Here is a 461373-nt window from a genome sequence, read left to right as displayed (position 1 = left end):
TTGAAGGAGGCGGTGGGGCGTGTGGTGCGGGATATGGAATATCCCGCTATCGTCGGACCGGCAATGCCAAAAAGACTGGCAGAAATTGACAAGCTCACGAAAGAAAATGAGGGACTAGAAAACAAGGTGAAGGAGATCGAGGGCGGCTTGCAAGAGAGTGCAGACGTCTGCACTCCAGCTAAAGATCCCGTTCAGAAACACCGGTCCAGAGGCGAGATAGAATATACAAACCATTACAATAATTAGGGTTTAATCTCGGGAAACATCAACCCCAGCTCAAAAGGCTGGGGTTTTTTATTTGTCTCATAAAAAAGTGCAGACGTCTGCACGCTTCAACGTGCTGTGTTGTTGTTACAGAATTTTATCGTTTTGCCGTTATATGAGGTATGGACCATAGATAAGGAGGCGAACTTCATGCACTCAACACTTATTCAAGCTATAACGGCACAAAGCGTTATCGAACTTCGCTATCACGGTTATTCACGCATTGTTGAGCCCCATGCATATGGCCGAAATAACCTGGGCAATGACATTCTAAGGTGTTATCAAACTGCCGGCGGTAGCAAAAGTGGCGAGGGCGCTGGCTGGAGGATACTAAAGACGAGAGAGATTCTTTCGCTCCATGTGACTGAAGGATGTTTTACTATTCGTCATGACTACCAGCGAAACGATAAGGGCATGCTCAATATCTTCTGTCAACTTTAAAAAGCAGACCTATAAAATAGATCAAGCGCTGGTATTGTGGGGGTACATATGGGGGTATAGAAGTGATTCTCTGCTTAAGAATGCTTGTATTTATTGGCTTTCAAGCTATTATTCGAGTGTGCCCTTGCCACCAATCAGAGGATTAGCTTAACCGCTAGTCCTTTTTTATTGAGGTAACGCTAGGCAACTCTGAAAACGACGGGGAATCATGAAGTTCACTAGCGATGACATTAAAGCAGCGTTATTTATTTAAGTAAAACGCCTACTTATCCGTTATATCGGAATGGACTGGGTTCACGCTAGTAATACAAGGGAAGTTGGATGGTGAATGCAAAAATGAAAAATAGTCGCTCTACCGAAAAAATTGGCTTCGAGGTCAAATTCTGGCTTGCTGCCGACAAGATGCGCGATAACATGGGTGCGGCGAATACAAGAACGTTGTCTTGCCTCACCTCTGGCGCTGTTTGGTCAAGCTGAATTAGGGCAACATGAACCATATAGAGATCATCCTGCCACCGGCGTAAATTGGTAAAGCCTTCGCAAAAATAATTGAACCACTCCTCTCGAAAAATCAGCGCGAATACAGAACGATTTTGCACCCTCGCTACTCTTCGCGAGACGCTCCTCCCCAAGCTTCTCTCCGGGGAACTGCGGGTGAGGGCTGGTGAACCGTATGTACCGAAGACAACAGCATGAGCACCGCCAAGCGCGTTCGCCGCATCTTCTCGATAAAAGAAGAACTGCTGAAGAAATCTCGCGAAGCTGCGCTCGCAGCGGTTCAGATTTTCAACAATCCGAATGTCACGTTCAAGTCTGAAACCTATATTGTCCTAATGAACATCGCGTGGACTTATCTCCTCCATGCGTATTACCGCGCCGAACAAGTCGACTACCGGTATTTTATTCAAGGGATTAAGAGAAAACAGTACAGTCGTACGAAGAACGGTGCCTTTAAGCATTGGGAGCTGGAACGGTGCCTGAACGAAGGGCAGTGCCCTCTTGAGCGTGAGGTGGTTCAGAACTTAAAGTTTCTGATCGGTCTTCGGCACGAGATTGAACATCAAATGACTACGCGGATCGACGATCTTCTGAGTGCCCGTTTTCAGGCTTGCTGTATCAATTATCACGATGCAGCTGCTTCTCTGTTTGGTGAAGAGTACGGCATTGCCAAACACCTTGCGGTTAGTCTGCAATTCTCTTCTCTCAGCCAGGAGCAGGTCGATACACTTGAGCAACAGGAGGGGCTGCCGCGCCATATCAAGCAGTACATCGAGGGGTTCGACGGTGCACTAGCACCGGATGAGTTCGGGAGCGCAAAGTTTGCTTACCGCGTGATCTTTGTACCTAAGACCACGAATCATCCGAATCAGGCAGATCAGGTCATCACGTTTATTAAGGCCGACTCTGAACTTGCAAAGGGCATCAACGCCACCTACTCAGTGATCCGAGAGACCGAACGTCCAAAGTGGCTTCCAACTCAGATAGTTACCAAGATAAAGATGGATGGCTTTCCAAAGTTTGGAATGGCACAGCACACCGATCTTTGGAAAAGTTGTGAGGCAAAAAACCCTGCAAAGGGTTTTGGCGTCCAGGTCGCCAAAACCTGGTACTGGTACGACTCTTGGCTCGCGTACGTACGTAAATACTGCACGGATAATTCTGGCACGAATCAATAATGTCTACCTTTAACGAATCCATCGTAGAAGACGCAGCCGTGCCTTCTACGAAATGCTGAAGTGCACGCTCAAAGCGTATCGCTCAGATAATTATCTGCTTCTATTCATGTCATCGTTCATCGTTTTTCTCTCACATCCGTTTCTTTAAGAGCGGCCATCTTCCTCTTGATTATTTCATTTCGCATTTCATTAAACTGCTCCCGCATTTCATGCTCGATGAATATTTTTCCCACTGTCTCAGGAATCCAGTTTTTTGGGATGGCATCAGTACGATGGACCACGCGGGTTTGTCCGCCCTCGTTAGTCAGATGAGTTATACCTTCCAGTTTGCGCATGTTGCCGCTGATCAGGTGTGTCCCTATTTTACGGTGAGGAATCAATCTTACTTCTCGTATTGACTCGAACGGGAAGCTGACAGGACCGTAAATTGCGGCGCCGCGCTGGAAAATAGTGAACTTGTCTTTGGAAGAAACGCTGACAACCTTGCTTTCCTCCAGGTTTGAGACAAAACCTGCCATACCGTCGAAGTCGGTCAGCACTTCCCAGACCTCCTGCTGGGTTGCCGGCACAGCAAAATTAAGGTCGATAATGATGTTTTCCCCGATCATCTTTACCTGAACTTCGATGTCCTTACCCTCCAGCGAGTCTGCTAACGACCCCGCCGTAAATAGCACGGACCACACGAATAGCAAGAAGGGAGCGTTTCTCATGGCATATACAAGAGAGGCCGTTATTGATTCGTGGAATGAGAGGGCAATCTGAGTCTGCTATAAAAGTATAAACAGATCATTTGGTCACTGCTGGTATCGTCTCCTTTTTTTACCGAGATCCTTAATGAAATCGATCATCGATGAAACGGCACATGACCTTTCGTTTGTCGAGCCTGGAGATGATATTCGAGTGTTCAGCCATCAGCTGCTCCAAGCGGAAATATTATAGTGGTTAGCAAGCAAGTAAAATATTTCAGGTAAACATGGCCAAAACCAGCGCCGGCATTCTCCCCTACCGCACCCGATCCGGCCGGCTCGAAGTATTGCTCGTTCACCCCGGTGGACCATTCTGGGCCAGGAAAGACCTCGGCTCATGGTCGATCGCAAAGGGTGAGTACGAAGAAGGCGAAGACCCTCTTCAGGCTGCGTTGAGGGAATTCTTTGAAGAAACCGGGTTTCGGCCAGCCGGGCCGTTCCTGCCACTTACACAGCGCAAGCAGGCTAGTGGGAAGCTGGTGGACGCATGGGTTACGGAAAGCGACTGGGACCCTTCCTTGCTGGTTTCCAATAGCTTCACGATGGAGTGGCCGAAGGGTTCGGGTCGAGTCCGCGAGTTTCCGGAAGTGGATCGCGCTGAGTGGTTCGAAATTTCTGAAGCTATGCGCCGTATTAATCCTGCACAGGCGGGTTTTATTGATGAGCTGGTTGAAAAATTGAGGCGCTAGCTCGCGAATATATCCGCACCTCCCAGAGCTGATGCTGCTCCCGTTATTAAAGCATTCATAGTCCAAAACCTGCCTGAAATAATCCCCTTTGCCTCGGCTTTACGGCAATCATGCTCAATAGCAAATCGATTTACCGCCCTGCTATTTCTTAATGGCGCTCGTCCAACCAGGCAACCCTTGGTGACGCTTGGCAATCCCTGGGGCAGGGTCAGCCGTTAACGCCAGTTAGCAAAGCCTCGAATACCGGTCGAATTTGCCCGTATTTCTTTGTTTAGAAGCGCTAGCGACGCGTATATCCTCGGTTCTAGCTCATCAGTTAACCAAGGATACGCAAATGACCGGTTCAAACTTCAGCATTGGTTTCTCAAGCAATTTGATCAACGGCCTCAACCCCAAGTGGCAACCGCAGGCGGGACTGTTGAATATTCTCTACCCCGCCGAACAGCAGGCGATGGCTTTGAGGCCAGTCGAGCCGATAGCACGGCGCGGCGACTGGTCGTACCCCGCCATCACTCTGCATGAAACCGCACTGGACCTGCTGGATGAATTGATCCCGTATCAGGTTATCAACCCTTCCAGCGATATTGACGCTCCATCATTCGGCGCGGGCGCCTTGCTGGCTGGCGCCAAGGGCAGCCGGCAAGCGTTGGAGATGCTGTCGAAAACAATAGGTGTCGACCTGACCAGAACGGATTTGCGCTATGCACTGGTTAAATTGGAGAGAGTGGATGGCGCCGATAATCACGCTTCCGCGGTGGGCGGCATTCTGGTGCATGCAAGGCCACGGCAGCCCGATCCGGAATATGGGCTGAGTACCGGGTTCACTTTGGCTTCAACCAGATTGCGGCATGCGGGTCGTAGCCGTCTCCAGGACTACGGCGATCAGTTGAACAAGGATGACGGCACCAAGGTACTGGATTCTTTCCGCGAATTCGGCACCCATTATGTTTCTGCCGTGGAGTTGGGCGACACCATTCTGCAGGTATTTGCGTACCTGCCGGAACAATTTGCAAAACTCAAGCTGGCCTATGCGAATGGAAACAATCCCCTTTCTGGGCAGGGATCACAAAATTTCGTTCAATTCACTACCGACCGGGCTACCGGCATCTTCGGCTATGTGGAACAGTATGGGAATATCATTTGCCTGAGCAATTCGGCCATCTTCAATTCAACGCTGCACGACGGCGACTGGCGGGATGCGCTGTGGTCGCACAAGAACAGCGTATTTTCCCTATTCAACGTCAACTCCCGGCTATCGCTCGTCAATCTGCAGCAGGAATTTACCGAACAGGCGGTGGTGGCCGTTCACCTTGCCAGCCTGAGTGTGATGATAGAACAGAAGCGGGGGCTGATCTGGCAGCGAATCTTCAAGGGTGCGATGGCGCAGAAATACCGTACTACGATTCAGCCGAACTTTTCTATTTACGATCAACGCGATTTTGTCCGCATGCTGCCGCAGGATACGGCCGGGATCACCTCCTTTATCGCCACTCCCACCGTCAACGTCTATAAGGCGCGGCTCGACCTCGCGGATATGCAACTCGTCGCAGCCGGGGAGGTTCAGGATTTTGTCCTGTTCACAAATGTGCTATCCGCCGGCGCCAACGCAACCATTCAGGTTCCCGGGAAAAAAGTGCGTTTGTTTGGCCAGGTGCTGGACATGCGCGCGCAGGGTCAGCCCAGATCGATCAGTCTGACTGACGAGGCATTCGACTCACTGCAGTTGGGGTGCGATGAGTTCCTCGGCGCGCTGGCAATCCAGAATCGCTCCGGGTCCCGCTATAGCGTGATTGTGGATGGGCTCAGGTTCGACCTGGATGGAAGCGGATCAGGTGCGATGCCGTTTATCGCCGACGATGTTCGTACCGTCCCGCCGGCAGATGCCGTCCCGCTCCTGGCAGACAGCCTGCAGTTTTCAATGACATTCGCCGAAGCGGTGATCAGCGATCAGTCTACTCATGCAAATAGCTGCCTTCAGCAGTTCGTGCGCAGTTACCTGACATGGGTAACGGAAATGCTTCCCGCAGGGGGGAGTGAGGAATCGATTGCGTTGCGCGTGCGTGCAATGGACCTGGCCAACTACGTGATCAATCCGGGATACGGGAGTTTTGTTCCCATCCTGCCATATGGTGATTACGAACAATACGTGCAAAGCATTTTAGGCCATTTGGACAGGATACAGCTGCAGGTCGCGCAGAACGAGCAGCGCATGGCCAACCGGCGCCAGCAGGAACTGGTGATCGACGTGGCGAAGAAACTCAACCAGAACATCATCGCGTCCGGCGAGCTGATCAGCGAGGTAATCGAAGCAAATACAGCGCAGCAAAAAGACCTGGAGGGATTTTACGATTCAATGATCATCCAGGGTAAGGCGGAAGCGGAGCAGCAGCAGGCAAAGATCAACAACCTGAACGCATCGCTATTCGAAGCACGGGGGGACGTGGATCTGGCTGTGCAGAAATACAAATCCGCCGTACAACAGTGGGAGACCATGGAAGCGGTCAAGTTCGGACTGGAAGTTGCCACCAATTTGTTCAGCCTCGGAACCAGCATCGCAATTCCGGCGTCATCCATCTCTGCGGTGAAGGACCTTGGCCTTATGGTCCAGAGAATCCAGAAGACCCTGAATGTCCTCAATGCAATGTCCAAGCTGTATACTGGCATCAGCACTGGCGCCAAAGGGTTGGAAAATGCGCAGCGCGCGCTCGATGATCTGGACGGGGCGCAGTTTGGCAGCCCCTCGGCCCTGTCCTGGGATGAGATGTCGATACAGTTCAACCAGATCATGGCGTCCGGCCCGGATATCAAACCGGAAAAGGCGAGCCTGCAAGCCGCCTTCGCAACTCTGGTACTGCGCGGCAAGGCTGTGGCGAGCGCCGAATCCTCCCTGCACGCGCTGCGGCGGGACATTTACACCAATCAGAAACAAAAAGAGATCAACAGCCGCCAGGCAGCGCGACTGGAGGCGTTGCAGCAGAAGCTGCATCCCGCCAGAGTCGAGGACCTCGACCGGTCTGCCATCGATCTGGTGGCGCTCACCGGTCACCTGACCTTCATCCAGAACCAGATTCTCACCATCCTGGCCAAGGCGTTCCTGATGCAGGACCTGGCGCTGCAATATGCCAATCTCCAACCGGCAACGCCAGTGCTGGCTTTCAGCCTGCTGAAATTCAGCGCTGCGGTTGTTCAGCAACAGGCCGCAACGCTGGAGGCCAAATCCCTGCTGGCCCATTACCAGGCCAGCAGGACCAAGCCGATCGAATATGTCATTGAAGGCGTGAAGCCGGAGGAACTGACCGGTGGCAATGTTTTCCTCAGTACTATTTTTCTGGATGCGCCGGCTTTCTATCAATATGTCAACGCACGAATCATTTCTGTGGTTGCGGCGGTGGAAGGAGTCAAATCCACCGCCAGCGGGACCTATCTGCTTCGCCTTGCCTATAACGGCACGCCGTTTCAGGACCGCAACCTTCACCGCGATCCCCTGGTGTTTCGCACCCCCTGGCGCGAGCGGATATACAGCTACAACGCGCACGACGGCTCTCCGAACTTCTCCGATGGTGGCGAATCCTGGTCCGAAGGGGTCAGCCGCGTCACTCCTTTCTCTACGTGGGAAATTTCGCTGCCGAACACGAGCACGAACAAGGGCCTGAGCTTTGCACGAGACAGCCTGACAATACGGTTGTCCTTCGTGCTTGAGGCAAGAATTGCGGACCCGCTGAAGATAATGCAGCAGCGTGTCGCCAGCCGGCTGGTTGCATTCGCTCCGCCGCGTCAATTGCCAGGATTACTCGCGGCGAGCGATGTGCTTCTGGCTACTGGCGCGAACCTGCCGTCCACCGAGACACTGCTGGCCCAGATGAATGCACAGGGCAGCTGCACCAATGGCTGGGACGTGGTGTTCAACATGGATTTGAAAGGAATCAACAGCGCACTGCTGGATCAATACGAAACCTTGAAAAAAGATACCGTCTACAAGAATCGCATCACGGTTAACACTTCGGAAAAATATCCGGGCGGTGTCACCGTGATCAATCGCTTCACGATCGACTACGGCTATCCCCTATTGAGCTTCAGCATCAACAACAATAATTCGGCCACGTTGAGCATGGAAATATTGAGCGGCTCGGTACAGCGCTGTTCTCAGGTGGGGTCGTTGCCGGAACAATGCGATTCACCGGAATCCATCAGCGGCGAAACCCTCACAGCAGTGATTCAGCTGGCAAAGGTCGCGGGTACGGTCAAGATCGACAACGGTAATCACAACGTCCTGAAAGTGCAACTGGACATGAAGGAAGGCGCCTTCTCGATCAGCAATATCGACCTGAGCGATGCAACCAAGGTGGAATTCAACAAGGCGGTCAAGGAGTATTTCGTCAGCAACCCCGTCATCTACCTGATCAATCAGCTCGATCTGACCGCAATTCCGACACTGGACGCGCTAAAGCCCAATGATTTCATTTTCAAGCCGCTCCAGACTCCAGCCAACAACCAGATGCTGCAACTCTTCATCATGACCGGAGGCCGGCCGGTATTGAATTACTCGCAAGCATTCCTGAACAATATTCCGGAACCGCTACCGCAAGGCCAGAGCAACAGCATGATGGTGCGTTCCGAGTTGATATTCAAGGAAGTGCTGCCGCAAAGCCTGAGAAACAATGGGTGGTCGCTGCAGGGTGTGAATCCGGGCAGCACCACGAAAGCGTGGTCTGGCAAGTTTACCAACGCCAGTGTCATCGGCACGGTCGATTTGAGCAAGCTCAACCATAGCACCTCGACCAGCTCTCGATACGGAGGCTCCATGACCGACTATACCTACTCGGTTCCCGGCGGCAACGACGTGTCCTGGTCGCTGGTGGATACCGCAATCACGGTGCAGCCAAACGGGCAAATGTATTACAGCGGCAGCCGTGGCCAGTCGCTGCAATACAATCAGCGATCCTGCACCACACACTGGCCTTGTTTTTCGAACTGCACCCGCTGCAGAGATTCCAGCCTCGCCACAGATGTGACCATTGAAGTAAGATCCTCCCTGCCATTGAGCGTGGGCGGCGATGGCCGCGACCAGACCATTCAGATCAGGACCACCAGCCAGGGCGTCGTAGTCAGCGGCCACCTCTCTGGCGGCGGTCCCAGCGGTTCCGACGATCTGGCGGCACAGGTCAACCAGCAGATTCAGAGTCAGGTGCCACAGCAGATCGTGGAGAAGCTGTCGATCCAGTTTGAGGCGGTCTCCGTGTTCGCATTGAAAAACCTGTTGTTCCCGGCGAATAACTACATTACGTTCAGCAGTTGCGCGGTGCCGGGTGATCTGGTCCTGTTGGGAAATTTTGATTCGACGAAGTGATAAGTTAAATCTGTTACGCTTATTGGAGCGTCCTGATGGGCGCTCTTTTTTTTCATCACGCGATTGCCGGACATATCCTCGATTTTCCTCATAATATTTCTCTAAAGCAGAAACTCTTCTTACTTATGGTATTCAAATGCTTGTAATACTATAATCAGCAAATTTTCAAATTCCTGACCGGGCGTACCGGCTACTACCTTGTCTTCCATGCAGTTATTCGCCTTCGGAATCAACCACCAGACCGCGCCGCTGGATGTGCGCGAGCAGGTGTCGTTCCCGGAAGATGCGATGGAACACGCATTGCACGATCTTGTAGGCCATCATCCCGTGAGGGAGGCGGCGATTGTCTCCACCTGTAATCGTACCGAAATTTATTGCAGTACGGAAAAACCTGAGGAGGCGACGCACTGGCTGGCGAATTTTCATCATCTTCAAGCCCGCGAACTGGATCCGTATCTCTACAAATTGCCCCGCGAACAGGCGGTGAAGCATGCTTTTCGGGTGGCCAGCGGGCTGGATTCGATGGTGCTGGGTGAGCCGCAGATACTCGGCCAGTTAAAGAGCGCAGTGAAGTCCGCTGAGCATGCCGGCACCCTTGGCATGTTGTTGCACAAGTTGTTTCAGCGTACTTTCTTTGTTGCGAAGGAGGTTCGCAGTTCCACAGAGATTGGCGCGAATTCCGTTTCCATGGCTGCGGCGGCAGCCCGCCTGGCGGAGCGGATTTTCGGTGACATAGGCGAGCAGCGCGTATTATTCATCGGTGCAGGCGAGATGATCGAGTTATGTGCAAGTCATTTCGCCGCACGTCATCCTAAGCGCGTTACGGTCGCGAACCGTACCCATGACCGTGCACAGGCTTTGGCTCATCGTTTCAATGGGCATGCCATTACTCTGAACGAGCTTCCCGAACAGTTGGCATTGCACGACATCGTGATAACCTGTACCGCAAGTACGCTCCCCATACTTGGCAAAGGCATGCTGGAGCGAGCCATCAAGGCGCGCAAGCATCGTCCGATTTTCATGGTGGACCTGGCTGTACCGCGAGATGTTGAGCCTGAAGTGTCGGAACTGGACGACGTGTTTCTCTATTCAGTGGACGATCTTGCCGATATCGTCAAGGAAGGGCTGGATTCACGCCAGGGCGCGGTAGCACAGGCCGAGGCGATTATCGACAACAATGTGGTCAATTTCATGCACTGGCTCGAGTCGCGCCAGGTCGTTCCCACCATACGTGCGCTGCGCGACCAGGCTGAACGGTATCGCCGTCATGAACTGGAGCGAGCAACGAAGCTTCTGGCCAAGGGTGAAGATCCGCAAAAAATCATTGAGTCCTTGAGTAATGGCCTGACCAACAAATTCCTGCATTTACCCTCCTACGCCCTTAATCATGCTGCAGCGGACGAGCGTGACGACCTGGTCGATCTGATCAGCCGCCTGTATCATCTTCACCATCCAGAATGAATAAAAGTATTGCTGCCAAGCTCACGCAACTTTGCGTGCGCCTGGATGAGTTGAACCGTATGCTGAGTAGCGAAAGCATTACCGGCAATCTTGATAATTACCGCAAGCTTACGCGGGAGCGCGCGGAGATTGCGCCGGTAGTCGAGCTTTATGATGCTTACCTGCAAAGCGAACGTGATGTTCATACTGCGCAGGAGATGTCCGCGGATGCGGAGATGCGGGAGTTTGCCGATGCGGAAATGCGCGATGCCAAAGAGAAGCTGGTGCGATTCGGGGCCGAGTTGCAAAAGCAATTGCTGCCGAAGGATCCCAACGACGATCGCAATATTTTTCTGGAAATCCGCGCGGGCACGGGTGGAGACGAATCCACGTTATTTGCCGGCGATCTGTTTCGCATGTATACGCGCTTTGCAGAACGGCATCGCTGGCAGGTTGAAATCATTTCGCAAAGCCCTTCCGAAGCAGGGGGTTACAAGGAAATCATTGCCAAGATCATCGGAGCCGGGGCGTATTCCAAACTCAAGTTCGAATCGGGCGGGCATCGGGTTCAGCGGGTGCCTGCCACCGAGACCCAGGGGCGCATTCATACTTCCGCCTGCACTGTCGCGGTCATGCCCGAGGCGGACGAGGTCATGGACGTTGTGCTGAATCCCGCCGAGTTGCGGATCGATACATTTCGTGCATCCGGCGCAGGCGGCCAGCACATCAACAAGACGGATTCCGCGGTACGCGTCACGCATCTGCCGACCGGTATCGTGGTCGAGTGCCAGGATGGGCGTTCGCAGCACAAAAACAAGGCACAGGCCATGAGCGTGCTGGCGGCACGGATCCGCGACAAGCAAACGCAGGAGCAGCAGAGCAAGCAGGCTGCGACACGCAAATCCCTGGTCGGTAGTGGCGATCGCTCAGGCCGTATTCGTACCTATAACTTTCCCCAGGGCCGGATAACCGATCATCGCATCAACCTCACGCTCTATAAGATCGAGCAGATCATGGATGGAGATCTGAACGAGCTTTGCTCTGCGCTGATGTCCGAACATCAGGCCGAGCAATTGGCCGCCATGGGGGAATAGAACGGGCGTCAGTGCGCTTTCGCCTTTATTCACCTCGATTTTCTTCGCTGCCTCCTTCGGATTGTGGTTGACCTGGGATAAACGCCATGATGCGTGCCTCAATCGTAACCGCAGGCTAGACTCACAATGCTCACGATGCTCGCGATGCAGCAGATCACAATACTGGAAGCGCTACGTCAGGCAGGCCGCGTCATTGATGAGATCGATGCGCGCATGTTGTTGCAGTACGTGCTGAGCGTGAGCCATTCCTATCTTTTAGCGCATCACGAGCAGGACCTCGCGCCAGGCCAGGCTTTGTCTTTCCGAACGTTGACGATGCGGCGTGCTCATGGCGAACCAGTCGCCTACCTCACGGGAAAACGGGAGTTTTACAGTTTGGACTTCGCGGTGACCCCCGCAGTGCTGATTCCCCGCCACGAGACGGAATTGCTGGTCGACCTGTCCCTGGCGCGCATCCCTCTCGACCTTCCCTGCAAGGTTCTCGACCTTGGAACCGGCAGTGGCGCGATCGCATTGACGATAGCAAAGCACCGTCCATCTGCCGATATCATCGCCGTCGATTTTTCCGCCGATGCTTTGAAGGTTGCCGGGAAGAATGCCGAGCAACTCAATGTAAGCAATGTGCGCATCATGGAAGCCGACTGGTTCAAGGGGCTTGCCGGTGAACAATTCAACCTTATTGTTTCCAATCCACCCTATGTTGCGTATGGCGACCCACATCTGGATCAAGGGGACCTACGCTTCGAACCCGGCATCGCACTTGCCGCAGGGGACGAAGGCCTCGATTGCATCCAATCGATTATCGCCTCCGCTCCCGCTCATCTCGCCGCCGGCGGCGCACTGCTCCTGGAGCACGGTTACGATCAGGCGGAAACCTGCAGGCAATTGCTGGGTGAGGCGGGGTTCGCCGGCGTGTTTTCCCATCCCGACCTGGCGGGCGTAATGCGGGTCAGCGGCGGATATCTGGCAGTTTCCTGAAAGAGCTGTAAAATGAGATTCGGAGATATGTTGAATAATGAGTCAAATCCCTTGAAAAGGGCCTGACTTTCCCATAAGCTGATTTGAAGCTATTTAATTTTAAAGAGAAGAAGGAGTCATTATGAATACGCAAGAAACCATCAAACAGCAGGTAAGCACCCATCCCGTAGTGCTCTATATGAAGGGAACGCCGGGCGCGCCTCAGTGCGGATTTTCCGCCCATGCAGTCAAGGTTCTCAACGCCTGCGGAGTCGATGATATTTTCGCTGTGGATGTGCTTTCAGAGCCGGAAATCCGGCAGGGCATCAAGGAGTACTCAAACTGGCCCACGATTCCGCAACTTTATATCAATGGCGAGTTCGTCGGCGGTTCCGATATCGTGAGCGAAATGTACCAGAGCGGTGAATTGCAGAAATTGCTCAAGAAATGAAGACATCATTTGATATGCGAGCAGGGTAACTCGCACCGATAAGCCGGCCAGTAAGCCAGCAGCCGGCTTGTTTTCGAAGACAACGGCAGTAGCACATCGGCAAACCGCATTAAGGATCAGGCCATCTATACTCATAGCTGCATGGCTGCAGCGATTGCCCAGTAGCGTGCGAACTTTCCGACAGCCATGAACAGCATCGCCCATATCCAGTTGACACGAAGCCATCCAGCCGCAACACACAGCAGATCGCCGATTATCGGCACCCATGCAAGCAGCAAAATGGGACTGCCATGACGGCGCACCCACTTCAAGCCTCGTATATTATCGCCGGATTGTTTCAGAAGCGTTTTTTCATCAGGTAAAAAAAGCCCGATAGCATACGAGCTCATTCCGCCCATGGTGTTGCCCAATGATGCGAACCCCAGGGCAGTCCAATAAAGCTGTGGGTAAGCTGTCAAAACACCGAATAGCACAGCTTCGGAGCCGCCGGGGAGCAAGGTGGCAGAGAGGAAACTGGTAGTGAAAAGCGCCAGCAGGCTCGATCGCTCATCCATGACATTTTTCTGAAAAAATAAAGCCCGCAGTTTAGCCGCTAATGTGCCAAAAGTGGATGAGGTGAATGTCTTGCGTTGGCTATGACTGATCGATTCCGCCGGTTTTAATCCAAAATTTGACTTAACGGCATTATTTCGGCGATGATATGTCGCCGATTATCAATCTCTGTCCAAGAGGAAAACCATGACGACCAACGTACCATTCAAGCAAAAGATCGATTCCATCATTAATGCCAGGCACCTGCTCAAGCACCCTTTTTATGTGGCATGGACAGAAGGCAAGCTCACGAAAGATCAATTACGCGGATATGCGGAACAATATTTTCATAATGTGCTGGCCGAGCCGACCTATTTGAGCGCGGTGCATTTCAATACCCCGCATTTTCACACTGAAGCCAATAGCGGCGACATCAGCGTACGCCAGGAAGTGCTCAAAAACCTGATCAGCGAAGAGCATGGCGACAAAAACCATCCTGCCTTATGGAAGAATTTTGCTCTCGCTCTGGGTTCAAGCGACAGCGACCTCGCCAAGGCGGACGCTTTGCCGGGGACCGCAAGGCTGGTGTCGACGTTTCGCGACATCTGCCTGAACCAGCCGTTTTATGCTGGTCTTGCAGCAATGCACGCCTTTGAATCCCAGGTTCCGTCCATCGCCTCCGTAAAAATTGATGGGCTGGAGAGGTACTACGGAATGACCGATCCCGCCAGTTATGAATTCTTTACGGTGCACCAGGAAGCCGACGTGTATCATTCGCAAGCGGAATGGGATTTGATCGAGCGCTTTGCCGATACCCCGGAGAAACAGGCTGAGGTAGCGGCGGCAACGATTCGGGCGTGTGATGCGCTATGGGGTTTTCTTGATGGCGTCTACCATAATTACTGCTCAGACCTCGCCTGCGAAGCCGAGGTAGTAACGTTGCACTGATAATCGCCCTGCTCGGCAGGCAAATGATACGTCGATGTGTCGTTTGCCTGCCAGTTTATTTCTCCGTCCTCCTCGGGACCCGCGCTGAAGAATTATCCAGTCGCTTCCACGTATTATTCACCCCTCTCTCCCTATACTGCTTTTATTCCAACGGGATGATTCCGTCCAGCGTAGCGAAACATGTATTTCTTGCCGTTGTAAGGAAATCGCGCAAATAGGGACGGGAAGCCGTCTCGGTCAGGGTTGAGGCGTACAGGTCGCTCCACAGTCCCTGCGAACCGATACGGCGCGCAATGACATAATCGTGATCGACATAGTTTTTGAGACCCCAACTGGGTAGTGCCGCCACACCGCGCCGGCTGGCTACCAGTTGCAGGATCGCCACGGTCAGTTCGGCGGTGCGCCGCTCGGGATGAATCCCCGCCGGTTTCAGCACATTGAGAATCAGGTCAATGCGATCGTCCGGCACCGGATAGGTAATAAGGGTTTCATTGCTGAAGTCGGCTGCGTGCAGTATTCGCTTTGCGCGCAGGGGATGTTCCGGCGCCAGAACCGCGAGAATTTCGAAACGGAATAGCGGATGGTCGATGATGCCGCGCTGCTGCTTGTGTTCAGATCCGATCACCACGTCGGCCCCACCTTCTTCCAGCAGTTTCACTGGATCACTATGGAATCCGGAAACCAGATCCAGTTCCACCTCTGGCCAGTGCTGGCGATAAGCATCCATGAGCGGCATCAGCCAATCGAAGCAGGTATGGCATTCCAATGCGATGCGCAAACTGCCCGTGGCCTGCTGCGATATCTTGGCAAGGTCCCGTTCAGTTGATTGAATTTGCTCCAGCACCTTTCCCGCCAGTGCAACCAGATGTCTTCCCGCATCGGTAAGTTCAACGGCTTGGCCCCGTCGCTGTATTATTGAAAGCCCGTAATGGTTTTGCAGCGCCTTGATCTGATGTGACAAGGCAGATTGGGTAAGATGCACGCGCTTGGCGGCGCGCGAAACGCTACCTGTTTCATGTAACGCGGCAAGCGTCCGAAGGTGACGTAGTTCGAGAATGGACACGAGTGACATGGTTATATTTAAATATGAATTTTATTCATTAATCCTTTACAAATTTTCATTTGATTCATAATTTAGTCTGCCACACAATCTTCCCTTACTGCAACTGAATTAACGGGAGCGAACAATGGCAACGACACATAACCTTGGTTTCCCGCGTATTGGCGCGGGGCGAGAACTGAAGAAGGCGCTTGAGGCATACTGGCGTAGCGATATCAATGATGAGCAACTGGAAGCCACAGCGGCGGAGTTGCGGAAACGTCACTGGATTTTGCAGCGGGACCTCGGCATCGACCTCGTCCCGGCCGGCGACTTCGCATTGTACGACCAAATGCTGAATATGACGGCGCTACTCGGCGCCACCCCCTCAAGATTCAACGCAGGGGGCCACAACGTGGGGCTGGATTTGTATTTCGCAATGGCGCGCGGCACCGCGACTCAGCCAGCCATGGAGATGACGAAGTGGTTCGATACCAACTATCACTATATCGTGCCGGAATTCGATTCGCACACTTCATTTCGCATCGGCTCTCCCAGACTTTTCAACGAGGTGGCCGAGGCTCGCGCCCTCGGCATTGTTCCGAAGGTAGTGCTGATCGGACCATTGACTTACCTGTACCTCGGAAAAGCGACCACGTCTGATTTCAACCGCCTGGATCTGTTGGCGGATCTGCTGCCGGTTTATCGCGATATTCTCGCCCGGCTCGCATCCATGGGCGTGGAATGGGTTCAAATTGACGAACCGGTGTTAGCGCTCGATCTGGATGAAAAGTGGTTGGGTGGCCTCGATCAAGCCTACACAATCCTGAAAGAAACGGGAACGCCGCCGAAACTGCTGCTGGCGACTTATTTCGAAGCAGTGGACAACCACGCTACGCGCTTGAAAAACCTGCCGGTGGATGGACTGCATATCGACCTGTGCCGGGCGCCGGATCAACTCGATACTTTTCTTGATGGTTATCCAGCAGGCAAAGTGCTGTCATTGGGCATTATTGATGGGCGCAACGTGTGGCGTGCGGATCTCACACAGGTGTTTTCGATTTTGTCGCGCGCACAGTCCGTTCTCGGCGAAAGGTTGTGGGTTGCGCCCAGTTGTTCCCTGCTGCACTGCCCGGTGGATCTTGAACTGGAACCCCGGTTGGATGAGGAAATCAAGAGCTGGCTGGCGTTTTCCGCGCAGAAATTGAACGAAATTTCTATCCTCGGACGAGGTCTGAACGAGGGAGAAAATGCGATACGTGAGACCTTGATCGCCTCTGCCAAGGCCAGGCAAGCTCGCGCAGAATCGCCGCGAATACACAGGCCGGTGATGCAGGAGCGCCTGAAGCGGCTGACGCAGGATGATATAGGACGTACAAATCCGTTCTCCGTTCGGCAGGCGCGGCAGCGGGAGCGTTTACAACTTCCCCTTTTGCCCACGACAACCATAGGTTCATTTCCCCAGACGCCGGAAATTCGCCAGGCGCGCGCCGCTTTCAAAAAAGGCGAGCTCGGAAATTTGCAATATCTGGAAGCAATGCGAGATGAGATACAGTTGGCGATAAGAAAGCAGGAGGAAATCGGGCTGGATGTGCTCGTACATGGAGAACCCGAGCGTAATGACATGGTGGAGTATTTTGGCGAACAACTGTGGGGCTACGTCTTTACCGAAAATGGATGGGTGCAAAGTTATGGGTCCCGTTGCGTAAAGCCGCCTATTCTCTATGGCGACATCTTTCGGCCCGAGCCGATGACCGTGGATTGGATCCAATATGCGCAAAGCCTGACCGAAAAGCCCGTCAAAGGCATGTTGACCGGCCCTATCACCATGCTGATGTGGTCATTTGTGCGCGACGATCAGCCACGTTCTCACACTGCTCTTCAGCTCGCGCTCGCCATTCGTGACGAAGTCGCAGATCTGGAGCAGGCCGGAATAGGCGTTATTCAGATCGACGAACCCGCCTTTCGTGAAGGATTGCCACTAAAGAAGCGTGATTGGAACGAATATCTCAGGTGGGCAGTGGAAGCATTCCGCGTAGCCAGTTCTGGTGTGAGGGATGAGACCCAGATACACACCCACATGTGCTACTCGGAATTCCACGATATTCTGCCAGCCATTGCCGATATGGATGCGGACGTGATTACCATCGAAACCTCGCGTTCGCGCATGGAGTTACTGGATGCATTCGGCCATTTCAAGTATCCCAACGAGATAGGGCCCGGCGTATACGACATTCACTCGCCGCGGATTCCTCAAACCAGGGAGATGCTGGAGTTGCTGGAAAAAGCTTGCCTGGTGATCAACCCGGCGCAACTATGGGTGAATCCCGATTGCGGCTTAAAGACAAGGGGCTGGCCGGAAGTCGTCACAGCTCTGAAGCGAATGGTTGAAGCCGCCGTTTTGTTACGCGCCCGTTTGGGAACTTCGCAGTTTGAATCTGTCAGGGAGGTAGAGGTAGATCGGGTTAGCACAGCGTAACCCGACAGCTTTCTTTATTTCTCGGCAAAAATGATTCACGATTTCAAGGAAGGAAATGCATCCTTCCTGTCTCGCAGGCTCGCGCTGCTGCTGCAACAGTTTTTTGTCGGGTTACGCTACGCTAACCCGACCTACCCGTACTGCCCGGTACCAGCTCAATAGCTTGAGCTAGTCATCGGCAGGGATTCAAGTCGCATCAACAGCACGTCCTGAAGATAGGCTGTCGGCAGATTCCATATCTGTTTCGCATGAAGTCTCTAGTACCTTTATCAGCTTTGTTTCCAGTCGGATCACGGTTCTTGATTCATTCAATACGTTTCCCGTAACCAGAAATGTGTCCTCGACGCGTCCGCCCAGGGTATTTATTCGCGCGCTTCGCACATTTACCTCGAAATGCACCAGCACCTGTGCGATACGCGAGAGCAACCCCGGTTGGTCGCCGGCAACGATCGACAGGACATGGCACATGCCTTTTTCGTCCGGTTGGACATTGACTTCCGGTGTTATTGGAAAATGCTTGAGGTGACGGCTCAGGCGTCCGCTCAACGGTGGTTCCAGGGGCGCTTGCTGTTCTAGCTGCCGCGACAGCTCATGCTCTAAAAAGTTGAACTCATCACGGGGGGGCTGGGAAACATCGAAGGGATCGAGTACCAGGAAGCTGTCCAGCGCATAGCCATGAAGGGTAGTATGAATTTTAGCCTGAACGATGTTGTAATCGATGCGATCGAAAAAATCGCAGATTCGGGCAAACAAATCCTTTTGATCGGCAGTATAAACCAGCACCTCCACGCCCGTTCCGGATGGTGCGGTACGCGCCTTCACCACGGGCATCGCTGTTTTCATTTGCCCGCTCAAGTGATGCGTATGCCAGGCGACTTCCTGTGGATCATGCGCCAGCAGATAGGCAGGATCAAGCGCGGACCAGAATCGTTCATGCGTCCCTGCGGAAGTATTATCGATATCGTCGAGTTGAAGTAATTCCCGAATCTGTTGCTTGCGGCTTTCCAGCGTCCCGCCGGCGTCAGTAATCTCGCCGCACAGGTGGCGCTGCGCCCTTCGGAACAGATTTTCCAGCAGTCTGCTTTTCCACGCATTCCATACCTTCGGGCTGGTGCCTCGAATATCCGCAACGGTAAGCAGGTAAAGCGCGATGAGGCGTCGCTCATTCTCCATCCGCCGGGCAAAATCCCCAACCACGTTCACATCGGAAATGTCTTTTTTTTGCGCTGTGGCAGACATGAGCAAATGGTTTTCCACCAGCCACGCGACCAGTTCAGTGTCTTCGGGCGACATTTCATGCCGCTTGCAGAAACGCACGGCATCCACCTTGCCAAGCTTCGAATGATCTCCCTGGCGCCCTTTGGCGATGTCGTGGAACAGTCCGGCAAGATACAGCACTTCAGGCCGTTCGAAATCGCGGATGAGCCGGCTGCACAGCGGATTTTCATGGGCGAACTCGGGCGCCATGAACTGCCGGAGGTTTCTCACTACCATCAGGATATGTTCATCCACCGTATAGACATGGAATAGATCGTGTTGCATCTGCCCGACGATACGGCCGAACGCTGGAATGTAGCGTCCCAGAATGCCAAAGCGATTCATCAATCTCAGTTCACGCGTCAATCTGCGGGGCTGGCGCAAGATTTCCATGAACAGGGCACAATGGCGAGGATCGCGCCGGAATGCTGCGTTAACGAGTGGCGCTGCCCGCCACATTGCTCTAAGCGTTGCCGCGCTACGGCCCATCAGGTCGGGATGCTGCTGCAACAGCAGAACACTTTCAAGAATGGCACCTGGATATTGGCTGAACACGCTCTCATCGCGTACTTCCAGCCATTCCCCACGCTTTTGAAAACGTTCATTGATAATGACAGGAGCGGCAACCTGATCGGGAAAAATCTCGGCGCGCAGGGTGAGCAGCAGTATGGTATTGATCTGTGTTACCGACTTCGCGGCACGATAATACCGCTGCATCAGCATTTCACCGGCGCGGCGCGGCGGCTTTCCAGTTATACCGAGTTCATCTGCCAGGGGAGTCTGGTAATCGAATAGCAGCCTGTCTTCACGCCTGCCCGCGAGGTAGTGCAGCCGAATACGAAGGTCCTGCAGGATGCTTTCGTTGCGTTGAGCGAGACGGGCTTCCCGAGGGGTAATGAATCCTCCCTTGGCAAGGTCTTTCCAGGAGTTCCCCGATTTTGCCGCGCGGCTGACCCAGAGAATGTTTTGCAAATCCCGCAGGCCGCCGGGGCTTTCCTTTATATTAGGCTCAAGCTTGTATGTCGCGTCCTGATAACGCCTATGGCGTTGCCGTTGCTCAAGCTGCTTGTCGGTAAAAAATGTGCGGGGCGCAAGCAAGGCCTGCATGGAGCGCGAAAGTTCCTTGAACAGTTGCCGGCGTCCCGCAAGCTGCCGGGCTTCCAGCAGGCTGGTCTGAACAGTGATGTCCTTGGCGGCTTCTTCAACACATTCCGGAATGGTGCGAACGCTGTGGCCGACCTCCAGCCCTATATCCCACAACAATCCCACCCATTGTTCCAGCCGTGCCTCATTACCGCCAGCCACCGTGTTCGCACCGCTTCCTTCAGTTGAAAGCAATACCAGCAGATCGACGTCGGAATGAGGAAAGAGTTGCTCGCGGCCATAGCCTCCCACTGCCACCAGGGCAATGGAATCGGGCATTCCGGTTTCTCGCCAGACATGTCGCAGGATGCCATCCACCAATCGACTGTGGCGGCGCAGCAAGGAGGCTGCGCCATTCCTGTTCTTGCCGTAACGTCGGTGTAGCAACTCGCGGCCCTGAAGCAGTGCTTCCTTGACGGCTTCAGGGTTAAAAGGACTTTCCAATGGCCTTACATCAAGCCGGTCCATTAATCACGAACGAAAAACCGGCTTTGCAGGCGAGCCGGACGAGAGAGTCAGGACTTCATATCCCTTATCGGTGACCAGCACGGTATGTTCCCACTGTGCAGACAGGCTGTGATCCTTGGTTACGATGGTCCAGCCGTCGGCCATCTGGCGTATCGCAGCCTTTCCCGCATTGATCATCGGCTCCACCGTAAAAATCATGCCGGCCTTGAGCTCCAGCCCGGTGCCGGCTCGGCCATAGTGGAGCACTTGCGGTTCTTCATGGAATTTCACGCCGATCCCGTGGCCGCAGAATTCTTTCACCACGCTGTATCCGTGACTTTCCGCGAATTGCTGGATGGCATGGCCGATATCTCCCAAGTGCCTTCCCGGCTTGATCTCCTCGATACCTCGCCACATGGATTCGTAGGTAGTTTCACACAAGCGCCGGGCCTGGATTCCTGGTTCGCCGACGTAATACATTCGGCTGGTGTCGCCGTGGTATGCATCCTTGATGACGGTCACATCAATATTGACGATATCGCCGGATTTCAGCGTTTTCTGGCCCGGCACCCCGTGGCAAACCTGGTGATTGACCGATGTGCAGATGGATTTCGGATACGGCGAATATCCGGGCGGGGCGTAGTTCAGTGGCGCCGGAATTGTATTCTGAACATTGACCATATAGTCATGGCACAGTGTATCAAGCTCCTCAGTAGTAACGCCGGGTTTGACGAAGGGTGCGATGTAGTCCAGCACCTCTGATGCGAGTTTACCTGCCACGCGCATTTTTTCTATCTCTTGAGGGGTTTTGAGAGGTACTGTCATAATGATTCCGGATCGGTGATAACGCTTTCGGTGGAAAAAACGTATGATGGGGGTGCGGACATGGCATTGCAAGTCCCGTATCAAGCTAGCCGTATTGGGATCAGGAACAGGCGATTCGACGTTCGGTAAATGCTTTTTAAGGCGAGTAGGAGGCGGCGATGCGCAGCATCGCTTCCGCAGGCAAGTGCGATAAAGCCGAGTTTATCCCTATCAAGGCAGCCCCCTGGTTGCTATCGTGAGCAGCGCTTGAACAGGCCAATTTTTTTCTAATTACACTTGGTTGTCTTGAGTTCGCTGCCGGGGAATTCCTGTTTCAACTCCGTCATTTTACCTGTTACGCTCTCCGATGGCTCTCTTGCCACAAACTTCACCTGCTCCAGATTGCGTGCGCCGATAATCGCTGATCTTACGCCTTTACTTCTCAGCGCCGCCATAAAAGCCTGCGCATCTTCTATGTTTTCAAAAAACCCCATGGAGATGGCGTTATTCCATTTGCTGTCGTCCTGAACGAGGGTATAAGTGGTAACCCCCAGCCTCTTGAGCTCTCCCATCTTCCGCTCGGCGTGCTGCCTGCTTCTCAAAGGGGGAATGTGTATCCAGTAAACAGGCGCTTTACCTATATCCTGCCGGCTCACCTGTTCGCTCAGCCCATGCTTTGCAATTGCGGCCTCCACACGCTCCAGATCCGCTTCAACAAACCTTCCCCATTCCAGGCAGGTGGTTGTTGCCTGAGCGGCAATCGCGGGCAGAGGCTTGATTTTTTCCGGCCGGAACTCGGGCGCGGGCTGTGGTCCGCTTCTTGCAACCGGCTCCAGTTGAATATAAACCGCAAAGGCGAGGTTGATAAACAGCAATAAAAAAAATAATGTTCTCATCTGCCGATAGCTTATTGTTGTTATTCAGCCTTTGCCTTGTTAAAATGCCATGTTAATCGCAAAAACCTTTTTTCGGAGTTCCAGGAATGCAAGGCATGAAGCTAATTTCGAACATTGCGGTCTCGGTGGCATTGGCCTTATCCAGTCAGGTTTTCGCCGAAACCGCTCCCGAGCCCGGCAGTGACAAAGGAGATGCAGCCAAGGGCCAGCAAATTGCGACTCAGGTTTGCGCGGCTTGCCACAATCCTGACGGCAACAGTATTATTCCCGCAAATCCAAGCCTGGCCGGTCAGCATGCCGAGTATATCATCAAGCAACTGAATAATTTCAAGTCGAAGGACGGCAAGCCTGCTGAACGGGAAAGTGCGATTATGACCGCAATGGTTGAGCCGCTCTCGGCGGAGGACATCAGGAATCTTGGCGCTTACTATGCCCAGCAGACACCCAAGCCTGGGGTAGCTCAGGATAAATCACTGGCTGAGCAAGGCGAGCAATTATACCGGGGCGGAAATCTCGAAACCAGCGTTCCCGCCTGTACCGGTTGCCATTCACCCAACGGGACTGGTCTTCCGCCTAAATATCCCCGGCTTGCCGGGCAACACTCGGAATACACTCTCGGGCAACTCCGGGCATTCCGCACAGAGCAGCGTGCAAACGACGAAAACGATGTGATGCACACGATCACCTCGCGCATGACAGAAAAGGAACTGAGGGCTGTGTCCGAGTTTATTTCGGGCCTGCGCCAATAAACGCTGAACGAACTGATTCTAGGGAATGGCGGCAATCGAGGCGGCCTGAGCCAATTAAAACGGCTCGGGCCGCTTTTTAGTTTCCGGCACTGAAAATTTTTTCAGCCGTAAGCAGTGTCTTGCTGATTTCGGCATCGCCATGTGCCGCGGAAACAAATCCCGCTTCAAATGCTGACGGGGCGAAATAAATGCCTTCCTTTAGCATCGAATGGAAAAAGCGGTTGAAAGCATCCCTGTCGCAGCTCATTACCTCAACATAGCTTTCCGGCAGATTTTTCCGGAAATAAAGGCCGAACATGCCTCCTATCGACTGCGCGGAAAAAGCAATATCATGTTTTTCAGCGGCAGCGGCGAGGCCTTCAGTAAGCTGCCGGGTCCTGGAGGCGAGTTCTTCATAAAAATTCGGTGCTTGTACCAGCTTCAACGTGGCAAGTCCGGCCGCTACTGCCACCGGGTTACCTGAAAGGGTGCCTGCCTGATATACCGCTCCAACCGGCGCCAGGCACTGCATGATGTCTCGTCTGCCGCCGAAGGCGGCCATCGGCATGCCGCCACCGATCACTTTGCCCAAGGTGGTAAGATCGGGTTTTATGCCGTAGAGGCCCTGGGCGCATTCCAGCCCGACACGAAAGCCGGTCATGACTTCGTCAAAGATGAGTACGCTGCCGTGCCTGGTGCATAGCTCGCGCAGCCCCTGCAGGAAGCCAGGCTTCGGTGCTATAAGATTCATATTTCCCGCGACGGGTTCGACGATAACCGTGGCGATCTCTTCGCCAAATTGGCTGAAGGCCTGTTCCACGCCGTCGAGATCATTGTAATCCAGCACTACGGTGCTGGAAGCGGTTTCCACCGGAACGCCGGCGGAGCTTGGGTGGCCGAAAGTCAGCGCTCCTGAACCTGCCTTGACCAGTAAGGCATCGTCATGGCCATGGTAGCAACCCTCGAACTTCACTATTCGATTTCTGCCGGTATAGCCTCGTGCAAGGCGAATGGCGCTCATGGTGGCTTCAGTCCCGGAACTCACCACTCTCACTTGCTCGATTGAAGGAACAAGTTTGCACAGCAGTTCCGCTATTTCCAGTTCCGCCTCGGTGGGTGCGCCAAACGTCAAACCTTTTCGGGCTGCCGCCTGTACCGCTTCAATCACTTCCGGATGAGCATGGCCAAGAATTAATGGACCCCAGGAGCCGACGTAATCGATATAGGTTTTATCGTCTGCATCCAGCACATAGGCCCCTTGCCCGCGCTGTAAAAATACCGGGGTGCCGCCCACTGATTTAAAGGCGCGAACCGGCGAGTTGACGCCGCCCGGAATATATTCCTGAGATCGTTCGAATAATTGCTGGTTACGTGACATTATTGACTAACCCATGATGAGAAATTGAAGACTGACCCGGCTTGAATAATCGGGAAAAACTCTCCGCCGCAGACTGAATGTTGCCGTCATAAAACAAAGCGTTGCTCACGGCCACTGCATCCGCGCCGTGGCCAATCAATTCAAGGCCGTTTTTCGGCGTAATACCCCCGATGGCGACGATGGGAATATGCAATTTACGCTGTGCGTCACATAATAGGCCAATGAGCGCGGACACCGCGCCAGGTTTTGTGACGGAAGCAAAAAAAGCGCCGAACGCGACATAATCCGCTCCTTGTCGCTCGGCTTCAACGGCATGCTCCAGACGGTTATAGCAGGAGACCCCGATAATTTTTTCGGGCCCCAAATCGCGTCGTGCTTCGGATATCCCCGCATCATCCCTGCCCAGATGTACGCCATCAGCGTCGACCTCCACGGCAAGATCGGGATGATCGTTAACAATGAAGGGCACGCGAAACCTCCTGCAAAGATGAGCGAGTGCATGCGCCTGTTCCAAGCGCAGCGTGCCGTCATTGATCTTGCTGCGATACTGGACCAGCCGTGCCCCTCCTGCCAGCACCTGCCGCGCCATCTCAACGAGGCTGGCGGTATCCGCCATATCGGGAGTGATCGCGTACAGGCCGGAAATCTGCCGTCGCATCATTTTACGGGCCACGTTATTCTGTTTTGTTTCCATTTGCGGCATCGTTATCATCACGGGCCCAGAATAACCTGTCTGGCAGATGCTGCCCCATCCCCGGGCGAAATCCCGCTTTTAGCGACTGCCAGGTATACTCCTGCGCTTCATATACTCCGTCCGCAATCGGCAGCCCATTGGCAAGCGCGGCGGCGATCGCCGAAGCAAGGGTGCAGCCGGAACCGTGGTAGGAGCCTGCCAGCCGGTCCCAGGTATCGGCACGGACAACACCGCCGGCGCTATACAGATGGTTAACCACCTGCGATGTATTTTCATGGGTTCCAGTGATCAACACGTACTCGCACCCCATATGCAGAAGCCGGCTAGCGCACTGGCTCAGGCCGGGGGTGTCATCGTCGTCCTCATCATCCTGCGCGAGCCGCCTTGCTTCGATGCTGTTGGGGGTAATGATGGTCGCCTGGGGAAGCAGCAATTCGCGCATCGCCGCCACCATTTCTTCACTGGCTAGTTCGTCGCCCCGACCCGAGGCGAGTACCGGGTCCAGTACCAGCGGGATATCGGGGTAATCCGAAACCACTTCGGCAATGGCCGTGATGATTTCGACGCTGCCCAATAGCCCGATCTTGAATACGTGCACCGGCATGTCTTCGAGCACGGCGCGCGCCTGGTCCGCAACCCATTCCGGGTCCAGCGCCATTACGTCTTCCACGCCCGCAGTATCCTGCACCGTAATGGCGGTAATTACGGTGAGAGGATGGCATCCCATGCTGGCAAGCGTAAGGATATCGGCTTGAATGCCAGCGCCCCCGGTAGAGTCGCTGGCCGCGAAAGAAAGTACTGCGGGGGGTGGCTGAGACATGGGCTAATACCGTAAAATAATATTTTAACCCAAATTACTCTCATTCATCATGCCTCCGACCGAAACTCGCGTTTACCGTTGTTACATGTGTCTCATTTGCGGCTATATATACGACGAAGCGGAGGGTTCGCCGCAGGAAGGTATTCCGCCAGGCACTTTATGGGAAGACGTGCCCATGAATTGGACTTGTCCGGAATGCGCTGCCCGGAAGGAAGATTTTGAGATGGTGGAGATCTGAAATGCGCATTCTTCATACCATGCTGCGTGTTGGAAATCTGGAAAAATCCATTACGTTCTACACAGATGTGCTGGGGATGAAGCTGTTACGCCGCAAGGATTATCCCGAGGGGAAATTCACGCTGGCGTTTGTCGGTTATCAGGATGAGGCGGCTGGCGCAGTATTGGAGCTGACCCACAACTGGGATGTTGAAAAATATGATCTGGGTACGGGCTACGGACATATCGCCATAGAAGTGGACGACGCCTATCAAGCCTGCGAGGAAGTGAAAAAGCGTGGCGGCCGGGTTACGCGTGAGGCGGGGCCCATGAAGCATGGCGCCACGGTCATTGCCTTCGTGGAAGATCCGGACGGTTACAAGGTAGAGCTCATACAGAAAAAGACGGTATAGGTTTCAGCTCCTACGGTTGTAACTAACGCCCGTCTTCTTCGTCCTGTTTGTCCTGCCACCTGAGAAACAAGACGCCAGCCATGATTATTGTGAGAGGCAGGATAACGTATAAGGCGAGTGCATAGCCTGCCCCGTCGCCATGATGAGGAGGAGGACTGCTGATTATCTTGTAGCCGTGAATCACGCCGACAGCGAGAGCCGCAACAAGCCCCAGCAGGCGGCGGTTCTTGATCACGATTCGGCCTGCCAGTTGATTGATCAGATACGCGGCATAGTAACCGAGGAAGTAGATCCCGATATAGAAGATTAAAGCGCCCATAAAGCCCCCGGATCAAGAGTTCGCGTCTGAAATAAAACTTGATGCCAGGGAACCAAGCTCTACTTACTCTTCTTGTTGTTCGTATCCTCTTTAGTATTCTCTCTCCTCTCAGGCTTTTTCATGTCCGCCTCGGACGGTCGCTCTGCCTTTTTTCTTGTAGAGGCCTTTGCCTCATCTGCATCCATGATTTTTGCGGCCCTGCTCCAGGGGAATTCCTGAGCCTCTTTTTGCGCAAAAACGTATGTGGACAGTAGCGTAAAGAATATGACCAGGAAAGTTTTCTTCATGATTCTTGATAAAACGTCAGGGTTGGTTTCTACGAACAGATTGTCGCGGCGCCTGATAATGCAGCGGTCTCCTACAGCAATTAGCGTGATTATTTTCCTTTTGGAACCGGGAATTTCATTTATAAAAATTCCAACTGGTTGATTGTGTTATCTTATCCAAAATCAGGCTTTATATCAAGGACGGTACATCAGTGAGCCGGCGTAGTCTGACAGGTAGGTGATGCTGGAACCGGAATCAGGGAATGACCGGCAGACTCTGGGCTCACTAATGGATGCGTGCGGTTAAAAACCGTAATTGCGCCTACCGGTAAGGCCGTGAGTGCTCGTAATGGCGGTGCCAGTTTTTCAGGTAGAGATTGGTAAGCGGAGCGTTATTGCGTATCACCAGCACATTCTCCGCGTTTCGATACTGCGCGGCCTGAGTAAAATTGAAACTGCCGGTTATCAGCGTCGCTTCCGGGCTCCCCGCGTCGATCACCATGACTTTGTTATGGGCGCTGGTGTGCTCGGAGTCAGTAAAGACCGGTACACCCTCAGCGGCAATCTTCGAAATCAAGCTCGTGGCAATCCTGTGGATCTGGTCCTTGTCCGCAAGAACTTTAACGTCCACTCCCCGCTGCCTGGCTGCAATCAATGCGTCCGCTATCTTGCGATGGGTAAAACTGAATGTCTGCACCAGGATCTGGCGCTGAGCATCATGAATCGCATCAGCGATGAGCTTGTCTGCATCATCTCCCGGCGTGAAAGCCACTTGCACTGTGCCGGTGGCGGATAGAACAGGAGGAGTTTTACGATCCCTGTCTGAGGGCGACTCAAAGGCTGCCGCGGACGCCGAAAGAAATATCGCCAGGCAACCCGTTATGAAAGCGCTACGGTTTAGCGATATCACGCTTCGGTCCCCGATAATTCCAGCGCAGCGGCAAAAAACCCATCTGTACCGTGCAGACGGGGTGACAGTTGCAGGAATGTGCCCGTGTCGAGCGGGATTTTTTGCTGCGCCAGCAATTCGGAGCAGGTCAGCAGTATGAACCGGGGATGACAGTCCAGAAAATTCTGGACGATTTCCTGATTCTCTTCCGGCAAAAAGCTGCAGGTAGCATAGACCAGCCTGCCGCCTGGTTTAAGCAGGTTTGCCGCAGAGGACAGAATTGCCGCCTGCTTGCGCTTGAGTTCTTCCACGCTCTGCGATGACTGCCGCCATTTCAGATCAGGATTGCGGCGCAGCGTCCCCAAGCCGCTACACGGCGCATCCACCAGCACCTTGTCGATCTTCCCCGTCAGCCGTTTTACCTTGATGTCGTTTTCGTTCGTGATCAGTTGCGGGTAGAGATTGGATAAGCCTGAGCGTTTGAGGCGCGGCTTGAGGTTGTTCAGTCGTTTTTCGGAATTATCAAAAGCATAGATGCGTCCTTGCGAATGCATCAACGCACCCAGCATGAGCGACTTGCCCCCGGCTCCCGCACAGAAATCAACCACCATATCCCGCCGCTTTGGTGCCAGCAGATAGCCTAGCAATTGGCTGCCTTCATCCTGGACTTCCACTTTGCCCGAGAGAAACAACTCCTGGCGGTTGATAGCCGGCTTGCCTGCAAGGCGAATGCCAATGGGCGAATAAGGCGTGGCGCCGCCCTCGATCCCATCTTTGGCTAGTGAAGCAATGACTTCGTCCCGAGTTGCAAGGAGCGTATTTACGCGCAAGTCGAGGGGTGCGGCGTGTTGCAGGGAGCGTCCCAGATCGAGAATCTCGTTGTCTTCCATAAAACCGTGCAGTTTTTCCATCAGCCAATCCGGAAACTCGGCCTGGACTGCAAGCAGTTGTGATTCCACGGATACCGCCTTGATGCCCATGAGCCACTTTGCCTCAGCCTCGCTGGCAAGCGGTATGAGTTCGCGCAAATTCAAACCTTGAAATTTGGCCAGATATACGAGCAGTAGTGAACGAGGCGTTGCAATTTCGACGGCGCTTTCAAGAAAGAACCGGTGGCGCAGGACGCCAAATACTGTTTCTGCGATAAAAGCCCTATCGTTTGCTCCAAGCTTTGGATTATCACGAAAAAAATGCCGCAATATCGAATCAGCAGGGTATTCCAGCGGAAGCACGGCACGCAGTGCAGCGGTAGCCATGTCCAAGTGGGCAGGGGTGAGACGCATTTATTGTCGGTTCGGCAAAAAGTAAGGCTAAGACACCCCTTGCCAAGATGGAGCGCATATCATCCTGGGAAAGAGGTGCGCGGGGAAAAGCGGGTTTATAGGATCATTCCCGCTTTTTACTCATTGCAGGCGGCCCTGCTGGAAGGTGTTTGGCGTCTTTGGCGTTTCTCCATATCTTATTTTCTTGACCATCTGATCGGTCACGATACCGAGTTTTTCCGCAGAGACGACGCGCACTGGTAGCATATGATGGTCGACGGCAAGCCATATTTTCTTGTCCCGATCGCCTTCCTTTTCCAGTCTCTTTGTCAGCACGATAGTTTCAAGTTTGCCCATCGGTGTATCCAGGGTTTCCTTGCCAACGGTATAACTTGCCACTTCGAGGCGCCGGCCATCGGTTTCGTGCAGGTTTATTACCTTGCCGGGCGCGGGAGAAAACATGAAGCTGTAGAGCAGGCTCAGTCTGTCCAAAGCGTCAGCGGGCAGGGCCTTTTTTTCCTCCCCGCGTTTGTGCTGAAGGGTCAGCAGCTTGTTACTCCAGTCGAAAATAGCGACCTTCGGGATTTTTGCCCCGTGCTGATCCGAAAAGCGTTCGGGGCGCAGCGCTCCTTTTGCGGTTATGATCCCTTCGCTATCACGTACCAAGCTGTCTGGCTGTGTCAGCGCCAGCAGGCCTTTGGCGCGGCCTTCGCTGGAGATTGCATACCGGCGCGCACCGTTTTCCTGCCTGATTTCCAATGTGTCATTCATTTCCGCTTCAAGGCTGCCGGAAGTGACCGAATAACTGATATCCACGCGAGGAGGAATATCGGCGGCACAAGCGGAGAAAGCGGAAAAAGTGGAAAAACTTAAACCGCACAATAGGGCAACTGCTAGCTGTTTCATTTGTTTGATCCCGGTGAATATAAGACTGAGCCATTAAATCCGGCATTGCTCACGTTTACGCGATTCTCGGAGAGCTTCAACCGGTCTTCCATAAACCAGCGCACGGCTTCCGGGTAAATGCGGTGTTCTTGTTGCAACACCCGTGCCGCGAGCGTTTCCTCGGTGTCATCGGGCCGTACCTGAACCGCAGCCTGAATAATGATTGGCCCGCAATCCATTTGCGCGGTGACAAAGTGTACTGTACAGCCGTGTATCTTTACGCCCTCTTTCAACGCCTGCCGGTGAGGGTTGAGACCCGGAAAAGCAGGCAGCAACGAGGGATGAACGTTCAGCAGCCTGCCCTGATAGTGGTTGACAAAATCGTTGCCGAGAATGCGCATGAAGCCCGCAAGGGCGATCAGATCCGGCTGATAAGCGTCGATTGTTTCCATCAACGCGGCGTCAAACGCCGCGCGTTCGGGGTAAGACCGCTGGTCTACCACGATGGTTTCACAACCATGCATTTTTGCGATTTCCAATCCCGGCGCATTCGGCTTGTTGCTGATGACGGCGGCTACCCTGACTGGAAGTTTTGCTTCGATCAGCGCCTGCATATTACTGCCGCGGCCGGAGATGAGAATTACAAGGGATTTCATTGTCAGCAACTGGCTTGAATCACCGTGGCTTGGCTATTTTTATGTACCCGGTCAATCACTCGATGATGGTTTGAGCTTCATTTGCATTGCGGTGTCGAATTGTGCCTACACGCCGTACAGTTTCGCCGGAGGACCGCAAAGATTGCATTGCGGCATCGGCCAGTTCCGGCGCCACTATCACCACCATGCCGATGCCGCAATTAAACACGCGATGCATTTCACTATCCGCCACGTTGCCTTGCTGTTGCAGCCAACGAAAAAGCGGAGGCATGTCCCATGTCTCTTTTTTGAGAATCGCCGTGACACCGTCTGGCAGAACACGGGGTATGTTTTCCGATAGCCCACCACCTGTGATATGGGCCATGCCTTTAACCGGCAGACGCTTCATCAGTTCGAGCAGCGGTTTCACGTAAATCCGCGTTGGCGCCATGATGACGTCGATTAACGCTTCGCCGTTGAAATCGGTGCACAAGTCGATGTTATTTTTTTCGACAATCTTGCGAATCAGCGAGTAGCCGTTGGAATGGGCGCCGCTGGAAGCAAGCCCCAAAACCGCGTCGCCTTCCCGAATGGTCAAGCCGGTGATGAGGCTGTCTTTCTCGACGGCACCCACGGCGAAGCCCGCAAGATCGTATTCTCCTTCCGGGTACATGCCTGGCATCTCGGCCGTTTCGCCGCCGATCAAAGCGCACCCTGCTTGTTCGCAGCCTGCCGCAATACCCTTCACTACCCGGGTTGCCGTGTCCACGTCCAGGCGCCCGCACGCGAAGTAATCCAGGAAGAATAGCGGTTCCGCTCCCTGGACCAGGATATCGTTGACGCTCATTGCCACCAGGTCTATACCCACTCCATCATGCTTGCCAAACTGGAAGGCAAGCTTCAATTTTGTGCCGACGCCATCGGTACCCGATACCAGGACCGGGTTACGGTATTTTTTGGAAATCTCGAATAGCGCCCCAAACCCGCCTATGCCTCCGAGTACTTCCGGACGCATCGTGCGCCTGGCATAGGGTTTGATGTTCTCCACCAAGCGATCACCCGCGTCAATATCCACACCCGCTGCGCGGTAGGAGAGAGGGATGGAGCTGGAATCTTCCTGTCGGGATGAAGTCAAGTTGAGTTCTCGCCTGGTTGCGGTTAGAGTGCTGCTTTCAAAAAAGGCAATTTTACCGTAAATGCAAGGCTGCGCCACGCACGCCGGTAATACCTGGACAATAAACATTAGATGGAACAGCTCTTGCTGGGCATCACGCCGTCGCCGCAACCCACGCTGATTAATTTCGTGCCCGGGCGCAATGCCGAGCTATTGCAGGCTTTGGACGGCGTTCTCGCGGGACGGGAGAGTGAACGTATTATTTATCTGTGGGGGCCGCCGGGATGCGGCAGAAGCCACCTGCTTCAGGGCGTAGCCGGAGTCTGTATGCGCAACAAAATGAGCACGGCGTACTTTGCCTGTGATGAAAATACCCATTTTGCTGATGGCAGCGAAACCGATTGCGTTCTCGTGGACGATGTGGACCGCCTTAACGACGGGGCACAAATCGGCTTGTTTAATCTCTATAATCGTATTCGTGATGAAGGCGCCGCATTTCTGCTGGTAACCGGCCCGGCCGCACCGGCGCAATTAAAGCTGCGGGAAGACCTTGTCACGCGCCTGGGATGGGGTCTGGTATACCAGGTTCATGAACTGACCGACGAGGAAAAAGTGGAAGCCATGAAAAGCCATGCAATCAGTCGCGGACTTGATTTGTCGCAGGAGGTATGCGACTACTTGCTGCGGCACGAACGACGCGACTTGCCCTCCTTGATGGCGACCCTCGATGCCCTTGACAGCTATTCCCTGGCCAGTCAGCGGAAAATCACCGTTCCCCTGGTACGTGAACTATTGCAGGCCACCTCATGAATCTGGCGCTGTTCGATCTCGATAATACGGTTTTAAACGGCGATAGCGATTTCCAATGGGCGCAATTCCTTATAGAGCAGCGCGTGCTCGACCGTGAAGTTTACGAAGCCCGGAATGTGGAATTCTACGAACAGTACAAAGCCGGCACCCTCGACATACATGAGTTTCTGGATTTTCAGCTAAAGCCCCTGTCGCGCCATCCCCGAACCCAACTTGATGCCTGGCACCGCGAATTCATGGAGAAAAGGATTCTGCCTTTGATAACGCCCAGTGCGAAGGAACTGATCAACAGGCACAGGCTCGGCCGTGACCTATGCGTCATCATTACCGCGACCAACAGCTTTGTAACCGCGCCCATTGCCCGGGCACTGGGTATAAGTCATCTCATCGCTACGGAGCCGGAACAAAAGGATGGTGAATTCACGGGCCGGGTTTCCGGCCTCCCCTGTTTCAGGGAGGGCAAGATCGCTCGCCTGGAAAGTTGGCTTGACGAGCACAATCTGACTTGGCTGTCATTTTTGGAAAGCTGGTTCTACAGCGATTCTTTGAACGATCTGCCGCTGCTAAAAAAGGTCACCCATCCGGTGGCGGTCGATCCTGATCCAACACTCAAGGCCTATGCTGAAAAAAACAAATGGCCCATCATCAGTTTGCGCTAGGGGGTCGGTGGAAATGGCAAATGCAATGACATGCTATCGCTGTTGATCCGCTGCCGGGAAATATGAATGTTCGCGTATTGGCGTGACAGCCGCGAAATATCCTTTATTGCTGCTGACTCTCTTCTGTCTGCTGGCTTTTGGCGGCGTGTTCACCGGCCTGCTTTTCGGCAGTGTCGACATCGCTGCTGGCCGTATTGTCCAGGTCCTGTTGTCGCCAAACGATAGGAACGACAGCGTCGCGCATCAAATTATCTGGCAGCTTCGCTTACCCCGCGTTCTGGCGGCTTTCGCGTGTGGCGGCCTGCTGGCCCTGGCGGGAACCTTATTGCAGGTGTTATTGCGTAACCCGCTCGCTGATCCTTATATTCTGGGGGTGTCCGGCGGCGCGGCGGTGGGCGCCCTCCTCGCAATGCTGCTGGGAGGGGGGCTCATGCTGACCAATGTTGCCTCCCTAGCCGGCGCGTTGACCGCGATTGCCATTGTTTTCGGCTTGAGCTACCGCACCGGGGACTGGAATCTCTACCGTCTGCTTTTGACAGGGGTAGTGTTGTCCGCCGGCAGTACCGCGCTGACAACGCTGATCCTGACCCTGGCGCCGGCCAGCGATGTAAAAGGCATGCTGTTCTGGCTGATGGGCGACGTTTCCCGCGCCGAAGGACTGCTGCCCGCATGGCTGGCGCTGATTCTTGCAGCAGGGGTGAGCATGCTTTTTTCCGGCAGCCTCAACGTTCTGAGCCTTGGCCAGATGAAAGCGAAAACGTTGGGTGTTGCCGTGTTACCGCTGCAGATGGGAATCTATTTTTTTGCGTCATTGGCAACGGTGGCGGCTCTGATGCTGGCCGGCGCAGTCGGTTTCGTCGGCCTGATCGTGCCGCATGCCGTTCGCCTGCTGGGAGTCAACGACGTTCGCTGGCTCCTGCCCCTCGCTATACTTTTAGGGGGCGGCTTCCTTACATTGGCCGATACCCTTGCCCGCACCATGTGGGCGCCTCAGCAATTGCCGGTGGGAGTATTGACGGCGTTGCTGGGCGTGCCCACGCTGTTGCTGCTGCTGTCAAAAAAGCGCTCTTAGTTTTTATATCCGTGCGTCCGGTCAATATGGACTTTGATAATCTGACTCCCGAATTTCGAGCCGGAGGTTGCGGATGAATCCCATGACTTCCCCGTCGCCTATCGAACTTCATGCAGGTACGGTTCACCTTTGGTATACCTCCGTCGCGCAAACAGGTATTCCGTTCGATGATCTGCTGTCGGTCCTTGATGAGGAGGAGCGAGACCGTGCAGCCCGATTCCACTTCGAGCGCGACCGGAAGCTATTTGTTTTGGGACGCGCCTTCCTGCGTTGCTTGCTAGCACGATATACAGGCGCTCATCCTGCCCGGATCCGGTTCAAACAAAATCAATACGGTAAGTTGTTTCTTGAGTATCCGGTCAGCTCAGTGCAATTTAATGTGGCGCATTCCGGCGATTGCATAATCCATGCAGTTGCCCGTGGAACCGGGGTCGGAGTAGATGTCGAGACTTTCCGGGATTTTGAGGAGCCTGAAACGATTTCGTCGTATTTTGCGCCGGGCGAACAAGCATGGCTGCTTGCGATGGACTCTCATGAGGTGAATGCCGGTTTTTTTACCCTCTGGACCTGTAAGGAAGCTTACATCAAGGCCCTGGGGCTGGGACTTTCAAAGCCCTTGGACAGTTTTGAAATCAGCCTTGCGAAAAGCAGGGAACCGAAGATTCTCTTTGATTCGGACGATAATACCCTTCCGAATTCATGGCGGCTGCTGCTTTTCGAGCCCGGCCGGAACGTACTGGGCTGCGTCGCCGTGGACATTGCGTCCAAAGTGGTTGAGTTGCGTGATTACGGCTCAGGCGTGCTGCTGGAGCGGTTGTTCTCAGAAGTAAGAGATCATTCGGCGCAGTGACCAAAACTCAGTCAGTTTCATCGAGATTTCAATGTGAATTAGCTCAACCAGAAAGTTTTTCCCGCCTGGAAATAAATTGGCGAAATTCTCTGGCGGATCACCTTTGGGGATAAAGGTTCAGCCGCACTGGATTATGCGGCATAATTCACCCTTTTTCAGTTTCACTTTAATGAATGCTGTCCAGTCATTGCCATGGCATCCTGCGCCGTCTTCCGTATCACCCCATGCTCGTGGCTGGTTGCAGAATCGGGGTTCGCTTACGCAGCTCATTCAGCAGCGTTGCTGCGGCGAATTTCGCGTCAAGCCAGTGTTCCAGTCACTGGCAACGGCATGCGGAGATGAACTTGCCCTTATGAACTTGCGCCGGCAGGAACGGGCGCTGATACGGGAAGTGTATTTGTATTGTGGCGATACGCCGGTGGTATTTGCTCATTCGGTAGTGGCGAGAAAAGATCTGCGCGGCGCATGGCGGGGGTTGAACGGCTTGGGTAACAGGTCATTGGGCACCGTATTATTTACTAATCCAGTGATAAAACGCACACCGCTCCGGTTCAAAAGATTGAATTCCGTTCATCCACTTTTCAATCGTGCCTGCAGGAATTTGAAAGCAAAGCCGTCCGGCCTGTGGGCGCGGCGCTCCTTATTCAGCTTGCACGGGCAGTCCATACTCGTTACCGAAGTATTTCTTCCTTCCATTCTGGAGTTGGGATAATGACGTTAACGCAGCGCCTGGGCCATTATGAAAAGCTGATGCGGCTCGATAAGCCCATCGGTATATTGCTGCTGCTATGGCCCACTTTATGGGGTTTATGGCTTGCCGCGGATGGCGTGCCCAGCACGAACATTCTGGTGATATTCATACTCGGCACGGTGCTGATGCGCTCCGCGGGCTGTGTCGTCAACGACTATGCCGACCGCAATTTCGACGCGCATGTCGAACGCACCAAAAACCGCCCCCTGGCTACCGGCAAGCTGAGTTCCAAAGAAGCGCTGCTGCTGGCGGCCGGGTTAAGTCTGTGCGCGTTTCTGCTGATACTGCCGCTCAACCGTCTCACGCTTGAACTATCCGTGCTTGCACTATTTCTTGCGGCAAGCTATCCCTTCACCAAGCGCTTCTTCGCCATGCCACAAGCGTATCTCGGCATTGCCTTCAGCTTCGGCATCCCCATGGCTTTTGCCGCGCAAACCGGCGAAGTGCCCCATATGGCATGGCTATTGATGGCGGCGAACCTGCTTTGGGTGATTGCCTATGATACAGAGTACGCAATGGTGGATAAAGTTGACGATCTCAAGATCGGCATCAAGACCTCCGCCATCACTTTTGGCCGCTTCGACGTGGCGGGCGTGATGCTGTGCCATATTACTTTTATCGCCACCATGGCTGTCATAGGGCTGATAGAGCAGCTGGGCATTATTTATTACGCAGGTCTGGCGGTCGCGTCAGGGTTGATACGTTATCAGTACCGTCTGATTCACGATCGCAACCGGGCAAACTGTTTCAAGGCTTTTCTTCACAACAACTGGGTGGGCGCAACGATATTTGCCGGCATTGCGCTTGATTACCTCATCACGGCAACCTCATAAGCGATCCAGATGAAATACAAGGATCTGCGCGATTTTATCGCCCAGCTGGAAAATCAGGGCGAACTGAAACGCATAAGCGTCGAAATCGATCCCCATCTGGAAATGACCGAAATCTGTGACCGGGTGTTGAAGGCAGGTGGTCCGGCCATTCTGTTTGAAAAGCCCAAAGGGCATACTATTCCCGTGCTGGGAAATCTGTTCGGCACGCCTCGGCGCGTGGCCATGGGCATGGGGCAGGATTCCGTTGGAGCGTTACGGGAAGTCGGGAAGCTTCTTGCGTATCTTAAAGAGCCCGACCCGCCCAAAGGCTTGAAAGATGCGTGGGACAAATTCCCGGTGCTGAAACAGGTACTGAACATGGCGCCGAAAGAGCTTTCGCGAGCCCCCTGCCAGGATGTCCTATGGGAAGGCAAAGACGTGGATCTCGGCCGGCTGCCGATTCAGACCTGCTGGCCGGGAGATGTGGGCCCCCTGATCACCTGGGGCTTGACCGTCACCAGAGGGCCGCACAAGACGCGGCAGAATCTCGGCATTTACCGGCAACAGGTGATCGGGCCAAATAAACTGATCATGCGCTGGCTGGCCCACCGTGGCGGGGCGCTGGATTTTCGGGACTTTTGTCTGGCCAATCCGGGAAAACCTTATCCCATCGCAGTGGCGCTAGGGGCTGACCCGGCGACCATTCTAGGTGCCGTGACGCCTGTTCCGGACAGCTTGAGCGAATATCAATTCGCCGGCTTGCTTCGAGGGGCAAAAACCGAGATCGTCAAATGCCTGAGCCATGATTTGCAGGTTCCGGCTAGCGCCGAAATCGTGCTGGAAGGATATATCTACCCCGATGAGACAGCCGTGGAAGGCCCTTTTGGCGATCACACCGGCTACTACAATGAGCAGGAGACCTTTCCGGTATTCACCGTCGAGCGCATCACCATGCGCCGTGACCCAATCTACCATTCCACCTATACCGGCAAGCCTCCGGACGAGCCGGCGATACTTGGCGTTGCGCTCAACGAAGTATTCGTGCCTCTATTACAAAAGCAGTTCACCGAAATCGTCGACTTCTACCTGCCGCCGGAAGGCTGCTCCTACCGAATGGCGGTGGTGTCCATGAAAAAACAGTACGCCGGCCACGCCAAGCGCGTCATGTTCGGCGTGTGGAGTTACCTCAGGCAGTTCATGTACACCAAATTCATTATTGTCACAGATGATGACGTTAATATCCGTGACTGGAAGGAAGTTATCTGGGCGATTACTACCCGGGTCGATCCGGCGCGCGACACGCTTATCGTTGAAAATACGCCGATAGATTATCTAGACTTTGCCAGCCCCATATCTGGGCTGGGTGGGAAGATGGGGTTGGATGCCACTAACAAATGGCCTGGAGAGACTAGCCGGGAATGGGGTGCTCCTATTGTGATGGATGGGGCAGTGAAGGCGAGGGTGGATGAGATTTGGAAGGATTTGGGATTGTGACTGGGATTCCGCTTTTTATCGGATTGAACTTCGACCCGCTGAAAAGCCGCCTGAGAGATATTGGTCGGTTAGACTAAGAGAAATATGGTATCGAAGTTCACCTTTTACTTTAACTTCCTTACGTTTAAGCCAAGTTAAGAGTATGTTGCTTTATCGGGGATAAAGCGGTCTGTATTGTCGACGCAGCAATCAAAGAAAGATGGTTATTTTAGATGAGAAAAAGCGAAGCTGGTGTAGACCCAATGAGTACAGAACTCCAGGAGTATATATCGACCGCTTTCTCCTGGCTTGAGGCGCGAGCGGGAAAAAAGAACGATATTTTCTTTGATGGCGCCGCGGTTATCGCTACATCAAGTGGTGCGGTGCGTTCAGAAAATCAAGATCGTATAGCTTTGATAGATGTTCAGAACCAAGCATCAAACGGTGCCGATGTGAAGGCTATTGTCCTGTTAGATGGCATTGGCGGGATGGCTGCCGGCGGTAGTTCAGCATCTCTGGCATTAGCATCATTTGCAATCTATCTAAGTTTCGGCGACTGTACTCGAGGCATCAAAAGCCTTCTATTAGAAGCGGCGCGGTTTTCTAATGAGACGGTTTATAAGCGATACCAGGCACGGGGCGGAACGACCATTTGTGCCGTGCTTTTTGGTAAGCAGGGCGCTGCAGGTTTGAGTGTGGGCGATAGTCGAATTTATTTAAATTCTGATGAAGGTTTATTGCAATTAACTAAAGATGACACCGTATCAGCGTCTCTCGCGACATCTAGCAAGCGGTTGGAGCCGTGGCGTTACCCAGACTCGGTGGATAATCGACTCTCACAATTTATCGGCATGGGTGATGGCATCGAACCTCATGTTATCACTCTGCCATCATACGACATGATGACGAGTGACGCGCGACTAGCTCTGATGACCGATGGCGCCTACTTTATCGGTCAAGAAGTTCTTGAGATCTTGTTCAAACAGAAACTCGAGACAAGAGAATTGGCTCATCGAGTCATGACCATGGCTGAATGGCTTGGTGGCGATGACAATGCGTCAATTGCTATTTACCCATGCCATCCCAATTTTGCAGACATTGGCCGTAATGGTGCAAGTTCCTGTCTAACGCTAACCGCATTTGGCGAGACCCTCGTTATCTTTGTGCCAAAAAATGTTACTTACGCCGAACGGCCCAAGTCAACTGCTAATAACTCAGCTTTAGGGTCAACATCTGGGTCGCCGCCGGAGCGGGTCAGAACGACCAAAATTGCTGAGAAGGTTTCTCGAAAATCCCGATCTAATATCAGCACTAATATGCCCAGAAACAAGAGAAGCAAAAAAACAACAGTCAAAAAAGATGACAGGCAAGCTAATACTTTGGTCCTGCAGTTTATTCCCGAAAAAGAATGAAGTTTCCTCCTCGATATGTTGTAAAGCAGGATCCCATCAGCGGTGGCTTTGGGACTACTTTCATCTGCGATGACCAGCATCTAATGCGGGATGTCGTCATCAAAATGATTACTGAAAAAACCGAAATGCCGCGCTTAATCGATGAAATCACCGCACTTCAAAAGATAAAATCTCGGCACGTTGTTCAGATATATGACATGATCATTATCAATGACAATAATGATTTTGCGCTAGTGGAGGAGTTTCTTCCGAACGATGATCTTATGCAGTTTTACAGCTCAGGTTTCCAAGTCTTAGATTACTATTATGTACTATATCAAGTAGCTTGTGGAGTTCGGGATATCCATTCATGCGGCATAGTGCATCGAGACTTAAAACCAAATAACATAAAGCGCGATCAAGATGGCGCTATAAAGATATTTGACTTTGGTCTCGCCAAAATTGGGCCACTTCCAAAAACCACCGCAGTTTTGACAGGTACTCCGGGATTCATGGCCCCAGAACTTTTTTCGACGACACCAATAATTGATAAGCCGGTTGATGCATATGCGTTCGGCGCCACAGCTTTCTTTCTCGCAACCGGAGCACTTCCTCCTACTGCTAATGGCCTTGCCCCACCTCATCCGCTTCCAGTTGGAGCAACGATATCAAACCATGTTGCTGTAGCGTCTACTGTTGCGCAACTGATAGATGCATGCCTCGATCTCGCGCCTCCGGTTCGCCCAGACTTAGATACCATTGCGAAAGCGTTGAAGCGAGAGCTTCTCGTTAATCGTCACCGCGCCCTAGTAGCCGACGGTACAAATATACTGATATTGGATCGTAATAATCCAAGAATCAAGGCTGCTCGCGGCACCTTCGATTCCATCGAAATAATCTACGATGGCTATGATTTTAAATTTTCGCAAATTTACGGAGATATCTTTATCAATAATCGACCCGCGGCGGTTGGTGATATTCTTGATGGATCATATGTCATTGTCTTAGGCGCGTCAGGTTCTAGACGTTTTGTAACATTCGATGTTAGTCATCCGGAGGTCCTTGTGTGAGTAAGCTTTTTAGTGCTGGACAGAGGTTCTCCGAAAGGTATGAAGTCATCTCGTTTCTTGATGCAGGGGGTATGCAAGAAGTTTATGTTGCCCGAGACCACCTGCTGAATCGCAATGTAGCTCTTAAGTCACCGTTCACCAGCTCCGGTGCAAAACGTTTTAAGAGAAGCGCTGTTCTAGCAGCACGCATTAATCATCCTAACGTCGCTAAGACTTTGGACTATCTTTATGACGAAGGAGTGGAAATATTGATTGAGGAGCTTGTTGAGGGCAGCAATATAGAATCACTCCTTGAACGGGAGTATTTATATTTTGATCCCCATCTTGTCGCTCAATTCGGTCACCATTTCAGCAAAGCATTGATGGCATCGCACCATGTTAATGTTGTTCATCGTGATTTGAAGCCGAGTAATATAATCGCTGAGGTGAAAGATGGCTCTTACACATTTAAAGTTACTGATTTCGGTATTGCGCGTCTAGTGGAGCAACAATTAGACGATGCGGTCTATAACAACGAGTCTTTAGGTACAGCAGGTTCATCAACTATCGTAGGGGCCTTACCATACATGGCCCCGGAGATGATCGAAACACCTAAACTTACTGATAAGCCAGTCGATATTTGGGCCTTTGGGGCCATCCTTTATAGGCTTTTAACTGGTGAGTATCCTTTCGGAACTGGGCTGTCGGCTGTTCCACGAATCTATGCAGCCAAGATCCCTGATAAGCCGCAACTCATTGATCAGTTCATCCAGTATCGTGCTCTCGGTAACGAGATTTGGGATATTGCGGTTAAGTGCATGTCCAAAGCCCCTTTAGATCGACCGACGGCGCCTACTCTTGTGGAATGGTTTTCAAACTTATCATTTGATATTCAGCCTCGCATTATTGCAAACATCTCAAGTTGGAGGCCAAAAGGGCATGCTTGGGGGTTTTTAAACGCAGGAATGGATGATTATTTTTTCCACCAAGATAGTTTTTATGGTGCTCCTAATCTTATCAAAGTTGGTAGGCGAGTCTCTTGTTGTTTTCATGCCGGTGGAGGTAATGGTCGTGCACATCCTATTTTACCCCTTCGGCCGACTAGTAGCGACCAGTAAGCGACGTGTATTCAACGTGTTAGTTATCAGAGGTGAGCCCCTGTATCAGCGGGGCGATCATTAAGCATCTCGCGCACAAAGGCTCCGGTGTCGCGCTTACCTAACTCGGCGACGCCTAGGGCGATGCAGCGACTGAGAGCTTCTTTTCCAACTTGAAAAACGAACTCGTTCATTATGCAGACCTCTTAAATTAGGAAAGCGCCAATGGCTGCGGTCTTGAGCTATCGAGCTGTCAATTATCGCCACCGATCCCTCAAACATTGGGTATCTGTCAGACCGGTAGCATCTGAACAACGAGCAGCGAGATTCCAAATTAAACCGTCGGGAAAACTGCGTCAGCTCAGTTCGTCCGCAATTACACACTTGCCTCTATAATGTGCTTTAACGCACGGCAGAGATAAGCGAAACGCGAAATCATATTTCCCGGCCGAACAATTATTGCTTGTCTTTGTGGCCGTTCACCGCGAAGACAGCTTCTGGGCCTGATCGCCCCTGGCGAGAATTTCTGATCGGAAACCACCTCAGCAACTTTCATGGGAGAACAGGTATGAAACCAGAAGACGACGCGAGCGCCTCCAGGCGCCAATTTGTTGGTGGTATGACTGCCGGCCTTGCTACGGCATTCGTTTCCCCTGCTTTCGGTCAGCAAGGGCAGCAGGGTTCACTGCAAGGGCTCAGCCAGTCCCGTAAACAGGACCCGACAACGCAATATCCAGCTCCCCCCTTCCCGCAGCAAAAACAGGAGCCGCCCGGCCTTGCGAGCAAGATGGTACCGCGACCCGATCATGGCGAAACAAGCTACAAAGGTTCGGGCAGGCTGGTGGGCAGAAAAGCGCTCGTGACCGGCGGCGATTCCGGGATTGGCCGCGCCGCCGTCATCGCCTTTGCGCGCGAGGGTGCCGATGTCGCGATCAACTATCTCCCGGTCGAGGAGCCCGACGCTCGGGAGGTCGTGGAACTGATACGGGCGGAAGGGCGAAAGGCCGTTGCGATCCCTGGCGACATCCGGAACGAGGATTTTTGCTCCCGGCTCGTCGCCGACGCCGTCCGCGAGCTGGGCGGGCTGGACATCCTTGTCAACAATGCCGCCATGGCAGCCGGGCAGCTCTCGATCGTTGATCTCACGACAGAGCAGTTCGACTCGGTATTCAAATGCAACGTCTATGCGCCGTTCTGGATCACCAGGGCCGCCATGCCGCACCTTAAGCCCGGCGCGACGATTATCAATACAAGCTCCGTTGAGGCTTACACTCCTTCGGAGGGGTTTCTCGACTACGCGCAGACGAAGGCGTGCAACATCGCCTTCACAAAATCGCTGGCAAGGCAGGTAGCCCGGCAGGGTATACGGGTAAACGCGGTGGCGCCGGGACCATTCTGGACACCATTGCAAACCACTGGATGGCCTGACCTTAGCAGGTTCGGCAGGGATATGCCCCTTGGCCGGCCCGGACAACCGGCGGAATTGGGTCCATTGTATGTGTTCCTAGCATCACAGGAATCGAGCTACGTAACCGGACAAGTGTACGGTGCCTCGGGCGGGGAAGGACACCCTTAGCATTCTGGACATTATTGGAAGCGGATGCATTTGCCTGCTTACAAGGAAGGGGTTAATGCAAGGAAAATACAGGCTGGCTCCGCTTCCCATTTTCTTGACCCTTGTTTTTACTTTATGGCTCTAATGCCTGAATTTGGCAATCCGCAGCAATGCGATCCTATGGTGCGTTAGCGCACCGATACTATCGAAGCCTATACGTATCGTCTCTGCAAGTACGTCGACGGGAAAATCAGCGAAAGCCGGTCGCCTCTGGCTTCACGGGACCTATTTCGGAAAAACAGCACCGATATGAGTCACCCGAAACGATATTTTTTCTACCCTCGCAACCATAGGAGCTTGAAATGAATAAATTCACAAGTACTGTTATTCTGGCCGCCTTCACGGCTGTTTGCAGCTTCGGTGCGGCCGCTGGATCGCATGATTCCGACAAGAACAAGGAAACAACGACTAAACCCTCTCCTCAAGACACGAGCAAGCGGGACGGAGGCAAGAAGGGGGATCAGCCGAGTTCAACCTCGGAGATCATGCGCGAAAAGATGCCGGAGAATTTGCCGCCGGGAGTGAAACACGAATACAGAGATCAGGAAGTAATGGACAAAAAACCGTATAAGCAGTAATAGCATCCGCCGTTTTTCTGTGCGGGGACAGCCTTCTTTGCGATTCACGAACTGGTCAACAGGCATTTCAGTTCGCGGGCAAAGAAGGTTGAGATTTTTAATCGCCATTTTGAAGCCGCTTCTTATCCCACCCGTCGTTGCTCAAGCTCCTTGCGGCTTAATATCAGCTTGCTCAGCGCAGGAAGAATAATAAATGTGCAAACCATGATCCAGAATATGCCTATGGTAATGATCAAACCCATGCTGGAGATGCCAGCATGCGGCGAGAAAGCCAATCCTCCAAAGCTGGATGAAGTGGTCAGAGCCCCGAAAAATATGGCTCTGGCGGTGCTGGACTGGTAAATATCCTCATCTTCCGGGCCGGAAAGTGACTCGCGCAGCTTGACGAGCATGTGGATGCCATTGTCGACTCCCAGTCCCAATAACAGCGGCAGGGCAATGATGTTGGCGAAATTGATGGGTGTCTTGGTGAGAGTGGCGCAGGCAATGGTAAAAAGCCCTGCTAGTATAAGCGTTATCATGACCAGCGTTGTATCCAGGACGTCGCGCCGGATAGCAAGCAAAACCAGCGCAATCGCGACCAGAGCAATCACGATAGCCTGTTGAAAGGCTGCGATGACTTCCTTCATGGATTCCCAATAAATGATTGGCAGGCCGGTTGTTTCGGAGGCGACCGATTGCACTTCGATAATAAATTCCTTCAGATTGGTCAGATCATTCAGGTTTTTTTTAGGAAAAATCTGGATCCGGTACCAGCCGTCCTTGCTCAGCCATCGATCCTTGATGTCGGCAGGCAGGTCGTCCAGGCTGACAGGTCCGGCTTTCAGGCTGGTTGATAATTCCCTCATTACCTGCGGCAACGTGCCAAGCAGTGCAGTCTGTATTTTTTCGATAAAAATCTTTCGGCTGGATTGCGATTGTGCATCGAGCTCGCTCAAAATTTTCTGCAATTCTGTTTTTAACTTCGTCAACGACGCGCGGTTACGGGCATCGGCTTTTTGGAGCAGGACAATATCGATGGCTTTTATCAGCCGGATGATGCCGGGGACCGGGTCGACATTGGTTTCCAATTGGGGGAAATGCTGCACCTGCGGCCCAAGTATCAGCCCCAGTTCTTCAACCAGGGCCAGTTTTTCCTCCTGGTCCGTGGGCTGAAGGTCAAAAAGACTGATGGTCTTGCCAACGGAATCCAGTGCCGACAGTTTTTTTTGCAGAATTCTTGTGCTGTTCTCATCCTTGGCCAGGACGTTCAACATCATCGGTGAGGTGTCTTCGTCTTCCATCAATTTCTTGAACGCGATAACCGATTCGGTATGGGGGTCGCGAAGCTCGATCGGATTGAAATCCGTCTTCACGTCAAATGCCAATACGATGGAGATGAGAGCGAGAACGAGGGCGGTAAAGGAAACGGGTTTGGCATATCGGATCGGTAAGGCCGCCAGCTTCCCGGACAGGTTCGAGAGGGGGTGTTGACCTTTCTTCAAGCCGGGCTTCGCAGGCGCCGGCAGGATTTTTAGCAGGGATGGCAGGGAAACCAGCGTGATTAACAGGCAAATAAAAAGGCTGGTTCCTGCCAGCAGGCCAAGCTCGGCGACGCCCTTGTAATCGGTGGGCATGAAAGCGTACAGTCCGATGGATGTGGTTCCGGCAGCCAGCAACAGTGACGGGCCAACTGTCATGAAGGCATTGCGCAGCGCCACCTCTTTATTGCCGTGCTCCTTTAAATTGTCCTTGTAGCGCAAGCAAAAATGAATCCCATATTCCACGCCCAAGCCGATATTGGATACCGCGAAAGCGAGTGAAATCAGGTTTAATTCCTTCACTGCAATAGCCGCGAATGCCCCGCAGAAAAGCATGCCCAAGGCCAAGGTCAGCAGGGTGGCGAGTGTAAGCAGGATGGACCGGTAGGCAACCAGCAAAATAAATAACACCAGGACAATGGAGAAAACGCTGGCGGTAAAGGTGCCCGTGCTGATGCCCGCAAGCTCGTCATCTTCAAGGCCGATCTCGCCCGTCACCCAAACCTTGACAGCCGGCAAGCCGGGTTCCTGAATAATGGCCGCGGCTTTCCGGATGGCCTCGATCGCGCCTTGGGCGGGACGGATTTCCGAGTGATCGAGCTTGGGCGAAGCTATGATGAACTCCTCGCTGGAATGTCTTCTTTTTTCGGTGATCAGCGACTCCCAGGAGAGCAGAGCATTTTCGCCATTGGCCGTTTTGTGCAAAACCAGCGCGATCTTGTCGGCCAGCGCGGCCAGATCGATGGGGATAACCTGGGCTGTGCCGCTTGCCTCATTATCCGTAGCCTTGGCTGTGGCCTTCAGGGCATCCTCAAAAATAGAAAAAAAACCTTTCAGATTGGGTTCCTGGCCAATTCTGCCGAGAAACGGCTGGGCGACCAACAGGTTATTTGATAAGGCCTGTAACTCGTCAGTATCCAGATAAAGCAGGCCGTTCTGACGGAAAAATTCGTTGTCATTGGGAATGTAGGCCGAATTGAAGTGATCCGCATCCTTGTTGAGCAGGTCCAGCAGTTTTCTGCTGGAGGATTTGGTCAATTCAGGCGTATCCGACTCAACCACAAGCAGCAGTGTGCTCAAATCCTGTGAAAAAGCCTGTTCATAAACGCGGCGGTATTGCTGAAAAGGCGCATCGGGAGCAACGAGCTTGGTGGTATCGGTATCGATGGTCAAATGACCGACTGTGTAGTGGGCGGCCAGAACTCCGAGCGCAACTAATACGGACAGCGCCGTAAAAGGATGGGCAAGCGTCCAGTTTCCCCAAATTGTGTAACTGCGGCTAATTGACATAATCGATTTGGCCGACCCGATAATTTGTGGGGAGATTCGCTGATCCTGCCGTGGCCTTCGGGAAGAAAAGGCAATTCTGCCTGATTTCCGTTGCGAATCTTTATCAAATGGCGATACGTTAGCGCAAAGAGATGACTTCCATTAGTAGTGTAGTGCCCAGCCAAGGGTTATCAAGCGCAGGTGAATCTCGCCGCAATGAAAAAGTAACAAGGAGCGCATGAGGCGCGCTCTGGTACTGGATGAATCAACCTGATTGAAGCTTAAGGGGAATAACACGACAGATGTTCAAGTTTCATCTTTCGATAGGCGTTCCGGTTCGCCCCTGCTACCCGGACCTCCTCACAGCAGCGTTTATTAAAGAGCAGGCGGCATCATGCCGCGATGGAATATCCAGGCAACAGCGTAAGCGATGGGGGCAATGATTCCGAATAAGGCAATTGCATAAAGTAATGCGAGCTTGCCCATACCCCTGAGTTTACTGAAATCGGTTATGACGCCTATGCTGAGGAAAGTCAGCATGAACATCATGGTACGCATGGACCCTTCCACCGGAGTCGCAGCTTCATGCAAGGTTTTGGCAATTTCCGGTCCGGTGGAAGCAATGGTGATGTATGAAAACCACACCAGCAGGTAGCCCAGTACGAATTTGGGAAACCGGTGCCAGATTTCCATGAGTCCGACCTTTGATTGCCCGGGTTGGCGCTCCACTTTGTAGACCCATACAAGCGCCAATACGAAAGCCCAAACGCCAATGAACATATCAATCCAGATTTTAGTGGTCAGTGAAGCCATTAAAATCCAGCCTTCCTTCCATCTCACACCCAGATTAGCCTCGGCATTGGCCCGCATCAGTTCATCGAGCATTGCCCCGGCCGCTGCGTCGGCGCCATCGGTTTTAACCGTCAATCCCAAGGCAGATCCGTTGACGATGGGCTGGTTTGGCGCTATTGCAGTATAAAAACCGGGCAGGATGATGAGTTCGAACATGGCAAAGATCACGACCAGTATCGAGACGACGACCGGAATTACAGGACGGGCGCGGATGGCGCCGGCAGTGGCAATGGCAGCCGATACGCCGCAAATGGAAATGCCGGAAGCGAGTACGGCCGAAGCATCGCGCGACAGGTGGAACACTCTGCGGCCCAGAGCATAGACAATTGGCCAGAACAACATGTACGCGACAAAGGTGGCCGCAATGCCGGTTATGACGAGCTCGGTAATGAAACCGGCTGCCTCCATGGACATGACGCCGATTTTAATACCCAGAAAGACGATTGCTGTTTTGATAAACCATTCCGGCTTCGCAGCTTCGCTGAGAAACCCCGCGGTACCCTTGAAAAAGTTTCCGATGATCAGCCCGACCAAGAGGGCCAGCAGATAAGAGAAACCACCTCCAAGTGATAATCCCCAGGATAAGCCGAACTTGGCGAACTCATTGACGGGCACCTTGAAATGCGCTTCCTGTCCAATGATCCATATGATCCAGGTCATTACAAAAAGCACGGTCCATCCGGCGACGAACCGTTTTAGATCGAATTTCATCGCCCACGCAGCCAGACAAGTCAGCGCGGTGAATACCAGATAGGTTACCAGCCATGACAGTACTGGATGCCAGCCCTGTTTGCCGCTGGCTTTCAATACGGCGTCAAAGGAAAACTTTCCCCATACCCAGGTGTTGGGCTTTGCCATCCACCCGGTCAGATCCAATCCCCAGAGTGAACTGACGCTTGCCAGGAACATGGTGAGCCCCAGCCAGACAGCCCACCAGTCTTCCGTTCTTGCCATGCCGGAATACCATTTTCTGTTCATTTCGCTTGTTTCCTGCCTCCGGTTTACTGTCCTTTCAGTAGGGGTGATTTCAAATTCAACCGAACGTGGCGGTTGAAGTAATGATACGCGTACTGCCGTATCCAGGTGGGGATACAGTTATAGTCAAAAACCATGAATACGGTGACCTGGGTATTGTCGGGGAATAATTGCGTATCCAGAAGACACCGGGTCAGGTCCTGGTCCAGATCGAGCAGGGTATGTCCGCAGGCTTCGAAGCTTTGGTGGTACGCGACCCACTTGATGCCGTCATGTATCAACCGGACCTCCAGATCGGCTGTCATCCGTTTATCCGGGGAGCAGGAACAGGTCTACTAGAACACCCAGGATTACAAGTCCCGCTATACCGATGCCTATGCTCCACAAGCACAACTGGGTTTCCCACTTTTCCCAGGGTTCAGGTTCCCCGAGAACCGATTGATTGGATAATAACTTGCTCATGTTTTCAAGAGACTGGTTGTCAATCTCGTTTTTTGTGTTATTCGTTGTCATCGTGTTCTCACAGGCGTGCAATTCGATGGAATGATTCGTCTACCTGGCGGGAGACGCCTGGCGGAGTACAGCCGAGTGGCTCCAAACTTGTGGTGCCGTTTTCATTTTAACGCAAGCCATCGTCAAGCGTCTTGTGTGAAGGTGTAATGTCGCTGAACCTGGTGAGCAAGCCCGGGCAAGCCAACGAAGGGTGAAGGGACGCTAAAATTTGGCCTGCAACGCGGTATTACGGTATTGAGCAGCTTTGCCGCCTTGCTGCGGTTCCCGCCACATCGCTGCCATAGGGGGACCTCCAGGGCCGAACTGGAATTTCCTGATTACCCTGAATCCATGTCGCTGGTAGAAGGGAATATTACGGGGGCTGGATGCTTCAAGGTATGCCGGCATCTGCTCGCGGTCGCAACGCTCGAGCATGGCGCACAGCAGAGCACTGCCCAGGCCTTGGGACTGGTAATCGGGATGTACCCCGAGCAAGTATAGATAATAATGCCGCTCGACCGGGTGATGCGACTTCATCGCGTCGAATCCCCGGCTGAGGCGCATGAAGCGATTGATGCCACAGACGCGTATATATAGTGGAATGAGCGAACATTCCTGCCAGAACGTAAGTTGCCACTGATCATGGCGGGTCCAGACTGCGGTACCTGCTCCATTGTTAGCGATGAAGGTCAAGCCGTACGGTTGATATAAGTCCAGAGCTCGCTTGAAACCGGCTCTCATCACCCGCTTGCGGCCTGCATCGGCACGAATACAAAAGTTCGCAACCGGATCGTTCTCAAACGCCGCTGCCAGCGTAAGCGTGAGCATCGGAGCATCAAAGTATTGCGCTTGCCGGACCACATGTTTAGAAGGAAGGCCAGGCATTGCAACTGTCAGGTTCATATTCTGCTGAAATGTATGTAGCAGTTATCAGGAATGGGCTGTAAGCAGCATAACTTAGAGCAGCCATTCATACACAACGCTACCACTTTCAAGCACACCAAAGCTATCCAGCATATGCGCGCTTCAGTTCATCAATGTCGATTTTCTTCATGCGAAGCATGGCTTCCATGGCTCTTTGCGATTTTTTGGATTCGGGGTCATTCAGCATATCGAACAAAACGCCGGGAACAATTTGCCAGGAAACGCCGTATTTGTCCTTGAGCCAGCCGCACTGCTGTGCTTTTTCATCTCCACCCTCGGACAACTTCTGCCAGTAATAGTCCACTTCTTTTTGAGTCTCACAATTGACTTGAAACGAGATGGCCTCATTAAACTTGAACTCCGGGCCGCCGTTAAGCGCGGTAAAAGTTTGTCCATCAAGTTCGAATGCAATAGTCATTACGGTTCCCGCTGATTTCCCGTGTATCTCACGGCCTGCTTCTCCATAGCGGGAAATATTCAGTATCTTTGAATTCTGAAAAATACCGGTATAAAGCTCAACTGCCTCTTCTGCTTGATCATCGAACCACAAGCATGGGGTGATCCTCTGAGTGCTTTCCATACATTTCTCCAGTTTGGGCTTGCAAGGGATGGGATGACTGGGACTAAGAGTTGCTTGTTTCCGTGAAATCCTGATATCAAGAAGAGCATGTTTCCGGTTGGCTCAGCAGGTAGGCTGGAACGGAATTCCATTCCACAGCCATTGTCCCCCCAATAAAAGCTTAATCCAGGCCGCAACCTGTTCCATTGGTGCCAGTCCTGGTCCAGCCCGATGTTCCAGGAAAGCGTGTTCGCCAATAAGTAAAAGCGGCTGTTTCGCGGGCTTCGGCGCGCGGCTGTTCAAAGACTCGATCACAGGAATGCGAGAATTCATGCATCAGCAGCGCCGCATAGCAGGCGCGGCGGTCAGGGGCCGCAGCGTTGGCAATATTGTTAAAGAAGGTGCCAAAAATCCGGGTGGTCTTGTTGAGAGGCGAAGACCGGCCCAAGACGCAGCGGCCTTTGTTGTTGCAGTTAGTCTGTTGCTCGCAGATCACACGGGCGTTATCCCTGAATCGGCTCCGAATGCAATTACCCAGATTGGAACCGGTAGCCGACTCGATCGTGCGTTCAAAGTTGGTCCAGTCATCTACCAAATTCCAGGCTACGGCGAGGATATCCACAGATTGCGTGCTGGTGCAATCGACAGTTTCAAGAGAAACCGCCGCAGTGGTTGCGGGTTCGGCTCCCGCGCCCGGCGGCAGGTCGTTGGGACAATCCGGATCTTGTGTCGCGCTGCACACCGCAAGGTTACACACGCCGTCCGCGGCGCAACGGGGCTTATCCTGGGTATCTACCGCAGCCAACCGGTTTAAATGGCCGGGTTTGTTCGGCAACTCGATCGCTTTATGCATTCGGTAATTTACGGCCGGGGTACTGCCGGGGCCAACCCGACCGGCCTCGGCATTTATCACCTGATGTGCGGAAGCATTGCTCGCGATGATTGCGCCAAGTGCAAATACGGTGATGTGGAACACGGCGGACTCCTTTTTGGTGCCGGGCCAATGCTCATTGCATTAACCGGTCCCCCTCGCGCTGGGTGTTTTCTTAACAGTCGAACTGTAGTCGCAGCAGCCATTTCATTTCATTTATAGATGGCAATGCAGGAAAAACAAGTTTTATAAAAGTGATGGCTGGCATCCCTAAATTAAACTGTGATGTTTCCAGGGAGGCGGGTTGGTATTCATGCGGTTAACCAGCTTCATATAGCTCCATGCGGCGCAATGCGCTTCGCTTGATCCCGCCACGGTGCTCGTTGCTACAACTTTTCCAAGTGAAAATAAAGGTGGTGCGTCATACATGGCTGGCCTGTGTTTCATGCATCCGCATGATGCTTATCCCCCCAAGCCCTCTTCGCAGAGGATTGGGGGCGCTTGTGGGGGCAAGGGCGAAACGATATGCCTCGAAAATATTAATGCTCGCTTCATTAAGTTGCACTTCTAACAGAGTTCGTTTCCGCACAGATTGCGGGGTAATGTGCTCGCAAGATGACGACGTGGACAGTCAACTAAAGCGGTATGCGGTAGATGCAACTTTAGTTGCGCTTTTAACCACTTCATAGGCTGACAGATAGGAGGAAACATGAGTCAAGCTACAGGATGGTCGGCAAATTTTGACTTCGGCGACGCGCTAAAAGACGCAGTAGGAAAATTACCGCCAGAAGATACCGATCATCCCCTTGGGTATAGGGTAATAGTAACGAAAATAGAGGGTGTTTTACCGAAGGGATTGTGCCGCCCCATTTAGAAGTCACTGTCCACACAGGAAGATACGATCAACAATCAACCGGAAGGAGAATTGAAATGGCTAATGGTGCAGCTACCCCACAACGAGAACCGAATGAATACACCCTGCAAGGAGAAAATAAGGAGATCATCTTTGCGACAACGAGCTTTCCCGGAGAACCCGTGCTCACTTATAAGGATGAGGACGGCGAAAGCCGCACTTTCCGTGGAGATGAGATAAGTATAAGCGAGATTCAAATCAGTAAACTGCTTGTCACGGTGTTGATCGAGCAAGTCCCGGATTCGCACGTCGTTTTCCTGACCCTGCTGTTACCCACGATTCATCTGCCAGAGGAAGAGAGAGAATTCCCTATTGAGACAACAGCGATAATCACCACCCAGCAAACTCCTTTTACCGCTCCCGGAGGCACTGGTAATGGGCTGCAGGTCGAGACGTACGAAACGCTAACGCTTAGAGGGACTGCTCGTCTCATTATCTCCTAAGCCTCGCGGCACCTCTTTTGCTGCTCCCCACTCCCTTCATGCCGAGTCATGAGGGGGGGTCGATTAATATTTTTTTCTTGTCTCTCAGGCGAGAGACGAGCAAAGGTTTCCGTTGTGTTCGTTTTCAGTGTCGCAAAAGGGAGTCGTTTTGCCACAGAAAACAGCTTAAATGGAAACACGGGACAGACCTGCTGTCGCGACTTCATCCAGGAGCGCTGTCCGCTACGCCTGTGTACACAGGTGTAGCGCGATGCCTTGAAGGGCCTGGACGCTCATGGTGTAAACGGCGCAAACTTCAGTCACGTTGCAGCGCAAGCATTGCCAGAATATGGACCTTGCTTGATAAGCGCTGATTTCCTCGCCACTAAATTCTCAATCAACCTCAGTCTTTGCCTTTGTTGTAGTAATGCTTAGTCCGAACTACTCCCTTTGGGAAAATCTTGCGAACGGCATTGCGTAGCCCTGCGTCTGCTTTTAGTACCAGATTGCGAACTGGCTGATTTGGACGCCCACGAAATGATGTAACGTGAAAGTAGTCTTCTTTCTCGGCGGGAAATCGTGAAAAATAGTAATTCGACACGCAACATCGCGTATCTTGAGCCACAACAGGCGATACCGAATGCCAAGAATGTTTGTTTGTTACCATGATCGCCAGCCTATTGAACCGGCTCTCTATTGTCTGCTGTTTTTCTCCCATTCCATTCGGCCATACTTCGAGATTGCCCCCTTTTTCCAGGCTCCACTCCGGCGAAACGTAATAAAGCAGATTCAGCACGCGGTATAGCGCACGATTCTTGTCATGTGAATTATCAATATGTGGATTTAAGAAGTGTCCTCTGGTCATTACGGATATACCTCCTGCATACAGCAATTCGTCCGGCAGTAATCCTTGCAGCGCGGTAATCTGGCTCACCAGATCAACCACTCTCTGGTCTTGAAATGCGTAAAGAGCTTCTTCCACGATAGGATCGTATTGGTTCATCTGAGTGCCAATGAATTTGAGTTCGCGCAAGCTGCTGCGTATCTTCAACAAATCCCCGGCAGGAAAGGCTTGTCGAATCAGTAGAGCAACCTCAACCGGTAGTACATTGTCGATGTAGCAATTAGACACGATTCCCGATCGTTGCCACTGTTCACGCGCTTGCACAAGCGTTTCCTGAAGCCGGCTGACTATGTGGTTGGCTATTGCGGTCCGATTCGTTCCAGGGGCCATTAGAGCGTCCATTTTGCTAGGTCGAGCAATTAATATCATACCCTCAATCGGTTCCAGATTTTCCAGCTAGGTTACATGGCGAGGCGATGACGATGTCGGCTTGCGGCGCCGCCTCATCACGGGCACCCGCAACACGAAGTAGTCTCCATCCTTGCCACAGCCTGTGGTCTTGTCGATGCGCACGCAAAGGCGTCTCTGTTCGCCGCACGTCTCAAGCTTGGCCCGCCTGCCCCGTTTGCCCAGTCTTCGGCTTGCACCTGTAGTTGGGTGCTTCATCCAGGAGGCTGCCCGTTCCCCTTAAGCTGTTCGACCTGGTGCCAAAGGTCGCGTCAGGAGACTTATGCAGTTGGTTTTTGGTTTACCTGTCGTATCCGTGGAACCGGCAAATTTGTTTCCGGTGAATTCAGGTTGCTTCATATTGGCTCTAATTGCTGAGGCAACTTTTCTGCCTGGAGTTTGGCTAACGCGGTCCCAGTGTCGGCGATCTTTGTCTTCACAACGTCCATACTGCCTTTTGCAAGATGCGATCCCATGTCCGCTGCAAAGCGCGCGCTTGTCCCCATCGCCTGCCTCAGACCTCCACGGCCCAGATGGAGAACTCTCCCCGCCAGCGTGTTTTGAATCATGTTTCGTACTGCATCAGTTGGAGTTGGTATTGCTGATCATTTTTTTAGCGATTGGTTCACGCCCTCGGAACGCGAAAATCTTTATGAGGAAGTTTGCAAAAGGTATCCTAATTGGATGGCAGAGACTTTAGGCCCAGTGCACCGAGTGAATAGAGCTGCTCCGTGGACAGCAGACGGCGGGTTTGCCGAAGAGCTAATGGAAGGGAATCAGGTCACCAAGAAATATCCACCGAGACTCATAAGGACCACCACCACTGGCCACATCATCGAACCGTCTTCCGTGAAGAAGAACGCATGTATCACTCCAATTATGAGTATCAACAGCATCATCAAGCTTAAGAAAGTTGTGCCATCATTATCCATCCCCAGCCGAAGAAGTTGAGCCATGCTTTCGTCAGTCATCGTTTGAGGTCCACCGGAGGCATCCATGCCTGTTCTCGCAAAATGTTATCGATCATTATACTTTCAGTTGGCTTATGGATTTAATCAACTTTCCAGGGTTTCATATGCATTGCCGCTATCTGCGATGCCAAGCCAAGAACGAGCAGCAACCTGAGATATTATAGAACGTTATAAGGCGGCTCAAGGATGCGGTTGAAGTAACATCGTCAAGTGAAATAATACGAATTCAAGTTCCGGGTTGGTCGAATCGATGCACTTTGCACAAAGCTTTGTTTTCGCCTTTCTAGTGTAGAGACATTCATTCCGGGCTAATGAAAATCCCGGCTTTCGACCTTGAGATTACCCAGCAAATGGCTGTGGTCCACCAGTCGTTTGGCAATGACATGCTTCACTTCGCCTTCGCATTGCCATACCCCATACACCGTTAAAAGCCGTGAGTTTAATATTTCGCGCCGTTGTTTCAGGACAAGCTGGTTCCATACCACCACATTCGTTATCCCGGTTTCATCCTCGAGTGTCACAAACACTACGCCGCTTGCAGTTCCAGGGCGCTGCCGACATGTGACAATGCCAGTGGTTCGAACCAGCCGCCCCGTCGGGTAATTATCCAGCTCGATGGCCGAATCCAGGTTCATCCTGGCCAGTTTCGGGCGCAACAAGGCGAGCGGGTGCTTGCGCAGGGTGAGTTCCATGCTGGCGTAATCAGCCATGATTTCCTCTCCTTCCCGTGCAGCGGTAATGGCTGGCGCTGCTTCCCTTACGGGAGCATCTTTCAGCATATCCTGTTGCTTTATGTGGGACGCCACCGCCCATAGGGTTTGCCGTCGATGCCCTGACAAGGTGTTTAGTGCGTCTGAACTGGCAAGGGCGCGAATTTCCGAAGTATTGAGAGATGCGCGGCTTGCCAGATCGATTGGATTTTGAAAAGATGAAATCTTTCTTGCCTCAACGATGCGTTTGGCAGCCTCCAGGCCAATCCCTTTTACCCTGTTCAATCCCAGCCGGACATCAGGCTGTGCAGATTGCGAGGTCTTGTCGATCTGTTCCTCAATTGTGCAATCCCAACCGCTGACCGTCACGTCCACCGGCATGATGCCGACATCGTGCCGTCTGGCATCCTGAATCAATTGCGAGGCGCTGTAAAAACCCATGGGCAGACTGTTCAGCATTGCGCACAGGAAAGCAGCGGGCTCATGGCATTTAAGCCAGGCCGACACATAAACCAGCAGCGCAAAACTTGCCGCATGAGATTCAGGAAATCCATATTCGCCAAAGCCTTCTATTTGACGGAAGATCCGTTCAGCAAATTCGATGGTATAACCACGGCTGGTCATTCCATCGATTATTTTCCTGTGAAAGGGGCTGAGCCCTCCTTTCTTTTTCCAGGCAGCCATGGAGCGCCTCAGTTGATCTGCTTCGCCCGAGGTGAAGCCTGCAGCAAGTATTGCCAGTTGCATCACCTGTTCCTGGAAAATCGGTATGCCCAAGGTGCGCTTCAAGGCGGATCTCACTTCTTCGCTTGGGTATTCAACGACTTCCAATTCCTGCCTGCGGCGCAGATAAGGATGCACCATATCTCCCTGAATCGGTCCTGGACGGACGATGGCGACTTCTATGACCAGATCGTAGAAAGTCCGTGGTTTCAAGCGCGGCAGCATGGACATCTGGGCGCGGGATTCAATCTGGAAGACGCCAATAGTGTCGGCCCTGCAGATCATGTCGAACGTTGCCTCATCTTTTGCCGGAATATCCTGAATCCGGAATGGCGTGCCACGCCGGGCAGAAACCAGATCGAGCGTGCGGCGGATGGCCGATAGCATGCCTAGCGCGAGCACGTCTATTTTCATCAGCCCTACCGCTGCGAGGTCGTCCTTATCCCATTGAATAATGCGACGGTCCGCCATGGCCGCATTCTCGATGGGCACAATACGGCACAGCTTGTCACGCGAAATGACAAAGCCGCCTACATGTTGAGATAAATGGCGCGGGAATCCATATAAGACTGGAATCAATTGAATCAACTTCTGGATGACCGGACTATCGGGATCGAAGCCGTTCTCGATCAGGCGCTGGCCAATATCAGAAGTTTTATCCCACCAGGCCAAGGAAGCGGATAGCCGCCTGGTCCTTTCGATATCGAGTCCCAGAGTCTTGCTGATGTCCTGAATTGCGGAACGTGTACGGTAGGTGGCGACCGTCGCGGCGATAGCGGCGCGGTCCCGGCCATACTTCTCGTAGATATACTGGATGACTTCCTCGCGGCGCTGATGCTCGAAATCGACATCGATATCGGGCGGTTCGTTACGTTCCCTGGAAATGAAACGCTCAAACAACAGATTGCTGCGCTCCGGATCGATCTCGGTAATCCCCAGGCAATAGCAGACTGCCGAATTGGCCGCCGATCCCCGGCCCTGGCAGAGAATGCCCTTTGATCGGGCAAATCTCACAATATCGAATACCGTCAGGAAATAAGGCTCATAATCAAGCTCGGCGATCAATTTCAACTCATGCTCGACCTGTTTTCTGACCTTGCCTGAAGGTCCGTTCGGGAAACGTCTCGCCATGCCTTCCTCGACCATGCGCCGGAGGTAGGCTGCGTGCGCTTCATCCGTCTCGACCAGTTCTTCGGGATATTCATAGCGCAGTTCGTCCAGCGAAAAGGCACAACGGGCCGCGACTGAAACCGTCTCCCGCAGAAGTTGGGGTGAATAGATTTGGCCCAGCTGACCCCTTGTACGCAGGTGTTGCTCGGCATTAGGCTGCAGTGCGTAACCACATTCACCCAGCGGTTTACCGAGACGGATGGCGGTCATGGTATCTTGCAGAGGTTTGCGGGAACTGTCATGCATATGCACGTCCCCCGCGGCTACGAGTGGCATGCCGGTGATATTCGATGCCTGCCGTATTCTCTCGAACAGCAGGTCCTCGCCGGAATGAAGCAATAGCTCGACGGCTGCCCAGCAGCGTCCCGGGAATAGCGACATTGCCCAGTTCATGTCTTCTTTTAAAGAACTGTCCGCCTGAATGAAACGGGGGATCAATAGGACCAGGCAATCCTGTAACAGAGCAAGATGGGGCGCATCGGGGCAGCTTTCGAAATCTGTGCGGTTTATACGGTAAGTCCCTTTCACGCCACGTTGCCTTGCCAGTGTTATCAACTCGCATAGATTGCCGTAGCCTTCCCGGTTCATGGCCAGGCAGACCAGCCGTAATCCATCCTCCAGAAGGAATTGACTGCCGATCAGAAGATGCAGGCCGGCTTTCCTGGCCTCGGAGTGGGCTCTCACCACACCCGCCATGGAGCATTCATCGGTGATGGCCAGGGCGGCATAACCCAGGGCTGCAGCATGTTCAACCAGCTCTTCCGGCAGGGAGGCTCCCTTCAGGAAGCTGAAGCTGGAACAGCAATGAAGCTCGGCGTAAGGGGGGTAAGAAGGAGGGGAATACATGTTATCCAAATAGTCCCTGCAAATACCAACTCTTGTTTTCTTCTTTTTTACCTTTTTCTGCTGCAACGGCCTCGCAGTAGATCCATAACAACTGGCCTGACTCGTTTTCCGCAATGAAATAATCGCGTGCGATCCCCGCATCATCCCACCACCCCGCCTCGATCCGTTCCGGCCCCTCGATCAGTTTCAAGGGCGAGCCATAGACGGGTTGGCGGCGTTGCACCCTCAGTTCCAGGGGGGGGTCCATCAGCCAGGCTGGACGGACCAGTTCCTTCGGGATTGTTTCCCGAGGTGATTCCCTCAATCCATTCATTCCATCCGTTTCCAGTAGCTCAAATCTCTGGCTGCATTCAGGGCGGTAGTCGGAGACAAGCTTTAAACCCGTGATGGCTGGCGGCCCCAGGCGGGAGCAAAGTTTCTCGATAAACCGGTTCAGTGAAGTCGATTCTGATTGCGCGGTGGGGAACAGTTCCAGATTGGCATCGTCCCCTGCTGTGACTTCGTCGGCTGCCAACTCCAGTTCGCAAACCGGAGCGAATATTTTTGTACGCTCCAGGCGTTCGCGGAGCAAAATCATTAAATGCCTGGAATCACTGCTTTGTCCGGAGAGCCTTATGTTTATGGGAGTGGATTTATGCGGCTGGCGGAGAGAATACTCATGATGCAGAACGAATGAAAATGCCGAGACCGCCGCGTGACGGGAAGCCAGCCAACCGCACATCTGCTCGATCATGCGCTGCACGGGAACCAGCAATAATTCTGCACTTTCAACTTGCGCCATCAGCCTCATCTTCTGCCGAAAATATTCCGGTACTTCAAGCCATTTTCGTGGATCCGGAGAGTCGCCGTAGGCGCGGTCCAGTTCCGACAGCAGATCCGGACCAAATCGGCGTGCAATTCCGCCACGCGGCAACTGCTGTAACTCAGCCAGCGTTTTGCAGCCTATGCCGTGAATAACTTCAAGATGAGGCTGGGCCGATTCCAGCAAACTGACGGGTAAGGAATCGAGCAATGAGCGGAATTTGGCACCTGCCCCATTGATCACGGTTTGCGGCGATGCGGATCGGGCCAGCAGCCATGCTCCCCCGGCGGCAGGAGCAACACCTGCGCAAAGTTGCAAGCCTTGCGCAGCCACTGCCCGGTTGAGCAACTGGCATAATTTTTTCAGACCGCCAAACAATTTCAGGCTGGCGGAGACTTCGGCAATCAGGCCGCTGCCCTGCATCACAATACTGGGCGTGAAACGTAATGCGGCATACGCCGCTTCCCGCAGCGCTTTCTTTTCTTCATTCGGGTCATGCTCCACCACTACCAAATGGGGAAAAAGAGACAAGGCACTCGCCAGGGATTGATGAGCAATCACGCCCTGCTGTTGCGCCGGTTTGTTGGCCTGCTGGATATATATCTGATTACCTTTGCGAACAGTTACCGCCATGGCGGGAATTAACGCGGCGGGAAACCGGCGTTCAATCCAGTCAAGCGATAATGTCGGGCAATGAAGAGCGATCCACAGCATTGCGACGGGCTGAAGCGGATGGAGATGAGGCGAAGATGGAGAAACGCCGGGTCCAGGGGAGAGAGATGCGAATCGGCAAGGCGACGGGAGTACCCCGGCGCTTCAGCAGGTACAAGGAAAGAGCATGTCTTCGCCCTGAGTCGAGCAGTATTCTTAACGGGGCAGCGGAGGGTTCAAATTGCGCGCTTGCCGGCCTGAACAGGAAAATGAGGCTGGGGACGGTTCGTGCAATGATTTGCAGTCTCCGCGTCGTCTGCTGGCTTACCTCGGGTAGCCAGCCGATAACAGTTCCGAAGGCAGCGCTTTTGATGCCCTGTTCAAGTACCCATAATCGCTCGGCAGGCTTGTAGACCCTGGCAATTACAATGCGCCGGCTATCAATATTCAGGTGTTCCCATGCATGCATATAAGGAATATAAGGCGGGCTCACCAACAGAATATTCCTCCCGTTCCGGGTGGTCTGCTCAAGCGGTTGGCTCAATAATCTTATTTCCCCCATTCCTTCCGCCGGCAGCAATAATTCGGTCAGGCTGCGCGTGGGCCATCCCCCTCCAGGCAGTTCCTTATCCAGCTTATCGAAGCCGCTGGAAATAACCGGATCATTCGAAAATCCCAATGCATTTCCGCGCCAGATTCTGTTTTTGAATCGAGATTCGATCTGTAGAAGCGAAGGCGGGGAGGCGAGCATTGACATGATGAAAGCTTCATGGATTACGGCTGGAACCGAGGCGATGTCCCGCAATCCGGGTTTTTCGAAACAGGCCGACATAAAAGCCGTATATTTCCAGTTTCTGTTCGGGCCGGATAGGCGGATAGTCCTTGCTTCGCCTGTCGTTGCGTGCTTCGAGGTAATAACCTTTTTGATCTTTGGACAGGACTTTGAGCGTGAATTCGTCATCCACGATTGCCAATACAATCTGGCCGGGGGAAGCTGAATGACTGCGTTCGATAATCACCATATCGCCCTCGAGTATTCCCAGATCAACCATCGAATCGCCTTTGACAGGAAACAGAATGGTTTGGGAGGGATTTTCGATAAGATAGTCATCTATGCGCAGCAATTCAGGCTGGACATCGGAAGCCTGTTGAGGCAGCCCCGCCCGGATCGTGTGCCCAACCGTTCGCTCGAAAAAGCGGGGGCCCGGGCGCAAACGCCCCCCCGGCGCATTTTCCAGAAAGCCTTCTTCTTTTAAACGCTGCATGATCCGATGTGTCCAGGAACGTGCCTTTCCGTTCCACAGCACGGACAATTGGGTTGTCGAGGGAATGATTCTTTCCCGGGCATAGTAGTCCTGAAGCTTGCCGAGGTAGGAAAAGATATCGAGTTGTTGCATGATGAGAATGAATTAAGAACAATTGTCCTCATTATAGAGAACGATTGTTCTTAATTCAATTCATTCAATGGATGGAGTAGCACGAGTGCCTTCTTTTTTCTAACGCTGAACGATCAGATGTGTCCAGGAACGTATCCTTCCGTTCCATAGCTCGGACAATTGATCAGTTCCCCTGCCCATCTTCCGCTGGTTTTGCTATATAATGCCCACATTTTTTATACGGGGTTTTGCGTTTACTGTTTTTTCCATGTGAAACCTCTGCGATCAAGCCGCCACCGCCAGGTCGCAGCAGGGCTTGCAAGCACTACGAATGCCACCCCGTTGGCATTTAGTCCATCGTTTCAGCCGCTTCGCCATTTTCTGTAATCGTTTTGTGAGCAAGGCGCTTACACTCCGCGTAGTTCTGAAAACCTATAAGGGGTACTAGATGAAGCATTGGCGCACCCAGCAGTTCGTACGGGCGTCATATGGATTTACGCTGCTTGAGTTGCTGGTTGTAATGGTCATCATCGGTTTGCTGGCGGGTTATGTGGCGCCCAAGTATTTTTCCCAGGTGGGAAAATCCGAGGTGAAGATGGCTCAAGCCCAGATTGATTCTCTCGAAAAAGCGCTGGATCAATATCGATTGGATACCGGGCACTATCCAAATACTGAACAAGGGTTGGATGCATTGATGACACGTCCACCCAACGAACTGAAATGGCAGGGGCCTTACCTCAAAAAACAAGTGCCACCCGATCCCTGGGGAAAGCCATACGTCTATAAATATCCCGGGGAGCATGGGGAATATGATTTATTTTCCTACGGGAAGGATGGACAGTCAGGTGGTGCGGGTGAAGCAGCCGATATCACGAACTGGTAGCTTGCGATGCGATATGAAGTAAAAGCCGTGCTTGCCGGACAGGGCACGGTATTCCTGGAACTCGACGCCGATAGTGAGGAGGATGTTCGCCTTCAGGTTACGGCGCGGGGCGGGATGGTTTTGAATATCCGGCGAAGATTCACTGGCTGGATTTCAAAGCCCAGACTACGGTTTCCGCTTGCACACTTCAGTCAGGAGTTGCTTTCCCTGTTGTTAGCCGGGCTCAGCCTCGTGGAGAGCATCGAAACACTCGCCGATAAGGAGCAGGATGCCAGGGTGCGCAAGATCATCGAAGGGCTTCTTGCGCGGCTTTACGAGGGAATCACCTTTTCGCGGGCGCTGGAACTCTATCCACAAGCCTTCCCGCCTCTCTATATTGCTACCGCACGGGCGAGCGAACGCACCGGCGACCTGCCTGAAGCGTTGACACGTTTCATCACCTATCAGAACCAGATGGACCTGGTTCGAAAGAAACTGATCGGCGCCTCGATTTACCCGGTTCTTCTGCTGATAATCGGGCTGCTGGTAGCGACATTTCTGCTGATTTTCGTGGTACCAAAGTTCAGTGCCATTTATGAGGATGTAGGAACGGATTTGCCCTGGCTATCCGTGCTGCTGATCCGTTGGGGGCATTTTGTGCATGAGCAGGGCTGGCAAATGGCAGGGCTCGCCATGGCAACCCTGACTATTATTGGATACGTGATAACCCGGCCATCTTTCAAAGTGCGGATGGCACAGCAATTATGGCGCGTCCCCGCCATCGGGGAGCGCATGCGGGTGTATCAGCTTGCGCGTTTTTACCGGACTCTGGGTATGTTATTACGCGGAGGCACCCCTATCGTCAAAGCGCTGGAAATGGTTGCGGGGCTGCTTCAGCCGCACTTCAGGCCAAGAGTTCAGGCTGCCGCCGCCCGCATCCGTGAAGGAAAAACGATTTCCAGTGCAATGGAGGCGGAAGGGCTGACCACCGCAGTTGGGAATCGCATGTTGCGGGTTGGCGAGAGGACCGGCCTCATGGGGGACATGATGGAGCGCATCGGAAATTTTCACGATGAAGAAATTGCACGCTGGGTCGAGTGGATGACCAAGCTGATCGAACCATTGTTGATGGCTGTGATCGGTGGCGTGATCGGAGGAATCATTATCCTCATGTATATGCCAATTTTCCAGTTGGCAGGAAGTGTAGGGTGAGTTAATCAAGCTGTTCTTCATAACAGGCTTGCACATCCGGATAACGACGTCCACCGTTCTCTTCTGGGTGCATTGGCAGGTTCTGCGGCTATAGCGCCTCAGCCACACCAGTTAGCTGTTGATCGATGTATCCTCCGTTGGTATCGGCGGATACGCGGATACGAACGGGCAGAAAGTAGCTGCTGAATTTCTATCCCGTTGCTTCCGATACTGCATTCTCTGAGTGCTGCATCGGTAAAGGCGGAATTGCGGGCTGAACTTCACGTTCTTCTTTCGGTGGTCTATTCCTGAACCGTTCGATAATAGATGTGAAGAAATTCGATTAAGAACGTATCTGTCGGGGTAAGCAGTGAGCAAGCAAAGTGATTTGGGGCAAATGGAATTCACATCACCGTTGCGTCAGGAAAAATCGGCGGAGTCGGGTTGATGTCCCAGCCCTCGCCCCTCATACCAGCGATTGATGCGCATCAGCTCGCCGAGGCGCGCGAGGAGGCATCAAAACGAGGCGTTTCGGTGATCAGCATTCTGGAAGAAACGTGCGAACACGAGCCGGATCACCTTGTTGCGCAACTGGGACGGCTGCTTCGGATGCCCGTGTTGACCATGGAAGATCTGCGCTCAGCAGATCCTGCGTTCGAGATATTGTCTTTCAGCGAAGCCATTAGCAAGGAGTGCGTCTTACTCCATCAGGAGGGGCGCTATATTTTTGCGGTAGGGAACCCTTTTTCTCCCAATCTGGCGGCGTGGGCTGAGGAATGCATCGATGTCACAATGATATGGCATCTTGTCCATCCGGCCGATCTGTCTGCCTTTTTTGCGCAGCAGGAGCAGACAATGCGCGCGATGGACAGCGTACTGCCTGCGGCGGAGCATGGTTCTGTGCAATCGGGCGAGGAAAACCTTTCGCTCAAGACAATCAACGAAGGCACGAGCCCGGTTGTACGGCTGGTGCATTCAACCCTGTACGACGCGCACAAGTCTCAGGCAAGCGATATCCACCTCGAAATGATACCCGGTGCATTATCAATCAAATACCGGATCGATGGCGTACTGACAGTGATCGGCGTAATGCAGGGCGGAGATCTGGCGGAGCAGGTCATTTCGCGCATCAAGGTGATGTCCGATCTGGATATTGCCGAGCGGCGCGTACCACAGGACGGGCGTTTCAAGGTTTCAATTCAAGGGCGGGAGATCGACTTTCGCGTCTCCATCATGCCCAGCATTTTTGGCGAAGACGCAGTATTACGGATCCTCGACCGCCAGGCGCTTGCCGATCACGTCGAAGGCCTGACGCTTGATCATCTCGGGTTCGATCCGCCCACCATCTCGAATTTACGCCGCCTGAGCGCCGAGCCGTACGGCATGCTGCTGGTAACCGGCCCAACCGGCAGCGGCAAGACAACGACGCTTTATGCCGCGATTTCAGAAGTCAATAAAGGCCAGGACAAAATCATTACTATCGAAGATCCAATCGAATACCAGCTACCCGGCGTGCTGCAGATACCCGTTAACGAAAAAAAGGGGCTGACTTTCGTACGTGGCTTGCGCTCCATTCTGCGCCATGACCCGGACAAGATAATGGTGGGCGAAATCCGCGATCCGGAAACGGCGCAGATCGCTATACAGGCGGCATTGACAGGGCATCTTGTTTTCACGACGGTGCACGCCAATAACGTGTTCGATGTCATCGGCCGTTTCTCTCACATGGGAGTGGACCCCTACAGTTTCGTTTCGGCCCTGAACGGAATCGCCGCACAAAGGCTGATTCGTCTGCTTTGCGCACATTGTGCAGTAGAGGAATGTCCGGACGAGCAACGTATTGCGGAGTCGGGAATTGATTCCGGGCATGCGGCCACGTTCCGCTTCCGTACCGGCAAAGGCTGCGGCCAATGTCGGGGAAGCGGTTATCGCGGGCGCAATGCGATCGCAGAGATGCTGGTATTGAACGATGAAATCCGCGAGCTCATCGTCGCGCGCGAACCCATACGACGGATAAAAGATGCTGCAAAGAGGAGCGGTACCCGCTTCCTGCGGGAAGCGGCGCTGAACATGGTACGGGATGGACACACGAGTTTACAGGAGGCCAACCGTGTCACTATTGTGGCGTGACAGGATACAGGTCTTTTTTGCTCCGGAGCGAGTCGACCTGGTACGTTCATATCGAGCGATAAAGCCAAGGCAGGTCGGCAGGCATGTGGTGTGTGAGCGGATACCCGGTGTGCCTGCCTGGGAGCCGGCGCTGACACTGTTGAAACAATTGACCGGAGATGGAGCGGGCGCGGAGATATCCATCGTTATTTCCAACCATTTTGTGCGATACGCGGTGATACCTCCGCAGTCAAGGATTGAGACACCCGCTGAATTGTATGCATACGCTGCCTTTCAAATGCGTGAGGTATATGGAGAGCGGGCAGCCGCCTGGTCACTCAGCGTCAGTTCCTGGGATCCGGGCACCGGGGCGGTTTGCGCGGCGATAGAGCATACCCTTGTCGAACAATTGCAAGAGTTCGTCGCGCGGCACAAGATGCGGTTGAAAAATATGGAACCTTACCTCGCGGGAGCATTCGACCATTGGTACAAACGTTTCGATAATAGCCGGGCGTGGTTTGCCTTGATCGAAACCGGCCGCCTTTGTCTTGCATCGCTGGAGGATGGTGCCTGGCGGCGAATCAGCAACCAAAGGATGTGGCATAACGCGGAAGACGGATTGCTTGCGGCTCTGGAGCGCGAAGCACTGCTTTTTTCTGCGCGCCGGGAGGTGGTCGAACGGGTCTATCTTTTTGCCCCTGAGTATCCGGAGCTTAACCTTCCGGCTGATTGCGGCTGGCGAATTATCCCTTTGCAGAACGAAGGGCCTGCTCCGCCGCACTATCCACATTACCTGCCTGCTGTCGTGGCTGAGGCAGGGTAAATTCATGCGTCGACTGAAGCTGAAATTCCCAAGCGATGGAGGAATGGCAAGACGTGCCGGACACGGCCTGATGTTGCTGGGCGTCACTTTCTTCGCCGGCGTGTCGTATCAGTTCACGGCAACGATGGGCGAGGTGGCCTATTGGGATTTGCGCATTGCCAGCATGGACCGGCGGGTGCAACGCGAGATGAAACCGCAGATTTTGACGGGGCACCGCGGCCGTGAAATAAGGCAGGAGGTAAAAAAAGCCAATGCAGTGATGAGCGAAATTGATTTGCCCTGGGAGGCGCTGTTCGATTCGGTCGAATACGCCGCAGGTCACGACGTGGCCCTGCTGTCGCTCCAGCCGGATGCCGTTGCCCGCACGATGCGGATCGGCGGCGTGGCAAGGAACATTCCAGCGATGCTCGATTTTGTTGGTGCTTTAGAGCGTGAACCCGCCCTCCAGGATGCCTACCTGCTCAAGTATGAAGTCAAAAGGGACGACCCGCAGCGGCCCGTGATGTTTTCTCTGACGGCGTCATGGGCTTGAGTTTCCCTCGAAATGTATTGCTGCGGATGCGTTGGCAAACGGAGCGGCTTGGCGCTGCGGGAAAAACCGGACTTGGGCTGTTTGTGTTCTCGGCGGTATTTTTTGTTGTGGCAGTGTTGCCGCAGCAGGCCGAGTCCAAAGCGCTGATGATGAGAGCGGAAGCAATTCAGCAGCGCCTGAAAGCGGAGCCAGCGCAGGAAAACAACGGCAGGACTCCAAAAATACAAGGCGATCAGGCATTGCAGGCTTTCTACGCTTTTTTCCCGAAAATCGACTCCTCCCCGTTCTGGATCAAGGAACTGGTACAGGTTGCAGCGCAACGCGGCGTGGAGATCACTGGGACCGAATATCGCATGGTACATGAAAGGGATGTGAAGTTGGTTCGCTATGAAATGGTTTTGCCGGTCCGCGGCAAATATGCGCAGGTGCGGGGCTTTATCGCCGATACGCTGCGCACCGTACCTGCAATGGCGCTGGCTGATGTTGCGCTCAAGCGTCAAGATGCGGAGTCCGAATTGCTGGATGCAAATCTCAAATTCAACCTCTACCTGAGGGAAGGCAAGAAGTGAAACGGTTGAGGCAAGGGCGTACGTTGTGGTTGGGCGGAGCATTGCTGGCGACGCTTCTCGCTGCCCAGTGGGTAAGCGGAAACGATAGCGGGACTGATTGGCAACAAGCTGTGCCTGCAGAAAGGAGTCCTCGAAAGCGCCTGCACATTGATACTGAGGAAAATGAAGTTGAACAATTGCATCTTGAGCGGCTGGAACGCAGAAAATTCAGTTCACAGGCAGGCGATATCTTCAGCCGCCAATCGTGGGCGCCGCCTCTGCCTCCGCCCCCCCCTTCGATGAAACCGCAGCCTCCATCCCCGCCTCCACTCCAATTCAGATATCTGGGCAAGGTTATGGAAGGAGGAGATACGCAGGTGTTTCTCGCCCTGGCTGAACGCAATTATATCGTCAAGCCCGGAGAGAACATCAACGGCCAATATCGGATGGATGAGGTGAGCGACGAAAATATCACATTCACTTATCTTCCGCTCAACGCAAAGCAAATGCTTTCCACCGCGGGTGGAACCGCAGGGAATACTCCGTCGGAATGGGAAAATACATTGTAATTGTCTTGATCCTGGCTACATTTGCCGGATGCGCGACAAATAAGGCATTTGTCGAGGGTAAACGGCTCATTGCGGAAGGACAGGTGGATAGCGGCCTTGCCAGTCTGGAAGAGGCGGCCCGCAAGGAGCCGGATAATATCGAGATCAGGGCGGTACTTGCGCGCCAGCGCGAGGCAGTAGCAGGACGCTTGTTGCTCGATGCCGACCAGGCAAGATTGTCAGGTGATCCGGCTGCCGCCGAGCAGGGGTATCGCCACGTGCTACGGATGGATCAGCGCAATGAACGCGCCCAGGCAGGCTTGGCGGCGCTTGACATGAGCCGGCGCCACGCGGCTTTGATAAAGCATGCGGAAGAATTGCTGGAGCGCGCTGATTATGCTGCAGCATCAGCTCAAGTCCGGTCGGTACTGCAGGAGAATCCGGCGCAACCGGAAGTGCGCCGGCTTATGCAGCGTATCGCCGAGATGGAACTGCAGGCAGGACAAATGGGTCCTGTATTAAAAACAGCTTTCAAGCAACCGGTCACCTTCGAGTTTCGCGACACGGGTCTCAAATCGGTATTCGAAATCATGGCGCGGACGGCGGGAATCAATATCGTTTTCGACAAGGACGTCAAGCAGGATACCAAAACAACCATTTTTGTCCGCGACACCAACATCGAGGACGTCCTCAAGCTCTTGCTCGTGACGAACCAGCTCGCGCACAAAGTGCTTAACGAAAATTCGGTACTGATCTATCCGAATACGCCGGCGAAGCAGAAGGAATACCAGGAATTGATGGTGCGCAGTTTTTATGTTGCAAACGCGGACGTGAAGCAGATCGTCGCGATGGTCAAGGGGCTGGTCAAAACCAAGGATATACATGTCGACGAAAAACTGAATCTTTTCGTCATGAAAGACACACCGGATGCGATTCGCCTGGTTGAACGGCTTATCGCCATAAACGATCTGGCCGACCCTGAAGTCGTGCTGGAAGTCGAGGTACTGGAAATCGGACGCAACCGCCTGCTCAATCTCGGCTTGCAGTACCCTGACCGGATCAACGTGAATATGCTCAGTGCAGCCAGTGCTGCCGCCGGCGCCCCATTCGCGCCCTTCCAGATCAGCAGCGCCGGGATCGACAGGGAAGGCTTCAACCTGAACCAGCTGACCGGATTCATCGCCAATCCGGCATTGCTGATCAACCTCAAGCGGCAGGATGGAATTATCAACGTACTCGCCAACCCGCGCATCCGTGTAAAAAATCGGGAAAAGGCAAAAATTCTCATTGGTGACAAAGTGCCGGTGGTCACCACTACCGCCGCCGTCAATGTGGGTATTGCATCGTCTGTGAGTTATCTCGATGTCGGGCTCAAGCTGGATGTGGAGTCCACCATTTCACTGCAGGATGAAGTATCGATGAAGGTCAGCCTTGAAGTCAGCAACATTGTGCGGGAAGTGGAGATAACCGGTGGCGGGCTGGCCTACCAGGTAGGCACCCGCACGGCGGCGACCACGCTTGCATTGCGGGATGGTGAAACACAGGTTCTCGCAGGCCTGATCAGTGATGATGAACGCACCACACTCTCCAAGATTCCCGGTTTGGGGGATTTGCCATGGATCGGCAAACTGTTCATGAATCAGAACACCACTCGCAACAAGACCGAAATCGCGCTGTTGATCACGCCGCGCATTGTGCGCAATATCGCGCGGCCAGCGAAGGCGGTTAGCGAACTTCACTTCGGCACAGAGAACACAATCGGAACTTCCCCGATGACAATCGGTAAAGTAGCGCCACGATCACTTGCCATGTCACCCTCTTCTTCGTCAACTGGGGTGACTCCCGGTAGCGCTTCCCCGCCTGTTGTTCCTGATCCAAAGGATGAGCCGCGTGCAGCGCAAACCGCCCCTGCCGCTGATGACGGTTTCCCGGTTGTCACGCTGACGGCGCCAGAACAAATATCGCAAATATCGGCGGGCCAGGAATTTGCGGTAAGCGTGAGCATTGCAGGGGCGGAAGCCTTGCCTCCTGCCGAGGTGGAGCTGAATTATGATCCCGGCGCGCTGGAAGCTATTGATGAGGGTGAGAAATCCGGAGTACGTATGGTGAAGTTGAGCAGGGGAGGAGAACCTGTTGATTTGCGGTTCAGGATCATTGCACAAAAGCCGGTCACAACGCAGATCACCCTCGGCAATCTCGCGTTTCAGGGTCAGTCCGGCGGTCTTTCCGCGCCCGTGGTATTGCCACCTGCCGCGAATATCGAGATTCATTGATACGAATAATGAAAAGAGCTCTGCTTACAAACCGGTTAGGTAACGGGGGCTTTAGCCTGGTCGAACTGACCATTGTTGTGGCGATCATGGCGGTGCTCGCTTCCTCCGCCGTGCCGCTGTATGAACTGATGGTAAAGCGCGAAAAGGAGCAGGAGCTGCGGATAGCCTTACGGCAGATTCGTGAAGCGCTGGATACATACAAACGCACAGTCAGTGATGGCCGAGCCATAAGAGAAGCGGGAGCATCCGATTACCCGCGCAAACTGGAAGATCTCGTTAACGGTGTTCCGGACATCAAGGATCCCGAAAAGCGCAAGATATATTATTTGCGACGGTTGCCGCGCGATCCGATGTCCGAGGATCCCTCATTGTCAGACGCGGATACATGGGGTACGCGTGCTTACGAGAGCCCTCCGGACAATCCCCAGGAGGGGAATGATGTTTTCGATGTTTACTCCCGTTCACAGCAGATTGGTTTGAATGGTATTGCTTACGATCAATGGTGAGCCAGGTAATTCGACCGGATGTTTACTCCAAAAAACAGGCAAGGTAGCGGAAAAGCCGGGCGGTTAACGATCAACCGCAGTTTCCGGGGCTTTACGCTGGTCGAATTGTTGGTCGTAATGGCGATCATCGCGATTCTGCTCAGCATCGCAACACCCAGATACTTCAACTCCCTGGACAGGTCAAAGGAGGTCGTGCTGCGTCAGGATTTAAACGTCATGCGCGACGCCATCGACAAATTTCATGGCGATACCGGAAACTATCCGGGTGATCTGGCCGAATTGGTGGAGAAGCGGTATCTGCGGGCTGTTCCAATCGATCCTCTGACCGAAAGCGCGGAAACATGGATTGCCGCCCCTCCTCCAGAGGGGGCAGATGGCGTTTACGACGTCCATAGCGGCGCGGCGGGACAGGCAAAGGACGGGACCTTTTATGGCGCATGGTAACAACTGAGGATAAAGGCGAAGTGAGGCGCGGCGCATGCAGAGCCCGGCAAAAAGGTTTCACCTATGTCTGGATAATGTTTGTCGTGGCGCTGACCGGCATTACCCTGGCCGCCGCAGGACAAGTATGGCGCACGGAGACTAGACGCGAAAAAGAAAAAGAGCTCATGTTTGTCGGAGACCAGTTCAGGCAGGCAATCGGCTCATATTACGAAAGCTCCCCCGAGATACCCAGGCGTTATCCCGATTCGCTGGAAAAATTGCTTTTGGACAACCGCTTCCCTGCGGTAAAACGACATTTGCGTAAAATATATTTTGATCCGATGACAGGGTCCGACGAGTGGGGTCTGATCAGGCGGCCGGGCATCGGGATTGTCGGGGTGCACAGCCTTTCGACTCAGGCGCCAGTTAAAAAGACAAACTTTCATGCGCGCGATGCCTCTTTCAAGGGGGCAGAAAGTTATCGTGACTGGAAGTTCATTTATTCTCCCGGTGCGAGCCATACCGGACCACAACTGGCGCCACAGCCGGCGCCACAGCCGCAATGGCAATCCGGGTTTCAAACACCACCCGGTCCAGGGCAAGAGCCGGAGGCGCAAATACAGCCTGTACAACCTGAACAATCCGAATCACAACTCTGGGATCCCTTCTTTCGGCGCGAGCCATCTCCGGCTTCAGCCGATGCAACAGCCCCAGCGGAAGATTTTGGTGCGCAACTGCCGGGCCATTTCCGGCAGGATGGACAGGAGCAGCAGCATGCGCCGCCCTGACCTCTATGATGCAAGTCAAAAGGAACTTGTGTCCCGTCTTTGATTCAACGCCAGCGTTACAGAGAAGGCTTCTGGTGTATTTTCTTGTCTGTCTGCTGTGGAGAAGGGATAATGCCCGCTGCTCATGGCATTCATGCCTGACGTAGAAATGGTCAAGATAGGGTGAAGGCCATTTATATAATACTCCGGAATAAAATTTCCCATGCTGCTGATGATCGATAACTACGACTCCTTCACTTACAATCTGGTGCAGTATTTTGGTGAGTTGGGCGAGGAGGTGATGGTGTTCCGTAATGATGAAATTACGCCTGATGAAGTGGCACGGCTGAAGCCCGCATCCATCGTGATTTCACCCGGCCCCTGCACCCCCAGTAAAGCAGGCATATCGGTACCGTTGATCGAGCGCTACAATAGTCAGGTTCCCTTATTGGGTGTATGCCTGGGTCACCAGAGCATAGGGCAGGCCTTTGGCGGAAAAATCGTTCATGCAAAGCATCTCATGCATGGCAAGACCTCGCTCATTTCCCACAATAATGCCGGCGTATTTCGCGGGCTGCCCAATCCGTTCATCGCGACTCGTTATCATTCCCTGGTCATTGAACGTGAGAGCCTTCCGGATTGCCTGGAAATTACTGCGTGGACAGAAGATGGCGAGATCATGGGCGTGCGCCACAAAACTTTGCCCATTGAAGGCGTGCAGTTCCACCCCGAATCCATTCTCAGCGAACACGGCCATAAATTGCTTGAAAATTTTCTGGACCGGTTAAATCGGGCCAAGAGCGCGGCCCATCGTGAAAGAGCGCGTGAAGGGCATCCTCAATAGGAAATCATCATGAAACCGCAGGAAGCCCTGACCCGTATCATCGAGCACCGTGAAATCTTTCACGAGGAGATGCTCTCGCTCATGCGTCAGATCATGCGCGGGGAACTGTCCCCGGCGCTGATTGCTGCGATCGTTACCGGCTTGCGGGTGAAAAAGGAAACCATCGGCGAAATCACGGCCGCTGCACAGGTGATGCGCGAGTTTGCCACCCGCGTGGAAGTGGCTGATAGCCGGCATCTGGTGGATACATGCGGGACCGGCGGCGATGCCGCCCATACTTTCAATATTTCCACTGCGGCCGCTTTTGTCGCAGCCGCGGCGGGCGCGAGGGTGGCCAAGCATGGCGGGCGCTCCGTTTCCAGTAAATCGGGAAGCGCGGATGTGCTTGAGGCTCTGGGCGTCAACCTCAACCAGACGCCTGGACAGGTAGCGGAGGACATCAGGGAAATCGGGCTCGGATTCATGTTTGCTCCCAATTTTCACAGCGCCATGAAATATGCCGCGCCGGTGCGGCGCGACCTGGGCGTGCGCACGCTGTTTAATATCCTGGGGCCGCTTACGAACCCCGCCGGGGCAAAGAATCAGTTGCTGGGCGTGTTTCACCCCGATCTCGTCGGCATACTTGCGCGCGTGCTGCAGCGCCTGGGCAGCGATCACGTGATGGTTGTCCACGGCAAAAACAGCCAGGGTGGACTGGACGAGATCACCATAGCCGGCGAAACCTGGATTGGCGAGCTCAGGCACGGCGAGGTTACCGAATACACCATTAATCCTGAAGATTTCGGCATAAGGACGGCGGCGATCGAAACAATACAAGCACAGGACAGTGCTCAATCGAGAGAGATGTTGATGGCGGTGCTGGATAACAGGCCAGGACCTGCATTTGATGTGGTTGCGCTTAACGCAGGCGCGGCAATTTATGTTGCCGGGGTCGCGGAGTCGCTGGAGCAAGGTCTGGAAAAAGCCCGCGCGGCAATAGAGACCGGTGCAGCCAAAGCAAAATTAATGGAACTGATCGAATTCTCGAACAGGGAAAACCGGGATGAGACCTCTCTGGTTTAGCACATGGCTACTAATATTCTGCAAGAGATTCTGACCGTCAAGCTACAGGAGGTAGAAGCGGCAAAGGCGGTGAGGCCTCTTCTCGCGCTGCGCCGCGAAGCGGAGGCCGTGCCCCCGCCCCGGAATTTCATCGAAGCGCTTCATGACAGAATCAGCGCAGGTTCAGCGGCGGTCATCGCGGAAATCAAGAAGGCCAGTCCAAGCAGGGGCGTATTGCGCGAGCGCTTCGATCCGGCCGCGATCGCGACGAGCTATGCCTTGCACGGCGCTGTCTGCCTGTCTGTTCTGACCGACCTGCAATTTTTCCGCGGTAGCGAGGATTATTTGAAGCAGGCCAAAGCCGCTTGTAATCTGCCGGTGCTGCGCAAGGATTTCATGCTGGATGAATATCAGGTGGTTGAGGCCCGTGCAATGGGAGCGGACTGCATACTTATTATCGTCGCCGCCTTTCGCGAGTTCGCCTTGCTGATGGGAGAGCAGCCGCGAGATGAGGAAATGATAGCCGGCATGCTCAGGCTGGAAGCTCTCGCGGAGGCGCTGGGCATGGCGGTACTCGTGGAAACACATGACCGCGACGAACTTGAACTCGCGTTGCAGCTGGATACCACACTGATCGGCATCAACAACCGGAATCTTCATACCTTCGAAACCAGCCTGGATACCACGCTACAATTGCTCACACGGGTTCCGCCCGGCCACATCGTGGTGACCGAAAGCGGCATACTTGCGCCTGCGGATGTGGCATTGATGCGTGATCATCAGGTTAACGCTTTTCTCGTGGGGGAGGCTTTCATGCGCGCGCCCGATCCGGGAGCGGAACTGGCGCGGCTGTTTGGATAAGCATATTTGCAAGGCGTCTTCTGGAGCGCTTCCGTGATACACTGGGAGCGGTGCTGTCGGTAACAGTGGTTTGCGAGTGAACACATATCATCTCTTCGACGGATTCCCGGGTAAAAGGGGTTTGTTGCAAAAAAGCAACACATGCTGCTTCCATATCCCGAAAGTCTCGTTATTTCCTTGCTAGGCGTTGCTGCCTTAGGCACAATCTCTCAACCCTCTCATTTAGAGAGGTCCAAGCAGCGGGACATTACTCCACCGAAATAGGGTCGGTGAGAGGCCCCCACCGTTTCAACTTTAAAGGAGATTTTCCAAATGAAAAAGAAACTGATTGCACTGGCTGCTGCCGGTGCACTCGCGGCCCCGGTGGTTGCATCCGCTCAGGGCACAAACGTCACGATTTTTGGCCGGGTACAAGCTGAATACAGCCTCGTGGATTTTGCCAGCCAGCCTAGCCAGGGCGCGCTTCAAGACAACTCCCGCTCCTCACGTTGGGGTCTGCACATCACCGAGGATCTGGGCAATGGGTTCAAGGCAAATGCTCGCATCGAACAGGGCTTGAACGCAGGTTCCGGTTCAGCACTCACGCCTCGTGAGCAATGGGTCGGCCTCTCCAGCAATCAATGGGGTGACGTCAAATTCGGCCGCGTTCAGTCTCCGTTCAAGGATTTTGCCGGTGGTATGACAATTGATCCGTTTGCCTACACGACCCTTCAAGCTAACGGCGCGGGTGGTACGATGTCTGGCGGCGCCAACGGCCTGGGTTCAGGTGCAAACACTTTTGTGAACAGCGCTATCCGTTACGATTCCGCCAGCATAGAGGGCTTTACGTTCGCTGCCTTACTCATGCCCGGCGACGCTAATACGCTCGATCCTCTCCAAACAGGCGGTATCGCATCCAGCTTTCTTCCAGGCGGATTGGGCAGCAATGGCAATACCGGCGGTAGAAATGGTGAGTTTGACGGCCAGGCTGCCGCTAAATACCATGCCGATTTCATGGGCATGGGGTTTGACATATTCGGCGGCTATTCCAGGGACAACGCAAACAACCTGCAAAAGAGCATCGGCCTCAGGACCGAAGAGGTCTGGCGTGTAGGTGCTTCATGGGCCTGGGAAAATTTCAAGCTTAGCGGCCAGTACGAAGACATCAACAATGCCATTGGTTCCGCTACCTGCTCTACCGCTGCCGCGCTCGTAGCAAATCCGCTTGATACACCTGGCTCGGGTTCCGGGCAGTGTAATTCCGCAATGAACTGGGGCGGCGACGGCAACATCTGGTTCGCGGGCGCCCAATACAGATTGGGTAACACCACCCTGGTGGCGCAAGGCGGTATGACCAAAGCGCACGCGGGCGGTGTCAATGCTGCCGCAGCTCGCAAAGCCGACAGCTTCACCGTTGGCGCGATTCACAACCTGAGCAAGCGCACGAGCATTTTCGGTGGTTACCAGCACGTTTATATAAGCAATCCTAACGGTGCAGCCGCCAATGATCTCGGGGTCGCTGCGTCTGGTGTTAGCTACGCCGCGCCGAGCTATGCGACCGGCAATCGTTCAACCTACACGATTGGCGTACGTCACAACTTTTAATTGATTCTCAAAAGTTGAGAATGGGGCGCTTCGGCGCCCCATTTTTTATGTTTTCAGGACGCGGGAGGAAATTCGCAGGGCGCTGTGGGGCCTGCGTGCGCTTGACTTTGAGGCTTCTTAACCTTGAAAAAGTTGTGTGTTTAGTTTACGAAATATACGTGCTAATATACTGAAGCAATAACGTTATGAGGGGTCAAATGAGGGGAGATAGAGCGCTTTACCCGTCAAATGCCACTCGCGCCGATGGAACAACTACAGGTACGAATGCAGTTGGACTTGCCCGTTTATATATTCAGGATAAAGCACGAAACGGTATGTTTTGCTTCCGCTTCCGCACGGCCCAAAGCGAGTCCTCGAAGATCTAAAAATGCCGGACTGTCAGGTCCGGGTTAAAATAACAGACAAAAACTGCACGACAGTTCGTGCAGGCCATAAAATTGGTTTAATAGGGAGGATTTGCTCATGGGAGTTCCTTTACGTCAACAGATAGCTGTCGGCACTTATCTGCTCAAGCAAAAGTTGAAAGGGGTAAAAAAATATCCTATGGTTCTGATGCTTGAGCCTCTGTTTCGCTGCAATCTTGCCTGCGCGGGCTGCGGCAAGATCGACTATCCCGACCACATTCTTGATCAGCGTCTTTCCGTGGAACAGTGCATGGAAGCCGTTGATGAGTGCGGCGCGCCAATGGTATCCATTCCTGGCGGCGAACCGCTGATACACAAGGAAATGCCGCAAATCGTGGAGGGCATCGTTGCACGGAAGAAGTACGTCTACCTGTGTACGAACGCGGTTTTGCTGAAAAAGAAGATGAATGACTACACGCCGTCTCCTTATCTGACTTTTTCAATCCATCTGGATGGTTTGAAAGCGAGACATGACGCTTCGGTTTGCCAGGATGGCGTTTTCGACCGGGCAGTTGAAGCTATAAAACTGGCGGTAGCGAAAGGGTTCAGGGTTACCGTAAACTGTACGCTGTTTCAGGGAGAGACGCCCGAAGATGTCGCCGAGTTTCTGGACTATGCAATGGAACTGGGTATTGAAGGCGCTACCATCGCGCCGGGATTCAGCTATGAGCGGGCGCCCAGGCAGGATATATTCATCAAGGGAAAAGATACCAAAAATCTGTTTCGGGGTATTTTCAAGATCGGTAAAACCCGCAACTGGAAATTGAATCACTCCTCGCTTTATCTTGATTTTCTTGCCGGCAATCAGAATTATCAGTGTACGCCTTGGGGTAATCCGACTCGAAATGTATTTGGATGGCAAAAACCCTGTTATCTGCTATCCGATGAAGGGTATGCTTCCAGTTTCAAGGAGTTGCTGGAGGATACACCATGGGACAAATACGGCAACAGCAGCAACCCCAAGTGCGCGCAATGCATGGCGCATTGCGGCTATGAGGCAACAGCGGTTGAGGATATGTTGCAGCATCCCGTAAAGGCGTTGCTCACTTCTATCAGGGGTCCCAAAACGACGGGTCCAATGGTAGCGGAGCCGGCGCCTAAATGGGCGGCTGAAGAACCCAGGCTTCCAAAAACACTGGCTGGGATTCCGGTTAAAGTGGAATAAAAGCAGCAGCAATACGTTACGCCCTTAAAGCCCGTCAGTGGAAAGGGCAAGGGACTTGAGGGAACTGGGGTTCGACACCCTCATGGCAGTTGCATGTCTGCAATGCGTCACATGAGCCTGTTACGTGCGTGACAGGAATGCTCGGGGACTCAATGGGACAGAATGGTCATGGCGGGCTTGAGCCGGTCTGAAACATGGTAGCGCCTACGCATGGACGGCGGTTACCGGTAGGGGTGATCGGTACAGTATCGGTCTGGACTTCTCCTGATACCCACTTCGACGCCGCGTTCCAATGTGAGTAGCGCATTGCTGTAAAGGTTGTCATATGAATGTCCTGCGCGCAATCAGTTCCACTTTGCAACTTCAGCTACTAGTGGCCCTGCTTTTGATCATGCCCCTCTCATCGGGGGCCGAGACTCAGGAGCGTACCGGCCCGGAACAGATCGTGAATCAGTTGCATGAGGCCTTGATCAAGGCGATGCGTGAAGGCCCAAAACTCGGGTATCAAGGACGGTACGACTTGCTTGCTCCTGTTGTTGATCAAACTCATGATCTTGATTTTATCGCCCGTACCGCATTAGGGGCCAACTGGACTCAGTTGACTGCCGAGCAGCAGCGTACCTTTACGGATGTTTTCCGAAAGCTCAGCGTTGGTAGCTACGCCGGGTGGTTTAAAAGCCATGAGGGAGAGCGTTTCGAATTTCTGGAGCGACAGCCCATGCCCCGAGATCAGATTATGATCCGCACCCGGCTGGTTCAAAAGGCCGGCGAACCCGTACGTTTCGACTACGTCCTGCGCGAGGGCAAGGAAGGCTGGCGCATCGTAAACGTCCTGGCCGACGGCGTCAGTGATCTTGCCTTGAAACGGGTCGAGTACCGCGCCATCCTGCAGCGCGATGGCTTCGCCGCGCTCATTGACATGCTGAAGAAAAAGGTCGTCCTGACTGAACAAGAAGGTTGAACAAACCTGGGCAGCACCAAGGATCGATCGTCCCCAATTGCTTCCTGAAGCATGACCAATCCAAATAAAGCGTCTCACAGCCGCATCTATGACTCCTTTGCGCGCTGGTCTGCCATTTCCTATCGTTATGGTTTCTGGGTTCTTCTTTTAGCACTGCTGGTCGCGGCGGGTTGCAGCGTATACATTTCGCGCAATCTGGGCATGAATACCGATACTACGGAAATGCTTTCGGAGGACTTGCCGTTTCGCGTCAACATGAAGCACTACAATAAGACGTTCCCGCAGGATATGGACACGCTGCTGGTAGTGCTGGATGCGCCGACACCCGAACAGGCCCGCTCCGCAACGAAACGCCTTGCTGCCACGTTAAAAAAAGATACCACAAATTTTCATGATGTTTATCCGCCAAACGTAGACGATTTTTTCGTGCGTAATGGTCTGCTCTACGAAAGCATTCCGGAGTTGGAACAGATCACCGACAGGCTCGCGGCGGCACAGCCGTTGATCGCCCACATTGCCCGCGAACCCACCCTGACTGCCTTTGCTGCCGTGCTTACTGGAGCGGTCGAGGAGTTGTACAAGGGACGCACCATGGAACTCGGTCCCGTACTGAGCGGGATGAGCGCGACTCTGGACGCAAGGCTCACCGGATCGCCGAGAGCATTGTCATGGCAATCGTTATTCAACAACGAACCGCAGAAGAGCAAATACCAGGAACTGATTGTAGTAAAACCGAGACTCGATTACACCCAGCTATTCCCGGCCGAGCAATCCATTGCGGCCTTGCATGAAGCGGCAAAGGATGCCGGGGTGACCGAGGATGGCCCCGTAAGCCTGCGAATCACGGGCGAGGTAGCGTTAGCCGAAGAGGAGCTCAACAGTTCGCTGCGGGGTATGGAATATGCAGGGATAGTCACGTTCGTCATGGTGGTGGTAGTGCTCTATTTTGCCATGCGTACCCCCGGGCTGATACTCAACGTGCTTGTCTGTCTGACATTGGGCCTGATCCTCACTGCGGCGTTCGCCACCGTCGCCGTCGGCCATCTGAATATAATATCCATCGCATTCGCGGTTTTGTACATCGGATTGGGCGCTGATTTTGCTATCCATTTTCTGCTCCGATATCGTGAGATTCTGGAAGGCGGGGCACCACCGGCCGAGGCTATACACGTGTCCGGCGGCGATGCCGGAGCCGCCCTGACTGCATGCACGATTACCAACGCCATCGGTTTTTACGCATTTATACCCACCGACTATAGCGGCGTGGCGGAGCTGGGAATCATCTCCGGTACCGGCATGATCATCAGTCTGCTCGTTACACTCACCGTAGGCCCTGCCCTGCTCCGTTACCTGCCGAAGCGACCGCCAGCGAAAGCCATTACGAAGAGCTCCGTGGGTAAAGTGCTCGAGCTATCCTTGAGGTGGCACAAGGTAACGTATGCCATCACTTTGATCGCTTCAATTGCTGCGCTTGTAATACTGCCCCAGGTAAGATTCGACTACAACCTGCTGAACATGCAGGATCCCAAGGGGCAGGCGGTACGCACTTTCCAGGAACTTCTTGCGGAGGCTGACCAATCGCCCTGGCACGCGACTGCATTGGCCCGCGATCGCAAGGAAGCAGAACGTCTGGCTAAACAGTTGACTGAGCTTCCTGAAGTGAGCAAGGTGCTGACCATCCTGGATTTTGTGCCATCCGAACAGGATGAAAAAATCCAGCTTATCGAGGAAATGGCGCTTACCATGGGGCCGATTATCACCGCGACGCAGCCTCCGCCACCGGAAGGGGACGCGGCGGCACAGCAGCGCAAGGCGTTGACCGAACTGGCGAATACATTAGACCGCTTTATTGCCGGCCGCCCCGAACACCCTGCACTGGCGACAGCGCGCACACTCAGGTCGTCGCTCGCTGCGCTATTCACCCGGCTTGATTCCGCCGGTCCCGACGAGAGGGACAGGTTGCTGAGTTCTATGGAGAACGATCTACTCCTTACCCTGCCGGCCGCCTTGCAGAGCCTGCATATCGCTACTGAAGCCGTGCCATTTGAACAGCAGGACCTCCCCGCACCTTTAGCAAGCCGGTGGCAGAGCCGGGCGGGTGAATATCGGCTGGCAATTTATCCAGAAGAAGACCTCAACGACAATGAGGCGTTACGGCGTTTCGTGCGGGCCGTGCAGCAAGTGACCCCGAATGCGACTGGCGCGCCCATGGTGAGCCTTGAGGCGGGCGAGGCCGTGGTGCAGGCATTCATTCAGGCGTTTCTCCTCGCGCTGGCGGGGATTATCGTGGCCCTGTTGATATTGTTGCGCAGCCTGAAGTACACGCTGCTGGTTCTGCTTCCACTTTTACTATCCAGCTTGTTCACCGCCACCTTCACGGTATTGTTGAACGTACCATTCAACTTTGCCAATATTATTGCCTTGCCGCTCCTGCTGGGCCTGGGCATCGATAGCAGCCTTCACATGGTACACCGGAGCTTGAATAACGAAATGGTGAGCGAACTTCTGATTCACACCAGTACGGCGCGCGCCATTTTTTACAGCGCACTGACTGCTCTGGTCGATTTCGCCAGCCTCATGTTTTCATCGCACCAGGGTACCGCCAGCATGGGAATAATGCTTACTGTGGGCCTCACGTTTACTCTGCTCTGCACTCTCGTGATACTGCCCGCGCTGTTGCGGGCTCCCGTTCGAAGGGCCGGAGCATGAAGGGTGAGTACCAAAACTGGCCGGGTTCCCGTTGCACACACCGTTATTGTTGTAAAACAAGCGTGATAAGAGAAAGTTATGCCATAATTTGGCGATTATTGTTTATACTTCGCACTTGCGGTGGCGGCGCCTGAAAAAGCACCCGAGTTCCAGCATGCCCGAGGATTAACAAGGTACTTGCCTTAATGATCATGAAGCATAAGCCGGCAACGGCTCTATTGTTAGTGTGCGCATTACTGTTTACGGGCTGTGCAAGCACGCGCCAGAACAACGCGAGCATGGATACGGTTGACCCCAATGAAGAAACCAACCGGAAATTTTATAACTTTACGGATATGGTGGACCGAAACGTTCTCGCCCCGGTCGCTGATGTTTATATAAAGTATGTGCCTGACCCCATGCAGCGTTCAATAGGAAATTTCTATGACAACCTTGCATACCCGAACGTTATCCTGAACGATTTTTTACAGGGTAAGGTACGGCAGGGTTTTCAGGATAGCATGCGCTTCGTGGTCAATTCAACGATCGGTGTGGGCGGACTTTTCGATATGGCTGCGTCCATGGGCCTGCCGCAACATGACGAGGATTTTGGGCAAACACTTGGTGTTTGGGGTGTCGATACCGGATCTTACCTTTTTGTTCCCCTGATCGGTCCCAGTACCTATCGCGATGCGCCAGGCATTCCCGTGAGTGTTTTCAGCAATCTTTTGTTTTATGCCGGATCTTTTGCCAGTACAGCAATTGTCGGCCCTGTCACGGTTTTAAGTATCATTGATAGACGTGCCAGGTTATCCGGCCCCATGCGGGTTCGGGACCAGGCCGCGCTGGATCCTTATCTGTTTGTGCGAGAGGGATTTTTGCAGCAGCGCAAGCATCTGATTTATGATGGCGACCCGCCGCCCGAGAGTTACGACGATCCGATTGACGATGATGCATTACAGAATGAATCCAAAGCCGAGTCGTTACTCTGAAGCTTGATTCAGTGGGCGGCGCCTTTCCGAAGTCCTCGAATCGCTCGCAGCATTATATTCAGATAGCTCAATGCAAGCACGTTTTCTTTGAAGCTTTGTAATCACTTTCATGCCGACCGAGTGGAATTCATACTGAATTCCGCATGAGGCAGCTTAGGTAAAAAAATATATGAAAAGATTTGGAGGTGCCGCCAAATTGTCCCTGCAAGATCCGTACCAAAATTCAGCCAGCACTACGCCCCTGGAAGATGGGCTGGTTGCAGCACGCAATGCGCTGCTGTCAACGCAGAAGGATGATGGTCATTGGTGTTTTCCGCTGGAAGCGGACTGTACGATTCCAGCAGAGTATGTGCTGATGATGCACTTCATGGATGATGTCGACGTGGACCTGGAAATCAGGATTGCACAATTTATCCGTGAAAAGCAGGATTCCAGCCATGGCGGATGGCCCTTATATTATGGCGGGGATTTCGATCTAAGTTGTACCGTCAAGGCTTATTACGCCTTGAAAATCGTAGGTGATGCGCCTGATGCGCCGCATATGAAGCGAGCGAGAGCAGCCATCCTGAAACACGGTGGCGCGGCGCGGGCCAATGTGTTTACGCGGATATTGCTTGCCATGTATGGACAGATTCCCTGGCGCGGCGTTCCATTTGTACCGGTAGAAATCATACTGTTGCCGCGATGGTTTCCTTTCCACCTGAGCAAGATCGCATACTGGTCTCGTACCGTTACAATACCCCTGTCCATTCTATGCAGCTTGAAGGCACGTGCAGCAAATCCGCGCAAGGTCCACATTCGGGAACTATTTACGGTGGCTCCCGAGGACGAGCGAAATTATTTTCCCGTGCGTACCCGCCTTAATCGTCTGTTTTTAATGCTGGAGCGTTCTGCTTCCATATTTGAACCGTTTATCCCGCAGGGTCTGCGCCGCCACGCGATACGCCGCGCCGAACGCTGGATAGTGGAGCGGCTTAATGGTGATTCGGGCCTGGGAGGAATCTTTCCGGCTATTGTGAACGCAGGCGAGGCTCTCGCGTTACTGGGCTATCCGTATGAGCATCCGTACCGAGAGCAGTGCCGTGACGCTCTACGCGGACTGCTGGTGGACGAAGGCGAGCGTGTCTGGTGTCAGCCCTGCGTATCGCCCGTATGGGACACCGTCCTGACGTGCCTCGCCTTGCAGGAGGAAGCCGGCGCGGATCAAAAGCCCATCCGGAAAGCACTTGACTGGCTCATTCCGCATCAGATACTTGATGCGCCCGCGGACTGGCAGGAAGAACATCCTGACTTGCCAGGGGGCGGCTGGGCCTTCCAGTATGCAAACCCGCATTATCCGGATCTGGACGATACCGCAGCGGTTGCCTGGTCTTTGCATCAGGCGGACCCTGAAGCCTATCGTGAAAGCATAGCGCGTGCCGCGGACTGGCTAGCAGGCATGCAGTCGCGCAATGGCGGCTTTGCTGCGTTTGACACCAACAATACTTATTATTATCTCAATGAAATTCCATTTGCGGACCATGGTGCCCTGCTCGATCCGCCTACCAGCGACGTAACCGCCCGATGCACTGGTTTTCTTGCCCTATGCGGTGAGTCCAGGCATAGGGATGCAGTGGAGCGGGGCCTGGCTTATCTATTCCGCGAGCAGGAATCGACCGGAGCGTGGTTCGGCCGTTGGGGAAGCAATTACATTTACGGGACGTGGTCGGTACTGGAGGCTTTCCGCCTTGCCGGTCTTGATACCAACCACCTTGCCATTCGCCGCGCGGTACAGTGGCTGAAGTCCGTGCAGCGCGACGATGGCGGGTGGGGTGAAAGTAACGGCAGCTATGCCGAGCCTCAGAAAGCCGGGCAGTTCGAAAGGAGCACATCTTTCCAGACGGCCTGGGCCTTGCTGGGCTTAATGGCGGCAGGTGAAGGAAACAGCGATGAAGTGCGCCGTGGCATCGAATACCTGTTGCGCGAGCAGAGCGGTGATGGACTGTGGTATGAACCCTGGTTTACCGCCCCCGGCTTCCCGAGGGTTTTTTACCTGAAATATTACGGGTATTCGAAATATTTCCCGTTATGGGCCCTGACCAGATTCCATGCGATGACCCGGAAAAGTTCCGCGTGAGCGGGGTTGGCATTGTCGCGGCGATGCGAGTGGAAGCACGTTGTATTACATCGCGCCGCCTGCCCTTTAATCAACGGATCAGGCTGGGAGAGAACGCGTCGATATGGCTCTGCGGGATGGGCGAGGAGGCGGCGCGGGGAGCAGCAGAAGGACTGAGGGCAGGTGGTGCGACCGCTCTGATGAGCTTTGGATTTGCAGGCGCCTTGCACGCGGATCTGCATCCAGGAGATCTGATATTGCCCGAGTCCATCCGTTTCGGTCGTTCGTTTGAAGTTGACTTGAGTTGGCGTGATCGCCTGCGGCAGCACCTTCCCGGCTACTTGCGCATTGGCGGCGGGGTGTTGGCTGCGAGCAGGACAGTCGTGACCTCGACCGCTGCGAAAGGTGAACTGGCGCACACCGAGGAAGCGTGCGCAGTTGATATGGAGAGTGGAGCGGTGGCGGAAGTTGCCGCTCGTGCGGATTTACCGTTCCTGGCAATACGGGCGATCTCGGACCCAGCCGGATTTTCGCCTCCTCCGGCCCTGCTCGACGCGGTACGTCAGGATGGAAGCGCGGACTTGTCCCGCTTGCTGCCGCTGCTGTTGCGTCGATCTTTAACTGTTGCCACGCTACTGCGGCTGGCGAAGGACTCGCGCGCCGCCTGCTCTACCTTGTCAACCGTCGTGCGATATGCTGGAGCCGAAATGGGCATTTCCCGGAATCGCCCCGGATCCGCCCAAGGATATGCGGTAGACCAGGGGCGTCAAGCATGATTCGAAGATTCCTATCAAGTTTGCTGTCTGTTCATTCAAGCAAAATAAGAGATATGTCATTTGGCGCCAGGGGGTATGAAATTAAATCATCACATTACTTGAGAACTGACCCTGTTAAAGAGTAAAATATCGCCCTTTCCCATCGGGCGTAATGGAGCATAGGCATGGCAGTCACAACCGATCAAAAAGCGCAGGTGGTGCGCGACTATCAACGAGCGGCTGGCGATACGGGTTCTCCCGAAGTGCAGGTAGCACTACTGACCGCACGTATCAATGATTTATCCAATCATTTCAAGGCCCACGTCAAGGATCATCATTCCCGCCGCGGCCTATTGCGCATGGTAAGCCGCCGCCGCAAGTTGCTGGATTATCTGAAGAGCAGCAGCGACGATAGCTATCGCGCGCTGATCGAACGCCTCGGCTTGCGCAAATAGATATTAATCCCGGATGAGATAGCGCTCGAATCAGTCGACTGCTATTTTCCAGGGAGCAGTCGAAATTCGCTCGTATCGGTTGACGCAAGGTGGAACCGCATGATTTTATCGAAAAGGGCAGTTAATTGAAAATCAAGAAAAGCATTAGTTACGGATCTCATCAACTAACATTCGAAACCGGCGAAATAGCAAGGCAGGCACACGGCGCAGTAATTGTAACCATGGACGATACAGTAGTTCTGGTTACGGTGGTGGGCGCAAAGCATGCTAAACAGGGGCAGGATTTTTTCCCCTTGACTGTAGATTATCAGGAAAGGAGCTACGCGGCCGGCAGGATACCAGGCAGTTTTTTCAAGCGCGAAGGCCGCCCTTCCGAAAAGGAAATCCTCACTTCCCGCCTGATTGATCGTCCCATTCGCCCGCTATTTCCTGAAAGTTTTTATAATGAAGTGCAGATCGTCGCTACGGTCCTGTCGTCCGATAATGAAGTGGATGCGGACATACCTGCGATGCTGGGCGCATCGGCCGCCCTGGTTCTCTCCGGCATCCCCTTCGACGGACCTATAGGTGCCGCCAGGGTCGGTTACATGGACGGGGAATATGTCCTGAACCCCGGCGCTACAGAATTAAAGCACGCTCAGTTGAATCTGGTTGTGGCAGGTACGCAACAAGCTGTGCTCATGGTGGAATCCGAGGCGACGGAACTATCGGAGGATATCATGCTGGGCGCCGTTGTTTACGGTCACCAGCAAATGCAGGCGGCAATCAATGCCATTAATGAACTGGCAGACGAAGCGGGGGTGACTGCCTGGGACTGGACCCCTGCGACGCGAGATTCCGCCTTGGCGGACAAAATCGCCAGCTTGGCGGAAGATGATTTGCGTGCGGCATTCCAGTTGAAGCAGAAACAGGCGCGTTCCGAAACCATAGACAATATCTGGACAAGGGTTTTTACTGAAGTCGGCGTCGATGCTGAAGGTGGGCCGGATGCGCAAGCTGTGAAGGAAGCCTGCTTCGCTCTTGAGTCCCGAATCGTGCGCTCCCAGATCCTGGATGGCGAACCCCGCATAGATGGGCGCGACACGCGCACCGTTCGTCCAATTACAATCCGTAACGGGCTGTTGCCGAGGACGCACGGCTCCGCCCTGTTTACTCGCGGCGAAACCCAGGCACTGGTAATAGCAACGCTGGGTACGGGGCGTGATGAGCAAAAAATTGACGCGCTGCAGGGGGATTACTCCGAGCGCTTCATGCTTCACTACAACATGCCCCCTTATGCTACCGGCGAGACTGGCCGCGTGGGAACGCCCAAGCGTCGCGAAATCGGCCACGGGCGCCTTGCCAAGCGAGCCCTGGTTGCCGTACTGCCATCTCCGGAAGAATTCGGGTATTCACTTCGGGTTGTGTCCGAAATTACCGAATCGAACGGTTCCAGTTCCATGGCGTCGGTTTGTGGTGGCTGCCTTGCCTTGATGGACGCGGGTGTGCCGCTGAAAGCGCACGTGGCAGGCATTGCCATGGGGCTGATCAAAGAAGGGAACAGGTTTGCTGTGCTGACCGATATCCTCGGAGACGAGGATCACCTGGGCGACATGGATTTCAAGGTGGCGGGTACCGAAAGGGGCATCACCGCGTTGCAGATGGATATCAAGATCCAGGGCATTACCCCAGAGATTCTGCATGCCGCGCTGATACAAGCCAGAGAAGGGCGCCTGCATATTCTTGAGATTATGAAAAACGCGCTGCCTGCCACACGTGAGGATATTTCCGAACATGCTCCACGTATCATTAAAATAAAAATCAATCCGGAGAAAATCCGGGATGTGATTGGCAAGGGCGGCGCGGTGATTCGGGCGTTGACCGAAGAGACTGGCACGACTATCGATATCGCTGACGATGGTACCGTTATGATCGCGTGTATCAATGCAGAAGGCGGTGAACTAGCGAGAAAGCGTATTGAAGATATTACTGCCGAGGTTGAGGTAGGAAGAACGTACGATGGCACCGTATTGAAACTTCTGGACTTTGGCGCAATCGTTAGTGTCCTGCCGGGCAAGGATGGCTTGTTGCATATTTCGCAAATCGCCAATGAGCGTGTCAATAACGTGGCCGATCATCTCAAGGAAGGTCAGGTGGTGCGAGTGAAAGTCCTGGAGGCTGACGACAAGGGGCGCTTACGCCTCAGCATGAAGGCAATTGGGGCCGAAGTCCCGGACAGCGTAACGACATAGCTGTGGCCGGGCAGGATCGTGGTTCCGTAGAAGCGAACAAACCCGCTACGGTTCCCGCGACTAACTGGACAGATTCCGCCAGTTCCTGATGCCATAAAAAAGCCCCGATCGGAAGAGAGGGGCTTTTTTAATGGAGCGTGAAAGGCAAGGGGGAAGAACAGGTAGTTAACAGGTTTATTTGGCTACCTGCTTTTCCCTTATCTCGTCCAGCGTCTTGCAATCAATGCAGAGCGTGGCAGTAGGGCGGGCTTCAAGGCGTTTAAGGCCTATCTCTATACCGCAGCTCTCACAATAACCATAATCTCCGGTATCTATTTTTGCGATGGTCTCGTCTATTTTCTTGATCAGCTTGCGCTCACGGTCCCGATTGCGCAACTCCAACGCCATGTCCGACTCCTGACTGGCGCGATCATTCGGATCGGCGAAAATCGTCGCTTCATCCTGCATGGTATGAACCGTGCGGTCTATATCCTGGCCCAATTCAACTTTAATGCCTTCCAGTATGTTCCGGAAATGCATAAGCTGCTTTGAGCTCATATAGCCCTCTCCCTTCTTCGGTTTATAAGGAATGGCTTGCTTACGGAGTTCTTGCGGCATTTTTAGTGTTCCTTCTATATTTTCAGTTACGTATGGAGACGCTTTTACAGAAAAATATATTATACAGCAAGTAAATTTGCTGTCCGGCTGAAGTGCTGAGCACCAAAATCACATCCAACCAGGATAAGAACCTGAAGAAGAAAATAAAAGATGAGTTCAGGGAACATTCATCGACGAGAAAATCTGAAGGCGCGTGATTCATATTCGAAAGCACTTAGAATGACCTCCGCGTGAAATCCCCATTGAACGACAGCACGGATTCTTGCAGAATTTCCATTGCTTGGATACCCCTTTTAAGAAAATAAAATACGCATCTTTATCGCGACTCAGAAAGAGGTATTATTACGGCCAAGGCTTTCATACATGGCCGAATCCATGTGGCAAAAGTTCCACATTTATGTCGCGCTTGCCCCGCTTTCTTGTCAGGCTTCTTTAACACCCCTTTCCCAACGGGTACAATACGACATTCCTATTCTTTCAAATCATACACAGGAGAAACATCATGTCTGGAAAAAAATCCATCCTAGCCGTAGCCGCCGGCTCCGCTTTTATCGTCACGCTTGGCGCGGTACCCGTCGCTTCGGCTGCTGACAATCCTTTTGGGTTGCATGCGCTGGATGCGGGCTATATGGTCGCCGATGCTGGCGAATCCAGCGGGAAAAAAGACGGCGAAGGCAAATGTGGCGAAGGCAAGTGCGGCGAAGGCAAGTGTGGTGGCAGCAAATAATAGAAAGTACTCCACCTGATGAAATTCTTATAGTTGCCCGGTCGAGGCGGCTTCCCTTTGCGAGGTCTCGAGCATAAGGAAGCCGACGGCCCACTCTCGTGGAATTGTGACATAATATTTGTCCAAAATTTTAGGAGACGATCTATGCGCTACAAGAAAACCCTCATTTCCGTCGCAATAGGTTCTGCTTTTGCCGCAACGCTCGGCACCGTCCCCGTCGCTTCTGCTGCCGATAGCCCTTTCGCCATGCAATCTCTCGATAAGGGGTATATGCTCGCTTATGCGGACAAGGTAGATCCCAATAAATATGGTGGATCAAAATCTGGCGAAGGCAGATGCGGCATGTCGATGGTAGATGTCAACAAGGACGGCAAGGTCACGAAGGAAGAGTTCCTCAAGCATCATGAAGCCATATTCGACCGGATAGACGCCAACAAAGACGGTGCCGTGGACCAACCAGAAGCTGACAGCTACGGCGGGACCAAGCCAGGCCCTGGCTCCGCCCCGCCGGGCACAGCGCCCCATGGCGGGATGAAGAAGTAATCTAACTGGCTACCATGAACCCGGGTCGGCTACGTGTGGGACTGGGTTTTCGGCGCGAGTTGATTCCAGCGTTAAAAACCCGCGTTCCCGAAGCCATCGATTTTTTCGAAATCGCTCCGGAAAACTGGATTGACCTCGGCGGCGCCGCGGGGCGCGATTTACGCGCCTTCACGGAGCGCTACCCTTTTGTCTGCCATGGTTTATCACTCTCGATCGGCAGCCCCGCGCCGTTGGACGAAGTATTGCTTCACAAAATCCGACAGTTTCTGGATCAGCATCACATTCTCTTTTATACCGAGCACCTCTCGTACTGCTCTGACGACGGCCATTTATACGACCTGCTCCCGATACCTTTTACCGAAGAAGCAGTGAAATATGTGGCGGCCCGCGTTCGCCGCGCCCAGGATATCCTGGGACAGCGCATCGCACTCGAAAATGCCTCGTTTTATTTACGTGCGCCCATTACGGAAATGAGCGAAGCAGACTTTATCCGTGCGGTATTGACGGAGGCAGACTGCGACCTGCATCTCGACGTCAATAATGTATACGTCAACAGTATGAATCATGGTTATGATCCGGTTGAGTTCATCCGTGCGATGCCGACCGACCGCGTCGTTTATATGCATATGGCCGGCCATCACAATGAAGCGGATAACATCATTATCGATACTCACGGCGCGGACGTGATCGACCCGGTATGGTCATTGCTCGATCAAACCTATAATATCCATGGCGTCGTGCCCACGCTGCTGGAGCGCGACTTCAATATCCCTCCTCTCGACGAGTTGATGCGTGAAGTCGAACACATCGGCCTGATTCAGTCCCGTCATATCAATGCGAGCCATGTCTGCGCCGCTTCCTGAATTTCAGCGCTTTCAATACGCGTTTACCGCGCATATACGCAACCCGAAGGCGAACCCCTGCCCGCGGGGCATCGAAGCGCGGCGTATGGGGATATACCGGAGGCTCGTATACAGCAATCTGGAAAGCTTTCTACTGACTTGTTTCCCGGTACTCAGGAAAGTGCTGGGAAGCCGCCGATGGGCACGGCTCGTTAGGCGTTTTCTTGCCACGCACCATAGTTGCTCTCCTTTTTTTCGCCAGATACCCGATGAGTTTATCCAATTCCTGCAAAGCACCGGCGCCATTCCTGCTGGTTATCCGGAATTCGCGCTGGAACTTGCCCACTATGAGTGGGTAGAACTCGCGCTTTCCGTTTCAACGCACACCCCGGCCTGGGAAACGATCGACACTGAAGGCAGTTTGCTCGAGCAGCGCCCGGTCATGAATCCGGCGTTAGCCAATCTACGTTATAACTGGCCGGTACACCGCATTGGTCCGCCGCGTGCCCGTGTTACACCGGCTGAAACTTGTTTACTGGTATTTCGCGATGCCACCGATCAGGTCAGGTTTATCGAAATCAATGCTTTTACGTCGCGCCTGATAAATCTCCTGATACCTGCCGAGCAAACGGGTCGCGCCGCGCTCGAAATCGTCGCCGAGGAAAGCCGTCACCCTTCGCCGGAAGTCGTAATTCAAGGGGGATTGGAAATCATGCGCGATTTGCAGGTGCGGGGTGCGCTGCTGGGCGTTGCAAAATAGCATCTTCTTGTTCTGTCGCCTGTGCGAGAGCCCGACCGGGGTATTACTCGCCGCCTGGATGCGCTGTTAACCGCTTTTATTTCGCTCGCCATGACTGTCCTCCCATGAAACCCGACCCGTCAAATTTCAAGGAAATTTCCCATCTAACAACCGCTCGCTACAACGAGCGGGCCGAGGCCTTCTGGGAAGGGACGAAAGACCACGATGTGATGCAAAATGTCACCGTCTTGTTACAGCATCTAACGAGGAGACCGCCTTGCATAATATTGGATTTTGGCTGCGGACCCGGCCGCGATCTCAAGGCTTTTTCACAACTTGGTCATGTTGCAGTGGGGTTGGACGGTGCGGCGCGTTTTGTCGAAATGGCTCGCAACTATAGCGGCTGCGCTGTATGGCATCAGGATTTCCTCGATCTCGACCTGCCCGATGAATACTTCGACGGAATATTCGCCAATGCTTCGCTGTTTCACGTCCCATGCTCTGAATTGCCACGTGTATTAAGAGAGCTCAGGGCAACCCTGAGGCCCGGCGGTGTATTATTCAGCTCCAACCCGCGGGGGAACAACGAGGAGGGCTGGAACCAGGGGCGCTATGCCGTCTACCATGATATTGAATGCTGGAGGCGGTATATGGCTGATGCGAATTTCATTGAAATCACCCATTACTATCGTCCGAAGGGCCTACCTCGGGAACAGCAGCCATGGCTGGCCAGTTTGTGGCGTAAGGCGGATTCATAGCAAAACGCTCCGCATCCTCACTCTCACCCTTATGTTCTTAAAAAAAGATGTAATAGTAATAGGAGCTGGTGCGGCGGGAATGATGTGTGCGATTGAAGCTGGAAAGCGCGGTCGTTCGGTCCTGCTCCTGGATCACGCAAGCAAGCTGGCGGAAAAAATTCGTATCTCCGGTGGCGGCCGATGCAATTTTACCAATCGTCATAGCAGGCCAGAACACTTCCTTTCCCACAATCCCCACTTCTGCCGATCCGCGCTGGCGCGTTTCACTCCGCAAGATTTTATCGCGCTGGTGGAGAAGCATGGTATTCGTTATCACGAAAAGAAGCCGGGGCAATTATTTTGCGACGAAAGCTCCCAGCAAATCATAGAGCTGCTGCGGCATGAGTGTGAGGCGGCAGGCGTGACATGGCAGATGCCGTGTCGCGTAAACAATGTCAGCCGTGCCAATGCCGGTGGCGGGCGATTCATGCTTGAAACCGACAGAGGAACATTAAGCGCGGAGACACTGGTGATCGCAACCGGTGGTCTTTCCATCCCGCAAATTGGCGCAAGTTCTTTCGGCTATCGTATCGCGGAGCAGTTTAAACTCTCGGTTACGCCTGTGAGGCCGGCGCTGGTTCCACTGATCTTCGGCTCCGAACACCCGGCAGGTTTTTCCACGCTTTCCGGAATTTCGATTGATGCCGTCGTGAGTTGCAACGGTGGGCGCTTCCGCGAGAATTTGCTGATCACGCACCGGGGTTTGAGCGGTCCTGCAATATTGCAGATATCTTCATACTGGCGGCCCGGTATACCCCTTCATATCGACCTGCTACCGGATATAGACGCGGCCTCGTGGCTATCTGATCACAGACACGGCAGCGCGCGTCTGCCCAGTCTGTTAGCGCAACATCTGCCGCGGCGCTTTGCAGAGGCCTGGACGCAGGCAATCGTCGGCGAACGATCGGAAGTGCCGATGAACCGTTACAGTCACAAGGATCTGGAGCAAATTGCCACACAGTTGCATGACTGGAAAATTATTCCAGACGGTACCGCAGGCTATAAGAAGGCGGAAGTGACGCTGGGCGGGATAGATACCCGCGAGTTGTCATCCAAAACCATGGAAGCGAAAAAAGTACCAGGGCTTTATTTTATCGGTGAAGTGATAGACGTAACAGGACATCTCGGCGGGTTCAATTTCCAGTGGGCCTGGGCATCCGGTTACGCGGCGGGGCAGTTTGTATAGTTCCGTTCATCAGCCGCACGCTAAGAGTTTCTTCCTTGTCCTTGCCCCTTGTATTCCTGGGAGAAGCCGGTGCTACTCAGCCGTATGTTATCGTATGTCTGCCCTCTCGCTTCGCGGTAGACGGAATGGGCATAAATCCGTTTAACGCCCACGTCCGCCCGTACGATGCAGTGCGGGTGCGCGACCACCGGCGGGCCTGCCAGCAGATATTCGGACCACCTGAGGCTTGGCGCCTGGCTGGCTTCTCTGTTGGCCCCGCCCGGATAGACCGGATAATCCGGGCAGTCCACTTCGCACCGGGCGTTGTCCCCCGCCGCTGCCATTCACAATCGGCTCTGCCCTGATCCGGGGGTCCGGCTCGAACCCAGCAATAACTTTGCTAGGCAATTCCCGTTTGATCAACCTTTCGACGTCCGTCAGCAGTTTGTGCTCATCCACACACACTAGGGAGACCGCATCTCCTCCCGCCCCGGCGCGTCCCGTACGTCCGGTACGGTGAACATAATCCTCCGGCACGTTGGGCAACTCAAAGTTGACGACGTGCGGCAGTTCGCTGATATCGATTCCGCGTGCGGCAATGTCGGTTGCTACCAGTACCTGCAGGGTGCCGGTCTTGAATTCCGCCAGCGCCCGAGTGCGCGCCGACTGACTTTTGTTGCCATGTATGGCAAGCGATGGAACGCCGTTCGCCACTAGATGCTCAGCCAGCTTGTTGGCCCCATGCTTGGTGCGAGTGAATACCAGCACCTGCGACCACTGGTGCTGCTTGATGAGATAGGCAAGCAGGTCGCGCTTTCGTTCACGGTCTACGGGATGCACTACATGCGTTATATTGTCAGCGGTTGCGTTGCGGCGCGCCACTTCGATCAGGGCCGGCTGGTTGAGCAGACTCCCGGCCAGCGCCCGGATCTCGTCGGAAAAGGTTGCGGAGAAAAGCAGATTCTGGCGCTGCCTGGGCAACAGCACGAGTATTTTTTTTATATCGCGAATGAAACCCATGTCGAGCATGCGATCGGCCTCATCCAGCACAAGGATTTCAACATGCGATAAATCGAGCGTTTCTTGCTGCACATGATCCAGCAGGCGTCCTGGAGTAGCGACCAGAATGTCGACGCGGCTTTTCAGTCGATTAATCTGGGGATTGATGTTGACCCCGCCTATCATCGTCATCGAACTCAGCTTCAGGTATTTTCCATATACGCGAATGCTTTCTTCCACCTGTGCTGCCAGTTCGCGCGTCGGGACAAGAATCAATGCACGTATCGGTGGCCGACCGCTGGATGGACCTTTAACGCTCTTATCGGACAAGCGGTGAAGAATAGGCAAGGTAAAACCGGCCGTTTTGCCAGTGCCGGTTTGAGCTCCGGCCATCAGGTCGCTGCCAGTCAGCACAGCGGGAATCGCTTGCAGCTGTATGGGAGTTGGATCGGTGTAGCCACATTCAGTCACGGCGCGAATGATTTCATCGGACAGGCCGAAGATAGAGAAAGACATAGAACTCCAAGGTAACATCGGCCTGTCGTCCCGGTTACGAGACGCCAGTCTTAGGCAGACGGATAAAGTTTGAAAAACAGAAAGGACGGCGTGAAGACGTGGAGCGAACGCCGCAAGGAGCGATTATAACAGATCGCATCCCGCTGCGCCATTTGCCCGAGATGTGTGTTTATCTACACTGGGCGGGATCAGCAATCCACGAATCCGTTCCGGGGCTTGCCACGCTGCTTCAGGGAGGATTTGTTTCTAGAGCACGTAGCGTGCCAAATCCTCGCTCTGGGACAAGCTCTTGAGCCGCGCATCCACATAAGCGGCATCAATGACAATGGTATTGCCGGTATGCTTCTCGGCATCAAAGGAAACCTCTTCCAGAAGCTTCTCCATTGCCGTATAAAGACGCCTCGCGCCAATGTTCTCGGTTTTTTCGTTGACGGCAAAGGCAATCTCCGCCAAGCGCTTCACCGCGTCAGGCGTGAATTCAAGCTTGATGCCTTCCGTTTCCAGGAGTGCCTCATATTGCCGTGTCAGACACGCATCCGTATTGGTAAGGATTTGTACAAAATCGTCAGCGCTAAGACTTGCGAGTTCGACGCGGATGGGAAAGCGTCCCTGCAATTCTGGAATCAGATCGGAAGGCTTGGCGAGATGAAATGCGCCACTTGCGATAAACAGGATATGGTCAGTCTTGATCATGCCGTACTTGGTGGAAACAGTAGTGCCTTCCACTAATGGAAGGAGGTCTCGCTGGACCCCCTGGCGCGATACGTCTCCTCCCGTGCTTTCGGAGCGGCTCGTGATTTTATCGATTTCATCCAGGAACACGATGCCGTTCTGCTCGACATTCTGGACCGCGTCAAGCTTGAGTTCCTCATCGTTGACGAGCTTGGACGCCTCCTCATCGATAATCAATTTCATCGCCTCGCGAATTCTCAGCTTTCGGGTTTTCTTTCTTTCTCCCCCCAGGTTCTGGAACATCCCTTGAATCTGTGTGGTGAGTTCCTCCATACCCGGAGGCGCGAATATTTCCATATGTGTATGCGCCGCCGCCACTTCTATTTCTATTTCCTTGTCGTTCAATTCCCCTTCGCGCAATTTCTTGCGAAATTTCTGCCGGGTCGCGTTTTCCCCCTCACTGGCTTCCGCTTGTAAACCCATCTCTCTTGCAGGTGGCAGCAGCACATCAAGAATGCGCTCTTCGGCGTGATCTTCTGCGCGAGCCCGCATTTTATGCGTTTCCCGCTCACGCGACAGTTTGACAGCAGATTCCGCCAGATCCCGAATGATCGAGTCTACGTCACGCCCGACATAACCCACCTCCGTAAACTTGGTCGCCTCCACCTTGATGAAGGGCGCATCCGCAAGTTTCGCCAGCCGCCGCGCGATTTCAGTCTTGCCAACCCCGGTTGGACCGATCATTAAAATATTTTTTGGCGTGATTTCCTGCCGCAGTGGATCCTTTACCTGCTGTCTGCGCCATCGGTTCCTGAGTGCTATGGCCACGGAGCGCTTGGCGGCGTCCTGCCCAATAATGTGCTTATCCAGCTCGTGGACAATTTCCTGCGGAGTTAGTTGAGACATGATTTCAGATCAATGATAAATGCGAGAGGTGAGAAATAAGAGATATGCGGCAGCGCACATTTTGCCTGTGATACTTATCCGTCCAGGGGTGCCGCACCTTTCCCCCTGTATTCCACCTCATATCCCACCCCATTTTCCACGTTACTCGAGCACCTCGATTACATGGTTCTGATTGGTATAGATACACAGGTCGCCAGCGATGGAAAGCGACTTCTTGACAATCTCCAGCGGCATCATATCGGTATTCTCCAGAAGTGCGCGGGCGGCAGAGTGAGCGTAAGAGCCGCCACTTCCAATCGCAGCTATTCCGAATTCGGGTTCAATTACGTCGCCTGAGCCTGTAATGATGAGAGTGGTGGTCGGATCGGCTACGACCAGCATTGCTTCCAGCCGCCTCAGGATGCGATCCGTGCGCCAATCCTTGGCGAGTTCCACTGCCGAACGCATCAGATGCCCCTGATGCCTTTCAAGCTTGCCTTCAAAACGTTCAAACAAGGTAAAAGCATCTGCTGTTCCGCCTGCAAATCCGGCGAGTATCTTGTCATGGTAAAGCCTGCGCACCTTGCGGGCGCTGGCTTTGGCTACAACAGCGCCCAATGTTACCTGACCATCGCCGCCGAGCGCGACTTGACCCCCGCGTCTTGCCGAAAGTATCGTTGTACCGTGATGTTCTACCATGGTTGGCGCGAGAGAGATGATTGGGACCCGGAATTATAACGCTGATTTGCAGAGGAAATGCAAACTGTATGTCTACACAACTCAGCTCTTCACTTTCTTCCTTGCTCGCGGATGGGCCGCATCGTAGATCTTGGACAAATGTTGAAAATCGAGATGAGTATAAACCTGCGTGGTGCTGATGCTGGCATGCCCCAGCATCTCCTGCACTGCCCGCAAATCCCCGCTGGACTGCAGAAGGTGTGACGCGAACGAGTGCCGCAACATGTGGGGATGGGTGTTGGCGCTTATTCCCTGCCGGGCCGCTACGATTTTAAGCCGCTGGCCGATAGACCTGCGACTGATATTTTTGCCGTATCGGGACAGGAACAAGGCGGACTCGCCGGCCTTGGCCAGCGTCTCACGCTGCTTCATCCATTCATGCAAAACCAGCGCCGCCTTGCTGCCTATCGGCACAATGCGGGTTTTGCCGCCTTTGCCGGTAACCCGCGCCATGCCGTCGGACAGGCTCAGGTCCTCGGGTTTCAGGTCCACGAGTTCTGCCAGCCGCAACCCGGACGAATAGCACAGCTCGAACATGGCTTTGTCGCGTAACGCCATCAAGTCATCGGTTGAGAACTCCAGCAACTTTGCGGCCTCATCAGGTGAAAGCGTATGCGGCAAGGTTTTTGGCGACTTTGGCGCGCGTATACCGGCACAGGGATTGCAAACATAACCGTGATCCCGCGTCAGGTAGGTGTAAAAGCCGCGCCAGGCTGACAACATTCTGGCCAGGCTTTTGCCTGAAAAACCGCTCGCGTGGAGTTGGGCGGCAAAGCGGCGGATATGATGTGCTTGCAATCGAGCGAGCGATATTCCAGTTTCGGCTTCCGCTTCCTTCTTCGCTTGTTCTACGAGTTTTAGCAAGACACCGATATCGCGCCCATAGCTTTCGCAAGTAAGTGGTGACAAACGCCGTTCTTTGGCAAGATGGAAGAGATAGGCAGAGGCAAGTTCGGGATGGCTGGTACTGGATGTCATTTTGCGCTATTTGGCGGCTTGGTGAAACGTCGTAAGGCGGCGCTTACAAGTTCACCAAGCTGCGCCAGGTAGATTATTCCCATCTCCGGATAAAACCGCTCGGGATCTTCGCTGGCCATGATCAGCAGACCCATGGTTCGCTCAGCCCGCAGCGCCACAATCGCGAAAGAGCGCAGACGGATGGCGTCCTCCCCGAACCAGCCTTTAATTTCGTCCAATACATGGGAACCGCAATAAGGATGCAGCAGGCTGTCGGCCAGGATGTGAATATCAGTACTGACTGGAGTGAACTCCGGCAATTCCATGTCTTCGGCACTTATATCCCACAACCTCAGCGCGAGATGAGGCACTGAAAAATCTTCGCGCAAATGAAAGTTCAGCCCATGCATGAAATCGGTCAAACGATCGCAAGCCAGTAGCGCGACAGACAGCCGGTGCATTTTTTCGGTAATAGCGCCGTTCTCTTCGCCAAATCTGATCAGCTCGCCCAATTTGTCCTGCAAGACGCGATTCTTATCCCGCAGCGCGACGATTTGACGCTCGCTGATCGGTATTGCGCGACCGCCGTGAGGATGAGGGACCTGGATCCCCGTGAGCATCTCGGCATATTCCTCGAAGAACTCCGGATGTTCTCGCAGATATTGGGCTACGTCTTCGGAACTGAATTTCATATTTTCCATGTTGAGACTATAGGTTGATCTCTCCATCAAACACCGCGACTGCGGGGCCAGTCATCCAGACCGGCTGATTTTCGCCTTCCCAGCGTATAAGCAAGTCGCCGCTTCCAAAGCTGACCTTCACCGGCGACTCCAACAATCCGTGCTGGATTCCCGCTACTGCCGCCGCGCACGCACCGGTGCCGCAGGCAAGCGTTTCGCCGGCGCCCCGCTCATATACCCGAAGTCGGATATGATGACGGTCCACAAGCTGCATATAACCTGCATTTACCCGTTGAGGAAAACGTGCGTGATGTTCGATGAGCGGGCCTTCGGTCAATACCGGAGCATGATCTACATCCGGCACCCATTGCACCGCGTGAGGGTTGCCCATGGATACAGCGCTGATTTCCACCTCCTTGCCGCCGATATCGAGTGAATATGCCGGTGCCCGCTGCTCAGCGATAAATGGAATTTCGCGTGGTTCAAATCTCGGTATGCCCATATTGACGGTAACGTCCCCATTGGCTTCCAGTCTGGGCATAATAACGCCGCTCAGCGTTTCGACCCTTATTTCATTCTTGCTTGTCATTCCGCGGTCATGCACATAGCGAACAAAACAGCGGGCTCCATTGCCACACTGCTCCACCTCGCCTCCATCGGCATTAAAGATGCGATAGCGAAAATCAGCGCGTCCTTCAGCTGTTTCTACCAGCAGGATCTGATCACAACCGATACCAAGGTGACGGTCGGCAAGCTGGCGCAATTGTTCCGGACTAAGGGAAACAGATTGATTTATACCGTCAATGACAACGAAGTCATTTCCCAAACCATGCATTTTAGTGAACTTGAGCTTCATCTGAACGGCAAATGGAGGCGGCAGGAGGAAATACAAAGACCGGTGCAAGCATTACATTACTATTCGTCTTCTTAATAGATACATAATTTGGTATTCTAGACCTTTTACGACAAAAACGGCTGGGACAACATGAGCGAATATCTTTTTACTTCCGAATCCGTGTCCGAGGGTCATCCCGACAAGGTGGCTGATCAGATTTCCGATTCAATCCTGGATGCCATCCTGGCCCAGGACCCCAACGCGCGGGTTGCCTGCGAGACGCTGTGCAGTACCGGCCTGATTGTAATGTCGGGCGAAATCACCACCGAGGCTAACGTAGACTATATGCAGGTGGCGCGTGCGGCGGTCAAGCGTATCGGGTACAACAGTTCCGAAATCGGCTTTGATCATCATACCTGCGCGGTGCTAACCGCTTTCAACAAACAGTCTCCCGATATTGCTCAGGGAGTCAACCGTACCAAAGAAGAGGAAATGGAACAGGGTGCAGGCGATCAGGGACTCATGTTCGGTTATGCCTGCGACGAGACACCGCAATTGATGCCCATGCCTATCTTCTATGCCCATCGTCTCATGGAGCGGCAAGCAGAACTGAGAAAAGATGGACGTCTGCCGTGGCTGCGCCCCGATGCAAAGTCGCAGGTATCGGTACGCTATCAGGATGGGCAGCCACAGCAGATTGAAACCGTCGTGATCTCAACCCAGCACCATCCGGACATTTCTCATGCGCAGCTAAGCGAAGCGATAATCGAAGAAGTCATCAAGCCGGTGCTTCCGAAAAAGATGCTGAATGGCGATACCCGCTTCCTCATCAATCCCACCGGGCGCTTTGTAGTGGGAGGACCCATGGGCGACTGCGGCCTGACTGGCCGCAAGATCATCGTGGACAGCTACGGCGGTACCGCCCATCACGGCGGCGGCGCATTTTCAGGGAAAGATCCGTCCAAGGTGGATCGTTCCGCGGCCTATGCGGGGCGTTACGTGGCCAAGAACATCGTTGCCGCGGGTATCGCGAGCAGATGTGAAGTCCAGATGGCCTACGCTATAGGCGTGGCGCGCCCCGTTTCATTGATGGTCGATACCTTCGGCACGGGGAAGATTTCCGACGAGGAAATCGTCAAACTGATCGAGCGTCATTTCGACCTGCGCCCGCGCGGCATTATTCACAGCCTCGACCTCCTGCGTCCTATCTATGAAAAGACCGCGGCATATGGCCATTTTGGACGGGATGAACCGGAATTCACCTGGGAAGCAACCGATAAAGCCGCGCAACTGAGCGCTGAAGCGGGAATCGAAATCGCGATGGAAGCCCAGGCAATGAGTCTCCGGGCTTAAGTTTCTTCAAGTCAGCTTCAACCTCTTCCCTGCCGAGGAGCGCTGCAACGGGCAAGTCCCGCGAGGCTCGGCAAGGAAGGATTGCAACAACGGCGCTCGTTCATTTTCAGGAGATTGCTTCATGAACGCTGTGCTTAGTCCTGCCTCCGCACCCGCCTCTGTGCGTGCGGATAATAAATTTACCGACTATAAAGTAGCCGATATGTCCCTGGCGCAGTGGGGACGTAAGGAAATCGCCATTGCCGAAACCGAGATGCCCGGTTTGATGGCGCTGCGTGAAGAATACGCTGATACCAGGCCCCTGGCTGGTGCGCGTATTGCCGGTTCACTTCACATGACCATTCAGACGGCGGTGTTGATCGAGACCCTGATCAAACTGGGCGCGCAGGTGCGCTGGGCTTCGTGCAATATTTTTTCCACGCAAGACCATGCCGCAGCAGCCATCGCAGCGGAGGGAATTCCAGTATTCGCCTATAAGGGCGAATCACTGGATGATTACTGGGAATATACCCACCGTATCTTTGAATGGTCCGGGGGCGGCGCAGGGGACGCGGCCAGCACACCCAACATGATTCTGGATGATGGCGGCGACGCGACCTTGCTCATTATCCTGGGCAGCCGCGCTGAAGAAGACCCCTCGGTTATCGCCAACCCCACCAATGAGGAAGAGCAGGCCTTGTTTGCGGCCATCCGGAAACGGCTGAGCACCAGTCCCGGCTGGTATTCTGCCAGACGCGCCAATATTCGGGGCGTGACGGAGGAAACCACGACCGGCGTCCACCGTCTGTACGAGATGCAAAAGAAGAATGAGTTGCCGTTCCCGGCGTTCAACGTCAACGACTCGGTCACCAAGTCCAAGTTCGACAACCTTTATGGTTGCCGCGAGTCCCTGGTTGATGGCATCAAACGCGCCACTGACGTCATGATAGCCGGCAAGATAGCGCTTGTGTGCGGTTATGGCGACGTGGGCAAGGGTTGTGCGCAATCATTGCGTGGTCTGGGTGCAACCGTATGGGTTACCGAGATAGACCCGATTTGCGCTCTCCAGGCCGCAATGGAAGGCTATCGCGTGGTTACGATGGACGAAGTCTGCGATCAGGCGGACATTTTCGTCACCGCCACCGGCAATCTCCGCGTCATCACCCATGACCACATGCTGAGAATGAAGGACCAGGCTATCGTCTGCAATATCGGTCACTTCGATTCCGAAATAGATATTGCGTCTGTCCAGAAATATCAATGGGAAAATATCAAGCCGCAGGTGGATCACGTCATTTTTCCAACCGGCCGCCGCATTATCGTGCTCGCGCAGGGGCGCTTGGTGAATCTGGGTTGCGCTACCGGCCACCCTTCTTTTGTCATGTCCAGTTCGTTTACCAACCAGGTGCTGGCACAAATGGAGCTGTGGCAAAATGGCGCAAGCTACCAGAAGAATGTGTATGTGCTGCCCAAGCACCTGGACGAAAAAGTGGCGCGCTTACATATCAAAAAGCTGGGCGTAAAACTTACGGAATTGACCGAGGAGCAGGCAAGCTACCTGAACCTGGACAAGAACGGACCATATAAACCCGCACTGTACCGGTATTGATTTTTGGACTTACAGAGACCGGAGCAGATAAGGCGGTTTAAGCGCTTATCTGCTCCGGTCTCTGCGCGGCCAAAATAGTCATGGCTCACGCGAGTACCGATATGTGCAACGGGTTGAAGTCAATTTTACTCCCGGCATTCTCGCCGCTGAAGTCGTCTTGCGATACATTTGCCCCCCGGCTCTCTGGAAGCGCGCTAGTCAGTCGGTGCAGGATTTGCAAATGGACCTCGCAGCCACTTCGCTATCCGGCGACCCGGTGAACTATCCACGGTAACAAAATGGAATCACAAAAAAAGTTTGCCCCCACTTTCAGCTTCGAGTTTTTCCCACCGCAAACGCCCGAAGGAGTAGAGAAGCTGCGGGCGACTCGTAGACAGCTGGCGCAACTCAATCCAAAATTCTTTTCCGTGACCTTTGGCGCGGGCGGATCCACCCGTGATCGTACTCTTGAAACGGTTCTGGAAATTCAGGCAGAGGGATATGCGGCCGCACCCCATCTTTCCTGTATTGGCGCAACCAGCGAAAACATACGCACGATGTTGCAAAAATACCGCGATGGAGGTATCCGCCATGTGATTGCGCTGCGAGGAGACCTGCCCTCGGGCATGGCGCAGGGCGGTGAATTTCGCTACGCCAATGAACTGGTAGCTTTCATCCGCAAGGAATTCGACGATGCGTTCCATATCGATGTGGCGTCATACCCTGAATACCATCCACAGGCCAATTCAGTGCAGGCTGATTTACAGAACTTCAAGCGCAAGGTAGATGCGGGAGCAGATTCCGTCATTACCCAGTATTTCTACAATGCCGATGCCTACTTCAGCTTCATCGATGCATGCGAGGCAATGGGTATCGGAGTTCCTATCGTACCAGGCGTCATGCCGATCAATAAATTTTCCCAGCTCGCCAGGTTCTCGGACACCTGTGGGGCCGAAATACCGCGCTGGATCAGAAAAAAACTAGAAAGTTATGGAGACGATAGCGCATCAATACGCGCATTCGGACTGGATATCGTAACTGATTTGTGCGACCGCCTGCTGAGCGCGGGCGCGCCGGGACTTCACTTCTATACGCTGAACTCGGCTGGGCTGACAACCACGATCTGGCAGCGGCTGGGATTGTAAGTCTTCGTATTGCGCCACGAGGAGTCTTAGGAAAGTCGTAGGGTGTAATAAGCGTAGCGCATTACACCTTAAAACCACACCATATAAACACTCGCCGCGTGTCCTCCGCCTTCGACTACCCCATCCCCTCACAAATCCTCATCGTCACCGGCAAACCCCCGCTGTAAAGAGCGGAGGTTTGTTCGAGGACTCTTAATGGAATCAGGCTGCCTTGGCAGAATTTTTACTTTCCACCGGCAGCGGATTGGTGGCGTAGACGTAATGCGCCGCCGATTCCGCCGCACCGTATTCGACTTTTGCGCCCATATCGGAAAAGACCGTTTCCAGCGCGCCGAGACATAGCATCACATTTTCTATTCTGCTTGAATAACCCATCAAGCCAAAACGCCAGATTTTGCCCGCGAAGTCGCCCAAGCCCGCGCCGATTTCGAGATCATAGTCTGCAAGCAGTCTGCGGCGCACTTCCTTTTCATCGATGCCTTCCGGCACATAAACGGAATTGAGTTGCGGCAGGCGCGATTTTTCTTCCACGAGATACTCCATGCCCAGCGTTTCCAGCCCCGCTTTCAACGCTTGGTGGTTGCGCTGATGACGTGCCCAGGAATGCTCCAGCCCCTCCTCGTATAACATTACCAATGATTCATGCAATGCATAAAGCGCGTTGGTGGGAGCGGTGTGGTGGTAAGTACGGGTGGTTCCCCAATACCCAAGCAGCAGGTTCAAATCCATAAACCAGCTCTGTACCTTTGTTTTGCGATTCTTGACCAGATCCACGACGCGCTCGGAAAAACTGATGGGCGACAGGCCGGGTGGACACGACAGGCATTTCTGGCTCCCGGAATAAATCGCGTCGATCTTCCATTCATCAACCTTGAGAGGAGAACCGCCCAGTGAAGTGACCGTATCTACAATGGTGAGGCAATTGTGGCGATGAGCAATCTCGCAGAGTGTCTTGGCATCCGATAACGCGCCGGTGGAGGTTTCAGCATGAACGAAAGCGACGATCTTCGCGTCGGGGTTCTGTTTCAATGTGTCTTCCAGTTTTTGCGGATTAACAGGTGCTCCCCACTTGTCTTCCACGACCACTGCCGTGCCGCCGCAGCGTTGCACGTTCTCAATCATGCGCCCACCAAATACGCCGTTGCGACAGACAATCACCTTGTCTCCGGGGTTGACCATATTGACAAAGCACATCTCCATCCCGACCGAGCCGGGGCCCGAAACAGGAAAAGTCAGCAGATTGGACGTTTGAAAGGCGTAGCGCAGCAGGCTTTTCAGTTCCTCCATCATATCGGTAAACACCGGATCAAGATGTCCGAGTGTCGGGCGTGCCATGGCGGACAACACCCGGGGATGCGTGTCGGAAGGGCCGGGTCCCATCAAAGTGCGTTGCGGCGGATAAAACGTGCTGATCTTTTTGGCGGGATAAAAGTTATTAGTGGTCATGGGTGATCATCCTGAGTGTAGTAATGGGCTGAATTTAGCTGGAAGGACAGCCGATTTTATCAAGGGAGCGGAGAATTTGCTATCCAGATGCCAGAACGAGCCTGTTTTTCTTGCCCAGACTGGACTTAAGTTTTACCCAATCGAGCGAGCTGCGCGAGACGCACGTCCTAAATAAGACGTATTGTTATTTTTTTACAGTTGAAAACCTCATTTAGCATTCATTAATAGCCTTCCGGCAGTGATGGTATTAATACCATCCGCCAGACTTTCTCAAACCCCGTCGTTTCGCAACTCTCGATCCAAGCCTGGAGTAATTAAGCAGAGTAATCGCGGATGCCTATTTGGTGAACAGAAGCGGGAAACAGGGTGGGCCAAGCGTTCAAAACGACGGCTTGCATTGTCGTTGCAGTGTTTGTACAAATGATGGGATTAAAATGACCCGGAGCGGGTCAACCTTGTACACCTGTGAACTGCCACCATTTCCCAAGCAAAACCTTCCTTTAATTCGCCTCTCTCTGGGTAGAAAATAACCCGGCTCTGTTTTTCCGCTGATACAGTTTCTATTTAGGTCAGTCACTTAGCTAATTTCCATTTATGGAATAGTTCCTGCTTATGAAGTCAGTGAGGAACTTCCTCTGAGGGGGGATCCTTTAAATCTCTAACAAGGATAGGCAAATGTAATTAAATCCCGAAAATCATTTTTTTTCGAGAACCCTTAGAAAGAAATTGTTGAGCCGTACCGGAGCAACACTTGAACGAAGAGTATTCCTTTTCATAGGGGGCAATAATGAACTTACATGATATTTTGAATCATCCTTCCCGCAATTTCCTTATGACAATTGGCTTATGGGCGGGCACGTTACCTGTACAGGCAAGCGTGGTCTATGAATTTAAGAGCGCTCCCTTCGCTGTGGGGTGGGTGCAGAATTTATCGCAATATGAAGTTAAAACTACCGAAGGGTTTCTTCCCGGCGGCACCGTTAATATAGGTGATCCATTAACTGCTTCTCTAACCTTTGCTTCTCCCCTTGCGCCTAACTCCACTATCCAGCTTTCAGCTGAAAGTGGCGGTTTTGACTTTATGGGGAGGCCTAATCAAGGCAATGTAGAGGCTTACTCTACCCAGGTTTCTTTATATCCGATAACTAGCGACATAAATGCATACTTATCAGGTTCGGCCGGTACCGTCTCTTCCTATGATCGTTATAGTTCCCTGGACGGTGAGGTAACAACTGATGCGACCGGTAATATCTCGGAGTGGAACTTGAATTTCACTTTATATGATGACGGCTCAGGTGGTGGCTTCATGCTAGACCACGCCACGAACCCGCCAACCATTATTAATGGCCTCCCCTCCTCTGTAGACGGCCTGCTCAGTATCAGCAGCAATCCAGCTCTACCTCTTACCGTTAGTAATGTGGTTTCGATTAATGATGTGCCGCAAGACCCTCCTGTCAGTTTTGATTTCAATGGAGCAGATACGGCATTTGTAGATCCAGGTCTTGGTCAATACAGGTACTACACAGAAGGGCCGGGAAGCATGGTCCTAGTCCCGGAGCCTGAGAGTTGGGCGATGATAATGGCAGGCCTAGGTCTTCTCGGATGGAAGACACGGAGGTTAAAGAAGTAATTAAAGAACTGTTTTGAGCTAGGGCAGAGAGTTTCAGAGCAGAGAAATTTCTCACCTAATTAACTCAGGCCCGGCGGTGTTAGTCGTTTTGAGGTGGGTGAAGTTCGGGCGGCCTGTGGCTCCCTGGTGGGAAACCTCGTGGACGGGCGATTTATCCCTCCACGAGGTTTCCCACCAGGCCAGGCTGGGCAGTATAAATACTTCGGCTATTCGCATGTATCTACAGAAGGACAAAAGGCCGCAAGTCAGAAACTGGGCTTGCTGCAGTATGCCAACATGCATACTTCCCGCAAGGGAATTGGTAGGAAAGTAGCGCCAGGATAGGAAATTTGAGGCCACTTCACACGAGTATGCCAGCAGACCATCACCGAAAGGATGAGTAACCAATCGGCGAACGCTAAGATAGCCTCATGATGACAGAATTGAAATGCGAGGTAGCTTAAAAATAATGATTTTGCAGAAGAGAGAATCGGTTTCAAATAATCGAGCCTTACCAAGCCGCGTTATACGGGTAGATTGGGAATCTACCGCACCAGGAACAGTGGCTTGATGGAAAGCGCTTGTGCGATCTTGTCAGCCGCCTGTCTGGCTACCGCATGGTCGGAATAGGGTCCCGCATGAACCTTGAACAAACCATCCTTGGTAACGATGCCGAGGGTACGAATGGAAGGTAGCGCAGCACGCATGCGCGCGATAAAATTATCAGCGTTGTCATAAGCTCTGAATGCGCCCAGTTGCAGGTAAATTCCGCCTGCATCGGCATCAGCGCGTACGTCCGCGCCAGCGGAAGCCGGAACCGGCAAGGCGGCCGATGGAGCTTGTGCAGAATCAACCTCGAACAAATCCGGCGTGATCTCTCCTTTTTGTGAATTCGCAGCGAGAGACAGCGACTGGCTCCCCGCTTCACGCGTAGAGGCGGGAATAGCGATAAGCGTAGGAACGGGGCTGCCTGCCGAATTTGAAGCACGGCCAGGCGCTGTCGCAACCTGTAGGGTGGGCCCGGCGCCGGGCAGAATGGTTTCCACTTCCACCCAGGCGCTGCCGCCGCCGAGCACATCGAGCTTGTAAGCGGCAGTATAGGAAAGATCGATCAACCGGTTTGACAGGAATGGCCCGCGATCGTTGACGCGAACCACGACGGATTTCCCGCTCCTGATATTGGTAACGCGGGCGTAGCTGGGGATTGGCAATGTGGTATGCGCGGCCGTCATGCCGTACATATCGTAGACTTCGCCGGATGCTGTTTTTTGTCCATGGTAGCGGCGCCCGTACCATGAGGCGATTCCGCGCTCTCTATAGGATTCAAGGCCGGTCATTGGCGTATACCATTTCCCTAGCGCGGCATAAGGCCGCATGTTGGCCGGGCGCAAGGGTTCATCGCGGGGAACGGCATCGGGAATGGAAGCGAGATCAGCGGGCGGCTTATCGCCGGGCCCGTCGTCCAGATAATAGCCGCCGCCTTTTTTGGCCCCCGAGAATATGGATGTGATGGAAGGCGTCTTCCCTCTCTTGTCCTGTTTCAGGAAGGTGCCGCAGCCGGCAAGGGCAACGAGAGCTCCCACAGCGACGATCCAGGCGGTCCGCCGCCCGAAGGCGGATAAAGGATTCGATGTGTGTTCCAATCCTGAGTCAGCGTTCCTCACGTCTTCACCAGCTTGGGGTGCGTCTGAATGCTCATCAAAATACCAAATCCCAGCAGCATTGTCACCATCGACGTACCGCCGTAGCTGATCAGCGGCAGTGGTACCCCCACCACGGGCAGGATGCCGATGACCATGCCAACGTTGACGAAGATATACGTGAAGAATGTCAACGTGATCGAACCGGCGATCAACCGCGTAAACTGGGTTGAAGCATTGGCCGCGATAACCATGCCGCGACCTATTACGATCAGATATAGAAGTAATAGCAGCGAATTGCCGATCAGCCCGAATTCCTCTGAAAATACTGCAAAGATGAAATCCGTGCTTCTCTCGGGAAGGAAGTCGAGATGAGTCTGGGTACCGCGCTCCCAGCCCTTGCCGAGAACACCGCCGGATCCGATAGCGATGGTGGATTGTATGGTGTGATACCCGGCGCCCAGCGCGTCCTGGGTAGGGTCGATCAGCGTCATGACACGCCGGCGCTGATAATCGTGCATCATCGACCATAGCACCGGCAGGCTTCCCGCTGCAGCAACACCCAATGTAGCCATGATGCGCCATGATAGCCCCGTTAGAAACAGTACATAGAAACCACTGGATGCGATGAGCAGTGCGGTGCCCAGATCTGGCTGGCGCAAGATCAATGCTACCGGCAACGCCAGCAGAAGCGTTGCTACCGCGTAGTCTCGCAGCCGCAAGGCAGCTTCGTGCTTATCGAAATACCATGCCATCATCAGCGGAACCGCTATCTTCATCAATTCGGAAGGCTGAATGCGGGTAACGCCGATATTGAGCCAGCGACGCGCCCCATTGTTGATTTCGCCGAACAGCGCCACGCCCAGCAACAGTACAAGACCCGTCATATATATCGGCAGGGCAATACGCATGATATGCTGCAGCGGGATGTTGGCAATCAGCCACATGATGGCGAGCGCCACAAGCATGTTGATCCCCTGGTTGGTGACACGGCCGAGATTCGCGTCAGTGGCGCTATACAGTGTGAACAGGCCAGTCAACATCAGCAGCAATATTCCGCCCAGCAAAAATCCATCCACATAGCGGGTCAGGTAGTGCCACAAGCGCAAAGGCTCAATCATGCTCGCCTTCCTCATCCTCCTGATCGACCGGCAATGCCGCCGCTTCTTCGGGCAGTTTGCCGAGCAGGTAATAGTCCATCACCAGTCTGGCGATTGGGGCCGCGGCAGAGCCGCCATGCCCACCGTTTTCCACCAGTATCGATAGCGCAATTTTAGGATATTCAGCCGGGGCGTAGCTGATGAACAGCGCGTGATCGCGATGGCGTTCCCGGATCTTGCTTTCGTCGTATTTTTCCCCTTGCTTCATGCCGATCACTTGCGACGTGCCTGTTTTTCCGGCAAAAGAATAGGCGGCGCCCGTACCTGCGAGCGCCGCTGTTCCCCCAGGCTGCGTTACGTCCACAAGCGCGTTCCGCACCACACGTAAATTATCCGGATCAAGATCGAGCGTATATAACGGATGGGTACCGATTTCGCGCACCACCTCGTTATTGTTATTCAGCACCTGCTTTACCAGATGCGGGCGGAACGCGGTACCATTCCCCGCCAGTACTGCCGTGGCAAAAGCCAGTTGCAAGGGCGTGGTAAGGTTGTAACCTTGGCCTATGCCGACGGAGATGGTATCGCCTGCATACCATTTCTGCTTGTGCCGCTTCATTTTCCATTCCTGGGAGGGTAGGAGGCCGGAGGCTTCGCCTTCGATATCGATTCCGGTTTTTTTCCCCAGCCCGAACTGGCTCATGAATTTGAAGATGTTGTCAATGCCGAGGTCGTTGGCAAGCCCGTAATAATATGTATCGCACGACACGACCAGGGATTTGTGCAAATCGACGACACCATGACCGCCGGCTTTCCAGTCGCGGAAGCGGTGCGTACTTCCGGGCAGACTGAAGTATCCGGAATCATTGATGGCGTGTTGAGGCCCGCGTTTTTTTAATTCTAGTCCCGCAAGGGCCATGAACGGTTTAAACGTGGAACCCGGCGGATACAATCCGCGCAGAGCGCGGTTGTTTAGAGGCCTGTCGATGGAAGTATTCAGCAAGTCCCAATTTTCGGAGTCTATGCCGTCGACAAACAGATTGGGATCGAATCCCGGTTTGCTGACAAACGCCAGCACGTCACCAGTGGCAGGTTCGATCGCCACGAGCGCGCCCCGTCGATCCCCAAATGCCTTTTCGGCTACCTCCTGCAGTTTGGCGTCGAGCGAAAGCGTCAGGTTATTGCCCGGTATGGGCGGAGTTCGGGATATCGTCCTGATTACGCGCCCGGCTGCGTCGGTTTCCATTTCCTCGAACCCCGTGATGCCGTGCAACTCCTTTTCGTAGCTTTGCTCAACACCGATTTTACCCATGTATTGAGAGCCGCGATAATTCGCAAGGTCGTCACTGGCCTCCAGTTGCTCCAGATTCTTGTCGTTGATCCGACCAATATAACCCACTACGTGAGCTGCGCTGGCCCCTTTTGGATACTGCCGGAACAACCGCGCCTTGATTTCCACTCCAGGGAAGCGATAGCGGTTAGCTGCGAAACGTGCCACTTCCACATCTGATAAACGGGTTCGGATAGGCAGGCTTTCAAATCTCTTGCTTTCCTCCAGCAGCTTCTTGAAACGCTTGCGGTCTCTCGGCGCGATTTCGACAACAGTGGACAATTCATGGATGAGAGCTTCAAGGTCGCCAGCCTTGCTTGGCACAATTTCGAGGGTGTAAGCCGAGTAGTTATGCGCCAGCACTTCGCCGTTGCGATCAAAGATCAGGCCCCGGTTGGGCACGATGGGCGAAATGGATATCCGGTTGGCTTCCGCCAGGGTGTGATAGTGCTCTCGTTGCGATACCTGCAGGTAAAAGAAACGCGCGAACAACAGCAGGAACAGCAACAGCACGAAGCCGGCGCTGATGGCGAGCCGAAACCTGAAATTATGCTGCTCGCGCAGATGATTACGAAGCTCTACCCTACGATTCATAATGCATCGCTATCGGACCTGGGCTTCTGCGGAATTCTCAACATTGAAGACAGAAACGGCCACAGCAATGTGCCCGTGACACTGGCGAGAAAGAAATCCCATCCCGGGAAATGGGACCCGCCCAGCAATCCCGTCAAAAGTATGATGAGTTGCCCGGCAATCAATATCAACCCTATCTGTGGGGCTTGTTTAGCCAGGCCGAAATTGCTCAAACGCCGGTGAAGCACCAGTGCGGCAAAAGCCATTATAGTATAGGCAAGGGCATGCTGGCCGAATGGGCTGCCATCGCCGATATCCATTAACAGACCCATCGCGAAAGCCGCGCTGATGCCGACCCGCTGCGGCTGGCTGATGCACCAGTAGAGTATGGTCAGTGCGATAAAGTCCGGCCACGAGGCCAGTGCCAGTCCCTGCAGCGGTATCAGATTCAGCAACAGCGCCAGTATCAGGCTGAGAGCAATGAACGAGCGTTTGACCGGTAGCAGAATTTCCTGTTTAGGGTGTTCGGCGAACGCCACCTTTTTCTCGCTTCCTGCTCTCGGGCTCTAGTTCAATCGCATCCGCCGGAATTTCCGTGACGGGCGTCAGCATGGATAGTATCAGCAGTTGCCGGTTATGACCCACCCCGGCAACGGGTGTGCAAGTAACGCGCGCAAAGACATAAGTGGAATTACGTTCAATTCTTGACACAACCGCCACGGGAAGACCGGGGGGATAAACACCATCTATGCCGGAGGTTACCAGCATATCGCCTTCCTGAATATCGGTATTGACCGCTAGATAACGCAATTCCAGCATCGCGTCTTTCCCCATGCCCGATACTACGGAGCGCAGGCCATTGCGCACCACCTGCACCGGTACGGAATGGTCCTTGTCGGTAATGAGCGTGACTTCAGACACAAAGGGATAACCTCGCGTAACCTGCCCTATCACGCCAATATCATCCACCACGACCTGCCCCGGCTGGATTCCGCTTTGGCTGCCTTTGTCGAGTATAACCTTGCGGTTAAAGGGGTCATGCGGGACACGCAGGATTTCAGCCATCACTGCTTTGGTTTCAACCCGCTGTGCAGTTTCCAGAAGCTTGCGCAATTGTGCATTTTCAACCTCCAGCGCCCGTAACTGCTGTAGTTGCCCCCGATCTACAAGATGCTGCTGCTTGAGATTTGCGTTTTCTTCGGCCAGGTCCCCGCTGGAAAAAACCTCGCTTATTCCGTCATAAATCGTTTGTGGCACGTTGGCCAGTTTTTGTAGCGGATAGATTATGGTAGAGAAAGCCTGACGAATTTCGACGAGGTATTTAAACCGGGCATCCACCGCCATCAGCACTAATGACAGCATTACAAAAAAAACCAGCCGCGCCAGCAGACTGGGGCCATGCCTGAAAAACTGCGGGGTCATTTCCATCATTCCGCGGTTTCAGAATGCCCCATTCAAGGTGCGCGGCACAGCAAACCAATCGAGGGTGCAGAAGCAATCAATCACTGGCAAATACACCAACCAATTGATCCATGTTTTCCAGCGCGATGCCCGATCCGCGCACGACGCAGGTTAGCGGGTCTTCCGCAATAATGACGGACAAGCCCGTTTCTTCCATTAACAATCGGTCGATGTCGCGCAGTAATGCCCCGCCGCCCGTAAGCACCATTCCCTTTTCAGCAATGTCCGCGCCCAGTTCCGGCAAGGTATGCTCCAATGCGGATTTGACCGCACTGATAATACTGTTCAGGGGATCGGTCAGTGCTTCAAGGATTTCATTACTGGATATGGTGAAGCTGCGTGGAATCCCTTCCGCTAGATTGCGCCCCTTGACTTCCATTTCCCGTACTTCGGATCCCGGGAAGGCAGACCCTATTTCCTTCTTGATCAGTTCCGCAGTGACTTCCCCAATCAACATACCGTAGTTGCGGCGGATGTAATTGATAATGGCCTCGTCGAATTTGTCCCCGCCAACGCGTACTGAATTCGAATAGACGATCCCGCCCAGCGAAATCACACCGACTTCCGTGGTGCCGCCTCCAATATCTACCACCATCGAACCGGTGGCTTCCTCGACCGGCAGATTGGCCCCAATCGCCGCTGCCATTGGTTCCTCGATCAGTTCCACCTTGCGCGCACCCGCACCGTAGGCTGCTTCGCGAATGGCACGACGTTCCACTTGCGTGGAGCCGTAGGGAACGCAAATGACGATCCGGGGATTGGCTGAAAACAACCGGGGTGGATTCACTTTCTTGATAAAGTGTTTCAGCATCTGTTCGGTAACGGTGAAGTCCGCGATGACGCCGTCCTTCATGGGACGAATTGCCGTGATATTGCCGGGCGTGCGTCCCAGCATCTGCTTGGCCGCCAACCCGACCTGTTGAATGACCTTTTTGCCGTTAGGTCCGCCATCCTGGCGTATTGCCACTACCGAGGGCTCGTTCAGCACAATACCCTGACCGCGAACGTAGATAAGGGTATTGGCCGTCCCCAGATCTATCGCCATATCGGTCGAAAAATAGCCCTTCAATACATTATTGTTTATAAAATTAAGCATGGTTTACGGAATCCGTTGCGGGTGGCGATTAAAAGCGCGTGAAAAGAATCGGGCTATGATACTCTATTAGCTATTTGAATATAAGGGTTATAAAGGATTTCGCAGCCAATGTCCCTGTCTCTGGATGATGTAAAACGTATCGCCAACTTGGCCCGCATCGAGGTTGGCGAGCATGAGGCGCATACCGCGCTGACACAGTTAACGGGCATCTTCAGCCTCATCCAGCAGATGCAGGCAGTCGATACGTCGCCGATAACGCCCATGTCCCACGCTCAGAATGTGATGCAGCGTTTGCGTCCGGATGTCGTCACCGAAACGGATCAGCGCGAATTGTTTCAATCCGTGGCGCCCCAGGTCGAGGCGGGGCTTTACCTGGTGCCGAAAGTTATCGAGTGAGGTCCGGCAAACAAACCTGCCGCGGCTGTTGTTTTCTCCTTCCGCACTTTCTTTCACTATTTGCCTTTTCCTCCGAATCCTCGTGCACAGGTCGTCATGTTGAATTCCAGCCTCAAGCAGCTTTCAGCGCTACTCGCCACAAAAAAAATTTCCAGCGTTGAATTGACCGTTGAATTTCTCAAGCGCTCCAGGGCATTGAACTCAGACTACAATGCTTTCATTACGCTCGATGAAGAGACGAGCCTAGCCCAGGCGCGCGCCGCCGATACGATCGTCGCATCCGGCGAGGCGCAGCCGCTAACCGGTATTCCGATTGCTCAAAAGGACATTTTCTGTACGAGGGGCTGGCTCACGACCTGTGGTTCCAGGATGCTGTCGAATTTCATTTCGCCGTACGACGCCTGCGTGGTCGAGCGCTTCAATTCGGCGGGTGCCGTGAACATCGGCAAGACCAACATGGACGAATTCGCCATGGGGTCCAGCAATGAAACCTCTTTTTACGGGCCGGTAAAAAACCCCTGGGACACCTCGGCCGTGCCGGGCGGCAGCTCGGGTGGTTCTGCATGTGCGGTCGCCGCACGCATGGCCCCTGCCGCGACGGGCACGGATACCGGCGGTTCGATCCGTCAACCGGCGGCCTTATGTGGTATTTCGGGGCTTAAGCCAACTTATGGGCTGGTTTCCCGCTACGGCATGATCGCATTCGCTTCCAGCCTCGATCAGGGCGGGCCAATGGCAAAATCGGCGGAAGACCTTGCCTTGATGCTGAATGTCATGGCTGGATTCGACACCCGGGATTCAACCAGTTTGCAGCGCGAACCGGAAGATTACACGCGCGATCTGGAAAAGCCGCTGGAAGGCCTGCGTATTGGCCTGCCGAAAGAATATTTCGTGAAGGAAATAAATGATGATGTGGCACTTGCAGTGGAAGCCGCCATCGCCGAATATCGCAAGCTTGGCGCAAAAACAGTGGAAGTATCGCTGCCCAATACGAGACTGTCCGTTCCAGTTTATTACGTGCTTGCTCCGGCGGAAGCATCAAGTAATCTTTCCCGTTTCGATGGCGTGCGCTACGGCTACCGTGCGCCGGAATATGCGGACCTCAACGATATGTATCAAAAAAGCCGTGCCCAGGGGTTTGGCGCGGAAGTGAAGCGCCGCATTCTGATCGGCACCTACGTGCTATCGCACGGGTATTACGACGCGTACTACATTCAGGCACAGAAACTGCGCAGGCTGATGGCGCTGGATTTTACCGAGGCGTTCAAGCTGTGTGACATCATCATGGGACCGACTTCGCCTACTGTTGCATTCGACCTGGGGGAGAAAAGCAGCGATCCGGTGCAAATGTACTTATCCGATGCCTACACCATCGCGGTCAACCTTGCCGGTCTGCCCGCCATGTCCATTCCCGCAGGTTTTGGCAAAAATAACAGGCCGGTCGGATTGCAGATCATCGGCAATTATTTTGCAGAAGCGCAAATGCTGAAGGTGGCGCATCAGTATCAGCAGATAACGGACTGGCATATTCGCATGCCAACGTCAGCCGCCCTTTGAACTGGATCTGATCGCCACGGAGATCAGAGGATATGGGATCCGAGGACTGCTTTAGCCTCGGCACCGTCCGTAGCAATTTGTACCACAGAAAGGATTTCGCAATGCAATGGGAAATCGTTATAGGTCTTGAGGTTCACGCGCAGCTTTCGACCCAATCGAAAATATTCTCGGGCGCATCGACTGCATTTGGTGCCGCGCCGAACGCAGAAGCCTGCCCCGTTGATCTCGCCTTGCCGGGCGTCCTGCCGGTATTGAACCGAGGCGCGGTTGAACGCGCGATCAAGCTCGGTCTGGCTGTGGGAGCAAAAATCAATTCGCCATCTGTCTTTGCGCGGAAAAACTATTTCTATCCTGATCTTCCCAAAGGTTATCAGATCAGCCAGTATGAATTGCCCGTGGTTGAAGGCGGCGTTGTCCGGATTCGGTCTGCCCAGGACGGAAAGGAATGCGAGAAAACGATACGGCTTACCCGGGCACATCTGGAGGAAGACGCAGGCAAGTCCTTGCATGAGGATTTTCACGGCATGACAGGCATAGATCTGAATCGCGCCGGGACGCCGCTGCTCGAGATTGTTTCCGAACCGGATATGCGCAGCAGCGCCGAAGCGGTGGCGTATGCCAAAACCCTGCATTCGCTCGTACGGTGGATCGGCATATGCGACGGCAATATGCAGGAAGGTTCCTTCCGCTGCGACGCCAACGTATCCGTTCGACATCAAGGATCGGACAGGCTCGGTACCCGATGCGAAATAAAAAACCTCAACTCGTTTCGTTTTCTTGAGAAGGCCATCGAGTACGAGGCCAGACGCCAGATAGAGATTCTCGAAGATGGCGGGACCATACAGCAGCAAACGCGGCTCTACGATCCCGAAAAGGGCGAAACCCGCGCGATGAGAAGCAAGGAAGATGCGCAGGATTACCGCTATTTTCCCGATCCGGATCTATTGCCCCTCGAAATTTCGGAGGACTGGATTGCGGAAGTAAGGAGCAGACTACCTGAACTGCCAGAAGAAATGCGAATCCGCTTTGAGCGCGACCATGAGCTTTCCGCTTATGACGCATCCGCCCTGACAGCGGATCGGGACATTGCGGAATACTACGAGGCGGTGGCCGGGAAACTTCCATTCGATCACAAGCTTTGCGCGAACTGGGTAATGGGGGACATCTCTGCTTATCTCAATGACGAAGACACTTCTTTCGATAACTGCCCGCTGTCCCCGGCACAACTCGTGCAACTCCTGGTGCGTATCAAGGATGGCACGATCTCCGGGAAAATCGCGAAGGAAGTATTCAGGCAAATGTGGATCAAGGTACGCGAGCAGCCAGTGGCATGGAAGGATCGAGATTCAAAACGGGATGAGAATCTCGCCGACCAGATCATCGAATCTCAGGGATTGAAGCAGATTTCTGATTCCGGTGAACTGGAAAAATTGGTCAATGAAGTGATTGCAGCCAATTCCAGATCGGTTGAAGAATTCAGGTCCGGCAAGGAAAAGGCTTTCAATGCCCTGGTAGGGCAGGTGATGAAAGCTGCCAGGGGCAAAGCCAACCCATCGCAGGTAAACGAAATAATGAGAAAGAAAATAGCCGAATGATCGACTGACCTAAACAGGGATTCCATGAACGCCATCTACTGGTTCCTCGGGGTATTATTTCTCGCCTTGGCGAAAGCCAAGCACGCAATTCATGGTTACACGACTCCAAAGCCCTTCTCGGATATCCAGCGCTGCATCACCTACGACGCGAGCATTGCAGAAACTTGGGTCGAAGAGTTGCGCGGCTTCGGCGAATCCGTCCGCGGGAAGCGTGTGCTGGAACTGGGCCCTGGCTCCGATCTCGGTACAGGGCTATGCCTGTTGTCTCACGGAGCGGCTTCCTATACCGCGTTCGATCGTCATGATCTTGCCGCCGATGTACCATCAGAAATCTATACGGGATTGAATACGCTGATGGGCTCGAACTTCTCGCCCAGCGATCTCAACTATGTCGCGCGCGGGGATTTTAATATGGAGGTATTGCCACAGGCATTCGACCTCGTCGTGAGCAATGCAGCGTTCGAGCACTTCGATGATATTGAACGGACCGCAAGACAGCTATCGAAGGTTGTCACGCCGGGCGCGGTGCTGTGTGCTTTTATCGACTTGCAGACGCACTCGAGGTGGATCCGCGAGGCGGATCCGAACAACATTTATCGCTACCCACGTTGGCTCTATAGGTTGTTTTACTTCCCTGGCCAGCCGAATCGCGTCCGCCCCCATGAGTACAGGCAGGCATTCGAGCGCTGCGGCTGGACCGTTCATATCCATGCAATGCAGACCTTCCACCTCAATGGCCGGACAGTCCACAAGGAGTTTCGCGCTGATCCGCTGCTGAACGCTACGAGTATCGCCCTGCTGGCGCGGATAGCGGGATGACGGTGAGTGCTGTCAAGGCCGAGAGCGAGGCGCACAAATTTACAATGCACCCCCTACAAATTAACGCTGCGGCCGCCATCTACTGAAATGATCTGGCCAGTGATATAGGGCGAGTCCTCAATGAGAAAGGCCACGGTTCTGGCAATATCGTCCGGTTCCCCCGTTCGTTTCAGCAGCGTTCTATTGATAATGTGCTGTCTCGATGCTTCGTCGGCCCATTCGCCTTCTTCAGGCCAAAGAATGGGACCTGGGGAGATGCCGTTCACCCGGACTTCGGGTGCAAGTTCCTGTGCCAACGACCGGGTGAGCGAAGCTAGTCCGCCCTTGGCAGCATTGTATATGACGTATCTTTTCAACGGCCACTCCGCGTGGATATCGACAATATTCACGATGCAGCCATGTTGTTTCCTGAGCGGAAGCGCCGCCGCCTGGGACAGAAACAGTGGGGCCTTCAGGTTGCTGCCGATAAGATCATCCCACATTTGCTCGGTAATTTCCCCCATGGGAGTGGGAAAAAAGCTGGAAGCGTTGTTGACGAGCGCATCGAGTTTTCCAAAACGCTGTATCGTCTCGTCAACCAGATAAGGTAGCCGTGAAGTATCGAGCAGATCGGCTTGCACCAGCGCCACGGAATCTGGCCGGATGCTATCGAGTTCAGCCTGTAAACCCCGCGCCTCTTTTTCCGACTCGCGATAATGCACGACCAGATTAGCGCCGCCTGCATGCAATTTTCGGCACGTGGCTGCGCCTACGCGTCTGGCCCCTCCGGTGACAAGTATCACTTTCCCTTGCATCGCTATCTCCTCTACACTTGCTCCTCGATGCCTGCACATCCATCCACCTTATATTTAGCAGAGTAGCATAGAGCCGATGCAGCCACTACCACCACCGACCCACCTGCCCCAAATGCGCCAAATGCCTGCTGCGAGCGAAGCCGCCCTCCAACACAGCCGCGCCCTAAAGCAGCTGATCCAGGCAGAGCTTGCTGCCGCAGGCGGCTGGATATCATTCGAACGATACATGAGGCTGGTTTTATACGCGCCGGGTATGGGTTATTACAGCGGCGGCGCAGCCAAATTCGGCCAGGAAGGGGATTTCATCACTGCACCCGAAATTTCCGCCCTGTTCGGCCGGGCGCTAGCACAGCAGGCCGCACAGGTGCTTGAGCTTACAGGCGATGGCGGCGATATTCTCGAATTCGGAGCAGGGACAGGCAAACTTGCGCTTGATTTACTGCTTGAACTGGAAAAACTGGGCAATTTGCCAGAGCAGTATTTTATTCTCGAAGTCAGCGCAGAGCTACAAGAGCGGCAGCGGCTGCTGTTTGAAAAAGCCGCGCCGCATCTCGCGTCCCGGTTTGTCTGGCTGGAACACTTGCCTTCGGAATTCACCGGACTGATACTTGCCAACGAGGTGCTGGATGCCATGCCCGCGCATCTGCTTGCTTGCCGCGGCACTGATCTGTTCGAGCGAGGCGTAACGTCCGACAATGACGAATTCCAATGGAGCGACCGTCCGCTCAGGGAAGGAGAGCTTCTGGCGGCGGCACGCGAATTAAATCTCCGTATCGATTCCGATGGCGACTATATCAGTGAAATCAATCTTGATACGCGGCGCTTCATGCGGAGTCTCGGGGATGTATTACGGCGAGGCGTGATTCTGCTGATCGATTATGGCTTCGGCCGGGACGAGTATTATCATCCCCAGCGCAATCGTGGCACTTTGATGTGTCATTACCGCCATCGTGTCCACGACAATCCCTTTTATTTGCCGGGCTTGCAGGATATCACCAGCCATGTCGATTTCAGTGCGATTGCCGATGCGGCGGGAAATGCAGGACTTGAATTGCTGGGTTATACCAGTCAGGCGTACTTCCTTATCAATTGCGGCATAACCGGTATTCTGGCGCAGTCTCCCGCGGAAAATGCAAAGGACTACATGCCGCTGGCAAACCAGGTACAAAAGTTGGTGAGCCCGGCTGAAATGGGCGAATTATTCAAAGTCATTGCGTTCGGCAGGAACGTTCGCCAGCCTCTTGCCGGCTTCGTCAGTGGAGATAAAAGCCGTATGTTGTAGCACCATCCTATCGGCGCTTGCGCGAGAAGATAGGTGACGAAGGGGTTATCCATCCCCCGTCAACGTCCTGCTGCGGCCCCGCCAGGACAGTGCTCGGCTTATTCCTCCGGCGTGCTATGATTTGGATGAGCGTGATAGAAAGGTTTTCAACGTTTTCAACAAAAACTGAGGTGCGGAGAGTTACACCATGACGACTGTAAGACAACTGCTCGAAGGCAAGGGCTACGAAGTTGCAAGCATCGACCCCGACAATTCTGTGTACGATGCAATGCAATTGATGGCCGACAGGAACATTGGCGCATTGTTGGTGCTGCAAGCTGGAAAATTGGCCGGTATTTTTACTGAAAGAGATTATTCTCGCAAGGCATATCTGCTGGATAAATCTGCCAAGGACATCCAGGTAAAGGAAATCATGACCGCGCAAGTGGCGTATGTGAACCCGGATTATACGGCTGAGGATTGCATGGCATTGGTTACCGAGATGCGTGTGCGCCATTTGCCCGTGCTGGACAACAGTGAAGTGGTTGGCATTATCTCCATCGGCGATCTGGTCAAGGATGCTATCTCCGGGAAGGAATTCATCATTCATCAGCTCGAACGTTACATCTATGGGTTTCGCTGATTAAGAGGTGCACGGCGAAGCACTACTGATGACTATTGAGGTATGGCACCAAATATTGGGCTGATAGCGTCCACGCTCCCACCACAAGGAATGAAGCCGCGGCCAGCCAGCGTACTTTTTCCATGCTGATGCGGCCGGCAAGTTCTTTACCCGCCCACACCACCGGTGCGTTTGCGAGCATCATGCCGAGCGTGGTTCCTGATACAACCGCTGCCAGCGCATCATAACGTGCCGCTAATGCGACCGTTGCAACCTGCGTTTTATCCCCCATCTCGGCTAGAAAGAAAGCAATCAGCGTCGTCACAAATACCCCGGCACCAAAAAATTGTGGATCCCCTTCAAGCGTATCGGGTTTGAGCGCCCAAAGACCGCACCCGATGAAAGACAGTCCCACGATCCAGTTGAGAAGCTGGGCAGAGATCAAGCCGGCGAGCCACGCACCAGCCCAGGCAGCCAACGCATGATTAAGTAACGTGGCAGCGAAGATGCCTCCGATAATGGAATAGGGCTGTCGCAGTTTAGCCGCAAGCACCAACGAAAGAAGCTGTGTTTTGTCGCCAATTTCAGCCAGCGCAACCAGAACGGTAGAGGTAAAAAAAGCTTCCAAAATAGGAATGAAGCATAAACGGAACAGAGAATTGTAGCGCGGCTTTGTTGTCTTATACTGCTTCTGACCCGCATGTTTTTTGAAAGAAGCAAATCCGCCCCGTAGCGAACTCGCAGAAAAGTGTGAAGGCCAAGTGATACAAAAAGCCTTTGTAAGTCATAAGGCTAAACTGAAAACTAAGCGGCTGACTGCCGGATTTAGGGTCAACGATCCGGGACATTCTCCACGAGCGTTTTAATCGTTGGTATCCAGTTCGTTTTATTACCTGTAGCGCTCCCCATTTCAAGGGGGTATCAATGGGCTCTACCTTTTGAAGGTTTTAGCGAATAGACTTTTTCGAATGCCCCTCGTTTCAATAAAAGTGGTAAAAGCTGTTTACAGCTTTTTTATTAGCGGATGACCATGAAGCCCACCGATCTTCCACCGGATTTTTCCCTCGAAGCGCTGAGCGTCGACATAAGCGCGGAAGCGAACCAGTGCGTTGCATGCGGCCTTTGCTTGCCGCATTGTCCAACCTATCGCATAACGCAATCGGAAGCTGATTCTCCCCGCGGACGCATTGCCCTGATGAGCGGCGTGGCGGAAAAGCGCATTCCGATGAATGAGCGCTTTGCGCTGCATATGGACCGCTGCCTGACCTGCCGTGCCTGTGAGGCGGCCTGCCCGAACCAGGTGCGTTTCGGGCGCTTGATGGATGGGGCCCGAGCCATGCTGGCGGCGCCGCCGTCCGACCTTCCGAAGGAAAAAACCGGTGCGAGGAAATCCTGGTTCCGTAGATGGGTGGAAAGCCAGTTAATCGCCAAACCGGACCGCATCGACGCGCTACGCCCACTCTTGCGTTTCTATCAGAGAAGAGGTGTGCAAAGTGCTGTGCGCAGATTCGGCTTATTGGGACAAACAAAACTTGGCCTGCTGGAGGCGCAATTGCCGCACATCGCCAAGCCCTGCTCTTTGTCAGCTCAAACGAGCAGTGCCGGGTCATGGCGGCAGCTTTATCCTTCAATCGGCAGACCGCGCGGCGAAGTCGGGCTGTTCCTGGGTTGCGTGGCCAGGCTGACGGACGCTGAGACGCTTAATGCGGCAATATGGGTGCTCAATCATCTGGGTTATGTAGTGCATGTGCCACCTGCGCAGACCTGCTGCGGCGCCTTGCATCAGCATGGGGGTGACATGCAGGCCGCGGCCCGGTTGGCGCATGAGAACAGCATGGCTTTTGACGAGTTGAATCTGGGCGCGATTATCAGCACGGCGTCGGGCTGCGGGGTGCAATTGGCAGAGCATTCCTTCCCTTCAGCATTGCAACAGTCAAGAAACCCCCGGCCTTTACTACAGAAGGCGGAAAAAAACGTTGTCCAGGATTCGTTGCAGGGTAAGCCCGTCAGGAAACTCATGGCGAAGGTTGTGGATATGAGTGCATTTCTAGCGGCTGCTGAAGGATGGGATGACGTGAAGCTCACGCCTTTGACGCACAAAATCCTGGTGCACGAGCCCTGCAGCTTGCGCAATGTGCTGCGCGGCGCAGCGCATCCTTATAGCGTGCTGGAGCGCATCCCCGGCGCTGTTATTGAACCGCTTGAGGGGAATGACCAGTGCTGCGGTGCGGCTGGCACCTATTTTCTCGACCAGCCGGAGATGGCAAGTATACTGCTACGTGATAAAATCAGCGCGCTAAACGTAAGCGGCGCGCGTTATCTCGCCACATCCAACGTAGGGTGCGCCATGCATATTGCGAGCGCATTGCGCGAAGCCGGCTCAGCGATCGAAGTGGTGCATCCGGCGACGCTGATAGCGCGACAGATGGGTATGGGTGCGCAGTCGTAAAAAATATCACCCATATCGTTCCCGCACAGTTTTGTTTTCATTGTTTGCCGAGGGACTTCCATGCCAAATCTGGATAAATTCATCATCGGTTTCGACCATGCATTGCGCACGCTACTGACGCCTGCGCAAACACTGCGGCCAGTTCCAGGGACTCAACTGCCGCAAGTCGAGTTGAATGAGGTGGAGAAACACGAATCCAGCGCGCTGATGCGTGTCAACCACACTGGCGAAATTTGCGCGCAAGCCCTATATCAGGGGCAAGCCCTTACTGCCCGTAACGCGGAAGTGCAGCATACGCTGGCACAAGCGGCGCGCGAGGAAACCGAACATCTTGCCTGGACCGAGCGGCGCATTGCAGAATTGAGTGGCCGCAAGAGTATATTGAATCCCTTATGGTACGGTGGATCGCTTGCCATGGGGGCCTTCGCGGGCATACTCGGCGACAAGTGGAATCTTGGGTTTCTTGCCGAAACAGAACGCCAGGTTACAGCCCACCTGGCTGGGCACTTGAAGCGCTTGCCGCATCACGACGAAAAAAGCCGCGCCATCATCACGCAGATGCAGATCGACGAGGCGGGCCATGCTACCTCGGCCATGGCTCATGGCGGCGTGGAACTGCCTATGCCCGTAAAGATGATGATGAAGCTGGGATCAAAAGTAATGACGGGAACCGCTTACTGGGTTTGAGCGGAAGAGGGTTTAAACGGAAGATCTTGACGAAAAAACTTTCAGGTCTCCACGATCTCGAAGTCATGCGTCAGTTCCGCCGTTTTTCCCAGCATGATAGAGGCTGAGCAATATTTTTCCGCAGAAAGGTTGATAGCCCGTTCCACCTGCTGCGGATTCAGCTTCTTTCCGCTCAGGATAAAATGGAAATGAATGCGGGTGAATACCTTAGGTTCTTCCCCAGCTCGCTCCGCTTCGATTTCCACTACGCAATCGCTGATGTCCTGGCGGCTCTTTTGCAGAATCAGCACGACGTCAAAAGCGGTGCAACCGCCGGTACCCATCAACAACATTTCCATTGGGCGCGGTCCCAGGTTTTTGCCGCCCGCTTCCGGCGGGCCGTCCATCAGCACCGAATGTCCGCTACCGGATTCGGCTAGAAAACTCATTCCATCCTTCCATTCGATTCGCGTTTTCATATTATTTCCATCTTGTTTTAATCCGTTCTGCTCAATTAAATGGCCTGTGAAGGAGGAAGAAGTCACATAGCTGGTGAGATCAAATCCATGGATCCGCTAGAGGTCAGTCAAACTGAGCGTCTTGCAGGCATAATCCGATACCACATCATGCCGATCACTTCATGGAAGAATAAATTGCTCCTTTGCAGCGCGCCCGCCGTGGGAATGAAAGCGAATATATCCGTTTTATACCGTGTGGTATACGCCGTAGCAGCAGGCATGACTTCAAACCCGGCCCGTTCGAATTCCCTTTTCGCTCTTGGCATGTGCCAGGCATGAGTGACAAGCGCAATACGGTTGATCCCATCCTTTTTCAATATCGCGAAACTATTGTAGGCGTTTTCGTGAGTGTTGCCCGCGGCGTCTTCTATCCACTTGACCGGAATCTGAAACTCATCCTCGAGCACAGTCCTCATTTGCGTCGCTTCAGAAGAGCCGCTGCCAACGGGGGCGCCGCCAGTCGCCAGCATGGGTTTGCCCGTGATACGGTGCAGTTGTGCCGCATATCGGATGCGCTCCAGAGTGTATCGGCCTACGGTATGATTCCCGTATTCGGGAGCATCGTAGTACGTACCGCCACCGAGCACGACGATGGCCTGTGCATTATTTAAATCGTAGCGTTCGGGCGGTGTCTCCAGTTCTTGCAGGAGGGTGTCGGCGGCCAGTGGAGTGGACAGTAGATAAAGCAGAGCCAGCGTAGCGGCGAGCAACCCTTTGCCCAATCCCGGTCGCCTCTTCAGAAGCAGAATCCCTGTAGCGCCCAACAGGATGAGATTTAATGGCGGGAGCAGAAATGCGCTTATCAGGTTAGTGGCAAACCAGTCCATGATTCAACTTGGAATGAGTTCGCAAAACTCTTTTGTTATTAGGATTATTACGGGAAAATAAAAAAGCCGGCGCGTTGTTGCGTCGGCTTTCTTCTAAATTAAACCCGGCTTACTTGAGCGACAGAATCCATTCCACCAGTTTCTTGGCATCAGCATCGCTGACCTTTGCATTGGGGGGCATGGGAACGGGTCCCCAAACGCCTTGACTTCCCTTTTGCACCTTTACCGCAAGCTTGTCCACAGCGCCTGCATCGCCCTTATACTTGGCCGCAATATCCTTGAGTGCGGGTCCGACTAACTTTTTGTCAGCGGTATGACAGTTCATGCAACCGCTGCTTTTTGCCAGATCCGCGTTCGCCTGCGCCGTACCTACCATCAAAAGCGCCGATGCCGCAGCTATTCCCATCCAGACAGCTTTCATACTTTCTCCTTTTATCCGTTAATTTATAGAAAGGGGACCTATCTTACCTTGAATTTCGCAGAAACGCAGCAATTCCAGCAAGTCAGAGATCTCCGGCAGGCATTTAACGCCTTGGCATACCCAGGCGTTGACAGCGTTATTCTCAGGTGCTGCTTTACTCAGACTCGGCGGCAGGCCTACAAGTTCCAGCGGCAAGGCAAACACAAGGGTACGGGGGGAACAATACCGCAGCGCATTCTTCCATTCCGCCAAGGCATTCGTGTCTCCCCGGAGGATGATGATTTGCGGTGGCGTCAGCGATTGTTCCAGCGCCGTCAGCATGCTGCAGCAGGAGCCGGTATAGCGTGATATGGTGGGATAGAACAACCCCAGGGTGCGCTCCGCGGCTTCCAGATAACGGAATTCGCCCAGCAAATGCCCCAGCCGTTGCAGAGCATATGCTGTCACGCCGTTTCCCGAAGGTGTGGCATTGTCCTGGCTGGGCTTGGGGCGGTGAATCAGCTTTTCGTGATCATGGCTGGTAAAGAAAAAACCTCCAGCTTGTTTGTCTTCGAATTGCTCCAGCAATACATCGGCCAGCGCAACGGCAAAATCCAGGTCATCCTGGCGAAACTCGGCCTGCATCAGTTCCAGTAAACCGTCCAGCAGAAATGCATGATCGTCGAGATATGCGTTGAGATGCGCAGTCCCGTCCTTGTAAGTTGCCAACAGGCGGCCATTCTTCCATAAGGTCGAGCGGATGAAGTCCACAGCGAGAGCAGCCGATTTTACCCATTCCTCGCGAGCGAACACACGGCCTGCCCGCGCCATTCCCCTGATCGTGAGCCCGTTCCAGCTGGTAAGGATTTTTTCATCGCGGCCCGGATGCACACGCATTTCGCGCGCAGCGAAAAGTTTATTGCGGGCCGAGGCGAGTTTTTCCCGGGCTTCTTCCACACTGATATCGCTATCCTTCGCGATCTTCTCAAGTGAGTCGGCAATAAGCAGATTCCAGTGCCGCTGTTCGAAATTCGCGCTATGCACCAGTCCGTAGTGTGGTGCAATAATCGCGTATTCTTCCGGCAACAGAACCTGCGCCACCTGGCTGCGATCCCATACATAGAATTTGCCTTCCTCGTTTTCCGAATCGGCATCCAGGGTGGAATAGTAGCCGCCCTCTGTTTCGCTTCTTCCCTGCGGCTGCATTTCACGCATCACCCAGGCAGCTGTTTCTTCCACCACCTGCTGAAATAAAGGGTTTCCGGAAGCGATCCAGGCATCCGCATAAAGCCGTAGCAGTGGCCCGTTGTCATAAAGCATTTTCTCGAAATGCGGAATATGCCAGTACGAATCCGTGCTGTAACGGCAGAAGCCGCCGCCCAGTTGGTCATAGATGCCGCCTTCCGCCATTTTTTGCAGGGTGTAGGTCGCCATATGCAAGGCTTCGCCATTCTCTGTCGCGAAGTGGCGGCGCAAGCAAAATTCCAGTTCCGTTGGGTGCAGGAACTTTGGCGCATCACCAAAACCGCCATTTACCGGATCGAACCGGTTTCCCAACTCCGCAAGCGCCTCATCAAGTGCTTGCTCCGAAAATTCCGGCACTGACGAGCCCTTTGATGGCAACATGTTGGCGAACGACTTCAGCAGTGAGGCGCTCTGGCGCTCGATATCCGCACCGCGAATATGATAAGTGTCGGCCACGCGCGGCAATAAATCGAGAAAACCCGGCATGCCATGACGCGGTTTCTTGGGGAAATACGTTCCGCCGAAGAACGGTTTCTGATCAGGCGTTAAAAACAGGGTCAGCGGCCAGCCGCCGCTACGTTGGGTCAGCATGTAAAGCGCCATCTGATAAATCTGATCGATATCGGGGCGTTCCTCGCGATCTACCTTGATATTGACGAAGTCCCGGTTCATCGCCGCCGCCACCTCCGCGTCTTCAAAACTTTCATGCGCCATCACGTGGCACCAGTGGCAGGCCGAGTAGCCGACGGATAGCAGTATGGGCCTGTCCTCCGCGCGAGCTCTCGCCAGCGCTTCTTCTCCCCATGGATACCAGTCCACCGGATTGTCTACATGCTGAAGCAGGTAAGGGCTGGTTTCATTGGCGAGATGATTGGGCATATGGTGGCCGCGCGGAGTGCCAGGTTTAATCGGTTATTGCACCGCGGCTCGCGCTTGAGACCGATTTTGCGTATTTTGCGAGCACCCCCCGGGTATAGCGGGCATGGGGCGCTTTCCATTCTGCTCTTCGCCGTGCCAGTTCGTCTCCTGGAACATTCAGCTGTAGCAGCCGTTGCTCGGCGTCAATGGTTATTGAATCTCCTTCATGCACGAGGGCAATCGTGCCGCCTACGAAAGCTTCGGGTGCGACGTGTCCAACCACCATGCCATAGGTGCCCCCGGAGAAGCGGCCATCCGTGATGAGTCCTACCGAATCCCCAAGTCCTTCTCCAATAAGAGCGGAAGTGGGAGAAAGCATTTCTCGCATACCGGGTCCGCCTTTCGGTCCCTCATAGCGTATCACGACCACGTCACCCGGCTGGATTTCGCGCGCAAGAATAGCGGCCATGCAGTTTTCTTCCGATTCAAATACTCTTGCCGGGCCGGTTATTTTTGGCGTTTTTACGCCGGTGATTTTGGCCACGCACCCTTCGGTCGCGAGATTTCCCTTGAGTATGGCGAGATGCCCCTGCGCATACATCGGGTTTTCCCATTGCCGGATGACATCCTGATCGGTGCGCGGCGTAGAGGGAATATCGGCTAATAATTCCGCCACTGTCGCGCCGCTTATGGTCATGCAGTCCCCATGCAACAGGCCGTGTTCAAGTAGCATTTTCATTACCTGCGGAATCCCCCCCGCTTTATGCAGGTCGGTAGCCACATATCGGCCCGAGGGTTTCAGGTCGCACAGCACCGGCACCTTGCCGCGCATCCGTTCGAAATCGTCGATGGTCAATGTCACTTCCGCCGAATGAGCAATAGCCAGAAAGTGCAGGACGGCGTTGGTTGAGCCACCGACGGCCATGATGACGGAAATCGCATTTTCTATGGACTTTCTGGTGATGATGTCGCGAGGGCGAATCTGTTTCCTTATGGCATCAACCAGGACTTCCGCGGAACGGGCTGCGCTCGTACGTTTTTCGTCATCCTCCGCGGCCATGGTGGAAGAGTAAGGCAGGCTCATTCCCATCGCCTCGAATGCCGAGGACATGGTGTTGGCGGTAAACATACCTCCACAGGAACCGGCGCCTGGACAGGCATGTCGTTCCACTTCGAGCAATTCTTTCTCATCTATCTTATGCGACGTATATTGTCCGACCGCTTCGAAAGCGCTGACAATGGTCAGGTCTCTTCCCCTGTAGTGGCCGGGCTTGATGGTGCCGCCATAAACAAAAATGGCCGGAACGTTCATGCGCGCCATCGCGATCATTGCCCCGGGCATGTTCTTGTCGCAACCGCCGATTGCAATTACGCCATCCATGCTTTCCGCCTGTACCGCCGTCTCGATCGAATCCGCAATAACCTCGCGCGATACCAGGGAGTATTTCATGCCTTCCGTGCCCATGGAAATGCCGTCGGATACGGTAATGGTGCCGAACATTTGCGGCATTGCTCCCGATTCTTTCAACGCGTGCTCGGCGGTCAATGCCAATTCGTTCAATCCCTTGTTGCAGGGAGTAATGGTGGAAAAGCCGTTGGCTACGCCGACAATGGGTTTTTCGAAATCCTTGTCGCTGAAACCTACCGCCCGCAGCATGGCGCGGTTGGGTGTGCGCTGTGCGCCCTGTGTAATGGCGCGGCTGCGTTGGTTATCTGGCATAAATGCTCCTTGATGTTGAAAGACTTCAAGACCCAACGATCATCTTCGGTTGCGGGGTCGCGAGAAAATAGTGGACGACGCTGTTTAACGGAATCGTCCATGGAAAAAAGTGGAGATCAATGGATACGTGCCTGTCTTTTCACGATTTCGCGCGCCATTGATCACGCCTCTAGGGCAAAGAACTGTTGCCGTATGTATAATGATTTCCGGCGTAAAAATACTTGAAACCCGTTATCCGGTCCTGACGCGGAAACCCAGTCGAGGCCACCAATGACTGGCCTGTTTTTCCATCGTCTATCGGCTGCCGACACCGTGCCGCTGTTTGCCCCAGGCCGATCGTTATTTTACCTCAAAAAGCAGAATCTCATGCTCGTCCATCCCCAGTTCGACCCCATCGCCATCCATCTGGGACCTCTCGCAGTCCGATGGTATGGGCTCATGTATCTCATCGGCTTTGCGTTATTCATACTGCTGGGACGCTATCGCATCAAGCAAAATCCGCAAGGGGCATTTACCATCAGCATGCTTGATGACATGCTGTTTTATGGCGTCTTGGGCGTGATATTGGGCGGGCGTCTGGGTCATGTGGTATTTTATCAGTTCGGCTACTATCTCCAGCACCCACTGGAAATTTTTGCAGTTTGGCAGGGCGGAATGTCGTTCCACGGCGGTTTTCTTGGCGTGATAAGCGCGATGGCGCTGCTTGCCCGAAAATATAAGTTGCCGTGGCTGGCCGTAACCGATTTTATCGCGCCGCTGGTACCGCTGGGCCTGGGCGCGGGCCGCATCGGTAATTTCATCAACGCGGAGCTATGGGGACGTCCCACAGATGTGTCCTGGGGTATGGTTTTTCCTGACGTGGATAGCCTGGCGCGGCACCCTTCCCAACTCTACGAGTTCGCATTGGAAGGATTGGCTTTTTTTGCGTTGATGTGGATCTATTCCGCGAAACCGAGGCCGGTCGGGGCAGTCTCCGGCATGTTCCTTATCGGTTACGGCGTATTCCGGTCGGTCGCGGAATTTTTTCGCGAGCCCGAGGATGGCTTTATGGGCGTGTTGACATTGGGTATCAGCATGGGTCAATGGTTGTCGCTGCCGATGATTGCAGCGGGGCTAATCATGATAGCCTGGGCTAACCGCACTCAGGCTACTCTATATAAACCAGATAAACCAGAAGCGCCACATCAGCGGACCGGGCCGGTGGCCACCGGCAAGCGAACCCGTCATCGCAGGTAGGATACTGATTAATGTCCTTGCGCCATTCCTACACTGTTATCGCCCCGCTTTACGATGCTCTGCTCGCCGGTGCGGGGACCGGTGTACGTTCAACAAGTCTCGCACAACTGCCACAACAGGGCGATCTTCATATCCTCATCAGTGGTATCGGCTCCGGGCTGGATTTACCCTACCTTGCGCCCTGTCACCGTTATACCGGGCTGGACCTTACCCGGGCCATGCTAAACCGCGTCACGCCCCGCATCGGCAAGCTCCGGGTGGATCTGGTCCAGGGCGACAGCATGTCTGTGCCGTTTGCGGACGAATGCTTTGATCACGTGGTGTTGCATCTGATCCTCGCGATCGTTCCCGATGCGCGCGGCTGTTTGCGAGAAACTGCGCGCGTCCTGAAACCGGGTGGCACCGTGCTGATACTCGACAAGTTTCTCAGGCCGGGCGAAACCGCGTGGCTGAGGCGAACCCTGAATCTTTTGACGCAGCATGTCGTGACAAGATTGGATGTGGTGTTTGAAGACGTGCTGGCGAGCACCCCGCAATTGAAAGTGGAAGCGGATATGCCCGTGCTGACGGGAGGATGGTTTCGTAGTATCCGCTTGCTGAAGGGCTGATCCGGATGAAGAATGGAAGTAGAATACCTTGCCCGGCTTACTCGACCTGCCCGGCGCCGAAACTGCCCAGATATTCGACGTGGACCCCATGCACTGCATTGCCGTTTTCGCTATCACCGCTGTACTCGCTGCCTCCCCTGCTCGGGCACTCAACGTGAAAATCCCCGGGCCAGATTGGACGGAGGCTCATCGCAGCAGTGAGCTTGTCATCTTCACGAAGGACGTGAAAGAAGGCCGCAGAATTATAGCGGTTTCCGAGATAAAGGCTCCTGCGGAGACTGTTTTCAACGTTCTGGGCGATTTTGAGCACTACCCGGATTTCATGCCGTACGTAAAAGAATCGCGAGTGCTCAGTCGCAGGGGGAGCAGCGAGGTTGTCACTTATGCGCGTGTTGCACCGCCATTCGTGAGTGAGCGGGATTACCCGCTCAAGGTCAGGATGACCCGGGGCATACCGAGGAATGGCGGCGTATTCAGGATAGACTGGACGGCGCTTCCGGGGGCCTGGCCGGAGATCGAGGGCGTGGTACGGGTCAAGCTGAGCGAGGGTTCGTGGCTGGTTGAACCTCTTCACAGAGGCAAGCGCACGCGCCTCACCTACACGCTGCTGACCAACGCGGGTGGGCTGATTCCCGGTTTTGTCGTCAATCTGTCGAATACGATTGCGATACCCGAACTCTTTGAAGCCGTGAAAAAACGTTCTATCGAGAAGACAGCCGAGAAGTAAATAGCTGCATCAAATGGGCTTCATAATTACTGCCTAGGTGAATTGATGCGACTTGCATGGGGCATTATTGAAAGTGTTTGAGCTGAAGACTTTTGTTCTTTTCCTGGCGACGGCAGTTTCTGAAATCGTTGGGTGCTACCTGCCTTATCTCTGGCTCAAACAGGGCCAGAGCATATGGCTTCTTGTGCCGGCCGCTGGCAGCCTTGCATTGTTTGCATGGCTGCTCACGCTCCATCCGTCCGCTGCCGGCCGGACCTATGCCGCGTACGGAGGGGTCTATATTTTTGTAGCGGTACTCTGGCTCTGGGCTATTGAAGGTATTCGGCCTACGGCCTGGGATGTGACGGGCTCTCTGGTGGCGCTCGCGGGCATGGCCATTATCATGTTTGGGCCAAGACATGCATAGCAGCCCAGTGTGACTACCGGTTTAAGAAAGTGAAGCGTGATACTGTTTGGTTGACGGCTACGCCCCAAGCCGTACAATCATCAAACGCTGCTTCCTGGGTTTTTATGCGATGAACACGGGCGCACAGTCCTTCTAGCGGAAATCCGGAAGTCTCCAAGCTATTTGTCGTCGATCCTAAAGTTTTGGGGTAAAGACGATCGATCAGAAGCATGAGACATGGGAGAAAGATAGATGATCATGAAAACAGGCGCTGCGGTATCAGTTCTTCTTCTTGTTGGCTGTTCAGCGATTTCAACGACGCCGGAAGGAAAATCCGTTGAACTCGTAACGGAAAAGCCGCCCGGCAATTGCAAGCCGCTCGGAGATGTCGTGGGCTCACAGGGCAACTGGTTTACGGGCGATTACACATCAAACAAAAATCTCCTCATCGGGGCCAGAAACGACCTGCGGAACAAGGCGGCTGAGATGGGCGGAAACTATGTCTGGGTGCAAGACTCCAGTAATACCAACGCATGGGGCAGCAAAGGGACCTCGAACACAACCGTTCTTGGCGTTGTCTATCGTTGTGAGTAGTTAAGGATTCGAGTTCCGGATATCCCTTGTTGCGTTTTCAGAATCATATGTCGAGGGTTGGAACATGCCCAGCAAGGTCTACTACAACAGCGCTTGCCCGGTTTGTAATGCGGGCATCAAGGATCAGCGCCAGCGTATGGAGGCGTGCGGCATCAGGGACATCGAGTGGGTTGATGTGCACGAAAACCCTGAGGCCGTGCGGGAGGTGGGCGCGTCATTGGAGCAGGTTCGGGAGCGGCTGTATGTCAAAGACCCGGATGGGCGGCTCAATGTCGGAGCCGACGCTTTCACTCGGTTATGGTCACAAACGCCTGGTCAGCGCTGGCTGGCAAAACTGTTTCAGTTGCCCGTTCTAAGATCATTTGCGCAAACGGCATACAATGTCTTTGCCCGCCTGCTCTACCGTTGGAACCGTGCCAAGCGACATTGGTAAGGCCGGTGCTTATTCTTCCGGGTTGAAAATGACATGAATTTCATCACTCCAAACGTGACCCGGAATCAAGTTGAAGCCGAAGAATCTCAAGCAGTTCCTCGCCGTAACTCTCCAGTTTACGTGTACCGATACCGGTTATCTGGCTCAGTCCACTTTCTGTCTGCGGGTGCCTGCGCACTAATTCCGCCAGTGTCGCATCATGAAATACGACATAAGCAGGAACGCCGTGCTGCTTCGCCACGTCAGCGCGCCACGCGCGCAGGCGCACCCACAATGCCTGAGCCGCTGGATCAAGCGCGGCGGACCTGTCTTCACACGCGCTCCCGGTCCTGGCCGAAGTCTTTTTACGTTCAGGCTGCAGACGCAGAGGCACTGCTTGACTCCCATTCAGCACGGCGCGGCTGGCGGCGGTGAGGTGTAGCGAACCATGGCCCTCGACATCCGCAGCAAGCAAGCCGAGTGCCGCCAATTGCCGGAACACGGCCCGCCATGTCTTTTCGTCCAGTTCCTTGCCGATACCGAAGGTGCTGACCTTGTCGTGACCCCACTGCGTTACCCGCCCGGTCTCATTGCCGCGGAGCACGTCGATCAGGTGCCCGGCGCCGAAGCGCTGGTCTGTGCGGAATACGCAAGATAACGCCTTTTGCGCCGCCACCGTGCCGTCCCACACTTGCGGTGGATTGAGACAGACGTCGCAATTGCCGCATGCGCTGCTGGTCGACGACTCGCCGAAATAGCCAAGCAGGCGCACGCGGCGGCAGGTGGTCGACTCGCACAACGCCAGCAGCGCTTCGAGCTTGGCCGAGGCTACACGTTTAAACTGCGGCTCTGCCTCCGAACTTTCGATCATGCGCCGCTGCTGGACTACATCTCCCAAGCCGTACGCCATCCAGGCAGTAGCTGCCTGGCCATCGCGTCCAGCCCGACCGGTTTCCTGGTAGTAGCCTTCCACGCTTTTGGGCAGGTCGAGATGAGCGACAAAGCGAACGTCCGGCTTGTCTATGCCCATGCCGAATGCAATGGTGGCGACCATCACAACTCCATCCACGCGCAGAAATTGTTCCTGATTGCGGCTGCGGTCTGGCGCGCCCATGCCCGCATGGTATGCAAGCGCGCGTATGCCCTTCCCGACCAGCCATGCCGCTGTTTCCTCGACTTTCCTGCGCGAGAGGCAATAGACGATACCGGCGTCGCCGTCATGCTCAGCACGGATGAAATCAAGCAATTGGGCCCTGCCATTCACTTTGTCCACAATCTGATAGCGAATATTGGGACGATCGAAGCTGGAAATGAATATGCGGGCGCCGTTGAGGCCGAGCCGTTCCACGATTTCCTCGCGTGTCACGTTATCCGCCGTTGCGGTCAGGGCGATGCGTGGCACGTTCGGAAAGCGCTTATGCAGAATCGAAAGCTGGATGTACTCCGGGCGGAAGTCGTGCCCCCACTGCGACACGCAATGCGCCTCATCAATGGCGAACAGCGAGAGATGCGTACGAGAGAGCAGATCAAGGAAGCGGGACGTTAACAGCCGCTCCGGAGCTACATATATCAGATTGTGCATTCCGGTGAGCATGCCGCGCTCAACCGCTGCCGCTTCCGCTTGCGTCATCGAAGAATTGAGGAATGCCGCGCGCACCCCCGCTTCATGCAAAGCCGCTACCTGATCCTGCATTAACGCAATCAGCGGCGAAACCACTACCGCAACGCCGTCGCGCAATAATGCGGGGATCTGGTAACACAACGATTTGCCCCCGCCGGTTGGCATCAGCACAAGGCAGTCCCCACCCCCGGCAATATGCGTAATTACCTCGGCTTGAAGCCCGCGAAAAGCGGGGTAACCGAAAATGTCTTTGAGAATGGCGAGCGCGCGCGACGGCGTGTCGGAGGAAGCTTCGGAAACCCGGGATTCCTGCTGTGTCTGCATGTCAGCCTATCAATTTCCAGCCCAGGCTTTCCCCCGCCCGCAATGGAACCAGCGTTTCACCTCCAAATTCAAGTTCCGTCGCTGCCTTCCAGCTTTCTTTCTTCAGCGTAATACTGTCCCTGTTACGCGGCAACCGGTAGAAATCCGCGCCATGAAAGCTGGCGAAAGCTTCCAGTTTATCCAGCGCGCCCACCTGTTCAAAGACTTCCGCATAAAGTTCGATCGCCGCGTGAGCGGTATAGATGCCTGCGCAGCCGCAGGCGCTTTCCTTTGTGGAACGGGAATGAGGTGCGCTATCTGTTCCGAGGAAAAATTTTGGGCTGCCGCTGGTGGCGGCCGCGACAAGTTTTCGCCGATGAGTTTCACGCTTCAGCACAGGAAGACAATAATGGTGCGGGTGGATGCCGCCCTGAAACAGGGCATTGCGGTTGAGCAGCATATGATGAACGGTGATGGTGGCGGCAATATGGTTCGAGGCAGAGGTGACGAAATCCACTGCCTCTGACGTAGTGATATGTTCGAACACCACGCGCAAACGCGGAAACCGTTGTGTTACCGGGACCAGTACTCGCTCCAGGAAAATCTTTTCCTTGTCGAACACATCCACTTCCGGGTCGGTCACCTCGCCATGCACCAGTAGCGGCATGCCTGTCTCTTCCATTGTCGCTAGCGTTCCGTAGCATCTTGCAATATCGCTTACTCCCGCGGCGGAGTTTGTCGTCGCGCCGGCGGGATAATATTTCACCCCATGTATCGCGCCACTGTTCTTCGCCAGGATAATTTCCGTGCTTGTCGTGTTATCGGTAAGATAGAGCGTCATCAGCGGCTCGAACTGCGTGCCGGGCGGAAGGGCGGCCAGGATTCGGTCATGGTAGGCGAGCGCCATTTCCGTTGTCACCACAGCCGGCCTGAGGTTGGGCATGACAATGGCACGGGCAAAGCGTCGCACGGTATCGGGCAGCACCGCGCGCATCTGCTCGCCATCCCGAAGATGAAGATGACAATCGTCTGGTCGTGTAAGAGTGAGGGTCGGGATTAGGCTCAAGATAATCCCTGAAAATCGCTTCTCTTATTTGTGCGGCGTGAAAACAGCATGAATTTCCTCTTCTTTGCCTGACGCCGGATTCGGTCCACGCCGGCAATGAAAGGTGTACCTTGCTCGCCACGGAAGGAGAGCCTTCCGTTACGACTTTTGCACGCTAGCGCGCGTAAATAACGAGCACTCCCCAAAGATGGGACGGAACACCGGGACTTAAACCCGGGTTTTGTCGGCTGGTTCGGGCAGTTTAGTCTGATATGTGGCCCATCAGCGTCTCGCTGGTATGCGCAGCCTTTTCTGCAATTAGCTCAGTAGCGGCAGCAACCTGTCCCCAGGTATTCCAAAGCAGGACACCGCGGACACGGCCGTCCCGTAAATAATAAATTACGCCTTTGCGGAAAGGTTCTTTCCAGTCTTCGATAATATCAAGACTGGAATCCAGTTCTCCCACTGCTTCATAGCCCAGGTCAAACAGGTCGGAATAAAAGAAGGGTTGGTGATGATATGGCTCCGACTCGCCGGCCATGTTCCTGCCCGCCGTTTCTCCCATGATGTTGGCGTTATCCTCATGCTCCACGCGAGTACGTTTTTCCAATATGTGGCTGTAGAAGTTTGCCACGTCGCCCGCAGCGTAGATGTCGGGATTGCTCGTACGCAGCAATTCGTCCACTACTATGCCGTTGTCAATAGCAAGCCCGGCCTGTGCGGCCAGATCCGTATTGGGGAGAATACCCAGCCCGGCCACAACGCCGTCGGCGGAAATTTCCGTGCCGTTTCCCGTTGTCACGATTGTTTTGGCGCCTTCGGTCCGCAGGGATTTAACCGTTTCGGACGCAAGCACAGTGACACCCTTTTCGCGGTAATATGAACTCAGGAATTCAACAAGAGGTGGCGGATAAACCCGTGAGCTGATTCCGTTCTCCGGAAAGATCATTGTGACCCGTTTGTCGTTCATTGCAAGCGCAGCGGCGATTTCGGAACCGATGAAGCCCCCGCCGATAACGACAAAGTCCGAACCGTGCTCACTCAGTTCGCGCAATTTGCGGTAGTCGTCAGCGGTTCTGTAGTAGATTATGCTTCCGTCAAAACCGGGAAAACGCCGCACGATGCCGCCCGTGGCAAGCAATAGCTTTTCGTAGGTGTAGACGTTTCCCGCGTCATCGGTAGCAGTCTTCCTTGCCGGATCAAGCGCCACCACTTTTTTGCCCAGGTGAATGGCAACGTTCAGTCCGTGCTCATCGCGCCATATGGATTGGTAGGGCGCGCCCTTCCACAGTGATTTGGTAAGGGGGGGGCGATCATATGGCCGGTGCTGCTCCTCACAGATCATGGCGATGGCGCCGTCCGGATCGACCTTGCGGATGCCGTGAACAGCGGAATCGGCGGTAATTCCACCGCCCACAATAAGATATTTATGATGTTTCATGATGGTTTCCTATGTAGACGCCTAAAGCGCATTAAAAATTGACCAAGTTATAATATTCCGATCTTTCCGATATCGAATTATGGCAAAGGGTGTTGCGCCACATCGCGGAACTCTGACAGATGGGACCTATCCAATAGGTTGGAAACCTCATGAAAACCCTGTCTCGATTTTTGAAGACTGCCTGATGCTTCACGAATGGGTGAGTTGCATGCGGCGAATTTCGCGGCTGATTGATGCAACAGCACCCAATTCATCCTTATTCAACTAGGCTGATGCCAGTATATAATGGGTTCCCCTATAAATTCAAAGCTAAGGCTGGGCATGGCCCGTAAATTTCGACAATGAATGACACGAAAACTGAGCCGGGAACGTCCGCAATTGATATTTGCGTGCAAAATGCGCGCGAGATACTGGCTTCACAGCTCCCGCAGATTAAAGACAAAGGATATGATTTTGCGCCGCTGTTCAGGCAAATGACCATTCAGCTTTATCTGATCGGTGTGATGTGGCGCAAGGGCGAGAGCCTCGGTTTGCCAATCAACGCACGTGATCATGCTTTTGACGCACTTCAATCGATGCTGATCAGCGATGGCATGAAAAAGAAGCAGGCTGAACAGCGAATAGAATTCCTGAAAAAAATGTCTCTGGTGGAAGGCGGCGCCGACACACTGGCCGTAGCCATGGGTTACGACGCAGAGGTGAATGACGATAGCATGATCAGGCTCTTTGATGAATATCGGGATGAAACACGCGTCTCCGGCGCATTATGGCGGCTCTTCGAACGTGGCAAGAAGATTATGGCGATAGGTGGTGCGGTGGCTGCCTTTTTGACAATCTGGCTTACTACGATATTCATCCCGAAAAGCGAGGGGATCGATATATTGGCGGCAGGATTGATGGCTGCAGCCCTGGTTGTCATTCCCACGTTCTTGATCGGATTGCTGATTTATCGAGTCAAGATCAAGAAGCCAAACCAGCCGGCTTCCCCCCCGTCCTGATTCAGAGGCATGCCGGCATCACATCGCAGTGCGCGCCGACTGTCGCGTGCTTGCAGTTGTTCGCAATAACACGCAATAAAACTGCCGGGCGTGAAAGCTGCGGGGGGACAAAGTATAATTGTTCGTCTACTCACCCACTCACCTATATTGTAGATCGAGCACATGGTCCTAAACCCGGCAGTTGACCGCTTATTTTTCAATTTAGCGTTATGATCCACAGAGGCTTTTTGTATCCCTTGGCCTTCACCTTTCTGGTGAGTTCGCTACGAGGCGGATTGAACGGTTTTTGCGGCACATGGCTGCGTTGCAACTCCATGGAATGGAATGACCATTCCGCGTCGTTGCGCCTTGCCCTGCACCCCAAAAACCGCACACTCCACCCCGTCCAACTGCCGGATTTAGGATAATGAGCGCCAAAATCATGGATGGGAATGCGTTTGCCCGAGAGGTGCGGGCGGAGTGGAAGATCCGCGCCATGCGTTTGACGGCAAAAGGCATGCAGCCCGGATTGGCGGTAGTCATTGCGGGGGATAATCCGGCTTCAAGTATTTACGTCCGAAACAAGGCCAAGGCCAGCAGCGACACGGGAATTTATTCCGAAATACATGAGTTCCCGGCAAGCGCGAGCCAGGACGAGGTGATACGTCGTATCCAGGAACTGAACAGGAATCCGGCAATTCATGGCATTCTGGTACAGCTGCCCCTGCCGCCGCACTTTGACAGCAATACAGTAATTGCATCAGTCGCGGTGGAAAAGGACGTGGATGGTTTTCATTTGTATAACATTGGTGCGCTTGTTACCGGCAATACCATTTTTCCACCTTGCACCCCTCAGGGGATAATGAAAATGCTGGAAAGGTATGATATTCCGATCGAGGGGCAGCATGCGGTAGTAGTAGGCCGCAGCAACATCGTGGGCAAGCCGATGGCGCTGATGCTGTTGCAAAAGGGTGCGACTGTCACCATCTGCACGTCCAGGACCCGCAACCTCGCAGAACACACGAGCCGGGCTGACATCCTGGTGGTTGCCACCGGAAAACCGCGTATGATTACTGCCGGCATGGTAAAACCCGGAGCGGCGGTGATAGACGTTGGCATCAATCGCTTGCCCGACGGCAAGCTTACGGGTGACGTCGATTTCGAGTCAGTCAAGGAAAAAGCGGCTTACATCACGCCTGTGCCGGGCGGTGTAGGCCCAATGACAATCGCCATGTTGCTGTGTAATACAATCGAGGCCGCGGAACGCGCGCATTCCGGGTTTAGCAGCGTTTAGCCGAGCTGCGCCGCCGGGCAATACGGCGAACCATATTGCCGGCTGAGACCTACCGGCAAACCAACAATTTCGAGATGAAATATGGAACCCATACCCGACATAGATCCACCAGAAACGCAGGAGTGGCTGGAGGCGCTGGACTCCGTGCTAACGCACGAAGGAACCGAGCGGGCGCACTACCTGCTGGAGCGGCTGGTGGAAAAAGCCCGCCGTTCAGGCGCATACCTTCCTTACAGCGCCACCACTGCGTATATCAATACCATTCCACCGGGGAAGGAAGACCGGTCGCCTGGCAATCATGCTCTGGAGCATCGCATTCGTTCCTACGTCCGCTGGAATTCCATGGCGATGGTGCTGCGCGCCAACAAGAATTCCAATGTCGGCGGGCATATTGCCAGCTTCGCGTCCGCCGCTACCCTCTATGACGTCGGCTACAATCATTTCTGGCATGCAGCCTCGGAAAGTCACGGTGGGGATCTGGTATTCGCACAGGGGCACTCTTCCCCCGGCCTTTATGCCTACGCCTTTCTGCTGGGAGAGTTGACGGAGGACCAGCTCAATAATTTTCGTCGCGAGGTTGGGGGCAAGGGGCTTTCCTCTTATCCGCATCCCTGGCTAATGCCGGATTTCTGGCAGTTCCCGACGGTATCGATGGGTTTGGGACCGTTGATGGCGATCTACCAGGCCCGTTTCATGAAATATCTGGACAGCCGCGGATTGGTCAAGACGCAGGGGCGCAAAGTCTGGGCATTCATGGGCGACGGGGAAATGGACGAGCCGGAATCGATGGGCGCTATTTCGCTGGCCACACGGGAGAATCTGGACAATCTGATTTTTGTCATCAACTGCAACCTTCAGCGCCTGGACGGACCCGTGCGAGGAAATGGGAAGATCATCCAGGAACTCGAAGCCGCTTTTCGCGGCGCGGGCTGGAACGTCATCAAGGTGATCTGGGGTTCGTATTGGGACCCGCTATTTGCAAAGGACACCAAAGGCCTGCTGCAGCAACGCATGATGGAATGCGTTGATGGAGAATACCAGACCTTCAAGTCGAGAGACGGCGCCTATGTTCGTGAACACTTCTTCGGAAAATATCCGGAGCTGCTGGAGATGGTCGCCAGCATGTCCGACGATGACATATGGCGTTTGAATCGCGGTGGTCACGATCCGCACAAAGTCTATGCGGCATATGCCGCAGCGGTACGGCATACCGGGCAGCCGACCGTGATTCTCGCGAAGACAATCAAGGGATACGGGATGGGGGAAGCAGGCGAGGCGCAGAACATTACCCACCAGCAAAAGAAAATGGGCACCACTTCGCTGAAAGCATTTCGCGACCGCTTTGCATTGCCAATTTCCGACGACACGATAGACGACATACCGTATCTGACATTTGACAAGGATTCCCCCGAAGCCATCTATATGCACCAGCAGCGGCAGGCGCTGGGAGGCTTTATTCATCATCGCCAGCGCAAGGCTGACGCGCTCCAGATACCGCCGTTGTCCGCGTTCGATACGCTGCTCAAGGCCAGCGGCGAAGGGCGGGAATCATCCACCACCATGGCTTTCGTACGCATACTCAATATTCTGGTAAAAGACAAGAACATCGGTAAAAGGGTGGTGCCGATCGTTGCGGACGAATCGCGTACTTTCGGCATGGAGGGAATGTTCCGGCAATTAGGTATCTGGTCTTCGACGGGACAGCTCTATACGCCACAGGATGCTGATCAATTGATGTATTACAAGGAAGACAAGAACGGGCAGATTCTTCAAGAGGGCATCAATGAGGCGGGGGCCATGTCATCGTGGATGGCGGCGGCAACTGCCTATAGTACGCATGGTGTGCAAATGATCCCGTTTTATATTTTTTACTCGATGTTCGGCTTTCAAAGGGTAGGTGATCTGGCCTGGGCAGCGGGGGACATGCGTTGCCGGGGATTTTTGCTCGGAGGAACCGCGGGCCGCACGACGCTGAACGGAGAGGGCCTGCAGCATGAGGATGGTCACAGCCACCTGGCTGCCTCGACCATTCCCAATTGCATATCCTACGATCCTACGTTTGCCTACGAACTGGCTGTCATTATCCGGGATGGCCTCCGCCGAATGTATGAGGTGCAGGAGGACGTTTATTACTATATAACCGTGATGAACGAAAACTATTCACATCCGGAAATGCCGGCAAACGCGGAACAGGGTATATTGAAAGGCATGTATCTGTTCCGCGAGGGCAGCGAGGCAGGAGAGAAGAGTTCGGGATTGCAGGCTCAATTGCTCGGTTCCGGCACCATTCTGCGCGAAGTCATCGCAGCGGCGGAGATACTGAAAAAGGAATACGGCGTTGCTGCCGATATCTGGAGCGTCACCAGCTTTACCGAGCTGAGGCGCGAGGCATTGGACGCAGTGCGCTGGAACATGCTCCATCCCGCTGAACCGGCCCGATTGTCCTATGTTGGCGCGTGTCTCAAGGATCGGAAAGGGCCCGTGGTGGCCGCCACCGACTATATGAAAATTTTTGCGGACCAGATACGCGAATTTGTCCCGGGACGGTACAAGGTATTGGGCACGGACGGTTTCGGACGCTCCGATACGCGTGAACGCCTACGTCAGTTCTTTGAAGTCGATCGCTACTACATTACCGTGGCGACGCTCAAAGCGCTTGCCGACGAAGGCGAAATAACGGCGGAAAAGGTGACGGAAGCGATAAGCAGGTTCGGCATCGATCCCGGCAAGCCAAATCCGGTGATGGTATGAAGGTGAGACGGCACAAGTGAGACGTAAAAATGCTGGCTGCTTTGTACACCCAGTGCACGGATTCAGATAGCGGAGCCACGCTTTGCTCATCTTAAGCAGGGGCTCGCCGCAGACAAGGTAGAGCAAGATGCGGGAGCGGGCCACGCAGATCGAACGAATGGTACGCCAGGGGGCGAGAACGAAGCCAATGCGGTATTCCGTTTTCGCAGGGGATCATGTAAAAACGAGTGAAGGAAGAGGCGTGGCAGAGACTAAACAGGTATTGATTCCCGATATTGGCGATTTTACAGACGTTCCCGTGATAGAAGTACTGGTGAAACCTGGCGATTCTATCGAGATGGAAGATCCGGTAATCGTGCTGGAATCGGATAAGGCAACAATAGAAGTGCCTTCTCCCTTTGCAGGGGTCGTCAAAAACGTATCTGTGCAAGTGGGCGATAAGGTTTCCGAAGGCACGCCGGTTTTGTCGATGGAAGTTTCTGAAACGGATAAAAGCGCGCCTGACTCTCAGTCAGCGCCGGTTCCGGCCCCGACTCCCAGGCCGAACCCCCAACCAGCCCCGCCACCAGCCCCGCAATCGGCCCCGCAGCCCGTTCCCCAACCAAAACCCTCCGCACAGCCCGCCGGCGGGGGCGCATACGTCCCTCCTCCAATAGATGAGGCGACTTTCGCAAAGGCTCACGCAAGCCCTTCAGCGAGGCGATTCGCGCGTGAACTGGGTGTGAATCTGGGCCTGGTGAAGGGCAGCGGTCCGAAGCAACGCATACTCAAGGAAGACATACAGGCCTACGTCAAAGCCGAGTTATCCCGGCCGCGCGGCAATGGGCCGGAACTCAATTTGCTGCCTTGGCCCCAGGTCGATTTCGCGAAATTCGGTCCAGTCGAAATAAAACCGCTATCGCGCATCAAAAAGATATCCGGGGCGAATTTGCATCGTAACTGGGTAATGATTCCGCATGTGACCCAATTCGATGAGGCTGATATTACCGAACTGGAAGCCTTGCGCAAGGAGTCCAACGAGGTGGCAAAAGAAGAAGGCGTGAAAGTCACGATACTCGCGTTTCTGATGCGAGCATCGATATCAGCGTTAAAAAAGTTTCCCGAATTCAATGCTTCTCTCGACCGCGATGGCGAAGAAATGAATCTGGTGGTCAAGAACTACTACCACCTCGGTTTTGCAGCGGATACGCCACATGGATTGGTGGTGCCCGTCATTCGCAACGTCGATCAAAAAGGCGTGATTGCAATCGCCAGCGAGATGGCTCATTTTGCCGCACTTGCCCGCGAGGGCAAGTTGAAACCTGCCGACATGCAAGGAGCAAGCTTTACGATATCCAGCCTGGGGGGCATCGGCGGTACTGCGTTTACCCCTATCATCAATGCGCCTGAAGTGGCCATTCTGGGCGTCTCCCGCGCCAGCATGAAGCCTGTCTACCGAGATGGGCAATTTGTTCCCCGTCTGATGCTGCCCTTATCCCTGTCCTATGATCATCGCGTGATCGACGGCGCAACCGCGGCTCGCTTCACGTCTCACTTGGTAGAGGTGCTGGGCGACCTGCGCCGGGTATTGTTGTAAAAAAAAGCTCTTTGCAATGAATATGAGGACACGTAAAATTTTCCGCCACAGACGAGTGTGGCCTTGGTCAGACGATGCATAGCCCCGAACTCTCCCTTATTGGTATTTTTGGCGGCACCTTCGATCCTGTTCACTATGGTCATTTGCGGGTAGCTGAAGAAATTGCCGAAATGACTGGTTTGCGGGAAATGCGTTTTATTCCCGCCGCTCGTCCTCGTTTGCGCCGCGCTCCCATGGCATCGCTACAGCACCGGGTAGCGATGATTCGTTTAGCGATTCAAGGCAACTCCGGATTTATTCTGGATGAGCGCGAAGTCCAGCGCGACGGGATAAGTTATACGGTGGAATCGTTGCGTGAACTCAAACAGGAACTGGGAGACGACGTCATACTATGCTTCATTACAGGAGCAGACGCTTTCATGAAACTAGCCGAATGGCACAGTTGGCGTGAACTTTTCAAGCTATCCCACTTCATCATTGCGGCCCGTCCAGGTCATGCGTTGGCAACCTATCGCGATGCCCTGCCGCGTGAGTTAAAAGAGGAATGCGCGTCTCGCTGGGTTTCGGATGGGAATAGCCTCAAACAGGCCTCCAGTGGATTGATTTTTATCGCTCCAACGACTTTGCTGGATATTTCGGCGACTGTTATTCGTGTACGGGTTGCCGCCAGGCAGAGCATTCGTTATCTGACTCCCGACGCCATACTCGACTATATTGCAGCAAATTACCTATATTCGGAAAAAGGATGACGCTTGCCAAGCTGGTCAAAACGATAGTTGCCGCATTGGAAGAAATCAAGGCACGCGACGTCGAAGTGCTGGATGTGCGAAAAATAACAACATTATTCGATCGCATGATTATCGCCAGTGGGGAGTCTACCCGCCAGACAAGAGCGATCGCGAACAACGTCGCGGAGAAGGTCAAAGCTGCTGGAGGCGCCGTTTACGGTATTGAAGGTGAGCAAACCGGCGAATGGATACTGGTGGATCTGGGCGATGTGCTGGTCCATGTCATGCAGACCGCTGTACGCGCGCATTACAATCTTGAGGAATTGTGGGCGGAGGCAAAGAATATAAAAAAAATGTCTGCGGTGGCAAAGACGATCGAGACTGGCGCAAAAGCACCTGCTCAGCAACCCCGGGAGCAGCCTGGTGAACCACAAGTTGAGTCGCCCGTCGAGCCACCTGCCGAGCCACCTGCTGTCAGACGCCGCAGGGCTTCCGCTCGGACGGCCTCCACGGTCAGGAAAAATAAAATTGGCAGGTCCGGACCGGACGAGGCTTGAACAGCTTAACGCATGAAATTCATCGTTTGCGCGGTCGGGCACAAAATGCCGGAGTGGGTTGCAACCGGTTTTCAGGAATATGTGAAGCGGATGCCCCGTGCGGCTACGATTGAACTGCTTGAAATAAAACCCGAAAAACGCGGTACCGGTAAAAAACCGGAACAGTTGCTGGCAGCAGAAAGCATCCGTATCAGGACCGTGTTGCCGGCACGGTGCCGTCTGGTGGCGATGGACGAGCACGGTAAACAATGGACTACCGCCAAGTTCGCTGATTCCATTACCGGATGGATGAAGGACGGAGGTGATACCGTTTTCGTCATCGGGGGAGCAGATGGACTGGACGCCAATATCAAGAATTCGGCTGACGAGATACTGGCGTTATCCGCTTTGACACTTCCGCATGGTTTAGCGCGAATACTGCTTGCGGAACAACTATACCGCGCCGTGTCACTTATCAAGGGCCATCCCTATCACCGGGCATAACGGCGAGCGCAAGGCAATAGCCCTCCCGGCATATGAATGACGGCTTTACATCGATTGTGAGCGCATGCATATAAAAAAAAGCTCCTGGCACACACATGACTCCAACTGAAAATCGCATTTACCTTGCGTCCCGCAGCCCGCGCCGGCGGGATTTATTGAAGCAGATCGGCGTGAATTTCGGAACGTTGTTGCTGCGCGAAGCTGTACCCAGGGTGGCGGATATGGATGAAGCCTCCTTGCCGGATGAGGCGCCGCCGGACTACGCACAACGCATTGCGCAAGGAAAAGCCGAGATTGGGCGCGCCCGGCTTGCAGAGCGCAGACTGCCCGACCTTCCCGTATTGGCAGCCGACACTATAGTTGTGTTGGGAGGGCGTATTTTCGGTAAACCCGAAAATTCAGAGCACGCGAAAGAGATGCTGCGCGCACTTTCCGGCGAGACCCACCAGGTATTCACTGCAGTGGCGATGTCTGCACAAAACGGGATGCGGGTGTCCCTATCCAGGTCCTCGGTGCGATTCCGCAACATCAGCGAACAGGAGATTTGTAACTACCTCGCTTATGGCGAATCGCAGGACAAGGCGGGAGCTTATGCGATTCAGGGGATGGCGGCAGTTTTCATTGCGGAGATTTCGGGCAGCTATAGCGGCGTAATGGGGCTGCCCTTATTCGAAACGGCGCAAATGCTGGAAGAGTCCGGAATAAAAATATTTCACCGGCCTTGTAACAATTCTTAACAGATCTTTTATGAACAGCGAGATTCTCGTCAACATCACCCCGCAGGAAACACGCGTTGCCGTAGTCGAGCAAGGCGCGGTGCAAGAGCTTCATATCGAGCGCACCAGCAGTTGCGGCATTGTCGGCAACCTGTACAATGGCCGCGTTACGCGCGTGCTGCCGGGAATGCAGTCGGCCTTCGTGGACATCGGCCTGGATCGTGCTGCGTTCCTGCATCTTGCCGACATTTGGCGGTTACGCCAGGGTGAGGATGCGGGCAAGCCCATCGAGAGATTGCTGCACGAAGGAAAAAATATCCTCGTTCAGGTTATCAAGGATTCCATTGGCGCGAAGGGAGCGCGACTGTCTACTCAAGTGAGTATCGCAGGCAGGCTGCTGGTTTATCTTCCCCAGGTATCTCATATCGGTATTTCCCAGCGTATCGAGGATGAGACCGAGCGAAAGTTGTTGCGCGAAAAACTGACGCATCTGCTGCCGCCTGATGAAAAAGGCGGCTTCATCATCCGTACCATGGCCGAAGCCGCGAGCGAGCAGGATTTGCAAGCGGATATCGAATATCTGCACAAGCTGTGGTACGACATCAGAGAAAAATTCTCCACATCTCAGCCTGGGCTGCTGTATCAGGACCTGAACCTTAGCTATCGAGTGCTGCGAGATTTCATAAACGACGAAACAACGCGTATTCTCGTGGATTCTCGCGAGACCTATCAGAAGATGCTTGCATTTGCTCAAGTGTATATGGCCAATGTGATGGGCCGAATAGATCATTACGCCGGAGAGCGGCCATTATTCGATCTTTATGGAGTGGAAGACGAAATCGAAAAATCCCTGGCGAGACGGGTGAACCTGAAATCCGGCGGATATCTGATAATTGATCAGACCGAGGCGCTTACTACCATCGATGTCAATACGGGCGGATTCATCGGGATACGCAGCTTTGACGATACCATTTTCAAAACCAATCTCGAAGCGGCTCAGGTCATAGCCCGCCAGTTGCGTCTGCGAAATCTGGGCGGCATAATCATTGTCGACTTTATCGACATGGAGAGCACGGAACACAAAAATGCCGTTCTCACGGAATTCAAGAAATCATTGATGAGAGACCGGACACACATGACCTTGAATGGTTTCACTGCACTCGGGCTGGTGGAAATGACGCGTAAGCGGACGCGGGAGAGCCTGGCGCACATCCTGTGCGAGACGTGTCCCACCTGTCAGGGCCGCAGCAAGGTGCGAACCGCACAGACGATGTGTTATGAGATCCTGCGCGAGTTATTGCGGGAGTCCCGTCAATTCGACGCGCGGGAATTTCGCATTCTGGCCTCGCAACAGGTTATTGATCTATTCCTTGATGAAGAATCCCAAAGCCTCGCGCAACTCGCGGATTTCATCGCCAAGCCCATCAGCCTTCAGGTGGAGGCAACTTATACGCAGGAGCAATACGACGTTATTCTGATGTAGCAGATGCGGATGTGCGAGCGGTCAACCACCTGATTCAGGTTCAATTACTACGTTCGGTTTTCAGGCTCAGGTCTCCGGTTCCAGTCCCGCTACAGGTACGATTTTCTGTACTTCCGGCCCTTCCAGATGCGTGAATTCCTCGCTGTCCTCATAGGCAAGATGCGTTGTGCCGGTGGCTCTTATCAGCTTGCCCGCGACGAGACCGGTTATGAAGGCAAACGTTACGCTGAAGGCAATGCCGATGAATTGAGCGGCGGCTATGCCGGGAACCACCAGGATGGCAATCAACGCGCCCAGCAGTCCGGGCATTCCATGCAAATTGTGGACCCCGCAGGTATCAACGATCTTGAAACGTTCTTCCAGCGCCGGCTGGATAAATACAAACCCGATTACGCTTACAGCCCCGGCCAACAGACCAATCGCGAACGCGCCGGTCGGAGACACGATATTGCATGTCGACCCTATGGCGACCCCTCCAGCCAGAGCCGCATTCGCCATATCGACCATGGATGTCTTGCCCTTGTGAAAGTAAGTGCTCAAAAAATAAGTACTGATGGTTGCTCCGCACAGTGCGAGCACCGTATTGACCACTGTTTGCGGCATCTCTTCGAAAGGAACGATGGCTGTAGCGAAACTCGGCCAGAAAAGCCACAACACCATCGATCCCAGCATTGCAAAACGATCGGAAGTGGCGTCCGATTCGATTGGTTGCTCCCGCTGCGCCGCCGTTGTAAGCGCAAGGGAGAGCCCCAGGCCGAAATAGGCGCCGAAGGCGTGGATGATGACCGAACCGGCAGTATCCTGATAGCCTTCCGTCAAGCCCATTCCGTTGTCCAGCACCAGCCATTCATTCATTAGATATGCGGGAACCAGAAAGAGCGCCAGTAACGCGTATTGAAAAACCCGCAGACGTCCAAGTACGGCACCCATGGCAATCAATGCGGCAGCCACGGCGAATTCGGCAAAAAGCAGCGCCTTGACTGTATTGGCGGGAATTTCGTGAGCAAAGACACCGTTCGCTCGCAGCAGCATGTAGAGAGGAAGGCCAACAGCCACTACCAGATATGTGCCGGTTGTGGCGCCGAATCCGTATCTTCTGACAAATACCATGAGGAAACCAAAGCCTACCAGCAACATGGCGAGGATGTGGATCACATAATTGTACTGAGCCACTTGCCGCGCCTCGCTCAGTTCGGGAGCAACGCCGCTGACGCTGGCCCAGGCATCGAAAGACAGGAGAAACAGGTTAGTTACACCAAACAGCATCAAGCAGAGACTTTTGTTCATTTGATTCGTCCCCCATCTTTAGAGTTATTGGGTACCCACGCAGAGTGTGAACCTCGATAGCCTTAAATACAATAGGGGTATATCAAATAAATCATCATCGGAAAGACACACAACTTATTGGTGTAAAAGGAGTGCCGCTATGGGTTAGCGAGACCCGACGATTGCCGGGTACGGGGATAGCTGCAATGGGCGCGATGCCGGAAGGCAATGAGCGGTATTTTTCCGATTCACTTTCTACAAAAATATCTTTATTCCTGCTTAATACCTCTTTCAACGTCCTCTGCAATGGTACGATAAAGCGACCGGAAGACGCTCCGCATGTTGTCGATAATGCTGGTGACGTTCATTACGGAAGGAACGCGTTCTCCGCGGTGCTCGACCGCCTTGCCGATCACTTGAAGCTTGACGCCCAGTTTACTAAAATGCGCCACTTGGCGTCGTTCCGTCAACACGAATAAGGTGTCGATCCCGTTCAGACGCGCCAATTCCGTGGTGCCAAGATACAGGCCGATCGGAATGAATGGAAAGCGCGGTTGCTTTGGAGTGCCAAAATCTTCGCGCGAGATGCCAATGGCGCTATTTGCTTCGCCTTTACGCCTGCGATAGCGGGATATGACCGCGAGGCGGGATACTTCAGCTATACGATGGCGCGGCAGCAGCGCGGGATCAATGATAGACCGGTCAAGAGTGGCCGCACAGGTTGTTTCGAAAGGCAAGGGGTAGCCCGGATTCTCGGGTCGAGGGCAGACGATGCGGGTGCAGCCCACGAATTCGTTTGTCTTCACGCTGCGCATCAGCAGATGTAGCGAGTACGGATCATGCTCGTCGATTTCCCGCCTGTCCGGTTGCACCGATTCGAATTCCAGGTCTTCACAATAAACCTGATGCCGTACCCGATAGACTTCATCCTTTAGTTCCCTGGAGTAAGCGGGTACGATTTCAAAGTATTGTTTGAAGGCGCTGCCAAGATTAAAAATTTCGGGTAAGAACATAGCGGTTTCCTGCGGTACTTTTAGACTAACTGGCGGAATTATCTCTCGGAGGGATAAGCCAGGGGATCGAATGATGGGTATCGGCCTGATTGATCCGAGGCATTTCTTAATATATTTACGGCCACGGATACGATTATCTGAAGCAGAAATGCTGTTCTTAGAAGGGGAACGCTATTTTTGATTACGAAGTTGCCTTTTCCCGCAATATTGGCTGGGTTACGGAAAAGGAGCAGGCGATCCTGCGCCGGAAGCGGGTCGCCATTGCAGGCATGGGAGGTGTTGGTGGCGGCCATTTGCTCACCTTGGCGAGGCTGGGAATTGGAGCGTTCAACATTGCCGATTTCGATACTTTTGAACTCGCAAATTTCAATAGGCAAGCAGGTGCTGCGGTATCGTCCCTCGGCAGGCCCAAAGTCCAGATGCTGGCCGAGATGGCATGGGATATCAATCCGGGGCTAAACATTCGGCAGTTTTCCGAAGGTATTACGCTTTCCAACCTGGATGATTTTCTAAAGGATGTCGATATTTATGTAGACGGACTCGACTTCTTTGCCATTGCCATTCGACGCGCGGTTTTTGCTGCATGCTTTCGTTTGGGCATTCCTGCTGTTACTGCTGCGCCACTGGGCATGGGGGCGGCTGTGCTGGTGTTTCTGCCCGGGGGGATGTCTTTTGAACAGTATTTTTGCCTGGAAGGATGCGACGAGGAGGAGATGGCGATTCGCTTCCTGCTCGGGCTCTCCCCGGCGATGCTGCAGCGCGGCTATCTTGCGGATCCTAGCCGGGTAAATTTCGAGGAGAGGCGAAGTCCCTCAACCATTGCAGCATGCCAAATGTGTGCCGGACTCGCGGCTGTCGACGTTTTAAAGATCCTGCTCGACCGGGGTAAAACGATTTCTGCTCCACGAGGCTATCATTTTGATGCTTACTGCAATCGGTTCGTGAAAACCTGGCGGCCGGGCGGTAATCGAAATATTTTGCAGCGTATCAGTTTGTGGATCGCTCGCAGGCAACTCGCGCGTATAAAAGCCGGAAAAGACCTTACATGAGCGACGAGCTAGGTATTGCGGGGATTACGGGCGGGAGCAGGGCCGGGCGTTGTCGCCATCGCTGAAGACTTATCCCCCAAAGACTGCAAATATCTCAGGTAGGCCCAATACCCTTGAAATATATGTTGCTCGCTTAGAAGCTTCTCCCGAGCAAAGATTTCATGTACTTTTGGCAAGTTGATCCATGCAATCCCTGGGTAGAAGTGATGGTAAGCGTGAAATGTAAAATTGAGATTGGGCAATAAAAGTTTTTCCCACCATTTTTGTATAATGAGTGGCGAGGACTCGATGACGCTGGCACCGGGCAAATTGTATACATGTTCGCTTACCGCCCCGAGTCGCACGATAAGCGGAAAAACAGTAAGCAAGGGCAACACCCAGTACATCAGAAAGATGCTCCATGCACCCGTGTAAGTCAATAATGCGCCCACCAGAAGATAAAACACGGGCCGAGTCCATTTTGGGGAAGGACGGGGGCGCCCGAAAAAATTCGTGTTTTCGTGGCGCTTTCCTTTCAAAAGTTTTATGAAACTCAAGCCCGTCACATCACTTATCAAAAGTCTGGCAAGATGTGAATGGGACATCGGAAAGGTCCAATCCACACCCGCCTTACGTAAATGATCCGGATCTTTTTCAGTGAAGTAAAATTTGTGATGCGACAGGTGTACCTTTGCATAACTTTCCACCGTGACACCGAATAATGGATAAGCCACCAACAGATCTGCGATCAAATCGCCATAGCGCCCACGTAACCCAAGAAAATGCACCTGCTCATGCACCAATAGAGCAAAGATATTAAACCTCGTCGCGACTATAATTATGGCGAGGACACTCATCCAGACGCTATCGACATGAGTGGCAAGGGTAATCGTTGCGATAATTACGGCCCAGGCACCGAATGCCTGCCATAGGAATGCCTGTGGTCTGGCCCCGTTGAGATCAAGTATCTCCGCACGCGCGTGATCAGACAAACTATTTTTATCGCCGAGCAGTGCCGGCGGAAGGGATTTTGGTCGGTTCATGGATTGGGGGAACTGATAGGGTCCTTCCCCGGATCACAATTCAATCTGCAAGGAAGCATTACCCGATAAACCGGCTGCTGACTTCGTTGGACCGAGTGTTCCGGAAAAATAACCTTTCACACTATAAACGAGACATTGCATATAACCCTCCTCTGGTAATGCCACGGCTCGTTACTGCTCCAGTTTTTTCAAGTAATCCTTAGTGAAGATCTTGTCTGGCAGGTCTCGTAACTTCATGCCAGAATATTCCAGTACGGACACCTCATCCTTATGGAGCGCATCTTCCATAACCAGGCGGGTCGGACGCAACTTTCCTAGAGTCATCTCGAAATTTTCATAGCGGCTGGTTTTAAGCAGCCGGTTGGATAGCGAGTAGAACTCCGCACGGTATGGCCAGAAATTAGATTGCCGTACCCAGAATAAGACCTTATGATACGTGACGCTTCGGTCAACGCCGAGAAGCTCCAGTACCCAGTATTTCTCGCCATCGATGACCTCGGTACGTAAAATAGTAGGTGTGTAATCGCCGGTAAAGTTCGCACGTGCCAGGTCGCCGTTGGCAACTTGACCCGTAAGCCGTTGCGACAATGATAGGCGTATGGGTTGCGAAACGCTAGGCATGAATATCCACAGATCGCGTCCTTTCATCAGTAGAATCTGGCCCCTCTCTGACGCAGGCTCGGTAGTCATCACCACGCTGTTTTCATTGCCTTTGGATAAGACGCGGAACTTGTGCATGTCGACAGGCTGGTCAGGTGCAGTGGTATTGATATTGACATCGACCTGGAAGCTCTCCCGGGGGAAGCGTATCTGGTCGGATTTTTCCAATATATCTCGAGCTAATTCCGCGTCGTCCGATCGGGCGGACGCCACCGCAACAAACAGGCAAATCATAGTAAAAAGGTATTGCGAAAATTTTTGCATTTTGGCTCCTGTTATGGATGCTTATCCCTGACGCTCTTGGGATCTGCCCTTTAGGATAATTTTCATGAGCATAGTACGGCTTGAGCATGTTTTCAAAGAGTATACCCTCGGTGAACAGCAAGTCTGCGCACTTAACGACATCTCGTTGAGTATTGAAGATGGCTCCTTCATGGCGATCGCGGGTCCGTCGGGCAGTGGCAAGTCGACTTTGCTGAATCTGATCGGATGTATCGATACCCCGTCTCTTGGAAAAATATTTATAGATCATCAGGATATCAGCGGACGCACGCCAGATGAGTTGTCCGACCTCAGGGCGCGCGCTATCGGTTTTATTTTCCAGACGTTTAACTTGTTTCCCGTTCTTTCGGCTGCAGAGAACGTCGAGTATCCTTTGCTGCAATTCAAGGAGCTGAGCGTCACGGAGCGCCGCAGCCGGGTTTCAAAATATCTTGCGATCGTAGGTCTTTCCAGGTTCGCCCGCCACCGGCCCAACCAGCTTAGCGGGGGGCAGCGGCAGCGAGTGGCGATAGCGCGCGCGCTGGCAACGCAACCAAAGATCGTGCTGGCTGACGAGCCAACCGCGAATCTCGATCACAAAACCGGCGAAGGCATTCTGCAATTGATGAAGGATATCAACGGCAGCTTCAGGACAACCTTTATTTTTTCTACTCATGACCGGCGCGTCATGGAAATGGCTAACCGGCTGGTACGCATAGAGGACGGGCAAATCGTAAGGCATGAGGCGGAGGAGCAGGAGACCAGCTTGTCGGCCAAGCAGCGGCGCGAGAGGGATAATCCTCCGGATCGAGCTGCCGGTCAAAGTGAGACGGATGGAACGCAGACGTAAATTTGAATATTCCGCCTTTGTTGGCGCACTGATTGTTGTCGCCTCGCCGCTACTCAGCTTTGCCGGGTCTGAAACATCTCATTCCGGGACTCTCGTGGCCTACGCTCCGTCTAATTCGCTGTCCGACAATGAGGAAGGCGAGCCTTTATTCCTGTCCCTGTCTTTATCCATGACGCCGCCGTCCCTTCGTCAGACAGCCTTATCTCCCGCACCCCCCGTTAAAGATATGGATATTACGGCAGCTGATGGGGCTGAAACCCTTTCTTTGCCTTTGTCTCTATCCATATCTTCATCCTTGGTTCTGGCAGCTAAAGACATGGCCAAAGACACTGTAGATACAGATACGGTCGCTATTGGCAAAAAGCCCGGCGATGAACCCGTTTCGCGCGAGTCCCTATTCGGGGATGATGAACAGCCGCGAAAGGAGGCGTCATCCGAGCCGGCATGGAAGAAATTGGTGACCGGCTGGAGGGGATTCTCTCAACTGGAAATCGCGGATAACTATAGCAGCCCGGAGCATTTTTCCAAAGCGAAACTGCGAACTGAATTGTCGAGGACGGGACAATTCAACGAGCATATAAAATGGAAAGTAAGCGGCCGGTTCGATTATGACGCTGCCTATGATTTATCCGGCTTTTATCCCTCCGCAGTGCGGCAGGATCAACGCTATGACTTCTTTATTCGGGAAAACTATCTCGATATTTCAGCAGGAAACTTCGATTTCCGCCTTGGCCGTCAACACGTGATATGGGGCGAGATGGTAGGGTTGTTTTTCGCTGACGTGGTATCCGCGAAGGATATGCGCGAATTCATCCTGCCGTCATTCGATATAATGCGTATCCCGCAGTGGGCAATGCGGGCCGAATATTCAAGGAATGATACCCATGTTGAGGTGCTCTGGATTCCAGTGCCAACTATTGACGAGATCGGCAAGCCGGGCGCAGACTTTTACCCCGGTCCGCTACGCGCAAACGCTTCCTTCCTGGGGGAAGACCGGTCGGGGCGCAACGTCGGAAACTCGAATTACGGGCTTCGGGTATCGCAACTGGTAAAGGGCTGGGATATTTCGGGTTTTTACTACCACAGCCTGGATGCCGCTTCCACCTTCTACCGTGTCAGCGGGCCAACCGAGCCCCTGGTATTTCAGCCTCGGCATGATGACATCGATCAGGTCGGTGCAACCGTTTCCAAGGATTTTGGTTCGGTTGTGCTTAAAGGCGAGCTGGTCTATACAGACGGGCGCAAATTTAACGTCTCACGACCCACCGCAATGAATGGACTCGTCAGGCAAGATACCCTGGATTATGCAGTTGGCCTGGACTTCAACCTGCCGGCCGACACACGCCTGAATCTTCAATTTTTTCAGCGTGTTTTTTTCGCGTATGACCGCGACAATTTTTCAGACAGGGTAGAGAATGGCGCCAGCATTCTTCTCAACGCCAAGCTCTGGCGGAAACTCGAAGGACAGGCACTACTGATCCACAGCCTGAACCGCAGCGACTGGATGTTCCGCCCGCGGCTGACCTGGCAATTTGAGAGGAACTGGCGCTGGGCGCTGGGGGCTGACGTTTTTGGGGGAGGACCTACCGGCTTGTTTGGCCGTTTCCAAAATAATGACCGCGTCTATACCGAATTGCGCTATTCATTCTGATGCTATTGATTCCGTAGGGAAGGAATACAGACATCTTGGCGCCGGAAGCGAGTATTGGCGGGTAAAGCACGCCTTGCTTGGCTGGGCTTGATTTCAGGCCGAGCCAGAGTAACAAGATCGGAAAAATTAGCAGTATTTTCGTGCCGGTAATAGCCCCGATAAATGGTTCAACCCTACGGCATATCGAAATCAGAAGTTCTGCCGCAGCGCCTCAACCACCGGCGTCCGGGAAACATGCCTTGCCGGCAGTATAGCCGCCAAGGCTGTTGCAGCAATGCCAATGGCGCAGGACATCAGCAAGACCGGGGGGAGAACCTGGATGTGCGCGGTATAACCGATATTGGCGTTTGGAGGTGGGGGCATCGGAATGCCGATTGCAGAGATAACGAATGCCAGCGCCAGGCCAAGCGCAAGCCCGAGGCAACTGCCGATCACTCCGATCAATACACTTTCGGTTACGATCAATCGGAATACCAGGCTTCTACGGTTGCCAAGCGCCATCATCGTGCCAAATTCTCCCATACGTTCGAAAATGCTCATGTTTACACTGTTGGCAACACTCAACAGAACCATGACGAGAATGATCAATTGCAGAACGCCGAACTGGCCCTTATACATTTCCACGGTTTTTTCGTAAAAATCATTTAGTTCAACCCAGGTCTTGATTTCCAGACCCAATACGCCGAGTTGTTCCTTCAAGTGCGCTGCGACGTGATCGGTGTCACTGGTTTTATTCAGGGAGATCACGAGCGCGTTCACGCTCTCCGTGCCGAGCAATTCCTGGGCGGCCGCGAGCGGAATTTTTATTGCGCGGGCGTCATAGTCGTTGGAGAAGCTCTGGAATACCCCAATCACTTGGAGATCGATACTGTTCAGGGCACCCTCGAGGGAATTCGCAAGCACTGTCACGTAGTCGCCGGGTTTCAGTTTCAACCCCTGTGCGACACCCTGTCCGAGCAGGACGCCAAACGAATCCTTGTCCTCCAGTTGGCGTCCCGCGATGATGGAGACAGAGCTTCCAAGTACGGCTTCGGGCCCTGCTTCCACCCCTTCACCGATTATGGGGAGGTCACTGCGGCCATTGTTGAGCAGTCCGGAGAAATTCAGCCGCGCCATCACGCCGGCAACCTCGGCCTCGGCAGCAATGCTGCTTTTGATGGCGTCAGGCGCGGCTATCAGATATTTCTCCGGCGCACGGGCGCCCTCGGCAAAAAATCCTTTTTTATAAACCTGCAAATGCCCCGATTGGGAATGTATGAGCGCTTCGGATAGTTGCACGAAGATATCGTTTACCCAGCCGCCGGCAACGATAAGCCCCGCTACTCCGCCAATGATTGCTGCCAGCGTCATGGCTGTATGCGATTTCTGTCGAAAGATATTGCGCAACGCAAGCTTGAACATTCTTGGTAACTACCGGTTGTGCCTTAAGGCATCGACGATCTGCATTCTCGATGCACGCCAGGCAGGGTATACGCTCGCGATCAGTGTCGTGCCGACGGCAAGCGTGAGCGATTCCAGTGCGATGTCCCAGGTAACGAGAATCTGCCCGGTATAGCCCCGCGCCATCCCGGGAGGGGGCGGCATTGGAATCCCGGCAGCTGAGATCATATGGGCGAAAAAAATCCCCAGCAGCAAGCCTGATATCCCCCCAAAGCAGCCGATGAGAACCCCTTCGCTAATGAATAGACGCATAATGCCCATGCGCTTCACGCCTAGCGCCATGGAAGTGCCGATTTCCCCGATACGCTCCATTACGCTCATCGTCATGGTATTCGTAATGCTGAGAAGGATGATAATGGCTATGATCAGCCTGATACCGTAGATTTGCCTGGTGAACAGTGTGACAGTCTTGTTGTAGAAGTCGGCCAGTGCATACCATGGAACAATTTCAAGCTTTTCCTTTTGCAGCTTGTCGCGAAATTTCGCAAGCATGGGGTCTGTTTGCGCGGTATCGTTCAGTAACACCATCCAGACATGAGAACCTTTTGTGCGGAGCAATTGCCGTGCTGTTTCAATGGGCATGCGCAGCGCGGCGTCGTCGTAAGACTTGGTAACCGTGGAGAAAAGGCCGCGTATCGTAACCTCCACCGCATTGGTTCCTCTCGATGCGGTGGTCGCCAATAATATGACCTGGTCGCCAACGCCCACGCCCAGGTTACGCGCAAGGCCTTCGCCCACTATGATTCCCAGTGGATCGTCGAGGGAGAGATGCCGACCTGCGGAAATTTGCAAGGCATCGCCGAAAACCGTTTGTTGCCGGGGGTCATCGCCGTCACCGATAAACGAAATGGTCGCCTCACCATGGCTGATCAGGCCACTGAAAGAGAGGCGCGTAGCGACTGCCTTGATTTCCGCCGGTTCACCTGGTGTTTCGAGTTCGGGGACGGCATCCGGCAGCAAAAAGGCAAAGGGGTCCGCTTTTCCCGCGTCATGATAGCCTGGACGCACGATTTGCAGGTGGCCCAATTGCGATTTGATCGTGGATTCCCGAAAATCGAGAAAAATCCACTCTATAAAACCGTTCGCCAGGATGAGCGCCGTGATGCCGAACGTAACCGCTCCTACCGCGATCGCGCTACGGCGTTTTTGGCGGATGACATTCCGAAACGCCAAATTAAAGTCAAGCCAGAATATTCTCACCGGGTACAGGTCCTCGGTTCAGCCGGTATCGTCATCGGATGACGGGTGGCATGCACAGAAATATCTGGAGGGAAGGAAGCTGGCCATTGTTTTTTCCAGCTGTTAAGCAGGTTCATATGCATTGACCCTATATTCTGCCGCGGGTATATTGCACGAGGATGAGCCTGAGATATCGATTCTTCAGCTGCTTCACTAGATCGGATGCTCAACAGCAGGCTCTCGGAAAAGGTTCTCGTGAGGTGAGGGCGGGAGCCGAACCCAAATAAAGAGATTTTCACTCCTGCGGAATTATAAACCAGCGGGCCGAGCCGAAGTGTCGGGTTTTCTTACAGTCCTCCTCGTAGCTACTGGTAAATTCCTCATTTGAGGAAAAAATGACCTTAAGAGTCATCAGGTTAACGTTACTCTTTAAAGGTGGCACAGTCTGTGCTTAATAAGTATTGTCGGAAAAAGAAGTACCTGAAGTAACATGATTCAACATAATTTATAACGGAGAACATATGAAGTTAAAAAAATTAGCGCTTGCCACTGGTTTTGCCTTGGCGGCGATGTCGGTTGTCGGCACAGCGCAAGCCACCGCCCTGGCCACCTCGATATTGGATATCAGAAATCTTACTTTCCGGGATGGGGCGGGCAACATATTGGATAGAAGCGATTTTTCCGCAATCGGCCCCACGAATACGGCGGACATATCCACTTCGCTGAATGGGACAACCTTGAGCAATGAAATGACTCGTGCAGGCGAGGACATCGACATGGCTCACATAGTCCTGGGCACCCCGGTGCCGGGATACACTGAAAACAGCTACGCGGTCTACTCCAATCCGTCCGCGTCGACGTTTTCCCTGGCGGATCAGTCGCAATTCGGCTCGCCCATAACCGGCCTGGTAGTTAATGGAACACCTATCAGTGCTCCTGCAACGGCCTCGCACGGCGCCTATGTGGTTCTGGATAGCTTCGCTGATGGCAGCAGCACGGCCAACAATGGCCTGCAATCCGGCTTTGTATTCGAAATGGGCAACGACGGCGCGTTCGAGATCAGGTTCGATGCGCGCGCCTACCTGGAAGCCTGGAACGGCTCAGGTGAGGTGTTCCCCACCGCCGCTTCAGCAGCGTTTAACCTGACCTTCACCATTGACAATCTGCTTACGGGCGCCAACGTTGCCACCTGGTCTCCCGACGGTGTAAGCAATGCCGGCGGTGCTAGCGCCTTCGGAATTACTGCAGAGATCGATCCCTTCAGGTTAAACGATAGCGTCTCGGCCAATGCTCCCTTCCTTAATGATCTGGCTCGGTTCAGGGGCGCGAGCGAGGGGGTAGCATTTGACGGCGGTTGGAGCGCTACCACGCTGCTGACCGCCGGTACGCCTTATCAACTGACCATCAGATCCAGTGCTGAAGCGGATGCCCGCCAAGCCGTTCCTGAGCCAGCGACGCTGGCATTGGTTGGATTGGGAATTCTGGGCTTGGGCCTGAGCCGTCGCCGTCGCGCATAAGCTGCCAACCAGGAGTTTTATAAAAGGGGATCATAGTGATCCCCTTTTTTTGCCCAATGAAAATCCGTTATTTATCGAGATTCAGTACCAAGATTTTCTCGGGGAGGATAACAACTTATTGTTTCTAGGGTATGTAAAGACTATCGACAATAAGTGAACAGAATATAGTTATCGTGAACCTAAGCGTGCAGGATCTGCCGGGAAAACGGTTGCGTAGCGTTTCGGCCATGAATACGCTGCCTAAGCGTATGGGTCACCCTTTCCTCCTCATGCTTGGATAGAAAATAAGCATAAAGCGACCTTTCCCTCGGTTCGCACGAATCCACCACCAAAGCAATCTGGTCGTCAGCATAATCAAGATCCAGATGCATCAAGATAGCTGGAGCGTTGACCCGATGACACATGCGTTTTTCTCCGATCTGGCGGAGCCCCAGCATCTGTTTATAAAACCGTGCATGACGTGGATTGACTTCGATAAACAGGTCGGTCGCGCCGTGGAGGTTACGCCCATAGATATAAGCAAGGTGAAACAGCGAGGCCAATATTTCTTTTGAGCTATGCTGCGGGTCTACGGCGAGCTTGGAGAGCTCGCAGACGTTTCTTTGTTTTGAGCGGAAAACGTTGATTTCCCGTCTGTAAAGTTCGTCGGCAAGCAGCCCTTCCTCTGAATCAAGCCCCAGAGTGAGAGTCCCGACGGGATGCCGCTCGATCGATGCCTCAAGTGTGAATTGATTGGGGTTATGCGAAGAAATTACTGCGTTCTCGGTATGGTAGCCTCGCCAAGAATACATGCACTTGATCAGCTTGCTCACAAGGCTGCACCGTACAGGTGAATCAGCTAGACAGATATTATAGTTGCCTTGTCTCAAAACGCATCTCGGGTCAGACGTTTGAGCCAAAGAAGGTTTTTCTTCAATCCGCGGTTGACAGGGGGGAGCAAAACGGTCTTCAGTGGTTTCAACAGAAGACGCGGGTCGATGAAGACGAATGTTTTTGCCATTATCTAATTGCATGGGAGTAGTGTCCAGGGTTTTAATCGGGATAATTCAAGTCAGAAATACGACATTGACAACATGGCGACATGGGGTTGAAGCGACTCCCAACCGCGTCGTTCTCCTCGATGGATGAGTTATGTCATCTCGTTATGTATAAAGAATCAAGTCGAACCAGTAAAGGAGGGAATATTTGCTAGAGATCGCGTCAAACCCGCAAGGCAACCGTGTTCGGCAACCCGATTTTATCGTTGTGAACCTGCGTTGTCTTACGAGTGAGCAATAATCATGCCATATTTCTTCCCGTTTATTAACCGATAGTTACCGTCAGACCCAAGGCCTCAACTGTCGCTAAACATTCTCGAATAATGGATGGATGGTGATAACAGGCTGTATATAAACGTATATTATTGTCGCTAAAAGGAGACAATAATGGGCAGACGGGGCTGCACCTGCTATTTGTGGAAGACCGGGGAAGCCAGGGATAAGGAAAAGAGGATTACCAGCGGCGACCCATGGGCTTCTGATATTATGCATCATGGAGGCGCGGGTCATGGACTGAAGGCCAGTTACCTTAGAGGATAAGCCGGCGTGACGTTCAGTAAGAAGCAGACTGCGGTCTTACCCGTTTTTCTCGCCGTTGTCAGCGATGCGCTCGCACCCAGTCGCGCCATTGCACAAACAGGCCCAAGTCAAGCGCAGCAATGGCTGAGCGGTGCCATAGCGGCTCTGCCCAAAAATCATCTTGATCGAGACCGCACATATGGCCCCCGGCCTCTTCCAGAATAAGGCTGCCCGCCGCGTAATCCCACAATTTTTGCCCCCCATGCAGGTACAGGTCAAACCGCCCGGCGGCGGTATAACACCATTCAAGCGAACAAGAACCGTAATTTCGCTGTGACGAAAACGGCCTTGCCGCGCAGATTCCCTCTGCGAGTCTGTGGCTAAGGCGTTTCAAGTCCACGTTTGCCATCGCGCCTCGAAACGTTGGAACGTGTTCCTTGATCGGTAATTTCTCCCCGTTGAGATAGGCTCCTTTACCCTGCTCGGCATAGAACATTTCGTCCGCGACCGGGTTGTAAACTGCGCCGAGCACGCTTCTACCCCGCCGCATCAGGGCCACCGAAACCGCAAAATAAGGCAGGCCGTTGACGAAATTGGTAGTGCCATCGATCGGGTCCATACACCACAACCCGGCATCACCTGCGTGCCAATGATCGACTTGCTCATGCTCCGTCATTTCCTCGCCGACCACCGGCCCGGGATAAATCTTCCGCAATTCGCGCGACAGCGTTTCCTGAGTGGCGATGTCGGCTTCGGTAAACAGGCTGCCGTCAACCTTGCGTTGCCGTGCCACCTTAAGATAGCGCGGCAGTATTTCCTGCTGTGCAACTGCTTTAACGGCAGCAATGACCGCGTCGAGCACCTGTTATTCCGTCCGCCACTTGATTGAACACCCAATGCTGGGAATCTGCTCATTGGGCCCTTGGCCTGTCTTCGCGACCTGGAGCATACCTTCGAAAAGGTCGCGCCGCGCGCCGGGAGGCGCCGCTTCCTTGCGCGAAGCATCCAGACGTCCGCGGTACTGTAGCTCGAGCCCATGATTGAAGCCAAAGAAATCAGGTGTGCAAACGGCGCCATATGCTTTGGCGACTTGCTGTGTCTCGTCCCAAACGTAGGGGAAGGAAAAACCACTTTCCTTTGCTACCCGTGCCATGTTATCAAATGAATCTTCGGGATACTCCGTGGGATCGTTCGACATGATTGCGATCGCGCCTATATCGTATTCCTGCAACTCAGCCACGTCGCGGACGATGCGATCACGAATCGCTTTGACATAAGGACAATGATTGCAGATGAACATCACCAGCAATCCGTTCTCGCGCCTGGCCGATGCCAGGTTATAGCGCTTTCCGTCTACTCCCAATAAATCGAAATCCGGTGCCTTCCAACCGAAATCACAAACAGGTGTTTCCAGGCTTGCCATAAATTATCTCCTGACTGATGATGCACCTGAACCTGCTCCGAGCATAACTTGCGGTAAAACATTGCCACTACCAGATATAATCGGTAGTAAAGCGGAAAGTTACTGAACGGCATGTTTCAGGCGGATCTACTTCGTAGAAAGCGAATACTAACATGAGCGAGGGCCTGTATTGCCTTGGTTTCCAAGATGACCCTTCCCCGATTTTACTGCCCCGGTGAAATCTGCACTGGCAAGGCAATGGAGTTGCCTGCCAGCGCCGCGCATCATGCATCACGCGTATTAAGGCTTGAAAGAAGCGCTAAGTTGACTCTGTTCAACGGTAATGGTGGGGAGTTCCTCTCGGTTATCGCGCATATCGGAAGAAATGTTGTCACCGTCATACCGGAAAAGCACCTGGATATAGAACGTGAGTCGCAGCTCGTCATAACGCTGGCCCAGGCGGTGTGTGCCAGCGAGAAAATGGATTGGATCATACAAAAAGCAGTGGAAATGGGGGTAAGCCGCGTTCAACCCTTGACTACAAAGCTAAGCGTAATCAAGTTGACCGGCGAGCGAGCGGAGCGGCGGATGAACCACTGGCAACACGTGGCTGTTTCGGCGTGCGAGCAGTGCGGCAGAAATCGTATTCCTCGGGTTCTGGCGTTGACATCGCTTCAGGCATGGCTCGGCATGCAAGCTGGCGACGACAGGAAAAATATTTCCGCCGATTTGCATTTGATGCTTTCGCCGGGAGCAAAAAGGAGTTTGCGTGATTTCCCCGGTCATTCCACAAGCGCCGCGATCAACCTGCTTGTGGGCCCGGAAGGCGGCTTTACCGCCGATGAGGAAGCAGCTGCTCTCGTGGCGGGTTTTGCGCAGTTGCGCCTGGGCACGCGCATACTTCGGACAGAGACTGCTGCACTGTCGGCTATCGCAGCAATGCAAACCCTGTGGGGCGATTACTGATCGGATAATTCCCGTCAGGCAGATGCACGACTTTGAGGTTTCGTTTCTTGAACGGTAAACTGTAGAGCTCACTTGAAGCCTGACTTTATCCAATCTGGCACGGCCACATGTCCGTGCTGCTTTCACATACCCACAATATAGTGAAGCTCAATGCCGATTTTGTAAGTTGGTTCCGCTCTGTAGCGCCTTATGTCAATGCGTTCCGGAATAAGATCTTTGTCGTCGCTTTTGGCGGCGAAGTGGTCGCCGATGGAAAATTTATAGAACTGGTACATGACCTCAACTTGCTCGCCAGCCTGGGTGTGCGCCTGGTATTGGTACATGGAGCCCGGCCGCAGATCGAATCAAGGCTCAACGAGCAGAAGTTGCAGACAACATATGTCAGAGACATGCGCGTGACCGACGCCGCGACGCTGCAATGCGTCAAGGAGTCAATAGGCCGGGTGCGCGTCGAGATCGAGGCATTATTATCAATGGGGCTGCCCCAGTCGCCGATGGCCAATGCCGCCATTCGGGTTGCCAGCGGAAATTTTGTAACCGCGCGCCCTATTGGCGTGATAGAGGGCGTCGACCTGATGCATACCGGAGAGGTGCGCAGGGTAGATACCGCTGCCATCCGTTCCCGGTTGGAGCAGGGTGAACTGGCGCTCCTTTCGCCACTTGGCTATTCGCCCACCGGCGAGATTTTCAATCTGACGCTGGAAAATGTTGCAGCTGAAACGGCAATTGCACTCAAGGCTGAAAAGCTCGTTTTTCTAATGGATGCCGAGGATGCCGAAGGCAGGGGAAAAAAAGGTTCTGGTTGCGCCGAAGTATTGCTGCCGCGAGAACTGACAGTGGATGAAAGCAAGGCGCTGCTGAAGAAAGATGCCGGTGAGGCAGCCCAACTTTCCGACGACGCGCAGTTGTATCTGCCCTTTGCGATACGAGCTTGCGAGGGCGGTGTATTCAGAGTTCATCTCATCAGCCGCCATGTGGATGGCGCCATACTCCAGGAGCTATTCACTCACAGCGGGATAGGGAGCATGATATCAAAGGGTCCGCTGCAGAATTTGAGGGAAGCGAGAATAGAGGATGTTGGTGCCATCCTGCAGTTGATCGAACCGCTGGAAATCGAGGGGACGCTGGTCCGACGCAGCAGGGAGTTGCTGGAAATGGAAATCGGCCGGTTTGTAGTGGTCGAACATGACGGAATGATAATTGGCTGCGCGGCGCTTTATCCGTTTCCCGACGAGAAAGCAAGCGAGCTTGCCTGTCTTACGGTACATCCTGATTATCGTAGTGGAGGTTGCGGCGACGCCTTGCTCAAGAATATCGAAGGCAGGGCCAGGTCTCAGGAAAGCAGGAAATTATTTGTCCTGACTACCCGTACCGCCCACTGGTTCGTCGAGCGCGGCTTTATCGAAACCGATGTAAGTGAATTACCTAAAGTCAAACGGGGACTATACAATTACCAGCGACGCTCCAAGGTTTTCGTAAAACAGATATAACAGGCAAGTAGCTCGCACCCTATCGCCCGCCGTCCTTACAATGGCGAGCGGCTGCCGCCGCGGATAAAAACGCAGATAACCCGGAGGAGCCCGAGGCTTTAAACTTTATCTATCATCATATCGGGAGACGATCTAATGACGAGGTTGGTCAATTGCATTAAGCTCGGGAGGGAATTGGAAGGACTGGATTTCCCCCCTTATCCGGGCGAGCTGGGAAAGCGTATTTTCGATAACGTATCGAAGCAGGCGTGGGCCGGATGGATAAACCACCAAACCATGCTGGTCAACGAGTACCGCCTGAATCTCTCCGATATCAAGGCACGCAAGTACTTGGCCGAACAGCTCGAGGCATATTTTTTCGGAAGGGGGGCAGAGCAGCCGTTGGGTTACGTGCCCCCCGCGAAGTAACACAGTGCATGATGCAGAAGGACGAAAAGTCTTCGCCTGGGACCTTGGGTTCGTTACGGCAAAAGCCATATAAAGCGGAAATGGCTCTGACATGACGAATTCCCAGGCCGGCAGCCAATTTCTCAATCGTGAGGTGGGACAGCTCGAGTTCAATCGGCGGGTTCTCGCTCAGGCTGAAGATAAGAGCACTCCACTTCTCGAGCGCTTGAAGTTTCTATGTATATTAAGTAGTAATCTGGACGAATTTTTCGAGGTTCGGGTCGCCGGACTAAAAGAGCAGATCAAGCTGGATACACCTGGATTCGGGCCGGACGGTATGTTGCCACGCCAGGTATTCAAGGTGGTATCCGAGCGGACTCATGCGCTGGTAGCACGGCAATACCAGTTGTTGAATCAGGAAATTCTACCCGGGCTTGTGGATGAGGGCATCCGTTTCCTGCGTCGTATGGCCTGGAACGACATTCAGCGCGAGTGGATCAAGGCTTATTTCTTCCGTGAGTTGATGCCGGTGCTGACGCCTATTGGTCTTGATATCTCGCATCCGTTTCCACGAGTACTCAACAAGAGCCTCAATTTCGCGGTTGAACTGGAAGGCAAGGATGCTTTTGGCCGCAGTTCGGGAACGGCTATCGTGCAGGCGCCACGTGTGTTGCCGCGCGTAATTCTGCTACCGCCTGAAATCAGCAGCAGCGAATATAACTTTGTGTTTCTCTCATCCATTTTGCACGCCCATGTGGGCGAACTATTCTCCGGCATGAGCGTAGTGGGCTGCTATCAATTCCGTGCAACCCGCAATAGCGATCTGTTCGTGGATGAGGAAGAAGTGAAGAACCTGCGCATTGCGCTACAAGGCGAGTTACCTCAGCGGCATCTGGGAAATGCAGTACGGCTGGAGGTCGCGGACAATTGCCCGCCGCACATGTCGGACTTTCTGCTCGACCAACTGGGCCTTTCGCGTGATGATTTTTATCAAGTGGAGGGGCCCGTGAATCTGGTGCGCCTGATGCAGGTCCCCGACCGCATCGATAGTCCCGGCCTGAAATATCCGCCATTCATTCCCGGCCTGCCGGTAACGCTGCAAAAGAAAAAAGCCCTGGATATTTTTCAGATGATACGCAGGAACGATATCCTTTTGCATCATCCTTTTCAGTCATTCCAGCCGGTAATTCATTTTTTGCAGCAGGCCGCAGCGGACCCCGATGTGGTATCGATCAAACAGACTGTATATCGCACCGGAACCGATTCCCTGGTTATGGCGGCCCTTATCGCCGCTGCGAGTAGCAGCAAGGAAGTCACCGTAGTGGTGGAATTGCTGGCCCGTTTCGATGAAGAGGCAAATATCAACTGGGCAAGCCGGCTGGAGGAGGTTGGTGCGCATGTGGTGTATGGGGTCGTGGGCCATAAAACCCACGCCAAAATGGCAATGGTAGTGCGGCGTGAAGAAGGGAAGCTGCGGCGCTACGTGCATCTGGGTACCGGCAATTACCACGCCAGCACGGCCCGCCTTTATACGGATTTCGGCTTGTTTACCTGCAACGAGGATGTCTGCGCCGATGTGAACGAGGTATTCATGCAATTGACTGGCCTCGGCAAGGCGGGAAAACTAAAATATTTGTGGCAATCTCCGTTCAGCTTTCACAGCCAGATGCTCGAAGCAATCGATAACGAAGCTCGAAATGCCAAAGCCGGAAAGTCCGCTCGCATTATCGCAAAAATGAACGCATTGCTTGAGCCGGAAATCATCAAGGCGCTTTATGCAGCATCTGGCGCGGGGGTTAAAATTGATCTCATCGTTCGCGGAGTCTGCGCCTTGCGCCCCGGCATCAGAGGATTGTCCGAGAATATCCGGGTACGGTCAATAATAGGGCGTTTCCTGGAGCATACACGGATTTTTTATTTTCGGCGTGGGGGTACCCAGGCCGTCTATCTTTCGAGCGCTGACTGGATGGATCGAAATTTCTTTCGCCGTATTGAAATATGTTTTCCCGTTCTTGAAGCGAGATTGAAAAAGCGCGTGCTTACCGAAGGCTTGAACGTGTATATCAAGGATAACAGACAGGCATGGGAAATGGACGGCCAGGGTAATTATCATCTCAAAACCGGCCGAAGGGGGAAACGGCTTTGCGCGCAGGAGGCCTTGCTGACGCAGCTCGCGGCGGCAAAAGAGGATTGATCTAATGGGATCAGCCAGGCTTTCGCCAGTTCTTTCATCACAGTAGGCCGGTTGTTCGTGTTGTTGCCTCCCTTGCATTCGTGGCATTCAGGGCATATAGCTGACGTCGCGCTTCTGCTGCCGAGGCGCAGAGGCTTGCTCGGCGGTTTCCGAGGGCATAGGTGAGTAAATACGGAAAATCAAGCCATGCCTACCGAAATTGAACTCAAATTGCGCTTGCCGGCGGATAGCATTGTCCGATTGCAACGGCATCCGCTGTTAAAATCCCTGAGTACTTCTCGTCCCGTTGCGGAAAAAATCCACACCGTCTATTACGATACTTCTGATTACGATCTCAAACGTAATAATGTGGCGTTCCGTCTGCGACGTATCGGCAAAAACTGGATACAGTCAATTAAAGGCGGAGGCAGCGCGGTAGCGGGATTGCATCAGCGCTATGAATGGGAAGCGCCTGTGTTGGGAGCGCAACCCGAGTTTAAAAAAATTCCCAATTCCGCTCTCGGCAGAATATTCGACAGCGATACCCTGTGCGAGCAATTGCGTCCTCTATTTACCACCGAATTCAAGCGTAGCACCCGCTCGCTGCGATTCATGGACAATACTGAAGCAGAGCTCTGCCTTGATCAAGGAAAAATCGTTGCAGGTAACGTCAGCATGCCGTTTTGCGAGATTGAACTGGAGCTGAAATCGGGCAGTCCACTGCCATTATTTCAGCTCGCCTTGGACCTTTTACCCGCTGTTCCCCTCAGGCTGGAAAGTGTAAGCAAGGCAGAGCGGGGCTACAGGCTTGCATCCGGCGATAAGCCACCAATGGTGAAAGCAGCGCAGGTTTCCATTGTTACCGAGATGAGCTCGGGTGAAGCGTTCCAGGTTATCGTCCGCAATTGCCTCGATCATTTGCACAGCAACGAGGCCGGTATGCTGGAGTGCGGCGATATCGAATACCTCCACCAGATGCGTGTTGCGCTACGCAGAGTACGTTCGGCCTTCAGTATTTTTTCGAAAGCATTTTCCAAATCTGCGTTTGTCCCTGTAACACAGGAGTTGAAATGGCTTTCGGGGCAACTCGGGCCCGCCCGGGATTGGGATGTGTTCGTAACTGAAACGCTGGCTGACATTTGCACGCAGTTCCCCGGGCACGCGGAGATGATGGTGCTGCAGGAAAAATGTGAGCAAATACGGCGCCACCACAACGATGTCGCCCGCAAGGCCATCGGATCTACCCGCTACACGGAAATGATGCTGAGGCTGGGCGCTTGGCTAAATGCAGAGTCGTGGCCTGTGCCGCCCGGTTTACCGGTTTCGACCGGCCTGCTTGAAGTCCGGGCAAAGATGCCGGCGAAAGAATTCTCAACAGGACTGCTCGCCCATCGTCACAAACAACTGAAAAAATACGGCAGGAAGCTGAAGAATCTAAGCCCGCGGGCCTTACATTCGATGCGTATCGTTGCCAAGAAACAACGTTATGCCGCTGAGTTTTTTGCGGCGCTCTACCCTCATGGCAAAACGAAGCGTTACATCAAGTCTCTGGCCGAGCTTCAGGATGTACTGGGCGGGATGAACGACACTGTCGTTGCCGGACAACTGCTGAGCGAACTGCCCGCCGGTGAAAACCGAAGCGGCGAGCATGAAGCCATCGGTATTGTTCTCGGCTGGGCCGCGAGCGTGGCATTAGCAGAAAAAACGAAGTTGAATAGGACGTGGGCTGGTTTCGAGAGAAACAGTCCGTTCTGGTAAAGCTTGTATCAAATCCTGCAGAAGAGAAAAGAGAAAAGAGAAAAGAGAAAAGAGGAAAGAGGAAGGCAGGAAACCGGCAATAGCATGGCAGGGCTCAGTTCCAGGAAGAGAAAAAAAGGCGATCGGATTGCTGATCGCCTTTTTTCATCCTGCCAGTTCCGATTGAGCTTAACACTCGTCAGGACCAGGCCGCGCGCGCCCGGAAGAGCGCTTCTGCGTTGTTATACAATTTACTTGATGACAGCTTTCAACTCGCCTTTGGCATATTTTCCCGCCATGTTGTCCAGCATCACAGGTTTGATTTTGGCGGCTTGACCAGCGCAGCCGAACGCCTCAAAGCGTGCTTTGCAAATATCTTTTGCCGCGGCGGTCGCATCCTTGAGGAATTTGCGCGGGTCGAACTCGCTCTTGTTTTTTGCCAGGTGACGACGGATTGCGCCGGTCATGGCAAGACGGATGTCAGTATCGATATTGATCTTGCGTACCCCGTGCTTGATGCCTTCCTGAATTTCTTCCACCGGCACGCCATAAGTTTCTTTCATTTCCCCGCCGTACTCACGGATGATGTCGAGCCAATCCTGCGGTACGGAGCTGGAACCGTGCATGACAAGATGGGTGTTTGGAATGCGCTGATGAATTTCCTTTACCCGCTCAATCGCAAGGATGTCGCCTGTCGGCTTGCGCGTAAATTTGTACGCGCCATGAGAAGTCCCGATAGCGATCGCCAAGGCATCCACACCTGTTTGCTTGACGAAGTCGGCGGCCTGCTCTGGATCTGTCAATAATTGGTCATGACTTAGCTTGCCCTCCGCTCCGTGACCATCCTCTGCCTCCCCCATGCCGGATTCGAGCGAGCCCAGGCAACCCAGTTCTCCCTCGACGGAAACTCCGACTGCGTGGGCCATCTCCACTACCTTGGCAGTGACCTCGACATTGTATTCATAAGAAGATGGCGTCTTTGCGTCCGCCTCCAGCGAGCCATCCATCATGACGCTGGAAAATCCGCTGCGAATGGCATTAATGCACACCGCTGGAGAAGCGCCATGGTCCTGATGCATGACAATGGGGATATGAGGGTATGCCTCCACCGCCGCGGCTATAAGGTGGCGCAGAAATGCTTCGCCAGCGTATTTGCGAGCGCCGGCGGAACCCTGCATGATCACCGGGCTGTCGCATTCATCTGCCGCCTGCATGATGGCTTGAATCTGCTCCAGGTTGTTTACATTGAAAGCGGGCAGGCCATAGCCATTTTCCGCCGCGTGATCCAAAAGTTGACGCAATGATACGAGTGCCATTTGAGCTTCCTCCAAGTTAGAATCAGTTATATCTTGAAACCGTAAATAGCGAACCGCTGCTGTGAAGGCCTGGAAGGTTCTGAAAGCTGAAAACAGAACCCCATCCTCCTGCGGGTTCCCTCAGGATTCAGGCTTCCGTTCGTGCTTCCGGTATTCTCCTACCTTGACGATTTTCATCGTATTGGTGCCACCGGCTTTACCCACCGGTTCGCCGATGGTCATGATGATCAGATCACCGTTACGCACGGCGCCGCGCTTGAGCAATTCGTTTTCGGCGTGATTCAGAATGATCTCGGGATCATTCGAACCCCCGCCGAATCTCACCGGATACACTCCGCGAAACAAAGTCATTTTGCGTCGCGTATCCTCTTGCGGGCTTAATGCAAAAATAGGTACGTTGGAACTTCGCCGCGACATCAGCAATACCGTTCTGCCGCTTTGCGTGAGGGCGGCGATCGCGCGTATCTTCAATCCGCCTGCCGTAAACATGGTCGCGCGCGCAATCGCTTCCTCTATGGTGTCCGGCAAACCGCCCTGAATCCGCCGGAGTTCACTGGCCACGAGATATTCCTTTTCAGCCTCAAGACAGACTCTGGCCATGGCGGCAACAGCTTCGACCGGGTACTGGCCAGTGGCGGATTCCGCCGACAGCATGACCGCATCAGTGCCATCCAGCACCGCGTTAGCCACATCGGATACCTCCGCGCGAGTAGGAATGGGACTGCTGACCATGGATTCCATCATCTGGGTGGCGGTTACCACCAATTTATTGTTGGCGCGCGCGGTGCGGATCATCCGCTTCTGCAATGCAGGCACCACCGCGTCGCCCACCTCCACTGCGAGATCGCCACGCGCCACCATGATGGCGTCAGAGGCCTGCAAAATGTCGTCCAGCGCCAAAATAGCCTCGGATCGCTCGATTTTTGCCATCAAAAGGCTTTTGCCGCCCGCCTCCCGCATCACGTCCCGCGCCCATCGCATATCATCGCCGGATCGTGGGAATGATACCGCGAGGTAGTCTGCTTTAAGCGCTGCGGCAGTCCTGATATCTTCCACGTCCTTACTGGTCAATGCAGGCGCGCTCAGTCCCCCGCCCTTACGGTTGATGCCCTTGTTGTTGGATAGCACCCCCCCCTGCTCAACCACGCAATACACCTTGCGTCCCTTGACTTCTGAAACCCCGAGCACGATGCGGCCGTCGTCCAGGATAAGGGTCGAGCCCGTTTCCACGTCATTTGGCAGTTCCTTGTAATCAAGTCCTACCCGTTCCTGATCGCCCAGATCACATTCGGCGTCAAGTATGAACCGGTCCCCGGTTTTGAGCAGAATATTACCTTTCTCAAACTTGCCAATCCGAATTTTTGGTCCCTGCAGATCCGCCAGAACACCCACGGCATGGCCGGCGGCACGCGCAAGCGAGCGAGTTAGTTCAGCGCATTCGATATGCTCCTCTCTCGTGCCGTGAGAAAAATTGACACGTATTACATCCACCCCGGCATTAATCATTCGCTCCAGTACCTTGGGGTCTCTGGATGCGGGGCCAAGTGTTGCTACAATTTTTGTTCTTCGGATCATCTTTGGGTAAGGTAAGGGGCGTACAAGATGCTCATACTGAAGAGTCGGCCCATCTCGTCAGCGTGCTCGCTGTTCAAGTATTTCCACAGCAGGCAGCTTCTTTCCTTCCAGAAACTCAAGAAAAGCGCCTCCGGCTGTGGAAATATAGGATACCTCGTCATAAATATCGTATTTCTGGATCGCGGCGATGGTGTCTCCGCCACCAGCCAGGGTAAAGGCTTTGGTATTGGCGATGGCCATGGCGATGGTCCTGGTGCCTGCGCCAAACTGGTCAAACTCAAACACGCCAACAGGCCCATTCCAGACCACCGTACCCGCATTCATGATGATGTCCGCCAACTCTTGTGCGCTCTTGGGACCGATGTCGAAAATCATCTCGTCATCGCCAACCGCACCCGCATCCTTGGTTACCGCCGGTTCATTCGCGTCGAATTTCTTTCCCACCACGACATCTGTTGCAACAGGGATGGAGGCATGGCGTTTTGCCATTTTATCCATCAGCATTTTTGCCGTAGGGATCAGGTCGTCTTCGCATAAGGATTTCCCGACATTCTTTCCGGTAGCCTTCAGAAAAGTATTGGCGATGCCGCCGCCAACCACGAGCTGATCTACTTTTTCCGACAAGGACTCCAGTACGGTCAGTTTTGTGGAGACCTTGGAGCCGCCTACTATCGCTACCATAGGCCGCGCCGGATCCAGCAGGGCTTTGGTAAGTGCGTCCAATTCTTCCGTCAGCAGAATCCCTGCACAGGCAACCGGAGCGTATTTTGCAATACCGTAGGTTGAAGCCTGGGCGCGATGGGCTGTGCCGAAGGCGTCCATAACAAACACGTCGCACAGCGCGGCATACTTTTTTGCGGTCTCATCCGCATTCTTTTTTTCGCCCTTGTTGATGCGGCAATTTTCCAGCACGACCAGCTCGCCTTCAGCAACTTCAAAGCCATTCTCCACCCAATCCTTGATCAGGCGCACGGGTTTTCCCAGCCGCTCCGAAATATTGTCGGCCACCGGCCTGAGCGAATTTTCCTCGGACCACACGCCTTCCTCGGGACGGCCCAGATGGGATGTCACCATCACCCTGGCGCCTTGTTCCAGGCAGTGATTGATGGTGGCCATGGAGGCGCTTATGCGGGCATCGGATGTAACCTTGCCGTCCTTCACTGGTACGTTGAGATCGGCGCGGATGAATACGCGCTTACCTTTAAGATCAAGGTCGGTGACTTTAATGACAGACACGAAAAACTCCAAGTTTTAAAGCATAAGGAAGTCCGGTGCGGTTCCTTATGATGAATTGAAGGGAAAGATGGGAGGTGAGGGGAAAGAAACCGGCATTTCGTCCCTCTCCCCTGCGGTGCATCCCTTTTTGTTACTTGTCGGCGATAACGCGAACCATCTCCAGAATCTTGCTGGAGTAACCCCACTCGTTGTCGTACCAGGAAACGACTTTTATGAAATTGCCATCCAGCGCCATTCCCGCTTCCGCATCGAAGATCGAGGTGGCGCTTTCGCCGCGAAAATCCGTGGAAACAACTTTTTGATCCGTATAGCCCAGCACACCTTTCATCGATCCCTCGGATGCCTTCTTCATGGCGGCGCAGATATCTTCGTAGGTCGCGTCCTTCTCCAGTTCAACGGTAAGATCGACCACCGAAACGTCAGAAGTCGGCACGCGGAAAGCCATGCCGGTGAGCTTCGTGTTCAGTTCCGGGATAACCTTGCCAACGGCTTTGGCGGCCCCGGTCGAGGACGGAATGATGTTTTCGAGGATACCGCGCCCACCGCGCCAATCCTTGTTCGAGGGGCCATCGACGGTTTTCTGGGTGGCCGTCGCCGCGTGTACCGTGGTCATAAGGCCCCGCTTAATACCCCAGGTATCGTTCAATACTTTCGCAACAGGGGCGAGACAGTTGGTGGTACATGAAGCGTTGGAAATGATGGCCTCCCCATCATATGTGCCATCGTTCACGCCAAATACGAACATGGGCGTATCGTCTTTGGATGGGGCCGACATGATTACTTTCCTGGCGCCCGCGGCAATATGTTTCTGGCAGGTCTCCTTGGTAAGGAAAAGGCCGGTAGATTCGATGACGACCTCGGCGCCAACTTCGCCCCACTTCAGCTCGGCCGGATCCTTGATTGCGGTGAGGCGGATCTTCTTGCCGTTGACAACAAGCGTGCTGTCCTCGATCGAGACGTCGCCCTTGAAACGGCCATGGACGGAATCGTGCTGCAGCATATAAGCCAGGTAGTCAGGCTCAAGCAGATCATTGATGGCCACAACTTCAATGTCCGGAAAGTTCTGCACTGCCGACCGGAATACCATCCGCCCAATACGGCCAAATCCATTGATACCGACTTTGATTGTCATTTTTTAATACTCCTTGGATAAAAAAAAGCCCAGGCGCAGGAACTCGTGCGTCCCGACGCGTTGCGTATCACAACTTATCTGAATTTAAATAACGCTATTCACCGCCTTTACCACATTTTCCACGGTGAAGCCGAAGTGCTTGAAGAGTTCGCCCGCCGGTGCGGATTCGCCAAATGTATCAATGCCGATCACTGCGCCTTCGAGCCCCACATATTTCCGCCAGAAATCAGTGACGCCTGCCTCCACTGCCACCCGCCCTATACCCTTCGGCAATACGCTATCCCTATAATCCGGATCCTGGCGGTCGAATACGTTCGTGCAAGGCATGGACACCACGCGCACGTGAGTATCCGTTTCCGCCAGCGCCTTCTGCGCCATCATCGCCAATCCGACTTCAGAGCCGGTCGCGATAATGATTGCCCGAGGTTTGCCGCCTGCCGCTTCAGATAAAATATACCCGCCTTTGTCAATCTGCTTGATGGTTTCCGCATCACGTTTCTGGAAAGGCAGGTTCTGGCGGCTGAAAATGAGCGTGGATGGGCCATCCGTGCGTTCAATTGCCCGCGCCCAGGCGACGGTCGACTCGACCGTATCGCATGGCCGCCACACGTTCATGTTGGGAATATAACGAAGCGTGGCCGTTTGCTCCACCGGCTGGTGTGTCGGACCATCTTCACCCAGCCCGATGGAATCGTGGGTGAAAACAAACAGATTGCGAATTTTCATCAGGGCCGCCATGCGCAAGGCATTACGGGCATATTCGGAGAACATGAGGAAAGTCGCGCCGTATGGAATGATACCCCCGTGCAGCGATAGCCCGTTCATCATCGCGCTCATGCCAAATTCCCGCACGCCGTAATAAACGTAGTTGCCTCCGGTCTCACCGCTGACGGCCTTCGAGCCCGACCAGAGCGTAAGATTGGATCCGGCCAGATCCGCCGAGCCTCCCACGAGTTCCGGCAATTGGGGTGCCAGTCCCTCGATGGCGTTCTGCGATGCCTTGCGGGTAGCGATGGTTTCTTCCTTCGCGTTCACGCGCGCGATCAACCCGTCCACGTGCTCGCCCCAGCCAGCAGGCAGTTCGCCCGACATGCGACGCGTGAACTCGGCAGCCTCGGCGGGGTATTTGCCGGCATACTCCGCAAACTTGTGATCCCACTCATCCTCCAGTCTCTTGCCTTTCTCGCGGCCATCCCATGTCGCATAAACGTCTTCGGGAATTTCGAACGGCAGGTGATTCCAGCCGATATGCGGGCGGGCAGCGGCTATTTCCGCATCGCCCAGCGCAGCGCCGTGAACCTCGTGAGTATTGGCTTTGTTGGGCGAACCCATGCCGATCACCGTTTTGCAGCATATCATCGAGGGTTTGCCGTTGGCCTGCTTGGCTGCGTTGATAGCCGCCTCTATGGCAACCGGATCATGACCGTTGACATTTGGCACCACATGCCAGCCATAGGCTTCAAAGCGCTTGGGCGTATCATCCGTAAACCAGCCCTCGACGTGGCCGTCTATCGAAATGTTGTTGTCGTCGTAAAAACAGATCAGCTTGCCCAACCCCAGCGTACCCGCCAGCGAGCAGGCTTCATGCGAAATTCCTTCCATTAAACAGCCGTCGCCCAGAAATACGTAAGTGTGGTGGTTGACGATGTCAAAACCGGGGCGGTTGAAATCGGCGGCGAGTATTTTTTCCGCGAGCGCCATGCCTACCGCATTGGTGATTCCCTGCCCCAGAGGTCCGGTGGTGGTTTCCACTCCGGGCGTATAGCCATACTCCGGGTGTCCGGGAGTCTTGGAGTGAAGCTGGCGGAAGCGCTTGATTTCCTCCATGGGCAGGTCGTACCCGGTGAGGTGCAGCAAGGCATATATCAGCATCGAGCCATGCCCGTTGGACAACACGAAACGGTCCCGGTCAGCCCACTGCGGGTTTGCAGGGTTGTGGCGCAAGTGATGAATCCATAATACCTCGGCGATTTCCGCCATACCCATGGGCATGCCCGGATGACCCGAATTGGCTTTTTGCACAGCATCCATGGCTAGCGCACGGATGGCGCTGGTCAGGTTCTTGAATACCGGCGCATCAAAATCTCTAAATGTTCCCATGAACATGGACTCCCTTACTCAACGGATATGATATATGTGTGGCACAGAAAAACACCGCTCCCTAACCCGGGTAGCGGTGCGGGATCGGCAAAGCCATTATTATCGCTTAAGATACGAAGTCAGACAACATGGCAAATTCCAAGTTGTCTCCGTTTGAATGCTTGAACTTCCGTGACGGAGAGTCAGCCGATTATATTAGCCTCTGCGGATGCGGCAATTCATCTCGCAGTTGCAAAAGCGGATCTATTCGAAGCTTCTCAATTGTTCCGCAGCTTGATGCTCAGCAGCTTGAGCTTTCGGTAAAGATGGGTACGCTCCAGTCCGGCCCGCTCGGCCACCCGCGTCATATTGCCGTTTTCCTGATCGATAAGCTGTTCAAAATAGACTTTCTCGAACATATCGCGTGCTTCACGCAATGGCATGTTGAGCGGGATACCAGCCACGGCCGGTGCGGAGGATGAGGACGCAAGTATCTGCTTCACATCATCGACAGATATCTCATCCCCGGCACAAGTCAACGCAAGGGAGTGCACAACGCCCGTGAGTTGGGCGAGATTACCAGGCCAGTCATGGTTGCGCAGGCAATTGAGCGCAGCGGTATTGAACTGACGCAAGGGAACCTCGCCCGATTCAACGTAGCGCGAGAGTATCTGGGCTGCGAGTTCGGGAATATCCTCCCGGTGTTCCCTTAATGCGGGAACGTTGATGCAGAGGCCGCTTAAAAGCTCGTACAACCTGGGATCATAGACTCCCTGGGCCGCCAGTGCAGCCAAGGGGGTCGACGTAACGCAAACGAGCCGGACGCTGTATTTTTCCAGTTTGCCCAATAGCAGGAGCAACCCTTTTTGCGCCAATCTATTGAGATCCCCGATCTCCTTGAGAAACAGCAAACCGCCTTTTGCCTGTTCAAGCAAATCAAACGGAGCATTCGCCAGAGAGGCGAGTGTATCGGGTTCTACCCAGGGCGTGTTCGGTCGGTGCAAGAAACGGGCGCAAAGATCTACTCCCGTTCCCGGTTCGCTTGTGAGTAATAGCGGCGTTCTCAGATTGGCTACCTGTTCCAGCCTTTTTTTCAGATCTTCAATTACCGATCCCCGTCCCAGGCTGGAAAGCGGAAGCGTCATGTGCGGTTTGAGTTGCCCCCCACGGAGCGCGCGGCCGACCGTAGTCAACAGTTTTTGCAGTGGTACCGGTTTCTCCAGGTAGCCGGCCGCGCCCATGCGTGTCGCTTCCACAGCCGTGTCGATGGTGCCATGCCCGGACATCATCACTACCGGCATGGTGAGCAGCCCCCCGCTGGCCCATTCTTTCAGCAGGGTGATTCCGTCAGTATCGGGCATCCAGATATCCAGCAATACCAGATCGGGCCGCGTTTGCTTGCGCCAGGTGCGGGCTTGCCCTGCATTCTCTGCAAGCGCTACGCCGTAGCCTTCGTCACGCAAGATCTCGGACAATAATTCGCGTATGCCGATTTCATCATCCACAATAAGTATTGTATTGTTACTCATAATTCAGGAGTCACGCTTACGAGGTATAAGATTGCTTTATCTAACGCAGCCCCGGCATAGCCTCGCAAAAAAATTATCAAGGACGCTGCGTGCCGCGATTCCGGTTCGATATCTCGATCTGGAGTCATCACGGTATTATGTTATGAGTAGCCGCTGGCCGCTCAGATTGATTCATTACATGGCTGTCCGGTATGCGTCTACACTGTTTTTCCTGGTGGCAGGCAGGGTTATTGAAATTCGGGCGCCCCGCGGCTGAATATTTTCGATTTGTATCATGCCGCGGTGTTCTTCAATTATTTTTTTGACAATGGGCAGCCCCAGTCCTGTACCTTTTGATTTAGTGGTCACATAAGGCTCGAACACCCTCGCCCGGACCTGCTCGGAAAAGCCGCCACCGTTATCGCTTACGCTAAATCGTATTCCGCCCGGCGCGGGTTCGGTTCGGACCATGATGGCCGGTTCCGCCACTCCTATCAACGTATCCTGTGCGTTCTGCAGCAGGTTATGTATAACCTGGCGCAGCCGCGCTGAATCACCTCTCACCGCCGGGAGGTCGGGAGCCAGCGTCAAATAAATTCGTGGTTGCGGATTTCCTGGCGTTGCAGAGCCTGCGGCTTCATATAATGCAAGAATTTCCCGAACCAGGCCATTAAAGTCCAGGAGATGAAACTCCAGCTCGGGTGCGCGGGCATATTCGCTGAATTCGTTAACCATTTTTTTGAGCGCTTCCACCTGGTTGACGATTGTCTCAGTGGACCGCCTCAAGATTTGCGCATCGTCCCGGCCCAGCTTATCCGCAAGCTTGTGCTGCACGCGTTCGGCGGAAAGCTGTATCGGGGTCAGGGGATTCTTGATTTCATGGGCCAGGCGGCGCGCCACCTCTCCCCATGCGGCGGTACGCTGAGCCTGCAACAGATTGGTTATGTCATCAAATACCACGACACCGCCCCCGCCCGACTCATCGGGGAGACGTGTCCCGCGCAGCAGCAATACCTGGTTGGCCCCATCTCTCGATCGCTCCAGCTGACACTGCCACTCACCCTTTTTTCCCGAATGAAACCCCTCGAGAATCTCGGTTTTGAAAGAGTCCAGTTGAGGTTGGCGCATTGCGCATTCTTCAATTGTCAGGCCCTGGAGACCGGACAGTGGAACCTTCAGAATTTGTTCTGCACTCAGATTCCCGGTACGCATTCGTAGATTTTCATCAAATACCAGGACGCCTGAGGAAAGGTTGGCCAGTACGTTTTCCAGGTAGGCTCTGGCGCTTTCCACTTCCTGCTGATGGCGTTGTGCCATCGTGCGGGCTTCTTCCAGTTGATGAGTCATCAGATTAAAGGATTCGGTCAGTACTCCCAGCTCATCCCGGCTTTGCACCGGATGGCGCCTGCTAAAGTCGCCTTGCGCGACAGCACGGGTCCCTTCTGCCAGCATGCCCAAAGGCGCACTCAGCCGTTCGCTGATCAGAAATGCCGCAGCCAGAGCGGAAAAAAGCGAGAGCAGCAGTGCCAGTGTGAGCGTCACGCCGTAAAGGCTTTTCAAGCCTTCGCGTGATAGCAGCAATTCCTGATAATCCCGAAACGCGCCCTGCACTATTTCCGCATCTTCGGCAAGTTGTTTCGGTACTGGCTGCAACAACTGCAAGACTTGGCTATCATTTGCCCCTTCTGCCGCTTGAATCGGCATCAGCACCTTTAAATACAAGCCCTTGCCGGGAATGGATTCCACCGCCCGGTACGATTCTTCCGTCTTTAACTGATGCATGAGCGCGGTGCTTAACGCTTGGGGAACGGGCGCGGTATCATCCGCGCGCGAGAACACGGCTACGCTACCGTCGTAATCGAACAGTGTGGCTTCCTGTATCTGTGATTGCTTTACGAGCCGGCTCAGTGTCAGCAGCGGCGGCTCCGATTGCTCGGACAGGGTAAGCGCGGTAGTCCGCGCTTTATTGTGAAGATCCTCCACGAGATTGTCGAGGATGTTGCGTCCCAGATTCAAGCCCCCCTCGAGCGCCCGGTCCACCTTGACGTCGAACCATGATTCGATGCTCTTACCCAGGAATTGCACCGATATGCCATATACCAGCGCACCGGGGAGAACGGCCATGAGCGAAAAGATCAGCAACAGGCGCAACGCCAGCCGGGATCCAAATACCCCGGCGTTAAGCCTGCGCCTGAGTCTCCATAGCAGGTATCCCACCACGGCCATCAGAAACAATACGAAGCCGACGTTGAGCCGGATCAAAAGCCGGTATTTCCGGTCGAAAAGCCCTGTATCGGCCCCCGCTGTGGCAAGCAGGAACAGCATGACTGCGCCTAGCCCCGCGCTGATGATAATTACGTACTTCACGGCGTGTTGCTGCCCGAATGTCTCTGTGGCGGCAATATCGTATTCCATCTCAATATGCCGGAGCTAAGGTCCCACTCCTTCGACCCGCCCAGCGTCTCGACCTGGAACGGTTTAGGCAATGCGGCAATATCGAGCCGCATGCGTAATTCGACAGTATATTCAGTGTTCTGCTTTACCTCGGAACTCGCGATAATGGGACGATTGCGTACCCGGCTCAGAGCCTGCAACGCTTCCTTCAGCGTGCCAAAGTTCTGCGACAACGCGCCACGGCTCAACCGGTATTGGCGAGTCAGGGCGTAATAACTCAGCCCTTCCCGCACTCTGCTATGAGCAATTCTCTCGTCCAGCCAATACCAGCGCGAATTCATCAGGTTGAGTTCGGTTACGAAATAAAGCACGATACCTTTCTCGAGTGCGTATTCCAGTTTGTGGTTGAGCGTTATCTCGAAATCGGCATCAAACTGATAACCGTCGTCCGCCGCTTCCAGCTTTATGGACGTTATCTGTATGCCCCCTTCCGCCTGTGCTGTGGCCATCGGCGACACCAGGACGGTCAGCAGCGTTATCATGCCGGCGCGCAATAACCGTACGATGGACTCAGGCTTTGTGAAACAGAGCATAAAAAAAACCGTCATGATGGGAATTCGGCAGTAGTTGCCCGTCGGTTATGTCAACCAGGGAAAGAGGCAGAAGACGAGCGTCCGCATGACGGCGCAAAAAGTTTTCCACCTGCAGTCCGTTTTCCTCGGCAAATACAGAACAGGTGACGTAGAGCAATTTACCACCTCTGGCGAGGATCTGCCAAAGGACGTCAAGGATCTCCCGCTGTTTCGCGACAAATCGGGGAAGGTCGCTTTCCCGCCTCAGCCATTTTATATCCGGATGACGGCGCGTCACGCCAGAAGCAGAGCAGGGAACATCCGCCAGAATGCGATCGAATTGTCTTCCGTCCCACCATGCTGCCGGCTCCGATGCGTCGCCATGAATGACGCGATATGCTTCAAGGCCCAGCCGGGAAAAATTCTGTTTTATGCGCGCTACTCGCGCGATGTCATTGTCTATGGCGGTTAACTCTACCTCGGCCAATTCCAGCAAATGTGCACTTTTTCCTCCTGGAGCGGCGCACGCGTCCAGAACACGCATGCCGCTGCGCGCATCCAGTAATGGCGCTGCCATCTGGGCGCCTTCATCCTGAACCGATACCAGACCCTCCGCGAATCCAGGCAGTTTTTCCACAGCCAGGGGTTGTGCCAGCGCAACCGCGTCAGTAAGCACGCCATTTTCTGACAGTTTTGCCTCCATGCCAGCCTGGCTTAGAAGGCTCAGATATTCCTCAACCCCTATCCTGCGCCGGTTGACTCGCAGCGTCATGGGCGGCCGCTTGTTGCCCGCCTCCAATACTGCCTCGTAGTTCTCGGGATATTGCAGGCGAAGTCTATCTATCCACCATTGCGGGTGCGAGTAACGTCCTACCTCGCTTTCGGCTGCCTGCTCAAGCAGTGTCGCACGTTTACGCATGAAGCTGCGCAGGACGGCGTTGACCAGGCTACCCACGTCCTGCTTGTTCTTGCTGCCGCCGAGGCTGCGAGAAGCGGACACGGCACTGTTCACCACGGCATGGGGCGCCGCCTTACTGTATTCCAGCTGATATAAACCGACCAATAATAAACTACGCAGGTCCTGGTCCTTCAGCGGCTTGTTCAGCAAGAAGCCAAGCAAGGCATCGAGTTGGCCATAAAAGCGCAGTACGCCATAGCTCAGGTCCTGAATTGCGCCGCGCTGTTGCCCCGAGAGATCGGAATGGGCGCGCCACGTTTCCTGCAATACCGCAGTCAGGCTTGCGCCCCCCAGCACCTTTACCACCGTTGCGGCAGCCAAACGCTGAATCTTGATCATTCGCGGCGTTCAAAGCGATCGCCTGGCCGCAATGGATGCCCTGAAAGAAATTCTGCTGCGCTCAATTTTTTTCCGCCGGATTTCTGTACGATTTCCAGTACGAGCGAACCCTCACCGCATGCAACCACAATGCCGTGGCGCGTTACCGCAACGATTTCTCCCGGTTTTCCAGCCGAATCCGTCCCCGTGCTTGCCTGCCATATTTTCATTGGTGCTCCAGCTATCCGGGAATGCGCCCCAGGACGAGGATTGAAAGCGCGCACTGTACGGTTGATATTTTCCGCATCCAGCCGCCAGTCAATTTCAGCTTCGTATTTTTCCGGTTTCGATGCATAGGTGGCGGCGGTTTCATCCTGGGGAATTGCATGAAGTTTTCCCTGTTGCAAAAATGCCAGTGCTTCCACAATGCACTGCGCTCCCAGCAGCGCAAGTTTGTCGTGCAGAGTTTGGGCGCTGTCATCCTGTTCGATGGGAATGCTTTTCTGCAATAGCATGGCGCCGGTATCGAGGCCTCGATCCATTTGCATGATCGTGATTCCGGTTTCCCGGTCACCTGCCAATATCGCCCTCTGAATAGGCGCCGCGCCTCGCCAGCGCGGCAGCAAGGAAGCATGAACGTTAAGGCAGCCAAGCCTTGGTATGCTTAAAATCGCGGAAGGCAGGATTATTCCATAAGCGGCGACGACCATAATATCCGCACCGGCGGCGTCCAGTTGTCCGTGCAGCTCGGGCTGTTTGAGCGAATGTGGCTGCAACAGGGCAAGTTTGTATTCCTGCGCCAGCAATTTGATTACGCTTGAGGCAGTTCTCATGCCACGGCCGGCCGGACGGTCAGGTTGAGTCAACACCAATGCGACTTCATGTCCGGCATTGAGCAGGGATTGAAGAGCAGGAGCGGCAAATGGCGGGGTACCAGCGAAAATGATTCTCATGTAACGAGTGCGAAAATATTCAAAGGCATGCCGCAATTGCTTCGTTTATTAATCAGGAGGTCCCTCGGGTGTCCCGCGTTTGCCGGCAAAATTCCGATATCACATTACTTTTCGCCGCTGCTTTTTGAATTTGGCCTGAATACGCGTTTGCTTCATCCGCGACCAGTACTCGACAAATACCTTGCCTGCCAAATGATCTATTTCATGCTGAATACACACGGCGAGCAAGCCATCGGCTTCAAGTGTGTAAAGCTTTCCGTCCCGATCCAGCGCCTCGACCGTGATCCGCTCGGCGCGTGGTACTTTCCCGAATATTCCCGGTACCGACAAACAACCTTCTTCATACTCGGATTCGCCGCTTTGCGAGATGATTTCTGGATTGATCAACACATGCAACTGGTCATGCGTATCGGAAATGTCAATCACGATTGCCCGCAGATGCACATCGACCTGGGTCGCCGCCAGTCCAATTCCAGGCGCGGCATACATTGTTTCCGCCATATCCTCCAGCAGAGTGCGAATTTCATGCGTAACTTCCGATACCGGGCTCGCGATGGTATGCAGCCGTTCATCCGGATATTGCAATATTTTTAGAAGTGCCATAAACAGGTTTGCAGGGTTTGCGGGAACTAGCGGAGCTTGAACATTAAATAATCTGAATGCAAAATTCAAACAGTGCTGTTACGATATTTCCCTCCACGTCCTCTAAGGGCGGAAAACGCTGTTCCAGGTTCGGTGTAAGGTTCATTATATCTGATTTCGCAGGAAACCCGTTTTCCAGCCTTCGCGCCACGCCCCCCCGGATTCAGAATGAGAGCGGGCGCGATACATCTTCTTTTCTTTTCAGACGAGTGTCCGCGTGAGACGTATCCCGGTTCAAACCGTTCAGCTTCGCTGTCATGCAGGCAATTCAACCGGTTCGCATGTGCCCGCGAGAAAAAGCTACCATTGACAAGGATAAAATGAAGTCGATGAGCGATATCGAGGCCTGGCTCGCCCTTGGCTTGATTGACGGCCTGGGTGACGACTCAACCCGGCGGTTGCTGGTAGCGTTCGGAAGTCCCGCGAAAATTTTTTCCGCGAATATCGCCTCGCTCGAACGGGTGGTAAAAAAAAAGGTAGCGTACAACATTGTGCAGGGCGCGGACGAAAAAAGGATTACTGCCTCGCTCGACTGGCTGGAAGACTCGTCAAATTCGGTTGTTACGCTCGCCGATTCCGACTACCCTTCGCTGCTGCTCAACATTCCCGACCCTCCTCCGCTCCTCTATCTAAAGGGAAAGCGCGAACTGCTGAAGTCATCGAAACTCGCCATAGTCGGGAGCCGCAATGCCACGCCCCAGGGGCTTGCCAATGCGGAAGCTTTTGCTGAAGCGGCAAGTAATGCGGGGTTGTGTATCGTCAGCGGAATGGCCTCCGGTATCGATGCCGCGGCACACCGTGGAGGCTTGCAGGGGGGCGCCGCCAGCATTGCAGTAGTAGGAACCGGACTGGATCTCGTGTACCCGGCGAGCAATCGCGAGTTGGCCCATGAACTGGCGCAAAAGGGCGCGCTCATTTCCGAGTTTCCCTTGGGCACCCCGGCCATTGCCAGCAATTTTCCACGCCGTAATCGCATTATCAGCGGCATGAGCCACGGGTGTCTTGTGGTGGAGGCCGCACTACGCAGCGGCTCGCTCATTACTGCCAGACAGGCATTGGAACAGGGACGAGAAGTATTTGCCATCCCCGGTTCCATTCATTCGCCTCTGTCAAAAGGCTGCCATGCACTCATCAAGGATGGGGCAAAACTGGTCGAAAGCGCCGGCGATATTCTGGATGAATTAAGAGACGAAATGCCGGGCGAGTTGAAATCCCGGCGGCCCGCCCATAGTGAACGCCGTGAGGCTGATGAACCTGAGGGTGACGAATCAGTGCTGCTGAAGTATCTGGGACATGACATTACCAATATCGATTCCCTGTGTGTCAGGAGCGGCTTGACGGTAGAAAGGGTATCAGCGATGCTATTGGCTTTCGAATTGAATGGCCTGGTGGCAAGTCTGCCTGGCGGGCGTTATCAACGACTGAGATAGATCATCGCAGCGTCGCGCCGCTTAGTTCTTTATAATGGAAAAGCGGCCGAACCTAAATCCGGCAGTTGGTGCAAGCGAAAGTGAACGGCCAAGTTCTTGCTATCATACACGGGGATTGAAGTTGCAAGAAAAAACCTCCCCTACTGGCCACAGCTGTTGCCGGTTTGCAGACTTTCACCTGGAGTTTCATGGGCAAGACTTTGATTATTGCAGAGAAACCTTCTGTCGCCGCCGACATTGCGCGCGTCCTGGGCGGATTTGTCAAACACGCTGATTACTTCGAAAACGACAAATTCGTGCTTTCGTCTGCGGTGGGGCATCTGCTTGAGCTGGCCGTACCCGAGCAATACGAAGTCAAACGGGGAAAATGGAGTTTCGCCAACCTGCCCATCATCCCGCCGCACTTTGATCTCAATCCCATCGAGAAAACCGAATCGCGGCTAAAGCTGTTGACCAAGCTCATAAAACGCAGGGATGTTGATTCGCTTATCAACGCCTGTGATGCAGGACGCGAAGGGGAGCTGATCTTTCGGTACATCACACGTCATGTGGGGACCAACAAACCGGTAAAACGGCTTTGGTTGCAATCGATGACGCCCGCTTCGATCCAGGACGGTTTTACGAAACTGCTCGATGACGAAGCTGTGCAGCCACTGGCGGAAGCGGCGGTAAGCCGCTCGGAGGCCGACTGGCTGGTGGGCATAAACGGCACACGGGCGATGACGGCATTCAACTCGCAGGAAGGCGGTTTCCATAAGACGACCGTGGGCCGGGTACAAACACCTACATTGGCAATCCTGATCGAGCGGGAAGATATCATCAAGAAATTCGTTCCTCGCAATTACTGGGAGGTGCATGGCACGTTTGCGGCCGGTGCTGGAAAATACGACGGCCGCTGGTTCGACGAGAAGTTTTCCAAAGACAAACAGGATGTTGAACAAAAAGCCGAGCGGATATGGGATGAGGCCGGCGCCAAGGCTATTCAAATCAAATGCCAGAGTAAACACGGTATCGTCAGTGAAGAAAGCAAGCCCGCCACGGAAATCTGCCCGTTGCTGTACGATCTTACCAGCTTGCAGCGCGACGCCAACGGACGCTTTGGTTTCTCCGCCAAGACAACGCTTGGGCTGGCTCAGGCATTGTATGAAAAACATAAGGTGCTGACTTATCCGCGAACGGACTCGCGCGCATTGCCGGAAGACTACATTTCAACTGTCAGAGACACTCTGGGTTCTCTCAAGAAAACCCGTTACGGCGTATTTGCCAAACAGGTTCTCAAGGCAGACTGGGTCAAGCCCAACAAGCGTATTTTCAACGACGCCAAAATTTCCGATCACTTCGCCATCATCCCGACTTCGCTTGAGCCTAAAGCGCTGAACGAGGCGGAAGCAAAGCTTTACGATCTCGTCACGAAGCGCTTCGTGGCAATTTTTTATCCTGCTGCTGAATTCCTTGTTACCACACGCATCACTCGCGTCGAGGGCGAGCCTTTCAAAACCGAAGGCAAAGTGATGGTCAATCCGGGCTGGCAGGCTGTATATGGCAAGGAAGTGCGTGCCAGCGGCGCCGATGATGAAACGTTGATCCAGGTGCAGGCCGGGGAACGAGTTCGCGCCGAAGAGGTTAAGGTTATCGCCAACCAGACCCGTCCCCCACCCCGGTTCAACGAAGCCACGTTGCTGTCTGCCATGGAAGGTGCGGGCAAGCTGGTGGAAGATGAAGAGTTGCGGGAGGCCATGAGTGCGAAGGGGCTGGGGACGCCTGCGACCCGCGCCTCAATCATTGAAGGCTTGGTATTGGAAAACTACGTGCAGCGCGTCGGTCGTGAGTTGCATCCTACCGCGAAAGCTTTTTCGCTGATCACTTTGTTGCGCGGTCTGAAAGTGCCAGAGCTCACGTCACCCGAACTGACCGGTGATTGGGAATTCAAACTGCGCCAGATCGAGCAGAGAAAACTTGAACGTAATAAGTTCATGGAAGAAATCGCCGGTATGACGAGCCACATCGTGGAGCAGGCGAAAAGTCATCGCGGCGAAACCATCACCGGCGATTTTTCCACGCTCAAGTCTCCCTGCCCTAAATGCGGCGGTGTGGTGCAGGAGACTTACAAGAAATTTCAATGCCAGCAATGCGATTTCGCATTATGGAAAATTCTTGCCGGACGGCAGTTTGAAACAGCGGAAATGGAACAGTTGATTACCCGGCGCGAGGTGGGGCCGCTACAGGGCTTCCGCAGCAAGATGGGGCGCCTGTTCAATGCGAATGTCAAGCTTACCGACGAACTCGAAATGAAATTCGATTTCGGCGGTGATGGCGAAGAGAGCGCGGAAGAGATTGATTTTTCCGATCGGGAGCCGCTGGGAAAATGCCCGCGGTGTGGCAACAGGGTGTTCGATCACGGGATGAGTTACGCTTGCGAAAAAGCTTTGGGCTCGCCACGCACGTGCAATTTTAAAATAGCGAAGATAATTCTCTCACGTCCCATTGAACGCGAGCAGGTGGTCAACCTGTTGCATACCGGTAAAACGGATCTGTTGCCAAAGTTTATTTCGAAGAAGGGAAGACCATTCTCCGCTTATCTGGTTGCGGGTGCGGATGGAAAGGTGGGATTCGAGTTTGAGCCCAGGGATACAAAGTCAAAAGCAAGCGCAGCAGCAAAAAATGAAACAAAAGCCACGAAATCAAAAATCAAGGCTCAACCGTCAAAAAAATCACTATCGGGTAAAATGTAGCGAGATCGATAACAGAGGGCCGCACCATCGGCTTTCTGGTTCGTTTGTTCAGCTGAGTGAGCCCGATTCTTGTATCCGCTCATCCTTTAAGAGGATGCGGGTGCCTGATGATTTTCAATGTAGGAAATAATATCTCCCACGCTGCTGAATCCTTTTGCTTCTTCACTATCGAAATTAATGCCAAAAGTATCTTCAGCGTCAAAAAGAAGCTGAATCGTATCCATTGAATCAAGCCCGAGTTCCTCGAATTTTGAAGATCTGCTTATTGTGGACGTATCCAGATTCTCGACCTTTGTAGCGATAAACTGTATGACCTTTGCTTCAATCTCCGCTGTATCCATTTCTGATCTCTTCCTTCATTCAAGGGTTGTAAAAAGAATACTGGCATTGTTGCCCCCAAATCCGAAAGCGTTACATAGGCCGGTACGGGGGTTCTTCTGCTGCGCGACGTTGGGCGTGTAATCGAGATCGCACTCTGGATCAGCTTCTTCAAGATTAATGGTTGGATGTATCATGCCGGTACGAAGCGCCATGATTGTAGCGATACTGCCGATGGCGGCGGATGCACCCACGGTGTGCCCCAGCAGCGACTTGGTGGCGCTGATGGCGATATCCCGGGCCCTGTTTCCAAAAAGATTTTTAATGGCCCGGGTTTCCACGATATCTCCAAGCGGCGTGGAGGTGGCGTGCGCGTTGATATGATCGATGGAGTCAGGTGCCATGCCCGCGTCCTCGATAGCCCCTCGCATTGCCGATACCTGGCCCTCCATATTTGGCATTACGATATGCAAGGCATCACATGCCTGTCCATAACCGGCCAGTCGGGCGTACATTTTCGCCCCTCGATGCGTTGCCTCTTCTTCCCTCTCCAGGATAAGTATACCCGCGCCTTCTGCCATAATGAAACCATCCCGCCCCTTGGCAAAAGGCCGGGATGCCCTGGCCGGGTCCGCGTTGGAGCCTGTAGTTAAGGCATGCAATATCTCGAAGCCATTCATGGTCAGCGGTAGTACGCATGCTTCCGCCCCGCCTGCAACCACGACATCGGCCCTCCCCGCGCGCAGGAGATCAAGCGCCATGCCGATAGCATTGGCACCGGAAGAGCAGGCGGTACTGCACGTCAGATTCACTCCTTTCAGCTGATGTTTTATCGCGATCCAGGCAGCTGCGGAGTTTGCCATGGTTCGAGGCACCGTAAAAGGAGGTACCGGCTGATTACGGAACTTGCGTATTGCAGAAGACTCGAAGGTGGCAAAGCCCCCCATCCCCGAGCCTATACTTACGGCCACACGTTGCGGCGCGTAGGTATCCAGCCCCCCCGCGTCCTCGATAGCAAGGCTCGCCGCCAGCAGCGCCAGTTGGGTGAATCTATCGGTTTGCTCTATGTATTTGGGCGACAGGAAGGTGGAGGGATTGAATTCGCTCACTTCGCCCGCTATCTGGGAACGAAGATTTGATGCATCGAAGCTCGAAATTTTTTTAATTCCGCTAATCCCATTGACAGCCGCCGACCAGAACTGGTCAGTGCCAATGCCAATCGGCGATACCACCCCCATTCCCGTGACAATTACGCGCATATGCGGCCATTGTAAGTCATGAGAGCGTTACTGTGCATTGAACATCATCGGGAAGAGGAATCTCAATATGCCCCCCATGATCCAGATAATAAGTATCAAACTCGAAATCACCGCCAATCCCTCTATAACTGCCGAAAGGAGCGTCGTGCCGAGGCTGTCGAATTCCTGTTGTCCGGATTCGTTGCGTCGGCTCAGGCGACGTTTCCTCACCCATATCTGCAGCCCGACGACAACGGGAATAAGGGCGATCGATATCAGGAGGTTATAATCTGATGTTTCCATTACTAATCAACCTTTGCGTAAATTATCACTACAGAAAAATCTTCAACCGTTGTTTTCTTTTTGATTAAATCCAGTCAGGCCCATCCGCTTCGGCGCCATTCACGTCCTCAACATGTCAGCTTTTCCCGCCGCGGCGGGGTCATCAGGGACTGAGTGGACCACGGATAGCGCAAATCATAAATCCGTCACTTTTACACGGCCCGAATGTTGGCGTGATCATTATGACGCCAGCCAACGGTCACGATGCATCCGGCGCGTCCTCATGGCCTCAGCAAATTTTTTAAATCCGCCTCAGCTTGCAAACCACCAATTATAATATCACGTCATCAACATGTCATGAGTTAACAAATCTTCGTCTATCTCCCACAACCGGCGTCGGAGAAAATTCGCAGTCCGGAAACGTGCCGAACGTGAATTCAGTGCGTAAACGCGTTGCCTCAAACGGATATCTTCATATGTTTTGTTTTGAAATCGCATATATGGCTACTTTCCTTCATGAATGAAAGCGTTGCATCGGCATCCTCGGGAATTACCGTGCTCCCGGTTACAAACCGCCGCGAGATGGGGGCGTTTATCGATCTCCCGTGGCAAATTTACGCGGATGACCCGATGTGGGTACCGCCGTTACGCCTGGAACGGCGCCTTCATTTCTCCAGATTCAATCCCTTTTTCAAACATGGCGAGTGGCAGGCCTGGGTTGCATACCGGAATAATCAGCCGGTAGGGAGGATCAGCGCTCAAATTGATCAACTTCACCGCGAGCGATACGGGGCGGACACCGGCCATTTTGGACTGTTTGAATGCATTGATGATGCGGCGCCATCGGCATCGCTGATGCGCATCGCGGAGGAATGGCTGGCTGCCCGCGGCACCCGCCGTATAACAGGGCCGTTTAATTTATCGATCAATCAGGAATGCGGCATTCTGGTGGATGGTTTCGACACGCCCCCGGTGGTGATGATGCCGCATTCGCGCAAATGGTATGGGCGGCTGCTCGAAGAGCAAGGCTATCAGCCGTTAAAGGATATGCTTGCCTATTGGGCAGAGGTGGATTTCAAGGTGCCGCGATTGATGAGCTCCCTGATCAGCAAGTTTTCGGGCCAGGTGCGTCTGAGGACGCTTCGCCGGGACAAATTCAGCCAGGAGATGGAAGTGCTGCGTGATATATTCAACGACGCCTGGTCCGAAAACTGGGGCTTCGTTCCTATTACCAAGGCCGAGTTCGATGAGCTTGGCGCCAGCCTCCGCCTGCTGGTGCCCGACGATTGCATCCAGATTGCAGAGGTTGATGGCATTCCTGCCGCCTTCATGGTGGCGTTGCCGAACCTGAACGAGATTTTTGCCGAGCTTGATGGAAGCCTGTTCCCATTCGGCTGGCTCAGACTGACCAGGATCAGATCCAGGGGAGGCGTTCGTACCGGCAGAATACCGTTGATGGGAGTGCGCAAGCAATTTCATAATACTCCGCTCGGGATGGCTCTTGCTTTCATGGTAATTGATGCGCCGAGAGAACTGGGGCGATCGCTGGGAGTTAAGGCCGTTGAATTATCATGGATACTTGAGGATAACAAGCCCATGCGCGCAATTCTTGCGGGCTTGGGTTGCAGGGAATACAAGCGTTACCGGATTTATGGAAAGGCGCTCTAATCCGTTATCCTGAACCGAGGGGTTGACTGCCGATTTTTGGTTCAGCGTATGTTCGCCAGTACTTTACGCGTCACTTCGCCTTCTTTCTGGTGAGTCTCCGCGGATTATCCGGGAGACCGCAAAATGGAGTAAAACGTTTGCAGATGAATAAAACAGATCAGTTTACCGCGGTGGTGCTGGCGGCGGATCGGTCGGCCAACGATCCAATCGCGGTTAAAACAGGTATGGCATGCAAGGCAATTGCACCGGTCGGTGGTACGCCGATGATCATACGCGTGCTGGATGCGCTGGAAGGCAGTGGCATGGTGAAGGCCATTGTTGTATGCGGTCCCCCCGCGTCTGTGCTGCCGGACTGCCCGGAACTGGAGAAGCGAATCAGCTGCGGGCGTGTCCTCTGGGTGCCCAATCTGGATTCCCCCAGTCGCAGTGCTAACAGCGGTCTTGCACAGATCGATCAAGGTTCACCCGTCTTGCTGACAACGGCGGATCATGCGTTATTGACGCCTTCCATTGTCCGGTATTTTTTAAGTAAATCACAGGCTGCGGGTGGCGACGCCACTGTGGGCGTCGTGAAGCACGAGGATGTGGCAGCGGCGTTTCCTGGAGTAAAGCGTACCGTGATACGGCTACGGGACGGAGGGGTTTGCGGCTGTAATCTTTATGCCTTTCTCAATCCGCGCGGCCGGGGCCTGGTTTTGTTCTGGCAGCGGGCGGAAGACCTGCGTAAACGTCCGTGGCTATTGATTGGTCAAGTCTTTGGCATCATAACCGTTCTTTCCTATCTGCTGGGATTGCTGACAATTGACAGGGGACTCAAGACTGTCGCGGCAAAAACCGGCATTCTTGTGCGGCCGGTATTTTTGCCTTATCCACAGGCTGGCGTCGATGTTGACAAGGTTGAGGATATGCTGCTTGTGGAATCCGTGCTGGCGGGAGAGGTACCCCTGGCTCGAGAGCGAACCGACCCGCATGATATCGCCTAGGCGGTGCCCCGTTTTTAAAGACTATTCTACTCATAGCGGCAGAAGATATCCGTGAAGATAATAGAACGATATGTCGCGCGTGAATTGTTGATACCGTTCACCGTGGTCGCCGCTATCCTGGCGATATTGTTCGCGAGTTTCAGCAGCGCGCGCTTCCTGGCCGGGGCAGTGACAGAGTCACTGGGCCTTGCGTCCATGCTGAAGCTCGTGCTGCTGAAGACCTTGATCGCGCTGGAGGTGCTGATGCCGATCTCCCTCTATGTCGCGGTGGTGATCGGGCTCGGCCGGCTGCACAGAGAGCAGGAAATCACCGTGTTGCGTTCTGCCGGCGTTAGCGAGAACCGCATAATCTACGCGGTGCTCATCGTCGCGATTCCGGTTGGAATTGCCAGCGGAGTTCTTTCTGTTTTCGTGCGCCCGTGGGCGTATGAGGAAAGCTATCTGCTGAATGCCCAGGCAGAGGCTGAACTGAACATGGAACGTTTCCAGGCCGGGCGCTTCTATGGAAGCGAGGGCAAGGACAAAGGCAAGGGCAGGGTGGTTTATATTCAAACCAAGGATGACGCGGGCAAACAGATGAAAGACGTGTTTCATTACATGAATAAAAACGGCAGCAGCGAGATCATTCTGGCCAAAGAAGCTCATCAGCCTGAACCCGCGCGCGGCGAGCGTCCGCAGATCCAGTTGATCGACGGCTTCATTTACCGGCTAATGCATTCCGGAACAGAGGATACGGTTGTCCAGTTCGACAAATTGGTTTATTTCACTGACAGCGGGAATGTACTGGATTACAAACGGAAAGCTGCAGCAACGGAGACGTTGGCGAAATCCGATCAGCCGCGGGATATCGCTGAATTCCAGTGGAGGCTCTCGCGTACGTTTGCGACCATCCTGCTAGCGCTTATTGCTGTGCCATTCAGCCGTGCCTCCCCTCGGCAGGACAAGGGCGAAAGGACGTACTATGCTGCGGCGCTGGTTTTCGCAATCTATTATATCCTGACCGGATTAGCCCAGACCTGGGTCGAGCAGGGCACCATCGGCAGGGTTCCCGGTGTCTGGTGGCTCTATATCGTGATGTTCCTTGGCGCGCTCACCCTGCTGTCACCCGGTTTCTGGCAGAAGCTATTTCTGCGCAGATGACAATAATCAACCGCTACCTGGCCTTCCAGGTTGTCATGGGTCTGGGAATTGCCACCGCGGTGCTCTTGCCGCTATTCGGTTTTCTCGACTTGCTGGATCAGCTTGACGACGTGGGGAAAGGGACCTACCGCGTCACGGATGCGTTCCTGCACACCGGCTTGCTCCTGCCGCGCAGATTTATCCAGCTTGCACCGTTCGTTGCGCTGCTGGGCAATGTGATCGCATTGGGACGGCTGGCAGTGGGATCGGAGCTCACGGCGATGCGCACAGCAGGCGTGTCTCCGGTTCGCATCAGCCTCGCTTCATTGTCTGTCGGATCGGTTCTTTTATTATTCATTACCGTGCTGGATCAATTTGTCGCGCCGCAATTTCAACAGCAGGCTATTTCCTCGCGAGCCGTTGCGCTTGAGAAGAGCGCGGCGCTGGGCAAACATCTGGGGATCTGGACACGCGACGAGCGGAATATATTACGTATCGGCGAGATGCTGCATGCGGGAAAAGCAGTGGATATTGAGATAGTGCATTTCGACGAAAACGGTTTTCTACTGACCTATACCTACGCCAGGAACGCTGCTTTCATAGAAGGTGATCTGTGGGAGCTGCACGATGTTACCACCAAGAGCTTTAACGGAAACCGGATAGAGTCGGTAAGCGCCAATTCAGTGCAGTGGAAGTCGTTTCTGAACCCGGATGATATTCTGACACTGACCAAGTCCCCTGAAAGCCTTTCACCGGTCGAATTGTTTTTTCACGTGCGTTTTTTACGGGCGACCGGCCAAGAAGGAGATGCCTATGCATTGGCCTTATGGCGAAAGGCCGGTGGCGCAGTGACCACCATCGCAATGCTGTTGCTCTCAATACCCTTTGTTTTCGGATCGGCACGAGCCGGCCTCGGCAACCGGCTCATACTTGCGTCAATGCTCGGCATCAGCGTATATCTGTTTGACCAGATTGTTGCAAATGCAGGCCTGTTGTTGCACCTGAATCCAGCGTTGACCGCGCTCCTGCCCGGATTGCTGTTAGTCGCTCTTGCCAGTGTGTGGTTGCGGCGGATTTTTTAACCGCTGCTCATCATGCAGTTATAAGAGCCGCTCTTCCCTGTCTCATGTGGATGAGCTGTTGCTGTGGCGCCAACCTGACATATGTTGTAATCTGCGCGGCTTGCCTTGAACAAAGCCTTGGCCAAATGCGGCAGGGTGCAGTACTCAGATCGGATTTGAATGATAGAACAATCAAGAATTGAAAGGTTCAGAGAAGGGTCAGCCACTGTAGGGTTTCTGTTCAATCCGATGAGCGGCCGCATACGCAAGCGCAGGGATGCGATAAGGCACGAATTGACCGGATTTCCCAATGCCGCTTCCCGGGAAGCGACCAGTGCGGCAGAGATTAATGCATCTGTCGATGCTTTTCTGCAAGAGGATACTGATTTGCTGGTGATCGTCGGCGGGGACGGCACGGTGCAGGCGGTGTTGAATCATTTATTTACCACAAGGCCCATGGCCAATTGGCCGGTTTTGACTGTCGTTCCTGGTGGAACCACCAACATGACGGCGCTGGATATGGGCATTCACGGCAAACCGGAACATGTCCTGCGGAAGTTAAGCAAGTGCTTGCAGGGCCGGACCCTGCCTGTTTTGCTACAGCGTCACGTTTTATGCATTGAACAGGCAGGAGCCGCCAACGTTTATGGCATGTTCTTCGGCATTGGTCTTATTGCCCGTGCTGTCATATTTTCCCAGGGCAGAATCAAGCAACTCGGCGTCACAGGGGAAGTTTATTCAGCCATCATAATGCTGGGTTATCTTGCCGGTGCATTAATGGGGCGCCGTCAAGGCGCTTGGGCGCCGGTTCAGATGTCGGTCATCGAGCAGGGTATCGAACTGCATCATGGATCCTATGCGTTTCTTTTCGCCAGCACCCTTGATCGCCTGCTGTTTGGCATGCGTCCATACTGGGGGCGAGAACGGGAGCCGCTGCATGTGACATTTGTCCGGCAGCAACGAAAGCGTCCCTTGCGTTCGTTGTTGCAGCTGCTTTCTGGCCGGGGTAGCGTTCTCGAGGAACGGGATGGTTATTACAGCAGCAATACCAGAACGCTGGAATTGCTCGTAGATGATGAGTACATCGTCGACGGTGAGTCCTATCGGGCGACGAGTCACGGTGGGCCCCTGCGCCTTTCGGCGGTCGGCCCGATCAATTTTCTGGTAGCGGATAGCGGAAACGCTGACTCGTAACATGGCGGATCGCACATCAACAGATGATCGACAACTCCCGGATGGTCTGGTGTCGGAGATGGCCGGCCTGAGTTCATTGGCTGTATCAGCGGATTTTTTCATCCTCGTTGAAGCATTGAAGTTACGCTTCGGCTCCTCGCTTGAAGCCGTTCTTCTTTACGGTTCCTGCTTGCGCTCCCCGGAAATTGGGGACGGGGTCGTGGATTTTTATGCTGTGGTGAACAACTACCGGAGTGCATACCCGGAGCGCTATCTGGGTTACCTTAATGCCTGGTTGCCTCCGAACGTCTTTTATTTAGAGGCATCGCAGCAGGAAAAAAAGTTTCGCGCCAAATATGCGGTGGTTTCGGTGGCGGATTTCGAACAAGGGACCGGGCATTGGTTTCACCCCTATCTATGGGCGCGCTTCGCTCAACCCACGCGATTGTTATATGCTCGCGATGAGGTTATCCGCAAGCGCATATGCCGTGCGCTGGCACAAGCGGTGATAACGTTTCTCAAGTCCACTCTGCCGACGCTGAACGCCCCCATGGTAGATGCCGAGACGATCTGGACCAACGGTTTGACGCAAACTTATGCGGCCGAATTGCGGCCTGAGCGGGCGGGACGGGCGCGTCAGCTTGCCCAGTTCAATCCAGATGAGTATGTGCGATTAACCCGGCAGGCCGCGCCAGCGCTGGAGGCGGAACTGGAGGTACTGGCGGATGGAAATTACCGCTGCCTGATTAGTGCAGCAGATCATCGGCGTTCTCTGAGGCATTGGCGGTTACGCCGCTGGCAGGGAAAAGTCCTGTCCGTGCTGCGGCTGACAAAGGCCGCATTTACCTTTCACGACAGCATCAATTACGCCGCCTGGAAAATCGAGCGTCATACCGGAGTTCGCGTTGAAGTCACTCCCTTGTTGCGGCGACACCCGGTGCTGTGGGGTTTCAAAGTCTCCTGGCAGTTATTGCGGCGCGGGCTGATGCGGTGATCGCCTTGCGTCGGGATGCGGTGACACGCGGGCCGAATTGCCGTGTTGATCTGACTGATACACCGGTTGGCCTGCTCAGGTGAGCAATGGGCTCAGATCGGGTAGAACGTCCACATGCGCCGGAAAGGGATTTTCATCCCCCGGCCGCACACGCCCCAGAAATGAAACGTTATTAACGCGCGCACTTTGATAATCTATCAGAGCATCGCCTATCATCAGCACCCGCTCGGCCAAGAGGGAGTGCGATGCGAGAATATCGGCTATCAACTTCTGCTTAGGGGTGGGAGAGCCGCGCACCGCGGTAAAATAGGAGGCGAGACCGCGCCGGATGACGATGTTATTCAGCTCAGTTTCCGGCGTGCCCGATGCGACAAATAAAGGTATTCTTTCGGCCTCTTTACGAATCAGTTCGGCGGCGCCCGGCACTGCCTCGCTTGCAATCACTGCCTCGACCACCAGTTCCGAAAAACGCCGGTCGAGCTGTTGCTCTTCCTCCGGCGTGAGCGGGGGTTTCTCCAGAAGCGTTTCCTGAAAATAACGGAATTTCTGATAGCGCGACATGCCGCCGTTCAAGGTGTGGTACTGCACTACCGCGGCCATCACTGTTTCGCCGTACCCTTGATAGAGATTGGCAAATGCTTGCGTCTTGATTTCACCGGATTCAACCACCACTCCGTCAAAATCGAAAATGATGGCCTGCCATGCTACTCGCTTCATGCTTTATTGTCAGACGCCAAGGGCGTCGCCTCATCATCTTTACCGGAGTGATGCATGCTTTTGTGTATATCCCGGAGACAGTCCAGCAGGCCCTGGCCCAGATCGACATGCTCGTTGAGCACCAGCTTGTGGCCGATGCGGGGCTGGAACGCGTAAGGTGTCACTTCATAGTGATGCCCCGCCCGTGCCTCGTCAAAATGCAGATTGATTTTCCAAGGCATGATTTCCGAAATCATCGTCATGACATCCCTGATCCGCAGCCGCTCCTGCCCGGTCAAAAGCAGATGGCGGTTTGCAAACTCCGGAGCAAGCACCTGTACGCTCATGCGTGCCGCGTCCTCCACATGGATGTACTCGCGAATCGCCTCGCCAGTACCGTGATAAGTAATCGAATGCCGCTCCACAGCTTCATGCAGCATCCGGTAGATACCATTGCGCGTGTCGGCGCGCCGCCCATATAACGACCCATAGCGCAAGATACTGTAGTCCAGCCCGTAACGTTCATTATAGGTTTCGATGAAGCGTTCCGCCGCTTGCTTGCTGGCCCGGTAAAAAGAACCCGACTCGGAGTAGACGTAAATGGTGCTGGCAAAAACAAAGCGGCGTGCCCCAGCGAGGCGGGCTGCTTCCAGCGCGTGCATATTGCCGAGCACGTTGATTGTTGCAGTAGCCAACGGCTTGTCGTGGGCTTCATCAATATCCGCGATGGCGGCAAAATTATAGACTACGGCGGCGCCTTTGGCCGCTTCCGTCACTTGGGCAAGGTCCATGATATCGCCGATGATCATTTCCTGGTCGCCTCGCTGGTAGCGCGAGGGGCAACGATCAAACAGGCGCACCCGGTAGCCCGCCGCGGACAGTGCGTCCGCCACGTGACTGCCAAGAAAGCCACTGGCGCCATAGACAATAGCGATTTCGTTCGACATTCCCTGTTTATCCGTTTTCGATAACGCCGGCTTCGGTCAGGCCTCGCAGCAGATTCTCCGCGGCTTCAACCTCCATGCGGTAGCGCGATTCTCTGGCAAGGGAGCCGACGTGTGAGGTGAGAATCGCGTTTTCGCATTCCACGAGAGGGCCTTGGTACGGTTCCTGCTCGAAGACATCGAGAGCGGCTGCACTCAGCTGCCCGGATTTCAAAGCTTCCGCCAGCGCGGCCTCATCTATAAGACCGCCCCGCGCTGTGTTTATCACGACAGCGCCGCGCTTCATCTGTGCCAAAGCTTCCTTATTCACCAGATGATGTGTGTCGCGGTCATACGTCAGATGCAGGGTGACGATGTCTGCCTCCGCCAGAAGCTTTTTCAAGGGTACCAATTCTACCCCTTCCGGCGAGCGCTGCACGTATGAATCGTGCGCCACCACTTCGGCGCCGAATGCCTGGCACAGGCGCGCAACACGTCCGCCAACTCTTCCCAGGCCCACGATGCCCACTCGCTGTGCGGCAAGCAACCGTCCTTGCGTTCGTGGCCATTGTCCCGCGCGGACCAGCCTGTCAGTCTCGCATATCTTTCTGGAAATCGTCAATATCAAGGCCAGGGTAAGCTCGGCCACTGCCTGGGCGGGTGCTTCCGGCGTATTTAAAACAGTAATACCATGGCGCTCCGCAGCGGCAAGATCTACGCTATCCAGGCCGCTCCCGCAGCGGGATATCACTTTCAAGCTGCTGGCGGAAGCGAAAACGCGTTCCGTGAGCGGTTCTATGCCCGCGATCATCCCGACCGTATCCTTCCCCAGCAGCGCGATGACTTCATCTTCTGTAAGCTTGCGTCCGTAACTGTTGGCCGTTATACGCATACCCTTTTTTAGCAGATGCTGGATAGGCGGATTGTTGTCCACATCGAACGACGAGGTGGAAATGATGAATTTGTTCATAGACCTTCCCTTATATTTTGCATGTGACTCCGGCATAGCGTGTCGAGGATGCGGATGTCCAGGCCGTAGCCAAGAAAATTGAAGCCGGCCTGGATGTTTCGACGCAACTGATCGGGATCGGGTTCCACTACATGAATCCCCCCCGGCTTGCCGAGGCGGCGTCCAGCTTCCAGTACGCGAGCTATGGCCGTCTGCACTTCCGGGTAATCGAGTTCGCCAGGACGTCCCATGGAACCGGACAGGTCGTAGGGACCTATGATATAGGCGTCAATTCCGGGTACGGAAAGAATGGAGTCGATGGCGTTGACAGCATCGATATGCTCGATCATGGCTACAATGATCGCATTATCATCCAGCCAGAGCCGGTATTGTTTAAATCGTGCACCATAACCCTGTGCTCGGGCGAGACCCACTCCCCGCGCGCCCCGGGGTGGATAGTAGACTGCCTGGACGGCAGCCTCGGCATCGGCCGAGGTTTTGATCATCGGCACCATTACGCCCGTTGCGCCGGCGTCCATGACACGCTTGATCTGGTCGGGATGGTTCGACGTCAGCCGCACGATTGCCGGACATCCTTGCCCGTCCAGTGCCTGGATCAGTATTTGAACCTCGCTCAGTTCCAGCACGCTGTGCTCGGTATCCAGCACGAGCCAGTCAAACCCGGCCGCCGCCATGATCTCGGCGATGGCCGGATGCCCCAGCGTGATCCACGACCCGATGGTTAACGCATTCCGCGCAAGTTTCGATTTTAATTGCATGAGTACTTCCTTTAGAAGACTTCCTGAAGGTGTCCGGGAAAGGCCGGGCTCAGTATGAGGTGAGCAAGGGATCGGCTTTCATCAGCCTGGCGACTCGCTCCAGATCGGCCGGCGTGTCGACCGCCTGGGTGTTGAACTCGGTTCTCACCATCTTCACCCGGTAACCGTGCTCCAGTAATCGCAGCATGTCAACGGATTCCAGTTTTTCCAGGGGCGTAGAGGGCAGGCGGGCGAATTCAAATAATGTTTCGCGGCGGAAGGGGATAATACATACCTGCTTGTAGGCAAACGCGTGCGGAAAGTTCGGGCGAGAGGAAGCCGGGGCAGTCGGTATCGGCTGTCGCGACATGTACAGGGCGTCGCCCCGCTGATTCATCACAACCTTGATTGTGTTGAAGTCGTGAAGGTCGGCCGGGTTGTCAATGCCTCGCACCAGATTTACACAGCCCAATTGCGGGTCGTGCCGGAACGGTTCGACCGCCGCGTCAATCATATCCGGATGTGTCATGGGTTCGTCGCCTTGTACCATGACGATAAGTTCAGCTTCGATCTTGACCGCCGCCTCGGCAACGCGATCGCTCGCCCTTTCGTGGGTGTCTGCTGTCATAATGACGGGAGCCCCGAATTCTTGCGCCACTCTGCGGATTTCCTCGTCGCAGGTGGCAATGTAAGTCGCATGGAGCACGTTGCTCAGCGCCACGCGCTTGTAAACGTGTTCCAGCATTGTCCGGCCCAACAGTTTTGCAACCGGTTTTCCGGGGAAACGGGACGAACCCATCCGCGCCGGTATTACAGCAATTGTTTTCATTGGTTGTTCATGTTCCTTGGCGTTTATCAGCTTTTGCCGGTAGCGGGACTTGGGTTGTGATAACGGGAATTCCCGTATCGGCTTTATCGTTACTATGCCGCAGGAGAGAGAGGAATGCCCTCATGAACCCGAAGCAGCTTTCTATTTTAACAGACTGCCGCAAAGTTAAAGCGGCGGCTGTGCTAGTAAACGGGTATTCGCCAGTGTACAATTACGCGCTTTTTCCCCACCAGAAACACGATGGGATCCTCTATCAAATGATGGGTATACCGCTTGTTGCCGACATGCGAAGGATGAGAATGCGGGGATGAAAGCGCTTTTTTTCCTCCGTCATTATAACGACATAGATCATATTACACCGGTAATCTACAAGTGGATCAATTCCGGGCATACCTGCGATGTTGTGCTCATAGGAAACTCGCGGTTTCGTAACGACTACCGGATCAACTTTCTGAAGGGGCTCGATGATGTGCGAATGGCATACATCGCGGATGTGCTTCCACCTGTCGAGCTTGCCAGATGGTTTTTTCAAACACTGATATTGATCCGTAGCTTGCGCCGTCCCTTCATCGGTCCGGTCATGGACGCGTTGGCAAAGAGGTACGATGCCAAGCGGCGTGAACCGGTCTGGCATAGTACCGCCAAACGCTTATTGACGCGAAGTTTTGGACCCCATGACCAAGGGGTAGTGGTATTTGACTGGATAGAAAGAAATTCATCGATCTGCGTGGAATGGGTCAAGGTGATGCTATCAACCGCTCGCGACATGGGTCTCGGTACGGTATCGCTGCCGCACGGCGATAGCCCTCATGCCAGTCAGCTGATCCGGCGCCGGGAATTGCGCCTGGAACCCGACACGACGTTCGCCAACGCCGGGATTTTTGAAAGGGTTGTGGTGCCGAACGAGCTATGCTCGGTGCGCTTTCGTCCATTCATGGATAACAGGAAGCTTGCCGTATTGGGCTCGCCGCGCTACTGCGACGAATGGCTTGCGAAACTGGCCCAACTGATGCCGCCTTCGCCTTTGAGCCGTTCTGACAGCAAGCTCAAAGTGGCAATATTTTTGAGAAAGAGCAATTTTTCCACGTTTTGGGAAGAAGTGGGCGAGGTGGTGCGCATTGTCACCAGCTTTCCCGGGGTGGAACTGATGATCAAGCCGCATACCCGCGGAGGCTGGCAGCAATCCCTGACCAGGGATCTTTCCCTGCGGCGCTTGCCCAACCTGAGCGTGGCCGGGGGAGACGTTCATTCGATCTATCTCATGAATTGGTCAGATGTCGTCATCGATCTCGCGACTTCGGTTGTGTTTGAAGCGGTCAAAACAAGGAAGCCGGTATTGGCGGCGGACTATCTGCATGCGGGACGTTCCGCACTGGCTGAATTCATGCCTGAGACAGAACTGCGGTGCCGGGATGATGTTTATAAAAACATTGAAAGATTTCTTTCCCACGGCTGCGATTCGTTTTATATAGAAGAACATCGTCAACGTTTTTTGAAGGAAATGATTGATGTAGGGGACCCAGACGTACTCCCGCGTTATGTGTCGCTGCTGGAGGCGCAGGTACGGCAAAAGGCCGGCACCAAAGCCCATCCGCATGACGATGCCGCCAATCTTGCTTTCGCATGATTGGATGGCTCCGCCAGTAGTTTTGCCAGGAGGACACTGAGCCGTATGCGGGCCACGCCGTCCATCGATGTGGTAATCCCGGTCTACAATGCGCCCGCGCTAACCCGCCGCTGCATTGATTCCGTCATTACTTTCCTCGGCGAATCAATAGGAAACCTTTACGTACAGGATGATGCCTCCGGTGCTGAGACCCGCGAGATGCTTGACCAGTTGCCGTACAAGCGCGTTCACGTATTTCACGCGCAAACCAATCGGGGCTTCGGCGCCTCCGTGAATGAGGCAATCGAGCGGTCTGATGCATTCTGCGTGCTGGTACTCAATTCGGATACCACGGTAAACCAGAATTTCCTGCCGCTGCTTTGTGCAGCGCTGGCGGCTGACCCTCAACTCGCAGTGGTCATACCTGGCGGCAACGACTATGCCAGGCACGATATGGACCAATACCTGCGGCGGCCCGGCGGTTACATTGCTACCTACCGCCTTCAGGGTCACGCGTTTCTTGTCCGGCGGGAGGTTTTTCAGGAAGCAGGCGGCTTTGATCCTGCGTATGGCCGAGGCTATTATGAAGATATAGACCTTGGCCGCAGGCTCGACCAACGCGGTTTCCGGCTCGGCGTACATCCTGATGCCTGCATACAACACAAGGGTGGCGGATCGTTCGGGCGCGGCCGGTCTTTCAGGCAGTTGGTCAGGGGCAACCGCAATCTTTACTTTTCACGCTATCCAGACGCTCGGCGTAACATCCTGCTTCTCTCGGACAATTTTCCTCTGGCGCATTTTCCCGCACCCCTTATTGATGCGCTCGAGGAAGTATTTCGCAAGGGAGGCTACGTGCATTGGTTATCACCAGAGCCCGCACGGCAGCTTCTTTGCCTGCAAATGCGCTGCTATGCGATGAGTATTGGGACCATTATGATGCTCCTGGTGCGTAGCTGGCGGGAGGATAAGCGTATCACCGAGGTATGGATGCTGCCGGATGTTTCACGACTGGTACGCGCAGTGATTGTTTCCTGGGCCCGTATTCAGAGCGTCAAAGTACTGTCATGGGAAAGCAAGACAGGAAATTCTCCTGAAAGCGTCTAGATATACGTTTACGCTGTATTTCCCCGCTCATCCCTGGCCGGCGGGCGCAGGGGTTAAAGCAGTTCAATAAGAAAATTCAAGTTTTGGTCACTTTCAGAACCGGGTAACGAGGATGTCACGATGCCGGAGATCGGAAAGCAGCAGGAGAATTTCGACAGGAGAGACTGAAGCGGGGCAAGTATTCGAGTTCTAGAACGTTTGAAATTCTTCATAACCATTTTTTCCAGCGGAATAGCAGCAACATACCCGCACTGATTACTGTCATCGCACCTAGCACCACGAAAAACCCCAAGTCCCACTCAAGCCCAGGCAAATATTTGAAGTTCATGCCAAAGATGCCGGTAATCAAGGTCAGCGGCATGAATATGGTGGTAATGACGGTAAGCACTTTCATGACCGTGCTGGTGCGAAAGCTCACGCTTGATATATAAATATCAAGCATGCCTGCTGTCAGGTCGCGCAGGGACTCGATCGACTCGATTATATGTATGGTGTGATCGTAGACGTCCCGCAGATAGAGGAGCGTATTGCGACTGAACAGTGGCGAATCCCCTCGCTGCAGGGAACTGATGACTTCGCGCAATGGCCATAGCGCCCTGCGTAAAAAAACGCCTTCACGCTTGAGGCGGTGAATGGATTGCAGTGTGCTTGGTTGCGGGCGGGCTATCAATTCCGTTTCCAGCGCCTCGGTTTTTTCGTCGAGGCGCTCAAGAATGACGAAGTAGCTGTCGACGATGGCGTCGATCAGACTATACATCAGAAAATCCGCGCCCGACTTCGCGATTTGACCTTTACCTGAACGCAGCCGATCGCGCACCGAATGGAGCTGGATTCCATCTGTTTCAAGAAACGACAGCACGAAATTCTTTCCCAGCACCAGGCTGATCTGTTCCGAGTATATTCTCTGTTCTGCGCCCGCGGTCTCGTAGCCGAAGGTTTTCAGCACCACGTAAAGATAATCACCGTAGTCTTCCAGCTTTGCGCGTTGCTCTGTATTGAATATATCCTCCAGCACGAGAGGATGAAGGTTGAAGCAAGCGCCAATTTGCTCTATCGAGTTGATATCGCCCAAGCCGTGAAGGTTGACCCATTTGATACCCCGGGCAAGCTTGATCTTTTCGCTCAATCCCGCGGCGGTTACTTCGGATTCTCGTACTCCATTTGCATCATAATCCAGCAGGGTAATGCGGGAAGCACCTCCTTTCTTTGTGCCGATATGCACCAATGTTCCTGGTGGCAATCCTGCTTTTGTAGATCTCTTTCTAGAGTGTGACGCCATTGCCTCGCTGTCCGATCATGTGCCGGTCGTACTTCTGGCGGATTTACCCGTACTGAGCCCCTTCTTTTCCTCCAGCTTCTTTATCTGGAATTTGAAGCCGAGAGCGGCCCATTGCTCGATCTCCGCAGACAGGGCAGTATCGGTCAGGGGATTGCTTTCCAGCCATCCCTGTTCAATGTGCAGCTCCAGTTCCTTATCGTCCAGACTGATTTCCATCCCCATTCGTGGCATCATGATGTCGCTGCGGCTGCGGTGGAACAATGTCGCCAGACGAAGGGCGCCCAGCAGGGCGAAATCGAGCGGGAAGGCGATGAGTTCCCGCGCCTTGCCGGCCGTACCTCTATGCAGGAGCATCAGCGAACTCAAGCGTTCTTGTTCTCTTCTGGAAAAACCGGGCATATCGGCATTACCCAGGATATATGCCGAGTGCTTGTGATAGCCGGAATGTGCGATTGAAATACCCACTTCATGCAGCCGGGCCGCCCATGAGAGGGTTTGCAGCAATTCTTCCGCTTGCTCGGGAAAATCTTCCAGCAATTGCTCTCCCAGCAAAAGGGCCAGCGATTCCACCCGGTTCGCCTGAGCGGAATCCACCCGGTAGCGTTGCATGAACCGTCTCACCGTTACTTCACGCATATCGTGCTTATGGAAGCGTCCGAGCAAATCATAAAGCACACCCTGGCGCAACGCTCCCATAGCTTGGGACAGGCGGTGGATTCCCAGTTCGGAAAATGCAGCCGACATGATGGCAAAGCCTCCTGGAATGACTGCTGCCCTGTCGGCGCGCAGTCCCGCAAGTTCCAATTTTCTGGTATCGCCAACCTTGAGCAGATGGTCGCGAAAATTTTCCAGCCCTTCCTGGGTGATTTCGCCCTCGCTGCCCGCAGTAGTAAAGTTGTTCAGCTTGATAATATCTCCCAGTGCCCGCGCGGTACCGGATGACCCGAATGCGTCCTGCCAGTGGATACTGGAGAATTCCGTTGCGATAGCCTGTATTTCGCCACGCGCGGAGAGTTCCGCCCGCTTCATGGCTCCCTTGGTAATCTTGCCATCCGGGAAAAAATTCAGACTGTAGCTGACACAGCCCATATAGAGGCTTTCCAGTTTGACCGGTTTCAAACGATTCCCAATGATGAATTCGGTAGAGCCGCCTCCGATGTCCATCACAAGGCGGGCATTCGCAGAGGCTGGAAGGCCATGGGCTACGCCCAGATAAATAAGCCGTGCTTCCTCGCGCCCTGCAATAATTTCAATCGGAAACCCAATGGCAGCCTCGGCTTTTTTGAGAAATACCGACGCGTTCCTCGCTACTCTAAGCGTATTCGTGCCGACCGCGCGCACTGCATGCGGAGGAAACCCCCTTAGACGCTCACCAAAACGTTTCAGACAATCCAGCGCACGCGCCTGGGAATCCTCATCTAATCGCTTGTCGGCTGTAAGGCCTGCCGCGAGCCGTACCATTTCCCGTAAACTGTCCAGTGGATAAAGCTGTTTGCCTTCCACCCGTGCCACCTGTAGACGAAAGCTGTTGGAGCCGAGGTCGACTGCCGCAAGAGTGGAGTATTCGATCATGACTTCCGTTTAAGGATACCGAAGGTTGCCGGCCGGCTAGTCCCTTACTTCACGCTCGATCTCTTCAACGGTTACATGACGCACATCCCTGCCCTTGACCATGTATACCACGTATTCCGACATATTCTTGGCGTGATCGCCAATGCGTTCGACGGCTTTTGCTATAAACAGGATTTCCAGGGCGGTCGAAATTTTACGTGGATCTTCCATCATGAAGGTGATCAGCTGGCGCATGATGGAACGGAACTCCTCATCCACCTTTTCGTCCTCGCGCACGACCTGGGCCGCGGCCGTAAGGTCGAGGCGGGCAAATGCATCCAGCGACTTGTGAAGCATTTCCAGCGCGATGTGAGCAACATGTCTGATTTCGACGAAACGCGGCATATGCATGCGGTCGGTTTGATAGATCAGCTTGGCCATGCGGGCAATTTTCTCTGCTTCATCACCGATGCGCTCCAGATCCGTGATGGTTTTGATTACCGTCATTATCATACGTAAATCACCGGCAGCCGGCTGTCTGCGAGCGATGATCTGGCTGCAGATCTCGTCTATCGACACCTCCATTGCATTGACGCGGTGATCGTCGGCGATAATGTTTTCTATCAAGCTCTCGTTGCCGGTTGTCAGCGCCTCAATCGCCTTCTCGATCTGCTCTTCCACAAATCCGCCCATATGCAATACGCGCGTGCGTACGGCCTCGAGATCGGCGTCAAACTGCTTGGAGATATGTTCGCTGCTTGCCATTGCACACCTGCTGATAGCTTGGAAGTTAAGAATGACCGGGAATCGTACCGGCCGACTGTGACATTTTTATTGCTGCTGATATCAGACAACAATTGTCCGGACACCGTCATCACTGCTCAATAGCAATACATCGGCTCCTCGCTTTGCAAATAAACCGTTGGTCACGACGCCGGTGATCTGATTGATTGTTGCCTCCAGTTCAACCGGGTTCAGGATTTGCATGTTATGGACATCCAGGATCATGTTGCCATTGTCAGTGATGAATCCATGGCGCAGGCTGGGTTGCCCGCCCAACCGGGTTATCTCGCGTGCCACATAACTCCGGGCCATGGGAATAACCTCCACGGGTAGTGGAAACTTGCCGAGTATATTGACAAGCTTGCTTTTGTCGGCAATACAAATGAATTTTTTTGCCACCGCCGCGACAATTTTCTCTCGAGTCAGTGCGCCGCCGCCGCCTTTTATCATGTGCAGGTACTCGGTGATTTCGTCTGTGCCATCCACGTATACCGGGAGTTCGTCGACACCATTCAGGTCCATCACTTCAATGTCATGGCTGCGAAGCCGGTGCGCCGTTGCCTCCGAGCTCGCCACCGCTCCCCGGATTTTATGCTTGATCCGGGCCAGCTCGTCTATGAAGTAATTCGCGGTGGAACCGGTACCCACGCCGACTATGCAATCGAAGGGGACATGCTGGATAGCGGCTTGGGCGACCGCGCGTTTTTGCTCGTCTTGCGTCATGATGTTATTTTTGTGGGTAAAAGAGTATCGATTATTTATGAGGATAATACTATCCGCCAATTTTAACAATGAAGCTGGGCATTTAGAGTTTTCCCGCATGCTAAAATGCTGAATTCCTGATATCGCCCCAGCGCCGGTTTCGATGAAAAACAGTTACCTCGAAAGAATTCTCACCGCTCGGGTTTATGATGTAGCGGTAGAAAGCCAGCTGGAGCTTGCGCCGAATTTATCCGAGCGCATAAACAATCAGCTATTGCTGAAGCGCGAAGATATGCAGGAGGTTTTTTCCTTCAAGTTGCGTGGAGCCTACAACAAGATGGTCAAGCTGTCTCCTGCCGTACTCAAGCGCGGCGTGGTGACGGCTTCCGCGGGTAACCATGCGCAGGGTGTAGCGCTTGCGGCGCAACGGTTGAATTGCCGCGCCACCATCGTGATGCCGGTCACCACGCCGCAAATCAAGCTGCAGGCGGTCGAGGCTCGGGGCGCGAGCGTTATATCCCATGGAGATTCCTATGACGAGGCCTATGCTCATGCGTTGAAATTCGCGGCCGACGAGGACGCGACATTCGTGCATCCATACGATGATCCCGATGTCATCGCAGGACAGGGTACGATCGGCATGGAAATCCTTCGTCAGCATACTGGCGTTATCCATGCCATATTCGCCCCGGTAGGCGGCGGCGGGCTCATATCCGGCGTGGCTGCCTACGTAAAGAAGCTTTATCCCGAAATCAGGATTATCGGAGTCGAACCGGTTGATGCGGATTCCATGTATCAGTCATTAAGACAAAAGCGCCGCGTCAAGCTTGCGCAGGTCGGATCGTTTGCGGATGGCGTGGCGGTAAAGCAGGTCGGAAGAGAAACCTTCCGACTGTGCCGGGAACTGGTGGACGAAATCATACTGGTGGATACCGACGCCATCTGTGCCGCAATCAAGGATGTGTTCGAGGATACCCGCGCCATCCTGGAGCCATCCGGCGCGCTGTCCGTGGCAGGCGCGAAGGCGTATGCCAGACGAGAGAGGATACGCGGTAAAAACCTGGTCGCAATCTGCTCCGGCGCCAATATGAATTTCGACCGGCTGCGTCATGTGTCTGAACGGGCGGAGCTCGGCGAGCAGCGGGAAGCGGTGATGGCGGTAACGATCCCGGAAGAGCCGGGCAGTTTCAAGAAATTTTGCTCCATGTTGGGCGCAAAAAGCATCACCGAATTCAACTACCGCTACGCGGATCCGAAAGAGGCGCATGTGTTTGTCGCCGTCTCCGTGCGTAACCGCGGCGAAGCAGCAAAACTTATCGAAAGCCTGGAGAGAAGCGGCTTGCGCACGGAGGATTTGAGTGACAATGAAATGGCGAAGCTGCATATACGGCATCTCGTAGGGGGGCGCGCACGCGATATTAAAAACGAGCTTCTCTATCGTTTCGAGTTTCCTGACCGACCGGGCGCACTCATGAAATTCCTGAACAGCATGAGCCATCACTGGAATATCAGCCTGTTCCACTACCGCAATCATGGCGCCGACTATGGCCGCGTGCTGGTGGGCCTGGAAGTTCCACTTGAAGAGAAAGTTGAGTTCAAAAGGTTTCTCAGCCAGCTCGACAACCGCTACTGGGATGAAAGCGAGAATCCGGCCTATAAATTGTTCCTGGGGTAGACGCGTTCTTGTTCTCGCTGAATACGGCGAGTCTCCCGAAGCCGAACACTGATCCGGTTGTATGGTACGGCTTCAAATCCTTATGTCTGGGGAACTAAGGAAACAAAAAAAATGAAATGCATTTCACAATGCAAACTCCATATTCTGTTAGCGGCGGCCTGCCTGCTGTCAACAGCCATGAACTCAAGCGATGTTTGTGCTACCAACATAATAGACCGGTTCAGGGATAGCGGCGTGAGGATCGGAGGGTGGATAAATGGCGGAGCAACCTATAACCCGAGCAATCCGGCCAACGGATATAACGGCTCCGTTACGTTCGCCGATCGTGCTAACCGGTTTCAACTGAATCAATTCAACATATATATCCAGCGCACAGTGGTAACGGAAGGCAAGGCGTTCGACCTGGGCGGGCGCTTCGATTTCATGTTTGGCACTGACTCTATTTATACCCAGGCTTTCGGCGTACCTCCCTTTGATGTGAATTCCGGCCAGCCGCTGGACAGGGGGAACTGGGATCTCGATTTATGCTGCTCTTCGACCCGTACCTACGGTATTGCGCTTCCGCAGGCTTATTTGGAAGCCTATTTGCCGGTAGGAAACGGTCTCAACGTCAAGGTGGGCCATTTTTACTCTCCGACCGGTTACGAAACAGTCCCGGCGCCCGACAATTTTTTCTACACGCATGCCTATACCTTCAACAATGGCGAGCCGTTTACCCATACAGGATTCGTTGGTAACTATACGGTCAACGCAAACTGGTCTGTCATGGGTGGCGCAATTACCGGCAGCGCTACCGGGGGATGGGATGGAGGTTTTGACAAACAGTTGAGTAACTGGGGCGGCCTGGGCGGCATTACGTGGGCAAGTGATGACAGGAGAACTTCAGTCAATATCACGGGCACGTACAGCGAAATCTCCACGCGAAGCAATAGGCCCTGGGGCATGTACAATGTCGTACTGCAGCATAGAGTCACCCCTAAAACGCATCTGGTTCTGCATCACGTCCATGGCTATGCAGGTGGTGTTTTGCTGAATGGCGCGCCCAGGAATGCGGAATGGTATGGCATCAACACGCATTTGTATTACGATCTTCTGAATGACCTGTCCATCGGGATTCGTGGGGAATGGTTTCGCGACAGGGACGGTTTCAGAGTCTACTCGCCATTCCGGGTCGTTGCCGCTACCGATAACACCGGACACAGTTTTGCGGGGGCCTTTGCACCCGTCAGTGCACCCGCGGATTATTACGCAGTTACCGTGGGCATGAACTGGAAGCCGGCGAAAAGGCTGAAGATGGACTGGAAGCTAATGCAAAAGCTGAACATTCGCCCCAATATTCGTTATGACAGAGCGGATGGCATCGATCAATCACACCGTCCCTTCGATAATCGGAAAGACCAAATCCTGTTCTCCCTCGACGCAACGATCCCTTTCTGATCGTGTGATTCCAACCAGGAGTCATGAATCAGGCAGGTTCAAGAAAGAGCGGAAGAATACGGTTCGCTATCCGCCTTGCCTCAAGAACTACGGGCGCGAGACGGTCATGACGGCGCCAGTAGCAGAAAACAGGATTTAGCCGGCGTGTTCGCCCACCGGCAATTCCTTTTTACTCCGCTAATTCTTCCTTGTGTTCCGCTCCCTGGGGCGGCCCCTGCCATCCTGGCCCGCGTGTTTTCCTCACGCACCTCTTCTATGTAAATAGAATGAAGGTTTCAATCATAGATGGAGTAATATTTGATTTACAACACTTGTCAAGATAATTGGTCATAGGTGGTTTTTTGTTGAGATTAACCGCAGGTGAATCTCATGGTTGGGGCGCGTGCGAAGCCGGGCGGCTTTAGGGTACTAGGGGATGGCTTACACCTCTTCGAATAAAATTTAGTTTTCACAAATTTCTCACAAAAAAATCACAATTAATTCATATATCACATGTTACGTTTTGGGGAAATAACAATTCTAATTGTAGTGTTTTATTCAGGGGAATAGCTTATGCCGTGCTCGCCCATCCGGGGAAGCCAGATAGTATTTGCTTCCGCGCTTAGCCTGTTTGCAACCATTCTCAGCTCATCCAATGCTCATGCGAATGCCGCGATGGATTGGTTTAAGGATAGCGGGATAAGAATAGGCGGCTGGATCAATGGGGGGGCGACTTTTAATCCAGGTCAGGCAAGCGGGTTCAATGGTCCGGTGACTTTTGCGGACCGTTCGAACCGATTTCAACTGAATCAGTTCAATATATATATACAACGGCCCGTGGTCGCGGAAGGCAGCGCCTGGGATTTTGGCGGCCGTTTTGACTTCATGTTTGGCACCGATGCCATTTTTACCCAGGCTTATGGTGTTCCCTCATTCGATGTGAATACCGGCCAGCCACTACAGAGAAGCAATTGGGATCTTGATATATGCTGTGCTTCAACCCGATACTACGGGATAGCCTTTCCCCAGGCGTACGCGGAGGCTTATGTGCCGGTCGGTAACGGCTTGAATGTCAAACTCGGCCATTTTTATACGCCAATCGGTTATGAATCGGTTCCGGCCCCGGATAATTTCTTTTATACGCACGCCTACACAATGCAGTACGGGGAGCCTTTTACACATACGGGTGCCTTGGGTAACTACAACGTTAATGGGAACTGGTCGATTATGGGCGGGGTTATTACCGGGAGTGCAACCGGCGGCTGGGATGGGGGATTCGATAAGCAGTTGGGTAACTGGGGAGGGATAGGCGGTATTACCTGGACCAGCGACGACATGGGCAGTTCGGCCAATATCAGCGGCACCTATAGCGAGACGTCGACAAGAAGCAACGAACCGTGGGGAATGTACAGCATTGTGCTGAAGCACAGGTTCACGCCCAAGACGCATTTTGTTTTCCAGCATGACCACGGCTACGCGGGAGGGGTTTTATTGAACGGGGTGAACAAGAATGCCGAGTGGTATGGCATTAATACGCATTTGTACTACGATCTTACGTCCGACCTATCGATCGGTGTCCGTGGTGAGTGGTTCCGTGATAGGGACGGTTTCCGCGTATTTTCGCCCGGCCGGGTGGCAGCCGCCACAAACAATCGGGGATTGAGTTACGCGCTGGGTCGCGGCGAGCTCGGCAATAGCACGAGCGTACCTGCCGATTATTATGCCGTGACCGTGGGTATGAACTGGAAAGCGGCTAAAACATTGAAGCTAGACTGGAAGCCGATACAACAGTTTAATGTTCGGCCGAACGTACGGTATGACAACGTGGACGCGCTGCATGGAGCAAGTTATCGTCCCTTCGGGGGAAAGAAAGACCAGGTGGTGTTATCCCTCGATTTCACGGTTCCATTTTGATCATGCGTTTTTATCGTGATTTGTCTGTTTAACAGTAGCGTCTCCCAAACAAATGCGGTCTGCTCCGGGAAATCGTCAGATACGGCAGAAGGATGCCTGGCGGAGAGCTACCGTGTGACTTCCAGGGGAAATGACTATTCAACCATGTCAGTCGATAATCGCAAAACCATTCTGACATGGGGAATCGCAGCATCCAGGAACTCTTCCCCCGCTGGTTGAAAATCAAATTTGAGATAAAACCCGACAGCATATGTTTGCGCGTTCAGACCGATCTGCTTTATCTGCCGGCTCCGCGCCTCCCCTAGCAGGCATTGCACGAGTGCGCTGCCCACGCCTTTGCCTCGCCAATCCTTAAGCACCGCCATGCGCCCGATCGAGCCGTCGCTTGAGAGCCGGGCAGTTCCGATCGGTTTTCCCGCTGAATCCATGGCGAGTACGTGGATACAATTCGCGTCAATTTCATCCCATTCCAATTCGGGAGGGATGCCCTGCTCGTGGATAAAAACAGCTTCCCGTATTGCGCGTAACGCTCCGCTATCGTTTTGCCAGTTGGCGATGCGCAACGTGCAGCCGTTCATACTGTTTTTTGTTTCTTCAGCGCTCACGGCAAAGACACACGCGAGCTGCCCATCTGATGCCAGGACCTGAAATCAAGAGGATAAGGATAGCTACTCAAAAGGATGCCGCAGCACAATCGTTTCTTCCCGGTCTGGGCCGGTCGATATCATGTCTATCGGGACCTCGCATACCTCTTCCATACGCTTCAGGTATGCGCGCGCCGCGGCCGGCAACTGCTCAAAGCTCTTGATGCCCACCGTGCTACCGGTCCACCCCGGCATTTCCTCGTAAACCGGCTCGCAACAGGCGAGTTCCTCCGCGCCCACCGGCAGGATCTCCCTGAAACCATTTCCCCCGCCGTTCCCGGTCAAATTGTAACCCACCCCTACGCGCAGGGTTTCTACGCCGTCCAGCACGTCGAGCTTGGTAACACATAAGCCCGAGACGCCATTGATCTGAATGGAGCGCTTCAGTGCCGCGGCGTCAAACCACCCGCAGCGTCGCGGCCGACCGGTGGTTGCACCAAATTCGTTGCCTCGTTTGGCCAGATGCCTGCCGACGTCGTCTACCAGTTCGGTAGGGAATGGACCGGCGCCTACCCGAGTGGTATAAGCCTTGGTAATGCCCAGCACGTAGTGCAGCATTTGCGGGCCGACCCCGCTTCCAGTCGTCGCCGCACCCGCAATGCAGTTACTCGACGTAACAAAAGGGTAGGTGCCATGATCGATATCGAGCAAGGTTCCTTGCGCACCTTCAAATAGCAGGTTGTTACCGGACCTGTTGGCTTCGAACAAAAGTCGCGGCACGTCTGCCATCATTGGTTTGATGCGCTCAGCCAGGGATAGGGTATCATCAACAGTTTGCTGAAAATCTACCACCGGGGCATGGAAATAATTTTTCAGCACAAAATTATGATAATCGAGCATCTCGCCGAGCTTCGCAGCAAAGCGGTCACGGTGAAACAGATCCTGTAGGCGAACGGCACGTCGCGCTATCTTGTCTTCGTACGCCGGCCCTATGCCGCGCCCCGTCGTACCGATTTTGCCCAGGCCTCGGGCGGTTTCCCGTGCGCTATCGAGCGCGACATGGCAGGGCAGTATAAGGGGGCAGGCTTCACTGATGCGCAACCTTCCCTGCACGTCGACCCCGGCATTCTCCAGCATGTCGACTTCCTCCAGCAGCGCCTGCGGGGACACGACGACGCCATTGCCAATATAGCAAGCGACGTCATTACGCAGAATCCCCGAAGGAATCAGGTGCAGTACCGTTTGCTTGCCACCGATGACCAGCGTGTGTCCCGCGTTGTGGCCTCCCTGAAAGCGAACCACGCCTCGAGCGTGGTCGGTCAGCCAATCGACTATCTTGCCCTTGCCTTCGTCGCCCCACTGTGTCCCAATGACGACCACATTTTTTGTCATATCTGCCAATCTTGAAAATTAATACACCGCCGAGCCCGGAGATTCAAGGGATGCTCAACCAGAGCGCTTTTCCTGCGTGTCTGCCGATATTCACGTCAGATTTTTGTTACCGACCAAACATTGCGTTCCAGCATCAGTTTCCTGTCGCAGTTAAAAACACTTTCGTCATTCTCATGCCCAGGCAATTCCACCACTACGACTTCGCCTTCACTACGAAGCTGTTCAATTCTTCTTTCAAGCGCCTTATCCCCTTTCGCATAAGGAGCCAGGATTCCCTTGGGATAGAGACCGGGTTCCACCAACCCGGACAGTTCCCGTAAGTCCATACTGAACCCGGTAGCCGGACGGGATCTTCCAAACGCTTTTCCGACTTCGTCGTAGCGTCCACCCATCGCAATCGCGTTGGAACTGCTACCTGTATATGCCGCGAAAACCATGCCGCTGTGATAGTGATAGCCTCGCAGATCAGCCAGGTCAAACGCCAGCGTATCCACGAGCGGACCCAACTCCGCCCCAACCATTTCCAGTTCATCCAGCGCCGTCATGATTTCCGGATAATTCGGGAGAGATTTGCGCGCACGGCGCAGGGTCTTGTCATCGCCATATAGTTCAGGCAGCAGCAATAGCGCCTGCACCACAGGTTTGTCCACCTGCTTATCGAGGCCGCCGCAAAGCTTCTCCAGTGCCGATATATCCTTTGCCTGCAATACACCGAATAATTCCCTTTCCAGCTCAGCCGGAATTCCCGCGCCCCTGACCAGACCCCGAAATACCGCGACGTGACCGAGATCAAGATGAATTTTACCAACTCCGGCTATCGCCAGACATTGCAGCATAAGCCGCTGGACTTCCAGATCGCTTTCCAGCCCGCTGTGGCCATAAAGTTCCGCGCCAACCTGCAGCGGCTCTCGCGTGCGGGTCAAACCGGAGGGCACCGTATGCAACACCGTGCCTGCGTAACAAAGCCGCGTGATACCCTTGCGGTTCAGCAAATGCGCATCGATACGCGCGACCTGAGGCGTCATGTCCGCACGCAAGCCCATCATCCGGCCGCTGAGCTGATCCACTACTTTAAACATGCGCAAATCAGTGCCGCCGCCGCTGCCCTTCAGTAGCGATTCCACATATTCCAGCAAGGGGGGGCCGACGAGTTCATAGCCATGTGCAAACAGCCAATCCATGACGCGTCGACGCATCATCTCGATGCGGAATGCCTCGGCAGGCAGGATGTCCTCAATATATTCGGGAAGAACCCATGCACGCATGTTTACGTTCCATTGCATCTTGAGAGAAGTGCGAGCGCGGACCTATTTCACGAGGTAAAGTAGAAGAAGTCCCGCCAGCATAGAGGTAAGACCGATAAAGCGAATCTGATTGTCGCCCGTTTCCGTCAGTTTTCTGAAGGTCTCCCGCCAAACGCCGGGCATCAGGAACGGAACGAGTCCTTCCAGCACCAGCATCAGGGCGAACGCCATTAATAACGTGTCCCACATGCCGCCATAACCTCGGTAGATACTTGGTGCTTGGTACGCACTCGCCGATTTAAAGTTCCAGCGAGATCGTTGTCGGCGGGAAATTGCGAAAGAAATATCACGGCAACAGGATGCCCAAGGTCTGCATATCCCGCCATGAACTCACCGCAGCCAGCAGATCCCGGAATTCATAAAACGTTTGCATTGAGACGAATCATGGAAATCCGCCATCATTTCGCGTTTCTACCCGAGTTCTTCAAATACTTGAAAAACTCGGAGGTGGGCTCCAGCACCATCATGTCGCTCTTGTTTCTGAAACTCTGCTTATAGGCTTCCAGGCTACGATAAAAAGCATAAAATTCCGGGTTAGGTTGAAAAGCGCTCGCGTAAATTGCGGAGGCCTTGGCATCACCTTCACCTTTTACCTCCTGAGCTTTCCGGTAAGCTTCCGCAAGAATGACTTCGCGTTGACGGTCGGCGTCGGCGCGAATTTTTTCAGACTCTGCCGACCCCGTGGAGCGTAATTCATTCGCTACCCGTTTACGTTCCGCTTCCATGCGACGATAGACCGATTCGCTCACTTCCTGAGGCAAATCCACCCGCTTCAGCCTGACGTCCACGACCTCCACTCCGATTTTGCGCGCGTCGGCGTCGGCTTTCTGGCGCATGATTTCCATTATCTTGTCCCGCTCTCCGGAAACCACGTCATGCACCGTGCGATTCCCGAACTCATCCCGAAGGCTGGAATTCACCGTTTGCGCCAAGCGGGTCTGCGCAAGCATTTCGTCGCCACGCACGCTGACGTAATACTGCTTGACGTCGATGATCCGCCACTTCACGAACAGATCTACCAATACATTCTTTTTTTCCGACGTGATAAAGCGCTCGGGTTCGGCTGTATCCATGGTCAGGATACGAGAATCGAAATAGCGCACGTTCTGCGCCAAAGGAATCTTGAAATACAGGCCGGGCGACGTCTTTACATCGACTACCTCCCCTAGTTGAAACAAGATCGCTTGCTGGCGCTGGTCCACGATATACAGTGAAGAAGTTCCCAGAAGGAACAGGGCGACAAGAATGCCCAAGAGCAACGAGGTATAGTTTTTCATTTATCTTGTCTCCCGTTCACGGCCGCGAAACGCCTCGCGAGTGCGAGCACCGCCGTCCGGCACAGCCTCTTGCGAAACGCCGGATGGCGCTTCGGATGGCAGCGCAGGTGAAGACGAGGGCCCGCTCGTTTGTATCAGTTTATCCAGCGGTAAATAGAGCAGATTGCTGCCGCTTTTCTGATCCACGATAATTTTGCTGGTGTTCGAAAGCACCTCTTCCATCATGTCCAGATAAAGCCGGTCACGGGTCACGGCAGGCGCTTTACTATATTCAGCAAGAACCTGTTTAAAGCGGCTTGCCTCACCCTCGGAACTTGCAATTACGCGTTGCTTGTACCCTTCAGACTCTTCCAGCAATCGCGCCGCGTTACCCTTGGCCTTGGGAATAACATCGTTGGCGTAGGCTTGACCTTCATTTTTCTGCCGTTCCCTATCCTGACCTGCCTTGACCGCATCATCAAAAGCCGCCTGCACCTGCTCCGGCGGTTGCGCGTTCTGCATTGTCACTTTACTGATGGCAATCCCTATCTTGTAGCGATCGAGGATGTCCTGCATCAGTTCGGTTGCTTTCGCCGCCACCTGTTCGCGGCCCTCATATAGCACAAAATCCATTTTACTTTTACCGATGATTTCCCGTATTGCGGTTTCCGCCGCTTGCAGCACCGCGTTTTCCGGTTCGCGGTTGGTGAACAGGAATTCCTCGGGATTCTTGAGGATGTATTGCACCGCAAACTGAATATCGACAATATTTTCGTCATCGGTCAGCATCAGCGATTCTTTCAATACCTTGCTTCTCACATTGTTACGATAGCCGATTTCCACCGTGCGTACCTGGCTCACATTAACGGCTTCCACTACCTCGATCGGATAGGGCAAATGCCAGCGCAAGCCCGCCTGGGTGCTTTCCACATACTTTCCGAAACGTAATACGATGCCTCGCTGGCCTTCGTTCACAATGTAAAATCCGCTGCCTATCCACAGCAGAAGGAGCAGCCCGATAAGCAACCCGATGCTGACGTTATATCGCTTCGGAGGACCGCCGGCCGGTCCCTCGCCGCCGCCAGGCCCGTTGCCCCCGCCCTTGCGCTTCAAAAGGTTATTGAGCTTCTTGTTGAAGTTGCGCCACAGTTGATCCAGGTCAGGTGGACCGGAATTGCCTTTTTTTCTTCCCCACTGGGGATCGTTTAATCCCATGATGATTCCTATTTTTTGTTTAATGCAGATAGACATTAAACGGTACGGTGAAAACTTCGGATTTCAGCTTGCCGTAGAAAACAAACGTGTTATGGAACGGATGGACAAACAAACACGGCGAGGAGCTATAGTGTCATTACGGTCGGGCATGCGGTCTGTCCTCACGCCCGTGCAATGCACGCTCCTCAATTGCTTCTGCCAGGGCCAGCCTGATAAATTCCAGCCCCTCGCCGGTTTTTGCGCTCAATCGGATTTGCTCGATTCTACCATACTCATCACGCCGATAACCCGCGCCGCCCGCGGATAAGTCGATAAGGTCCACCTTGTTCAGCACCAGTATCTGTGGAACGGTGTCGGCACCAATTTCCTTCAGCACCTTGTTGACTTCATCAATCTGCTCAGCACGGGCAGGACTGCCCGCGTCCGCCACGTGGAGCAATAAATCGGCTTGTACTGTTTCCTCCAGGGTGGCTCGGAAAGCGGCGACAAGTGAATGGGGCAAATCGCGGATGAAACCCACCGTATCCGAGAGCACGAGGGGACCGTAATCCTGGATGAACAATTTCCGGGTAGTTGCGTCCAGAGTCGCGAATAATTGATCAGCTACGTAGGTATGGGCGCGGGTGAGATTATTGAACAGGGTGGACTTGCCGGCGTTGGTATAGCCGACGATGGAAACAGACATTACTTGGCCGCGCTGCCTGGAGCGGCGCTGCAACGCGCGTTGCGCCTGGAATTTTGCAAGTTTTTCCTTCAGCAGTTTAACGCGCTTCCCCAGCAGGCGCCGGTCCGTCTCCAATTGCGTTTCGCCGGGGCCGCGTAAACCAATACCGCCTTTTTGGCGTTCCAGATGGCTCCAGCCGCGTACCAACCGGGTTGCAAGGTGCTCAAGCTGCGCAAGTTCCACCTGCAACTTTCCTTCATGACTTTTGGCGCGTTGCGCGAAGATATCCAGAATCAGGCTGGTGCGGTCTATTACCCTGTGCTCGACGCGCTGCTCCAGATTACGTTGCTGGGCAGGAGAGAGGTCGTGGTTGAAAATGACCAGGGAGGCTCCGGTTTGTTCCAATGCCGCCGCTATTTCATCGACCTTTCCACTACCTGCGAAGGTCGCCGGGTCCGGCTTTAAGCGCTTGCCGTTGACAACCGCGGAAATCGTAAGCTGATCGCTCGCAGCCAGCCGTCGTAATTCTTCCAGATTCTCGGCAGGATCGCTCTCCCCAAAATCCAGACTGACCAGTACAGCCTTATCAGCGGCGTTAGTGTTAAACGTGTTCGCTGCGGGTCGATCAAGCATCAGGTATAGTGGGCGCCTCAAATGGAATGTTCACAGCCCTTGCGGGGACAACAGTGGAAATCGCGTGTTTGTATACCATTTGCGTAACAGTATTCTTCAGCAGCACCACATATTGATCAAATGAGTCAATATGTCCTTGCAGCTTGATTCCGTTTACCAGATAAATTGACACTGGAATATGTTCCTTCCGCAATGTATTTAGAAACGGGTCTTGTAACAATTGCCCCTTAGCGCTCATTGGTGACTCCGTATTTTAATTATTCAAGAAGTAACTCTACTTGATTTTCAAGAGTAAATCCATATTTGTAAAGGGGAGCCGAATCAGCGGCGAATACCGAAAACACGGGTATGACAAATATTAATCTCCCCACCTGCAATTCTCCGGAGAATTGAATCAGCGGGGATAAAAAAAGAACAGGAGCATCACCGCAATCTTCGCTATTTCCGGCGTGGCAATACCCGCAGTGCCTGACTTGAGCGCAGCCAAAATGCAAGTCCCGGCTGAGCCCGGGCTGTAACTCAACCTGGCATACTTTTTCATCCGAAAGTGCAGTACGGAACGCCTTCCGATGAATGCAGGTCCGGCAACGCGCAACTTATGGCGTTCTCTCGCAAGAGAAGAGGCATCAAGGAGCGCGATCCGGTTTTCCCCTGTACTGATTAATCATCAAACGGTTTAGGTTTCGGGGTCTCCTTGGTTGAGGGCGGCAGAATGGGTATCAGGAATTGAGGTTGCTTACCGGTAAGCGTCTTCAGGAAGGCTACGATCTTCGCGTTTTCATCCTTGGTGAAGTTGCGGCCCAACTGTAGACGGCCCATCGTGTTCACCGCGTCTTCGAGGCTTGCGGCAGCACCGTCATGAAAATATGGATAAGTCAACTCGATATTTCGCAAGGTGGGTACCTTGAACATCATGCGGTCCGCATCCTTTCCAGTTATCGCAAACCGGCCTTCCGCCTTGCTCTTTGTTTTGTAAGGTTCCATTACACCCATCTTCTGGAATGAGGCCCCGCCGACCGCAGCTCCATTATGACAGCCCGTGCACCCGGCATCCTTGAAGAGATTGTATCCTTCCCGTTCGGTTTGATTTATGGCCGCCTTGTCGCCCTTGAGCCATTTATCGAAACGGGAGTCAGGTGTAACCAGTGTTTCTTCAAAGGCGGCGATTGCATCCGTTACCATGCCGATGTCAATCTTGTCGGAACCAAACACCTCTTTGAAGCGATTCCGGTACTGGGGGATGGACTGGAGCACGCCCACCGCCAATTCGTGGCTGAACGCCATTTCCCCGGGGTTTGCGATCGGGCCGCCAGCCTGGTCCTTCAAGGTCTTGGCACGGCCATCCCAGAACTGCGCCAGATTCATGCTGGAATTCAGCACTGTAGGCGAATTGATCGGGCCCTGATGCCACTTATGGCCGATTGATGAGGGCAGATTGTCTGAGCCGCCCATGCTCAGGTTGTGGCAGGAGTTGCACGAGATGAATCCGGACTTCGATAAGCGTGGATCAAAAAAAAGCATCTTGCCCAGTTCCACCATGTTTTCATTCTTGGGTTTGGCGGCTTCAATTGGCTGAATGGGTTCATCGGCAGCGGCAGCCATGACTGGCGGCGCGGCAATGGTTCCAACAGATAGCAGCGATATGATCAATGCCCGCATTATCATCGGTAATCTCCTAAAAAACGCGGCTGTAGTGGCGCAGCCGATTACGCCTAACAAACTGAAGCCATGGGCAAGTTTATCTGCGGCTCGGGACGGGAACAAGGTATCGGATATCATATGTCGCGATGGAGCTTGCTGCTGTAAAAAAAGAGGTAAGGGCCTGGCACGGCTAAATATGAAACGCGGGACTCCTGCCAATCGAATCCGGGGAGTGCCCGGGCATGGCTCGGCACACCGGTCTTCCCGGTCCGGGAATATTTCATGCTGTTCCGTGCTGGAATGCTGCTTGTCCGATTTACTCGCTATGTTTGACTGGACCAATTGCAAACTGTTTCCTGCTGCCGTAGCCCGATCTGCCATAACCATCACTTCCGGTGGGAGGGAGGGGACGGTTGAGCAAGCGCGCCAGTTCCGTCAAGGCCTGCCGGTAAACCTGGCGTTTGAATTCGACCACGGACTCCAGTTCTACCCAGTACTGGTTCCATCGCCACGCATCAAATTCAGGACGGACGCTGGTGCGCAGGGATACGTCGCAGTCACGCCCTATCAGTCGCAAAAGATACCAGATTTGTTTTTGGCCCTTGTAATTTCCTCGCCAGTCGCGCCTTATCCATTGATCCGGCACTTCATAGCGAAGCCAATGCCGTGTTCGGCCAATGATCTCCACATGCCAGGGATGCAAGCCGACTTCTTCCGTCAATTCCCGATACATCGCCTGCTCCGGACTCTCGCCCGGCTTGATGCCTCCTTGCGGAAATTGCCAGGAATCCTGCTTGATGCGTTTCCCCCAGAATACTTCGTTTTTCGAGTTCAGCAGAATGATACCCACATTTGAGCGATATCCGTTACGGTCGATCATGCGATTCACCCGTTTTATCCATCACAATAGGAATAGATTTTTCCACATTTTATCCCAGATTGAAAGCTGCCAAGAGTTTAATAAAACAACGGTTAAGGAAGCACAGGCAGTGCGGCTGAAAATGGGATGACTTTTCAGAGTAGAATTGCAGGTCCCACCGTCACAGCGGACCGCATATGCGCCTAGCAAGTTTTTTTATTTCCACTCTCAAGGAAGCCCCCGCCGAGGCGGAATTGATAAGCCACAAGCTGATGCTGCGCGCCGGCCTCATCAGGCGGCTAGGGAGCGGGCTTTACACGTGGATGCCACTCGGTCTTAAAGTCCTGCGGAAGGTTGAAAGTGTCGTGCGGGAAGAGATGGACGCAAGCGGCGCGCTGGAACTTCTGATGCCGGCCATACAGCCTGCTGAATTGTGGCGCGAAACGGGACGCTGGGATGTGTTCGGTCCCCAGATGTTGAGAATCAAGGACAGGCATCAGCGCGATTTTTGCTTTGGCCCTACCCATGAGGAGGTTATTACAGACATCGCCCGGCGGGAGATTAGAAGCTACCGTCAGTTGCCATTGACCTTTTACCAGATTCAAACCAAATTCCGCGACGAAATCCGGCCGCGCTTCGGCGTCATGCGCGCCCGCGAATTCGTCATGAAAGACGCTTATTCGTTTCACGCCGGCAGTGACAGCCTGGAGAAAACATACGCAGCGATGCATGAAGCCTACTGCCGGATATTCAGCCGCCTGGGAGTGGGATTTCGCGCAGTGACAGCGGATACCGGACCAATGGGAGGCAGCGGTTCGCATGAGTTTCACGTATTAGCGGATTCAGGCGAGGACGCCATCGCTTTTTGCCCGGATTCGGAATACGCGGCTAACGTGGAAATGGCCGAGGCATTGCCGCCGGCAGGGCCTCGCGGTGCGGCTGGAAGCGTAATGCGGAAAGTCGAGACGGTGGGCAAAAAGACCTGTGAGGAAGTGGCCGCGTTCTTGAGCCTTCCTGTTGAGCAAACGATAAAAACGCTGGCAGTAGTGGCAAATGGCGAAGTATATCTATTGCTGCTACGCGGCGACCATCACCTCAACGAGACGAAAGTTCGCAAGATTCCTTTTCTTTGCGACTTCCGGTTAGCGAACGAAGAGGAAATTCGCGCAAAAACCGGTTGCCTTCCAGGATATATTGGACCTGCCGGCCTGACCCTTCCCGTCATCGCGGACCGTACCGTAGCGGCAATGAACGATTTCGTGTGCGGTGCGAATGAAGAGAATTACCATCTCGTGAATGCGAATTTTGGCCGTGATATGAAAGAACCCGACCATGTCTTCGACATCCGCAATGTGATTCCTGGCGATCCATCGCCCGATGGCGGGGGAAAGCTGGATATCTGCCGCGGCATAGAAGTGGGGCATATTTTCCAGTTGCACACTAAATACTCGGAAGCGATGAAAGCCGTTTATCTCGATGAATCAGGGCAGAGCCGGCCCATGGAAATGGGTTGCTATGGCATTGGCGTATCACGCATTGTAGCTGCCGCCGTCGAGCAGAACCATGATGCGGGCGGTATTATCTTTCCGGAGGCGATGGCGCCTTTCCAGGTCGTTATCATCCCCATCGGGCTAAAGAAAAATACGGAGGTCAGGATCGAGGCCGAGAGTATATATGCTGCGCTGTGCGACGCCGGCATCGATGTTCTGCTGGATGACCGGGACGATCGGCCCGGTGTGATGTTTGCTGACATGGAGCTGATAGGCATTCCCCATCGTATCGTTATCGGCGAGAGAAGCTTGAAGCAAGGAATAATAGAGTATCAGGGGCGACGGGACGAGAAAGCACAAGCTATTCCTTATCCATCCCAAGATATTGTCGGGTTTATAAAATCAAGAATACGCGGAGCCTGACGTGATGTCCTGTAATTGCCTTTCTGCGTTCATCTGCCGGCCCTCCATGACGGTTCTCTCGACAGGTGGCCTAACGTAGGCCCTTGTCTCGATAGTAGATATCCTGTTGCTTGCAGGAATTCACTTGTCCTTTCGTTGCGTTTTCCCGCCTGAACGTCCGCCCGGTTCCACTACCGGATTTTCCCGCATGAAGCCCTCCAGGTCTTCGCGGGAAATTATCCCCACCTTGTAGGCTGCCGGCTTCCCGGCAGGGTCAAATAAATAGGTGGTAGGCAGCATTGAGACGGGTCCGATCTGCGAGGCAATTTTTTTATCGCCAAAAACAATCGGATAAGAAATGGACATGGAGTCAACAAATTTAAGCACCGTTTTAGGATTACGGTAATCCATCGCGACACCGATAACCATTACATCTTTTTTCCGGCTCTCGTAGAGCGACACGAGATCCGGGATTTCCTTCAGACAAGGTGGGCACCACGTTGCCCAGAAATTTATCACTACCCATTTGCCTTTGTAGTCAGAAAGCGTGAGTTTCTTGCCCGTATGGTCCGTAAAAGTAAAGCCCACGGCCTGGGCATTGGACAGGGATAAGGACAGGCACACCAAAACGGCAAGACAGTATCGCGTCATTTTTTTGGACAACCCTTGAAGTTCAATTCACCACCACTTTATCTGGTTGCGATGACGCAAAAAGTTGCGACAGCGGGAGATTCATTTTCTCGTTCATTCCGGCCGCAATCTCGTCCAGCAGATGCTCCAGCTTTTCATCGCCCGCAGCAGCGAAGCGCACCGCCTCGGGGCGAAATGTAAACAGGCGATAAATATCGGCAACCATGATTTTAGCGGGATCAAGTATCAAAACCCATCCTCCTGTCTTCACCTGCTGGACGAGCCCGGCCTGGCTCAGAAGCTCCATCATCGGCTCCAGCTCTTCGGGAGTCAGCGCCAGTCCTTGCTGCAAACTGGAATAAGTTTCAACTTTGCCTGTCTTTAGCGCCTCTCCCAGTATCTGTAACAGGCGCAACGCGTCGAAAAACTGCTTGCCCTTTGCTGCCGGGTCGCGCCGCCATGTACCGAAACGCCAACTGGAAAGGGAAGCGGCAATTACCGCGCCCAGCAACACCATCAACCATGAGAGATAAATCCACAGCAGGAAAATAGGGATAGCGGCAAACGTGCCATACACCGCCTGATAAGTGGGAAACCGGGTGACATAAATGGCGAACCCCTGCTTCATAACCTCGAATCCCACGGCCGCGGCCACGCCGCCCACCATCGCATGACGCCATGAAACCTGGCGATTAGGGACAATGAGATAGGGAATCGAAAAGGCAATACTAGTCAGGACGAGTGGTCCCAGGCGCAGAAGCGCGATATCGATGCCCGGAATGTCCCGGGTAAGACCCATCGACGTTCCGATCAGCCAGGAAGTAAGCGACAAGCTCGCGCCGATCAATAGTGGACCAATGGTGAGTACCGCCCAGTATATCAGCAGCCGGTGCAGGAGGGGTCGTAGCCGGGAAACCCGCCATATGGAGTTTAGCGCTTTGTCGATGGTCAGCATCAGCGCAAGCGCCGTCACCCCCAGAAAAGCAGTGCCGATGGCGGTCAGTTTCACCGCGTTGTCGGCGAATTGCTGCATATATACGGCGATGACCTTATTTGCCGCTTCCGGCACCATAGTGGTGAGAATGAATATTTTTATCTGGGTTGAAAATTCAGTAAACGCGGGAAATGCCGCCACGACAGATAGTGCGATAGTGATTAACGGCACTAGCGAGAGCAGAGTAGTGAAGGTAAGGCTTCCGGCAACCTGTGTGCAATTGTGCTGGAAGAAGCGGACCAGCACGTAATATGTGAAATCCAGGGGGCGCGAGGATTTCATCGGTCTTTAAGCCGATCGACAGGTATGAAAGGAAAATCTCAAAACGCATCCCCCATGTTCCAAGCAGAATAAACTGATCCTGCCGCATACACTATCAGTTTATCCCGTCCTGCGGAATCGGCTGATCAAACCTGCGGATGTGCTCGCTCCAGTTTACTGTGCAGTTTGTTGAGCGCACTGAGGTAGGCTTTAGCAGAGGCTACGACGATATCGGTATCCGCACCGTTCCCGTTAACGATGCGGCCCGACTTTTGCAATCGCACCGTCACCTCGCCTTGCGAATCGGTACCGCTTGTGATGGCGTTAACAGAAAATAACTGCAACTCGGCGCCGCTGCTCAATATCTTTTCAATTGCCCGGAAAACGGCATCCACGGGACCGCTACCATCCGACTCGGCGCGCGATTCCTTGCCTTCTTCGCCAATCACTATATTCGCATGAGGCGTTTCGCCGGTTTCGCTATGAGCCGTCAGCGACAGAAGCTTGTAGTGTTCGTGCAGGGTCATGGCGTCGTCCGAAACCAGCGCATACAGGTCTTCGTCGAAAATGTCGTGCTTCTTGTCCGCCAATTCCTTGAAACGCATGAATGTAGCGTTAAGCACTTCCTCCGATTCCAATCCAATCCCGAGTTCCGCCAGACGACTGCGAAAGGCGTTGCGGCCGGAATGTTTGCCGAGTAATAGTTTGTTGGCGCCCCAGCCCACGTCTTCGGCACGCATGATCTCATAGGTTTCGCGGTGCTTGAGGACACCGTCCTGGTGTATCCCGGATTCATGAGCAAACGCGTTTGCGCCGACAATGGCCTTGTTCGGCTGTACTGGAAAACCCGTAATACCCGACACAAGTTTGCTCGCCGGTACGATATGAACCGCGTCTATGCGCGTGTCACAGGGGAAAAAGTCCTGACGGGTACGTACCGCCATTACGATTTCCTCCAGCGAGGCATTACCTGCGCGTTCACCCAGGCCGTTAACGGTGCATTCCACCTGGCGCGCTCCGTTGACTACCGCCGAGAGAGAATTAGCCACTGCCAGACCCAGATCGTTATGGCAATGCACTGAAAACACTACCTTGTCGGAATTGGGTATTCGTTCACGCAGCGTACGGATGAGTTTTCCGAACTGCTCCGGCATGGTATAACCGACGGTGTCGGGAATATTAACGGTGGCGGCTCCGGCATTAATCACAGCCTCCAGCACGCGGCAGAGAAAATCTATGTCGGAGCGGCCTGCGTCTTCAGGTGAAAATTCCACATCATCGGTATATTGGCGAGCCCATTTCACCGCTTTTACCGCTTGTTCCACCACCTGGTCCGGAGACATGCGCAGCTTCTTCTGCATGTGTATGGGAGAAGTGGCAATAAAAGTGTGAATACGAGCCGAAGTGGTCCCTTGCAAAGCTTCGCCGGCGCGCTTGATGTCAGCTTCGGTCGCCCGGGCGAGGCCACACACCGTGCTGTCCCTGATCGCGTCAGCCACCGCTTTCACCGATTCGAAGTCGCCGTTGGAGGCGGCCGGGAAGCCTGCTTCGATCACGTCCACCCGCATGCGCTCGAGTTGCCGCGCAATCCGTACCTTTTCTTCTCGCGTCATGGATGCACCGGGGCTTTGCTCGCCATCGCGCAAAGTGGTGTCAAAGATAATCAAGTGGTCTTTCAATGAATTCTCCGTTTTCCGAAAGGATAATCGAACTGCCATACCGAATCCAGGAGCAGATTCCGCAGCATAAAAAACTTGAAGGGGGGTGTAATTTTAGCGCGCGCGGCGCAGCAGCGGTCTTGCGAGAAGCTGCGGGCGATGCAGAAAGCGGAGGGGGAAAGTGCGATGTGTTTGCCTCATGAGAGGAATATAAAGCGTTTCCCGTATTCGTGCAATAGCAATGTTGAATGCTATATTGAAAGCGAACGGGCGAACATCACTGCCGAAAGCAACGTGGGAAAATCTCGATGGACAAACGTGCTGCCAGATCACTAAGCCTGATTACAGGCCGGTTCATTTCAGGGTTGATGATGGTGCTGGCAGTGAGTGCTTGCACCTCCAGGAGTTCCTGGCATCTTGAGCAGGTCACAGGCCATTTGCCGGAACTGAATTTTTCTCTGACGTCCGACACCGGCCAGGCGGTGACGGCAGAAACATATGATGGGCACGTATTATTGATGTATTTCGGATTTACCCATTGTGAGGCCGAATGCCCCGTTTCAATGGCCCGGCTGGCTCGCATAACGCAGCTTCTGGGCAGTGATGCGCAGCAAGTTCGCGTCCTTTTTGTCACGCTCGATCCCGAGCGTGACACGCCGCAAGTCTTGCACCGGTACGTGACACAATTTGACCCCGTGCATGCCGTCGGGTTGACGGGCTCAAAAGAAGACATCGAAGCTCTCACCAAGCAATACCGGGCGGCCTATCGTCCGCGCTCAAAAATATCCGAGTCGCGCGATATCATGCACAGCGACGCCATTTACATTTTTGATTCACGAGGTCAAGCGCGCCTGCTGGCCACTTCCGCCGATTCTGACGAGAATCTGGAGCAGGACCTTCGCCGACTGCTGGCTTCAGCTGACGGAATCCGGCAGTGACGCAGACGGTGGAATAAGTTTGCACATATCTTTTTGGCGGCCGCGAACTAGACGCGCCGTCCGGGGAGCCTGCTCCTGATGGATTGGTTATACTGGTTCAAGCCTTGGGAAGCGTCAATTCTGGTTGCCGGCGCAACCGCTGTCGCAGCAATTCTCTTTCTAAAGGGTTCGGCCAGAAGCAAACCTTCATTTCAACAAAAATCATATTTTTGGGCCGGGCTGGTTTCCGTATATCTGGTTTCCCATACACAGTTCGATTATTACTCCGAGCATCAGTTTTTCATTCATCGGCTTCAGCATCTTGTATTACATCATCTCGGGCCTTTCCTGATTGTATTGAGCAGGCCATCAGCCACGCTTCTCGGGGGCATGCCCCCAAGGATCAGGCGGGTTTTTCGCCTTATGGCCGGGTGGAGGCCAGTTCAGTATCTGATACGTGCCTTATGCAATCCAATCGTGGCGGTAACACTATTCTGCGGCCTCATCGGCTTCTGGTTATTGCCTGCGATCCATTTCACCGCAATGATCGACTGGCGCCTGTACCGGCTGATGAACTGGAGCATGTTTGTGAACGGTTTGATCTTCTGGGGACTGGTTTTACATCCCGGCCCCATACTTTCGGTTCGCCTGTCGCCAGGTTCCCGTATCGTGATGATGCTTGCCGTAGCTCCACCCCAAATCGTGATGGGCGCAATGATTTTTTTTGCGTCGCAGGAACTCTACCCGATTTACACCATTTGCGGCCGTGCTATCGGTGGCTTGAGCGCACTGGCGGATCAGCAGATCGGCGGAATAATTCTGTGGATACACGGCGCTATGATGAGCGCCATCGGAGTGTTGATCGTGGTGCGCAACGAACTGATGCCGCGGAAACATGTACGGCAGGAGCAATCAAGCTGACGGGCAAGCATATTTTCCGTTCACTCCCGGGTTCGGCCGTGAAATTATGCTGCGAGGCGAGCCCCCTCATCGATTTTCGCCAAGGTTATACATCTCGCTCCGCCGCAACGGTCACTCGGCCAATGCTTTCCTTAGTCTTGATACGTCGCGCGGCGTGACCGCGGGTGCCTTATTGCCCCAACTGTTGCGAATAAAGGTAAGCACGTCGGCGATCTCGCGGTCAGAGAATTTTTTTGCATAACCTGGCATCTTCTCGGGCTTCGGGCCGTTTTTTGTCAGCGGACCTTTGCCTCCCTCCAGCATGAGCCGAATGAGAGAAGTGGCGTTTTCTGAAAGAACAACCGGACTGCCGGCAAGACGGGGCAGCTTCGGCAGCTTGCCTGCACCGTCAGGTCGGTGGCATTTGGCGCAAAATCCCCGATACAGACCTGCGCCGGGCCGCTCGAATGGGCCGATGATGTTCCCGGCCGGCGCCGTGCCGACTTTCCTCATGAGTGGCTCAAACGATGTTTTTCCGTCCCGGCGTGGAAGCGTTTTGAGATAACGGGCAATAGCGTTCAGATCTTCTTTCCGCAAATGTTGCGTGCTCTTTTCAATAACCGTGACCATGCTGCCAAACGCGACGGTTTGCCCGCCATGACCTGTTTCAAGGAATTTGGCGATTTCTGCTTCGAACCATCGTCCTAAACCGGATGCGGGGTTTCCGGTCAGATCAGGAGCAAACCAGTTTTCTATTACCGCCCCGGTCAAGTAGTCGGGTGATGACTCGGTATACCCCTTTTCCTGGAAGCCAAGTCCGCGGGGAGTATGACAAGCGCCGCAGTGGCCCAGGGCTTGCACGAGATAAGCGCCGCGATTCCACTGCGCGTCGCGATCAGCGCGCGGCCTGAAGCGCTCGTGGTTCACGAAAGCGATGTCCCAGAATCGCAGGGTCCAGCGCTGATTGAAAGGGAACGGCAAGCTGGTCTGGGGCGGCCGATGGTTGACCGGCTTAACCTCGTCCATGAAATAGGCGTATAACGCCTCGACGTCGTCGTCCGACATTGCCGTGAACGAGGCATAGGGCATCGCCGGATAAAGCCTCCTGGCGCCTTTGGCAATGCCGTCGCGAAGTGCGCGGCTAAAGTCATCAAGGCTGTAGTGGCCGATGCCTGTGGCCTGATCAGGCGTGATGTTGGTTGAGTAAATGGTTCCGAATGGCGAGTTGATCGGCAGACCGCCGGCAAACGGCGGATGATCGGGCCCCGCAGTGTGGCAACCCATGCAGTCGGCAGCTTTCGCCAGGTACGCCCCGCGCGCGATCATTGCGGGATCGGGTGCCTGCGCGGCAGCGGCGACCGCCGGGATGACTAACCATGTATAGACTATTATTTTCCTGACCATACGGGTAAACCAACCCATGAACGCCACTGCTGGTCGCATCCCTGTCAAGTCCAGGCGCTACATGGCGACACTAAAAGGACCGCGCAGCTGGTGAATAAAATCGCAACAATAAACAGGAAGCTCGACATTATCCCCAACATTGCCAGAAATCGCGTCTGCCCCTCATCGACTTCGATGACCTGCGTTTCTTGCAGGGCCCGTGTCAACGAACGGCCTGTTCGCCGCCAGAAATCCAATGCAATATATCCAGAGAATAAACCTCCTGCCAGGCAAGCCAGACTGATTATAGCCAGCATGAAAGGCAATTCGGCCCAGAGCGGAGCGGAAAGCGGAACCTGGCGCGGGTAGCATGCATAGGCTGCAATGGGTTCGATCAACGACATCTGGATCACCCACGCCACGGGTGCGCCGAATATGCCCAACAATGTCCGGCTCAGCGAGTCATGGTAGGAGGCTTGCTGCCTGACGGTATTTTGCCTGGTGCTCATTTCCGGTAAGGCTTATTTGATGAGATAAGGAGATACATACAATGCCGAGAAAACGAACAGCCAGACAATGTCCACAAAGTGCCAATAGGCGCCGCCGATAGTGATTGCAGCGTGGCGCCTGCCATCGAAGTAGCCGAGTAATGTCCAGACCAGCAGGAGCATCAGAATGCCCAGGCCAATGACAACGTGACACATATGAAATCCTGTAATCGTGAAGTAGAGCGATCCATACAAGTCAGAAGTGATGCCGTAGGATTTGTCCCTCCATTCGAGGAGTTGAATCACGACGAAGCTGCTGCCCAGCGCGATTGCCGCTACCAGCCCGGCAATACTCGACTGTCTCCGCCCTTGCCGGACGTAGCGTTCTGCTGCCCATACGCCAGCGCTGCTGGCGAGTAGAATCGCCGTATTGACAGTGGGCACAAGCAGGGCGGGTAAACCCTCCGGTGGCCAGCTCTGCTCGGTTTGAGACGCCAGATAGAAGTATGCGAACAACAAATAGCCGAACAGGGACGCTTCTGTTACGATCAATGCCAGAATCCCCCACCAGCCTGTGGAGAGCTTGCCTGCGCTTCCCACCGGCAATGGCTGACGCTGGCTGAGCTGACCTGCCTCACTCATGGGCCTCTTCCGGCGGCGATGCGTTGAACGAGCGCTTTTTGCGGCCACATCCAAATGATTAGCGTTATTCCGCCCGCTATGGCCATCCCGGCTGTAAAACTCCACCAGTGCAGCAACAGGCCGGCAAACAGCAGGGATAGGAACAATCCGGAAAAGAAAGGCGTATAGGAATCGTCGGGCATCTTGAGGATGGCCACCGGCTTTGCATCGATGGGCGAAGTTCCAATGGTTTCCCGGCCCTTCGTCAGCAAATACCCCTCAGTGAAATTGGAGCGCGCCCTGTTGTCCCCGCTATCCTCTTCCAGCCTGTCCTCCCATAACGGATGGCGGCTGGCGACAGTGGGAATAACGGCAAAATTGTAAGCCGGTGGCGGTGAAGACGTGGTCCACTCCAGCGTGGCCGCGTCCCAGGGATTGGGGCCTGCCAGCGCCCCGCGTTTGAGGCTGATGACGACGTTGACCAGAAAGATCAGCACGCCAAGGGCGAACAGGAAAGACCCGACGGATGTGATCATGTTGACGCCATCCCATCCCATGCGGGAGGAGTATGTGTAGATGCGCCGCGGCATGCCCAGCAGGCCGGCCAGATGCATGGGGAAGAATCCAACGTTAAAGCCGGTGAACATGACCCAGAAACTCCATTTGCCTATTCTTTCGCTCATCATGCGACCGGTAAATTTGGGGAACCAGTAATAAATGCCACCCACGACAGGGAATACGTTGATGCCAAGCAAGACGTAATGCAGATGCGCAACGATGAAGTAGGTATCGTTGAGCTGCCAGTCAAGCGGCACCGCTGCCGTCATCACGCCGGACATGCCGCCGATCACGAACAGAATGACAAAGCCGGCGAAGAACAAAAACGGCGTTTTGAACACCGGCCTCCCCAGCCAGATTGTTGCGATCCAGGCAAACACGGCAACAGCGCTCGGGATTGAAATCACCATGCTGGCGGCGCCAAAGATCGACAAGGCCACCGCGGGCAAGCCGGTGGCAAACATGTGATGGATCCATACTTCGAATCCGATCAGCATGGTCGCCATGGTCGCAAGCGCCACCGCGGTATAACCGACCAGCGGCCGGCGGCAAAACGTCGGCAGCGCGTCGGAGACGATGCCCATCGCCGGGAGCACAATGGCGTAAACCCAGGGGTGGCCGAAGATCCAGAACAGGTGTTGCCACAGCAACGGCTTACCGTCGTTGGCCACATCGAAAAAATGAGTGCCGAACTGCCGGTCCAGCCACAACAGGAAAAACGCGAGACTGATTGCGGGTATTGCCAATAGATTGGCAACAGAGGCGGTAAGCGTGCCCCAGACGAGAATCGGCACGCGGTTGATGGTCATGCCGGGTGCTCGCATCCTGAACAGGGTGACAACGAAATTGACTGATCCCACCGTTGTGGAGATCCCCAGCAACACCATACCGAGTGCAAATACATCGATGTTGGGGCCGGTGTTATATATCGGGCCCGAAAAAGGGACATAGTTGAACCAGCCTGCGTTCGGCGCCTGCCCGAGAGGAAAGCTGACATACATGAAGATGCCGGCGAACAGGAAGATCCAGTAGGAAAGCGCATTGAGGCGAGGAAAAGCCATATCTCGCGAGCCGAGCAATAGCGGCCAGAGATAATTGGAAAATCCCGACAATATCGGCAGCGCGTACAGAAAGATCATTGTCACGCCGTGCATTGTGAAAAGCTGGCTGTATTGTTCCGGAGTCAGCAAGGTCAGATCCGGGCCGGCAAGCTGTACGCGCATTATCAGCGCCTCGATACCACCTATCAGCAGGAAAAGAAAAGCGGTAACGATGTAGCGCAGACCGATTGTTTTATGATCGACCGTCGAAAGCCAGCCTCTCCATCCAGGCGCTGTTTCCCATATTCCGGTAAGGTTTGCTTCGATATCGGAACCGCTTGGGGCGCGCCCAAAGTCCGGCACACGGTCAAGATCATCATTGATGGGACGCTGCGTGATGTCAGCGATAGCCATGGCTTTCTAATCCAGTGTTGACAGGAATAATGCCAGCACGGACCTCTCGTCGTCCGATAAGACCATACTTGGCATGCGCGACCCCGGCTTGTGCTTTTGTGCACGGGTGATCCAGTCCATCAGATCATCCGGCGTATTGGCCAAAAGCCCGCCAGCAAGGCGACGCCGGGAGTTCAGGTGGGTCAGGTCGGGGCCATGCTCGCCCGCCGCATCGGTTCCCCGGATGGTGTGACAACCGGCACAGCGGTCCAGGAATAATTTATAACCCGCATTGATGCGTCCCGCCGGGGAAGGTGAAACAGTCCGAAGCTGTTCTTCTTGCCATTTTTGAAAATCGTTGGCGCTTTCCGCAACCACTTCAAAGCCCATGTGAGCGTGGCCTACCCCGCAAAATTGGCTGCATTGACCTGAATATATGCCGGCCTCATCGGCCTGAATCCACTTCTGATTGATCAAACCCGGGATCAATTGGGTCTTGCCCGCAAGTTTCGGCACCCAGAAGGCGTGAATCACATCCGCACTTTTCAATTTGAGAAGAACAGGCTGACCCACGGGAACATGAATTTCGTTGGCGGTGATAAAGCGTTTTGCAGACTCGGGATGGTCATACTCGATTTTCCACCACCAGTCGTATCCTGTAACGGTCAGCGTAATGGCGGGGGCCGTCGGCGGGTTTGCGACATTGTTCAGGACCATGAGCGAATAAACGACCAGCCCGGCCAGAATGCAGGTGGAGATTCCCGTTCCGATATATATCCACCGGAGTCCTCCACTCTCCTGCCCGATCACGCGTGAATCGGCCGCAGGACGCTTACGAAGCATGGCTGTTATCAAAAGCAGCGCGATGATGAGGCAGACCGCGACCGACAATCCCGCGAGCACCCATCCCAGATACATCGTTGGCCGGGATGCCGGACCATGGCTGTGTAAAAAATAGTTCAAGGGTGCTTCCCCGGCGGTCGCTGTACCGGTCATAGTGGCAGTCGACACGACGGCAAGCGCGATCAAGCGTCCGGCGCATGGCGCGTCGGGACCGCGATAGAACCCTGGCTTGAAAGTCTTCATATCGATGATGGGATCGACGGAAACAGGGCGTCAATTCTCCCGTGAAAGGGCTTTACGCGCCTCCGGCGCAGCGTTCTGGTAAGAAGTGGCGGGCTGCGAGCCGAGATAGACGGAATTACGGCGATTACATGAATACGGCAGTGATCGCAGCAATGTCTGCGATACCGGGAAGCGGAATGTAATAAACGCTCTGCGATATTACGCTTACAGGCACGGGGGCGGTTTGAGGAAGTTCGGCGCGAGGACGGCATGGCGACGGGAACGTTACATTCGGTCACACTCGCCGCGATCATGCCATGCCTCCCTGCAAAATAAGTGGATGACGCTTGGTCCCTTATTATTCAATGCGGAAAAAAATTTCCGTGGCGTGCAGGGAAAATTTTACGCCATGCGCCCCGCGTCTCTGTGCGCCACCGCACTTAGAGCCGCCCTGGTTTGCTCCCGCTATGCAGTGGTTTTATTTTGAATCTATGACGCAATACACATTGCAAGGAGTTGAGCGGAGGCGAACGAATAACCGCGCCCGGGACTGTTAGGTCAACTCGGCGCAGGGGGAACTGTGCCGGGTTCGCGAGTAATCAGAGTCGGGAGGCGAGGCAGGAGGAAAGGTGTTGTGCGTTTCTTGCGAAGGAGAATGAGCAGCCCGGCCGGCCTGAACCAGGCCGGCCGGGGGGATGCCAGGAGCGCTTGGCTGCGGGCCGTCAGAAAGCAACCTGATACTGAAGTACGAATTGGCCTCTATTGGAAATTTTATACCCGTCATTGTTGAATACGGGCCTGTTCTGATAATCAAAGGTAACCTTGCTGTTGTGTCCTTTCAGCAGCCAGTTCATCCCCACATTGAAGACGTTCATTTGATCATGCAACCGCTGGAAATCTGCGCTCGTAAAAGAAAAATAAGGCATCAGTTGCCCATTGTTTCCACCAAGCAGATCTTTCGCCAGCAGATATCCTATCTGCCCGTACCAGATGTCGCCTGTACCGAACATCGGGAACGCGTTGCCCCCGCCATTAAGCGTGGAACCGCCAGTAGCCGGAGTTGGGCCGATGCCGTTGGTCCGAAGATAATTCGGACCGTAATTCGTATTGAAGTAGCCAAGGTAGGCGCTGATGGCCGTTTCCTTTACCTTGTCTACCGGCGCATCCAGATAACCCGCCACCGACCATAAATTCATGTCGTGAAACTGAGCATCCGCCGCCGAGGTTCCAGTCCAGGTGGCATTTTTTTGCGTAATGAAGCCGGCCTCAAGATTCAGTATCGACTTCTTGCCCAGATACGTTCCCTGCATATAAGGGTTGGTCATCGGTTCCTTGTCCCAGAAGTTCCACATGAAAAATCCCTGGTATTGTTTTGTGTGACCAACCCTGGCAAATTGGGCGTTTGTTGGGGAAATCTCTTCTGGCGGCAGCCCAGCGGTATTTATCGGGAAAGGATCGCTCGCGGTAATGCGATAGTTGAGATTGCCGATCTGGCCTCTTAAATAGACGCTCAGTTTTCTGTTGAATATATCGGTCCGGTCGGCGGTCGCCTGTGCGAATAGCGGAACATCCATGGTCATGATCGTGCTGACACTGGGACTGCTGTAGCGGGACAGGCCATTGGCCATGACCAGGCCGCCGCCCACGATCATCTGATGACCCTGGGTCAACCGCAATTCGCCGAACGCATCATGAAAGAACGCCTGAAGTTTCCTGTTGTCCGCGCTCTGCGTCAGGAAGTTGAAATTATTCATACCGTATTGAGTATAGAAATATACTCTGTCGGTGAGTTGCCCCTGCAGTACGAAACGGGTTCTACGCAACGCAACATCCGTCGTGTCGTCCACAGGCTTGCCCAATACGGTTGATCCCGGGTTGGTTTGTTCATACCGCAGCCAGGCCTGATTCAAGAAGCCGAATTTAAGGTATTGACTCCCATCCGGGTTCAAATTGAATTTAAATGGATCTTTCTCTTTCCAGTTAGCGACTCCAAATCCGCCTACCTCCGGGCCCACTACCTTCGACTTATCCGCAACATCCCGCAGTAGCACGCCTCCTTCAGGGCTTTTTTCCTTCGCCGCCGCGACAGGCTCACCTGCGCTTTCATTACCGGCCGGCTTTGCAGGTTTATCGGGAACCCGCTCGAACGAACCCATGCGAACACGTCCTTCTCCCGGTTCCGCGTAAATCTGCTTGGTTTTGGTGTCGACATACAGGTCGATGGCTTGAGCAAACAGGGAACTTGAGATTAAACAACAAGAAAAAAAACTTAACGGAATTCTGAAATTCATGAAATTCTCCCGATTTCGGATGATGGCGAGGCTGAAACTTTATGTTTTTGATGATACTCAGGTTACATGTTCCCTATATGCTACATGTTTCCCGTATTATGCTGGACCAATAACTGTCACTGCCGGTCAATTACCGGTCATATGCCGTTGGAAAAAATAGCACAATGTACGTTAAAAAAATGTGGCGAGGAAGTGAAGAAATGGTGAAGCATTGCCGGTAATAAAACCGGCTGAATTGGCTCATTACCTGAGTTCTGGCTTATCAGGACACAGGTCCGTTACTATTTTCGTCCGGATTCCCGTAAATATACACCAATAGAAACCACTATGACAAAGAGGTTTTATTTGTTTTTGGTCGCCGCATTAAATATTATTTCAGCATAGCGGGACGCATGGATGTTCGAGGGCAACATCGGGATGAGGTTAAACTGAGAGATGGACGTCGAATCGACTCAAAGGCAATCGTGTTTTTTTGGCACCGTGAGGAATGGTTCGTGGACGAAAGTAGTTGCATCCCCGCGTTCGTCCCGAGCCGCTTCTCGCAGGAGGTTAAAGCTGTGCGTCATCCTCCCCCGGCGCCCCCTGCCGAAATATTCGTGTCTACGTCACGGTCAGGTCCCTGCGGCGAACTGGGCCCGCAGAACCACCTTATGACTCTTCGCCACAGGCTTTCCTCCCCTCCCGTGTAGGGTTGGCACACACCAACTGCTTTTTGGCTTGTGGAGGTATCGGCCGGGGCGGAGGCGTGACCAGGGGCACCAGGTCCGGGAGCGGGTCCGCCCTGTTCCGGGTGCAAACTTCTCTGATCCGCTGTGCCGTTTCCTTGCGGAAACGGAAGTTGTTCTGCAGCAGGAGAGCTTTGTCGGGACGGTGTGCCGCTACCATGATCTGCTTCACCCCTCTGCGCGTTCGACACATTCACCATGCAGAGAGCCATCACGGCAAATATCGAGGATCGAGCGGGAAATCTCCGGGGAAAGGGAACGTGCTTCATAATAATTTCTCGCTCACGGGGTCGTCGATTACCAACTGAACCCGGAAGGTCAGCTCTCAACCTCAACCACCTGCACCGCCGGCTGATATATTGTTATCCATATCGCGGTTCGGTCCGGACGAGTCAGGTCCATAAAAAATCCTGATAAGCTTACAGAGAAAGTCTTCCTGATCCGGGTGGGAGTGCCTGCATGAGCCAGTTCCCTGCCCGGCAGGCTGCCAGCCCGCCGTGGTCTCACCTGAGGACGAGCTTTCCTTTGTATATGAGTTCCCCTGGTATGCCGAGGCGTCTCCCCAACCTGATGGTTGCTTTGAGTCTGCGGAGACGGTCTTCCCTGCCGGAGCCGCATTGCTGCTTCCGGTCGCGCCGGTTTCCGCATGGGCGGCGCCTGCCATGCAAAGAATGGCAACGGTGGCGAAAAAGGCAGACCGGATTGCGAGATTTCCTGGAACGGAAGTATTAGCCATGGCATTCCTTTCCTATGAGTCGGTCAAATCAAATAACAGAAACGAAATAATACGCGCGCGTCGCGCGTTTTCATACTCCCTGTCAGGGATTGTGCCAGCAGCCGTCAGTTGCGATCAGGGCATCCGCTGCCTCAGGCCCCCAACTGCCTCGCTCATAAGGGAGGGCAGGGGGATATGACTTAAGAACAGGATCGAGAGCCGCCCAGGATGCTTCTACCGCTTCTTTCCGGGTAAAAAGTGTTTCATCGCCAAGCATGGCGTCGTGCAAAAGCCTTTCGTAGGCCGATTCGCGCCCGAAGTGTTCCTCGACCAGGCAAAGTTCCCGCTGCATGCCGACAAATTCCTTTCCGGGGCGCTTGACGCGTGCGGCAATAGCAACGGCGGAGATGGGGGAAAGACGGAAGCGCAGATAATTGGCCTGACACGCCTCTTCCGCCGAATCGTCAAAAAGCCTTTGTGGCGGCGGCTTTAACTGGACTATGACCTCAGCGGCTGTCTTAGCGAGAAACTTGCCCGAACGCAGATACCACGGTACCCCTTCCCAACGCCAGGAATCGATAAAAAGCCGTAACGCGCAGAAAGTTTCGACATCGGAGTCCTTGGCTACGCCCGTCTCGTTCCGGTAGCCGGCATATTGGCCACGTACCAGGTCAGCCGGCGTCGAGGGGCGCAAGGCCTGAAGAATATTGATTTTCTCGCTTTGAACTGTTCCCAGACCCTTGTAGGCGGGCGGTTCCATTGCAAGTAGCGCAACGATCTGCAAAAGGTGGTTCTGGATTACATCGCGAAGACAGCCTGCGGTTTCATAGAATCCACCGCGTCCTTCGATTCCAAATTCCTCGGCCAGCGTGATCTGTACGCTGGCTACATAGTTTCTGTTCCAGATCGGTTCCAGTAATGAATTGGCGAACCGGAAATACAAAATATTCATGATCGACTCTTTCCCGAGGAAGTGGTCGATACGAAAAATCGACTCCTCCGGGAACACCGACCGCGCAATGGCATTGAGCTCACGTGCAGAGCCCAGGTCGCGGCCAAACGGCTTTTCAACGACGACTCGTGCCCCGGCCGCCAGCCCCAGCGCGCCCAACCCCTTTATTACGTTTCCGAAAAGAAACGGAGGAATGGCAAGATAGTGCACCGGGTGTTCAGCTCCCGCCAGTGCTTGTTTAAGGAGTTTGAATGTGTCAACGCTGGTGTAATCGCCCCGGACATACTGAAGCAAGGAAAGAAGATGGTTAAGTGCGTTCTGGTCATCAACTTTCCCGGATTTGCTTACCGCCTTCGTTACCCTTTCGCGCAGTTGCTCGAGGCTCCACGGGGAGGACGCCACCCCGACCACGGGTATATTGAGAGACTCCTTCTTTACCAACTCATAGAGCGCTGGAAAAATCTTCTTATAAGCAAGGTCGCCGGTCACGCCGAATAGTACCAAGGCATCGGACTCCACCTCACTATTGTTCCTCTTGTCCATCTTCAGTGCCCCCCTTTTTTTTCCTCATGACCCCCGAATCGTTTCCTCATGGCGGAAAGCAAGCGATCTGCATAGTCCGCATTACCGCGGGACTCGAAGCGGCTGAAGAGCGCCGCACTGATCACGGGTACTGGCACACCTTCGTCGACCGCCGCAAGCGTGGTCCACCGTCCTTCGCCAGAATCGGAAACACGCCCGGAGAAGTCCGCAAGATCAGCATCCTCCATTAAAGCTTCCGCCGTCAGATCGAGTAACCACGACGCTACAACGCTGCCTCGGCGCCAGACTTCAGCGATCTCTGCTACGTCCAGCTCATATTGGTAGAACTCCGGGTTGCGCATGGGCGTGGTTTCCGCATCCGCATCGCGCACCTGTCTGCCCGCGTTCGCGCTGTGAAGGATGTTCAGCCCTTCCGCATAGGCGGCCATGAGGCCGTACTCAATGCCGTTATGTACCATCTTCACGAAATGGCCGGCCCCGTAGGGGCCACAGTGCAGATAGCCTTGCTCGGCCGTACCATCCGATCCATTGGATCTACGCCGGCCCACAGTACGCGGCGCGGCATCAATGCCAGGCGCGAGTGCAGCAAAGATCGGGTCAAGGTGGCGGACAATTTCCCTTTCTCCGCCGATCATCAGGCAATATCCGCGCTCGCGGCCCGCAACGCCACCGCTTGTCCCGACATCAACATAGTGAAGTCCGTTCGAACTCAATTCCGCGCTACGCCTGATGTCGTCGTGGTAATAGGAATTGCCGCCATCGACGATAATATCTCCTGCGGCAAGAAGCGGTGTCAGCTGCGACAGAAGCGAATCGACCACAGCAGCGGGGACCATCAGCCAGATAATGCGTGGCTTTGCAAGATGGGCGACAAGATCCTCGAGCGAGGCGGTCCCGCTTGCCCCTTGGGACTGAAGCTCCTGAACGGCGTCAGCGCGCGCGTCGTAAACCACGCATTCAATCCCGGCGTGCATCAACCGCCCCGCCATGTTCATGCCCATGCGGCCTAGTCCTATCATTCCTAGTTGCATCTGGATCCTCCTTCTTGTTGAAATCGTTTCCGCTGCGGTGTGATGATGCCAAGACCAAATAATTTAAGAGGCGCAAGATTCGCAATGTGCCGGCCCGGCTGTGATGAGCCCTCGAGCCGGTGAGGCGATCATGGAATCATGTTTCGGCGGATGCGTTATCCCGTGCTGCAACAAGCGCGTCTCCGACTATCGTCTGGGCCTCCTCCAGGATACAGCTCAGATGGCCTGTTCCACGGAAACTCTCGGCATAAATCTTGTAGATGTCCTCGGTGCCGGATGGGCGGGCCGCGAACCATCCACTTTCAGCTACCACCTTTATGCCACCGATAGGCATATCGTTACCAGGCGCGCATGTGAGGATGGCTTGAATCTTCTCGCCGGCAAGATCCGGAGTGTGAATTTGCTGCGGCGCCAGTTTTGCCAGAATTTTCTTCTGCGCGGGTGAGGCTGGCGCATCGACACGTTCGAAAAACGACTTGCCGAATTCATGCTCGAGCTCATGGTATATCTCGCCCGGATCTCGGCCCATGCGCGCAGTGATTTCCGCCGACAAGAGCGCCGGGACGATTCCATCCTTATCCGTCGTCCAGACTGTGCCATCAAGGCGGAGAAAAGAAGCACCTGCGCTTTCTTCGCCACAAATGCCCAGGGAACCGCTGCAAAGGCCATCGACAAACCATTTGAAACCGACGGGAGTCTCGTAGAGCCTCCGGCCGAGCTTTTCCGCTATCCGGTTGATCATCTGGCTGCTGACTACAGTCTTGCCTATTTCCGTTTTGCCGCTCCATCGCGGGCGATGGGGAAAAAGGTAGTGAACCGCGACGGAGAGATAATGGTCGGCCGGTAGCAGGCCCGCGCTTCGGGTTACGATGCCATGGCGGTCATGATCAGTATCACAGGCGAACGCAACGTCGAAGCGATCCTTCAGATCAATCAGTCCGTGCATGGCATAACGGGAAGACGGGTCCATGCGTATCCTCCCGTCCCAATCCAATGTCATGAAACTGAAGGTAGGGTCCACTATATCGTTGACCACAGCCAGATTCAGTTTGTACTGCTCCGCTATCGCACTCCAGTAGTGCACGCCGGCTCCGCCCAGGGGGTCGACACCCATGCGGATATTTGCGCCGCGGATTGCATCCATATCGATCACATTATGGAGATCACCGACGTAAGTGTTGAGAAAGTCATGCTGGTGCGTTGTAGCGGCGCGCAACGCTTTTTCGAAATGCATTCTTCTCACCCCGGCGAGATTCTTTTCCAGAAACTCGTTGGACATGGCTTCCATGGAGGCGGTGGCCTCGACACCAGCTGGTCCGCCGTGCGGCGGGTTGTATTTGAAACCGCCGCTCTCGGGGGGGTTGTGAGAGGGAGTAATGACTATGCCATCCGCAAGTCCTTCCGTGCGGTTGCGGTTGTAAGTCAGTATGGCGTGGGAAATCGCGGGGGTGGGAGTATATTCCCGGTTTGCCGCCAGCATGACTTCAACCCCGTTTGCGGCCAGTACCTCGAGTGCGCTGGCATAAGCAGGTTCAGAAAGCGCATGAGTGTCAATGCCGAGAAATAACGGCCCATTGATGTTTTGGCGTTCGCGATAATGACAGATCGCCTGCGTGATAGCCAGAACGTGCCATTCATTGAAATTTGTTTCCAGCGCAGAGCCGCGGTGTCCGGAAGTGCCGAACGCAACTCTTTGCGACGGCAGGGACGGATCAGGAATTTGGGTGTAATAAGCAGTAAGCAGCCGCGGAACATTCACGAGCATTGTCCGTTCAGGGGGTTTCCCTGCAAATGGGCTGACTTTCATAGTGATCTTGCTGTGACCATGCTGCCTCACCTCACCGTTTGATTAACTGAAACTGGAACGTACAAGTGGAGTTTCAGCGTTCCGCCCTAATTCGAAACAGCCGAAGCATGACGTTGAATTTGTTCTCGGGCTGCGGCGATGACGTGCGAGGGCTCGAATCCGAAGCACTGCGCGACAATCTTCGCCGGTGCCGACAAGCCAAAGCTGTTCACGCCGAGGATGCGCCCGCCAGAACCCGTATAGCGCTCCCAACCGAAGGGGGATGCCGCCTCGACCGCGACGCGCGCGAGTATGCCTGGCGGTAGAACGTTGTCACGATATTCCTGACTCTGATTCTCGAACACTTCCCATGAAGGCATACTGACTACCCGAGCCTTGATTCCCTCCAGCTTAAGCTGTTCATAGGCAGCGATACAGAGCGAGACTTCACTTCCTGTAGCCAGCAGCAGCACATCGGGATTATGGTTCTCGGCATCCGCGAGTATATAGGCGCCACGACTGAGGCCGCTCGCCGGGGCGTACCTGGCGCGATCCAGCGTCGGCACGGCCTGCCGTGTCAAAATCAGGCAAGCAGGGCGGTCGGTAAGCTGCATGATGAGGCGCCATGCCTCGACGACTTCATTGGCATCCGCTGGCCGCATGACAATCATGCCGGGGCTGGCGCGTAGAGAAGCAAGCTGCGCGATTGGCTGGTGCGTGGGACCATCCTCTCCAAGGCTGATTGAATCATGCGTCCAGATGAAAATGACGGGAATTTCCATCATGGCGCTCAGCCTGAGCGCTGCACGGCAGTAATCCGTGAAAATGAGAAAACTGGCAGCGTAAGGACGTAATCCGGATAGACTCATCCCGCTGACAACGGCGCACATCGCATGTTCACGCAAACCGAAGTGGAAGTTGCGCCCGCGATAATTGCCATTCAGGTTTTCATGCTGTCCGGGCGCCTGAAAATCACCATACAGCGCCCCCTTCAATTCTGTTTTTGTAGAAGGCGCCAGGTCTGCCGCGCCCCCAAGCAGCCATGGCATTCGGGCAGCAATCGCATTCAGCACCTTGCCCGATGATTCGCGAGTCGCCAAGCCTTTCGTATCTGCCGGAAATGAAGGCAACGCGTCGTCCCAGCCTCTGGGCAGGCCACGTTGTTGCATGCAACTGATCTGTGCGGCCAGATCCGGGTATTGTGCGGCATAGTCGGCAAACAGCTTTTTCCAGGCGGCATGCGCCGTTTCGCCACGCTTGCCAATCTGGGCTTTGAAATGTTCCCGGACACCATCCGGCACCTGAAATTGCTGGTCGGGGTCGCAGTCGTAGAATTCTTTCGCCAGCCGTACCTCTTCGGGGCCGAGCGGCTCCCCGTGCGCTTCTCGCGTGTCCTGTTTATGTGGCGCACCGTAGCCGATATGGCTACGCACGATGATCAGCGTGGGTCGGTCATGCGTATCGAGGAACGTTTCGTAGGCCTGTGTCAGTTGCCCCAGATCGTTTGCATCACTGACGCGCGCGACATTCCATCGGTAACTTGCGAACCGTGCAGCTACATCTTCCGTAAAAGTGAGATCGGTCGACCCCTCGATGGTGATGTGATTATCGTCATAAATCCAGCACAGATTGGCAAGCTCGAGATGTCCCGCCAGGGAGGCCGCCTCGCTGCTGATTCCCTCCATCATATCGCCGTCGCTACACAGCGCGTATACATTATGATCGAATAGCTTTAAATCCGGTCTGTTATAAGTTGCCGCAAGCCAGCGCTCGGCCATTGCCATGCCAACGCTGACCGCGACGCCTTGTCCCAATGGACCGGTAGTGGTTTCGACCCCGGAGGTCCAACCATATTCCGGGTGGCCCGTGCAGCGGCTGCCGGCTTGCCGAAAAGTCTTGAGGTCATCAAGCGTTACTGCCAGCCGATCCGGATTCTCGTAGCTCGGGCTCGCCGCCTTGACGCCACTCAGATAAAGGAGGCTGTAGAGCAATGCCGAAGCATGGCCTGCCGAGAGTATGAAGCGGTCGCGGTTCGGCCATTTGGGGTCGTCCGGATCATAACGCAGAAAGCGCTGCCAGAGGCAGTATACCGTTGGGGCTGAACCCATCGGCGTGCCGGGATGACCAGAATGGGCTTTCTCTACCGCGTCCATGGATAGACTGCGTAGCGTGTTGATACACACCTGGTCGCATTCGATTTGTTCGATCATGGGGATCGTTCCGGTAGAGCAAGCGGCACGCTTGCATTGAGAACAAATTTATTCGCTACTCGAAAATGCTGGTCCTCCTCCCACTGCCCCTGGCCGCCATTGAGCTGCGCGCAGCACGCCTCTTTTCCTCCGACTGCTCCGAAGCATTGCGCTTCCGATATTACAGAACTTCTTTCCGGACCGCCATGCCTGGGATGGAAACTCAGGTCAGGAAAGAAGAAAAAGCGGGCAGATATCCGGAAACATTTTCATGGTCAGGTTTTTTTTGCGCTATAGCGGCATATCAGCGTATTCGTCGAACTGTCATGTTTCAACGAGTCGCCGCCCGTGCTACCCATGTTCTCCAATTCCCCCATAATGCGTTTGGCCAGCGCCTTGCCCAGCTCCACCCCCCACTGGTCAAACGAATCTATATTCCAGATCACACCTTGCGTAAAAACGCTGTGCTCATAGAGGGCCACCAGAGTACCCAATGTGTGCGGGGTCAGACGCTCGACAAGAAGCGTGTTGGTTGGGCGGTTACCCTCGAAACTCCGGTGCGGGCACAACCAGCCGGGTGTTCCCTCGGCTTTCACTTCATCCAGGGTTTTCCCGAACGCGAGTGCCTCCGTCTGCGCAAACAGGTTCGCCATGAGCAGATCGTGTTGGCTACCGAGCGGATTCAAGGGCTCGCAGAAGCCAATGAAGTCGCACGGGATCAACCGGGTACCCTGGTGTATGAGCTGATAAAACGAGTGTTGGCCGTTGGTGCCCGGTTCGCCCCAAACAACTGGTGAGGTGTGGTAATCAACGCGAGCGCCATCCAGCGTGGTGCTCTTGCCATTGCTCTCCATCGTCAGTTGCTGCAAATAAGCCGGGAAGCGCTTGAGGTATTGCTCGTATGGCAACACGGCAATTGTCTGTGCATCGAAAAAGTTGTTGTACCAGATTGCGAGCAGTCCCATGAGCACAGGCAGGTTTTGGTCGAAGGGGGCTTTTTGGAAATGCGCATCCATTTCGTGAAAGCCGGCCAGCATTGCACGGAAATTCTGCGGCCCGATGGCAATCATGGTCGAGAGGCCGATCGCCGAGTCCATTGAATAACGTCCGCCCACCCAATCCCAGAATCCGAACATATTGGCGGTATCGATGCCGAATTCAGACACTTCCCCGGCATTGGTCGACACAGCCACGAAATGCTTGCGCACCGCTCGGAAATCCCCAATCTTATCCAGCATCCACCGCCGGGCAGCATCGGCGTTAGCCAGCGTTTCCGTGGTGGTGAAAGTCTTCGAGCATATTATGAACAATGTTTCGTGGGGATCGATATCACGCGTGGCTTCCGCAAAATCGGTGCCGTCCACATTGGATATGAAGCGGAAGCTCATGTCGCGCAAGCTATAGTGACGCAAGGCCTCATATGCCATCACCGGACCCAGATCCGAGCCACCAATGCCGATATTGACGATATTGCGAATACGCTTGCCAGTGTGTCCAAGCCATTGCCCGCTACGCACCTGATCAGCGAAGCCGGTCATTCGATCGAGCACGGCGTGCACCTCGGGCACAACGTCGACACCATCGGCAAGGATTTGCTCATGCCCGGGTGCCCGCAAGGCAATGTGAAGCACGGCCCGTTGTTCGGTCGAATTGATCCGGTCTCCCCTGAACATTGCATCAATGCGTTCACGCAAACCGCATTCTTCGGCTAGCTGAACAAGCAGCCGGAGCGTCTCGGCGGTAAGCCGGTTTTTCGAATAGTCGAGATAAATACCGGCAGCCTCAGCCGTAAAGCGCCCGCCGCGATCAGGGTCATCAGCAAAAAGCTGACGGAGATGCAGATCCTTGATTGTCTGGTAGTGTTCTTCGAGTGCCTTCCACGCGGGACGCTCCGTCAGGATCTGAATCATGAGGAATCTCCCGTATGTTGCACGTCAATTGTTCTTTTTTTCTTGAGCCGTCTCCATACCCATAGGGCATACCCGGACAAGGCGTAAACAAAAAAGAGGCAGAACAACACAACCGGCGGCTGGCTTGGAATCAAAACAAAAAAGAACAGCGCAAGTAGCAGCACAGTGATGAAAGGCACGCTCTTGCGCAAGTTGATGGACTTGCCGCTGTAATAGGGAATGTTGCTCACCATGGTGAGGCCCGCAAAGAGGGTTATGCCCCAGGCAAGCCATCTGATATCTGCGCCTTCTATCCCAAAGTCCAGCATCACCCATACCAGACCCGCTATCAGCGCAGCAGCCGCGGGACTGGGCAGTCCCTGAAAGAAACGCTTATCCACCACCTCGATATTCGTATTGAAGCGCGCGAGGCGCAGTGCAGCGCAGACGCAATAAATGAAAGCTGCGGTCCACCCCCACTTTCCCATGTCCTTCAAGGCCCATTCATATATTACCAGCGCGGGAGCCGCGCCGAACGAGACCATGTCGGAAAGGCTGTCGTATTCAGCGCCGAACTCGCTCTGAGTATGAGTCAACCGCGCCACGCGCCCATCCAGTCCATCCAGTACCATCGCAATGAAAATCGAAACAGCCGAGTGTTCAAAACGCCCATTCATCGCTTGTACGATTGCATAAAACCCGGCGAACAACGCAGCGGTGGTAAACAGGTTGGGGAGCAAATAAATACCGCGTCGGCGCAACTTGGATTTGAGCATGTAGCGCGGATGAGGATCATGCATCATTGTGCAATCCCGGGAGGAGAGTATGCATGTTAAACGGTTATGGGCTGATGGTAAACAGTAGTACTTGCGCGGGGAGGAGAGATATCCCCTCCCCGACTGGCGAAACCGAAAAACTCAATATCGTCAAGAACGCTTGATGGAAACGTATTGAAAGGTATTCGTATCAGGCTGCCGGCGTGTGGACAATTTGAATGACGAATGGATGAAAACGGTTTTTCCGGCATCACTGTTTTATGAGGATTGGCATTGGATCAAACTCCAAGTAGCTTTGGATACTCGCAAAATCAAGTATGATAATGACATCAAAACCCGCTTGACGCTCATCAAGCGCACATGTACTGTACTATAAAAATGAATTTATCGATGGTAAAAGGAGTTCCATTATGACGCCAGGGATTGAAGGAATTGCGGTTCAAGCCCCACCTCAGGGAAGGTGAAGCGTCCGAAAATATCAGGAGTGTGTAGGGGTGCGGCGTGTATGGAAGTGTTCTCGAGGCGAGCGAAGAATAATTTTTGAGGAGGAGAAAAGATGTCTGAACTCGTTGTAGTGGGATTTAAAGATCCTGAAGAAGCCGATCGTGTTCTATTAAGGCTGAGCAAGTTAAAAAGAGAGTATCTAATCGATATCGAGGATGCAGTGGTCGTCGTGCGGGACGAGACGGGCAAGGTTCATCTCAAGCAAGGCATCAATCTCGTCACAGCCGGGGCAACTTCCGGTTTTATTTCTGGAAGTTTATGGGGCACGTTCGTCGGATTGCTATTTCTCAATCCGCTTGCCGGATTCGTCCTGGGCAGTACTGTCGGGATTGGCGCCGGCGCCCTGTCCGGTTCCCTGACGGATTATGGCATCAATGACGATTTTATTAAATCGCTCGCTGAAACCATACCCAATAACTCGTCCGCACTTTTCATTCTCGTACGAAAGGCGCAACCGGAAAAGGTTTTGGCTGAGCTTTCCGGCGTCCAGGGCAAGGTGCTTCGCACTTCACTCTCACCTGACCAGGAGAAAAGGCTGCAGGAAGCCTTGAGCGGATCAGCCCCATGAATTGGAACGCGGTTTTATAGCTACCGCAAAAGGGGAAATTCGACGTGCGAAAAAAAGCTCTTCGTGTTTATGGAGGTGGCCCTCGACCTGCTTTCCCATGACGGCTGCCTTACTTGATAGCGACACAGCAGGGCGGGCTTAATGATGAGCGGGATGATGCTGGACTTCAAACGCGTTTGGCGCAATCGTCGTGCTGAACGCGCTGCTTGACGACGGAATGATGGGGCAAATGGAACGTTTCGCATTCACGCTCCATCCGCCCGCTTTGTTCCCTAATTTTTTGCCTGGTCAACCAGTTGGTTTTTCTTGATCCAGGGCATCATATCGCGCAACTTCGCGCCTACCTTCTCGATCTGATGATCGGAGGCGAGGCGACGGCTGGCTTTAAGCATGGGTGCGTCGGCGCGATTCTCCAGGATAAATTCACGAGCGTACTCGCCTATCTGAATTTCATGCAGGATCTTGCGCATTTCGGCCCGTGTAGCGTCTGTCACAATTCGCGGCCCTCGCGAAATATCCCCATACTCGGCGTTATTGGAGATAGAGTATCGCATGTTGGCGATGCCGCCTTCGTAAATTAAATCCACGATCAGCTTCACCTCGTGGAGACATTCAAAATAGGCCATCTCCGGGGCATAGCCCGCTTCGACCAGTGTTTCAAAGCCCGCTTGAATCAAAGCGGTAAGGCCCCCGCACAGCACGACCTGCTCGCCGAAGAGATCGGTTTCGGTTTCCTCGCGGAAATTGGTCTCGATTACTCCTCCGCGAGTACCCCCGTTGGCAGCGGCATAGGAAAGCGCCAGTTCTCGCGCCCTGCCCGATTTATCCTGATGCACGGCGATGAGAGAAGGCACACCGCCGCCCTGCGTGTAGGTTGAACGTACCAGATGGCCTGGTCCCTTCGGTGCAATCATGATGACATCGAGATCTTCTCTTGGAGAGACCTGGCCATAGTGAATGTTGAAGCCATGAGCGAACGCAAGTGTGGCGCCACTTTTCAGGTTGGGCTCAATTTCGGATGCGTAAACGGCGGCGATCTGCTCGTCTGGTAGCAGCATCATCACAACATCTGCTCCCTTTACGGCTTCCGCCACCTCCTTGACGGTAAGACCTGCCTTCTCGGCTTTGCTCCAGGAGGCCCCGCTCTTGCGCAGGCCGACCGTTACCGTGACGCCTGAATCTCTCAAATTATTGGCGTGGGCGTGTCCCTGCGAACCATAGCCCACGATGGTTACCTTCTTGTCTTTGATGAGCGACAAGTCAGCGTCTTTATCGTAATAAACGTTCATGTTTTCCTTTATACAAATAGTAAAGCCGCAAGGCTAGCCGGCGCCGGGACATCTCACAGTCCGCGTCGTGCTTCTATACCTTCAATATCCGTTCGCCGCGACCTATGCCGGAAGCGCCGGTACGCACCGTTTCCAGAATCGCGCTGCGTTCCATGCCATCGAGGAATGCGTCCAGCTTGGAACCTGTACCCGTCAGTTCTATGGTGTACGATTTGTCGGTGACATCAATGATGCGCCCTCGAAAAATATCAGCCATGCGTTTTATCTCCTCGCGGTCCTTTCCGACCGCGCGCACTTTCATCAGCATCAATTCACGTTCAATATGGTTTCCATCGCTCAAATCCAGGACCTTGACCACTTCGATGAGTTTATTCAGTTGCTTGGTGATCTGCTCGATCACATCGTCCGACCCGGTGGTAACCAGCGTCATGCGCGACAAGGTGGGATCTTCGGTGGCGGCGACGGTAAGCGATTCGATATTGTAACCGCGCGACGAGAACAGGCCAGCGACGCGAGACAATGCACCCGCTTCGTTTTCCATCAAAAGAGAAATAACATGTCTCATTTTTACACCAGAATCATTTCGGAGAGGCCCTTTCCACCGGGCACCATGGGAAAGACGTTTTCCGTCTGATCAGTTATGAAATCCATGAATACCAGCCGGTCTTTGAGTTTGAACGCCTCTTCCAACGCGCCCTGAATATCGCCGGGCTGTTCGATCTTCATCCCCACGTGACCATAGCTCTCGGCCAGTTTGACGAAATTCGGCAGCGCATCCATGTAGGACTCGGCATAACGATTACCATGGAAAAATTCCTGCCATTGCCGCACCATCCCCATGTAACGATTATTCAAATTTATAATCTTCAACGGCAGGTTGTACTGCTTGCAGGTGGACAACTCCTGTATGCACATCTGAATGCTGGCCTCACCCGTGACACACGCCACCGCTCCGTCGGGATTGGCAAACTGCACGCCCATGGCCGAGGGAAGGCCGAAGCCCATGGTTCCCAGGCCGCCGGAGTTGATCCAGCGCCGCGGCAAGTCGAATTTATAGAACTGGGCTGCCCACATCTGGTGCTGACCCACGTCCGAAGTAATGAAAGCGTCACCTCCGGTTACCTCGTAGAGTTTTTCGACCACCATCTGCGGTTTGATGATTGCACTTGCGCGGTCGTATTTGAGGCAATCGCGGGCGCGCCAAAGATTGATCTGCGTCCACCACGCATCAAGGGCGGTCTGATCAGGTTTTTCCTTGCGGGCTTTAAGCAGCTTTATAAGTTCGTCCAATACGCCTGAAACGCTACCAACAATTGGCACATCCACCTTGACGCGCTTGGAAATGGACGAAGGGTCGATGTCTATATGAATGATTTTGCGGGCTTCGTTGGAAAAATGCTTGGGATTGCCGATGACGCGATCATCAAAACGGGCGCCCACAGCCACAAGCACATCGCAATGCTGCATGGCCATATTGGCCTCATACGTGCCGTGCATCCCCAGCATTCCCACGAACTGGCTGTCCGTAGCTGGATAGCCCCCTAACCCCATCAGCGTATTGGTGCAGGGAAACCCCAGCATTCGTACCAGCTCAGCCAGTTGCTCCGCTGCATTGCTCAGGATGACGCCGCCACCCGTGTAGAACATCGGCCTCTTGGCTTCCAGTAGCAGCTGTACCGCTTTTTTTATCTGTCCCCCATGCCCCCTGACGACAGGGTTGTAGGAGCGCATGGAGACGTTTTCAGGATAAACAAAAGCCGCTTTGTGCTGGCTCACGTCCTTTGGAATGTCGACGAGCACGGGACCGGGCCGCCCGGTTGAGGCAATATAGAATGCTTTCTTGATGGTCGTAGCCAATTCCGCGACATTTTTCACCAGGAAGTTATGTTTCACGCAGGGGCGCGTGATGCCCACGGTATCCACTTCCTGGAACGCATCCAGTCCGATGGCGTGCGTTGGCACTTGCCCGCTGATGATGACGAGGGGAATCGAATCCATATAAGCGGTGGCGATGCCAGTCACGGCATTGGTCACCCCGGGCCCGGATGTCACCAGCGCCACGCCTGTCTTTTTGCTGGAGCGGGCATAGCCGTCAGCGGCGTGGACGGCCGCTTGCTCATGTCTTACCAGTACGTGCCTGACCTTGTCCTGCTTGAACAATTCGTCATAAATGAACAGCACGGCGCCCCCGGGATAACCAAAAATATGGTCCACCCCTTCCTCCTGCAAACAACGCACCGTAATTTCAGCGCCCGTCAATTCAGTGCTCATGCGTTATTGAATTCCAATGGTGAGTCAATGTTTAATATAAGCAAAAATAGTTTGAATAAAACGCTTAACAGTACGTCCGGGTAATTTGGTCAACCGCCTTGATAAGGGTTCAGCGGGGCGAGAAAGTCATACTCCCGCCCATCCGGAAAATAATTCATCCGAGAGACAAAGTGCAATCTGTGCAGAACGAGGAAAACGGCGAGTTCAGCAATCCTGCAGAAGCCAGTCGAGTTTCAAGCGTCTTTCATTGAAAAATCGATCCCCGCGGCTAACTGAACATTATAAGGGTGAATTCACCTGTTCCGGATGAAAATCATAAAAACAGGGTCCTTTTTCATTGTTCCCTTTTTTCCTCCGGTTTCCTATGAGGACAGGCCGGCTTGATACAATCGGCGTAAAGGGAAAGCGAGTGTTCATGTATGGCGAAGCCCCGGTCCTTGGCGATTTTGATTTGGCGCTTCTCGATTTCAGCGTCGTAAAATTCCTCTACCCTGCCGCACTGCAAGCAGACCAGGTGATCGTGGTGAGCGTCGCTTGCAAGCTCGAACACCGCCTTGCCGCTTTCAAAATGGTGCCGTTCGAGCAGCCCCGCCTGTTCGAACTGTGTCAGTACGCGATACACTGTCGCAAGGCCGATGTCCTCGCCTTCTCCAATCAGCGTTCTATAAACATCTTCCGCGGAAAGGTGGCGAACCGGGCTGCTTTCGAACAAGCTCAGTATTCTAAGCCGCGGCAGCGTGGCCTTCAAGCCCATGGTTTTGAGATTTGGCTTGCTCATAGCTATACCCATCCATTAAGTTATTTGCTGTATCATATAACGTTGAGTTTGCTTTGGAAACATACGCCGCCCCGATGCGCGCAAGAATACTGACGTTGGTCGTTTTGTTATTGCTCGCAGGATGCTCATCCGTTCCATCTTTGCTCTACAAGATCGAAGTCCAGCAGGGTAATGTCATTACCCAGGAAATGGTAGACAAACTGAAGCCCGGCATGACGCGCTCGCAGGTTCGCTTCGCGCTGGGCTCGCCCATGATCAGCGACGCTTTTCATGAAAACCGCTGGGATTACGTATATCGTCTTGAGCAGAAGGGGCAACTGGTCGAACAAAGAAACCTGACCGTATTTTTTGAAGAAGACAAGCTGGTGCGTATCGACGGCACTTTTTCACCGCTTGTTTTTGCACAGCATGAGGCAGTCGAGGAGCCAGCTGTGCCGCGAGGCAACGAACAGGCCCGTAGTCCGGTTTCAGGCGAATTCCCCAGTCCCGAAGTCATTGCTGCTCCCGCCAATATTCCTGCAACGGATGTGCCGGCTGCGGACACTCTCCAGGTTCCCGCCGATGTCGCCGCTTCTACGAGTGGTCCGGCTTTAAGCGTTGTTCCGGATTCCGATAGCCCGCCATCCCCGGGTGCAAGCGATACTTCGGGTTTGACGGAGCCGGTGAGGAGCCCGCGGCAGGTGCCATCGCAGGCATGGGACAGGGGCAATAAGGGAGCGGATCAGTTGAAGGAATAGAGCGCTGCTGGTTCGATTATGTTATTGGAATATAAGTGACCACATTGAATATTGCTATCGCCGGAAGCTCGGGCCGTATGGGTCGAACGCTGCTGGAAGCGGTCGAGCAATCGCCGGACATGCGGTTGGCCGCGGCGCTTGAGCGACCGGGAAGTCCTTACCTTGAAAAGGACGCAGGGGAGTTGATCGGTGCGCTGTGCGGTGTCGTTGTCAGCGATGATGTGACTGCTGCGCTTGGCAAAAGCGACATGCTGATAGATTTTACCCGGCCCGAGGCAACGATGATGCATGTCGCATCTTGCCGCGAAAAAGGGGTCAAGATGGTAATCGGTACTACGGGCTTTTCACCGCAGCAGGAAGAAGAGCTCAAGGCCGCATCAAAAGAAATCGCTATCGTATTTGCTCCCAACATGAGCGTGGGCGTGAACGTCACGCTCAAACTGCTGGAGGTGGCGGCCAAGGCGCTGAGTGAAGGTTATGATATCGAAATCATCGAGGCTCATCACCGCCATAAAATAGATGCGCCTTCCGGGACTGCACTTCAGATGGGCAGGGTGGTGGCGCAAGCGCTCGGTAGAGATCTCTCCGAGGTTGCGGTTTACGGGCGCGAAGGCATTACCGGTGAACGCGCCGCTGATGCCATTGGCTTTGCCACGGTGCGAGGCGGAGATATTGTTGGCGATCACACGGTGATGTTTGCAGGAACGGGTGAACGAATCGAGATTTCCCACAGGGCAAGCAGCCGCGCAACTTTCGCGGAGGGCGCCCTGCGCGCCGCCCGATTTCTCGAGGGACGGCAAAGCGGGCTGTTTGACATGCAGGACGTGCTGGGATTGCGCGAATAACCGGCTATCCGGCATACGTCCGCAAAGATTGCCGCTGGTTCTTATCCCCCGGTTTCATTGAAGCGCGCTGCTTTTGAACGTATAATACCCGCTTGTAAAACGGGACAGGCGATACCTTGTCCCGTTTTTACGCCCTGTTCCCCTTCCCATGTGCCAGGAGTTTCTCGTGCCCCAACGCCCGTACGCCATTCTCGCGCTCGCCGATGGCACCGTTTTCCGCGGGATATCCATCGGTATGGGGGGCATCAGTACAGGTGAAGTGGTGTTCAACACTTCCATGACCGGCTATCAGGAGATCCTCACCGACCCATCTTATTGCCGGCAGATCATAACACTGACCTATCCTCACATTGGCAACACGGGCGTCAACGCGGATGACGTCGAATCGGGCAATATCGATCGCGTACATGCAGCGGGTCTGGTCATTCGCGATCTGCCCCTGACTTCCAGCAATTGGAGGCAGACGCAAACGCTGCCGGAATACCTCAAGCAACATGAAGTGGTGGCGATTGCCGATATTGATACCCGCAAACTTACTCGTATTTTGCGGGAAAAGGGCGCGCAAGCCGGTTGCATCATGGCAGGAGATCCGGATGAAGCGGAAGCGTTGAAACGCGCAAGGGAATTCCCGGGGCTGGTCGGCATGGATCTGGCCAAAGTGGTGAGCTGCGTTCAGCCTTATGAATGGACCGAAGGTGAATGGCAACTGGGACGTGACTACGAAGTCGAGAACAACTTTCGCTTTCATGTTGTAGCAGTGGATTTTGGAATCAAGCGCAACATGCTTCGCAAACTTGTGCAACGCCGATGCAGGGTTACAGTACTCCCTGCGCAAACTACCGCCGAGGAAGTTCTGGCATTGCAACCCGACGGGGTATTCCTTTCCAACGGGCCGGGCGACCCCGAGCCTTGCGATTACGCCATCGCCGCAACGAGGAGCCTGATCGAGGGAGAGATACCCATTTTCGGTGTCTGCATGGGGCATCAACTGTTAGGGTTGGCGGCAGGCGCCAAAACCATGAAAATGAAATTTGGCCACCACGGCGCAAATCATCCCGTGCAGGATCTGGATACGGGGCGCGTGGTGATTTCCAGCCAGAACCACGGTTTTGCGGTGGATATCGATACATTACCGGAAAACGCGCGAGTTACCCATGTGTCGTTGTTTGACGGCAGCCTGCAGGGATTCGAGTTGATCGGCCGGCCTGTATTCTGCTTTCAGGGGCATCCGGAGGTCAATCCGGGGCCTCATGATCTGGACTACCTATTCGACAAATTTATAGGGTTGATGGAGAAAAGGCGAAGCCTTGATACGAAAGGAAGTGCTGAATAAATCCCCAGGTCACGGCTCAGTTGCCAGATGAGCGCCCCAACCCTGAATTTGTTCAGCGACGCCCGCGGGAGCGCGCCGCTTTCCCGCCTTACACTTCGCTGGAGCCATGCCTAAACGTAACGACATAAAAAGTATCCTCATTATTGGCGCGGGGCCCATCATTATCGGGCAGGCCTGCGAATTCGACTATTCCGGTACGCAGGCGTGCAAGGCTTTGCGTGAGGAAGGATATCGCGTCATTCTGGTGAACTCCAATCCCGCCACCATCATGACCGATCCCGAGATGGCCGACGCCACTTATATCGAGCCCATCATCTGGTCTATGGTGGAAAAAATCATTGCCGCCGAGCGGCCGGATGCATTGTTGCCGACCATGGGCGGGCAGACGGCTTTGAACTGCGCCCTCGACCTGGCAAAGAACGGCGTATTGCAAAAATACAATGTCGAGTTGATCGGCGCGTCGCGCGAGGCCATCGACAAGGCTGAGGACCGTGAGAAATTCAAGCAGGCGATGGGCCGTATCGGTCTGAACTCAGCGCGCTCCGCAATCGCCCACAGCCTCGAGGAAGCCCTGCAGGTACAGGCAATGGTAGGTTACCCCACGATCATCCGGCCATCATTTACGATGGGCGGCAGCGGCGGTGGCATCGCATATAACCGCGAGGAATTCGTCGGTATTTGCGAACGCGGGCTGGAAGCTTCCCCTACCAAAGAATTGCTGATCGAGGAATCGGTCATAGGGTGGAAAGAATTCGAGATGGAGGTGATACGTGACAGGAAAGACAATTGCGTCGTCATCTGCGCCATCGAAAACGTCGATCCGATGGGTGTCCACACCGGAGATTCCATTACCGTCGCGCCCTCGCAAACCTTGACCGATAAGGAATACCAGATCATGCGGGATGCATCGATCGCGGTATTGCGCGAAATCGGCGTGGAAACCGGCGGTTCCAATGTCCAGTTTGCCATTAATCCGGTAGATGGACGCATGCTTGTCATTGAAATGAACCCGCGGGTATCGCGTTCTTCCGCGCTGGCCTCGAAAGCGACGGGGTATCCTATTGCCAAGGTGGCGGCAAAGCTGGCGGTAGGCTATACCCTGGATGAACTCAGAAATGATATTACTGGCGGAACAATGCCGGCCTCATTCGAGCCATCCATAGATTATGTCGTGACCAAGATACCGCGTTTCGCTTTTGAAAAATTCCCCCAGGCTGACGATCGCCTGACCACCCAGATGAAGTCGGTGGGCGAGGTCATGGCCATTGGCCGCACTTTTCAGGAATCTTTGCAAAAGGCACTGCGTGGATTGGAGATTGGCGCCGACGGCCTGGATGAGAAAACAACCGATATTGAAATCATCGCGACCGAGTTGAGCGATCCCGGTCCGGAGCGCATCTGGTACCTTGCAGACGCCTTTCGCTGCGGCCTGACGTTCGATGAAATTCACGAACACACTCACATTGACCCCTGGTTTCTGACCCAGGTCGAAGACCTTGTACGTCAGGAGCAGTCGCTTGCGGGAACGGCACTGGATGAGCTTGACTTGCTAGCACTGCGCAAACTCAAACGAAGCGGCTTTTCTGACCGGCGTCTGGCAAAGCTGATGAATACCACCCAGGAGGCGGTTCGCGCCAGCCGCCATGCGTTCGGCCTGCGCCCGGTGTACAAGCGTGTCGATACTTGCGCTGCCGAGTTCGCCACCCGTACCGCCTACATGTATTCCACTTACGAGGAGGAATGCGAGGCGCTACCCAGCGCGAAGAAGAAGATCATGGTGCTGGGCGGCGGGCCGAATCGCATCGGCCAGGGGATCGAATTCGATTACTGTTGCGTGCATGCGGCGCTGGCCCTGCGCGAGGATGGTTTCGAAACCATCATGGTCAACTGCAACCCCGAAACGGTTTCCACGGATTATGATATTTCCGACCGGCTTTATTTCGAGCCGCTGACCCTGGAAGATGTGCTCGAAATCGTTGCGGTGGAGAAGCCTTCAGGCGTGATCGTTCAATATGGCGGACAGACTCCGCTGAAACTCGCACGCGATCTGGAAGCCAATGGAGTACCCATCATTGGCACCAGTCCCGATATGATCGACTGCGCCGAGGATCGCGAGCGTTTTCAGAAAATGCTGCATCAGTTGAAGCTGAAACAGCCGCCCAATCGCACGGCGCGCACCGCTGAAGCCGCGCTTGCGGCCGCTGACGAAATCGGTTATCCGCTGGTTGTGCGTCCCAGTTATGTGCTGGGAGGCCGGGCCATGGAGATTATTCACGAGAAAGCGTATCTCGAACGCTACATGCGCGAGGCGGTGAAAGTTTCGCATGATTCTCCCGTGCTGCTGGATCATTTTTTGAACGATGCGGTTGAAGTCGATGTGGATGCGGTGAGTGACGGCAAAGCCGTGCTGATCGCGGGGATCATGGAACACATAGAACAGGCCGGAGTGCACTCGGGCGACTCGGCCTGTTCCCTGCCGCCTTTCAGCCTGTCGGTTGCCCTGCAGGACGAGTTGCGGCGACAGACTTCATCGATGGCTCGCGCGCTCGGGGTCGTAGGGTTGATGAACGTGCAATTCGCTATTCAGGGCGAAACCGTATACGTACTGGAGGTCAACCCCCGGGCATCGCGCACGGTACCTTTCGTATCTAAGGCCACCGGCCTGCAATTGGCGAAAATTTCTGCCCGTTGCATGACGGGCAGGACGCTGGCCCAGCAAGGCGTGACCCGCGAAGTGATTCCTTACTATTATTCCGTCAAGGAGGCGGTCTTTCCTTTTATCAAGCTTCAGGGAGTGGATACCATACTGGGGCCCGAAATGAAATCCACCGGCGAGGTGATGGGAATCGGACAAACCTTTGCCGAGGCCTTCGTCAAATCGCAGCTGGCCGCTGGCGTAAAACTGCCGCTTGCGGGCAAGGTCTTCATAAGCGTACGTGACGCGGATAAGCCGCGCGTGGTGGAAATTGCTCGCGATCTTGCGAAACTGGGATTCACGCTTTATGCTACTCGAGGTACAGCTACTGTACTGAACGCAGCGGGGTTGGCGGTTACTCCGGTAAACAAGGTGGCGGAGGGACGTCCTCACATCGTAGACATGATCAAGAATGGCGAGATGGACTTGATTATCAATACGGTGGGAGATAAGCGCAGTGCAATTCAAGATTCTTATTCGATCCGCCATGCTGTATTGCAGGCCAGATTAACCTATTACACTACGCTTGCGGGCGCTCGCGCGGCCTGCGTTGGCATGGCGAACATGCGGGAGCTGCAGCCCTATAACCTGCAGCAACTTCATGGATTGCTGGAGGCGGCGCCGCTGGATGCGGTCTCGTAGAGGTAGCGTGCCGGCTTGGCCCTTAGTCATGCTGGAGTAGCGGCAATCAAGCAAATAATTCCGCAACAAGATCGAACTCAAAACAGGGTGTTGTAAAAAGACTATGAGTACAATTCCATTAACAGTAGTTGGCGCGGCAAAACTGCGCGCCGAATTGCAAGAAATGAAGACCGTCCAGCGGCCAGCTGTCATCGCGGCTATTGCAGAAGCGCGTGCCCACGGCGATCTTTCCGAAAATGCGGAATACGAGGCAGCGAAGGAGCGGCAGGGCTTCATTGAGGGACGTATCGCCGAACTGGAGAGCAAGCTTTCCAATGCTCAGATCATCGACCCGGCCTTGCTGGATGCTGATGGCGCCTGCGTATTCGGCGCAACCATCGACCTGGAAGACATGGCCAGCGAGACTGTCGTGACCTACCAGATCGTGGGGGACGACGAAGCCGATATCAAGGAGGGAAAGATTTCGATCAGCTCCCCTATCTCGCGTGCACTAATAGGCAAGTACCCTGGGGATGTAGCCGAAGTCCTTGCGCCCGGAGGCTTGCGGGAGTATGAGATACTTGACGTAAAGTACGTTTAGGCGGCGCATCCCGGCTCGATTGGTGGGACGACCGTAAGTTGTCATACAGCGATATTATACCGCCCTGGGTTTGATTCGATGCGATTTTCTCTCCTTGCGTTGGGAGATAATGTCGGACACTGTCTTGTCGGGTTTGGGACGGTAGATCACCAGTATCTTGCCGATATGCTGCACGGGAGCGGCATCAAGTCGCTCACAGATTTCCTCCAACAAGGCGTTCCTTGTTTCGCGCTCATCGCTGGATACTTTGACTTTGATCAGCTCGTGGCTTTTGAGGCCCTGTTCCAACTCATGGATAATGCCCTCCCACAGCCCGGCCGTCCCTATCCAGACAGTTGGCTTGATGGCGTGGGCGCGAGCCTGGAGCGAGCGCCGTCGAACAGATGCAAGTTCTAGCATAAATCCCCCGGAAAACGTGATTTTAAGCGATGAAACGCTCTAAAACCAGTAAAAGCTGGATGAAAGAGCATGTGAATGATTTTTTTGTGAAGCAAGCAAAAAAAGAGGGTTATCGTTCACGTGCCGCCTATAAGCTGATCGAGATCGCCGCGCGCGATAATCTACTTGCGCCGGGTATGACAGTTGTGGACCTCGGCGCGGCCCCCGGCGGCTGGTCGCAGGTTGCGTCTGAAAAGCTGGGTGTAAGCGGCAGGGTGATTGCGCTGGATGTACTGGAAATGGCGGCTTTGCCAGGCGTCACATTCATTCAGGGAGATTTTACCGAAGCGTCCATTTTGGCGGAATTGGAAAAACACCTCGAAAAATATCCTCTTGACCTTGTAATTTCGGACATGTCGCCTAATATAACGGGCATAGGAGTTATCGATCAGGCTCGGGGCATGTATCTTGCCGAGGTCGCCCTGGAATTCTCGGTCGAGCGATTGAACTATGGCGGTAACTTTCTCGTCAAAGTATTTCAGGGTTCTGGCTTTGAGGAATTTCTAAGGAGAATGCGCACTACGTTCAATCGAGTGGTAACACGTAAGCCCGAAGCATCCCGAGGTCGTAGCAGCGAAATTTACTTGCTGGGGCTGGGGAAACGGAATTGAATTTCCAGGCCCAGGCACGTAACCCGGTTCGAGGGATATGGTGGCAGTGGTATGTACACCGGCTATTATAAATCTCCAAATGGGTTTAGAATGAAACACCAAGGATTTTGACGGCGCAAGCCAAGGAGTTATCTTGAACAATCTCATTAAAAATATGGCCATTTGGCTGGTGATCGCCCTGGTGCTGATGACAGTGTTCAACCAATTCAGCACGCGGCAATCAGCACAGGCACCGATGGAATATTCTCAGTTCATCGACGAGGTGAAGCAAGGCAGGATTGCGAAAGTCACCATTGAGGGCCGGACTCTGAAGGGCACAAAATCCGACGGCAGGCGTTTCACCACGTATACGCCTTCGGATCCCTGGATGGTGAGTGATCTGCTCAAGGCTGGCGTCATTATCGATGCCAAGCCGGAAGAAGAGCCATCCCTGCTGATGAATATTTTCGTTTCGTGGTTTCCAATGCTGCTACTGATAGGCGTGTGGATTTTCTTCATGCGTCAGATGCAGGGGGGGGGCCGGGGCGGCGGTGCTTTCTCGTTCGGAAAGAGCAAGGCGCGCATGCTTGACGAGACGACCAATCAGGTGACCTTCGCGGATGTGGCCGGCTGCGAGGAGGCTAAAGAAGAGGTTTCCGAGCTGGTTGAATTCCTGCGTGATCCCAGTAAGTTCCAGAAGCTGGGGGGGCGCATACCCCGCGGCGTGTTAATGGTCGGAAACCCCGGTACGGGTAAGACACTTCTGGCTCGCGCCATTGCGGGCGAGGCCAAGGTTCCGTTCTTCAGTATTTCCGGCTCGGATTTCGTTGAAATGTTCGTCGGCGTGGGAGCTGCAAGAGTCCGCGACATGTTCGAGCAGGCGAAGAAACACGCACCCTGCATTATCTTCATCGACGAAATCGATGCGGTTGGACGTCAACGCGGCGCCGGTCTGGGCGGAGGCAATGACGAGCGGGAACAGACATTGAACCAGTTGCTGGTGGAAATGGATGGTTTTGAAGGAGCTGCAGGCGTCATCGTCATTGCTGCCACCAACCGGCCCGATGTGCTTGATCCGGCCTTGTTGCGTCCCGGCCGTTTTGACCGGCAGGTAACGGTGCCGCTACCCGATATTCGGGGTCGTGAGCAAATACTGCACGTGCATATGAGGAAGGTACCGATTGCACCCGATGTGCATGCGGAGATACTTGCGCGTGGTACGCCCGGCATGTCGGGTGCCGATCTTGCCAACCTGGTGAATGAGGCAGCGCTATTTGCGGCACGCAGCAATAAACGCCTTGTGGATATGGACGACTTCGAACGCGCCAAGGATAAGATTTTCATGGGTGCGGAACGTAGATCCGTGCTGATGCCGGAACGTGAGCGGCGCAATACTGCTTACCACGAGTCCGGGCACGCTGTGGTGGCGCAACTGTTGCCAAAGACCGACCCGGTGCATAAGGTTTCCATTATTCCACGGGGACGTGCGCTGGGCGTTACGATGCAATTGCCGACGGAAGACCGTTTCAGCATGGATCGCGAGGAAATTCTGCAGAACATTGCGGTTCTCTTTGGTGGGCGCATCGCGGAGGAAGTTTTCATGGCGCAGATGACGACAGGCGCTTCCAACGATTTCGAGCGCGCTACGGAAATGGCGAGGCGCATGGTGACGCAGTGGGGCATGTCCGATTCTCTTGGGCCTATGGTATATGGCGAGAATGAGGGAGAAGTGTTTCTCGGCCGCTCTGTTACCACGCACAAGAATGTCAGCGAAGCCACCATGCAAAAGGTGGACATAGAAATTCGCCGTATCATTGATACGCAGTACAGCCTGGCACGCAGGCTGATAGAGGAAAACCGCGACAAGATCGAGGTCATGGCCAAGGCTCTGCTGGAGTGGGAAACCATAGATTCCGAGCAGATCAGCGATATTATGGAAGGACGTGCACCGAGGCCGCCAAAGCCTAACAAAACGACGCCAACACCTCCCAAGGATAATACGCCTCCGGCGGCGCCAGCAACAACCACAACGCCTGCGCAGGAAGTCTGAGGGCAGCGTCGCGTGTGGCAGGCTATGATTGATGAATCAGGCGGGCTCGTCCCGCCTTTTTCTAATTCAGGCGTTACAACCTGCGTTCGAGCATGCTGAATTCTCGCTGCCATATTTCTTTCCCTTCTGTTGTATCCCATCTCGGCAGTTCCGTAAAATAAAGTTCGGTCGCCATAGCGAACATGCAAAAAAGGAAGACCAGGTGTCGCTAGAAGTTATTGGCGGTCATTCCGCTCATCTGAAAAACAGGCATCCCGCTGCGGAACCCGGTTTTGACAGCCTTGCTTCCCGCCGGCCCCTGATTATGGGGGTCATCAATGTAACCCCGGATTCTTTTTCCGACGGAGGCTTGTGTGCCTCTACCGAAGATGCTCTCCGCCACGCCGCGTGCCTGATTGAACAGGGGGCCGATTGGCTGGACATTGGCGGCGAGTCTAGCCGGCCGGGCAGCATGCCGGTGGATATGGCAGAGGAGTTGCGTCGCGTTATTCCAGTAGTTGAAGCTCTGTCCAGCATGGATGTACCGGTTTCGGTCGATACCTCGAAGCCGGAAGTGATGCGCGCGGCGATAAGGGCTGGCGCGGCGATGATTAATGATGTCAATGCGCTACGAGCCGCAGGTGCGCTGGAGGCGGTTGCGGCGGGAGGCGTATCGGCTTGCCTCATGCACATGCAGGGTGAGCCGGGGAGCATGCAGGCCGATCCCCGCTACGATGATGTGGTAGCAGAAGTGAAGGGGTTTTTACGGCAGCGACTGGATGCAGCGCTTGCCGCCGGTATTCAGCGCGACCGGCTCGCAATAGATCCCGGTTTTGGTTTCGGTAAAACGCATGATCACAATATCAAGTTGCTGCGCCATCTCGACCGCTTCTCGGACCTCGGCGTACCGGTGCTGGTAGGGTTGTCGCGCAAGGCGATATTGGGAAAAATGACGGGTAGGAACGTAGGTGACCGGCTTCACGCCAGTGTTGCTGCTGCCTTAATGGCAGTGATCAAGGGCGCAGGGATCGTGCGGGTACATGATGTGAAAGCAACCCGCGATGCGCTGGCGGTTTATAATGCGGTGAACAGCTAGTGCGCATAGACAAGATGCGGCCCCTGCCCTCGTCCCGCCTCATCAAGGGCATGACTCATTGCTCCAATCGCTGCTTGAACTTTATACGACAGTATTCAGTATTGCGATGTTATAAATTGAACGATAGGCGCTGAACTAAAAAACAAGGCGGAACTTGCGCGCCGCTGAATAATTGAAAATCCACGGATTCTTAATGACACGAAAATATTTTGGTACGGACGGCATACGCGGGCGTGTAGGGGAAATGCCCATTACTCCCGAACTCGTGATGCATCTTGGCTATTCAGCCGGTAAGGTATTGATCTCGTCGGACTGGCATCTGTCAAAAGGTGAGCGCCCCGCGGTATTGATCGGCAAGGACACGCGCATATCGGGGTATATGCTTGAATCCGCCTTGCAAGCCGGGCTTTCGGCAGCTGGCGTGGATGTGCTGCTATCGGGGCCTATTCCGACCCCGGCAGTAGCCTATCTGACGCGGGCATTGCGGCTTCAGGCCGGTATAGTCATTTCCGCTTCGCACAACCCGTTTGAAGATAACGGTATCAAGTTTTTTTCCGGGTTGGGGACTAAGTTGCCAGATGCAACCGAACATGAGATAGAGGCGGGACTGAAGGCACCGATCAAGTCAATGGCCTCGGCGCAACTTGGAAAAGCGCGCCGGGTGAATGACGCGAGGGGGCGCTATATCGAATTTTGCAAAAGCACATTCCCGAACCACCTTGACCTGCGCGGGCTGCGCATCGTGGTGGATTGCGCTCATGGCGCCGCATATCAGGTTGCGGGCCCGGTGCTGCATGAGCTGGGCGCGGATGTTGTTGCCATAGCGGCGCAGCCTGACGGCGTCAATATCAACCACGACTGCGGTGCCACGCACAGCGCCTTGCTACAGGCAGCTGTCAGAGACCATGAAGCCGATATCGGCATAGCGCTTGACGGTGATGGCGACCGGGTCGTCATGACAGATGAAGAAGGCGTGCTTTACGACGGCGACCAACTGCTCTACATTATTGCCAGACATCGTCAGCAAAAAGGATTACTCAAGGGCGGGGTCGCCGGAACATTAATGACCAATCTTGCGGTAGAAAACAGTTTAAAGAAACTTGATATCCCATTTGCCCGTGCCAACGTCGGCGACCGCTATGTGCTGGAGCTTTTACAGAAAAAAAACTGGCAACTGGGCGGAGAGGGCTCCGGCCATATCCTTTGCATCGACAAGCACACAACGGGGGACGGCATTATTTCCGCCCTTCAAGTGTTATATGCGATACGTGAATCAGCCACGAGCCTGGCCGAGCTTGCACGCGACGTGACGCTTTATCCCCAAAAACTCATCAACGTGAGGGTTCCCAAAGGGTTTGATTCGCGCGTCAATGGGGCGATTAAAGCGACTCAGGACGAAGCGGAGCGCGATCTTGACGGCAGGGGCCGGGTGTTGTTACGTGCATCAGGCACGGAGCCGCTGGTACGCGTAATGGTCGAAGGTGAGTCGAAGCAGAAAGTCAACCATTGGGCTGAAACAATAGCAGATGTGGTACGCAACGAGGCTGTCGAGTGAAAGCATGTGGAGTGAGTTTGACGGTAAGCAACCCGCGTGCCTTGATGTGTGTGTGACATTGTGCTGTTCGTTTGCACAGGTATGAGGCGGCGCCGGTGGTACGGCCAACAGAGCGCCGGGAAACCATGGAGCAGCGTGCTTTCTTCTCTGTGAGAAGGCGTCACAAAGCAGTTACACTTGTGACTTGGCATGACTTCATGCAAAAGCGCATATCCAATCAATCAAAGAGGGGATGAAATGCTGAAATTGCCGAATAGTATAGTGCTTGCGATGTCCGCCGTATTTGGTGCCTTGGTCGGTGTAGCCAACATTGCGAATGCGGGCTCGATGGTTAAAATCGACGGCTCCAGTACCGTTTATCCCATCACGGAAGCTGTGGCGGAAGATTTTCAGAATGCGAAGAAGGGCGCAGTTAGAGTAACTGTGGGAATCTCGGGTACAGGCGGAGGCTTCAAGAAATTCTGCCGCGGCGAAACCGATATCGTCAATGCTTCACGTCCCATTCTGCAAAAGGAAATGGATGATTGCAAAAAAGCCGGCGTGCAGTACGTCGAAATGCCGGTTGCATTCGATGCGCTGACGGTAGTGGTAAATCCGAGAAATAACTGGAGCAAAGCCATAACTGTCGCGGAGTTGAAAAAGATCTGGGAGCCGGCGGCGCAGGGGAATATCACCAGATGGAGCCAGGTAAATCCGGCATGGCCGGACGAGCCGCTCAAGCTCTACGGTGCCGGCGCGGATTCCGGTACTTTCGATTACTTTACGGAAGCTATCGTTGGCAAAGCCAAATCGAGCCGTGGCGATTTTACCGCATCTGAGGATGACAACGTTTTAGTACAGGGCGTGGCCAGCGACAAGAACGCACTCGGGTTTTTCGGCTTCGCCTATTACGTCGAGAATCAGAAAAAAGTCAAAGCGGTCCCTGTCGATGGCGGTAAAGGTCCTGTTAACCCATCTGCCAAAACGGTGGAGGACGGAAGTTATGCGCCTCTGTCGCGCCCCATTTTTATTTACGTAAACATTAAATCAGCGGAAAGACCCGAAGTCCGACAGTTTGTCGAGTTCTACATGAAAAATGCACCCGACCTGGTGAAAGAAGTCAAATTTTTTCCGTTACCGGTTCAGGCCTACGCTATAAACATTCAGCACCTCGACAACAAGAAGGTGGGAACGGTATTCGGCGGCCGATCGGAAGTAGGGCTAAGGATTGAGGAGCTGCTCAAGCGTGAGGCCAGCTTATAAACGCTGAAGAGTGAAAAACCAGTTAGGGTCAAGAAGGAGAACGGTTCAGCAAATCCCCTTGGTCTGCCAAGGGTCCGCTGAACGTTTGGGTGGCGGTTCCAGCGGCCAGTCTCCAATTCCCAGCACTCACTCGGTGCTCCCATTTTCGGTTGTACGAGGGAGTTCGCAATTGCGGCCCCATTTCCTTCTTCGGTCGAGCGTTATTTCCAAAGGTTAGGCTCCTGGCCTCCTGGCCTGCTCGCTAGCGCGCCACGCCCTGCACTGGTATGGTTTTCCGTTTCTCATGGCAGCTGCTCGGCGGGGGGCAAATTTTCCCCGAGGGAGCGGCTGCCACAAACACGGCAGAAAAGCTGTGGCTCCTGTAAAATTGGAGAATGGGTAATTTTATCTGTCTTTAGAAGAGGGGCAAACGGTGACTGTCGTTCGATTGCCGGATGGTTCGGAACGTACTTACAATCAACCGGTGACGGTAGGCGATGTTGCGGCATCGATAGGTGCTGGATTGGCTCGAGCTGCACTGGCAGGCAAAGTGAACGGCAAGTTGGTAGACGTATGCAGCCCAATAGAAACCGACAGCGACTTGAGTATCGTCACTGCAAAGGATCCTGAAGGGCTGGAAATCATCCGTCATTCCAGCGCGCATCTGCTGGCACACGCCGTGAAAGAATTGTTTCCGGATGCGCAAGTAACCATTGGCCCCGTGATTGAGGACGGCTTCTATTACGATTTTTCCTACAAGCGTCCGTTCACGCCTGAAGACCTGGCGGCAATCGAGAAACGCATGGCGGAAATCAGCGCCCGTGACCTGAAAGTCGAGCGAAAGGTCTGGGACCGCTCCGAGGCAATCAATTTTTTCAAGAATCAGGGGGAGCATTACAAGGCGCAGATTATCGAAGCCATTCCCGGCGACGAGGAGGTTTCCCTTTATTCGCAGGGCAACTTTACCGATTTGTGCCGGGGACCGCATGTGCCCACCACATCCAAGCTCAAGACCTTCAAGCTGATGAAGCTTGCGGGCGCATATTGGCGCGGCGATTCGCACAACGAAATGCTGCAGCGAATTTATGGCACCGCCTGGGCTAAAAAAGAAGATCAGGATGCCTACCTGCATCGCCTCGAAGAGGCGGAAAAACGAGATCATCGCAAGCTCGGCAAGCAGCTGGATTTATTTCATATCCAGGAAGAGGCCCCGGGGATGGTGTTCTGGCATCACAAAGGCTGGACTATCTGGCAGCAGGTAGAACAGTACATGCGCGAAATATTCCTCGACAACGGCTATCTGGAAATTCGCACACCTTCGGTGCTGGACAAAGGACTTTGGGTGCGTTCAGGACACTGGGAAAATTTTCACGAGAACATGTTCATTACCCAATCGGAACAGCGTGAACTGGCAGTCAAGCCGATGAATTGTCCGGGTCATGTCCAGGTATTCAAGCAGGGCTTGAAAAGCTACCGTGACCTGCCCTTGCGCCTCGCCGAATTTGGTTCGTGTCATCGCAACGAGCCATCCGGCGCGCTCCATGGTATCATGCGGGTCCGTGCCTTCACCCAGGATGACGCCCACATTTTTTGCGCCGAATCGCAGGTACAGGATGAGGCGGTGCAATTCATCGATCTGTTGCAGAGAGTTTATACCGACTTCGGCTTTAATGAGCTTCTGGTTAAACTTTCAACTCGTCCCGCGAAGCGCGTCGGCTCTGAAGAGCAATGGGACAAGGCCGAAGCGGCATTGCAATCCGCATTGAATCACAAGAAGCTTGTCTGGGAATTGCAGCCGGGCGAGGGGGCGTTCTACGGGCCCAAAATCGAGTTTTCGCTCAAGGATAGTATCGGCCGTTTGTGGCAGTGCGGAACTTTGCAACTCGATTTTTCAATGCCGGAGCGATTAGAGGCTGAATATGTGGCCGAGGACAATTCACGCAAAGTGCCGGTAATGCTTCACCGGGCAATCCTGGGGTCGCTGGAACGCTTCATTGGCATACTCATCGAAAATCACGCAGGGGCGCTTCCGTTGTGGCTCTCGCCGGAACAGGCGGTGGTGTTGAATATCTCGGAAGGACAGGCAGACTACGCGCGCAAGGTAACCGAAGAGCTCAAGCATAATGGCGTTCGCGCAAGTGCGGACTTGAGAAATGAGAAGATAACTTATAAAATACGAGAACATAGTTTGCAAAAATTGCCCTATCAGATTATCGTGGGCGATAAGGAAGTGGTCGCGCAAATGGTGGCCGTGCGAACTCGCGCAGGCTCTAATCTTGGCCAGATGTCTTTACAGGCATTGATTGAACGGCTTAAGGCAGAGATATCCATAAGAGCCGGTGAGGTTTGATTTATTAATAAATTTGGGGAATTACTATAGTTCAAGAAAAAGCAGCCCGCATCAATCAGGAGATTAACGCGCCTGAAGTGCGCTTGATTGGTGCCGATGGAGAGCAGATAGGTGTGGTCACGCTGGCAGCCGCCAACACTTTGGCGGAGGAAGCTGGGGTGGATTTAGTCGAAATTGCGCCTACAGCACGGCCTCCGGTATGCCGCTTGATGGATTATGGCAAGTTTCGCTATCAGGAAAGCAAGAAAAAACACGAAGCCAAGCTCAAGCAGAAACAAATCCAGATCAAGGAAGTCAAGTTCCGGCCCAATACGGACGAAGGCGATTACAACATCAAGTTGCGCAACTTGATCAGCTTTCTGGAAGAGGGCGACAAGGCGAAAATTACGTTGCGATTTCGGGGACGCGAAATGGCACATCAGGAGTTTGGTGTGCGCCTGCTGGAGCGGTTGAGAGGCGATCTGGAATCTCAGGCGGTGGTAGAACAGTTTCCAAGGATGGAAGGAAGGCAGATGGTGATGGTGCTGTCTCCCCGGAAGAAGGAAGTTAAAATACCCAAGCCGAAGGAAACAAAACCAAAGGTTGTTACCGAAACCGATGCAGAGAATGGTTGAAGCATAAGACCGGCACAACCATTGGTATCAGCTTGGAAAGGATGCTGTGGTGGTACACGCGAAGCTGCAAGAGCGAGTAGGCCATGTGTATTCGGCTTGATGGCGCACAGGCAACACGTGATGCATGGACGTTTCCATGCAATCGAAAACAAGTGATTTCCGGGTTTAAAGCGTTCCGTTCAGGAAACACCCGGCGTCATGTTAAAACAGGAGCAGAGTAATGCCAAAGATGAAAACAAAGAGCGGAGCAGCAAAGCGCTTCAAAGTGCGGGCGGGGGGCAGTGTCAAGCGTTCACAGGCATTCAAACGTCATATTCTTACCAAGAAAACCACGAAAAGCAAACGTCAATTGCGCGGAACGGTAAGTGTTCATTTCAGTGATGTGGCGTCGGTGCGCGCCATGATGCCATACGCCTAGGGGGAGATTGACATGCCAAGAGTAAAACGTGGTGTAACAGCCCACGCGCGTCACAAAAAAGTACTGGATCTGGCAAAAGGTTACCGTGGGCGCCGCAAGAACGTGTATCGCATCGCCAAGGAAGCGGTGATGAAAGCGGGGCAATATGCATATCGTGACCGCCGGCAGAAGAAGCGGCAGTTTCGGGCTTTGTGGATCGCTCGTATTAACGCCGCTGCGCGAGAGTGCGGTTTGTCCTACAGCGTGTTCATGAACGGTCTGCGCAAAGCGGAGATTGAGGTGGACCGCAAGGTTTTGGCTGATATCGCGGTATTTGACAAGCCGGCTTTTGCAAAAATAGCCGAGCAGGCTAAAGCTGGTCTGGCGGCATAGCAGTAATAGTAAAAAAACTGCGAGGAGGTTAAAGGCGAAACGCCTTGCCTCCTTTTTTCTTGTGTAGATAATGTCCCGCCTGGGATTTACATGACTGATCTGGACCTCCTTCTCAGCGAAGCTGTCGATCTGTTCAACCGTATAGACGATACCGCTGAACTGGAGCAGGCCAAGGCGCGCTACCTTGGACGGCACGGCGAGTTGACCAATCTACTGAAGGGATTGGGTAAGCTTTCGCCTGAGGATCGTCCTGCGATGGGAAGCCGCATCAATCAGGCGAAAGAAACACTGGAAGCGACACTTAACGCTCGCCGTGAAGCGATTCAGGAAAAAAAGCTCGAAGAGCGGCTGATCGAAGAAGCATTGGATGTAACCCTGCCGGGACGCGGCTTGGGAATGGGTGGCCTGCATCCTATAACCGCGACCCTGGATCGTATCGAGTCGCTGTTTCATTCAATTGGATTTACAGTCGCTTCTGGCCCTGAAATCGAAACCGATTTCTACAATTTCACCGCGCTTAACATCCCGGAGAATCATCCTGCGCGCGCCATGCATGATACTTTTTACGTGGATGACGGAAACTCAAGTAAAAATGAGCATCTGCTGCGCACCCATACCTCGCCGGTACAGATCCGCTACATGCAAACCATGCCGCCACCGCTGAAGGTAATCGCACCGGGGCGGGTATATCGGCGCGACTCCGACTTGACCCACACTCCCATGTTTCATCAGGTAGAAGGTCTATGGATTGATGAAAATGCCAATTTCTCTGCGTTGAAAGGTGTACTGGCCGACTTTATGCAGCAGTTTTTTGAGCGCGAAGATTTGCGGGTGCGGTTCCGTGCGTCTTTTTTCCCCTTTACCGAGCCTTCTGCTGAGATGGATATCGGCTGCGTCATGTGCAAGGATGGGTGCCGTGTGTGCGGTTACACCGGCTGGCTGGAAGTGCTGGGTTGCGGTATGGTGCACCCAAATGTTCTCAAGCATGTCGACGTCGACAATGAAAAATATATCGGCTTTGCCTTTGGTCTGGGTGTCGAGAGGCTGGCAATGCTGAGATATGGTGTGAACGATCTGCGGCTGTTTTTCGAAAATGATTTGCGATTCCTGAAGCAGTTCAATTAAACCGAACTTGCCACCCGGCAGCTCCTTTTTAGCTCGGTGCTATTGGCCGGCATGACGGACTGTAGCGGATACTTATACCAGAACGATGAGTTAACGCGAACGTATGGGTAAGCACACATCGTGATGAGTACCAGGGTCGGACAAGGTATCAACCGTGTTGGGCAATACCTCACAGGAACATCCGGTCCACCTTCGGCTGGAAGATAATTATTCATGAAATTTTCGGAAAACTGGCTTCGTACGTTTGTTAACCCGCCGCTATCAACCAATAAGCTTGCGCATGCATTAACGATGGCGGGCCTTGAGGTTGAGGGCATTGAGCCGGTTGCTCCCCCATTCAGCAAGGTGGTGGTAGCTGAAGTAACATCGGTGCGCAAACACCCCGATGCGGATCATCTTAATATCTGTGAGGTGGACATAGGTTTAGCAGGAGTTGGTGAGCCATTACAGATTGTCTGCGGCGCGGCTAACGTTCGCGGCGGCGTGAAAGTGCCGTGTGCACTGGAGGGCGCCAAATTGCCAGGCATGGCCATTAAGCAAACGAGGATACGCGGAGTCGAATCCGCAGGTATGTTATGTTCAGCCAGGGAACTGGGTTTGGGGGAAGCCACCGCGGGGTTGCTTTTGCTTCCCTCGGATGCGCCGCCTGGCGCAGATTTTCGAGATTATTACGAGCTTGAGGATAAACTCCTTACTCTCAAGCTCACCCCCAATCGCGGCGATTGCCTGGGGCTGACGGGCGTTGCGAGAGAAGTGGCGGCAATTACGTCGCAAAATCTCAAACTCCCGGGGACAAAGCCGGTTGAAAGCCAGATCAAGGAAACGCTGGCCATACATATGCATGCACCTGAGGCCTGCCCGCTTTACTGTGGCAGAGTGGTACGTGATATCTCCGCGGATGTTTCCACGCCTCAATGGATGGTTCGCCGGTTGGAGCGCAGCGGCGTGCGCACGATCAACGCAGTGGTGGATGTGACCAATTATGTCATGCTGGAAACCGGCCAGCCGCTGCATGCTTTCGACTTGGCAAAGATTTCGGGCGTCCTTGCGGGCTCGATCCACGTGCGTTATGCCAACGCGGGTGAAACGCTGCAATTGCTGAACGGCGACAACCTCATGCTGCAACCCGACATGCTGATAATCGCAGATGAGGCCAGGCCTCTCGCATTGGCGGGGATCATGGGAGGTATTGAAAGCGGAGTGAAGCCAGGGGTCGTCGATTTGTTTCTGGAAAGCGCTTTTTTTAATCCTGAAGTAATAGCCGGCAAGTCATTCTCGCTGGGGTTCAGCTCGGATTCGGCACATCGTTTTGAACGAGGCGTGGATTTTGGCGCGACACGGAGCGCGCTGGAACGCGCGAGTGCTTTGATAATGGATATTTGTGGCGGCAAGCCGGGGCCGGTTGTTGAAATCAGGAATAAGCTGCCACAGCGCGATCCCATCGGGCTTCGATTGGATCGAGCGCAGCGGGTCCTGGGCATGAATCTCGGCGAAGCCAGAGCTGCCGAACTGCTGCGACGCTTGCAATTCAGCTTTTCGATTGACGGCGGATTCTTCGCCGTAACCCCCCCGACTTACCGCTTCGACCTCGTAATAGAGGAAGACCTGATCGAGGAATTGGCCCGTATACACGGCTATAATCACATTCCCGCGGCATTGCCTCGCGCAAGGATGGGAATGCTTCCCGAGCCCGAAACCCGGAAAGCCCCCTCTCGGTTGCGGCAAATTCTTGCGGGACGGGATTATCAGGAAGTCATCAATTACTCTTTCGTCGATCTCTCCTGGGAAACGGAGCTGGTACGCAACCCAAGGCCGGTAGCATTGAAGAATCCCCTGTCCAATCAATTGGCAGTAATGCGCAGCAGTCTGCTGGGAGGTCTTATAGCGAATCTGCAATTCAATCTCAACCGGAAGCAGACGCGAGTGCGTCTGTTTGAAATCGGGTGTTGTTTCGAGAGAACGGGTGAAACCTACACCCAGCAGGAAAAAATTGCCGGACTCTGCTATGGGGATGCGATGGCCGAGCAGTGGGGAGCCCACGCTCACGCGGTGGATTTTTATGACGCAAAAGCAGATATTGAAGCGTTATTCTGGCCATCGCCGGTGCAGGCAGCGACTGTAGTACATCCGGCTCTACACCCTGGCAAATCCGCCGAAATCCAGGTGGGTAGTAAAATCGCTGGTTATTTGGGAGAACTTCATCCGCGCTGGCAGCAGAAGTTTGATCTGCCCCAATCCGTCGTGCTATTTGAACTGAACATTGATGTCCTGACGACAAGAGCATTATCGAAGGCTGCGGAATTTTCAAAATTCCCTCCGATACGGCGTGATATTGCCGTGGTAGTAGCGGAGAGTGTGAATGCCCAATCAATGCTGGACTGCATGTACGCCGAGAAATTGCCCATCATTTCGGAGATTTCCTTGTTTGATGTCTACCGTGGAAAGGGCGTGGAAGATGGGAAAAAAAGTCTTGCATTCCGTATGTTATTGCAAGATACTGAAAAAACGCTGACCGACTCGGACGCGGATCGGGTTACCATAAAGCTGATAGAGGTGTTGCAGAACCGGTTTGATGCAAGGCTGCGCAACTGATTGAAAGACGAGAGTTCAGCTACGTCTGAAAGTAGCTAACAGGTGAGGGAGACTATGACCTTGACAAAGGCGGAGCTGGCGGATTTGCTCTTCGAAAAAGTAGGATTCAACAAACGTGAAGCCAAGGACATGGTAGAGTCCTTTTACGAGGAAGTGCGCATTGCGCTGCAAAACGGCGATGGCGTCAAGCTTTCAGGTTTCGGCAATTTCCAGTTGCGCAACAAGCCGCAACGTCCCGGCCGCAATCCCAAGACAGGCGAGGAGATTCCTATCACGGCCCGAAGGGTGGTTACTTTTCACGCGAGCCAGAAACTGAAGGCGATGGTCGAAAAAAATCAACATGGAAAACGTAACGCCTGACAAGGCTTTGCCGCCCATCCCGGCAAAGCGCTATTTCACAATTGGCGAAGTGAGCGAGTTGTGCGGTGTCAAACCGCATGTGTTGCGTTATTGGGAGCAGGAATTTACCCAGCTGAGGCCCGTCAAGCGTCGCGGTAATCGGCGCTATTACCAGCGCCACGAGGTGATGCTGGTCCGTCGTATCCGGGAACTGCTCTACGAGCAGGGCTTTACGATTCATGGGGCGCGCAGCCGCCTGGGGCAGGGCAAGGCTGAGGAGACCACTTCCATTCCGGGGTCCGCCGGATCGTTTTCCACGCGGATCGATTTGGCGCAATTGCGGAATGAGATTGAAAGCGTCCTGTTCCTGCTCCGATCCTGATCCGGTCCGCCTCTGTTTTTCCGCTCTAATCCATAAAGTAGCGATAGCAATTCCTAAGTTCCTGGCTTATTGCTATAATTTGACGTTCGGGGCGTAGCGCAGCCTGGTAGCGTACTTGCATGGGGTGCAAGTGGTCGGAGGTTCAAATCCTCTCGCCCCGACCAATCAAGCTTGCAGGTTGATTGACTTTTCATGCGCATCGCGGGCATTCCAGCAACATTCAGCGAATATTTTTCGCCCCGGTAAGCAAAAAAACACCTGGGGTAATTTTGAATGCGCATATTGCTCAGCAATGATGACGGGTATTTTGCGCCGGGCTTGGCGTGCCTAGCTGAAGCGCTTTCGGTTATTGCAGATATTGTCGTGGTGGCGCCGGAACGCGACCGTAGCGGCGCCAGCAACTCTCTAACGCTCGACCGGCCCCTGAGCCTGCGCAAATCTCACAACGGGTTCTTCTACGTCAACGGCACGCCCACGGATTGCGTGCATCTGGCGGTGACCGGGATGCTCGATACGTTGCCCGACATGGTGGTCTCGGGAATAAACGATGGCGCGAACATGGGCGACGATACGATTTATTCGGGCACCGTAGCTGCTGCGACCGAAGGCTTTTTGCTGGGCGTTCCTTCTCTTGCCATCTCTCTCGCAAGCTTTTCCGCCGGGAATTTTGCCACCGCCGCACGTATTGCGACAGAAATAGTGCAGCGTTTCGAAGGCGACAAACTTCCTGCTCCGGTACTGCTCAACGTCAACGTGCCCGACGTCCCCTACGACGAATTGCAAGGCATGGAGGTTACACGGCTCGGACGCCGCCACAAGGCGGAACCGGTGATTAAATCGAAAAACCCTCGTGGCGACACCGTCTATTGGGTGGGTGCGGCGGGACCTGCGCAGGATACCGGCGAGGGCACCGATTTTCTTGCCATTCAGAGCAAACGCGTGTCCGTGACGCCGCTGCAAATTGACTTGACCCGATACGGGCAGTTGGACGCCGTAAAAGAATGGTTGAAATAGGAACAAGGCGTTACTGTTGCCGAGCATGGTCAAAAAACGCGCGTCCAGCGCATGTCCAGGTTGAATAGCCACCATTCCGGGATTGGCATGACCTCGCAGCGTACGCGTGCACGCATGATCGAGCGGCTACGTTCGCAAGGGATTGCCGATGAAGTCGTGCTTGCGGCAATGGCGGCCATTCCCCGTCACATTTTTGTCGAGGAAGTGCTGGCGAATCGCGCCTACGACGATGTTTCGTTGCCGATCAATTTTGGCCAGACCATTTCAAGTCCATTTACGGTTGCGCGCATGAGCGAGTTGCTGCGCGCAGGCTCCATCCTTGGAAGGGTGCTTGAGATTGGCTCCGGCTGTGGTTATCAAACGGCTGTCCTTGCCCAGCTTGCACGCGAGGTTTATTCGGTCGAGCGTGTCGGACCGCTACTTACACGCACTCGCACCCGTTTACGGGAGCTACGCCTGAATAATATCCGGCTGAGACATGCCGACGGCCTGCTGGGACTATCCGAAGCCGCGCCATTCGACGGCATCATGCTTACCGCTGGCACCCCCCATATTCCCCCGCCGCTGCTGGAACAATTGGCCGTTCATGGAAAAATAGTGTTCCCTAAAGGAAGCCAGGACCAGTTTCTGTGCGTTATCGAACGTAATTTGCAGGGCTACACTGAGACAATATTCGATGAGGTCAAATTCGTTCCAATGATGTCCGGCATCTGGAAGCGCTAGTGAACTCAGGAGAAGTTAAGAATGCATAACAAGAGACCCGAATGAGGAATACAGGAATTCACCCGGAGCGGCTGAATAGCGACACATTGTCGGGTGGATTTGTCGCGAGAAACGGACGTGTTTTCTCTACAGTAAGGTTTCGGGCATCCTGTTCGGTTCTCGTTTTATGCCTTCTGGTCATCGGCTGCGAGTCCACTCCGCATCATCATCATGCGCCTGTAGTGGATAACAGCATGGCGGAGCGAAATGAAGCAGGCCCGCCTGCCGAGGCGCCAGTGCAGCAACCCATCGTGTACATCGTAAAAAAGGGTGACACGCTCTACAGCATTGCGCAAAGCCAGGGCATCAACCAGGGGGATCTGGCCGAATGGAACAATATCCAGGATCCCCGGGCGATTCATATCGGGCAGCAGCTCAGCTTGTCTTCTCCTTCTCAATCGGCGCAGCCCGCTTTATTCCCCGTCCAGGAGCCGGAGTCACCCACCGCAGCGATAGCCTCGCCTATCGGTCCCCCGCCTGGAACAAAACATCTTCCGAATACGAATAAGCTGAAAACCGAACCCAAGGCGTTCAAGCTTCCTTATTCCGAGCAGGCCATGGCGCAGCTGAAAAAAGGCCTCTTGGAAATGCCTCCCGCGGTAATGACGGTAAACGTTGATCCCACGCCCGAAACGAAAACGGATGGCGGAATAAACTCTGTACAGCCCGTACCACCTGCGACAGAAATTATTCCTGACGCTGACCGCGTTGAATGGACTTGGCCTACCAAAGGCAAAGTGGCGGAGCTATTTTCGGAAAGTACCAAGGGTATAGATATCGTCGGCAGGCAGGGACAGGAAGTCACCGCGTCGGCCGGAGGTAAGGTGGTTTATAGCGGTGCTGGATTACGGGGCTACGGCAAGCTCGTCATTATCAAGCATAACAATACTTATCTTAGCGCCTATGCGCATAACAACAAGCTTCTGGTGAAAGAGGGTCAAACAGTAGTCAAAGGACAAAAGATTGCCGAGATGGGCAATAGCGATAGCAGCCTGGTGAAACTCCACTTCGAAATTCGCAAGAATGGAAAACCGGTGGATCCGCTCAAACATTTACCTGGCATCTCAGGATAAATCAAAGGATAAACAAGCATGAATCAGCTCGAATATACCGATGACGAAGAATGTTTCGACAAGACGGATCCATCGGATCCCGACAACGCGCTTGAAGTTGCGGAAGCGCCACCCAGTGTCAGCACCGAGCCTTCCAGCGACTTTCTGCTGACTGATGTCACGCAAATCTATTTTAATGAAATCGGCCATAACGCTCTGCTGACGGCGAAGGAAGAAGCGGAATTGACCCGCCTGGTCAAACAGGACGACTTCAACGCCCGGCAAAAAATGATCGAATGCAATCTGCGGTTGGTTGTCAATATCGCCAAACACTATACCAACCACGGCGTTGCCCTGCTGGATCTGATCGAAGAAGGAAACATGGGGATGATGCATGCACTGGACAAGTTCGACCCGGAGCGCGGGTTCCGGTTTTCTACTTATGCCACATGGTGGATTCGTCAGAATATTGAGCGGTGCATCATGAATCAGTCGCGGACTATCCGGCTGCCGGTGCATGTCATCAAGGACTTGAACATCATTTTGCAAGCCGCCCGCCATATAGAAGCGCATACAGGAAAGGAACCCAAACCAGAGGATGTGGCGTATCTGCTCGGCCGTCCCGTCAAGGAGGTGCAGAGGATGCTGTCTCTAAACATGAGCATGATGTCTCTGGATGCGCCCCTCGATGTCGATCCATTGCTGTCCATTGGTGACGCCATTGCTGACGATCACAACCCGGGCCCCGACCTCATGATGGAGCAGTCCGAGATCAAGTGCCGAGTCCAGGAGTGGCTTAACCGCTTGAACGACAAACAGCGATATATAATTGAAAAGCGCTATGGATTGAATGGTTACGAAACCCAGACACTTGAACAACTCGCGAGGAATCTCGATCTCACACGGGAGCGCGTGCGCCAGATTCAACTTGAAGCCCTGCAAACCTTGCGGGTAATATTGAGGTGTGAGGGTGTCTCGAAAGATGGGGTGTTCTAGCGCTCAAGCTTCAGCAGTTTTCAGTAATTGTCACCCAGGAATCAGGTGAGTCATCTTTGCATCTCACTTGGTACTGCTCTAAAATCCGCGTTTGAACTCGTTTGAACCTTTACTCCGCCAGACTTGTCACATAAAATACTGTTGAAAGTGCGCGTGTTTGTTTTTCATTTGAGCAAAAAAATTGAAGGTGGCGAACAAGCGCGACTATTTCGAGCAACATTAAAACGGGCCATGTTGTTCTCCCGGCCAATATTATTTCTGAGTGAACGAATATGACTATGCTGCAACCTGAATTTTTAGCGCCTAATCCCGGCTTGTGTACCGAAGAGGAAATTTCACGCCTCGTTCATACCTTTTATGCAAGAGCCAGGAAAGATCCCTCGCTGGGCCCCATTTTTGAAGCGCATGTGACCGACTGGGATGCGCATTTTGTACAAATGATCAATTTCTGGTCAATGAAACTGCGCGGAACAAACCATTTCAGGGGAGCGCCCATGCCTAAGCACGTAGCTCTGCCCGGGCTCACTTCGGAATTATTTGAACGCTGGATTCAACTTTTCCGCGAAACCACAAGCGAGATGGGAAACCCGAATTTACAGTTTAATGCGAATACGCTTGCCTTGCATATCGGTGGAAGGCTTTGGCTACGCTATCAAATGGAACGGTACCCAGATAGAGAACTGGTCGAGCTTTGCGGAGCATAGCAGAAGAGATCCTGACTTGAATTATGGACACGGAATGCCGCTGTCGTTCCAGGAAATTAAAAGTGATGATTGAGTTGAAGAGAAATGATGTGCACGTTCGTGTCGAATGAGCCGCGAATAACCTGAAGCGACGGGTTAGGGAAGGTGGGCCGATCAATCTCGGCCCCCTTGAAGAACACATGTGAATACCCTGCGTCAATCGACGTTCGTTCGCCAAGCTTTTGATTGAAACCCACGGCCAACCAGAAACGATCGGAATCCGGCAGCCGAACGGTTCGGTCCATTGCGTTACGCACGGGGGATTGATCATAGGCGAACCCTGCGTGTAGTCGAAGGCGGTCATTATGCTGGTATTGAGTACCAAGACCTACCCGGAAGCTGTCTTTGAATCCCAGCCGTTCGTTTGCAAGATTAGCGCCGGAAGCACGACTGGTGGCAACGATTGCCGGCACATTATCCCAACCCGTCCAAGTGAGATCGGCAAGCAACCGCAGGCGATCGCTAATCATGTGAGAAATCGCCAGCGACGCAGTGTTTGGAAGCTCGAGAGCGACCGAGGCAGGAATGACAGTGCCAGGTGCGGTCAGGCGGCCCTCAACTCTCAAATCCACCGTTGATCTGTAAGTCAGCCCGATGCGGGTGGACGGCGAAAGCCGGAACATTACGCCCAGGTTATAGCCAAAGCCCACATCATCTCCTTTCATCTTTGTTTCAACGTCTACCGGGGCAGGCAACAGGGAAGTTACGGGTACCATGCTGCGCAAGTCTGCTTCGAACCTTACGATATTTAAACCCGCGCCAATCGAGACGTCCTCACTCAGTTGCCATGCCATGCTCGGATTGAAGTTGATGGCCGTTATTTCAGAGAATCTCCCCTGGTAGCGGCCGATAAAAGTCCTGTCCCATTCAGTGGAGTTACCAAAAGTGGGAGATATTCCCAACCCGAGACGGAAGGCTGTGCCGAGCGACATGCTCCAATAAACAGCTGGGACCAGCGAAAGACCTCCAGCCTGGCCGCCCTTATCGCCTAGTGGGTAGCTAAGGAAAGGATTGCTGCCGGCATCCCCGAATCTTAACGACCGGATGAGCAGGTTGCCGCCGCCAGAAACATGGTGCCCGCGGGCAAGATAGGTCATGCCGGCTGGGTTAAAATAAATCGTGGACGCATCTTGCGCGACTGCGGCCGCGCCGGCATAAGCATAGCCGTTTCCAGCCCCGTTCTGGTTTTGCAGGGCAAACCCTGCTGCTACAGTACTACCGTTAACGGACATGCCTCCCGTGAAGAACAAAGACATTAATAATAGTCTGTATGGTTGCATAGCTCAGCCGTACTGAATTTTGAGGAGTTCTACATACCGGTAATGATGCCTACTTATATATAGATGTATTCAGGCATAGCCGCTACTTGATTCTTGTTGGACGTTACCGTTGCTTCCCGTCGGCCAGCTTACTCCTGCGGCGAGCCCCCTGTGCACCGTTCGACCTCCTTCGACCCTTCGACAGGCTCAGGATCAGGGCGGGGCAGAGAAGAAGGGCAGGGCGAACGGGGGAGACTACCAGTGGCAGGTTAAAAGCCATCGTCCAAGCCCAGGCTTTTCAACTCGAGCCCCTCGATCTCTTGGAGTGATTTCCCCGCAATTCCCTGCAAGTCTCCATACATTCCTACCGTTGCGCCCATAACGCGCATGATTTGTTCTTCGCGCTTGGCCCATTGCTTCATTATCACCTTGCGCTCTTTATCGAGATCCTCCTGCATAGTGGTAAAAGCTTCGACGATTGCTTCTACCCGCTGACGAAAACGTGGACCTGTAAGATACTGATAAATCATTTCGGTTTTAGTCTGCATACCTTCGAAGGACTGCCGGGCGAGGGCGAGTTCCAGCAAGGAGTGGCGCAGGATCAGTGCTACCGGTAGCGCTGCTCTAGGGTGTGTTACCCAGACGCCGTCAACCATTTCAAAGGTCTCCACGCCTTTTGGCAGCGTCTGGCTGACAATTACCGCGATTTCTGCCTTTGCGGTTCGTTGGTCTTCCCGTAATTTGGCAAGCCACATGTCGCTCCAGTTTCTGGTACGTTTCGTCTCCCACAGGATAGTGCCTCCGAGTTGTCCACCGTTTCCCATTACGCGGTGCAGAACATCTCCGCCGTAATCTCCTTTCGGCACGGGTTCGATTGCATCAAAAGGAAATTTTGCGCGCAACAGGTTTTCCAGCGCCAATTCCTGCACCTCACCCTGTAATTGTTGAGAGCCCTGCTCGGCCTTGCGCATCAGTTCTTCGATCTTTTGCTGCATCGATGTGATAGTTTGGTCCTTTTCCATCACCTTGAGCCTGAGCCCTTCTTCCGCTTCCTGCCTGGCCTGTGCGCGTACCGCAGCCAAGCCGCCTTGAACGCGCTTTTCTACGGTGAGTTCGAGTTCCCGTTTGGCGTCGTCCAGTGCACGCTGTTTCCTGATGAGCTCTGCCTGAATTTTTTGCGCCTCCGCCAGTTTTTCGTTGCGGCTTTTGAGCACTTCCTGCAACTCTATAAGCTCTCGCGTCCTGCTTTCCATCTCGGCGGCACTGGCAAGCTTCGCTTTTCTGGATTCTTCGGCGATCACGCGGGATCGTTCGCGGCCAAGCTGTGCGGCAACCTCGCCGGCCACGCGATCGTCCAGGGTGCGCCGGGCCTCTGCAATTTCCTTTTCTTTTTTGCGGATACCTTGTTCGCGTCTGGCAACTTCATCGTCTTTTTGCAAGAGCTGTTGCTCGAATTGCTTCCGTGTGGCGGCTAACAGCGGCGCGGCAAGGGATTCGGTGAGCCGGATTTCCGTCTTGCACTGTGGACACGTAATGGTGGGATCCGTCATGTCTTGTTCCCCGAAAAATATCAAAAGCTCCCTCTCACGCTTCTGTGAAATGGAGGGAATGGATTATAGGTCAAACGGTAAAATGACGATCATTCTGTTGCCGGCCTCGATTCCGTGCCTGTTCTCTCGTGGAGAGCGCCGAGGTGCGCTTATTTTCGGGTTGTTTTCAGATATACTTGCCTTAATGTGTGTTCCGATCCAGCTTTTCCCGATACTTGGCTCTGTGCTTTTTTATCCATATCGAAAACTCGTATATTCCGGGAACTGAACCAGAATATATTGCCGGTCAGCACATGTGGCTGCCCCGATAAGGTATCGACCGCCTTCTGGTTAATTCCCAAAAGCAGCTGGCTGGGCTGTAATGGTTGTACCGTGCTGTATCCAGTACGGTAGCGGATCAAATTTTATGTCACTACACAGGAGCGAAAACAATGAGCAATCAAAACACTGGAAGTGCGCCACATGTTCTGCCACCGTTACCTTATCCTGATAATGCGCTGGATCCTGTCATCTCCGCGAACACGCTGAGTTTTCACTACGGCAAGCATCACAAGACCTACGTCGATAATCTCAACAAACTGATAGCCGGCACGGACCTCGCTGATTTATCGCTGGAGGAGATTATTGCTTCAACGGCAGGCAAGGCGGACAAGATCGGGGTTTTCAATAATGCGGCTCAAATCTGGAATCACACGTTCTATTGGAATAGCCTCTCGCCAAAAGGTGGCGGTGAGCCACCTTCTGCATTGAAACAAAAAATCGAGGCCTCTTTCGGTACCGTCGAAGCCTGCAAGAAAGAACTGGCGACAGCGGCAACGACGCAGTTCGGCAGCGGATGGGCATGGCTGGCACAAAACGGCGACAAGCTCCAGGTGATCAAGACCGGCAACGCGGAGCTGCCCCTGACCAAAGGGATAAAGCCGTTGTTGACGATTGATGTGTGGGAGCATGCATACTACCTTGATTATCAGAACCGCCGCCCGGATTACGTTAGCGCTGTACTCGACAAGCTGATCAACTGGGGCTTCGCGGCTGACAATGACAGATAGTGTGTGGACCGTGCCACTGTGAAGATGCAGATTCCGGAGCAGCTGGAAATAATCAGGCGAGGTTGTAGCGAGATTCTGCTGGAAGACGAGTTGGGGCAGAAACTTGCCCTGGATCGTCCACTCAGAGTCAAGGCCGGGTTTGATCCTACAGCGCCGGATTTGCATCTCGGTCACACCGTTCTGCTCAATAAAATGCGCCACTTGCAGGATCTGGGGCATCATGCCCTGTTCCTGATTGGCGATTTTACCGGCATGATTGGTGATCCCAGCGGCAAGAATACGACACGTCCCGCTCTTTCTCGCGAGCAGGTGGCCGAGAATGCGAAATCCTATCAGGACCAGGTCTTCCGGATACTCAAGCCCGAACAGACCGAAGTGGTATTCAATTCCACGTGGATGGACAAGCTTAACGCGGCCGGCCTCATCAAATTGGCCGCGACCCATACTGTCGCGCGCATGCTGGAGCGCGACGATTTTGGCAACCGCTACCGAAGTAACAGGGCTATTGCCATTCACGAATTCTTGTATCCCTTGATTCAAGGCTACGATTCGGTTGCCCTTGAGGCGGATATCGAACTCGGGGGAACCGATCAGAAATTCAATTTGCTGATGGGACGAGAATTGCAGAAGCATTTCGGCCAGCCACCGCAGTGCGTCATCACCATGCCGCTTCTGGAAGGGCTGGATGGCGTCAACAAGATGTCCAAGTCCTCCGGGAACTATATCGGGATAACCGAGAACCCCACTGATATATTCGGCAAGCTGATGTCCGTCTCCGATGAACTGATGTGGCGATATATCGAATTGTTGTCATTTGAGCCCATCAGCGTTGTGCGCCAGTGGCAACAGGACGTGGGGCAAGGCCGGAACCCGCGCGACATCAAGGTGATGTTCGCGCAGGAGATCGTGAGCCGGTTTTATAGCAGGCGGGACGCGGAAACAGCACTGGCGGATTTTGAAGCCCGGTTCAGGCGTGGCGGGCTTCCGGATGACATGCTTGAAAAAATATTGTATACTGCGACTGAAGGGTTACCTATCGCACAGTTGCTCAAGCAAGCCGGACTAACCGCCAGCACGACAGAAGCGTTACGAATGATCGAGCAGGGTGGCGTGAAATTGAATGGCGAGAAGGTTAGCGACAAAACCATCAAGCTGGATCGTGGTGAGACCGCAGTAGTGCAGGTAGGCAAGCGAAAATTCGCCAGGGTAACGATTTCCCCCGAGCAAGAATAAAATAAGAAGAAAGTTTCAAAAGCCCTTGACCGGGTGTTTGGCATCTGTATAATGCCGCCTTCGCTGTCTTACTTTGAGTTTATCAGGCAGCACCGCTCTTTAAAAATTTACAGCCGATAGGTGTGGGCACTTGATCAGGACAGCAGGTTATTTTTACTTTCGGGTGGAAATAATCGGCACCAAAGTATCGAAGTGCTCGCACAATGTAAGAAGAACTCCAGTCGCCATCCCTCGGGATGAAAATTGGGGTTGAATAATACGTCAAGCGAGAGTTTTACCAGTATTGAACTGAAGAGTTTGATCCTGGCTCAGATTGAACGCTGGCGGCATGCTTTACACATGCAAGTCGAACGGCAGCACGGGGGCAACCCTGGTGGCGAGTGGCGAACGGGTGAGTAATGCATCGGAACGTATCTTTAAGTGGGGGATAACGCACCGAAAGGTGTGCTAATACCGCATAATCTCTACGGAGAAAAGCAGGGGATCGCAAGACCTTGCGCTTTTAGAGCGGCCGATGTCTGATTAGCTAGTTGGTGAGGTAAAGGCTTACCAAGGCTTCGATCAGTAGCTGGTCTGAGAGGACGACCAGCCACACTGGGACTGAGACACGGCCCAGACTCCTACGGGAGGCAGCAGTGGGGAATTTTGGACAATGGGGGAAACCCTGATCCAGCCATGCCGCGTGAGTGAAGAAGGCCTTCGGGTTGTAAAGCTCTTTCAGCCGGAACGAAACGGTCACGGCTAATACCTGTGATCACTGACGGTACCGGAAGAAGAAGCACCGGCTAACTACGTGCCAGCAGCCGCGGTAATACGTAGGGTGCGAGCGTTAATCGGAATTACTGGGCGTAAAGCGTGCGCAGGCGGTTTTGTAAGTCAGATGTGAAATCCCCGGGCTTAACCTGGGAACTGCGTTTGAAACTACAAGGCTAGAGTGTAGCAGAGGGGGGTGGAATTCCACGTGTAGCAGTGAAATGCGTAGAGATGTGGAGGAACACCGATGGCGAAGGCAGCCCCCTGGGTTAACACTGACGCTCAGGCACGAAAGCGTGGGGAGCAAACAGGATTAGATACCCTGGTAGTCCACGCCCTAAACTATGTCAACTAGTTGTCGGGCCTTAACGGGCTTGGTAACGCAGCTAACGCGTGAAGTTGACCGCCTGGGGAGTACGGTCGCAAGATTAAAACTCAAAGGAATTGACGGGGACCCGCACAAGCGGTGGATTATGTGGATTAATTCGATGCAACGCGAAAAACCTTACCTACCCTTGACATGTACCGAAGCCCGCCGAGAGGTGGGTGTGCCCGAAAGGGAGCGGTAACACAGGTGCTGCATGGCTGTCGTCAGCTCGTGTCGTGAGATGTTGGGTTAAGTCCCGCAACGAGCGCAACCCTTGTCATTAATTGCCATCATTCAGTTGGGCACTTTAATGAAACTGCCGGTGACAAACCGGAGGAAGGTGGGGATGACGTCAAGTCCTCATGGCCCTTATGGGTAGGGCTTCACACGTAATACAATGGCGCGTACAGAGGGTTGCCAACCCGCGAGGGGGAGCCAATCTCAGAAAGCGCGTCGTAGTCCGGATCGGAGTCTGCAACTCGACTCCGTGAAGTCGGAATCGCTAGTAATCGCGGATCAGCATGTCGCGGTGAATACGTTCCCGGGTCTTGTACACACCGCCCGTCACACCATGGGAGTGGGTTTCACCAGAAGCAGGTAGTCTAACCGCAAGGAGGGCGCCTGCCACGGTGAGATTCATGACTGGGGTGAAGTCGTAACAAGGTAGCCGTAGGGGAACCTGCGGCTGGATCACCTCCTTTCTAGAGAAATTCCTGTTCGAGTGTCCACAACCTATCGGTTGTTCAGAGAAGCAAGGCTAGGGGGCTGAGGAGAGGCTGGCGAACTATGAGAGCCCATCTCCCTTGTTTCCAGGCTCTGTTCAGGGTCTGTAGCTCAGTTGGTTAGAGCACACGCTTGATAAGCGTGGGGTCGGTGGTTCAAATCCACCCAGACCCACCAACCAACGGGGGTGTAGCTCAGATGGGAGAGCACCTGCTTTGCAAGCAGGGGGTCATCGGTTCGATCCCGTTCACCTCCACCAATTAAGAAATCGGGAAAGCATAATTAGAAAATAGAAGTAAACGTAAGCGTTTACTTCTGGTTTTTAACCAGCGGCTGTATTTCGGGAACAAGACGGAAAGGGTCGAGCCGGTTATATCGCGCTCTGATTCTATTTCGTCCTGTTTTCGACGTTCTTTAACAATTTGGAAGAAGTAAAGTATTCCGCATTCAGTGGAGACGTGCCCCTTGACTGGGTTGCGTGTTCATGGAGTGCGGAGTAATGGGTTAGATTGTATCGACGTGCCGCATTTTTAGTCGGATGTGACACGAGCAAACACCTGTAACCAATGGTTTGGAAGAAGGAGGGGGATTCGGTTTGTTAACGGATTTTCATTCCTGTTTTTCGAGCCCTTAAGGTTATAGGATCAAGCGAATAAGTGCATGTGGTGGATGCCTTGGCGATTACAGGCGATGAAGGGCGTGGTAGCCTGCGAAAAGCTCCGGGGAGCTGGCAAACGAGCATTGATCCGGAGATGTCCGAATGGGGAAACCCGGCCCGCAAGGGTCAACGTTGGCTGAATACATAGGCCAATCGTGGCGAACCTGGCGAACTGAAACATCTAAGTAGCCAGAGGAACAGAAATCAACCGAGATTCCCAGAGTAGTGGCGAGCGAAATGGGAACAGCCTCCAATTTTTAGCACTCGAATTAGCCGAACCGTCTGGAAAGTCGGGCCATAGTGGGTGATAGCCCCGTAGGCGAAAGTTTGAGTGTGGAACTAGGATTGGAACAAGTAGGGCGGGACACGAGAAATCCTGTCTGAATATGGGGGGACCATCCTCCAAGGCTAAATACTCGTAATCGACCGATAGTGAACCAGTACCGTGAGGGAAAGGCGAAAAGAACCCCGGGAGGGGAGTGAAATAGATCCTGAAACCGCATGCATACAAACAGTGGGAGCGGACTTGTTCCGTGACTGCGTACCTTTTGTATAATGGGTCAGCGACTTACATTCAGTAGCGAGCTTAACCGAATAGGGGAAGCGCAGCGAAAGCGAGTCTTAATAGGGCGATTAGTTGCTGGGTGTAGACCCGAAACCAGATGATCTACTCATGGCCAGGATGAAGCGGGGGTAACACCTCGTGGAGGTCCGAACCCACTAATGTTGAAAAATTAGGGGATGAGCTGTGGGTAGGGGTGAAAGGCTAAACAAATCTGGAAATAGCTGGTTCTCTCCGAAAACTATTTAGGTAGTGCCTCACGTATCACCTTCGGGGGTAGAGCACTGTTATGGCTAGGGGGCCGTTTAGGCCTACCAAACCATGGCAAACTCCGAATACCGAAGAGTGCGAGCGTGGGAGTCAGACATCGGGTGCTAACGTCCGGTGTCGAAAGGGAAACAACCCAGACCCTCAGCTAAGGTCCCAAAGACACAGTTAAGTGGTAAACGAAGTGGGAAGGCTAAAACAGTCAGGAGGTTGGCTTAGAAGCAGCCATCCTTTAAAGAAAGCGTAATAGCTCACTGATCGAGTCGTCCTGCGCGGAAGATGTAACGGGGCTCAAACTGTGCACCGAAGCTAGGGATTTACACGCAAGTGTAGATGGTAGGAGAGCGTTCCGTAAGCCTGCGAAGGTGGCTTGAGAAGGCTGCTGGAGGTATCGGAAGTGCGAATGCTGACATGAGTAGCGATAAAGGGAGTGAAAAGCTCCCTCGCCGTAAGCCCAAGGTTTCCTGCGCAACGTTCATCGGCGCAGGGTGAGTCGGCCCCTAAGGTGAGGCAGAAATGCGTAGCTGATGGGAAACTGGTTAAAATTCCAGTACCTTTGTTCAATGCGATGTGGGGACGGAGAAGGTTAGCTCGGCCGGGTGTTGGATGTCCCGGTTGAAGCGTGTAGACGTGCTGCTTAGGCAAATCCGGGCGGCTTAGTTGAGGCGTGATAACGAAACGTCCTTCGGGACGCCAAGTGAGTGATACCCTGCTTCCAGGAAAAGCCACTAAGCTTCAGTTGAACGAAGACCGTACCGCAAACCGACACAGGTGGGCGGGATGAAAATTCCAAGGCGCTTGAGAGAACTCAGGAGAAGGAACTCGGCAAATTGACACCGTAACTTCGGGATAAGGTGTACCCCCGGTACGTGTAGCGCCTCGCGCGTGAAGCGGAAGGGGGTTGCAAAGAAATGGTGGCTGCGACTGTTTAATAAAAACACAGCACTCTGCAAACACGAAAGTGGACGTATAGAGTGTGACGCCTGCCCGGTGCCGGAAGGTTAAGTGATGGGGTGAGAGCTCTTGATCGAAGCCCCGGTAAACGGCGGCCGTAACTATAACGGTCCTAAGGTAGCGAAATTCCTTGTCGGGTAAGTTCCGACCTGCACGAATGGCGTAACGATGGCCACACTGTCTCCTCCTGAGACTCAGCGAAGTTGAAATGTTTGTGAAGATGCAATCTCCCCGCGGCTAGACGGAAAGACCCCGTGCACCTTTACTGTAGCTTTACATTGGACTTTGACAATATCTGTGTAGGATAGGTGGGAGGCGTTGAAGTGGGCTCGCCAGAGCTCATGGAGCCGACGTTGAAATACCACCCTGGTATTGTTGAGGTTCTAACCTGGGTCCATTATCTGGATCGGGGACCGTGTATGGTAGGCAGTTTGACTGGGGCGGTCTCCTCCCAAAGTGTAACGGAGGAGTACGAAGGTACGCTAGGTACGGTCGGAAATCGTGCTGATAGTGCAATGGCATAAGCGTGCTTGACTGCGAGACTGACAAGTCGAGCAGATGCGAAAGCAGGTCATAGTGATCCGGTGGTTCTGTATGGAAGGGCCATCGCTCAACGGATAAAAGGTACGCCGGGGATAACAGGCTGATTCCTCCCAAGAGTTCATATCGACGGGGGAGTTTGGCACCTCGATGTCGGCTCATCACATCCTGGGGCTGTAGCCGGTCCCAAGGGTATGGCTGTTCGCCATTTAAAGTGGTACGTGAGCTGGGTTTAAAACGTCGTGAGACAGTTTGGTCCCTATCTGCCGTGGGCGTTGGAAGTTTGAGAGGACCTGCTCCTAGTACGAGAGGACCGGAGTGGACGCACCTCTGGTGTACCGGTTATGACGCCAGTCGTATCGCCGGGTAGCTAAGTGCGGAAGAGATAACCGCTGAAAGCATCTAAGCGGGAAACTCGCCTCAAGATGAGACTTCCCGGGGGTTAAACCCCCCTAAAGGTTCGTCGAAGACTACGACGTTGATAGGTCGGGTGTGGAAGCGCAGTAATGTGTTAAGCTAACCGATACTAATTGACCGTGAGGCTTGATCCTATAACCTTAAGCAGGACATAAGGTTGTTTGCCCAGATATAATCATCCCATTTACTTCTTCCAGATTGTTGGCTAGCGGCGGAGCCCGGGACTAATACTCGTGGCTTTCGTTGTTTGCCATTAAAGTTACGCTTGGCGGTCATAGCGCTTTGGACCCACCCCTTCCCATCCCGAACAGGATCGTGAAACGAAGTTGCGCCGATGATAGTGTGTTTTCACATGCGAAAGTAGGTCACTGCCAGGCACCTTATAGAAAAAAGCCCCGACTCTCGCGAGTTGGGGCTTTTTTTGTTGTGCGTCCAGCATGGGCGCACTCTTGCGGGCGCAAGTTCCGTCGTAAGTTGATCGCAGCGAACGAAGGGACGCACAACCGAACCGGACGCAGAAAACACATACTGCCAAATCCAGTCTTTTACTGCGGTAGGATATTTACACTCCAACGCATACGGCAAATACACGGCGCCGAAGCCCTTGCGCCAAATCACCATTATGCAGGGCTTTTACCTTGAGCAAATGTGCTTGCAAAACGATCGCTAGCTTGCTTGCAAATAGTCACTCTGCCCTTGAAACCCTTACCGTTCCAGATGAGGATTTCGCATCGCTTGAAATCGATATCCGTATCCACAACCGCAAACATCCGCATACCGATATAACAAGCTGACAATTAGCGCAGCTCTGCCGAAGAATTCCTGAATTCTCGTCGCGAATCACACCTTCAATTCGCTTACTCAACTATTTGAGGGCAACGTATCCTCCGAATGCCCTCCTTTGGGCAGTTTTTACTGCGGTAATTCGCACGGCGACTGGTATTTGCAAGACTTAAGAGAAGAAGCTATATTGAATAAAATGAAATTGAAGAAATTTTGATTGTTGTGAATATTTAAACAGTTTAGTGACGCAATGTTTCCGTCATTTAGGACGGCCAAGTGTTGGAGATCCATAAGGAGCATCAACTATGGTTGAACCAGCAAGCTCGTCCAGTGTAATCTTTGGGCCAATGCTTCGAGCATTCACTTGGCTCTATGACACTTGGCGTTCAAAATCACGGGAAGCGCTTGAAGAGCGGCGTCGGGCTTACTCACAGCACTTCGAGCCGGCGTACAAACGACTAGAAACGATTCACACCAACTACCTTACCTCTTTCCATAAGTTCTACGATTTATGTCGGAAGTTCGAGACGCCGCCTCTAGATCTCCTTCACCAATTCCAACAGTTCGGCATGGAGTATGCGACTTGGCGCGAAGACCTGCGGAACTTTTCGATGGTCACGCGTGAACTAGTCAAGTCTTTTCGTAGACCCGATGAGAAAGAAGCAATTGAGGCATTCCGAGAGGCTGTAGTGGACTACTTCAATGTTTCTATTCCATCCCGGGAGTTTCATCACTGGCCGAGTTGGTTTACTGATTTCATTAGGGATTTCGAGACACATGTCCGCGAAGGTAGGAGTCCGTGGGACGCCGAGTACAGAGGTATCGAAGCCAAGGATCCGAAAGGCACTTTCATTATGCGTCTTCGCGCCGCATACGAATCAGAACTTCCTGCAAAGTGGAGTGCTGTAGCTGCCGCGAAGGCGAAAGTACAGGCAGTCTTCAACAAGTAAAACGAGAGCCAACGCAGGGAGCGCTTGAGGCGGACCTTCGCAAGCGGATGTAGCCCGTTCGGCTGCTCTATGGCCTGTTAGTCATTATCGAAGGGTATGAGTCGAAAATGCACGCTCGTGCCAGGAAGGGTGCCGCGAGAACTATCCGTGAGAAGCGCTTTGCGTGTGTGGTGCCGCTGTGCACGCGATCGTCCCACCCTATAACCCATGCTGCAGAAATCGTTCGCGTCCACCAGTCATCGGCCCCAGCGGGTGGTGTGATATAAGGCGCCTGGTTATACTGGCCACCCCTATGCCGATGGCTCCCACGTCCAAATGACCAAAACGATCTTGCGGCCTAGTTGGATTTCAGGGGACCAAATGGCGAGGAAATTATAATGAAATCACGCCGATTTTTATCTCTCCTTATGTTGGCGTTGACCGTCTGCTTCGCAGCGGAGCGGATAGGCGCTCAGCCGCCGGGGAATGAACCCTATCGGGCAGCGATCGCCGTTGATGGCGTGCAACACGTGAATATCCTGGCGGGCGACTATTTTTTCAGACCCAAGCACATCATTGTCAAAGTCAACGTTCCCGTAATGTTTCGGGTTCGGGTGAAACAAGGGATTATTCCTCATGGCCTGGTGCTCAAGGCTCCCAAAGCGAATATCTCGATCGATGAGGATCTGAGTCTGGAGTCCCAAACATTCACTTTTACCCCGACCGAGACAGGCAAATATGCTTTCTATTGCCCGAACAAGCTGCTCTTTTTCAAGAGCCACAGGGAGCACGGGATGGAGGGGGTTCTGGAGGTTGTTGAGTAGCTGGCATTGATAGCGACTTGACGTTCTTGTTTTGCTCGTTTTCATCCGGATGGGTCTGAAATAAGGCCGACGTCCCTTCAGTCTCAAGAGCTCACGTAGCGCTTCCTAACGAACTCTCGTTCCCCTTCGGGGCGTGCACTTATAGCATCAATACCGGAAACCTCTCAGTGTATCTGAGCCGGGAAGAGATCGAAGCGGGAAGGTTTAATGAAAACCTGATCGCCCCGCGTTAATTGCAGTTCACGAAAGCGCTCCTTGCTGATTTCGACTTCGATTACTTTTTTGTCTTCGCTGTCATCGCGCATCAGCTCAAGGCGCACTACCGGGCCAATCGAGAGAATGTGCGACACACGCGCGGGGATTGCTCCCTCCGCCTTCAAGGCATTGTTGACCTTGTCCACACGGATATCATGAGGGCGTACATAGGCGACGGCTGATGTCTCCTCGGCTTCGGTATGCCCGGGTGCATCGACTTCAATTCCCCCTATCCAGGCCCGACCGCGGTGCAGCCGACCATGGAACAGGTTCACCTTGCCAAGGAATTCATATACGAAGGGGCTTGCCGGGCGCTCGTACACTTCGTCCGGCGTGCCGATTTGTTCGATTCGGCCTTCGTTCATCACAACTACGCGATCCGCCACTTCCAGCGCCTCTTCCTGATCGTGGGTAACAAACACACTGGTGATGTGCATGTCGTCATGGAGCCTTCGCAGCCAGGACCGCAGTTCTTTGCGTACCCGGGCGTCGAGCGCTCCAAAAGGTTCATCCAGCAGCAAGACCTTTGGTTCCACCGCCAAGGCACGCGCCAGGGCAATGCGCTGGCGCTGCCCTCCCGAGAGCTGATGCGGAAAGCGGTCGGCCAGCCAGTCCAGTTGCACCAGCTCCAGCAATTCCTGGACACGCCGGCGAATCTCCGCATCAGCAGGACGGAATTTTATCGGCCGAACACGTAGGCCGAAGGCGACGTTTTCAAAGATAGTCATATTCCTGAACAGCGCATAGTGCTGGAATACGAAACCTACCTGCCGATCGCGCACGTTTTGGTCAGTTGCGTCCTCGCCCTGAAACAAAACCTGACCGGCATCTGCAGTCTCAAGCCCCGCGATTACGCGTAGCAAGGTCGTTTTTCCCGAACCGGAAGGTCCAAGCAATGCGAGCAACTCTCCCGATTTAACCTCCAAGGTGATATCGCGTAGCGCGGCGAAGTTGCCAAATTGTTTGGAAAGATTACGGATTTCAATGCTCATCGGCTTTTCCCTTATTTTGCCTTGATCCAATGAGAGTTTTCAGCGCGAGTGTGACCAGAGCGAGCATCGCCAACAGGGACGCCACCGCGAAGGCCGCTGCGAAGTTATATTCGTTATAAAGAATCTCGACGTGAAGCGGGATGGTATTGGTACTGCCGCGAATGTGGCCGGACACTACCGACACCGCGCCAAATTCTCCCATTGCTCGCGCGTTGCAGAGAATAGTGCCGTACAGTAAACCCCATTTGATATTGGGAAGCGTTACGCGGAAGAATATTTGCCAGCCGTTCGCCCCGAGTACCACAGCCGCTTCTTCCTCTTCGGTTCCCTGGGATTGCATCAAGGGAATCAGCTCTCGTGCGATGAAGGGAACTGTAACAAATATGGTGGCGAGCACAATGCCGGGCACGGCAAAGATGATCTTGATATCGTGTTCCGCCAGCCATGGTCCTAGCCAACCCTGTAAACCGAAAATAAGCACGTAGATCAGTCCTGACACCACCGGCGAAACGGAAAACGGCAGATCGATGAGCGTAATCAACAGGTTCTTGCCCCGGAATTCAAACTTGGCTATCGCCCACGCCGCCGCTATGCCAAATATCAGGTTAAGCGGGACCGCGATTGCCGCAGCGGTTAGCGTGAGCTGAATGGCGGACAGGGCATCCGGCTCGGTAATGGCGGCGATATAAACCCCCCACCCTTTCTTGAGCGCCTCGTAGAAAACCGAGATCAGCGGTATAAAGAGGAAGAGCGTCAGAAAGGCCAGCGCCAGACCGATCAGAGCCCAGCGTACCCAGGCGGGTTCTTCGATAGGTCGCGAGCGAGCCGCAACGGAGGACGCCGGAAGAGCAATAGCAGTCATCGGAATATCCTCATGCTCATACCACCGATGCGCTCCGGCGGCGGCTCCACCATTGCAGCAAGTTGATGATAAGGAGCATCACAAAAGAAATGACGAGCATTACTACCGCCAGCGCCGTGGCGCCCGCATAGTCGTACTGCTCAAGCTTCGTGATGATCAGAAGAGGTGTGATTTCGGAAATCATCGGCATATTACCTGCGATGAAAATAACCGAGCCGTATTCCCCAACTGCGCGGGCAAAGGCAAGCGCAAAACCGGTTGCCAATGCCGGAAAAAGTGTGGGAAAAATCACCCGCGAAAAGGTTTGCAAGCGGTTCGCGCCCAGCGTTGCCGCCGCCTCCTCCAGTTCAGACTCGATGTCCTCCAGTACCGGCTGAACCGTTCGTACCACAAAGGGCAATCCTATAAAAGTCAGCGCTACAAAAACGCCGATGGGCGTGAATGCGATCCTTATGCCCCAGGGTTCGAAATATTGCCCGATCCAGCCATTGCCTGCATAAAGTGCAGTCAGTGCAATGCCGGCGACCGCTGTTGGCAGCGCAAACGGGAGATCCACCAGTGCGTCCACCAGTTTTTTTCCGGGAAAGTGGTAACGTACCAGCACCCATGCGACCAGAACTCCAAATATCGCATTGACGAGGGCGGCTGCAAATGACGCACCGAATGTCAGCCTGTACGAGGCCATGACTCTTGGCGTCGTCACGATATTCCAGAATTCGGGCCAGCTTAGCGTGGCCGTTCGAACGAATGCCGCAGAGAGCGGAATCAGCACGATCAGGCTCAGATAAACCACAGTGAATCCGAGCGCCAGGTTGAATCCCGGCAGAACACTGTGTTTCTTGAACGTATACATCTTGAACCCCTACCTCGTCTTCCGCCGTTGCAGCTCGTAATCGGTGGTGTCTTGAATGTGCCCCAATTCATCCTTTTCTTTTTCCGCAGGAATGCTCATTTTCTGTTCTCCTGTCAAACTCATCCAAAACCTCAGCATGCCGGATTGTCTTTTCCCGGTTACGAGGCCATATGGCCCAGTCACGCCCATCTCACTGCTTATAGATCTGGTCAAAGGTGCCTCCGTCGGCAAAGTGAAGCTTGTGCGCGTTTTTCCAGCCGCCAAATGCGTCATCGATGGTGAATAGTTTGATGGCGGGCAGTTGATTCGCATACTTGGCGGCAATCTTGGCATTGGCCGGGCGGTAGAAATTCCTGGCGGCGATTTCCTGGCCGCGATCGGAATAAAGATACTGGAGATAGGCCTCGGCGATATCGCGGGTACCCTTTTTATCGACGACTTTGTCTATCACCGCGACCGGTGGCTCCGCAAGAATGCTGATTGAAGGGGCCACGATCTCGAACTTGCCGGGGCCGAGCTCCTTGATTGCAAGAAACGCCTCATTCTCCCAAGAGATAAAGACGTCCCCTATGCCGCGTTCCACGAAAGTCGTGGTCGAACCGCGTGCGCCGGAATCCAGCACAGGAACATTTTTATAAATCTGGGCGACGAATTCCTTTGCCTTTGCATCCCCGTCATAATTCCGTTTTCCGTATTCCCACGCAGCCAGATAATTCCATCGCGCTCCACCGGATGTTTTGGGGTTGGGCGTGATCACCGCCACCCCAGGTCTCGCCAGATCGTCCCAGTCCTTGATTTTCTTGGGATTGCCTTTACGCACCAATAGAACGATCGTGGAAGTGTAGGGCGTGCTGTTGTGCGGCAAGCGCTTTTGCCAGCCCTCTGGCAGCAGTCTCGCCTTTTCCGCGATAGCATCAATGTCGTTGGCCAGAGCAAGAGTCACGACATCGGCCTCAAGACCATCGATGACCGACCGCGCCTGTTTGCCGGAACCGCCGTGTGACTGCTTGATGGATACCTTTTCCCTGGTCTTTTCTTCCCAATGTTTCACGAACGCAGTGTTGACCTCCTGGTAAAGTTCACGCGTAGGATCATAGGAAACATTCAACAGGGTCCTGTCGGCCCAAACGTTTCCGCCGATCAGGAGAGTTGCGGCTATAAGACTTGGAATAAACCGTGCTTTTATTTTCATATTCTTCCTCTGGTCGAATGTGAAGTTATAAATAGGCGCTCAAAAGGCACTGACGACGACTTCGACGTAAAAAAAATCGGACCTCCCGGGGCTCCTGCCGAGCGCTGCTATCTGCCGGTTACGGGTGAATTCGCCGCTGGTAAAATGTGAGTAACCCACGGTTGTGTCGATGTGCTTCGCAAGCTTGTAGCGCGCACGGATATCAACGGAATGGCCGATGAAATCATCGCTGTTTCCGGTAACATCGCGATTGAAACCAGGATTGGGAACGGCGCTGGTATTGCCATCAAGGAGATTGTTGAAGCGATCGGTACTGCTGGCGAGCCAAAACCAGCTGTAACCCCCATCTATACGCAAGTCCTTGGCCGGCTGAAACTCGAGCTTGATCTTGGGGGTCTTGATATTTTCGAAAACGATGTAGTCGTCCGCGGACCAGGGCCGCGCAAAGCCGAAGAACCGCTCGAAGCGATTGTTCACATTGTCATTGGGATTACGATCACCGGTCGCATAGCCATAAAATGCACTGATACGAGGTTTCCAGCTGTGCTTAAAGGTATATCCCACCTCGGTGGTATACGCATGCGCCTCATGTTCCTGCGTACCATTCCGGCCGAACTGATAGATCAGGTTAAAATCAAAGTCCAGGCCGGTATCACTTATCTTGCCGTAACCCCGCAGGGCGGGAGCGTGAATATGGCGATCCGTCTGGCCTGTCTTGCTGCCGTCCTGCGTGAGGCCCATGTAATAGGGCTGGAGCGTGATGAAGTCAGACCACTTGCGCCAGTGTCCGATTACGCCGTAGAACCACTGGTTCTCGATGCGCGCGTCAAAATCGGTGAGCAGACGCTTCACAGGCTGGTACGCCCATAAATCGAGTTCCCAGTCATTCACTTCCTGGCCCAGATTCAGGCGAAAACCTTCGAAGGTATTCGTGGTATTACGCCATTCATTCCGGCCGAGCAGGCGCCGGTCCAGAGCTTCATAGGCCATGCGGCCTACACGAAACCTGAGTGGACGGTGTTGTTTCCGCGGGTCTTCACCCAGTGCGCTTTTGAAGTAGAGTTCGCCATACGCCTGGATCAATTCATGATCATTGAAATCACGGTCGTCATGCGGAAAACTGCCGTTGTAGCGCCGCGAATCCTGAAACTCGACCGCGCCGCGCAGCGGGTCAATGATTTCCCGTATCCCGACATATGCGCGCGAGCGCAGCAGAAAGGGCTGATCGAGCCCCAAGTCGGTGCGCCTTATATCGTTACTGCGAAATTCGTAACGAGTTCGATGATCTAGGCCAACATCCAGCCAGGTAATATCCTTGAATGCCTCGATACCTGTCTTGCTCAGATTGCGCACGTATCTGGGCGGATCAGACTCCGGTTGAGTGGAGTAACTACTGGCCGGCCTGAAATAGCTTGTGGATTCTTTTTCCGGTTCTTTCGCAGGCGTTTTGGCAGTGGCGGGTCTATTGTTTTTCCCGGCAGTTTCGGATTCCGCAATCTTGATGCGTACGTCGCTCTGAACAATTCCAGCTTCCTGTTTGCTCATCTGGAATTCTTCAAATTTCCTGATGTTTACATCTGCTTGTATCGAACCCGCGGTAAATAGCGTAATTGCGGAGGCAAGCGTTATCCCCGGATAAAATTTCATTCCCCTCTCCTGAATCGCCCCTCCGGTTTGCCGTCAGATATCGATGTAAAGTACTCTTCTTCCGAATCGGCAATATTCGAAGCGGCAGGTATCTATTTCCCTTGGTGCGCAATACAGACAAACGAAAAGTACCAGCCATCCCTTATAATTGAAACTAATATCATTTCATTTGCTTATATGTTTTACGTATATATGGCATGCCCATCGTTTCATGTGATGCAGAGCACGTCTTACCCGCCATGAGATTGCGCCATCTTCGGAACAGCCAAGACCTGTGTTACCGTAAGGACTGTATCCAAATGGCGCCCAATCTGGGAAAATGCCCTTGCCGGAACGAATGCTGATCTTTCAGCGTTTCGGCTTTGTCCCCGGTAAACTTATTAAAGAACGAGATCGCAATGGGAATAGCGCCCAGAAAAGAGCAGCATAACGCCAACAAACTGCACAAGCGGTTGAGGCGCCTTGTCGGAGCGGCTATTTCCGATTTCAATATGATCGAACCCGGGGATCGGGTGATGGTTTGTCTTTCCGGAGGCAAGGACAGCTATGCGCTACTCGATATTCTGCGCAATCTCCAAGCTCACGCGCCATTACAGTTTGAATTGGTCGCAGTGAACCTGGATCAGAAGCAGCCCGGCTTTCCCGAACACGTATTACCGGAATACCTTTCAGCCATCGATATGCCTTTCCGCATTGTCGAACAGGATACTTATAGCGTGGTAAAGCGGGTCATACCGGAAGGTAAAACGACATGCAGCCTCTGTTCGCGCTTGCGGCGCGGGGTGCTGTACCGTGTCGCCGGCGAGTTGGGCGCGACCAAAATCGCGCTGGGGCATCATCGCGACGATATTCTCGAAACCTTGTTTCTCAACCTGTTCTACGGCGGCAAGTTAAAAACCATGCCGCCCAAGCTGGTGAGCGACAATGGACAGCACATCGTGATCCGTCCGCTTGCCTACTGCAAGGAGAGAGATCTGGCAGCCTATGCCGAGATGGAGAATTTCCCCATCATTCCCTGCAATCTGTGCGGATCGCAGAAAAACCTCCAGCGCCAGGCAGTGAAGGAAATGTTGCAGCAATGGGATAAGAAATTTCCTGGCAGGCTGGAAACCATGTTTACTGCGTTACAGAATATTCAACCTTCACATTTGGCCGATCCCGCGCTTTACGATTTCCGGGGACTCAGGACGGGAACAGAACCTGTCGCGGACGGCGACAGAGCGTTCGATCCCGAAACATTCGAGTTGGGGATGGAAGAGATCCTGGGTGGGGGCCGGAAATTCGACACGGCGCTGAACCGATAGGCCCGGCTCGATCCGGTGAAAGTACTCGCGAGCACATAGATGAAAACATCATTCAGGTTTATTTCACTCCGAACCCTTTTCATTGGTTTGCTGGCGGTGGCGTTGCCTGCCTACTCGACTGTGCCTGTCAGCGATGGCAAGAACGGGTTACCCACATTGGCGCCCATGCTAAAAGACGTTACCCCGACAGTGGTAAATATCTCGGTACATACTCGCGCGGCCATTGAAGAAAATCCTTTGTTTCGCGATCCTTTCTTCCGTCACTTTTTTAATCTTCCTGATCAAGCAGCGCGCCCTGAGCGGAGTGTCGGATCAGGTGTGATCGTGGATGCAGGCCAAGGTTTTGTCATTACCAACTATCATGTGATCAAGGATGCGCAGCAGGTTATTGTCACACTCAAGGATAGACGCCAGTTTCAGGCGAAACTGGTGGGAACGGACCCTGGCACCGACATCGCGTTGCTGAAAATAGACGCAAAGAACCTGCAGGCCCTGCGCCTGGGCGATTCCGATTTGCTCAATGTGGGGGATTTCGTGGTTGCGATAGGCAATCCATTTGGTCTGGGGCAGACGGTTACTTCCGGCATTGTCAGTGCGCTGGGAAGAAGCGGAATCGACATCGAGGGTTATGAGGATTTCATACAGACCGATGCATCCATCAATCCAGGCAATTCAGGGGGCGCCCTCGTCAATCTCAAAGGAGAGCTGGTCGGTATCAACACAGCCATTGTTGCGCCCACTGGCGCCAACGTTGGTATAGGTTTTGCAGTACCCAGCGTCATGGTCAAGGCAGTGCTGGATCAGATCGTACGTTTCGGAGAGGTCCGCCGCGGACGGCTGGGCGCAACCAGTGAAGATATCACCCATGACCTGGCCGGATCCCTGGGGCTGACTTCCACCGCAGGCGCAATTATCAGTACTGTTGAACCCAATTCGCCAGCGGAAAAGGCGGGTATAAAACCACGAGATGTGATAACGACTGTCAACGGCAAGGCCATAAGGGATTCGGTGGATCTGCGCAACAAGATAGGACTGATGCCTGTGGGGGAAACGCTGAATCTCGGGCTGATCAGGAACGGTAAGCCCATCACCACCAAAGTAACGATTGCCAAGCCGCACGATGAGCGGGGGACCGAGGCGGAAACGGTGCCTCAGCTTGCCGGTGCAACGGTCGCCAATCTAAAAACCGGGTCATCGCGAGGGAGAATTGAAGGTGTTCTGGTGACCAAAGTAGATGCAAACAGTCCCGCCTGGCTGCACGGCCTCCGGCCCGGCGATATCATAATTGGCGCCAATCGTAAAAAAGTCCGGTCGGTGCAGGAATTTCTCGCGGTCCTGCGAAGGCATGAAGACTCCATTATGCTCAATCTGCTGCGTGGGGATTTCAGGCTGACTCTCATCATCCGCTGAGCCCTTTTCGAACACCACACAAAAATCCTGTTTCCTCCCGCTGTGCTTCCGGCATGGCCGGCGTCCGATATGCCCGCATCGCCTTGCGAGCATCCTGTTTTTCAAGGTGCGGTCGTTTTTAAATTAAATTTTCCGGGCGCATTTTGCATGGGGCTGGAACGATTAGCGTTTAATTTCCGCTATCTGCGGCATTTATCTTTGACGTAGTCCTGTTGGATGGGACATGCAGGAATTTTGTTCGCGGTATAATTCCACGCTTTATGGCAGAAAGCCGAGTGTTTATGCAGGAAAAATATCATCCCCAGGCAATTGAGGCCGAAGCGCAGGAGTACTGGCAGCGCACGGCCGCGTTCAAGGCCGTGGAAACGCCTGGAAAGCCGAAATATTATTGCCTCTCCATGTTTCCCTACCCGTCAGGCAAGCTCCACATGGGGCACGTGCGCAATTACACGATAGGCGATGTACTGTCGCGTTACCGCCGCATGCAGGGTTACAACGTCTTGCAGCCCATGGGCTGGGACGCTTTTGGTTTGCCTGCCGAGAACGCGGCGATGCAAAACAACGTGCCGCCAGCAAAATGGACTCATGACAATATCGCCTACATGCGCAAACAGCTGCAGAGCCTGGGGCTGGCAATAGACTGGAGCCGCGAACTCGCCACCTGCAAGCCGGATTACTACCGGTGGAATCAATGGCTGTTTCTGCGGATGCTGGAAAAAGGACTGGCTTACCGAACTACGGGTATCGTCAACTGGGACCCCGTGGACCAGACAGTGCTTGCCAATGAGCAGGTAATAGACGGATGTGGCTGGCGCACCGGCGCGCCGGTGGAAAAGCGCGAAATCCCCATGTACTACATGAAAATTACCGCCTATGCCGATGAACTGCTGGACGCATTGAACACGCTACCGGGCTGGCCGGACCGGGTAAAGACCATGCAGGCCAACTGGATCGGCAAGAGCTTTGGCGTGGATGTAACGTTTCCAGCCGACACCGGCTCCGGCATGCCCCAGCCATTAAAGGTCTTTACTACCCGCGCAGATACGCTGCTGGGCGCAACTTATGTTGCGGTAGCAGCCGAACATCCGGTCGCGCTACACGCGGCAAAAAGCAATCCCGGCCTTGCTGAATTCATCGAGAAATGCAAGCACGGCGCCACCATGGAGGCGGAGCTCGCCACCCAGGAAAAGGAAGGCATGGATACGGGGCTGTTCGTCGTCCATCCGCTTACGGGGATGAAGCTGCCCGTATGGATTGCCAACTATGTACTGATGGGCTATGGCGAAGGGGCGGTGATGGCAGTACCCGCACACGACGAACGTGATTTCGAATTTGCGAGAAAGTATTCGCTACGGATAAAGCCGGTGATCAAGCCAGGTGATTCCGATCTCGAAATTCCTCTCACGCATGCCTATGTCGAGCACGGTATAACCTTCGACTCGGGAGATTTCTCGGGTCTCGAGTTTCACGCTGCGGTGGACGCAATCGCTGCGGCGCTGGCGCAGAAGGGCTTGGGAGAAAAACGCGTGCACTATCGTCTCCGCGATTGGGGCATCTCTCGTCAGCGTTATTGGGGTTGTCCGATTCCGCTTATTTATTGTAATGCCTGCGGTGTGGTGCCTGTGCCCGATGACCAGCTTCCCGTGGTGCTTCCAGAGGATCTTGTGCCGGATGGTTCGGGCAACCCACTGGCCAGGACGCCATCGTTCTATGAGTGCCACTGTCCCCGCTGCGGCAACCCGGCGCGACGGGAAACGGACACCATGGATACTTTCGTGGATTCTTCCTGGTATTACATCCGCCACGCCTGCGCCGGGCAGGATCACGCCATGGTCGATGCCCGGGTGGATTACTGGCTGCCTGTGGATCAATACATCGGCGGCATCGAACACGCCATATTGCACCTTCTCTATTCTCGCTTCTGGAGCAAGGTCATGCGCGATCTCGGTCTGGTAGTCTTCGACGAGCCTTTCGCCAATCTGCTGACCCAGGGGATGGTGCTGAACGAAATCATGTTTCGCAAGACCGAAACAGGACGCATCGTCTATTTCAATCCGGCGGACGTGGATGTGCAGACGGATGAGCAAGGCAGACGAATCGGCGCGCTCTTGCGCACAGATGGTCAACCGGTTGAAATGGGCGGCATCGGCACTATGTCGAAATCCCGGAACAATGGCGTCGACCCGCAGGAACTGGTAGAGCAATATGGCGCGGACACGGCACGCCTGTTCATGATGTTCGCCAGCCCTCCGGAACAGACACTCGAGTGGGCGGACGCCGGGGTAGAGGGTGCATTCCGCTTCCTGAAACGGCTGTGGAAACAGGTTTACGAACATATGCAACAAGGCGGGGCGGTGGATGGTCCAATGCCTGAGGATCTTGGCCCGGAACTCAAGAATTTGCGGTTTCAGTTGCATCAGACCATCGTCAAGGTAAGCGACGATCTCGGCAGGCGGCACACCTTCAACACTGCCATCGCGGCGGTGATGGAATTGATGAACGCGCTCGGCAAACTGGCGGATTCGAGCCCGGCTGCACGCAGCCTGATGCAGGAAGCGATGGAAAAAATCGTGTTGCTGTTATCGGCCATCGTTCCGCATATTTGCCACGCATTATGGCAGGAACTGAAGCCGGGAACGGAACTCCTCGATCAGCCCTGGCCGCAGGCTGACAGTGCGGCGCTGGTGCGGGATGAAATCGAACTGATAGTTCAGGTCAATGGCAAACTGCGCGGGAAGATACGTATTGCCAGGGATACGAAACCGGCTGTAATTGAACGGCTTGCGCTCGAGAGCGATCAGGTCCAAAAGTTCGTCGGCGGGGATAATGTCAAGAAGGTAGTCATGGTCCCGGGCAGATTGGTAAATATCGTTGTCTGAAGACAAAGCACTGGAACAACTCGAACGCGAGGGTTTATTCATGAAAAAGATTTTGCCACTTGTATTCTGCTTCCTGCTCGCTGCCTGCGGTTTTCAGCTACGCGGCACGGCAATGCTTCCGTTTGAGACGCTATATATTGCTTCGCCGGCAGGGCACCCGCTTGGTACGGACCTGAAGCGTCTCATCCGGAGTGGCACCAATGCCCGTATCGTTGATAAAGCCAAAGACGCAGAAGCCATACTGGAAATTATCAGCGTAACGAACAACAGGCAGATCATGTCGGTTTCCGGGGGGGGGAGAGTACGGGAATTTGAATTGCTTTATCGCGTCTCCTTTCGTCTCACGAATGCCAAGGGAACGGAGCTCATCCCTACCAATGAGATTGTCCTGCATCGTATTCTCCCTTATACCGATGCCCAGGTAGTGGCGAAAGAGGGCGAGGAAGCGATGCTCGTCCGGGAAATGCAAAACGATTCCGCGGCACAGATCGTCAGGCGGTTGAGTGCGGTGAAAACAGCGGGATTTCCTGACCTCCCGTATCGGGTCCCGGGCGCCCGCATACTGTAATCCTTACTCCCGGTCCTTAATCCATGCGTGTTGCACCCGAACAGCTTTCCCGGCATCTTCAAAAACAGCTAGCGCCGCTCTACGCTGTATTTGGCGATGAGCTGCTACTGAGTATAGAGGCCGCCGATCTGATACGTGCCGCCGCGCACCGCGCGGGTCACATCGAACGGGAGATTTTTACGATCGACCATCACTTCAATTGGGCAGATCTTCAACAGCGCGGCAACAGCCTGTCCCTGTTTGGCGAGCGCCGGATAATGGATATCCGGATTCCGTCCGGCAAGCCGGGAAGCCAGGGCAGTCCGGTTTTAGAGGCATATTGCCGCTCGCTGCCTCCCGATACCGTCACACTCGTTACCCTGCCAAGAATCGACAAGCAGGGGTTTGCAACGAAATGGTTCAAAGCGCTCGAAGGCGCAGGAGTAATGATCCCGGTCGTTCCGGTGGAGCGCGCGCGCCTACCGGCATGGATAGGCCAGCGCCTGGAGATGCAAGGACAAAATGCGGCTCCTGATACCTTGCAATTTCTTGCAGACAAGGTGGAGGGCAACCTGCTCGCAGCCTATCAGGAGCTCAAGAAGCTCGGCTTGCTTTATCCTGCGGGAACGCTGTCCTTCGATCAGGTGAAGGATGCGGTGCTGGATGTTGCGCGCTATGATGTTTTCAAATTGCCCGCTGCAATGATGGCAGGAGAAACCGCGCGTTATGTTCGAATGCTGGAAGGCTTGCGGGGCGAGGGAACTGCCTTGCCTTTGATCGTCAACACGCTCGCCGGACAGATTCGCTCGCTCGCCCTGGTACGTAAAGGATTGGACTCCGGGAAGCCGGTCTCGCAACTATTGAACGAGCTCAGGGTATGGGGAGATCAACAGAAGACAATGGAAAGCGCGGCGAGGCGCCTTACCCTTAAACAGCTGGTATCAGCATTGATGCATGCATCGAAGATAGACAGGATCAGCAAGGGTATCGGGAAGGGTGATGCCTGGGATGAATTGCTGCAGCTGGGGTTGCGTTTCGCGATTGCCAGGCCATAGCAACAATGGCGGCTTTGGAGTTTCAGTATTATTTAACCGGCTGAAGATACTTCGTCATTTCGGGCGTGACGCGGAATCCAGTCCAGGCCAACAATGTTATGCTTTGTACCTCGTCCGATACCCGCTTCCACTGATATAGTGCCGATACTGCGTGCTGGCCGGGATGGATAATACCGCTCATATCCGCCAGCTTATCCCGATGCTGACACCTCGCATCGATTATTATTGTTCGTAAGGGAACGTGAAATGGACATTATCGACATCAGGACCTACATGCAGTCAATCGGACGCGAAGCGCGCGCCGCATCACGACTGGTCGCCAAAGCCGAAACCGCGGCCAAGAATAAGGCGCTCAGCCTGATGGCGGAGGCTATCAAGCGCGAGGAGCAGCAGTTGCTGGCTGCAAACGCCAAGGATGTGGAAAGCGCCAAAACCCGGGGGCTGGACACGGCGATGGTAGACCGTTTGACGCTGACTTCCAAAAGTATCGCAAGCATGGCCGAAGGCTTGCTGCAAATTGCCGCACTGCCGGACCCGGTTGGGGAAATCAGCGATTTGAAATACCGCCCTGCCGGAATACAGGTGGGAAAAATGCGCGTGCCGCTGGGCGTCGTCGGTATTATTTACGAAGCGCGCCCCAACGTTACTGCTGATGCCGCAGGATTATGCCTCAAGGCGGGCAATGCGGCGATACTGCGTGGGGGGTCTGAAGCCATTCACAGTAATCAGGCTATTGCCGCGTGTGTGAAGGAAGGGTTGAAAGGCGCAGGATTGCCGGAAACCGCAATTCAGGTTATTGAAACCACCGACCGGGCAGCCGTGGGCGAACTCGTCACCATGAAGGAATTCGTCGATGTCATCGTACCGCGCGGCGGCAAAGGGCTGATCGAGCGTATCTCGAACGAAGCGCGTATCCCTGTTATCAAGCATCTCCACGGGGTCTGCCACGTTTACATTGATGACGGGGCCGACCTGGAAAAGGCGGTTCGCGTCGCCGACAATGCCAAGACCCAGCGCTACGGTACTTGCAACACCATGGAAACGTTGCTGGTGCATGAAGGCGTCGCCGGGGAAATATTACCTCGGCTGTGCAATATTTATCTCGATAAGGGAGTGGAACTGCGCGGCGATGCGGCTTCTCGCGCCATTGTCCAGGAGATGGGCGAAGCGACGGAAGAAGATTGGCATACAGAATATCTTGCGCCCATTCTGAGTGTGCGGGTGGTAAGCGGACTGGACCAGGCGATCGAGCATATTGCTTTTTATGGCTCGCAGCATACCGATTCCATCATCACTGAGGATTATGGACGCGCCCGCCGCTTCTTGAGAGAGGTGGATTCCAGTTCAGTGATGGTGAACGCCTCCACCCGCTTCGCTGACGGTTTCGAGTATGGTCTCGGCGCGGAAATCGGCATCTCTACCGACAAGATTCACGCTCGCGGCCCGGTAGGGCTGGAGGGCTTGACCAGCCAGAAATTTGTTGTGCTGGGTGACGGGCACATCCGGCAATAGAACCGCATAACATTTTCCATAAGAAAACCTGGATTCTTCCCTAAAAAAGGTTGTCATGACTCAACTTATCGAAATAAAAATTCCTGATATCGGCGATTTCAAGGACGTGCCCGTTATCGAATTGCTGGTGCAACCGGGCGATACGGTCGAGAAGGAAACTTCGCTCATCACGCTGGAAACCGACAAGGCGACGATGGAAGTACCCTCGCCGCAAGCCGGCGTCGTGAAGGAACTCAACGTCAAGATCGGCGACAAGGTTTCTGAAGGTTCGCTCATACTCACCCTGGAAGCAGAGGCGCCTGCCAGTGAAGAGGCTCCAACCAGTAAGGCGGCCGAACCCGCTGAACCCACTCCACCCTCCGAATCGGCGGGGCTGGCCCCGCAATCTGCCTCTTACTCTGCCTCGGCTCCTGAAAAGGAAGGAGATTCGCAGGGCCCATCCACTGAGGTTGGTGCGAAGTCTGCGTCGCCTGCCTCTCCTTCTGTTCCGCATGGCGATATTCATGCCGATGTGGTGGTACTGGGGGCAGGCCCGGGGGGATATACTGCCGCGTTTCGCGCCGCCGATCTCGGCAAGAAAGTCGTGTTGATCGAGCGTTATGCCACGCTCGGCGGGGTGTGCCTGAATGTCGGCTGCATTCCGTCCAAGGCGCTGCTGCATGTAGCAAAAGTTATCACCGAAGCAGAGGAAACAGCCCGACAGGGCATCGTTTTCGATAAGCCCGGCATCGAAATAGATAAGCTTCGGGGCTGGAAAGAAACCATCATTGGCAAGCTTACCAAAGGATTGTCAGGGCTGGCGAAGCAGCGCAAGGTACAAACAGTACGGGGAACGGGCAAGTTCACCTCCCCCCATATGATAGAGGTGGAAACACCTGATGGCCCAAAGACCATCTCGTTCGATCACTGCATCATCGCCGCGGGCTCGAGCGCGGCGCGCATTGCCGGCTTTCCCTATGAAGATTCGCGCATCTTTGATTCAACCGGCGCGCTGAAGCTTGAGGATATCCCCCAGCGCATGCTCATCATCGGGGGTGGCATAATAGGCCTGGAAATGGCGACAGTGTATGACGCGCTCGGCAGCAAAGTCAGCGTAGTGGAATGGATGGACCAATTAATCCCTGGCGCCGACGCAGACCTCATCAAGCCGCTGCACAAGCGCATACAGAAACGCTACGAGGCGATCTACCTGAAAACCAAAGTCACCGCAATCGAGCCCCGTGAAGATGGTTTGAGAGTTACATTTGAGGGAAAATCAGATGGCGCTTCAACACCCGAGCCGCAAGTCTATGACCGAATCCTGATGGCGGTGGGCCGCCGCCCCAACGGGCGCGATATCGGTGCCGAGCATGCCGGTGTTGATGTGGACGAACGCGGCTTCATTCCCGTAAACAAACAACTGCGCACCAATGTTCCGCATATTTTTGCCATCGGCGACATTGCCGGAGAGCCCATGCTGGCGCATAAGGCCACGCACGAGGGCAAGCTGACTGCTGAAATCATTGCTGGCGGAGATCATGCAGAAAAAGCCGCGTTCGATGCCCGCGCCATTCCCTCGGTTGCCTATACCGACCCGGAGATCGCCTGGATGGGCTTGACCGAAACCGAAGCCAACAAGCAAGGCGTCGAGTATGAAAAAGCGGTGTTCCCCTGGGCAGCAAGCGGCCGCGCATTGGCAATGGCGCGCGAAGAAGGTATGACCAAATTACTGCTGGACAAGAAAACGCGCCGAATTCTCGGCGCCGGTATAGTGGGCGTAAATGCAGGTGAACTGATTTCGGAAACCGTATTGGGACTCGAAATGGGTGCGGAAATGGAAGATATCGGCCTTACCATACATCCGCATCCGACTTTGTCTGAAACAATATTTTTTGCCGCGGAAATTGCCGAAGGATCGATTACTGACCTTTATATGCCGAAGAAATAGGTGTCCTTGTTCCCACTATCCGTCTACGAAAAGAATCGGTAAAAACAATTAAGGTAGCGTTATTATGTCTTCTCGATCGCTCATCCGACTAAACGGCAGTCGTTCCCTGATTGCTCTTACTTCCGCTTATTCGATGTGCTTATGGCCGGCCACGTTTAACTGTCAATAACACTAAAAACGGAATCATTTTGGCAACCCCACGACTCGCTGCAAAAATTGAATCCGAAGAGCCAGCCCTTCGATTGGCAGTTCTGATTGACGCTGACAACGCTCAAGCAGCTGTCATTGAAGGTCTCTTCGCGGAAATCGCAAGATTTGGCGTCGCAACTGTCAGGCGTATATACGGTGACTTCACTGCTCCAACAAGTTCCTCATGGAAGAAGGTATTGCAGCGATACGCTATCAAGCCGGTTCAACAGTTTGCATACACGACGGGGAAGAATTCCACGGACAGCACGTTGATTATCGATGCGATGGACTTGCTGTATACGCGAAAATTTGATGGTTTTTGCCTGATCACGAGTGACAGCGATTTCACTGGCCTGGCGATGCGATTGCGCGAAGAGGGACTTACGGTTTTTGGATTTGGTGAAAAGAAAACACCGGAAGCGTTTCGCAATGCCTGCCACAAGTTTGTGTTCACCGAGATTCTGCGCCCAAGCACCGCGGCTGAGCCGGTTGGTTTGCCGCAAAAATCCGGGAGTGAGCAAAAACCGGTTTCGCCTCTGACACCTGCCGAGTTAGCAGAGCCCAAGCTTAAATTCCCTAAAAACTTTGTTCTGTCTGCACTTGAGCAGTCGAGCGACGACTCTGGATGGGCGCATCTCGGGGCCTTCGGCAGTTATCTTACCAAGCTGGAACCCGACTTCGACGCGAGGCTATACGGTTACAAGAAGCTTTCCGATCTCATAAAAGCGAAGCCAGATCTCTTTGTAATAGAAGAACGACAAGCACCGGGGTCGAATCAAAAGGTTCTATACCTCCGCGCAAAATAGTGGCGGTTTTCTGATCTGCGGGCAAACACTTAGCAATTCCCGCATATGCCTGGGCCCGGTTTCTGGCTCTCCGTTTGTTTACGGGGAATCGCAGCAAGAAAACGTAGTCTTTTCTTTTTTACCCCTTATACGGACGAGCTTTTTCTCAGATTTCCTGTCGCCCATGAAGGCCGCCGTTCCCCTGATATCTGCGATAGAGGGCCAGAACCTTTGGCACGTAAGCTTTGGTCTCTTGAAATGGTGGAATCCGATTTCCATACTTGACGACATTATTCTCCCCGGCGTTATAAGCGGCCAGGGCCAGGCTCATATTGCCATCAAACATCTTCAACAGGTGGCTGAGATATCGGGCGCCTCCATGAAGATTTTGCACAGGGTCAAACCTGTCGGTAACGCCGTACCGTTTTGCGGTTTCGGGCATTAGCTGCATCAAGCCAGCCGCCCCCTTTCTGGAGATCGCCTTCGCGTTATAAGCCGATTCGACGGAGATAACAGCATGTATCAGCGCGCCTTCCAGTGCATAGGTCCGGGCGATGTCCTCGATCACCGCGCCATACTCGGCGTAGAACGACGTCGGCGGGCGCGGGTGATTTGCGATGGGAGGCGGTTTCTCGGCAACCGCCCCCTCAGGCGAAAGTGGAGCATACCGTTCATCAGTGGGTACATTGCTGAAATGCACCACGCCATATTCGTCGGTAAACGAGTAGATGATATCCGCAGACACATGCTGTGCGGGCCCGGAAGCCAGCAATGCTGCCAGTATCAGCGATGTCAAAGGCTTCGTGATCACGTGGGCGAAGGGAAATTCCAGCTATTGTTTCTTTTTTTGCGATTTGAAACGGCCTCTAAATTATATTCGCGCTTATGGCATTGGTTGCGCTAATAAAAGCCGTTTTAGCCCTTCATATCCCTCAGTCTGAAAATATTCCCCGGAAATATCCATAACCAGGTCTTTCGCCATGCAGAGCTATCGTCCACTCAGGTGGTGAGCCACTGCTACAAACTGCGCTACCGATAAGTTCTCTGCCCGTTGGCCGGCATCAATCTCTAGCGTCAGGTAGTCCTCCGGCTTGAGATAATCACGCAGCGTGTTGCGCAGGGTTTTACGCCGCTGCGAGAATGCGGCGGAGACAATACCGGCAAATAATTTTTCTTTACCCGCCTCAACGGGAGGTTGACTCAGCGGAACCATACGGACGACAGCCGACTCCACTTTAGGAACAGGATCGAAGCACTCGGGGGGGGCGATAAGCAGCTGTTCCATTTCGAAACGGCATTGCAGCATGACCGAAAGCCGTCCGTAATCCGACGTGGAGGGCGTAGCGATCATTCTCGCCACCACTTCCTTTTGCAGCATGAAATGCATGTCCCGGATGTTTTCCGCGAACTTGCTCAAATGAAACAGGATGGGCGTGGAAATATTGTAGGGCAGATTCCCTATCACCCGGATATCGTCTCCGATGGCGGAAAAATCGAACTCGAGTGCATCACCTGTGTGTATCGTCAATTTCTTTTCAGAAAACTCCCGGCGCAAACGCTCGACGATATCGCGGTCGATCTCCACCACATGCAGATGACCGAGTGCATGGAGCAGGGGCCGCGTGAGCGCGGCAAGCCCCGGCCCGATTTCTACCAGAAGATCGTTCTCGCGAGGATGAATGGCGCGGACGATGTCCGAGATAATCTGCTTATCAACCAGGAAATTCTGGCTAAAGCGCTTGCGGGGAATATGGCGCATGACTTGAATCTTTTATCCGGTAGCGTGGAAAATTTCCAGCTGTTGGTATTATTTTCTTCTTTGACTCGCGCGCATCCAGACAACTATCGTTTATTCCCGGCGAGCAACACCGCCATCTCGATCGCGGCCATCAGACTACCGGGATCGGCTCGGCCAGTGCCCGCCAAATCAAGGGCAGTACCATGGTCCACCGAAGTGCGGATAATCGGCAGTCCCAGTGTCACGTTGACGCCCATGCCAAAGCTGGCGTATTTCAGCACCGGCAGTCCCTGGTCATGGTACATGGCGAATATGCAATCATAATCTTTCAGCTTCGATGGATTAAACAGGGTATCCGCCGGCAGCGGACCGATCAGGTCCATGCCTTCCGCGCGCAACTTATCGAGAGAAGGAATGATGATGTCCAGCTCTTCCCTGCCAAGATGCCCGGACTCGCCCGCATGAGGATTTAATCCGGCGACAGCGATGCGGGGACTGGGAATGGCAAAGCGCATCGTCAGGTCGTGCTGAATGATGCGAAGCTTCTCGTCGAGCGTTTCAGGCGTGATTGCCGCTGCCACATCCCTGAGCGGCAGATGGGTAGTGGCAAGCGTTACTCTCATACTGCCGCCGACGAGCATCATCACTACCCGGCTGTTTGTAAGTTGCGCAAGAAATTCGGTGTGACCGGTAAAGGCTATGCCGCCATCATTGATAATGCCTTTATGTACCGGAGCGGTGACTATTGCCGAGAATTCTCCCTTACTGCATCCGTCGACGGCACGTTCCAGCGTCTTCAGAACATAACCAGCATTGGCCGCATCCAGTTTGCCGGGGGTAGCGGGTTTGGCGAGCGGCACGTGCAGTACTTGCAGGCTGCCGGATTCCTGCCGCGTTTCCGGAAGAGGCGGGTAGTGTCTTATCGTCAGCGGAAGTTGCAGTAGGCGGGCACGTTCCTGCAGCAATCCGCGGTCCGCGATGATGATCAGTTTGCACGGCAGATTCAGCTGGGCGATCTGCACACACAAGTCCGGGCCGATTCCCGCAGGTTCGCCTGCGGTAAGCGCGATCAGCGGGGCCATTGGTTCCCTGCGTTTGAGTTCATGGCGCCATCAGTGCTGATGGCTGGCCAGAGATTTTTGATCCTAACCTTCCTCCAGCCTGTATTCGACGTACGCCCGGTCGCGCAGCCGCTGCAGCCACTCCTGAAAGGCAGTTTCCGCCTTGCGGGCTCGTATCGCTTGGCGTGCAGCTTGACGCTGCCGCTCCTGGCTGACATCCTGGCTACGGCGCTCGATAACCTGAATCAAGTGCCAGCCAAATGGCGATTGGACCGGCTCGCTGATTTCTCCGGGCTTTAGCGCTTTCATGGCCTGCTCGAATTCCGGCACCGTATCCCCGGGCGATACCCAGCCCAGATCGCCGCCCGTCGGGGCGGTCGAATCTTCAGAATGCGCTTTCGCCAATTCCTCGAATTTCGCGCCATTTTCCAGGCGTTCTTTCAAATCCGTTATACGCCGCCGGGCGTCGGTTTCAGATGTAAGTTCACTGACTTTTATAAGAATATGGCGAGCATGAGTCTGATCCACTATTGTTACTGCGCTGTTTTGATTGCGTCGATCAACCAGCTTGAGAATATGAAAGCCGTTTGGGGACTGAATTATCGGCGTCACTTCGCCGGGCTTCGTCGAAACCAGTATTTCCGCGAATTTTTTTGTGAGTTGAGCAGCGGGCCGCCAATCCAGCAAGCCGCCCTCCATCGCGTCAGGCGCATCCGAAAATTCCGCGGCTACCTGGGAAAAGTCGGCGCCGTTTTTTAGTTGCTCCAGAGCGGCTTCCGCCCGCTGCCGCCTGACCTCGATTTGTTCGGGAGGGGCTCCCTCCGACGCCTGCACCAGAATGTGGGCAATCCGGTATTCGTCGTTATTGACGGAGGGGTCATCCTGTGTTTCGAGATAGCTATCGACTTCTCCCTCGGTCACACTCACCCGGTTGCTTACCTCGCGTTCTTTCAGCCGCACCAGAATGATCTCGTCGCGAATCTCGTCGCGGAATTTGTTGAAGCTGATCCCATCCTGCTCCAGTGCGTTATAAAATTCCTGTATCGACATTTTGTTTTCCTGGGCGATGCGGCGCAGGGTCTGGTCGAGCTCGGTATCGCTCACAGTCAAGCCTGTTTCTTTCGCAAGTTGCAACTGGACCCGGTTGACAATGATACGCTCCAGGAGCTGCTTTTCCATTACAGCCGGGGGAGGGGGTTGTACTCCCTGTTTCTGCAATTGCTTATGCGTGGCTTTAAGCATCTCATCCAGTTCATGACGTGTCACCACGTTCTCATTCACAACCGCGACAATATGATCAATGGTCTCGATACCATGAGCAGGCGTCTGGGCAATCGCCACCAAGGCGACCAGAAGCACCAGCCGAATAGGGGAAACAAGGGGACGTGACAAAAATTTCGCACCCATGTAATTAAGCATTATCAGAATTGCAGAGGAACGGAATGATGTGATTCAAGCGAAGAGTGACAGTTTGAGGTTCCGTCTACGGCCCTTCTATAAAACCGCTTCCCTGGCTACCGGTTCTGGTATATCCGGGAATGCTGCGCTGCAACACCGTTAGCGGGTTTGAGCCGATCTGCATCAGGCCGTTCAACTCAAGTTGCAAAAAAGCCGCGGTTGTCGTTCTCTGAGTGGCAAGGGTCAGATGCTGGACCACGAATCGCAAGGACCAGCAGCAGGCATTATACTCAAGTCCCGCCAGTCCTTCCAGAATTCTCTGATCCTGTAGCGAATAGTTCAGGCGGGCCACGGTTTGCCATCTTTCGGAAAAACGCCACTGGCTGGAGGCGTCCACCTGGTGCAGCACATCCCGCGTAAAACGGTAGCCAAAATTTACTACCCTGCCGGGTTCCGGGCGATAGCTCAATCCTGAACGTACCACGTCGGCCATGAATCGGGTCTGATCGAATTGCACGCTGCTATCGGTGCTGATGGTAGGCGTGATGAAGCCCGTTACGGCGGCGACAAAATCCGGCCGGCGGTTAATAGTCTCAGGCGCGTCCAGCGATATGCGGCGATTGATAAAGCTCAGTTGCTGGCCGACGGCAACACGCAAACGCTCTTTCCCGGTACCAGGTTCTATCAGGCGTGAAGTCAGCGCGAAGCTCACCTGATTCGCATCGTTGATACGATCGCTGCCACTGAAGCGGTTTTCGGTCAGCATCTGAGCAAAGCTGAAGTCAGTCTTGGCGGAATCAAAATTAGGGAGATGTCCCTGCTCGCGGAATGGCACGTACACATAGAAGAGGCGTGGCTCCAGAGTCTGGGTGAACCGTTCACCGCGCAGTTCTATCTCGCGATCGAATGCAACCCCGCTATCCATGCTGACTATCGGCAAGGTTCGCTCGGGATTTTCCTCCGGTGTCGCAGCGTTGGCATCCAGGTCATAACGGGTATGGTGTATGCCAACCTTGGGCGTAATGTAACCAAATGCGTTGCGAAGCGGATAGCTGATGCTGGGAAAAATGACGGCGCGATTGCCGTTTATCCTCGTGGGATGGGAAAAATTAGTCCAGCTTCCGATAAGATTCAGCTCGGCTCCGAAAACGTCCGGTTTGTTTGCGATGAAAGCAACTTGCGGCAGGCGCTTATAGGGGACGACGATGGAAGCTAGAGGATCCTGAATTGTCTGGAAACTCTGTACGAGCGAAGTGACATTCAGTGTGCCGTCGTCTCCGAGTCCGCGATTGTAGGAAAGCAAGCCCTGCTGCAACAGGTTGGTCCTGGAGGTCAGATTCAGGCTGTTGCCGAGATCGCGGAAATAGGCGTCATCCGAAACCCGGTTATAGTCAAGACGGGTGGAAAAGCCGTTTCCCAGGTTATGGTTGTGCGCGAAGGTTGTGCGCCAGCGGCTCTCCTTGGTATCCATGTCATACGGCAACACATCAACCAGCAAATTGCTGCTTGAGTTTTTGCCCAGATAACGAACTTCGTTGTTCAGCGCGACGCCCCGTTTGGACATCGTGCGCGCCGAGAATGTCGCGTCGTAATTGGGCGCGATGTTCCAGTAGAAGGGCAGGGTCAGTTCGAGCCCGGTTCTCACGCTGGTGCCGTAGGTGGGCGCAAGCAACCCCGATTTACGTTTCCCGCTGTATGAGAAATTCATCCAGGGGGTATACAGGATCGGCACGTCCTTGAATGTCAGTTTAACCCTCCGGGCGGTACCTTCCTTTTCCTCGTCATTCAGCTTCAGGTCGGCCACCTGGAGGTACCAATCGTCATCTCCGGCTGGGCAGGTGGTATAAGTAGCCTGTTTGAGCCGATATTGGTTCTCACCTTCCAGCAGCAGCGAGTCGGCATAACCCCGGCTGCTGGCATCCTTTAAACGATAGCGGGGTTCGCTGAGCTCGCCGGTTTTGCTCAGCAGGTTGAATTTGAGCTTGGAACCCTCCAGTATGTCCCCACGCTGTTCAACGCGCACACTGCCTTCTGCCTCGGCATCGTCGGTATCCTGATAATATTTCAACCGGTCGGCCGAGATAAACTGTTCGCCGTTGGAAAGCTCGGCCCTGCCTATTGCCTCGACTTCCTTGTCCGTGTGCCCCTGCAAGCGCTCCGCTGTCACAAATATCGGTCTGGTTTTGGGCGGCCCTGTATCCTCACCGGGTGTTGCCACCCTGATTTCTGTTTCCGGCTCACCCTGGCCGCCCAAGCGGAGTTTTTCATCCACGCCCTGTTCAAGGTGGCCACGGATGCGTTCAGCCTCGGCAAACGTCGGCTTGTCTCCTTCTGTTTCGATACCGGCTCCCGGCGTTGCCCCCTTGTCGGCGCGTTTTGATACCTGCGATGCAACGCCGCCGCGCTGGCTGCCGCGCAATGTGATTTCATCTTCTTGCACAGCATGCCCAGTCAAGCGCTCAGCCCCACCCGCCGCGGGTCTGTTTTCCCGATTTTCCGCCTCGGTTGGCGAGCCGGCAGGGGTGGGCTCGCTTTTTAACGCTGGCGATCGTGTATAGTTCTGCTGCGAACCGGTTCCGGCGGTCCCAGGCGCTTCCGGTGCCTCCGGCGTACCACGGGCTCGTTCAGGAGAAACATTGTTTTCGGCCGTGCCTTCGGTTTTTTGCCCGGATTTCGCGGGGTCGGCCGAGATAACATGACGTCGCCGCAGCTCGGCCTCGCCCTCGGCCCCGGCCTCATATTCGTGGTGGCCCTGTATGCGCTCGTTGTCGATAAGCACAGGCTTGTCGCCGTTGATTTCCGCCTGGCCCCGCGGCACCATTCGTTCGTATTTGTTTTTCGAGGCGGGCGCTGGCGTTTCCGCGCGTGCGTTACACGCAAGACAAAATATAAAAACAGACCAGCAAACGGGACGGGAAAAACGCGATTTCATGGGAGGATATTCAACCTGAAAAAGCCATCATCCCGGTACCGATGAATCGCCGTTTTCAGATATACCAGTCTCGCACCGCAGGTATTGAAGCGTGAGGACACGTAGCGTATTGGAGTGGAAATCGAGGGCGTCGCGCGCTGAGCCTGATGCTCAGCTGGCCTTGATGGTGAAATAAGGGAGGACAAAGCCGTAAGTGTAACAAAAAACGGGAGACAAGCCATGAATAGGCGGTGACAGCGGCAGGCGGTGCATGGGAATACGTTGAAAAATGCGGTACACAGACAGGCGCGGGGATGATGTTTAAGGAGAGACCGGCTTCAAGTTGTAGTTCCAGTACGTGAAATAGGGGTTGGCGGAGTCACTGAAGAACGGCCGGATATTAGAGCGCTGGCCGTGCGCCGTGCTCTGTCGGCGCCCAAGTGTGACGTCCAGAGGCGGTCCAGGCTGCCAACTGAGGTGCGGCGCCGATTTGCCGCAACAAATCCATTTGTAATCCATTTTCACGTAGTGCTGATTAAGGCCGATAATCTTACTCCTACGTGTACTGGCGAGAAATTCATTTCATATTCAGGAGTAGAACTTGCATATTCATATTCTCGGCATTTGTGGAACTTTCATGGGCGGGATCGCCGCAATCGCGCGAGAAGCGGGTCATAAGGTTACGGGCTGCGACGCAGGCGTTTATCCACCCATGAGCACTCAGTTGAATGCGCAGGGCATCGAACTGGTCGAAGGGTACTCGCGGGATCAAATCGGGCTGAATCCCGACCTGTTCATGGTGGGCAACGTGGTAACACGCGGCAACCCGCTCATGGAGGAGATTCTCAACCGGAACCTTCCGTATACTTCCGGTCCTCAATGGCTCTCGGAGAACGTCCTGCGCGAAAAATGGGTTCTGGCTGTCGCCGGTACTCACGGCAAGACAACGACGAGTTCCATGCTGGCATGGATTCTCGAATATGCCGGAATGGAGCCGGGCTTCCTAATCGGGGGCATACCCGGCAATTTCGGGACGTCAGCCAGACTGGGCGGTTCAAGTTTTTTTGTCATCGAAGCGGACGAGTACGACACCGCTTTTTTCGACAAGCGCTCCAAGCTTGTCCATTTTCGTCCCAGAACCGCCGTTCTCAATAACCTCGAATTTGATCATGCGGACATTTTCGCGGATCTTGCTGCAATCGAGCAGCAGTTTCACTATTTTATACGCGTGATACCCGGCAATGGTCTTATCATCACCAATGGCACCGAGGAGAATCTCGAGCGTGTGCTATCGAGGGGATGCTGGACGCCAGTGGAAAGGATAGGAGTGGAACATGGATGGCGGGCCAGCGTATTGGCGGACGGCGGAGTCGGTATTTCCTTTTTAGGCAAACCTCAGGGAAATTTGAACTGGGCGCTGCTGGGAGAACATAACCGGATGAACGCATTGGCTGCGCTGGCCGCCGCACGCCACGCCGGCGTGCCCGTGAATACCGCTATTGCGGCCTTAACGCAATTCAAGAACGTCAAGCGCCGCATGGAAATCCGTGGCGTAGTCAGAGGCATCACCGTCTATGATGATTTTGCCCATCATCCAACAGCGATCCGAACAACGATCGGCGGCCTGCGCGATAAGGCAAGGGGCGCGCGCATCATCGCCGTGCTGGAGCCTCGCTCCAACACGATGAAGATGGGCGTGTGGAAGGAAAGCCTGGCGGAAAGCCTGGCAGGAGCGGATCTGTCGTTTTGCTATAACGCCAACCTGGGCTGGGACGCGAAAGAGGCGCTGGCTGCGCTGGGTGCGAAAGCTGTGACACACGATACGCTCGAACCCTTGATCGAATCCGTGGCGGCGGTCGCCCGCCGCGGCGATCACGTGCTCGTCATGAGCAACGGCAGCTTCGGCTGCATCCACGAAAAGCTGCTCAAGGCGATCGAGAATGTGGGCGAAGCCGCCACAAGTTGACGAGCGGCAGGAAAACGGCTACTGCGACTTTGCCGTTCCACAGCTTGCACTGATCCATCGGCCATTGGTGTCCGCGTGCTCGTTGACAGGCGTATTTTGTACGCTACCATTAAATATGGTCCATCCCGTAAAGCTTTCCGGAGTCGTGAACGTTCCTTCAGCTCGTCCATTGCCCTTTAATTGGGGATTCGCGCAGACGATGTCCATTTTGTAGCTGTTCTCTATGCGGATCCCGTTTTTAATGCCACATCCGGATTGTTGTGCATGAAAATAGGATGGAATTTCCTGATCCGCCATTTGCTGGGTGATGCAAACCCTGGATGTCGCCGTCCCGTCCTGGATTCGGGGCACATCCACTCCGTATTGCCTGGCAAGGCTTGTCAGTTTTTGCATTTGGTCCTGCGGAATTTGAGGCACCAGAGCCAGCAGCATCGACGTAGTCGTAACCTCCCACAAGCCGGGACGTATGTTGTGCTCTTTGTAATCCGCGGCTCCTGCTGCTGAAACCATCGATAGCAATGATAGTAATGAAAGAATCTTTCGCATTGAATCTCCAAAAACAGTAACACCAGCTTCAGTGTATTTATTGATCGGGTAAGCGACAGGATTTTGCCGTTTGAACTTGATGTTTGATCTTGATAACTTGGGTCGGTTCACTTCCGGGAGCGCAACAGTGACGAGACGGGAAAGCAGGGCAGGCGATGGCGGGGCGAGATCAAGTAACCCGTTTTTATTGTGAACTGAAATCAGGGATATGAGGGGTTGGCCATGAAAAGCGGAATTCAAATAATCCAGCGGCGCAACTATAAGCATGTTTTAGGCATGTTGATAATATCGATCTGCATATCCGCGAACACATGGGCCGGTATGGATGATGGCGAACTCGTCACCGCGGCTGGCAAAGGCGATCTCTCCAGGGTCAAGGCGCTGCTCGATGCCAACGCCAATGTGAACGCCAAGGCAGACGGCGGGACCACTGCGCTGATAGCGGCATCGCAAAACGGCTACGAAGAGGTAGTGCAGATGCTGCTCGCCGCGAAGGCAGATGTAAATGCGAAGACGGGCAATTGTACTACCGCATTGATGCGGGCGGCGCAGAAAGGTCATGAACAGGTAGTGCAGGAGTTGATTGCCGCCAAAGCGGATGTGAATGCACGAAGGGAGGATGGCATCACTGTTTTGATGCAAGCATCGCAGGAGGGACACCCAAGGATAGTACAGATGCTGCTCGCAGCCGGGGCCAACGTGGATGCGCGGCTGGATAACGGTGCTACCGCGTTGATGCTGGCGTCGCAGATTGGCGATGCTGCAGTGGTGAAGGCGTTGCTGGCAAAGAAGGCCAATGTAGACGCCAAGGCAGGTAACGGCGTTACCGCGCTGATGCTGGCGTCGAAGTATCGCCACCAGGACGTGGTGAAACTTCTCAAAGCGGCGGGCGCCAGATAAGGGCGCACTTCACGCCCTCTTGATGCCTTGATGCTTGCATAACAATCGTCGAGCTGAAAACGCGGCGGAATAAACATGCAGGGGGAAAACCATTGTCTATAATAAATTCCTGGCATTGCCACCACTGTAGCGGCAGTATTGGTTTCCCTATCACTACGCAGGGGTCGACATGTTCCCATACTCGGATCCAGCAGGACGAAATTTCCTCGATAACAATGCCGTAGCCGACATCTTCCGGCAGCAGTTGCAAGGGTTCTATGACACCTTTGCGCGCCGTGTCAATTCCGGTTTCACCTGGCTCGAAGCGCTCGATCAGTTGTCAGGTGGCCAGGCGAGTCAAGAGGTGAGTGTAGGCTGGTCGTCATTTCCTATAACGGCACAGGCGACCGATGCCTTGATAGATCGTGACCGCTTCGAGTACCAGGACGAATACGTGGAATGGCGCACGGAAACGAACCAGGGCGGGTTGACGCAAGTAACATTTACCACGGAATTTCCGGAATACTTTGAAGCTTTTGCTGCGCTCGGTTTTAATGATTTAGTGAACGCAATTCAGGATGTGATGCCCGGCGCGAACCCGACGGTGGCAGAACTGTTTGGCCGGGGATTCAATGCTGCTTCCAGCCCGCCTCTCGGCCGAGCACGGATGTTTCGGGCTCATCTGCAGGAAAACCCGTGGAATAACGGAGAGAAGGGGATACTCTGCCTGACCCAACGCTTCAATACACTCAACGCATTGTTCAATTTACTCGCAGCGTGCAGTGTCCGCAGAACGCAAGGTACTCCCGAAAATACCTGCTCCCTCGTTGGAGATGCCTGCGGGCCGGCCCGAAGTTCTGATCCCGCTTTATGCGCTACAGCACAGCGGAGCGTCCGGGGTAATCTGGGATTGAGTTTGCGCGACCCGACGGGCGTGCGCATTGTGAAATTGGATGGGGTCTGGAGGATCAATAATAGTACGATCGACATCAACGATCCTGCCCAGAATCAGGGGAGTTGGGTAATGAGCAGGAACGCACGGCGAGCTGTCCTGACTATCGAGGCTGGGTTAACGGTGGACGGAAGTCCAGTTAGAACCGGAGCGCAGATTGCCCGCAAGCTCCAGGTTGCGGCCGACGTTCTGGCAGCGCCAGACGCGGCGCTTCCCGAATGGGCGCGCGTCGGTGTGGAGTCCAGTTCGCGTGGGCCAGAGTGATTGCGATGCGCGCCTCCTGGCGAAAATTTGTTGCATTACTTGACCAATCTCGGGTACGGGTTACCGGAATAATACGAGGACGTGCCATTGTCCTTGCCGGGATATTCGTATTGCTTGTTCCTGGCTTCGCGTATGCCCAGTCGTCCACGCTCCAGTTAAAACAGACGAGGAATGAATCTCAACCCCAGCTATTGACGGCTGCGGAAATTGCCAACCTTGGTGATCCATTCTTCAACCTGCTACTCAAGGACAAGGCCGACAAGGTGATGCTTGCGGATGTGCTGGATGCGATACAGCCCAACGCCTCTAACCGGCACTTATTCGTGGTTAGCGAACGTATCGTCCAAAAGGCAAGGATGGGATTTCGGCGCGCGGTGTTAGCGTTCGACGGCGCGAATGGCGGCGAGACGCTCAAGGGTAACGTTATGTTGTCACTCTCGTTTGGACCGGACGGCTTCCCGGAAGACAGCGAGATTGAAGCGTGGGGCTGGGATGATCAACGAGGGCGATACAACTATTACAAGCTGGATTCCGCGGGTTCGCCGACAGGTGCGATGATATGGAAGTTTCGCGGGTCCTCTGAAAAAGCAGACTTGCAAACCCCTGCGGAGCGGGCGGGAACCTGCCTGCGATGCCATGTGGCAGGCGCGCCGATCATGAAGGAGCTTTTTTTTCCCTGGAACAACTGGCACGCCGGGGTAGGGGGAAGCTTTGTAGCGGACTATCTCGACGGGAACTCGTCTAATCCGAACAAATGGCCAGCGGCCAACACGCCTCCCTTTGAGCGTCTTTCCACAGCAGACAAGCTCGAGACGGATTTTCTCATTCCCACGTTCAAGCGGTTTAACCGGGCGCGTCTGAACGCAATGCTGAAGCGCGAGGACGCCAACGGGACCCCCTCCAGTTCCACTGCGGGGCGGATGACTATGCTGGAAGGCAGCCGCCTGCTGAAACCCTTGTTTCAAGCGACTGAAATCAACCTGATCTCATCGCGCAACACGTCAGGAATTCATCCGTTTGGAAGCGCGGCCGACTTTGTCCCGACACTCGGCATACAAATCCCGGCGTCGTTTTTCCTCAACAATCACCTGATTGCTGGCGGGGGCACAGGAGGTTTAGGCGGGCTCAAGCTGACCAATGCGAACGAGTTTTCTACTTTCGCAAAACTGAGTCAACAGGAAAACAAGGACCTTGTCGAGAAGTTCAAACTCCTCCTGAATGGGGTGCGGGGCGATACCCACTTCGCCTGGTTCGTGCCGGAACCCGGCTTCGTGGAAAATGATCTCATTGATCAGGCACTGCAACTTGGCGTTATTACGCCACACTTCCTGGCCGCCGTGCTGTCGCTGGATTTGGAGGCGCCGGTCTTCTCGGACACGCGCGCGGAATTGCTGAAGTTCGTGCCGGATCAGTTCGAGTTTATACCGGTTGCTCCGGGCGTAGATCCCGTCACCCTACCCCGGGATGCCACGAACGATTTGCTCACACAAGCGGTAGTCTCCCGCATTAATCAAGCTGATCCGGCGCCGGGTACCAATGCTGACGAGTTCCGCAAACTGCTGACCTCGCCGGACTCGGTTGATGACCTGCGGAAGCGGGTACAAGTCTACGTAAACCGCGTCAAAGAAGCACTCGATTCAGCGGGCCCCGACGGGCGGAAAGCTGAACTGGAGCGTCTGTACGGTTTACTGGTGGAGCGGCGCCGCCTCATGCAAATGCATCCGGTCCTTCAAAACCTGGATGAAACCAACGGTCAGTTACTCATGCCGCTCCGGGCAGAGGACTGAGAACTGCCTTGGATTACTGCCGGCCTGAGCGCGACTTGGGCGCTGAGGCCGGCATTTCCTTCATGCGGTCCAGGATAGGTGGTATTCTTCAGGAAAAGGTCCCGACTTATAGTCGATCAGGCCTTTAGCGGCGATGTTCTGCCGGTCCAGGACCTGGCGCACCATCTCCGGAATCATGACCATGCCTACGTAGCGTCCCAGGCATTCGTGACTGCCGAACCCGAAGTGAAAATAATTATACCAATTGCGTTGGGGAATGAACTCATCGGGGGACTCGAACGCCCGTTCATCGAACATTGCCGACAAGGTGACGGGCAGAACATGAGTGCCCTTGCGAAGAACCGTTTCATGTCCCGTGCCCTTGGCTGCGGTGTAATCGCTCGCGGTGGTCCGGAACAAATAAGGCGTGATCGGCACAAAACGCAGGGCCTCCCAGACTATGCCATCAAATTCGGCAGGCTGTTCATGCTGAGCCGCGGTTTTTGCCTTGGCAAGCCATTCAGGACGATCTATCAGATATTGGATTACCTGGGCAACTGCTTGGGAGGTGGTCTCGATTGCGCCAATTAAAAGACCTCCCGCGTTGATTCCCAGGCGCTTGATGTCAAAATCCAGCTGTTTTGGGTAGTCCGTACGCAACATCCTGGTTACGATATCGTCGTCGAGCCGAACGAGCGTGGAAAGCGTCACCTGTTCCGCTTTTACCTGCAGGGTGCGACGAGCGATAAGCTCGACTATGAATATACCCAGTTTTTTTGAGGTTTCGTTGTGGCGGTCAATGATATATTGTGATTTTTCCGGAGGCAGCAAGTCAAACGGCTGGTTGTGAAAGGTGTCGACCTGATTCCAGTAAGACCACTCGATCAGGTCAGCTCGCTTGGCGCCGGTCAGCCCGAAATATTCCCGTACCACGGTGGCCGGCACCATGCGGCAGTATTTACCCACCACTTCGATGCTTCCATTGGCGGAATCGAGTATCTCCTTGCCAATCTTCGCCACCATCTCGCGCACGGCGGGCAAATCGTCACGATTCAACATGCATTGCATCAGGGATTTTTCCCTCGTATGCAATGCATCGTCGTCGTGCATCATCAAATAATCGCCCATTTTCGAAACGTAGGGCTCAACCGTAAATACCTTCGGCATGTTCAGCACTTCCCTGACATCGTCGAAACGAGTCACCAGGGTAAATTTCGGGGTGACCAGAATGGGCCGTTTTTCCCGTAATTCCTTGAAAAATGGCAAAGGTTCCGTATCGATCCAACGTCGGGCCAACAGAGATTTATCTGCATCGGCAGCGGCGTCATACTGCTCCAGGTAACGGCTTTCACTCATCGGTAGCTCCCTTATGATTCGTATGTTATGAATATAGGAAAATTACAGCGGATTGGATCATAGCGTTTTCATGTATTCAACCAGGTCGAAACGGTCTTCCCTTGACATGGGATACAGACATTTGTCCTTGATGGATGGATCCAGATCTTCGTCTTTAACCTTGTCGTCTTCACACTGTTCTTTAATTTTCTGGTCTGCAGGCCCGTCAGACTCGTCGGCCAAGCGCCGCGCTCCATATTCGTGCCCCGCATTGCTATTTCCCTTGGTATAGCCTCCTGTCCTGTCGTCCCAAATTCCCCTGGTATTGAATGTAAAGCCTTCGTAACCGCTGCTTTTGAACCCAACCTTGACCGGATCGAATTCCCGCGACCCGACTACGAACTCATCAGGCCGGTATTCCCCGCTTTCCGGGTCTCCAGGTCTCTTTTTCGGCAGCAGTAAATCGTAGAGCGTAGGTACGGAACCGTTATGCAGGTAAGGCGCAGTTGCCCAGATGCCATTTAACGGCCGGGCCTTGTACGATTTCAGCGAGGCAACCGGATCGGCTGTCGTGTCGGGATCATAATCGCCGTGCTTGATCGAAGGTTTGATTACATTGTCACGAAACCCTGTCGCCAGATTATAGGCCCACTCGCCCCAACGCTGCAGGAACCACTTGTCGGGTTCGGGATTGGCGACGACCCCTATTGTCGCTTTTGTCAGCAAGGCTGAAACCGGCGCGCGCTGACTGAGCAAAATGTCGCCCACCCCACCGGCGCCGACATACATATTTCGTTGTATGCCCGAGAAACCCTGGTAATTTACGCTGTTCTCCGCCATCTGAGCATCGGTGCCGACATCGGTGGCTCTCGACATATGCGCCACGATGCGGCGATCCGGATCCTCGCGCTTGATGTTCGCATGACAACTCACGCAATGCTGATTGAACAGCGATCTCCCCTTGTCCAGACGAGCCTCGTCAATGCGCGGCAGGATATTTCCTGGCCATAGCGGAGATTGCAGGGTTAGCAGGCGGGCCTCTATCCGTCGCAAATTCATTACATTAACGGAAGAGTCGTAGCTGATGTGCTTGCTGAACAAACCTTGGCCGGTAATGAATGCCGGCAATGAAAATCCCTCTCTTTCCGTCCAATCCAGCGTTCCGAATACGCCAATCGCCTCTCCCGCATTGCGGGCGATAGCCTTCAACCCGGCATTTTCCGTCAGCCCGTTCCACTGGACATAATCATGCTGAGGAGTGTCCCACAGGAAAGGATAGCTGACTGGGGCATTAGGCATATTGAACAGCTTTGTCCTAAGCTTCCAGAGCGATTCGAGTGCGTCACGCCCTTTCTTCTCGTTCAAGGCTTTCACGAGATTTTCAACTATCCGGTCACGCTGCGCACCGCTTAGAACGCGCACATTCTCAGTATCGCGGAATATTGCGTCCAGCTCTTCTTCGCTTATCACGCCTTTTTTCATCACATTTGGATCGCGCAATAGCTCCCTGAGTGCCTGGACGTTTACCGTATGTTCCAGGACCCGGTTATAGATTCGTCCAAATGCATCCAGCCGCGCGAAACCATAGTGTGTCGTACTGTAGTTGATCGTAATGTAATTGGTGAGACGCTGGGTGTACTTCCTGAGATCAGCCTCGACTTCCTCCTCCGTTTTATATTTTCCCCGGGCCAGGACGTTCTCCACGAAACGTTTCCGGACTTCGCCATTTTCTAGAGCAGCCTTCATTGCGCGTACAATATCTGCCATGAAAGTTTCCATGTCAGCCCCTGCCGGGCCACCGTCGATGCGTATGCCTTTACCCTTATAGTTTATTTGTCCCGTATGACAGGCCGCGCAGGTTATGCCGATATACTCTTCATCCTTGTAAATATCCTTGACGAAGCCGACCGGGAGTGCATCAGGATTACTGGACGTGGCTTTCTGCGGGAGATAGCGGTAGCGATTGTTCATATTCTCGTTACCGCGGATCAACTCGGACGTGCCCGGCCGCTCCAGCGCCATGAAAAAATCATAGGGCATCATGTTCGATCCCTGTGTAACGGTATAAAACCAGAGACTGTCGGAGGGTTTCCAGTTCTGGCTTGGGAGATACTCTACCGTGCTGAAGTGATCGCCAAAAACATCCTCCTTGACAGTGGTTGCGCCGCGGTCCGGATCGGAGTCAAGTGCGGCGCAGGCAGGCAAGAGCACAATCACAAGCATCAACGCAGCAGGAATAAGAAGTGTGTGACGTTTCCCCGGCGCATGAGATTGTTTCATTGTGACTCCCTTTCTGTAAATGTAAATAGCGAGGTTGAGCAAGAGCAATGTTCTTTAAATCATTATAGTTGATTCCCGCGAAATATCCGGCAAGGCCAGAACAGTGTTGTTGAGGAAAATTCTTTATCGAATCTTTTTTGAAACTGACTCAGCAGGGGGGAAAGGAAGTATCAAAGAGTTTCGGGTTGGAAGCGGCAACGCGGCGCAGTCAATCGTCCCACGGCTGGGTTGTATAAAATCGAAGTGGAGAGAAAACTTTTCTTTCAAATCACGATCAAATTCGGGATGTCTTGATCTCCTCCTGTCCCGCATCCTGGACTGGAAGCCGATGGGAAGCCATGCCGGCCATCGGTGTCCACGACGTAGTGAACGCTTTACTCAAGCCGGGGCGGGTTCCTCCGATCTCTGGAGAGTCTACGTTTGGGGCTATAATTTACCGTTGTCACGCTAGTTGAACCCCGCGTTTTGCGCTTCTCGTTACTTTTAACAGTATTGTCCGCGAACCATTGATGAATGTTTTTTACGAAGAGGAAGGCACCTTCAAGGTGGGCGCCATTCTTGCCGATAACACGACTTCGCTTCAGGTGGAAGCGCCTCACGGCAAGCGCGCAAAAATAAAGGCGGCCTCAGTGCTGCTGCGCTTCAACGCGCCTTCCCTCTCTGAGTTCATGGATCTTGCGCAAAAAACCGCGGAGGATCTGGATCCGAATTTTCTGTGGGAATGTTGCGAAAGCGAAGAAGAGTTCGCCAGTGATGCGCTGGCTGAGGAGTATTTTGGCCACACAGCGACACCGGAGGAAGCGGCGGCGGTATTGATCCGGTTGCATAGCGCGCCCATGTATTTCTACAAGAAAGGCCGTGGGCGCTACAAGGCAGCGCCGCCGAAAGCGCTTGAGGCGGCACTTGCGGGCCAGGAAAAAAGGCGCCGCCAAGCAGAGCAACAGACGCGCTACGTGCAATTACTGAATGAGTTTACCCTGCCGGAAGAGTTCAAGCCGTTGTTGCTGAATCTGCTCTACCGGCCCGACAAGAACAGCCTCGAGTGGAAAGCACTGGAAACCGCCTGTGCTGCAAGCAAGCTGAGCGCTTCCCGACTGCTGGAAAAATGTGGTGCGATCCCCTCTACGCACGACTACCACCTCAACCGTTTTTTGATGGAGCATTTTCCGGAAGGCATTGACTTTGGCGCATTGGATACGAGTGAGCTCAGCGATCCGGCGGATTTACCGATAGCGGATGTAACTCCCTTCAGCATTGACGATGTCACCACTACGGAAATCGACGACGCGTTTTCCGTCACGCCGCTGACTTTGGGCAGTTTTCGCATCGGTGTACACATCGCGGTTCCAACCTTGGGAGTCGCACCGGATTCGCCCCTGGACGCGGTGGCGGCACAGCGTCTGTCCACTGTTTATCTTCCCGGCAGCAAGATCACGATGTTGCCGGAGGCCGTGATACAGCACTATACATTGTGCGAAAACCAGTTGCGTCCGGCCCTCTCGATGTACCTCGACGTGGCGGATGATTTCACGGTTTTCGCTACGAGTAGCCGCCTCGAACAGATAAGGGTTGCAGCCAATCTTAGGCATGACACGCTGGAGGAGCATTTTAACGAATACGCCCTGGCGGCCGGAAATGTTGATCATCCTTTCGGCAAGGAGTTGCTGGCGCTATGGAATTTCGCGCTCAAGATGGAAGCGGTCAGGGGGAAGACCAACGATAGCAATAACGAGAGGATCGATTATTGTTTCAATGTCACGGACGATCACATTACCATCTGTCCGCGCCGCCGGGGCTCGCCAATTGACAAGGTGGTGTCGGAACTGATGATTTATGTCAACGCCGAATGGGGCAAGCAACTTGCAGACAGCGGCGTGGCAGGCATTTATCGCAGTCAGGGTGGCGGCAAGGTGAGGATAAGCACCTCTCCGGCGCCGCACCAGGGCTTGGGCGTTTCACAGTATGCGTGGATCAGTTCGCCCATGCGGCGCTATGTCGACTTCATCAATCAAAGACAGCTTGTAGCGCTTTTGCGCGGCGAAACGCCCCCTTACACGAGGGAGAGCGAGAGCCTGCAACAATATATGCGAAGTTTCGAAAGTGCTTATGAGGTCTACGGAGATTTTCAGCGCAACATGGAGCGCTACTGGTGCCTGCGCTGGCTATTGCAGGAGAACGTCAGTACAACGGGTGCACAGGTAATAAGGGAAAACCTGGTAAAGCTGGATTGTCTGCCACTGGTTGCGCGGGTGCCTTCGTTACCTGAAGTACCCTCCGAAACGAATGTTGAAATTGAAATTTCCAATATCGACTTGCTGGAACTCACTTTCACAGCCAAGTTCCTGCGCAAGGTGCAGACGTAAACCCAAAAACCGCAGTCTACCTCGTCCAATTGCCGGATTCGGGTCAAAATTTTATTGCCAATAATGTGACGAACGGCGTCATTGTGTTTAAAATGGCCTGAAATTTTTTTCTCCAGCACAGTTCTTTTACTCTTCAGAAATTGAGCACCGCTCCCGATTTATTCGAACGTAGTATAGCTGCGACCACCGGCTGGCCGTTAGGTACGTCCTCACGCTTGAACCTGGCGATACTGGCGTCGATAATTCTCCATGCGGTGGTCTTGTTTGGCATCACCTTCAAATTTCCGCTTCCAGAAAACAGCAAAGCTTTCACATCGCTGGAAGTGGTGCTGGTAAACAGCAGGTCCGCATCCAGGCCCAATAAACCTGACGCACTGGCGCAGGCCACCCTCGACGGTGGGGGCAATACCGATAGCAATCGCCGTGCAAAAACACCTTTTCCGGTTATTCCAAAACACAGCAATACGGCGGATACCGTCGCGGATACCGCTGTGGCCACGCAAAAAATGGAGCAGCTTGAACAGGAAGAACAGCGGCTGATGGCAGCGGTCAATAGCGACGATGACCACAGCGTTTATCAGGCTGACCTCCCTTTCGCACAATCAGAACAAAGTCAGGCTTTTGATGCGTCCGATCTGCTTCAGCGAAGTTTTGAGATCGCTCGGCTGGAGGCGCAGACCGCCCAGAATCACGAAGTTTATCAAAAGCGCCCCAAGCGCAAATTTGTGGGCGCCCGTACACAGGAATATCGCTTTGCCCGTTATGTCGAAGATTGGCGCCTCAAGGTGGAACGCGTCGGCAACCTGAATTATCCTGAAGCAGCGAGGCGTGAACAGCTTTACGGAAACTTGCAACTCACCGTAGGCATTAAGTCGGATGGCAGCCTGGAATCAATCGCTATAAACCGCCCTTCAGGAAAAAAAGTTCTGGATGAAGCGGCGGTACGAATTGTCAACTTGGCCGGGCAAAACGGGTTCGCTCCTTTCCCGCCTGAAATCAGCCGGGATACCGATGTTCTCCACATTACCCGAACCTGGGTATTTACCCGCTCGGATCAACTGGCAAGCGAGTAGCGATATCTGAAGATAGCTGCAGGTTGTCGTCCGTGATCCCGTATCAAATCAGGCAACCTCTTAATGACCGATTTCTACGCCGTTATCGGCAACCCGATTGCCCACAGCAAGTCGCCGCTGATTCATGCCGAGTTTTCCCGGCAAACCGGTCAGGATATCCGGTACGAGGCCATACTGGCGCCGGTGGATGCATTCCCCGCAACCGTAAGCAGCTTCAGGGCGCGCGGAGGCAAGGGCGCGAACGTAACCGTTCCATTCAAGCTTGAAGCCCACAAGATTTCCACCCGTCTGACTGAACGGGCTCAAGCTGCGCAAGCGGTCAACACGCTCGTGTTTGAACCCGGCGGAATCGCCGGTGATAATACGGACGGTGCCGGGCTGGTGCGCGACATCCGAGCCAATCTGAAGTTTTTGATTAAAGCCAGGCGGGTTTTGCTGATGGGCGCCGGAGGCGCTGCCCGGGGCGTTATACTACCGCTGCTGGAGCACAAGCCGCAGGTACTCGCCATCGCCAACCGCACCAAACAGAAAGCTTGTGAATTGCAGCAACTATTTTCACGCTACGGCAACGGAAACATCGTTTCCGCGGCGTACGCTGATCTTGCTGGTGAAAAATTCGACCTTGTCATCAATGCCACCTCTGCCAGCCTACGGGGCGAGTTGCCAGCGCTTCCCGCCGGAATTTTTGCTGACGGGTCTCTCGCTTATGACATGATGTACAGTGATGGACTCACACCTTTCCTGCAATATGCCAAACAGCAGGGTGCAGCGCGCCTGGCGGATGGTATCGGCATGCTGGTGGAGCAAGCGGCGGAATCGTTCCTGCTATGGCGCGGAATACGGCCGGAAACGGCGCCGGTAATTGAAATGCTCGGATCTTGCACGACAAGTTAAAAAACATAATGACGCCACAAACACATGGGAACGTTCATCACGCGCTGGATCTGGCGAATTTTTTTGCTTTCTATCGGCGCCGTCCTTGTCTATCAATCCTGGATTTTCAGCCATGTGGTTTACTGGAATTTTTATAACCCGTCTTCCAGCGCCTTTATGGAAGACCGGCTGGATGCATTACGCCAACGAAATGCAGCAACGGTGCTGTGCGCACAGTGGGTCCCATACGAGAAAATCTCTCCCAGCCTCAAGCGAGCGATAGTTGCTGCCGAGGACAGCAAATTTCTGGTACATGAGGGTTTTGATTTCGAGGCTATTCAGCTAGCCTATGAAAAGAACCTGAAAAAGGGCAAACTGGTTGCGGGGGGGTCCACCATCAGCCAGCAACTGGCAAAAAATTTATTTTTATCCGGTGAAAGAACTCCCTGGCGTAAAATCCAGGAAGCTATTATCACGCTGATGCTGGAAAACGTGATGTCCAAACGCCGCATCCTGGAAATTTACCTGAACGTGATCGAATGGGGTCACGGTGTGTTCGGGGCGGAGGCGGCAGCCCGTCACTACTATGGCGTTTCGGCTTCTTCTGTAACTGTGGAACAGGCCTCTCGCCTTGCCGCCATGATTCCGAGTCCGCGCTTCTACGACAAAAATCGTAATACGCCCTGGTTGTCGAAGAAAGCCCGTATCATACGCAGCCGGATGGCAGCGGCACAAATTCCCTGAAAGCCCGGGCATCGCAAGAAAAGGCCCGGAAAGCGCGCAGGCAGTTTTAGGGAATGCGGCGTATGTAGTATTTAGGCTGTTCTCCTGGTCTGGGTCGAAATCGACAGCCTTTTTAGTTCACCCAATCCTAACATTTGTCGGCGCTACACTGGTGTGATCAGCCACCTTTGTGTAGCATTGTTCTGTTCCGGTCGGGTAACGAGAGCAAAGTCCTTTTCTTCAATTTCATGGGCATCCATAAACCGGCCACTACTTTTTTGCTGGATGGTGAACGTGTTGTTGACCGAGGGTATTACTATCCATCTCTGAGCATCGTTATTCTTTGCAGGACGCGTGACCAACCCGTAGTCCTCTCCCGAACTTTGATACGCGTCCACGAATCGGCTATTGCTCTGCTGCTGGATAGTGCACACCACTCCAACAGGAGTTAGAGTCCACCGCTGTGTGTCGTTGTTCTGTTCAGGTCGCGTAACGAGCGCAAAGTCCCTCTCTTCAATTTCATGCGCATCCATAAACCGGCCAGTGCTCTTTTGCTGAATGGTGAACGTGTTGTTGCCCAAGGGCACTATCGCCCATCTCTGGGCATCGTTATTCTTTGCGGGACGCGTGACCAATTCGAAGTCCTCTCCCGAATCTTGATACGCATCCATGAATCGGCCATTGCTCTTTTGCTGGATGGTGTATAGGCCGCCCTTATATGGACCGCTGAACCGCGTCAACACCCATTTCTGGGTATCGTTATTCTGTGCAGGGCGCGTGACCACCCCGAAGTCCTCCCCCGAGTGTTCATGCGCATCCACAAACCGGCCATTGCTCTGCTGCTGGATTGTAAACACGCCTCCCACAGGTATTAGAATCCATTGCTGGGTGCGGTTATTCTGTGAGGGGCGCGTTACCAGTCCGAAATCCTCTCCCGAGTGTTCATGCGCATCCACGAACCGGCCATTGCTCTGCTGCTGGATGGTGTACAGTCCCGGTTGCAAAATTAATGGAATCGAAAGCGGATACATGAAGTTGACGGCTAGAATATCGTCGTTACTAAGCCCGCTTCTCTGGCCTATAGACTCACCATTCAGGGTCTCAATAGTGGGCTGGTCGTTCCTCGAGAATGCCAATTCGTCATAATGCATTATTGACCCGAAATCATATTTGCCTACGTCGTCGCCATCGGTAATATGCTGGTCAAAGTTATGCTCCCTTCCTTCCTCGATATTCGCGAAAAGGATCCGTATGAACCGGTCCCGGTCTTCGCGGCTTTGCTCGTGCCAAAGACCTGCAGCATGGCCTATTTCATGAATCGTGCTGCCTTTGTCGCACCCTGACGCCAGCGTGATGAACTGCTCTCCGATCCCCCGCATGCCTACTGATGACGAACATCCCTCTCCTGGCCTGAAGGTTACAAAATTCTGCTCGTCGGTGCGGGGGATGAAACTGACACCGGTGCGACTATGCCAGTGAGCTATTGCGTCAGTGACGCGATCTTGATTCGGGAGATCCGGATCAATGGTGTAGGGTATAACGCCGCCCGGCCAACGGAACTGCGTGCCAGTGACGACGATGCCGAGGGACCCTGTATCTTTTTCCCTGTTTATCTCAGCGACTAGCCGCTCCATTTCATTGATGCTTCCCAACACGATGTCGCCTTCAAAGATGGCCTCACCGTCGATGACGCTGTAGCGCACAGGACGGTATCTAAAGGTATTGCCTTTGACAAAACCTGTGCGTACTTCCGGGCTTGAACGATACTCTTCTTTTGCCATTTTCATACACTCCTTATTCTGGCTTGAGATTACCTGTCTGGCGAGAATCGATACTTCACTTGGATGGCCAAAAGTGATTACTGGATAACTTTGCATGCTTATGAAATCACCCTGGCTCACCTCTCCGTCCCCGTCAATATCGATATGTACCCTGATCGCATAGCTCGCTCTGGGGTCTGGCAGGTTGCCGCTTACGGTGAATATTAAGTCGCTGGAGATTTTCGGGTCGAAAGCTACATTCCGCTTGACGTATTCCGCGACTACCTTAGAAGCGACGTCGGCGGCGGTTATATCTTCCAGGCGCACATACATCGTCGCACCAGTGAACGGCGATGCTGCCTCCTCGAACACTATTTTACCTTTGACAAGCGGCACAGCATTCATACCCGAATGATTCCGGCACAACTTATTGGAAAGCTCTTTAGTCCGCATTGCATAGAGATGATGACCGCCCAGTAAAGCTAGCTAAGGAGATTCAGACATTAATACAATCAATATAGTATATAGAGTGGGAAAGGGGGGAGTTCGGTTGCAAAGCGCAGAATGTGGACGGCGGTTGATAAAATTGCCGCCATTTCTCGATCAATATTTTTGCTTCGTGCCACGTGAGAAACCATTCACGGTTGAGGCATTCATCACGCAATTTACCGTTGAAGCTTTCCACGAATCCATTCAGTTAATCAGGGATTCCAGGCGGGAATAGCAGTGGTCGCGTAATGCCGGCTTTGCGTTCGCTACCCTGCCTGTCATAATATCCAGCCAAAATTTCCCCACAATCAGGCGACGTTGTCGCAATCAGGGCAATACGCCATGACAAAAGCAAATAACCTCAGGGAAACCGAGCACCTGCAAGAACACTTGCAGCGCGTAATCCACTTGTTGTACCAGCACAAGATGGTGGAAGGACTCGTGCCCACGCAAACCATGGAGCACGAGGAGTTCGCCGAAGCCCTGATGCACAGGCAAAGCCTGGCTGAGCTGCGAACACTTCTCGACAAGCTCCATCCCGCCGACGTAGCCCATATTCTGGAGGCGATGCCGCTGGAAGACCGCCTTTTGATCTGGGATCTGGTCAAGGCGGAGCGCGACGGCGAAATTCTTCTCGAAGTCTCGGACGCGGTGCGGGAGACGCTGCTGGCCACGATGAACAGCGGCGAGATGCTGGCAGCGACAGAGCAACTCGACGCCGATGAAATTGCCGACATTGCCCCTGATCTTCCGCGTTATGTTCTTGATGATGTTTTTCAGTCGCTTCCGATGGAGGAACGCGAGAAGCTGCGCGCCGCCATGTCCTATTCGGAGGATTCCGTCGGTGCCTTGATGGATTTCGAGGTGGTGACCGTTCGCGAGGATGTGACCCTGGAAGTGGTATTGCGCTATCTGCGGCGACTGGATGAACTGCCCGATCATACAGACCAATTGTTCGTCGTGGATCGCGAGGAGCATGTCAAAGGCATCCTACCGCTGAACCGGCTGCTGGTGAGTGACCCCGGAGCCAAAGTGGGCGCTGTGATGACCAAGAAAATGACGGTCTTTCACCCCGATGAGAAGGCGCACGAGGCGGCGCAGGCATTCGAGCGCTATGACCTTGTATCCGCCGCCGTGGTAAATGTGGAAGATAAACTGGTGGGACGGGTCACTGTCAACGCGGTGATGGATTTTATCCGCGAAGAGTCGGCCAACGAAGCGCTGAGCCTGGCTGGCCTGCAGCAGGAAGAAGATTTGTTTGCGCCAGTATGGAAAAGCCTGAAGAACCGCTGGACCTGGCTGGCCATCAATCTGGTGACGGCATTTATTGCCTCGCGGGTGATAGGCGTGTTTGAAGATTCAATAGAAAAACTCGTCGCACTCGCGGCCTTGATGCCCATCATCGCCGGGATCGGCGGAAATTCGGGTAATCAGACAATCACCATGATAGTTCGGGCGCTTGCGCTGGGACAACTTAATCCCGGCAACGCACGAAAGCTGTTTTCCAAGGAGATAGGCGTGAGCGCCGTGAACGGGTTGGTATGGGGTGGCGTGGTAGGGTTGTTCGCATTCTTTATTTACCGCAGCTTTTCCCTCAGCCTGGTGATGATGATGGCGATGATGTTGAATTTGCTGCTTGCGGCCATAGTTGGTGTGCTGATCCCCTTGACGCTTCACCGATTGGGCCGCGACCCGGCGGCAGGCTCCAGTGTCATGATCACCGCCGTGACCGACAGCGGAGGTTTCTTTATCTTCCTGGGGCTGGCTACCATCTTTCTGGTTTAGGTGACGCAGGAGTGCAGCCGAAAAGGCAGATTGCGCGAGAGTGGAAAACGGGGGATCAGGGGAAGCAGGGAGATAAGGGAAACTAAGGCAGAATTTTTTCGCCAGCCATCAATTGCTCCATGGATTCACGCTCGCGGATGAGATGAACCTGATCGCCATCCACCATCACTTCCGCAGCACGCGGGCGGGTGTTGTAATTCGAGCTCATGCTCATGCCATATGCGCCCACGGACATGATGGCGAGCAGATCTCCCTGGGATAGCGCCAGGTCGCGGTCGTGGCCCAGAAAATCGCCGGTCTCGCAAACGGGACCGACGACCTGATAGGTCTTGATGCCGCCATCATTTTTGACGTTGACCGGAAGGATTTCGTGATAGGCATCGTACAGCGCAGGGCGCATCAGGTCGTTCATGGCCGCGTCCACGATGGCGAAATTCTTATCGCCTGTATGCTTGAGGTACTCCACACGAGTAAGCAGTATCCCCGCGTTTCCCACCAGTGCGCGGCCCGGCTCGATCAGGATGCGCTGTTTACGCTGTCCTACGCAGGCACGCAGCGCATCGACATATTGCCCGACGAGTGGCGGATTTTCCGCGGAATAACGAATTCCCAATCCACCACCTAAATCCAGATGATCGATTTGCAAGCCCTGCGTTTGGAGGCGATCGAGCAGCCCCAGCATTTTCCTACAAGCTTCAATGAAGGGAGCGAGTTCGGTCAACTGAGAGCCTATATGACAATCCAGTCCGGTAACGCGTACGTTGGAAAAATCACGAGAAGAGGCATAAAGTGATTCCGCTTCATCGAAGGGAATACCGAACTTATTCTCCTTGAGGCCGGTAGAAATATACGGATGGGTTTTTGCATCTACGTCTGGGTTGACACGCAGGCTCACGGGCGCAATTTTATTCATTTCCCCTGCAACCTGGTTCAATACTTGCAACTCCGCTTCCGATTCAACATTGAAGCAGAGTATGTCAATGGCAAGCGCCGCGCGCATTTCGTCAGGCTGTTTTCCGACCCCGGAAAAAACTATTTTTTGCGGATCGCCTCCCGCTTTCAGCACCCGCCGCAGTTCGCCGCCTGAAACTATATCGAAGCCGCTGCCAAGGCGGGCAAACAGGTTGAGAATAGCGAGACTGGAATTGGCCTTGACCGCATAGCACACCAAGTGATCGCGGCCGGCAAACGCCGCGTCAAATTCCTGGTAAGCAGCAACTAGCGCCGCTCGCGAATAAACGTAGCAAGGCGTGCCAAATTTCCGGGCGATGAAATCCAGTTGAACCGATTCACTGCACAACCCGGAATTTTGATAACCGAAAGAAGGGAAACCGCTCACTTCTTGTTCTCGTCATCCTGAGATTGCTTCGGCTGCGGTGGAACCGGCTCCTGCGGAAGATAAAGAGGCCCTTTTAGGCCGCAGGCGCTAAGCAGCAAAACTATCAGGAGGGCAGAGGAAAGCGTACGCATGGACACCGAGTACAAGAATGATGAGGTGGAAATACTAACACAAAGGCCGAGACCTCTGAATACGCCCCCAGTTCTGCCAGCATTGCATTAGCTGGGGAGAGCTTATACAGTGGCTTTCCTGAACATTTAGTATTTCGGATTTGGTCTAGCTATTTGTCAAAAAAAAACGATTCTAAAACAGCGCAATTCTGCCTATTACGATAGTCGCTTCCCGATAAAAGCGGTTGGTAGTCAAGTTTGTACCGCAAGGACAGATTCGAAATAGCTTGGGTAACCTTTGAGCGTCGTCTTGATTCGTTCTTGATGCGACTTGAGTGCTGTTGAGAAGAACTTGCCAGAAAAACCGTCCGCGCGTACTGCATGACAGATTCTCTGAGCGACAACGCGGTCAGCGAATCCGCTTTCGTAGCAGGATACCGACTGTACATCTGGTAGGCCGTATTTAAGCGCTTTTTGAAAAAAAATCAATGCGCTTTGGCTCTCGTCAGGGCCTCTTTCTCCGAAAAGAAACTGCGCCACTGCCGCAAGGACTAATGAACATTCGAATCCAAGTGTGCTTTCGCAGAAATCAACGATATCGTCTTCTGTTAGTCGTCTGCGCTTCTCTATACCCCATGGCTTGCTTCCTTGTTCAGAGCTCGAATGTGCAAAGAGATCGAAATAGGGCTTTCCCTCAAGCCACTGCATCGCGAGTTGAATCGCAAGAGACCTCGGCTCCACGGTATGGAAAAATTTGTGGTCTGAATGTCCCGCAAATAGCTCCCATACCATTGCCAGCCAAGATTCGTTTGAATCTAGCGCCAGCAGGAACTCGCGTTTTTCATTGACCCACTGCTCGATTGCCTTAGCGCTCTTTACACCGAGAAGAGTTTTCGCATAAATAGCCTGCTTTTGAGTTGCTGGTTCCTGTTGCTGTAAATACTCAGCGACGGAGGAAAACAAGGTTTTTATAGCTGGCTTCTGCACGTCCGACGCCAGATGATAGGCGAGGGTTGACGAGGCCAATTTCTCTGCCGCGAACTTGAATTCGTCAAAGGAGCTGTTTCCGCGATTTGCCATCAGATAGCTCTCAATGGCGAAAATCAACTGGCGTCGACTTCGAATTTCGGCTACAAGTCCCTTAGCTTCGAGCTTGAGCTGCGGATTCAATCGTACGACCTCATGGGCCCATATTGGCCACGTAACTTCGTCGGACAGAACGAGACGGCACAAATTGTCCGCGGTTAGCTGTAGCACTCCCTTGTGATCGCTGCTCTGAAACGGAGCGAGCAATCCCAAAAGTGAACTCGTCGTACTCTCTGATCCATTCGATGACAGCAGTTCGACGGAGGCATTGAACTTCCAAGACTCCGTTAGTCGCTCATCGTAAACCTTTGGGTCAGAGAATATAACAAGGCCTTCAGTGTGCATGCCAGATCGGCCAGCTCGACCTACCAGGTTCTGGAAATCCCGAACCTTTATCCTCTCGTTACCCTGATGGATTCCCGAAACAATTAAGTATCGAATGGGGAGGTTGACCCCTTGGGCAAGCGTTGATGTGCATGCAACAAAATTAATCAGACTTTGCTGCATCGCATACTCGATAGACAGCCGCAGGCCATGAGGCGTTGTCCCGTGGTGGACGAAAATGCCCAAAAATGCAGCCCGGCTTGAAACGGAACGGTCACCAAAATGTTCGTCGATAAGATATTTCATCCTCCTCAGCTCATCGGGATCCGCCGATGCCGAAGGCGGCGCAACATTAAAGCCGCGCTCATAGATCTCGACGGCGCGTGTGGCGATTTTAGAGGCGGTGCTCTTTCGCCCGTAGAATATCGCAATAGCGCCTCGCGCTACTAGCCGTATACCGAGATACAGCGCGATATCGTTAGAGCTACTCTTAACCGGGAAGTGACGCTCCGTGTGCTCGCGGGGGCGCGGAATGAGTGTTTGTTGCTCGATGACCCGGGGAACAAAGTAGTCAGGATGTTCGTAGTTATCTGACTCATAAAACATGAGCTGACCCAGACGTTCGATCCAGCTTGCAAAAGCCATCGATCGCGCCGTGGGCAGTAGGCCGCTACCGTTGATAACGTGAGTGCTGTCACCTATCAGCCATTCCCCGATCGCCTGCGCGTTTTGAATAACGGCAGAAACGAGAACCGTTTGCGCCTCCTGCGGGAGGAGCGCTTTAATCTCGGTCAGTAGTAGCTCATAAGTTATGCCTCGACTGCCGGAATCAAACTGGTGTCCTTCATCGTATACAACGATCCCGATGTCAGTTACGAGAGCTGGCGTCTGCCGTAGTACGTAGAGGAATTTCTCGGGGGTTAGTATCAGTATATGCTGTGTGGTGGGTGCTTCGGAGCCGAACAATTCCGCCACCTGCTGCAGGAAGTCAAGCTGCATCGCATCGGAAAGCTCGTTGACTTTGACACTGTCTTCCCGGAATGCGTGCCGAAGCGATGTGCCAATTTCATGGCACAAAGCCCTGAATGGCGCAACCACTACTGCTAGTTTCGTACCTCTAGAAAGAAAGCTACTCCGCAGTAAGATTTCAACGGACCGGGTCTTCCCCGCGCTGGTTGGCATCTGAACAATGCCCGACGCGCCGGAGAAGAGGCCGGCTCGACCAAGCAGTATCTGCGATGGCCACAGCTCCTTCGGGAACTCAGGCCTTCGAATAGCCGTCGCCCACTGCGCAGGGGTGAGGCCGGTAAACCTCGGCAGTGTGGTCCAAACAGAGGCCGCTACCCGCATACGAATGATAGCGGCAATGATGTCAATGAACAGGAGATCGCGTGCCGATGCGCCCGCATAGGCACGGAGCCTCAACGCACCGAGCGTGATCATCAACTCAGTCGGACTGGAGCCATCGTGAAAGTGGGATGCCAGCAATCTGGCTACGTTGCCCAGTGTCTTGCCGAAGAATATATGTACGTCGACCGGATAGTCAGCCCATTGAGCCAGAAGCACCCAATGCAACAGCTTATCTACGGCGGGGCGTCCGGGACGACCTCAAGCTGACTTGCGAGCACCAAACTACTCCCTGGTCGGCCAGCAAGGTAGTAGGAGGATGCCGCGAGCAGGGCGGTGTCGCGCGCAATGGCCTCAGAGAACCGAGACTCACAGAAGGCATCAAAGAAGCTCGCGGAGAAGCCTAACTCCTCCACTATGGGCGGGGTCAGTGGCACATCGAAATTTTCAGCATCGCTCAAACTCGCCGCGACGTCGCCCAGCGTGCCCACAGTCAGGACGAACAGCTCTTGCGGTTCGCTATTCTCCGGCACGGCAATATGCAAAGCCTCGGGCAATCCGAGTTCGTACATCTTACCTTTGGATCTGGTGATGCCAAACAGGCGACGACTATTGAACTCAGGCCTCATTCGCGGCCCGTTCATATAACGCGTGAACTAGCTTCATCAGCTCCTTGCCTCGAATCACGATGAGCTCAAGGTTCCCCGCATTCTGGTGCCCCAAGACCTTGGTTGATTTCTGAAGAATATCCTCGTCGTACGCTGTATCAGACAGGACTCCGGCTGCGCCCGAGCGGTAAATATACGGGTGGTCTGACAGATTCTGAAAGCGTTGAACCAGCAGCGCTCTGTCATGCTGGCCCGCTTGGCGAAGCCGTCGCTTCGTCGCATTTAGCATCATAGCGCGTCTCAGGTAGTCTTTTGACGAATCGATGATAGCGGTTTGTAGACGACCCGTGTACTTACTGCCGGAGAACTGTGCCTTGACCTCGAAAGCCAACAGCGTGTCAGAAGAGGTTGGCGATGGCGGATTGGTTAGACGAAATCCAAGGATATCCACTCCCTTTACTGACTCGTCACGACTCGATTTCTCGGCATATTTTCCTCGGGGGACCCAATACCCAAGCAGGTACTCAACGTAGTCGGATACTAACAGCTCAGCAAAGTCGCCGGCCCGGATACCGGGTCCGGGAGCGGTACTCTTGTCCGGGAATATCAGTTGAGTCAGGTATTCAGCACGGGAAAGGCCTGTGCCAGCCCTGAGATCGTCGATCTCAGTATCGGAACAGTAGTGCTGTCGGAAGTTCGAGGCCCATGCGCTCAGATAGTCCGCAGTTGACGGAACGTTTAACTCCCAGATATCGATGCGACATCCGTCAGATGAAACAAGGGACTCGGCGCGTTTTGAAAGGTTTGAGAGATGGGAGGGTAGGGCCGCTCCCGTCGCGCTCGCAGAAACGGTGTCCGGGTTGAACGATCTGCTAATTGGTTGTTTTGAGGATTTCCACTGCGTCATTTTTATCCATTCCGCCGACGTTAAATGACTACTCTTGGCACTTTCCAAAAATTGGCATCCAACACAGTTGCCAGATCAGGAGTGCAGCATATTGAATCTGTACCATCACCCAACTCCCCTCAATTTCTTCCTCGCCGCCGCGTAACCCGGATATACACTTCCCACTATCCGCCAGAACGCCTCGGAGTGATTCATTTCGATGAGATGCGACAATTCGTGCGCCACGACGTAATCCACCAGGTCAAGCGGCTTCTGGATCAGTCGCCAGTTGAGATGGACAATGCCGCGCGAGTTGCAACTGCCCCATAAGGTTCTGGCACGCGATAATCGCAGTTGCGGCAACGCTACACCGAGCTTATTTGCATACATCGCAATGCGTTCGCTGAAACACGCCACGGCCTGATGGCGATACCATTCCATCACCGCTTTTTCGATTTGTTGGGATGTCAGCATCGATGTCAACGGCAATTTCAACTGGTTCTCCTCCGCCTCTTTGTTCGAGGTGGCCGGGACCATTTGCACAACCCCGGCTGGGGTAACCGTCACCCGCCAAGGCTCGCCCAACAATGGGAAAATTGCGCCGTCGGCCCACTCGGGCTTACTCGGCTTTCTATTCTTCCATTCGTCGAGTTTTTTTACGATCCAATCGGCTCTTTTTTGCAATACCGATTCGACCCAGCATAATGATTCTCTCGGCGGGATGCGGACCGTTAATCCGTCCCTGTCGATTTTCATGCCAATGGTCTTTCGCCTGCAGCGCATGAGGACATACGCCACATCCTTGCCGTTCAGCTTGATACGGCGTTGTTCGCTTGCTGCGAGTTTGCTTGTCTTTGTGCGTCGAGGCAGAGGGTTGTTTTCGTCATGCATTATCCTGAATCCGGCAATAGGAACCTTACCAAGTGAAGGTCAAGTAGAAAAAAACTCTAACAGTCATAGTGCGAAACTGAAATACGATGGGGTTAACGGCCGAATTCGCGATTGCCTGAAGCGGGATTATCGATGTGCGTCATCTCGGTTTCGATCCATGTTTCCACGCTGGCATTGAGCTCCCCGGGTTCCATCCCTGCAGGATTGATCGGCGCACCTATGCTTACGGTAATCGTGCCGGGCCGCTTGATCAGGGCATTCTTGCCCCAGAAGTGTCCGGCGTTGTGGGCCACGGGGACTACCGGTGCGCCGGTGTGCGTTGCAAGCCATGCGCCGCCTATGCCATATCTGCCTTTTTTGCCCGGCGCTATGCGCGTGCCCTCCGGGAAAACCACTATCCAGAATCCCCGCTTGAGGCGGTCTTTTCCTTGCTCGACAATCTGTTTCAACGCTGCTTTTTTTGAACTGCGATTGATGGCGATCGGGCTCGTCATTGCCAATCCCCAGCCAAAAAACGGAACAAGCAGCAACTCTTTTTTCAGGACCCACACCTGCGGCGGGAATATCTGCTGAAACGCAAGCGTCTCCCATGCCGATTGATGTTTGGAGAGCACGATGCTGGGCGTTTGGGGAATATGTTCTGCCCCGATCACACGATACCGGATGCCACAAATAACACGCAGTAGGAACAGCATCAGGTGCGCCCAACCGGAAGTGATGCGATAGCGGCTGAGCGGGTGCAGCGGGAATGAGGCAAATATGACGAGGAAGTAAAGGGGGGTAATAATAATCTGCAATAAAGTATATAGCGCCGAGCGCAGCACCACCAGAATCCAGTTCATTGTGTCAGGGCATCAACGGCTGCTGACAGATTGGGAAATATTTTAGTATTTTCCGGCAATTCGCCCTCTGCCTTGGTTTTTTTTCCCTTGCCGGTCAGCACCAGAATCGGGATCGCGCCTACTGCGGCCGCGGTCTGCAAATCGCGCAACGAGTCACCGATTGCCGGCACGCCGTTCAGTTCCACCCCGAAGCGGTCCGCGATTTCCTTGAACATTCCAGTTGCCGGCTTGCGGCAATTGCAATTGTCCGTATTTGCGTGTGGACAGAAAAACATCGCATCGATACGCCCGCCTGCCTGAATGGCCGCCTTGCACATCTTGTCGTTGATGGCATTGAGCGTCCCCATATCCAGCAGCCCTCTGCCGATTCCGGACTGATTGGTGGCAATGACTACGCGATAGCCAGCCTGGGTGAGATGTGCAATAGCTTCCAGGCTGCCGGGAATGGGTTTCCATTCGTCCGGCGTCTTGATAAAGGCGGCACTGTCGTAATTGATGACGCCGTCCCGATCCAGAATGACCAGTTTCATGTTGGAGCCAAGGTTAGGTTGCCAGCCGGGAAATATCGGCTACGCGATTCATGGCATGGTGCAACCGTGCGAGCAAGGCAAGCCGGTTGCTGCGCAACGCCTCATCTTCCGAGTTGACCATGACCTTATCGAAAAAGTCGTCCACCGGTTGTTTTAACGCGGCCAGGATTTGCAGCGAAGCGTTATAGTCGCCAGCCGCGAAGGCGGCATCGGCTCCTGGCACGATGCGGCTCAATGCGTCGTGCAAAGCCTGCTCGGCCGGTGCCTGCAGAAACGCGGGATTAATCTCGTCTTCTATCCTGACATCCGCTTTTTTTAGAATGTTGCCGACACGTTTGTTGGTTGCGGCAAGGCTTTCCGCTTCCGGTAATGCCGCAAAGGCGCGCACCGCGTCGAGACGTTTTTTTACATCGCTCAGCCGCTGGGGCCGCAAGGCCAGCACCGCATCCACTTGTTGCGGAGAAAAAGCCGGGCGGTTCATCGCGGCAGTGTTTATCGCATTCGTATTCGTATCGGCGGGCTCACCCAGGCTGAAAGTCTGCTCATCTGAAGACAAGAAATAGTGACGAAGGCGTTCATAAATAAAATCACTGAGCGATTCAGGCGTTCCGTTGATCTTTCGGCCGAAAATATCCGCGGTTTTCTCAAGTAAGGTGTCCAGCGGCAGCGCGACTTCCTTTTCAATCAGTATCCGGATTACACCCAGTGCATGACGACGTAATGCGAAGGGATCTTTATCGCCGGTTGGAGTTTGTCCGATACCAAACATACCCACCAGCGTCTCGAGCTTGTCCGCCAGCGCTACGCAAATACCGGTCATATTGCGCGGCAACGCGTCGCCCGCAAACCGGGGCTTGTAGTGATCTTCAATCGCGTCCGCCACATCGTCGGCCAGGCCATCATGTTTTGCATAATAGCGCCCCATGATGCCTTGCAGCTCCGGAAACTCCCCCACCATGTCGGTGAGCAGATCGGCTTTCGAAAGCATGGCTGCTTCGCTTGCCTTTGCCGCAAACTCGTTTCCGCCTAATTGCAAACCGATCGCTTGCGCAATCGCCCAAATCCGCTCCACCCGCTCCGCCTGCGTACCGAGTTTATTGTGATAAACCACCTTGTCCAGGCCAGCAACGCGTGAAGCCAGCGTCTTCTTGCGATCCTGATCGAAAAAGAACTTTGCATCCGCCAGCCGTGAGCGCAGCACGCGCTCATTGCCGGCAACTATCTGGCGAGCGTCAGCCGGATGGATATTTGAAACGATCAGGAATTTATGTGAGAGTGCGCCGTTTTTGGCCAGAAGCGGGAAGTACTTCTGGTGTACTTTCATGGTCAGAATCAGGCATTCCTGCGGCACATCCAGGAACCCGGAGTCAAATTGACCGACCAGTACATGAGGGCGTTCGACCAGAGCAGTCACTTCGTCCAGGAGCGCATCATCCTCAATCAAGTCAAGGTTTCCGCCGGCTGCAGCCGCTTTCAACTGACGTTCAATTTCTTCCCGGCGAGCGGGGAAAGCGGCGATTACTGCACCTTCTGCTTCAAGATATTGCGCGTAGCTGTCAGCATCCCGCAATATCAGGGGATTCATTTTTGCTTCGAAACGATGGCCCTGGGTTTCACGTCCCGCGGTCAAGCCCAGCACCTCGACAGGCACGATCTCTTGGCCGTGCAGGGCGACCAGGCCTTGCGCGGGACGCACAAAATTCACTGTACTCCAGCCATCGCCAAGCTGATAGGTCATCATCGTGGCAATCGGCAGCTTCTCTAGCGTTTCTTCGATTGCTTTCTGCAAGCCTTCTGCCAGCGTTGCGCCCTTTGCCACGCTATCAAGGAATAAGGCCTCCGCCTTGCCGTCAATCGCCCGCTTTAGCTGGGATACCGGCGGACAGGCGGCATTCCCGCACAGACTGCGCAGTTTCTTGAGCAGTGCAGGCGTGGCTAGGCCGTTCGCATCCAGGCCGACTGCTACCGGCATCAGTTTTTGCGAAACGGACTTGTCAGCGGCTTGCGCTGCCACGTGTTCGATATGTACTGCGAGACGGCGTGGGGAAGCAAAAGGGGTGGCGGCAACATCGTTTGCTGCCAGGCCTTGCCTCTTCAGGCTTGCCGTCACGGTTTCCGCAAAACTGTCGCCAAGTTTCTTCAGGGATTTTGGCGGCAGCTCCTGGACCAGCAATTCAACGAGCAGACTTGGGATTGGCAAACTTTGAGTTGCATTAGTCAAGCGGCTTTCTCCATCAACTGCCTCGCCCACTCGGGCGGCGCCATGGGGAAGCCCAGACGTTTGCGGCTCTCGTAATAAGCCTGTGCTACGCTGCGGGCAAGGTCGCGAATCCGTGCCATGTAGGCGGCGCGTTCCGTAACGGAAATGGCACCGCGTGCATCCAGAAGGTTGAAAGTGTGCGCTGTTTTCAGCACCTGCTCGTAGGCAGGTAATGCCAGCCCCTGTTCCACCAGATGCCGGGCTTGTGTTTCATGGCTTGAAAAGGCGCCCAGCAGGAAGCTCACGTCACTGTGTTCAAAGTTATAGGCGGATTGCTCGACCTCGTTCTGATGGTAGACATCACGATAGGAAAGCCCCTTTGTCCATATCAGATCGAATACGTTGTCCACGCCTTGCAAATACATTGCAAGCCGCTCCAGCCCGTACGTGATTTCACCGGTGATCGGCTTGCAGTTCAGGCCGCCGACCTGCTGAAAATAGGTAAACTGCGTGACTTCCATCCCGTTCAGCCATACTTCCCAGCCCAGGCCCCAAGCGCCCAATGTCGGGTTTTCCCAGTCGTCCTCGACGAAACGAATGTCGTTTTGCTTGAGGTCGAAGCCGAGTTCTTTCAGCGAGCCAAGATACAATTCAAGGATATCGGGCGGCGCGGGCTTCAGCACGGCCTGGAACTGGTAATAATGCTGCAAGCGGTTGGGGTTTTCGCCATAGCGCCCATCTTTTGGCCGGCGAGTGGGTTGCACGTAGGCCGCTTTCCAGGGTTCCGGGCCAAGCGCGCGAAGAAAGGTGGCGGTGTGAGAGGTGCCCGCACCCACTTCCATGTCATAAGGTTGAAGCAGCGCGCAACCCTGTCTATCCCAATATTGTTGCAGGGTGAGGATAATTTCCTGGAATGTGCGCATGCGGGAATTTGAACAAAAATGGGGGATTACTCAACAATGCGATTTTACAGGTTTTTGCGCCCACCGCTGAAAACCGGTAGCAAGCTGATCAAAAGTATTATTCCCGCAAGCCCCAGCAGCAGGCTATTCCCAAACCGGATGTAGGGCGTGGCGCCGGTGTATCCCTGCGCCAGTCCGTGCAGTGCCGTTGTGGTAAACACTTCCGCTTCTTGCAGCACCACACCGCGTTCGTTAATGATGGCAGTAAGCCCGGTGTTGGTGGCGCGCAACATATAACGACCGGTCTCCAGTGCGCGCATTTGTGAAATCTGCAAATGCTGCCGCGGGCCGATGGACCGGCCGAACCACGCATCATTGCTCACGTTGGCGAGCAGCGTTGCTTGCGGCAGTTGCTGGATTATTTCCTCCCCGAATACATCCTCGTAGCAGATATTCACTGCTACTTTTTGCCCAGCGATATTCATGGGTTGCTGGTCCAGCCCGCCACGCGAAAAATCGGACATCGGGAAAACGTTCGTGACCCAGCCGAACAGGAATTTCAGTGGAATAAATTCACCGAATGGCACCAAATGGTGTTTTCGGTACCGCTGGTCGGGCGAGGCGCCGAAGCTGAACATGGAATTATAGTATTCCTTGCCGCCAGCACTAGTGAGCACCTCAAGCATGCCGACGAGGATGTCCCCGTCATTTTGCCTTGCGTGGGCGGCAAGCTGCGACAGGTAGCTTGAGGGCACCTCATCACGGGGCAGCGGTATGGAGATTTCCGGCGTGATGATCAGGCGGCTGTTGCTCTCCCTCGTAAGTGTGGCATACCTTGCCAGCGAACTGACGAGTTGGTCGGCCCGCCACTTCAGGTCTTGCGAGATATTACCCTGCAACAGGCTCACTGTTACCGGCTCGCCCTGCGGTTCGGTCCACCGGACATGCTGCAAGCCGAAACCGGCAATCCAGATCGCGAGCAATGAAATCACATAATTCTTTTTGCGAAATTCTCTTTCAAGAAGCAGACATACGAGCGCTGAACTCCACACCAGTATCATCGAGACGCCATAGACGCCTATGACTGGAGCAAAACCCGCAAGAGGACTATCGGGAGCCTGGGAATAACCCAATGTCAGCCAGGGAAAACCGGTAAACAATACGCTGCGCAGCCAGTCGGACAGTCCCCACAGGGCGCCGGCAGCCAATACCCAGACCCAGGGAGAAGCGATCGAAAGTTTCTTCAGTACCCAGCCTGCCGCAGCGGGGAATAGCGCGAGATAAGCGCACAGGACGATTAGCGCGACCACCGCGGCCGCCATGGGCATGCCCCCGAAGTCATGCAAGCTGACATAGATCCAGGTTACGCCCGCACCGAACATGCCCATGCCAAAAGAGAAGCCCAACAGCGCCGCACGGAAGGGCGTTACGCTCCTGCGCCAGAAATGGCACAGCAGCGCGAGCGTGAAAAGCGGGATCGGAAAAAAATAAAACGGCGCGAAACCGGGAACGGTAAGTGCGCCGATTAGAAACGAGATGCCTGATTGCGCGCGGATCGTATTTTTTGACACTTCAATAAGTTTGTTTGCCGGATTTGATTCGGTAGCTGGACAGCACGTTGTCCGGGGTAAAAGCCCCGGACAGTTGATTTTGAAAGGATGATCACATCTCGCTTTCTGATGCTGGCGATGCTGGGCTGGGCAACATTAACCGGAACGTTGAACCCACGTCCACCTCCGATTCGATTTCCAGTTTGCCGCCTAAAAGTCTTGCAGCTTCCGCGGCAATTGACAGGCCCAGTCCTACGCCCGGTATACCGTGCGTTTCGCCTCGCCTGAAGGCGTCGAACAAGTGAGTCAGATTTTCCGGCGCGATACCTGGCCCGTGGTCAATAATACTTAATACCCAGCTTATGTTTTCAGCATTTGAATGGTCTCGTGCCCTCACCTTTATGGTGCCGGCCGAGCTGTATTTTACTGCGTTATCCAGTAAATTTTGTAACACCAGTATCAGCAGCTTTTCATCGCTGACAGCCTTCGCCCCTTCGGGCACGTCCATCTCCAGCTCCAATCCCTTCGACTTGGCTTCGGGGGCTACCTGCTTGACTACTTCAGATAGAAACAAATTCAAATCCACAACGTTCGCTGCTTGGTGCATGGATCCTCTCCGCAGCTGCTCCGACTGCAGCAACTTGTCCATCCCGGCAGTCGTCTGCAGTATTGCATTTTTGACAGAGTCCAGGTCCAGCACGTTACTTTCATACTCCGGAATTCTGGCAAGCTTCGCCGAAAGAAGCTGTATATGAAGTGTGGCGCGATTGAGATGGTTTCGGAGATCATGCGAAAGATAGGAAAGATACTTGGACCTTATCTCGGTGGAAGCTTTAATTTGTGCCTGAAGGTTCTCCGTGAACATGACAATTCCGCTTTGCAGCGCTGTGTCCACGGCCATGTTCAAGGCCACGTTGTTCTCCATATCCAGTTTCTCGTTCAACACGCCGGATATCTGCTCGATCATTACCCGGCGCAGCAGCCGGTACTCGACGACCAGCTCGCGCATATTGTAATTTTCCTGAAAGCGCGATTCGCCGTGCAATTTACTGCCCTCTTCCAGATAACGGGTTGCTTCCGGTTGCCCCGAGGCGAAAGCGTCTATCAGCTCCTGCAGGATCAAAGGGACGGAATTTCGAAGGTTTTCAAGCGTGAGCGCGTCCGCGGCCGGCAGCGTATGTGCTACGGCTGATTCCCATTCCTGAAGAATCGCGTCTTTTCGCTCCGTCAGAGCCGAAGCGAGAAGAGGGAAAGCGTGGTACGCCAGGAGATCAAGCGTCAAATCTTCCGTCGACATAGAGTATGTTCCATTGACATTGTTAAATTCCCGGAAAATCAGTGCGGCGTTATTGCTGAATCAGCGAGATGGCTTGAGGGAAGCTCGTTTCCGGAAATGTGAATATAACCGTGAACCGTGAGTGTTATTCCGCTATAAACAGCGAGCTGGCGGGGTTCTGCGCAAAGCCCGTAATTATACCTTACCTCGGATTGACTTAATGGCCCGACCTTCTATTAACGGTGAGATTTTATGTTAGACTCTGCAACTCAAAAGCCATGAGGGGAACGAGGGATATCATGTCGGGCGACAAAAACAAAAATTCAGCACCGAGGCCGCTGGCGCTGACAAAAAAAAGATTGCGCTGGCTGATTCTGTTATCCACCTTCCCCTTATTCGGCATGATGGCTGCTTTCGGTATTGCGCCGAATACTCCATTGGAAGAACTGCCCGTGCAACAGGTTGTCCTCGGCCTCGAGCTTCCCGACATTCAGCCAAGCCACGACGCCGACATGACGTTCTGGCGGCAGGAGCGCATCCAGAGCGGTGACACTATTGCAACCCTGCTTTCCCGCCTCGAGGTGAATAATCAGGAGGCGATGAATTTTCTCCGGGATGCAAGGGATATGAAGGCCATCCATCAACTGGTGGCCGGCAAGACCATTCACGTGCAGACGACAGCCGCGGGTGAATTGCTTCTGCTCCGCTATTTTCCTGGCGGCAGTGAACAGTTGGTGATGGAAAAGAGCGGCGATGTTTTCAAGCCCAGCACACAACCGGCCAAACTGGAGACGCATATCCAGATGAAATCCGGCGTAATAAACAGTTCGCTATTTGCCGCGGTCGACGGCGCGGGGGTGCCTGATAGCGTCGCCACCCAGATTGTCGATATTCTAGCGTCCGAAATAGACTTTCATCGCGATTTGCGCAAGGGCGACCGTTTTACCGTGGTATATGATTCGCTTTACGGCAACGGCGAGCCGGCGAGAGCCGGACGGGTGCTCGCCGTGGAGTTCGTTAACCAGGGTACGCCTTACCGGGCGTTATATTTCCAGGTGGAGAACGGAGAAAGCGGTTACTACACGCCCGACGGCAAGAGCCTGAAAAAGGCATTTCTGCGTTCGCCGCTGGAATTTTCCCGTATCAGTTCCGGTTTTTCCACTGGCCGTTTCCATCCCGTCCTGAAAACATGGCGCGCCCATAAGGGCATTGACTATGCCGCGCCGACAGGCACGGGGGTGAAGGCCGCAGCCGATGGTACCGTGGCATTTGCCGGCTGGCAGGGCGGCTACGGCAACGTCATTTTCCTGCAACATCGGGGATCATACTCAACCGTTTACGGTCACTTATCGGCTTTCGCGAAAGGCTTGCGCAAGGGACAGCATGTCCGCCAGGGCGATATCATTGGCCGCGTCGGTGCAACCGGAATGGCTACAGGTCCGCATCTGCATTATGAATTTCGTTACAACGATGTCCAGCGCGACCCCTTGAAGGTCGCGATGCCCCCCGCACAGCCCGTTCCGCCCAAGCATATGGCGGCATTTTACGAGCACACAAAGTCGTCGATGGCGAGACTGGACATGCTGCGTGGCACCAATCTTGCCTTTCTGGATTAACCTTGAACTGAACGTTAGCCGAAAACAGGCATAACACAGGCGGAAGGCTTGAAAACCGCTTATTATATTGGAATAATGTCGGGTACCAGTCTGGATGGAATCGACGCGGTGCTGGCTGATTTCAATTCCGCATCCCCCTCCCTGCTGCACACCTTTTATCTATCCTACCGCGCTGATCTACGCGAGCGCTTGCTTGGCCTTCATTATACGGGTCACGATGAACTGCACCGTGCAGCGACGCTCGCCAATGAGCTGGCACGCCAGTATGCGGAAGCCGTGACTGGTTTGCTTGGTAAAAGTGGCGTACGGCCCCAGGAGGTCGCGGCAATCGGGTGTCACGGTCAAACCGTGCGCCATTTCCCGCAAGCGGGGAGGGGCTACACTATTCAGCTGTGCAATTCCGCGTTGCTGGTTGAGCTTACCGGCATTGCGGTCGTGGCGGACTTCAGAAGCCGCGATATAGCGGCCGGAGGTCAAGGCGCGCCTTTGGTACCGGCATTTCATCAGGTCTTGTTCAGCGATCCTCAAATTCATCGCGTCATTGTCAATATCGGCGGGATTTGCAATCTCACCAGTCTCGCGGTGGGTGGAGAAGTCATCGGTTTTGATTGCGGGCCCGGCAATATGATGATGGATGAATGGAGTTTGCGGCATACCGGCAAGGAGTACGATGAAAATGGAGCATGGGCCGAATCCGGCGAAATAATCCAGACGCTGCTCGAAAAACTTCTGGCGCTTCCATTTTTTTCTCTGCCGCCGCCAAAAAGCGCCGGCAGAGAAATGTTCAATCTCGCTTTGCTGGAACGTTATCTGACCGGGGATGAGAAACCGGTGGACGTTCAGGCAACGTTGCTTCAGTTGACCGTTGCCGGAATTGCCGAGTCAGTGCGGGCTTATTTTCCCGGTGCGGCAGAGGTTTATCTGTGCGGAGGCGGGGCGCGAAACAAAGCACTGGTTGGCCGATTGCAAGCGGCGTTGCCGGGCAAGAAAGTGGATTTGACCGACAGCCTCGGCATCAATGCCGACTGGCTGGAAGCGTTTGCGTTCGCCTGGCTGGCGCATCAAGCTATCGAGAGACGTCCCGGCAATATTCCTGACGTAACCGGCGCAAGGGGTCCCCGGCTGCTTGGCGCAATTTATCCGGTTTGATCGCTTTTTTCGTTTCTCCGAAAATAAAAAACGGAAGCCTGGGGCTTCCGTTTTTTATATGAAACCATCTTGCCGCCCCTGCCCCGGTTATTGCCCGGGTTGCTCAGACAGAGAATGAAGAGCCGCAGCCGCAGGTGCTGGAAGCACCCGGATTCTTGATAACAAACTGGGCGCCCTCGGCGCTTTCCTGATAGTCGATTTCCGCTCCTGCCAGATACTGAAAGCTCATCGGATCTATCAGAAGCTTCACGCCGTTCTTTTCCATCACGGTATCGTCTTCGCTCGTTAGCTCGTCAAATGTAAAGCCGTATTTGAAGCCGGAGCATCCTCCCCCGGCCACAAATACGCGCAGCTTGAGATCGTTGTTCCCTTCTTCTTCGATCAATTCCTTGACTTTGTTTGCCGCGCTATCGGTAAAGATCAACGGAACATGCATTTCTGCGACCAAGTTAGCCTCGATTGGTGCGTTCATATTGAATTCCGCATAGTTTAATCATAAAAAAAATTATCCCCCGCTATCGTGCAAACGTCAATCACTCTGCTTCGCGGGTACCAATGTCACCACTTTACTGTCGGCGTCGGTTTTCACGTTATCCAGGTGATGCAACATGCCGTCAACCGATGCGCCAAGTTGTATTTCCATGGCTTTGTAATAAACATCTCCCGAAACCCGGGCCTTGGGTTGAAGCTCAACATATTCGCTAGCATGAATGGCGCCCGAGATAGAGCCGTTAACGACCGCATGAGAAACCTGTATTTTCCCCTCGATGACTGCCTGATCGCTCAACACCAGAGCACTAGGCTTGTCGCCCGGCGCGATGATGTTTCCCGTAACGCGGCCGTCTATGCGTAGTCCGCCACTGAAGCTGATATTGCCCTCGATATGGGTTCCTGCACCGATAAGCGAGTCAATCTGATTCTGGGGCTTGCCCGGTTTTTTCCCAAACATTTTCTCTCCTTCATAAAGACAAATTCACGGTCTGCATTACCCTTGCCTGCGCTATGCCTTTTTCAAACACTTTCACCTCCATGCTGTCTACGGTGGCATCTGGCGGCAGACGGAAGGTATTTTCAATCCTTTGATAGAACTTGAAGTTGACATCCACTGCCTTGGAGGCGGCGTCGGCCAGGGGTATCATCATTTTCTCCCCATTTTGCTCGAAATTGACAGCGAACTCCAGACTACCCTGAAAATCCTTCGGGCGCTGCCCGCCCTGGACCAGTAACAGGCTATAACGATACTCTCCAGGCAGGCTGCCCCTTTCCAGCTTCAAGCGGCCGATAGAAACGCGTTGTTCGGCTTTTCCGCTGGCAGATCCAAGGTTCTGGAAGAATGCCAGATCTTCCTTCAGACGAGTGTTTTCATGTTCCAGGCTCTTGATCTGCCGGGTTATATCTTCACGTGCGACGAAGTCCATCTGTAACTGGCGGTCAAGGCCGGCTACCTTCATGCGCAGTTCCTCATTCTCCTGCTGGAGCTGTGCGTTCGACTCGGACAAGCGATTCAATTCGTAACTTATTTCATTCTTGTCAAAGCCGGCAAACTTTTGGCCGGCATCATACATTCCCCAGGACAGCACGAGCGCTGATACTGTAAGCACAGCAACAACCAGCCATTTCACATAGGCCGGAGTTTGAGGCCGGACCGCCACACGGGGCGCGGATATGCCGAACTTTCTTTTAAGTGACTTAATCATGGGCCGAGGATAGGTCTCTTGACGGCGAACTACCAGGGCTGGGCTGCAACTTCCATGGGATAGTATGCAAAGGATCGCTAGGGCAGCAATGGAACATGATCGATTGCCAGGGTTTCCGGCAAGCCGAACATGATGTTCATGTTTTGCACGGCCTGTCCCGCCGCGCCCTTCACAAGATTATCCGTTACCGAGAGTATCACGGCAGTATCGCCCCCCTGGGGGCGGTGGACTGCGATGCGGCAGAGATTCGAACCGCGTACCGAGCGGGTCTCGGGATGAGCACCTGCGGGAAGCACGTCTACAAATGGCTCACCGGCATATCGTTTTTCGTACAACGCCTGTAAATCGGCATCTTCGGTAAGCCTGACATAGAGTGTCGCGTGTATGCCTCGAATCATCGGCGTGAGATGCGGTACGAACGTCAGCCCGACGGGCCTCCCGGCGGCGCTGGACAGGCCTTGCCTGATCTCTGGCAGGTGCCGGTGTCCCGGCACCCCGTAGGCTTTGAAATTGTCGGCGGCTTCAGCGAACAGCGTATGTGTTTCCGGGTTGCGCCCCGCGCCCGAAACACCTGACTTTGCATCCGCGATAAGGTGGTCCGGATCCACTATTCCGGCCTCGACTACGGGCAGAAAACCCAGCTGCACTGCAGTGGGATAACAGCCGGGATTCGCAATGAGCCGCGCATTTCTGATCTTGTCTCGATTGATTTCAGGCAGGCCGTAGATCGCCTCCGCGACCAGATCCGGGCAGGCATGAGACATGCGGTACCATTTTTCCCATATCCCCACGTCCTTGATACGAAAATCGGCGGCAAGATCTATTACGCGTACGCCTGCATCCAGCAGCGATCGGGCTTGTTGCATGGCAATACCGTTGGGAGTGGCAAAGAACACGATATCGCATTTTTCCAGACCAGCTTCGGCTGGATCACAAAACTTGAGCGATAGCCGCCCGCGCAAGCTGGGGAAAAAATCAGCTACGCCGATTCCCGCTTCCTTGCGTGAAGTAATTGCCTCTATTCTTGCCTCAGGGTGTTGCGCCAGAATACGCAACAGTTCTACACCTGTGTAGCCGGTTCCGCCTACGATTCCAATTTTAAGCATGGCTTCCCAAGGTTTTGCGGTAAGAATGAAATTTCTCGTAACAGGACGGCAGGTGGAGATTCACATTTCCGCGGCATCTGTTTCACCAATTGCCTGCCTTTCCGCTCCGACCTGAATCTTTCCCGTCTTCAAAAAACTTCCTGATGCCGTCACCATTTTCCTGTCTGGTTCGATGCAACGATTGATTACCCTTTCTTGGCAACCGATCGGCGGATAAGTTCGCTATCGCTGCTTTTTGACGCGTCACCTTTCCCGATGGCTCATTTAATTTCCGGGTCAAGCGCAAGCTTCCGGGCCGATTATAAGCAACAAATAAAAAAGCCGCCAGAAACGGGCGGCTTTTTGTATGACAGGTACAAAAGTCTATCTCTTCGAAAATTGCTTGCGCCGGCGTGCTTTGCGGAAGCCGACTTTTTTCCGTTCCACTTCACGCGCATCACGCGTGACAAGCCCCGCATTGCTTAATATGGGTTTGAGCGTAGCGTCATAGTCAATCAGTGCACGCGTAATGCCATGTCGTACAGCTCCCGCCTGCCCGGATTCCCCGCCCCCATGGATATTCACCATGATGTCGAAACTCGTGAGATTTCCCGTCAGCTCAAGTGGTTGGCGAACTACCATGCGCCCTGTTTCACGGGAAAAAAACTCATCGACCGGTTTGTCGTTGACAGTGATCAGGCCCTTGCCGGGCTTGATGAATACACGCGCCACCGCGCTTTTGCGACGACCGGTACCGTAATTATAGGTTGTGCTCATGATAATCAAGCCCTGACTTCAAGTTGCCGCGGTTGTTGCGCCGCGTGAGGATGTGCGGCGCCTGCATAGATTTTAAGTTTTTTTAGCATTGCATACCCGAGCGGACCTTTTGGCAGCATGCCTTTGACTGCTTTTTCCAGCGGACGTCCCGGAAAACGCGCATGCATTTTCGCAAAACTGGTTTCGTAGATGCCGCCTGGATAACCGGTATGACGGTAATAGATCTTGTTTTCCGCCTTGTTGCCAGTGACACGCAGCTTGTCGACGTTGATTACCACGATAAAATCGCCGGTATCCACGTGAGGAGTAAAAATAGGCTTGTGTTTGCCACGCAGACGATGGGCAATCTCAGCGGCAAGACGCCCCAGCACCTTGTCGGCCGCATCGATCACGAACCACTCGTGGACTACTTCATGTGGTTTAGCTGAAAAGGTTTTCACAAAACCTACCCCTGCTTGTTTCGGTAAAGCCGCGCATTTTATGTCAGACCCGGGCGAATGTCAAACTCGGCTTCTTCTGCAAAAGGTGCTGGATAAAGTGTTGCATCAAGGCGCGGAGGACGGGGAGCAAGGAACGCTGGGCTCCCAAGGGTAAGGGGATGTTTTATCTTTGCCCGTTCGCACCAAAATTCTTGAGAAAAAGGTATTATAACGCCCTGCTCGAGGCTTGCTGGGACCGGCGAAAATCTGACGCGAAAAAACACTGCATCATTTTATTACCTTATTTTCCTGAGGAGAAAGTTTGTATGTCACAAAAACACCCAGTCATCGCCGTTACCGGATCGTCCGGCGCCGGTACGTCGACGGTCAAGAATAGTTTCGAGCATATTTTCCGGCGCGAGAAACTGACTGCTGCGGTGGTGGAGGGCGATAGTTTCCATCGTTACGATCGCGAAGCAATGAAAAAAGCCGTAGCGGATTCGGAAAAAAACAATGGCCACGCGATCAGCCATTTCGGCCCCGAGGCCAACGAATTCGAGAAACTGGAAGCCTTATTCAAGGAATATGGCGAGACCGGAAGTGGCCAGGTTCGCTTGTACCTGCACAACGATGAAGAAGCCGCGCCATACCAGCAGAAGGCTGGCACATTTACCCCATGGTCGTCGATAAAGCCCGGCTCCGACTTGCTGTTTTACGAGGGCCTGCATGGCGGAGTGAAGAGCGATACAGCCGATGTAGCGAAATATGTCGATTTACTGGTTGGCGTTGTGCCCATCGTTAATCTGGAATGGATACAGAAAATCCATCGGGACATGAGCGCGCGCGGGTATTCGGCAGAGGCGGTGACACATACGATTCTTCGCCGCATGCACGACTATGTACACTACATCACGCCGCAATTTTCACTTACGCATATCAATTTTCAACGGGTGCCGACGGTAGACACGTCCAATCCGTTCATTGCGCGCGATATTCCCACGCTTGATGAAAGCTTTGTCGTGATTCGCTTCCGCGATCCAAAAAATGTGGATTTCCCGTATCTGCTTGCCATGATTCACAATTCATTCATGTCTCGTCCGAATACCATTGTCGTGCCCGGTGGAAAAATGGGGTTGGCCATAGAGTTGGTACTGACGCCGCTTATTCTGGATCTGGTGAGGGAAAGCCGGAACAGGTAGCGGACCGCTTTTTTTGATAGGGACCTCTATATAAAATCCGCACGTTCCATTATTCGCTCCCTTGAATGATTGGCCAGTCCGGTGTGCGCTTTGTGCCAAAGTTCAGCTGGAAGTTCGAATTTGTAGAGGTCCCCTTCAGTTTTTTTCATATCGCCTCAAGCTGGACGAGGGCGACAATTCCGGCTCTCCCTGCCGGTAAACATTCTCAATGTCTTCTCTACTTTCTGCGCTAAATCCTGAACAACGCGAAGCGGTCGCTTTACCGCATCAGTCGGCACTGGTGCTGGCGGGCGCGGGTAGTGGCAAAACGCGGGTGCTCACTACCCGTATTGCGCACCTCATCCAGTCGGGTCAAGCCAGTCCCCACGGCATATTGGCTGTCACTTTCACCAACAAGGCAGCGAAGGAAATGCTCAGCCGCATTTCGGCCATGCTGCCAATCAACACGCGGGGGATGTGGACAGGCACTTTCCACGGCCTGTGCAATCGCATGCTTCGTGCTCACCATCAGGATGCGGGATTGCCCCAGACTTTTCAGATACTGGATTCTGCAGATCAATTGGCGGTCATCAAGCGCATCCTGAAAAGCCTGGGCGCGGACGATGAAAAATTTCCTGCGCGGCAGGTACAGTGGTTTATTAATAACGCCAAAGAAGAGGGTCTTAGAGCATCGCAGGTTGAAACGTACGATGATTTCGTGCGGAAAATGGTGGAGTTTTACCTTGTCTACGAGCAGCAATGCAATAAGGAGGGCGTGGTCGACTTTGCTGAACTGTTGCTGCGCAACTACGAATTGCTGCATCGCAACGAGATTGTGCGCGAACATTATCGCAGCCGCTTTCGCCATATTCTCGTGGATGAGTTTCAGGATACGAGCCGCTTGCAGTACAAATGGCTAAGATTGCTTGCCGGCGAACAGACCGCTGTATTTGCTGTGGGCGATGACGACCAGAGCATTTACGCGTTTCGGGGCGCGAATACCGGCAATATGAAAGAGTTTGAGCGCGACTTCCGTATCTCGAAGATTATCAAGCTGGAGCAAAACTACCGCTCTCACGGCAACATACTGGACGCCGCCAATACGCTGATACGCAACAATAGCGGACGGCTCGGCAAGAATCTCTGGACTGCGGAAGGTCATGGGGAGCCGATACGCGTATATAACGCGCCCACAGATTTCGATGAGGCCGCGTTCGTGGTGGACGAAGTGAAGTCACTGCGGGCCGAAGGCGTGGCATTGTCCCAGATGGCGCTGCTCTATCGTTCCAATGCGCAGTCGCGCGTGCTGGAGCATGCGTTGTTCAACGCCTCCTTGCCTTATCGCGTATATGGAGGTATGCGTTTTTTCGAACGGCAGGAAATCAAGCATGCCTTGGCCTATTTGCGGCTGATAGCCAATCCCGACGACGACAATGCGCTGCTCCGGGTCGTCAACTTTCCTGCTCGCGGTATCGGTATGCGAAGCCTGGAACAGGTGCAGGATGACGCCCGGCGGCAAGGGGGAAGCATTTGGGAGGCAATGCTGCAGAAATGCGGGCGCGTACCGGCTTCCACGTCTGAAACAGAAGGTAATGCACAGGCTCGGCTTGATGGAAGTATGGCTCCGGACAAGATAAAGAAAGGAGTTGAAGGCTTTGTTGTGCTGATCGAGTCGATGCGCCGGGTCTGCGAAAATTTACCCCTGCCGGAGGTGGTGGACCACATGCTGGAGCACAGCGGGCTGTTGGGGCATTATCGTGCAGAGCGGGAGGGAGCGGACCGGCTGGAGAATCTGAACGAGTTGGTCAACGCCGCCACCAGCTTCGTACACGAAGCCGAGGACGACAGCCTCACAGTATTTCTCAACCATGCCTCTCTGGAAGCGGGAGAGCATCAGGCTGGAGGAGGCGAGGATGCGCTGCAGCTGATGACGGTGCACTCGGCCAAGGGGCTGGAATTTCACAGCGTATTTCTTAGCGGACTGGAAGAAGGCCTGTTTCCCCACGATAACAGCCGTAATGAAGCGGGCGGGCTGGAAGAGGAGAGGCGTTTAATGTACGTCGCCTTGACCCGCGCCCGGCGCCGGTTGTATTTGAGCTTCACCCAGAGCCGCATGCTTCACGGTCAGACCCGTTACAATATTCCCTCTCGTTTCCTGCAGGAAATACCGGATAACTTGCTCAAGTGGCTACAGCCGGTACAGAAGGCAAGGTTTGGAAGTCAACAGCCGGAATTCAGGAGTTCAGGGCTGTCTGGTGCGAGGACGCAAATTCAGGAATCCGGCACTCAGGACTCGGCTGCGACGCGTTGGAGGGTTGGGCAAAATGTTGTTCATGCCAAGTTTGGCCCGGGCGTAATAGTGAATTGCGAAGGCCGCGGGGCGGATGCGCGCGTTGAGGTCAAGTTCGGCCGCGCCGGCACAAAGTGGCTGCTACTCGAATACGCCAAGCTGATTCCCGCCTGAAGCGAAGCCGGCGGGATGCGGGACGCTCACGCCGTGGCCGCGCTGCTCTCAAAGATGTCCTTGTAACTCGTGTAAATGGAAGCGAACACAGTGGGTATCAGCACAAACAACCCCAACCCGTAAGGTATGGTAGCTATTATCGTCAGCACCACCAGTATCACGGCATAAATCTGGAACGCGATAATATTCTTGAGGCATGCGAAAAAGCTCAGACGCATTGCTTCCAATGGTGGCGCGCCCTTGAAGATCACCAGCAAAGGCGCGAACCAGACAGCCATCAACAAGGGGATGGATAATGTCAGCCCCACGAGAGAGGCGGACAACATATCTCCCGAAACGCTTTTCAACTCATTTTCATCGACCCGTTTTCCCTCCATCAATAGACCCATCAGCACGTCGCCGCCAACCAGCATGAACACACCGAGAATCAAGATCTGCCCAATCAGGTAAATTCCGCCTATGGTGATCAGCGGCGCGGGGTTGCTCCGGAAACCAGACAGTAAATGGGCGACTTCCAGTCCCTCCCCTTGCTCGAGCGCTTTGCAGCCCATCATGATTCCAGCTAAAAAGACCGGGGAGAGTAGCGTGAAAATAAATTGCCCCGCCATTGGGATCAGCGCCAGCGTAAAGGCAATCAGCATCAACGTGAAACACACGATAATCCATACCAAAGGGATTTTGCGGAACAGGCCGAAGCCCGTTACTATCCACTGCCAGCCTTGTTTTGCATCGACTTGCCTGACTTCCATTTTCTCATCTCCGAGGGGTTGCGCCCACTATTTATCCAGCAGAAATACTTTGATTTTCGTCATTCCGGGCTTGATCCGGAATCCAGCCCGGAGCCACCAGTGGCCGCTTTAAACGTTACTGGATACTGGATTCCGCTGGTACGACGTTTGTACTGTTTGCTCGCCGAATCGATAGCAATTTGCTGACCAGCAGCTTATTGCTTAAATTATTGCTTTAAACCCAAACTTGCGCCAGTTCGGAGTGGGATGCCGCATGATTCTTGAGTATATGCATGAAGTGAACAGGATCCTTGACATGGGTGAGTTCTCCCATGCGTGGCAAATGATAATCCTGCAGCCGCGACAACCAGAAGCGTAACGCTGCCGCACGCAGCATCACTGGCCAGGCCCCATGTTCATTGGCGGAAAGCGGACGGGTATGGTGGTACGCCTGGAGTAGGGACGATGTCCGCGCCGCGTCCAGTTGGCCATTTTCATTCAGGCACCAGTCGTTGGCGGTAATGGCAAGATCGAATAGCAACACGTCATTGCAGGCGAAGTAAAAGTCGATGACGCCCCCAAGCGCACCGTCATTGAATAACACGTTGTCGCGAAACAGGTCCGCGTGGATTACGCCGCGGGAAAGATTCTCGAAACGGTACAATGATTGAAAACGCAATTCTTCCTTGAGGATCTCGGCTTCCTCGGCCGCCAGGAAAGGCATGATATCGAGCGCCGCCGCTTTCCACCATTTAGGTCCTCGGGAGTTCTCCATATTTTCAGGATAGGACAGGCCGGATAAGTGCATGCTCGCCAAAAGCTCGCCAACTTCTGCGCAATGCGCTGCGGTGGGATGTTCCTGGGATTTCCCCGGCAGGCATGTAACGATGCTTGCGGGCTTGCCATTGAGTTCACCGAGAAACTGGTTGTTGAGATCAGCAATCGGACTGGGGCATGGGATGCCATGGCGGGAGAAATACGCCATCAGGTTCAGGTAGTAGGGCAGGTCGGAAGGGCTCAGTTTCTCGAACAGGGTAAGGACGTATTTGCCATGGCTGGTGGTGACAAAATAATTCGTATTCTCGATACCCGAGGAGATGCCCTGCAGATTGATCAGCGTGCCGAGAGAATAACGCCTCAGCCATACAGAAAGCTGCTGTTGGGTAACGGTAGTAAAGACAGACATGAGCGAGAAAAAAGATAAGGCTAAAGCGGTGTGGACAGACGCGATCCTGCTGTCTTTTATGAAAATGTCAAAACTCGCGTATTACCCACATCGGGGGACGAATGCGTTGATCGAGACCGCCAGTCTCGTGCGCAGAGAGCGTGCCGTCCCCATGATTGTCGATCAGATAATACGGCAGTCCAATGCGGGGCGTAACCTTGATCATGTAGAGGCGCCCGTTGATGCGGTACTCCTCGATCTTGTCCTCGCCGCGCCGGGTGATGGTAACCTGAGGTTCGAGTGACTCATCCTCTTCCTCTGCTCCCGGCGACGGCAAAGCCAACTCCGGCGGCTCCGGGACCTCCGGCAGGGGCCGCAGGTCCTTGGGCTGGTTTGATTGCGCCGCAGCTGGTAGTGCAGAGCTCAATAACAGTGCAAGAGCTAGACGATGCATGGTGCCTCCGCAGGGCCAATATGTCATTCTATCCGAAATGACACGGCTGTTACAGATTGAGTTGAATCTCCCGTTCCGCCGCGGAAGGCTCGAAGCCGCGAGTTTCGTAATACTTGAATATCGCATCCACCACTTCGGCGGGCTCGTCAATCACCTGTATCAATTCCATGTCTTCCGGGGCGATCATACCTTCTTCAACGAGCACGTTCTGGAGCCAGTCGAGCATACCTCGCCAGAAATCGGAACAAACGAGAATAATAGGCATTCTTCTCGTCTTGCCGGTCTGAACCAGCGTAAGCGCTTCCATGAGTTCGTCCAGCGTGCCAAACCCGCCCGGCAGCACGACATAGGCGGTAGCCAACTTAACGAACATGTATTTGCGGGCAAAGAAATGGCGAAAAGTTTGACTGACGTCCTGGTAGTCATTACGGTTTTGCTCATGCGGGAGCTGGATGTTCAGGCCGATACTGGGCGACTCGCCAAAATAAGCGCCCTTGTTGGCCGCTTCCATGATACCTGGCCCGCCGCCGGAAATGACGGAGAAACCCGCATCGGACAATTGGCGGGAGATTTGCTCGGTCAGCTTATAGTACGGATGATCGGGGAGCGTGCGCGCGCTGCCAAAGATGCTTACTGCGGGCTTGATCGAGTTCAGGCGTTCCGTCGCCTCGACAAATTCTGCGATAATCCCGAACACGCGCCACGACTCTCTTGCCGCCCAGGTTTTTTCCCGAAAATCATTCGTCATGGTGCGGGCTTCTTTATCTTTCCGGCTCATTGAAAAACCTTTGGAAGTTAAATGAAAACATTACTGCTGGTTGACGGCTCATCCTATCTGTATCGCGCTTTTCATGCGCTGCCGGATTTCCGCAACCGCAACAACGAGCCGACCGGCGCAATTTATGGCGTGCTCAACATGCTGCGCCGTTTGCACAAGGATTACGAGGCCCATTATAGCGCGTGCGTATTTGATGCAAAAGGCAAGACTTTTCGCGACGATCTCTACGCCCAGTATAAGTCGAACCGGCCACCTATGCCGCACGACCTCGCGGCCCAGATAGAACCGCTTCATGAGTGCATAAAGGCAATGGGGTGGCCGATGTTGATAGTGGAAGGGGTGGAAGCGGATGATGTGATCGGAACCCTGGCCAAGCAGGCTGAACGCGAGAATATGCGGTGCATAATTTCGACAGGCGACAAGGACATCGCACAGCTGGTGAATCCGCAGGTAACATTGATCAATACCATGACGAACGAGACACTGGACGAGGCCGGCGTGGCTGTCCGGTTCGGGGTAACGCCAGCCCGCATGCTGGATTATCTGGCACTCGTCGGAGATACATCCGACAACATTCCCGGCGTGCCAAAGGTGGGTCCCAAGACAGCAGTAAAATGGCTCGCTCAATTCGGCACGCTGGACAATCTTATTGTTCATGCCGATGAAATTGGCGGCGTGGTTGGAGAAAATTTGCGGCAGGCCCTGGACTGGTTGAGCCGATCCCGCGAGCTTCTTACCATCAAATGCGATGTTCCATTACCGATAGGCCTGCATGACCTTGGGCTGCAACCGCAGAATGCCGCAAAGCTGGCGGAGTTGTACGAACGGCTGGATTTCAAAACCTGGTTGCGGGAACTGCTGCAGGAACCGGACGGAAAAGAGCAAGGCAGTGCAATTCCCGCCACCCGATATGAGAAGGGAGTTACAGATCGACTATATCCGGAACCGGTGCGGGCAGACTATCAAACCATCCTCACTCCATCCCAGCTCGATGAGTGGGTCATGCGCCTCGATACCGCACCGCTTGTTTCGGTTGATACGGAAACCACCTCGCTGGATCCGATGCAGGCCGAACTTGTCGGTCTCGCATTTTCCATTAAGCCTCATCAGGGGGCTTACGTGCCGCTAACGCACCGGTACGCCGGGGCGCCCCAGCAACTGCCCATCGGTCTCGTCCTCGAGAAGCTCAAGCCCTGGCTGACGAACCCGGCCAAGCCTAAACTGGGGCAGAACCTCAAATACGACAAGCATATCTTCGCCAATCATGGCATTGCTTTAAACGGCATCGTCCACGACACGCTGCTGCAGTCTTATGTGCTCGAACCTCACCGTCCGCACGACATGGATAACCTTGCATTGCGGCATCTCGGCGTCAAAACCACCAGTTACGACGAGATTACCGGTAAAGGAGCCGCCAGAATAGGTTTTGATCAGGTGGATATAGAACCAGCCTCGCAATACGCGGCAGAGGATGCCGACATTACGCTGCAACTGCATCAACACCTGTACCCCGGCATTTCGGAGGATGTAAAGCTCGATTATATTTACCTCTCTCTTGAAATGCCGGTCATGGACATCCTGTTCGAAATCGAGCGCAACGGCGTGCTGCTGGACTTGAAGCTGCTGGAAAGCCAAAGCCGCGAACTCGGCGAGAAAATGCTGGCGCTGGAGGAGCGCGCATGCACCATCGCCGGTCAGCCGTTCAACCTGAATTCAACAAAGCAGATTCAGGAAGTGCTGTTCAACAGGCTCAAGCTGCCGGTCATTAAAAAAACGCCGGGTGGCGTGCCCTCTACCGATGAAGATGTGCTGCAGCGCCTTGCGCTGGATTACCCCCTGCCCAAAGTTCTGCTCGATTATCGCAGCCTCGCCAAGCTCAAATCCACTTATACGGACAAGCTCCCGCGCGTGGTCGACGCAGCTACCGGGCGGGTGCATACCAACTATGCGCAAGCGGTAGCGGTGACGGGCCGGCTTGCCAGCAACGAACCAAATCTGCAAAACATTCCGGTACGCACTGCCGAAGGCCGTCGCATTCGTGAAGCATTCATAGCTTCGCCGGGGCACAGCATCGTCTCCGCTGATTATTCGCAGATCGAGTTGCGCATCATGGCGCATATTTCCCAGGATGCAGGGTTGCTGAGGGCTTTCGCCGGCGGCGAGGATGTACATCGCGCCACAGCCTCGGAAGTATTCGGTGTCCCGCTGGAATCGGTGGACAGCGAGCAGCGCCGTTACGCAAAAGTCATTAACTTCGGCCTGATCTACGGCATGTCCGAATTCGGGCTCGCCTCTCAACTCGGCATCGACCGCCCGGCCGCGAGGGTTTATATGGACCGCTACTTTGCACGCTATCCAGGGGTGGCAAATTACATGCAGCGCACCCGGGAAACCGCGAGAGAAACGGGTTATGTCGAAACGGTGTTCGGGCGCAGGCTATGGCTGCCGGAAATCAACAGTTCCAACGGCAACCGCAGGCAAGGAGCGGAACGCGCCGCCATCAATGCGCCAATGCAAGGCACGGCGGCTGACATCATCAAGCTCGCCATGATAGCGGTTCATGGCTGGCTGGCATCGGAAAACCTTGCCAGCAAGCTTATCATGCAGGTCCACGACGAACTGGTGCTGGAAGTGCCGGATGATGAAATCGAAATGATAAAATGCGAATTGCCAAAACTCATGGGTGATGTGGCCAGACTCGATGTACCGCTCCTGGTGGAGGTAGGTGTGGGACCGAATTGGGAAGTGGCCCACTGACTTCCCTGATAAGGTTTATCTTTTAAAGTTTAATTTATGGAGAGACAGGGATTCTTCATCTTCCATCAGACAAGGTGCATAGAGATTCGCTTTTGCTATATTGAAAAGCATAACGCGAGACATGGCTTTTTGGTTCAATTTAGCTTTAGCCCTATTGATTCGATTCAAACCATGAAGGAGATCAATCTTGAATAACATGAACTATGTCGATGGATTCGTCGCTGCCGTGCCTACGGCGAATCGGGAAATCTACCGGCAGCATGCCGAGAAGGCTGCCGTAATATTCAAAGAGTACGGGGCGGTAAGCGTCGTCGAATGCTGGGGCGATGACGTGCCCGAGGGCAAGCTGACGTCTTTTCCGATGGCCGTCAAGTGCCAGCCGGACGAGACGGTGGTGTTCTCGTGGGTAACCTGGCCTTCTCGCCAGACGCGCGACGAAGCCTGGAAGAAGGTGATGGAGGATCCGCGCATGCAGCCCGACGCGAATCCGATGCCATTTGACGGCAAGCGCTTGATCTATGGTGGATTCGAGATGATTGCAGAGGCGTGACATAGCCTCTTGCCCACAAGAGCGCAAGCTTGGAGGGAGGGGCGGTTTACCTGACTCTGTAAATACGATTCGTGAGCAGGGTGGTTTGACGATCTACAATGTAGATGCGCCCGCGCCACTGGGACTTCATGACGTACAACGGAATGTCGGATGCGATTCGCTCATTTCTTGATTCGCAAGGAGCGTGTCCGTCACCATTCCGTGTCGTCAGAATAGGGCCGCGATATTCAACGCAGATTTCAGGCCGCTATGCTCGATTCCGCCGATAGGATGAACCGGCATGGCACATGCTACAAATACAGGTAATATGTCTGTTCTTTGCGCGGACAGTGAGTATTACTTGCTAATGCAGCGATAACTGCCGTAAAATCACCCCCTTTTCGGTTTTAGACCTCCTATAGGCATAACACATGGTCATTATTCGCCTGGCGCGAGGCGGCGCCAAGAAACGTCCTTTTTTTAACATGGTTGTTGCCGATTCGCGCAACGCTCGCGATGGCAAGTTTATTGAGCGCATTGGCTTTTATAACCCCAGGGCGGCTGGGGGAGAAGAAGCATTGCGCGTTCAGATGGACCGCGTTACTTATTGGAAATCGCACGGTGCGCAGTTATCGGCCACTGTGACAAGGCTGGTCAAGCAGTTTGATTCGAAGCAAGAAGCCGCAGGAAGCTGAGCCAGACCAAACAGCCGGACCGATGACGGTGATGGGGCGCGTCATCGGCCCCTACGGTGTAGCCGGCTGGATCAAGGTTTTTCCTTATACTGAACACATAGATGGGCTGCTTGACTACCCGAAATGGTGGCTGGGCAGGGGAGATGGCAACTGGCGCGGGTTCAAGGTTGCCGGGAGCGAAGTTCACGGAAATGTACTGACCGCTTTACTTGAGCAGTACGAGGACCGTACCGAGGCGATGCGGCTGAAGGGCTTGGAGGTTGCAATTCCTCGCAGTCAGCTGCCGGTCTTGTCAAAAAGCGGTAAAGACGGTTATTACTGGTCTGACCTCATCGGCCTCGAGGTTGTGAATTTGCAGGGTGAAGAGCTGGGGAAAGTAGCGGGATTACTGGAAACCGGCGCAAACGACGTGCTTCAGGTGCAAAGTCTGGAAGATGGTGAAGGGGAACGTTTGATTCCTTTTATCGATCAGGTAATTGTTAAAGTGGATTTGAAGGCGCGCCGGATAACGGTGGATTGGGGCGCGGACTATTAAGCCATGACTTGTGAATTTGATGTCGTCACACTGTTTCCGGAAATGTTTGACGCTATCACCAAGCATGGTGTAACCGGCAGGGCGAACGAAAACGCGATTTATCGCTTACACACCTGGAACCCCCGTGATTTTACCGAGGATAATTACCATAGGGTAGACGACCGCCCTTACGGTGGCGGGCCAGGAATGGTGATGCTGGCGGAGCCGCTGGAAAAGGCAGTTACCGCTGCCAGGCAAAGACAGATAGCCGACGGCTTATGCGGGACGAAAGCGATTTATCTTTCGCCTCAGGGGCGTCGACTGGACCATGCCCTGGTATTGGAACTGAGTAAACTATCTGCGCTGATATTAATCGCCGGGCGATATGAAGGCGTGGATGAGCGTCTGATAGAGCGGCAGGTGGATTACGAAATTTCAATTGGCGACTATGTGCTCTCGGGCGGCGAATTGGCGGCCATGGTGCTGATAGATTGTCTGGTGAGACAAATGCCCGGGGTGCTGGGAGATCCCGAGTCAGCCACCCAGGATTCATTTGTAGCGGGTTTGCTGGATTTTCCCCAGTACACCCGGCCGGAGGTCTATCATGGAAATGTCGTACCCGACGTCCTGAAGTCCGGCAATCATGCCAGAATCAAGCGTTGGCGATTACAGCAGTCGCTTGGCAGGACATGGCTGAGGCGGCCGGATTTGCTGGCGCTGAAAATGGAGCACGGCCTCACAAGCGAAGAGAAGAAGTTACTGGAAGAATTCCAGCACGTCTATGAAACGAATTGAAATCAACTGAAACCAGGGAATAAAGAGCAAGGAGTCGCAAATGAATTTGATCGAACAACTCGAAAGCGAAGAAATTACCCGCTTGGACAAGACCATTCCAGATTTCGCCCCCGGCGATACCGTAATCGTTAACGTTAAAGTGGTGGAAGGCGAGCGTAAGCGGATACAAGCTTATGAGGGCGTTGTCATCGCGAAGCGCAACCGGGGCCTCAACTCCGCCTTTACGGTACGCAAGGTATCGAGCGGCGAGGGTGTGGAGCGGACTTTTCAGTCTTATTCGCCTTTAATCGCCAGCATTGAGATAAAGCGTCGCGGTGATGTCCGACGTGCGAAGCTTTATTACCTGCGTGATCGCTCCGGCAAATCTGCGCGTATTCGTGAGAAGCTTCCTGCCCGCGCTGCCGCCAAGAAGGGAATTAAGGCAGTGACAGGCGCACCTAAGGCCGGGTTAGCCTGAGGATTAGCGGCTGGCGCCTCCCTGCACCTGAAATCGAGCGGCTTGGGCACAACCGTTCGATTTGACAGTTGGAGGCTACAAGTGTAGTGGTGCAACCGCTGACTTAAGCCTATCTCCCCGGATAGCTGCAATCCGTATCCTCGGCGGAGGCACTTGCTGTATGCCCCCGCCGCGACGGATCTTTAACCCTGCTGTTTTGGCAGCGGCTTATTTTCAATTTCCTTATACCAGATATCGTAAACCTCATCCGGCCACAGCGATTTTATCCAGACAATCACGTCATCAATCTGTTGATTAGTCAATTTTCCATCCCAAGCCGGCATACCGCCACCCGGACTACCTTCCCTTATCATTTGTTCCAGCGTCTCGGTTGAGTGATGCCACGCATGAGCACTGCCATCCAGTGGCGGGGGTGGGTATCGGCCGTCCGGGCCGGGAGTGCGCCAACCGGGAGTGGCTTCTCCATTGGGACCGTGACAACTTGCACAATTGGCGCGATAAACATCTTCACCGCGCTTGATTTTCTCCGGAGCCAGCTTACGCGCCGCCAGATTTCTTGGCTCCTCCACCTTGGGGGTGGAGGCCGGCTGCTCGGCGGCGGATATGTCCGGTCCGGCCGGAGGCGGCGTCGGTGAAGTAGAAGGCGGCGCAGGCGTTTCAACTGCCTCAGGTGTTTCAGACGATGTGGCGGGCGGCTTTGACTCACCGCAACCGGCAATAAGAACAGCCGCCATGCCGGTCAGGACGAAAAACCGGATGCTCATGCTGCGCCGGTTTTCATGCTCATTGCAACTGAGCCTGCAGGCTGGATCGCAACGGTGAAAAACTTCTTCTTATACACGTCTATGGCAGCAAAAAATTTCCTGCGCCTCATTTCAGTCTCATCACGGATTCTTTCGGATCGGATGGCGAGTGGTGGCTGTATACGGTCGTACCGCCTTGCTTGTTTATTAAAAGCACGTCGTAGGGATCGCTACGGGCGCCTTCCATCCCTGGGGAGCCGTGTGGCATGCCCGGCGCGGTCAGCCCAATAGCGCGGGGACGCTCTTTGAGAAGCCGCTTTACATCCTGGGCAGGCACATGGCCCTCGATTGCGTAGCCGTCAACCAGGGCAGTGTGGCACGAACCTAGCGTAGTGGAAATTCCTGCGCGCTCGCGGGCTTCCTTGTTGCCTACATCGTGCGTATTGACGGTAAACCCGTTTGCGCGCATATGGTCGACCCATTTTGCGCAGCATTTACAAGTCGAACTCTTGTAGACCTCGACTGCTGTTGCCGATGCGTAGACACCGGTTCCGGTCAGCGTGCCGATGAGTATCGATCCGGCCAGCAATGTGTACTTTGATATTTTCATTTGGCTTCCACTGTGATTGTTCCCTTCATACCCGGGAAATTCATTCCTTTAAAGTGGCCTGGCAGCGGGCAGGCGAAGCTGATTATACCGGCTTCAGTGAAATGCCACACCAGTTCTCCCGTTTTGCCAGGGTCGACTGTAATTAAATTCCCTTCATGGGCATGCTCCATGTCCGGAAATTTTTTCATCATTTTCCCGTGCTCATCGATTTCCTCCGGCGTGCCTATCATCATTTCATGCTTTTTCTCGCCGTTGTTCTTAAGCACAAATTTTACCGTTTCACCCTGTTTCACTTTTACCTCTGAAGGTTTGAAACGGTTATCCACCATCGTTATTTCAATAGTGCGTGAAACCTGGGTCGGGTCGCCGGGACTACCCACAGAGGTTGCTTCCTCTTGGGCAACGGCACCGGTTGACATCAAGCTCAACGTTAAAGCGGACGCGATCAAAAGTTGCTTCATGTGATTCTCCTGTATGTAGAGATTCCTTATAGCCCTCTTTCAAGCATCAACTTTATTATCCATGATTGCTTCAATATCAATATAGCAAAAAATACCCCGGCCTCCCACTAACGCAAAAGCCTGTTGGTTGAAGTCAAACGGTTCCAAGATGTGAAGCAACATTTCTTTCGCGTGCGTGATAGACCGGATGGCGGCTTTGGAGTTCCGTGCCGCGTCGGCCGCGAACGTGCAAGCCAGTTCACCGCAACCACCCTTTACGTTTTATGTATAAAAGCGGTAGCAATGCGGCCGATAACGTCAGGACCATCGAATAGATGAATCCGTGTTCCCAGGAAAGCTCGGGCATTACGGCGAAGTTCATGCCGTAGAAAGTGCCCACGAGCGTGGGGGGTAAAAAAACCGCGGTAATAATCGTGAAGACCTTGACGACCTGATTCTGATGTTAAGAATATTCGTCACCGCATTTTGAAGCGTAGCACGCTCGAAACGTCGGTGACAGCTATCGCGATTCCGATAAAGGACGTTGCTATCGCAAATACTTTCGATTTACAACATGATCGTTCGGCAGATTATCCCCAGTTCATAACCTTTAGCTTTGGAAGTGAAAAAATTCTCCGGAACTTCCTCCCTTTGGGCTTGCAATTCCTGCCTGCTAGGCAGGCTCAACCATTTATGATACAAGCACACTTAAGCACATACTGGTCATCATCAACAACTCTGTTCCGCTCGGCTCGGCCCAATGAAGATAACGCGCACGGATGTCCTTCACCTTCGGTGTTTACGCTCATTGCTGTGCCTCGGGTTCTTGCTCGCGCTCTCCGGTTGTGTATCGCCCATCACGCTCAACCGCGCAGTCGGGGCTTATGACGACGCCATCACCAGCGCAGCGTCCAAACAACTGCTGATGAATATTGCCCGCGCACATCACCATCAGCCTATCCACTTTACCGGCGTCTCGAACGTCGCGGCAACGTTTGATTTCCGTTTCAATGCCGGGGCTACGCCCGCGCTGGGAGGACTCGCCGGACAAGTGCTGATGCCGATATTTGGCGGGAGCGTCGCTGAAAACCCCACCATCAGCATTGTCCCGATCGAGGGCGAAGACTTCACCAAACGGCTCCTCACTCCGTTCCAGCAAAGCAAACTCACGCTTCTGCTCCGCCAGCGTTACGATATCGATCTCTTGCTGAGACTGATGGCGCAGGAAGTGCGCATTCAATACCCGGCGCAGCATGTGGCGTACCGCAATACATCTTCTGATCCGGAAGGCTACGAGATGTTTCGTCGCGTGGTGCTTCATCTCTCAGCCATTCAAGACCAGAACCAGCTCTATGCCGACCCATTGATCCTGGACCGCACCTGGACCATTTCCGCTGGCTCGCTTACAGCAGAAGGCTTTCAGGCTTTGGAGAAAGAGTTTTTCGTGGTTTATAACAAGCAGGAGAATACCTATACGCTGCGCAAGCAAGCGCCGGGTCCAGTCCTCATTACCAACTACGACCCGGCTACGCTGTCGCCAGCGGAGCGGGCACAGTTAAGCGAAGAGGCAACGGATTGGGTCACGAACGATGTTGCCTTTGATGTACGCCCCAACCACCCGGGTGGTGAATGGCCTATCAAAGGAGTCTTCAGGCTCAGAAGCTTTCATGCAATTCTCGGCTTCCTCGGCCGTTCTATCGGCGACGAGCCTGAGTATCATGTCGAGAAAGATCCCCGAACCCCACCTGTCAAACGTGACGAGAATCCGGTCTCCACAATGGAACTCGTTGTGTCGGATTCGGAGCTTCCGGAAGCTGACCTGTCGATACGCTCACATAACCGGTACTACGCGGTAAATACAACAGGACCGCTTGCGCGCTGGAATCGGGAGGCCTTCCAGATGCTATATCTGCTATTCCAGATGACGATCACGGATTTGCCGCGCACTGGCGTTCCGAGTATCACCATCGCAAAATAATCATTTATTTTGGGATACTGAATACATCCGGCCTCGTCATGGATAGAAGATACTCATGATCCGGAATCCGCATTGAGCTTGATCCGAGTTGCCTTGAACAGTGCATCAGGTCCACGGGCGGCTTGCCTTATTTCGACCACTTTGCGCCGCGATTTCGCTCCCTGCCGGAGCGTCACATGACGCAGCGGCACGCAAAAAATCCCGGCAAGAAATTCCAGCAGCGCAGCATTGGCAGCGCCTTCTACCGGCGGGGCTGCTAGTCTGATTTTCAGCGCGTCGCCGTGCAATCCCACTGTTTCGGTGCGTTTCGCGCCGGGTTGTATGTGCAAGGTGAGGATGAGGCGCTCATCACTGCTTTCACTGCGGCACCACGTGCAGGATTCCAGATCCGGCATTAGAACAGACGGGAGATTTCCCTCTCCATCCCCCCCACCACAAAAAGCAGCAATTGAATAATCACCAGCACAAACAATGGTGACAAATCGATATTGCCGATGGGAGGAATATAACGGCGGAAAACGCCGAGGACCGGCCGGGTAAAGCTGTCGAGCACCGGGGCCAGCGGACTGTATGGATTGAACCAGGAGAGCACGGCCTGCACGATTACCGCTGCCATTATGATGTAGAGCGTCATCTTGATGATTTCCACCAGGGCAAGCAGCGATAGTCCCGCGGCCGCCAGACCGATAGTCGAGCTGAAAACGTAGCCCTGAAGCATATGCACGCCGGTCAGCAACGCGACTTGTGCAAGCCACGCCAGCAGCAACGTGGAAAGATCCAGCGTTCTGAAGCTGGGGATTACCCGTCTCGCGGGCTTTACCAGAAAGTCGGTAATTGCGATGAGAAATTGCGACAGCGGATTGCGGTAGGGCGCGCGGAGCAGTTGCATGTAAAAACGCAGCAACAGCGCCAGAGAAAACAAGCCCAGCAAGGTGTCGAGCAGAAATATCAGCATCTGATTGAACATATTGTCAAATATTTGCGGGTGCTAGGTTTACGTTTTACCGAACTCGTCGCCCATTTCGTGTGAGCGCTGGTATGCGATGTGAATCGCCCGACCGATTGCATTTTTGACCCCCTCATTTTCAAGCGACCGAATGGCGCGTTCAGTGGTTCCGTCCGGCGAAGTGACCCGAGCGCGCAGGAGGGAAACGTTTTCATCGCTTTGACCTGCAAGCCCGGCAGCGCCGAGAAAGGTGTCGATGCTCAGTCGCCGAGCCTGGGCCGCATCCAGTCCTAACTCATGCCCTGCCTTCTGCATCGCCTCGAGAAAGTAGAATACATAAGCCGGACCACTGCCGGAAACGGCTGTCACCGCATCCAGCAGTTCTTCGCTTTCAACCCATAGCACAGTGCCGACTGCGGCGAGTATTGCCTCTGCACGGTGTTTTTCCTCATTACTCACCCTGGGCATGGCATATAGACCCGTGACACCTGCGCGAACCAGCGCCGGTGTATTGGGCATGGCTCGCACAACGCGGCTATAGCCCGCAAGCCAACGGGAGATATCCTTTGCGCGAATACCGGCAGCGATAGAAATGACCAGATGCTTGTTGAGTAGTGGCGCAAGTTCTCGCGCCACTACTGAAAGCTGCTGCGGCTTCACCGCCAGCACGATTACATCGCTATTCGAGAGGCCTTCGGCAAGTTCCGCCACGGTTTCCACATCGCATTCATTTTTTATTTTGATGCGGGTTTCAGCATTGATTTCCACCACGCGTATCTGCCCGGGTGAATAATCCCGTTGCAACAGCCCGCCGATCAAGGCGCGAGCCATGTTCCCGCCGCCAACGAAGGTAATGTTCATGCAGATCCTGTGATGAAATTTCCCAATTCTGTCGCTCTCTTCTGGTTTATCTTTGACAATGTGGACAATAAAAACTCGAACGCTGCCCCTGCCTGATTTGCTTGATATTTGTACCACACTTCCGGCAGCTTTGCCCGGTTCGGCCATACACAAGATATCGCTGCTGGAAACAGCCGGGGTTACCATCGCTACCCACAAAATCGCGCAAGGTGCTACCCCCCGCTTCGATCGCAAGATTGAGTGTATCCTTTACTGCCCGGGTCAATTTTGCACATCTGCTCAGCCCGAGCCGGCCAGCGGCAGTGGTTGGATTGATGCCTGCTTGAAAGAGCGCTTCATTAGCGTAAATATTTCCGACGCCGACGACGATGCGGCTGTTCATCAACACTTCCTTAATGCTCGCGCTACGACGCCGGGTTTTCTTGTATAGCAGGTTCCCGTTGAATGCTTCCGTCAGCGGCTCGGGCCCAAGTTGGGCGAGTAATTTGTGGCACGTGACATCGGTTGACGACCATAGCAAGGCGCCGAAACGGCGCGGGTCTCTGAAGCGAAGAATCATCCCGTTCTCGAAGGCCAGATCGACATGGTCATGTTTTTGAGGCGCGGTTATGGCTGTGGCCGGTAGCAATCTCAGGCTGCCCGACATGCCAAGATGTACAATCAACGTGCCCCTGGCACAGTCGAACAGAAGGTATTTTCCACGCCGCATCACCTTTCCGATTACCAGGCCGACAAGTGTCTGCCCAAGATCAGGCGGCACCGGCCAGCGCATATGGGAATTTCTTACCGTGACAGCAGCAACCCGTTGCCCTTCAAGCCGGGATACGATGCCGCGACGGATAACTTCGACTTCAGGCAGTTCGGGCAATTGGATGTCCGGTGTAAGAATTACTCAATGAGATAGCAAGAGATGCCAGTTCATGAAATGCAAATGGGAGCGCATGTTTATTTCCTTCTCCGCTTCCACCATATCATTGCCCCGCTTGCCGTAAAAATCAGCGGCATCACGATGAGGAAACCCCAGGCAATCATGGTTAGCGCCGGTTCATCCAGGGCCAGACTGCCATCGAGTGTCGCGCGGGGTTGAATAGTGATAAGGTCATCATCGCCAGCCAGCCAATTGACGAGGTTAACCCCAAAATCCAGATTCTTGCCATGGCCCAGATAACTGTTGGCGAGAAAATAGCCACTGCCGATGACGGCAATGCGCTGTTCCCGCTCATATAGGGTGCGGCTCAGCGTAGCGGCGATACTGACGGGGCCGGAGACGTCATACATGGGTTCGAAGACAATCCCCCCGTCCAGCTTGCCAGTCTCCACCCATCCGTTCTGTGCGGCTTCCACCAGTGAGACACTGTGCCATTCTTCGCTGTCGTTGATGGTGATCTGCCTGGCAAAAGGAAACACAGTAATATAATCAAAATTATGCGTAACCGGGTGCTGCCCGTAATTTGCACCCATCGAGAAAGTGATGGGCAGTTTCAACCGCTGCGCTTGAGGATCGATGACTACGCCGGGGGTGAGCGTCAATTCCAGTTTCTCGGCCAGCGGTTGTAGTCCATGCATAGGCTCCTGGTCCAGTAACCATAAAAGATTGCCTCCGCTCTCGATATAGGCAAGCACCTTATCCACCACGCCTTCCGGGAGGTCAAATTGTGGCGAGGATATGATCAGCAGGCTGGTATCGGGCGGCACGTCCGCGGCCGCGGCAAAGTTGAGCGCCTCTGTTTTAATCCCCTTTGCTGCCAGTTGCTTGCCAAATTCCCCCAAGTCGCGGTTGCCCACACCGTCCAGCTTGCGCTCGCCATGGCCGCTGAGCGCCATTACCCGTTTTTCCCCGGGTCGCGCCAGCCGCATGAGCAAATTGGCCAGAGCCTGCTCGTTAAACGTAGTGAGACGCTCGCGTCTGCCCTCGAATTCAACCACCATTTCTCCATTGGTCTGAACGCCGGCCTCATGCGCGAGCGCCGGCTGCTCCTCGGGATCAATGAATGTCACGTTGAAATCGGGCTTGCTACGCTGGTAAGGAGACAGAAAATCCCCGATTATTTTCGAAACGTTCCCAAGTTGGGCGTCGTGCGACGTCGCGTAGACGGTGGCTGTCAGGGGGCCGTCAAGCTTTTGCAGCACCTCTTCGCTCGCCTGGCTTAAACTGTTGCGTTCATTCTGGCTGACATCCCACTGGGTGCGTGTTTCCCATGCCAGGTAGCCTGGCAATGCAAGCAATGATATCAGCAGTATCACGAACACGCTGTTTTGCGCCAACCGGCGCAAACGCAGCTTGTCATCTACAGGCGTCATTATCCCTCAATATCTTGCCGCTTTAATCATACAGCCCTTCACCATCCAGCCGGCGAATAGACAAAATCAGAAAGATCAGAATAAAAAGCGCAAAGTACGCAAGACCAAAAGTATCGATTATTCCGCGATTAAAGTTTTCATAATGCGCAAGCAGAGAAAAGCTGCGCGTTATGCCATCCTCTTCCCCGGCAACATTATCCATGACCCACAACCCGAGCAGGATGCCTAGCGTACCGGCGCCGGCGACAGCGGGCTGAGCGCTGAGGCAGGAAATATAAAGTCCGAGCGAGGCGAAACAGGCGGCTATGAGAAGCAGGCCGATGATATTGCTCAGCAATAAACCAAAATCCAGCGTACCTCCCGCCAGCAAAGAGAGCGATAAAGCGGCAGCCAGAGCAATCACAACCGATAAGAAGATCATCAGGCCGAGAAATTTCCCCAGTACGATATCGGTTATGGAGATGGGCGCCGAAATAAGAAAAGACAGAGTGTGATTGCGGCGCTCCTCCGCAATGAGACGCGCGGTTAACAGGGGCGTGGTCATCAACAGCACGATGGCAGCCAGGGCAAATGATGGTGCGACAATTGATTCGGTTATCCCTGGTGGATTGGCGATCCTGATGAGCTGCGGCTGAATTTCAAGAAAAGTGTCGAGATGCGCCAGAAAGACCCAGGTCAACACCAATTGAGCCAGCGCAAGTATCACCCAGGCCAGCGGCGAGCCGAACAATATCTTTAGTTCCTTGTGAGCAACGACAAAAATCATAATAAATTATTTTGATACGCCTTTGCGATGGGGGCACGGTATTGCGTAAGGCTTTCTTTGCCAATTGCCATGCCAGGACGTGGCAGGCCAAATCGGAACCGGTTGCCACGCCTGCTCCCTGTTCGATAATAAAAATTCTATTGTGCAAGAAGGCGGTCTAAAATCAAAATTTCCGCGATAGTACCGAATGCGCACCGAAAGCAAAACTTCTCATTCTCGGCATCGGAAATATGCCAGGGATCGTCAACGCAACTCTTCCGTGATGTGTTAGACGGGGGAATATGCGTGCCGGATGCATTGAAGGGTGGGTAGTTGCGTTAAAAGGACTGCATCTACTGGGCCAAGACAATGAGTTGCCAGCATGCAGGACCAAATTCGAAAGGATGAGAATGCTGGTCGTGCCCTGGCAGTAACTGCCCTATCCCTGCAGCAGTCTCCTGGCCGCAACACGTGCAGCGATAGATACCGCTAGCTGACACGGTGGTGCCAGGGGCAAATCTTGTATCGAAGTGAGGGCGATCACATTCGATAAGGAAGGTACTGTCCTTGTAAACGGCCATATGTAACCATTAAAAGTTCATTGATCCGTATATAATTATTAGCGTACCTATCATCTCCCATCTGTTCGTTTTACCACACTTGGAATTGATTAAGTTGATCTGGAAAAGGTGGTTATAAGCGGAGCGAATAAAACAAAAAACCCGCCGCAGCGGGTTGGAGGGAATATCGGAACCTGAAGCTTACAGCTTGTCGGCTGCGTCCTTTACGGCTTCCTTGGCATCTCCGTATTTCTTTTGGGCTTTGCCGGAGACTTGCTTGCCGAGCCCTTTGGCTTCATGTTCCTTGTTTCCTGCCGCCCTGCCGGCCTCTTCCTGAACTTTTCCTGCGACGTCTTTCGCGGTTCCTTTCACCTGATCTTTATTCATAATCATCTCCTGGTAAGAACTTACGTTCAACCGCCGTCTTCGGTATCCCAATTAGATGTTGAGGCGTTAAAACGACGACGGAAACAGGTTAAAGCATTTTAGCTGCTCCCACTGTTCGGTAGAGCACAGTCTAGCTTCCGCGAAGCAGGAAATGAGCATTTCTCCTGCTGGAGATTCACGGTGTGGCATGCCAAGCCATATCGAGCTGTTCAAGAAGTTGCGTGATTCTTGGTGAAATGCGCAAATGATTCCTCGAGGTTTGTTCCTTTCTGCTTCAGTCTTTCCATGTACTCATCCAGTACCGTTCGCCCCTCATGCACGATTTGCACCCGGTCGCATACGTTGTCAACCTCGGACAGGATGTGGGTGGATAGGATGACGCTGCGCTCCGCGGCGAGGTCGCGAATGAGAGTGCGGATTTCCCGTATCTGGTTAGGATCAAGGCCTGCCGTCGGCTCATCGAGTATGATGACCTCAGGATCATGAATGATCGCCTGGGCGATTCCCACCCGTTGCTGATAGCCCTTGGACAGCGAACCGATCAACCGGTCCCCGGTACTGCTCAGCCCGCAGCGTTGCGTGACCTTCGCTAAAGCGGAGTGAATTTTTGCGCTATGGACTCGATGAAGCCGGGCGGCAAACCGCAAGTATTCGTTTACTGTTAATTCCCGGTAGAGTGGCGGTATCTCGGGCAGATACCCGATGCATGCCTTGGCCTCGCGCGGCTTGCCCAGCAAATCTATACCACAGATCTCAACTGTGCCGGAGCTGGGGGTTAAATTACCGGTGAGCATGCGCATGATTGTCGTTTTGCCGGCGCCATTAGGGCCGAGAAATCCCAGAACTTCACCTCGCCTCAGTTCCAGGTTGACGTCATGCACTGCCGCACGGGTGCCAAAACAGCGGCAAAGGCCGCGAGCCGAAATGGCCATGGACGCATTTCGTTCAGCCATCATGCAGCCCCCCGAAGGGCACGATAGTTCGAATTACCAAATCACTCCTTGTATCGCCTCCCTTTACGTTTCTGCATTCATTAAGGGAGCGCATCCGGCGCTCAGGCTTGCAGAACTCCTTCAAGGAAGGTTTGCAGTGCCATGATTAAGATGTCCACTTGTGATAAGCGTAAAATATACCTAATATGTGGACTGTCTTGAAGAACAACCCCGCCATTTATAGTCTTTCTCGAACCTTTTCTGGATTTTTCCATGAGTCTTAAAATTGCTGGCGCACTGCCGCTGCTTTTTCTTGCTGCCTGTTCGCAGTTGCCTGCTAAAACAAATATCAAAGCGGACAAGCCAGTAGCGAAAATCGGAGCTGGACAGCCAAAACTGCCCAGTCAGGATTTGACTCCGCCGATGCTGTTCGATTTCCTGCTCGCCGAGACAGCTCTGCAGCGAGGCGATACGGACATCGCCGTCCGCACTTATCTCAAGCTTGCAAAAAGTACTCATGACCCGCGCGTCGCCCAGCGTGCCACTGAAATCGCGCTTCAAGCACGTCAGCCTGCAGCTGCGCTGGAATCGGCGAACATTTGGGCAGAACTTGATCCGAATTCGGTCGGAGCCCGGCAGACGCTGGCGGCGCTGCTCGTGAATTTTGACAAACTGGAGGAAGCCCGGCCACATCTCGAGAAGTTGCTCGCCTCTGCCGGGGATAATATCGATGAGGCCTTCATGCAATTGAACAGCTTGCTGGTACGGAACGCCAACAAGAATACGACATTTGAATTGGTGAAACAGCTCGCTCAACCCTATCCCGAGCTCCCGGAAGCGCATTTCGCCGTGTCCCAGGCAGCATGGTTTGCCGAGCAATTCGATGTCGCTTTGGCAGAAATGAAACAGGCGCTGGCGCTTCGTCCCGAGTGGGAGATGGCGGCAATTTACCAGGGGCGAATACTGGCGCGTATGTCCAATGCGAGCGCCCTTGAGTACTTTGAAGACTATCTGAGAACTTATCCCAAGGCAAACGATACACGAATTACCTATGCCCGGTTATTGCTCGCCGAAAAAGACTATGGCAAGGCACGAGAGCAGTTCCAGCAATTGCTGGAGGAGAATCCTGGCAATGCCGACGTCGCGGTAGCGGTGGGTTTGCTGTCCATGGAACTAAAGGAATACGAGTCGGCCGAGTCATATTTCAGGAAAGCCCTGGAATTGGGTTACAGAGATCCCGGCATGGTGCGTTTTTATCTCGGCGGCATCAATGAGAAAACGCAGCAAATTGACGAGGCGATGGAATGGTACCGCTCAGTGACGAGCGGCACTCAATATATTCCCGCTCAAATAAAATACGCCCTCCTGCTGAGCAAAACGGGCAAGATGGACGAAGGCCTCCAGCACTTGCACCAACTGCCGATCACGAATGATCAGCAACGTGCACAGTTGGCAGTTGCCGAGGCGCAATTGCTGCGCGAGGCCGGGGACTACAAGAAAGCCTTCCAGTTGCTGAGTGACGCCCTTAAAAAGCTTCCCGACTATCCCGATCTGCTCTATGACCGGGCCTTGGCGGCAGAAAAAATCGGCAAATCGGACATCATGGAACAGGACTTGCGCAAGCTGATTCAGCTGAGGCCGGACCATGCCCATGCTTATAACGCGCTCGGCTACGGTCTGGCGGAGCACAGCGATCGGCTTCCGGAAGCACTGGAACTCATCGAAAAAGCGATCGAACTTTCCCCCAATGATCCCTACATCATGGACAGCCTGGGGTGGGTGCATTACCGGATGGGTAATCTCAATCAGGGGCTAAGCTACCTGCGGCAGGCGTTCGGCCTTAACCCCGATCCGGAAATTGCGGCTCACCTGGGTGAAGTTCTGTGGGTGCAGGGAACAAGGGAAGAGGCGAAAGACGTTTGGCAGACCACGCTCAAGAATCATCCGGATAATGAGGTGTTGCTGGGCACGATGAAGAAATTCATGAAGTAGTGCAACACCTTCGAAAGGTCATGGATCATGCTGGTCTAATGGCGGCTCAATCTAAATCTCAATCCCAGGGCCGGGCTTGTTTCCCGTTAAAAAGCCGCCTTGTTTTTTTCTGGTGGTTTCCTGTTTTATGCGCATCACTTTTTTTTGGAGGTTGCGCCGCCCTTGCTCCCGAGAATAACGTCGTTCGCACCATCGTCACCCAGCCCGTTCCCGAGATGGTCGACGCAAAGGCTGCAGATTTCGGGTTAATCGGCCGGGTGTCGGTAAAAGGCGGCAAAGAAAGTTTTTCAGGTGGAGTACAATGGCATCATCGCGAAAGAGGCGATGAAATACTTCTGCTTTCCCCATTGGGACAAACTTTGGCGCAGATTCAGCGTACTCCGGACGGAGTGTTTTTGACGACTTCGGAGGGAGAGAATTATTACGCCGCCGATGTGGAGAATCTCACGGAACAGGTGCTGGGATGGCGCTTGCCGCTCATGGGCTTGCAGTACTGGGTGCAAAGCATGAGTTCACCTGCTACCGCGGCTGCCATGGATATGAATATTGACGGGCAAGTGATGGCTATTCGCCAGGACGGCTGGACAATCGATTATCTGGCTTATTCCGCCAGGGTGCCGGTAGAGACTTCAAAATCAGGGACGGCGCTTCCGAGATTATTGACCCTCAAACGCGACGGCCTTCAGATAAAACTTGTGATAGACGCCTGGAATGCAGGAAATCCTTGAAGCTGGCACGGGTCTGGTCACCCGACTGACCTGCCCGGCTCCCGCAAAACTTAACCTCTTCCTGCATGTGGTCGGACAAAGGGAAGATGGCTATCACCTGCTGCAGACGGTTTTTCGATTGGTGGACTTTGCGGATCAGCTCCATTTTGCGCTACGGATGGATGGCGTTGTCAAGTTGCATACGCCCACTTCCGGCGTGCCTGAGGACAAGGATCTGTGCGTACGGGCCGCCAGACTGCTGCAACAGGAAAGCGGCATTTCCCTGGGGGTGGATATTTTCCTCGAAAAGCGCATTCCGATGGGAGGCGGACTGGGAGGCGGTAGTTCAGATGCCGCCACGACATTGCTGGCGCTCAACCGTTTATGGGGTTTAGGCTGGCAAAGGAGCCAACTGATAAAACTGGGGCTCGGACTGGGGGCGGACGTGCCTGTCTTCATTTTTGGTGAAAACGCTTTTGCTGAAGGCATAGGTGAGAAACTTTCGCCTATCGTTCTGCCACCCGCGTGGTATCTGATCCTGACACCTCCCGTACACGTGCCGACCGCGCACGTTTTTACCAGTAAGGAATTGACACGAAATACAATTCCGATCAAAATACCGCCCTTTTACGTGGGGCACGGGCATAACGATCTCGAGCCCGTGGTATGCCGGTCATATCCCGAGGTCGCGCGCTATCTCGAATGGCTCAAACAGCTTGGTAACACGCGGATGGCGGCCATGACAGGTTCCGGCGCCTGTGTATTTGCAGAGTTCGACACGGAGCCTGCCGCGAGGGCCGCGTTTGCCGAGGTTCCATCCGATATGAGTGGTTTTGTAGCGCAGGGATTGGACCGCCATCCCTTGCATGATTTTGCGGAATAATAATTGGGGAGTCGCCAAGTGGTAAGGCACCGGATTTTGATTCCGGCATTCGTAGGTTCGATCCCTACCTCCCCAGCCAATTTTCAGGTCCTGAAATTCAAGGCTGGCCAGGCAACCCGGTACTTTATGAATCGGTTGTATCCGCTTGTATTCGGCTGTGTTACTTGATCCCTCAGTTCCGATTCGGATTTTCAAACTTAAAGCTCCCAGGTCATGGCCTACGATAGCCTGATGGTTTTTACCGGCAACGCCAATCCCAAATTGGCGCAGGACGTGGTGCGGCATCTGAATATCCGCATAGGACGTGCGACTGTAGGCCGCTTCAGCGACGGCGAGGTAATGGTGGAGATTCTCGAGAATGTTCGAGGCAAGGACATATTCGTCTTGCAATCCACCTGTATGCCTACCAATGATACGTTGGTGGAACTGCTGGTGCTGATCGATGCACTGAAGCGCGCGTCCGCCGGGCGCATTACGGCGGCGATGCCTTATTTCGGCTACGCCCGTCAGGATCGCAGGCCTCGCTCGGTACGGGTGCCCATTACCGCCAAAGTCGTGGCGAATATGTTGACGAGCGTAGGGATAGACAGGCTGTTGACCATGGATCTGCATTCTGATCAGATTCAGGGTTTTTTTGATATTCCGGTAGATAACATCTATAGCATGCCGATCCTGCTGGGGGATCTTTGGAAAAGCGATTACCAGAACCTGGTGGTGGTTTCCCCGGATGTAGGCGGGGTAGTGCGGGCAAGGCAGATGGCGAAACGTCTGGAATGCGATCTTGCAATCATAGATAAACGGCGGCCAAAGGCCAACGTCGCCAAAGTGATGAACATAATCGGCGAGGTGGAGGGACGCACCTGCGTAATCATGGACGACATGGTGGATACCGCCAACACCCTGTGTGAAGCAGCGAGGGCCCTTAAGGAGCACGGAGCGGAGCGGGTGCTGGCCTATTGCACTCACCCGGTATTGTCAGGCAAGGCAGTGGAGCGGATCGAGAATTCCGCCCTGGACAAGTTGGTGGTCACCGATACCATTCCCTTGAGAGAAGACGCCAAGGGCTGTGATCGTATTCAGCAGCTGAGCGTGGCCAGTCTGCTTGCTGAAACAATGCTGAGGATCAGCAATGAGGATTCGGTAAGTTCGCTATTCATGGAGTAGTGGTTTCGAAACGATTCGAACATACGCGGGATAAAGAAGAACAGGACGGTGACGATAAGGCCGTTGTGCCCCAATATAATTCGGAAGAGATCTACAGGCTTGAGTTTTATTAATCGGGTTACCTGGTCGCGGGTGACCCACATTTTGGAGAAAGCAGATGCAAATCGAAATCAGCGCGAGAAAGCGCACATTGCAGGGCAAGGGTGCGAGCCGCCGCCTGCGTGGTTCCGGCAAGGTGCCGGGAGTCATCTACGGCGGAGAAAATCCTGCGGAAGCCATCGAGCTGGATCATAACAGTCTTTATCATCAGCTCAAGCTGGAAGCCTTCCATGCTTCTATCCTTTCCATGGATGTGGAGGGGCAAAGAGAACCCGTTCTGTTGCGCGATATACAAATGCATCCGTTCAAGCTTCAAGTATTGCATGTCGATTTTCAGCGGGTCGACCGGAATAAAAAAGTTCACATGAAAGTGCCGCTGCATTTCATAAACGGGGAGATGTGCCCGGGGGTGAAGCTTTCAAGCGGTATTGTCAGCCACGTGCTTACCGAACTGGATGTTTCCTGTTTGCCCAAGGATCTACCTGAATTCATTTCAGTGGATCTGATCGATCTTGCAGCCGGAAATACCGTTCACTTGAGCGATCTGAAGCTGCCAGAGGGTGTGGAAGTTCCGGCACTTGCCAAAGGAGATGATTTGCCGGTGGCAACTATCATCATTCCTCGCGCTGTCGCGGCCGAGGAAGCAGCTGCCGTAGTAGCGGCAGGGGAAATCCCGACCACGGTACAGAAGAAAGAAGGCGTCGCTAAGGAAGGAGAGAAAAAGGACGCAGGAAAGAAGAAATAATACCGCGGTTTGTTATTTATGTGGGCCCGCTGGAGTCTTGTCTGTTCCGGCGGGCTTTTCCTTTTAATTGAAGCGTTTTTTCTTTTCGATAAGCCTAATGAAGCTCGTCGTCGGCCTTGGCAATCCCGGTAGGGAATACGCGGCTACCCGTCATAATGCCGGCGCCTGGTGGATATCCCGTCTCGCTGACGAATTGCGTATCACATTAAAAGCGGAAGCGCGGTTTCATGGCCTGTGCGCGCGTATCGGACAGGGAGATTCGGAGTTATGGCTGCTCAATCCCCAGACTTACATGAACGCCAGCGGGAGGGCGGTTGCAGCCTTGTGCCGGTTTTATAAAATCCAGCCTGAAGAGATCCTTGTGATCCATGATGAACTGGATTTGCCGCCTGGAACCTCCAGGTTGAAGCTGGACGGCGGGCTTGGCGGCCACAATGGCTTGAAGGACATCGCTGCTCATCTTGCGACCCGGGAATTTTGGCGCCTGCGCATCGGTATCGGTCATCCGGGCGACAAAAATGCAGTGGTGAATTACGTATTGCAGCCTCCTCGCAGGGAAGAAGCGGCGCTGATAGACGAGGCCATCCACCGCAGCTTGGAAGTCTGGCCGCTGATCGCGGAGGGTAATTGCCAGGCGGCGATGATGAAATTACATACTAAAAGTAAGGAATGAACGGCAAGTCTTGAGAGAGACCCGCGGTTCATCTCATCTTTTACATTTCAGGATTGATTTGGCCTGAAATCTTCCAATCTTTACAGTTCGAAAAACTTATGAGCCTGAAATGCGGTATCGTTGGCTTGCCCAACGTGGGGAAGTCCACTCTATTCAATGCACTGACCAAGGCCGGCATAGCCGCGGAAAATTATCCCTTCTGCACCATCGAGCCCAATGTCGGCATAGTCGAGGTCCCCGATAAGCGTTTAGCTGCGCTTTCCGCCATCGTCAAGCCGCAAAAGGTGCAGCCCGCCATTGTCGAGTTCGTTGATATCGCCGGTCTTGTCGCTGGCGCATCCAAGGGCGAGGGGCTGGGCAACAAGTTTCTTGCCACCATCCGCGAGACAGACGGCATCGTCAACATGGTTCGCTGCTTTGTGAATGATAACGTCGTACACGTCGCCGGCGCAGTCGACCCGGTCTCGGATATCGAAACCATACAGACTGAACTGGCATTGGCCGACCTTGCGACAGTGGAAAAGTCGCTGCACCGCGAAACCAAGCTGGCCAGGTCCGGCGATAAGGACGCAACCAAGCTCGTGGCGCTGCTGGAGGCGACACGGGCGCACCTCGACCAGGGGAAACCCGTCAGAAGCCTGGGGCTTGACAAGGAACAACAGCAATTACTGAAGCCGCTGTGCCTGCTGACCGCCAAACCGGCTATCTACGTTGCCAACGTCGACGAGAAGGGGTTCACTGATAATCCGCTGCTTGCCCGTGTGGAAGAATATGCCGCTCGAGAAGGCGCGCCCGTAGTAGCAATCTGTGCGGCCCTCGAATCTGAAATCGCGGAGATGCCGGACGAGGACAAGCAGATTTTCCTCGCTGACATGAACCTGGAAGAACCGGGATTGAACCGCCTGGTGCGCGCTGCCTACCAGCTGCTGGGTCTGCAAACCTATTTCACTGCAGGCGTGAAAGAGGTGCGGGCCTGGACCATATCAAAAGGCGACACCGCTCCACAGGCGGCTGCAGTAATTCACACCGATTTCGAGAAAGGCTTCATCCGCGCCGAAGTCATTGCGTATGACGAATTCATCGCCTGCAAGGGTGAACAGGGCGCAAAGGAAGCCGGAAAGATGCGGCTGGAAGGGAAAGAATATGTGGTCAAGGACGGGGATGTGATGCATTTTCGGTTTAACGTCTAATCGAAATCCATCCGCTCAGCACGCTTCATAGCGCCCTATCGGTACGGTATTCAGATCGATCAGCCGATCCGTTCGAATGGCATGGATTTCTGCGGGCAACTTAAAAAATGGGTGTAAATGGGTCGAATGATACGCCCCATTCGGTAAGGAGATAGTGAAAACACAGACCTCCGATTATTGCCTATACTGTAATTGCAGCGCTGGGCAGACAGTTGTACTTGAATTAATACGGCAGATAGACAGGGAGGAGTTGTGCGATACAAAGTACTGATTACACCCATTGAGCCGTCGATAAATGATGGGCCCAATTTCAGCGGCATTCTTGCTGCTTACGATATCGAAGCCAGCTCGGAAAGTGTAGCTGGAGATCTGGCGTTTATTCGGTTTTGTGAGGAGACTCCATATCGCTCACACAACCGGGATGATTACACGGTGAATGTGCAGCTACCAGCGTAAATAGGCGCCCGCCTATTTTAAATTTGCTTTTACTCAACGGTCAGTGTTTCTGTAGAACGTTTTTTCTCATCTATAAAATCTACAAATCCGCTATCTCGCCATCATTGTTGCTCCTGCCGCATCCATACCTTGTAATTCCACCTGTAGCCCATATTTTCCGGTTAAGCAAGTGGTTGAGGTATAATTCCATTTTTTTCAATTCCGCTTTGTTGGAGGGTTGTCATGCCGATTTATGAATACCGTTGCGGGTCCTGTGGTTTTGAAAAGGAATATTTGCAGAAGGTGAATGATGCGCCTGTGGCGGCTTGTCCCGCATGTGGCAGTGATGCCTATGCCAAGCTTATCTCCGCCGCGGGTTTTCAGTTGAAGGGCAGCGGTTGGTACGCTACCGATTTCAAGAATGGCCAGAAGCCGAAATCCGCGGCCAATACAGAAGCGCCAGCGGCTGCGAAGAGCGAAACCGCTGCTCCAGCATCACCGCCCACGCCGGCGGCCGGCGCCGCTTGCCCTGCTTCCACCACTGACTAAATCAGGGCGATATCGCTTAACATGAAACGCTATTTCATCACCGGTCTTCTGATTTGGGTGCCTCTCGGCATCACGGCCTGGGCGTTGAAATTTCTGATCAGCACGATGGACCAGTCGCTGTTGCTCTTGCCGGCCGGCCTTCATCCCGAAGCCCTGGTCGGCATCTATGTTCCCGGCATGGGCGTAGTGCTGACATTGCTGGTTGTTTTCCTTACAGGTCTGCTCACGACCAATATCATAGGCCAGCGGCTGGTGATTTTCTGGGAGGGCGTGTTGTGGCGCATTCCGGTAGTGAAATCGATCTACTATGGCGTCAAGCAGGTCAGTGACACGCTTTTCTCCAGTCAGGGTGAAGCTTTTCGCAAGGCGCTGCTGGTGCAATACCCGCGTAAGGGTTCATGGACTATCGCGTTCATGACGGGCCACCCGGGTGGAGATGTCGTCAATCATCTCAAGGGGGAGTATGTGAGCGTTTATGTACCCACCACTCCTAACCCAACCTCAGGTTTTTTCCTGATGATGCCAAAAAGTGATGTGATTGAGCTGGACATGAGCGTGGACGCAGCGTTGAAATACATTATTTCCATGGGCGTGGTTGTGCCCGGTAACGGCAAGAAACACCCCAGCCCCTCACAAGCCGTATTGCTGCACGGCACCGGCTCGGTCACTCCCGCGTCAAGCGATAAGCCCTGACGCTACTTTTCTGGTTGCGAACTCTTCATGCGCACTAATTACTGCGGCCTCATTAATGCCCAATACCTTGATCAGGCGGTAACCCTTTACGGTTGGGTGCACCGTCGCCGCGATCATGGTGGCGTCATTTTTATTGATCTTAGGGACCGCGAGGGCCTGGTGCAGGTCGTCTGCGACCCTGACAATGCGCCAGCTTTTCAGATTGCGGAGAAAATTCGCAATGAGTTTGTGCTGAGGGTCACGGGCAAGGTGCGGCCTAGGCCGGCCGGAACAGCTAATCCTAATCTCGTCAGTGGCGAAATAGAGGTGCTGGTGCAGTCCATCGAGATCCTCAATGCCTCGCTGACGCCGCCGTTTCTGATGGACGACGAAAACTTGAGCGAAGCCGTGCGGCTGGAGCACCGCTATCTCGATCTGCGGCGTCCGCAGATGCAGGCAAACTTGCGGTTGCGCTACAAGGTGGCGATGGCGGTCCGCGTATTTCTCGATCAGCACGGTTTTATCGATGTGGAAACGCCGATGCTCACCAAATCGACGCCAGAGGGTGCCCGGGATTACCTGGTGCCATCTCGCGTCAATACCGGTCATTTCTTTGCACTTCCTCAATCGCCTCAATTGTTCAAGCAGTTGCTGATGGTGGCGGGTTTCGATCGTTACTACCAGATCACCAAATGCTTTCGCGACGAAGACCTGCGTGCGGATCGCCAGCCTGAATTCACGCAGATCGATATCGAGACGTCTTTCCTGAATGAAACTCAAATCATGGCGCTAATGGAGGAAATGATTTGCGGGGTATTCAAAAATGTAATGAATATTGACCTGCCAAATCCTTTCCCGCGCCTGACGCATGCTGAAGCGATGTTCAAGTACGGCTCCGACAAGCCGGATCTTCGGGTCCCGCTGGTTTTGACCGACCTTACCGATGTAATGCAGGATGTCGAATTCAAGGTCTTCCGCGAGGCTGCGCTCAAAAATGGCGGGCGTGTAGCGGCACTCCGGGTGCCCGGGGGTGGAGCGTTATCGCGCAAGGAAATAGATGATTACACCAGTTTTGTAGCGATCTACGGTGCTAAGGGTCTTGCATATATCAAGGTCAACGCGCTGGAAAAAGGTACGGAAGGCTTGCAATCGCCGATATTGAAATTCCTCCCGGAGCCGGTAGTGCGAATTATTCTGGAGCGCAGCGGCGCAAAGGATGGCGACCTCATATTCTTTGGGGCGGACAAGTCCCAGGTGGTAAATGAGGCACTGGGCGCACTACGGGCCAAGGTAGGTCATGATCGGGGATTTGCCGAGTCTGCCTGGAAGCCGCTTTGGGTTGTTGATTTTCCGATGTTCGAGCGCGATGAAGAAGAAAATCGCTGGAAAGCGCTGCATCATCCGTTTACCTCGCCTGCAGATGGTCACGAGGACCTGCTTGAGACTGATCCCGGCAAGGCTTTGTCCCGGGCCTACGACATGGTGCTGAACGGATCGGAAATCGGCGGAGGTTCTGTACGTATTCATCGTCAGGAAGTACAGTCGAAAGTATTCCGGGCTTTGAATATCGGGGCCGACGAGGCAAATGAAAAATTTGGCTTTTTACTGGAAGCGCTGCAATACGGCGCGCCGCCGCATGGTGGTATCGCGTTTGGTCTTGACCGTATCGTTACCATGATGGCGGGGGCTGAATCAATTCGTGAGGTGATAGCCTTTCCCAAGACGCAGCGTGCGCAGTGTTTGCTGACGCATGCACCGAGCGCAGTGGGTGAAAAACAGTTGCGGGAACTGCACATCAAGCTTCGCAACATGTAAGTCGACAGATTATAAAAGCATGGAAACGTGGGGATCCGGATAAACAACAACGTCCGGGAGCCGGATGATTTTCCAACCTCTATTCGTTGCGGTACCTTCGCAGTGAAAATCTATAAAACGCCGGTTTCTGTCCTTGTCATTATCCACACGCCCGATTTGCAGGTTCTGTTGCTCGAGCGGGCCGATCATCCTGGTTATTGGCAGTCGGTAACGGGGAGCCAGAACCAGGACGAGACATTGTGGCAAACGGCGGTGCGGGAAGTTGCTGAAGAAACGGGACTCGATGCCAGTCGCTGCCAGTTGACTGACTGGAGCATTCAAAACCGTTATGAGATTTATGAAGAATGGCGTTGGCGTTATGCGCCGACAGTTACCCACAATACCGAGCATGTGTTCGGCTTGCTGGTGCCGGAAGCTGTCCCCGTTTCGGTAGCGGCGCGAGAGCACCTGTGCTATATGTGGTTGCCCTGGCGGGAGGCGGCAGAAAAAGTCTTTTCCCCCAGCAATGCGGATGCGATACGAAGATTGGCCGACAGGAGCACAGGAAGTGATCGGGGCGAGAGCCGCCGTACTTGAGACCTGACCGAACCGCCGTGTGGTTTTTTTGTCCAACATCACATCTTACTTACGGTTTTTAAAGGAAAAACGGGAGTAGCCATGCAAGCAGAGGCCATTGCATTTGAGCGTTTCGACAACTTGAGAGATGATGACTGCGAGCAGCGCATCAGGGAGGCCAAGGCCGTGTTGGGAAAGCGCGCCGTGATACTCGCGCACCATTATCAGCGCGCGGACGTTTATAAACATGCCGATCTCACCGGCGATTCGCTGCAACTCTCGCGGCTTGCCGCGGGAACGGATGCGGATTATCTTGTATTCTGCGGCGTGCATTTCATGGCAGAGGTCGCCGACATCCTTTCCAAACCTGAGCAGGTCGCCATTCTGCCCGACCTTTCCGCCGGCTGCTCGATGGCGGATATGGCGAGCCGTTTCAAGGTTGAGCGTGCCTGGCACGAGTTGTCGGAAGTGGTTGATCCTGATGAGTCGGTTACGCCGGTAACCTACATTAATTCCGCCGCCGACCTTAAGGCGTTCTGTGGCGAGCACGGCGGCATCGTTTGCACTTCCAGCAATGCGGTAAAGATTTTGCAATGGTCATTTTCGCGCCGCGAAAAAGTGCTGTTTTTTCCGGATCAGCACCTGGGACGCTGGAGCGGCCATCAGCTGGGAATTCCCATGGATGAGATGGCCGTTTGGGACTTCGATGAGCCGATGGGAGGGCTCACCCCGGAGCAAATCAAAAAGGCCAGAATCCTGCTGTGGAAAGGGCATTGTTCCGTGCACCAGATGTTTCAACCGCAGCATATACTGCGGTTTCGCAATCAGCATCCTGACGGAAAGGTGATTTCACATCCCGAATGTAGTTTCGAGGTATGTAAGAATTCCGACTATGTGGGCTCCACGGATTACATTATCAGAACTATCCGCGAAGCGGAGGCAGGAACCCGCTGGCTGGTGGGCACGGAGTTGAACCTGGTAAGCCGGATAGCGGAGGAGTTCAAGCCGCAAGGTAAAATAGTGCAATTCATGGCGTCCACGATCTGCATGTGCTCCACCATGGCCCGCATTGATCCGCAGCATCTGGCGTGGGCGCTGGAAAATCTGGTGGCAGGAAAGGTGGTGAATCAGATCAAGGTGCCGGCGGATGACGCGGTACTTGCAAAGCAGGCTTTGCAGCGGATGCTGGAGGTATCTCGATAATGGAAGCGTGCTGTTTCGCCACGATTGATCCAAATCCGATATCTGCAAGCGATATGCCTTTTGAATGTCCATACACGCTTCCGGGCAAAGTTCTGGCTTAGCCTGACATTCATTATATATGCTCGATAAGCTGCATATCGCCACCTACAATATTCACAAAGGCTTCTCTCATTTCAACCGGCGGGTGATGCTGCATCAGCTGCGTGACAATCTGCGCGCGCTCGATGCTGATATCATTTTTTTGCAGGAAGTGGTCGGCCAGCACAAGGGACACGCTGCGCGTTTCGAGAACTGGCCGCGCAATCCCCAATATGAGTTTCTGGCAGACTCGATCTGGCCGGATTTTGCATATGGAAAAAATGCCGTGTACGATGAAGGACATCACGGCAATGCTATCTTGAGCCGTTACCCCATCGTGCGCTGGGATAATGTGGATGTTTCCGCGCATCGTTTCGAGAGCCGCGGCCTGCTGCATTGCGAGATACTCCTTCCCGAGTGGCCGGAAAACCTGCATTGCATATGTGTTCACCTGGGACTGTTCAAGCGCGGACAATCACAGCAGTTACAAGCGCTGGAACAGCATATCGAGCGGCTGGTCCCGAGGCATGCACCCCTGGTTATTGCCGGGGATTTCAATGATTGGCGCGAATTGGCCAGCGGGATTCTGGTTAAACGGCTTGAACTGATGGAAGCATTCGAACTGACGGGGGGGAGAGTGGCGCGCAGTTTTCCCTCCGTGCTACCGCTATTTCGTCTCGACCGCATCTATGTGCGCGGTTTTCACGTCGAGAAGGCACAGGTGCATCAGGGGCATCCCTGGTCAAAAATTTCCGATCATGCGGTGCTGTCGGCGCAGATGATACGTAGATGACAACGCCGCAATTACATAGTGAGATTGCTGCCGCTGCTGCCCGGCTAAAAGCAGGCGGCACCGTGGCTTTCCCGACGGAAACCGTTTACGGGCTCGGTGCGGATATCTCAAACCCGACCGCGGTGCGACGCATATTCGAGATCAAAAAACGCCCGTCGGATCACCCGCTCATTGTTCACATGGCGGGCTCGTCGTGCTTGCCCCGCTGGGCGCGACATGTACCGGAACAGGCTTGGCGGCTGGCCGAACACTTCTGGCCGGGGCCATTGACGCTGATATTGCCGCGCAGTCCGTGTGTACCGGAAAATGTAACGGGAGGTCAGGACACGGTTGGATTACGCGTGCCGGACCACCCTGTCGCGCTTGCCTTGCTGGGCGCGCTGGGACCTGAACGAGCGCTGGCTGCGCCGTCGGCCAACCGGTTCGGTCGGATAAGTCCCACGACAGCCGCCCATGTGCGCGAGGAGTTGGGCGAAGCAGTAGACATGATTCTGGATGGCGGGCCGTGCAGAGTCGGTCTTGAAAGTACCATTGTCGGCTTTGAAGGCGAAACCGCCATCATCTTACGGCCTGGCGGTATCCCGCTTGCGGCGCTGGCAGAAGTACTGAATGGAAAGGTTGTCGTTGCCGAGGGAGCGAAACGTACCACACGCGTACCGGGCTCACTTTCTTCTCATTACGCCCCGTTAACCCCGTTGGGGCTAGTGTCGCAGGAAAGCATCGGGCACCAGTTTGGGAGCCTGGTGTTAAAAGGCTTGCGCGTAGCGTTAATCGGATGGTCGGATCAACACTTCCCACCGGATATCGGAAAGAATGAAAAGGTCGTATATTTTTCCATGCCTGCGGAACCAGAAGGATATGGCCGCCAGCTATACGCAGCTTTGAGACAGCTTGACCAGCAAGGATTTGACTTTTTATTGGTGGAAACACCGCCCGATGAAACGGGATGGGTGGCAATCAGGGATCGATTACAGCGCGCGAGCTGCATTTCGGACTTCAAATTTCAAATCGATGAGAACGACTCCGTGCGAGGAGCCAGGAATGCTGCAAATGAAACCACCAGTGGATAGCAAGGATTATGCGGACAGTGCAGTTCGTGCTGTCGTCTTTGATGTTGACGGCACGTTGGCCGATACGGAGCGTGATGGTCACCGCCCCGCTTTCAATGCCGCGTTCAAAGAATCCGGCCTTGATTGGGATTGGAGCGTGGAGCTTTACGGCGAGTTGCTTGCCATTACCGGAGGCAAAGAACGCATTCGTCATTTCATGGAGAAATATGTTCCAGCCGAACTCGGTAGAAGCGGACTTGATGATTGGATTGCCGGCCTGCACAGGGTTAAAACAAAGCATTACGTGAGCTTGCTCGAAAGCGGCGGGATTCCTTTACGCCCGGGAGTCGCTCGCCTGATCCAGCATTTGCGTGATAGAAACATAAAAATTGCCATTGCAACCACCACGACACCTGAAAACGTAACCGCGCTTTTAAGGTCTGCTCTCGGGGAAGATTCTCCCGGCTGGTTTGATGTTATTGGCGCGGGAGATATCGTTCCGCGAAAAAAACCCGAACCGGATATTTACCATTGGGTGCTTGAGCAATTGGGCTTGCCCGCGGAACAGTGCATGGCAATAGAAGATTCGGAAAACGGGCTGAAAGCATCCCTTGCTGCCGGGCTTGACACCTTGGTCACGGTTAGCGATTACACACGGTCGCAGGACTTTCGTGGAGCGTCGGCTGTCTTGTCGGATCTGGGCGAGCCAACCCAACCATTCACCGTACTTGAAGGGGGTGTGCCGCAAAGCGGCTGGGTGGACGTGGAACTGCTGTTAAAACTGAAAGCCTAGCGGAGAAAATAATCAAAGGCTTGTTTGCAGGTTCAATCGAAATTGGAATTGTCATCTGGAAGAGGTAGTATTGACACTGCTTACTCTGAACGGTTCCCGACAAGAAAAAAGCTAAATGCTAAATGCCTAGTACTCGTATCCGTACAGCCAACTATTCGCGCAGGGTGCTTCACCTTTTTGAGGGTGCGGGGCTAATCGTGATCGCGCTTGCCACAATATTTGCAGGTTACCAGGAAACCATGCTGATGATCCACAATGGCAGGGTTACGCTGGCGGACCTGCTGCTCATGTTTCTCTACCTGGAAATACTGACAATGGTGGGCTTGTATTTCGAGTCAGGCAAGCTGCCTGTCCGATTCCCTCTTTATATCGCCATGGTGGCGATGGCGCGCTACGTGACGGTGGATATCAAGGAAATGGACAACATGCGTCTCCTTGGCGTCTCCGGCTCAATCGTGCTGATCGCGGTAGCGGTGTTGGCCATCCGCTACGGGCACGTGCGTTACCCCTATCTGGAAGACCTGGAGGATCTGGCGGAGGCTTCCAAGAAAACCAATCTCCGCGAATGATGGCCTCCCTCCAATGAACAATCCTCTGGTAGGCGTCATCATGGGTAGCAGCAGCGACTGGGAGGTCATGAAGCACGCGGCAGGTATATTGAATGATTTCAATGTATCTTATGAGACCGAGGTGGTTTCCGCCCATCGCACGCCGGATCGCATGTTCGAATATGCGGAAACGGCGATCGAACGAGGACTCAAATGCATTATCGCCGGCGCAGGCGGCGCCGCGCACCTGCCCGGAATGATTGCCGCCAAAACCACGCTGCCCGTGCTGGGCGTGCCGGTCGTCTCCCGGCAGCTTCAGGGCATCGATTCGCTTCTTTCCATTGTCCAGATGCCCAGGGGCATCCCTGTCGCGACCTTTGCCATCGGCGAGGCGGGCGCATCCAATGCCGCGCTGTTTGCCGTTGCGATGCTGGCGGTAGAAGATACAAAACTAGCGGGCCTTCTCGTCGAATTTCGCCGGACCCAGACAGCCAGCGTTGCGGCAATGACACTTCCCGGGTTATGAGCATCAAGCCGGGAGCTATGCTGGGCCTCCTCGGAGGCGGCCAGCTCGGGCGCATGTTCACTATGGCAGCGCAAAGCATGGGCTATCGCGTCACCGTGCTCGATCCAGCCGATGGCGGCCCCGCCAGCAGCGTGGCCGACCGGCATTTGCATGCCGATTATCTTGACAGCGACGCATTGCGTGAGCTTGGGTCCACCTGTGCGGGGGTTACTACCGAGTTTGAAAATGTGCCGGCCGAATCGCTAAGAACACTGGCTGAACCTTGCGTCGTCAGTCCAGCCGCGAGCAGCGTTGCGGTTGCCCAGAATCGTATTCTTGAAAAGAACTTTCTCGCAGCCAACGGGTTCGGAGTTGCGCCTTATGCGGTAATTCAGAATTCGTCAAATATCCATAATCCGGACGGAGTAATACAGCAAAAGCGGCCCGAACTGTTTCCCGGATTATTTCCGGGGATTCTTAAAATAAGCCGGTTCGGTTATGACGGCAAAGGCCAGGCGAGGGTAAGCAATCCAGCAGAACTCGACACGGCGTTTATCGGCATGAACCGGGAGCCATGCGTGCTGGAAAAGCTGTTGCCGTTGGAAAGTGAGGTGTCGGTCATCGTGTCGCGCGGTTTCGATGGCGAAGTCGCCACTTTCCCCGTATCGGAGAATCAACATCGTGACGGCATACTTGATACCAGCATCATTCCCGCCCGTGCATCACCAGCGATCATACAAAACGCGCGGGATATCGCGGTTCGCGTCGCGGAGAAGCTCGATTACCGCGGCGTATTATGCGTGGAGTTTTTTGTGCTTGCCGATGGCCGGCTGCTGGTGAATGAAATTGCTCCTCGTCCTCATAACAGCGGCCATTACTCCATAGACGCTTGTGTTACCTCGCAGTTTGAACAGCAGGTACGAATTCTTTGTGGAATGCCTCTCGGCAGCACGGCCATGCATGGGGCGGCGGTGATGGTGAACTTATTGGGCGATCTGTGGCAGGGAGGAGAGCCGAAGTGGGAACAGGTGCTGCGGCATCCTTGCGTCAAATTGCATTTGTACGGCAAGCTTGAAGCCCGGCACGGACGGAAAATGGGACACTATACCGTGCTGGCGGAAAGCACGGAAGCCGCGTTGCAGCTTGCGCTGGAAATCAAGCAGTCGCTGGAATGCTGACGCCCGCATTCACGAGGCAGATTCGTAAAAGACAAACATAATGGCTGATCAATCCGAGGTGTTTGAAACCGACATACGAAGCCTGCCTCTCCTGCATCGCGGAAAGGTGCGCGACATATATGCGGTTGATGAAGACAAGCTGTTGATCATCCAGACTGATCGGCTTTCCGCATTCGACGTGATCCTGCCGACGCCGGTGCCGGGGAAGGGAAAGCTGCTCACTGCTCTATCGAGCTTCTGGTTTGAAAAACTGGCTCACGTTATTCCTAACCACCTGACCGGCATTGCACCCGAAGCAGTCGTAGCAAAGGACGAACGCGAACAGGTGTCTGGCCGTGCATTCGTGGTGAAGCGGTTGAAGCCGCTGCTCATAGAAGCCATCGTGCGAGGATACGTTGCCGGCTCGGGGTGGAAGGACTATAAAAGTACCGGCATGATCTGCGGGATAAAATTTCCTCCCGGATTACAGGAAGCCGACCGGATACCTGGAGGGGCGGTCTTTACGCCCTCAACCAAGGCCGAGCAGGGCGCCCATGACGAAAATATCCCATTCAGCGAAGCGGAAAAACTGCTGGGCAAGGAGCTGGCGGAGCAAGTGCGGGACAAAGCCATAGCGCTATATACGGAAGCGGCGGATTATGCGGTAGCAAAAGGCATAATCATCGCGGACACAAAGTTCGAATTCGGCCAGGATGACGCGGGCAGGCTTTATCTCATAGACGAGGCCCTGACGCCCGACTCGTCCCGTTTCTGGCCTGCCGACCAGTATGCGCCAGGGAAAAATCCACCCAGCTACGATAAACAGTTCGTGCGCGACTGGCTGGAAACCCAGGAGTGGAACAAGAAAGCACCCGCGCCTGCCCTGCCCCCCGATGTGCTCGCCAAAACAAGGGAAAAATATCACGAAGCCCTGAGTCGCCTGGCAGCTTAGCTTGCAGGACGGAAAAACGAGCCTGCGCACACAGGGGCCAGCGGAAAGTTTTGTTGAGCTAAAACAGTCCTATCAGCATCTTTGTCCCCAACAGGTAAAGCAGTACGACAAAAATTGCCTTGAGCGTAGCGGTTGGCATGGTGTGAGTTGCTTTTGCGCCGAGGGGTGCGGTCAACATGCTCGCTAACGCGACCCAGCCTACCGCCGGTACATGCACGTACCCGAGGCTATAATCCGGCAGCGGCTGAGGTTGCGCCATGCCGTTTACGATATATCCGATAGCACCCGCTACAGCGATGGGAAAACCCACTGCGGCTGAAGTACCAATCGCGTGCTGGAGCCTGACGTTGCAGATGGAAAGAAACGGCACCGTGAGCAATCCCCCGCCGATCGCGACGAAGCTGGAAACCATCCCGATTATGCCGCCCGCTCCGAACATACCCCACCTGCCAGGAAGCGTGCGGCTGGGTTTCGGTTTGATTTCAAGCAACATTTGCGTGGCGGCATAATAAATGAATACGACTACGATAATGCTGAGCACCCGGCTGGACAGCATTCCCGCCACCGTCGCACCACCCAATGTGCCCAGGATGATACCCGGAGTGATAAATTTCACTACTTGCCAGTTCACCGCGCGGTGAGCGTGATGCGTACGCAGGCTGGAAGCCGAAGTGAATATGATCGACGCCATGGTGGTGCCCAGGGCAAGGTGCAGGATGCGTTCGGGAGGAAAATGCTGGGCGCTAAAAATAAAGCTGAGCACAGGAACCATGACTAATCCCCCGCCGATACCCAGCAGTCCCGCAAAAAACCCCACAAACATGCCTAGCAGCAGATAGGCAAGCCACCACTCCACTTCAGGCTTTGCCGTGATAGTTGCCCGGCTTCAGCACTTGCGCGCAGACCCTTGAAAGGGAGACTCGCCGCAAGCAGGTCATTGCAGAATTCCCATAATGAAATTCCATTCGGAGGGATCTACCGGCGTGATGGACAAGCGGTTTCCTTTTTGCAGAATTCGCATGGTGGCCAGATCGGGATAGTCTCGTAGCTCCTTGATACCGATCAAACGGGTTTTTCTTACAAATCGTACATCCACATTGAACCAGCGGGGATTCTGCGGCGCGGCTTTCGAGTCGAAATACTTGCTGCCGGGGTCGAATTGAGTAGCATCAGGGTAGGCGAGCTTGCTGACCTCGGCGATTCCGGCAATCCCTGGCTGTTCGCAACTTGAATGGTAAAAGAAAACCCCGTCCCCGACGCGCATCTGGTCGCGCATGAAATTGCGCGCCTGATAATTGCGCACACCATACCATGCCACGTTTTGGCCCGGCATCGAGGCAAGGTCGTCGATGCTTACATCGGAAGGCTCCGACTTCATCAGCCAGTAACGCACGTTTCATCCATTATTTTAAAGCCGCTGGAATACCGCATTTTGATGGCTTTACCTCGCCGATGGAAAATACGATGTCCATGCCGGTGTAGTTGATCGGTGGGAAGGAGTATAGCAGCCGTCATGTTCATCCTCATATTTGTGCTATTAATAATTGAGGTCGGCTATGCAGTTCGTAAAACTCTGCCGCTACCTATTGGCCCGGCTCGCCGTGATACTCAATGCAAAAAGAGTTATGAGCGATGACGAACGATAGTAATTGAATTTACCTTGGAACTTATCTGAAGGATAGGAGAATCCAAAATGGCGACGGACGATTTGAACGCGCAGGCGATCAATGGTGTAATTAATGTTTCCCGTCACAGGCCCCATCCCTTGAGTACCGTCCACGACTATACCTCGTGGACCTCTCTTACAGATCAGCGGTGGAGCGCACGTCATTTGCCGCCAAAAAAAACGACAAATCTTCCAAAAACCGAGGATCTGCTCGAACTTTTCAGGCAACAGGATGAGAATCCTCTCTTTTGCGATAAGTCGACTTTGCTGTTTCCAACATTTGCCCAGTATTTGACCGATGGTTTTATTCGCACGCGCATGCCCGATGCAGGCGAACCGGAGGAGGTCCGGCTACAAAATACCTCCAACCATCAGATTGACATGTGTCCGCTTTACGGGCGGTTGCCACGGCAAACCGAAGCGCTTCGGCTTCGAAGTGAGAACGCCGGAGAGAGGGGCCGTTTGAAGTCACAATTAATCGAAGGTGAAGAGTTTTCGCCTTTCCTTTTCGATAACGGCATGCTGAAGGAGGAATTTGCCGTCCTCGATAAGCCGCTCGGAATGGATAGTACTCTGGGTGATACGCCGAGCCTGGAAGAACTGCGTGCTCGAATTTTTGCTTTTGGAGGAGATCGAACAAACGCCGTTCCGCAGATCGCCATGATGAATACGTTATTTCTCCGGGAGCATAACCGGCTTGCCGGCGAGATCGAACAAAACCATCCTCAATGGAATGATGAGCGCGTATTTCAGACAGCAAGAAATACAGTGATCGTATTGTTCATCAAGATTGTCGTCGAAGAATATATCAATCATATCTCTCCCCGTAGTCTATACCGGCTCGATCCGTCAGTCGCATGGGATGCGCCATGGAACAAGCCGAACTGGATTACAACGGAATTCAGTTTGCTGTATCGGTGGCACTCGCTAGTCCCGAATGCGATAACGTGGAACGGCCATGACTGTGCCGTAGAAAAAACATTCATGAACAATAAGCTTTTATTGGATGCCGGGTTGCGTCTGGCATTCACGGATATAAGTGGACAACGAGCAGGCCGGCTCGGCCCGTTTAATACCCCTGACCCGCTGCTGGGTCTTGAAGCTCGCGCCATCGATCAAGGACGCCTTGGGGAGTTGGCCCCCTATACCGACTATCGGGAATATGTGTCGCTACCAAGGCCCCGGCACTTCGATGACGTTTCCAGGGATGTCAGGGTGGTCGATTTTTTGAGGAACACATATGGCCGTGTAGAAGATGTCGAATTTTACGTCGGCTTATTTGCGGAAGATCCTGTGCCGAATTCACCATTACCACCCTTGATGCTCAGAATGGTTGGCGTGGATGCTTTTTCTCAAGCGCTGACCAATCCCTTGCTCTCCAAATACGTCTTTAAGGAAGATACTTTTTCCGCCGCCGGGTGGAAGGCGATCCACAATACGTCGAGATTAAGGGATATCGTGGACAGGAACACCCGTTTCGACCCGTCCGGCGACTTACACATCGGCCTGACCCTGCCGGACTGGGAACCTGTTGTTGAGGGAAACGCAAGGGAAGGGTAAGGCTCCGCAAAAACACTTCTCCTGGTAGAGCTTTCCAGCCTACGAGGAACTGAACTCGAAAAAACATCAGAATATTTATGAATTGAGGAGAAAAGCCATGCCAGCGAGCGCAACGAGTTCCAATCTGGACGCTGCAATTAAAGTAGGCGAGAACCTGGCACTGAAAGTGTTCGAGTATCGCCTTGGTGCCATAAAAACACGTGCCGTGGCCCTCGACGAGTTCGAAAAAAATTTGCCAATAGACTCGCTAACCGAGATGAAAGCCATGCCTGAGTCCGATTTCATAAGGAATTTCAGGGATGCGAGATCGAAAGGTACCCTCATGGCAGAGGGCGATTCCTGGTTTGATTACCCATGGAAAGATGTCTTGGGTTGCCTTGAAGATGAGCATGGATATGATGTCGAGTCCGTTGCGCACAAAGGGGACCATGTTGAACATATGGCCTATGATGGTGGCCAGCTCGTGCAATTTCTACGGCGCCTGGAAAGACTGCTATTAAGGGAAAGTAAAATCCCCAAGGCTGTTCTTTTGTCGGGCGGCGGTAACGATTTTGCGGGCAGGGAGTTTGGAATGATATTAAATCACAGGCTATCGCCAATAAGCGGATTAAACAGCCAGGTGGTGGACGGTGTCATTGAACGAATCTTCACCGCTTACGGTACGATATTGAGTGAACTTACTACGCTTTGTAATAGAGCTATTGGTAGAAAGATTCCAATTCTGATTCACGGTTACGATTATCCCGTTCCGGATGGGAGAGGATTCCTGGGGGGATGGGGCCTCTTCCCTGGTCCCTGGCTCGAACCCGGATTTCGGGAAAAAGGTTTTGATGACCTTCCCGAGAGGATGAGTTTGGCGAGAACACTCGTTGATAGAATCAACGACATGCTTCGGAGCATAGTAGGTCATCCGGAATTTTCGCATGTAATATACGTCGACCTTCGCGGTATATTACGTGATGATCTGTCGGTTTATCAGGAAGACTGGGCCAACGAGCTGCATCCATCCTTTGCCGGATTTTCTTTGGTTTCTAATCGTTTAGCGGAAGAAATTAATCTCCTGCCCTGATTGGCCACAACCGGAGGAAATGATCAGACTAACCCTCAGCAGCACTCTTAGCAGCCTCCAACCCGTGACATGCAGACGAGTGTGATTCCGCGATGAAGAGCCCTCAAAATTCGGGACGTATAAACCAGCAACTGGAGCGGCGCCAGTTTATCGGTTATGCGCTAGCTGCGGGGATCACCATTGCAGTCAGGCGAGTGTGCGCGCAGGCGACCACAATCGATACTGGCGATAACGCCGCCGAAGCCGGACGCTCATCGAAGGATAGCGAACAATACGCCGGCGGCCGGCATCCACAAGCCACTCACGCGATTACCATGTTTCTCTGTGGCGATGTCATGACAGGCAGGGGTATCGACCAGGTCTTGCCCCATCCAGGTAACCCTATCCTCTTCGAAGGCTACATGAAAAGTGCGGCCGGCTACGTGAAGCTTGCCGAAGAGGCGAACGGCCCAATTCCGAGACCGGTCGATTTTCCCTATATCTGGGGCGATGCGCTGGACGAACTGGACCGCAGAAAGCCCGATGTGCGCATTATCAATCTGGAAACTGCCGTCACCCGGAGCGATGACGTGGCAAACAAGGCAGTCAATTATCGTATGCATCCCGGCAACATTCCCTGCATTACCGCGGCGAATATCGATTGTTGCGTTCTCGCGAACAACCATGTTCTGGATTGGGGATATTCGGGGCTTGCGGAGACGCTGAAAACGTTGAAGGATGCCAATATAAGAATTGCAGGAGCCGGCCGCGGTATTCGGGAGGCGCAGCAACCTGCAGTGATGACCGTTCCAGAAAAGGGGAGAGTGCTGGTCTTCTCGTTTGGATCGGAAACCAGCGGCATACCCTGGAGCTGGGCTGCTGCGCCCGACAGACCGGGGGTGAACATGCTGCCCGACTTTTCCGCTGCAACGGTCCGGGACATCGGCGACAATATCGGAAAAGCGAGATTGCCGGGTGACATCGTGGTTGCGTCGATTCATTGGGGCGGTAACTGGGGCTATGAGGTCCCACGCGGTCAACAGGAATTTGCTCATCAGCTTATCGATGAAGCGGATGTTGATATCGTTCACGGCCACTCCTCTCACCATGTGAAAGGGATCGAAGTTTATAAAGGAAAACTGATTCTCTACGGCTGTGGCGATTTTCTCAACGATTATGAGGGAATTTCGGGACACGAGGCTTATCGAGGTGATTTGGCCCTGATGTATTTTGCAAGTGCAGACCCGGCAACAGGCGGACTGGTCAGTCTAACCATGATGCCTCTGCAACTGAGAAACTTCAGGCTAAATCACACATCTGCAACCGATGCCTCATGGCTGAGGAATGTCTTGAGGCGGGAAGGAAAAAAATTCGGAACCTCCGTGGAGCAAAATGCCGACAACACATTAACGCTGCGCTGGGAGGCGAGTCCGTCAGCTTTGAAAAATTAAAACTTCTCCCACTCCCTTATCCCCCCAGGAACAATGCGGAATAATGGATGCGGGTCGGGCGTTATAACGTTCTTGAGCCGGTGATGCAGAGCTGGTGCACGCTTTTCCAGCTTTTCTTGCAGATGAGTCCATTCAAAGAGCAGTTGCCCTTCAGTTTCCTCAATTTGACAGCCTGTTCCTGACTTTAAAATTTTCGTTATGTTGAACTGGTAGCCTCGTCGCTCGCCTTCCTCAGCAATGCCCGCCAGCAGAGTTCCTATTGCTGCAAGCGGCTGAGGATGCAAGCTAAACCGGATAAGTTGAGGATGATGCTTGTATCCGGCGGTTAACCCCGACAACACCTGCTGAGCCAGGAGCGCTTCTCTCCATGCCGCGACCAGCCCTTTAGTGTCGAGATAGCGTGGATGAAGAGTCCAGAGCCGCACGTTCGGTAAAAGGAAGCACTAACTAAGGTTGTCCAGCCCCGGGTAGATTAAGAAACTCCCGGCGCGTTTTCGGTCCGTAGGTCAGGAAATGCGGCTCGGGGTGTTCGCGGTACGCCAACCGGTCGCGAGCGATACGGTCGCGTTTGGTATATTTCTTCACCTCTTTGGGGCTGATCGAATAAACCTTGGCAGCATTCAGCCCGAAAATGCTGGCCCGTAGCTGTGGCGTCATTTCAGGGTAGCCATATCTGGCGCGGAATCCGGGGGCAATCTGAAACGCGCGAAATGCCTGAATCTGGTCCTGCGGGGAGCCATACCAGATGGAGTCCGTGCCCCAGAGAACGTTATTCTCACCACAGTACTTCAAGAGTTTGCCCAGGGCATGCGCCGCCGCTTCCGGGTCGCGCATGAGGTAGCGCCAGGTACTGCCAAGCTCAGCATAAACATTACTATTTGGCGCCACCCCGTTCTCGACGAGAGACCGGATCAGCGTATCAATGCCGTCATCGGCGCCTCTGCCTTCGAAGGCGCGTTCGGGAACACTGGTTACAAAGCCCGAGTGGTAGACGAGGAAAGCAACATCCGGAAAACGTTTGGCGACAACACCGATATCTGTGCATTTGCTGTGTTCGTAGGATCGTTTGCCGAAAGGTAGGCCCTTGTGTACGCAGATCACCTTGACGCCGAGCTTGCGCGCCTTCTCGATGAAGCGCGTGCCGATATCGTCCGATAGAAAGTAGCCTTTGCCGTCTGGGCCGAACTGCGTGTAGGTCTTCCAGGCGGATACACCCCAACGCTCCTTTAGCTCATCCATTGAATCAAGATCAGCAGCCTGGTTGGGGTTGACCCTCCCATGGATCAGCAGGCGGTGCATGCCTTCCATTTTGTCAACAATTTGCCGTACCGCATCCGCTGCCTGGATGGTCAGCGGCTCGGCATCAGGCCGGGAAGGGACAAAGGAAAGCACCATCATGTCGGTATCGGAATCCAGAAAGACATCTTTGACGAACTCATCGGGGCCAAGGCAGCGGAGATAACTATATGCGCCGGGCTCAGAGGCAAGCGCGCAACCGGTCTTGGGCATCTGGCTCAAGGGTTTCACGCCGGGGGCAAGCTTCTGCAGCCACGCGCCGTTCGGGTCTACGAAGTGACCCTGCACATCGAAAATGAATTCGCCTTCGCCGCCAATTTTCGCTTGAGCGAGTGCAGGTTCGAGCGCCGCTTCCTCGGGCAGGTCGAAGAAACCGCCTGCTTTGCCCGCCGCGGCGTTTGCGGCATTAAAGGCGAGAAGGGTTGAGGCAGCGCCGCAAGCGGAGATAAGAAAGTTTCTTCGGGAAACACCCAGGCGCTTCGCGTTTGTATCGGCGGCTTCATGAGCCAGATGGTTTGCTGCACGATTCACAGGCGATAGCGGCACTGGCTCAAACTCACCGTTGGAAGTCGTGTCGAGCTTGATAGGGAGGCGCGTGCCGTCGGGATCGATGCGGCAATTGGTAGAGTTCATGAGCGTCCTTTTGAAACGGAGCAAATAAGGAACGAAGAAGTCTTTCGTCCGGCGAACAAGGCATGGATCACCGTGCAATGGAGGCGTTGTACTTGCTGGCAACAGCTTAACGGCAAGTTCGACCGCTGCGAATTCCCTCGGGTAAAGTAACTATAGATCAAGTTACGCAGGTGTCAATTCACATTATCCTGTTGCATGCATTCCAGTCAATCACGTCTGGAGGGGAATCGGTCCGGCGATTCCAGCATCCGGTTGTGAACTCCTGTCAACGGCGATGCCCATCAAATTCCTGTTTTGCTCTTTCTTGATTTTTGGGAAGTGTGATCTACACTGGCTTAATCGGAGAGCGCCCCTGAGTCTTGTCGCCAGGATTTCGCGCTATCCACAAGCTGTGGCTGCATAAGCTCGGGTTTTCACTAGGTGGCATTACGCGGTTTTCGCGATCGCGCCGTTCCTGCTACCGACAGGAATTGCTCGTCCGTAGAGTTAATGATTAGATAGCTGGAGACCGCCATGAATTTTCGCCGCCGCGACGTCTTTCTGAAAATCGAGTCACTACCAGATTACAGCCCGCTTGCACCTGTAGCATGCGCTCGTCACTTTGGACGTGATTGCATGTTCAACCACGGTCATGAATCAGGCCGTATACCCGCGCAGGAAATACTGGCCAGCACAGCCGATGGACTGGTTTATCGCGAGTACCTTGATTCGCATTACACCGTCCCTAACAAGGCGAAGCTGATCGAAGCGGATGTCAACGAACCTCCATGGGATCGCAGAATGCCGGGCTGCGTGCTCTATGCGAAACCAGGCGAGCGGCTGTACATACACGTTTTAAACGGAGATAAAAACGAGTGTCACAGTTTTCATATTCATGGACTACGGTTCGGGATCGAATCCGACGGGGCATGGCCCTTAGGTGTTTCGACGCGAGACGGACGTCGCAGCGATGAAATTCTTCCCGGTCAGAAATGGACATACGTTTATGACGTAACGCCTGATATGATCGGCGCATGGGGATTCCATGATCACGCGCACGATGTTGCGCGCACCGTCAATCTCGGCTTGTTTGGCGGCTTGATCGTCCGAGACCCGGCCGCGCCTTGCATAGATCACGAGGTTCCGATCTTTGTTCACCAATTTGCAGGCAGTTCGAACAGCGTGGCATTCCAGAGCGAACGGCTCACCCGTGACGAAACGTTCAGTTTCAATTTTACGGACGCAACAGTTGTTAACTATTACTGTGCGATTCATGGTCCTACGATGAACGGGACGGTTCAAGTGGTGGCGGACGCGCCGGCCGGCGCCAGCGTAAGCATACAGGATAACAAGTTTGTCCCGCCGCTGGTTCTGGTCCGCCCCGGCGGGACTGTCGATTGGCGTAATGAAGGCAACCACGAGCATACGGTATTTTCTGCTGGAGGCGGCATCCCCAATTTCTGCCTGAACGGCCGTGCATTCGTGGGAAATACCCCCACCATTGTGGGAGAGACAGGTGAACGCCTGCGCTGGTATATATTCAACCTGGATGTCTCGGGTATGTGGCACAACTTTCATCCCCACTCCGTTCGCTGGGCGCTTCCGGCGCGTCCCGGTGGCTTGGGCGGCGCATCCGACGTGCACGGATTAAGTTCTCTCGAAACCTTTGTTACGGATACCGAGGTTCCTCCCGCCATGCGGCTTCCGCACGCGCTCGAGCAGTTCCAGTGGGATCCGCCGGAAAACGCTTGTCACGTGCGAATTAGTGGAGATTTTCTTTTCCATTGCCATATTGAGGAGCACATGATGGCGGGTTTGGCTGGCCTGGTTCGTGCCTGTCAACACATCTGGATATCTGACGAAGTGAGCAGGATGTGCGAAGTGGAATTACCATTTGATAATGGCATGAACGAATGCCCGTCGGTCGACATGCTGCGTTGCCTGCGCGACCATAATGAACCAGCATCAGCCCATGTTCACCCCGAGCCTGCCACGGATCAGCCTGCAGCGGCGGAGGAGATGCCCATTAGGGCTGGCGGCGTCGCCGGTGCGGGAATGGGTGGCATAGGTGGCATGGGTGGTGGCGCTCCCATGACGGCCGTGCTATCGCCAGATATCCTGGAAGCCGCTTCGAAAGGGCTGTGGGAGCTGCTCCCGTGCCCCGCGCCAGTCCTCGCCGTTCACGGTGCTGTCTTGCATACCGGCAAAATCCTGTTGTTCGCGGGATCGGGCAATGATGAGCTTTTTACCACCGGCCTGCGTAGCGCAGTCTGGGATTATGAAAATGGAGAGTTTACTTGTCCCTTCACCCCAGTGGATTTTTTCTGCGCCGGCCAATCGTTTCTGGCCGATGGACGTTTGCTCGTCGCAGGTGGTACGAAGGAATACGATAATAGCGAACAGCCCTTCATCGGACTGGATACGAGCTATATGTTCGATCCTCTCTCCGAGTCGTGGATTCGCGTTGCGTCGATGGTGGAAGGGCGATGGTACCCCACGTTGGTAACGCTCGGCGACGGCAGGGTATTCAACGTGTCAGGCGGGCCCAACCGTGCGGAAATTTACTCGAGCGTAGGTGGCTGGGTTCAGATGCCCATCCAGGAAGAATGGCCTCTCTTCCCGCACTTGTTCCTCACGCGGGATGGCAGATTATTCTACGATGGCGGAAACATGTTTCCCAATCCGGCGGCCCCGCAGCCGGGATTTCTGGATATATCGACAAGTACAATGACTAGCGTCACACTCCCTGAAGGATTCAGCCAGAACAGGGATCATTGCGGCAGCGTGTTGCTGGCGCCCGCCCAAGCGCAGCGGTTCATGATCATGGGTGGAGGAGATCCGGCCATCAATAGCGCTCATATCATTGATCTAAAAAACTCTGAGCCTGTTTTTGAAGAGGTGGCGCCCATGATTCATGCGCGCTTTCACATCAATGCAGTCCTGCTCCCGGACCGGACGGTGTTTGTTTCGGGCGGAAATGGCCAATCAGAAATTGCGGCTACGGCGGTCCTGGAGGCAGAGATATACGAGCCTGCTACAAATACCTGGATTACGGCTGCCACGGCCCAAGCCGCACGGATGTACCACTCGATCGCTCTCCTGTTGCCCGACGGTCGCGTGCTCGCAGCCGGTTCCAACCCGAACAGGCGAGACGACGAGTTACGCCTTGAAATCTATCATCCTCCATATCTGTTCCGTGGGCCCCGGCCCTTCATCGAAACGGTACCGCAGCAGATCCTTTACGGTGGGGATTTCAAAATCCATACGCCGCAGGCAAAAGAGATTCAATGGGTCGAACTGATCTGGCCAATGGCGACAACCCATTCATTGGAAACAGGTCAGCGCGTAGTAGACCTTGAATTCGAAGCACACGATTTTTGTCACTTGCATGTAAAGGTGCTGACCGAGCAGAACATCGCCCCTCCGGGATGGTACATGCTGTTCCTGGTTAACAAGCAGGGTGTTCCTTCAGTAGCCAAGTGGGTGCAATTGACTGGCGGCGAAAAACCCAGCCATGACCCTGCAGAAATAAAGCAACGCCTCGACATGCGGGTGACCAGCAAAAACCGTCCTGTGCCGGGGTCGAAGGGGCGGAATTATTGACTTTCAATAATGCCCGGTTCAGAAGCGGGTCTTGGCAGGTTTATGTTGAAGACAAAAAAAATAGAAGTAGGTCGGATTAGCGAAGCGTAATCCGACGGGTCCGAGTTTTTTATTCCTCGGCCAGTTATAGTGGAGCACCAACAAAAAAAGCGGCAAGGCCGCTTTTTTTGTTTGCTGAATAAGTCCCCGCAAATGCCGTCAGACCATTTATCTTGAACCTTAAGGTCCAAGGCGGTCACTCACCGGATGCATCAGGCGCTTCCGTGTAGGACGCGCACAACAGCATCGCTCTGGTTTGTAACCAATTCTTAAAAAGTTGGTTCAAAGAATATAGGCCTTAACAAACACCGCAGGGAACAACCTTTGCCCATTTTCGCGTACCTCGAATAAACGCAAATGTGAAATTTGTTCGAGCTGACCTGAATCTGTGATACGTATCAAAACAACTTGTCCTGTTCCGGGATTACCGCATCAAGCGCTGCCTGCATGTGATCGATTCTACGCTTAAATTCTTCCATGTCAAAGCCCCCCTGATTTCTGGCGGTGAGCAATTCATGCGTGATGTTGAGCGCCGCCATAATGGCGACGCGTTCCGACCCAACCACTTTGCCGCTGTCTCTGATTCCACGCATTTTTTTGTCGAGATAAGCCACTGCCTGCAGCAATTCTTCGCGCTCTTCGTCCGGACAGGCAACGCGAAATTCGCGCCCCATAATAATCACATCGATGGTTTTGCCGGCCTTCATTTTTCGCTTTGAGGGATTTGCGCCAGAATGGCTTCAAGCCGCGAGGCCGCGACTCCTATTTTTTCCGTGAGATGCCTGTTCTCGCTCGCGGCGCCAGCGAGTTGCTGGCGTAGTTGAATATTTTCTGACCGCAGTTGCTGACATAAGCGCACGAATTGATCGATTTTTTCTTCGAGAGAGTCCAGTTCCGATTCCATCAGATCACTATAGTTTGGAAATCCGTGGTGAGTCAACTGCTAAGGTGGCCTTCCGAATGTAATTTCAAGTAATCGGCAGCGATTCAAATAGCGATAAATCCGGCATCGCGACAGAGAATCATTTTGTCCAGCGCTTCAGCTCGGGCTCGGGGATTCTGGTAGAATTCCCGCCACGTTTGAGGTGCTTCGATCGCTTTTCATGGTCGAGTTAAACGGGAACCAGGTACGGGACGCTCTGAATAGTCATACGGTCATTGAGAGCTTCCCGGACGCCTGGGCTGCCCCCGCAACGGTGAGCAGGTGTGGGCGTATCAATCAAGGAACCTCTGAGCAATTCGGAGGTCCGCGAGGCCACTGTGAATTCTCCAGTTCATGGGAAGGCGATACGTCAAATCCTGCAAGCCCGGATACCGGCCTTGAACGTATACGGAACTATCGCGTGGGGCGATGTCCTGATCGATTTCATTTTCGCTCACAGAGTCCTCCGCGGTATTTCCTTGTTAATCACTTGGGGATGATAAATCTCCATATACAAGCTGAACAAGCGGATACCGTGATATTGCGCAAATTTATCCTGCCCTTTTTTCTCATCCCCGCGTCTGCATGGGCTGTCGGCGCTAACGATCAGCCGAAAAACCAGTTGGAAGAGGTTGTGGTTACGGCAACACGCTTTAGTCAGCGCGCCGGAGATCTGCCGATAGGCGTTTCCATTGTCAGCGCACAGCAAATCAAGGACAGCGCTGCGTCAACCCTGCCCGAATTACTGCAGCAACTGGCCGGGATACATACCCGTAATGTCGATGGGAGCCCCGATCCGCAGATCGATATGCGTGGATTTGGCATTACGGGCAACCAGAACACGCTCGTTTTGCTTGATGGCCAGCGGATAAACGAAAATGAACTGGTGGGCATCCGCTGGTCCTCGATTCCTCTTGATTCAATCGAGCGAATCGAAGTGCTGAGAAGCAGCGGCGCTGTAACCTACGGAACTGGCGCCACGGGTGGCGTGATAAATATAGTGACGCGAGCGGCCGCCCCCGGACGTGTATCAGGTACGGGCGGGCTCTCCTTTGGCAGCTACAGCGGGACAGAATTCAATGGGACGCTGAACGCCGCAGCCAAGAATTTCGGGCTGGCGCTTAGCGGCAATGCGCTGCAAACGGACAACTATCGCGTCAACAATGCACTCCGCCAAATGAATCTGCAAGGGGATTTACGCTATCAGTTTACCAATGGCAGGGCACTGCTGAAGTTCGGGCTGGATGATCAAAAATTGGAACTGCCTGCTACCCGCACTGAGGCACAACTGAGAAGTGATCGAAAAGGAACCTCAACACCGCGCGACTTCACCACCCGGGACGGGGCATTCGTAACACTAAGAGGGGAGCATACGACGCGATTTGGCGAACTTGCCGCGGATCTGTCCTTTCGCGACAATCATCGCACTGCGTTATTCGACGACTACAGTATTGATTCCTTCAACTCCAAGACATTCGTCGATTCACGATCTCATGTGTGGCTGTTCAACCCGAGAATGAAGCTGCCATTTCAGGCTTTCGGCATGAATCATGATCTTGTGCTGGGCGCGAATCTAGAGTGGTGGAATTATGGGGCTCAACGCCTGACGGGAGCTGAAACCATACCGGGTCCAGCATCTGCCAGCATTTTGCAGACGGATGTGGTGGCGACGCAGCAAAATCGCGCGGTTTACTTGCAGCATGCAATTACTCTACCCAGAGGCACGGTCGTTACATTCGGAGGGCGGCTGCAATGGGTTGAAAACAAGGCGAATGATCGTTTCAATCCGGCACCCCACGCCCGTGACCGGCAGAGCCGTACCGTTTATGCTTATGATGCGGCGGTGCGCCAACCTCTGGGGCCGGCCTTTTCATTCTATGGCAAATTTGGCCGGAGTTTCCGAATAGCCACGGTGGATGAAAATTACAATCAGTTCGGCGGGCCGTCCTTTGACTCCGTCGTCAGCATACTTGAGCCCCAAACCGCTCATACTGGCGAAGTCGGATTGGATTATCAGAAGGAGCCGGTCCGTGCCCGTCTGGCGTTTTACCAGATCAATCTCAACAACGAGATCGGCTTCATGAACGTGGATCCGTTCAGGTTCTTTGCCAATACCAATCTCCCTCCTACCCGGCGGCGGGGCGCCGAACTTGAAGGTTCCTGGGCGGTTACAAGCAAGATCGATATATTTGGCAACTATACATACAGCGATGCGCGCTTTCGGGAGGGAAGCTTTGGCGGGGTGGATATCTCGGGGAATATCATACCCCTGGTACCACGTCATAGCGCTTCAGCCGGTGGTACATTCCGCCTGGCTCCCACCACCCGCTTCGCGGCAACGATGAATTATGTGGGTGAACAGGTGCTCGATAACGATCAGGCCAATACCGCTTCACGCCGCATGCCGGATTACGTGACTGTGGATCTCAAGGTTACGCATCAGTTAAGAAAGTTGCTGTTGAGCATGGCGGTAAACAATCTATTCGATGAAAAGTATTTCTCGTACGCAATACGCAATGCGGCAGGCACGAGCTTCAGCGCGCTGCCGGCTCGCGAGCGCAATGTCTGGTTCACCATGAAATATCAGTTCAACTGAGGCTGGCCGAAGTTGGGCCGTGATCAACTTCGCTATCCACCTTATCGCGCACGGAGCCAGGTGACATAATACGGTTTTCCCGGCTACGGGGAATGTTTCCTCCGATACCGCCTGCGCATCCATGCAAAACATGCAAACCATCACCGGCCGCCAGTTATGCCTGTGGCTGATGAAATATATCGCCCCCTATTGGGATGCTCTCACAGTTGCACTAACCTGCATGATTGCGATGGCCGCAACCATGCCGATGCTGGCCGCCCTGGTGCTGTCGATGGTGGATGGTGTCATTACCGGCAAGAATCTGGAACTGATGCAACTGATCCTGCTGGGAATCGTCGGCATATTTACCGTGCGGGGCGTGGCGGGCCACATAGGCGCCTATACGATCAACTGGGTAGGCAACAAACTGGTGATGGATCTGCGAATGAAAATGTTCGACAAGTTGCTGGCCTTGCCGGGGCGCTATTGCGACGGCCATGCGGAATATAATCCTGTTTTGGGAATCACATCCGGTACGAGTCAGCTCGCGCGTACTTTTACCGGCCTGGTAACCGTGATGGTCAAGGACACATTTACCATTCTCGGATTGTTGGGATGGATGTTTTATCTTGACTGGGAATTTTCCCTGCTGGCGTTATTGATAATATCAGCGGCTGTGCTGATCCTGCGGTTAATAACGAAGCGGCTGCATACAATGGAATTGAAAGCCGGGCAGATAACGGATGGCCTCACCCCGGTACTGAAGGATTCCGTCGAAAACCAGTGGGTGGTCAAGCTTCACGGTGGCGAAAATTATGAGCATCAACGAATGAAAGAGCAAGCAGAGGAGGTGTCCCGTCTTGTCATGAAACAGATGGCTATGGCATCTCTCCATGTTCCGCTGATACAGATAACTACCGCGGTTTCGCTGGCGATTATTATCTATATCACCGCTCAGCAAGCGTCCTCCGATGAGATTACCGCAGGTGGCTTTGCTTCTCTCGTCGCCGCAATGCTGATGCTGATTGCGCCGGTCAAGCGTGTTGCAGGTGTGAAAGAGGCCTTGCATCTTGGTCTGGCTAACGCTGAACCGGTGTTTTGGCTGCTGGATCAGGAAACTGAGCCGGACACGGGGACAATTAGCATTGAGCGTGCGCGGGGCGAATTGAAACTCGAGCAGATCAGTTTTCACCACCGCCCCGGCCGGGAAAAAAATTCCGAAGCTGACCCCAAAGTTGATCCGAAAGCTGGCTCTGAAGTTCACCTCGAGCACGGTGCAGCGTCCTATTCCGTGCTGCGGGACGTCACTCTGACCATACAGCCAGGTGAGAAGGTGGCGCTGATGGGTTTAAGGGGTAGCACGGTTGCTCTTGCCAGATTGGTGGCGCGTTTCGTGAACCCCTCGTCGGGAAGGATACTGCTTGATGGCCACGACTTGAAGAACCTCAGGCTGGCCAGCCTGCGCGCCAATATTTCGTTTGTATCCGCAGACACGGCAATATTCAATGATACGATCGCAGCCAACATTGCATACGGTGTCATGAGCCGCGCTACAGAAGGTATGGTCACTGCCGCAGCCCTGTCCGCCCACGCATCGGAATTCATCCGGCAAATGCCGGAGGGATTGCAAACCCTGGTAGGGGAGCAGGGGGTAAACCTTGATGGCGGGCAGCGCTTGCGCATCGCCATAGCCCGCGCCCTGCTGAAAAATTCGCCTGTCCTGCTTCTGGACGAGGCATTCGAGACGATGGACTCTGAACCCATGCATCATGTGGAGGCAGCGTTGGACGCTGTCATGGAAGGGCGTACCACGCTTGTTATCGCGCATCGTTTAGCCACGGTTGAAAAAGCCGATCGCGTCGTCCTGTTGGATCACGGCCGCATTGTTGAAAGCGGGAGTCACCAGGAATTACTAGCAAGAAGGGGCGCTTATCCAGCATTTGCGCGCAGGTTGCTTGAACCGGGCGACGGGCGATGAATGGTCGAGCAGGCGCGGGTTCCATGAGCATAGTACCAAAGCATTCGTGACGCAATTTGCCATTGAAGCTCTCCGCAATCCCTTTTACCAAACGTATAGGGTTACCCGTTCAGGCGCAGTTGCAAAGAAATTTATCTAAATAGTTAGAGAGCAGGCAGAAGACCACGTCACTAAGATTATTTTTGTTTGTGCGGTGAAGCTTGCGATGTTTTAGGCCTCATGCGGCAAATCCATCGACTTCCAACGGGCAACCACCTACTACTAAGATACGGATTAAGATTTTTGCTTTGCTGCGAGTATCCGGTATACGGTGGCTTCCGCAATGCTTGGTTGACCAGCAATAGCAATCTTCGTCATCCTCTCTCCTGCAAGACGGATTACATCCTGCCTGATTGAACATACCATGCTTTTTCCTTATGGTTGATTCCTCTACCCTTTTGGTTTCGTGTTCAATTCATATCTCAATCGAGTCAAAGAAAGAGAAGTTGCTGTACCGTTTTGGCCGTCCAACCCGGCCATCTGGATACAGGATTTAAATCCCCTTAGCAAATTCAGCGTTAACATTCGCTGAGGGAGGGAATCGCCCCGGGTCTTGAGCAAGATTCTGCACCGCCTGGCGCTTTCGCGCCTTAATTCCGGGACGAATGGACCGACTTGTACAAAAACAATATCCTGACCGCCTTCAATTAATGCGGGCTGTTTAATTGGAAATAGGGTTTTTCAGGGACGACTAGGTATGCTTGCCGCATTAGAGAAGGGAGCTGGATCGCTCCCTTCTCTCCCTTTCCTGTAGCTGATTCATTGCTGTTTTAAGAGCGGCGACGACGGCTCAGACCTAGCCCCAGCATACCTAATCCCATCAAAGCCACGGTCGCCGGCTCTGGCAGGGCCACCACCTCCCGGGCGTCAGCCTCGGCGGATGATCTAATGGTTAATTGATAAGTGTTGTTTGCCAGCAGTGGAATAGTCGTGCCGCTCCATGTTCCCACAAATGCAACACCCTCGCTGTCACCTCTGAAGCTCGTTCCATTGAATGGTGCGTTTCTGCCAACGTTGTCGTTCAGGCTGAATGGATCAATCTCAGAAACAATTCCGGTACCAAGCGAGCCGCCCGGACCGTCTGGGGCCCAAGTTACGATGTTTGCACCAGCCTCCAGGTCGTCGATAGTGAAGGTGAGGTTATACGCTGATGAAGCCGCAGTCGGGAATACCTCATCATTCGCGGACCAAGCCTCCAGGTATGCGCGCGCGTCAAAAGAGAAAGTAAACGCCCCGCCTTCTCCCAATTCGAATGTGAAAGCCGATTGGAGGCCATTGTTAGCGGTGCTGCTGCCATCCCCCTCGTCGTCCAGGGAAACATAGGCGCCGTGGCAGACGCAGGCCTTTCAATTCAGATAATCCGTACCTACACACTACAGCACGCTGGCGGGAGTTGCATGGACTTATAGATCAACCCAAATATAGTTTGGGTCATCGGGGTTCCCATAGCGTTTTATGGCCTCTCGGTAAAGCTGAGGCGTATTATATAAACCCAGCTTCCACATGATATTGGTGCGATGACATCTCACGGTAACCAGTTTTATGTTGAGATCCTTGCTGACCTCCTTATTCGTCATCCATCGGGCAAATCTACGCATGACCTTATCTTCAGTTGGGGTTAGTTTTGGTGCCGGTTCTATTCTTTTGCTTTTTGGTAAATCACGGTCAAGGTAAATACCGCCAGCAAGTACAACCTCTACGGCCAGAATTAACCTCTGAAGGTCGGCGCCCTTCAATAAATATCCTCTTGCACCTGCATTCCTGGCTTCTGTCACAACCCGGGGATCGTTATTGCTGGTGTAAATCAAAAGGGGCACGTCAGGGTAGTTTGTGCCGAACTCCATGGCCAGATTAATGCCGTTACCATCAGGTAGAAAGAGATCGATTATTGCTAGGTGGAGCGTGGTGGATTGTGCGAGCTCGCGTGCTTCAGCCAGAGTGTTGGCTGCGGCTACTACGTTAAAATTGGGTACGGTACTCAGGCCATCTGACAATCCCTGAACAAGCATGGGATGGTCGTCGACGATCAATATGTGGACAGGTTCTTTATTGGACATATGGGCAGAGGGCATAAATAAAACTTAACGATAAGGAACCGTAGCGACCAGGCACGTGCCATCATCGGGCGAGGAGGCAACCGTCAATTCCCCTCCCATTGCCTTCAGGCGCTCTTTCATGCTGAACAAGCCCATACCTGAATCCGGATTATTGTGGGCCTGCCCTACATCAAAACCCTTTCCATCATCGCAAATCTCCAGCTTTACACAATCCGGCATGCCTTCCAGGCGCACGAATGCGTGCTGGGCCGCTGCATGCTTGAGGATGTTCTCTAGGGCCGGTTTTGTGGTCATAAAAAGAGCTTCCTTGGCATTCAAAGACAAATCTTTTATCTCGCCTGTTACAGTAAACGTAATCGGCGTACTAACAGTGGACATGTCAAGAGTCAGTTTATTTAATTGATCAGTCAGGGACAGGTTGGGATCGATAATCGAGGTGCCTTTGATTATTTTGCGCAGGTCACCAAGGGTTCCTCCCAGTAGCTTGGCTGCTGACTTGAAGGGAGCGCACTCCCTGGATAACTGGGAGGTTTTGGGCAACTTGAACAAGGCAATCTCAATATTCATTTTTATTGCCGTGAGCATCGATTGAATGCCGTCATGTAAATTTCGAATTCTCTCGCTTTCTTCTTTTCGCGCAATTATTAGTCGTTGCGTCAATACTGCAAGATTAGTGTTGGCTTCCCCAAGCCGATCATCCAGTACCGTTCGCTCCCTGATGTTGCTGATTAGGCCCAGGAATATTACGACGGCCGCGAGGAAAGCGATACCGGCGATCCAGAACATCGTGTTCTCGATATTGCGTGATACCTGTGAATCAATCTCTGCCAGGGCCTTATCTACATCGTCGAGATACACCCCTGTGCCGATCATCCAGCGCCACTCTGGCACTGCAGTAACATAAGCTCGCTTAGGCTTGGGGTCGCTACTTCCAGTTGAAAATTTAGGCCAGACGTAGGTTTCATATCCACTTCCTTCCCGCGCGATGCGGATCAGATCCTGGATGATGAATTTGCCCGTCGAGTCCTGAAGTTCCCAGAGGCTCTCTCCCACTGACTCCGCATGCTTTGGATGCGCGAGCAGGGTCCCTTGCAGGTCGTATACAAAAAAGTAGCTATCCTTCCCATCATCCATCTTCTCCAGAATGGTCTTGGCTTTCTCCATGGCTTCAGCATCCGTTCTGCTGGTTTCCTGCAGATGAGCTATTATTCTTTTGGCATATTCTACATAATTCTTGAGTTCAGCATCCTTCATGGCGAGATAGGCCGGCTTGATAACCTCCCGCTGCTGTTGGGACAAAGATATTGCATGGTGGCGTACTGTCAGCGCGATCGCACATAAGGCCAGCATCATCGGCAGAACCGCAAACAGGATAATTTTTTGACGAAGGTTCATGGTGTAACTATATCGAGCGGTTTTATTTCTCGCATCATCATTTTGATGAGTCTCCCTACCCTAAGCGCCATTATGCCCCTGTCTTTCTTGTGGCCCACTACAGCTTTAGGCCCTGCAGTATCCGATACGTTTTAAATCTAGGAGGAGGCGATGAACGCACTTTAAACATGACGCCGATTCACAGCATCAATTAGCGATAGTTATAAAGCTGCTTTAACGAAGTTCCATTGGAGGATAGGAAATGAAAATAGTAAAAGGTTTTGCAGGTGCAGCTGTGGTTATTTTATTGGCTGGCTGCGCAACGGCTGGAAACGAAAAATTGAAAGACCATACTCAATCGACAATTTCGCAGCGAATAACGGAAGGCAGGACCACCAAAAACCAGGTTATTGCTGCTCTGGGGCAGCCTTCCGTTGTCAGCTTTACCGATGCGGGCAACGAGATCTGGACTTACAAGCATGCGCGAGCAACTCCCCAAGCTCAAAACTTCATCCCGCTTGTCGGCTTGTTTTCAAGCGGTGCTGACGTAAAAACCAAAGAGCTTGTAGTCATGTTCAAAGGATGAGGTGGTTTCGAAATACACCATGCGGGAGACAGATGAGGTGGTAAAAAGCGGGCTGATCCATTAATGCAATTGACGTGGAATGATACCTCCGTTAATCGGGCCGTAACGCTCTACTTGGTTGCAAGTACGTCCCGCTGCTTCGCACGAATTCATATTACGACTTACGGAAACTGTTTGTAGGGGATAAGGAGAACAATGGCCATGCCTACTGCTTTCTCCCGTTCTGGAGCCAGAGATTTATACGATGTTGCTGGCTGGGCTCGGGCTTACAGGTTTCATGGTTCGCCGCAAAAAATGAGCTATTTGATCCAGCACTGAGAAGGAAGTGCCGGACCCAAGGGACGAACCGGATCCTGTCAGTTTCTAGATGGTGGGCGGGAGTGAAAGACTGAAGGAGGAGAGTGCTAATCTCTTCGCGCGATCTTTAGAATTCGTGTGGGGGAAATAGATAATGCTTCTCAAGGATAAGCTTGCCCGCTTAAAGACGATACGGTATCGTCACGGAAATTTAAAAAAAGGGACGGGAAGAGCTAATTGATATGAGATGCAATCGTATGTTGGTCAGGACCTTGAGGGGCTGGATTATGTCTGTTCCGTCGGCAGAACCCAGCAAGGATGCGTGACAGTAAACTCAGCAGCAACCTTCATCAAATCTAAACTTGGTGTGAAAGATGTCAACGATATAACTGATAACAAGATGCCGACCTGTAGGAACTTCCTTCCACAATTGGTACAAGTAACAAGAGGGAAATTAACCTTTAGGAGTAAATAATGAACGCAACAACAAAATCTCTACTAGTTGCCATGGCTTTTGGAGGATCGGTTGCTACCGCAACCGCTTCTTCCGTCGTCACCAATGTCACAGCGAGTGGACCTGGATTGGGGTCATTTTCTCTTGAGGAAAGCCCTCCTAGTTTTTCGTACTTGTCGAGCACATATGCTAGTGTTGATCCTATCACTCTGACATTTACCGTTGGTCACGCCGAGGGGGGGGATCGTGAGCATCACGTATATGAGACGATTGGCAATGGCACCTCAGCTGCTTTTTCCAACTTTCACTTTCATCTTGATGAGTCCGCAAGCGGCCCGGCCAGTAACGTAACATTCAACTACTTTGACGCGGAAGATAATATCTTCGCGCCTGAGCTGCCTCCGGGCTTCACGCTTGATTCGCCATCCAAAGCCCAGGCTGCTCCTTTTGAGCCGACTGGCCCCCGCGATCTTAATTTCACTGGAGAGTTAAAGGCGGGAGCGTACATCGAGGAAGGATACTTCAGTTTAAACATTCCTGATCCTGGTGCAGGCAACGCGTATACGTTTTCCTTGGTCCAGACTCCCGTGGCTGGAGTTGTCCCGGAACCTGAAACATATGCGATGTTTCTGGCGGGGCTTGGCCTGATGGGTTTTATGGCGCGGCGAAAGCAAAATAAAAACAAGTAGCGTGAAGTAGTGAAGAAACCCGCTGTATGCGGGTTTTTTATGCTGAGCAGAACTCCACATCTTAGGGCTGAAAATGACCAAAGAATTCAGGATACTTTCCAAGCTGAGCCGATGTTCCGCTTTTTCGTATTCTCACGCGCGATCAAGTGTTTCGCTTGCTGAATGCGGAGTTGCGCGTGAAGCGGTGGGCAAGAAAACGGATAGTCTTACCGCTTTTTGACACCCGAGTACTTGCCGGACCTGCCTAGATCACTCGCCGGTTCTTTCGTAAACTTTTTACATCTCTCCCATTAAACGCAACTCTGGTTCTAGACCAACTCCGTAGGGGAAGTCAAATGTCTTTTAAACTCTTTGCTCCTTTCTTCGTTGCTGTCGCTTTAATTCTCGGGGGTTGCGCGACCAAGATGGCTTTTCATAAAGACACGGAGACAGTGACCAGCACAACAAAGCCTATATTCCTTATGACCGCTACGTTAAAAAATTCTTACCGCCCGAGTTATCAACCAAAAGTGATTTTGCTGAGTGTCGAGAAAGAAGGAGCAAGCCAGAGAAGCGAGCACATTACTTTTACTATGGACGATAAGGCCAAGAATGAGCCTGACTCTCCCGAATTGGGTAACAGCTATTTCTTTCGCTTGGAGCTTGAAAAGGGAAACTATCTGCTCAGAGGCTTAACTGGTTTCAGCGGTGTCTTTCCGGTAAGAGGAAATTTCTTTCTGCCTCTTCACGCGGAGATGAAATCGGCTGTGCCAGGGATTTTTTATTTAGGGCGTGTAAATGCCACCGTTCGCGAACGTATTGGGAACGAGTTTAGAGCCGGGTTCCCTATTCCCTTGATTGATCAGGCGGTAACGGGTTTTTCCGGGGGGACCTTCGATATCGAGATCACTGATCAGTTTGAAACCGATGTACCAGAGTTCAGAGCTAGATTTCCAGCTTTACGAGAGGTTGTCATTCAGAAAGCTGTTTTGGCTCCTTTCGACCGAGCCAAAGCCCAGCAATTGTGGGAAGCCCAATAAGAAGAGAGAAATAGCAGATGCAGCGAGACTATCCAATCCGGCGCTATCTGAATCAAGGCGCCCCTCGAGGGAAATGCTCGACTTAAAACCAGCTGCCGGCACACCTGTGTCTAGCGGGGAGGCGGGAACGACTACAGAGAGGAAGCGAAAGATGGGTACGGGAAAAAATTATCCACGAAAGCAGAATTGGAGCTAATCCCGGTTTCTATTAGGCCGAAAGGATATTATTTAGATTTTCCCCTGCGGTATCAGCTGTTGATTTTCGGCATGGTGGTCTTTTTCATTGTGATGAAGAGGAAGTTTTTCTCTGGCCATCTACAGTTGATAACATATTTTATCAACTGTAAAAAGGAGGGCGGAACGGCTACTTTTGGTACTTGTTTTATCACGACTCGAAAGCTTCGCTTAATCCAGAAGCCTAAGGCTTTCACCTCAGACGCAGCCAAAGACTCGCGACTTCTTCGGCCCCGACAAGCAGGCAGAGGTCGTAGGGCGACTGTACACGCCTGGTCAGTTCGTGCCCGTCCAGTAGTGCCAGCGCTCCTACGTGGGGAAGAACTGGCGAAGCTGACGAGTGCGGATCGCTGGACGGCCTCCAATATTCATGACCGGTTAGATAAGGAAATGAGTGTGGTTCGACTATGAAGCGGTTCGACTATGAAGCGGCAAGGAAATCAATATTACCGGCAATCAAGATATGAAACAGGGGAGTCGTGGGAATCATTGCATCGACCCCGGTTTGAGTATTCCGGAACCCATTTTGTCAAATCCCGTTTTACCTCCTCATCGCTCAGTACCGGGTGTGCATAGAGCCATGCAAGCAGATTCTCCAGCCATTTTTTATCTACCTGACGGGACTGGGCGATACGTAATTTGGGGTGAGGTGTAGGTAAGGTGTTCTCGTCGTCCGCCAATAATTCTTCGTATAGTTTCTCTCCGGGACGCAACCCGTTGTAAACGATCTGGATTTCGTCCTCGCTCAGGCCTGAGAGACGAATAAGGTCTCGCGCAAGGTCGGCTATTTTCACTGGTTCACCCATATCCAGCACAAAAATTTCTCCCCCCCCGTTTTTTCCTCCCATCAATCCGGCTTGCAGAACCAGTTGCGCAGCTTCAGGGATGGACATGAAATATCGCGTGATTTCAGAATGAGTGACGGTGATGGGGCCACCCTTTTCGATCTGTTCCCGGAACTTCGGAATAACGCTTCCGGCACTACCCAGTACGTTGCCGAAACGAACCATTACAAAACCCGGTTTCTGTATTTTAGCAGTTGGACCGGTATTCCCGGCCTGGTCTCCAAAGCTGGAGATGACCGGTTGCAATGCCTGGCAAACCATTTCCGCCAGCCGCTTGCTTGCGCCCATCACATTTGTAGGATTTACCGCTTTATCGGTCGAGATCAATACAAATTTCTCGACCCCGTACGCAAGCGCGGTCCGCGCCAGGACATAAGTGCCAAAAACGTTGTTCAATATCGCTTGCCAGGCATTCTCCTGCTCCATCAGCGGCACGTGTTTGTAAGCGGCGGCATGAAATACGACCGCGGGCCGGTATTGCGAAAATACCTGGGCCAGCCGCGCCTGGTTCTTGATATCGCCTATTGTGAAAGCCATTGGTATTTCCGGAAATTTGGCTAGGAATTCCTGCTCGACGCTATAGAGCGCGAATTCGTTCAGTTCGAACAGCACCAGCCGCCCCGGCCCGAATCTGGCAATTTGCCGGCATAATTCCGACCCGATTGAGCCGCCAGCCCCGGTGATCAAGATGGTTTTTCCCGTTAACAGGTCATGCAAACCGTCGTTATCCAGTATCACGGGATCTCGGCCCAACAGATCTTCCGGCTCTACAGTGCGGATTTGCGATACGGTGATTTTCCCGCTGATCAAGTCATCGTACGAAGGGACGATCAATGCCTTTACCCCCGCGGCTGCGCACATCTGCAGCGCCCGGCGGCGGTCACGGATAAGACGGCCCGCCCGGCGGCGGTCGAGTTGAGGGCGGTGGGATTTTCGGCGGTCAGAGACGGTAGAGGTCATGGCGATAATGGCATGAGCAACGCCCAGTTCTTTTGCTACAACAGGCAGCTCATTGATCCGCCCCAGCACTTTGAAACCATGCAGCATGAGGCCAAGTTTTGCGGGGTCGTCATCCAGTAATCCCACCACTTGCCATTGCACGCTGCGCGCAAGCTCTTTCACGAGACCGACGGCGGCGTCGCCCGCTCCCAGCACCAGGACGAGGTTGCTTTCCAGCTTTTTTTGCCCGTAGAGTCGATGCTCTTTCCATAACCTGTAAGCAAGGCGGCTGCCTCCCATGATAAACAGCAAGAGAATGGGAGCCAGCAGCAGCACGGTCCGCGGCACGCCGGTGTGTATTTGCAGCATGAATAACGCAAGCGGCACTGCCGCCGCCGACGCCAGTACCGCGATCAGGATACGCCGTAGGTCGGGCAGGCTGGCGTAATGCCAAAGTCCGCGATACAGGCCAAACCACATAAACGCTGCGGCATGCAACATGACTGTCCAAGGCAGAATTTCTTGCAATGACGCCAGATACGGGGAAGGTATCTCAAAATTGAATCGGAACGAATAGGCGAGCCACCAGGCGGCGGCTGCCGCGGCGAGATCGTGAACGAAGGCGATTACTGTGCGTATGTTGGGTTTTCGTAGGGGCATTCTATCGGCCGTCGGAACGGCGTTCCCAATACCGGTCAAAGACGCGCATCATAGCAAGATAAATTGCACACCATGCGATGCCAACCCCAAGCTGAACCGCAATATCCTGTCGCATTGCCCAGATTGCGCTGGCGCCGGCCGCCAGCATGAGAAGATAACCGAGTAGCGCGGTATTGCGATGGCCAAAACCGCTTTGCACCATGCGCTGGTAGTAATGCTCGCGATGCGCCTGCCACACTTTTTCACCACGCAGGCCACGTCTTGCGAGAGTAACGGAGGCATCGGCAATAAACGGAAAAAATACGAGTAGCGGCAACCATAACGGCCAAATACCATTCTTCCAGCCCATCATGCCCAGTATCGCGGCCAGAAATCCCAGTGGAATTGCGCCGGCATCGCCCATGAAGATGCGTGCCGGATGAAAGTTGAAAACCAGAAAAGCAGCAGCGGCGGCAGCCACGCAGAAATTAATAATGGCGAATGCCTCATTACCGCCCAACCAGGCGGCTATCCCGTAAGAACTGAAACCAAAAAAAGTCATGCCGCCCGCCAGTCCGTCCGAGCCATCCATGAAATTATAAAGATTGAGGACCCAGGTTATCGCAATCGCCGCCAAGGCCGCGGTAATCCAGCCATGCGCACCGGAGAGCATCGTTAACGGGAACCAGAGCGCGACGCCACCATGTATCAGTAACCTTAACCAAACGGGTAAATCAAAAACATCATCCGCGAAAGATATCGCCACCAGGAGCATCACGCCTGCCCATACCGACAGCGGCAGGGCGTCGGGTAGAAATGCCCATGAAAACAGGATGCTCGACATCATGCCCAATCCTCCCGTTCTGGGGATAGCCTTGCTATGAAGGGATCGGGGGTTGGGATGATCCAGTACCTTGAGGGTTTCACCCTTGATCAAATACTGGATCAGGACGAATGCCGCGATAAACGCTGTAAATGGTGCTATAAAAGGCGAAAACGCCATGCCGGTAATCACGATGATGAATTATAACTGCGGAGAGTACCATGGGGCGATATCCGCAGGTGTGATGCCGCTATCATAAAATGATTGCAATGCCGCTTGCTGGCGAAGCGCTGCCGATAGCGCTGTCCGGAAAATTCGTAATTGGCATCCGCTGCGCGGGCCTCGCTCGAGGTTGCGTACCCCCGGCTTTTCACGCGGGGAATCTGATATTGTTGCTCGCCGACGGTTATTCCTTTTTCACGTGGCGCAAGTCTTCAATGCCTGATCAATCATCGCTGCGATAATATTTCTCCAGGCACGGCAAAAAAAATACTTCACAAAGAAGCTGCTGATGAAAAAAATCTCGCTTAATACGCAAATTCTATACGGTGTGCTGGCCGGTCTACTGCTGGGTCTGGCGTTGCCCCTCCTGGGAAAGGAATCAGCCGTCGCCCAGGCTGGGCTATATTTCGCTGAGCTTACCGGAACGTTGTTTATTGATTTGCTGAAAATGGTGCTCATCCCGCTGGTTTTTACTTCCATCGCAGTGGGCGTTGCAAATTTGCGCGCGCATCGGCAGATGCACAAGGTATGGAAAGCAACGCTGGGCTTTTTCATATTTTCCATGGTACTGGCCATTATGCTGGGGCTGACTGCCGCCAATCTTGTCCGGCCGGGGGAAGGACTGCAGCTCGCCATGTTTCAGGATGCCATGCAGGGGTTTCGGGCGCGGGAAATGCCGCTGTCCGAGTTCTTTTCGCATCTGCTCCACTCGCTGTTTCAGAATCCGATAAAGGCGCTTGCGCAAGGCGACGTGCTTGCGGTAGTGGTTTTCGCGCTATTGCTTGGAATTGCCCTGGTTGTGGGTGGCGAGCGCTACGCCAATATTCTCGTTCTGTTACAGGAGTTTCTGGAGCTGATGCTGATGCTGGTCGGCTGGATCATGCGGTTGGCTCCGCTGGGAATCATGGCCCTGCTGATGAAGTTGGCCGCTACACAGGATCCGGCTTTGCTAACGACCTTGGTCCAATTTATCGCCGTGGTGGTGGGGACGACACTGCTGCATGGCATAGTGGTACTGCCACTCATTCTTTATCTGGTTACGGGCATGACCCCGTTCAAATTCTGGCGCGGTGGGCGTGAAGCGCTGATAACTGCTTTTGCCACCAGTTCGAGTTCTGCCACTTTGCCGGTCACCTTGCGTTGTGTCGAACAGCATCTGCATGTCAAACGCGATATTGCCGGCTTTGTCCTGCCGCTGGGCGCTACGCTCAACATGGATGGCACGGCGCTGTACGAGGCGGTTGCCGCGTTGTTTATTGCTAACCTCGCGGGTATAGAACTCAACCTCATACAGCAGATGATCGTGTTTTTGACCGCCATGCTTGCCGCGATGGGGGCGCCGGGCATTCCCAGCGCCGGAATGGTAACCATGGTGCTGGTGCTTCAGTCGGTGGGATTGCCCGCAGAAGGTATCGCCATCCTGCTGCCTATCGATCGCCTGCTGGACACATTCCGCACCGCAGTCAATGTCGAGGGCGACATGGTGGGCAGCCTGGTGGTGCAAAAGTGGGTAAGGGGTGACCATGATGGGTAATCCGCAAGTTGATCCGGCGGTATGAGGTTGGCGGATATCCCGCCGAACGTGCGGTTTCCCGAACCGATTCCCCTTATTTTCTCTTTGCACCCTGATTCATCCGTAGGCCATGCGTGCCATTGGGTTTGTTCGAAAAAAAATGCTTGCCGAAATAGTTCGTCCGGTGTAATGCTCCTATCATATCACCTGCTTCGGAATTCAAGAAAACCCGGCGAGGCAGGTGCGACAATTTGCCACATTCACATGCTTCTGGAAATGGGCTATCCTCGATCCGGTATTGTGATGGAGAGAGAGATGCGCCAGATGCTTCGTATCACAGCCGTTTTCCTGATGAGCTTTGCCGCTGCCGCGCTTGCGAGCCAGCAAGTTTCTGCCGGAGAAGAACCGGGCCACTCGATGCCCACCTCGTCCAGGGCCGCCAAGTCTACGCTTGCAGTGGGGGTAACGCTGGATGGGAGCGGACGATTATGGTTGGCAAGAGTTGAAGACCAGCAATTGCTGGTTTCCTGGTCGGAAGACGACGGAAAAAATTTTTCCAATCCCGTGCTTGTCACACCCGAACCGGAAAACATATCGGCTGACGGGGAGAGCCGTCCGAAGATTGCAGTTGCACAGGACGGTACCGTGCTTCTATCCTGGACACATTCCCTGCCGCAGAAATATGCTGGCAACATCCGCTTCGCACGGTCGATAGATTCAGGCCGAACTTTTTCCAAACCTGTTACGCTGAATGATGACGATCGTCTAACCAGTCACCGCTTTGATTCGTTGGCGATCGACGGTGACGGCAGGGTAGTAGTCGCATGGCTCGACGCGCGCGATCGGGACGCCACGAAGGAAAGAGGCGAAGTTTTTTCCGGCGTATCACTCTATACGGCGCAGTCCTTCGATAATGGCGCCAACTTCGGCCGCAATCGCAGCTTTCAGGCGCATACCTGCGAATGTTGCCGGACGGCGCTGACCTGGACAAAGGATGGCCCGATTGTTGTCTGGCGTAATATCTTTGATATCAACACCCGTGATTTTGCCATGGCAAACCTCGATAAAGGGGGCGTAAGGCGGGTGACGCGTGACAATTGGCAAATTGACGCGTGCCCCCACAATGGCGCAAGCATTGCAGCCGACCGTTGGGGTAAATTGCATATGGCATGGTTTACCAACGGCTCCGCCCGTCAGGGGCTGTTCTACAAAAACATCGATGGAAATTGGGAATCCCGGCCCATGCCTATAGGCAATCCCGCAGCGCAGGCTAACCATGCAGGTGTTGCTGTAGCGGATAAACTCGTTCTCATTACCTGGCGAGAATTTGACGGACAGTCCTATTCCGCGCAGATGATGTACTCCATTAATGGCGGTGAGTCCTGGAGCGAACCAACGCAGGTAATGGTGTCCGCTGGCGCGACCGACTACCCCGTGCCATTGATTGACAATAAAAAAGTACTGATAGCCTGGAACACAGCAAAGGAAGGCTTGCGTATTTTTCCCGTTGAACGAATTACAGCCAGACGCCGTTGAACAAGTTTATAAACAGGTAACCGGCCACAAGATCGCGCGAGGGAAAATCATAAAGGGGCGCACTTGGCATCTTCCCTCGCACGCTCGCCGCAAGCTCACTTGTCGCCTGGCAGGACTCACGCAAGAGGCTGTTGGCTCTGCTGACGCCGTCATCTGCTCCGCAATCCCGGAGATTTGATAAGTAAATACGTGAAATGCGTAATGTGAACAGCAGCGATAAGCTGGTTGTCATAAGAAAACAGGCGAGGAAAACATCCATGAAATCTATCTCCATCGCCTTGGCGAGTCTGCTTTTTGCCTCTTTCGTGGGGGCAGAGGATATGGGAGAAATAAATAACACGCTGGCGGGAAAACCCATCGCACTTACCTCCGGGAGCAATCCAGTCGCTGTAGCACCTCGATCGAGTGGCGAGGTCCGCAAGCCGCCTGTGCACGCGAACAAAACAAACTCATCGGTACACGATACAAGTGCCATCGCGCAGGCCGGGACGGTAGCGCCCGGTCCGGGCCCGGCTGCTCCGGCAAAAGAAGGTCCAAGTGAAATAGTCGAGCAGAACAAGGATGAGAATAAGGATAAAAACAGCGATCAGCCGGTAGAGGATAAGCCCAAAGAGGTTGTATTCAAGGAAATGGTGGTTACGGGCGATGTCGAGCGCGACTCTCATTACACATCACCTTCCACCCGCGTCAATCGGGCGCAGATCGAGCTTCAGAACGCGCAGACCACGGAAGAGGTGCTCAAGTACCAGCCGAGCCTGCAGATCCGCCAGCGTTATGTCGGAGATCCGAACGGTGTTCTGGGTATTCGCGGCGCAGACATGTTCTCCACTGCGCGCAATATGGTTTATGCAGATGGTCTGCCGCTGCATAATTTCCTGCAAGCTTCCTTTAATGGCGCACCCCGCTGGTCTCTTGTGGGCCCGAATGAAATTGATGCTGTCGATATTGTTTATGGCCCCTTTTCCGCGGAATATAGCGGCAACTCCATCGGAGGGGTGGTAAATATAAAAACGCGCATGCCGCGCAAACAGGAATTCTATTTCGAGAGCAGCCTCTTTATTCAGCCTTACAAGCTTTATGGTCCTGATCAAGGAACCTTCATAGGCGACCGGCAATATGTTTCCTACGGAAACCGGATTCAGGACCGGTTCACCGTATTCCTGGCCTATAATCGGCTTGAAGCCCAGAGCCACCCGCAGTCTTATTTCATCGACAATACGGGGCTATTCGATGTGCCGGGTGGCGCTCCGGTATCGGGTGGCGTGCGAACACCCGATACTCGCGGGACGCCCAGCATCATCTACGGGGATACCGGGCCGGAGAAAGTACACACTCACCTGTTCAAGGGCAAATTCGGTTATGACATCACTACGGATGTCCAGGCTATTTTTACAGTGGCGTATGAGGATCGTACACGTAGCCAGAATCGGCCCCGCAACTACGTAAGCGACATAACCGGACAGCCGTTTTGGGGAGGGGCCGCGCCAGCCTGCTGCGATACGGCAGGTAACGCTTCTCTGGATGGGACACGCTTCGATGTCGTACAACGTGGTTTTGGAGGCAGCCAGGACAAGCGCGAGACGCTGAATCTAGGGCTGCAGCTACGTGGCGCCCTCACTCCGAACTGGAATATCGATACGACAATCAGTCATTTCGATGTTCTCAAAGATATCCGCGCCACCGCCTTTTTCAATAAAAATGATCCCGCGAATACCGGGGCAGGCCAACTTCAGGATTTCAAGAAATTCAACTGGCTGAATGCCGACCTCAAGCTGAGTACTCCGGCATTATTCGGTTATGAAAAAATATCGTTGCTGGGCGGCTACCATTTCGATCAATACAATTTGAGCTTCCGCCAGTATTCCTTGATTGATTACGCTACCCTCACGCGCGGGGGACTGCAGGCTAATCGAAATAATGACGGCCGCACTTCGACTCAGGCAATGTTTGCACAAGCCGCATACCGGTTTTATCCGGCATGGGATATCACGGTGGGAGCGCGCCAGGAATGGTGGTCGGCGAGCAATGGCATCGTGGGAAGTACATCGGTCCCTGATCGCGACGTATCGGCACTTTCGCCCAAGGTTTCCCTCGGCTACGAACCTGGGCCGTGGAAACTACGTTATTCCTTTGGCAGGGCCCATCGATTTCCCGTAATTGCTGAATTGTTTCAATCGCTCAGCTCCCCGACCAGCATTATTACGGCAAATGCGCTGCTCAGGCCCGAGAATGGCGTACATCACAACTTCATGGTTGAATATGCGCTACCGAAGGGCTACATTCGGGTGAATGTTTTTCGCGACGATATCAAGGACGCCATCCAGCAAGTGTTAACCGCCTCCGGCGTGCTCACATCGAGCGCGTTCCAGAATATTGATGAGACCAGCACTACGGGTGTTGAACTTATCTTTGATCAGCGGCGTATTCTCGGCTCCAAGTTTGATTTTATGTTCAATGGCACCTGGATGAATGCAAAAGTGGACAAGGGTCCGGTCATCAGCTTTACGGAGTCGACCGGAACGCCTGCCAACTTTGATTTGACTGGCAAGCAACGTATCCGTTTACCACATTGGCGAGCAAACTTCTTTACCACCTACCACGCTACCGACGCATGGGATATCTCGCTTTCCGGCCGTTACACCAGCGACTCGTTCAACGATCTCGATAACAGAGACCATGTGAACAATGTTTTCGGTTCCCAGAGCGATTTCTTTTTCATGGACTTCAAAACCAGCTACCGGTTTAAATTGCAAAACGGACTGAAAAGCCGGGTCTCGTTCGGCATTACCAATCTGAACAATGACAAGGCGTTTGTTTTTCATCCCTACCCGCAACGCACCTATCTTGTTGAAGCCGCATTCAGTTATTGAGCGGCTTACGTGGCTATTGCGGGACCTTCCACGGAAGCGGATTTCGGGGTTGCCAATTCCAATGCACAACAGAATTGACCCCCGAAGATCAGCCGCCCCGTAGGTCAATCGAACAGGTTTAACACCCCGTCCAGGCCTACATGATTGATCGCGTAAGTCGCGTTTTCCTGCACGATTGGCTTGGCGCGATACGCAATGCTGACCCCGGCTTCCTCCATCATCTTAAGGTCGTTGGCGCCATCGCCAATGGCGATTACCTGTTCCCGTTTCAATCCCAGTTCGTCACGCACTTTTTTTAACACTTCAGCTTTTCCGTGCGCCCCTATGATTTCGCCCAGCACTTTACCCGTAAGCTTGCCATCGGCAACTTCAAGCGTATTGGCGGCGGAATAGTCGAGATTTAGTTTTGCCTTGATTCTATCGGTGAAAAACGTGAAACCTCCGGAAATGACCATTGTCCGGATGCCGGCCGACTTCATCCGAAGTAACATCTTTTCCGCACCAGGGCTCAGCCGGACCCGTTCATCGTATACACGTTGCAGTGCGTCCTCGTCCAGGTCCCGGAGCAGCGCTGTACGCTGTCTCAAGCTTTCGGCGAAAACGATCTCGCCGCGCATGGTCCGCTGCGTAATTTCGGATACCTGTGGTTTTACACCGTGCATATCGGCTATTTCATCAATGGACTCGATCGCAAGAAGGGTGGAATCCATATCCATCGCAACAAGGCCAAAATCGCCCAGCCTGGCCGTTTGTTCGACGAAAGCAAAATCCAGTCCGGCGTCGGCACAGTATTCCGGAACCTGATCCCGCCGGTTCGCATTTTTCAGCCGGAAAGCCTGGCCTGTGATTCGTTCGATATCGTTGGCGCCGGCCAGTTTCGCAAGCTCTCTCAGATCCCTGTTCTCGATTTCAAGCCCTTGTATGATGAGGTTCATGTACCATTCCAGTTTTAATGTTAAGGATGCTTCAAGGCTGGATAAGGCGTTCGAAAACAAGCTGCCCGGCAGGCATGTCTTGCACTCGGGTACGGAACAGATGGAGGGTTGTTCTTTACGCCTCTGTTATAACCCAGCCCAATGGATTACCAACGCAGCAGCGCTGCGAAGGAAGCCATTTTTTATAGAAGCTGCTATTTTTCAGACAGCTGGCATTGTGCCAGCAATCGCGGCGAACTTCCATACCAGCCGGGCATCAGCGCGCCGTGGTCCAACTGAGCCGGCTTCCGGCGTCCATATATTCCTAAATGCAGATATATAAATGAATCCACTCTTGAATATTCCTGATGATGCGTATCATATAAGCGCCAACTGCGGGATAATAAGCATACTGATAGTATGGATATCAAGATCGGGAGAAAACGAAGTATGGAACTAGTGGGACAACACGGCAAGCTCCACAGGCAGCCAAAGGTTCAGCCGGATCAAGTGCTGTGTTGGATAGCCCTGGTGCTTCTCGGTTTGAATATTGGGGGATGCAACATTCTTCCGAAAGCCGATCTGCCCGAGGTCGAGGCCGAGAGTGCGCGGCCGGAATCCCGCGTGAAGGGGCCGCGTGAAATTGAGTACGAAAAACTGCTGGCGGAAAAAGAGGCGCAACAACACGAAATCGAGCGCCTGCAGAAGTTGCTGGCGGAAAAGGAAGCGCACATCCGCAGCCAGGAGGCTCGGCAGCAGGATCAGGCAAAGGCCTTACAGGAAACCAGCAGTCAAGCCGCCCAGGCCAAGGTGAAACTCCGGCGTTTGGCCACGCGTCCTGCCGCCGCCTCGACTATTGCGGAAGTTGAAATGATCATGGAAAACCTGAAGTCATCCTCAATGACGGATTCCGAAAAGATATTGCAAACTCAGGCACAGCTTTTGCTGAGTGCGGCAGCTGCGTCGTATGCGGAAGATAACTATGCTACAGCCATGGATTACGCGGCGCAGGCCCGCGAATTCATCGACATGGTGAGGAATAATCGCGCCAACAAAGCCGCGGATCCGCACCAGGTGACGGTTCCGTTTCAGGTCCCGATTCCGCTCCGCGCCAAGGTCGACAGCAATTTGCGCCAGCAGCCAAGCCTGAGAGCCGCGGTGCTCGGAATGCTGGGAAAAGACTCCACAATGACAGCAGAGGCGTACAGGGGAGACTGGCTGAAAATCGTTACCGCAGATGGACGGTCAGGATGGGTGTTCAATACACTGGTCGAAGCGCAGTTGGCTGCGCCCAGACGCAGCGTTCAACTCCAGCGAGCGTCTGAATAAATCCTCAGCTGATCAAATGGGGCGATGGGCACACTTGCCGATTCACTTGCAGGTGAGCAATTCCAGCGTGGGATTCGGAGGATTCGACAGCTGTTTTTCTAATGCGCGCGATGCGCCCGGTTGCGTCCGGCGCCTTTCGCTTCGTAGAGCGCATGATCAGCGCGGGCGAGCAACGAGGTCGGTGTCATATCATCCGGCCGGCATTGGAGTATGCCGATACTTACTGTTACGTTGATTGTCGAGCCATTGACGCTGTAGCGCATATTTTCTACCTGCGAGCGGATCCGCTCAGCAGTTTTAAACGCGAGGCCGGCTGAAGTCTCGACCAGGACAATAATGAATTCATCGCCACCATAACGCGCTGCATAGTCGATACTGCGGATGGATTGAAGAAGTATTCGGGCTACGGCGACGAGGATTTCGTCACCCGTGATGTGTCCATAGCTGTCGTTGAGGGTCTTGAAGTAATCGATATCCAGCATTAACAATGAAAATTGCCGTTGGGTGCGTTTAAATCGAGCGAGCTCATCGGTCAGTATGGTATCCAGCTTGCTGCGGTTGTACAGGCCGGTAAGGCTATCGGTTATGGAAAGTGTCGCCAGCACCTGGTTTTGTTGTTGCATGGCTTCGTTGACAGCCATGATCTCTGCATGATTACGGCGCAGCCTGTCGGCCATCTGGTCGAACACCTGTGTAAGATGACCGAGTTCGTCGTTTCGCGTCGCCGAGAGCCGGACATCAAGGTCCCCGCCGGCAATACGGTCTGCTGCCCGTATCAGGCGTTTTAGCGGGACAACAATCGAACGGCCCATCTGGAAGGCCACTGCCGCCATTAACAGAACCAGAGCCCCCACAAGTGCCAGGAACATATTGCGGAGGTCTATCCAGTCACCGTAGACCGCCTGGCGATCGCGTTCGGCCAGAATGGTGATCGCCAGTTCCCCGGATACATCGGCCACACCGATGACCTCGGGACGCGTGACCCCCTGAAAGACGGCAGACTCACCCGGTTGCGCGAGCAGGCTCTGGAGCAAGGATGCGTCCAGTTTCTTTAGCTTCTCCGCATCAGCCTGGCTGCTGACAAGAATCCTGCCCTCCGGATCGAGCAGGAGGACCTCGCCCGGGGGTGATCTTGTCGGACTTTTCAGCTCGGGTTGCAAGGCGCGCAGATCAAGCACGGCGACTAATGCGCCCATCAGCATGTTGTCGTACGACAATACCGGAATTGCAATGCTGACTGTTGCGGTGGCATATTGCTTGTCCCAGTGCGCCGGTTCAATCACAAGACCTTCTGTAAGGGAGTTTTGGGGCCAATCCTGCGGAAGCGTCACCGAGGCCGTCGTTTCCATGCTGCTTGCAACGACTTGCCCCGCGGCATTCACGACGGTGAGCTCCAGTATTGTTTCGAGCTTTTCCTGCACCGACCGCAGATAAAGTGCAAGCGCGCGCGGATCTCTGCCGGACGCGTCGGGCGCAGGCCGGTAAATTGCCGATAACCCGTCTATTACCGCACTGGACGAGGAAGTAACGTACACTTCATGTACACGCTTATCAATCCACAGTTCTATTTCCCGGCTGGCGTAACTTGTCAGGGCGCGAAGCTCAAGCGTCACGTTATCGCTGATCTGTGCTTCGTTTTGACGGAAGGATAGCAACCCCAGCCCTACCGATGGAATGAGCGTGGCCATGATGGCGAATGCCACGATTTTGCTTTTAATACTCTTTAACCCCAGCATCAGAAAAATTTCCGGCGGTAAATATGAGTTAACGGACAAATTAAGCGCGAATACAGGATCATTTTCCTGAAAAGCAACGATTTAAACGGGAATTTTTACCGAAAACAAAAAATCAGGGAATGATACCTGTGGAACGGCATGGACTCGGGGACTGGGGCGTCCAGGCTTGCCCCCTCGATTGCTTTTACACGCTCAACTCCGTGATCAAGCTTTTTATTCGTGCCACCCGTTCTTTAACGCCAGCAATCCGCACCTGAATTTTGAGACGGTCGGGGCCCGACAGCTGATAGTCGCGGCTGCGGTGCAGCAGGGCGACAATACTGCTGGCGTCCACCGGTGGATCGGGGACGAACTGCACCTGTATCGAGTCACAACTCGCTTCTATTCGGGTAATCCCCAAAGGCGTCGCCGCAATACGCAGGCGATGACAGTCCAGCAATGCCCTGACGGGATCCGGCAAGAGGCCGAACCGGTCCGTCAATTCAATTTGAATGTCATCCAGTTGATCGTCGCTTGTGCAATTGGCCATGCGTTTGTACAGTACCAGACGCTCATGCACATCGTTGCAGTAGTCATCCGGTAACAAGGCGGGGACATGCAGGTTGATTTCGGTAGCAACGCCGAGGGGATGCTGGATATCCGGTTCCTTGCCCTCTTTCAATGATCGGACAGCGGCGTCCAGCATGGTGGCGTAGAGATTAAAGCCCACTTCCTGCATCTCCCCGCTTTGCGATTCGCCCAGTACTTCGCCCGCCCCCCGGATTTCCAGGTCATGCATGGCAAGGTAGAAGCCCGCGCCCAGTTCCTCCATTGCCTGGATAGCGTCCAGGCGCTTCCGGGCCTGGACGCCCAGAGCTTCTTCTTCCGGTACCAGCAAATACGCATACGCCTGATGGTGAGAGCGGCCGACCCGGCCGCGCAACTGGTGCAATTGAGCCAAACCGAATTTATCCGCGCGATTGATGATGATGGTATTGGCGGTGGGAACATCGATCCCGGTTTCGATAATGGTTGTGCACAGCAGAAGATTAAAACGCTGCTGGTAAAAATCCTTCATTACATGTTCCAGCTCGCGCTCGCGCATCTGCCCGTGGGCGATGTTTATGCGCGCCTCCGGCAATAGCCGGGCGAGCTTGTCATGCATGGTCTGGATGGTGCTCACCTCGTTGTGCAGAAAATATATCTGCCCGCCGCGTTTCAATTCCCGCAAGCACGCTTCGCGGATGATTCCTTCGGATAAACGGCTGACGAAGGTTTTGATGGCCAGCCTCCGCTGCGGTGCGGTAGCGATCACGGAAAAGTCGCGCAGTCCTTCCAGGGACATGGCAAGCGTGCGCGGAATGGGTGTCGCGGTCAGCGTCAATACGTCCACTTCGGAACGCAGGCTTTTCAATTGTTCCTTGTGGCGCACCCCAAAGCGATGTTCCTCATCAATGATCACCAAGCCCAGGTTCTTGAACTTCACGCCTTTCTGAATCAGTTTATGGGTGCCAATCACGATGTCTATTTGCCCGCTGGCCAGTCCCGCCAGCGACTGTGTCTGTTCCTTTGCCGAACGGAAACGCGATAGCTCCGCAATTTTAATCGGCCATTCATCCGCAACCAGACTGAAGCGGTCGGAAAAGTTCTGGAAATGTTGTTCCGCCAGTAGCGTGGTGGGCACCAGAACTGCTACCTGTTTGCCATCGGCGACAGCAACGAAGGCAGCCCGCAACGCCACCTCGGTCTTGCCGAAACCCACATCCCCGCAAATTAACCGATCCATGGGTTTTGCGGAAGCCAGATCCTCGATCACAGCGTCAATCGCAGCGGCCTGATCGGGTGTTTCCTCGAAGCCGAACCCTTCGACGAATGCCTCGTAATCATGTTGCTTGAGTGCAAATGCATGGCCGGTACGGGCATTGCGCTGAGCGTAGATATTCAGCAGTTCTGCCGCGGTATCACGCACCTGCTGCATCGCTTTGCGCTTGGCCTTGTCCCATTGGCCGCTGCCGAGTTTATGCAGCGGTGCCGTTTCCGGCGTCGCTCCGCTATATCGTCCAATAAGATGCAGTTGAGAGACCGGTACGTATAACTTGTCGCCGCCAGCGTATTCCAGCGATAAGAATTCAGTCGCGCCTTCGCCCAGATCCATGCTTACCAGCCCGAGGTAACGGCCGATGCCATGCTGCTCATGTACCACCGGGTCTCCTGGTTTGATCTCCGATAAATCACGCAGCATGGCGTCCGCCACTGCCGTGGTTTTGCGCGAGTCACGCTCGCCTCGCCCGTGCAGATGCCTGGCGTACAGCTCGCTTTCGGTGACAAAAGCTGTCCCTTCGCCCAGGAATATAAACCCGTTGTGCAGGGGACCCACACCAAGCATGAAAGTCGCGGCGCCGGCTCGAAACTGCGCATAATCATCACAAATAGACGGGAATAGCCCGCACTGCCTCAAATGATCCGCGATCAGCTCCCGTCTGCCCAGGCTTTCCGCCAGAAGCAGTATGCGGCCACCAGAGGACTCAAACTCGGAAGCGAATTGTGCGACAAATGCAGCAAGTCTCTCTGCCGGATTATCAGCGCGCCGGTCAATCTGAAGGGGCGGCAATGCCCTGGACAAGTCTTGGGTTCTGGCTTTCGAATTCTGTCCGTCACCCTGGAATTCGATACGTGGATAAGGCTTCAGCGCGCCGAAGAAGGCTTCTGTAGTGAGAAATAATTCGACTGGCGGCAGCAGTGGACGATCGTTATCGCCGCGCAGCAGTTGATAGCGCGATTGTGTGTCGCGCCAGAAATTTTCCGCTGCAGGATGAATTTCATCGTGCAGGCATAGCAGCGTTGTCTGCGGCAGGTAGTCGAAGAGCGTTGCAGTCTGTTCAAAAAAAAGCGGCAGGTAGTATTCGATGCCCGCAGGCGTGCCCCCTTTGCTGATATCTTTATAAACGCGGCTTTTCGACGGGTCACCCTCGAATTTTTCACGAAAGCTACCCCGAAAACGAGTGCGGCCTTCTTCGTCGAGAGGGAATTCACGCGCTGGCAATAGCCGTATTTCAGTGACGGGATACACACTTCTCTGCGTATCCACGTCAAAAGTACGAATCGTCTCTATTTCATTATCCAGCAAATCGATGCGGTAGGGCAGCGGGCTGCCCATCGGGAAGAGGTCGACCAGCCCGCCCCGTACGCTGTATTCCCCGGGTGAGAGCACTTGGGTTACGTGCGTGTAACCCGCTAAAGTCATCTGGCTGCGCAATGCGTTCAGATTAAGCGTTTCACCCCGTTTAAGAAAAAAAGTGTGAGCCGCAAGATATTCTCTGGGCGGTAACCGATATAGCGCGGTTGTGACTGGAGCGATCAGTACATCGCAGGCGCCGCTCGTGAGCTGATAAAGCGTGGCAAGCCGTTCAGATACCAGATCCTGATGGGGCGAGAAAGTATCATAGGGCAGCGTTTCCCAGTCCGGCAACAGCCTGGTTTTCAACTCAGGTGCGAAGAAGGGTATTTCTTCAAGAAGCCTTTGCGCCGATAGCGCGCTTGCCGTAATGATTGTCAGAGGTTTTGCTTCCTGCCCCAGTTGGGCCAGAGCAAGCGCATCCCCGGAGCCATCGAAATGACCATAGCGAATTGTCGAGCCAGGTGAGGGAATGGTCAGTTTGAATGGCATCTGGAATACTGGTTCGATGGACGGCAAATAATGCAGTTCAAAAAAAGACGGACATTATATGTCACTGGCAGGGAATCTCTGTATAAGCCCTGGTTTCGCGAGGGGGCACGAGGGGTTTTGCGGAATGAGCCGGACTGCTCAGTCAGCGATCCCCGAGCATTTTCACACCTTTATGGTATGAGAACGCATGCAGAGCTTCAGGCATCGACCGCGACCCAGTGCTCCAGGATGAACTGCAAGGTCGCGTTGCCGTTGTACTCGTTTACATGCACTCGATAGGTGGCGTCTATTACGCCGGGAAGGGGGACAGCATGAGCAAACAATATTGCATCATAAAGCACGTTGAGTCTTGCCGATTTTTCTGGTCCATACGCCCTGATTTCTGCTTCCTGCTTCCTCAGCTTTAATTTCAGATGCCTCTGCCCGACCACGCGCTGATCTTCCACAGTAAAGCGGGTACTGAAGGTAGGCTGGGCAAAACCTTGCCCCCATACCTGTTCCGCAAGATGCCGCGCCAGTTCCAGGTTCATGTCGGATTCTTCCAGATCGCCGTCTGTTTCGATGATGCGCTTAAGGCCGGCCGACCCGAGCAGCGACCGCACGGTTTGCTCAAAAGCGTCGCAAAATTTTTCGAAATCACAGCTACGTATCGTCAGTCCCGCGGCGGCGGCATGGCCACCAAATTTTAACAAAAGACCGGGATGGCGTTTGGAAACGAGATCGAGCGCGTCTCGCAGGTGAAACCCGGGAATGGACCGCCCCGACCCCTTTAATTCGCCGTCACCGCCTCGCGCGAATGCGATCACTGGGCGGTGGAATTTGTCTTTGATGCGTGATGCGAGTATTCCTATCACCCCCTGATGCCATGCAGGATCGAACAAACTCAGGCTGCTCGCATCGGATTCCTTGACGGCCGCATGTTGCCCATTTTGTGCATGGGGCGCGGAAAGGATGTTCTCAAGCAGAATCAGTGCGCTATCTTGCATCGCCGCTTCGATTTCCTGCCGCTTGCGGTTGAGCGCATCGAGCTGCAGAGCGATCTGCGAAGCGCGGGACTCGTCGTCTGTAATGAGGCATTCGATCCCGAGCGACATATCGTCGAGCCGTCCCGCTGCGTTCAATCTTGGTCCGATCATGAAACCCAGTTCATAGGCGGAGACCTGCCGGAAGTCCCGGCGCGCAACCTGCAAAAGGGCGTTGATGCCCGCACAGCCGCGACCCTTGCGTATACGCTGCAAACCCTGGTGTACCAAGAGCCGGTTGTTGTCATCGAGTTTCACCACATCCGCCACGGTGCCCAATGCCACCAGATCAAGCAGGCTGGCAAGATTGGGTTCTTTCCATGCAGTGGAAAATGCGCCTCTTGCCCGCAATTCCGCCCGCAACGCCAATACCAGATAAAATATCACGCCCACGCCTGCGAGGTGCTTGCTGGGAAAGTCGCAGCCAGGCTGGTTGGGATTCACGATGATGTCAGCATCCGGCAGTTCGTCTCCGGGCAGGTGATGATCGGTAACAAGCACTTGCATGCCGTGACGGTGGGCTTCAGCTACGCCTTCCACGCTTGCTATGCCATTGTCCACCGTGATCAATATGTCGGGACGGCTTGCCGAACTGGTTGCAGTTGCGGCCGTCGCCTCGGTGCGGGCTGCAAGGCGTACGATTTCCGGCGTGAGCCCATAACCGTATTCGAAGCGGTTAGGGACAAGGTAATCGACTACCGCGCCGAATTGCCTCAGGGCGCGTATGCCAACCGCGCAAGCGGTGGCGCCATCGGAATCATAATCGGCTACGATCAGGAGACGTTTGCGCGCCAGGATAGCTTCGGCGAGAAATCGCGCCATGAGTGAAACGTTCTTCAGGCGATCGAAAGGGATAAGTCGAGGCCAGTCCACCTCGAGCTGAGCTGCATCTTCAATACCGCGCGCGGCATAGACGCGGGCCAGCACCGGATGATATCCGTGCCGGATCAGCGCATCGAAAGCGTGCAGTGGAAAGACCCGCTGAAGGGTGTTGGACATGCGTCAGGAAGTCCTCGAACAACTGCTGCCGGTGTGCCGTTAAAACTCATCAGCCCGTGCAGCAATGGCCAGTCCGACCGGGTGGCCATGGTTGAAGTGCGGTTGCCAGGAAGGACCTTCATGCGGCATTTGCTGACCCCGGGTTTAAAAATGATAGTGCGCGCCGATACCCAGATAGTCGACTCTTTGTCTGAAAAACTGGCCCGTGGGGGAATTTCCGTGAAAATATTCTACCAGGAACAGGAGTTTCCGGCCGAACGTCTGAAAATGGTCCAACTGTACGCCTGCTCTCGCGGATACGTCGGCATTCCAGTCATTCTGTTCATGATTCTTGATGTCGACCGCCGCAATTGGCCGCAAGGATACAACCTCGATCCGCCACGGGCTTCTGAACTCGACGCCATATTGTATTGACCAGGGCTTGATTGTCGACGGTTCCTTGTGAAAGATACCTCCTCCCCCCCCATAAACCCGTAGTCCATATGGTAGCTCATACGATAAGCGGAGATCGGCTCCTTCATAGCTGAGATTGATCCGTTCCAGGCTGGTTAACCTGCGCAGCAAAAATTCGTCGCCAAGGTGCGAGCTCTGGTGATAGACGCGGCCGAAAGCGGAAAAATTTCCCGCACGCATGCTTCCGTAGGCCGATGCGATGAAATCGCTATTGATGAGATCCGCGGAGGGTGCGCCGAGATTGAAGTCGCTGAAGACAGCAGCCTGGAGGCCGGCCTCCCATTGCACGGTGGAATTTCCAAAATTGCCGCGGTAGAACGGGATCGTTTCCCCGAAGCTGACCGCGCCATTGTTGTTTCCATCAATATTGTTTCCGACATAATTGCGATATGCGGCGGAGAAATGAGCCCATCGGGGATCCGCCAGCAACGGCTTGAACAGATGGCCTTTGGGCAGCATTCCGGTTTCGAGAACTGCCGGACCTGCTGCTGGCACTCCTTCACTCGCAACTGCCTCTTCTGATCCCGGTCCCGGTTCCCGGGCGCTGGCACCGGGTCGTTGAATAGGTGCGAACGCATCCCGTTCCGTGGGACCGCCCGCAATACTGTCCGACACGGTTACTGCGGTGACGCCGGGAATCTGTGCCAGTGCCTGCACAATCGAGACCCGGTTATCGGGTGTCAGTTTATTTGCAGGAACTGTAATGACGCCTTCGCGCACGATCAAAGTCGGAATTTCGACCTTGAAACCGTGCTTGAGAATTCCCGCGGCATAACCGGCAATATAAGCGTCCTCGGTTACCGCAGCGTGGCCCGTCGATGTAAAAAACAATGCAGCTGCGATGATAGAAAGATGTCGCACGGTATTTCCCTTTTTTAGGATCGTAATTGAGGATGTGTAGTTTTTGCTTTTTTTGTTAGTTTGCAGCTTGTAGATTGGCATTTTCGGCGACCGCGCCCGAATTTTCTGAACATTATTGAGGAGCGACAAACTGGTCGGTACGGTGACGCACATAAAACGTTGGTGTTGCCTTTCGATTATCACCGTTGTTGCCACTTGGGGTATGATCTTGACAAGGTCAATTCCAGGCGCTCAATCAGGCAGGAACCGGCAATGCAATGGCTTTTCCTTTCTATCGCAATTATAAGTGAAGTGATGGCGACTTCCGCCTTGAAGTCGAGTAACGGATTCACCCGGTTGTGGCCGTCCCTTGTAGTGGTAGCAGGCTATGCCGCTGCCTTCTTTTTCCTGTCTCTTACCTTACGCACAATCCCCGTGGGAATCGCCTACGCCATCTGGTCCGGCGCGGGTATCGTGCTTATTACGCTCATTGCCTGGCTTGTTCTTGGGCAGGCCCTGGATGGTCCCGCCATTGTGGGACTGGCGCTTATCGTCGCCGGCGTGATCGTCCTGAACGTATTTTCCAAGTCGGCAATTCACTGATCGGATTAACATCCAACCGGGGAACATTATGACATCACTGGAAATAGCAGCCGGAAAATCCGTCAAGAAACTTCAGCGCATCCAGCGCGGTTCCGACCGCCGTTGGGTCGGCGATGGATTCCCCGTACGGAACCTTTTTGCTTATTCGAGTCTTGGGCCAGCGATCAGCCCCTTTCTGCTTCTTGACTACGCTGGTCCAGTGGAATTTCCGCCGACAGAGAAAAGGCTGGGTGTTGGGGAGCATCCGCATCGCGGGTTTGAAACGGTAACCATCGTCTACGGCGGCGAGGTGGAGCATCGCGATAGTTCCGGTGGCGGCGGCCATATCGCTCCGGGGGATGTGCAGTGGATGACTGCCGCATCTGGCCTGGTTCATGAAGAATTTCACGGGCGCGATTTTGCGCGGCACGGCGGCGTGCTTGAAATGGTGCAGTTATGGGTCAACCTGCCCGCCAGGGACAAGATGTCGCCACCCCGCTATCAGGGTATCTTGAATAGTCAGATCCCTGTGCTGGATCTTCCCGGGGGTCATGGGAGCCTGCGCGTTATTGCAGGCGAGTTTGACGGTGTCAGGGGACCGGCGCAGACTTTCACTCCGGTCCATGTGTGGGACATTCATCTGGTTGGTGAGCAGCCGTTTTGCCTTCCTGTACCCGAAAATCATACCACGGTGCTGGTGGTGCTCAAGGGTTCGGTACACCTCAGTGGTTCGGACGTTATCGGTGCGGCCGAGGTGGGCCTGTTTGAAAGGACGGGTGACCAGATTTGTATCCACAGCGCAAAAGATGCGACGATATTGCTGCTTTGCGGCGAGCCGATCGAGGAACCGATCGTCGGGAGCGGACCTTTCGTTATGAACAGTGCCGAGGAGATCAAGCAGGCAATCACGGACTACCAGAGCGGCAGGATGGGACGTCTGTCTTGATGGAAAATGGCTCCCGCGACATTTTCTTGCTGGCGAAAATACGCCTGACTTCACCGGGCTCCGCGCGTTTCCTTGTTCATGTGATGTTACTTTGCCGGGCTGTGGCTCAAGGTCATCAGTCACATCCGTTTCTTTTCGGGCATGGCGCTGCCCTCAGGGGTGGGTGCCTTGGTTCTGCCAGGCGAGCTATGTTTGAGTATCAGCTTCTGGCCGATGAGCAGCCGTGCGGTACCCCCATTCCAAGATTTTATCTGTGGAATGGTAACGCCGTGACGCTTTGCGATCCCGAATAGCGAATCACCTTTTTTCACGGCATAGACAAAGCCCTGTTCGGGCATTAGCGGGGCTAGCGGTTTGTTGCTCATAATGGAGATATCCTCGCCCTCCATGCTTCCATTGCGCGGGACCAGCAAAGCCTGGCCTGGCATAATCGTGCTGTTCTTGCCGATATCGTTGATCTCCCTCAGTCGTCGTATGCTGATCCCATACCGGGCCGAGATCTTTTCAGCGGTCTCCCCGTTTTTCGCCCTGTAAGCTTGCCAGGACACCAGCGGCTTGTCGTGATTTTTAAGATTCTCCATAAAAATCTCGGCTTTATCAGCAGGAAACAACAAGGCGCGCGATCCGTCGGTATGGATGACGGGCCGCTTGTGGGCGGGATTGAGGGCCTTGAATTCATCTACCGAGATTCCCGCGAGCTTCGCCGCGAGTTTTACATCGATATGGCGAGTTGTCGCGACTTTTTCGAAATAAGGCCGGTTTGGCACCGACTCGAGTTCGACGCCGAACATCGCAGGATTGGAGATGATGTTCTTTATCGCTATCAGCCTGGGAACATAATTTTGCGTTTCGGGCGGCAAACTGATGTTCCGGAAATCCTCCGGCAATCCGTTGCTCCGGTTCTTCACGAGTGAACGCCCGACAGCACCTTCGCCCCAATTATAAGAAGCCAGTACCAGCTCCCAGTCACCAAACATGCGGTGCAGGTTCTGTAAATAATCCAGCGCAGCGCTCGTGGCGGCGATAACATCCTTGCGCTCGTCATACCACCAATTCTGCTTCAAACCATAATTTTTGCCGGTGGACGGGATAAACTGCCAAAGGCCACTGGCATGGCGACTGGAATAGGCCCTGGGATTGAACGCGCTTTCGATAATGGGTAGCAGGGCCATCTCGGAAGGCATGCCCCGGCGCTCGACCTCTTCAACAATATGGAAGAGGTAACGCTTGCCGCGTTCGACGACGCGCTTCATGTATTTCGGATGACTGGCGTAAAAATCCTCGCTATTGCGCACCTCCTCGCTATCCAGCTCATCCATGGAAAAGCCGTTGCGTATGCGTTCCCATAGATCGATGGGGGGAACGGATATGTTAGCGGCGTGATCGCTTGTTTCAGCAAGGGGACTTACGTCATCGTCCGGGGTGGGGACAGCGGCATTGCCATCCATTGCAGAAAGAGTGCCGGATGCATTGGGCGCGTCTTCCGGCAGCTCGTCTTCGAGGGACTCAATAATTACTGATTTAGCGGGTTCGGCAACTTCGCTTGCATGTGCCAAAAAACTTGCAGTTGCCAGCGTCAGGCTGGCAACCAGGATTATTGTGAATCGCTGTATTTTCATTTTTATGATTCAGCGGGTATGCAAAAGATAGGTAAAGTGTCGTCGAGGTTTTATTGGAAAAGTTGAAAATTGGAAAAGTTGAAAATTGGAACCGGGAACACAAATAAATCCCGGCGCGATTGAGTCCGGCCTCGTGCATGAGGCGTAAAAATTTCATTCACGGATCGGAGGCTGGCTCCCGAATTTCGCCAGATCCACCGGCGGCAATGGTTGCCATCCCGATTTTCGGTGTTCCACAACGACATTAGTGAAAATGCCGCCGCGTACATAAAATTTCGCGGTGAGGCGGAGGTAGCGTGGCTCAAGGACGGCAACCAGGTCATCTACGATACGGTTGGTCACCGCTTCATGGAACGTCGCCTCGTTCCGGTAGGACCAGATATAAAGTTTGAGGCTCTTGAGTTCAATGCATTTTTCATCCGCGATGTAATCGAGAATCAGCGTAGCGAAATCAGGTTGCCCGGTTTTCGGACAAAGGCAGGTAAACTCGGGAATTTCCATGTGAATCTGGTAATCCCGCGCCGGCGCCGGGTTGTCGAAGATTTCCAGGTTTTTTGTAGGGCTGCTGGGCATTCTCTTATCTCGGGCAAATCGGTTAGAATAATCTTTCCTGGACACATTCTCCAGAGCGGCCCATCGCGGCCTCTTCCAGGCCGTTTATCCGGGCTGCACAATTATAACTGGTTGCGAACCACAAATTGCGCCTCTCCCACATCAAACTTGCCGGCTTTAAATCCTTCGTCGATCCCACCGAGATTCCCCTTCCGGGCGATCTGGTAGGAGTTGTGGGTCCTAATGGCTGTGGCAAATCCAACGTCATTGACGCGGTGCGCTGGGTTCTCGGCGAATCGCGGGCATCCGCATTACGCGGCGAGTCCATGCAGGATGTGATTTTCAACGGTTCCGCGAATCGTAAACCGGTTGGGCGAGCCAGCGTTGAGTTGATGTTTGACAACAATATGGGAAAGGCTGCCGGCCAATGGTCGAGTTACGCGGAGATTTGCATCAAGCGGGTATTGCGCCGGGATGGGGAATCGGCCTACCACATCAATAATATCCATGTACGCCGGCGCGATGTCGCGGATATTTTCCTTGGCACGGGCATAGGCGGCCGCGGCTACGCCATAATCGAGCAGGGGATGATCTCTCGCATTATCGAGGCAAAGCCGGAGGAGTTGCGCGTATTTCTGGAGGAAGCCGCCGGTATTTCCAGATACCGGGAACGCCGCCGTGAGACTGAATCCCGCTTGACCGATGCTCGCGAAAATCTGCTGCGAGTGAACGATATTTGCCAGGAACTGGAAAAACAACTGATACGGCTGGAACGGCAGGCCGAGGTCGCCTCACGATTCAGGGATATGGAAGACCGGCGGCTCAGGGCGCAAAGTTTGCTGTGCTGCGCCCGCAAACACGAGGCGGCCACGCAGCGGGCACTTGCGGAAAAAGAGCTTCAATCGCTCCAAACGGCTTTGGACGCGGAAATCGCGAATCTGCGCCGCGCCGAAAAACAGCTTGAGGAAAAGCGCGGGCTGCACTACGAGGTTGGCGACAGTCTGCATCAGGCGCAGGGCGAGCTTTATGCCACGAACGCGGAGGTTGCGCATATCGAACAGCAAATACGCCACATGCGCGAGAACCGTCAACGTATCGTGCAACAGATCAGTACAGTGAGGAGCCAGCTTGAGCGTAAGGAAAAACAGGCGGAAGACGCAGCTGACAACTTGAATCGTTTGAGGGCCGAGGTTGAGGTCGCCTCTCTTGCTCGCGAAGCGGGCAAGAAAAAAACCGCTGTGGAGAATGAAAAGCTGCCGCTGGCGGACTCGGCTTTTAGCATGTGCCAGGAAAAACTGGCTGAAATACAGCGGAATTTGCTGCTGGTTGAGCAGGCTGGGCAACTGGAAGAAAGTCATCGCGGCCATGCCGAAAAGAACTTCCGGCAACTCGAATTGCGCCGCGTACGGCTGGCTGCTGAGCATGACGCCTTGCCACCGCCCGAAATCGAAGAGTTATCGCATTTGAATCGGGAGACGGAAGATACGGCGGCCGGCCTGAAACATCAACAGGAAATGCTTGCGCAAACCGAAGACCTGCTGCTGAGTGCGGAAGAAGTGAAAGGAGAGCGTGCACGTAAAGTACAGGCTCTGGAGCAACAAATTATCCAGGCGGAAGCGCGTCTTAATGCCTTGGAGCGCTTGCAGAACCGACTCGAAGGCAGCGAGGGATTGAGCTCCTGGCTTGTGAAGTATCAGCTGGATACCTTGCCGCGTTTGTGGCAAAACATCCAGATCGAGAAAGGATGGGAAGACGCGCTCGAAGCTGTGCTGCGGGAGCGTCTGAACAGCTCTCAGCTTGAGCAGTTGGAAGCGGTGCACGAATGGGCGGGTGAGCCGCCTCCCGGAAAATGGGCACTTTTCGAGCCGGACCAACAAGCCCGGGATGTGCCACCGGAGAGGAAAGGCTACATTCCGTTGCAATCGTATCTGACCTGCGGCAATGCAGGAATGCAATGCGTGCTGGACGAGTGGTTAGGTGGGGTTTTCACGGTTGAGAACCTGCCCCTGGGGCTTTCCCGGCGAATGGAACTTTCCTCCCGCGAGATACTGGTGACCCGCGAAGGACATATCATTACGCAACACAGCCTTACCTATTACGCTCCCGATTCCCAATTACACGGGGTGCTTGCGCGCCAACGCGAGATAGCCCAGATCCGAATTGAAGCGGATTTATTGAGAGGAAGCCTCCTGGTCGAGAGATCAGCGCTGGAGACGGCGGAGGAAGTCTGTCACGAGCTTGAATCGACTGCCTCCGGCTTGCGGCACGATAGCGGCCGGCTCCAGCAGCGGCATCATGAAGTTCAGATGCAGGCGTTGAAGCTTGCTCAATCAGCCGAACGCACGGGTCAGCGCCGCAAGCAGATTGATGGCGAGTTGGCGGAGATCATGCAGCAGGCCGGGGTGGAGGCTTCCCGAAAGCAGCATGCGGAAACCAGGCTGGCGGAGTGCCGGATTCAGATTGAGCTGCTGCAACAGCAGGTGCAAGAACAAAAACTGGCTCGGGATGCGGCCGAACAGGTCCTCTCCGCACAGCGTCAACTAGCGCAAAAAGCCGCAAGGGAAATGCAGGAGGCGGTATTTCATGAAAAAAACTGCGAGGATAAAATCGCCGAGTTGGAGAATTCAATTCGGATCATCGACGAGAATATGGTCGAGTTCAACGCTCATCTGGAAAGATTGCAAGCCGAGCAACGCGGATTTGAAGAAACGCAACTGAACAACCTGCTCCAGGAACGGTTGACAATACGGGAACAGCGCGAGCAGAGATTGGCTGTGCTGCGCAATTCTCTGGAAGACGTGGCTCGTGGGTTACGCGAGATAGAGCAGGATCGCATGACTTCCGAACAAAAATTGCAACCGTTGCGAGAAGCCATTAGCCAGGCGCGGCTCAAGGAACAGGAGGCGAGAATTACGGAGAACCGGTTCGGCGAACAATTAAAGGAATCGGGTGAGGCGGAGGATGAGTTGATGCGTGCACTTGGGAAAGGGCGGCCTTCCGCACTGCAAGCCGAGATCAATCGTCTCAGTGGGGAAATAGCCGCGTTGGGAGCGGTCAATTCCGCCGCGCTCGACGAATTGCAATCCTGTCGGGCGCGCAAGGCCTATCTGGATTCGCAGTCGCAGGACCTGGAGGAAGCATCGGAGACGCTTAAAAATGCAATCCGGCGAATAGACCGGGAAACCCGCGAGCGTCTGTTGGACACTGTCGGCAAAGTCAACAGTCACCTGGATGAGATGTTTCCCACCATGTTCGGGGGCGGGCAAGCGAAGTTGATATTGAAGGGCGAAGAAATACTGGATTCGGGGATACAGATTTTTGCACAACCACCCGGCAAGAAAAACAGTTCCATCCATTTGCTGTCAGGCGGCGAAAAGGCATTAACGGCGCTAGCGCTGGTATTCTCGCTGTTTCAGCTGAATCCGGCACCGTTTTGCCTGCTGGATGAGGTGGATGCTCCTCTGGACGATACCAATACAGAACGCTTCTGCAACCTGGTGCGAAAAATGTCGCGTCAGACTCAATTCATATTCATCAGCCATAACAAAATCACTATGGAAATGGCGCAGCAATTGATCGGTGTCACCATGCAGGAAAAAGGTGTTTCGCGGGTGGTCGCGGTAGAGATCGAAGAAGCTGTCCGGCTGAGCGATGCCGCTGTGATAAGCTGATCGTATGGCGAATTTAAGTGAATTGCAAATCAGCCTCATCGCGATTGGCATTGTGGTGGTGTTGGGCGTTGTTTTTTTTAACTGGATGCAGCAACGTCATTACCGGCGGGGTGCGGAAAAGGCATTTGGCAGCAAGCATGAGGATGTGCTGCTGAGAACCGGGGTATCCGATGGAGAAGATGAAAGGATTGAACCGCAACTCGGCAAGGAGCCGTTGCATGAATCGTTTGACGAGCCGGATGCGGAGTCGGCCGGAATAACGGAACTTGCCCAGCCAACGCCCGGGTCCGCCCAGCCTGCGCCGGAATCCGCCCAGCCAACGCCGGAACCTGCGCCAGTAAAACCAGAAGGCGAGACGGTAAAGACGGAACGCTCCCCGGTAAGACCAGAAGCTTCTCATGTGAAGCCGGAACCCCGTTTCAGGCCCGCAATGCATATTACTCCCCTTGGGCCCGGGCCCGCGCCGGCCGGTCGCCGTATCGTTGATAGCGTCGCTGCTGCGGATGCGGTGGATTATGTAGTGGGCATTGATGGAGGAACATCGATCACGGATTCGAACCTGTCGGAGTTGTTGCAGCGAAAATTTGATTTTGGCAAGCCGGTACGGTGGCTGGGTCAGCAAGAGGCAGAAGCGTCCTGGGAAGAAATCACGGCGGAGAGTAGCAGTAAGGGAAGCTACATTAATTTGCGGGGTCATCTGCAACTCGCTGACCGTAACGGTCCCGTAAGTGAAGTAAGCTTGTCCGCGTTTCGCGACATGGCGGAAAATTTCGCCGCGCAGGTAAAAGCGGCTGCAAACTGTCCTGATATACCGCAAGCTTATGCACAGGCGCTATTCCTCGACGAATTCTGCACGCAAGTGGACGTCATGGTGGGCATTAATATCATCAGCAAGGATAACAGCGTATTTACGGGCGCAAAAATCCATGTCCTGGCAGAAACATCCGGTTTCAAACCGGGAGCCGATGGCTTGTTTCATTATCGGGATGAAAATAACGCCACTTTGTTTTCCTTCGGCAACTACGAAGCTTCCCCTTTTCTTCCCAACAAGATGCGGACGCTCATCACTCACGGCATTACCTTTCTGCTTGACGTGCCCAGGGTGGCGAACGGGGAAATTGTTTTCGGACAAATGATGTATCTCGCCGAGAATTTCACGGATGCGCTCGGGGGCGTCATGGTCGATGATAACCGCGCCCCCCTGAGTGACAGCGGCATTCGCAAGATCAGGCAACAACTCAGCGCGATCCAGTCCATGATGCTGGCGCGTGGTATTCCGGCAGGTGGAGAAACGGCCCTGAGGCTTTTTGCGTGAATGAACATTTGGACTGCGTCTCCCGTCGGTTGCAGGAGTTGCGCGACACGATAGAATTGCATAACACGCGTTATTATGAACTGGATGCGCCGACTATTCCCGATGCCGAGTTCGATAAGCTATTCCAGGAATTGGAGGAGCTCGAGCACCGCTATCCTGAACTCGTAACGCCTGATTCACCGACCCAGCGCATTGGCGCTCCGCCGCTTAAAGCGTTTTCTCAAATTGTTCATCGTACGCCCATGCTCTCCCTCGGCAACGCATTTTCAGAGGTTGAGGTGGAAGCATTCGACCGACGCGTACGCCAGTCTCTAAATCTCAGCAGCGTGGAATATGCGGTCGAGCCCAAGTTTGACGGGCTTGCCATAAGCCTCTGCTATGAAGATGGTATATTCTCGACGGGTGCAACCCGGGGCGATGGTTATGTGGGTGAGGATGTCACCCTGAATTTGCGAACCATTCGTTCCATTCCCCTAGCATTGAAAAGCAGTACAGGCACTGGACATGCTCCTTCCTTTCTCGAAGTGCGAGGCGAAGTGCTGATGTTGAAGACGGATTTCGAACAACTTAACCTGCAACAGCGCGAAAAAAAAGAAAGAACATTCATAAATCCCCGTAACGCGGCAGCAGGTTCGTTGCGTCAGCTTGATCCACGCATTACGGCAAGCCGCAGGCTCAGATTTTTTGCGCACGGGACGGGCATCTGTGAAGGTGGAAACATACCGCGCGATAAACACAGTCGAGTGCTTGACTATCTCTCGTCATTGGGTTTTCCGGTCATGCGCGAACGCAAGACTGTGGTCGGCGTGGCGGCGGTGCTGGAATATCACCATGAAATACGGGCGTTGCGCGAACAGTTGGCCTATGACATCGATGGCACTGTTTATAAGGTCAACGATCTAGCACAGCAGGAAAAACTCGGGTTTGTTTCGCGTGCCCCGCGATTTGCCCTTGCACATAAATTTCCGGCACAGGAAGCGATAACCGAATTGCTGGGAATCGATGTACAAGTGGGCAGAACTGGCGCCATGACTCCGGTCGCGCGGCTGAAACCCGTGTTCGTGGGGGGTGCGACGGTTACCAATGCGACGTTGCACAACGAGGATGAAATCAGGCGCAAGGATGTCATGATCGGCGACCAGGTAACAGTGCGGCGGGCGGGCGATGTGATTCCCGAAGTGGTAGCGGTACAAAAGGAGAACCGCTCGCCGCATGTAAAGTATTTCATGATGCCCGATCACTGCCCGGTATGCGGTTCAAAAGCCGTGCGCCTTCCAGGCGAAGCGCTGACGCGCTGCACCGGTGGACTGTTTTGTCCGGCGCAACGAAAGCAGGCGATTTTGCATTTTGCCTCGCGCCGCGCCATGAACATACATGGTCTGGGAGACAGGCTGGTAGAGCACCTGGTAGATAACGCGATCGTCAGGACGCCAGCCGATCTTTACAACTTGGGCATAGCTGCGCTTGCTGCCCTGGAGCGCATGGCGGAAAAATCCGCAGGCAATATCTTGAACGCCATCGAAAAAAGCAAGCACACCACGCTAGCCCGGTTCATTTATTCATTGGGCATCCGCAATGTGGGTGAAACCACCGCCAAAGATCTCGCCCGGTATTTTGGCAGCCTGGACCGGTTGATGGAAGCTGATATGGAAAGCCTGCGGCAGGTACCGGACATTGGCCCCGTCGTGGCAGAGAGCATTGCCGATTTTTTTGCCGAAAGGCACAATCGGGAAGTTATCGAGCAATTGCGCAGTAGCGGAATACAATGGAAAGAGGATGCAGGAGCGCAGCTAACCCGCGGTTCCGGTACCCGCTCGGGAGAGAATCAAGTTGCAGGCAAGATTTTTGTGCTGACCGGAGCCTTGCCGCACCTTGCCAGGGAAGACGCCAGGGAAAGAATTGAAGCGCGCGGGGGCAAAGTAACAGGAAGCGTCTCCAGAAAAACCGATTATGTTGTGGCCGGCGCGGACCCCGGCAGTAAATATGATAAGGCGCTCGAATTGGGGATAAGCATTCTCGACGAAGAAGGGCTGTTACAATTGTTGCAAGATTCACAGCCTGAATCAGGCCATATTTCATGAGGCGGGCTACATTTCCCTTACAAAAACCTATATGCCAAAAATAAGCAAAGCCGTTTTTCCAGTGGCAGGTATGGGCACCCGTTTTTTGCCCGCTACCAAGGCAAGTCCCAAGGAAATGATGCCGGTTGTGGATAAGCCGCTAATCCAGTACGCCGTCGAAGAGGCCATCGCGGCCGGAATAACAGAACTCATTTTCATTACGGGCCGCCATAAACGCGCGATCGAGGATCATTTCGATAAAGCCTATGAGATGGAGGCCGAACTGGAAGCGCGTGGCAAAAACGAAACGCTGGAAATGCTGCGAAGTATTCTGCCAAAACACATCTCTTGCATCTATATACGACAATCCGAAGCACTCGGATTAGGACATGCGATATTATGCGCGCGTCCCGCCGTAGGCAACGAGCCGTTCGCGGTGCTGCTGGCGGACGACTTGCTGGTGGGTGACGAGCCGATCATGGGACAGTTGTGCCGGGTATATGAGCAGAACGGTTGTTCGATATTGGCCGTACAAAATGTAGAGGCAGAAGATACGGTAAATTATGGGATCGTTAAATGCGGGCCGGGAATGAGCGGTCTGCATCCCATTACCGGTATCGTGGAAAAACCCGAACCGGAGAATGCGCCTTCAACACTGGGCGTGGTTGGCCGTTACATTCTGACTCCAAAAGTTTTCGAACATCTGGAAAAGGTCAAGCCCGGCGCGGGAGGTGAGATCCAGCTTACGGATGGGATCGGCTCGCTATTGCTGGAAGAGCGCGCCCTGGCGTATGAGTTTTCCGGAACCCGTTACGATTGTGGAAGCAAGATAGGCTACCTCAAGGCTACCATTGCGCTGGCGCTCGAGCATCCCGAAGTGGGGCGGGAGTTCGCCGAATATCTGGACGCCATAGGCTGCCATATTCCGTCCAGCCCTTCCAGTTCATGAGTCCGTTGTTTCCTTCACTGTTCTAGCCGGGATTTGCGCTAATGCTGTCCTCCGAAGAAGCAAGGAAAATTTTCGGCACGGCAGAGCAGATATTTTCTGCCGATGTGGTGTCGCAAACTGTCAAACGCATGGCGATCGATATCACCACGTTGCTGTCGCATCAGTACCCCCTGGTGTTGAGCATTATGGGAGGGGCAGTCGTATTTACCGGCCAATTGCTGCCCTTGCTGGAATTCCCCCTCAATTTCGATTATCTTCACGTCAGCCGCTACGATAACAAGACCCATGGTGGTAAGCTTAATTGGACAGTATTGCCACGTGAAAATGTGCAGAACAGGGTGGTACTGGTGCTGGACGATATTCTGGATGAAGGAATCACGCTTGCGGCGATCCGGGAACGGGTCATGAATCAGGGCGCGGCCGCATTCTATAGCGCCGTTTTTGCCGACAAGGATATTGGCAGGTCCAAGCCGATCCGTGCCGATTTTGTCGGTGTCGTGGTACCGGATCGTTATGTGTTTGGTTTCGGCATGGATGTGCGTGGCGCATGGCGCAATTTGCCTGCAATTTATGCCGTGAAAGAATAAGTGGAAGCCGTAATATATGTCCTTTCACCTATGCCGGGAGGTCATAGTATGGAATGCGAGAAAGGCTGCGCTCAGCGCCGCCATTGCTTTGGATCGAGTATCGACAGAATTTGTGATTTTTTGAGGCGGTTAGGCTCCCGCATTTTTCAATCCCGGTTTGATTCCTGAAAGATATGCTTGCAATCATTGGCGGTACCGGTATGGCCCAACTTGCCTGTCTTGAGATATCGCACCGGAAGATTATGACCACTCCCTATGGCGAGCCGTCCGGTCCGCTGACTTTCGGCAAAATCAATGACAACACTGTCGTGTTCCTGGCCCGTCACGGCTATGGCCACACCATTCCACCCCATCAGGTAAATTACCGCGCCAATCTGTGGGCCTTGCACTCACTGAATTTGTCGCGTGTGATATCGGTTGCTTCGGTTGGCGGCATTCGGGCGGATTTGACGCCCGGTACGGTTGCAATTCCTGACCAGATTATCGACTACACCCATGGCCGCAAGTATACTTACCATGACGTCATAGACAAGGCGGTCACGCACATAGATTTTACCGAACCTTATTGCCAGTTGACGCGCAAGCGACTTCTGGACGCAGCGGAACGCGCGAATGAGCGTGTGATCGATGGGGGTGTTTATGGCGCGACGCAGGGGCCGCGCCTGGAAACCGCTGCTGAAGTCAACCGGCTGGAGCGGGACGGAGTTGATATGATAGGCATGACCGGCATGCCGGAAGCAGCCCTGGCTAAAGAATTGGGGCTTTGCTATGGGACCATTGCCGTGGTGGCGAACCATGCTGCAGGCCGCAAGACGAGCGCGCATGCGATCAGCCTGGAAGACGCGCATGCCGTTCTGGAAAAAACGATGGTGGGCGTCAGGAACATTCTCGAGCGCGTGGTGGAGTTCGATGTCGATTAAACCGGTATTGAAAATGGGTGATCCGCGATTGCTGGAAGTGGCGCGGAGCGTAGAGAAATTCAACATCCCGGAGCTGGAGGCTCTGATTCGGGATATGCATGAAACCATGGAAGCGCTGGATGGTGCAGGATTGGCCGCGCCACAGATCGGGGTTGGCCTGCAAGTCGTCATTTTTGGGGTCAAGCGCAACCGGCGCTATCCCGATGCGGAGGAAGTTCCTTACACGGTCCTGATAAATCCCGTATTGACGCCCCTTACAGAAAACATGGAACAGGGTTGGGAAGGCTGCCTGAGCGTCCCCGGTATGCGTGCCATGGTTCCCCGCTTTGCCAGCGTGCGTTATCAAGGTTCGGATCAATATGGAAGACCCATCGATCGGAGGGTCGATGGGTTCCATGCCCGGGTTGTGCAACACGAGTGCGATCATTTGCAGGGCATCCTCTACCCCATGCGTGTTACCGATTTCCGGACATTCGGTTTTACCGACGTATTGTTTCCAGATCATGAGCCAATGGCAGAGTAAGCGGGAATTGACGCGGCGTCAGCATTTGACAGGGTAGAGCGTAGTTCTTTTGGCGAGGCAAGACCAGCGATGAGCAACAGTGCGAGCGTCGGAAAAAGCGCGGATGGGCTTCCCCGGCTCGCCTGCCTGACCTATGGCTCTTGCAGGGGTCACTTTCGATGCTTTGGAACTGACTCTTCTTATGCTTCGTCCGAGGTCAGCGGGAGCAGGCCAATTGCTGGGCCAGTAATTGCGCCAGATGACGTGCGCTTCGTTTTCCGCTCTCGACGATGATGTGCGCTGTCTCCTGATAAAGCGGATCGCGCTGGCCATATAGCTCAAGGAGTTTAGTGCGGGGATCCTGAGTCTGCAGCAACGGGCGGTTCTTGTCCTGCCGGGTGCGCCGCCAAAGATCATCGACCGTCGCCCTCAAGTAAATTACGGTACCGCTCTGCTTTAACATTTCGCGGTTTTGTGCACTCAGCACTGCTCCGCCTCCTGTGGCAAGAACAATATTTCTCGTTTTCACAAGCTCCGACAACATTTCTGTCTCACGCTTGCGGAAACCAGCTTCGCCCTCAATTTCAAAAATAAGGGGAATGCTGACGCCTGTTCTTTTTTGAATTTCCCGATCCGAATCATAAAATGTCTTTTTCAGGAAACCGGCCAAAAGCCGGCCGATGGTCGTTTTTCCGGCACCCATCATGCCCACCAGAAAGATATTCCCCCTTGCCTCATCCATCACAAGTTCATTCATGGCATTGTCGAACGCCACTATCGCATTTATTGCATTCATTCACGCGATTGTAGCTGAAAATGCAATCACCTACGTAAGAACAGTGACAGGGTTAGCGGCCGGGAAAAGCTCATCTTAAGGGATGCCGATATTGCTGGAGGACATCAAAACTTTTCAGAATATTACCCATCCGATCGCAACATTAGCCGGCTGGCCGCGACAGGATTGTAGTTTTCGCCAAGCTTTCGCTTTGATTGGCGCCGGAAGGGTAGTGGCTCAACCGTTCAAGCGGAATGTATTACTTCACTCCAGCTTGATGGGAGGTGCTTTGGAAAACTCCTCATGGTTCAGCCTTCCATCCCGATCAACGTCCAGGCTCCTGAAAGTCTGGCTCGGCATTTTCTGAGCCTCGGCTTCTTCCGCACTTATGTAATCGTCCTTGTTGGCGTCATACAATTCCCAAGGCGGCGATACCAGTTCAGGCGCATCCGCCTTTTGCCCTTTACTTGCTTCCGCATGAGCTGGTCCAACGATGCTGAAAATCGAGATTATCAGCAAGTGCACTTTCATGTTCTGTAATGCCGGTAAATATCTCACAGCACCTCCCTGACAGTAGGCACCTGCCGGTAATCGGTAAGACTGGCCCAAGCAGAACAAGCTTGGGGGCACGAAAAACAGTTTAAAACAAAAGGTAGATTATTATCAAAACAAACGCCGGCACGCCGAGAAGCCAGGCAATGAAATATTTACCCACGATGTCTCCTCCTTAAAGACCTGATGCAGGATTCAGCCGCTACCTGATCAGGTTGCTTCGGTTTGCAACTCAAACATTACGAACGGCGCTTACGCGACCCGAACGAACGTATCATCGAGGGCAAAACCTGGCGCATCATAAGTGCTCTCGCGCCGCTCCCGAGAATTCCCGCCGTGAGGGCAAGGCCGCCTTTTACTGCTCTGTTCAGCCGTCCGGGCGGCATCATCGACAAAGCTACAAGCAACCCCAGTGAAGTGGAATAGGGATGCCGCGATAAAAATTTGAACGTATGGCTGCGCGGGAATGCCCGGATATGATCAGGATCGCCAGCCGGATGTTCATCCTCAGGGATGAACACGGATCGATAGTACCTCCGGCTGGCTCTCATTCGCTCCAATAGGGCTTTTCTTTCGCCTTCGAGGGCAGTACTCATACCACGTCCTTCATTAGCTTTATATCCTGCTGCAATTCCTCGCGCACGGTATCGAAAGCTGAAACAGAATCGGCCCGGCTGGGGGCCGCGATATATGCGATAAACGCTGCAAGGGCATAAAAACCGGCCACGCCCCATGCGGAGATCACCCGATAGGGCGTATCCCAGCAGGTAACGATGATAGCCAGCCCCAGGAAAATCAGGCTCAAGACAGCAAGAAGCGCTACCATTACAAAACTGACTATCCGCTTCTTCAAATTCTGACCCTGAATCTCCGCTGATATCTTCAGCAACTCCGCGTATTCCCCAACACGTTCCAAAGCAATTGTTCCGATTTGTCTGGCTTTTCTGATGGTCTCAAACATGGCGATTTATCTCGACTTATGTGTTGGGGCCGGAAGCCGTTTAGCGGCGGGTCAGTAACAGGCCAATGACAAAGCCGGCCGCCGCGGCGTAACCAACCGACTGCAGCGGGTGTTCCCTTATGCACTCCTTTGAACACTCCACCCCGTAATCGAACTGTTCACGAGCATCGTGAGCAAGGTCTGTTGCTGCTTCCTTTGTGGATGCGATCTTTGCCATCAGTTTTTCCTTGGCTTCCTCCAGATCGATATCGGATAGGCTGGGAATGCGTGAAATCAGGTCGTCCAGATCGGCGCGGAGATTTGACAGTTCATCACTGGCGACTTCCCCCACGTGTTTCCCTGCTGATCGGGCTGCGTCGCCAACCCGATGAGCTGCAGCGCCCGCGCGTTGCGCCGTATTTTCTGCTGCATCTTTTGCATCGCCAATTTTATTCGTCGAAGTATCCTGTTCCATGTTGGCTCCTTATTTAATTATGGAAAAAATGCATAATCCGATGTGCGGCTTCTCGGTATGAAGCTGTATTATGGTGTATTAGTTGATGGGGATATGTACGTTGACACACATAATGAGGCGCTCATTGATATTGTCTCTTCCTGACTGCCGGGATGGAGCGGTTATCGCCGCATTTTCGACGTTTTTTTCATCGTGACCCGATGCAGTGACGCGCCTGCAAAAATACCGCAGCTTCAAATTGAGCGAATCGACATAAAAATGATATAATTTCGCGCTAATCCGGCTTGTTTCAGCTTACCTCTTTCCGTTCGTATCATTTGGATTACGTTTGGATCGGCCCCCATAAGCCGGCTTAAATTCGCACATCCGCCATTAAAAAGGGTGCTTCCGCAATTTTGCGGGAGCGGCTATGGCGGCTGGAGGCTCAACCCTTAGAGGAGAATTTCAATGTCAGTAACCATGCGGCAAATGCTGGAGGCGGGCGTCCATTTTGGGCATCAAACCCGTTTCTGGAATCCCAAGATGGCGCAGTATATTTTCGGTCATCGCAACAAGATACACATCATCAACCTCGAAAAAACTCTGGTGATGTATCAGGAGGCAATGAACTATGTGCGTCAGTTATCGGCCAACAAGGGCAATATCCTGTTCGTTGGAACAAAGCGTCAAGCGCGTGACATCGTACGCGAGGAAGCCCTCC

403 protein-coding genes, 4 tRNA genes, 3 rRNA genes, 1 other RNA gene, 1 pseudogene and 2 riboswitches (2 of these 414 only partly in view) are annotated in these 461373 nt (G+C 53.8%); of the genes and pseudogenes, 217 read left to right on the top strand and 195 right to left on the bottom strand.

Annotation, left to right across the window (positions count from 1 at the left end):
* The 4 genes from BMZ14_RS07965 to BMZ14_RS07950 all read left to right on the top strand — a co-directional run.
* On the top strand, positions 1–246 hold the 3' end of the coding sequence (locus BMZ14_RS07965; protein WP_074796433.1) for a hypothetical protein. Its footprint begins 381 nt before the window's first position; only the last 246 of its 627 coding nucleotides appear in the window; its start codon lies beyond the left edge, outside the window; its stop codon occupies positions 244–246.
* A gap of 168 nt (positions 247–414) precedes the next feature.
* Positions 415–705 carry a hypothetical protein gene (locus BMZ14_RS15095; protein ID WP_074796593.1) on the top strand — a complete coding sequence of 97 codons (291 nt, stop codon included), beginning with the start codon at positions 415–417 and terminating at the stop codon, positions 703–705.
* A 336-nt stretch (positions 706–1041) separates the two neighbouring features.
* On the top strand, positions 1042–1182 hold the full coding sequence (locus BMZ14_RS15090) for a hypothetical protein (RefSeq protein WP_177186934.1): 141 nt from the start codon (positions 1042–1044) through the stop codon (positions 1180–1182).
* 215 nt (positions 1183–1397) lie between these two features.
* Complete coding sequence (locus BMZ14_RS07950) at positions 1398–2381, top strand: DUF3644 domain-containing protein (RefSeq protein ID WP_074796430.1); 984 nt, start codon at positions 1398–1400, stop codon at positions 2379–2381.
* 116 nt (positions 2382–2497) lie between these two features.
* Here the strand turns inward: BMZ14_RS07950 and BMZ14_RS07945 are convergent, their stop codons facing one another.
* On the bottom strand, positions 2498–3091 hold the full coding sequence (locus BMZ14_RS07945) for an SRPBCC family protein (protein ID WP_256208475.1): 594 nt from the start codon (positions 3089–3091) through the stop codon (positions 2498–2500).
* 263 nt (positions 3092–3354) lie between these two features.
* On the opposite strand from BMZ14_RS07945, the gene BMZ14_RS07940 reads away from it, so the two are divergent.
* The 6 genes from BMZ14_RS07940 to grxD all read left to right on the top strand — a co-directional run bounded on the left by BMZ14_RS07940 (position 3355) and on the right by grxD (position 13105).
* Entirely contained in the window at positions 3355–3816 is a 462-nt protein-coding gene (locus BMZ14_RS07940) for an NUDIX hydrolase (RefSeq protein WP_074796428.1), read from the top strand.
* 334 nt (positions 3817–4150) lie between these two features.
* Positions 4151–9163 (top strand): hypothetical protein, encoded by a 5013-nt coding sequence (locus tag BMZ14_RS07935; protein ID WP_074796426.1) that lies wholly within the window; start codon positions 4151–4153, stop codon positions 9161–9163.
* Between the two features lie 207 nt (positions 9164–9370).
* Positions 9371–10624 (top strand): glutamyl-tRNA reductase, encoded by a 1254-nt coding sequence (gene hemA, locus BMZ14_RS07930; RefSeq protein ID WP_074796424.1) that lies wholly within the window; start codon positions 9371–9373, stop codon positions 10622–10624.
* The gene (prfA, locus tag BMZ14_RS07925) at positions 10621–11697 is read left to right on the top strand and encodes a peptide chain release factor 1 (RefSeq protein WP_074796422.1); all 1077 of its coding nucleotides are present in this window, start codon (positions 10621–10623) and stop codon (positions 11695–11697) included. Before hemA ends, prfA begins: the two co-directional genes overlap by 4 nt.
* Before the next feature lie 126 nt (positions 11698–11823).
* Positions 11824–12675, top strand: coding sequence for a peptide chain release factor N(5)-glutamine methyltransferase (gene prmC, locus BMZ14_RS07920; protein WP_256208474.1), 852 nt, complete (start codon positions 11824–11826; stop codon positions 12673–12675).
* A gap of 121 nt (positions 12676–12796) precedes the next feature.
* Positions 12797–13105, top strand: a complete 309-nt coding sequence (gene grxD, locus BMZ14_RS07915; RefSeq protein ID WP_074796420.1) for a Grx4 family monothiol glutaredoxin — start codon at positions 12797–12799, stop codon at positions 13103–13105.
* 131 nt (positions 13106–13236) lie between these two features.
* Here grxD and BMZ14_RS07910 read toward each other — a convergent pair whose 3' ends face one another.
* A complete protein-coding gene (locus BMZ14_RS07910; RefSeq protein ID WP_074796418.1) occupies positions 13237–13659 on the bottom strand; it encodes a YqaA family protein in 423 nt (140 codons plus the stop codon).
* Between the two features lie 184 nt (positions 13660–13843).
* On the opposite strand from BMZ14_RS07910, the gene BMZ14_RS07905 reads away from it, so the two are divergent.
* Positions 13844–14584 carry a 4-aminobenzoate synthase gene (locus BMZ14_RS07905; RefSeq protein WP_074796416.1) on the top strand — a complete coding sequence of 247 codons (741 nt, stop codon included), beginning with the start codon at positions 13844–13846 and terminating at the stop codon, positions 14582–14584.
* Between the two features lie 142 nt (positions 14585–14726).
* On the opposite strand, the gene BMZ14_RS07900 is transcribed toward BMZ14_RS07905, so the two are convergent.
* Complete coding sequence (locus BMZ14_RS07900; RefSeq protein ID WP_218144990.1) at positions 14727–15656, bottom strand: LysR family transcriptional regulator; 930 nt, start codon at positions 15654–15656, stop codon at positions 14727–14729.
* 115 nt (positions 15657–15771) lie between these two features.
* On the opposite strand from BMZ14_RS07900, the gene metE reads away from it, so the two are divergent.
* Positions 15772–18102: a 5-methyltetrahydropteroyltriglutamate--homocysteine S-methyltransferase gene (gene metE, locus BMZ14_RS07895; RefSeq protein ID WP_074796414.1), complete on the top strand. Its 2331-nt coding sequence runs from the start codon at positions 15772–15774 to the stop codon at positions 18100–18102.
* A gap of 186 nt (positions 18103–18288) precedes the next feature.
* Here the strand turns inward: metE and BMZ14_RS07890 are convergent, their stop codons facing one another.
* The 3 genes from BMZ14_RS07890 to BMZ14_RS07880 form a co-directional block, all read right to left on the bottom strand.
* Positions 18289–20970, bottom strand: a complete 2682-nt coding sequence (locus tag BMZ14_RS07890; protein ID WP_074796412.1) for a [protein-PII] uridylyltransferase — start codon at positions 20968–20970, stop codon at positions 18289–18291.
* A 3-nt stretch (positions 20971–20973) separates the two neighbouring features.
* On the bottom strand, positions 20974–21774 hold the full coding sequence (map, locus tag BMZ14_RS07885) for a type I methionyl aminopeptidase (protein ID WP_074796411.1): 801 nt from the start codon (positions 21772–21774) through the stop codon (positions 20974–20976).
* 266 nt (positions 21775–22040) lie between these two features.
* Positions 22041–22649 (bottom strand): SPOR domain-containing protein, encoded by a 609-nt coding sequence (locus BMZ14_RS07880; RefSeq protein WP_074796409.1) that lies wholly within the window; start codon positions 22647–22649, stop codon positions 22041–22043.
* Between the two features lie 95 nt (positions 22650–22744).
* On the opposite strand from BMZ14_RS07880, the gene BMZ14_RS07875 reads away from it, so the two are divergent.
* Positions 22745–23398, top strand: a complete 654-nt coding sequence (locus BMZ14_RS07875) for a c-type cytochrome (protein WP_074796585.1) — start codon at positions 22745–22747, stop codon at positions 23396–23398.
* A gap of 76 nt (positions 23399–23474) precedes the next feature.
* On the opposite strand, the gene hemL is transcribed toward BMZ14_RS07875, so the two are convergent.
* From hemL to thiD, 3 genes are read right to left on the bottom strand one after another with little or no spacing between them, the layout of a single operon-like run.
* Complete coding sequence (gene hemL, locus BMZ14_RS07870; RefSeq protein ID WP_074796407.1) at positions 23475–24758, bottom strand: glutamate-1-semialdehyde 2,1-aminomutase; 1284 nt, start codon at positions 24756–24758, stop codon at positions 23475–23477.
* The gene (gene thiE / locus BMZ14_RS07865) at positions 24745–25449 is read right to left on the bottom strand and encodes a thiamine phosphate synthase (protein ID WP_256208473.1); all 705 of its coding nucleotides are present in this window, start codon (positions 25447–25449) and stop codon (positions 24745–24747) included. Before thiE ends, hemL begins: the two co-directional genes overlap by 14 nt.
* A complete protein-coding gene (thiD, locus tag BMZ14_RS07860) occupies positions 25430–26269 on the bottom strand; it encodes a bifunctional hydroxymethylpyrimidine kinase/phosphomethylpyrimidine kinase (protein ID WP_074796405.1) in 840 nt (279 codons plus the stop codon). The genes thiE and thiD overlap by 20 nt, the downstream gene beginning before the upstream one ends.
* Positions 26270–26318: 49 nt before the next feature.
* On the opposite strand from thiD, the gene BMZ14_RS07855 reads away from it, so the two are divergent.
* Positions 26319–26507: a rubredoxin gene (locus tag BMZ14_RS07855; protein WP_074796403.1), complete on the top strand. Its 189-nt coding sequence runs from the start codon at positions 26319–26321 to the stop codon at positions 26505–26507.
* Position 26508: 1 nt separating this feature from the next.
* The gene (gene gloA / locus BMZ14_RS07850) at positions 26509–26898 is read left to right on the top strand and encodes a lactoylglutathione lyase (RefSeq protein ID WP_074796401.1); all 390 of its coding nucleotides are present in this window, start codon (positions 26509–26511) and stop codon (positions 26896–26898) included.
* A gap of 22 nt (positions 26899–26920) precedes the next feature.
* Here gloA and BMZ14_RS07845 read toward each other — a convergent pair whose 3' ends face one another.
* The 7 genes from BMZ14_RS07845 to purM all read right to left on the bottom strand — a co-directional run bounded on the left by BMZ14_RS07845 (position 26921) and on the right by purM (position 32289).
* Positions 26921–27217 carry a hypothetical protein gene (locus BMZ14_RS07845; protein ID WP_074796399.1) on the bottom strand — a complete coding sequence of 99 codons (297 nt, stop codon included), beginning with the start codon at positions 27215–27217 and terminating at the stop codon, positions 26921–26923.
* A gap of 59 nt (positions 27218–27276) precedes the next feature.
* Positions 27277–27504 carry a hypothetical protein gene (locus tag BMZ14_RS07840; RefSeq protein WP_074796397.1) on the bottom strand — a complete coding sequence of 76 codons (228 nt, stop codon included), beginning with the start codon at positions 27502–27504 and terminating at the stop codon, positions 27277–27279.
* Positions 27505–27805: 301 nt separating this feature from the next.
* A complete protein-coding gene (locus BMZ14_RS07835) occupies positions 27806–28393 on the bottom strand; it encodes a phospholipase D family nuclease (protein WP_074796395.1) in 588 nt (195 codons plus the stop codon).
* On the bottom strand, positions 28390–29655 hold the full coding sequence (locus BMZ14_RS07830) for an RsmB/NOP family class I SAM-dependent RNA methyltransferase (RefSeq protein ID WP_074796394.1): 1266 nt from the start codon (positions 29653–29655) through the stop codon (positions 28390–28392). Before BMZ14_RS07830 ends, BMZ14_RS07835 begins: the two co-directional genes overlap by 4 nt.
* A 120-nt stretch (positions 29656–29775) precedes the next feature.
* A complete protein-coding gene (locus BMZ14_RS07825; protein WP_074796392.1) occupies positions 29776–30540 on the bottom strand; it encodes a DUF3108 domain-containing protein in 765 nt (254 codons plus the stop codon).
* Positions 30537–31175, bottom strand: a complete 639-nt coding sequence (gene purN / locus BMZ14_RS07820) for a phosphoribosylglycinamide formyltransferase (protein ID WP_074796390.1) — start codon at positions 31173–31175, stop codon at positions 30537–30539. The genes BMZ14_RS07825 and purN overlap by 4 nt, the downstream gene beginning before the upstream one ends.
* 55 nt (positions 31176–31230) lie before the next feature.
* Positions 31231–32289, bottom strand: a complete 1059-nt coding sequence (gene purM / locus BMZ14_RS07815; protein WP_074796581.1) for a phosphoribosylformylglycinamidine cyclo-ligase — start codon at positions 32287–32289, stop codon at positions 31231–31233.
* A gap of 111 nt (positions 32290–32400) precedes the next feature.
* On the opposite strand from purM, the gene hda reads away from it, so the two are divergent.
* From hda to BMZ14_RS07755, 12 genes are all read left to right on the top strand, one after another.
* A complete protein-coding gene (hda, locus tag BMZ14_RS07810) occupies positions 32401–33078 on the top strand; it encodes a DnaA regulatory inactivator Hda (RefSeq protein WP_074796388.1) in 678 nt (225 codons plus the stop codon).
* Positions 33075–33737 (top strand): histidinol-phosphatase, encoded by a 663-nt coding sequence (locus BMZ14_RS07805; protein ID WP_074796386.1) that lies wholly within the window; start codon positions 33075–33077, stop codon positions 33735–33737. The genes hda and BMZ14_RS07805 overlap by 4 nt, the downstream gene beginning before the upstream one ends.
* An 82-nt stretch (positions 33738–33819) precedes the next feature.
* Entirely contained in the window at positions 33820–34809 is a 990-nt protein-coding gene (locus BMZ14_RS07800) for a FecCD family ABC transporter permease (RefSeq protein ID WP_074796384.1), read from the top strand.
* A 73-nt stretch (positions 34810–34882) separates the two neighbouring features.
* The gene (locus BMZ14_RS07795; RefSeq protein WP_074796382.1) at positions 34883–35659 is read left to right on the top strand and encodes a 4'-phosphopantetheinyl transferase family protein; all 777 of its coding nucleotides are present in this window, start codon (positions 34883–34885) and stop codon (positions 35657–35659) included.
* 169 nt (positions 35660–35828) lie between these two features.
* Positions 35829–36371 carry a chorismate--pyruvate lyase family protein gene (locus tag BMZ14_RS07790; protein ID WP_074796579.1) on the top strand — a complete coding sequence of 181 codons (543 nt, stop codon included), beginning with the start codon at positions 35829–35831 and terminating at the stop codon, positions 36369–36371.
* Entirely contained in the window at positions 36371–37243 is an 873-nt protein-coding gene (ubiA, locus tag BMZ14_RS07785) for a 4-hydroxybenzoate octaprenyltransferase (RefSeq protein ID WP_074796380.1), read from the top strand. The genes BMZ14_RS07790 and ubiA overlap by 1 nt, the downstream gene beginning before the upstream one ends.
* A gap of 9 nt (positions 37244–37252) precedes the next feature.
* Positions 37253–38716: a 4-hydroxy-3-polyprenylbenzoate decarboxylase gene (ubiD, locus tag BMZ14_RS07780; protein WP_074796378.1), complete on the top strand. Its 1464-nt coding sequence runs from the start codon at positions 37253–37255 to the stop codon at positions 38714–38716.
* A gap of 212 nt (positions 38717–38928) precedes the next feature.
* A complete protein-coding gene (locus tag BMZ14_RS07775) occupies positions 38929–40107 on the top strand; it encodes a PP2C family protein-serine/threonine phosphatase (RefSeq protein ID WP_143071922.1) in 1179 nt (392 codons plus the stop codon).
* The gene (locus BMZ14_RS07770) at positions 40104–41156 is read left to right on the top strand and encodes a serine/threonine-protein kinase (RefSeq protein WP_074796374.1); all 1053 of its coding nucleotides are present in this window, start codon (positions 40104–40106) and stop codon (positions 41154–41156) included. Before BMZ14_RS07775 ends, BMZ14_RS07770 begins: the two co-directional genes overlap by 4 nt.
* A complete protein-coding gene (locus BMZ14_RS07765; protein ID WP_074796372.1) occupies positions 41153–42253 on the top strand; it encodes a serine/threonine-protein kinase in 1101 nt (366 codons plus the stop codon). Before BMZ14_RS07770 ends, BMZ14_RS07765 begins: the two co-directional genes overlap by 4 nt.
* 547 nt (positions 42254–42800) lie before the next feature.
* On the top strand, positions 42801–43808 hold the full coding sequence (locus BMZ14_RS07760) for an SDR family oxidoreductase (protein WP_074796370.1): 1008 nt from the start codon (positions 42801–42803) through the stop codon (positions 43806–43808).
* Between the two features lie 341 nt (positions 43809–44149).
* Positions 44150–44425 (top strand): hypothetical protein, encoded by a 276-nt coding sequence (locus BMZ14_RS07755; protein ID WP_074796368.1) that lies wholly within the window; start codon positions 44150–44152, stop codon positions 44423–44425.
* A 122-nt stretch (positions 44426–44547) separates the two neighbouring features.
* On the opposite strand, the gene BMZ14_RS07750 is transcribed toward BMZ14_RS07755, so the two are convergent.
* From BMZ14_RS07750 to BMZ14_RS07720, 7 genes are all read right to left on the bottom strand, one after another.
* Entirely contained in the window at positions 44548–47235 is a 2688-nt protein-coding gene (locus tag BMZ14_RS07750; protein WP_074796366.1) for an MMPL family transporter, read from the bottom strand.
* Positions 47236–47589: 354 nt separating this feature from the next.
* Positions 47590–49044 (bottom strand): putative sulfate exporter family transporter, encoded by a 1455-nt coding sequence (locus BMZ14_RS07745; protein ID WP_074796364.1) that lies wholly within the window; start codon positions 49042–49044, stop codon positions 47590–47592.
* 23 nt (positions 49045–49067) lie between these two features.
* Positions 49068–49346 (bottom strand): DUF5395 domain-containing protein, encoded by a 279-nt coding sequence (locus BMZ14_RS07740; RefSeq protein WP_074796363.1) that lies wholly within the window; start codon positions 49344–49346, stop codon positions 49068–49070.
* 4 nt (positions 49347–49350) lie between these two features.
* Positions 49351–49503 carry a hypothetical protein gene (locus tag BMZ14_RS07735; protein WP_256208471.1) on the bottom strand — a complete coding sequence of 51 codons (153 nt, stop codon included), beginning with the start codon at positions 49501–49503 and terminating at the stop codon, positions 49351–49353.
* Positions 49504–49755: 252 nt separating this feature from the next.
* Positions 49756–50436, bottom strand: coding sequence for a GNAT family N-acetyltransferase (locus tag BMZ14_RS07730; RefSeq protein ID WP_083396704.1), 681 nt, complete (start codon positions 50434–50436; stop codon positions 49756–49758).
* Positions 50437–50539: 103 nt separating this feature from the next.
* The gene (locus BMZ14_RS07725; protein WP_074796359.1) at positions 50540–51037 is read right to left on the bottom strand and encodes a VOC family protein; all 498 of its coding nucleotides are present in this window, start codon (positions 51035–51037) and stop codon (positions 50540–50542) included.
* 160 nt (positions 51038–51197) lie between these two features.
* Complete coding sequence (locus BMZ14_RS07720; RefSeq protein WP_074796357.1) at positions 51198–51992, bottom strand: hypothetical protein; 795 nt, start codon at positions 51990–51992, stop codon at positions 51198–51200.
* Positions 51993–52596: 604 nt separating this feature from the next.
* Here BMZ14_RS07720 and BMZ14_RS15080 point away from each other — a divergent pair.
* The gene (locus tag BMZ14_RS15080; protein ID WP_177186932.1) at positions 52597–52761 is read left to right on the top strand and encodes a hypothetical protein; all 165 of its coding nucleotides are present in this window, start codon (positions 52597–52599) and stop codon (positions 52759–52761) included.
* Between the two features lie 56 nt (positions 52762–52817).
* Positions 52818–53243 carry a hypothetical protein gene (locus BMZ14_RS07715; protein WP_074796355.1) on the top strand — a complete coding sequence of 142 codons (426 nt, stop codon included), beginning with the start codon at positions 52818–52820 and terminating at the stop codon, positions 53241–53243.
* A 382-nt stretch (positions 53244–53625) separates the two neighbouring features.
* Here the strand turns inward: BMZ14_RS07715 and BMZ14_RS07710 are convergent, their stop codons facing one another.
* The 7 genes from BMZ14_RS07710 to BMZ14_RS07680 form a co-directional block, all read right to left on the bottom strand.
* Positions 53626–54390 carry a 2OG-Fe(II) oxygenase gene (locus BMZ14_RS07710; protein WP_218144989.1) on the bottom strand — a complete coding sequence of 255 codons (765 nt, stop codon included), beginning with the start codon at positions 54388–54390 and terminating at the stop codon, positions 53626–53628.
* Between the two features lie 132 nt (positions 54391–54522).
* Positions 54523–54732: a hypothetical protein gene (locus tag BMZ14_RS14800; RefSeq protein WP_143071921.1), complete on the bottom strand. Its 210-nt coding sequence runs from the start codon at positions 54730–54732 to the stop codon at positions 54523–54525.
* A 557-nt stretch (positions 54733–55289) separates the two neighbouring features.
* On the bottom strand, positions 55290–55511 hold the full coding sequence (locus BMZ14_RS15260; RefSeq protein WP_074796349.1) for a hypothetical protein: 222 nt from the start codon (positions 55509–55511) through the stop codon (positions 55290–55292).
* 281 nt (positions 55512–55792) lie between these two features.
* Positions 55793–58933, bottom strand: a complete 3141-nt coding sequence (locus BMZ14_RS07695; protein WP_177186930.1) for an error-prone DNA polymerase — start codon at positions 58931–58933, stop codon at positions 55793–55795.
* A 1-nt stretch (position 58934) separates the two neighbouring features.
* Positions 58935–60449: a Y-family DNA polymerase gene (locus BMZ14_RS07690; RefSeq protein WP_074796345.1), complete on the bottom strand. Its 1515-nt coding sequence runs from the start codon at positions 60447–60449 to the stop codon at positions 58935–58937.
* Complete coding sequence (gene imuA / locus BMZ14_RS07685) at positions 60409–61143, bottom strand: translesion DNA synthesis-associated protein ImuA (RefSeq protein ID WP_143071920.1); 735 nt, start codon at positions 61141–61143, stop codon at positions 60409–60411. Before imuA ends, BMZ14_RS07690 begins: the two co-directional genes overlap by 41 nt.
* Positions 61144–61153: 10 nt before the next feature.
* Entirely contained in the window at positions 61154–61783 is a 630-nt protein-coding gene (locus BMZ14_RS07680; protein ID WP_074796343.1) for a LexA family protein, read from the bottom strand.
* A gap of 427 nt (positions 61784–62210) precedes the next feature.
* On the opposite strand from BMZ14_RS07680, the gene gspG reads away from it, so the two are divergent.
* From gspG to hpnH, 16 genes are all read left to right on the top strand, one after another.
* Entirely contained in the window at positions 62211–62645 is a 435-nt protein-coding gene (gene gspG / locus BMZ14_RS07675; protein WP_074796341.1) for a type II secretion system major pseudopilin GspG, read from the top strand.
* A gap of 6 nt (positions 62646–62651) precedes the next feature.
* Positions 62652–63836: a type II secretion system F family protein gene (locus BMZ14_RS07670; RefSeq protein WP_074796339.1), complete on the top strand. Its 1185-nt coding sequence runs from the start codon at positions 62652–62654 to the stop codon at positions 63834–63836.
* Positions 63837–64262: 426 nt separating this feature from the next.
* Positions 64263–65945 (top strand): GspE/PulE family protein, encoded by a 1683-nt coding sequence (locus BMZ14_RS07665; protein ID WP_074796337.1) that lies wholly within the window; start codon positions 64263–64265, stop codon positions 65943–65945.
* Positions 65926–66747, top strand: a complete 822-nt coding sequence (locus tag BMZ14_RS07660) for a hypothetical protein (RefSeq protein WP_074796336.1) — start codon at positions 65926–65928, stop codon at positions 66745–66747. Before BMZ14_RS07665 ends, BMZ14_RS07660 begins: the two co-directional genes overlap by 20 nt.
* Positions 66748–66751: 4 nt before the next feature.
* The gene (locus tag BMZ14_RS07655) at positions 66752–67279 is read left to right on the top strand and encodes a fimbrial assembly protein (protein WP_074796334.1); all 528 of its coding nucleotides are present in this window, start codon (positions 66752–66754) and stop codon (positions 67277–67279) included.
* Positions 67280–67305: 26 nt separating this feature from the next.
* On the top strand, positions 67306–67848 hold the full coding sequence (locus BMZ14_RS07650) for a hypothetical protein (protein WP_256208470.1): 543 nt from the start codon (positions 67306–67308) through the stop codon (positions 67846–67848).
* Entirely contained in the window at positions 67845–68396 is a 552-nt protein-coding gene (locus BMZ14_RS07645) for a secretion system X translation initiation factor (RefSeq protein WP_074796330.1), read from the top strand. The genes BMZ14_RS07650 and BMZ14_RS07645 overlap by 4 nt, the downstream gene beginning before the upstream one ends.
* On the top strand, positions 68378–70648 hold the full coding sequence (locus BMZ14_RS07640; RefSeq protein WP_074796328.1) for a secretin N-terminal domain-containing protein: 2271 nt from the start codon (positions 68378–68380) through the stop codon (positions 70646–70648). Before BMZ14_RS07645 ends, BMZ14_RS07640 begins: the two co-directional genes overlap by 19 nt.
* Before the next feature lie 8 nt (positions 70649–70656).
* The gene (locus BMZ14_RS07635) at positions 70657–71154 is read left to right on the top strand and encodes a type II secretion system protein (RefSeq protein ID WP_074796326.1); all 498 of its coding nucleotides are present in this window, start codon (positions 70657–70659) and stop codon (positions 71152–71154) included.
* A gap of 18 nt (positions 71155–71172) precedes the next feature.
* Complete coding sequence (locus BMZ14_RS07630; protein ID WP_083396703.1) at positions 71173–71598, top strand: type II secretion system protein; 426 nt, start codon at positions 71173–71175, stop codon at positions 71596–71598.
* The gene (locus BMZ14_RS15070) at positions 71592–72365 is read left to right on the top strand and encodes a type II secretion system protein (RefSeq protein WP_074796324.1); all 774 of its coding nucleotides are present in this window, start codon (positions 71592–71594) and stop codon (positions 72363–72365) included. Before BMZ14_RS07630 ends, BMZ14_RS15070 begins: the two co-directional genes overlap by 7 nt.
* Before the next feature lie 202 nt (positions 72366–72567).
* Positions 72568–73188 (top strand): anthranilate synthase component II, encoded by a 621-nt coding sequence (locus BMZ14_RS07620; RefSeq protein WP_074796322.1) that lies wholly within the window; start codon positions 72568–72570, stop codon positions 73186–73188.
* A 9-nt stretch (positions 73189–73197) separates the two neighbouring features.
* A complete protein-coding gene (gene trpD, locus BMZ14_RS07615) occupies positions 73198–74250 on the top strand; it encodes an anthranilate phosphoribosyltransferase (protein WP_074796320.1) in 1053 nt (350 codons plus the stop codon).
* Positions 74251–74253: 3 nt separating this feature from the next.
* Positions 74254–75090, top strand: coding sequence for an indole-3-glycerol phosphate synthase TrpC (trpC, locus tag BMZ14_RS07610; protein WP_074796319.1), 837 nt, complete (start codon positions 74254–74256; stop codon positions 75088–75090).
* 312 nt (positions 75091–75402) lie between these two features.
* On the top strand, positions 75403–76674 hold the full coding sequence (locus BMZ14_RS07605) for a porin (RefSeq protein ID WP_074796317.1): 1272 nt from the start codon (positions 75403–75405) through the stop codon (positions 76672–76674).
* 462 nt (positions 76675–77136) lie between these two features.
* On the top strand, positions 77137–78243 hold the full coding sequence (gene hpnH, locus BMZ14_RS07600) for an adenosyl-hopene transferase HpnH (RefSeq protein WP_074796315.1): 1107 nt from the start codon (positions 77137–77139) through the stop codon (positions 78241–78243).
* A gap of 166 nt (positions 78244–78409) precedes the next feature.
* On the opposite strand, the gene BMZ14_RS15065 is transcribed toward hpnH, so the two are convergent.
* Positions 78410–78568 carry a hypothetical protein gene (locus tag BMZ14_RS15065; protein WP_177186929.1) on the bottom strand — a complete coding sequence of 53 codons (159 nt, stop codon included), beginning with the start codon at positions 78566–78568 and terminating at the stop codon, positions 78410–78412.
* On the opposite strand from BMZ14_RS15065, the gene BMZ14_RS07595 reads away from it, so the two are divergent.
* The 7 genes from BMZ14_RS07595 (at position 78569) to pnp (ending at position 88420) form a co-directional block, all read left to right on the top strand.
* A complete protein-coding gene (locus BMZ14_RS07595; protein ID WP_074796314.1) occupies positions 78569–79204 on the top strand; it encodes an HpnM family protein in 636 nt (211 codons plus the stop codon).
* A gap of 51 nt (positions 79205–79255) precedes the next feature.
* On the top strand, positions 79256–81913 hold the full coding sequence (locus tag BMZ14_RS07590) for an MMPL family transporter (RefSeq protein WP_074796312.1): 2658 nt from the start codon (positions 79256–79258) through the stop codon (positions 81911–81913).
* 185 nt (positions 81914–82098) lie between these two features.
* Positions 82099–82884 (top strand): MlaA family lipoprotein, encoded by a 786-nt coding sequence (locus BMZ14_RS07585; protein ID WP_256208466.1) that lies wholly within the window; start codon positions 82099–82101, stop codon positions 82882–82884.
* A gap of 169 nt (positions 82885–83053) precedes the next feature.
* Positions 83054–85000 (top strand): squalene--hopene cyclase, encoded by a 1947-nt coding sequence (shc, locus tag BMZ14_RS07580; protein WP_074796310.1) that lies wholly within the window; start codon positions 83054–83056, stop codon positions 84998–85000.
* The gene (locus BMZ14_RS07575) at positions 84997–85755 is read left to right on the top strand and encodes a phosphorylase family protein (protein ID WP_074796308.1); all 759 of its coding nucleotides are present in this window, start codon (positions 84997–84999) and stop codon (positions 85753–85755) included. Before shc ends, BMZ14_RS07575 begins: the two co-directional genes overlap by 4 nt.
* 164 nt (positions 85756–85919) lie before the next feature.
* Positions 85920–86189: a 30S ribosomal protein S15 gene (gene rpsO / locus BMZ14_RS07570; protein WP_074796306.1), complete on the top strand. Its 270-nt coding sequence runs from the start codon at positions 85920–85922 to the stop codon at positions 86187–86189.
* A gap of 125 nt (positions 86190–86314) precedes the next feature.
* Positions 86315–88420, top strand: a complete 2106-nt coding sequence (gene pnp / locus BMZ14_RS07565; RefSeq protein ID WP_074796304.1) for a polyribonucleotide nucleotidyltransferase — start codon at positions 86315–86317, stop codon at positions 88418–88420.
* Positions 88421–88594: 174 nt separating this feature from the next.
* On the opposite strand, the gene dksA is transcribed toward pnp, so the two are convergent.
* Entirely contained in the window at positions 88595–89017 is a 423-nt protein-coding gene (dksA, locus tag BMZ14_RS07560; RefSeq protein ID WP_074796302.1) for an RNA polymerase-binding protein DksA, read from the bottom strand.
* 502 nt (positions 89018–89519) lie between these two features.
* Here dksA and BMZ14_RS07550 point away from each other — a divergent pair.
* The 6 genes from BMZ14_RS07550 (at position 89520) to BMZ14_RS07525 (ending at position 93851) form a co-directional block, all read left to right on the top strand.
* Positions 89520–89744 carry an HvfA family oxazolone/thioamide-modified RiPP metallophore gene (locus tag BMZ14_RS07550; protein ID WP_074796298.1) on the top strand — a complete coding sequence of 75 codons (225 nt, stop codon included), beginning with the start codon at positions 89520–89522 and terminating at the stop codon, positions 89742–89744.
* Between the two features lie 144 nt (positions 89745–89888).
* Positions 89889–90287, top strand: coding sequence for an EF-hand domain-containing protein (locus tag BMZ14_RS07545; protein WP_074796296.1), 399 nt, complete (start codon positions 89889–89891; stop codon positions 90285–90287).
* Positions 90288–90301: 14 nt separating this feature from the next.
* On the top strand, positions 90302–91150 hold the full coding sequence (locus BMZ14_RS07540; RefSeq protein ID WP_074796294.1) for an HvfB family MNIO-type RiPP peptide maturase: 849 nt from the start codon (positions 90302–90304) through the stop codon (positions 91148–91150).
* Entirely contained in the window at positions 91131–91889 is a 759-nt protein-coding gene (locus BMZ14_RS07535) for an HvfC family RiPP maturation protein (protein WP_074796293.1), read from the top strand. Before BMZ14_RS07540 ends, BMZ14_RS07535 begins: the two co-directional genes overlap by 20 nt.
* 104 nt (positions 91890–91993) lie before the next feature.
* A complete protein-coding gene (locus BMZ14_RS07530; protein ID WP_074796291.1) occupies positions 91994–92626 on the top strand; it encodes a class I SAM-dependent methyltransferase in 633 nt (210 codons plus the stop codon).
* 31 nt (positions 92627–92657) lie between these two features.
* Positions 92658–93851: a BaiN/RdsA family NAD(P)/FAD-dependent oxidoreductase gene (locus tag BMZ14_RS07525; RefSeq protein WP_074796289.1), complete on the top strand. Its 1194-nt coding sequence runs from the start codon at positions 92658–92660 to the stop codon at positions 93849–93851.
* 141 nt (positions 93852–93992) lie between these two features.
* Here BMZ14_RS07525 and BMZ14_RS07520 read toward each other — a convergent pair whose 3' ends face one another.
* The 6 genes from BMZ14_RS07520 to dapF form a co-directional block, all read right to left on the bottom strand.
* The gene (locus BMZ14_RS07520; protein ID WP_074796287.1) at positions 93993–95345 is read right to left on the bottom strand and encodes a DEAD/DEAH box helicase; all 1353 of its coding nucleotides are present in this window, start codon (positions 95343–95345) and stop codon (positions 93993–93995) included.
* A 246-nt stretch (positions 95346–95591) separates the two neighbouring features.
* Positions 95592–96923 (bottom strand): ATP-dependent protease ATPase subunit HslU, encoded by a 1332-nt coding sequence (hslU, locus tag BMZ14_RS07515; RefSeq protein ID WP_074796285.1) that lies wholly within the window; start codon positions 96921–96923, stop codon positions 95592–95594.
* A gap of 141 nt (positions 96924–97064) precedes the next feature.
* Complete coding sequence (hslV, locus tag BMZ14_RS07510; protein WP_074796283.1) at positions 97065–97601, bottom strand: ATP-dependent protease subunit HslV; 537 nt, start codon at positions 97599–97601, stop codon at positions 97065–97067.
* Between the two features lie 81 nt (positions 97602–97682).
* On the bottom strand, positions 97683–98618 hold the full coding sequence (gene xerC / locus BMZ14_RS07505) for a tyrosine recombinase XerC (protein ID WP_074796281.1): 936 nt from the start codon (positions 98616–98618) through the stop codon (positions 97683–97685).
* On the bottom strand, positions 98615–99289 hold the full coding sequence (locus tag BMZ14_RS07500; protein ID WP_074796572.1) for a DUF484 family protein: 675 nt from the start codon (positions 99287–99289) through the stop codon (positions 98615–98617). Before BMZ14_RS07500 ends, xerC begins: the two co-directional genes overlap by 4 nt.
* A 16-nt stretch (positions 99290–99305) precedes the next feature.
* Positions 99306–100133 carry a diaminopimelate epimerase gene (gene dapF / locus BMZ14_RS07495; protein WP_074796570.1) on the bottom strand — a complete coding sequence of 276 codons (828 nt, stop codon included), beginning with the start codon at positions 100131–100133 and terminating at the stop codon, positions 99306–99308.
* A 129-nt stretch (positions 100134–100262) separates the two neighbouring features.
* On the opposite strand from dapF, the gene metK reads away from it, so the two are divergent.
* From metK to metF, 3 genes are all read left to right on the top strand, one after another.
* On the top strand, positions 100263–101465 hold the full coding sequence (metK, locus tag BMZ14_RS07490; protein WP_074796279.1) for a methionine adenosyltransferase: 1203 nt from the start codon (positions 100263–100265) through the stop codon (positions 101463–101465).
* Positions 101466–101493: 28 nt separating this feature from the next.
* Positions 101494–101570, top strand: a riboswitch (S-adenosyl-L-homocysteine riboswitch).
* Between the two features lie 16 nt (positions 101571–101586).
* Positions 101587–103053 (top strand): adenosylhomocysteinase, encoded by a 1467-nt coding sequence (ahcY, locus tag BMZ14_RS07485; protein WP_074796277.1) that lies wholly within the window; start codon positions 101587–101589, stop codon positions 103051–103053.
* Between the two features lie 278 nt (positions 103054–103331).
* On the top strand, positions 103332–104177 hold the full coding sequence (gene metF / locus BMZ14_RS07480; protein ID WP_074796275.1) for a methylenetetrahydrofolate reductase [NAD(P)H]: 846 nt from the start codon (positions 103332–103334) through the stop codon (positions 104175–104177).
* A gap of 201 nt (positions 104178–104378) precedes the next feature.
* Here metF and BMZ14_RS07475 read toward each other — a convergent pair whose 3' ends face one another.
* Positions 104379–105623, bottom strand: a complete 1245-nt coding sequence (locus BMZ14_RS07475) for a pyridoxal-phosphate-dependent aminotransferase family protein (RefSeq protein ID WP_074796273.1) — start codon at positions 105621–105623, stop codon at positions 104379–104381.
* Positions 105624–106410: 787 nt separating this feature from the next.
* On the opposite strand from BMZ14_RS07475, the gene BMZ14_RS07470 reads away from it, so the two are divergent.
* Positions 106411–107253: a PEP-CTERM sorting domain-containing protein gene (locus BMZ14_RS07470; RefSeq protein ID WP_074796271.1), complete on the top strand. Its 843-nt coding sequence runs from the start codon at positions 106411–106413 to the stop codon at positions 107251–107253.
* A gap of 524 nt (positions 107254–107777) precedes the next feature.
* On the opposite strand, the gene BMZ14_RS07465 is transcribed toward BMZ14_RS07470, so the two are convergent.
* The 6 genes from BMZ14_RS07465 to BMZ14_RS07440 form a co-directional block, all read right to left on the bottom strand.
* Positions 107778–108776 (bottom strand): septal ring lytic transglycosylase RlpA family protein, encoded by a 999-nt coding sequence (locus BMZ14_RS07465; protein WP_442755971.1) that lies wholly within the window; start codon positions 108774–108776, stop codon positions 107778–107780.
* 116 nt (positions 108777–108892) lie between these two features.
* Entirely contained in the window at positions 108893–109993 is a 1101-nt protein-coding gene (rodA, locus tag BMZ14_RS07460) for a rod shape-determining protein RodA (RefSeq protein ID WP_074796269.1), read from the bottom strand.
* A complete protein-coding gene (gene mrdA, locus BMZ14_RS07455; RefSeq protein WP_074796267.1) occupies positions 109986–111896 on the bottom strand; it encodes a penicillin-binding protein 2 in 1911 nt (636 codons plus the stop codon). Before mrdA ends, rodA begins: the two co-directional genes overlap by 8 nt.
* Entirely contained in the window at positions 111893–112414 is a 522-nt protein-coding gene (gene mreD / locus BMZ14_RS07450) for a rod shape-determining protein MreD (protein WP_074796265.1), read from the bottom strand. Before mreD ends, mrdA begins: the two co-directional genes overlap by 4 nt.
* Positions 112392–113306, bottom strand: coding sequence for a rod shape-determining protein MreC (mreC, locus tag BMZ14_RS07445; RefSeq protein ID WP_371265639.1), 915 nt, complete (start codon positions 113304–113306; stop codon positions 112392–112394). The genes mreD and mreC overlap by 23 nt, the downstream gene beginning before the upstream one ends.
* 67 nt (positions 113307–113373) lie before the next feature.
* A complete protein-coding gene (locus BMZ14_RS07440; RefSeq protein WP_074796263.1) occupies positions 113374–114432 on the bottom strand; it encodes a rod shape-determining protein in 1059 nt (352 codons plus the stop codon).
* Positions 114433–114540: 108 nt separating this feature from the next.
* Between BMZ14_RS07440 and gatC the strand changes: the two genes are divergently transcribed.
* The 4 genes from gatC to BMZ14_RS07420 all read left to right on the top strand — a co-directional run bounded on the left by gatC (position 114541) and on the right by BMZ14_RS07420 (position 118799).
* Positions 114541–114828, top strand: coding sequence for an Asp-tRNA(Asn)/Glu-tRNA(Gln) amidotransferase subunit GatC (gene gatC, locus BMZ14_RS07435; protein ID WP_074796261.1), 288 nt, complete (start codon positions 114541–114543; stop codon positions 114826–114828).
* A 96-nt stretch (positions 114829–114924) separates the two neighbouring features.
* A complete protein-coding gene (gatA, locus tag BMZ14_RS07430) occupies positions 114925–116385 on the top strand; it encodes an Asp-tRNA(Asn)/Glu-tRNA(Gln) amidotransferase subunit GatA (RefSeq protein WP_074796259.1) in 1461 nt (486 codons plus the stop codon).
* Positions 116386–116486: 101 nt separating this feature from the next.
* Positions 116487–117980, top strand: a complete 1494-nt coding sequence (gatB, locus tag BMZ14_RS07425; protein WP_074796565.1) for an Asp-tRNA(Asn)/Glu-tRNA(Gln) amidotransferase subunit GatB — start codon at positions 116487–116489, stop codon at positions 117978–117980.
* 24 nt (positions 117981–118004) lie between these two features.
* Positions 118005–118799, top strand: coding sequence for a class I SAM-dependent methyltransferase (locus tag BMZ14_RS07420; RefSeq protein WP_074796257.1), 795 nt, complete (start codon positions 118005–118007; stop codon positions 118797–118799).
* Between the two features lie 53 nt (positions 118800–118852).
* Here the strand turns inward: BMZ14_RS07420 and BMZ14_RS07415 are convergent, their stop codons facing one another.
* Positions 118853–119593 (bottom strand): pteridine reductase, encoded by a 741-nt coding sequence (locus tag BMZ14_RS07415; protein WP_074796255.1) that lies wholly within the window; start codon positions 119591–119593, stop codon positions 118853–118855.
* Between the two features lie 112 nt (positions 119594–119705).
* Between BMZ14_RS07415 and BMZ14_RS07410 the strand changes: the two genes are divergently transcribed.
* Positions 119706–120875: a class I SAM-dependent methyltransferase gene (locus BMZ14_RS07410; RefSeq protein WP_074796253.1), complete on the top strand. Its 1170-nt coding sequence runs from the start codon at positions 119706–119708 to the stop codon at positions 120873–120875.
* A 187-nt stretch (positions 120876–121062) separates the two neighbouring features.
* On the top strand, positions 121063–121497 hold the full coding sequence (locus tag BMZ14_RS07405) for a CBS domain-containing protein (protein ID WP_074796251.1): 435 nt from the start codon (positions 121063–121065) through the stop codon (positions 121495–121497).
* A gap of 22 nt (positions 121498–121519) precedes the next feature.
* On the opposite strand, the gene BMZ14_RS07400 is transcribed toward BMZ14_RS07405, so the two are convergent.
* Positions 121520–122104 carry a TMEM165/GDT1 family protein gene (locus BMZ14_RS07400; protein WP_074796249.1) on the bottom strand — a complete coding sequence of 195 codons (585 nt, stop codon included), beginning with the start codon at positions 122102–122104 and terminating at the stop codon, positions 121520–121522.
* Positions 122105–122506: 402 nt separating this feature from the next.
* Between BMZ14_RS07400 and BMZ14_RS07395 the strand changes: the two genes are divergently transcribed.
* Complete coding sequence (locus BMZ14_RS07395) at positions 122507–123925, top strand: (Fe-S)-binding protein (protein ID WP_074796247.1); 1419 nt, start codon at positions 122507–122509, stop codon at positions 123923–123925.
* Between the two features lie 60 nt (positions 123926–123985).
* Positions 123986–124612, top strand: coding sequence for a 2-polyprenyl-3-methyl-6-methoxy-1,4-benzoquinone monooxygenase (coq7, locus tag BMZ14_RS07390; protein ID WP_074796245.1), 627 nt, complete (start codon positions 123986–123988; stop codon positions 124610–124612).
* 41 nt (positions 124613–124653) lie between these two features.
* Here coq7 and BMZ14_RS07385 read toward each other — a convergent pair whose 3' ends face one another.
* The 5 genes from BMZ14_RS07385 to ilvD all read right to left on the bottom strand — a co-directional run bounded on the left by BMZ14_RS07385 (position 124654) and on the right by ilvD (position 130159).
* Entirely contained in the window at positions 124654–125070 is a 417-nt protein-coding gene (locus BMZ14_RS07385) for an OsmC family protein (RefSeq protein WP_074796243.1), read from the bottom strand.
* A 107-nt stretch (positions 125071–125177) separates the two neighbouring features.
* Positions 125178–125936: a YdcF family protein gene (locus BMZ14_RS07380; RefSeq protein ID WP_074796241.1), complete on the bottom strand. Its 759-nt coding sequence runs from the start codon at positions 125934–125936 to the stop codon at positions 125178–125180.
* A gap of 109 nt (positions 125937–126045) precedes the next feature.
* On the bottom strand, positions 126046–126357 hold the full coding sequence (locus BMZ14_RS07375) for a c-type cytochrome (RefSeq protein WP_074796239.1): 312 nt from the start codon (positions 126355–126357) through the stop codon (positions 126046–126048).
* Positions 126358–126375: 18 nt separating this feature from the next.
* On the bottom strand, positions 126376–128460 hold the full coding sequence (locus tag BMZ14_RS07370) for a thioredoxin domain-containing protein (protein ID WP_074796237.1): 2085 nt from the start codon (positions 128458–128460) through the stop codon (positions 126376–126378).
* 25 nt (positions 128461–128485) lie between these two features.
* Entirely contained in the window at positions 128486–130159 is a 1674-nt protein-coding gene (gene ilvD / locus BMZ14_RS07365; RefSeq protein WP_074796235.1) for a dihydroxy-acid dehydratase, read from the bottom strand.
* A gap of 366 nt (positions 130160–130525) precedes the next feature.
* Here ilvD and lgt point away from each other — a divergent pair, with 366 nt between their 5' ends.
* The 6 genes from lgt (at position 130526) to BMZ14_RS07335 (ending at position 134142) form a co-directional block, all read left to right on the top strand.
* The gene (gene lgt / locus BMZ14_RS07360; protein WP_074796564.1) at positions 130526–131395 is read left to right on the top strand and encodes a prolipoprotein diacylglyceryl transferase; all 870 of its coding nucleotides are present in this window, start codon (positions 130526–130528) and stop codon (positions 131393–131395) included.
* An 11-nt stretch (positions 131396–131406) separates the two neighbouring features.
* The gene (locus BMZ14_RS07355; RefSeq protein WP_074796233.1) at positions 131407–132003 is read left to right on the top strand and encodes a class I SAM-dependent methyltransferase; all 597 of its coding nucleotides are present in this window, start codon (positions 131407–131409) and stop codon (positions 132001–132003) included.
* A gap of 28 nt (positions 132004–132031) precedes the next feature.
* Positions 132032–132730, top strand: coding sequence for an SRPBCC family protein (locus BMZ14_RS07350; protein WP_256208460.1), 699 nt, complete (start codon positions 132032–132034; stop codon positions 132728–132730).
* A 73-nt stretch (positions 132731–132803) separates the two neighbouring features.
* Entirely contained in the window at positions 132804–133136 is a 333-nt protein-coding gene (locus BMZ14_RS07345) for a YnfA family protein (protein ID WP_074796561.1), read from the top strand.
* 231 nt (positions 133137–133367) lie between these two features.
* Positions 133368–133709, top strand: coding sequence for a DUF4156 domain-containing protein (locus BMZ14_RS07340; RefSeq protein ID WP_074796231.1), 342 nt, complete (start codon positions 133368–133370; stop codon positions 133707–133709).
* 64 nt (positions 133710–133773) lie between these two features.
* Positions 133774–134142 carry a thiol-disulfide oxidoreductase DCC family protein gene (locus tag BMZ14_RS07335; RefSeq protein ID WP_074796229.1) on the top strand — a complete coding sequence of 123 codons (369 nt, stop codon included), beginning with the start codon at positions 133774–133776 and terminating at the stop codon, positions 134140–134142.
* A 43-nt stretch (positions 134143–134185) separates the two neighbouring features.
* Here the strand turns inward: BMZ14_RS07335 and recQ are convergent, their stop codons facing one another.
* From recQ to BMZ14_RS07320, 3 genes are all read right to left on the bottom strand, one after another.
* Positions 134186–136066, bottom strand: coding sequence for a DNA helicase RecQ (recQ, locus tag BMZ14_RS07330; RefSeq protein ID WP_074796227.1), 1881 nt, complete (start codon positions 136064–136066; stop codon positions 134186–134188).
* Between the two features lies 1 nt (position 136067).
* A complete protein-coding gene (pyrC, locus tag BMZ14_RS07325; RefSeq protein ID WP_074796559.1) occupies positions 136068–137102 on the bottom strand; it encodes a dihydroorotase in 1035 nt (344 codons plus the stop codon).
* Positions 137103–137352: 250 nt separating this feature from the next.
* On the bottom strand, positions 137353–138531 hold the full coding sequence (locus BMZ14_RS07320; protein WP_074796225.1) for an NAD(P)/FAD-dependent oxidoreductase: 1179 nt from the start codon (positions 138529–138531) through the stop codon (positions 137353–137355).
* Positions 138532–138872: 341 nt separating this feature from the next.
* Here BMZ14_RS07320 and BMZ14_RS07315 point away from each other — a divergent pair, with 341 nt between their 5' ends.
* The 9 genes from BMZ14_RS07315 (at position 138873) to rng (ending at position 149096) form a co-directional block, all read left to right on the top strand.
* Positions 138873–139529 (top strand): hypothetical protein, encoded by a 657-nt coding sequence (locus BMZ14_RS07315; RefSeq protein ID WP_074796223.1) that lies wholly within the window; start codon positions 138873–138875, stop codon positions 139527–139529.
* A gap of 406 nt (positions 139530–139935) precedes the next feature.
* Positions 139936–140802 (top strand): bifunctional methylenetetrahydrofolate dehydrogenase/methenyltetrahydrofolate cyclohydrolase FolD, encoded by an 867-nt coding sequence (folD, locus tag BMZ14_RS07310; RefSeq protein ID WP_074796221.1) that lies wholly within the window; start codon positions 139936–139938, stop codon positions 140800–140802.
* A gap of 81 nt (positions 140803–140883) precedes the next feature.
* Positions 140884–143553, top strand: coding sequence for a pyruvate dehydrogenase (acetyl-transferring), homodimeric type (gene aceE, locus BMZ14_RS07305; protein WP_074796219.1), 2670 nt, complete (start codon positions 140884–140886; stop codon positions 143551–143553).
* A gap of 241 nt (positions 143554–143794) precedes the next feature.
* The gene (gene aceF, locus BMZ14_RS07300) at positions 143795–145129 is read left to right on the top strand and encodes a dihydrolipoyllysine-residue acetyltransferase (protein ID WP_074796558.1); all 1335 of its coding nucleotides are present in this window, start codon (positions 143795–143797) and stop codon (positions 145127–145129) included.
* A 74-nt stretch (positions 145130–145203) separates the two neighbouring features.
* Positions 145204–145878: a nicotinate-nucleotide adenylyltransferase gene (gene nadD, locus BMZ14_RS07295; protein ID WP_074796217.1), complete on the top strand. Its 675-nt coding sequence runs from the start codon at positions 145204–145206 to the stop codon at positions 145876–145878.
* A complete protein-coding gene (rsfS, locus tag BMZ14_RS15435) occupies positions 145875–146414 on the top strand; it encodes a ribosome silencing factor (RefSeq protein ID WP_083396701.1) in 540 nt (179 codons plus the stop codon). The genes nadD and rsfS overlap by 4 nt, the downstream gene beginning before the upstream one ends.
* 12 nt (positions 146415–146426) lie before the next feature.
* Positions 146427–146897, top strand: coding sequence for a 23S rRNA (pseudouridine(1915)-N(3))-methyltransferase RlmH (gene rlmH, locus BMZ14_RS07285; RefSeq protein ID WP_074796215.1), 471 nt, complete (start codon positions 146427–146429; stop codon positions 146895–146897).
* A gap of 95 nt (positions 146898–146992) precedes the next feature.
* A complete protein-coding gene (locus BMZ14_RS07280; protein WP_074796213.1) occupies positions 146993–147634 on the top strand; it encodes a Maf family protein in 642 nt (213 codons plus the stop codon).
* Positions 147635–147644: 10 nt separating this feature from the next.
* Positions 147645–149096 (top strand): ribonuclease G, encoded by a 1452-nt coding sequence (rng, locus tag BMZ14_RS07275; protein ID WP_074796211.1) that lies wholly within the window; start codon positions 147645–147647, stop codon positions 149094–149096.
* 66 nt (positions 149097–149162) lie between these two features.
* On the opposite strand, the gene BMZ14_RS07270 is transcribed toward rng, so the two are convergent.
* Positions 149163–150383 carry an ammonium transporter gene (locus BMZ14_RS07270; RefSeq protein ID WP_074796209.1) on the bottom strand — a complete coding sequence of 407 codons (1221 nt, stop codon included), beginning with the start codon at positions 150381–150383 and terminating at the stop codon, positions 149163–149165.
* Positions 150384–150631: 248 nt separating this feature from the next.
* On the bottom strand, positions 150632–151375 hold the full coding sequence (locus BMZ14_RS07265; RefSeq protein WP_074796207.1) for a PEP-CTERM/exosortase system-associated acyltransferase: 744 nt from the start codon (positions 151373–151375) through the stop codon (positions 150632–150634).
* Positions 151376–151548: 173 nt separating this feature from the next.
* Here BMZ14_RS07265 and BMZ14_RS07260 point away from each other — a divergent pair, with 173 nt between their 5' ends.
* The gene (locus BMZ14_RS07260) at positions 151549–152424 is read left to right on the top strand and encodes a ThiF family adenylyltransferase (RefSeq protein ID WP_074796205.1); all 876 of its coding nucleotides are present in this window, start codon (positions 151549–151551) and stop codon (positions 152422–152424) included.
* Between the two features lie 8 nt (positions 152425–152432).
* Here the strand turns inward: BMZ14_RS07260 and BMZ14_RS07255 are convergent, their stop codons facing one another.
* Positions 152433–153446, bottom strand: coding sequence for a fatty acid desaturase (locus tag BMZ14_RS07255; RefSeq protein WP_074796203.1), 1014 nt, complete (start codon positions 153444–153446; stop codon positions 152433–152435).
* A 171-nt stretch (positions 153447–153617) separates the two neighbouring features.
* Complete coding sequence (locus tag BMZ14_RS07250) at positions 153618–154370, bottom strand: outer membrane lipoprotein-sorting protein (RefSeq protein WP_074796201.1); 753 nt, start codon at positions 154368–154370, stop codon at positions 153618–153620.
* A gap of 64 nt (positions 154371–154434) precedes the next feature.
* On the opposite strand from BMZ14_RS07250, the gene BMZ14_RS07245 reads away from it, so the two are divergent.
* Both BMZ14_RS07245 and BMZ14_RS07240 read left to right on the top strand, forming a co-directional pair.
* Positions 154435–155217: an ABC transporter ATP-binding protein gene (locus BMZ14_RS07245; RefSeq protein ID WP_074796199.1), complete on the top strand. Its 783-nt coding sequence runs from the start codon at positions 154435–154437 to the stop codon at positions 155215–155217.
* Positions 155201–156868 carry a DUF1302 family protein gene (locus BMZ14_RS07240; protein WP_074796197.1) on the top strand — a complete coding sequence of 556 codons (1668 nt, stop codon included), beginning with the start codon at positions 155201–155203 and terminating at the stop codon, positions 156866–156868. Before BMZ14_RS07245 ends, BMZ14_RS07240 begins: the two co-directional genes overlap by 17 nt.
* Positions 156869–157057: 189 nt before the next feature.
* Here the strand turns inward: BMZ14_RS07240 and BMZ14_RS07235 are convergent, their stop codons facing one another.
* On the bottom strand, positions 157058–158269 hold the full coding sequence (locus tag BMZ14_RS07235) for an ABC transporter permease (RefSeq protein WP_074796195.1): 1212 nt from the start codon (positions 158267–158269) through the stop codon (positions 157058–157060).
* 9 nt (positions 158270–158278) lie between these two features.
* Complete coding sequence (locus BMZ14_RS07230) at positions 158279–159508, bottom strand: ABC transporter permease (RefSeq protein WP_074796193.1); 1230 nt, start codon at positions 159506–159508, stop codon at positions 158279–158281.
* Between the two features lie 500 nt (positions 159509–160008).
* On the opposite strand from BMZ14_RS07230, the gene BMZ14_RS07225 reads away from it, so the two are divergent.
* Complete coding sequence (locus tag BMZ14_RS07225; protein WP_074796191.1) at positions 160009–161004, top strand: EDSAP-1 family PEP-CTERM protein; 996 nt, start codon at positions 160009–160011, stop codon at positions 161002–161004.
* A 179-nt stretch (positions 161005–161183) separates the two neighbouring features.
* Here the strand turns inward: BMZ14_RS07225 and BMZ14_RS14640 are convergent, their stop codons facing one another.
* From BMZ14_RS14640 to BMZ14_RS07210, 3 genes are all read right to left on the bottom strand, one after another.
* On the bottom strand, positions 161184–161816 hold the full coding sequence (locus BMZ14_RS14640) for an N-acyl amino acid synthase FeeM domain-containing protein (protein WP_177186928.1): 633 nt from the start codon (positions 161814–161816) through the stop codon (positions 161184–161186).
* 823 nt (positions 161817–162639) lie between these two features.
* Positions 162640–163422, bottom strand: coding sequence for an inositol monophosphatase family protein (locus BMZ14_RS07215; RefSeq protein ID WP_074796187.1), 783 nt, complete (start codon positions 163420–163422; stop codon positions 162640–162642).
* A gap of 3 nt (positions 163423–163425) precedes the next feature.
* Positions 163426–163983, bottom strand: coding sequence for a thioredoxin family protein (locus BMZ14_RS07210; protein ID WP_074796185.1), 558 nt, complete (start codon positions 163981–163983; stop codon positions 163426–163428).
* Positions 163984–164169: 186 nt separating this feature from the next.
* Here BMZ14_RS07210 and BMZ14_RS07205 point away from each other — a divergent pair, with 186 nt between their 5' ends.
* From BMZ14_RS07205 to BMZ14_RS07185, 5 genes are all read left to right on the top strand, one after another.
* Positions 164170–164928, top strand: a complete 759-nt coding sequence (locus BMZ14_RS07205; RefSeq protein WP_074796183.1) for a 16S rRNA (uracil(1498)-N(3))-methyltransferase — start codon at positions 164170–164172, stop codon at positions 164926–164928.
* A gap of 107 nt (positions 164929–165035) precedes the next feature.
* Positions 165036–166418: an amino-acid N-acetyltransferase gene (argA, locus tag BMZ14_RS07200; protein ID WP_074796181.1), complete on the top strand. Its 1383-nt coding sequence runs from the start codon at positions 165036–165038 to the stop codon at positions 166416–166418.
* 135 nt (positions 166419–166553) lie between these two features.
* A complete protein-coding gene (locus tag BMZ14_RS07195) occupies positions 166554–166826 on the top strand; it encodes an oxidative damage protection protein (RefSeq protein ID WP_074796179.1) in 273 nt (90 codons plus the stop codon).
* 91 nt (positions 166827–166917) lie between these two features.
* A complete protein-coding gene (ppk1, locus tag BMZ14_RS07190; RefSeq protein ID WP_074796177.1) occupies positions 166918–168999 on the top strand; it encodes a polyphosphate kinase 1 in 2082 nt (693 codons plus the stop codon).
* Between the two features lie 186 nt (positions 169000–169185).
* Positions 169186–170736: a CYTH and CHAD domain-containing protein gene (locus BMZ14_RS07185; protein WP_074796175.1), complete on the top strand. Its 1551-nt coding sequence runs from the start codon at positions 169186–169188 to the stop codon at positions 170734–170736.
* Between the two features lie 230 nt (positions 170737–170966).
* On the opposite strand, the gene fba is transcribed toward BMZ14_RS07185, so the two are convergent.
* From fba to def (BMZ14_RS07130), 11 genes are all read right to left on the bottom strand, one after another.
* Positions 170967–172031 carry a class II fructose-bisphosphate aldolase gene (fba, locus tag BMZ14_RS07180; protein ID WP_074796173.1) on the bottom strand — a complete coding sequence of 355 codons (1065 nt, stop codon included), beginning with the start codon at positions 172029–172031 and terminating at the stop codon, positions 170967–170969.
* A 120-nt stretch (positions 172032–172151) separates the two neighbouring features.
* Positions 172152–173606, bottom strand: a complete 1455-nt coding sequence (pyk, locus tag BMZ14_RS07175; RefSeq protein ID WP_074796171.1) for a pyruvate kinase — start codon at positions 173604–173606, stop codon at positions 172152–172154.
* 57 nt (positions 173607–173663) lie between these two features.
* Positions 173664–174842: a phosphoglycerate kinase gene (locus tag BMZ14_RS07170; RefSeq protein WP_074796170.1), complete on the bottom strand. Its 1179-nt coding sequence runs from the start codon at positions 174840–174842 to the stop codon at positions 173664–173666.
* 130 nt (positions 174843–174972) lie between these two features.
* A complete protein-coding gene (gene gap, locus BMZ14_RS07165) occupies positions 174973–175974 on the bottom strand; it encodes a type I glyceraldehyde-3-phosphate dehydrogenase (protein ID WP_074796169.1) in 1002 nt (333 codons plus the stop codon).
* A gap of 84 nt (positions 175975–176058) precedes the next feature.
* Positions 176059–178074 (bottom strand): transketolase, encoded by a 2016-nt coding sequence (tkt, locus tag BMZ14_RS07160; RefSeq protein WP_074796556.1) that lies wholly within the window; start codon positions 178072–178074, stop codon positions 176059–176061.
* Between the two features lie 257 nt (positions 178075–178331).
* Positions 178332–179582, bottom strand: a complete 1251-nt coding sequence (locus tag BMZ14_RS07155) for a sigma-54-dependent transcriptional regulator (RefSeq protein WP_074796167.1) — start codon at positions 179580–179582, stop codon at positions 178332–178334.
* A 174-nt stretch (positions 179583–179756) separates the two neighbouring features.
* Positions 179757–181976: a sensor histidine kinase gene (locus tag BMZ14_RS07150; RefSeq protein ID WP_256208458.1), complete on the bottom strand. Its 2220-nt coding sequence runs from the start codon at positions 181974–181976 to the stop codon at positions 179757–179759.
* Positions 181925–182548: a DUF4390 domain-containing protein gene (locus tag BMZ14_RS07145; RefSeq protein WP_083396700.1), complete on the bottom strand. Its 624-nt coding sequence runs from the start codon at positions 182546–182548 to the stop codon at positions 181925–181927. Before BMZ14_RS07145 ends, BMZ14_RS07150 begins: the two co-directional genes overlap by 52 nt.
* Positions 182526–183824 carry a 16S rRNA (cytosine(967)-C(5))-methyltransferase RsmB gene (rsmB, locus tag BMZ14_RS07140; RefSeq protein WP_074796165.1) on the bottom strand — a complete coding sequence of 433 codons (1299 nt, stop codon included), beginning with the start codon at positions 183822–183824 and terminating at the stop codon, positions 182526–182528. The genes BMZ14_RS07145 and rsmB overlap by 23 nt, the downstream gene beginning before the upstream one ends.
* A complete protein-coding gene (fmt, locus tag BMZ14_RS07135; RefSeq protein ID WP_074796163.1) occupies positions 183821–184756 on the bottom strand; it encodes a methionyl-tRNA formyltransferase in 936 nt (311 codons plus the stop codon). The genes rsmB and fmt overlap by 4 nt, the downstream gene beginning before the upstream one ends.
* Before the next feature lie 99 nt (positions 184757–184855).
* Positions 184856–185359 (bottom strand): peptide deformylase, encoded by a 504-nt coding sequence (gene def, locus BMZ14_RS07130; protein WP_074796161.1) that lies wholly within the window; start codon positions 185357–185359, stop codon positions 184856–184858.
* Positions 185360–185718: 359 nt separating this feature from the next.
* Between def (BMZ14_RS07130) and dprA the strand changes: the two genes are divergently transcribed.
* Together dprA and BMZ14_RS07120 are read left to right on the top strand one after the other, a co-directional pair.
* Positions 185719–186828 carry a DNA-processing protein DprA gene (dprA, locus tag BMZ14_RS07125; protein ID WP_074796550.1) on the top strand — a complete coding sequence of 370 codons (1110 nt, stop codon included), beginning with the start codon at positions 185719–185721 and terminating at the stop codon, positions 186826–186828.
* Between the two features lie 188 nt (positions 186829–187016).
* On the top strand, positions 187017–189560 hold the full coding sequence (locus BMZ14_RS07120) for a DNA topoisomerase III (protein ID WP_074796159.1): 2544 nt from the start codon (positions 187017–187019) through the stop codon (positions 189558–189560).
* A gap of 86 nt (positions 189561–189646) precedes the next feature.
* Here BMZ14_RS07120 and BMZ14_RS07115 read toward each other — a convergent pair whose 3' ends face one another.
* The 3 genes from BMZ14_RS07115 to BMZ14_RS07105 are packed head-to-tail and all read right to left on the bottom strand — an operon-like array spanning position 189647 to position 191419.
* Positions 189647–189901, bottom strand: coding sequence for an acyl carrier protein (locus BMZ14_RS07115; RefSeq protein ID WP_074796157.1), 255 nt, complete (start codon positions 189899–189901; stop codon positions 189647–189649).
* 15 nt (positions 189902–189916) lie between these two features.
* Positions 189917–191137 carry a beta-ketoacyl-ACP synthase II gene (fabF, locus tag BMZ14_RS07110; protein ID WP_074796156.1) on the bottom strand — a complete coding sequence of 407 codons (1221 nt, stop codon included), beginning with the start codon at positions 191135–191137 and terminating at the stop codon, positions 189917–189919.
* Between the two features lie 27 nt (positions 191138–191164).
* Positions 191165–191419, bottom strand: a complete 255-nt coding sequence (locus BMZ14_RS07105) for a hypothetical protein (protein ID WP_074796154.1) — start codon at positions 191417–191419, stop codon at positions 191165–191167.
* A gap of 495 nt (positions 191420–191914) precedes the next feature.
* On the opposite strand from BMZ14_RS07105, the gene BMZ14_RS07100 reads away from it, so the two are divergent.
* The 6 genes from BMZ14_RS07100 (at position 191915) to BMZ14_RS15425 (ending at position 198396) form a co-directional block, all read left to right on the top strand.
* Entirely contained in the window at positions 191915–193066 is a 1152-nt protein-coding gene (locus BMZ14_RS07100; protein WP_074796548.1) for an N-acetyltransferase, read from the top strand.
* A gap of 143 nt (positions 193067–193209) precedes the next feature.
* Positions 193210–194049 (top strand): nucleotidyltransferase family protein, encoded by an 840-nt coding sequence (locus BMZ14_RS07095; RefSeq protein WP_074796152.1) that lies wholly within the window; start codon positions 193210–193212, stop codon positions 194047–194049.
* A gap of 51 nt (positions 194050–194100) precedes the next feature.
* Positions 194101–195189: an LPS export ABC transporter permease LptF gene (lptF, locus tag BMZ14_RS07090; RefSeq protein WP_074796150.1), complete on the top strand. Its 1089-nt coding sequence runs from the start codon at positions 194101–194103 to the stop codon at positions 195187–195189.
* The gene (lptG, locus tag BMZ14_RS07085; RefSeq protein WP_074796148.1) at positions 195186–196250 is read left to right on the top strand and encodes an LPS export ABC transporter permease LptG; all 1065 of its coding nucleotides are present in this window, start codon (positions 195186–195188) and stop codon (positions 196248–196250) included. Before lptF ends, lptG begins: the two co-directional genes overlap by 4 nt.
* Before the next feature lie 228 nt (positions 196251–196478).
* Entirely contained in the window at positions 196479–197423 is a 945-nt protein-coding gene (locus tag BMZ14_RS15430) for a diacylglycerol/lipid kinase family protein (RefSeq protein ID WP_256208457.1), read from the top strand.
* 1 nt (position 197424) lies between these two features.
* Positions 197425–198396, top strand: coding sequence for a hypothetical protein (locus tag BMZ14_RS15425; protein WP_256208456.1), 972 nt, complete (start codon positions 197425–197427; stop codon positions 198394–198396).
* A 75-nt stretch (positions 198397–198471) separates the two neighbouring features.
* Here the strand turns inward: BMZ14_RS15425 and BMZ14_RS07075 are convergent, their stop codons facing one another.
* Genes BMZ14_RS07075 through BMZ14_RS07055 form a run of 5 tightly spaced genes read right to left on the bottom strand, consistent with a single transcriptional unit; the run spans position 198472 to position 202551 of the window.
* A complete protein-coding gene (locus BMZ14_RS07075; protein WP_074796146.1) occupies positions 198472–199113 on the bottom strand; it encodes an HAD family hydrolase in 642 nt (213 codons plus the stop codon).
* The gene (locus tag BMZ14_RS07070) at positions 199110–200039 is read right to left on the bottom strand and encodes an NAD-dependent epimerase/dehydratase family protein (RefSeq protein ID WP_074796144.1); all 930 of its coding nucleotides are present in this window, start codon (positions 200037–200039) and stop codon (positions 199110–199112) included. The genes BMZ14_RS07075 and BMZ14_RS07070 overlap by 4 nt, the downstream gene beginning before the upstream one ends.
* Positions 200040–200046: 7 nt before the next feature.
* Positions 200047–200985, bottom strand: coding sequence for a phosphoglycerate dehydrogenase (locus tag BMZ14_RS07065; protein ID WP_074796142.1), 939 nt, complete (start codon positions 200983–200985; stop codon positions 200047–200049).
* Positions 200982–201743 (bottom strand): HpcH/HpaI aldolase family protein, encoded by a 762-nt coding sequence (locus tag BMZ14_RS07060; protein ID WP_074796140.1) that lies wholly within the window; start codon positions 201741–201743, stop codon positions 200982–200984. The genes BMZ14_RS07065 and BMZ14_RS07060 overlap by 4 nt, the downstream gene beginning before the upstream one ends.
* Positions 201744–201792: 49 nt before the next feature.
* Entirely contained in the window at positions 201793–202551 is a 759-nt protein-coding gene (locus BMZ14_RS07055) for a 3-deoxy-manno-octulosonate cytidylyltransferase (protein ID WP_074796138.1), read from the bottom strand.
* A 307-nt stretch (positions 202552–202858) separates the two neighbouring features.
* Between BMZ14_RS07055 and BMZ14_RS07045 the strand changes: the two genes are divergently transcribed.
* Entirely contained in the window at positions 202859–204178 is a 1320-nt protein-coding gene (locus BMZ14_RS07045) for a hypothetical protein (RefSeq protein WP_074796134.1), read from the top strand.
* Positions 204179–204223: 45 nt separating this feature from the next.
* Positions 204224–205261, top strand: coding sequence for a glycosyltransferase family 2 protein (locus BMZ14_RS07040; protein WP_074796132.1), 1038 nt, complete (start codon positions 204224–204226; stop codon positions 205259–205261).
* A gap of 208 nt (positions 205262–205469) precedes the next feature.
* On the opposite strand, the gene corA is transcribed toward BMZ14_RS07040, so the two are convergent.
* The 4 genes from corA to rpiA all read right to left on the bottom strand — a co-directional run bounded on the left by corA (position 205470) and on the right by rpiA (position 209597).
* A complete protein-coding gene (gene corA / locus BMZ14_RS07035; protein ID WP_256208455.1) occupies positions 205470–206483 on the bottom strand; it encodes a magnesium/cobalt transporter CorA in 1014 nt (337 codons plus the stop codon).
* Positions 206484–206555: 72 nt separating this feature from the next.
* The gene (gene ppx, locus BMZ14_RS07030) at positions 206556–208112 is read right to left on the bottom strand and encodes an exopolyphosphatase (protein ID WP_074796128.1); all 1557 of its coding nucleotides are present in this window, start codon (positions 208110–208112) and stop codon (positions 206556–206558) included.
* A gap of 36 nt (positions 208113–208148) precedes the next feature.
* Entirely contained in the window at positions 208149–208856 is a 708-nt protein-coding gene (gene phoU / locus BMZ14_RS07025; protein WP_074796126.1) for a phosphate signaling complex protein PhoU, read from the bottom strand.
* Positions 208857–208937: 81 nt separating this feature from the next.
* Positions 208938–209597 (bottom strand): ribose-5-phosphate isomerase RpiA, encoded by a 660-nt coding sequence (rpiA, locus tag BMZ14_RS07020; RefSeq protein WP_177186927.1) that lies wholly within the window; start codon positions 209595–209597, stop codon positions 208938–208940.
* 142 nt (positions 209598–209739) lie between these two features.
* Here rpiA and ilvA point away from each other — a divergent pair, with 142 nt between their 5' ends.
* From ilvA to BMZ14_RS07005, 3 genes are all read left to right on the top strand, one after another.
* On the top strand, positions 209740–211251 hold the full coding sequence (gene ilvA / locus BMZ14_RS07015; RefSeq protein ID WP_074796124.1) for a threonine ammonia-lyase, biosynthetic: 1512 nt from the start codon (positions 209740–209742) through the stop codon (positions 211249–211251).
* Positions 211252–211362: 111 nt separating this feature from the next.
* Positions 211363–212688 carry a porin gene (locus BMZ14_RS07010; protein ID WP_074796122.1) on the top strand — a complete coding sequence of 442 codons (1326 nt, stop codon included), beginning with the start codon at positions 211363–211365 and terminating at the stop codon, positions 212686–212688.
* 552 nt (positions 212689–213240) lie between these two features.
* Entirely contained in the window at positions 213241–214581 is a 1341-nt protein-coding gene (locus BMZ14_RS07005) for a porin (protein ID WP_074796120.1), read from the top strand.
* Between the two features lie 134 nt (positions 214582–214715).
* Here BMZ14_RS07005 and BMZ14_RS07000 read toward each other — a convergent pair whose 3' ends face one another.
* The 10 genes from BMZ14_RS07000 to BMZ14_RS06955 all read right to left on the bottom strand — a co-directional run bounded on the left by BMZ14_RS07000 (position 214716) and on the right by BMZ14_RS06955 (position 224150).
* Positions 214716–215159, bottom strand: coding sequence for a GNAT family N-acetyltransferase (locus BMZ14_RS07000; protein WP_074796118.1), 444 nt, complete (start codon positions 215157–215159; stop codon positions 214716–214718).
* Between the two features lie 90 nt (positions 215160–215249).
* On the bottom strand, positions 215250–216557 hold the full coding sequence (locus BMZ14_RS06995) for an adenylosuccinate synthase (RefSeq protein ID WP_074796116.1): 1308 nt from the start codon (positions 216555–216557) through the stop codon (positions 215250–215252).
* Positions 216558–216652: 95 nt separating this feature from the next.
* The gene (locus BMZ14_RS06990) at positions 216653–217822 is read right to left on the bottom strand and encodes an ATP phosphoribosyltransferase regulatory subunit (RefSeq protein WP_074796114.1); all 1170 of its coding nucleotides are present in this window, start codon (positions 217820–217822) and stop codon (positions 216653–216655) included.
* A gap of 42 nt (positions 217823–217864) precedes the next feature.
* A complete protein-coding gene (locus BMZ14_RS06985; protein ID WP_074796112.1) occupies positions 217865–218050 on the bottom strand; it encodes a DUF2065 domain-containing protein in 186 nt (61 codons plus the stop codon).
* 209 nt (positions 218051–218259) lie between these two features.
* Positions 218260–219138, bottom strand: a complete 879-nt coding sequence (gene hflC, locus BMZ14_RS06980) for a protease modulator HflC (RefSeq protein WP_074796110.1) — start codon at positions 219136–219138, stop codon at positions 218260–218262.
* The gene (gene hflK, locus BMZ14_RS06975) at positions 219139–220332 is read right to left on the bottom strand and encodes an FtsH protease activity modulator HflK (protein WP_074796544.1); all 1194 of its coding nucleotides are present in this window, start codon (positions 220330–220332) and stop codon (positions 219139–219141) included. It lies immediately after the preceding gene.
* A 136-nt stretch (positions 220333–220468) separates the two neighbouring features.
* Entirely contained in the window at positions 220469–221629 is a 1161-nt protein-coding gene (gene hflX / locus BMZ14_RS06970; RefSeq protein ID WP_074796108.1) for a GTPase HflX, read from the bottom strand.
* Positions 221622–221867: an RNA chaperone Hfq gene (gene hfq / locus BMZ14_RS06965; RefSeq protein WP_074796106.1), complete on the bottom strand. Its 246-nt coding sequence runs from the start codon at positions 221865–221867 to the stop codon at positions 221622–221624. Before hfq ends, hflX begins: the two co-directional genes overlap by 8 nt.
* A 422-nt stretch (positions 221868–222289) precedes the next feature.
* On the bottom strand, positions 222290–223294 hold the full coding sequence (locus BMZ14_RS06960; RefSeq protein WP_074796105.1) for a cytochrome-c peroxidase: 1005 nt from the start codon (positions 223292–223294) through the stop codon (positions 222290–222292).
* A 292-nt stretch (positions 223295–223586) separates the two neighbouring features.
* The gene (locus tag BMZ14_RS06955; RefSeq protein ID WP_074796542.1) at positions 223587–224150 is read right to left on the bottom strand and encodes an RNA pyrophosphohydrolase; all 564 of its coding nucleotides are present in this window, start codon (positions 224148–224150) and stop codon (positions 223587–223589) included.
* Between the two features lie 176 nt (positions 224151–224326).
* Here BMZ14_RS06955 and BMZ14_RS06950 point away from each other — a divergent pair, with 176 nt between their 5' ends.
* Positions 224327–226042: a proline--tRNA ligase gene (locus BMZ14_RS06950; RefSeq protein ID WP_074796103.1), complete on the top strand. Its 1716-nt coding sequence runs from the start codon at positions 224327–224329 to the stop codon at positions 226040–226042.
* A gap of 120 nt (positions 226043–226162) precedes the next feature.
* Here the strand turns inward: BMZ14_RS06950 and BMZ14_RS06945 are convergent, their stop codons facing one another.
* The 3 genes from BMZ14_RS06945 to BMZ14_RS06935 all read right to left on the bottom strand — a co-directional run bounded on the left by BMZ14_RS06945 (position 226163) and on the right by BMZ14_RS06935 (position 229585).
* Positions 226163–226672 (bottom strand): TlpA family protein disulfide reductase, encoded by a 510-nt coding sequence (locus tag BMZ14_RS06945; RefSeq protein ID WP_074796101.1) that lies wholly within the window; start codon positions 226670–226672, stop codon positions 226163–226165.
* A 22-nt stretch (positions 226673–226694) separates the two neighbouring features.
* The gene (locus BMZ14_RS06940; RefSeq protein WP_074796099.1) at positions 226695–227927 is read right to left on the bottom strand and encodes a YihY family inner membrane protein; all 1233 of its coding nucleotides are present in this window, start codon (positions 227925–227927) and stop codon (positions 226695–226697) included.
* A gap of 125 nt (positions 227928–228052) precedes the next feature.
* Positions 228053–229585 (bottom strand): 2-isopropylmalate synthase, encoded by a 1533-nt coding sequence (locus BMZ14_RS06935; protein ID WP_074796097.1) that lies wholly within the window; start codon positions 229583–229585, stop codon positions 228053–228055.
* 287 nt (positions 229586–229872) lie between these two features.
* Here BMZ14_RS06935 and BMZ14_RS06925 point away from each other — a divergent pair, with 287 nt between their 5' ends.
* Together BMZ14_RS06925 and BMZ14_RS06920 are read left to right on the top strand one after the other, a co-directional pair.
* Complete coding sequence (locus tag BMZ14_RS06925) at positions 229873–230502, top strand: SCO family protein (RefSeq protein WP_074796094.1); 630 nt, start codon at positions 229873–229875, stop codon at positions 230500–230502.
* A 78-nt stretch (positions 230503–230580) separates the two neighbouring features.
* On the top strand, positions 230581–231402 hold the full coding sequence (locus tag BMZ14_RS06920) for a cytochrome c oxidase assembly protein (protein ID WP_074796092.1): 822 nt from the start codon (positions 230581–230583) through the stop codon (positions 231400–231402).
* 111 nt (positions 231403–231513) lie between these two features.
* Here BMZ14_RS06920 and BMZ14_RS06915 read toward each other — a convergent pair whose 3' ends face one another.
* The 13 genes from BMZ14_RS06915 to pssA form a co-directional block, all read right to left on the bottom strand.
* Entirely contained in the window at positions 231514–232803 is a 1290-nt protein-coding gene (locus BMZ14_RS06915; protein ID WP_074796090.1) for a cytochrome c, read from the bottom strand.
* 26 nt (positions 232804–232829) lie between these two features.
* Positions 232830–233273 carry a hypothetical protein gene (locus BMZ14_RS06910; protein WP_074796089.1) on the bottom strand — a complete coding sequence of 148 codons (444 nt, stop codon included), beginning with the start codon at positions 233271–233273 and terminating at the stop codon, positions 232830–232832.
* Between the two features lie 12 nt (positions 233274–233285).
* Positions 233286–233894 (bottom strand): cytochrome c oxidase subunit 3, encoded by a 609-nt coding sequence (locus tag BMZ14_RS06905; protein ID WP_074796087.1) that lies wholly within the window; start codon positions 233892–233894, stop codon positions 233286–233288.
* Positions 233891–235885, bottom strand: coding sequence for a cytochrome c oxidase subunit I (gene ctaD, locus BMZ14_RS06900; protein WP_074796085.1), 1995 nt, complete (start codon positions 235883–235885; stop codon positions 233891–233893). Before ctaD ends, BMZ14_RS06905 begins: the two co-directional genes overlap by 4 nt.
* Before the next feature lie 6 nt (positions 235886–235891).
* Positions 235892–236950 (bottom strand): cytochrome c oxidase subunit II, encoded by a 1059-nt coding sequence (gene coxB, locus BMZ14_RS06895; protein ID WP_083396698.1) that lies wholly within the window; start codon positions 236948–236950, stop codon positions 235892–235894.
* A gap of 701 nt (positions 236951–237651) precedes the next feature.
* Positions 237652–239220, bottom strand: a complete 1569-nt coding sequence (locus tag BMZ14_RS06890) for a hypothetical protein (protein ID WP_074796083.1) — start codon at positions 239218–239220, stop codon at positions 237652–237654.
* Between the two features lie 1056 nt (positions 239221–240276).
* The gene (locus BMZ14_RS06880) at positions 240277–240681 is read right to left on the bottom strand and encodes a hypothetical protein (protein WP_074796080.1); all 405 of its coding nucleotides are present in this window, start codon (positions 240679–240681) and stop codon (positions 240277–240279) included.
* An 82-nt stretch (positions 240682–240763) separates the two neighbouring features.
* Positions 240764–242155, bottom strand: coding sequence for a glucose-6-phosphate dehydrogenase (gene zwf, locus BMZ14_RS06875; protein WP_074796078.1), 1392 nt, complete (start codon positions 242153–242155; stop codon positions 240764–240766).
* Positions 242156–242157: 2 nt separating this feature from the next.
* Positions 242158–243186 carry a phosphogluconate dehydrogenase (NAD(+)-dependent, decarboxylating) gene (gene gnd / locus BMZ14_RS06870; RefSeq protein ID WP_074796077.1) on the bottom strand — a complete coding sequence of 343 codons (1029 nt, stop codon included), beginning with the start codon at positions 243184–243186 and terminating at the stop codon, positions 242158–242160.
* Between the two features lie 136 nt (positions 243187–243322).
* Positions 243323–244993, bottom strand: a complete 1671-nt coding sequence (gene pgm, locus BMZ14_RS06865) for a phosphoglucomutase (alpha-D-glucose-1,6-bisphosphate-dependent) (RefSeq protein ID WP_074796075.1) — start codon at positions 244991–244993, stop codon at positions 243323–243325.
* Positions 244994–245079: 86 nt separating this feature from the next.
* Positions 245080–247182, bottom strand: coding sequence for a transketolase (gene tkt, locus BMZ14_RS06860; RefSeq protein ID WP_074796073.1), 2103 nt, complete (start codon positions 247180–247182; stop codon positions 245080–245082).
* A 254-nt stretch (positions 247183–247436) separates the two neighbouring features.
* On the bottom strand, positions 247437–249071 hold the full coding sequence (gene pgi / locus BMZ14_RS06855) for a glucose-6-phosphate isomerase (RefSeq protein WP_074796072.1): 1635 nt from the start codon (positions 249069–249071) through the stop codon (positions 247437–247439).
* Positions 249068–249853, bottom strand: coding sequence for a CDP-diacylglycerol--serine O-phosphatidyltransferase (gene pssA / locus BMZ14_RS06850; protein WP_256208452.1), 786 nt, complete (start codon positions 249851–249853; stop codon positions 249068–249070). Before pssA ends, pgi begins: the two co-directional genes overlap by 4 nt.
* A 529-nt stretch (positions 249854–250382) precedes the next feature.
* Here pssA and BMZ14_RS06845 point away from each other — a divergent pair.
* Positions 250383–250898 (top strand): DUF1269 domain-containing protein, encoded by a 516-nt coding sequence (locus BMZ14_RS06845; protein ID WP_074796070.1) that lies wholly within the window; start codon positions 250383–250385, stop codon positions 250896–250898.
* 272 nt (positions 250899–251170) lie between these two features.
* On the opposite strand, the gene ilvC is transcribed toward BMZ14_RS06845, so the two are convergent.
* The 4 genes from ilvC to fur form a co-directional block, all read right to left on the bottom strand.
* Positions 251171–252187 (bottom strand): ketol-acid reductoisomerase, encoded by a 1017-nt coding sequence (ilvC, locus tag BMZ14_RS06840; RefSeq protein WP_074796068.1) that lies wholly within the window; start codon positions 252185–252187, stop codon positions 251171–251173.
* A 73-nt stretch (positions 252188–252260) separates the two neighbouring features.
* On the bottom strand, positions 252261–252752 hold the full coding sequence (gene ilvN, locus BMZ14_RS06835) for an acetolactate synthase small subunit (RefSeq protein ID WP_074796066.1): 492 nt from the start codon (positions 252750–252752) through the stop codon (positions 252261–252263).
* 2 nt (positions 252753–252754) lie between these two features.
* Entirely contained in the window at positions 252755–254458 is a 1704-nt protein-coding gene (locus tag BMZ14_RS06830; protein WP_074796064.1) for an acetolactate synthase 3 catalytic subunit, read from the bottom strand.
* Positions 254459–254792: 334 nt separating this feature from the next.
* Entirely contained in the window at positions 254793–255236 is a 444-nt protein-coding gene (gene fur, locus BMZ14_RS06825) for a ferric iron uptake transcriptional regulator (protein WP_074796063.1), read from the bottom strand.
* 74 nt (positions 255237–255310) lie between these two features.
* On the opposite strand from fur, the gene bamE reads away from it, so the two are divergent.
* The 5 genes from bamE to greA all read left to right on the top strand — a co-directional run bounded on the left by bamE (position 255311) and on the right by greA (position 262068).
* Positions 255311–255973 carry an outer membrane protein assembly factor BamE gene (bamE, locus tag BMZ14_RS06820; RefSeq protein WP_074796061.1) on the top strand — a complete coding sequence of 221 codons (663 nt, stop codon included), beginning with the start codon at positions 255311–255313 and terminating at the stop codon, positions 255971–255973.
* A 35-nt stretch (positions 255974–256008) separates the two neighbouring features.
* Entirely contained in the window at positions 256009–256818 is an 810-nt protein-coding gene (gene dapB / locus BMZ14_RS06815; protein ID WP_074796059.1) for a 4-hydroxy-tetrahydrodipicolinate reductase, read from the top strand.
* 166 nt (positions 256819–256984) lie between these two features.
* Positions 256985–258151: a glutamine-hydrolyzing carbamoyl-phosphate synthase small subunit gene (carA, locus tag BMZ14_RS06810; protein ID WP_256208450.1), complete on the top strand. Its 1167-nt coding sequence runs from the start codon at positions 256985–256987 to the stop codon at positions 258149–258151.
* Positions 258152–258257: 106 nt separating this feature from the next.
* Entirely contained in the window at positions 258258–261488 is a 3231-nt protein-coding gene (carB, locus tag BMZ14_RS06805) for a carbamoyl-phosphate synthase large subunit (protein WP_074796056.1), read from the top strand.
* Positions 261489–261591: 103 nt separating this feature from the next.
* Positions 261592–262068, top strand: a complete 477-nt coding sequence (gene greA / locus BMZ14_RS06800) for a transcription elongation factor GreA (RefSeq protein ID WP_074796054.1) — start codon at positions 261592–261594, stop codon at positions 262066–262068.
* Positions 262069–262122: 54 nt separating this feature from the next.
* Here greA and yhbY read toward each other — a convergent pair whose 3' ends face one another.
* Positions 262123–262467, bottom strand: coding sequence for a ribosome assembly RNA-binding protein YhbY (gene yhbY / locus BMZ14_RS06795; RefSeq protein ID WP_074796052.1), 345 nt, complete (start codon positions 262465–262467; stop codon positions 262123–262125).
* 29 nt (positions 262468–262496) lie between these two features.
* Between yhbY and BMZ14_RS06790 the strand changes: the two genes are divergently transcribed.
* The 19 genes from BMZ14_RS06790 to BMZ14_RS06700 all read left to right on the top strand — a co-directional run bounded on the left by BMZ14_RS06790 (position 262497) and on the right by BMZ14_RS06700 (position 281717).
* The gene (locus BMZ14_RS06790) at positions 262497–263117 is read left to right on the top strand and encodes an RlmE family RNA methyltransferase (RefSeq protein WP_074796050.1); all 621 of its coding nucleotides are present in this window, start codon (positions 262497–262499) and stop codon (positions 263115–263117) included.
* A 133-nt stretch (positions 263118–263250) separates the two neighbouring features.
* Positions 263251–265146 (top strand): ATP-dependent zinc metalloprotease FtsH, encoded by a 1896-nt coding sequence (ftsH, locus tag BMZ14_RS06785; RefSeq protein ID WP_074796048.1) that lies wholly within the window; start codon positions 263251–263253, stop codon positions 265144–265146.
* Between the two features lie 304 nt (positions 265147–265450).
* Positions 265451–266221: a dihydropteroate synthase gene (folP, locus tag BMZ14_RS06780; protein WP_074796536.1), complete on the top strand. Its 771-nt coding sequence runs from the start codon at positions 265451–265453 to the stop codon at positions 266219–266221.
* Positions 266222–266414: 193 nt separating this feature from the next.
* Entirely contained in the window at positions 266415–267776 is a 1362-nt protein-coding gene (glmM, locus tag BMZ14_RS06775) for a phosphoglucosamine mutase (RefSeq protein ID WP_074796046.1), read from the top strand.
* 237 nt (positions 267777–268013) lie between these two features.
* On the top strand, positions 268014–269018 hold the full coding sequence (locus BMZ14_RS06770) for a PstS family phosphate ABC transporter substrate-binding protein (RefSeq protein ID WP_074796534.1): 1005 nt from the start codon (positions 268014–268016) through the stop codon (positions 269016–269018).
* Positions 269019–269430: 412 nt separating this feature from the next.
* Positions 269431–271347, top strand: coding sequence for a threonine--tRNA ligase (gene thrS, locus BMZ14_RS06765; RefSeq protein WP_074796044.1), 1917 nt, complete (start codon positions 269431–269433; stop codon positions 271345–271347).
* A gap of 20 nt (positions 271348–271367) precedes the next feature.
* Positions 271368–271961 carry a translation initiation factor IF-3 gene (gene infC / locus BMZ14_RS06760; protein WP_371265668.1) on the top strand — a complete coding sequence of 198 codons (594 nt, stop codon included), beginning with the start codon at positions 271368–271370 and terminating at the stop codon, positions 271959–271961.
* A 220-nt stretch (positions 271962–272181) separates the two neighbouring features.
* Positions 272182–272379, top strand: a complete 198-nt coding sequence (gene rpmI / locus BMZ14_RS06755) for a 50S ribosomal protein L35 (protein ID WP_074796040.1) — start codon at positions 272182–272184, stop codon at positions 272377–272379.
* 12 nt (positions 272380–272391) lie between these two features.
* Positions 272392–272751 carry a 50S ribosomal protein L20 gene (gene rplT / locus BMZ14_RS06750; protein WP_074796038.1) on the top strand — a complete coding sequence of 120 codons (360 nt, stop codon included), beginning with the start codon at positions 272392–272394 and terminating at the stop codon, positions 272749–272751.
* A 90-nt stretch (positions 272752–272841) separates the two neighbouring features.
* The gene (gene pheS / locus BMZ14_RS06745) at positions 272842–273876 is read left to right on the top strand and encodes a phenylalanine--tRNA ligase subunit alpha (protein ID WP_074796036.1); all 1035 of its coding nucleotides are present in this window, start codon (positions 272842–272844) and stop codon (positions 273874–273876) included.
* Between the two features lie 213 nt (positions 273877–274089).
* Positions 274090–276468, top strand: coding sequence for a phenylalanine--tRNA ligase subunit beta (pheT, locus tag BMZ14_RS06740; RefSeq protein ID WP_074796034.1), 2379 nt, complete (start codon positions 274090–274092; stop codon positions 276466–276468).
* 54 nt (positions 276469–276522) lie between these two features.
* Positions 276523–276828: an integration host factor subunit alpha gene (locus BMZ14_RS06735; RefSeq protein ID WP_074796033.1), complete on the top strand. Its 306-nt coding sequence runs from the start codon at positions 276523–276525 to the stop codon at positions 276826–276828.
* On the top strand, positions 276809–277189 hold the full coding sequence (locus tag BMZ14_RS06730) for a MerR family transcriptional regulator (RefSeq protein ID WP_074796031.1): 381 nt from the start codon (positions 276809–276811) through the stop codon (positions 277187–277189). The genes BMZ14_RS06735 and BMZ14_RS06730 overlap by 20 nt, the downstream gene beginning before the upstream one ends.
* Positions 277190–277276: 87 nt before the next feature.
* Positions 277277–277353, top strand: a tRNA-Pro gene (locus BMZ14_RS06725).
* A 109-nt stretch (positions 277354–277462) separates the two neighbouring features.
* Positions 277463–278203: a 5'/3'-nucleotidase SurE gene (gene surE / locus BMZ14_RS06720; protein ID WP_074796030.1), complete on the top strand. Its 741-nt coding sequence runs from the start codon at positions 277463–277465 to the stop codon at positions 278201–278203.
* 60 nt (positions 278204–278263) lie between these two features.
* Entirely contained in the window at positions 278264–278926 is a 663-nt protein-coding gene (locus BMZ14_RS06715; protein WP_074796532.1) for a protein-L-isoaspartate(D-aspartate) O-methyltransferase, read from the top strand.
* 41 nt (positions 278927–278967) lie between these two features.
* On the top strand, positions 278968–280038 hold the full coding sequence (locus BMZ14_RS06710; protein WP_083396697.1) for a peptidoglycan DD-metalloendopeptidase family protein: 1071 nt from the start codon (positions 278968–278970) through the stop codon (positions 280036–280038).
* 18 nt (positions 280039–280056) lie between these two features.
* A complete protein-coding gene (gene rpoS / locus BMZ14_RS06705; RefSeq protein ID WP_074796028.1) occupies positions 280057–281013 on the top strand; it encodes an RNA polymerase sigma factor RpoS in 957 nt (318 codons plus the stop codon).
* Positions 281014–281291: 278 nt separating this feature from the next.
* Positions 281292–281717, top strand: coding sequence for a group III truncated hemoglobin (locus BMZ14_RS06700; protein WP_074796026.1), 426 nt, complete (start codon positions 281292–281294; stop codon positions 281715–281717).
* A gap of 56 nt (positions 281718–281773) precedes the next feature.
* Here BMZ14_RS06700 and BMZ14_RS06695 read toward each other — a convergent pair whose 3' ends face one another.
* Positions 281774–282988, bottom strand: coding sequence for an OmpP1/FadL family transporter (locus tag BMZ14_RS06695; RefSeq protein ID WP_256208449.1), 1215 nt, complete (start codon positions 282986–282988; stop codon positions 281774–281776).
* Between the two features lie 296 nt (positions 282989–283284).
* Complete coding sequence (locus BMZ14_RS06690; RefSeq protein WP_074796022.1) at positions 283285–284565, bottom strand: DUF2130 domain-containing protein; 1281 nt, start codon at positions 284563–284565, stop codon at positions 283285–283287.
* A 431-nt stretch (positions 284566–284996) separates the two neighbouring features.
* Between BMZ14_RS06690 and BMZ14_RS06685 the strand changes: the two genes are divergently transcribed.
* The 9 genes from BMZ14_RS06685 to BMZ14_RS06645 all read left to right on the top strand — a co-directional run bounded on the left by BMZ14_RS06685 (position 284997) and on the right by BMZ14_RS06645 (position 294624).
* Positions 284997–285614, top strand: a complete 618-nt coding sequence (locus BMZ14_RS06685; RefSeq protein ID WP_074796020.1) for a superoxide dismutase — start codon at positions 284997–284999, stop codon at positions 285612–285614.
* Positions 285615–285638: 24 nt separating this feature from the next.
* The gene (gene tyrS / locus BMZ14_RS06680) at positions 285639–286847 is read left to right on the top strand and encodes a tyrosine--tRNA ligase (protein WP_074796018.1); all 1209 of its coding nucleotides are present in this window, start codon (positions 285639–285641) and stop codon (positions 286845–286847) included.
* Between the two features lie 285 nt (positions 286848–287132).
* Positions 287133–288668: ribosomal RNA gene (locus BMZ14_RS06675) — 16S ribosomal RNA — on the top strand.
* A gap of 122 nt (positions 288669–288790) precedes the next feature.
* Positions 288791–288867: transfer RNA gene (locus BMZ14_RS06670), tRNA-Ile, on the top strand.
* A 6-nt stretch (positions 288868–288873) separates the two neighbouring features.
* A tRNA-Ala gene (locus tag BMZ14_RS06665) sits at positions 288874–288949 on the top strand.
* Positions 288950–289332: 383 nt separating this feature from the next.
* Positions 289333–292222: ribosomal RNA gene (locus tag BMZ14_RS06660) — 23S ribosomal RNA — on the top strand.
* Between the two features lie 130 nt (positions 292223–292352).
* Positions 292353–292465: ribosomal RNA gene (gene rrf, locus BMZ14_RS06655) — 5S ribosomal RNA — on the top strand.
* Together the 16S, 23S and 5S rRNA genes with 2 tRNA genes alongside form the textbook arrangement of a ribosomal RNA operon.
* A gap of 711 nt (positions 292466–293176) precedes the next feature.
* A complete protein-coding gene (locus tag BMZ14_RS06650) occupies positions 293177–293821 on the top strand; it encodes a hypothetical protein (RefSeq protein WP_074796016.1) in 645 nt (214 codons plus the stop codon).
* 377 nt (positions 293822–294198) lie between these two features.
* Positions 294199–294624 (top strand): cupredoxin domain-containing protein, encoded by a 426-nt coding sequence (locus tag BMZ14_RS06645; protein ID WP_074796014.1) that lies wholly within the window; start codon positions 294199–294201, stop codon positions 294622–294624.
* Between the two features lie 164 nt (positions 294625–294788).
* On the opposite strand, the gene BMZ14_RS06640 is transcribed toward BMZ14_RS06645, so the two are convergent.
* The 5 genes from BMZ14_RS06640 to BMZ14_RS06615 all read right to left on the bottom strand — a co-directional run bounded on the left by BMZ14_RS06640 (position 294789) and on the right by BMZ14_RS06615 (position 300425).
* Positions 294789–295871: a sulfate/molybdate ABC transporter ATP-binding protein gene (locus tag BMZ14_RS06640; RefSeq protein ID WP_074796012.1), complete on the bottom strand. Its 1083-nt coding sequence runs from the start codon at positions 295869–295871 to the stop codon at positions 294789–294791.
* The gene (cysW, locus tag BMZ14_RS06635) at positions 295861–296733 is read right to left on the bottom strand and encodes a sulfate ABC transporter permease subunit CysW (protein ID WP_074796010.1); all 873 of its coding nucleotides are present in this window, start codon (positions 296731–296733) and stop codon (positions 295861–295863) included. Before cysW ends, BMZ14_RS06640 begins: the two co-directional genes overlap by 11 nt.
* Positions 296734–296749: 16 nt before the next feature.
* Positions 296750–297586, bottom strand: coding sequence for a sulfate ABC transporter permease subunit CysT (gene cysT, locus BMZ14_RS06630; protein ID WP_074796008.1), 837 nt, complete (start codon positions 297584–297586; stop codon positions 296750–296752).
* Between the two features lie 190 nt (positions 297587–297776).
* Positions 297777–298778: a sulfate ABC transporter substrate-binding protein gene (locus BMZ14_RS06620; RefSeq protein WP_074796004.1), complete on the bottom strand. Its 1002-nt coding sequence runs from the start codon at positions 298776–298778 to the stop codon at positions 297777–297779.
* Positions 298779–298817: 39 nt separating this feature from the next.
* Positions 298818–300425 (bottom strand): alginate export family protein, encoded by a 1608-nt coding sequence (locus tag BMZ14_RS06615; protein WP_074796002.1) that lies wholly within the window; start codon positions 300423–300425, stop codon positions 298818–298820.
* A gap of 398 nt (positions 300426–300823) precedes the next feature.
* On the opposite strand from BMZ14_RS06615, the gene ttcA reads away from it, so the two are divergent.
* The 5 genes from ttcA to holA all read left to right on the top strand — a co-directional run bounded on the left by ttcA (position 300824) and on the right by holA (position 307620).
* The gene (ttcA, locus tag BMZ14_RS06610; RefSeq protein ID WP_074796000.1) at positions 300824–301729 is read left to right on the top strand and encodes a tRNA 2-thiocytidine(32) synthetase TtcA; all 906 of its coding nucleotides are present in this window, start codon (positions 300824–300826) and stop codon (positions 301727–301729) included.
* A gap of 39 nt (positions 301730–301768) precedes the next feature.
* Entirely contained in the window at positions 301769–303139 is a 1371-nt protein-coding gene (locus BMZ14_RS06605) for a DegQ family serine endoprotease (protein WP_074795998.1), read from the top strand.
* Positions 303140–303420: 281 nt separating this feature from the next.
* On the top strand, positions 303421–306018 hold the full coding sequence (gene leuS / locus BMZ14_RS06600) for a leucine--tRNA ligase (protein ID WP_074796528.1): 2598 nt from the start codon (positions 303421–303423) through the stop codon (positions 306016–306018).
* A gap of 40 nt (positions 306019–306058) precedes the next feature.
* The gene (locus tag BMZ14_RS06595) at positions 306059–306586 is read left to right on the top strand and encodes an LPS-assembly lipoprotein LptE (RefSeq protein ID WP_074796526.1); all 528 of its coding nucleotides are present in this window, start codon (positions 306059–306061) and stop codon (positions 306584–306586) included.
* 23 nt (positions 306587–306609) lie between these two features.
* The gene (gene holA / locus BMZ14_RS06590; RefSeq protein WP_074795996.1) at positions 306610–307620 is read left to right on the top strand and encodes a DNA polymerase III subunit delta; all 1011 of its coding nucleotides are present in this window, start codon (positions 306610–306612) and stop codon (positions 307618–307620) included.
* Positions 307621–307648: 28 nt separating this feature from the next.
* On the opposite strand, the gene BMZ14_RS15055 is transcribed toward holA, so the two are convergent.
* Entirely contained in the window at positions 307649–307801 is a 153-nt protein-coding gene (locus BMZ14_RS15055; protein WP_177186925.1) for a hypothetical protein, read from the bottom strand.
* Between the two features lie 65 nt (positions 307802–307866).
* Here BMZ14_RS15055 and BMZ14_RS06585 point away from each other — a divergent pair, with 65 nt between their 5' ends.
* The 3 genes from BMZ14_RS06585 to BMZ14_RS06575 all read left to right on the top strand — a co-directional run bounded on the left by BMZ14_RS06585 (position 307867) and on the right by BMZ14_RS06575 (position 312054).
* On the top strand, positions 307867–309132 hold the full coding sequence (locus BMZ14_RS06585; protein ID WP_074795995.1) for a glutamate-5-semialdehyde dehydrogenase: 1266 nt from the start codon (positions 307867–307869) through the stop codon (positions 309130–309132).
* A 55-nt stretch (positions 309133–309187) separates the two neighbouring features.
* Positions 309188–311059, top strand: coding sequence for a dihydrolipoyl dehydrogenase (lpdA, locus tag BMZ14_RS06580; protein WP_074795993.1), 1872 nt, complete (start codon positions 309188–309190; stop codon positions 311057–311059).
* Between the two features lie 188 nt (positions 311060–311247).
* Positions 311248–312054 (top strand): NYN domain-containing protein, encoded by an 807-nt coding sequence (locus BMZ14_RS06575; protein ID WP_074795991.1) that lies wholly within the window; start codon positions 311248–311250, stop codon positions 312052–312054.
* Between the two features lie 145 nt (positions 312055–312199).
* On the opposite strand, the gene BMZ14_RS06570 is transcribed toward BMZ14_RS06575, so the two are convergent.
* The 5 genes from BMZ14_RS06570 to lptD all read right to left on the bottom strand — a co-directional run bounded on the left by BMZ14_RS06570 (position 312200) and on the right by lptD (position 319162).
* Positions 312200–312844 carry a lytic transglycosylase domain-containing protein gene (locus tag BMZ14_RS06570; protein ID WP_083396696.1) on the bottom strand — a complete coding sequence of 215 codons (645 nt, stop codon included), beginning with the start codon at positions 312842–312844 and terminating at the stop codon, positions 312200–312202.
* A gap of 177 nt (positions 312845–313021) precedes the next feature.
* Entirely contained in the window at positions 313022–313792 is a 771-nt protein-coding gene (gene rsmA / locus BMZ14_RS06565) for a 16S rRNA (adenine(1518)-N(6)/adenine(1519)-N(6))-dimethyltransferase RsmA (protein ID WP_074795989.1), read from the bottom strand.
* 83 nt (positions 313793–313875) lie between these two features.
* The gene (pdxA, locus tag BMZ14_RS06560) at positions 313876–314853 is read right to left on the bottom strand and encodes a 4-hydroxythreonine-4-phosphate dehydrogenase PdxA (RefSeq protein ID WP_074795987.1); all 978 of its coding nucleotides are present in this window, start codon (positions 314851–314853) and stop codon (positions 313876–313878) included.
* Between the two features lie 63 nt (positions 314854–314916).
* The gene (locus tag BMZ14_RS06555) at positions 314917–316239 is read right to left on the bottom strand and encodes a peptidylprolyl isomerase (RefSeq protein ID WP_074796522.1); all 1323 of its coding nucleotides are present in this window, start codon (positions 316237–316239) and stop codon (positions 314917–314919) included.
* A gap of 76 nt (positions 316240–316315) precedes the next feature.
* Entirely contained in the window at positions 316316–319162 is a 2847-nt protein-coding gene (gene lptD, locus BMZ14_RS06550; protein WP_074795985.1) for an LPS assembly protein LptD, read from the bottom strand.
* A 580-nt stretch (positions 319163–319742) separates the two neighbouring features.
* Here lptD and mpl point away from each other — a divergent pair.
* Positions 319743–321107 carry a UDP-N-acetylmuramate:L-alanyl-gamma-D-glutamyl-meso-diaminopimelate ligase gene (gene mpl / locus BMZ14_RS06545; RefSeq protein WP_074795983.1) on the top strand — a complete coding sequence of 455 codons (1365 nt, stop codon included), beginning with the start codon at positions 319743–319745 and terminating at the stop codon, positions 321105–321107.
* Between the two features lie 18 nt (positions 321108–321125).
* On the opposite strand, the gene BMZ14_RS06540 is transcribed toward mpl, so the two are convergent.
* Positions 321126–321653, bottom strand: a complete 528-nt coding sequence (locus BMZ14_RS06540; RefSeq protein WP_074795981.1) for a DUF3617 domain-containing protein — start codon at positions 321651–321653, stop codon at positions 321126–321128.
* Between the two features lie 222 nt (positions 321654–321875).
* On the opposite strand from BMZ14_RS06540, the gene BMZ14_RS06535 reads away from it, so the two are divergent.
* The 3 genes from BMZ14_RS06535 to BMZ14_RS06525 all read left to right on the top strand — a co-directional run bounded on the left by BMZ14_RS06535 (position 321876) and on the right by BMZ14_RS06525 (position 325535).
* Complete coding sequence (locus BMZ14_RS06535) at positions 321876–322553, top strand: ankyrin repeat domain-containing protein (protein ID WP_074795979.1); 678 nt, start codon at positions 321876–321878, stop codon at positions 322551–322553.
* Between the two features lie 169 nt (positions 322554–322722).
* Positions 322723–323748 (top strand): hypothetical protein, encoded by a 1026-nt coding sequence (locus tag BMZ14_RS06530; protein WP_074795977.1) that lies wholly within the window; start codon positions 322723–322725, stop codon positions 323746–323748.
* A complete protein-coding gene (locus BMZ14_RS06525) occupies positions 323703–325535 on the top strand; it encodes a hypothetical protein (RefSeq protein ID WP_143071917.1) in 1833 nt (610 codons plus the stop codon). The genes BMZ14_RS06530 and BMZ14_RS06525 overlap by 46 nt, the downstream gene beginning before the upstream one ends.
* A gap of 60 nt (positions 325536–325595) precedes the next feature.
* Here the strand turns inward: BMZ14_RS06525 and BMZ14_RS06520 are convergent, their stop codons facing one another.
* Both BMZ14_RS06520 and BMZ14_RS06515 read right to left on the bottom strand, forming a co-directional pair.
* Positions 325596–326870, bottom strand: a complete 1275-nt coding sequence (locus BMZ14_RS06520; protein ID WP_074795975.1) for a cytochrome P450 — start codon at positions 326868–326870, stop codon at positions 325596–325598.
* A gap of 57 nt (positions 326871–326927) precedes the next feature.
* Complete coding sequence (locus tag BMZ14_RS06515) at positions 326928–329129, bottom strand: di-heme-cytochrome C peroxidase (RefSeq protein WP_074795973.1); 2202 nt, start codon at positions 329127–329129, stop codon at positions 326928–326930.
* Positions 329130–329638: 509 nt separating this feature from the next.
* Between BMZ14_RS06515 and BMZ14_RS06510 the strand changes: the two genes are divergently transcribed.
* The 4 genes from BMZ14_RS06510 (at position 329639) to mtgA (ending at position 334182) form a co-directional block, all read left to right on the top strand.
* Complete coding sequence (locus tag BMZ14_RS06510) at positions 329639–331492, top strand: ribonuclease catalytic domain-containing protein (protein ID WP_074795971.1); 1854 nt, start codon at positions 329639–329641, stop codon at positions 331490–331492.
* Between the two features lie 140 nt (positions 331493–331632).
* Entirely contained in the window at positions 331633–332565 is a 933-nt protein-coding gene (locus BMZ14_RS06505; RefSeq protein ID WP_083396694.1) for an energy transducer TonB, read from the top strand.
* 63 nt (positions 332566–332628) lie between these two features.
* Complete coding sequence (aroE, locus tag BMZ14_RS06500; protein WP_074795969.1) at positions 332629–333459, top strand: shikimate dehydrogenase; 831 nt, start codon at positions 332629–332631, stop codon at positions 333457–333459.
* A gap of 24 nt (positions 333460–333483) precedes the next feature.
* Positions 333484–334182, top strand: a complete 699-nt coding sequence (gene mtgA / locus BMZ14_RS06495; protein ID WP_177186924.1) for a monofunctional biosynthetic peptidoglycan transglycosylase — start codon at positions 333484–333486, stop codon at positions 334180–334182.
* A 143-nt stretch (positions 334183–334325) separates the two neighbouring features.
* On the opposite strand, the gene BMZ14_RS06490 is transcribed toward mtgA, so the two are convergent.
* Together BMZ14_RS06490 and BMZ14_RS15420 are read right to left on the bottom strand one after the other, a co-directional pair.
* Entirely contained in the window at positions 334326–336326 is a 2001-nt protein-coding gene (locus BMZ14_RS06490; protein WP_074795967.1) for a M12 family metallopeptidase, read from the bottom strand.
* An 81-nt stretch (positions 336327–336407) separates the two neighbouring features.
* Positions 336408–336615: pseudogene (locus tag BMZ14_RS15420) on the bottom strand (integrase core domain-containing protein); the annotation flags it as partial.
* 137 nt (positions 336616–336752) lie between these two features.
* Between BMZ14_RS15420 and mgtE the strand changes: the two are divergent.
* Positions 336753–338195 (top strand): magnesium transporter, encoded by a 1443-nt coding sequence (gene mgtE / locus BMZ14_RS06480; protein WP_074795965.1) that lies wholly within the window; start codon positions 336753–336755, stop codon positions 338193–338195.
* Positions 338196–338277: 82 nt separating this feature from the next.
* Here the strand turns inward: mgtE and lysA are convergent, their stop codons facing one another.
* The 12 genes from lysA to BMZ14_RS06425 form a co-directional block, all read right to left on the bottom strand.
* Positions 338278–339534, bottom strand: a complete 1257-nt coding sequence (gene lysA / locus BMZ14_RS06475; protein ID WP_074795963.1) for a diaminopimelate decarboxylase — start codon at positions 339532–339534, stop codon at positions 338278–338280.
* Complete coding sequence (lptM, locus tag BMZ14_RS14635) at positions 339531–339665, bottom strand: LPS translocon maturation chaperone LptM (RefSeq protein ID WP_083396692.1); 135 nt, start codon at positions 339663–339665, stop codon at positions 339531–339533. Before lptM ends, lysA begins: the two co-directional genes overlap by 4 nt.
* A gap of 231 nt (positions 339666–339896) precedes the next feature.
* Positions 339897–342497, bottom strand: a complete 2601-nt coding sequence (locus tag BMZ14_RS06465; protein WP_143071916.1) for a DEAD/DEAH box helicase — start codon at positions 342495–342497, stop codon at positions 339897–339899.
* A 140-nt stretch (positions 342498–342637) separates the two neighbouring features.
* The gene (locus BMZ14_RS14630; RefSeq protein WP_083396690.1) at positions 342638–343030 is read right to left on the bottom strand and encodes a hypothetical protein; all 393 of its coding nucleotides are present in this window, start codon (positions 343028–343030) and stop codon (positions 342638–342640) included.
* Complete coding sequence (locus tag BMZ14_RS06460; RefSeq protein ID WP_083396689.1) at positions 343020–343916, bottom strand: Hachiman antiphage defense system protein HamA; 897 nt, start codon at positions 343914–343916, stop codon at positions 343020–343022. The genes BMZ14_RS14630 and BMZ14_RS06460 overlap by 11 nt, the downstream gene beginning before the upstream one ends.
* A gap of 105 nt (positions 343917–344021) precedes the next feature.
* Entirely contained in the window at positions 344022–344786 is a 765-nt protein-coding gene (locus tag BMZ14_RS06455) for a M48 family metallopeptidase (RefSeq protein WP_256208445.1), read from the bottom strand.
* 92 nt (positions 344787–344878) lie between these two features.
* Positions 344879–345628 carry a lysophospholipid acyltransferase family protein gene (locus tag BMZ14_RS06450; RefSeq protein ID WP_177186923.1) on the bottom strand — a complete coding sequence of 250 codons (750 nt, stop codon included), beginning with the start codon at positions 345626–345628 and terminating at the stop codon, positions 344879–344881.
* Complete coding sequence (gmhB, locus tag BMZ14_RS06445; RefSeq protein ID WP_074795961.1) at positions 345625–346158, bottom strand: D-glycero-beta-D-manno-heptose 1,7-bisphosphate 7-phosphatase; 534 nt, start codon at positions 346156–346158, stop codon at positions 345625–345627. The genes BMZ14_RS06450 and gmhB overlap by 4 nt, the downstream gene beginning before the upstream one ends.
* Positions 346159–346171: 13 nt before the next feature.
* Positions 346172–348379, bottom strand: coding sequence for a glycine--tRNA ligase subunit beta (gene glyS, locus BMZ14_RS06440; RefSeq protein WP_083396688.1), 2208 nt, complete (start codon positions 348377–348379; stop codon positions 346172–346174).
* Positions 348376–349281 (bottom strand): glycine--tRNA ligase subunit alpha, encoded by a 906-nt coding sequence (glyQ, locus tag BMZ14_RS06435; RefSeq protein ID WP_074795959.1) that lies wholly within the window; start codon positions 349279–349281, stop codon positions 348376–348378. Before glyQ ends, glyS begins: the two co-directional genes overlap by 4 nt.
* A gap of 44 nt (positions 349282–349325) precedes the next feature.
* Positions 349326–350816, bottom strand: coding sequence for an apolipoprotein N-acyltransferase (gene lnt / locus BMZ14_RS06430; RefSeq protein WP_256208482.1), 1491 nt, complete (start codon positions 350814–350816; stop codon positions 349326–349328).
* A 106-nt stretch (positions 350817–350922) separates the two neighbouring features.
* Entirely contained in the window at positions 350923–352107 is a 1185-nt protein-coding gene (locus BMZ14_RS06425; protein ID WP_074795955.1) for a sensor histidine kinase, read from the bottom strand.
* A 278-nt stretch (positions 352108–352385) separates the two neighbouring features.
* Between BMZ14_RS06425 and BMZ14_RS06420 the strand changes: the two genes are divergently transcribed.
* Positions 352386–353702, top strand: coding sequence for an OapA family protein (locus tag BMZ14_RS06420; protein ID WP_074795953.1), 1317 nt, complete (start codon positions 352386–352388; stop codon positions 353700–353702).
* A 48-nt stretch (positions 353703–353750) separates the two neighbouring features.
* Positions 353751–354851, top strand: a complete 1101-nt coding sequence (locus BMZ14_RS06415) for an anhydro-N-acetylmuramic acid kinase (RefSeq protein ID WP_074795951.1) — start codon at positions 353751–353753, stop codon at positions 354849–354851.
* A 103-nt stretch (positions 354852–354954) separates the two neighbouring features.
* On the opposite strand, the gene erpA is transcribed toward BMZ14_RS06415, so the two are convergent.
* From erpA to rplM, 6 genes are all read right to left on the bottom strand, one after another.
* Positions 354955–355323: an iron-sulfur cluster insertion protein ErpA gene (erpA, locus tag BMZ14_RS06410; protein WP_074795949.1), complete on the bottom strand. Its 369-nt coding sequence runs from the start codon at positions 355321–355323 to the stop codon at positions 354955–354957.
* Between the two features lie 57 nt (positions 355324–355380).
* Positions 355381–355800 (bottom strand): bactofilin family protein, encoded by a 420-nt coding sequence (locus BMZ14_RS06405; protein ID WP_074795947.1) that lies wholly within the window; start codon positions 355798–355800, stop codon positions 355381–355383.
* A gap of 10 nt (positions 355801–355810) precedes the next feature.
* Positions 355811–356548: a DUF6776 family protein gene (locus BMZ14_RS06400; protein ID WP_074795945.1), complete on the bottom strand. Its 738-nt coding sequence runs from the start codon at positions 356546–356548 to the stop codon at positions 355811–355813.
* A gap of 77 nt (positions 356549–356625) precedes the next feature.
* The gene (gene argC, locus BMZ14_RS06395) at positions 356626–357654 is read right to left on the bottom strand and encodes an N-acetyl-gamma-glutamyl-phosphate reductase (protein WP_074795943.1); all 1029 of its coding nucleotides are present in this window, start codon (positions 357652–357654) and stop codon (positions 356626–356628) included.
* Between the two features lie 363 nt (positions 357655–358017).
* Entirely contained in the window at positions 358018–358410 is a 393-nt protein-coding gene (rpsI, locus tag BMZ14_RS06390; RefSeq protein WP_074796506.1) for a 30S ribosomal protein S9, read from the bottom strand.
* A 5-nt stretch (positions 358411–358415) separates the two neighbouring features.
* Entirely contained in the window at positions 358416–358850 is a 435-nt protein-coding gene (gene rplM / locus BMZ14_RS06385) for a 50S ribosomal protein L13 (RefSeq protein WP_074795941.1), read from the bottom strand.
* 305 nt (positions 358851–359155) lie between these two features.
* On the opposite strand from rplM, the gene BMZ14_RS06380 reads away from it, so the two are divergent.
* Together BMZ14_RS06380 and BMZ14_RS06375 are read left to right on the top strand one after the other, a co-directional pair.
* Positions 359156–360028: a phosphoribulokinase gene (locus BMZ14_RS06380; RefSeq protein ID WP_074795939.1), complete on the top strand. Its 873-nt coding sequence runs from the start codon at positions 359156–359158 to the stop codon at positions 360026–360028.
* A 208-nt stretch (positions 360029–360236) separates the two neighbouring features.
* Positions 360237–362471 (top strand): UvrD-helicase domain-containing protein, encoded by a 2235-nt coding sequence (locus BMZ14_RS06375; protein WP_074795937.1) that lies wholly within the window; start codon positions 360237–360239, stop codon positions 362469–362471.
* A 26-nt stretch (positions 362472–362497) separates the two neighbouring features.
* Here the strand turns inward: BMZ14_RS06375 and BMZ14_RS06370 are convergent, their stop codons facing one another.
* The 4 genes from BMZ14_RS06370 to BMZ14_RS06355 form a co-directional block, all read right to left on the bottom strand.
* Positions 362498–363220 carry a BPSS1780 family membrane protein gene (locus BMZ14_RS06370; protein WP_074795935.1) on the bottom strand — a complete coding sequence of 241 codons (723 nt, stop codon included), beginning with the start codon at positions 363218–363220 and terminating at the stop codon, positions 362498–362500.
* Positions 363221–363434: 214 nt separating this feature from the next.
* Positions 363435–364385 (bottom strand): homoserine kinase, encoded by a 951-nt coding sequence (locus BMZ14_RS06365; RefSeq protein WP_074795933.1) that lies wholly within the window; start codon positions 364383–364385, stop codon positions 363435–363437.
* A 67-nt stretch (positions 364386–364452) separates the two neighbouring features.
* Positions 364453–364818, bottom strand: a complete 366-nt coding sequence (locus BMZ14_RS06360; RefSeq protein ID WP_074795931.1) for a DUF2782 domain-containing protein — start codon at positions 364816–364818, stop codon at positions 364453–364455.
* Positions 364819–364867: 49 nt separating this feature from the next.
* Positions 364868–365596: an LOG family protein gene (locus BMZ14_RS06355; RefSeq protein WP_074795929.1), complete on the bottom strand. Its 729-nt coding sequence runs from the start codon at positions 365594–365596 to the stop codon at positions 364868–364870.
* Between the two features lie 21 nt (positions 365597–365617).
* Here BMZ14_RS06355 and polA point away from each other — a divergent pair, with 21 nt between their 5' ends.
* The 6 genes from polA to rplS all read left to right on the top strand — a co-directional run bounded on the left by polA (position 365618) and on the right by rplS (position 371343).
* Positions 365618–368353, top strand: coding sequence for a DNA polymerase I (gene polA / locus BMZ14_RS06350; RefSeq protein WP_074795927.1), 2736 nt, complete (start codon positions 365618–365620; stop codon positions 368351–368353).
* A gap of 196 nt (positions 368354–368549) precedes the next feature.
* Positions 368550–368903 carry a DUF1428 domain-containing protein gene (locus BMZ14_RS06345; protein ID WP_074795925.1) on the top strand — a complete coding sequence of 118 codons (354 nt, stop codon included), beginning with the start codon at positions 368550–368552 and terminating at the stop codon, positions 368901–368903.
* A gap of 410 nt (positions 368904–369313) precedes the next feature.
* On the top strand, positions 369314–369577 hold the full coding sequence (gene rpsP, locus BMZ14_RS06340; protein ID WP_074795923.1) for a 30S ribosomal protein S16: 264 nt from the start codon (positions 369314–369316) through the stop codon (positions 369575–369577).
* A 22-nt stretch (positions 369578–369599) separates the two neighbouring features.
* Positions 369600–370112, top strand: a complete 513-nt coding sequence (gene rimM, locus BMZ14_RS14780; protein WP_074858352.1) for a ribosome maturation factor RimM — start codon at positions 369600–369602, stop codon at positions 370110–370112.
* A 3-nt stretch (positions 370113–370115) separates the two neighbouring features.
* The gene (trmD, locus tag BMZ14_RS14775) at positions 370116–370886 is read left to right on the top strand and encodes a tRNA (guanosine(37)-N1)-methyltransferase TrmD (protein ID WP_074858355.1); all 771 of its coding nucleotides are present in this window, start codon (positions 370116–370118) and stop codon (positions 370884–370886) included.
* A gap of 40 nt (positions 370887–370926) precedes the next feature.
* The gene (gene rplS / locus BMZ14_RS06330; protein WP_074795921.1) at positions 370927–371343 is read left to right on the top strand and encodes a 50S ribosomal protein L19; all 417 of its coding nucleotides are present in this window, start codon (positions 370927–370929) and stop codon (positions 371341–371343) included.
* A gap of 182 nt (positions 371344–371525) precedes the next feature.
* On the opposite strand, the gene BMZ14_RS06325 is transcribed toward rplS, so the two are convergent.
* The 4 genes from BMZ14_RS06325 to BMZ14_RS15605 all read right to left on the bottom strand — a co-directional run bounded on the left by BMZ14_RS06325 (position 371526) and on the right by BMZ14_RS15605 (position 373536).
* A complete protein-coding gene (locus tag BMZ14_RS06325; RefSeq protein WP_074795919.1) occupies positions 371526–372107 on the bottom strand; it encodes a c-type cytochrome in 582 nt (193 codons plus the stop codon).
* Positions 372108–372213: 106 nt separating this feature from the next.
* The gene (locus BMZ14_RS06320) at positions 372214–372696 is read right to left on the bottom strand and encodes a DUF411 domain-containing protein (protein ID WP_074795917.1); all 483 of its coding nucleotides are present in this window, start codon (positions 372694–372696) and stop codon (positions 372214–372216) included.
* Entirely contained in the window at positions 372693–373157 is a 465-nt protein-coding gene (locus tag BMZ14_RS06315; protein ID WP_074795915.1) for a cupredoxin domain-containing protein, read from the bottom strand. The genes BMZ14_RS06320 and BMZ14_RS06315 overlap by 4 nt, the downstream gene beginning before the upstream one ends.
* 238 nt (positions 373158–373395) lie before the next feature.
* Positions 373396–373536: a CorA family divalent cation transporter gene (locus tag BMZ14_RS15605; protein ID WP_371265616.1), complete on the bottom strand. Its 141-nt coding sequence runs from the start codon at positions 373534–373536 to the stop codon at positions 373396–373398.
* Between the two features lie 360 nt (positions 373537–373896).
* Between BMZ14_RS15605 and BMZ14_RS06305 the strand changes: the two genes are divergently transcribed.
* Entirely contained in the window at positions 373897–375114 is a 1218-nt protein-coding gene (locus BMZ14_RS06305) for a hypothetical protein (RefSeq protein WP_074795913.1), read from the top strand.
* Between the two features lie 53 nt (positions 375115–375167).
* Here the strand turns inward: BMZ14_RS06305 and BMZ14_RS06300 are convergent, their stop codons facing one another.
* The 8 genes from BMZ14_RS06300 to BMZ14_RS06265 all read right to left on the bottom strand — a co-directional run bounded on the left by BMZ14_RS06300 (position 375168) and on the right by BMZ14_RS06265 (position 381870).
* The gene (locus BMZ14_RS06300) at positions 375168–375509 is read right to left on the bottom strand and encodes a DUF167 domain-containing protein (protein ID WP_074795911.1); all 342 of its coding nucleotides are present in this window, start codon (positions 375507–375509) and stop codon (positions 375168–375170) included.
* Positions 375509–376081 carry a YggT family protein gene (locus BMZ14_RS06295; RefSeq protein ID WP_074795909.1) on the bottom strand — a complete coding sequence of 191 codons (573 nt, stop codon included), beginning with the start codon at positions 376079–376081 and terminating at the stop codon, positions 375509–375511. Before BMZ14_RS06295 ends, BMZ14_RS06300 begins: the two co-directional genes overlap by 1 nt.
* Before the next feature lie 27 nt (positions 376082–376108).
* Positions 376109–376921 carry a pyrroline-5-carboxylate reductase gene (gene proC / locus BMZ14_RS06290; RefSeq protein ID WP_074795907.1) on the bottom strand — a complete coding sequence of 271 codons (813 nt, stop codon included), beginning with the start codon at positions 376919–376921 and terminating at the stop codon, positions 376109–376111.
* Positions 376922–376967: 46 nt separating this feature from the next.
* Positions 376968–377789, bottom strand: coding sequence for a bifunctional DNA-formamidopyrimidine glycosylase/DNA-(apurinic or apyrimidinic site) lyase (gene mutM / locus BMZ14_RS06285; RefSeq protein ID WP_074795905.1), 822 nt, complete (start codon positions 377787–377789; stop codon positions 376968–376970).
* A 77-nt stretch (positions 377790–377866) separates the two neighbouring features.
* Entirely contained in the window at positions 377867–379222 is a 1356-nt protein-coding gene (locus tag BMZ14_RS06280; protein ID WP_074795903.1) for a GldG family protein, read from the bottom strand.
* Positions 379223–379244: 22 nt separating this feature from the next.
* On the bottom strand, positions 379245–379988 hold the full coding sequence (locus tag BMZ14_RS06275) for an ABC transporter permease (protein ID WP_083396687.1): 744 nt from the start codon (positions 379986–379988) through the stop codon (positions 379245–379247).
* 740 nt (positions 379989–380728) lie between these two features.
* Positions 380729–380914, bottom strand: coding sequence for a CsbD family protein (locus tag BMZ14_RS06270; RefSeq protein WP_074795900.1), 186 nt, complete (start codon positions 380912–380914; stop codon positions 380729–380731).
* Positions 380915–381123: 209 nt separating this feature from the next.
* Positions 381124–381870 carry an ABC transporter ATP-binding protein gene (locus BMZ14_RS06265; RefSeq protein ID WP_371265615.1) on the bottom strand — a complete coding sequence of 249 codons (747 nt, stop codon included), beginning with the start codon at positions 381868–381870 and terminating at the stop codon, positions 381124–381126.
* Between the two features lie 249 nt (positions 381871–382119).
* Here BMZ14_RS06265 and BMZ14_RS06260 point away from each other — a divergent pair, with 249 nt between their 5' ends.
* The 21 genes from BMZ14_RS06260 (at position 382120) to BMZ14_RS06160 (ending at position 400403) form a co-directional block, all read left to right on the top strand.
* Positions 382120–383838 (top strand): tetratricopeptide repeat protein, encoded by a 1719-nt coding sequence (locus tag BMZ14_RS06260; protein WP_074795896.1) that lies wholly within the window; start codon positions 382120–382122, stop codon positions 383836–383838.
* A 20-nt stretch (positions 383839–383858) separates the two neighbouring features.
* Positions 383859–384566 (top strand): lipoprotein insertase outer membrane protein LolB, encoded by a 708-nt coding sequence (lolB, locus tag BMZ14_RS06255; protein ID WP_083396686.1) that lies wholly within the window; start codon positions 383859–383861, stop codon positions 384564–384566.
* Complete coding sequence (gene ispE / locus BMZ14_RS06250; RefSeq protein WP_074795895.1) at positions 384550–385428, top strand: 4-(cytidine 5'-diphospho)-2-C-methyl-D-erythritol kinase; 879 nt, start codon at positions 384550–384552, stop codon at positions 385426–385428. Before lolB ends, ispE begins: the two co-directional genes overlap by 17 nt.
* Before the next feature lie 4 nt (positions 385429–385432).
* Positions 385433–385507: transfer RNA gene (locus BMZ14_RS06245), tRNA-Gln, on the top strand.
* Positions 385508–385641: 134 nt separating this feature from the next.
* On the top strand, positions 385642–386592 hold the full coding sequence (locus tag BMZ14_RS06240; protein WP_074795893.1) for a ribose-phosphate pyrophosphokinase: 951 nt from the start codon (positions 385642–385644) through the stop codon (positions 386590–386592).
* Between the two features lie 157 nt (positions 386593–386749).
* Positions 386750–387436, top strand: a complete 687-nt coding sequence (locus tag BMZ14_RS06235) for a 50S ribosomal protein L25/general stress protein Ctc (protein WP_074795892.1) — start codon at positions 386750–386752, stop codon at positions 387434–387436.
* Positions 387437–387533: 97 nt separating this feature from the next.
* Positions 387534–388109: an aminoacyl-tRNA hydrolase gene (gene pth / locus BMZ14_RS06230; RefSeq protein WP_371265613.1), complete on the top strand. Its 576-nt coding sequence runs from the start codon at positions 387534–387536 to the stop codon at positions 388107–388109.
* A gap of 98 nt (positions 388110–388207) precedes the next feature.
* Positions 388208–389299, top strand: coding sequence for a redox-regulated ATPase YchF (gene ychF, locus BMZ14_RS06225; protein ID WP_074795890.1), 1092 nt, complete (start codon positions 388208–388210; stop codon positions 389297–389299).
* Positions 389300–389551: 252 nt separating this feature from the next.
* Positions 389552–389755, top strand: a complete 204-nt coding sequence (locus tag BMZ14_RS06220; RefSeq protein ID WP_074795889.1) for a hypothetical protein — start codon at positions 389552–389554, stop codon at positions 389753–389755.
* A 222-nt stretch (positions 389756–389977) separates the two neighbouring features.
* Positions 389978–390283: an FmdB family zinc ribbon protein gene (locus BMZ14_RS06215; protein WP_074795887.1), complete on the top strand. Its 306-nt coding sequence runs from the start codon at positions 389978–389980 to the stop codon at positions 390281–390283.
* Between the two features lie 21 nt (positions 390284–390304).
* Positions 390305–390976: a DUF502 domain-containing protein gene (locus BMZ14_RS06210; protein ID WP_074795885.1), complete on the top strand. Its 672-nt coding sequence runs from the start codon at positions 390305–390307 to the stop codon at positions 390974–390976.
* 27 nt (positions 390977–391003) lie between these two features.
* A complete protein-coding gene (gene aspS, locus BMZ14_RS06205) occupies positions 391004–392770 on the top strand; it encodes an aspartate--tRNA ligase (protein WP_074795882.1) in 1767 nt (588 codons plus the stop codon).
* A 108-nt stretch (positions 392771–392878) separates the two neighbouring features.
* Positions 392879–393346 carry a dihydroneopterin triphosphate diphosphatase gene (gene nudB / locus BMZ14_RS06200; RefSeq protein WP_083396713.1) on the top strand — a complete coding sequence of 156 codons (468 nt, stop codon included), beginning with the start codon at positions 392879–392881 and terminating at the stop codon, positions 393344–393346.
* Between the two features lie 81 nt (positions 393347–393427).
* Entirely contained in the window at positions 393428–394528 is a 1101-nt protein-coding gene (nadA, locus tag BMZ14_RS06195; RefSeq protein WP_074795880.1) for a quinolinate synthase NadA, read from the top strand.
* Positions 394529–394646: 118 nt separating this feature from the next.
* The gene (locus tag BMZ14_RS06190; RefSeq protein ID WP_074795878.1) at positions 394647–395399 is read left to right on the top strand and encodes an endonuclease/exonuclease/phosphatase family protein; all 753 of its coding nucleotides are present in this window, start codon (positions 394647–394649) and stop codon (positions 395397–395399) included.
* On the top strand, positions 395396–396469 hold the full coding sequence (locus BMZ14_RS06185) for an L-threonylcarbamoyladenylate synthase (RefSeq protein WP_074795876.1): 1074 nt from the start codon (positions 395396–395398) through the stop codon (positions 396467–396469). The genes BMZ14_RS06190 and BMZ14_RS06185 overlap by 4 nt, the downstream gene beginning before the upstream one ends.
* Positions 396450–397241: an HAD family hydrolase gene (locus BMZ14_RS06180; RefSeq protein ID WP_074796500.1), complete on the top strand. Its 792-nt coding sequence runs from the start codon at positions 396450–396452 to the stop codon at positions 397239–397241. The genes BMZ14_RS06185 and BMZ14_RS06180 overlap by 20 nt, the downstream gene beginning before the upstream one ends.
* Before the next feature lie 122 nt (positions 397242–397363).
* Entirely contained in the window at positions 397364–397810 is a 447-nt protein-coding gene (locus BMZ14_RS06175; RefSeq protein WP_074795874.1) for a phosphate-starvation-inducible protein PsiE, read from the top strand.
* Positions 397811–397823: 13 nt separating this feature from the next.
* Entirely contained in the window at positions 397824–398315 is a 492-nt protein-coding gene (gene purE, locus BMZ14_RS06170; protein WP_074795872.1) for a 5-(carboxyamino)imidazole ribonucleotide mutase, read from the top strand.
* Positions 398312–399472, top strand: a complete 1161-nt coding sequence (locus BMZ14_RS06165) for a 5-(carboxyamino)imidazole ribonucleotide synthase (protein ID WP_074795870.1) — start codon at positions 398312–398314, stop codon at positions 399470–399472. The genes purE and BMZ14_RS06165 overlap by 4 nt, the downstream gene beginning before the upstream one ends.
* Before the next feature lie 40 nt (positions 399473–399512).
* Positions 399513–400403, top strand: coding sequence for a phosphoribosylaminoimidazolesuccinocarboxamide synthase (locus BMZ14_RS06160; RefSeq protein ID WP_074795868.1), 891 nt, complete (start codon positions 399513–399515; stop codon positions 400401–400403).
* A gap of 58 nt (positions 400404–400461) precedes the next feature.
* On the opposite strand, the gene BMZ14_RS06155 is transcribed toward BMZ14_RS06160, so the two are convergent.
* The gene (locus BMZ14_RS06155) at positions 400462–401259 is read right to left on the bottom strand and encodes a sulfite exporter TauE/SafE family protein (protein ID WP_074795866.1); all 798 of its coding nucleotides are present in this window, start codon (positions 401257–401259) and stop codon (positions 400462–400464) included.
* A gap of 78 nt (positions 401260–401337) precedes the next feature.
* Entirely contained in the window at positions 401338–401796 is a 459-nt protein-coding gene (locus tag BMZ14_RS06150; protein ID WP_074795864.1) for an EVE domain-containing protein, read from the bottom strand.
* 300 nt (positions 401797–402096) lie between these two features.
* Here BMZ14_RS06150 and BMZ14_RS06145 point away from each other — a divergent pair, with 300 nt between their 5' ends.
* The 3 genes from BMZ14_RS06145 (at position 402097) to BMZ14_RS06135 (ending at position 406128) form a co-directional block, all read left to right on the top strand.
* Positions 402097–403629, top strand: a complete 1533-nt coding sequence (locus BMZ14_RS06145) for a peroxidase family protein (protein ID WP_074795862.1) — start codon at positions 402097–402099, stop codon at positions 403627–403629.
* 97 nt (positions 403630–403726) lie between these two features.
* Positions 403727–404698: an SGNH/GDSL hydrolase family protein gene (locus BMZ14_RS06140; protein ID WP_074795860.1), complete on the top strand. Its 972-nt coding sequence runs from the start codon at positions 403727–403729 to the stop codon at positions 404696–404698.
* Positions 404699–404790: 92 nt separating this feature from the next.
* Positions 404791–406128, top strand: a complete 1338-nt coding sequence (locus BMZ14_RS06135; RefSeq protein ID WP_083396685.1) for a CapA family protein — start codon at positions 404791–404793, stop codon at positions 406126–406128.
* Here the strand turns inward: BMZ14_RS06135 and BMZ14_RS06130 are convergent.
* Together BMZ14_RS06130 and BMZ14_RS06125 are read right to left on the bottom strand one after the other, a co-directional pair.
* Complete coding sequence (locus BMZ14_RS06130; RefSeq protein ID WP_074795858.1) at positions 406125–406553, bottom strand: pyrimidine dimer DNA glycosylase/endonuclease V; 429 nt, start codon at positions 406551–406553, stop codon at positions 406125–406127. The two genes, BMZ14_RS06135 and BMZ14_RS06130, sit on opposite strands and share 4 nt — an antisense overlap.
* Before the next feature lie 22 nt (positions 406554–406575).
* Entirely contained in the window at positions 406576–408057 is a 1482-nt protein-coding gene (locus BMZ14_RS06125; protein WP_074795856.1) for an amidohydrolase family protein, read from the bottom strand.
* A gap of 513 nt (positions 408058–408570) precedes the next feature.
* On the opposite strand from BMZ14_RS06125, the gene BMZ14_RS06120 reads away from it, so the two are divergent.
* Positions 408571–411639: a galactose oxidase-like domain-containing protein gene (locus tag BMZ14_RS06120; RefSeq protein ID WP_074795854.1), complete on the top strand. Its 3069-nt coding sequence runs from the start codon at positions 408571–408573 to the stop codon at positions 411637–411639.
* A gap of 179 nt (positions 411640–411818) precedes the next feature.
* On the opposite strand, the gene ssrS is transcribed toward BMZ14_RS06120, so the two are convergent.
* From ssrS to BMZ14_RS06105, 3 genes are all read right to left on the bottom strand, one after another.
* Positions 411819–411998: non-coding RNA, 6S RNA (gene ssrS / locus BMZ14_RS06115), on the bottom strand.
* Between the two features lie 78 nt (positions 411999–412076).
* Positions 412077–412385 carry a cell division protein ZapA gene (locus tag BMZ14_RS06110; protein WP_074795852.1) on the bottom strand — a complete coding sequence of 103 codons (309 nt, stop codon included), beginning with the start codon at positions 412383–412385 and terminating at the stop codon, positions 412077–412079.
* Complete coding sequence (locus BMZ14_RS06105; protein ID WP_074795850.1) at positions 412382–412582, bottom strand: hypothetical protein; 201 nt, start codon at positions 412580–412582, stop codon at positions 412382–412384. The genes BMZ14_RS06110 and BMZ14_RS06105 overlap by 4 nt, the downstream gene beginning before the upstream one ends.
* A 162-nt stretch (positions 412583–412744) precedes the next feature.
* Positions 412745–413015, top strand: a riboswitch (cobalamin riboswitch).
* An 81-nt stretch (positions 413016–413096) separates the two neighbouring features.
* Here BMZ14_RS06105 and BMZ14_RS06100 point away from each other — a divergent pair.
* Positions 413097–415196 (top strand): TonB-dependent receptor, encoded by a 2100-nt coding sequence (locus BMZ14_RS06100; RefSeq protein ID WP_083396684.1) that lies wholly within the window; start codon positions 413097–413099, stop codon positions 415194–415196.
* A 130-nt stretch (positions 415197–415326) separates the two neighbouring features.
* Positions 415327–417153 carry an ABC transporter transmembrane domain-containing protein gene (locus BMZ14_RS06095; RefSeq protein WP_074796494.1) on the top strand — a complete coding sequence of 609 codons (1827 nt, stop codon included), beginning with the start codon at positions 415327–415329 and terminating at the stop codon, positions 417151–417153.
* A gap of 809 nt (positions 417154–417962) precedes the next feature.
* Here BMZ14_RS06095 and BMZ14_RS06090 read toward each other — a convergent pair.
* The 3 genes from BMZ14_RS06090 to BMZ14_RS06080 all read right to left on the bottom strand — a co-directional run bounded on the left by BMZ14_RS06090 (position 417963) and on the right by BMZ14_RS06080 (position 420644).
* Complete coding sequence (locus BMZ14_RS06090) at positions 417963–418505, bottom strand: EDSAP-1 family PEP-CTERM protein (protein WP_143071914.1); 543 nt, start codon at positions 418503–418505, stop codon at positions 417963–417965.
* Between the two features lie 90 nt (positions 418506–418595).
* Positions 418596–419249: a response regulator transcription factor gene (locus BMZ14_RS06085; protein ID WP_177186922.1), complete on the bottom strand. Its 654-nt coding sequence runs from the start codon at positions 419247–419249 to the stop codon at positions 418596–418598.
* Between the two features lie 24 nt (positions 419250–419273).
* Complete coding sequence (locus BMZ14_RS06080; RefSeq protein ID WP_074795845.1) at positions 419274–420644, bottom strand: cache domain-containing protein; 1371 nt, start codon at positions 420642–420644, stop codon at positions 419274–419276.
* Between the two features lie 241 nt (positions 420645–420885).
* Here BMZ14_RS06080 and BMZ14_RS06075 point away from each other — a divergent pair, with 241 nt between their 5' ends.
* From BMZ14_RS06075 to BMZ14_RS06060, 4 genes are all read left to right on the top strand, one after another.
* A complete protein-coding gene (locus BMZ14_RS06075) occupies positions 420886–421209 on the top strand; it encodes an outer membrane protein assembly factor BamE (protein ID WP_083396682.1) in 324 nt (107 codons plus the stop codon).
* Between the two features lie 208 nt (positions 421210–421417).
* Positions 421418–421507, top strand: coding sequence for a PEP-CTERM sorting domain-containing protein (locus tag BMZ14_RS14770; protein WP_371265665.1), 90 nt, complete (start codon positions 421418–421420; stop codon positions 421505–421507).
* A gap of 473 nt (positions 421508–421980) precedes the next feature.
* Positions 421981–422649 carry a PEP-CTERM sorting domain-containing protein gene (locus BMZ14_RS06065; RefSeq protein ID WP_074795840.1) on the top strand — a complete coding sequence of 223 codons (669 nt, stop codon included), beginning with the start codon at positions 421981–421983 and terminating at the stop codon, positions 422647–422649.
* Positions 422650–422984: 335 nt separating this feature from the next.
* Entirely contained in the window at positions 422985–423668 is a 684-nt protein-coding gene (locus BMZ14_RS06060) for a hypothetical protein (RefSeq protein ID WP_074795838.1), read from the top strand.
* Positions 423669–424348: 680 nt separating this feature from the next.
* Here BMZ14_RS06060 and BMZ14_RS06050 read toward each other — a convergent pair.
* A complete protein-coding gene (locus BMZ14_RS06050; protein ID WP_074795834.1) occupies positions 424349–426346 on the bottom strand; it encodes a polysaccharide biosynthesis protein in 1998 nt (665 codons plus the stop codon).
* Between the two features lies 1 nt (position 426347).
* Entirely contained in the window at positions 426348–427328 is a 981-nt protein-coding gene (locus BMZ14_RS06045) for an MraY family glycosyltransferase (protein WP_074795832.1), read from the bottom strand.
* A gap of 331 nt (positions 427329–427659) precedes the next feature.
* Between BMZ14_RS06045 and BMZ14_RS06035 the strand changes: the two genes are divergently transcribed.
* Positions 427660–428904, top strand: coding sequence for a dicarboxylate/amino acid:cation symporter (locus tag BMZ14_RS06035; RefSeq protein WP_074795828.1), 1245 nt, complete (start codon positions 427660–427662; stop codon positions 428902–428904).
* Between the two features lie 168 nt (positions 428905–429072).
* Complete coding sequence (locus BMZ14_RS06030) at positions 429073–430419, top strand: glycoside hydrolase (protein WP_256208439.1); 1347 nt, start codon at positions 429073–429075, stop codon at positions 430417–430419.
* Here the strand turns inward: BMZ14_RS06030 and BMZ14_RS06025 are convergent.
* Entirely contained in the window at positions 430400–430678 is a 279-nt protein-coding gene (locus BMZ14_RS06025) for a hypothetical protein (RefSeq protein ID WP_074795826.1), read from the bottom strand. The two genes, BMZ14_RS06030 and BMZ14_RS06025, sit on opposite strands and share 20 nt — an antisense overlap.
* Here BMZ14_RS06025 and BMZ14_RS06020 point away from each other — a divergent pair.
* Positions 430677–433289, top strand: a complete 2613-nt coding sequence (locus BMZ14_RS06020; protein WP_074795824.1) for a TonB-dependent receptor — start codon at positions 430677–430679, stop codon at positions 433287–433289. The two genes, BMZ14_RS06025 and BMZ14_RS06020, sit on opposite strands and share 2 nt — an antisense overlap.
* A gap of 104 nt (positions 433290–433393) precedes the next feature.
* On the opposite strand, the gene serB is transcribed toward BMZ14_RS06020, so the two are convergent.
* Positions 433394–434224 (bottom strand): phosphoserine phosphatase SerB, encoded by an 831-nt coding sequence (serB, locus tag BMZ14_RS06015; protein WP_074795822.1) that lies wholly within the window; start codon positions 434222–434224, stop codon positions 433394–433396.
* A 429-nt stretch (positions 434225–434653) separates the two neighbouring features.
* Here serB and BMZ14_RS06005 point away from each other — a divergent pair, with 429 nt between their 5' ends.
* Entirely contained in the window at positions 434654–435532 is an 879-nt protein-coding gene (locus BMZ14_RS06005; protein WP_074795818.1) for an SH3 domain-containing protein, read from the top strand.
* 98 nt (positions 435533–435630) lie between these two features.
* Here BMZ14_RS06005 and BMZ14_RS06000 read toward each other — a convergent pair whose 3' ends face one another.
* The 4 genes from BMZ14_RS06000 to BMZ14_RS05985 all read right to left on the bottom strand — a co-directional run bounded on the left by BMZ14_RS06000 (position 435631) and on the right by BMZ14_RS05985 (position 444249).
* The gene (locus BMZ14_RS06000; protein ID WP_074795816.1) at positions 435631–437268 is read right to left on the bottom strand and encodes a sensor domain-containing diguanylate cyclase; all 1638 of its coding nucleotides are present in this window, start codon (positions 437266–437268) and stop codon (positions 435631–435633) included.
* 184 nt (positions 437269–437452) lie between these two features.
* Complete coding sequence (gene mfd / locus BMZ14_RS05995) at positions 437453–440914, bottom strand: transcription-repair coupling factor (protein ID WP_074795814.1); 3462 nt, start codon at positions 440912–440914, stop codon at positions 437453–437455.
* 197 nt (positions 440915–441111) lie between these two features.
* On the bottom strand, positions 441112–442935 hold the full coding sequence (gene recJ / locus BMZ14_RS05990) for a single-stranded-DNA-specific exonuclease RecJ (protein ID WP_074795812.1): 1824 nt from the start codon (positions 442933–442935) through the stop codon (positions 441112–441114).
* Positions 442936–443079: 144 nt separating this feature from the next.
* Positions 443080–444249, bottom strand: coding sequence for a DUF1207 domain-containing protein (locus BMZ14_RS05985; protein ID WP_074796490.1), 1170 nt, complete (start codon positions 444247–444249; stop codon positions 443080–443082).
* Positions 444250–444501: 252 nt separating this feature from the next.
* On the opposite strand from BMZ14_RS05985, the gene BMZ14_RS05980 reads away from it, so the two are divergent.
* Together BMZ14_RS05980 and BMZ14_RS05975 are read left to right on the top strand one after the other, a co-directional pair.
* Positions 444502–444831 carry an SMR family transporter gene (locus tag BMZ14_RS05980; protein ID WP_074795810.1) on the top strand — a complete coding sequence of 110 codons (330 nt, stop codon included), beginning with the start codon at positions 444502–444504 and terminating at the stop codon, positions 444829–444831.
* Between the two features lie 28 nt (positions 444832–444859).
* Entirely contained in the window at positions 444860–445756 is an 897-nt protein-coding gene (locus tag BMZ14_RS05975) for a pirin family protein (RefSeq protein ID WP_083396681.1), read from the top strand.
* Between the two features lie 119 nt (positions 445757–445875).
* On the opposite strand, the gene BMZ14_RS05970 is transcribed toward BMZ14_RS05975, so the two are convergent.
* Both BMZ14_RS05970 and queF read right to left on the bottom strand, forming a co-directional pair.
* A complete protein-coding gene (locus tag BMZ14_RS05970; RefSeq protein ID WP_074795808.1) occupies positions 445876–447375 on the bottom strand; it encodes a transglycosylase SLT domain-containing protein in 1500 nt (499 codons plus the stop codon).
* A 153-nt stretch (positions 447376–447528) separates the two neighbouring features.
* Positions 447529–447948: a preQ(1) synthase gene (gene queF, locus BMZ14_RS05965; protein ID WP_074795806.1), complete on the bottom strand. Its 420-nt coding sequence runs from the start codon at positions 447946–447948 to the stop codon at positions 447529–447531.
* A gap of 125 nt (positions 447949–448073) precedes the next feature.
* On the opposite strand from queF, the gene smc reads away from it, so the two are divergent.
* The 7 genes from smc to def (BMZ14_RS05930) all read left to right on the top strand — a co-directional run bounded on the left by smc (position 448074) and on the right by def (BMZ14_RS05930) (position 457952).
* A complete protein-coding gene (smc, locus tag BMZ14_RS05960; RefSeq protein WP_074795804.1) occupies positions 448074–451598 on the top strand; it encodes a chromosome segregation protein SMC in 3525 nt (1174 codons plus the stop codon).
* Between the two features lie 4 nt (positions 451599–451602).
* Positions 451603–452913, top strand: a complete 1311-nt coding sequence (locus BMZ14_RS05955) for a cell division protein ZipA C-terminal FtsZ-binding domain-containing protein (protein ID WP_074795802.1) — start codon at positions 451603–451605, stop codon at positions 452911–452913.
* Complete coding sequence (gene ligA, locus BMZ14_RS05950) at positions 452910–454994, top strand: NAD-dependent DNA ligase LigA (RefSeq protein WP_074795800.1); 2085 nt, start codon at positions 452910–452912, stop codon at positions 454992–454994. The genes BMZ14_RS05955 and ligA overlap by 4 nt, the downstream gene beginning before the upstream one ends.
* A 31-nt stretch (positions 454995–455025) precedes the next feature.
* A complete protein-coding gene (gene galU / locus BMZ14_RS05945) occupies positions 455026–455922 on the top strand; it encodes a UTP--glucose-1-phosphate uridylyltransferase GalU (protein WP_074795798.1) in 897 nt (298 codons plus the stop codon).
* Positions 455923–455963: 41 nt separating this feature from the next.
* Positions 455964–456509 carry a hypoxanthine-guanine phosphoribosyltransferase gene (locus BMZ14_RS05940; protein ID WP_074795796.1) on the top strand — a complete coding sequence of 182 codons (546 nt, stop codon included), beginning with the start codon at positions 455964–455966 and terminating at the stop codon, positions 456507–456509.
* Between the two features lie 173 nt (positions 456510–456682).
* Positions 456683–457429, top strand: a complete 747-nt coding sequence (locus BMZ14_RS05935) for an S-methyl-5'-thioinosine phosphorylase (protein ID WP_074795794.1) — start codon at positions 456683–456685, stop codon at positions 457427–457429.
* Positions 457419–457952, top strand: coding sequence for a peptide deformylase (gene def, locus BMZ14_RS05930; RefSeq protein WP_074795792.1), 534 nt, complete (start codon positions 457419–457421; stop codon positions 457950–457952). The genes BMZ14_RS05935 and def (BMZ14_RS05930) overlap by 11 nt, the downstream gene beginning before the upstream one ends.
* Positions 457953–458148: 196 nt before the next feature.
* On the opposite strand, the gene BMZ14_RS05925 is transcribed toward def (BMZ14_RS05930), so the two are convergent.
* The 5 genes from BMZ14_RS05925 to BMZ14_RS05905 form a co-directional block, all read right to left on the bottom strand.
* Positions 458149–458688, bottom strand: a complete 540-nt coding sequence (locus BMZ14_RS05925; RefSeq protein ID WP_256208477.1) for a shikimate kinase — start codon at positions 458686–458688, stop codon at positions 458149–458151.
* 282 nt (positions 458689–458970) lie between these two features.
* Entirely contained in the window at positions 458971–459237 is a 267-nt protein-coding gene (locus BMZ14_RS05920; RefSeq protein WP_074795790.1) for an EF-hand domain-containing protein, read from the bottom strand.
* Positions 459238–459497: 260 nt separating this feature from the next.
* The gene (locus BMZ14_RS05915) at positions 459498–459809 is read right to left on the bottom strand and encodes a hypothetical protein (protein WP_256208438.1); all 312 of its coding nucleotides are present in this window, start codon (positions 459807–459809) and stop codon (positions 459498–459500) included.
* Positions 459810–459850: 41 nt separating this feature from the next.
* Entirely contained in the window at positions 459851–460219 is a 369-nt protein-coding gene (locus tag BMZ14_RS05910) for a phage holin family protein (RefSeq protein WP_074795786.1), read from the bottom strand.
* A 40-nt stretch (positions 460220–460259) separates the two neighbouring features.
* Positions 460260–460673 carry an ElaB/YgaM/YqjD family protein gene (locus BMZ14_RS05905; RefSeq protein WP_074795784.1) on the bottom strand — a complete coding sequence of 138 codons (414 nt, stop codon included), beginning with the start codon at positions 460671–460673 and terminating at the stop codon, positions 460260–460262.
* A 447-nt stretch (positions 460674–461120) separates the two neighbouring features.
* Between BMZ14_RS05905 and rpsB the strand changes: the two genes are divergently transcribed.
* On the top strand, positions 461121–461373 hold the 5' portion of the coding sequence (gene rpsB, locus BMZ14_RS05900) for a 30S ribosomal protein S2 (RefSeq protein WP_074795782.1). It continues 488 nt past the right edge of the window; only the first 253 of its 741 coding nucleotides appear in the window; its start codon is at positions 461121–461123; its stop codon lies off the right edge, out of view.

Origin of the sequence: Nitrosospira briensis (genome assembly GCF_900115125.1) — a bacterium.
Taxonomy (GTDB): Bacteria; Pseudomonadota; Gammaproteobacteria; order Burkholderiales; family Nitrosomonadaceae; genus Nitrosospira; species Nitrosospira briensis_A.
The sequence above is the reverse complement of the archived record's forward strand: the minus strand, read 5'-3'. Positions and strand labels throughout refer to the sequence as shown.

Bases quoted from the DNA above. Each gene is read 5' to 3' on its own strand.
- BMZ14_RS15095 (WP_074796593.1), top strand. From the start codon at position 415: ATGCACTCAACACTTATTCAAGCTATAACGGCACAAAGCGTTATCGAA.
- BMZ14_RS15090 (WP_177186934.1), top strand. From the start codon at position 1,042: ATGAAAAATAGTCGCTCTACCGAAAAAATTGGCTTCGAGGTCAAATTC.
- BMZ14_RS07950 (WP_074796430.1), top strand. From the start codon at position 1,398: ATGAGCACCGCCAAGCGCGTTCGCCGCATCTTCTCGATAAAAGAAGAA.
- BMZ14_RS07945 (WP_256208475.1), bottom strand. From the start codon at position 3,091: ATGAGAAACGCTCCCTTCTTGCTATTCGTGTGGTCCGTGCTATTTACG.
- BMZ14_RS07940 (WP_074796428.1), top strand. From the start codon at position 3,355: ATGGCCAAAACCAGCGCCGGCATTCTCCCCTACCGCACCCGATCCGGC.
- BMZ14_RS07935 (WP_074796426.1), top strand. From the start codon at position 4,151: ATGACCGGTTCAAACTTCAGCATTGGTTTCTCAAGCAATTTGATCAAC.
- hemA (WP_074796424.1), top strand. From the start codon at position 9,371: ATGCAGTTATTCGCCTTCGGAATCAACCACCAGACCGCGCCGCTGGAT.
- prfA (WP_074796422.1), top strand. From the start codon at position 10,621: ATGAATAAAAGTATTGCTGCCAAGCTCACGCAACTTTGCGTGCGCCTG.
- prmC (WP_256208474.1), top strand. From the start codon at position 11,824: ATGCTCACGATGCTCGCGATGCAGCAGATCACAATACTGGAAGCGCTA.
- grxD (WP_074796420.1), top strand. From the start codon at position 12,797: ATGAATACGCAAGAAACCATCAAACAGCAGGTAAGCACCCATCCCGTA.
- BMZ14_RS07910 (WP_074796418.1), bottom strand. From the start codon at position 13,659: ATGGATGAGCGATCGAGCCTGCTGGCGCTTTTCACTACCAGTTTCCTC.
- BMZ14_RS07905 (WP_074796416.1), top strand. From the start codon at position 13,844: ATGACGACCAACGTACCATTCAAGCAAAAGATCGATTCCATCATTAAT.
- BMZ14_RS07900 (WP_218144990.1), bottom strand. From the start codon at position 15,656: ATGTCACTCGTGTCCATTCTCGAACTACGTCACCTTCGGACGCTTGCC.
- metE (WP_074796414.1), top strand. From the start codon at position 15,772: ATGGCAACGACACATAACCTTGGTTTCCCGCGTATTGGCGCGGGGCGA.
- BMZ14_RS07890 (WP_074796412.1), bottom strand. From the start codon at position 20,970: ATGGACCGGCTTGATGTAAGGCCATTGGAAAGTCCTTTTAACCCTGAA.
- map (WP_074796411.1), bottom strand. From the start codon at position 21,774: ATGACAGTACCTCTCAAAACCCCTCAAGAGATAGAAAAAATGCGCGTG.
- BMZ14_RS07880 (WP_074796409.1), bottom strand. From the start codon at position 22,649: ATGAGAACATTATTTTTTTTATTGCTGTTTATCAACCTCGCCTTTGCG.
- BMZ14_RS07875 (WP_074796585.1), top strand. From the start codon at position 22,745: ATGAAGCTAATTTCGAACATTGCGGTCTCGGTGGCATTGGCCTTATCC.
- thiE (WP_256208473.1), bottom strand. From the start codon at position 25,449: ATGGAAACAAAACAGAATAACGTGGCCCGTAAAATGATGCGACGGCAG.
- thiD (WP_074796405.1), bottom strand. From the start codon at position 26,269: ATGTCTCAGCCACCCCCCGCAGTACTTTCTTTCGCGGCCAGCGACTCT.
- BMZ14_RS07855 (WP_074796403.1), top strand. From the start codon at position 26,319: ATGCCTCCGACCGAAACTCGCGTTTACCGTTGTTACATGTGTCTCATT.
- gloA (WP_074796401.1), top strand. From the start codon at position 26,509: ATGCGCATTCTTCATACCATGCTGCGTGTTGGAAATCTGGAAAAATCC.
- BMZ14_RS07845 (WP_074796399.1), bottom strand. From the start codon at position 27,217: ATGGGCGCTTTAATCTTCTATATCGGGATCTACTTCCTCGGTTACTAT.
- BMZ14_RS07840 (WP_074796397.1), bottom strand. From the start codon at position 27,504: ATGAAGAAAACTTTCCTGGTCATATTCTTTACGCTACTGTCCACATAC.
- BMZ14_RS07830 (WP_074796394.1), bottom strand. From the start codon at position 29,655: ATGCGTCTCACCCCTGCCCACTTGGACATGGCTACCGCTGCACTGCGT.
- BMZ14_RS07825 (WP_074796392.1), bottom strand. From the start codon at position 30,540: ATGAAACAGCTAGCAGTTGCCCTATTGTGCGGTTTAAGTTTTTCCACT.
- purN (WP_074796390.1), bottom strand. From the start codon at position 31,175: ATGAAATCCCTTGTAATTCTCATCTCCGGCCGCGGCAGTAATATGCAG.
- hda (WP_074796388.1), top strand. From the start codon at position 32,401: ATGGAACAGCTCTTGCTGGGCATCACGCCGTCGCCGCAACCCACGCTG.
- BMZ14_RS07805 (WP_074796386.1), top strand. From the start codon at position 33,075: ATGAATCTGGCGCTGTTCGATCTCGATAATACGGTTTTAAACGGCGAT.
- BMZ14_RS07795 (WP_074796382.1), top strand. From the start codon at position 34,883: ATGAATCCCATGACTTCCCCGTCGCCTATCGAACTTCATGCAGGTACG.
- BMZ14_RS07790 (WP_074796579.1), top strand. From the start codon at position 35,829: ATGAATGCTGTCCAGTCATTGCCATGGCATCCTGCGCCGTCTTCCGTA.
- ubiA (WP_074796380.1), top strand. From the start codon at position 36,371: ATGACGTTAACGCAGCGCCTGGGCCATTATGAAAAGCTGATGCGGCTC.
- ubiD (WP_074796378.1), top strand. From the start codon at position 37,253: ATGAAATACAAGGATCTGCGCGATTTTATCGCCCAGCTGGAAAATCAG.
- BMZ14_RS07775 (WP_143071922.1), top strand. From the start codon at position 38,929: ATGAGAAAAAGCGAAGCTGGTGTAGACCCAATGAGTACAGAACTCCAG.
- BMZ14_RS07770 (WP_074796374.1), top strand. From the start codon at position 40,104: ATGAAGTTTCCTCCTCGATATGTTGTAAAGCAGGATCCCATCAGCGGT.
- BMZ14_RS07760 (WP_074796370.1), top strand. From the start codon at position 42,801: ATGAAACCAGAAGACGACGCGAGCGCCTCCAGGCGCCAATTTGTTGGT.
- BMZ14_RS07755 (WP_074796368.1), top strand. From the start codon at position 44,150: ATGAATAAATTCACAAGTACTGTTATTCTGGCCGCCTTCACGGCTGTT.
- BMZ14_RS07750 (WP_074796366.1), bottom strand. From the start codon at position 47,235: ATGTCAATTAGCCGCAGTTACACAATTTGGGGAAACTGGACGCTTGCC.
- BMZ14_RS07745 (WP_074796364.1), bottom strand. From the start codon at position 49,044: ATGAACAGAAAATGGTATTCCGGCATGGCAAGAACGGAAGACTGGTGG.
- BMZ14_RS07740 (WP_074796363.1), bottom strand. From the start codon at position 49,346: ATGACAGCCGATCTGGAGGTCCGGTTGATACATGACGGCATCAAGTGG.
- BMZ14_RS07735 (WP_256208471.1), bottom strand. From the start codon at position 49,503: ATGAGCAAGTTATTATCCAATCAATCGGTTCTCGGGGAACCTGAACCC.
- BMZ14_RS07730 (WP_083396704.1), bottom strand. From the start codon at position 50,436: ATGAACCTGACAGTTGCAATGCCTGGCCTTCCTTCTAAACATGTGGTC.
- BMZ14_RS07725 (WP_074796359.1), bottom strand. From the start codon at position 51,037: ATGGAAAGCACTCAGAGGATCACCCCATGCTTGTGGTTCGATGATCAA.
- BMZ14_RS15080 (WP_177186932.1), top strand. From the start codon at position 52,597: ATGAGTCAAGCTACAGGATGGTCGGCAAATTTTGACTTCGGCGACGCG.
- BMZ14_RS07715 (WP_074796355.1), top strand. From the start codon at position 52,818: ATGGCTAATGGTGCAGCTACCCCACAACGAGAACCGAATGAATACACC.
- BMZ14_RS14800 (WP_143071921.1), bottom strand. From the start codon at position 54,732: ATGAAGCACCCAACTACAGGTGCAAGCCGAAGACTGGGCAAACGGGGC.
- BMZ14_RS15260 (WP_074796349.1), bottom strand. From the start codon at position 55,511: ATGGATGCCTCCGGTGGACCTCAAACGATGACTGACGAAAGCATGGCT.
- BMZ14_RS07695 (WP_177186930.1), bottom strand. From the start codon at position 58,933: ATGTATTCCCCTCCTTCTTACCCCCCTTACGCCGAGCTTCATTGCTGT.
- BMZ14_RS07690 (WP_074796345.1), bottom strand. From the start codon at position 60,449: ATGCTGTGGATCGCTCTTCATTGCCCGACATTATCGCTTGACTGGATT.
- imuA (WP_143071920.1), bottom strand. From the start codon at position 61,143: ATGTCAATGCTCGCCTCCCCGCCTTCGCTTCTACAGATCGAATCTCGA.
- BMZ14_RS07680 (WP_074796343.1), bottom strand. From the start codon at position 61,783: ATGCAACAACTCGATATCTTTTCCTACCTCGGCAAGCTTCAGGACTAC.
- gspG (WP_074796341.1), top strand. From the start codon at position 62,211: ATGAAGCATTGGCGCACCCAGCAGTTCGTACGGGCGTCATATGGATTT.
- BMZ14_RS07670 (WP_074796339.1), top strand. From the start codon at position 62,652: ATGCGATATGAAGTAAAAGCCGTGCTTGCCGGACAGGGCACGGTATTC.
- BMZ14_RS07665 (WP_074796337.1), top strand. From the start codon at position 64,263: ATGTCCCAGCCCTCGCCCCTCATACCAGCGATTGATGCGCATCAGCTC.
- BMZ14_RS07655 (WP_074796334.1), top strand. From the start codon at position 66,752: ATGCGTCGACTGAAGCTGAAATTCCCAAGCGATGGAGGAATGGCAAGA.
- BMZ14_RS07650 (WP_256208470.1), top strand. From the start codon at position 67,306: ATGCGTTGGCAAACGGAGCGGCTTGGCGCTGCGGGAAAAACCGGACTT.
- BMZ14_RS07640 (WP_074796328.1), top strand. From the start codon at position 68,378: ATGGGAAAATACATTGTAATTGTCTTGATCCTGGCTACATTTGCCGGA.
- BMZ14_RS07635 (WP_074796326.1), top strand. From the start codon at position 70,657: ATGAAAAGAGCTCTGCTTACAAACCGGTTAGGTAACGGGGGCTTTAGC.
- BMZ14_RS07630 (WP_083396703.1), top strand. From the start codon at position 71,173: ATGTTTACTCCAAAAAACAGGCAAGGTAGCGGAAAAGCCGGGCGGTTA.
- BMZ14_RS15070 (WP_074796324.1), top strand. From the start codon at position 71,592: ATGGTAACAACTGAGGATAAAGGCGAAGTGAGGCGCGGCGCATGCAGA.
- BMZ14_RS07620 (WP_074796322.1), top strand. From the start codon at position 72,568: ATGCTGCTGATGATCGATAACTACGACTCCTTCACTTACAATCTGGTG.
- trpD (WP_074796320.1), top strand. From the start codon at position 73,198: ATGAAACCGCAGGAAGCCCTGACCCGTATCATCGAGCACCGTGAAATC.
- trpC (WP_074796319.1), top strand. From the start codon at position 74,254: ATGGCTACTAATATTCTGCAAGAGATTCTGACCGTCAAGCTACAGGAG.
- BMZ14_RS07605 (WP_074796317.1), top strand. From the start codon at position 75,403: ATGAAAAAGAAACTGATTGCACTGGCTGCTGCCGGTGCACTCGCGGCC.
- hpnH (WP_074796315.1), top strand. From the start codon at position 77,137: ATGGGAGTTCCTTTACGTCAACAGATAGCTGTCGGCACTTATCTGCTC.
- BMZ14_RS15065 (WP_177186929.1), bottom strand. From the start codon at position 78,568: ATGACAACCTTTACAGCAATGCGCTACTCACATTGGAACGCGGCGTCG.
- BMZ14_RS07595 (WP_074796314.1), top strand. From the start codon at position 78,569: ATGAATGTCCTGCGCGCAATCAGTTCCACTTTGCAACTTCAGCTACTA.
- BMZ14_RS07590 (WP_074796312.1), top strand. From the start codon at position 79,256: ATGACCAATCCAAATAAAGCGTCTCACAGCCGCATCTATGACTCCTTT.
- BMZ14_RS07585 (WP_256208466.1), top strand. From the start codon at position 82,099: ATGATCATGAAGCATAAGCCGGCAACGGCTCTATTGTTAGTGTGCGCA.
- shc (WP_074796310.1), top strand. From the start codon at position 83,054: ATGAAAAGATTTGGAGGTGCCGCCAAATTGTCCCTGCAAGATCCGTAC.
- rpsO (WP_074796306.1), top strand. From the start codon at position 85,920: ATGGCAGTCACAACCGATCAAAAAGCGCAGGTGGTGCGCGACTATCAA.
- dksA (WP_074796302.1), bottom strand. From the start codon at position 89,017: ATGCCGCAAGAACTCCGTAAGCAAGCCATTCCTTATAAACCGAAGAAG.
- BMZ14_RS07550 (WP_074796298.1), top strand. From the start codon at position 89,520: ATGTCTGGAAAAAAATCCATCCTAGCCGTAGCCGCCGGCTCCGCTTTT.
- BMZ14_RS07545 (WP_074796296.1), top strand. From the start codon at position 89,889: ATGCGCTACAAGAAAACCCTCATTTCCGTCGCAATAGGTTCTGCTTTT.
- BMZ14_RS07540 (WP_074796294.1), top strand. From the start codon at position 90,302: ATGAACCCGGGTCGGCTACGTGTGGGACTGGGTTTTCGGCGCGAGTTG.
- BMZ14_RS07535 (WP_074796293.1), top strand. From the start codon at position 91,131: ATGTCTGCGCCGCTTCCTGAATTTCAGCGCTTTCAATACGCGTTTACC.
- BMZ14_RS07530 (WP_074796291.1), top strand. From the start codon at position 91,994: ATGAAACCCGACCCGTCAAATTTCAAGGAAATTTCCCATCTAACAACC.
- BMZ14_RS07525 (WP_074796289.1), top strand. From the start codon at position 92,658: ATGTTCTTAAAAAAAGATGTAATAGTAATAGGAGCTGGTGCGGCGGGA.
- BMZ14_RS07520 (WP_074796287.1), bottom strand. From the start codon at position 95,345: ATGTCTTTCTCTATCTTCGGCCTGTCCGATGAAATCATTCGCGCCGTG.
- hslU (WP_074796285.1), bottom strand. From the start codon at position 96,923: ATGTCTCAACTAACTCCGCAGGAAATTGTCCACGAGCTGGATAAGCAC.
- hslV (WP_074796283.1), bottom strand. From the start codon at position 97,601: ATGGTAGAACATCACGGTACAACGATACTTTCGGCAAGACGCGGGGGT.
- xerC (WP_074796281.1), bottom strand. From the start codon at position 98,618: ATGACATCCAGTACCAGCCATCCCGAACTTGCCTCTGCCTATCTCTTC.
- BMZ14_RS07500 (WP_074796572.1), bottom strand. From the start codon at position 99,289: ATGAAATTCAGTTCCGAAGACGTAGCCCAATATCTGCGAGAACATCCG.
- dapF (WP_074796570.1), bottom strand. From the start codon at position 100,133: ATGAAGCTCAAGTTCACTAAAATGCATGGTTTGGGAAATGACTTCGTT.
- metK (WP_074796279.1), top strand. From the start codon at position 100,263: ATGAGCGAATATCTTTTTACTTCCGAATCCGTGTCCGAGGGTCATCCC.
- ahcY (WP_074796277.1), top strand. From the start codon at position 101,587: ATGAACGCTGTGCTTAGTCCTGCCTCCGCACCCGCCTCTGTGCGTGCG.
- metF (WP_074796275.1), top strand. From the start codon at position 103,332: ATGGAATCACAAAAAAAGTTTGCCCCCACTTTCAGCTTCGAGTTTTTC.
- BMZ14_RS07475 (WP_074796273.1), bottom strand. From the start codon at position 105,623: ATGACCACTAATAACTTTTATCCCGCCAAAAAGATCAGCACGTTTTAT.
- BMZ14_RS07470 (WP_074796271.1), top strand. From the start codon at position 106,411: ATGAACTTACATGATATTTTGAATCATCCTTCCCGCAATTTCCTTATG.
- rodA (WP_074796269.1), bottom strand. From the start codon at position 109,993: ATGATTGAGCCTTTGCGCTTGTGGCACTACCTGACCCGCTATGTGGAT.
- mrdA (WP_074796267.1), bottom strand. From the start codon at position 111,896: ATGAATCGTAGGGTAGAGCTTCGTAATCATCTGCGCGAGCAGCATAAT.
- mreC (WP_371265639.1), bottom strand. From the start codon at position 113,306: ATGATGGAAATGACCCCGCAGTTTTTCAGGCATGGCCCCAGTCTGCTG.
- BMZ14_RS07440 (WP_074796263.1), bottom strand. From the start codon at position 114,432: ATGCTTAATTTTATAAACAATAATGTATTGAAGGGCTATTTTTCGACC.
- gatC (WP_074796261.1), top strand. From the start codon at position 114,541: ATGTCCCTGTCTCTGGATGATGTAAAACGTATCGCCAACTTGGCCCGC.
- gatA (WP_074796259.1), top strand. From the start codon at position 114,925: ATGTTGAATTCCAGCCTCAAGCAGCTTTCAGCGCTACTCGCCACAAAA.
- gatB (WP_074796565.1), top strand. From the start codon at position 116,487: ATGCAATGGGAAATCGTTATAGGTCTTGAGGTTCACGCGCAGCTTTCG.
- BMZ14_RS07420 (WP_074796257.1), top strand. From the start codon at position 118,005: ATGAACGCCATCTACTGGTTCCTCGGGGTATTATTTCTCGCCTTGGCG.
- BMZ14_RS07415 (WP_074796255.1), bottom strand. From the start codon at position 119,593: ATGCAAGGGAAAGTGATACTTGTCACCGGAGGGGCCAGACGCGTAGGC.
- BMZ14_RS07410 (WP_074796253.1), top strand. From the start codon at position 119,706: ATGCGCCAAATGCCTGCTGCGAGCGAAGCCGCCCTCCAACACAGCCGC.
- BMZ14_RS07405 (WP_074796251.1), top strand. From the start codon at position 121,063: ATGACGACTGTAAGACAACTGCTCGAAGGCAAGGGCTACGAAGTTGCA.
- BMZ14_RS07395 (WP_074796247.1), top strand. From the start codon at position 122,507: ATGAAGCCCACCGATCTTCCACCGGATTTTTCCCTCGAAGCGCTGAGC.
- coq7 (WP_074796245.1), top strand. From the start codon at position 123,986: ATGCCAAATCTGGATAAATTCATCATCGGTTTCGACCATGCATTGCGC.
- BMZ14_RS07385 (WP_074796243.1), bottom strand. From the start codon at position 125,070: ATGAAAACGCGAATCGAATGGAAGGATGGAATGAGTTTTCTAGCCGAA.
- BMZ14_RS07380 (WP_074796241.1), bottom strand. From the start codon at position 125,936: ATGGACTGGTTTGCCACTAACCTGATAAGCGCATTTCTGCTCCCGCCA.
- BMZ14_RS07375 (WP_074796239.1), bottom strand. From the start codon at position 126,357: ATGAAAGCTGTCTGGATGGGAATAGCTGCGGCATCGGCGCTTTTGATG.
- BMZ14_RS07370 (WP_074796237.1), bottom strand. From the start codon at position 128,460: ATGCCCAATCATCTCGCCAATGAAACCAGCCCTTACCTGCTTCAGCAT.
- ilvD (WP_074796235.1), bottom strand. From the start codon at position 130,159: ATGCCAGATAACCAACGCAGCCGCGCCATTACACAGGGCGCACAGCGC.
- lgt (WP_074796564.1), top strand. From the start codon at position 130,526: ATGCTCGTCCATCCCCAGTTCGACCCCATCGCCATCCATCTGGGACCT.
- BMZ14_RS07355 (WP_074796233.1), top strand. From the start codon at position 131,407: ATGTCCTTGCGCCATTCCTACACTGTTATCGCCCCGCTTTACGATGCT.
- BMZ14_RS07340 (WP_074796231.1), top strand. From the start codon at position 133,368: ATGATCATGAAAACAGGCGCTGCGGTATCAGTTCTTCTTCTTGTTGGC.
- BMZ14_RS07335 (WP_074796229.1), top strand. From the start codon at position 133,774: ATGCCCAGCAAGGTCTACTACAACAGCGCTTGCCCGGTTTGTAATGCG.
- recQ (WP_074796227.1), bottom strand. From the start codon at position 136,066: ATGCAGACACAGCAGGAATCCCGGGTTTCCGAAGCTTCCTCCGACACG.
- BMZ14_RS07320 (WP_074796225.1), bottom strand. From the start codon at position 138,531: ATGAAACATCATAAATATCTTATTGTGGGCGGTGGAATTACCGCCGAT.
- BMZ14_RS07315 (WP_074796223.1), top strand. From the start codon at position 138,873: ATGAATGACACGAAAACTGAGCCGGGAACGTCCGCAATTGATATTTGC.
- folD (WP_074796221.1), top strand. From the start codon at position 139,936: ATGAGCGCCAAAATCATGGATGGGAATGCGTTTGCCCGAGAGGTGCGG.
- aceE (WP_074796219.1), top strand. From the start codon at position 140,884: ATGGAACCCATACCCGACATAGATCCACCAGAAACGCAGGAGTGGCTG.
- nadD (WP_074796217.1), top strand. From the start codon at position 145,204: ATGCATAGCCCCGAACTCTCCCTTATTGGTATTTTTGGCGGCACCTTC.
- rsfS (WP_083396701.1), top strand. From the start codon at position 145,875: ATGACGCTTGCCAAGCTGGTCAAAACGATAGTTGCCGCATTGGAAGAA.
- rlmH (WP_074796215.1), top strand. From the start codon at position 146,427: ATGAAATTCATCGTTTGCGCGGTCGGGCACAAAATGCCGGAGTGGGTT.
- BMZ14_RS07280 (WP_074796213.1), top strand. From the start codon at position 146,993: ATGACTCCAACTGAAAATCGCATTTACCTTGCGTCCCGCAGCCCGCGC.
- rng (WP_074796211.1), top strand. From the start codon at position 147,645: ATGAACAGCGAGATTCTCGTCAACATCACCCCGCAGGAAACACGCGTT.
- BMZ14_RS07270 (WP_074796209.1), bottom strand. From the start codon at position 150,383: ATGAACAAAAGTCTCTGCTTGATGCTGTTTGGTGTAACTAACCTGTTT.
- BMZ14_RS07265 (WP_074796207.1), bottom strand. From the start codon at position 151,375: ATGTTCTTACCCGAAATTTTTAATCTTGGCAGCGCCTTCAAACAATAC.
- BMZ14_RS07255 (WP_074796203.1), bottom strand. From the start codon at position 153,446: ATGAACCGACCAAAATCCCTTCCGCCGGCACTGCTCGGCGATAAAAAT.
- BMZ14_RS07250 (WP_074796201.1), bottom strand. From the start codon at position 154,370: ATGCAAAAATTTTCGCAATACCTTTTTACTATGATTTGCCTGTTTGTT.
- BMZ14_RS07245 (WP_074796199.1), top strand. From the start codon at position 154,435: ATGAGCATAGTACGGCTTGAGCATGTTTTCAAAGAGTATACCCTCGGT.
- BMZ14_RS07240 (WP_074796197.1), top strand. From the start codon at position 155,201: ATGGAACGCAGACGTAAATTTGAATATTCCGCCTTTGTTGGCGCACTG.
- BMZ14_RS07235 (WP_074796195.1), bottom strand. From the start codon at position 158,269: ATGTTCAAGCTTGCGTTGCGCAATATCTTTCGACAGAAATCGCATACA.
- BMZ14_RS07225 (WP_074796191.1), top strand. From the start codon at position 160,009: ATGAAGTTAAAAAAATTAGCGCTTGCCACTGGTTTTGCCTTGGCGGCG.
- BMZ14_RS07210 (WP_074796185.1), bottom strand. From the start codon at position 163,983: ATGGCAAGCCTGGAAACACCTGTTTGTGATTTCGGTTGGAAGGCACCG.
- BMZ14_RS07205 (WP_074796183.1), top strand. From the start codon at position 164,170: ATGACCCTTCCCCGATTTTACTGCCCCGGTGAAATCTGCACTGGCAAG.
- argA (WP_074796181.1), top strand. From the start codon at position 165,036: ATGTCCGTGCTGCTTTCACATACCCACAATATAGTGAAGCTCAATGCC.
- BMZ14_RS07195 (WP_074796179.1), top strand. From the start codon at position 166,554: ATGACGAGGTTGGTCAATTGCATTAAGCTCGGGAGGGAATTGGAAGGA.
- ppk1 (WP_074796177.1), top strand. From the start codon at position 166,918: ATGACGAATTCCCAGGCCGGCAGCCAATTTCTCAATCGTGAGGTGGGA.
- BMZ14_RS07185 (WP_074796175.1), top strand. From the start codon at position 169,186: ATGCCTACCGAAATTGAACTCAAATTGCGCTTGCCGGCGGATAGCATT.
- fba (WP_074796173.1), bottom strand. From the start codon at position 172,031: ATGGCACTCGTATCATTGCGTCAACTTTTGGATCACGCGGCGGAAAAT.
- pyk (WP_074796171.1), bottom strand. From the start codon at position 173,606: ATGATCCGAAGAACAAAAATTGTAGCAACACTTGGCCCCGCATCCAGA.
- gap (WP_074796169.1), bottom strand. From the start codon at position 175,974: ATGACAATCAAAGTCGGTATCAATGGATTTGGCCGTATTGGGCGGATG.
- tkt (WP_074796556.1), bottom strand. From the start codon at position 178,074: ATGGGAACATTTAGAGATTTTGATGCGCCGGTATTCAAGAACCTGACC.
- BMZ14_RS07155 (WP_074796167.1), bottom strand. From the start codon at position 179,582: ATGAGTAACAATACAATACTTATTGTGGATGATGAAATCGGCATACGC.
- BMZ14_RS07150 (WP_256208458.1), bottom strand. From the start codon at position 181,976: ATGGAATACGATATTGCCGCCACAGAGACATTCGGGCAGCAACACGCC.
- BMZ14_RS07145 (WP_083396700.1), bottom strand. From the start codon at position 182,548: ATGCTCTGTTTCACAAAGCCTGAGTCCATCGTACGGTTATTGCGCGCC.
- rsmB (WP_074796165.1), bottom strand. From the start codon at position 183,824: ATGATCAAGATTCAGCGTTTGGCTGCCGCAACGGTGGTAAAGGTGCTG.
- fmt (WP_074796163.1), bottom strand. From the start codon at position 184,756: ATGAGAATCATTTTCGCTGGTACCCCGCCATTTGCCGCTCCTGCTCTT.
- def (WP_074796161.1), bottom strand. From the start codon at position 185,359: ATGGCACTTCTAAAAATATTGCAATATCCGGATGAACGGCTGCATACC.
- dprA (WP_074796550.1), top strand. From the start codon at position 185,719: ATGAAGTCGATGAGCGATATCGAGGCCTGGCTCGCCCTTGGCTTGATT.
- BMZ14_RS07120 (WP_074796159.1), top strand. From the start codon at position 187,017: ATGGGCAAGACTTTGATTATTGCAGAGAAACCTTCTGTCGCCGCCGAC.
- BMZ14_RS07115 (WP_074796157.1), bottom strand. From the start codon at position 189,901: ATGGATACAGCGGAGATTGAAGCAAAGGTCATACAGTTTATCGCTACA.
- fabF (WP_074796156.1), bottom strand. From the start codon at position 191,137: ATGCGCGTAATTGTCACGGGAATGGGGGTGGTATCGCCGATTGGCATT.
- BMZ14_RS07105 (WP_074796154.1), bottom strand. From the start codon at position 191,419: ATGGAAACATCAGATTATAACCTCCTGATATCGATCGCCCTTATTCCC.
- BMZ14_RS07100 (WP_074796548.1), top strand. From the start codon at position 191,915: ATGAATGAAAGCGTTGCATCGGCATCCTCGGGAATTACCGTGCTCCCG.
- BMZ14_RS07095 (WP_074796152.1), top strand. From the start codon at position 193,210: ATGAATAAAACAGATCAGTTTACCGCGGTGGTGCTGGCGGCGGATCGG.
- lptG (WP_074796148.1), top strand. From the start codon at position 195,186: ATGACAATAATCAACCGCTACCTGGCCTTCCAGGTTGTCATGGGTCTG.
- BMZ14_RS15430 (WP_256208457.1), top strand. From the start codon at position 196,479: ATGAGCGGCCGCATACGCAAGCGCAGGGATGCGATAAGGCACGAATTG.
- BMZ14_RS15425 (WP_256208456.1), top strand. From the start codon at position 197,425: ATGGCGGATCGCACATCAACAGATGATCGACAACTCCCGGATGGTCTG.
- BMZ14_RS07075 (WP_074796146.1), bottom strand. From the start codon at position 199,113: ATGAAGCGAGTAGCATGGCAGGCCATCATTTTCGATTTTGACGGAGTG.
- BMZ14_RS07070 (WP_074796144.1), bottom strand. From the start codon at position 200,039: ATGTCGAACGAAATCGCTATTGTCTATGGCGCCAGTGGCTTTCTTGGC.
- BMZ14_RS07065 (WP_074796142.1), bottom strand. From the start codon at position 200,985: ATGAACAAATTCATCATTTCCACCTCGTCGTTCGATGTGGACAACAAT.
- BMZ14_RS07060 (WP_074796140.1), bottom strand. From the start codon at position 201,743: ATGCAATTAAAATCGAAACTTGCGCGGAATGCGTTAACCATCGGGTCG.
- BMZ14_RS07055 (WP_074796138.1), bottom strand. From the start codon at position 202,551: ATGAAAACAATTGCTGTAATACCGGCGCGGATGGGTTCGTCCCGTTTC.
- BMZ14_RS07045 (WP_074796134.1), top strand. From the start codon at position 202,859: ATGAAAGCGCTTTTTTTCCTCCGTCATTATAACGACATAGATCATATT.
- BMZ14_RS07040 (WP_074796132.1), top strand. From the start codon at position 204,224: ATGCGGGCCACGCCGTCCATCGATGTGGTAATCCCGGTCTACAATGCG.
- ppx (WP_074796128.1), bottom strand. From the start codon at position 208,112: ATGATCGAATACTCCACTCTTGCGGCAGTCGACCTCGGCTCCAACAGC.
- phoU (WP_074796126.1), bottom strand. From the start codon at position 208,856: ATGGCAAGCAGCGAACATATCTCCAAGCAGTTTGACGCCGATCTCGAG.
- rpiA (WP_177186927.1), bottom strand. From the start codon at position 209,597: ATGACGCAAGACGAGCAAAAACGCGCGGTCGCCCAAGCCGCTATCCAG.
- ilvA (WP_074796124.1), top strand. From the start codon at position 209,740: ATGAAAAACAGTTACCTCGAAAGAATTCTCACCGCTCGGGTTTATGAT.
- BMZ14_RS07010 (WP_074796122.1), top strand. From the start codon at position 211,363: ATGAAATGCATTTCACAATGCAAACTCCATATTCTGTTAGCGGCGGCC.
- BMZ14_RS07005 (WP_074796120.1), top strand. From the start codon at position 213,241: ATGCCGTGCTCGCCCATCCGGGGAAGCCAGATAGTATTTGCTTCCGCG.
- BMZ14_RS07000 (WP_074796118.1), bottom strand. From the start codon at position 215,159: ATGAACGGCTGCACGTTGCGCATCGCCAACTGGCAAAACGATAGCGGA.
- BMZ14_RS06995 (WP_074796116.1), bottom strand. From the start codon at position 216,557: ATGACAAAAAATGTGGTCGTCATTGGGACACAGTGGGGCGACGAAGGC.
- BMZ14_RS06990 (WP_074796114.1), bottom strand. From the start codon at position 217,822: ATGCGTGCATGGGTTCTTCCCGAATATATTGAGGACATCCTGCCTGCC.
- BMZ14_RS06985 (WP_074796112.1), bottom strand. From the start codon at position 218,050: ATGTGGGACACGTTATTAATGGCGTTCGCCCTGATGCTGGTGCTGGAA.
- hflC (WP_074796110.1), bottom strand. From the start codon at position 219,138: ATGAAAAACTATACCTCGTTGCTCTTGGGCATTCTTGTCGCCCTGTTC.
- hflK (WP_074796544.1), bottom strand. From the start codon at position 220,332: ATGGGATTAAACGATCCCCAGTGGGGAAGAAAAAAAGGCAATTCCGGT.
- hflX (WP_074796108.1), bottom strand. From the start codon at position 221,629: ATGCTTGATCGACCCGCAGCGAACACGTTTAACACTAACGCCGCTGAT.
- hfq (WP_074796106.1), bottom strand. From the start codon at position 221,867: ATGAGCGCTAAGGGGCAATTGTTACAAGACCCGTTTCTAAATACATTG.
- BMZ14_RS06960 (WP_074796105.1), bottom strand. From the start codon at position 223,294: ATGATAATGCGGGCATTGATCATATCGCTGCTATCTGTTGGAACCATT.
- BMZ14_RS06955 (WP_074796542.1), bottom strand. From the start codon at position 224,150: ATGATCGACCGTAACGGATATCGCTCAAATGTGGGTATCATTCTGCTG.
- BMZ14_RS06950 (WP_074796103.1), top strand. From the start codon at position 224,327: ATGCGCCTAGCAAGTTTTTTTATTTCCACTCTCAAGGAAGCCCCCGCC.
- BMZ14_RS06945 (WP_074796101.1), bottom strand. From the start codon at position 226,672: ATGACGCGATACTGTCTTGCCGTTTTGGTGTGCCTGTCCTTATCCCTG.
- BMZ14_RS06940 (WP_074796099.1), bottom strand. From the start codon at position 227,927: ATGAAATCCTCGCGCCCCCTGGATTTCACATATTACGTGCTGGTCCGC.
- BMZ14_RS06925 (WP_074796094.1), top strand. From the start codon at position 229,873: ATGGACAAACGTGCTGCCAGATCACTAAGCCTGATTACAGGCCGGTTC.
- BMZ14_RS06920 (WP_074796092.1), top strand. From the start codon at position 230,581: ATGGATTGGTTATACTGGTTCAAGCCTTGGGAAGCGTCAATTCTGGTT.
- BMZ14_RS06915 (WP_074796090.1), bottom strand. From the start codon at position 232,803: ATGGGTTGGTTTACCCGTATGGTCAGGAAAATAATAGTCTATACATGG.
- BMZ14_RS06910 (WP_074796089.1), bottom strand. From the start codon at position 233,273: ATGAGCACCAGGCAAAATACCGTCAGGCAGCAAGCCTCCTACCATGAC.
- BMZ14_RS06905 (WP_074796087.1), bottom strand. From the start codon at position 233,894: ATGAGTGAGGCAGGTCAGCTCAGCCAGCGTCAGCCATTGCCGGTGGGA.
- ctaD (WP_074796085.1), bottom strand. From the start codon at position 235,885: ATGGCTATCGCTGACATCACGCAGCGTCCCATCAATGATGATCTTGAC.
- coxB (WP_083396698.1), bottom strand. From the start codon at position 236,950: ATGAAGACTTTCAAGCCAGGGTTCTATCGCGGTCCCGACGCGCCATGC.
- BMZ14_RS06890 (WP_074796083.1), bottom strand. From the start codon at position 239,220: ATGAATTTCAGAATTCCGTTAAGTTTTTTTTCTTGTTGTTTAATCTCA.
- BMZ14_RS06880 (WP_074796080.1), bottom strand. From the start codon at position 240,681: ATGGCTAATACTTCCGTTCCAGGAAATCTCGCAATCCGGTCTGCCTTT.
- zwf (WP_074796078.1), bottom strand. From the start codon at position 242,155: ATGGACAAGAGGAACAATAGTGAGGTGGAGTCCGATGCCTTGGTACTA.
- gnd (WP_074796077.1), bottom strand. From the start codon at position 243,186: ATGCAACTAGGAATGATAGGACTAGGCCGCATGGGCATGAACATGGCG.
- pgm (WP_074796075.1), bottom strand. From the start codon at position 244,993: ATGAAAGTCAGCCCATTTGCAGGGAAACCCCCTGAACGGACAATGCTC.
- tkt (WP_074796073.1), bottom strand. From the start codon at position 247,182: ATGATCGAACAAATCGAATGCGACCAGGTGTGTATCAACACGCTACGC.
- pgi (WP_074796072.1), bottom strand. From the start codon at position 249,071: ATGATTCAGATCCTGACGGAGCGTCCCGCGTGGAAGGCACTCGAAGAA.
- pssA (WP_256208452.1), bottom strand. From the start codon at position 249,853: ATGATGCATGATCCTCATCCGCGCTACATGCTCAAATCCAAGTTGCGC.
- BMZ14_RS06845 (WP_074796070.1), top strand. From the start codon at position 250,383: ATGTCTGAACTCGTTGTAGTGGGATTTAAAGATCCTGAAGAAGCCGAT.
- ilvC (WP_074796068.1), bottom strand. From the start codon at position 252,187: ATGAACGTTTATTACGATAAAGACGCTGACTTGTCGCTCATCAAAGAC.
- ilvN (WP_074796066.1), bottom strand. From the start codon at position 252,752: ATGAGACATGTTATTTCTCTTTTGATGGAAAACGAAGCGGGTGCATTG.
- BMZ14_RS06830 (WP_074796064.1), bottom strand. From the start codon at position 254,458: ATGAGCACTGAATTGACGGGCGCTGAAATTACGGTGCGTTGTTTGCAG.
- fur (WP_074796063.1), bottom strand. From the start codon at position 255,236: ATGAGCAAGCCAAATCTCAAAACCATGGGCTTGAAGGCCACGCTGCCG.
- bamE (WP_074796061.1), top strand. From the start codon at position 255,311: ATGCGCGCAAGAATACTGACGTTGGTCGTTTTGTTATTGCTCGCAGGA.
- carB (WP_074796056.1), top strand. From the start codon at position 258,258: ATGCCTAAACGTAACGACATAAAAAGTATCCTCATTATTGGCGCGGGG.
- greA (WP_074796054.1), top strand. From the start codon at position 261,592: ATGAGTACAATTCCATTAACAGTAGTTGGCGCGGCAAAACTGCGCGCC.
- yhbY (WP_074796052.1), bottom strand. From the start codon at position 262,467: ATGCTAGAACTTGCATCTGTTCGACGGCGCTCGCTCCAGGCTCGCGCC.
- BMZ14_RS06790 (WP_074796050.1), top strand. From the start codon at position 262,497: ATGAAACGCTCTAAAACCAGTAAAAGCTGGATGAAAGAGCATGTGAAT.
- folP (WP_074796536.1), top strand. From the start codon at position 265,451: ATGGGGGTCATCAATGTAACCCCGGATTCTTTTTCCGACGGAGGCTTG.
- glmM (WP_074796046.1), top strand. From the start codon at position 266,415: ATGACACGAAAATATTTTGGTACGGACGGCATACGCGGGCGTGTAGGG.
- BMZ14_RS06770 (WP_074796534.1), top strand. From the start codon at position 268,014: ATGCTGAAATTGCCGAATAGTATAGTGCTTGCGATGTCCGCCGTATTT.
- rpmI (WP_074796040.1), top strand. From the start codon at position 272,182: ATGCCAAAGATGAAAACAAAGAGCGGAGCAGCAAAGCGCTTCAAAGTG.
- rplT (WP_074796038.1), top strand. From the start codon at position 272,392: ATGCCAAGAGTAAAACGTGGTGTAACAGCCCACGCGCGTCACAAAAAA.
- pheS (WP_074796036.1), top strand. From the start codon at position 272,842: ATGACTGATCTGGACCTCCTTCTCAGCGAAGCTGTCGATCTGTTCAAC.
- pheT (WP_074796034.1), top strand. From the start codon at position 274,090: ATGAAATTTTCGGAAAACTGGCTTCGTACGTTTGTTAACCCGCCGCTA.
- BMZ14_RS06735 (WP_074796033.1), top strand. From the start codon at position 276,523: ATGACCTTGACAAAGGCGGAGCTGGCGGATTTGCTCTTCGAAAAAGTA.
- BMZ14_RS06730 (WP_074796031.1), top strand. From the start codon at position 276,809: ATGGAAAACGTAACGCCTGACAAGGCTTTGCCGCCCATCCCGGCAAAG.
- surE (WP_074796030.1), top strand. From the start codon at position 277,463: ATGCGCATATTGCTCAGCAATGATGACGGGTATTTTGCGCCGGGCTTG.
- BMZ14_RS06710 (WP_083396697.1), top strand. From the start codon at position 278,968: ATGAGGAATACAGGAATTCACCCGGAGCGGCTGAATAGCGACACATTG.
- rpoS (WP_074796028.1), top strand. From the start codon at position 280,057: ATGAATCAGCTCGAATATACCGATGACGAAGAATGTTTCGACAAGACG.
- BMZ14_RS06700 (WP_074796026.1), top strand. From the start codon at position 281,292: ATGCTGCAACCTGAATTTTTAGCGCCTAATCCCGGCTTGTGTACCGAA.
- BMZ14_RS06695 (WP_256208449.1), bottom strand. From the start codon at position 282,988: ATGTCCGTTAACGGTAGTACTGTAGCAGCAGGGTTTGCCCTGCAAAAC.
- BMZ14_RS06690 (WP_074796022.1), bottom strand. From the start codon at position 284,565: ATGACGGATCCCACCATTACGTGTCCACAGTGCAAGACGGAAATCCGG.
- BMZ14_RS06685 (WP_074796020.1), top strand. From the start codon at position 284,997: ATGAGCAATCAAAACACTGGAAGTGCGCCACATGTTCTGCCACCGTTA.
- tyrS (WP_074796018.1), top strand. From the start codon at position 285,639: ATGCAGATTCCGGAGCAGCTGGAAATAATCAGGCGAGGTTGTAGCGAG.
- BMZ14_RS06650 (WP_074796016.1), top strand. From the start codon at position 293,177: ATGGTTGAACCAGCAAGCTCGTCCAGTGTAATCTTTGGGCCAATGCTT.
- BMZ14_RS06645 (WP_074796014.1), top strand. From the start codon at position 294,199: ATGAAATCACGCCGATTTTTATCTCTCCTTATGTTGGCGTTGACCGTC.
- BMZ14_RS06640 (WP_074796012.1), bottom strand. From the start codon at position 295,871: ATGAGCATTGAAATCCGTAATCTTTCCAAACAATTTGGCAACTTCGCC.
- cysW (WP_074796010.1), bottom strand. From the start codon at position 296,733: ATGACTGCTATTGCTCTTCCGGCGTCCTCCGTTGCGGCTCGCTCGCGA.
- cysT (WP_074796008.1), bottom strand. From the start codon at position 297,586: ATGTATACGTTCAAGAAACACAGTGTTCTGCCGGGATTCAACCTGGCG.
- BMZ14_RS06620 (WP_074796004.1), bottom strand. From the start codon at position 298,778: ATGAAAATAAAAGCACGGTTTATTCCAAGTCTTATAGCCGCAACTCTC.
- BMZ14_RS06615 (WP_074796002.1), bottom strand. From the start codon at position 300,425: ATGAAATTTTATCCGGGGATAACGCTTGCCTCCGCAATTACGCTATTT.
- ttcA (WP_074796000.1), top strand. From the start codon at position 300,824: ATGGGAATAGCGCCCAGAAAAGAGCAGCATAACGCCAACAAACTGCAC.
- BMZ14_RS06605 (WP_074795998.1), top strand. From the start codon at position 301,769: ATGAAAACATCATTCAGGTTTATTTCACTCCGAACCCTTTTCATTGGT.
- leuS (WP_074796528.1), top strand. From the start codon at position 303,421: ATGCAGGAAAAATATCATCCCCAGGCAATTGAGGCCGAAGCGCAGGAG.
- BMZ14_RS06595 (WP_074796526.1), top strand. From the start codon at position 306,059: ATGAAAAAGATTTTGCCACTTGTATTCTGCTTCCTGCTCGCTGCCTGC.
- holA (WP_074795996.1), top strand. From the start codon at position 306,610: ATGCGTGTTGCACCCGAACAGCTTTCCCGGCATCTTCAAAAACAGCTA.
- BMZ14_RS15055 (WP_177186925.1), bottom strand. From the start codon at position 307,801: ATGAGCGGTATTATCCATCCCGGCCAGCACGCAGTATCGGCACTATAT.
- BMZ14_RS06585 (WP_074795995.1), top strand. From the start codon at position 307,867: ATGGACATTATCGACATCAGGACCTACATGCAGTCAATCGGACGCGAA.
- lpdA (WP_074795993.1), top strand. From the start codon at position 309,188: ATGACTCAACTTATCGAAATAAAAATTCCTGATATCGGCGATTTCAAG.
- rsmA (WP_074795989.1), bottom strand. From the start codon at position 313,792: ATGCGCCATATTCCCCGCAAGCGCTTTAGCCAGAATTTCCTGGTTGAT.
- pdxA (WP_074795987.1), bottom strand. From the start codon at position 314,853: ATGGCCCCGCTGATCGCGCTTACCGCAGGCGAACCTGCGGGAATCGGC.
- BMZ14_RS06555 (WP_074796522.1), bottom strand. From the start codon at position 316,239: ATGGGTGCGAAATTTTTGTCACGTCCCCTTGTTTCCCCTATTCGGCTG.
- lptD (WP_074795985.1), bottom strand. From the start codon at position 319,162: ATGAAATCGCGTTTTTCCCGTCCCGTTTGCTGGTCTGTTTTTATATTT.
- BMZ14_RS06540 (WP_074795981.1), bottom strand. From the start codon at position 321,653: ATGCGAAAGATTCTTTCATTACTATCATTGCTATCGATGGTTTCAGCA.
- BMZ14_RS06535 (WP_074795979.1), top strand. From the start codon at position 321,876: ATGAAAAGCGGAATTCAAATAATCCAGCGGCGCAACTATAAGCATGTT.
- BMZ14_RS06530 (WP_074795977.1), top strand. From the start codon at position 322,723: ATGTTCCCATACTCGGATCCAGCAGGACGAAATTTCCTCGATAACAAT.
- BMZ14_RS06525 (WP_143071917.1), top strand. From the start codon at position 323,703: ATGGGCGCGCGTCGGTGTGGAGTCCAGTTCGCGTGGGCCAGAGTGATT.
- BMZ14_RS06520 (WP_074795975.1), bottom strand. From the start codon at position 326,870: ATGAGTGAAAGCCGTTACCTGGAGCAGTATGACGCCGCTGCCGATGCA.
- BMZ14_RS06515 (WP_074795973.1), bottom strand. From the start codon at position 329,129: ATGAAACAATCTCATGCGCCGGGGAAACGTCACACACTTCTTATTCCT.
- BMZ14_RS06510 (WP_074795971.1), top strand. From the start codon at position 329,639: ATGAATGTTTTTTACGAAGAGGAAGGCACCTTCAAGGTGGGCGCCATT.
- aroE (WP_074795969.1), top strand. From the start codon at position 332,629: ATGACCGATTTCTACGCCGTTATCGGCAACCCGATTGCCCACAGCAAG.
- mtgA (WP_177186924.1), top strand. From the start codon at position 333,484: ATGGGAACGTTCATCACGCGCTGGATCTGGCGAATTTTTTTGCTTTCT.
- BMZ14_RS06490 (WP_074795967.1), bottom strand. From the start codon at position 336,326: ATGAATGCTGTGCCGCTTGTCAAAGGTAAAATAGTGTTCGAGGAGGCA.
- mgtE (WP_074795965.1), top strand. From the start codon at position 336,753: ATGACAAAAGCAAATAACCTCAGGGAAACCGAGCACCTGCAAGAACAC.
- lptM (WP_083396692.1), bottom strand. From the start codon at position 339,665: ATGCGTACGCTTTCCTCTGCCCTCCTGATAGTTTTGCTGCTTAGCGCC.
- BMZ14_RS06465 (WP_143071916.1), bottom strand. From the start codon at position 342,497: ATGATCACGCTCGGTGCGTTGAGGCTCCGTGCCTATGCGGGCGCATCG.
- BMZ14_RS14630 (WP_083396690.1), bottom strand. From the start codon at position 343,030: ATGAGGCCTGAGTTCAATAGTCGTCGCCTGTTTGGCATCACCAGATCC.
- BMZ14_RS06460 (WP_083396689.1), bottom strand. From the start codon at position 343,916: ATGACGCAGTGGAAATCCTCAAAACAACCAATTAGCAGATCGTTCAAC.
- BMZ14_RS06455 (WP_256208445.1), bottom strand. From the start codon at position 344,786: ATGCATGACGAAAACAACCCTCTGCCTCGACGCACAAAGACAAGCAAA.
- BMZ14_RS06450 (WP_177186923.1), bottom strand. From the start codon at position 345,628: ATGAACTGGATTCTGGTGGTGCTGCGCTCGGCGCTATATACTTTATTG.
- gmhB (WP_074795961.1), bottom strand. From the start codon at position 346,158: ATGAAACTGGTCATTCTGGATCGGGACGGCGTCATCAATTACGACAGT.
- glyQ (WP_074795959.1), bottom strand. From the start codon at position 349,281: ATGCGCACATTCCAGGAAATTATCCTCACCCTGCAACAATATTGGGAT.
- BMZ14_RS06425 (WP_074795955.1), bottom strand. From the start codon at position 352,107: ATGTCGACGGAAGATTTGACGCTTGATCTCCTGGCGTACCACGCTTTC.
- BMZ14_RS06420 (WP_074795953.1), top strand. From the start codon at position 352,386: ATGTCGGGCGACAAAAACAAAAATTCAGCACCGAGGCCGCTGGCGCTG.
- erpA (WP_074795949.1), bottom strand. From the start codon at position 355,323: ATGAACGCACCAATCGAGGCTAACTTGGTCGCAGAAATGCATGTTCCG.
- BMZ14_RS06405 (WP_074795947.1), bottom strand. From the start codon at position 355,800: ATGTTTGGGAAAAAACCGGGCAAGCCCCAGAATCAGATTGACTCGCTT.
- BMZ14_RS06400 (WP_074795945.1), bottom strand. From the start codon at position 356,548: ATGATTAAGTCACTTAAAAGAAAGTTCGGCATATCCGCGCCCCGTGTG.
- argC (WP_074795943.1), bottom strand. From the start codon at position 357,654: ATGCTTAAAATTGGAATCGTAGGCGGAACCGGCTACACAGGTGTAGAA.
- rpsI (WP_074796506.1), bottom strand. From the start codon at position 358,410: ATGAGCACAACCTATAATTACGGTACCGGTCGTCGCAAAAGCGCGGTG.
- BMZ14_RS06380 (WP_074795939.1), top strand. From the start codon at position 359,156: ATGTCACAAAAACACCCAGTCATCGCCGTTACCGGATCGTCCGGCGCC.
- BMZ14_RS06375 (WP_074795937.1), top strand. From the start codon at position 360,237: ATGTCTTCTCTACTTTCTGCGCTAAATCCTGAACAACGCGAAGCGGTC.
- BMZ14_RS06370 (WP_074795935.1), bottom strand. From the start codon at position 363,220: ATGGAAGTCAGGCAAGTCGATGCAAAACAAGGCTGGCAGTGGATAGTA.
- BMZ14_RS06365 (WP_074795933.1), bottom strand. From the start codon at position 364,385: ATGTCTGTCTTTACTACCGTTACCCAACAGCAGCTTTCTGTATGGCTG.
- BMZ14_RS06360 (WP_074795931.1), bottom strand. From the start codon at position 364,818: ATGCATCGTCTAGCTCTTGCACTGTTATTGAGCTCTGCACTACCAGCT.
- BMZ14_RS06355 (WP_074795929.1), bottom strand. From the start codon at position 365,596: ATGAGCCGGAAAGATAAAGAAGCCCGCACCATGACGAATGATTTTCGG.
- polA (WP_074795927.1), top strand. From the start codon at position 365,618: ATGAAAACATTACTGCTGGTTGACGGCTCATCCTATCTGTATCGCGCT.
- BMZ14_RS06345 (WP_074795925.1), top strand. From the start codon at position 368,550: ATGAACTATGTCGATGGATTCGTCGCTGCCGTGCCTACGGCGAATCGG.
- rpsP (WP_074795923.1), top strand. From the start codon at position 369,314: ATGGTCATTATTCGCCTGGCGCGAGGCGGCGCCAAGAAACGTCCTTTT.
- rimM (WP_074858352.1), top strand. From the start codon at position 369,600: ATGACGGTGATGGGGCGCGTCATCGGCCCCTACGGTGTAGCCGGCTGG.
- trmD (WP_074858355.1), top strand. From the start codon at position 370,116: ATGACTTGTGAATTTGATGTCGTCACACTGTTTCCGGAAATGTTTGAC.
- rplS (WP_074795921.1), top strand. From the start codon at position 370,927: ATGAATTTGATCGAACAACTCGAAAGCGAAGAAATTACCCGCTTGGAC.
- BMZ14_RS06325 (WP_074795919.1), bottom strand. From the start codon at position 372,107: ATGAGCATCCGGTTTTTCGTCCTGACCGGCATGGCGGCTGTTCTTATT.
- BMZ14_RS06320 (WP_074795917.1), bottom strand. From the start codon at position 372,696: ATGAAAATATCAAAGTACACATTGCTGGCCGGATCGATACTCATCGGC.
- BMZ14_RS06315 (WP_074795915.1), bottom strand. From the start codon at position 373,157: ATGAAGCAACTTTTGATCGCGTCCGCTTTAACGTTGAGCTTGATGTCA.
- BMZ14_RS06305 (WP_074795913.1), top strand. From the start codon at position 373,897: ATGAAGATAACGCGCACGGATGTCCTTCACCTTCGGTGTTTACGCTCA.
- BMZ14_RS06300 (WP_074795911.1), bottom strand. From the start codon at position 375,509: ATGCCGGATCTGGAATCCTGCACGTGGTGCCGCAGTGAAAGCAGTGAT.
- BMZ14_RS06295 (WP_074795909.1), bottom strand. From the start codon at position 376,081: ATGTTCAATCAGATGCTGATATTTCTGCTCGACACCTTGCTGGGCTTG.
- proC (WP_074795907.1), bottom strand. From the start codon at position 376,921: ATGAACATTACCTTCGTTGGCGGCGGGAACATGGCTCGCGCCTTGATC.
- BMZ14_RS06280 (WP_074795903.1), bottom strand. From the start codon at position 379,222: ATGACGCCTGTAGATGACAAGCTGCGTTTGCGCCGGTTGGCGCAAAAC.
- BMZ14_RS06275 (WP_083396687.1), bottom strand. From the start codon at position 379,988: ATGATTTTTGTCGTTGCTCACAAGGAACTAAAGATATTGTTCGGCTCG.
- BMZ14_RS06270 (WP_074795900.1), bottom strand. From the start codon at position 380,914: ATGAATAAAGATCAGGTGAAAGGAACCGCGAAAGACGTCGCAGGAAAA.
- BMZ14_RS06265 (WP_371265615.1), bottom strand. From the start codon at position 381,870: ATGATGGCTGAACGAAATGCGTCCATGGCCATTTCGGCTCGCGGCCTT.
- BMZ14_RS06260 (WP_074795896.1), top strand. From the start codon at position 382,120: ATGAGTCTTAAAATTGCTGGCGCACTGCCGCTGCTTTTTCTTGCTGCC.
- lolB (WP_083396686.1), top strand. From the start codon at position 383,859: ATGGATCATGCTGGTCTAATGGCGGCTCAATCTAAATCTCAATCCCAG.
- ispE (WP_074795895.1), top strand. From the start codon at position 384,550: ATGCAGGAAATCCTTGAAGCTGGCACGGGTCTGGTCACCCGACTGACC.
- BMZ14_RS06240 (WP_074795893.1), top strand. From the start codon at position 385,642: ATGGCCTACGATAGCCTGATGGTTTTTACCGGCAACGCCAATCCCAAA.
- BMZ14_RS06235 (WP_074795892.1), top strand. From the start codon at position 386,750: ATGCAAATCGAAATCAGCGCGAGAAAGCGCACATTGCAGGGCAAGGGT.
- pth (WP_371265613.1), top strand. From the start codon at position 387,534: ATGAAGCTCGTCGTCGGCCTTGGCAATCCCGGTAGGGAATACGCGGCT.
- ychF (WP_074795890.1), top strand. From the start codon at position 388,208: ATGAGCCTGAAATGCGGTATCGTTGGCTTGCCCAACGTGGGGAAGTCC.
- BMZ14_RS06215 (WP_074795887.1), top strand. From the start codon at position 389,978: ATGCCGATTTATGAATACCGTTGCGGGTCCTGTGGTTTTGAAAAGGAA.
- BMZ14_RS06210 (WP_074795885.1), top strand. From the start codon at position 390,305: ATGAAACGCTATTTCATCACCGGTCTTCTGATTTGGGTGCCTCTCGGC.
- aspS (WP_074795882.1), top strand. From the start codon at position 391,004: ATGCGCACTAATTACTGCGGCCTCATTAATGCCCAATACCTTGATCAG.
- nadA (WP_074795880.1), top strand. From the start codon at position 393,428: ATGCAAGCAGAGGCCATTGCATTTGAGCGTTTCGACAACTTGAGAGAT.
- BMZ14_RS06190 (WP_074795878.1), top strand. From the start codon at position 394,647: ATGCTCGATAAGCTGCATATCGCCACCTACAATATTCACAAAGGCTTC.
- BMZ14_RS06185 (WP_074795876.1), top strand. From the start codon at position 395,396: ATGACAACGCCGCAATTACATAGTGAGATTGCTGCCGCTGCTGCCCGG.
- BMZ14_RS06180 (WP_074796500.1), top strand. From the start codon at position 396,450: ATGAAACCACCAGTGGATAGCAAGGATTATGCGGACAGTGCAGTTCGT.
- BMZ14_RS06175 (WP_074795874.1), top strand. From the start codon at position 397,364: ATGCCTAGTACTCGTATCCGTACAGCCAACTATTCGCGCAGGGTGCTT.
- purE (WP_074795872.1), top strand. From the start codon at position 397,824: ATGAACAATCCTCTGGTAGGCGTCATCATGGGTAGCAGCAGCGACTGG.
- BMZ14_RS06165 (WP_074795870.1), top strand. From the start codon at position 398,312: ATGAGCATCAAGCCGGGAGCTATGCTGGGCCTCCTCGGAGGCGGCCAG.
- BMZ14_RS06160 (WP_074795868.1), top strand. From the start codon at position 399,513: ATGGCTGATCAATCCGAGGTGTTTGAAACCGACATACGAAGCCTGCCT.
- BMZ14_RS06145 (WP_074795862.1), top strand. From the start codon at position 402,097: ATGGCGACGGACGATTTGAACGCGCAGGCGATCAATGGTGTAATTAAT.
- BMZ14_RS06140 (WP_074795860.1), top strand. From the start codon at position 403,727: ATGCCAGCGAGCGCAACGAGTTCCAATCTGGACGCTGCAATTAAAGTA.
- BMZ14_RS06135 (WP_083396685.1), top strand. From the start codon at position 404,791: ATGAAGAGCCCTCAAAATTCGGGACGTATAAACCAGCAACTGGAGCGG.
- BMZ14_RS06125 (WP_074795856.1), bottom strand. From the start codon at position 408,057: ATGAACTCTACCAATTGCCGCATCGATCCCGACGGCACGCGCCTCCCT.
- BMZ14_RS06120 (WP_074795854.1), top strand. From the start codon at position 408,571: ATGAATTTTCGCCGCCGCGACGTCTTTCTGAAAATCGAGTCACTACCA.
- BMZ14_RS06110 (WP_074795852.1), bottom strand. From the start codon at position 412,385: ATGAAGGCCGGCAAAACCATCGATGTGATTATTATGGGGCGCGAATTT.
- BMZ14_RS06105 (WP_074795850.1), bottom strand. From the start codon at position 412,582: ATGGAATCGGAACTGGACTCTCTCGAAGAAAAAATCGATCAATTCGTG.
- BMZ14_RS06100 (WP_083396684.1), top strand. From the start codon at position 413,097: ATGATAAATCTCCATATACAAGCTGAACAAGCGGATACCGTGATATTG.
- BMZ14_RS06095 (WP_074796494.1), top strand. From the start codon at position 415,327: ATGCAAACCATCACCGGCCGCCAGTTATGCCTGTGGCTGATGAAATAT.
- BMZ14_RS06085 (WP_177186922.1), bottom strand. From the start codon at position 419,249: ATGTCCAATAAAGAACCTGTCCACATATTGATCGTCGACGACCATCCC.
- BMZ14_RS06080 (WP_074795845.1), bottom strand. From the start codon at position 420,644: ATGAACCTTCGTCAAAAAATTATCCTGTTTGCGGTTCTGCCGATGATG.
- BMZ14_RS06075 (WP_083396682.1), top strand. From the start codon at position 420,886: ATGAAAATAGTAAAAGGTTTTGCAGGTGCAGCTGTGGTTATTTTATTG.
- BMZ14_RS06065 (WP_074795840.1), top strand. From the start codon at position 421,981: ATGAACGCAACAACAAAATCTCTACTAGTTGCCATGGCTTTTGGAGGA.
- BMZ14_RS06060 (WP_074795838.1), top strand. From the start codon at position 422,985: ATGTCTTTTAAACTCTTTGCTCCTTTCTTCGTTGCTGTCGCTTTAATT.
- BMZ14_RS06050 (WP_074795834.1), bottom strand. From the start codon at position 426,346: ATGCCCCTACGAAAACCCAACATACGCACAGTAATCGCCTTCGTTCAC.
- BMZ14_RS06045 (WP_074795832.1), bottom strand. From the start codon at position 427,328: ATGGCGTTTTCGCCTTTTATAGCACCATTTACAGCGTTTATCGCGGCA.
- BMZ14_RS06035 (WP_074795828.1), top strand. From the start codon at position 427,660: ATGAAAAAAATCTCGCTTAATACGCAAATTCTATACGGTGTGCTGGCC.
- BMZ14_RS06030 (WP_256208439.1), top strand. From the start codon at position 429,073: ATGCTCCTATCATATCACCTGCTTCGGAATTCAAGAAAACCCGGCGAG.
- BMZ14_RS06020 (WP_074795824.1), top strand. From the start codon at position 430,677: ATGAAATCTATCTCCATCGCCTTGGCGAGTCTGCTTTTTGCCTCTTTC.
- BMZ14_RS06025 (WP_074795826.1), bottom strand. From the start codon at position 430,678: ATGGATGTTTTCCTCGCCTGTTTTCTTATGACAACCAGCTTATCGCTG.
- serB (WP_074795822.1), bottom strand. From the start codon at position 434,224: ATGAACCTCATCATACAAGGGCTTGAAATCGAGAACAGGGATCTGAGA.
- BMZ14_RS06005 (WP_074795818.1), top strand. From the start codon at position 434,654: ATGGAACTAGTGGGACAACACGGCAAGCTCCACAGGCAGCCAAAGGTT.
- BMZ14_RS06000 (WP_074795816.1), bottom strand. From the start codon at position 437,268: ATGCTGGGGTTAAAGAGTATTAAAAGCAAAATCGTGGCATTCGCCATC.
- mfd (WP_074795814.1), bottom strand. From the start codon at position 440,914: ATGCCATTCAAACTGACCATTCCCTCACCTGGCTCGACAATTCGCTAT.
- recJ (WP_074795812.1), bottom strand. From the start codon at position 442,935: ATGTCCAACACCCTTCAGCGGGTCTTTCCACTGCACGCTTTCGATGCG.
- BMZ14_RS05980 (WP_074795810.1), top strand. From the start codon at position 444,502: ATGCAATGGCTTTTCCTTTCTATCGCAATTATAAGTGAAGTGATGGCG.
- BMZ14_RS05975 (WP_083396681.1), top strand. From the start codon at position 444,860: ATGACATCACTGGAAATAGCAGCCGGAAAATCCGTCAAGAAACTTCAG.
- BMZ14_RS05970 (WP_074795808.1), bottom strand. From the start codon at position 447,375: ATGAAAATACAGCGATTCACAATAATCCTGGTTGCCAGCCTGACGCTG.
- queF (WP_074795806.1), bottom strand. From the start codon at position 447,948: ATGCCCAGCAGCCCTACAAAAAACCTGGAAATCTTCGACAACCCGGCG.
- BMZ14_RS05955 (WP_074795802.1), top strand. From the start codon at position 451,603: ATGGCGAATTTAAGTGAATTGCAAATCAGCCTCATCGCGATTGGCATT.
- galU (WP_074795798.1), top strand. From the start codon at position 455,026: ATGCCAAAAATAAGCAAAGCCGTTTTTCCAGTGGCAGGTATGGGCACC.
- BMZ14_RS05940 (WP_074795796.1), top strand. From the start codon at position 455,964: ATGCTGTCCTCCGAAGAAGCAAGGAAAATTTTCGGCACGGCAGAGCAG.
- BMZ14_RS05935 (WP_074795794.1), top strand. From the start codon at position 456,683: ATGCTTGCAATCATTGGCGGTACCGGTATGGCCCAACTTGCCTGTCTT.
- def (WP_074795792.1), top strand. From the start codon at position 457,419: ATGTCGATTAAACCGGTATTGAAAATGGGTGATCCGCGATTGCTGGAA.
- BMZ14_RS05925 (WP_256208477.1), bottom strand. From the start codon at position 458,688: ATGAATGAACTTGTGATGGATGAGGCAAGGGGGAATATCTTTCTGGTG.
- BMZ14_RS05920 (WP_074795790.1), bottom strand. From the start codon at position 459,237: ATGAAAGTGCACTTGCTGATAATCTCGATTTTCAGCATCGTTGGACCA.
- BMZ14_RS05915 (WP_256208438.1), bottom strand. From the start codon at position 459,809: ATGAGAGCCAGCCGGAGGTACTATCGATCCGTGTTCATCCCTGAGGAT.
- BMZ14_RS05910 (WP_074795786.1), bottom strand. From the start codon at position 460,219: ATGTTTGAGACCATCAGAAAAGCCAGACAAATCGGAACAATTGCTTTG.
- BMZ14_RS05905 (WP_074795784.1), bottom strand. From the start codon at position 460,673: ATGGAACAGGATACTTCGACGAATAAAATTGGCGATGCAAAAGATGCA.